396 protein-coding genes, 10 tRNA genes and 18 pseudogenes (2 of these 424 only partly in view) are annotated in these 461373 nt (G+C 54.5%); 128 read left to right on the plus strand and 296 right to left on the minus strand.

What is annotated here, in order from left to right; translation table 11 throughout:
• The 15 genes in view from MIH19_RS11900 to MIH19_RS11970 are tightly spaced (at most 60 nt apart) and all read right to left on the minus strand, a layout consistent with a single transcriptional unit that may run on beyond the window.
• A protein-coding gene (locus tag MIH19_RS11900; protein ID WP_249005087.1) for an oligosaccharide flippase family protein crosses the window boundary here: on the minus strand, positions 1 to 975 show its 5' portion. 459 nt of this gene lie to the left of the window's left edge; only the first 975 of its 1434 coding nucleotides appear in the window; it begins with the start codon at positions 973 to 975; the stop codon falls past the left edge of the window.
• Positions 976 to 1035: 60 nt separating this feature from the next.
• The gene (locus MIH19_RS11905; protein WP_249005088.1) at positions 1036 to 1923 is read right to left on the minus strand and encodes a hypothetical protein; all 888 of its coding nucleotides are present in this window, start codon (positions 1921 to 1923) and stop codon (positions 1036 to 1038) included.
• 26 nt (positions 1924 to 1949) lie between these two features.
• Entirely contained in the window at positions 1950 to 3839 is a 1890-nt protein-coding gene (gene asnB, locus MIH19_RS11910) for an asparagine synthase (glutamine-hydrolyzing) (RefSeq protein WP_249005089.1), read from the minus strand.
• Positions 3840 to 3841: 2 nt separating this feature from the next.
• Positions 3842 to 4996, minus strand: coding sequence for a glycosyltransferase family 4 protein (locus MIH19_RS11915; RefSeq protein WP_249005090.1), 1155 nt, complete (start codon positions 4994 to 4996; stop codon positions 3842 to 3844).
• Entirely contained in the window at positions 4996 to 6363 is a 1368-nt protein-coding gene (locus MIH19_RS11920; RefSeq protein ID WP_249005091.1) for an O-antigen ligase family protein, read from the minus strand. The genes MIH19_RS11915 and MIH19_RS11920 overlap by 1 nt, the downstream gene beginning before the upstream one ends.
• Positions 6364 to 6398: 35 nt before the next feature.
• On the minus strand, positions 6399 to 7709 hold the full coding sequence (locus tag MIH19_RS11925) for a glycosyltransferase family 2 protein (protein WP_249005092.1): 1311 nt from the start codon (positions 7707 to 7709) through the stop codon (positions 6399 to 6401).
• Positions 7706 to 8794: a FemAB family XrtA/PEP-CTERM system-associated protein gene (locus MIH19_RS11930; RefSeq protein WP_249005093.1), complete on the minus strand. Its 1089-nt coding sequence runs from the start codon at positions 8792 to 8794 to the stop codon at positions 7706 to 7708. Before MIH19_RS11930 ends, MIH19_RS11925 begins: the two co-directional genes overlap by 4 nt.
• Positions 8784 to 9908 carry a GNAT family N-acetyltransferase gene (locus MIH19_RS11935; protein ID WP_249005094.1) on the minus strand — a complete coding sequence of 375 codons (1125 nt, stop codon included), beginning with the start codon at positions 9906 to 9908 and terminating at the stop codon, positions 8784 to 8786. The genes MIH19_RS11930 and MIH19_RS11935 overlap by 11 nt, the downstream gene beginning before the upstream one ends.
• Before the next feature lie 22 nt (positions 9909 to 9930).
• Positions 9931 to 11757 carry a carbamoyltransferase C-terminal domain-containing protein gene (locus tag MIH19_RS11940; RefSeq protein ID WP_249005095.1) on the minus strand — a complete coding sequence of 609 codons (1827 nt, stop codon included), beginning with the start codon at positions 11755 to 11757 and terminating at the stop codon, positions 9931 to 9933.
• A complete protein-coding gene (locus MIH19_RS11945) occupies positions 11754 to 12752 on the minus strand; it encodes a polysaccharide deacetylase family protein (protein ID WP_249005096.1) in 999 nt (332 codons plus the stop codon). The genes MIH19_RS11940 and MIH19_RS11945 overlap by 4 nt, the downstream gene beginning before the upstream one ends.
• Positions 12753 to 12791: 39 nt before the next feature.
• Positions 12792 to 14138, minus strand: coding sequence for a hypothetical protein (locus MIH19_RS11950; RefSeq protein WP_249005097.1), 1347 nt, complete (start codon positions 14136 to 14138; stop codon positions 12792 to 12794).
• Positions 14139 to 14141: 3 nt separating this feature from the next.
• Complete coding sequence (locus MIH19_RS11955) at positions 14142 to 15017, minus strand: polysaccharide biosynthesis protein (RefSeq protein WP_249005098.1); 876 nt, start codon at positions 15015 to 15017, stop codon at positions 14142 to 14144.
• Complete coding sequence (locus MIH19_RS11960) at positions 15017 to 16588, minus strand: XrtA system polysaccharide chain length determinant (protein ID WP_249005099.1); 1572 nt, start codon at positions 16586 to 16588, stop codon at positions 15017 to 15019. Before MIH19_RS11960 ends, MIH19_RS11955 begins: the two co-directional genes overlap by 1 nt.
• Positions 16588 to 17226: an XrtA/PEP-CTERM system exopolysaccharide export protein gene (locus tag MIH19_RS11965; RefSeq protein ID WP_249005100.1), complete on the minus strand. Its 639-nt coding sequence runs from the start codon at positions 17224 to 17226 to the stop codon at positions 16588 to 16590. The genes MIH19_RS11960 and MIH19_RS11965 overlap by 1 nt, the downstream gene beginning before the upstream one ends.
• 35 nt (positions 17227 to 17261) lie before the next feature.
• Positions 17262 to 18671 (minus strand): TIGR03013 family XrtA/PEP-CTERM system glycosyltransferase, encoded by a 1410-nt coding sequence (locus MIH19_RS11970; RefSeq protein WP_249005101.1) that lies wholly within the window; start codon positions 18669 to 18671, stop codon positions 17262 to 17264.
• A 201-nt stretch (positions 18672 to 18872) separates the two neighbouring features.
• Between MIH19_RS11970 and MIH19_RS11975 the strand changes: the two genes are divergently transcribed.
• From MIH19_RS11975 to MIH19_RS11985, 3 genes are all read left to right on the plus strand, one after another.
• Positions 18873 to 19853: an XrtA system polysaccharide deacetylase gene (locus tag MIH19_RS11975; RefSeq protein ID WP_249005102.1), complete on the plus strand. Its 981-nt coding sequence runs from the start codon at positions 18873 to 18875 to the stop codon at positions 19851 to 19853.
• Between the two features lie 18 nt (positions 19854 to 19871).
• On the plus strand, positions 19872 to 20918 hold the full coding sequence (locus MIH19_RS11980) for an AAA family ATPase (protein WP_249005103.1): 1047 nt from the start codon (positions 19872 to 19874) through the stop codon (positions 20916 to 20918).
• Between the two features lie 230 nt (positions 20919 to 21148).
• Positions 21149 to 21781, plus strand: coding sequence for a PEP-CTERM sorting domain-containing protein (locus MIH19_RS11985; RefSeq protein WP_249005104.1), 633 nt, complete (start codon positions 21149 to 21151; stop codon positions 21779 to 21781).
• 122 nt (positions 21782 to 21903) lie between these two features.
• Here MIH19_RS11985 and prpD read toward each other — a convergent pair whose 3' ends face one another.
• The gene (gene prpD / locus MIH19_RS11990; protein WP_249005105.1) at positions 21904 to 23388 is read right to left on the minus strand and encodes a 2-methylcitrate dehydratase; all 1485 of its coding nucleotides are present in this window, start codon (positions 23386 to 23388) and stop codon (positions 21904 to 21906) included.
• 625 nt (positions 23389 to 24013) lie between these two features.
• Between prpD and MIH19_RS11995 the strand changes: the two genes are divergently transcribed.
• The gene (locus MIH19_RS11995; protein ID WP_249005106.1) at positions 24014 to 24853 is read left to right on the plus strand and encodes a PEP-CTERM/exosortase system-associated acyltransferase; all 840 of its coding nucleotides are present in this window, start codon (positions 24014 to 24016) and stop codon (positions 24851 to 24853) included.
• A 133-nt stretch (positions 24854 to 24986) separates the two neighbouring features.
• Here MIH19_RS11995 and MIH19_RS12000 read toward each other — a convergent pair whose 3' ends face one another.
• From MIH19_RS12000 to MIH19_RS12050, 11 genes are all read right to left on the minus strand, one after another.
• The gene (locus MIH19_RS12000; protein WP_249005107.1) at positions 24987 to 25835 is read right to left on the minus strand and encodes a THxN family PEP-CTERM protein; all 849 of its coding nucleotides are present in this window, start codon (positions 25833 to 25835) and stop codon (positions 24987 to 24989) included.
• A gap of 468 nt (positions 25836 to 26303) precedes the next feature.
• Entirely contained in the window at positions 26304 to 27515 is a 1212-nt protein-coding gene (gene prpF / locus MIH19_RS12005; RefSeq protein WP_249005108.1) for a 2-methylaconitate cis-trans isomerase PrpF, read from the minus strand.
• On the minus strand, positions 27512 to 30124 hold the full coding sequence (gene acnD, locus MIH19_RS12010; protein WP_249005109.1) for a Fe/S-dependent 2-methylisocitrate dehydratase AcnD: 2613 nt from the start codon (positions 30122 to 30124) through the stop codon (positions 27512 to 27514). Before acnD ends, prpF begins: the two co-directional genes overlap by 4 nt.
• A 16-nt stretch (positions 30125 to 30140) precedes the next feature.
• Entirely contained in the window at positions 30141 to 31268 is a 1128-nt protein-coding gene (prpC, locus tag MIH19_RS12015; protein ID WP_249005110.1) for a 2-methylcitrate synthase, read from the minus strand.
• Between the two features lie 178 nt (positions 31269 to 31446).
• Positions 31447 to 32337 carry a methylisocitrate lyase gene (gene prpB, locus MIH19_RS12020; protein WP_249005111.1) on the minus strand — a complete coding sequence of 297 codons (891 nt, stop codon included), beginning with the start codon at positions 32335 to 32337 and terminating at the stop codon, positions 31447 to 31449.
• Positions 32338 to 32382: 45 nt separating this feature from the next.
• Entirely contained in the window at positions 32383 to 33063 is a 681-nt protein-coding gene (locus tag MIH19_RS12025) for a GntR family transcriptional regulator (protein ID WP_249005112.1), read from the minus strand.
• 95 nt (positions 33064 to 33158) lie between these two features.
• Positions 33159 to 34751 (minus strand): glucan biosynthesis protein, encoded by a 1593-nt coding sequence (locus MIH19_RS12030; RefSeq protein ID WP_249005113.1) that lies wholly within the window; start codon positions 34749 to 34751, stop codon positions 33159 to 33161.
• A 116-nt stretch (positions 34752 to 34867) separates the two neighbouring features.
• On the minus strand, positions 34868 to 36946 hold the full coding sequence (gene mdoH, locus MIH19_RS12035; protein ID WP_249005114.1) for a glucans biosynthesis glucosyltransferase MdoH: 2079 nt from the start codon (positions 36944 to 36946) through the stop codon (positions 34868 to 34870).
• Complete coding sequence (locus MIH19_RS12040) at positions 36939 to 37190, minus strand: hypothetical protein (RefSeq protein WP_249005115.1); 252 nt, start codon at positions 37188 to 37190, stop codon at positions 36939 to 36941. Before MIH19_RS12040 ends, mdoH begins: the two co-directional genes overlap by 8 nt.
• Positions 37191 to 37192: 2 nt before the next feature.
• Entirely contained in the window at positions 37193 to 38788 is a 1596-nt protein-coding gene (locus MIH19_RS12045) for a glucan biosynthesis protein G (RefSeq protein WP_249005116.1), read from the minus strand.
• 133 nt (positions 38789 to 38921) lie between these two features.
• The gene (locus MIH19_RS12050) at positions 38922 to 40082 is read right to left on the minus strand and encodes a ShlB/FhaC/HecB family hemolysin secretion/activation protein (protein WP_249005117.1); all 1161 of its coding nucleotides are present in this window, start codon (positions 40080 to 40082) and stop codon (positions 38922 to 38924) included.
• Positions 40083 to 40322: 240 nt separating this feature from the next.
• Here MIH19_RS12050 and galU point away from each other — a divergent pair, with 240 nt between their 5' ends.
• From galU to MIH19_RS12070, 4 genes are all read left to right on the plus strand, one after another.
• Entirely contained in the window at positions 40323 to 41159 is an 837-nt protein-coding gene (gene galU, locus MIH19_RS12055; RefSeq protein ID WP_249005118.1) for a UTP--glucose-1-phosphate uridylyltransferase GalU, read from the plus strand.
• Positions 41160 to 41222: 63 nt separating this feature from the next.
• A tRNA-Val gene (locus MIH19_RS12060) sits at positions 41223 to 41299 on the plus strand.
• 179 nt (positions 41300 to 41478) lie between these two features.
• The gene (locus tag MIH19_RS12065) at positions 41479 to 43194 is read left to right on the plus strand and encodes a diguanylate cyclase (protein ID WP_249005119.1); all 1716 of its coding nucleotides are present in this window, start codon (positions 41479 to 41481) and stop codon (positions 43192 to 43194) included.
• 139 nt (positions 43195 to 43333) lie between these two features.
• Positions 43334 to 44281, plus strand: coding sequence for a DMT family transporter (locus MIH19_RS12070; RefSeq protein ID WP_249005120.1), 948 nt, complete (start codon positions 43334 to 43336; stop codon positions 44279 to 44281).
• 16 nt (positions 44282 to 44297) lie between these two features.
• On the opposite strand, the gene MIH19_RS12075 is transcribed toward MIH19_RS12070, so the two are convergent.
• Entirely contained in the window at positions 44298 to 45257 is a 960-nt protein-coding gene (locus MIH19_RS12075) for an ROK family protein (protein ID WP_249005121.1), read from the minus strand.
• A 110-nt stretch (positions 45258 to 45367) separates the two neighbouring features.
• On the opposite strand from MIH19_RS12075, the gene MIH19_RS12080 reads away from it, so the two are divergent.
• Entirely contained in the window at positions 45368 to 45760 is a 393-nt protein-coding gene (locus MIH19_RS12080) for a glutaredoxin (RefSeq protein ID WP_249005122.1), read from the plus strand.
• A 47-nt stretch (positions 45761 to 45807) separates the two neighbouring features.
• Here the strand turns inward: MIH19_RS12080 and MIH19_RS12085 are convergent, their stop codons facing one another.
• The 3 genes from MIH19_RS12085 to MIH19_RS12095 are packed head-to-tail and all read right to left on the minus strand — an operon-like array spanning position 45808 to position 50373.
• A complete protein-coding gene (locus tag MIH19_RS12085; RefSeq protein ID WP_249005123.1) occupies positions 45808 to 47277 on the minus strand; it encodes an efflux transporter outer membrane subunit in 1470 nt (489 codons plus the stop codon).
• A 4-nt stretch (positions 47278 to 47281) separates the two neighbouring features.
• On the minus strand, positions 47282 to 49231 hold the full coding sequence (locus MIH19_RS12090) for a MacB family efflux pump subunit (RefSeq protein ID WP_249005124.1): 1950 nt from the start codon (positions 49229 to 49231) through the stop codon (positions 47282 to 47284).
• On the minus strand, positions 49228 to 50373 hold the full coding sequence (locus tag MIH19_RS12095; protein WP_249005125.1) for an efflux RND transporter periplasmic adaptor subunit: 1146 nt from the start codon (positions 50371 to 50373) through the stop codon (positions 49228 to 49230). Before MIH19_RS12095 ends, MIH19_RS12090 begins: the two co-directional genes overlap by 4 nt.
• 255 nt (positions 50374 to 50628) lie before the next feature.
• Here MIH19_RS12095 and MIH19_RS12100 point away from each other — a divergent pair, with 255 nt between their 5' ends.
• Complete coding sequence (locus MIH19_RS12100; RefSeq protein ID WP_249005126.1) at positions 50629 to 51528, plus strand: RluA family pseudouridine synthase; 900 nt, start codon at positions 50629 to 50631, stop codon at positions 51526 to 51528.
• A 48-nt stretch (positions 51529 to 51576) separates the two neighbouring features.
• Here MIH19_RS12100 and MIH19_RS12105 read toward each other — a convergent pair whose 3' ends face one another.
• From MIH19_RS12105 to dapA, 5 genes are read right to left on the minus strand one after another with little or no spacing between them, the layout of a single operon-like run.
• Positions 51577 to 52584 carry an NAD-dependent epimerase gene (locus MIH19_RS12105; RefSeq protein WP_249005127.1) on the minus strand — a complete coding sequence of 336 codons (1008 nt, stop codon included), beginning with the start codon at positions 52582 to 52584 and terminating at the stop codon, positions 51577 to 51579.
• Positions 52585 to 52596: 12 nt separating this feature from the next.
• On the minus strand, positions 52597 to 53322 hold the full coding sequence (locus tag MIH19_RS12110; RefSeq protein WP_249005128.1) for a TIGR04219 family outer membrane beta-barrel protein: 726 nt from the start codon (positions 53320 to 53322) through the stop codon (positions 52597 to 52599).
• A 28-nt stretch (positions 53323 to 53350) separates the two neighbouring features.
• Positions 53351 to 54064 (minus strand): phosphoribosylaminoimidazolesuccinocarboxamide synthase, encoded by a 714-nt coding sequence (purC, locus tag MIH19_RS12115; protein ID WP_249005129.1) that lies wholly within the window; start codon positions 54062 to 54064, stop codon positions 53351 to 53353.
• A 60-nt stretch (positions 54065 to 54124) separates the two neighbouring features.
• Positions 54125 to 55291 carry an outer membrane protein assembly factor BamC gene (gene bamC, locus MIH19_RS12120; protein WP_249005130.1) on the minus strand — a complete coding sequence of 389 codons (1167 nt, stop codon included), beginning with the start codon at positions 55289 to 55291 and terminating at the stop codon, positions 54125 to 54127.
• A gap of 35 nt (positions 55292 to 55326) precedes the next feature.
• Positions 55327 to 56205, minus strand: a complete 879-nt coding sequence (dapA, locus tag MIH19_RS12125) for a 4-hydroxy-tetrahydrodipicolinate synthase (RefSeq protein ID WP_249005131.1) — start codon at positions 56203 to 56205, stop codon at positions 55327 to 55329.
• A gap of 74 nt (positions 56206 to 56279) precedes the next feature.
• Here dapA and MIH19_RS12130 point away from each other — a divergent pair, with 74 nt between their 5' ends.
• Complete coding sequence (locus tag MIH19_RS12130; protein ID WP_249005132.1) at positions 56280 to 56747, plus strand: peroxiredoxin; 468 nt, start codon at positions 56280 to 56282, stop codon at positions 56745 to 56747.
• On the opposite strand, the gene MIH19_RS12135 is transcribed toward MIH19_RS12130, so the two are convergent.
• On the minus strand, positions 56734 to 57834 hold the full coding sequence (locus tag MIH19_RS12135; protein ID WP_249005133.1) for an AI-2E family transporter: 1101 nt from the start codon (positions 57832 to 57834) through the stop codon (positions 56734 to 56736). The two genes, MIH19_RS12130 and MIH19_RS12135, sit on opposite strands and share 14 nt — an antisense overlap.
• On the minus strand, positions 57834 to 58079 hold the full coding sequence (locus MIH19_RS12140; RefSeq protein ID WP_249005134.1) for a sulfurtransferase TusA family protein: 246 nt from the start codon (positions 58077 to 58079) through the stop codon (positions 57834 to 57836). Before MIH19_RS12140 ends, MIH19_RS12135 begins: the two co-directional genes overlap by 1 nt.
• A 127-nt stretch (positions 58080 to 58206) precedes the next feature.
• On the opposite strand from MIH19_RS12140, the gene MIH19_RS12145 reads away from it, so the two are divergent.
• Positions 58207 to 59715: a M48 family metalloprotease gene (locus MIH19_RS12145; protein WP_249005135.1), complete on the plus strand. Its 1509-nt coding sequence runs from the start codon at positions 58207 to 58209 to the stop codon at positions 59713 to 59715.
• Positions 59716 to 59720: 5 nt separating this feature from the next.
• On the opposite strand, the gene nadA is transcribed toward MIH19_RS12145, so the two are convergent.
• The 14 genes from nadA to aspS all read right to left on the minus strand — a co-directional run bounded on the left by nadA (position 59721) and on the right by aspS (position 71266).
• Entirely contained in the window at positions 59721 to 60797 is a 1077-nt protein-coding gene (nadA, locus tag MIH19_RS12150) for a quinolinate synthase NadA (protein ID WP_249005136.1), read from the minus strand.
• A gap of 186 nt (positions 60798 to 60983) precedes the next feature.
• Positions 60984 to 61059, minus strand: a tRNA-Lys gene (locus tag MIH19_RS12155).
• 160 nt (positions 61060 to 61219) lie between these two features.
• Positions 61220 to 61295 (minus strand) — tRNA-Lys (locus MIH19_RS12160).
• A gap of 84 nt (positions 61296 to 61379) precedes the next feature.
• On the minus strand, positions 61380 to 62156 hold the full coding sequence (gene ybgF / locus MIH19_RS12165) for a tol-pal system protein YbgF (protein ID WP_249005137.1): 777 nt from the start codon (positions 62154 to 62156) through the stop codon (positions 61380 to 61382).
• Between the two features lie 50 nt (positions 62157 to 62206).
• The gene (gene pal, locus MIH19_RS12170; RefSeq protein ID WP_249005138.1) at positions 62207 to 62776 is read right to left on the minus strand and encodes a peptidoglycan-associated lipoprotein Pal; all 570 of its coding nucleotides are present in this window, start codon (positions 62774 to 62776) and stop codon (positions 62207 to 62209) included.
• Positions 62777 to 62898: 122 nt separating this feature from the next.
• Positions 62899 to 64248: a Tol-Pal system beta propeller repeat protein TolB gene (gene tolB, locus MIH19_RS12175; protein WP_249005139.1), complete on the minus strand. Its 1350-nt coding sequence runs from the start codon at positions 64246 to 64248 to the stop codon at positions 62899 to 62901.
• A 15-nt stretch (positions 64249 to 64263) separates the two neighbouring features.
• Positions 64264 to 65259 carry a cell envelope integrity protein TolA gene (gene tolA, locus MIH19_RS12180; protein WP_249008998.1) on the minus strand — a complete coding sequence of 332 codons (996 nt, stop codon included), beginning with the start codon at positions 65257 to 65259 and terminating at the stop codon, positions 64264 to 64266.
• A 79-nt stretch (positions 65260 to 65338) separates the two neighbouring features.
• A complete protein-coding gene (gene tolR / locus MIH19_RS12185) occupies positions 65339 to 65785 on the minus strand; it encodes a protein TolR (protein ID WP_249005140.1) in 447 nt (148 codons plus the stop codon).
• Positions 65786 to 65818: 33 nt separating this feature from the next.
• Positions 65819 to 66508 (minus strand): protein TolQ, encoded by a 690-nt coding sequence (tolQ, locus tag MIH19_RS12190; RefSeq protein ID WP_249005141.1) that lies wholly within the window; start codon positions 66506 to 66508, stop codon positions 65819 to 65821.
• A gap of 99 nt (positions 66509 to 66607) precedes the next feature.
• Entirely contained in the window at positions 66608 to 67066 is a 459-nt protein-coding gene (gene ybgC / locus MIH19_RS12195; protein ID WP_249005142.1) for a tol-pal system-associated acyl-CoA thioesterase, read from the minus strand.
• Positions 67059 to 68114: a Holliday junction branch migration DNA helicase RuvB gene (gene ruvB / locus MIH19_RS12200; protein WP_249005143.1), complete on the minus strand. Its 1056-nt coding sequence runs from the start codon at positions 68112 to 68114 to the stop codon at positions 67059 to 67061. Before ruvB ends, ybgC begins: the two co-directional genes overlap by 8 nt.
• Before the next feature lie 121 nt (positions 68115 to 68235).
• Positions 68236 to 68865 carry a Holliday junction branch migration protein RuvA gene (gene ruvA / locus MIH19_RS12205; protein WP_249005144.1) on the minus strand — a complete coding sequence of 210 codons (630 nt, stop codon included), beginning with the start codon at positions 68863 to 68865 and terminating at the stop codon, positions 68236 to 68238.
• Positions 68866 to 68902: 37 nt separating this feature from the next.
• Complete coding sequence (gene ruvC / locus MIH19_RS12210) at positions 68903 to 69430, minus strand: crossover junction endodeoxyribonuclease RuvC (RefSeq protein ID WP_249005145.1); 528 nt, start codon at positions 69428 to 69430, stop codon at positions 68903 to 68905.
• A gap of 3 nt (positions 69431 to 69433) precedes the next feature.
• Positions 69434 to 71266, minus strand: coding sequence for an aspartate--tRNA ligase (aspS, locus tag MIH19_RS12215; RefSeq protein ID WP_249005146.1), 1833 nt, complete (start codon positions 71264 to 71266; stop codon positions 69434 to 69436).
• A 276-nt stretch (positions 71267 to 71542) separates the two neighbouring features.
• On the opposite strand from aspS, the gene fabR reads away from it, so the two are divergent.
• On the plus strand, positions 71543 to 72178 hold the full coding sequence (fabR, locus tag MIH19_RS12220) for an HTH-type transcriptional repressor FabR (protein WP_349292873.1): 636 nt from the start codon (positions 71543 to 71545) through the stop codon (positions 72176 to 72178).
• On the opposite strand, the gene MIH19_RS12225 is transcribed toward fabR, so the two are convergent.
• The 6 genes from MIH19_RS12225 to MIH19_RS12250 all read right to left on the minus strand — a co-directional run bounded on the left by MIH19_RS12225 (position 72175) and on the right by MIH19_RS12250 (position 85524).
• Positions 72175 to 72600, minus strand: a complete 426-nt coding sequence (locus MIH19_RS12225; RefSeq protein WP_249005147.1) for an HIT family protein — start codon at positions 72598 to 72600, stop codon at positions 72175 to 72177. The genes fabR and MIH19_RS12225 overlap by 4 nt on opposite strands.
• An 11-nt stretch (positions 72601 to 72611) precedes the next feature.
• Positions 72612 to 73955, minus strand: coding sequence for a UDP-glucose/GDP-mannose dehydrogenase family protein (locus MIH19_RS12230; RefSeq protein WP_249005148.1), 1344 nt, complete (start codon positions 73953 to 73955; stop codon positions 72612 to 72614).
• Positions 73956 to 74016: 61 nt separating this feature from the next.
• Entirely contained in the window at positions 74017 to 75006 is a 990-nt protein-coding gene (gene galE, locus MIH19_RS12235) for a UDP-glucose 4-epimerase GalE (RefSeq protein WP_249005149.1), read from the minus strand.
• A 6-nt stretch (positions 75007 to 75012) separates the two neighbouring features.
• Positions 75013 to 75516, minus strand: coding sequence for a tRNA adenosine(34) deaminase TadA (gene tadA / locus MIH19_RS12240; RefSeq protein ID WP_249005150.1), 504 nt, complete (start codon positions 75514 to 75516; stop codon positions 75013 to 75015).
• A 168-nt stretch (positions 75517 to 75684) separates the two neighbouring features.
• Positions 75685 to 84390 carry a glucoamylase family protein gene (locus MIH19_RS12245; protein WP_249005151.1) on the minus strand — a complete coding sequence of 2902 codons (8706 nt, stop codon included), beginning with the start codon at positions 84388 to 84390 and terminating at the stop codon, positions 75685 to 75687.
• A 201-nt stretch (positions 84391 to 84591) separates the two neighbouring features.
• A complete protein-coding gene (locus MIH19_RS12250; RefSeq protein WP_249005152.1) occupies positions 84592 to 85524 on the minus strand; it encodes a formate/nitrite transporter family protein in 933 nt (310 codons plus the stop codon).
• Positions 85525 to 85827: 303 nt separating this feature from the next.
• Between MIH19_RS12250 and MIH19_RS12255 the strand changes: the two genes are divergently transcribed.
• Positions 85828 to 86847, plus strand: a complete 1020-nt coding sequence (locus MIH19_RS12255; RefSeq protein ID WP_249005153.1) for an ATP-grasp domain-containing protein — start codon at positions 85828 to 85830, stop codon at positions 86845 to 86847.
• A 12-nt stretch (positions 86848 to 86859) separates the two neighbouring features.
• On the opposite strand, the gene MIH19_RS12260 is transcribed toward MIH19_RS12255, so the two are convergent.
• The 17 genes from MIH19_RS12260 to guaB form a co-directional block, all read right to left on the minus strand.
• Entirely contained in the window at positions 86860 to 88113 is a 1254-nt protein-coding gene (locus MIH19_RS12260) for a TerD family protein (RefSeq protein ID WP_249005154.1), read from the minus strand.
• A gap of 55 nt (positions 88114 to 88168) precedes the next feature.
• Positions 88169 to 88747, minus strand: coding sequence for a TerD family protein (locus tag MIH19_RS12265; protein WP_249005155.1), 579 nt, complete (start codon positions 88745 to 88747; stop codon positions 88169 to 88171).
• 105 nt (positions 88748 to 88852) lie between these two features.
• Positions 88853 to 89839: a calcium/sodium antiporter gene (locus MIH19_RS12270; RefSeq protein WP_249005156.1), complete on the minus strand. Its 987-nt coding sequence runs from the start codon at positions 89837 to 89839 to the stop codon at positions 88853 to 88855.
• A 61-nt stretch (positions 89840 to 89900) separates the two neighbouring features.
• Complete coding sequence (locus tag MIH19_RS12275) at positions 89901 to 90350, minus strand: tellurite resistance TerB family protein (protein ID WP_249005157.1); 450 nt, start codon at positions 90348 to 90350, stop codon at positions 89901 to 89903.
• A 13-nt stretch (positions 90351 to 90363) separates the two neighbouring features.
• Positions 90364 to 90951 carry a TerD family protein gene (locus tag MIH19_RS12280; RefSeq protein WP_249005158.1) on the minus strand — a complete coding sequence of 196 codons (588 nt, stop codon included), beginning with the start codon at positions 90949 to 90951 and terminating at the stop codon, positions 90364 to 90366.
• Positions 90952 to 91047: 96 nt separating this feature from the next.
• Positions 91048 to 91992 carry an HpcH/HpaI aldolase/citrate lyase family protein gene (locus tag MIH19_RS12285; protein ID WP_249005159.1) on the minus strand — a complete coding sequence of 315 codons (945 nt, stop codon included), beginning with the start codon at positions 91990 to 91992 and terminating at the stop codon, positions 91048 to 91050.
• Positions 91989 to 93098 carry a cysteine protease StiP family protein gene (locus tag MIH19_RS12290; protein ID WP_249005160.1) on the minus strand — a complete coding sequence of 370 codons (1110 nt, stop codon included), beginning with the start codon at positions 93096 to 93098 and terminating at the stop codon, positions 91989 to 91991. The genes MIH19_RS12285 and MIH19_RS12290 overlap by 4 nt, the downstream gene beginning before the upstream one ends.
• An 8-nt stretch (positions 93099 to 93106) precedes the next feature.
• Complete coding sequence (locus tag MIH19_RS12295; RefSeq protein ID WP_249005161.1) at positions 93107 to 93871, minus strand: hypothetical protein; 765 nt, start codon at positions 93869 to 93871, stop codon at positions 93107 to 93109.
• On the minus strand, positions 93871 to 95100 hold the full coding sequence (locus MIH19_RS12300) for a phosphoribosyltransferase domain-containing protein (RefSeq protein WP_249005162.1): 1230 nt from the start codon (positions 95098 to 95100) through the stop codon (positions 93871 to 93873). Before MIH19_RS12300 ends, MIH19_RS12295 begins: the two co-directional genes overlap by 1 nt.
• Positions 95101 to 95104: 4 nt before the next feature.
• On the minus strand, positions 95105 to 95743 hold the full coding sequence (locus tag MIH19_RS12305) for a DUF1523 family protein (RefSeq protein WP_249005163.1): 639 nt from the start codon (positions 95741 to 95743) through the stop codon (positions 95105 to 95107).
• Positions 95744 to 95815: 72 nt separating this feature from the next.
• Positions 95816 to 96115 carry a hypothetical protein gene (locus tag MIH19_RS12310; RefSeq protein WP_249005164.1) on the minus strand — a complete coding sequence of 100 codons (300 nt, stop codon included), beginning with the start codon at positions 96113 to 96115 and terminating at the stop codon, positions 95816 to 95818.
• A 17-nt stretch (positions 96116 to 96132) separates the two neighbouring features.
• Entirely contained in the window at positions 96133 to 97317 is a 1185-nt protein-coding gene (locus MIH19_RS12315) for a hypothetical protein (protein WP_249005165.1), read from the minus strand.
• 73 nt (positions 97318 to 97390) lie between these two features.
• Positions 97391 to 99163 (minus strand): hypothetical protein, encoded by a 1773-nt coding sequence (locus MIH19_RS12320; protein ID WP_249005166.1) that lies wholly within the window; start codon positions 99161 to 99163, stop codon positions 97391 to 97393.
• A gap of 289 nt (positions 99164 to 99452) precedes the next feature.
• Positions 99453 to 99773 (minus strand): type II toxin-antitoxin system RelE/ParE family toxin, encoded by a 321-nt coding sequence (locus MIH19_RS12325; RefSeq protein WP_249005167.1) that lies wholly within the window; start codon positions 99771 to 99773, stop codon positions 99453 to 99455.
• Complete coding sequence (locus MIH19_RS12330; protein ID WP_249005168.1) at positions 99773 to 100033, minus strand: type II toxin-antitoxin system Phd/YefM family antitoxin; 261 nt, start codon at positions 100031 to 100033, stop codon at positions 99773 to 99775. Before MIH19_RS12330 ends, MIH19_RS12325 begins: the two co-directional genes overlap by 1 nt.
• 153 nt (positions 100034 to 100186) lie before the next feature.
• Entirely contained in the window at positions 100187 to 101764 is a 1578-nt protein-coding gene (gene guaA, locus MIH19_RS12335; RefSeq protein WP_249009000.1) for a glutamine-hydrolyzing GMP synthase, read from the minus strand.
• Positions 101765 to 101826: 62 nt separating this feature from the next.
• The gene (gene guaB, locus MIH19_RS12340) at positions 101827 to 103290 is read right to left on the minus strand and encodes an IMP dehydrogenase (RefSeq protein ID WP_249005169.1); all 1464 of its coding nucleotides are present in this window, start codon (positions 103288 to 103290) and stop codon (positions 101827 to 101829) included.
• A gap of 214 nt (positions 103291 to 103504) precedes the next feature.
• Between guaB and xseA the strand changes: the two genes are divergently transcribed.
• Positions 103505 to 104854 (plus strand): exodeoxyribonuclease VII large subunit, encoded by a 1350-nt coding sequence (gene xseA, locus MIH19_RS12345; RefSeq protein WP_249005170.1) that lies wholly within the window; start codon positions 103505 to 103507, stop codon positions 104852 to 104854.
• Between the two features lie 446 nt (positions 104855 to 105300).
• On the opposite strand, the gene MIH19_RS12350 is transcribed toward xseA, so the two are convergent.
• The 6 genes from MIH19_RS12350 to MIH19_RS12375 all read right to left on the minus strand — a co-directional run bounded on the left by MIH19_RS12350 (position 105301) and on the right by MIH19_RS12375 (position 110326).
• Positions 105301 to 105750 carry a DUF1641 domain-containing protein gene (locus MIH19_RS12350; RefSeq protein WP_249005171.1) on the minus strand — a complete coding sequence of 150 codons (450 nt, stop codon included), beginning with the start codon at positions 105748 to 105750 and terminating at the stop codon, positions 105301 to 105303.
• A gap of 13 nt (positions 105751 to 105763) precedes the next feature.
• A complete protein-coding gene (locus MIH19_RS12355; protein ID WP_249005172.1) occupies positions 105764 to 106954 on the minus strand; it encodes an FAD/NAD(P)-binding oxidoreductase in 1191 nt (396 codons plus the stop codon).
• Between the two features lie 47 nt (positions 106955 to 107001).
• On the minus strand, positions 107002 to 107475 hold the full coding sequence (locus MIH19_RS12360) for a hypothetical protein (protein ID WP_249005173.1): 474 nt from the start codon (positions 107473 to 107475) through the stop codon (positions 107002 to 107004).
• Between the two features lie 67 nt (positions 107476 to 107542).
• Positions 107543 to 108814, minus strand: coding sequence for a hydroxymethylglutaryl-CoA reductase, degradative (locus MIH19_RS12365; RefSeq protein WP_249005174.1), 1272 nt, complete (start codon positions 108812 to 108814; stop codon positions 107543 to 107545).
• Between the two features lie 25 nt (positions 108815 to 108839).
• The gene (locus MIH19_RS12370; protein WP_249005175.1) at positions 108840 to 109751 is read right to left on the minus strand and encodes a TRAP transporter large permease subunit; all 912 of its coding nucleotides are present in this window, start codon (positions 109749 to 109751) and stop codon (positions 108840 to 108842) included.
• A gap of 194 nt (positions 109752 to 109945) precedes the next feature.
• Positions 109946 to 110326 (minus strand): acyl carrier protein phosphodiesterase, encoded by a 381-nt coding sequence (locus MIH19_RS12375; RefSeq protein WP_249005176.1) that lies wholly within the window; start codon positions 110324 to 110326, stop codon positions 109946 to 109948.
• A 207-nt stretch (positions 110327 to 110533) separates the two neighbouring features.
• Here MIH19_RS12375 and tssI (MIH19_RS12380) point away from each other — a divergent pair, with 207 nt between their 5' ends.
• The 15 genes from tssI (MIH19_RS12380) to MIH19_RS12450 all read left to right on the plus strand — a co-directional run bounded on the left by tssI (MIH19_RS12380) (position 110534) and on the right by MIH19_RS12450 (position 125942).
• Positions 110534 to 112771 carry a type VI secretion system tip protein TssI/VgrG gene (gene tssI, locus MIH19_RS12380; RefSeq protein WP_249005177.1) on the plus strand — a complete coding sequence of 746 codons (2238 nt, stop codon included), beginning with the start codon at positions 110534 to 110536 and terminating at the stop codon, positions 112769 to 112771.
• 18 nt (positions 112772 to 112789) lie between these two features.
• On the plus strand, positions 112790 to 113323 hold the full coding sequence (locus tag MIH19_RS12385) for a DUF4123 domain-containing protein (RefSeq protein WP_249005178.1): 534 nt from the start codon (positions 112790 to 112792) through the stop codon (positions 113321 to 113323).
• A 32-nt stretch (positions 113324 to 113355) separates the two neighbouring features.
• Positions 113356 to 116961 carry a hypothetical protein gene (locus MIH19_RS12390; RefSeq protein WP_249005179.1) on the plus strand — a complete coding sequence of 1202 codons (3606 nt, stop codon included), beginning with the start codon at positions 113356 to 113358 and terminating at the stop codon, positions 116959 to 116961.
• The gene (locus tag MIH19_RS12395) at positions 116958 to 117980 is read left to right on the plus strand and encodes a hypothetical protein (protein ID WP_249005180.1); all 1023 of its coding nucleotides are present in this window, start codon (positions 116958 to 116960) and stop codon (positions 117978 to 117980) included. The genes MIH19_RS12390 and MIH19_RS12395 overlap by 4 nt, the downstream gene beginning before the upstream one ends.
• Positions 117971 to 118150 carry a hypothetical protein gene (locus MIH19_RS12400; protein ID WP_249005181.1) on the plus strand — a complete coding sequence of 60 codons (180 nt, stop codon included), beginning with the start codon at positions 117971 to 117973 and terminating at the stop codon, positions 118148 to 118150. The genes MIH19_RS12395 and MIH19_RS12400 overlap by 10 nt, the downstream gene beginning before the upstream one ends.
• The gene (locus tag MIH19_RS12405; RefSeq protein WP_249005182.1) at positions 118147 to 119169 is read left to right on the plus strand and encodes a hypothetical protein; all 1023 of its coding nucleotides are present in this window, start codon (positions 118147 to 118149) and stop codon (positions 119167 to 119169) included. The genes MIH19_RS12400 and MIH19_RS12405 overlap by 4 nt, the downstream gene beginning before the upstream one ends.
• Positions 119160 to 119339 carry a hypothetical protein gene (locus tag MIH19_RS12410; RefSeq protein WP_249005183.1) on the plus strand — a complete coding sequence of 60 codons (180 nt, stop codon included), beginning with the start codon at positions 119160 to 119162 and terminating at the stop codon, positions 119337 to 119339. Before MIH19_RS12405 ends, MIH19_RS12410 begins: the two co-directional genes overlap by 10 nt.
• The gene (locus tag MIH19_RS12415; protein WP_249005184.1) at positions 119336 to 120352 is read left to right on the plus strand and encodes a hypothetical protein; all 1017 of its coding nucleotides are present in this window, start codon (positions 119336 to 119338) and stop codon (positions 120350 to 120352) included. The genes MIH19_RS12410 and MIH19_RS12415 overlap by 4 nt, the downstream gene beginning before the upstream one ends.
• Complete coding sequence (locus tag MIH19_RS12420; RefSeq protein WP_249005185.1) at positions 120343 to 120522, plus strand: hypothetical protein; 180 nt, start codon at positions 120343 to 120345, stop codon at positions 120520 to 120522. Before MIH19_RS12415 ends, MIH19_RS12420 begins: the two co-directional genes overlap by 10 nt.
• Positions 120519 to 121535 carry a hypothetical protein gene (locus MIH19_RS12425; RefSeq protein WP_249005186.1) on the plus strand — a complete coding sequence of 339 codons (1017 nt, stop codon included), beginning with the start codon at positions 120519 to 120521 and terminating at the stop codon, positions 121533 to 121535. Before MIH19_RS12420 ends, MIH19_RS12425 begins: the two co-directional genes overlap by 4 nt.
• Positions 121536 to 121815: 280 nt before the next feature.
• The gene (locus MIH19_RS12430) at positions 121816 to 122004 is read left to right on the plus strand and encodes a hypothetical protein (protein ID WP_249005187.1); all 189 of its coding nucleotides are present in this window, start codon (positions 121816 to 121818) and stop codon (positions 122002 to 122004) included.
• Positions 121988 to 122998, plus strand: a complete 1011-nt coding sequence (locus MIH19_RS12435) for a hypothetical protein (protein WP_249005188.1) — start codon at positions 121988 to 121990, stop codon at positions 122996 to 122998. The genes MIH19_RS12430 and MIH19_RS12435 overlap by 17 nt, the downstream gene beginning before the upstream one ends.
• Before the next feature lie 15 nt (positions 122999 to 123013).
• Positions 123014 to 124498 carry a hypothetical protein gene (locus tag MIH19_RS12440; RefSeq protein ID WP_249005189.1) on the plus strand — a complete coding sequence of 495 codons (1485 nt, stop codon included), beginning with the start codon at positions 123014 to 123016 and terminating at the stop codon, positions 124496 to 124498.
• A gap of 93 nt (positions 124499 to 124591) precedes the next feature.
• The gene (locus MIH19_RS12445; protein WP_249005190.1) at positions 124592 to 124939 is read left to right on the plus strand and encodes a hypothetical protein; all 348 of its coding nucleotides are present in this window, start codon (positions 124592 to 124594) and stop codon (positions 124937 to 124939) included.
• Positions 124923 to 125942 (plus strand): hypothetical protein, encoded by a 1020-nt coding sequence (locus MIH19_RS12450; RefSeq protein WP_249005191.1) that lies wholly within the window; start codon positions 124923 to 124925, stop codon positions 125940 to 125942. The genes MIH19_RS12445 and MIH19_RS12450 overlap by 17 nt, the downstream gene beginning before the upstream one ends.
• Before the next feature lie 333 nt (positions 125943 to 126275).
• Here MIH19_RS12450 and MIH19_RS12455 read toward each other — a convergent pair.
• Positions 126276 to 126551 (minus strand): annotated as a pseudogene (locus MIH19_RS12455) (transposase); the annotation flags it as partial.
• Positions 126552 to 126824: 273 nt separating this feature from the next.
• On the opposite strand from MIH19_RS12455, the gene MIH19_RS12460 reads away from it, so the two are divergent.
• Positions 126825 to 128702 carry a propionyl-CoA synthetase gene (locus MIH19_RS12460; protein ID WP_249005192.1) on the plus strand — a complete coding sequence of 626 codons (1878 nt, stop codon included), beginning with the start codon at positions 126825 to 126827 and terminating at the stop codon, positions 128700 to 128702.
• 140 nt (positions 128703 to 128842) lie between these two features.
• Entirely contained in the window at positions 128843 to 129052 is a 210-nt protein-coding gene (locus MIH19_RS12465) for a cold shock domain-containing protein (RefSeq protein WP_007352080.1), read from the plus strand.
• Positions 129053 to 129136: 84 nt separating this feature from the next.
• On the opposite strand, the gene leuA is transcribed toward MIH19_RS12465, so the two are convergent.
• The gene (gene leuA / locus MIH19_RS12470) at positions 129137 to 130831 is read right to left on the minus strand and encodes a 2-isopropylmalate synthase (RefSeq protein ID WP_249005193.1); all 1695 of its coding nucleotides are present in this window, start codon (positions 130829 to 130831) and stop codon (positions 129137 to 129139) included.
• 145 nt (positions 130832 to 130976) lie between these two features.
• On the opposite strand from leuA, the gene MIH19_RS12475 reads away from it, so the two are divergent.
• Positions 130977 to 131474, plus strand: a complete 498-nt coding sequence (locus MIH19_RS12475) for an Lrp/AsnC family transcriptional regulator (RefSeq protein ID WP_249005194.1) — start codon at positions 130977 to 130979, stop codon at positions 131472 to 131474.
• A 105-nt stretch (positions 131475 to 131579) separates the two neighbouring features.
• Positions 131580 to 133316 carry a proline--tRNA ligase gene (locus tag MIH19_RS12480; RefSeq protein ID WP_249005195.1) on the plus strand — a complete coding sequence of 579 codons (1737 nt, stop codon included), beginning with the start codon at positions 131580 to 131582 and terminating at the stop codon, positions 133314 to 133316.
• An 89-nt stretch (positions 133317 to 133405) separates the two neighbouring features.
• Here the strand turns inward: MIH19_RS12480 and murB are convergent, their stop codons facing one another.
• The 9 genes from murB to MIH19_RS12525 all read right to left on the minus strand — a co-directional run bounded on the left by murB (position 133406) and on the right by MIH19_RS12525 (position 142461).
• Positions 133406 to 134446, minus strand: a complete 1041-nt coding sequence (gene murB, locus MIH19_RS12485; RefSeq protein ID WP_249005196.1) for a UDP-N-acetylmuramate dehydrogenase — start codon at positions 134444 to 134446, stop codon at positions 133406 to 133408.
• Entirely contained in the window at positions 134443 to 134922 is a 480-nt protein-coding gene (locus tag MIH19_RS12490; protein ID WP_249005197.1) for a low molecular weight protein-tyrosine-phosphatase, read from the minus strand. Before MIH19_RS12490 ends, murB begins: the two co-directional genes overlap by 4 nt.
• Positions 134922 to 135713, minus strand: a complete 792-nt coding sequence (gene kdsB / locus MIH19_RS12495) for a 3-deoxy-manno-octulosonate cytidylyltransferase (protein WP_249005198.1) — start codon at positions 135711 to 135713, stop codon at positions 134922 to 134924. The genes MIH19_RS12490 and kdsB overlap by 1 nt, the downstream gene beginning before the upstream one ends.
• A gap of 14 nt (positions 135714 to 135727) precedes the next feature.
• On the minus strand, positions 135728 to 135916 hold the full coding sequence (locus tag MIH19_RS12500) for a Trm112 family protein (RefSeq protein ID WP_007350926.1): 189 nt from the start codon (positions 135914 to 135916) through the stop codon (positions 135728 to 135730).
• Positions 135909 to 136994 carry a tetraacyldisaccharide 4'-kinase gene (gene lpxK, locus MIH19_RS12505; protein WP_249005199.1) on the minus strand — a complete coding sequence of 362 codons (1086 nt, stop codon included), beginning with the start codon at positions 136992 to 136994 and terminating at the stop codon, positions 135909 to 135911. The genes MIH19_RS12500 and lpxK overlap by 8 nt, the downstream gene beginning before the upstream one ends.
• 16 nt (positions 136995 to 137010) lie before the next feature.
• Positions 137011 to 138750, minus strand: coding sequence for a lipid A export permease/ATP-binding protein MsbA (gene msbA / locus MIH19_RS12510; RefSeq protein WP_249009001.1), 1740 nt, complete (start codon positions 138748 to 138750; stop codon positions 137011 to 137013).
• An 80-nt stretch (positions 138751 to 138830) separates the two neighbouring features.
• Positions 138831 to 139256: a biopolymer transporter ExbD gene (locus MIH19_RS12515; protein WP_249005200.1), complete on the minus strand. Its 426-nt coding sequence runs from the start codon at positions 139254 to 139256 to the stop codon at positions 138831 to 138833.
• A 5-nt stretch (positions 139257 to 139261) separates the two neighbouring features.
• The gene (locus MIH19_RS12520) at positions 139262 to 139888 is read right to left on the minus strand and encodes a MotA/TolQ/ExbB proton channel family protein (protein ID WP_249005201.1); all 627 of its coding nucleotides are present in this window, start codon (positions 139886 to 139888) and stop codon (positions 139262 to 139264) included.
• Positions 139889 to 139956: 68 nt separating this feature from the next.
• Positions 139957 to 142461, minus strand: a complete 2505-nt coding sequence (locus tag MIH19_RS12525; RefSeq protein WP_249005202.1) for a DNA internalization-related competence protein ComEC/Rec2 — start codon at positions 142459 to 142461, stop codon at positions 139957 to 139959.
• 79 nt (positions 142462 to 142540) lie between these two features.
• On the opposite strand from MIH19_RS12525, the gene MIH19_RS12530 reads away from it, so the two are divergent.
• The gene (locus tag MIH19_RS12530; protein ID WP_249005203.1) at positions 142541 to 143059 is read left to right on the plus strand and encodes a DUF2062 domain-containing protein; all 519 of its coding nucleotides are present in this window, start codon (positions 142541 to 142543) and stop codon (positions 143057 to 143059) included.
• Here the strand turns inward: MIH19_RS12530 and MIH19_RS12535 are convergent.
• Both MIH19_RS12535 and MIH19_RS12540 read right to left on the minus strand, forming a co-directional pair.
• Positions 143056 to 143772 carry an ABC transporter ATP-binding protein gene (locus MIH19_RS12535; protein ID WP_249005204.1) on the minus strand — a complete coding sequence of 239 codons (717 nt, stop codon included), beginning with the start codon at positions 143770 to 143772 and terminating at the stop codon, positions 143056 to 143058. The two genes, MIH19_RS12530 and MIH19_RS12535, sit on opposite strands and share 4 nt — an antisense overlap.
• A 9-nt stretch (positions 143773 to 143781) precedes the next feature.
• Positions 143782 to 145023, minus strand: a complete 1242-nt coding sequence (locus tag MIH19_RS12540) for a lipoprotein-releasing ABC transporter permease subunit (RefSeq protein WP_249005205.1) — start codon at positions 145021 to 145023, stop codon at positions 143782 to 143784.
• Positions 145024 to 145142: 119 nt separating this feature from the next.
• Between MIH19_RS12540 and MIH19_RS12545 the strand changes: the two genes are divergently transcribed.
• The 8 genes from MIH19_RS12545 (at position 145143) to infA (ending at position 151184) form a co-directional block, all read left to right on the plus strand.
• Positions 145143 to 145769 carry a PilZ domain-containing protein gene (locus MIH19_RS12545; protein ID WP_249005206.1) on the plus strand — a complete coding sequence of 209 codons (627 nt, stop codon included), beginning with the start codon at positions 145143 to 145145 and terminating at the stop codon, positions 145767 to 145769.
• Positions 145770 to 145809: 40 nt separating this feature from the next.
• Positions 145810 to 146124 (plus strand): hypothetical protein, encoded by a 315-nt coding sequence (locus MIH19_RS12550; protein ID WP_249005207.1) that lies wholly within the window; start codon positions 145810 to 145812, stop codon positions 146122 to 146124.
• Between the two features lie 153 nt (positions 146125 to 146277).
• Positions 146278 to 147279, plus strand: a complete 1002-nt coding sequence (locus tag MIH19_RS12555) for an agmatine deiminase family protein (protein WP_249009002.1) — start codon at positions 146278 to 146280, stop codon at positions 147277 to 147279.
• An 81-nt stretch (positions 147280 to 147360) separates the two neighbouring features.
• A complete protein-coding gene (locus MIH19_RS12560) occupies positions 147361 to 148275 on the plus strand; it encodes an AAA family ATPase (RefSeq protein WP_249005208.1) in 915 nt (304 codons plus the stop codon).
• Between the two features lie 190 nt (positions 148276 to 148465).
• Positions 148466 to 149419: a thioredoxin-disulfide reductase gene (gene trxB, locus MIH19_RS12565; protein ID WP_249005209.1), complete on the plus strand. Its 954-nt coding sequence runs from the start codon at positions 148466 to 148468 to the stop codon at positions 149417 to 149419.
• A gap of 38 nt (positions 149420 to 149457) precedes the next feature.
• On the plus strand, positions 149458 to 150174 hold the full coding sequence (gene aat / locus MIH19_RS12570; protein ID WP_249005210.1) for a leucyl/phenylalanyl-tRNA--protein transferase: 717 nt from the start codon (positions 149458 to 149460) through the stop codon (positions 150172 to 150174).
• Entirely contained in the window at positions 150171 to 150884 is a 714-nt protein-coding gene (locus MIH19_RS12575; RefSeq protein WP_249005211.1) for an arginyltransferase, read from the plus strand. Before aat ends, MIH19_RS12575 begins: the two co-directional genes overlap by 4 nt.
• Positions 150885 to 150965: 81 nt before the next feature.
• Positions 150966 to 151184 (plus strand): translation initiation factor IF-1, encoded by a 219-nt coding sequence (gene infA / locus MIH19_RS12580; protein ID WP_007350942.1) that lies wholly within the window; start codon positions 150966 to 150968, stop codon positions 151182 to 151184.
• A gap of 266 nt (positions 151185 to 151450) precedes the next feature.
• On the opposite strand, the gene MIH19_RS12585 is transcribed toward infA, so the two are convergent.
• The 4 genes from MIH19_RS12585 to clpS all read right to left on the minus strand — a co-directional run bounded on the left by MIH19_RS12585 (position 151451) and on the right by clpS (position 155130).
• A complete protein-coding gene (locus MIH19_RS12585) occupies positions 151451 to 152002 on the minus strand; it encodes a cytochrome b/b6 domain-containing protein (protein ID WP_249005212.1) in 552 nt (183 codons plus the stop codon).
• The gene (locus tag MIH19_RS12590; RefSeq protein ID WP_249005213.1) at positions 151995 to 152288 is read right to left on the minus strand and encodes a PepSY domain-containing protein; all 294 of its coding nucleotides are present in this window, start codon (positions 152286 to 152288) and stop codon (positions 151995 to 151997) included. The genes MIH19_RS12585 and MIH19_RS12590 overlap by 8 nt, the downstream gene beginning before the upstream one ends.
• Positions 152289 to 152484: 196 nt before the next feature.
• Positions 152485 to 154752 (minus strand): ATP-dependent Clp protease ATP-binding subunit ClpA, encoded by a 2268-nt coding sequence (gene clpA, locus MIH19_RS12595; protein WP_249005214.1) that lies wholly within the window; start codon positions 154750 to 154752, stop codon positions 152485 to 152487.
• 18 nt (positions 154753 to 154770) lie between these two features.
• Entirely contained in the window at positions 154771 to 155130 is a 360-nt protein-coding gene (gene clpS, locus MIH19_RS12600) for an ATP-dependent Clp protease adapter ClpS (protein ID WP_249009003.1), read from the minus strand.
• A 309-nt stretch (positions 155131 to 155439) separates the two neighbouring features.
• Between clpS and MIH19_RS12605 the strand changes: the two genes are divergently transcribed.
• The 8 genes and pseudogenes from MIH19_RS12605 (at position 155440) to MIH19_RS12640 (ending at position 162077) form a co-directional block, all read left to right on the plus strand.
• Positions 155440 to 155673: a cold shock domain-containing protein gene (locus MIH19_RS12605; RefSeq protein ID WP_249005215.1), complete on the plus strand. Its 234-nt coding sequence runs from the start codon at positions 155440 to 155442 to the stop codon at positions 155671 to 155673.
• Between the two features lie 107 nt (positions 155674 to 155780).
• Entirely contained in the window at positions 155781 to 156431 is a 651-nt protein-coding gene (locus MIH19_RS12610; protein WP_249005216.1) for a pseudouridine synthase, read from the plus strand.
• Positions 156416 to 156538, plus strand: a pseudogene (locus MIH19_RS12615) (NUDIX hydrolase); the annotation flags it as partial. The gene MIH19_RS12610 and the pseudogene MIH19_RS12615, both read left to right, overlap by 16 nt.
• 48 nt (positions 156539 to 156586) lie before the next feature.
• Positions 156587 to 157795 carry a tRNA 2-thiouridine(34) synthase MnmA gene (mnmA, locus tag MIH19_RS12620; protein WP_249005217.1) on the plus strand — a complete coding sequence of 403 codons (1209 nt, stop codon included), beginning with the start codon at positions 156587 to 156589 and terminating at the stop codon, positions 157793 to 157795.
• On the plus strand, positions 157792 to 158418 hold the full coding sequence (gene hflD / locus MIH19_RS12625) for a high frequency lysogenization protein HflD (RefSeq protein WP_249005218.1): 627 nt from the start codon (positions 157792 to 157794) through the stop codon (positions 158416 to 158418). The genes mnmA and hflD overlap by 4 nt, the downstream gene beginning before the upstream one ends.
• A 111-nt stretch (positions 158419 to 158529) precedes the next feature.
• Positions 158530 to 159897: an adenylosuccinate lyase gene (purB, locus tag MIH19_RS12630; protein ID WP_249005219.1), complete on the plus strand. Its 1368-nt coding sequence runs from the start codon at positions 158530 to 158532 to the stop codon at positions 159895 to 159897.
• Between the two features lie 16 nt (positions 159898 to 159913).
• Positions 159914 to 161065, plus strand: coding sequence for a cupin domain-containing protein (locus MIH19_RS12635; protein WP_249005220.1), 1152 nt, complete (start codon positions 159914 to 159916; stop codon positions 161063 to 161065).
• 19 nt (positions 161066 to 161084) lie between these two features.
• The gene (locus MIH19_RS12640) at positions 161085 to 162077 is read left to right on the plus strand and encodes a GNAT family N-acetyltransferase (protein WP_249005221.1); all 993 of its coding nucleotides are present in this window, start codon (positions 161085 to 161087) and stop codon (positions 162075 to 162077) included.
• A 1-nt stretch (position 162078) separates the two neighbouring features.
• Here MIH19_RS12640 and MIH19_RS12645 read toward each other — a convergent pair whose 3' ends face one another.
• Positions 162079 to 163059, minus strand: a complete 981-nt coding sequence (locus MIH19_RS12645) for a LysR family transcriptional regulator (RefSeq protein WP_249005222.1) — start codon at positions 163057 to 163059, stop codon at positions 162079 to 162081.
• A gap of 134 nt (positions 163060 to 163193) precedes the next feature.
• Here MIH19_RS12645 and MIH19_RS12650 point away from each other — a divergent pair, with 134 nt between their 5' ends.
• Positions 163194 to 163967, plus strand: a complete 774-nt coding sequence (locus MIH19_RS12650) for a hypothetical protein (protein ID WP_249005223.1) — start codon at positions 163194 to 163196, stop codon at positions 163965 to 163967.
• Between the two features lie 7 nt (positions 163968 to 163974).
• On the opposite strand, the gene MIH19_RS12655 is transcribed toward MIH19_RS12650, so the two are convergent.
• Positions 163975 to 164457 carry a glutathione peroxidase gene (locus MIH19_RS12655; RefSeq protein ID WP_249005224.1) on the minus strand — a complete coding sequence of 161 codons (483 nt, stop codon included), beginning with the start codon at positions 164455 to 164457 and terminating at the stop codon, positions 163975 to 163977.
• A 287-nt stretch (positions 164458 to 164744) separates the two neighbouring features.
• Here MIH19_RS12655 and MIH19_RS12660 point away from each other — a divergent pair, with 287 nt between their 5' ends.
• The 4 genes from MIH19_RS12660 (at position 164745) to MIH19_RS12675 (ending at position 167856) form a co-directional block, all read left to right on the plus strand.
• Positions 164745 to 165959, plus strand: coding sequence for a pyridoxal phosphate-dependent aminotransferase (locus MIH19_RS12660; protein ID WP_249005225.1), 1215 nt, complete (start codon positions 164745 to 164747; stop codon positions 165957 to 165959).
• An 88-nt stretch (positions 165960 to 166047) separates the two neighbouring features.
• A complete protein-coding gene (gene htpX, locus MIH19_RS12665) occupies positions 166048 to 166929 on the plus strand; it encodes a protease HtpX (protein ID WP_249005226.1) in 882 nt (293 codons plus the stop codon).
• Between the two features lie 69 nt (positions 166930 to 166998).
• Positions 166999 to 167436 (plus strand): phosphate-starvation-inducible PsiE family protein, encoded by a 438-nt coding sequence (locus MIH19_RS12670; RefSeq protein WP_249005227.1) that lies wholly within the window; start codon positions 166999 to 167001, stop codon positions 167434 to 167436.
• 78 nt (positions 167437 to 167514) lie between these two features.
• Positions 167515 to 167856: a hypothetical protein gene (locus MIH19_RS12675; protein ID WP_249005228.1), complete on the plus strand. Its 342-nt coding sequence runs from the start codon at positions 167515 to 167517 to the stop codon at positions 167854 to 167856.
• A gap of 110 nt (positions 167857 to 167966) precedes the next feature.
• On the opposite strand, the gene pdxB is transcribed toward MIH19_RS12675, so the two are convergent.
• The 3 genes from pdxB to MIH19_RS12690 all read right to left on the minus strand — a co-directional run bounded on the left by pdxB (position 167967) and on the right by MIH19_RS12690 (position 171267).
• Entirely contained in the window at positions 167967 to 169133 is a 1167-nt protein-coding gene (gene pdxB, locus MIH19_RS12680; protein WP_249005229.1) for a 4-phosphoerythronate dehydrogenase PdxB, read from the minus strand.
• Between the two features lie 116 nt (positions 169134 to 169249).
• On the minus strand, positions 169250 to 170641 hold the full coding sequence (locus tag MIH19_RS12685; RefSeq protein WP_249005230.1) for a DEAD/DEAH box helicase: 1392 nt from the start codon (positions 170639 to 170641) through the stop codon (positions 169250 to 169252).
• Entirely contained in the window at positions 170638 to 171267 is a 630-nt protein-coding gene (locus MIH19_RS12690; protein WP_249005231.1) for an elongation factor P hydroxylase, read from the minus strand. Before MIH19_RS12690 ends, MIH19_RS12685 begins: the two co-directional genes overlap by 4 nt.
• 201 nt (positions 171268 to 171468) lie before the next feature.
• Between MIH19_RS12690 and dsbD the strand changes: the two genes are divergently transcribed.
• Complete coding sequence (gene dsbD / locus MIH19_RS12695; protein WP_249005232.1) at positions 171469 to 173400, plus strand: protein-disulfide reductase DsbD; 1932 nt, start codon at positions 171469 to 171471, stop codon at positions 173398 to 173400.
• Positions 173401 to 173412: 12 nt separating this feature from the next.
• Here dsbD and tusA read toward each other — a convergent pair whose 3' ends face one another.
• Positions 173413 to 173652, minus strand: a complete 240-nt coding sequence (gene tusA / locus MIH19_RS12700; RefSeq protein WP_249005233.1) for a sulfurtransferase TusA — start codon at positions 173650 to 173652, stop codon at positions 173413 to 173415.
• A 97-nt stretch (positions 173653 to 173749) separates the two neighbouring features.
• On the opposite strand from tusA, the gene MIH19_RS12705 reads away from it, so the two are divergent.
• Entirely contained in the window at positions 173750 to 174040 is a 291-nt protein-coding gene (locus MIH19_RS12705; RefSeq protein ID WP_249005234.1) for an antibiotic biosynthesis monooxygenase, read from the plus strand.
• A gap of 14 nt (positions 174041 to 174054) precedes the next feature.
• Here MIH19_RS12705 and MIH19_RS12710 read toward each other — a convergent pair whose 3' ends face one another.
• Entirely contained in the window at positions 174055 to 174765 is a 711-nt protein-coding gene (locus MIH19_RS12710) for an alpha/beta family hydrolase (protein ID WP_249005235.1), read from the minus strand.
• A 209-nt stretch (positions 174766 to 174974) separates the two neighbouring features.
• On the opposite strand from MIH19_RS12710, the gene ccoN reads away from it, so the two are divergent.
• The 9 genes from ccoN (at position 174975) to MIH19_RS12755 (ending at position 183769) form a co-directional block, all read left to right on the plus strand.
• The gene (gene ccoN / locus MIH19_RS12715) at positions 174975 to 176405 is read left to right on the plus strand and encodes a cytochrome-c oxidase, cbb3-type subunit I (RefSeq protein WP_249005236.1); all 1431 of its coding nucleotides are present in this window, start codon (positions 174975 to 174977) and stop codon (positions 176403 to 176405) included.
• Positions 176406 to 176419: 14 nt separating this feature from the next.
• Entirely contained in the window at positions 176420 to 177028 is a 609-nt protein-coding gene (gene ccoO / locus MIH19_RS12720) for a cytochrome-c oxidase, cbb3-type subunit II (RefSeq protein WP_249005237.1), read from the plus strand.
• Positions 177029 to 177032: 4 nt separating this feature from the next.
• Entirely contained in the window at positions 177033 to 177218 is a 186-nt protein-coding gene (locus tag MIH19_RS12725) for a cbb3-type cytochrome c oxidase subunit 3 (RefSeq protein ID WP_249005238.1), read from the plus strand.
• Entirely contained in the window at positions 177215 to 178105 is an 891-nt protein-coding gene (gene ccoP / locus MIH19_RS12730; RefSeq protein WP_249005239.1) for a cytochrome-c oxidase, cbb3-type subunit III, read from the plus strand. Before MIH19_RS12725 ends, ccoP begins: the two co-directional genes overlap by 4 nt.
• Positions 178106 to 178271: 166 nt before the next feature.
• A complete protein-coding gene (gene ccoG, locus MIH19_RS12735; RefSeq protein WP_249005240.1) occupies positions 178272 to 179702 on the plus strand; it encodes a cytochrome c oxidase accessory protein CcoG in 1431 nt (476 codons plus the stop codon).
• 65 nt (positions 179703 to 179767) lie between these two features.
• Positions 179768 to 180271, plus strand: a complete 504-nt coding sequence (locus tag MIH19_RS12740; RefSeq protein ID WP_249005241.1) for a FixH family protein — start codon at positions 179768 to 179770, stop codon at positions 180269 to 180271.
• Positions 180268 to 182721: a heavy metal translocating P-type ATPase gene (locus MIH19_RS12745; protein WP_249005242.1), complete on the plus strand. Its 2454-nt coding sequence runs from the start codon at positions 180268 to 180270 to the stop codon at positions 182719 to 182721. Before MIH19_RS12740 ends, MIH19_RS12745 begins: the two co-directional genes overlap by 4 nt.
• A gap of 65 nt (positions 182722 to 182786) precedes the next feature.
• Positions 182787 to 183068 carry a cbb3-type cytochrome oxidase assembly protein CcoS gene (gene ccoS, locus MIH19_RS12750; RefSeq protein WP_249005243.1) on the plus strand — a complete coding sequence of 94 codons (282 nt, stop codon included), beginning with the start codon at positions 182787 to 182789 and terminating at the stop codon, positions 183066 to 183068.
• The gene (locus MIH19_RS12755; protein WP_249005244.1) at positions 183068 to 183769 is read left to right on the plus strand and encodes a sulfite exporter TauE/SafE family protein; all 702 of its coding nucleotides are present in this window, start codon (positions 183068 to 183070) and stop codon (positions 183767 to 183769) included. The genes ccoS and MIH19_RS12755 overlap by 1 nt, the downstream gene beginning before the upstream one ends.
• Before the next feature lie 15 nt (positions 183770 to 183784).
• Here MIH19_RS12755 and ttcA read toward each other — a convergent pair whose 3' ends face one another.
• Positions 183785 to 184699, minus strand: coding sequence for a tRNA 2-thiocytidine(32) synthetase TtcA (gene ttcA, locus MIH19_RS12760; RefSeq protein ID WP_249005245.1), 915 nt, complete (start codon positions 184697 to 184699; stop codon positions 183785 to 183787).
• A 128-nt stretch (positions 184700 to 184827) separates the two neighbouring features.
• Here ttcA and MIH19_RS12765 point away from each other — a divergent pair, with 128 nt between their 5' ends.
• Positions 184828 to 185544, plus strand: a complete 717-nt coding sequence (locus MIH19_RS12765; RefSeq protein ID WP_249005246.1) for a DNA-J related domain-containing protein — start codon at positions 184828 to 184830, stop codon at positions 185542 to 185544.
• A 51-nt stretch (positions 185545 to 185595) separates the two neighbouring features.
• Positions 185596 to 186618, plus strand: a complete 1023-nt coding sequence (locus MIH19_RS12770) for a polysaccharide deacetylase family protein (protein WP_249005247.1) — start codon at positions 185596 to 185598, stop codon at positions 186616 to 186618.
• A gap of 14 nt (positions 186619 to 186632) precedes the next feature.
• Here the strand turns inward: MIH19_RS12770 and MIH19_RS12775 are convergent, their stop codons facing one another.
• Positions 186633 to 188096 (minus strand): DASS family sodium-coupled anion symporter, encoded by a 1464-nt coding sequence (locus MIH19_RS12775; protein ID WP_249005248.1) that lies wholly within the window; start codon positions 188094 to 188096, stop codon positions 186633 to 186635.
• 169 nt (positions 188097 to 188265) lie between these two features.
• On the opposite strand from MIH19_RS12775, the gene MIH19_RS12780 reads away from it, so the two are divergent.
• Entirely contained in the window at positions 188266 to 190038 is a 1773-nt protein-coding gene (locus MIH19_RS12780) for a diguanylate cyclase (protein ID WP_249005249.1), read from the plus strand.
• Here MIH19_RS12780 and MIH19_RS12785 read toward each other — a convergent pair.
• The 11 genes from MIH19_RS12785 to MIH19_RS12835 all read right to left on the minus strand — a co-directional run bounded on the left by MIH19_RS12785 (position 189992) and on the right by MIH19_RS12835 (position 202924).
• Positions 189992 to 190519 carry a methylated-DNA--[protein]-cysteine S-methyltransferase gene (locus tag MIH19_RS12785; RefSeq protein WP_249005250.1) on the minus strand — a complete coding sequence of 176 codons (528 nt, stop codon included), beginning with the start codon at positions 190517 to 190519 and terminating at the stop codon, positions 189992 to 189994. The two genes, MIH19_RS12780 and MIH19_RS12785, sit on opposite strands and share 47 nt — an antisense overlap.
• Positions 190520 to 190584: 65 nt before the next feature.
• Positions 190585 to 192255: an NADP-dependent glyceraldehyde-3-phosphate dehydrogenase gene (locus MIH19_RS12790; RefSeq protein WP_249005251.1), complete on the minus strand. Its 1671-nt coding sequence runs from the start codon at positions 192253 to 192255 to the stop codon at positions 190585 to 190587.
• A 31-nt stretch (positions 192256 to 192286) separates the two neighbouring features.
• Positions 192287 to 193093, minus strand: coding sequence for a triose-phosphate isomerase (gene tpiA / locus MIH19_RS12795; RefSeq protein ID WP_249005252.1), 807 nt, complete (start codon positions 193091 to 193093; stop codon positions 192287 to 192289).
• A gap of 25 nt (positions 193094 to 193118) precedes the next feature.
• Complete coding sequence (eno, locus tag MIH19_RS12800; protein WP_249005253.1) at positions 193119 to 194420, minus strand: phosphopyruvate hydratase; 1302 nt, start codon at positions 194418 to 194420, stop codon at positions 193119 to 193121.
• Positions 194421 to 194581: 161 nt separating this feature from the next.
• Positions 194582 to 196588 (minus strand): methyl-accepting chemotaxis protein, encoded by a 2007-nt coding sequence (locus tag MIH19_RS12805; protein WP_249005254.1) that lies wholly within the window; start codon positions 196586 to 196588, stop codon positions 194582 to 194584.
• A gap of 202 nt (positions 196589 to 196790) precedes the next feature.
• Positions 196791 to 198539: an ABC transporter substrate-binding protein gene (locus MIH19_RS12810; protein WP_249005255.1), complete on the minus strand. Its 1749-nt coding sequence runs from the start codon at positions 198537 to 198539 to the stop codon at positions 196791 to 196793.
• Between the two features lie 220 nt (positions 198540 to 198759).
• Positions 198760 to 199035, minus strand: a complete 276-nt coding sequence (locus tag MIH19_RS12815) for a DUF2160 domain-containing protein (RefSeq protein ID WP_018403689.1) — start codon at positions 199033 to 199035, stop codon at positions 198760 to 198762.
• Positions 199036 to 199046: 11 nt separating this feature from the next.
• Positions 199047 to 199853 carry a carbohydrate ABC transporter permease gene (locus MIH19_RS12820; RefSeq protein WP_249005256.1) on the minus strand — a complete coding sequence of 269 codons (807 nt, stop codon included), beginning with the start codon at positions 199851 to 199853 and terminating at the stop codon, positions 199047 to 199049.
• A gap of 10 nt (positions 199854 to 199863) precedes the next feature.
• Positions 199864 to 200730: a sugar ABC transporter permease gene (locus MIH19_RS12825; protein ID WP_249005257.1), complete on the minus strand. Its 867-nt coding sequence runs from the start codon at positions 200728 to 200730 to the stop codon at positions 199864 to 199866.
• Positions 200730 to 201830, minus strand: coding sequence for an ABC transporter ATP-binding protein (locus tag MIH19_RS12830; RefSeq protein WP_249005258.1), 1101 nt, complete (start codon positions 201828 to 201830; stop codon positions 200730 to 200732). Before MIH19_RS12830 ends, MIH19_RS12825 begins: the two co-directional genes overlap by 1 nt.
• The gene (locus tag MIH19_RS12835) at positions 201830 to 202924 is read right to left on the minus strand and encodes an ABC transporter ATP-binding protein (RefSeq protein WP_249005259.1); all 1095 of its coding nucleotides are present in this window, start codon (positions 202922 to 202924) and stop codon (positions 201830 to 201832) included. Before MIH19_RS12835 ends, MIH19_RS12830 begins: the two co-directional genes overlap by 1 nt.
• A 329-nt stretch (positions 202925 to 203253) precedes the next feature.
• On the opposite strand from MIH19_RS12835, the gene MIH19_RS12840 reads away from it, so the two are divergent.
• The gene (locus MIH19_RS12840; RefSeq protein ID WP_249005260.1) at positions 203254 to 205161 is read left to right on the plus strand and encodes a sigma-54-dependent Fis family transcriptional regulator; all 1908 of its coding nucleotides are present in this window, start codon (positions 203254 to 203256) and stop codon (positions 205159 to 205161) included.
• Between the two features lie 29 nt (positions 205162 to 205190).
• Here the strand turns inward: MIH19_RS12840 and glpK are convergent, their stop codons facing one another.
• A complete protein-coding gene (glpK, locus tag MIH19_RS12845; RefSeq protein WP_249005261.1) occupies positions 205191 to 206663 on the minus strand; it encodes a glycerol kinase GlpK in 1473 nt (490 codons plus the stop codon).
• A 202-nt stretch (positions 206664 to 206865) separates the two neighbouring features.
• Here glpK and MIH19_RS12850 point away from each other — a divergent pair, with 202 nt between their 5' ends.
• Together MIH19_RS12850 and glpD are read left to right on the plus strand one after the other, a co-directional pair.
• Positions 206866 to 207624, plus strand: coding sequence for a DeoR/GlpR family transcriptional regulator (locus tag MIH19_RS12850; RefSeq protein WP_249005262.1), 759 nt, complete (start codon positions 206866 to 206868; stop codon positions 207622 to 207624).
• 179 nt (positions 207625 to 207803) lie between these two features.
• Positions 207804 to 209300, plus strand: coding sequence for a glycerol-3-phosphate dehydrogenase (gene glpD / locus MIH19_RS12855; RefSeq protein WP_249005263.1), 1497 nt, complete (start codon positions 207804 to 207806; stop codon positions 209298 to 209300).
• 200 nt (positions 209301 to 209500) lie between these two features.
• Here the strand turns inward: glpD and MIH19_RS12860 are convergent, their stop codons facing one another.
• Together MIH19_RS12860 and edd are read right to left on the minus strand one after the other, a co-directional pair.
• Positions 209501 to 210670 carry a porin gene (locus tag MIH19_RS12860; protein ID WP_249018597.1) on the minus strand — a complete coding sequence of 390 codons (1170 nt, stop codon included), beginning with the start codon at positions 210668 to 210670 and terminating at the stop codon, positions 209501 to 209503.
• Between the two features lie 368 nt (positions 210671 to 211038).
• Positions 211039 to 212857, minus strand: a pseudogene (gene edd, locus MIH19_RS12865) (phosphogluconate dehydratase).
• Positions 212858 to 213027: 170 nt separating this feature from the next.
• On the opposite strand from edd, the gene gap reads away from it, so the two are divergent.
• Both gap and pyk read left to right on the plus strand, forming a co-directional pair.
• The gene (gap, locus tag MIH19_RS12870; protein ID WP_249005265.1) at positions 213028 to 214032 is read left to right on the plus strand and encodes a type I glyceraldehyde-3-phosphate dehydrogenase; all 1005 of its coding nucleotides are present in this window, start codon (positions 213028 to 213030) and stop codon (positions 214030 to 214032) included.
• Positions 214033 to 214100: 68 nt separating this feature from the next.
• Positions 214101 to 215549: a pyruvate kinase gene (gene pyk / locus MIH19_RS12875; RefSeq protein ID WP_249005266.1), complete on the plus strand. Its 1449-nt coding sequence runs from the start codon at positions 214101 to 214103 to the stop codon at positions 215547 to 215549.
• Between the two features lie 80 nt (positions 215550 to 215629).
• On the opposite strand, the gene MIH19_RS12880 is transcribed toward pyk, so the two are convergent.
• Genes MIH19_RS12880 through zwf form a run of 3 tightly spaced genes read right to left on the minus strand, consistent with a single transcriptional unit; the run spans position 215630 to position 218518 of the window.
• Entirely contained in the window at positions 215630 to 216322 is a 693-nt protein-coding gene (locus MIH19_RS12880) for a bifunctional 4-hydroxy-2-oxoglutarate aldolase/2-dehydro-3-deoxy-phosphogluconate aldolase (RefSeq protein WP_249009004.1), read from the minus strand.
• An 8-nt stretch (positions 216323 to 216330) separates the two neighbouring features.
• Positions 216331 to 217056 carry a 6-phosphogluconolactonase gene (gene pgl / locus MIH19_RS12885; protein ID WP_249005267.1) on the minus strand — a complete coding sequence of 242 codons (726 nt, stop codon included), beginning with the start codon at positions 217054 to 217056 and terminating at the stop codon, positions 216331 to 216333.
• On the minus strand, positions 217043 to 218518 hold the full coding sequence (gene zwf, locus MIH19_RS12890) for a glucose-6-phosphate dehydrogenase (RefSeq protein ID WP_249005268.1): 1476 nt from the start codon (positions 218516 to 218518) through the stop codon (positions 217043 to 217045). Before zwf ends, pgl begins: the two co-directional genes overlap by 14 nt.
• A gap of 178 nt (positions 218519 to 218696) precedes the next feature.
• On the opposite strand from zwf, the gene MIH19_RS12895 reads away from it, so the two are divergent.
• Positions 218697 to 219584, plus strand: coding sequence for a MurR/RpiR family transcriptional regulator (locus MIH19_RS12895; protein ID WP_249005269.1), 888 nt, complete (start codon positions 218697 to 218699; stop codon positions 219582 to 219584).
• 142 nt (positions 219585 to 219726) lie between these two features.
• Here MIH19_RS12895 and MIH19_RS12900 read toward each other — a convergent pair whose 3' ends face one another.
• The 10 genes from MIH19_RS12900 to MIH19_RS12945 all read right to left on the minus strand — a co-directional run bounded on the left by MIH19_RS12900 (position 219727) and on the right by MIH19_RS12945 (position 229197).
• On the minus strand, positions 219727 to 221580 hold the full coding sequence (locus MIH19_RS12900; protein ID WP_249005270.1) for a SurA N-terminal domain-containing protein: 1854 nt from the start codon (positions 221578 to 221580) through the stop codon (positions 219727 to 219729).
• 194 nt (positions 221581 to 221774) lie between these two features.
• Complete coding sequence (locus tag MIH19_RS12905) at positions 221775 to 222047, minus strand: HU family DNA-binding protein (protein ID WP_007352523.1); 273 nt, start codon at positions 222045 to 222047, stop codon at positions 221775 to 221777.
• A 253-nt stretch (positions 222048 to 222300) separates the two neighbouring features.
• Positions 222301 to 224718, minus strand: coding sequence for an endopeptidase La (gene lon / locus MIH19_RS12910; protein WP_249005271.1), 2418 nt, complete (start codon positions 224716 to 224718; stop codon positions 222301 to 222303).
• A 138-nt stretch (positions 224719 to 224856) separates the two neighbouring features.
• Positions 224857 to 226140: an ATP-dependent Clp protease ATP-binding subunit ClpX gene (clpX, locus tag MIH19_RS12915; protein ID WP_249005272.1), complete on the minus strand. Its 1284-nt coding sequence runs from the start codon at positions 226138 to 226140 to the stop codon at positions 224857 to 224859.
• 83 nt (positions 226141 to 226223) lie between these two features.
• The gene (gene clpP / locus MIH19_RS12920; RefSeq protein WP_018403670.1) at positions 226224 to 226859 is read right to left on the minus strand and encodes an ATP-dependent Clp endopeptidase proteolytic subunit ClpP; all 636 of its coding nucleotides are present in this window, start codon (positions 226857 to 226859) and stop codon (positions 226224 to 226226) included.
• A 120-nt stretch (positions 226860 to 226979) separates the two neighbouring features.
• Entirely contained in the window at positions 226980 to 228284 is a 1305-nt protein-coding gene (gene tig, locus MIH19_RS12925; protein ID WP_249005273.1) for a trigger factor, read from the minus strand.
• A 376-nt stretch (positions 228285 to 228660) separates the two neighbouring features.
• Positions 228661 to 228745 (minus strand) — tRNA-Leu (locus MIH19_RS12930).
• A 114-nt stretch (positions 228746 to 228859) separates the two neighbouring features.
• Positions 228860 to 228935 (minus strand) — tRNA-His (locus MIH19_RS12935).
• A 74-nt stretch (positions 228936 to 229009) separates the two neighbouring features.
• Positions 229010 to 229086, minus strand: a tRNA-Arg gene (locus MIH19_RS12940).
• Between the two features lie 34 nt (positions 229087 to 229120).
• Positions 229121 to 229197: transfer RNA gene (locus tag MIH19_RS12945), tRNA-Pro, on the minus strand.
• A 219-nt stretch (positions 229198 to 229416) separates the two neighbouring features.
• Between MIH19_RS12945 and folD the strand changes: the two genes are divergently transcribed.
• The gene (gene folD, locus MIH19_RS12950; protein WP_249005274.1) at positions 229417 to 230274 is read left to right on the plus strand and encodes a bifunctional methylenetetrahydrofolate dehydrogenase/methenyltetrahydrofolate cyclohydrolase FolD; all 858 of its coding nucleotides are present in this window, start codon (positions 229417 to 229419) and stop codon (positions 230272 to 230274) included.
• A 135-nt stretch (positions 230275 to 230409) separates the two neighbouring features.
• Here the strand turns inward: folD and MIH19_RS12955 are convergent, their stop codons facing one another.
• The 6 genes from MIH19_RS12955 to dctP form a co-directional block, all read right to left on the minus strand.
• The gene (locus MIH19_RS12955) at positions 230410 to 231168 is read right to left on the minus strand and encodes an aspartate/glutamate racemase family protein (protein ID WP_283164118.1); all 759 of its coding nucleotides are present in this window, start codon (positions 231166 to 231168) and stop codon (positions 230410 to 230412) included.
• Positions 231169 to 231197: 29 nt separating this feature from the next.
• Positions 231198 to 232721, minus strand: a complete 1524-nt coding sequence (locus tag MIH19_RS12960; RefSeq protein WP_249005275.1) for a malonyl-CoA synthase — start codon at positions 232719 to 232721, stop codon at positions 231198 to 231200.
• Positions 232718 to 234079 (minus strand): malonyl-CoA decarboxylase, encoded by a 1362-nt coding sequence (locus MIH19_RS12965; protein ID WP_249005276.1) that lies wholly within the window; start codon positions 234077 to 234079, stop codon positions 232718 to 232720. The genes MIH19_RS12960 and MIH19_RS12965 overlap by 4 nt, the downstream gene beginning before the upstream one ends.
• A gap of 40 nt (positions 234080 to 234119) precedes the next feature.
• Positions 234120 to 235451, minus strand: coding sequence for a TRAP transporter large permease (locus MIH19_RS12970; protein ID WP_249005277.1), 1332 nt, complete (start codon positions 235449 to 235451; stop codon positions 234120 to 234122).
• A 2-nt stretch (positions 235452 to 235453) separates the two neighbouring features.
• Positions 235454 to 235975, minus strand: a complete 522-nt coding sequence (locus tag MIH19_RS12975; protein WP_026224061.1) for a TRAP transporter small permease — start codon at positions 235973 to 235975, stop codon at positions 235454 to 235456.
• Positions 235976 to 236084: 109 nt separating this feature from the next.
• Positions 236085 to 237083 carry a TRAP transporter substrate-binding protein DctP gene (gene dctP / locus MIH19_RS12980; RefSeq protein WP_249005278.1) on the minus strand — a complete coding sequence of 333 codons (999 nt, stop codon included), beginning with the start codon at positions 237081 to 237083 and terminating at the stop codon, positions 236085 to 236087.
• 158 nt (positions 237084 to 237241) lie between these two features.
• Here dctP and MIH19_RS12985 point away from each other — a divergent pair, with 158 nt between their 5' ends.
• Entirely contained in the window at positions 237242 to 237943 is a 702-nt protein-coding gene (locus tag MIH19_RS12985; RefSeq protein WP_249005279.1) for a GntR family transcriptional regulator, read from the plus strand.
• Between the two features lie 65 nt (positions 237944 to 238008).
• Here MIH19_RS12985 and MIH19_RS12990 read toward each other — a convergent pair whose 3' ends face one another.
• The 3 genes from MIH19_RS12990 to MIH19_RS13000 form a co-directional block, all read right to left on the minus strand.
• Positions 238009 to 240189 (minus strand): malate synthase G, encoded by a 2181-nt coding sequence (locus tag MIH19_RS12990; protein WP_249005280.1) that lies wholly within the window; start codon positions 240187 to 240189, stop codon positions 238009 to 238011.
• 138 nt (positions 240190 to 240327) lie between these two features.
• Entirely contained in the window at positions 240328 to 241728 is a 1401-nt protein-coding gene (gene cysS, locus MIH19_RS12995; RefSeq protein WP_249005281.1) for a cysteine--tRNA ligase, read from the minus strand.
• Positions 241729 to 241805: 77 nt separating this feature from the next.
• Positions 241806 to 243476: a glutamine--tRNA ligase/YqeY domain fusion protein gene (locus tag MIH19_RS13000; RefSeq protein WP_249005282.1), complete on the minus strand. Its 1671-nt coding sequence runs from the start codon at positions 243474 to 243476 to the stop codon at positions 241806 to 241808.
• A 148-nt stretch (positions 243477 to 243624) separates the two neighbouring features.
• Here MIH19_RS13000 and MIH19_RS13005 point away from each other — a divergent pair, with 148 nt between their 5' ends.
• Positions 243625 to 244134 carry a peptidylprolyl isomerase gene (locus MIH19_RS13005; protein WP_249005283.1) on the plus strand — a complete coding sequence of 170 codons (510 nt, stop codon included), beginning with the start codon at positions 243625 to 243627 and terminating at the stop codon, positions 244132 to 244134.
• A complete protein-coding gene (gene lpxH / locus MIH19_RS13010) occupies positions 244131 to 244856 on the plus strand; it encodes a UDP-2,3-diacylglucosamine diphosphatase (protein ID WP_249005284.1) in 726 nt (241 codons plus the stop codon). Before MIH19_RS13005 ends, lpxH begins: the two co-directional genes overlap by 4 nt.
• A 1-nt stretch (position 244857) precedes the next feature.
• Here the strand turns inward: lpxH and MIH19_RS13015 are convergent, their stop codons facing one another.
• Positions 244858 to 245289, minus strand: a complete 432-nt coding sequence (locus MIH19_RS13015; protein ID WP_249005285.1) for a MaoC family dehydratase — start codon at positions 245287 to 245289, stop codon at positions 244858 to 244860.
• 207 nt (positions 245290 to 245496) lie between these two features.
• Between MIH19_RS13015 and phbB the strand changes: the two genes are divergently transcribed.
• Positions 245497 to 246246 carry an acetoacetyl-CoA reductase gene (gene phbB, locus MIH19_RS13020; RefSeq protein ID WP_249005286.1) on the plus strand — a complete coding sequence of 250 codons (750 nt, stop codon included), beginning with the start codon at positions 245497 to 245499 and terminating at the stop codon, positions 246244 to 246246.
• 99 nt (positions 246247 to 246345) lie between these two features.
• On the opposite strand, the gene MIH19_RS13025 is transcribed toward phbB, so the two are convergent.
• The 4 genes from MIH19_RS13025 to MIH19_RS13040 form a co-directional block, all read right to left on the minus strand.
• Positions 246346 to 247242, minus strand: coding sequence for a hypothetical protein (locus tag MIH19_RS13025; RefSeq protein WP_349292908.1), 897 nt, complete (start codon positions 247240 to 247242; stop codon positions 246346 to 246348).
• A 69-nt stretch (positions 247243 to 247311) separates the two neighbouring features.
• On the minus strand, positions 247312 to 248190 hold the full coding sequence (gene yghU, locus MIH19_RS13030) for a glutathione-dependent disulfide-bond oxidoreductase (RefSeq protein WP_249005288.1): 879 nt from the start codon (positions 248188 to 248190) through the stop codon (positions 247312 to 247314).
• A 75-nt stretch (positions 248191 to 248265) separates the two neighbouring features.
• The gene (locus MIH19_RS13035; protein ID WP_249005289.1) at positions 248266 to 249036 is read right to left on the minus strand and encodes a ferredoxin--NADP reductase; all 771 of its coding nucleotides are present in this window, start codon (positions 249034 to 249036) and stop codon (positions 248266 to 248268) included.
• Between the two features lie 24 nt (positions 249037 to 249060).
• Positions 249061 to 249819 carry a tRNA-(ms[2]io[6]A)-hydroxylase gene (locus MIH19_RS13040; RefSeq protein ID WP_249005290.1) on the minus strand — a complete coding sequence of 253 codons (759 nt, stop codon included), beginning with the start codon at positions 249817 to 249819 and terminating at the stop codon, positions 249061 to 249063.
• 196 nt (positions 249820 to 250015) lie between these two features.
• Here MIH19_RS13040 and acnB point away from each other — a divergent pair, with 196 nt between their 5' ends.
• Positions 250016 to 252619, plus strand: a complete 2604-nt coding sequence (acnB, locus tag MIH19_RS13045) for a bifunctional aconitate hydratase 2/2-methylisocitrate dehydratase (protein WP_249005291.1) — start codon at positions 250016 to 250018, stop codon at positions 252617 to 252619.
• A 305-nt stretch (positions 252620 to 252924) separates the two neighbouring features.
• Here acnB and putP read toward each other — a convergent pair whose 3' ends face one another.
• The 12 genes from putP to MIH19_RS13105 all read right to left on the minus strand — a co-directional run bounded on the left by putP (position 252925) and on the right by MIH19_RS13105 (position 265934).
• On the minus strand, positions 252925 to 254415 hold the full coding sequence (putP, locus tag MIH19_RS13050) for a sodium/proline symporter PutP (protein WP_249005292.1): 1491 nt from the start codon (positions 254413 to 254415) through the stop codon (positions 252925 to 252927).
• A gap of 241 nt (positions 254416 to 254656) precedes the next feature.
• Positions 254657 to 257836 carry a bifunctional proline dehydrogenase/L-glutamate gamma-semialdehyde dehydrogenase PutA gene (gene putA, locus MIH19_RS13055; protein ID WP_249005293.1) on the minus strand — a complete coding sequence of 1060 codons (3180 nt, stop codon included), beginning with the start codon at positions 257834 to 257836 and terminating at the stop codon, positions 254657 to 254659.
• A gap of 242 nt (positions 257837 to 258078) precedes the next feature.
• On the minus strand, positions 258079 to 258852 hold the full coding sequence (locus MIH19_RS13060; protein WP_249005294.1) for an AraC family transcriptional regulator: 774 nt from the start codon (positions 258850 to 258852) through the stop codon (positions 258079 to 258081).
• Positions 258853 to 258951: 99 nt separating this feature from the next.
• Positions 258952 to 259581 carry a dTMP kinase gene (gene tmk, locus MIH19_RS13065; RefSeq protein ID WP_249005295.1) on the minus strand — a complete coding sequence of 210 codons (630 nt, stop codon included), beginning with the start codon at positions 259579 to 259581 and terminating at the stop codon, positions 258952 to 258954.
• A complete protein-coding gene (gene mltG, locus MIH19_RS13070) occupies positions 259578 to 260741 on the minus strand; it encodes an endolytic transglycosylase MltG (RefSeq protein WP_249005296.1) in 1164 nt (387 codons plus the stop codon). The genes tmk and mltG overlap by 4 nt, the downstream gene beginning before the upstream one ends.
• Positions 260742 to 260746: 5 nt before the next feature.
• A complete protein-coding gene (locus MIH19_RS13075) occupies positions 260747 to 261607 on the minus strand; it encodes an aminotransferase class IV (RefSeq protein ID WP_249005297.1) in 861 nt (286 codons plus the stop codon).
• A gap of 128 nt (positions 261608 to 261735) precedes the next feature.
• Positions 261736 to 261969, minus strand: a complete 234-nt coding sequence (acpP, locus tag MIH19_RS13080; RefSeq protein WP_014871749.1) for an acyl carrier protein — start codon at positions 261967 to 261969, stop codon at positions 261736 to 261738.
• Positions 261970 to 262102: 133 nt separating this feature from the next.
• On the minus strand, positions 262103 to 262846 hold the full coding sequence (fabG, locus tag MIH19_RS13085; RefSeq protein WP_249005298.1) for a 3-oxoacyl-ACP reductase FabG: 744 nt from the start codon (positions 262844 to 262846) through the stop codon (positions 262103 to 262105).
• Positions 262847 to 262906: 60 nt separating this feature from the next.
• Positions 262907 to 263845: an ACP S-malonyltransferase gene (gene fabD, locus MIH19_RS13090; protein ID WP_249005299.1), complete on the minus strand. Its 939-nt coding sequence runs from the start codon at positions 263843 to 263845 to the stop codon at positions 262907 to 262909.
• Positions 263846 to 264007: 162 nt separating this feature from the next.
• Positions 264008 to 265039, minus strand: a complete 1032-nt coding sequence (plsX, locus tag MIH19_RS13095) for a phosphate acyltransferase PlsX (RefSeq protein WP_249005300.1) — start codon at positions 265037 to 265039, stop codon at positions 264008 to 264010.
• A 25-nt stretch (positions 265040 to 265064) separates the two neighbouring features.
• Complete coding sequence (gene rpmF, locus MIH19_RS13100) at positions 265065 to 265244, minus strand: 50S ribosomal protein L32 (protein WP_007351786.1); 180 nt, start codon at positions 265242 to 265244, stop codon at positions 265065 to 265067.
• A gap of 135 nt (positions 265245 to 265379) precedes the next feature.
• The gene (locus MIH19_RS13105; protein WP_249005301.1) at positions 265380 to 265934 is read right to left on the minus strand and encodes a YceD family protein; all 555 of its coding nucleotides are present in this window, start codon (positions 265932 to 265934) and stop codon (positions 265380 to 265382) included.
• Positions 265935 to 266025: 91 nt separating this feature from the next.
• Here MIH19_RS13105 and MIH19_RS13110 point away from each other — a divergent pair, with 91 nt between their 5' ends.
• Positions 266026 to 266682 (plus strand): Maf family nucleotide pyrophosphatase, encoded by a 657-nt coding sequence (locus MIH19_RS13110; protein ID WP_249005302.1) that lies wholly within the window; start codon positions 266026 to 266028, stop codon positions 266680 to 266682.
• A 59-nt stretch (positions 266683 to 266741) separates the two neighbouring features.
• Here the strand turns inward: MIH19_RS13110 and MIH19_RS13115 are convergent, their stop codons facing one another.
• From MIH19_RS13115 to rluC, 3 genes are read right to left on the minus strand one after another with little or no spacing between them, the layout of a single operon-like run.
• The gene (locus MIH19_RS13115; RefSeq protein ID WP_249005303.1) at positions 266742 to 267767 is read right to left on the minus strand and encodes a S49 family peptidase; all 1026 of its coding nucleotides are present in this window, start codon (positions 267765 to 267767) and stop codon (positions 266742 to 266744) included.
• A 30-nt stretch (positions 267768 to 267797) separates the two neighbouring features.
• Positions 267798 to 268445 carry an HAD-IA family hydrolase gene (locus tag MIH19_RS13120; RefSeq protein WP_249005304.1) on the minus strand — a complete coding sequence of 216 codons (648 nt, stop codon included), beginning with the start codon at positions 268443 to 268445 and terminating at the stop codon, positions 267798 to 267800.
• A complete protein-coding gene (gene rluC, locus MIH19_RS13125) occupies positions 268442 to 269437 on the minus strand; it encodes a 23S rRNA pseudouridine(955/2504/2580) synthase RluC (RefSeq protein WP_249005305.1) in 996 nt (331 codons plus the stop codon). Before rluC ends, MIH19_RS13120 begins: the two co-directional genes overlap by 4 nt.
• Positions 269438 to 270049: 612 nt before the next feature.
• Here rluC and rne point away from each other — a divergent pair.
• Both rne and MIH19_RS13135 read left to right on the plus strand, forming a co-directional pair.
• Positions 270050 to 273283 carry a ribonuclease E gene (gene rne, locus MIH19_RS13130; protein WP_249005306.1) on the plus strand — a complete coding sequence of 1078 codons (3234 nt, stop codon included), beginning with the start codon at positions 270050 to 270052 and terminating at the stop codon, positions 273281 to 273283.
• A gap of 2 nt (positions 273284 to 273285) precedes the next feature.
• Entirely contained in the window at positions 273286 to 273828 is a 543-nt protein-coding gene (locus MIH19_RS13135; RefSeq protein ID WP_249005307.1) for a YecA family protein, read from the plus strand.
• A 60-nt stretch (positions 273829 to 273888) separates the two neighbouring features.
• Here MIH19_RS13135 and MIH19_RS13140 read toward each other — a convergent pair whose 3' ends face one another.
• Entirely contained in the window at positions 273889 to 274800 is a 912-nt protein-coding gene (locus MIH19_RS13140) for a PHP domain-containing protein (protein WP_249005308.1), read from the minus strand.
• Positions 274801 to 274918: 118 nt separating this feature from the next.
• Here MIH19_RS13140 and MIH19_RS13145 point away from each other — a divergent pair, with 118 nt between their 5' ends.
• The 3 genes from MIH19_RS13145 to MIH19_RS13155 all read left to right on the plus strand — a co-directional run bounded on the left by MIH19_RS13145 (position 274919) and on the right by MIH19_RS13155 (position 276324).
• Positions 274919 to 275218, plus strand: coding sequence for a YciI family protein (locus MIH19_RS13145; RefSeq protein WP_249005309.1), 300 nt, complete (start codon positions 274919 to 274921; stop codon positions 275216 to 275218).
• A 138-nt stretch (positions 275219 to 275356) separates the two neighbouring features.
• A complete protein-coding gene (locus tag MIH19_RS13150; protein ID WP_249005310.1) occupies positions 275357 to 276028 on the plus strand; it encodes a TIGR04211 family SH3 domain-containing protein in 672 nt (223 codons plus the stop codon).
• Positions 276029 to 276033: 5 nt separating this feature from the next.
• Complete coding sequence (locus MIH19_RS13155) at positions 276034 to 276324, plus strand: PilZ domain-containing protein (RefSeq protein WP_249005311.1); 291 nt, start codon at positions 276034 to 276036, stop codon at positions 276322 to 276324.
• A gap of 105 nt (positions 276325 to 276429) precedes the next feature.
• On the opposite strand, the gene rraA is transcribed toward MIH19_RS13155, so the two are convergent.
• Positions 276430 to 276954 carry a ribonuclease E activity regulator RraA gene (rraA, locus tag MIH19_RS13160; RefSeq protein ID WP_249005312.1) on the minus strand — a complete coding sequence of 175 codons (525 nt, stop codon included), beginning with the start codon at positions 276952 to 276954 and terminating at the stop codon, positions 276430 to 276432.
• Between the two features lie 116 nt (positions 276955 to 277070).
• The gene (gene ppsA, locus MIH19_RS13165) at positions 277071 to 279443 is read right to left on the minus strand and encodes a phosphoenolpyruvate synthase (protein ID WP_249005313.1); all 2373 of its coding nucleotides are present in this window, start codon (positions 279441 to 279443) and stop codon (positions 277071 to 277073) included.
• A 148-nt stretch (positions 279444 to 279591) separates the two neighbouring features.
• Here ppsA and MIH19_RS13170 point away from each other — a divergent pair, with 148 nt between their 5' ends.
• Positions 279592 to 280407 carry a pyruvate, water dikinase regulatory protein gene (locus MIH19_RS13170; protein ID WP_249005314.1) on the plus strand — a complete coding sequence of 272 codons (816 nt, stop codon included), beginning with the start codon at positions 279592 to 279594 and terminating at the stop codon, positions 280405 to 280407.
• Positions 280408 to 280437: 30 nt separating this feature from the next.
• On the opposite strand, the gene MIH19_RS13175 is transcribed toward MIH19_RS13170, so the two are convergent.
• Entirely contained in the window at positions 280438 to 283362 is a 2925-nt protein-coding gene (locus tag MIH19_RS13175) for an insulinase family protein (RefSeq protein WP_249005315.1), read from the minus strand.
• A gap of 215 nt (positions 283363 to 283577) precedes the next feature.
• On the opposite strand from MIH19_RS13175, the gene MIH19_RS13180 reads away from it, so the two are divergent.
• Both MIH19_RS13180 and MIH19_RS13185 read left to right on the plus strand, forming a co-directional pair.
• Positions 283578 to 284198, plus strand: a complete 621-nt coding sequence (locus MIH19_RS13180) for a hypothetical protein (RefSeq protein WP_249005316.1) — start codon at positions 283578 to 283580, stop codon at positions 284196 to 284198.
• Positions 284195 to 285046, plus strand: a complete 852-nt coding sequence (locus MIH19_RS13185) for a 6-carboxytetrahydropterin synthase (RefSeq protein WP_249005317.1) — start codon at positions 284195 to 284197, stop codon at positions 285044 to 285046. Before MIH19_RS13180 ends, MIH19_RS13185 begins: the two co-directional genes overlap by 4 nt.
• Before the next feature lie 117 nt (positions 285047 to 285163).
• Here MIH19_RS13185 and MIH19_RS13190 read toward each other — a convergent pair.
• From MIH19_RS13190 to gltX, 3 genes are all read right to left on the minus strand, one after another.
• Positions 285164 to 285239, minus strand: a tRNA-Glu gene (locus tag MIH19_RS13190).
• An 11-nt stretch (positions 285240 to 285250) separates the two neighbouring features.
• A tRNA-Ala gene (locus MIH19_RS13195) sits at positions 285251 to 285326 on the minus strand.
• A gap of 121 nt (positions 285327 to 285447) precedes the next feature.
• Complete coding sequence (gltX, locus tag MIH19_RS13200; RefSeq protein ID WP_249005318.1) at positions 285448 to 286935, minus strand: glutamate--tRNA ligase; 1488 nt, start codon at positions 286933 to 286935, stop codon at positions 285448 to 285450.
• 246 nt (positions 286936 to 287181) lie between these two features.
• On the opposite strand from gltX, the gene MIH19_RS13205 reads away from it, so the two are divergent.
• Together MIH19_RS13205 and MIH19_RS13210 are read left to right on the plus strand one after the other, a co-directional pair.
• The gene (locus MIH19_RS13205; protein WP_249005319.1) at positions 287182 to 288105 is read left to right on the plus strand and encodes a zinc ABC transporter substrate-binding protein; all 924 of its coding nucleotides are present in this window, start codon (positions 287182 to 287184) and stop codon (positions 288103 to 288105) included.
• An 83-nt stretch (positions 288106 to 288188) separates the two neighbouring features.
• Positions 288189 to 289382, plus strand: a complete 1194-nt coding sequence (locus MIH19_RS13210) for an aminotransferase class I/II-fold pyridoxal phosphate-dependent enzyme (RefSeq protein ID WP_249005320.1) — start codon at positions 288189 to 288191, stop codon at positions 289380 to 289382.
• A gap of 154 nt (positions 289383 to 289536) precedes the next feature.
• On the opposite strand, the gene MIH19_RS13215 is transcribed toward MIH19_RS13210, so the two are convergent.
• Both MIH19_RS13215 and yafN read right to left on the minus strand, forming a co-directional pair.
• Complete coding sequence (locus MIH19_RS13215; protein WP_249005321.1) at positions 289537 to 289932, minus strand: type II toxin-antitoxin system YafO family toxin; 396 nt, start codon at positions 289930 to 289932, stop codon at positions 289537 to 289539.
• Positions 289929 to 290228, minus strand: a complete 300-nt coding sequence (gene yafN / locus MIH19_RS13220; RefSeq protein ID WP_249005322.1) for a type I toxin-antitoxin system antitoxin YafN — start codon at positions 290226 to 290228, stop codon at positions 289929 to 289931. The genes MIH19_RS13215 and yafN overlap by 4 nt, the downstream gene beginning before the upstream one ends.
• A 148-nt stretch (positions 290229 to 290376) precedes the next feature.
• On the opposite strand from yafN, the pseudogene MIH19_RS13225 reads away from it, so the two are divergent.
• Positions 290377 to 290493: pseudogene (locus MIH19_RS13225) on the plus strand (PLP-dependent transferase); the annotation flags it as partial.
• 70 nt (positions 290494 to 290563) lie between these two features.
• Here the strand turns inward: MIH19_RS13225 and MIH19_RS13230 are convergent.
• From MIH19_RS13230 to MIH19_RS13320, 19 genes and pseudogenes are all read right to left on the minus strand, one after another.
• Complete coding sequence (locus tag MIH19_RS13230) at positions 290564 to 291532, minus strand: HipA domain-containing protein (protein ID WP_249005323.1); 969 nt, start codon at positions 291530 to 291532, stop codon at positions 290564 to 290566.
• Positions 291510 to 291827 (minus strand): HipA N-terminal domain-containing protein, encoded by a 318-nt coding sequence (locus MIH19_RS13235; protein ID WP_249005324.1) that lies wholly within the window; start codon positions 291825 to 291827, stop codon positions 291510 to 291512. Before MIH19_RS13235 ends, MIH19_RS13230 begins: the two co-directional genes overlap by 23 nt.
• Positions 291824 to 292123 (minus strand): helix-turn-helix transcriptional regulator, encoded by a 300-nt coding sequence (locus MIH19_RS13240; protein ID WP_249005325.1) that lies wholly within the window; start codon positions 292121 to 292123, stop codon positions 291824 to 291826. The genes MIH19_RS13235 and MIH19_RS13240 overlap by 4 nt, the downstream gene beginning before the upstream one ends.
• Positions 292124 to 292310: 187 nt before the next feature.
• Complete coding sequence (locus tag MIH19_RS13245; RefSeq protein WP_249005326.1) at positions 292311 to 292562, minus strand: DUF2442 domain-containing protein; 252 nt, start codon at positions 292560 to 292562, stop codon at positions 292311 to 292313.
• The gene (locus tag MIH19_RS13250; protein WP_249005327.1) at positions 292546 to 292788 is read right to left on the minus strand and encodes a DUF4160 domain-containing protein; all 243 of its coding nucleotides are present in this window, start codon (positions 292786 to 292788) and stop codon (positions 292546 to 292548) included. Before MIH19_RS13250 ends, MIH19_RS13245 begins: the two co-directional genes overlap by 17 nt.
• 62 nt (positions 292789 to 292850) lie before the next feature.
• The gene (locus tag MIH19_RS13255; protein ID WP_249005328.1) at positions 292851 to 294443 is read right to left on the minus strand and encodes an MBL fold metallo-hydrolase; all 1593 of its coding nucleotides are present in this window, start codon (positions 294441 to 294443) and stop codon (positions 292851 to 292853) included.
• Positions 294444 to 294852: 409 nt separating this feature from the next.
• On the minus strand, positions 294853 to 295770 hold the full coding sequence (locus tag MIH19_RS13260) for a DUF4351 domain-containing protein (protein WP_249005329.1): 918 nt from the start codon (positions 295768 to 295770) through the stop codon (positions 294853 to 294855).
• A 409-nt stretch (positions 295771 to 296179) separates the two neighbouring features.
• Positions 296180 to 296461, minus strand: a pseudogene (locus tag MIH19_RS13265) (MBL fold metallo-hydrolase); the annotation flags it as partial.
• Between the two features lie 57 nt (positions 296462 to 296518).
• Entirely contained in the window at positions 296519 to 296944 is a 426-nt protein-coding gene (locus MIH19_RS13270) for a fibronectin type III domain-containing protein (protein WP_249005330.1), read from the minus strand.
• Positions 296945 to 297029: 85 nt separating this feature from the next.
• The gene (locus MIH19_RS13275) at positions 297030 to 298460 is read right to left on the minus strand and encodes a mannose-1-phosphate guanylyltransferase/mannose-6-phosphate isomerase (RefSeq protein WP_249005331.1); all 1431 of its coding nucleotides are present in this window, start codon (positions 298458 to 298460) and stop codon (positions 297030 to 297032) included.
• A 58-nt stretch (positions 298461 to 298518) separates the two neighbouring features.
• Positions 298519 to 299070: a sugar transferase gene (locus MIH19_RS13280; protein ID WP_283164119.1), complete on the minus strand. Its 552-nt coding sequence runs from the start codon at positions 299068 to 299070 to the stop codon at positions 298519 to 298521.
• A 4-nt stretch (positions 299071 to 299074) separates the two neighbouring features.
• The gene (locus MIH19_RS13285; RefSeq protein ID WP_249005333.1) at positions 299075 to 300034 is read right to left on the minus strand and encodes an NAD-dependent epimerase/dehydratase family protein; all 960 of its coding nucleotides are present in this window, start codon (positions 300032 to 300034) and stop codon (positions 299075 to 299077) included.
• Positions 300027 to 301169, minus strand: a complete 1143-nt coding sequence (locus tag MIH19_RS13290) for a glycosyltransferase family 1 protein (protein WP_249005334.1) — start codon at positions 301167 to 301169, stop codon at positions 300027 to 300029. The genes MIH19_RS13285 and MIH19_RS13290 overlap by 8 nt, the downstream gene beginning before the upstream one ends.
• Positions 301170 to 301174: 5 nt before the next feature.
• Positions 301175 to 302062 carry a GDP-mannose 4,6-dehydratase gene (locus tag MIH19_RS13295; RefSeq protein ID WP_249005335.1) on the minus strand — a complete coding sequence of 296 codons (888 nt, stop codon included), beginning with the start codon at positions 302060 to 302062 and terminating at the stop codon, positions 301175 to 301177.
• A 4-nt stretch (positions 302063 to 302066) separates the two neighbouring features.
• Positions 302067 to 303179, minus strand: coding sequence for a glycosyltransferase (locus MIH19_RS13300; RefSeq protein ID WP_249005336.1), 1113 nt, complete (start codon positions 303177 to 303179; stop codon positions 302067 to 302069).
• 61 nt (positions 303180 to 303240) lie between these two features.
• Positions 303241 to 304275, minus strand: coding sequence for a GDP-mannose 4,6-dehydratase (gene gmd / locus MIH19_RS13305; RefSeq protein ID WP_249005337.1), 1035 nt, complete (start codon positions 304273 to 304275; stop codon positions 303241 to 303243).
• A 267-nt stretch (positions 304276 to 304542) separates the two neighbouring features.
• A complete protein-coding gene (locus MIH19_RS13310) occupies positions 304543 to 304797 on the minus strand; it encodes a DUF6447 family protein (RefSeq protein WP_249005338.1) in 255 nt (84 codons plus the stop codon).
• An 11-nt stretch (positions 304798 to 304808) separates the two neighbouring features.
• Complete coding sequence (locus MIH19_RS13315; RefSeq protein WP_249005339.1) at positions 304809 to 305585, minus strand: SapC family protein; 777 nt, start codon at positions 305583 to 305585, stop codon at positions 304809 to 304811.
• 107 nt (positions 305586 to 305692) lie between these two features.
• Positions 305693 to 306319, minus strand: a complete 627-nt coding sequence (locus tag MIH19_RS13320; RefSeq protein ID WP_249005340.1) for a hypothetical protein — start codon at positions 306317 to 306319, stop codon at positions 305693 to 305695.
• Between the two features lie 175 nt (positions 306320 to 306494).
• Here MIH19_RS13320 and MIH19_RS13325 point away from each other — a divergent pair, with 175 nt between their 5' ends.
• The gene (locus tag MIH19_RS13325; RefSeq protein WP_249005341.1) at positions 306495 to 307688 is read left to right on the plus strand and encodes a Calx-beta domain-containing protein; all 1194 of its coding nucleotides are present in this window, start codon (positions 306495 to 306497) and stop codon (positions 307686 to 307688) included.
• Positions 307689 to 307982: 294 nt separating this feature from the next.
• Here the strand turns inward: MIH19_RS13325 and MIH19_RS13330 are convergent.
• The 9 genes and pseudogenes from MIH19_RS13330 to MIH19_RS13370 all read right to left on the minus strand — a co-directional run.
• A pseudogene (locus MIH19_RS13330) lies at positions 307983 to 308078 on the minus strand (transposase); the annotation flags it as partial.
• A gap of 19 nt (positions 308079 to 308097) precedes the next feature.
• A complete protein-coding gene (locus MIH19_RS13335; RefSeq protein WP_249005342.1) occupies positions 308098 to 308961 on the minus strand; it encodes an Rpn family recombination-promoting nuclease/putative transposase in 864 nt (287 codons plus the stop codon).
• A gap of 265 nt (positions 308962 to 309226) precedes the next feature.
• Complete coding sequence (locus MIH19_RS13340; RefSeq protein WP_249005343.1) at positions 309227 to 310213, minus strand: Rpn family recombination-promoting nuclease/putative transposase; 987 nt, start codon at positions 310211 to 310213, stop codon at positions 309227 to 309229.
• Positions 310214 to 310377: 164 nt separating this feature from the next.
• A complete protein-coding gene (locus MIH19_RS13345) occupies positions 310378 to 310533 on the minus strand; it encodes a hypothetical protein (protein WP_249018552.1) in 156 nt (51 codons plus the stop codon).
• Positions 310533 to 311504, minus strand: coding sequence for an Rpn family recombination-promoting nuclease/putative transposase (locus tag MIH19_RS13350; protein ID WP_249018553.1), 972 nt, complete (start codon positions 311502 to 311504; stop codon positions 310533 to 310535). The genes MIH19_RS13345 and MIH19_RS13350 overlap by 1 nt, the downstream gene beginning before the upstream one ends.
• A gap of 164 nt (positions 311505 to 311668) precedes the next feature.
• The gene (locus MIH19_RS13355) at positions 311669 to 311824 is read right to left on the minus strand and encodes a hypothetical protein (RefSeq protein WP_249018552.1); all 156 of its coding nucleotides are present in this window, start codon (positions 311822 to 311824) and stop codon (positions 311669 to 311671) included.
• Complete coding sequence (locus tag MIH19_RS13360) at positions 311824 to 312537, minus strand: hypothetical protein (RefSeq protein ID WP_249005345.1); 714 nt, start codon at positions 312535 to 312537, stop codon at positions 311824 to 311826. The genes MIH19_RS13355 and MIH19_RS13360 overlap by 1 nt, the downstream gene beginning before the upstream one ends.
• A 384-nt stretch (positions 312538 to 312921) precedes the next feature.
• Positions 312922 to 313296, minus strand: a complete 375-nt coding sequence (locus MIH19_RS13365) for a JAB domain-containing protein (protein WP_249005346.1) — start codon at positions 313294 to 313296, stop codon at positions 312922 to 312924.
• Between the two features lie 180 nt (positions 313297 to 313476).
• Positions 313477 to 313898, minus strand: a pseudogene (locus MIH19_RS13370) (hydrolase or metal-binding protein); the annotation flags it as partial.
• A 327-nt stretch (positions 313899 to 314225) separates the two neighbouring features.
• Between MIH19_RS13370 and MIH19_RS13380 the strand changes: the two are divergent.
• The gene (locus MIH19_RS13380; protein ID WP_249005347.1) at positions 314226 to 314381 is read left to right on the plus strand and encodes a hypothetical protein; all 156 of its coding nucleotides are present in this window, start codon (positions 314226 to 314228) and stop codon (positions 314379 to 314381) included.
• Between the two features lie 83 nt (positions 314382 to 314464).
• Here the strand turns inward: MIH19_RS13380 and MIH19_RS13385 are convergent, their stop codons facing one another.
• From MIH19_RS13385 to MIH19_RS13410, 6 genes and pseudogenes are all read right to left on the minus strand, one after another.
• Positions 314465 to 315178, minus strand: coding sequence for an Rpn family recombination-promoting nuclease/putative transposase (locus MIH19_RS13385; RefSeq protein WP_249005348.1), 714 nt, complete (start codon positions 315176 to 315178; stop codon positions 314465 to 314467).
• A gap of 69 nt (positions 315179 to 315247) precedes the next feature.
• A complete protein-coding gene (locus tag MIH19_RS13390) occupies positions 315248 to 315547 on the minus strand; it encodes an addiction module antidote protein (protein ID WP_249005349.1) in 300 nt (99 codons plus the stop codon).
• A 235-nt stretch (positions 315548 to 315782) separates the two neighbouring features.
• Positions 315783 to 317867, minus strand: coding sequence for a hypothetical protein (locus tag MIH19_RS13395; RefSeq protein WP_249005350.1), 2085 nt, complete (start codon positions 317865 to 317867; stop codon positions 315783 to 315785).
• Positions 317864 to 318259: a GtrA family protein gene (locus MIH19_RS13400; protein ID WP_249005351.1), complete on the minus strand. Its 396-nt coding sequence runs from the start codon at positions 318257 to 318259 to the stop codon at positions 317864 to 317866. Before MIH19_RS13400 ends, MIH19_RS13395 begins: the two co-directional genes overlap by 4 nt.
• A gap of 37 nt (positions 318260 to 318296) precedes the next feature.
• Positions 318297 to 319232: a glycosyltransferase family 2 protein gene (locus MIH19_RS13405; protein ID WP_249005352.1), complete on the minus strand. Its 936-nt coding sequence runs from the start codon at positions 319230 to 319232 to the stop codon at positions 318297 to 318299.
• A gap of 566 nt (positions 319233 to 319798) precedes the next feature.
• Positions 319799 to 319945 (minus strand): annotated as a pseudogene (locus tag MIH19_RS13410) (type II toxin-antitoxin system RelE/ParE family toxin); the annotation flags it as partial.
• A gap of 219 nt (positions 319946 to 320164) precedes the next feature.
• On the opposite strand from MIH19_RS13410, the gene MIH19_RS13415 reads away from it, so the two are divergent.
• The gene (locus MIH19_RS13415) at positions 320165 to 321124 is read left to right on the plus strand and encodes a transposase (RefSeq protein WP_249005353.1); all 960 of its coding nucleotides are present in this window, start codon (positions 320165 to 320167) and stop codon (positions 321122 to 321124) included.
• A 406-nt stretch (positions 321125 to 321530) separates the two neighbouring features.
• Here the strand turns inward: MIH19_RS13415 and MIH19_RS13420 are convergent.
• A pseudogene (locus tag MIH19_RS13420) lies at positions 321531 to 321768 on the minus strand (type II toxin-antitoxin system RelE/ParE family toxin); the annotation flags it as partial.
• Positions 321769 to 321947: 179 nt separating this feature from the next.
• Between MIH19_RS13420 and MIH19_RS13425 the strand changes: the two are divergent.
• On the plus strand, positions 321948 to 322685 hold the full coding sequence (locus MIH19_RS13425; protein WP_249005354.1) for a transposase: 738 nt from the start codon (positions 321948 to 321950) through the stop codon (positions 322683 to 322685).
• A 406-nt stretch (positions 322686 to 323091) separates the two neighbouring features.
• On the opposite strand, the pseudogene MIH19_RS13430 reads toward MIH19_RS13425, so the two are convergent.
• Together MIH19_RS13430 and MIH19_RS13435 are read right to left on the minus strand one after the other, a co-directional pair.
• Positions 323092 to 323329, minus strand: a pseudogene (locus MIH19_RS13430) (type II toxin-antitoxin system RelE/ParE family toxin); the annotation flags it as partial.
• An 804-nt stretch (positions 323330 to 324133) separates the two neighbouring features.
• Positions 324134 to 327601 carry a DUF4214 domain-containing protein gene (locus tag MIH19_RS13435; protein WP_249005355.1) on the minus strand — a complete coding sequence of 1156 codons (3468 nt, stop codon included), beginning with the start codon at positions 327599 to 327601 and terminating at the stop codon, positions 324134 to 324136.
• Positions 327602 to 328147: 546 nt separating this feature from the next.
• Here MIH19_RS13435 and MIH19_RS13440 point away from each other — a divergent pair.
• Positions 328148 to 328429, plus strand: coding sequence for a hypothetical protein (locus MIH19_RS13440; RefSeq protein ID WP_249005356.1), 282 nt, complete (start codon positions 328148 to 328150; stop codon positions 328427 to 328429).
• Here the strand turns inward: MIH19_RS13440 and MIH19_RS13445 are convergent.
• From MIH19_RS13445 to MIH19_RS13480, 8 genes are all read right to left on the minus strand, one after another.
• Complete coding sequence (locus tag MIH19_RS13445) at positions 328419 to 332036, minus strand: glycosyltransferase (protein WP_249005357.1); 3618 nt, start codon at positions 332034 to 332036, stop codon at positions 328419 to 328421. The two genes, MIH19_RS13440 and MIH19_RS13445, sit on opposite strands and share 11 nt — an antisense overlap.
• Positions 332020 to 333651 (minus strand): hypothetical protein, encoded by a 1632-nt coding sequence (locus tag MIH19_RS13450; protein WP_249005358.1) that lies wholly within the window; start codon positions 333649 to 333651, stop codon positions 332020 to 332022. The genes MIH19_RS13445 and MIH19_RS13450 overlap by 17 nt, the downstream gene beginning before the upstream one ends.
• Positions 333648 to 334901 carry an ABC transporter ATP-binding protein gene (locus MIH19_RS13455; protein WP_249005359.1) on the minus strand — a complete coding sequence of 418 codons (1254 nt, stop codon included), beginning with the start codon at positions 334899 to 334901 and terminating at the stop codon, positions 333648 to 333650. The genes MIH19_RS13450 and MIH19_RS13455 overlap by 4 nt, the downstream gene beginning before the upstream one ends.
• A complete protein-coding gene (locus MIH19_RS13460; protein ID WP_249005360.1) occupies positions 334898 to 335692 on the minus strand; it encodes an ABC transporter permease in 795 nt (264 codons plus the stop codon). The genes MIH19_RS13455 and MIH19_RS13460 overlap by 4 nt, the downstream gene beginning before the upstream one ends.
• Positions 335693 to 335784: 92 nt before the next feature.
• The gene (locus MIH19_RS13465) at positions 335785 to 337092 is read right to left on the minus strand and encodes a TolC family protein (RefSeq protein ID WP_249005361.1); all 1308 of its coding nucleotides are present in this window, start codon (positions 337090 to 337092) and stop codon (positions 335785 to 335787) included.
• Between the two features lie 10 nt (positions 337093 to 337102).
• Positions 337103 to 338512 carry an HlyD family type I secretion periplasmic adaptor subunit gene (locus tag MIH19_RS13470; protein ID WP_249005362.1) on the minus strand — a complete coding sequence of 470 codons (1410 nt, stop codon included), beginning with the start codon at positions 338510 to 338512 and terminating at the stop codon, positions 337103 to 337105.
• Positions 338512 to 340254 carry a type I secretion system permease/ATPase gene (locus MIH19_RS13475; protein WP_249005363.1) on the minus strand — a complete coding sequence of 581 codons (1743 nt, stop codon included), beginning with the start codon at positions 340252 to 340254 and terminating at the stop codon, positions 338512 to 338514. Before MIH19_RS13475 ends, MIH19_RS13470 begins: the two co-directional genes overlap by 1 nt.
• Positions 340255 to 340454: 200 nt before the next feature.
• Positions 340455 to 342449, minus strand: a complete 1995-nt coding sequence (locus tag MIH19_RS13480) for a nucleoside-diphosphate sugar epimerase/dehydratase (RefSeq protein ID WP_249005364.1) — start codon at positions 342447 to 342449, stop codon at positions 340455 to 340457.
• Positions 342450 to 342666: 217 nt separating this feature from the next.
• Between MIH19_RS13480 and MIH19_RS13485 the strand changes: the two genes are divergently transcribed.
• The 7 genes from MIH19_RS13485 to MIH19_RS13515 all read left to right on the plus strand — a co-directional run bounded on the left by MIH19_RS13485 (position 342667) and on the right by MIH19_RS13515 (position 349482).
• On the plus strand, positions 342667 to 343026 hold the full coding sequence (locus MIH19_RS13485) for a hypothetical protein (protein ID WP_249005365.1): 360 nt from the start codon (positions 342667 to 342669) through the stop codon (positions 343024 to 343026).
• Between the two features lie 27 nt (positions 343027 to 343053).
• The gene (gene cysD, locus MIH19_RS13490) at positions 343054 to 343968 is read left to right on the plus strand and encodes a sulfate adenylyltransferase subunit CysD (protein ID WP_249005366.1); all 915 of its coding nucleotides are present in this window, start codon (positions 343054 to 343056) and stop codon (positions 343966 to 343968) included.
• Positions 343968 to 345380 (plus strand): sulfate adenylyltransferase subunit CysN, encoded by a 1413-nt coding sequence (gene cysN / locus MIH19_RS13495; RefSeq protein ID WP_249005367.1) that lies wholly within the window; start codon positions 343968 to 343970, stop codon positions 345378 to 345380. Before cysD ends, cysN begins: the two co-directional genes overlap by 1 nt.
• Before the next feature lie 14 nt (positions 345381 to 345394).
• Positions 345395 to 346000, plus strand: a complete 606-nt coding sequence (gene cysC, locus MIH19_RS13500; protein ID WP_249005368.1) for an adenylyl-sulfate kinase — start codon at positions 345395 to 345397, stop codon at positions 345998 to 346000.
• Between the two features lie 4 nt (positions 346001 to 346004).
• The gene (locus tag MIH19_RS13505) at positions 346005 to 347777 is read left to right on the plus strand and encodes an SLC13 family permease (protein WP_249005369.1); all 1773 of its coding nucleotides are present in this window, start codon (positions 346005 to 346007) and stop codon (positions 347775 to 347777) included.
• A gap of 134 nt (positions 347778 to 347911) precedes the next feature.
• Positions 347912 to 348190, plus strand: coding sequence for an XRE family transcriptional regulator (locus MIH19_RS13510; protein WP_249005370.1), 279 nt, complete (start codon positions 347912 to 347914; stop codon positions 348188 to 348190).
• On the plus strand, positions 348187 to 349482 hold the full coding sequence (locus tag MIH19_RS13515) for a type II toxin-antitoxin system HipA family toxin (RefSeq protein WP_249005371.1): 1296 nt from the start codon (positions 348187 to 348189) through the stop codon (positions 349480 to 349482). Before MIH19_RS13510 ends, MIH19_RS13515 begins: the two co-directional genes overlap by 4 nt.
• Positions 349483 to 349550: 68 nt before the next feature.
• Here MIH19_RS13515 and MIH19_RS13520 read toward each other — a convergent pair whose 3' ends face one another.
• A complete protein-coding gene (locus MIH19_RS13520) occupies positions 349551 to 349940 on the minus strand; it encodes a helix-turn-helix transcriptional regulator (RefSeq protein ID WP_249009006.1) in 390 nt (129 codons plus the stop codon).
• Positions 349941 to 350058: 118 nt separating this feature from the next.
• On the opposite strand from MIH19_RS13520, the gene MIH19_RS13525 reads away from it, so the two are divergent.
• A complete protein-coding gene (locus MIH19_RS13525) occupies positions 350059 to 350700 on the plus strand; it encodes a transposase (protein ID WP_249005372.1) in 642 nt (213 codons plus the stop codon).
• Positions 350701 to 350748: 48 nt separating this feature from the next.
• Here MIH19_RS13525 and MIH19_RS13530 read toward each other — a convergent pair whose 3' ends face one another.
• From MIH19_RS13530 to MIH19_RS13645, 24 genes and pseudogenes are all read right to left on the minus strand, one after another.
• Positions 350749 to 352062: a type II toxin-antitoxin system HipA family toxin gene (locus MIH19_RS13530; protein WP_249005373.1), complete on the minus strand. Its 1314-nt coding sequence runs from the start codon at positions 352060 to 352062 to the stop codon at positions 350749 to 350751.
• Entirely contained in the window at positions 352059 to 352400 is a 342-nt protein-coding gene (locus MIH19_RS13535) for a helix-turn-helix transcriptional regulator (protein ID WP_249005374.1), read from the minus strand. Before MIH19_RS13535 ends, MIH19_RS13530 begins: the two co-directional genes overlap by 4 nt.
• Positions 352401 to 352748: 348 nt before the next feature.
• A pseudogene (locus MIH19_RS13540) lies at positions 352749 to 352916 on the minus strand (MerR family transcriptional regulator); the annotation flags it as partial.
• Positions 352917 to 353107: 191 nt separating this feature from the next.
• On the minus strand, positions 353108 to 353593 hold the full coding sequence (locus MIH19_RS13545) for a hypothetical protein (RefSeq protein ID WP_249005375.1): 486 nt from the start codon (positions 353591 to 353593) through the stop codon (positions 353108 to 353110).
• Positions 353590 to 353889, minus strand: coding sequence for a nucleotidyltransferase domain-containing protein (locus MIH19_RS13550; protein WP_249005376.1), 300 nt, complete (start codon positions 353887 to 353889; stop codon positions 353590 to 353592). The genes MIH19_RS13545 and MIH19_RS13550 overlap by 4 nt, the downstream gene beginning before the upstream one ends.
• Positions 353890 to 353951: 62 nt before the next feature.
• A complete protein-coding gene (locus MIH19_RS13555; RefSeq protein ID WP_249005377.1) occupies positions 353952 to 354143 on the minus strand; it encodes a hypothetical protein in 192 nt (63 codons plus the stop codon).
• A gap of 118 nt (positions 354144 to 354261) precedes the next feature.
• The gene (locus MIH19_RS13560) at positions 354262 to 354612 is read right to left on the minus strand and encodes a MerR family transcriptional regulator (RefSeq protein ID WP_249005378.1); all 351 of its coding nucleotides are present in this window, start codon (positions 354610 to 354612) and stop codon (positions 354262 to 354264) included.
• Between the two features lie 145 nt (positions 354613 to 354757).
• Positions 354758 to 355060 (minus strand): integration host factor subunit alpha, encoded by a 303-nt coding sequence (gene ihfA / locus MIH19_RS13565; protein ID WP_249005379.1) that lies wholly within the window; start codon positions 355058 to 355060, stop codon positions 354758 to 354760.
• Positions 355061 to 355063: 3 nt separating this feature from the next.
• Positions 355064 to 357448: a phenylalanine--tRNA ligase subunit beta gene (pheT, locus tag MIH19_RS13570; RefSeq protein WP_249005380.1), complete on the minus strand. Its 2385-nt coding sequence runs from the start codon at positions 357446 to 357448 to the stop codon at positions 355064 to 355066.
• 34 nt (positions 357449 to 357482) lie between these two features.
• Complete coding sequence (pheS, locus tag MIH19_RS13575) at positions 357483 to 358481, minus strand: phenylalanine--tRNA ligase subunit alpha (RefSeq protein WP_249005381.1); 999 nt, start codon at positions 358479 to 358481, stop codon at positions 357483 to 357485.
• Between the two features lie 151 nt (positions 358482 to 358632).
• Positions 358633 to 358986, minus strand: a complete 354-nt coding sequence (rplT, locus tag MIH19_RS13580) for a 50S ribosomal protein L20 (RefSeq protein ID WP_007351562.1) — start codon at positions 358984 to 358986, stop codon at positions 358633 to 358635.
• A gap of 44 nt (positions 358987 to 359030) precedes the next feature.
• Complete coding sequence (gene rpmI / locus MIH19_RS13585; RefSeq protein WP_018403764.1) at positions 359031 to 359222, minus strand: 50S ribosomal protein L35; 192 nt, start codon at positions 359220 to 359222, stop codon at positions 359031 to 359033.
• Between the two features lie 97 nt (positions 359223 to 359319).
• Positions 359320 to 359859, minus strand: a complete 540-nt coding sequence (gene infC, locus MIH19_RS13590; RefSeq protein WP_084708336.1) for a translation initiation factor IF-3 — start codon at positions 359857 to 359859, stop codon at positions 359320 to 359322.
• 2 nt (positions 359860 to 359861) lie between these two features.
• On the minus strand, positions 359862 to 361787 hold the full coding sequence (gene thrS / locus MIH19_RS13595) for a threonine--tRNA ligase (protein WP_249005382.1): 1926 nt from the start codon (positions 361785 to 361787) through the stop codon (positions 359862 to 359864).
• 255 nt (positions 361788 to 362042) lie between these two features.
• Positions 362043 to 363026, minus strand: coding sequence for a TAXI family TRAP transporter solute-binding subunit (locus tag MIH19_RS13600; RefSeq protein ID WP_249005383.1), 984 nt, complete (start codon positions 363024 to 363026; stop codon positions 362043 to 362045).
• A gap of 192 nt (positions 363027 to 363218) precedes the next feature.
• Positions 363219 to 365618 (minus strand): MMPL family transporter, encoded by a 2400-nt coding sequence (locus tag MIH19_RS13605; protein ID WP_249005384.1) that lies wholly within the window; start codon positions 365616 to 365618, stop codon positions 363219 to 363221.
• Complete coding sequence (locus MIH19_RS13610; protein WP_249005385.1) at positions 365615 to 366811, minus strand: YCF48-related protein; 1197 nt, start codon at positions 366809 to 366811, stop codon at positions 365615 to 365617. The genes MIH19_RS13605 and MIH19_RS13610 overlap by 4 nt, the downstream gene beginning before the upstream one ends.
• Before the next feature lie 192 nt (positions 366812 to 367003).
• The gene (gene pepN / locus MIH19_RS13615; RefSeq protein WP_249005386.1) at positions 367004 to 369664 is read right to left on the minus strand and encodes an aminopeptidase N; all 2661 of its coding nucleotides are present in this window, start codon (positions 369662 to 369664) and stop codon (positions 367004 to 367006) included.
• Positions 369657 to 370538: a DUF2797 domain-containing protein gene (locus MIH19_RS13620; protein ID WP_249005387.1), complete on the minus strand. Its 882-nt coding sequence runs from the start codon at positions 370536 to 370538 to the stop codon at positions 369657 to 369659. Before MIH19_RS13620 ends, pepN begins: the two co-directional genes overlap by 8 nt.
• Positions 370535 to 370882: a DUF1315 family protein gene (locus MIH19_RS13625; RefSeq protein ID WP_249005388.1), complete on the minus strand. Its 348-nt coding sequence runs from the start codon at positions 370880 to 370882 to the stop codon at positions 370535 to 370537. The genes MIH19_RS13620 and MIH19_RS13625 overlap by 4 nt, the downstream gene beginning before the upstream one ends.
• A 178-nt stretch (positions 370883 to 371060) precedes the next feature.
• A complete protein-coding gene (locus tag MIH19_RS13630; protein WP_249005389.1) occupies positions 371061 to 371741 on the minus strand; it encodes a rhomboid family intramembrane serine protease in 681 nt (226 codons plus the stop codon).
• Positions 371741 to 372763: a metallophosphoesterase gene (locus MIH19_RS13635; RefSeq protein WP_249005390.1), complete on the minus strand. Its 1023-nt coding sequence runs from the start codon at positions 372761 to 372763 to the stop codon at positions 371741 to 371743. The genes MIH19_RS13630 and MIH19_RS13635 overlap by 1 nt, the downstream gene beginning before the upstream one ends.
• Positions 372764 to 372765: 2 nt before the next feature.
• Entirely contained in the window at positions 372766 to 373650 is an 885-nt protein-coding gene (locus MIH19_RS13640; RefSeq protein WP_249005391.1) for an NAD(+) kinase, read from the minus strand.
• 202 nt (positions 373651 to 373852) lie between these two features.
• Complete coding sequence (locus MIH19_RS13645; protein WP_249005392.1) at positions 373853 to 375937, minus strand: NADPH-dependent 2,4-dienoyl-CoA reductase; 2085 nt, start codon at positions 375935 to 375937, stop codon at positions 373853 to 373855.
• Between the two features lie 184 nt (positions 375938 to 376121).
• Here MIH19_RS13645 and MIH19_RS13650 point away from each other — a divergent pair, with 184 nt between their 5' ends.
• Complete coding sequence (locus tag MIH19_RS13650) at positions 376122 to 377189, plus strand: AraC family transcriptional regulator (RefSeq protein ID WP_249005393.1); 1068 nt, start codon at positions 376122 to 376124, stop codon at positions 377187 to 377189.
• Between the two features lie 19 nt (positions 377190 to 377208).
• On the opposite strand, the gene MIH19_RS13655 is transcribed toward MIH19_RS13650, so the two are convergent.
• The 3 genes from MIH19_RS13655 to MIH19_RS13665 are packed head-to-tail and all read right to left on the minus strand — an operon-like array spanning position 377209 to position 379407.
• The gene (locus tag MIH19_RS13655) at positions 377209 to 377955 is read right to left on the minus strand and encodes an amino acid ABC transporter ATP-binding protein (RefSeq protein WP_249005394.1); all 747 of its coding nucleotides are present in this window, start codon (positions 377953 to 377955) and stop codon (positions 377209 to 377211) included.
• Positions 377952 to 378626, minus strand: a complete 675-nt coding sequence (locus MIH19_RS13660) for an amino acid ABC transporter permease (protein WP_249005395.1) — start codon at positions 378624 to 378626, stop codon at positions 377952 to 377954. Before MIH19_RS13660 ends, MIH19_RS13655 begins: the two co-directional genes overlap by 4 nt.
• A 25-nt stretch (positions 378627 to 378651) precedes the next feature.
• Positions 378652 to 379407, minus strand: a complete 756-nt coding sequence (locus MIH19_RS13665) for an amino acid ABC transporter substrate-binding protein (protein WP_249005396.1) — start codon at positions 379405 to 379407, stop codon at positions 378652 to 378654.
• 186 nt (positions 379408 to 379593) lie between these two features.
• On the opposite strand from MIH19_RS13665, the gene MIH19_RS13670 reads away from it, so the two are divergent.
• Together MIH19_RS13670 and MIH19_RS13675 are read left to right on the plus strand one after the other, a co-directional pair.
• Positions 379594 to 380682, plus strand: coding sequence for a M23 family metallopeptidase (locus MIH19_RS13670; RefSeq protein WP_249005397.1), 1089 nt, complete (start codon positions 379594 to 379596; stop codon positions 380680 to 380682).
• Between the two features lie 197 nt (positions 380683 to 380879).
• Positions 380880 to 381341, plus strand: a complete 462-nt coding sequence (locus MIH19_RS13675) for a carboxymuconolactone decarboxylase family protein (protein ID WP_249005398.1) — start codon at positions 380880 to 380882, stop codon at positions 381339 to 381341.
• A gap of 668 nt (positions 381342 to 382009) precedes the next feature.
• Here MIH19_RS13675 and MIH19_RS13680 read toward each other — a convergent pair.
• From MIH19_RS13680 to MIH19_RS13700, 5 genes and pseudogenes are all read right to left on the minus strand, one after another.
• Positions 382010 to 383029, minus strand: coding sequence for a hypothetical protein (locus MIH19_RS13680; protein WP_249005399.1), 1020 nt, complete (start codon positions 383027 to 383029; stop codon positions 382010 to 382012).
• Positions 383013 to 383825 (minus strand): hypothetical protein, encoded by an 813-nt coding sequence (locus tag MIH19_RS13685; RefSeq protein ID WP_249005400.1) that lies wholly within the window; start codon positions 383823 to 383825, stop codon positions 383013 to 383015. Before MIH19_RS13685 ends, MIH19_RS13680 begins: the two co-directional genes overlap by 17 nt.
• 138 nt (positions 383826 to 383963) lie before the next feature.
• Complete coding sequence (locus MIH19_RS13690; protein ID WP_249005401.1) at positions 383964 to 384449, minus strand: hypothetical protein; 486 nt, start codon at positions 384447 to 384449, stop codon at positions 383964 to 383966.
• A gap of 144 nt (positions 384450 to 384593) precedes the next feature.
• Positions 384594 to 385568, minus strand: a pseudogene (locus MIH19_RS13695) (IS1595 family transposase).
• 169 nt (positions 385569 to 385737) lie between these two features.
• Positions 385738 to 386028, minus strand: a complete 291-nt coding sequence (locus tag MIH19_RS13700; protein ID WP_249005402.1) for a hypothetical protein — start codon at positions 386026 to 386028, stop codon at positions 385738 to 385740.
• A gap of 87 nt (positions 386029 to 386115) precedes the next feature.
• On the opposite strand from MIH19_RS13700, the gene MIH19_RS13705 reads away from it, so the two are divergent.
• On the plus strand, positions 386116 to 387057 hold the full coding sequence (locus MIH19_RS13705) for an IS1595 family transposase (protein WP_249005403.1): 942 nt from the start codon (positions 386116 to 386118) through the stop codon (positions 387055 to 387057).
• Here MIH19_RS13705 and tnpB read toward each other — a convergent pair whose 3' ends face one another.
• The 4 genes and pseudogenes from tnpB to MIH19_RS13725 form a co-directional block, all read right to left on the minus strand.
• The gene (tnpB, locus tag MIH19_RS13710; RefSeq protein ID WP_249005404.1) at positions 387058 to 387408 is read right to left on the minus strand and encodes an IS66 family insertion sequence element accessory protein TnpB; all 351 of its coding nucleotides are present in this window, start codon (positions 387406 to 387408) and stop codon (positions 387058 to 387060) included.
• Positions 387408 to 387728 (minus strand): IS66 family insertion sequence element accessory protein TnpB, encoded by a 321-nt coding sequence (locus MIH19_RS13715; protein ID WP_249005405.1) that lies wholly within the window; start codon positions 387726 to 387728, stop codon positions 387408 to 387410. The genes tnpB and MIH19_RS13715 overlap by 1 nt, the downstream gene beginning before the upstream one ends.
• An 857-nt stretch (positions 387729 to 388585) precedes the next feature.
• Positions 388586 to 388900 (minus strand): annotated as a pseudogene (locus MIH19_RS13720) (ATP-binding protein); the annotation flags it as partial.
• Positions 388896 to 389413, minus strand: a pseudogene (locus MIH19_RS13725) (IS21 family transposase); the annotation flags it as partial. The pseudogenes MIH19_RS13725 and MIH19_RS13720, both read right to left, overlap by 5 nt.
• 71 nt (positions 389414 to 389484) lie before the next feature.
• On the opposite strand from MIH19_RS13725, the pseudogene MIH19_RS13730 reads away from it, so the two are divergent.
• Positions 389485 to 390572: pseudogene (locus MIH19_RS13730) on the plus strand (IS3 family transposase).
• A gap of 123 nt (positions 390573 to 390695) precedes the next feature.
• On the opposite strand, the gene MIH19_RS13735 reads toward MIH19_RS13730, so the two are convergent.
• Entirely contained in the window at positions 390696 to 391706 is a 1011-nt protein-coding gene (locus tag MIH19_RS13735) for an XdhC family protein (protein WP_249005406.1), read from the minus strand.
• Between the two features lie 248 nt (positions 391707 to 391954).
• Between MIH19_RS13735 and MIH19_RS13740 the strand changes: the two genes are divergently transcribed.
• The 8 genes and pseudogenes from MIH19_RS13740 to MIH19_RS13770 all read left to right on the plus strand — a co-directional run bounded on the left by MIH19_RS13740 (position 391955) and on the right by MIH19_RS13770 (position 400999).
• Positions 391955 to 394954 carry a molybdopterin cofactor-binding domain-containing protein gene (locus MIH19_RS13740; protein WP_249005407.1) on the plus strand — a complete coding sequence of 1000 codons (3000 nt, stop codon included), beginning with the start codon at positions 391955 to 391957 and terminating at the stop codon, positions 394952 to 394954.
• Positions 394951 to 395799 (plus strand): FAD binding domain-containing protein, encoded by an 849-nt coding sequence (locus tag MIH19_RS13745; protein WP_249005408.1) that lies wholly within the window; start codon positions 394951 to 394953, stop codon positions 395797 to 395799. The genes MIH19_RS13740 and MIH19_RS13745 overlap by 4 nt, the downstream gene beginning before the upstream one ends.
• Positions 395783 to 396316, plus strand: coding sequence for a (2Fe-2S)-binding protein (locus tag MIH19_RS13750; RefSeq protein ID WP_249005409.1), 534 nt, complete (start codon positions 395783 to 395785; stop codon positions 396314 to 396316). Before MIH19_RS13745 ends, MIH19_RS13750 begins: the two co-directional genes overlap by 17 nt.
• Complete coding sequence (locus MIH19_RS13755; RefSeq protein ID WP_249005410.1) at positions 396309 to 397835, plus strand: AMP-binding protein; 1527 nt, start codon at positions 396309 to 396311, stop codon at positions 397833 to 397835. The genes MIH19_RS13750 and MIH19_RS13755 overlap by 8 nt, the downstream gene beginning before the upstream one ends.
• Positions 397836 to 397867: 32 nt before the next feature.
• Positions 397868 to 398677, plus strand: a complete 810-nt coding sequence (locus MIH19_RS13760) for an enoyl-CoA hydratase/isomerase family protein (protein WP_249005411.1) — start codon at positions 397868 to 397870, stop codon at positions 398675 to 398677.
• A 45-nt stretch (positions 398678 to 398722) separates the two neighbouring features.
• A pseudogene (locus MIH19_RS22460) lies at positions 398723 to 399223 on the plus strand (benzoate/H(+) symporter BenE family transporter); the annotation flags it as partial.
• A 118-nt stretch (positions 399224 to 399341) separates the two neighbouring features.
• Positions 399342 to 399989: a benzoate/H(+) symporter BenE family transporter gene (locus MIH19_RS22465; RefSeq protein ID WP_283164055.1), complete on the plus strand. Its 648-nt coding sequence runs from the start codon at positions 399342 to 399344 to the stop codon at positions 399987 to 399989.
• A 158-nt stretch (positions 399990 to 400147) separates the two neighbouring features.
• Positions 400148 to 400999 carry an AraC family transcriptional regulator gene (locus MIH19_RS13770; protein ID WP_249005412.1) on the plus strand — a complete coding sequence of 284 codons (852 nt, stop codon included), beginning with the start codon at positions 400148 to 400150 and terminating at the stop codon, positions 400997 to 400999.
• A gap of 151 nt (positions 401000 to 401150) precedes the next feature.
• Here the strand turns inward: MIH19_RS13770 and MIH19_RS13775 are convergent, their stop codons facing one another.
• From MIH19_RS13775 to MIH19_RS13845, 15 genes are all read right to left on the minus strand, one after another.
• Positions 401151 to 401618, minus strand: coding sequence for an ATP-binding cassette domain-containing protein (locus tag MIH19_RS13775; RefSeq protein WP_249005413.1), 468 nt, complete (start codon positions 401616 to 401618; stop codon positions 401151 to 401153).
• Between the two features lie 188 nt (positions 401619 to 401806).
• A complete protein-coding gene (locus MIH19_RS13780) occupies positions 401807 to 401977 on the minus strand; it encodes a hypothetical protein (protein ID WP_249005414.1) in 171 nt (56 codons plus the stop codon).
• Between the two features lie 115 nt (positions 401978 to 402092).
• A complete protein-coding gene (locus MIH19_RS13785) occupies positions 402093 to 402677 on the minus strand; it encodes a UbiX family flavin prenyltransferase (protein ID WP_249005415.1) in 585 nt (194 codons plus the stop codon).
• Between the two features lie 39 nt (positions 402678 to 402716).
• On the minus strand, positions 402717 to 403667 hold the full coding sequence (locus MIH19_RS13790) for a LysR family transcriptional regulator (RefSeq protein ID WP_249005416.1): 951 nt from the start codon (positions 403665 to 403667) through the stop codon (positions 402717 to 402719).
• Positions 403668 to 403789: 122 nt separating this feature from the next.
• Positions 403790 to 404539: an SDR family oxidoreductase gene (locus tag MIH19_RS13795; RefSeq protein WP_249009007.1), complete on the minus strand. Its 750-nt coding sequence runs from the start codon at positions 404537 to 404539 to the stop codon at positions 403790 to 403792.
• Positions 404540 to 404610: 71 nt separating this feature from the next.
• Positions 404611 to 405876: a TRAP transporter large permease gene (locus MIH19_RS13800; protein ID WP_249005417.1), complete on the minus strand. Its 1266-nt coding sequence runs from the start codon at positions 405874 to 405876 to the stop codon at positions 404611 to 404613.
• Between the two features lie 4 nt (positions 405877 to 405880).
• A complete protein-coding gene (locus tag MIH19_RS13805) occupies positions 405881 to 406456 on the minus strand; it encodes a TRAP transporter small permease subunit (RefSeq protein WP_249005418.1) in 576 nt (191 codons plus the stop codon).
• A gap of 82 nt (positions 406457 to 406538) precedes the next feature.
• Positions 406539 to 407618 (minus strand): TRAP transporter substrate-binding protein, encoded by a 1080-nt coding sequence (locus MIH19_RS13810; protein ID WP_249005419.1) that lies wholly within the window; start codon positions 407616 to 407618, stop codon positions 406539 to 406541.
• On the minus strand, positions 407581 to 408363 hold the full coding sequence (locus tag MIH19_RS13815; RefSeq protein WP_249005420.1) for a sterol desaturase family protein: 783 nt from the start codon (positions 408361 to 408363) through the stop codon (positions 407581 to 407583). The genes MIH19_RS13810 and MIH19_RS13815 overlap by 38 nt, the downstream gene beginning before the upstream one ends.
• A gap of 68 nt (positions 408364 to 408431) precedes the next feature.
• On the minus strand, positions 408432 to 409892 hold the full coding sequence (locus MIH19_RS13820) for an aldehyde dehydrogenase family protein (RefSeq protein WP_249005421.1): 1461 nt from the start codon (positions 409890 to 409892) through the stop codon (positions 408432 to 408434).
• A gap of 15 nt (positions 409893 to 409907) precedes the next feature.
• The gene (locus MIH19_RS13825) at positions 409908 to 411341 is read right to left on the minus strand and encodes a UbiD family decarboxylase (protein WP_249005422.1); all 1434 of its coding nucleotides are present in this window, start codon (positions 411339 to 411341) and stop codon (positions 409908 to 409910) included.
• A gap of 281 nt (positions 411342 to 411622) precedes the next feature.
• Entirely contained in the window at positions 411623 to 413260 is a 1638-nt protein-coding gene (locus tag MIH19_RS13830; RefSeq protein ID WP_249005423.1) for a thiamine pyrophosphate-binding protein, read from the minus strand.
• A 24-nt stretch (positions 413261 to 413284) separates the two neighbouring features.
• Positions 413285 to 414277: a TAXI family TRAP transporter solute-binding subunit gene (locus tag MIH19_RS13835; RefSeq protein WP_249005424.1), complete on the minus strand. Its 993-nt coding sequence runs from the start codon at positions 414275 to 414277 to the stop codon at positions 413285 to 413287.
• A gap of 39 nt (positions 414278 to 414316) precedes the next feature.
• On the minus strand, positions 414317 to 416275 hold the full coding sequence (locus MIH19_RS13840; RefSeq protein WP_249005425.1) for a TRAP transporter fused permease subunit: 1959 nt from the start codon (positions 416273 to 416275) through the stop codon (positions 414317 to 414319).
• Between the two features lie 929 nt (positions 416276 to 417204).
• Positions 417205 to 418146, minus strand: a complete 942-nt coding sequence (locus tag MIH19_RS13845) for an IS1595 family transposase (protein WP_249005403.1) — start codon at positions 418144 to 418146, stop codon at positions 417205 to 417207.
• 74 nt (positions 418147 to 418220) lie between these two features.
• Here MIH19_RS13845 and MIH19_RS13850 point away from each other — a divergent pair.
• Positions 418221 to 419292: pseudogene (locus MIH19_RS13850) on the plus strand (IS3 family transposase).
• Between the two features lie 362 nt (positions 419293 to 419654).
• On the opposite strand, the gene MIH19_RS13855 reads toward MIH19_RS13850, so the two are convergent.
• The 20 genes and pseudogenes from MIH19_RS13855 to MIH19_RS13950 form a co-directional block, all read right to left on the minus strand.
• Positions 419655 to 420911 carry an MFS transporter gene (locus MIH19_RS13855; protein ID WP_249005426.1) on the minus strand — a complete coding sequence of 419 codons (1257 nt, stop codon included), beginning with the start codon at positions 420909 to 420911 and terminating at the stop codon, positions 419655 to 419657.
• A 35-nt stretch (positions 420912 to 420946) separates the two neighbouring features.
• A complete protein-coding gene (locus MIH19_RS13860; RefSeq protein ID WP_249005427.1) occupies positions 420947 to 421114 on the minus strand; it encodes a hypothetical protein in 168 nt (55 codons plus the stop codon).
• 183 nt (positions 421115 to 421297) lie between these two features.
• Positions 421298 to 421921: pseudogene (locus tag MIH19_RS13865) on the minus strand (DDE-type integrase/transposase/recombinase); the annotation flags it as partial.
• A gap of 76 nt (positions 421922 to 421997) precedes the next feature.
• A complete protein-coding gene (gene ltrA, locus MIH19_RS13870; protein WP_249005428.1) occupies positions 421998 to 423419 on the minus strand; it encodes a group II intron reverse transcriptase/maturase in 1422 nt (473 codons plus the stop codon).
• Between the two features lie 341 nt (positions 423420 to 423760).
• The gene (locus tag MIH19_RS13875; protein WP_249009008.1) at positions 423761 to 424165 is read right to left on the minus strand and encodes a helix-turn-helix domain-containing protein; all 405 of its coding nucleotides are present in this window, start codon (positions 424163 to 424165) and stop codon (positions 423761 to 423763) included.
• A gap of 86 nt (positions 424166 to 424251) precedes the next feature.
• On the minus strand, positions 424252 to 424758 hold the full coding sequence (locus tag MIH19_RS13880; protein ID WP_249005429.1) for a transposase: 507 nt from the start codon (positions 424756 to 424758) through the stop codon (positions 424252 to 424254).
• Between the two features lie 435 nt (positions 424759 to 425193).
• Positions 425194 to 426102, minus strand: coding sequence for a hypothetical protein (locus MIH19_RS13885; RefSeq protein WP_249005430.1), 909 nt, complete (start codon positions 426100 to 426102; stop codon positions 425194 to 425196).
• Between the two features lie 216 nt (positions 426103 to 426318).
• On the minus strand, positions 426319 to 427050 hold the full coding sequence (locus MIH19_RS13890; RefSeq protein WP_249005431.1) for a hypothetical protein: 732 nt from the start codon (positions 427048 to 427050) through the stop codon (positions 426319 to 426321).
• A complete protein-coding gene (locus MIH19_RS13895; RefSeq protein ID WP_249005432.1) occupies positions 427051 to 427473 on the minus strand; it encodes a hypothetical protein in 423 nt (140 codons plus the stop codon).
• A gap of 119 nt (positions 427474 to 427592) precedes the next feature.
• Positions 427593 to 428615 (minus strand): hypothetical protein, encoded by a 1023-nt coding sequence (locus tag MIH19_RS13900; RefSeq protein WP_249005433.1) that lies wholly within the window; start codon positions 428613 to 428615, stop codon positions 427593 to 427595.
• Positions 428612 to 432217 (minus strand): hypothetical protein, encoded by a 3606-nt coding sequence (locus MIH19_RS13905; RefSeq protein WP_249005434.1) that lies wholly within the window; start codon positions 432215 to 432217, stop codon positions 428612 to 428614. Before MIH19_RS13905 ends, MIH19_RS13900 begins: the two co-directional genes overlap by 4 nt.
• Positions 432218 to 432249: 32 nt before the next feature.
• The gene (locus MIH19_RS13910) at positions 432250 to 432783 is read right to left on the minus strand and encodes a DUF4123 domain-containing protein (RefSeq protein ID WP_249005178.1); all 534 of its coding nucleotides are present in this window, start codon (positions 432781 to 432783) and stop codon (positions 432250 to 432252) included.
• An 18-nt stretch (positions 432784 to 432801) separates the two neighbouring features.
• A complete protein-coding gene (tssI, locus tag MIH19_RS13915; RefSeq protein WP_249005435.1) occupies positions 432802 to 434991 on the minus strand; it encodes a type VI secretion system tip protein TssI/VgrG in 2190 nt (729 codons plus the stop codon).
• A 158-nt stretch (positions 434992 to 435149) separates the two neighbouring features.
• Positions 435150 to 435226 (minus strand) — tRNA-Asp (locus tag MIH19_RS13920).
• A 148-nt stretch (positions 435227 to 435374) separates the two neighbouring features.
• Positions 435375 to 436934 (minus strand): response regulator, encoded by a 1560-nt coding sequence (locus MIH19_RS13925; protein ID WP_249005436.1) that lies wholly within the window; start codon positions 436932 to 436934, stop codon positions 435375 to 435377.
• Between the two features lie 45 nt (positions 436935 to 436979).
• A complete protein-coding gene (fixJ, locus tag MIH19_RS13930; protein ID WP_014871838.1) occupies positions 436980 to 437606 on the minus strand; it encodes a response regulator FixJ in 627 nt (208 codons plus the stop codon).
• Positions 437607 to 437641: 35 nt separating this feature from the next.
• Positions 437642 to 440050, minus strand: coding sequence for an ATP-binding protein (locus tag MIH19_RS13935; protein ID WP_249005437.1), 2409 nt, complete (start codon positions 440048 to 440050; stop codon positions 437642 to 437644).
• 116 nt (positions 440051 to 440166) lie between these two features.
• Entirely contained in the window at positions 440167 to 440682 is a 516-nt protein-coding gene (locus MIH19_RS13940) for a flavodoxin family protein (RefSeq protein WP_249005438.1), read from the minus strand.
• 66 nt (positions 440683 to 440748) lie between these two features.
• Complete coding sequence (gene recA, locus MIH19_RS13945) at positions 440749 to 441876, minus strand: recombinase RecA (protein WP_249005439.1); 1128 nt, start codon at positions 441874 to 441876, stop codon at positions 440749 to 440751.
• Between the two features lie 203 nt (positions 441877 to 442079).
• Complete coding sequence (locus MIH19_RS13950) at positions 442080 to 442583, minus strand: nicotinamide-nucleotide amidohydrolase family protein (RefSeq protein WP_249009009.1); 504 nt, start codon at positions 442581 to 442583, stop codon at positions 442080 to 442082.
• A 106-nt stretch (positions 442584 to 442689) separates the two neighbouring features.
• Between MIH19_RS13950 and mutS the strand changes: the two genes are divergently transcribed.
• Positions 442690 to 445317, plus strand: coding sequence for a DNA mismatch repair protein MutS (gene mutS, locus MIH19_RS13955; RefSeq protein ID WP_249005440.1), 2628 nt, complete (start codon positions 442690 to 442692; stop codon positions 445315 to 445317).
• A gap of 164 nt (positions 445318 to 445481) precedes the next feature.
• Complete coding sequence (gene fdxA / locus MIH19_RS13960; RefSeq protein WP_249005441.1) at positions 445482 to 445805, plus strand: ferredoxin FdxA; 324 nt, start codon at positions 445482 to 445484, stop codon at positions 445803 to 445805.
• Between the two features lie 176 nt (positions 445806 to 445981).
• On the opposite strand, the gene MIH19_RS13965 is transcribed toward fdxA, so the two are convergent.
• Positions 445982 to 447379 (minus strand): solute carrier family 23 protein, encoded by a 1398-nt coding sequence (locus MIH19_RS13965; protein WP_249005442.1) that lies wholly within the window; start codon positions 447377 to 447379, stop codon positions 445982 to 445984.
• 101 nt (positions 447380 to 447480) lie between these two features.
• Complete coding sequence (locus tag MIH19_RS13970) at positions 447481 to 449109, minus strand: acyl-CoA synthetase (RefSeq protein ID WP_249005443.1); 1629 nt, start codon at positions 449107 to 449109, stop codon at positions 447481 to 447483.
• 182 nt (positions 449110 to 449291) lie between these two features.
• Here MIH19_RS13970 and MIH19_RS13975 point away from each other — a divergent pair, with 182 nt between their 5' ends.
• Both MIH19_RS13975 and MIH19_RS13980 read left to right on the plus strand, forming a co-directional pair.
• Positions 449292 to 450821: an ATP-binding protein gene (locus MIH19_RS13975; RefSeq protein ID WP_249005444.1), complete on the plus strand. Its 1530-nt coding sequence runs from the start codon at positions 449292 to 449294 to the stop codon at positions 450819 to 450821.
• Complete coding sequence (locus tag MIH19_RS13980; protein ID WP_249005445.1) at positions 450818 to 451471, plus strand: response regulator; 654 nt, start codon at positions 450818 to 450820, stop codon at positions 451469 to 451471. Before MIH19_RS13975 ends, MIH19_RS13980 begins: the two co-directional genes overlap by 4 nt.
• 15 nt (positions 451472 to 451486) lie before the next feature.
• Here MIH19_RS13980 and MIH19_RS13985 read toward each other — a convergent pair whose 3' ends face one another.
• Positions 451487 to 452902, minus strand: a complete 1416-nt coding sequence (locus MIH19_RS13985; protein ID WP_249005446.1) for a PLP-dependent aminotransferase family protein — start codon at positions 452900 to 452902, stop codon at positions 451487 to 451489.
• A 91-nt stretch (positions 452903 to 452993) separates the two neighbouring features.
• On the opposite strand from MIH19_RS13985, the gene MIH19_RS13990 reads away from it, so the two are divergent.
• The 3 genes from MIH19_RS13990 to MIH19_RS14000 are packed head-to-tail and all read left to right on the plus strand — an operon-like array spanning position 452994 to position 455491.
• Positions 452994 to 453407 (plus strand): hypothetical protein, encoded by a 414-nt coding sequence (locus MIH19_RS13990; protein ID WP_249005447.1) that lies wholly within the window; start codon positions 452994 to 452996, stop codon positions 453405 to 453407.
• Complete coding sequence (locus tag MIH19_RS13995) at positions 453404 to 454213, plus strand: PhzF family phenazine biosynthesis protein (protein WP_249005448.1); 810 nt, start codon at positions 453404 to 453406, stop codon at positions 454211 to 454213. The genes MIH19_RS13990 and MIH19_RS13995 overlap by 4 nt, the downstream gene beginning before the upstream one ends.
• A gap of 42 nt (positions 454214 to 454255) precedes the next feature.
• The gene (locus MIH19_RS14000) at positions 454256 to 455491 is read left to right on the plus strand and encodes an NAD(P)/FAD-dependent oxidoreductase (protein WP_249005449.1); all 1236 of its coding nucleotides are present in this window, start codon (positions 454256 to 454258) and stop codon (positions 455489 to 455491) included.
• Between the two features lie 61 nt (positions 455492 to 455552).
• Here MIH19_RS14000 and MIH19_RS14005 read toward each other — a convergent pair whose 3' ends face one another.
• From MIH19_RS14005 to MIH19_RS14015, 3 genes are all read right to left on the minus strand, one after another.
• Positions 455553 to 457973 (minus strand): EAL domain-containing protein, encoded by a 2421-nt coding sequence (locus MIH19_RS14005; protein WP_249005450.1) that lies wholly within the window; start codon positions 457971 to 457973, stop codon positions 455553 to 455555.
• The gene (locus tag MIH19_RS14010) at positions 457970 to 460552 is read right to left on the minus strand and encodes a chemotaxis protein CheB (RefSeq protein WP_249005451.1); all 2583 of its coding nucleotides are present in this window, start codon (positions 460550 to 460552) and stop codon (positions 457970 to 457972) included. Before MIH19_RS14010 ends, MIH19_RS14005 begins: the two co-directional genes overlap by 4 nt.
• Before the next feature lie 234 nt (positions 460553 to 460786).
• A protein-coding gene (locus MIH19_RS14015; RefSeq protein WP_249005452.1) for a universal stress protein crosses the window boundary here: on the minus strand, positions 460787 to 461373 show its 3' portion. The gene runs 331 nt beyond the window's last position; the window shows 587 of its 918 coding nt (coding positions 332-918); its start codon lies beyond the right edge, outside the window; its stop codon occupies positions 460787 to 460789.

The following is a 461373-nucleotide window of genomic DNA, read 5'->3' on the forward strand; positions in this document are numbered from 1 at the left end:
CAGTATTGATGCAACCGGCGCCGCGGCGTCCCATTGGTCGCCGAAAAATATCCGGATTGCCGGCAGGCTAGCCACTGAGGCGACAGCCAACACAGGCCACATTAGAGCACCCATAAGCAAAGTCGCTTTAGTATAGGCGTTAATTAAGTTTGCCCCCGACCTCTTGGCTTCGGAAAGATAAGGCAATACAACTGGGGCTGCGCCCGACACCAACGTGCCGGCTATAAAAGTGACAAAGCCCTGCCCCCGAGAGAACATACCAACCTGAGCTGTGGTACCCATTTTGCCAAGAACGAGATCCGGCGCCACTGAAACACCTTTTTTAAAAAGATTAGTGAGAGAGTTATAAACGCCAAACTTGGCTATCGCCCCAACGTCCGAAAATATCGGGCGCCAGTAGGTTGGGAAACCTTTGGTAAACGTAACGACCAGAAACTGAACCAAAATTGTAGCAACATGCCCCCAGGCGAGTGAGTAAAAACTAAAACCCAGATTAATCAAAGTAACTGTCACCACCAAAGCGGAAGCCGAGCTTAGAATATTAACAAGAAGCAAAATTTTAAAGTTGAATGATCGGGCAACCAGCGCCATGGGGATACTGATGAATGGCCCAAGAAAAAACGTAGTGGAAAGAATCGGAAATATGACCGCCAGCGGAGCCAACTCATAATAGCTTGCAACCCAGGGCCCCACCCCTATGATAAATATGCCCAAGCCCCAGGAGATGAGCATGGTCAATCCAAGCGCGCGCCGGATTTTTTCTTCACTTAAGTTTTCTTCCCGTATCAAATAGTCGGCAGCACCCAGAAGCTTAAACTCGGCAATAATCATCACGATGGCGCTAGCGACCGAAAAAGTTCCAATTTCATCCGGCGTCAACAACCGGGCGACAATGATTGTAGTCGCGAGGCCAATTAGCCGCACAACATATTGGGAAACTGAAGAAATAATAATAGCCGTTCGGACTTTAGACATGGAGGATGCCCATATTGAACGTTATATTCAGGAGATGTTCATGTTGTGAGCCCTTATTCATCACGACGGGTTCCCGTTTTTGGCTCGCTGCTTCCGCCTAAGCCAGGCAAAGTAACCAAGAGACAGCGAGATAAGCGACAAAGGGACTATCCATTTCGCTACATAGCTCACATTTTCGAAAACATATCGCAAGGTCATAAAGTGATATGTGTTGTCGAACAGCGCGAAATCGGTTTGATAAATGCTGATCAGATCATCTATTTCAGCAGCGCTGTACCCAGCCGCCGAATATCGATCGCGCACATGCTCCAACCGCTCCGATAGCTCATCAAGGGGAACCCCCAAGGAAATACCAAAATCCGGATCAAGAAGTTGCGGCTTGCCGTCCTCACGCTCATACTCAACAATGACATGCCCACCAAAAGATACGATACGATTGGGAATCTGATGTTGATCGAGAACGCTGGAGAGAATCGTGGAGGCGTCTCCACAAATCCCGATGCCCCTCTCGATGTTTCGCTCATAATTTGCGTAATGATAGCGCTCGAACTGAGGTAGCCCTGAAAACATACCAATACCCCACAGGAAGTAATTTTCCCAAATGGGCACCAATTGCCGGTATTCCACAGGATTTACTTTTTGCCAGTCAATGTGTATCAGGCTCTGATTAACAACTTGGTTAGCTGCTTCTGCGAATTCACTTCTTGGTAAAGAAGCATCAAGCCCATTAATCGCGATGAGGCTATCCTCATAACTCCAGATCTGCTTCGGGATAAACCGAAGCTGATCCTGGTCGGTCACGCCCAGCCCCGGCTTCCGGATGGGCTGGGTGAGTCCGTAAATATTAATCCCCATAAGCACAAGAGCAACCACGAGGCTAATGATAGCCAGCCCTTGAATCCAGAATTTGGGCTGTTTCCTCATTTTTTTGTCACTGTCGTCTTCCATGGCAGAGCCCTTTCTTCCTATTCTTTTCATCGTTGGTACGCTCTCCACCAAAGCTCAAACGCCAGCATGCTCCAGAGTTCTTGGGTGTTGTAGTCGTGACCCCTCTGATGGTTCAGCCACAGTTCACGGACCTTGTGCATGTTAAAACACTGTGCCAGCCCACCATTATTGGAGCGAAAGACTTCGTCCGCGAGTTCAAATAGCTCGCTTCTCAACCACTGGGCTAGTGGCACTGAAAACCCCATCTTCTTACGATAGAGCACATCTTCCGGGAGCAGCTTTTCGAATGCATGCTTCAGAATGTATTTTTTTTCTTTACCATTGAGCTTTAGCGCAGATGGAATACTGGCAGCGTATTCAACCACTCGGTAGTCCAGCAGCGGCGCTCTTGTCTCAAGGGAATTGGCCATGCTCATTCGATCTACCTTCACCAGAATATCTCCAGGCAAGTAGGTCTTGATATCTGTATAGAGAATTTTACCCAGATGATCATCAGTGTCCGCCTTCGCGTAATGGTCGCGGGTAATATCGGCGGGATCATACCCCACGGTTTCACGTTTCAAGTCACCCCGAACCAGATCGTCCCATACACTCTGACGGAAAAAACTATTAGTGACGAAAAAGGAACGGTCTGGATCCATGGCCAAGGTTCCGAGAAGTGACTGCGCCTTGCGGGTGGCCGCTGTACCAAATCCACCGGCTATCTGTGCCAACATAGGAAACAGGCTGCGGCGCAGGGGCCTGGGAAAAAGATTGCGAAGCCGGTTCTCGATCTGATCCGTACGATACTTGCTGTATCCCGCAAAATTTTCATCACCACCGTCACCGGCAAGAGCGACGGTAACTTTCTGGCGCGCCAACTGTGACACGAAATACGTTGGAATAAACGAAGGGTCAGCAAAGGGCTCATCAAAGTAACGGGCGATGTCGACCAAGCTGTCCGCAACGTTACCTTTTACGGTGAATTCGTGATGATCTGTTTTGAACTGTTTGGCAATTTTTTTAGCCCAGTGCACTTCGTCAAAGCGCTTTGAATCGAACCCAATTGCGCAGGTGGTCACTGGTTGACTGGAGTGGCCTGCCATTAGCCCCACCACGGCGCTAGAGTCGATCCCGCCGCTGAGGAAAGCGCCGAGGGGGACGTCACTGATCATACGAAGGCGAACGGCGTCATCAATCAGATCGTAGAGACCGGCTTCCAGTTCGGACGGGCTTGCTGCACTAGGATTGGCGAAAGACAGGTCCCAGTACTGTTGTAACTGACATTCTTCGCCATTCGTGATCAGCCAGTGGCCGGGGGGTAGCTTATGAATATTCTTGTAAATGCTTTTAGGGTCCGGCACGTATTGGTAGGCAAAAAAATCTTTCACTGCGTCCGGGCGAAGCTCTGTTTTGATAAACGGGACGGGAAGTAACGCCTTTATCTCCGAGGCAAACGCAAATTGGCCGCCTTCCTGGTAATAATATAACGGTTTCTTACCCAAGCGGTCCCGGGCCAAAAACAGCTGTTTTGCTTCGGTATCCCAGATCGCAATGGCGAACATGCCATTGAGCTCATCGAGACAGTTGACACCTTTGTGCTCGAACAGAGCCAGCAGAACCTCGGTATCGGTCTGGGTGCGAAAAGTGAAACCAACGGTATTAAGCGCCTGCCGAAGCTCTAAATAGTTGTAGATCTCACCGTTGAAGGCGATGACATAGCGCCCAGTTCGGGAAACCATGGGCTGCGTGCCCGCATTACTAAGGTCTAGGATGCTCAGGCGGCGATGAACCATGCCGACGTGATCGTCCAGCCATACGGCACCGGCGTCCGGCCCGCGGTGGATGATGGCCTGCCCCATAGTTTCCAGCCAACCTTGATGAGCCTCACGATGGGGTGTTGAGGGGTTACGAAAAAAACCTGCCAGCCCGCACATACCTAACTCCCCTCTTTCTCAGAAGGCAGTTCCTGCTGATCGGGACTCACCAATTCCAAGAATAGCGATTCATACTCCCGAGCCATGCGCGCGGCAGAGAAACGGTGATCGATCAGCGTTCGCGCTTTAGCAGCCATGTGTTGGGCCAGTTCAGGATTTGTAAGCACCTGATTACAACAGTTCACCAAAGCATTAACGTCGCCTAAAGGCGCAAGCAAGCCAGTCTCCCCATGTTGCACGAGTTGATCTACCCCTGGAATATCGTAGGCGACGATCGGCACGCCCACGGCCATAGCTTCCATCAGGCAGCGGGGTATCCCCTCAAGGGAAGATGTCATCACAAAAAGATCAAACTGTGACAGCAGGGCAAGCCTGTCGCTGCGGAAACCCAGAAACTCTATCGCACTGGCGCTTTTCAAGGAGGCAGCCTGTTCTTCAAGTTCTGCCCGCTGACTTCCGTCACCGAGCATTTTCAGCTTCACGGTCGGATCCGTGGCGTAGAGCCTGTCAAACGCGTCCAACAGGTCAGGCAGCCCCTTTCGTGGAATCATCTGCCCAATGTAGCCGATGTGTTTGGAAATTTGCTGGGCGTCGCTAGGGGGCAGGTTCTGCATTGCAGCATCAATCTCCGTTAGATCGACGCCGTTGCGAATAGACCGGGTTTTACTTTCAGGCACCTTGAAGCGGCCCATATCCGCAGCCAGCTCTTCAGACAAAGGTGCGACCGCGTCGAAGTACCGAAGCATATGAGTACCGATTCGAATAAAGGTAGCCAGCTTAAAGCCCACTTTTCCCGAGAAACCATGAGGCGTACTCACGCAGCGAATACCCGCTTTCTTAGCCGCTAACAACCCTAGAATATCGGATTTGTAGCCGTGGGTATGAATGACATCTATCTGTCGTCTTTGAATCACACTCACCAATTGACGAACAACCCGCAGATCGAAACGCCCGGCCATATCAAGGTAATGAACCTCGCCCACAGCTTGTGGGTAAACCTCTGCTACGGTGAGGTCTTGGTGCTCGCTCTCGCGTGTTACCGCCAGGTCGCAGGTCACCCTTTGCCGGTCAACGTTATTCGCCAGGGCCAACACCCAGCGTTCGGCGCCGTAAAAACCAGCGGGGGTAATGAACTGCAGAATGTTCAGACGTCGCATCAGCGCGAGGGCTCCTTGCTATAGTTTGGGGTTAGTGATTTGGGCACCGTATTTTTTTGTTTTTTGGCAACTGCTACTTTCGCTTTCCGACGTTGCAGGAAATAGACATTGATTCCGATAGCTAACAGCAAAATCATCCAGTACAAAATTTCAGCGCGGAAACGATTTATAAAACTTCCAGCTGCCAGATAGCCTAATAGTGCACATTCAAGCGCTAGTAACTTGAAGTAAGAGACGTTGTCCTCATTTTCAAGCACCCATTGTTTTGCCTTTCTGGAGAATCTGAATAACGACATAAGCGCAATAATAAAGAGCCCAATCCCGGGCCACCCAACCTCGCTCAGCCCCTGAAACCAGAGCGAGTGCACACTTTTCCCCCCCTCTCCCCCCTGATATTCGGGTGGAAGATAAACATCGGAAAGAAAGTTAAAACCATAAATTCCAGCACCCAGCGGATAGTCTGTCGAAATATCCAGTGCTGCCAACCAGTAATTAATGCGTTGCGAGCCGCTTGCACCTTCATCTTCAACATTCTCCATGGTGCGCATGCGATCCCAGAACTGGTCATCGGCGACATAGAGCCCGCCACTGATCCCAAGGATAATAATGACAACGGCCATCGCCCGTTGACCTTCCTTGCGGTAACGGGAAAACATCATGTACAAAAGAAAAAGGCCCGCACTGACCACAACGCCCACAAATGATCCCCGGCTGTTAATCAAAACCAGTCCATTCGCTATGAGGGCCCCGCAGAAAACGCAGAGCAATTTCACTTTTTTGTTGCCCATCCACGCGTAGTACATAAGAAAAACGGCAGCGGGTACCAAAGCTGCTGCCGTATCGTTTGCGTCGGGCGCATCGGCCATGCCGATACCTTCAACCCGGGCCCCAGCCCCCCTTCCGACGGAAGTAGCGAGATAACCAATATAAGTGGCGCCTACCAAGTAAGCCCATATCGAAACATCAAGAATTCGAGGTGAATTGACCAGTTTGTAAGCGACAAAAACGATAATCACCAGTTTGGTAAACTGAAACGTGAACTCGTAATGCACAGCAGGATTCAGAGCCCAAAAATACACCAGGTAGTGATACAGCAACAGGGCGATTATCCACTTAAAAACTGGCAGTTCTCCCCAAGGCGCCAGCGTGGAATATTTTCGATAGCCAATACCGAGAGATATCAGCATGAGCATAGAAGCAATAAAGGAATAGCTTATCCCCGGTATCTCGGCAGACCACCACCGATAGTCCGGATTCAGGAAGTATACAAACTGATAGAGTATAAATGAGGAAGCACCGCTAAAAGTGAAGGTAGCAATAGTACCGCCAAAAAAAGCCATCAAGAAAATAAGGGCTATTTTAGACATGGTTTAGTTTGCCTGCAGATTGGCGGGAGAAATAGTCAACCCACATATGCCCACCCCAAGCTTGATAACAATAGAATCAGGCCCACCACCCACCATGTGAGCGCCCCCATCGGATTCTCTGGAACGGCCCCGGAATCAGCTGGTGCCGCGGGCCTTGCACTGTTCCAGGTAACCTGAGTTTCGCCTCTTACGGCACTTAATACCCCACGGACGGAGTAGGCATTCACCAACACGAAGTAATAGGGAACCGACAACCATACCGGCAAGTCGTTCTTGTTTTTGGACAAGTGTCCCGCGGTAGCCAGGGCAAGAAGTGCCAAAGATCCAAAAGTGATCAGCTGGAACAGTGACAGCCCCTGGGCTGCAAGTAAGGCGCTTCCCGCGACGCCGAGAACCAGAAACACCGGTATCAACCAACGTAGAAGTTTGTGGGAGATTACTTCCCAGGCAAAAACCCCGGTTTTGCGGGGATTCATAACGGCTTTAACCCGCATCAACCCACGAATGCTTCGATTTACGATGCGCTCTTTGCGGACCACCTCACGGCCGAAGTCGCCAGCCGTTTCTTCATAGCAGCGGGCTTTTGGGTCAAATACTCCGCGATAACCTTTGGCGACGATTTGTAGTGGATTGACAAAATCGTTGATGTCTTGCTGCTGCAAAGGCTCCCAAAGTTCGGTACGAATGGCGTAGATCGCGCCGTCGCCGCCTACCACCGAATGCAGTTTTGATTCCATTTCTTTAATGGCCAGTTCGTAACGCCAGTATAGGTTTTCATTATTGGCGCTGGCGCCGCTATTTGCATCTGTGTAGAGCGCAGCGCCTACGGCGTAGCCGACCTTGGGATCGTCAAAATTTTCCGCCAGCCGGCTGATGGCATCTGGCGCGTACATGGCGTTGGCGTCGCTGAACACGGTGATTTGACTGCGTATCTGTTCCATGGCCAAGTTAATGCCCATGGTTTTGCCTAATCGGCCTTCCTGGCGAATGAGTTTGATTCGGGGGTTGCTAAGGGCTTTTACCTTTTCGTCGGTGCTGTCATCGGAGCCGTCTGATACTACAACGATGTTCAGCTTGTCTGTGGGATAATCCAGTGCCAGGGCGTTGTTGAGTTTTTTTTCTATTACTGCGGCTTCGTTATAGCAGGAAATGACCAGGGTTACGGTTGGAGCGTTATCTATTTCGATATTGTTTTTTTCAGTACTGCTTGTTTCAGTACTGAACGTTGCCGGGGTTGGCTTTGGCTGAACATTGCGGGTGAGCAGCCACAAAATAGCCGGGTAGCCAAAATACACGTAGACCGGCACCAACAAACAGACAGTGGTGATAAACAGTATAACGTTCATAAGGTGATGTAACGCCGTAATTTAGGGCCAATCCAGTTGGCAACGGGTAAAGGAAAACGTTGCCAGATGCGCTCGATCAGCGGGCGCAAACGGCTGACCGTCCTGCTTAAACTAGAACTTAAAATTGAGTTTGAGTTTTCGCATTCGTTAGTCTGGCTTTCGTTGCGCCAGAATAAATGATGAGGCACCGCGCCCCACTGCTTTTTAAAGCGGAATGTGCCCTCCCCCAATGTGGAGCGGCCAAAATCAAATTGGGTACAGCCTAAATCATTCACTCGGGCCAGCAGGGTCCAGTACAACAGCATGTTCGGTGCCAGTTTGTTGTGCTCTTCAAGGGTAGACGCCCAAGGAATGCACGCTTGCTTGCCCTGCACCAACACTATGCCGCCACCTACCGGCTCGTCACCTTTAAACACCAGGCCTACCAGCATTTTGTCGCCGTATGCTCTACCCAGTTCTTTGAACCAGCTCAGGCTGTGTACCGGTGAACCCAGGCGCAGCATGTTACGTGAAAACACCGCATAAAATCGTACGATGGCGTCGTCGCCCTGACGTACTTCTGCGGTCAAGCCATTTTTTTCGGCTTTGCGAATCTGGCTGCGCAGTTTCGGTTTGTAGCTTTTGAACAAGGTTTCGCTGCAGGCCGGTAATTCACAGAGCATGCGCACTTTGGTGTCGCCGGCAAGGTCTATGCATTCTTCCGGCAGCAGTTCTGGCCCGCCTTCGCGAATTTCCAGAGCCGCCCCTCCAAGACTGGCCGCAAGATTCTGAGCAGCGAATCGAATTTCGCCAGCAATGTCTCGGCTGTCAGCCAGCAGCCCGCCGAGATCACAGAATGGCAGTGACACCAAGGTACTTGACCGAAAAGGTCGCTTCACTTCTACCAGCGGCAAGGCTCCGCACAGCTTGCCATTTTGATGGGCGGTTACCACCCAGGCAGCGTGACCGTAGGCTTTTTTAACCGCTATTAACCAGCCGCTATAATGGTAAGGCGTAGCGTTTGGTTGGCTGGCGATGTAATCGTTGTAGTCTTTCAACGGGAAAGCCGACAACCGTGAGGCACGTACCTGCAGTTCAGCGTTCATTGGGGGCTGCTTCCTTCAGCCAAAGCTGTTTGGTGCGGCGGGCGGCGTCTTCCAGTTTCAGTTTGAAGCGGCCACGTTGCAGTGATACTTGGGTGAGCTGCCGGTGCAACTGGCCCAAGTTGGCTTTATAGCGCTCATCGCCACCCATAAAATCGTAATAATGAAAGCCATGGTGGCGGTAATCTTCAATACACAGGGTGTGGCCCAGAAGACCGGGTTTTAGCCGGTTGTCGGTTTCAGTTTCCATGCCGCCCAGGTAAAAATAGATAACGCCTTTGTGCAATAGGTTATAGAAGCTGGCGATTTCCTGATCGCCGGCCATCAGCGAAACCAGGTCTATACCGCCATCCGCCCATTGGGTGCGTATCAGTTCACGATGGAAGTGCAAGAAATCCGGGTTGGCAAAGCCGCTCTGGTCGGTGCCACTTCCCCAACGCTGCAGGTGCCGCGGGCCTATGCGATCAAATAATGCCAAAGCGCCTTCGACCGAATCTGGCCGCTGCAACTGCACCTTCCCCCGTTGCTGGTATAAGCGTTCGCAGCGGCTTATCTGGTAACGGGTGTTGCGTGACAGGGTATCCAGGTAATGCACGCCCCCGCGCCGCAGTTCGTCCAGATTTACACCGAAACAAGGTGCTTCCCAGCGGATGTGTTTGTGCAGGCCGGTTAACTGGGCGTAGCGGTCGGCGTCTTTACTGTCGATGGCGCCGACAATGAATTCGTCCCATTCCGGCAATTCTTCACAGATATACTTTAAAGACGCTGCGGCAACGTGGTCTTCCTGACCTTTTTCAGACAGAAAACCGTTGTATTCAATCCAGATCTGGTCTTGCAGGCGCTGCCCAGTCTGGTGCAAGCGCAGGCAATGGCTTTTTAGTACGCCATGGCGGCGCTCGCTGGTTTCAACCAGCAGGCCCAGACCAATAATTCGCTCGCCCTCGGTCACTTTTAATACCAGGGCCGCAGGCTTATAAATGGCCAGCCAATGCCCAAGCCACTGCCACGACAAAAATACCGTGGGTTCGGCGCGGTTTTCCAGATCTTGCCAGTCAGCCTTCAAACCCGCGTAGGCGGAAGCGGGCTGCAATGTCACTGATAAGGTGGCCTTTGCCATGGCATTGCTTCCTGGCACCTGTTTAGTGCTGCGGATTCGGGTGTTTCACCAGGAATGGCCCTATGGCCAAATAATCCAGTGCTCCCTGCAGGAATGCACGAACGCCGTCTTCCGGAGAGCTTACGATGGGCTCTTCGTGCATATTAAAGCTGGTGTTGATCAGGCTGGGGATGCCACTGATTTTTTCATATTCTTTCAGAATGTCGTAGTAGCCCGGGTTCACGTGGCGCTGTATCAGCTGGGGCCTGGCGGTGTTGTCGACGTGTACGGCGGCCGGGCAGTTTTCTTTCATGAACTCGGTGCAGTCAAAGGTGATGGTCATGAACTCGGCGGCGTGTTCGGCGCCTTTGATGTTGTGATAGCACTTCTCGCGGGCCTCGTACAGGGTAACCGGGGCGAACGGCATGAATTCTGTGCGGCCCAGGCGTTTGTTCAGCCACTGGTTCACTTCCGGCTCGCGGGCGTGATACATGATGGTGCGATTGCCTAAGGCGCGGGGGCCGTATTCCATGCGGCCATCAAAACGGGCCACTACGTTGCCGTTGTGAATCAGCTCGGCTACTTCTTTCGCCAGATGTTCCGGGCGCTGATACGACAGGCCTTCGGCTTTGAGTGCTGTTTCCATTTCAGATTCGGAGTAATCCGGCCCCATGTAACTGTTTTCTATCGACGGCTTCGCCCCACCCTGCCAGCTGTGGTAGAGCGCAGCGCCGGTGCCGCAGCCGCCGTCGCCCATGTTGGGGTATACGAAGATGTGGTTCACGCCTTCAATTTCAAAAATGCGCTGGTTCAGCTTCACGTTGGCGGTAACGCCACCGGACAGCACAATCGTGTCGATACCGGTTTTCTGAACCCAGTGGCGGATGTAATCGGTGGCCACTTTTTCCAAAACGTACTGATAAGCCGCGGCCACGTCGATTTTTGGAAACTTGGACGCCAGGTAACGGGAGAAAAACACATTGTTGGCTTCGTAAATGCGGAAGTCGCCCGGCGTCTGCTGTATGCGTGACAGCAGAATGTCGCCCAAGATGGACGGATCACCGTAGGAGGCCAAACCGACAATTTTGCCTTCGTGGCGGCTGGGTTTAAAGCCCAGGCTGGAGGTAACGTGTTCGTACAGGGTGCCCAGGGAGTTCGGGAACGGCAGGCCGTGCAAACGATGGATTTTGCCATCGCGGCCTTCGCTGATGGAACCTGCCAGTCCGGTGCCGTAACCATCCAGGGTAACGCACAGGGCACGGTCAAAACCGCTGCACAGGAAGCTGTTGGCGGCGTGGGACAGGTGGTGGTCCATGCGTTTGATGGGGCCGCTCCAGCCTACTGACGCCAGGCCATCGGTCAGTTCTTTCTGCAAGTGCTGGAAGGACTCCTGAGCGTTCTCGCCCCACTGCCGCGAGGCTTTTAAGGCCATGGTGTTGGATGCCATTTTGGTGGCACCGGTCATGGAGTAATAAGAGTTGTATAGAAAGCTCTTTTCCATCATGGCGTTGGGGTGCGTAAGCCCGTGAATCGCTTCACTGCGGTCTGGCACGCGACCAAGAGCTTCTTTAATTTGCGGGCCCAGGTCTTTAGGTTCGAAAGACTTTATGAATTCTTTTTCGTCTTCCAGGTTTTTGGAAAACAGTTTCTGCTCGTTTTCTGCGGTCAGAAACGGGTAGCAAACCTGGTCAAAATCCGACATGGACAGGCCGGTGTAGGAAAGGGCTTTTTCCAGGGCCAGGCGTGGAAATCCGGATTGCTGTTTAACCCGGGTAAACCGTTCTTCGCCGGCGGCAAACAGGATGTTGCCGTCTTCAACGATGGATACCGTTGAGTCTTTGTCCAGGGGTGATATGCCAAGCACCTTCATGCCATTCTCTCCATAAGCGTTCGAATGCGGGTAGGCGATGACGCCTGGCCGCCTAATTCATTAAAGAAAAAATCAAAATACTGTCGAAAACTGTCCAAAAACAGGCGCAGCTGCGGCTCGCTCTGAACGTAAGAAGTGTGCCCGGGCACCACGCTGGGGCTGTGAAAGCTCCAGGTGAAGGTGCGCACACCCTGTTTGAACAGGGAGCGAGTAAGTTTTATGTGTTCTGCCGGGGCGAAGCCCTCTGGCGATAGCATTAACCGGTCAACCGCGCCCAGGCGCGAGAGAATGCCGGGGGCTCTGAACTTTTTCAGCGCCAGCGCAGATTCGTAGAGCGGAATGGCGAGGGCGTTGGCCCAGCCTATGAATCCGCCGCTGCAGGGAATTTCCAGGATACGCTCGCCGTTGTCGCCGCCAAACCAGAACGGGCGGGCATCAAAACGCCGGTAATCCGGGCCGCCGTCTGCCCGGGAATCCAAGGGCGGGCAAACGGACAAATCAATGTTGAAACCCAGTTCCTGAAGTATGCCGGTGGTGTTTGGCCCAAAGCCGTAACGCCCGGCTTTGTAGGTGGTGGGTGTGGTGCCAAAGTTGTCAGCGATGGTTTGCTGAAGAATCTTGAGCTTTTGACGTTCCAGATCGGCCGGCAGATTGCCCGGATAACTGTTGGCGCGGTTGACCACTTCGGTTTGCGGCGGATTGACCCAGGGGTGCAAATGGGCGCCGATTTCGCACTGGCCTTGTTCGGCAAACTGTTTTAACAGGCCGTAACCGTGGGGCTGGCTGGCTATCGGGTAGTCAATGACGTAACACGGACAAATACCGTATTCGTTAAAAATACTCTGTACCCGGTCGATATGCGCCATGGCCGACACCTGATTTGCCTGGGCGTTTGGCTCGGCGCTCCAGTCAAATTCTTCTTCGGTGTCGATCACTACAATTAATTGTGGTGGCAATTCGTATGGCAGGTTGATGGCTTGGCGTTGTGAAAACATAGGTGCGTCCCTGAATCCCTGTGTCATAAAATCTGCCGCCTAGCGGCTGGTTAACGCAAAACCGTGGGTTAACTCTAAACGGATGACGTATTGATCGCGATCATCCCTGCCCAAATCATTACGCAGGTACGACTGACTAAACGCCACCGCAAACTGCGTGTTTTCTGCCAGTTGCCGCGACCAACGGGTATCAAACCGGTGTATTTGGTCAACAATGGTACCGGCTTCGTCTTGCGCATCGCCCAGCCAGCTATAGCCAAAGCTGATGCGCTGCAAATCCGTTAACTGCACACCCAGGCTGATGCTGGATCGGTATTCATGGGTTTGGTCGCCGCTGAGCTGGGATTTCAGCAAGGCAGCTTCGGCGGCCAGGTTGAGTGTACAGGCGTCGCACAATAGATCGGTGCTGTGGGATGCCGATAGAGAGTCGCTGACCACCAGGTCGCGCAGTTGAACGGTTTCCGGTAAAAAATCAAATTCAGGCGGTAAATTCAACGACAGGTCAGTAGCGCTGTCGGACAGCCTTCGGTTGTACTGAACCGAGGTGCGGTATTGGTCAGCCACCCAGCTGCGGTCTGCGAACCCAGTCAGTGCGTCACTGTTGTTTTCGCTATTATCCGAATACTCGCTGGTTGCCCAACTTTTACCGCCACCGATGCTGAACGAACCGTTTTCCAGTTGGCGCTGGTATACCAGCTGTGCACTGTCGATTGTTTGATTAACGCTGTTCCCATCAGACCAGCTGCGGTTGGCGTTAAGGCTGGCACTGGAGCGCTCGCTTAGCCTTCGGGTTAGTTCGGCGCCGGTGGTGATGGAATTTTCATCGTTCAGGCTACCGCCGCCAAAGCTCTGCCCGGCCTGACTAAAAAGCCGCAACGTAGAGAGGCTGCCCGCATTAAAGCGTAAGCCCGCCCCAGCACTTAAGGTATTGCGGGTGTCATAGCTGGAAGGATTGACCACAAAACCGGTGTTGTTGCGCACCGAGGTAACGCTGTGGCCCAAATTAAAGTCCAGTGGCTGCGCCGGATCGAAGTAGGCATACCTGGCCGCTCCCAAAATGGAGCTACGGTTAGTCTGGTCGCCATCTCCCGTATCGCGGCGGGTTTCGAGGGTACCTCTGTATCGCAGCTGCAGCGAGTTTGCGCCGCTGGCGAGCGCCCCCCCCAGGCTTCCTGATACACCGACGCTGGGCTCTGTGCGGGTATCGGTGGTATTTCCACGGTCGGTGCGGGTATGGGTGGCCGCTGTGAACACAGAAGCAGAGCCAGAAATGGCTTTTACGGCGCTACCATCGGATACTTGTGCCGCTAAAGGCAGTGGTAAACCACATACTGCTATTAATGCAGCCGATGCGCGGCCAAATTGTTTCCCTACTCTGCGTTCCATGTCTTACTCCTGAAAAACCAACCCGGCAAATTTGTCCGTTTCCAACAGACTAACCGCTTCTGCGATTTCGTCGCCTGTTACTTCGCCAAAGGGCACACCCATGACCACTTGGTCGGCAAAACGCTCGAGTATGCGCGCTTCGGTGTTGTCGCGGAACGCCGGGGCGTTGATAACAATACAGCGGTCCGGATAACGATTTTTTAATTCGCTGATCAGCTCGCGCATGCGCACGGCTGAAAACAGCTCTACCGCCGATGACGCCTGGTTGCCCGCCGGAATGACGCTTAAACGGGCTACGCCACTGGCGTACAGGATGTCTTTTATGTCCAAAGAACGGTCAGCGACGAAATCCGTCACACCAGCACCCAGGGTTGCTGACACCAGGTTCTGCAGGCTGTGATTGTAAGGATCGCAATCTACCAGCAGTGCAGACGTGTGAGAGTCCAACGCAAAGGCGGCCGCCAGGTTGTAGGCGGTGGCGACGGAACTATTGTCATGCCCCAACGAGCTGAACATAACAGCGAAGTTGCCCTCGCCGTGGCGGCTGCGCAGCTGTATGCGCAGTTCGCGGTAGGCGTCCATTACTTCTTTGTCTGGCATGCCGGGATAGATGATTTTCTTTTCCCGCAATTGCTCCCGGCTCCAGGGATTAGGGTTGCCGATCAGCTCCAGCGACACGGCAGCGTCGTAGACGGAGGGCGGGCTCTCTGAGTCTGCACCTTGAACCGCGCCCAACTGGCGCCGCGGTGCTTCTACTCCGGCGAAGGGCCGCTCCTTGCGAAAGTTGTCTTCAGAGCGCGCCTCGCCTTCTGAATGAGACGGGCCTTGGCGTTCTTTCTGATTTTTCAGCAACGCATTGTAGAGCTTGTTGTCGTCCATTAACTGCCCCCGAACCCGGTTAACTCGCGGGCTTTATTGATCAACTGTTCCGGGGTGATTCCCATTACGCTGAATAGCAATACGCCCAGGTATACCGCCATGAACACACCCAGAATAACCAGTAATGCCATGACATCCTTGCGTAACAGGCGATCTTTCCAAGTGCTGCGGTAGTGGGGAATGCTGGTCAGCACCGGAAGGCCTGCGGGCAATGACAGCTGCAGGGCTCGCGGCGAGCGCAGGCGCTGGTCAAACATTACCAACATCACCAGCAGGCCGAGCACCATGGTGCTACCCAAAAACGGCCCGGCTAACCCAACCTGGTAAAGCTGAAGGCCATCCCAACGGGTGGGATAAGAGGCTGGCTCCTGAATTTTGTAGCTGGCGCCCTCGCCCTGCACATCCAGGGTCATCGACAGCCTTGCGCGTTCCCGGCTCTGTAGCATGTCTTCGTAAACGCCACGGGTTACGTCGTAATCACGGGTCAGTTCAGAAAACTGAGCCTGATTTTCCGCAACGCGCTGGGAGCGTTCAAAGGCCTCTTCGAGGAGTCGCTCAAGGGAAGCCAGGCGATTGGTTTGCACGGCCAGCTGAGTGGTGCTATCAGAGAGCTGTATTTTCAGCTTCTCGTAGACCGGGTTTTCCATGACTTCGGTGACCGCGTTTTCACGGGAAGAATCGCTCTGGCCGGACACCTGGCGCTGCAAATCCGTTATCTGTGCTTTGGTACTGACCACGTCCGGGTGGCGCTCGTGGTAACGCAGCATTAGCGAATCCAGTTCCATTCGCATCGATAACAGGCGGCGCTCGGCAGCGGATTTTCCGGGGTCGACGGTGATGCGGCGTACCGGCTGTTCCTGGGACAGCTGTTCGCGGGTTAAGCGCACTTCGGCGTCGGTTTGTTGAATTTCCAGTTTCAGGTTTTCAATTTCCCGTCGTAGACCTTCTATACGCGCCATGGCGCTATTTTCGCTGCCATCCTGATTGGCGCTTTTGAATTCTTTCAGGCGCTCTTCGGCTTCCTCCAACTGGCGCTGGTAGGTTTTCACCTGAGAGTCGATAAATTCGAACGCGCCCTGGCTTTCAGAGCGTCTTTTGCGCACGGAACGTTCAACAAAACGGCTTAGCGCTGCGCTCAGCACTTTAAAAGACGTGTCTGGATCGTCGCTGGTATAGTTCATTTGCAAAAAGCTACTGTTAGATACCCGCAGCCGAATCTGGTCACGCAGTGCACTGATTATGCCGTTACGCGTTGCATCGGCTTCGCCGCCGTTGATCATTCCGGTGTCCAGAGCGATTTGCTCCAGAAAAGACCGGCTCTGAATCATTTCGCGGGCTTCGTTGATTCGGTCGAGTTGTGTGATCTCGGCCTGGCCGCGCAGCAAGGGCTGCAAAATGTTGGACTGATCGGCGTACAGCACCGCCTGGGAGGTGTAACTTTTGGGTGTAACGTACCCCATTGTCAAAACTCCGGCCGTTACCAACATAAAGATAACCGCCGCCGCCAACCTGTAGCGGTAAAGCTCAAGCTTTACCGCGCGCAGGGTGTCGATGATGAACTGTAGATCCATCAGAGCTCGCCTCGGAACAACTGTTTGCGGGGCACGCTGATAACGTCACCTGGCTGCAGTGTGTGGTTGGTCTGCATGTCGCCTTCGGTCAAAATGGCACTCAGATCCAGGCCGTAGCTTTTATATTCGCCGTCAACCTGGCGGTGCAAAACTGCGCGGCCGTCTGCAGCAAAGTCAGTGACGCCACCGGCGATGAGTACCAGGTCCAGCACGGTCATGCCTGGCTGGAAGGCGACAGACTGCGGAGCCGCTACCTGGCCGGTTATGCGAAGGCGGTTGCGGAATTCTTTACTGGCCGGAGATGTGACCATTACCGTCACTTCGGGAGTGCGAATGAACTCACTCAAAGCAGTGTCTACTTCACTGGCCAGTTCTTCGGGGCGCTTGCCTTCTGCTTTCACGTCGCCCATCAGGGGCATGGAGATAAATCCGTCCGGGCGCACTACGATGGTCTGGTTCAGTTCCGGGTTACGCCACACGTGTACTGCTATTGTGTCGCCAACGCCGATTTCATAGGCTTCGGTTTCCGTTTCGGAAGACGGAGGCATTTGTGCTGAAGACGGCAAGCCGGAGCAACCCGCCAACACTACTGTGAACAATGCCGTACATACTGCTGCAATCGCTTTAAACCTGCCCATAATTTTCCCCAGATCCCTGTTTTTTATCGTTGCTGCTATCGCACGCCTTTGCCTAGAAGCACCACTTCCACTGTTTGAATCATGATGAGTATGTCCATCAGCAGGCTGTGATTTTTCGAGTAGTAAAGGTCGTATTCCAGTTTGCCTTTGGCGTCTTCTACCGAGGCGCCGTAAGGGTATTTAAGTTGGGCCCAGCCCATTAAGCCAGGTTTTACGTAATGTCTTGTGTCGTAAAGTGGAATTTTCTCTTTTAATTCAGAGACAAATTCCGGCCGTTCCGGGCGTGGCCCGACAAAACTCATTTCGCCTTTGATCACGTTATAAATCTGCGGCAGCTCATCCAACCGGGTGTTGCGTATGAACCCGCCAACTCGTGTGATGCGATTGTCATTCGCCGAGGCCCAGCGAGCCTTGCCGTCTTTTTCCGCATCATGGCGCATGCTGCGGAATTTATAGATTCGAAATTCTTTGCCCAGCAGGCCGATTCTTTGCTGACTATAAAGCACCGGGCGGCCAGTCTCTAGGAATACTGCAATAGCGGTTAGTATAATAAAAGGCGACATGATGGTCAGCAACGAAAGACTGAGCGCTAAGTCTAGCAGGCGCTTTGTAAGATCGCGGCTGCGAGATGCGCTGAATCCGTCTGAAAACAGGATCCACGAGGGGTGCACCATATCAAGCTTGGCTTTTTTAAGTTCGCGCTCATAAAAATCTACGCCGTGGGTCACGCTTATGCCTCGCAGTTTGCACTCCACCAACCCGGTTATTGGCAACCATCCGCCCTCGGCCTGGCGCCGTTCTTGCGGCGCGATCACAATTTCAGACACTTTTTTGTGGCGGCAAAACTCGTAAAAATCCACAGGAGTGGGTAATAAATGGTCTTTTTTTACTGCGGCTTGGTCAAGGTTGTCTGCGATGCAGCCGATAATGCGAACGCCCATGGCGCGCATGTTCTGATCGTACTCTTGCATTAGGTTAGCGGCGAACGGGCCTGCGCCGAACACCACTACCCGGCGTACCAATTGCTCTGAATCCACTACCCTTAAAAAAACCAGCCGGCACAGAATGACGATTAATGAGGAAAGAGCGACGGCGTAAAACAGCGCGGAGCTGCCCGGGTCTAGCGCTGGCACAAATAGATAGATAATGGTGAGCCCCAGCCCGCCTACGAAGCAGTAGGCCACCAGAGTTCGGAAAAACAGGGACGTGACGTTTTCATTGGCAAGGGACGAATAGCCGCCCATAGACAGAGTACCCGCGCTGAGCATAAGCGAGAAAACCATTGCGGCCAAGGTGCCAGACGCCAATTCAGGCGGTAAAGAAATGGCCGGATGAACGCCGTACGCGAGCACCAGGTACACAAAATACAGCAGGCAGAATTCCAATACGCCCAGCAGCAAGTACGGAACGTGTAGAAACTGTTTTCGAAAACGAATATAGGACACACCAAACTTCCTTGCCGTCTGCCAACTGTGTAACCCAAAAATCGACACCGCGATCTGGCCGATTTTAAGCCGTTTGTATTTTTCTATGACGAGCATTTAATGCTTTATAACTGAGGCAAAGATATTACGGGTACGGCGATTGTTTTTGAACCTGCAGTAGGTGAGAATTGCAAAATATTTTCAATAAGGATGCCTGCGCCCATGTCAAATAGGCAAAATAGTGAATCCAGCGCACCTGCTGCCGCATCAGGCGACACTTTACGCGACAGAGAGAACGGTACGAGAACGCTACACGCCATGAGTATTGATGTGGAAGACTACTTTCACGTGGCCGCTTTGGCAAAGGTGATTCGCCCTGACCAGTGGGGTAGCCTGCCCAGCCGTGTAGAGCAAAACACCGAGCGCCTGTTGGCATTGTTCGAACGTAATGACGTGAAGGCCACCTTTTTTGTGCTGGGATGGGTGGCCGAGAAGTATCCGCAGTTAGTGCGCAAAATTGCCGCTGGGGGTCACGAAGTGGCGTCCCATGGTTATAGCCACCAGCTGATTTACAGCCAGACTCCGGACGTGTTCCGCGAGGAAACTGTGCGATCAAAAGCTTTGTTGGAAGACATTATTGGGGCTGAGGTGAGCGGTTACCGCGCTGCCAGCTACTCGATTACCCACAAATCGCTCTGGGCGCTGGATATTTTGGCGGAATGCGGATTTACTTGGGATTCGAGTATTTTCCCGGTGCGCCATGACAATTACGGCATTCCGGGTTCGCCCCGTGCGCCCTACACCATTGAAACCGAAAAAGGCCATTTGTTGCGGGAATTCCCGCTGACCACAGCTAAAATCGGCGGGCTATCTATACCCGCTGCGGGCGGGGGCTATTTCCGCCAGTTCCCCTACCCTGTTTTCCGCTATCTGTTCAATAACGCCTCTGGCGGTGGCAGCCGGCCGCAAATGTTTTACTTGCACCCCTGGGAGATAGACCCAGACCAACCGCGCTACAACAACGCCAGCTGGTTTTCCCGCTTCCGCCATTACACCAATCTGGATAAGTGCGAACACCGCTTGGAAAGGCTGATGCAAGACTTCCGCTTTGGTACAGTGTCGCAAAGCTACGATGCGTATAGGCCCGAGAGCTCTCAGTCGGACACGCGACTGACCACGCAACAGATGGTCGGACTGGCCTGAAACTGACAGGGATTACTCATGTATCTAGAATTTTTCGGCCTACACAGACACCCTTTCCGGATTACGCCGGAAGACGACTTTATTTATATGAGCCAGCAGCATTCGCGGGCTTATGTGTACATGTCGTCGGCCATTTGGAGTTCAGAAGGTTTTGTAGTGATCAGCGGCGAAATTGGCTCTGGTAAAACCACCCTGCTGAAGAAAACCATCCGCAATATGGATGGGGATTTGAAGCTGTTGAACGTGGCCTACACCAACCTGGAATCGAAAGACCTGTTCAGCCTGATTCTACGCAAGGCGGGATTGAAGGCCGAAGATGACAGCAAGGTTGGCATGCTGTTCCAGATTACGGAATATCTGGAGAAGATGGCTGCCGAAGGCACTCCGGTGGTGCTGACCATCGACGAAGCCCAAAACCTGACCCGGGAAAACCTGGAAGACGTGCGCATGCTGGCCGGTATGGAGAGCATGGGCGGTCCATCCATGCGGGTAATTTTGCTGGGGCAGCCTGAGCTTAAAAAGGCAGTAACCTCTATTCCCCAGCTGTCGCAACGGGTGAAGCTGTTTTTCCATCTGGAAGGGCTGACGCCAAAGGAAACCGCCGAGTACATTGATTACCGCCTGCTAGTGTCTGGCCACGGTGGCAACAAGCTGTTTGATAAAGACACCGTTCAGGAAATTCACGAGCTGAGCCGTGGCATTCCGCGACTGATTAACAAGCTGTGCGATGGCATGATGATGTGCGCCTACGCTGAAGACCGGCCGTTTATAGACCCCCACGATTTGAAAAATATCCGCAAGGACTTGCTGGGCGAAGACGACGAGCAAAAGGCGAAAGCACCGGAGGCTGCGAGCCATAAAGCAGACGCCGTGCCGACTCTAGGCATGTCACAAGCACCGGTAGGCTTTGGTGATATGGCCAAAACCCTCCATCGTATTGCCAGCGCCCTGGAGAGTATTGATGGGCGTTTGGCGAAGATGTCACCGGAAGGGACCTCCTCACAAAAAGAATCCGTTGGTTCCGCTGACAATGTGAAGCCACTCACGCCCTTCTGGAAGAAATAGCTGCTTGCGGCTGTCGAGTTACTGGACACAATTCGCCACAACTTGCGTGTAATACAACGTGAACGAAACTCGACGTTATGGATTTTTAGTGTCGGTATTTTTTACATATGCCTCTGCACAGCCGCGGACTTAAACTTTCAACTCACTGAAATAAAAGTCGGAAATATTTCTGGCACCAAACTTGCTTTCCTTAAAGTATCTTAGAAAACAATTCAGTTAAGGAAAACCTTATGTCTATATTCAACCGTATCGCAGCTATAAGCGCCTTGGGTGTTTCTCTTGCCATTGCAGCCCCTGCCATTGCAGCCCCTGTCGCTGTAAACCTGATTCAGAATGGCAGCTTCGAAAACGACTCCGTAGCTGTGAACAGCTGGAAATCGTTCACTGCTATCGATGGATGGAACGCCGATAACAACGGATTCGAAATTTGGAACAACTATAACGGCGTAACCGCGAAAGAAGGCAACCAATTTGCCGAGCTAAACGCCGACCCTGGCACAGGCACTGCTTTCAGTATTTACCAGGATATCAACACCGTCGCAGGCCAATCCTACGACATTAACTTTGCTTATCAGGCCCGCAATAACAACGACGAAGCGTTTTCCTTCTTTGTCGGAAGTATTGCCTGGCTGCTAACCGACCACACGACTGATGGCTGGAGCATATTCTCCAATTCATTCGTAGCCCAGCAAGCAACTACGACAATCACGTTCGCCTCTGTGACTCCGTTGACTGGCACCGTTGGTAATTTCCTGGATGATGTGAAAGTGACCGCCGCGGTTCCAGAGCCTGGCACTCTGGCGCTTCTTGGCCTTGGTCTGTTTGGTTTGACTGCTGCGCGCCGTCGTAAGACCGCCGCGTAAGTTGATAGCATAAAAGGTAAGTTTCACCGGTCGTTCCCTGACTGGCGAGCCTTTAAAAACCCCGGCCCTGTGCCGGGTTTTTTGCTTTCTACGGTTGCTGATTAGAGGTCGTCACATTTTGCTCAAATCACAAACAGCGAGGTGAATTCATGAACAGTCATGCATTCCAGCTCCGCTTGGCTTTGTAACGCCTGGGAGATTCGCTGGCATTGGCCTGCGGGGAAGCGGGTTGCGAGGTTCTGCTGGAACTTCTGTTTAAGCAGCGGAATCGCGGCTTCGCGACGGCGGCGGTGGCCTATTGGATACTCGACGACCACATTTTCTGTGCTTGAACCGTCTTTGAAGAAAATCTGCACTGCGTTCGCAATGGAGCGCTTGTTTGGGTCCAGATAATCCATTGAGTAGTCCTCGTTTTCGACCACTTCCATTTTGCTTCGCAGCTCATCAATCATTGGATGGGCGCTGTGAAAGCTGTCTTCGTAGTGCTCGGCTATGAGGTCGCCAAATATCAGCGGCACGGCTGTCATATATTGCAGACAGTGGTCGCGGTCTGCGGCGTTGGCCAGGCTGCCTACTTTTGAAATAATACGAACGGCGGATTCGTGGGTGGTCAGTACTATTTTATCAATATCTTGCAGGCGGTCTTTAACTTGTGGGTGAAGTGTAACTGAAGCTTCCGCGGCGGTTTGGGCGTGGAATTCTGCAGGGAAAGACACTTTGAACAAAATGTTTTCCATCACGTAGGAACCAAATGCCTGTGGTAAAGAAAGCTGACACTTGTCCGCAGGTTTGATTTTTTGGTCTTTGTTGGTTTTGCTGAACAGCACGTCGTTAAAGCCCCACTGGGGAGCTGTAAGCGCGCCAGGTATGCCCATTTCGCCGCGCATGGCGATATCGGCCAAGCGAACGGCTCTGGAGGTTGCGTCGCCAGCGGCCCAGGATTTACGGGAACCGGCGTTGGGGGCGTGGCGGTAGGTGCGCAGGGATTGGCCGTCTACCCAGGCGTGTGACAACGCTGACAGCAACTGGTCGCGGTTGGCGCCCATCAGGCGGGCTACGACGGCGGTAGACGCGACTTTTACCAGCAGAACGTGGTCTAGCCCTACCCTATTGAACGAGTTTTCGAGTGCCAGCACGCCCTGGATTTCGTGGGCCATGATCATGGCTTCCAGCACGGCTTTCATGGCGATGGGGAATTTGCCTTCGGCCACGCGCTTTTGTGACAGGTGGTCCGCTACTGCGAGTATGCCGCCCAGGTTATCCGACGGGTGGCCCCATTCTGCTGCCAGCCAGGTGTCGTTGTAATCCAGCCAGCGAATAATGCAGCCAATATCCCACGCGGCTTTGACCGGGTCCATACGGAATGATGTGCCTGGCACCCGCGCGCCGTTGGGTACAATGGTGCCTTCTACCAACGGGCCCAAGTGTTTGGTGCATTCCGGGAATCTTAGGGCTAGCAGGCCGCAGCCAAGGGTGTCCATTAAGCAGTGGCGGGCGGTTGTCCACGCCTCGTCACTTTTAATTTGGTAGTTGAGGACGTAGTCGGCGATGGTTTGCAAGATGTCGTCGTAATCCGGGCGTTCATTGAGATCGAATGTGGCAGACATGGTGGTTCTCCTGAGTATTTGATTGGCTTTAAAATAACGCGCGCACTGATACATACCGCTAAAATTGTCATGTATTTATTTAACATTCAATACTTTTGTCTACAATACTTCCATCTACAATCATTTGATTTAAATTAATCGTTTTGTGTCGTTGAAATACCTAGACCTTAGTTTCCATTATTTTTTCTTAATGTAAACGTCATTACATATCTCCTTCGATCGCGCCCAACTACCTGTTCGCAGCTCTGTTATTCAAAAAAAAATTTTTAGAGCTGTAATGTTATAGCGTGGTTTCGCCAACCTTGTGTCGACTATAATCGTCGCGTTATAGATGAACAACTCAACATTAAAATTTATCGACGCATTTATGATCATCATCGAAAAACCATGGAAACGCCTGTGACTATTATGCCTAACGAATCTGCAACGGCCGAATGGTTCACTATATCCCAATTTCACCCTCGCACCCGGGCGATATGTGCCAGTACCAGGCGTTCCGAGGTCTGGTGGGTTTTAACCTCGATACACCCGTAATGCGCCGTCTTAATACGTTAAAACGGCGTTTTTTCTTCTGGCGACTATTGTCACAACAGCTTCCTTTACGGGAAAGCATCAGGACCCAAAAATGTATACAACCTTTAATCTTCATCATGAAATACGAAAAACAAAAAACCAGCAATCTGTCGAAGACGTCGGTGCCATTTTCAATTCGGTGTTCAGTGTCGAGTTGGCAACGTCTCCCGAGGAGATTAACGAAATCTTCGAACTTCGGTATCAGGTTTATTGCATTGACCGACCTTTTGAGGACCCCAATTGCTTTGCCGATAAACGCGAACACGATGCATACGACCCACGATCTGCGCACGCATTGGTTCGGCACCGAGCAAGCGGCGACAGCGTAGCGGCCGTTCGGATTGTTATGTCGGGAGATTCGCCGGAACAGGCTTATTTCCCGATGGAGGGTTCCTGTGTACATCAGATGGACCAGCATGCACGGGATGCGTTTGCGAGCGCACGCCGCGAGCAGGTTGCAGAAATCTCGCGGATGGCGGTCAGCCGAGAGTTTCGGCGGCGCTTCAACGAGGAAAACTCAGCTTCTGGCATCAGTGATTTCGCCAGCTACCGCGATTGGGAGAATGGTAAACGTGCGTTGCCCTACATCAGCCTGGGGCTTTTCGCCGCAATTCTACAGATGTCGGTTAACCATGGCATAACCCATTGGACGGCGGCCATGGAGCCAGCACTGCTGCGTATGTTAAAGCGATTTGGTGTGGAATTTGACCACGTGGGCCCCATTTTAGAGTATCACGGGCGCCGTCGACCTGCTTTCACCGAAGCTGCGTCAATGATTGAAGGCGCAAAGAGGCGCCGCCCCGATGTGTGGTCGCTGGTGACTGACAATGGGCGACACATACCAGCGCAATCGACTACCGACTGTATGGCAGCCGAGAAAGATGTTGCGTGACATTACGCCTGAGCGATTATTAATTTCCCCGTTACTTGCCGCATAGAAAAAAGCTCAATAAAAAAAGCCCCCGCTTCACAGCGGGGGCTTCTTTTATTAGCACTGTTATCTAAACATTATAGCTGTTCAGATATTATGCCTTTGCTGCTTTTTTCCTGCGTGACATACCAAGCCCGGCGAGGCCCATGCCCAGCAGTGCCAAGGTGCCGGGCTCGGGTACAGGGATCTCTGTAGCCGTGATACGGAATTCGCTCTCGAAGGCATTAGTAAGGCCCTCTGTAGTCAAAAATCCCACACAACCCGAGGCAGGCTCACCGGCCGCTAGTGAGCACTGCGCGTCGGTCAGGAAACTCAGGTCCATCAGCTTAAGAAATACGGTGTAGTTAAAACCGTCATAGGCGAAGGACGACAGCAACTCGAGGTCGTCTCCCAAAAGGCTGGGATCACCAATCGTGAAAATATCATCGCAAGCGACGGTATCGCCGGAACAATTTGAGGCCTGGTTAGGTGTTTCTTGGAAAAAGCTACCGAAAGCAACCGTTGGCAAAGTCGCCGTGGGGCCGCTAGCAGGAGCAAACGGAGTCAGCATCAAAGACGATAACAGCGTGAATTTTGTCAGTGCAGGCGAGTTATCAGTGATCACATTGTTGTTATGAGTGAACACTCCGCCGTTGACATAGCCCCCGTTGGGCGTCGTGCTGTTAGTTACGAGACCGCTTCCTGCACTCGCATTAGTGATCGTGATAGAGGACTGGTTGCCGTTGCCGTTAGTAGGAGAAGGAACGCCCCATGACAGGGAGCTTCCACTTGCGGTTGTCGTTGCTGGAAGGGCGGCGCCGCCAGTGACAAAGGCACTGACGAACGTGTTGGTGACATTATAACCCCAATCGGAAACCAACGTCCCTGCGCTAACAGACTGTGCACCCAATGCAAAAGGCACAACAAGAGATGCTAAAAGCGTTTTTCTAAAGGTGTTTTTCATTATCTATCTCTCCATGATTGTGGACGCTGTCAGCTAGACTGCACGTCATCAACTCAGCGTTGTATAATACTTAGCATTGCCCATGCCACGAATTTAAAACTATTATCTTTCATAGACCTAAGATTAAAAAAGCATCGACATTGGGCGGTATGTGTAAGACTTTTCGACGTTTTAATCTGTTAAATACATCGCATAAATAACCATGTATTTTTAAGCGGAACATTTAATGCTCTTTAATCATGAAAGTAGCAATTTTTGAATGTCACTTTCTAGCTATTCGATGTTTAAGAGACTTCAAAATGATCAGTAAGCTTCGATGTGCGTAAAATAATCTGACACAATAAAAGCAAGGTTGAACCAAACCCCGTAAAACTTACAGGCAAAAAAATACCCCCGGTTAAGCTCCCCATGCTTTAAAGGCAATCGGTTCTTAATTCGGGGGTATTTTCGGTGTTCTGTAATAAAGCGTTAGAACGAATCTTCGGGAATTCTTACCCACCCTTCCATCAGCACTCGCGCGTTGCGGCTCATGATCGCCTTGGTGGCTGTCCACTGGCCGTTTACTTCTTTGGCTTCTGCGCCCACTTGCAAGGTGCCCGACGGATGGCCAAAGGTGACTGAGGTACGGTCACCGCCGCCGGCCGCCAGGTTTACCAGGGTGCCTGGAATGGCCACTGCCGTCGCGATGGCAACGGCCGCAGTACCCATCATGGCGTGGTGCAGCTTGCCCATAGACAAGGCTCTAACGAGCAGATCTATATCATCGGTGGTAATGGCTTTGCCGCTGGAGGCGCTGTAGTCCGCAGGCGTCGCAACAAACGCCACTTTTGGCGTGTGCTGGCGCGCGGCGGCTTCTTCGATGTTCTGAATCAGCCCCATTTTTACCGCACCGTAAGCGCGAATGGTTTCGAACATGGCCAGCGCTTCGGGGTTGCCGTTAATGGCATCCTGAAGTTCGGTGCCGTTGTAGCCGACTGCATCGGCATTGATGAACACCGTGGGAATACCGGCGTTGATCATGGTGGCTTTCAAGGTTCCGACGCCTGGCACTTCCAAGTCGTCCACCAAGTTGCCTGTTGGGAACATGGCACCTTCGCCGTCGGCCGGGTCCATGAATTCTACTTGTACTTCGGCCGCTGGGAAGGTGACCCCATCCAGTTCGAAATCACCGGTTTCCTGCACTTCGCCGTTGGTGACCGGTACTTTGGCGATGATGGTTTTGCGTATGTTGGCCTGCCAGATGCGGACGGTGACTGTTCCACTTCCTGTACCATTTTCGGGTAAGCGATCTTTTTCCACATAGCCACTGCTAATGGCAAAGGCGCCGACTGCTGCGGTGAGGTTGCCGCAGTTGCCGCTCCAGTCCACAAAGGGTTTGTCTATGCTGACCTGGCCAAACAGATAATCCACATCGTGGTCTGGCTGGGTGCTTTTGCACAAAATGACGGTTTTACTGGTGCTGGAGGTTGCGCCGCCCATGCCGTCGGTCTGTTTGCCATAGGGATCGGGGCTGCCGATTACCCGCAGCAACAGGTTGTCCCGGGCCGGGCCCGGGGTTTGTGCGCGCTCGGGCAGGTCGTCCAAGCGGAAGAACACGCCTTTGCTGGTGCCGCCACGCATATAAGTGGCGGGGATTTTTACTTGTGGTGCTTTCATAAGGCCGTCCCTAAGACCGCTCATGCGACCGCCCCTTCTGCCTCAAGGAAATCCTGAGCGAAGCGCTGCAACACACCGCCAGCTTCGTACACAGACACTTCGTCTGCAGTATCCAGGCGGCAGGTAACAGGCACGTTCAGGGTTTCGCCGTTGGTACGGTGAATCACCAGAGTCATGGTGGAACGCGGGCTTATATCGCCTTCTACGTCGTAGGTTTCGGTGCCGTCTAGCTTCAGAGTCAGGCGGGTGGTGCCCGATTTGAATTCCAGTGGCAATACGCCCATTCCGACCAGGTTGGTACGGTGAATGCGCTCAAAGCCTTCGGCGGCGATGGCTTCTACGCCAGCTAATCGCACGCCTTTGGCGGCCCAGTCACGGGAGGAACCCTGGCCATAGTCGGCGCCGGCCACGATAATCAGCGGCTGCTTGCGTTCCATGTAGGTTTCAATGGCTTCCCACATGCGCAGGTTTTTGCCTTCCGGCTCCACACGGGCCATAGAGCCCTGAATAATCTCGCCCTTGTCGTCCCGAACCATTTCGTTCATCAGTTTCGGGTTGGCAAAGGTGGCACGCTGGGCGGTCAGGTGGTCGCCGCGATGGGTAGCGTAGGAGTTAAAATCTTCCTCTGGCAGGCCCATTTTGTGCAGGTATTCGCCGGCAGCGCTGTCCATCATGATGGCGTTGGACGGCGACAGGTGATCGGTGGTGATGTTATCCGGCAGAATCGCCAGCGGGCGCATGCCCTTCATGGTGCGCTCGGCCGCCAGCGCACCTTCCCAGTAGGGCGGGCGACGAATGTAGGTGCTGGCCGGACGCCAGTCGTACAGCGGGCTTTCGGCTTCTTCGAACGCGCCCAAGTCAAACATCGGGATGTACACCTGTTTGAACTGCTCGGGCTTGACGCTGGATTTTACGATGGCGTCGATTTCTTCATCGCTTGGCCAGATGTCTTTCAGGGTAATCGGGTTGCCGTCTTTGTCTTTGGCGAGTACGTCTTTTTCGATGTCAAAACGCACGGTACCGGCGATGGCGTAGGCTACGACTAAGGGCGGCGATGCCAGGAACGCCTGTTTGGCGTAGGGGTGAATTCGGCCGTCGAAGTTACGGTTGCCCGACAGTACCGCCGTGGCGTACAAATCGCGCTCAATGATTTCCTGCTGGATGACCGGGTCCAGAGCGCCAGACATGCCGTTACAGGTGGTGCAGGCGTAGCCCACGATACCAAAGCCCAGCTTTTCCATTTCTTTCAGCAGGCCGGCTTCTTCCAGGTACAGGCGGGCGACTTTGGAGCCCGGTGCAAAAGACGATTTCACCCAGGGCTTGCGCACCAGGCCCAGCTCGTTGGCTTTTTTCGCAATCAGGCCTGCGGCAACCACGTTGCGGGGGTTCGAGGTGTTGGTGCAGGAGGTAATGGCGGCGATGATCACCGCGCCGTCTGGCATTTTGCCTTCGGCTTCTTCCGCCAGCGCACTTTCCAGATTGCCGGCAATGCCTTGAGCGTGCAGATCGCTGGTGGCTACACGGCGATGGGGGTTAGACGGGCCAGCCACGTTGCGCACAACGGTGGACAGATCAAATTCCAGTACTCGCTCGTAGAACGCGTCTTTCAGCGAATCTGCCCAAAGGCCGGTGTGTTTGGCGTAGGTTTCTACCAGGGCAATCTGCTGGGGCTCACGACCGGTCAGCTTCAGGTAGTCGATGGTCTGCTGGTCGATGTAGAACATGCCGGCAGACGCACCGAATTCCGGGGTCATGTTGGAAATGGTGGCACGGTCGCCGATGGTCAGGCTTTCTGCGCCTTCGCCAAAGAATTCCAGGTAGGCGGATACAACGCGCTCTTTACGCAGGAACTCGGTAATGGCGAGTACTATGTCGGTCGCGGTAATGCCCGGCTGGCGTTTGCCCGTGAGCTTCACACCAATGATGTCTGGCAGGCGCATCATGGACGGGCGGCCGAGCATGACGGTTTCTGCTTCCAGGCCACCAACGCCAATGGCGATAACGCCCAGGCAGTCGATGTGCGGGGTGTGGCTGTCGGTGCCGACGCAGGTGTCCGGGAAGGCGACGCCGTCACGGGACTGAATCACCGGAGACATTTTCTCCAGGTTGATCTGGTGCATGATGCCGTTGCCGGCGGGGATCACGTCGACGTTTTTGAAGGCCGTTTTGGTCCACTCGATAAAATGGAAACGGTCGTCGTTACGGCGATCTTCAATGCTGCGGTTTTTTTCGAACGCGTCTGGGTCAAAACCCGCGGCTTCTACCGCCAGGGAATGGTCCACAATCAGCTGTGTGGGTACGACCGGGTTCACTTTTGACGGCTCACCGCCTTTTTTAGCGATGGCATCGCGCAGGCCTGCCAAGTCGACCAGAGCGGTGGTGCCCAGAATGTCGTGGGTGACCACGCGGGCCGGGTACCAGGGGAAATCCAGGTCTTGCTTGCGTTCGATAAACTGCTTTAGCGATTCGGTGAGCATGTCGGGTTCGCCGCGGCGAATCAGTTGCTCGGCTAAAACGCGGGACGTGTACGGCAGTTTGGCGTAGGCGCCAGGCTGTATGTCTTCGATTGCCTGGCGGGTGTCGAAATAGTCCAGGCTGGTGCCTGGTAGGTTTTTGCGGTAATGGGTGTTCATATTTTGGGCTCTCTCATTAGCGCTTTTCGATCGGTAGCCATTCGGCGTGATCCGGGCCGGTGTATTCGGCGCTTGGACGGATGATGCGGTTGTTGGCGCGTTGTTCTTTAACGTGCGCAGTCCAGCCGGATACCCGTGACATCACGAAGATTGGGGTAAACAGTTCGGTGGGGATGCCCATGAAGTGGTAAGTAGAGGCGTGGAAGAAGTCGGCGTTGCAGAACAGTTTCTTCTCGCGCCACATGACTTCTTCACAGCGTACGGACACCGGGTAAAGCACGGTATCGTTCTCTTCTTTCGACAGTTTTTCAGACCACTTTTTGATGATGATGTTGCGCGGGTCGGAATCGCTGTAAACCGCGTGGCCGAAGCCCATGATTTTTTCTTTGCGCTGCAGCATGCCCATCAGCCCTTCTTCGGCTTCTTCCGGGGTCTTGAATTTTTGGATCAGTTCCATTGCTGCTTCGTTGGCACCGCCGTGCAGCGGGCCACGCAGGGTGCCGATAGCGCCGGTTACGCAGCTGTGGATGTCAGACAAGGTAGAGGCACATACGCGGGCAGCGAAGGTAGACGCGTTGAATTCGTGCTCGGCGTACAGAATCAGGGAAACGTTCATCACCCGTTCGTGCAGCTCGCTCGGCTTTTTGCCGTGCAGCAGTTCTAGGAAGTGGCCGCCGATGGAATCGCAGGTGCCTATGGTGTCGATGCGCACGCCTTTGTGGGCAAAGCTGTACCAGTAGTTGATGATACTCGGGAACACTGCCAGCAGGCGGTCAATTTTGTCGTCTTGCTCGCTGAAGTTTTGCTCGGTTTCCAGGTTGCCCAGCATGGAGCAACCGGTACGCATCACGTCCATCGGGTGGGCGTCTTTAGGGATATTTTCCAGCACGGTTTTCAGTGCCTCTGGCAGGCTACGCAGGCTTTTTAGCTTGGTTTTGTAGGCGTCCAGTTCCTGCTGGTTAGGCAGTTTGCCTTGCAGTAGCAGGTAGGCCACTTCTTCGAACTGGGCGTTGTCTGCCAGGTCGCTAATGTCGTAGCCGCAATAGGTCAGGCCGGTTCCGGTTAAGCCAACGGTGCACAGAGCGGTTTGACCGGCGACTTGTCCACGCAGACCTGCGCCACTTAATTTTTTTGCTTCAGCCATGGGTGTTTTCTCCCTCAAAACCGGGGACAGATTTGAAATCTGTCCCCTATTGTTAGACCGGGGGCAGACCTTAGGTCTGCCCCCTATTTAGGTCGGGGACGGATTCTAAATCCGTCCCCTGCTTAGTTGTTTAGTGCCGGGGACAGACCTTAGGTCTGTCCCCTATAACGTTCCCATATCAGCCTTTGGACTGCTGGAAAAGCTGGTCAAGCTTCTGTTCGAAATCGTGGTAGTTCAGGTAGTCGTATAGTTCCATGCGGGTTTGCATGAGGTCGATTACGTCTTTCTGGTCGCCCTTCTCCAGAATGTTCTGGTAAACCGTTACGGCGGCTTTGTTCATGGCGCGGAAGGCGCTCAGCGGGTAAAGCACCATGCTGGCACCGGCATCACCCAGCTCTTTACGGTTGTACAGGGGCGTAGCGCCAAATTCGGTGATGTTGGCCAGTAGCGGCACATCGCCCAGGGCTGCAGAGAAGGCTTTGTAGTGTTCCAGCTCGTTCACGGCTTCAGCGAAGATGCCGTCGGCGCCGGCTTCTATATAAGCTTTGGCGCGATCAATAGCGGCGTCCAGGCCTTCTTTCTGGAACGAATCGGTACGGGCCATGATGAAGAAGTCTTTGTCGGCGCGGGCGTCAACGGCCGCTTTGATGCGGTCTACCATTTCTTCTTTGGAAACAATTTCTTTGTTCGGGCGATGACCGCAACGCTTCTGGGCGACTTGGTCTTCAAGGTGAACAGCAGCCGCACCGGCTTTTTCCATTTGCTGAATGGTACGGCCAATGTTGAATGCGCCGCCCCAGCCGGTGTCTATGTCTACCAGCAGCGGAATATCCGTGGCGGCGGTGATGCGGCGCACGTCTTCTACTACGTCATTCAGGCTGGTCATGCCCAGGTCTGGCAGGCCGTAGGAGGCGTTTGCAACGCCGCCGCCAGACAGGTAAATAGCCTGGTGCCCTACCCGCGCGGCCATCATGGCCGCGTAGGCGTTGATGGTGCCAACAATCTGTAGGGGCTTGTTGTCGTTCAGGGCTTTACGAAAACGGGCGCCCGGGGAAAGTTTGCTGGACATGGTGTTGCCTCCTTTGAATAAAGATAACGGTGGTTTACTGATTACTTAGATAGTCAGTTCGCCGTCGCGGATTTTTTGTTCAATGTTTTTTCGTGCTGCGTGAATATGGCGTTTCATCAGAAATTCCGCCAGTTCGCCATCTCGGTTGGCAATGGCATCGACAATGTTGCGATGCTCGCCCAACGCCATGTGCGGGCGCCCGGCCGAGGTGCTTAAACGGTAGCGGTACATGCGCACCATGTAGTACAGGTCGCCCAGCAGCATTTGAGTCAACTTGGTGTTGCGACTGCCAGTAGCGATGCGGTGATGAAAATCGTAGTCGCCCTCGGCCTGGTAGTAAGCCTGGCCCTGGGCTTGTTTGATCATGGTTTCGTGGGTATCGAGGGTGGCGCGCAAGGCGGCAATTTCGGCGTCTGTCATGCGTTCCGCGGCCTGCCGCGCGGCCAGGCCTTCCATAAGTTCGCGTATGCGATAGAGCTCTAGTAATTCGTCTGCGCTTACGGAGACGACTTTCACCCCGGCGTGGGGGCGGCGTACCAGCAAGCCACGGGATTCAAGGCGACCCAAGGCTTCACGCAGCGGCCCGCGGGTTAAATGAAAGCGGGAGCAGAGCTCAACTTCACCAATTTTTTCGCCCGGAGTCAGGTCGCCTTTCACAATCGCCGTTTGCAGACAATCGAAGGCTTCATCAGCGCGGGTATAGGCTTGCGGGACAAGTTCCAACATACTTTGTTAACAATCCTGTGAGTGATGTTGCGAAATTACGCGCCCTCACACGAATTGTCAACAATCCTTCAGTATAAGACGCCATCTCTGACGCTTTACAATTCTAAAAACCGAGCTTGTTCGTCCACCGGCGGCGGCGTGTACTGGTAAAGCCACACTTCAGAGACCGGTTGCCCGCTGAGCATCAACTGCAAACGAATGTCGACGGAACCGCCCGATTCACCGGGCACCAAATCAAACATTGCGCGGTAGCCCTTAATCGAGTCCAGAGGGCGCACAGACACTAATTCTACCTTGCCACTGCTGGTTTTGATGGCAGCTTCCAGCTCGGCATTGGCCCCCAACATACTCAAACCACCGCCACCGAAGTCGATCGCAAAACGCCAGGAAAATATGTCCCGAGGCTTCCCTATAACGCCGCCAAGTCCGGTGCGGGTGGCTTGCACTTGCGCCAACTTGTCGGGCTGCACCGGTGGCTGTTCACCCCAGGTCAACGTGTAGGAAAACAGGTGTTCTTTGCCAACAGCCAACGGCTTTTGCGGGTTCCAAAACGCCACGATATTGTCGAATGTTTCGTTTCCCGTGGGGATTTCAGTGAGCATTACCTGCCCTGGACCCCAATCGCCTTTTGGCGCGATCCAGGCGCTGGGCCGGCGGTTGTAAAACACGCCGTCGTCTTGGTAGTGCTCAAAGTTACGGTCGCGTTGCAAAAGGCCAAAACCTTTCAGATTATTGTCAACAAAACTGCTGACATGAACGTTGCGGGGATTCATCAACGGCCGCCACAGCCATTCGTTGTTGCCATTTTGAATCGCCAGGCCATCTGAATCGTGAATTTCCGGACGCCAGTCGTAGGCCATACGGCGATCGTTTTCGCCCACCTGATACATGCTGGTTAGCGGCGCAATGCCCACCCGCTCGATGGCTTTGCGTGGGTAGAGCGCTACATCTACATCCATCACCGTATTTTGCCCGGGCTGAATCCGGAAAGCATAGGCGCCGGTCACGCTGGGAGAATCCAGTAAGGCCCAAACGGTGACGAAGTCCTGACCGGGGGCCGGTTTCTCGAGCCAGAAGGTGGTGAAATCGGGGAACTCTTCTTCCCTACTCATGCCCGTGTCTATGGCCAAACCGCGGGTAGACAAACCGTACTGCATGGATTCGCCCACTGCACGAAAGTAACTGGCGCCCAGGAAAGACGCCAGATCTAACTGAAAGTTGGTGTAAAAATGCAGGCGAAAGCCTGCGTAACCAAGATTCGGTTCCAGATTACCCAGCGCCTCTTCGCCGCTGTAGTCGAAGTTGCTCTGACGATATTCCAGAACCCGGGCGATACCGCCATCCACTTCGAATATTTGCACTGGCTTTTTGAAGTACAAGCCAAGATGGAAAAGCTGCACCTGAAACAACAGATCGTCGCTGCGCCAAAGCGCATCCTGGGGCTTGAAGCGGATGGACTGATAATCATCCCAGCTTAGGTTGCTCAGGCTTGCGGGAATGCCGCTGGTTTGTGGCTGGTAGGCTTTGCTGGCCAGATGACGAGCGTGACCTTTGAGCCAGGCGTAATCAAAAGGCCCACTGTATTTTGTGCTGCGAGCCACCTCACTCGCCTGCAGCCAGGCCGGCATGGGTAAAAGGCCCAGAACAGTAGCGGCAGATACGGCTTTTAGAAGAGAGCGACGGTGCATTATTAAACCTCTCAAGTCGGAGTGGTAGGTTGTCGATGTTCTGTTGTTGGTCGATAGTCAGTTGTTCGTTGAGTCCGTTATTCGTCACTATCTAATTGTTAAAGACGGGCCAGTTGTTAAAGACGGGCGATCGCCTGGCCCCAATAACTGTCCGTTGGCGCAATCCAGGCACGGCGATGAAGCTCGGCCAGGGCCACTCTGTCTTCGCACAATTCGCTGATTTGTTTTTTATTCAATGCCGTCGGGCCGGTATGAATGCATTGGTCCACCAGGCCGTTGAGCCTTTTGGCGCGCCTGGAATGGCGGTCCGGCCTGGCCAGCGCCAGTTGTTGCTGGTGAACCAGCGGCACCAGAACGGCCTGTTCAAAGTGGCCAAGGCTCCAGGGGCTGGCCGGCTGGGCGCGATTTTCAGCGGCATTTTTCAGCAACGTCAGCGGTGCCAGCTCTTCAGGAATCAGTAGCAGCCCGGCGCGGCGTATGGCTTGGCCCACCCTGACCCGGCTGAGCAGCACCGAGGTGGGCGCCGCCAGTATTAAAGGCACAGCCACGGGCAGCGACCAAATGAAAAAGCTGACATCTAGCCACCAGGCGAACACCGCCCAACTACCGCCAATTATTAATCCCGGTGCCTGGGTTATTAACGCTTCGCGCCAGCCGGTTTCTTCCGTGCGGTTTTGCCCGGCCCAGCTTAGGGAGACGTTTAACAAAGACGCGATGACGAACCGGCTGTGGGCCAGCATGCGGATGGGTGCCAGTAATACCGAGAATACAATTTCTACCCACACGCTTAAAAACAGCCGCAAAGGGCCACCGAAGCCTTTGGCTAAGCCGTGAATGATGGCGTCGATAATGGCCAGAAATTTTGGCACGAACAACAACGCCAATGTGCTGAGGGCAAGGGTAAGCGCCCACTCTGGCCGCCATTCCGGCCACAGCGGGAAGAGCCCTTCGTGGCCGGCTGGAAAATATTCGATGGGCGACAACGTTAACTGCGCGGCGGCCACCGTGGTTAACGCCAGAAACGCCAGCCACAGGGGCGAGGCCACGTAAGCCATTACGCCGTTGAGGAACGCCATACGGTGCGCCAGGTTGATGCGACGGCCGAAACACAGAATCCACAGGTGCTGCAGATTGCCTTTGGCCCAGCGGTTGTCTCGTGACAGTTCATCCGCCAGCGTGGGGGGTGACTCTTCAAAACTCTCGCCCAGACCGGGTTCCAGCCAGACTTCGTAACCGGCGCGGCCGATATAGGCAGCCTCGACAAAGTCGTGGCTCATGATCGGCCCTTTAAACACACCAAAACCGCGTAATTTGCGCAAACCGCAGTGCTGCATAAACGGCTCTACCCGCAGGATGGCGTTGTGGCCCCAAAAAGCGGCATGGCCCATTTGTACGGCGGCAAGGCCGGTCGCAAACAGCGAAGAATACAGGCGATTGCCAAACTGTTGCAGGCGGGCAAACAGCGACTGGCCGTTAATGATGGAGGGGTTTGTTTGCAGTATGCCGACCTGGGGCTCGCGTTCCATCAACTGAACCATACGCACGATGGTACGCCCGCTCATCAAGCTGTCGGCGTCTAACACCACCATGTATTTGAAAAGTCGACCCCAACGCCGCAGAAAATCGGCGACATTGCCACTTTTATAGTTCAGGTTAACGCCGCGGCGGCGGTAAAACAGCCGGCCGTGGGCGCCCAGCTCGTCACATAACTGATGCCATTTTGCCTGTTCTTCCAGCCATATTTCCGGGTTGCGGCTGTCTGACAATATGAAAAATTCAAAGTATTCAATCTGGCCGTTGCGCTCCAGCTCCTGATACACCGCTTTCAGCCCGCTAAACGTCCAGTGCACCGGTTCGTGGTACACGGGCAGCACAATGGCGGTTTTGACCAGCGGGGTGTGTTCCAGGTCATCGCTGCTGTAGCGGTTCAGCAGGGAGTGCTTATCGCCACCCATCAGCCGCAACACAAATCCGACCACCGCGGTCCAAAAACCCACGGCTATCCAGGCGTAGAGCAATGCAAATAATACCAGCAGGCCGATTTCCAGCGAGGTGCCGCCGTGGTAAGGCATGATCCACAGCAAGTAATAGCTGGCCACCGCGGTTTGGCCGAATACCAGCAGCGCCAGCAAGCTGCGCCTTATTCTGGCTACTGTGCGCCAGCGCCAGAGTGTCTTGGGGACCCGGTCACTCATAACCCATGCTTCCCCTGAGTAGCTCTGGCCCGGCTTCAAGCGACAGTTTTGGTTGTGGCAACTCGAAATACTGGGGCAGCAGCTCCATAACCAGCTTTAGATAATCGCCATCAGGGGCCTGCTGCAAAGCGTGGCCAACCAATTCAAGCGCGGTGCGGCATTCATTGACACCCGGTTTGATTCCACTGCCGCGAAGGTAGGCTATTACCCGGTCCAGTGCCTTCTGGCACGGTAGCTGCTGCACGTTTATTCCCTCGCCTGGGCTAAGCCAGGCAGCTGATACAACCAGGTTTCAGACACCGCATTCGGGCCTGCCAATAATCGCGCTCTTAGGGATGTGTCCTTATTGGGTGCAGGCTTAACCAGCATCGACAGGCGCCAGATGCCCTGCTCTGGCAGGTGCTCTACAAAGTGTTCCAGTATTTCGGCGCTGTCGTTGGTACCCACTTCGCTGATAACCGGAACAGTGGCGGCGTTCAGGGTTTTCCCCTCAAAGTCGACGACCACCCGCCAGGTACCTTCCAGGTTGCGATTATTTTCGTCCTGGCTGGCGCCATTGGTTCGACCAGCACCCACCCAGGTGTCCACAACGCGGCCAATATCACCGTCGAAGGCGGTGTGTTCGCCGAATCTAAGGCGGTACTGGAAATTCAGTTCTGCGCCCTGCTCGATTTTCTGACGCGGTTTCCAAAAGGCCACGATGTTGTCGTTGGCTTCTGAGGAGGTGGGGATTTCCACCAGCACAATTTCGCCTGAGCCCCAATCGTCGGTATTGTCGACCCATGCGCTCGGGCGCTTTTCGTAGTGGGCTTCTGCGTCTGAAAAATCCTCAAAGCGGGTATCGCGTTGCATCAGCCCGAACCCTTTCAGGTTGGTCACTTGAAAAAAGTTCATCCTCAAACTGGTGGGGTTTAGTAATGGCCGCCACACCCACTCGGTCACTTCTGCGGATTTTTCATCCTGTATCAGCAGGCCGTCAGAGTCGTGAACTTGCGGCCGCCATTCACCCGCTGGCTGGCGGGTGTTTTCACCGTAATAAAACATAGACGTTAGCGGCGCCAAGCCAATCTGGTCAATATTGCTGCGGGCAAACAGACGGGCACTGACTTCAATGCCAGTGGCTGTGTTCGGGGTGATCACAAAGCGGTAAGCGCCGGTCGCGCTGGGGCTGTCTAGCAGGGCATAAACCGTGATGGTGGCGGCGTTGGCGGCTGGCCGTTCTAACCAAAACTCAGTGAAGGCCGGAAACTCTTCGCCGGAAGGTAAGCCGGTGTTTATGGCCAGGCCCCGGCCTGACAGGCCGAAACCGTTATCCGCCCCAACGCCGCGAAAATAACTGGCGCCAGCGAACACCAGGAACTGGTTGCCCTGGCGCTCAGGATTTTTGATTGCGGACGATGCTTGTAACGGCCAGGTCAGCCGAAAGCCCGCGTAACCCAAATCAGCGGGGATACGCTTGGCCAGATCGGGGGACGGGTAAGTAAAGTTATCGCGATTAAAAATCAGCGGCCTTACGCCCTCTTGATCCACTTCATTCAAGGTAACCGCGTGCTGATATACGCTGCCGGCGGGCACCATCATGACCTCAAAGTGCTTTTTGCCCGCACTGGCCGGCTGGCGCCAAAGATTGACTTCGGTCTTGAAGCGGATTGACTGGTACCGGTCGTAAGGCAATGCGGTTAAAAATTCAGGAACCGCGCTGGGTGCTTTGTACGGTGTTTGCGCCAGCGCCTGAGCTTTTTCGGTGACATCGGCAAAACCAAAACTCCAAACCGGAGCGCTGGCGCCTAGACAAAATACGACAACGCACCCGTTTACAACACGGGATGTCCTTGCAAGCATGGCTGGTATTCCCTGAGTTCAATTCAATTTGTTATGACTATACAACACCACGGTGTTGATGCGCTTTATGTGACAACGATGTAAGGGGTTCTCCACTAACCAAACCGGAGCAATTCCGAGCGGAATTAAGGCGTTAGATATCGACCGTCAGGGAGAAACGGAAGTTTGGCGAATTTCCGGCATCGGGGAGCAGCGGAGAGTCGCCCAGTATCCGACCAATTGACGTGCTAGCGCGCAGATAGCGGGTTCTGAGTTGCAGTGAGAGTTCGCCGGCGTCGGCATTCAGATACTGATTATACCGGGTGCTGTGAACATCTGCCCAGCCCCGCAGTAACGACAACCGCGCCCCGGCGCGAACGCCACTGACAAAAGGAAAATTAACACCGGGTGTATCGGCATCTATTCGCAGCCAGCCACCGGATGCGGCCGTGTACGAGCTGCCAGCGAAACCCTGCAGCAGCTGCGAGCCGGCAACGCGGATTTGCTCTGCCGCAGGCAGTTGATCGGTGGCCGCCTGATAGCGCCCGCTTAACCCCAGATGCCAGTCGTTCAGTTCGCGGCCGAGGGAGCCACTCAACAGCATCTTATAAAAATTATCAGAATCTCGATAGCCACCCTGGGTGGGTGCCTGCCGGCTACTTATACTCAGCCCGCGGGAGAAAGTGACCATTGTTGCGGCATTCCAACCGTAAAGCTGTATTAACTCGCGCTTGCCACTCACCCCCAACGACGATACCTGTGCAGCGGTGGTTTCAGCCCACTCGCCCTGCTGCATGCGCCGACTTTCGCGGGTGCTATGGCGCAGAACGCTGGCGAATTGCAACCCCTGCCAGCCAAAAAGTGCCCGCCGCGCCGAAAAGTCGGTTTCGTCTGACAACACATGCACTTGCTCGCGCAACGTGCCTGATAACTGATCGCTGTAACGACTATTGTTGCGTGTACTAAATGCAAAGTAATTGCCTTGCAAGGGGAAACTGTAGCTGGCGAACAGCGATTCGCGACTGGCGCCTTCAAGGGCTCGGCTGTTGCGGTCAAAAACCACGCCCAGCAAGTGTTCGCGGAACACCAGACCGTCGGCACTGACACCCAGCGAGCCGTTCATCTCATCATCCGATAACGTGCTGTTACCGGTAACAGACAAAGCAGACCACAGCCCTGCAGCAGCAGCGGGATGGGCCAGTCCGCAGGTACTGGCAAATAAACCGATAATCGAGAATATAAGACGAAGCAATAGCACAAGCAATTCCGAGGTTTTGGCAGACAGAACAAAAACTGAAGGGGAACCATAAGCCATGAGAATTCCTATGACTAGCCTGAACCCTCAAAATTGAAAACTTTAATAATTTGATTTTTCAACAAGTTATTACACAATGTTAAATAACTTATTAACATTCAGCCTATTGCGCCAAATCTGCCAGCGTGCTGAACTGCCACACTATAGACTAGCCGTGAGATGAATTCTTTGATGGACACTGCATTTTAGGCATCAACTTCGGTAAACTTTGCCAATACTGACTTTCATAAGGACGCTGAAATGATCAAGAAGTGCCTGTTTCCCGTTGCCGGCTATGGCACCCGCTTTTTACCCGCCACCAAAGCCATGCCCAAAGAAATTCTTCCTATCGTTAACAAGCCGTTGGTTCAGTACGGCGTTGAAGAGGCGGCAGCTGCCGGGATTCACGAATTCGGGTTTGTGACCGGTCGGGGTAAGCGCGCCATTGAAGATCATTTTGACATCAGCTATGAGCTGGAACACCAGATTGCGGGCTCTGGCAAAGAAGGATTGCTGACCTCTATCCGCGATTTGATTGACCACAATACCTTCGCCTTTACCCGCCAAAGCGAAATGAAGGGCCTGGGCCATGCGATTCTAACCGGGCGCAACCTGGTGGGCGATAACCCTTTCGCCGTGGTGCTGGCCGACGACTTCTGCGTGGGGCCTGACGGCGAAGACGGCGTGTTGGCGCAAATGGTCAAACTTTACAGCCAATTCCGCTGTTCTATTGTGGCCATTGAAGAAGTGCCCGCCGACGAAACCCACAAGTACGGTGTGATTGCGGGCGAGTGCATGAAAGACGGCCTGTTCCGGGTAACAGACATGGTGGAAAAGCCTGCACCGGAAGACGCGCCCAGCAACATGGCCATCATCGGCCGTTATATTCTGACACCGGATATTTTTGACATTCTGGAGCGCACACCGCCTGGTAAGAACGGTGAAGTACAAATTACCGACGCCCTGCTGGAACAAGCCAAAACGGGCTGCGTACTGGCCTACCAATTCAAAGGCCGCCGTTTTGACTGCGGCAGCATAGACGGCTTTGTAGAAGCGACCAATTATGTGTATGAAAACATCTACAAAAAGGGCTTGTAGCCTAAGCCAATAAAGAGTTGACGCATCGCAGCCAAATCAGTATATTTCGCTGCGTTGCAAAACAGGACCATAGCTCAGTTGGTTAGAGCGCTGCCTTGACATGGCAGAGGTCGGCAGTTCAAATCTGCCTGGTCCTACCATTATTTAGTTCAATAAAAGCCACTTAGAGCGCGAGCCTGGTGGCTTTTTTTGTGTCTGAAGGTTGGGGATTGAAAACCAGGGACAGATTTAAAATCTGTCCCTTTTCTTTCCATGTTGATGTGGGGAATTGCCCCGCAGGTGCTAAGCTCCAAGTTTTGCAGGTGCAAGGACCCCTTCAATGGCCACCTACCGAATGATTTTGTGCTTTTTGTTGCTGTTTATCTCGAGTTTTGCTGCTCAGGCGTCGCCGACTCTGGATATCGGCCAGGAAGCGATTCGGTTAACGGATTTTCAAGTTGAGTATTTCACTGACGGTTCTCAGTCGCTGAGCTACAAGGAGGTTCGTGAGCAGACCTTTCAGGAGACGACCAGCAGCACCTCGCTTGGCACCAATGCGGCCGTGACCTGGTTCCGATTTACTCTGCGCAATTCGAGCCTGAAAGCAAGGGCTCTTTTTCTGCACTTGCCCAGTGCTTATCACGTGCGTTCAGTCGATATCTTTCAAGAGCGTTCTCAAAACCTGATTGACCAGGCATCGGTTGACCTTAACGATGCCAGTGATCACCCCATGATGTACCAGGGAACGGTGATCTATCCGTTCACGGTGCCCTTGGGAGAAACCGTGGTTGTTTATGTTCGCAGCCATGTGTATTCGCACCAATGGTTTTCATTGGAAATCTACGACAATGAGCGATCTCGCCAAGCACTCGTTGGTGGTCACCTGGATATCGCGCTGTTGGTGGGCATGATGTTGGCAATGGTTTTGTACAACGCACTTTTGTACTTTGCCACCAGCAAAAGCGAGAACATTTTCTATTCTTTGTATCTGATCTCGGGCCTGGCGTGGATTGCGCTCTCCTACGGGCTGCTTGGCAAAGCGTTCAATGTCTACGGCGATGCCGTTTTCGTGTTGAATCTGGCGCTTATCAGCATGCCGATTTTTCTGTTGTTGTTCATGATGTCGATTTTCGAGACGCGAGAGTTCTACCGCACCGAACACCGCGTGCTGCAGGGCATGCTGGCTTTGTTGGTCATCACACTAGTGTATGGCCTGTTTGATCCTGTAGGGGCAATGAAACCCGCAGCCAGCCTCGCGGCGCTGTTAATGGTTGTGACCTTTTCGGTAGGTATCTCGTTGTTGCGTAAGGGACACCCTTTGGTGAAGTTCTTTCTTGTTGGCCACACTTTCTTTGTGGTGTTCAACGGGGTTGCCGTGTTGTATTACAAGGGCCTGGTCGAACCGAATTATATAAACAGCCATGGTGTCGGGATTGGCATTGTGCTGGAAGCACTAACACTGGCGTTCATCATCTCCTACCGGATAAAAATGCTGGAGGATATCCGCTCCAAACAGAATGAATTCAAACAGCAGGCGGCTACCGACCCGCTCACTCAACTTTATAACCGCCGACATTTCATGTCTGAGGGTGAGTATATGGTTGAAAAGGCGAGAGCCGCCGGGGAAGCTTTATCTGTTATTGCACTTGATATTGATTATTTCAAAGCGGTGAACGATGAATACGGCCATCATGTTGGCGACCTGGTATTGGTGGACATAGCGGTCATTTTCCAACAGTACAGCCGGGACAGGGATCTGGTCGCCCGGTTTGGCGGCGAGGAGTTTATGATTCTTTTGCCCGGCGCTGACCACGCAGAAGCCCGGAGTTGTGCCGAACGTATTCGCAGGGGCGTTGAAAGGCATGCCGTTGATGCCGGCGATGGATTGGACGTGCGTATTACCGTAAGCATAGGCGTTGCGGAAGTGAATACCGCCGTGGAATCGGTGGAAAACGCCGTTAATCGAGCCGATAAGGCGTTGTACCAAGCCAAGGCTTTAGGGCGAAATCGCGTGTGCTGTTCTGAGGTGGTGGCGGGCGAGGTGAGTTTTACTTAGGTGACTCTTAAATCGGAGTGCACTTTGACGAGCACCACCATCAGCCGTCTTCCTTTTTTACTTCGCAAACTATACATTACTCGCAAACTGGGGACAGATTTTAAATCTGTCCCCTCTCTTTTGACAGCCGAGCCACACCATGACCAACGCCCATAAATCTGACCTGATTCTGGTTGGTGTTACGCTGCTTGCTGCCACTAGCTGGATATTTTCTAAAGAAGCTATTTTGCTTATGCCACCGTTGTTGTTTATGGCGCTGAGATTTTTGATCGCAGGTAGCTTTTTGGCGGCTTTCGCTTACCGGTCACTGGCACGTTTGAGTGGGGATCAGGTTAAACGCAGTTTGGGTGTAGGCCTGGTATTCGGCGTTGCCATGAGCTTCTGGGTAATGGGGTTGTTTCATGGCACCAGCATGGGTGAAGGTGCTTTCATCACCAGCCTGGGCGTGGTGATCGTTCCCATCCTTGCTCGCCTCCTTTTTAAAGAGGCACAACCTGCAAGCACCTGGCTTGCCATTCCCGTCGCGGTAGCCGGGCTGGCACTTCTGTCACTTCGAAACGGTTTTCAGCCAGAGCCTGCGCAGATTTTTTTCGCGATGGCGGCTTTTATTTTTGCGCTGTACTTTACATTGAACACCCGCGCCGCGAATCAGCGCATTGCCATCAATCGGCAGGGCAACGCCATCGAAAAACAGCGCATTCCCGCTCTTCCACTGACGGCTATTGCTCTGCTTACCGTCGGCTTGGTGACTTTGGTGGAATCGCTCATGACAGAATCGTGGCAGCCAACGTTCAGTAACCCGCCACCGCTTCTGATCTGGTGGATTCTTGCCAGCGCAATTGTGGGCACTGCAGGGCGTTTTCTTGCCCAAACCTATGCACAGAGCTTGTCTGCGCATAGGCACGGTGCCGTTATTCTGGTGATCGAACCGGTTTGGGTGTCTTTGTTCGCGGCAAGATGGTTTGATGAAATCATGACGCCAGTTCAGCTGGCCGGCTGCGGTTTGATCTTTGCGGCATTGATCGTAAACCGCTGGGGCGTGCTCAGTTCGGCTCTTCGAGCTTCGCTGCGAAAAAGCCGGAGCTAGGGGGCGGGGACGGATTTTAAATCCGTCCCCTGTCTTGGGCGAGCCAAGCGGCACCGCGGACGCCACTGGAATCGCCGTGTATCGCTTGTCTTATGGGTGTTTCGCACTCACTTCCGAGAACGTACGTCGGCAAACGCGTTGCCAACTCGTCGTAAAGGGTCGGTACATTTGACATGCCGCCGCCCAGTACGATGACGTCTGGGTCAAGCAAGTTGATGACGGCCGCCAGGCCGCGGGCCAAGTGATCTGCGTAATCGTCGAGTGAGCGGGCAGCGCGGGGATCGTTTTGAAAACGCTCAACGATGTTTCGGGCATCCAACGGCTCTTCCCACAGCAAACGATGGGTTAGGGCCAGCCCGGTGCCAGACAAGAAGGTTTCGTTGCAGCCAAAGCGGCCACAGAAGCACGGGCGCTGGTTTAGTTCTGTTTGTGGTGTCCATGGCAGTGGGTTGTGGCCCCATTCGCCCGCAAGGCCGTTTGGGCCTGTGAGCAGCTGGCCGTTAACGGTGATGCCAGCGCCGCAGCCGGTACCCAGAATGGCCGCGAACACCACTTTGTAGCCCTGCCCTGCGCCGTCGCTGGCTTCAGACAAGGCCAGGCAGTTGGCGTCATTCGTCAGGCAGACCGGGCGTTGCAGCAGGTGGGTTAAATCAGCGGCCATGGGCTGGCCGTTAAGCCAGGTGGAATTGGCGTTTTTGACCAAACCTGTCAGGCCCGACACGGAGCCGGGAATGCCCACACCTACGGGCAGTGCGTCTTCGCCGGCCCGTAATTCAGCGGCTTCGACCAGTTCTTTGATAGCATTCAGGGTGGCTTCGTAGTCTCCCTGAGGGCTTGAGATGCGGGCGCGAAATTGGGTTTCGTTGGCGCCGTCTAACAAGATGACTTCGGTTTTTGTTCCACCAAGATCGATGCCTACCCGCCAGCGGCTGTTCATGCCCATATCACCCTGCTTTGTCATTTTCGGAATGGTCACAGGATTCTGCGCGAAGCGCAAAAAATCTGATACCCTGTCGATCTTTAGTTGCGAATTGATCGTAAATAATTACGGGTTATTTTTTAATACTGACCGCCAAGGCTTATTCCATGAGAATTGTTATTCGTTATTTTTTCCGCACTTTGCGGCTTATTCTGACCCCGTTTGTACTGCTCAACGAGCAAATCGGAGGTGGCAAACCAGTGCAGCGTAGCGCCCAGGAGCAACAGAAAGTAGACGAAGCGTGCCAGGAGCTGGCGCTGTATCAATTCAAAACTTGCCCGTTCTGCGTCAAAGTTCGTAAAGAAATCAAGCGCATGAATTTGAATATTGAACTGCGTGACACCCAGCATAACACTGAGCACCGCGCTGAAATTTTAGCCGGCGGTGGTGCCGTGAAAGTACCCTGCTTGCGGATTGCCAAAGCGGACGGCAGCCACCAATGGCTGTACGAATCCAACGACATCAACGCGTGGCTGAAGCAGCGCTTCGAGCCGGCCTGATTCGTTACACTGCCCTTCCCGCACGTTTTTTGTGCCACGGCGGCGGCTTAAAAGCCACCGCCGACTGCTTTGTACAAATCCACGGTTGCCAGTAAGCGATTCAGCCGCGCTCCGCTGCGCTGCACTCTGGCATCGAACAACGTGCGCTGGCTGTCCAGCAGAGTAATCAGATCTTCTACGCCCTGGCGATAGCGAACCTCACTTAAGCGCAGGGTTTCATCGGCCTGCTGTTCAATTTCCGCCAGTCGCCGTTCCTGTTCCCGATACAGATTGATGCGCGCCATGGCGTCTCCCGCTTCTGAAAACGCGCTCAATAGAGATGAGCGATAATTTTGTACCAGGGCAACCTGGCGCGATTCGCTGAGCGCCACATTATTGCTTCGCGCGCCACCGTCGAACAGGGTTTGGCTAAGGGCAAGCAAACCGTTCGCAGTCGTCAGCGGACTGGAAAGGCTGAACAACCCATCAGAAGAGAGTCCCAGAGCCGCGCTTAATGACACCGCCGGCAAGAGCGCGGCTCGGGCCTGGGCGATGTCGGCGTTGGCCGCCTGCAAGCGGGCTTCGGCGGCGGCAAGGTCTGGCCTTCGGGTAATCAGCTCTGCGGGCGATGCTGCATTAATGTCTGGAATACTGAGTTGTTCTAAAGCCCCTGCTGGCACATCTGCGTTTACCATCCAGGGCGGTTCGCCGCTAAGCACCTGCAGTGCCGCTTCGCTCTGGCGCAGGCCATACACCAGCGTGGGCAAGGCGTTGCGCAACACCAGCACGGCGGTGCGTTGGCGGGCTAGTTCGGAACGGGCGGCAACGCCGTTGCGGTATCGCACATCCACAATGCGCAGGGTTTGCTCTGCCAATTCCAGATTTTGCCGGGCGATGTTCAAGCGCTGGCGTAACTCCAACAATTGGAACCAGTTACTGGCCACTGCGCCGGAAAGGCTGAGCTGCGCGGCGGAGAAATCAAAAGCGCTGGCATCTCGGCGGAAGCTGGCGGCACTTTCTGCTGCGCTCAGCCTGCCCCATAGATCCACCTCGTAACTGATAGACGCGGATACCGAAGTGGACCCACTGCTGCGCCAGTCGTCGCCGTTTGGGCGCCTTGTTTGTTCGCCAGTACTGCCGCTTAAACCAATGCCGGGCAGCAGGCTGGCGCCGGCGTTCTGCAGCTGTAGATCGGCCTGTACCAGATTCTCGGCCAGAATGGCCAAGTCCGGGTTGGCCGCCTGCGCTTTTTCAATCAACGCCGACAAGTTGGGATCGCCATAGGCCTGCCACCATTGTTGGTCGGTGACGGCTAGCCCGCTTAAAGCACTCGAGTTCAGTTCTGGCGCCCAAGCCAACGCGTGTAGAGGCGCGCCGTCCATCGACACGACCGCCGTTGTGGCCATCTGAGTAGCGCAACCTGCCAGGGCCAAGCAGGCCGCTAAAACGCAGATGCCGGATGTCCGTCGCCGTTTAGGCTGGGCCAGGCGCCGTTTCAGCCGTGCCAAACGCAACGTGTGTTGTGAGCGATGGATCATAAAATTACTCCGCGGCCAAGGCCTGGACGGGGTCCAGATGAGCGGCTTTGCGCGCGGGCAAATAGCCAAATAGAAGCCCGGTACCAAAGGCGCAGCTGAACGCCAGCACCATGGGGAACACGGTGACCACAACGGGTGTGTCAAGCCAGCCTACGATTTGAGTTGCTGCTATGCCAAGGATGACGCCTATAACGCCACCAATGGCCGACACCAGCCAGGCCTCGGTTAAAAACTGCTGAAGAATGTTACGGGTGCGCGCGCCTGTGGCCATACGGATGCCAATTTCCCGGGTGCGTTCGGTCACGCTCACCAGCATGATGTTCATCACGCCGATGCCACCCACCAGCAACGAAATGGCCGCGATGGAACCCAACAACCATGTCAGGGTGTCTTGGGTATCTGACACGGTATCGATCAGCGACGCCATATTGCGAATCTGGAAATCTTCGCTGGCGTGGCGCGTGAGTAAGGTGCTGTGAACCTGGTCTTGCACCGCGTTCATGTCGGCGGAATCTGCCACCGCAACGGTGATGTTGCGCAGATAATTTTGGCCAAATATGCGCAGGTTGGCGGTGGTGTAAGGCACCAGCACAACGTCGTCCTGGTCTTGACCCCAGGGGGAAGCCCCGCGCTCCTCCATTACGCCAATGACCTGAAACAAAACGTTGTTAACCATCAGGTAATGGCCCAACGGGCTTTGTTCGGGAAATAAAGATTCGGCCACGGTTTTGCCCAACACCGCCACCGCGGCGTAGCGGTTTTCGTCGGCTTCGTCAAAAAAGGTACCGGCGACCACGGACCATTGCCGTGCGGCGGGAAATTCGTAGGCCGTGCCATTCACTTCGGTTTGGTGATCGCGATTGCCGAAACGCAGGGTTTGGCCGCCTGTGACTTCCGGAACCGCTGCGCGAATGCCGGGTATGTCTCGAATGGCGTGGTAGTCAGACGGCACCAGGGTGGTGACGCTCCAACGTCCACCCCTCTGGTCCGGACCACCGGGGCGCACCAGCAGTAGGTCACTGCCCATAGCGCTGATTCTGTCAACAATGTCTTGGCGTGCGCCTTCACCGATCGCCAGCATGGTGATCACCGACGCTACGCCAATCACAATGCCCAAAAGGGTCAACGCCGTACGGAACAGGTTTGTGCTGAGGGAATGCACCGCGCTTTTTAGCGCCTCAAACCAACCGGAAGCGCCACTAACGTCGGTTGTTTTAGCCATGGGCTGCGCGGCCGGGGGAGTTTCTGACGCATCAGCGTTGCCTTGAACGGCGCCGGTATCGTGGGTAATCAGCCCGTCGGCGATGGTGATCTGGCGATCTGCCGCCTGGGCGACTTTGGCGTCATGGGTAATAAGAATAACGGTGTGACCGCGGTCTGACAGGCTTTGCAGCAGCCGCATGACGTCTTTGCTGCTGACGCTGTCGAGGGCGCCGGTTGGTTCGTCCGCCAGTATAATCTGACCGCCATTCATTAACGCCCGGGCAATCGATACCCGCTGCTGTTGCCCGCCCGACAGCTGGGCCGGGGTGTTGAGCAATTTATCGCTTAGCCCGAGCTCACCAAGCAATTCGGTGGATCGCTCCCGGCGCTGTTTTTTGCCAAGGCCGGCGTAGATGGCCGGTATTTCAACGTTGTCTAACGCGCTTATGCCCGGCAGCAGATTGTAGCTCTGGAATATAAAGCCGAAGGATTCGCGGCGGGCACGAGCCAGGTCGTCGCGCTTGAACCCGGACACGTCTTTGCCCTGAAATAAATAGTGCCCGGAGCTTGCCACGTCCAGACAGCCAAGAATGTTCATCAAGGTGGATTTGCCAGACCCGGATGCCCCCATAATGGCGACAAATTCCCCGGCTTGAATGCTCAAATCTAGGCCCTTGAGCACAGGCACCTGCAAGTCGCCTTCGCCGAAGGTTCGGGTAATCTGGCGTAATTCAATCAGCGGAGCTGTCACCGTGAGCGCCCACCCATGCCCGAAGACGCTGCTTCCATTGATGGAGCTCCGCCTGTGACCACCAGATCGCCATCGGCCAGACCGTCGCGAACCTCGGTATAAATACGGTTGCTGATGCCTACCTCAATTTTGCGCTCTACCAGCTCGCCAGAGCCCTGTTGCAACCAAACCTGACCGCCCACAACGGTCGCCGCGGGCACCCTCAATACGTCACGCGCCTGTTCCACTACAAAAAATACCTGAGCGGTCATGCTGGGCAATAAACGCCCTGCTTCATTGGGCACGCTGAAAAACGCGTTGTACAACACCACGTTGTTGAGCACTTCGGGCGTGGGTTCGATGTAATCCAGCTGGCCATAAATCTGTTTGCCAGGTTCGCCCAGAGTGGTGAAATACACCTTGTCGCCCGGTGCTAGCCTGCCCACGTCGGCCTCAGACACTTGGGCGCGGACTTTCATGCTCGACAGATCAGCAATGCGCATCAGCACCGGTGCTTGCTGTGACGTATTCAGGGTTTGGCCCTGGCGGGCAGTGATGGATACGACGGTGCCTTCCATGGTGGAATAAATGCGGGCGTAATCCAGGTTGGCTTCTTCCGCACGCAGGGTAGATGCGGTCTGCTCCAGTTGCGCTTGCAACATAGCTAACTGAGCCTTGGCAGACGCCAGCGAGGCATCGGCAATTTGCAGGTTTTCCCGGGTGGTGGCGTCTTCACGGAACAGGTTGGTCTGGCGCTGGAACTGTATGTCGGCAAGGGTAAGCTGGGCTTTGCGATCGGCCAACTGGGCCTGTTGATTTTTTAGTTGGGCACGATTGGCATCTACCCTGGCCAGATAGATGGTCGGGTCAATTTCTGCCAGCAGCTGATCTTTGTTGATTTGTTCGCCCACTCTGACGTGAATCGCGTCTAGCAGTCCGGATACTTGCGCGCCCACATCCACAAAGTTGCTGGGTTCCAGAACGCCGGTGGCGCTCACCAAAACGTCAATGTCCCCTCGACTGACGGCTGTAGTGGTCACGTCAGCGGTGTTATTACTTGCAGCGTAAGAGTGGCGATACGCCCAAAAGGCGCTACCCACAAGCACAGCAACAAAAATCAGAACGACAAGAACACGAGAAAAAGACCACTTTGATGAAACCACAACTTCAAACCTCAAAAATCGTAAGCAAGCGGCATAGCCTAACCTGATCGGCTTAAATAACCAGACATCAGGCGAGCATTTACGGATTATTTACGCTGGTGCTGGTGTTTTAGCTGACGGAACCAGAAATCAACGGACTGGGGGTCGGCATGATAGGGGACGGATTTGAAATCCGTCCCCGGTTTGGCGTCCCCTGCTTGTCTAGCCAGCCATATCTTCTATAATCGGCGGCTCACTTTTCTATCAGGCCCGCCCATGCGTACCACCGTCGATATCACCGTAGAAACCCCCGGCTTGGCCGTGGACATTCTAAGTGAGGCTTCTGGCCTGCCGAAGCAGCGTATCAAAGACGCCATGGCGAAAGGCGCTTGCTGGTGGACCTTGAAGGGAAAGATTGTGCGGTTGCGCAAAGCCAAGCGCGACGTGAAAGCGGGCACCCGCATGCAGTTGTACTATGACGAGGCGGTTCTGGCGCGCAAGGCGCCAGAGGCTGAGTTGCTGGAAGACAAGGGCCGCTACAGTGTGTGGTTTAAACCCCACAGGCTACTGGCCCAGGGCTCGCAGTGGGGTGATCACTGCAGTTTGTTGCGAGTGGCCGAGGTGCAGTTAAACCGACCCTGCTTTTTGATTCATCGCTTGGACGCCGACGCCGCGGGTTTGATGCTGATTGCTCACGATTCAAAAGCCGCTGCGGCACTGTCACAACTGTTTGCCGGGCGCACAATCATCAAACAATATTTGGCAGACGTAACAGGCGTGCTGGGTGTGAAGGAGCAAACGATTGACGGCGAAATTGACGGTAAAGCCGCGATTAGCCATGTGAGTACTCTTTATATCAATACCGGTTCTATCAATACCGGTTCCATCAATATCAATTCCACCACAACTAGCGTCGTCAATACGGGGGCCGTTGACACTAAGGCCAGTACTTCCAGGGTAAATGTGCGCATTGAAACCGGTCGAAAACACCAGATTCGCCGCCATTTAGCGAGTATTGGCCACCCGATTGTGGCCGACAGGCTGTATGGATCAGCCGCTGGGGTACCCTTGCAACTGCTGGCGTATTATCTGCAATTCGACTGCCCGCTGGCGAAGTCAAAAATTACCCTGGAATTGCCGGAACGGTTAAAGCAGCTGGGCTCAAACGCGCAATAAAAAGTTCTTGGGAGAAAGCTCTTTAAGAATTGCTGACACAAGACGCATTTAAACCTTATAGAAATCCCGATACCAATGAACAAACTGTTCAATGCCCTGCTCTAGCTGGGTTTCTGGCTTGTAGCCGACATCGCTGATCAGGCCATCTACGTTGGCGTACGTTGCGACCACGTCACCCGGCTGCATGGGCAGCAGATTTTTCTCGGCTTTTTTACCGGTACACTGTTCAATGGTTTCAATAAACCGCGCCAGTTCCACCGGATTGTTGCTGCCGATGTTGTAGATGCGATAAGGCCCGCGGCTGGTACTTGGGTCTGGCTGGGCGCCGCTCCACTGGGGATTCGGTTGCGCGATTTGATCCAGAGTGCGCACCACGCCTTCCACGATATCGTCGATATAGGTGAAATCGCGTTTGTGATGGCCGTGGTTGAATACGTCAATCGGCTCGCCGGCCAGAATTTTCCTGGTGAAGATGAACGGCGCCATATCAGGCCGGCCCCAAGGACCGTACACGGTAAAAAAGCGCAGCCCGGTGGTGGGCAAGTTGTACAGATGGCTGTAGGTGTGGGCCATCAGCTCATTGGCTTTTTTCGAGGCAGCATAGAGGCTAAGCGGGTGGTCTACGTTGTCGTGCACCGAGAACGGCATGGCTTCGTTGGCACCGTAAACCGAGCTGCTGGAGGCATATACAAAATGCTGCACATCGTTGCGGCGGCAGCCTTCCAGAATATTCATAAAGCCTACCAGGTTGGCGTCTACATAGGCTTGGGGGTTTTCGATGGAATAGCGCACCCCGGCCTGGGCCGCCAGGTGCACCACACGCTCAGGTTTGTGCTCTTCAAAGAGCGCGGCCATAAGGTTGCGGTCGGCGATATCCTGGCGTACTTTGGTAAAGCCGGCTCTGCCCGTTAGCTTTGCCAAGCGAGCTTCTTTCAGATTCACATCGTAGTAGTCATTCAGGTTATCAACCCCGATGACTTCGTCGCCGCGATCCAGCAGGCGTTGCGCAAGATGGAAACCAATAAAACCGGCGCTACCGGTGACCAGAATTTTCAACAGACTTTCTCCTTAAAACACCACACCGGCGCTGACAAACGGGCCATCGATTTTTACATCGAAGCGGTCGTCACCGTCTTCGTAATCCACTGCCATCTGGCGATAGCCGGCGCGCAACTGCAGTAGTGACAACTGATACTGGCCGTACACGTTGAAATCGTGCAGGGAGTCACCGCTGTAGGCAATGGCATTGCCTTCAATGCCAACACTGGCACCGCTGAACGGCAGATCAAAACGCGCTGCCAAATAGCCCATGGGCACAACCGCACCGGCTGTCGTCCGACTACTTTGGCCGTTACCCTGCACCAGCAACTCGCCGGAGAAATCGCGGACCGTCAAGCCTAGGTCCAGATTAACCCAGTTGTCCAGTACTTCGTAATACAGGGTTAAATCCAGCTGTTCCAGTTCCAGATCAGAGCGTACGTCTGAGCCGGCGCTAATACCATCGAAGCTACCGCTCAACTGGCCACGGGCAGTCTGGTCAATATTGATATAAGCCACACGCACATTGGGCAGCAGAGGGACCGGGTGTTCCAGGTACAAACTCAGCTGATTGCTGCTTTCACCGTCCAGATTAAGCTCGTCTTTGACGTCCACCGAGCCACCATTGGCTGCAACGTCACCAGACAGCTCTGAATTCCAGTAACCCACCTGAGCGCCAAGCCCCAGCACGTCTGCTTGCGCCATTGGCGCTGCTAGAACGGCTGATCCGGCCAAAATCATGAATAATCTGCGCATAGTTGATGCTCCGTATTTTAAATCCGTATCAGTCGAACGACATACCCAGGCGGCGGCCTACTTCTTCGTAGGTTTCAATCACGCTACCAAGGCCCTGGCGGAAGCGGTCTTTGTCCATTTTATTGCGGGTTTTGGCATCCCATATGCGGCACCCATCGGGGCTGAACTCGTCGCCCAGCAAAATCTGGCCATGGCTGCGGCCAAATTCCAGTTTGTAGTCCACCAGCAGCATTCCGGCGTCTGCAAACAGGTTTTTGAGCACGTCATTCACTTTATACGTCAGCACTTTCATCTGTGCCAGCTCGTCGGCGTTGGCCCAGCCCAGACTGATCGCCAGTGATTCGTTGACCATGGGGTCATGCAGCGCATCGTTTTTCAGGAACAGTTCGAAGGTGGGTGGATTCAGTTCCAGGCCTTCTTCTATTCCAATACGGCGGCACAAGCTGCCGGCGGAAATGTTACGAATCACGCACTCGACCGGAATCATGTCGAGCTTTTTCACCAGGCATTCAACGTCTGACAGCAAGCCTTCGAAGTGGGTAGGAATGCCTGCAGCTTCCAGCTTTTCCATAATGAAGGCGTTGAACTTGTTGTTCACCATGCCTTTGCGGTTCAGCTGCTCTATTCTCTCGCCGTCAAAGGCCGAGGTGTCGTCGCGGAATACCAGTACAAAACGCTCAGGGTCGTCAGTGGTGTGCACCGATTTGGCCTTGCCGGCGTAAAGTTCTTTGCGCTTTTTCATGGGATTCTCCAAAAACGGGCCGGCGTAAGCCATCCCGGTTATCATCAGTAAAGCCAGCGGTTAATAAAGATAGGCAAACAGGCGGTTAAGAAGCGTGGAAGGTGTTTGTTCACCGCTATAGTTAACGGCGGTTTCCGCGCTGACCTGTACCTTCTGTTCGCCGCGGGTAACGTTCACCGTATGGGTGTGGCGCGGAGCTTCGTTATCGCTAAACCAACTGAACCAGCCCGATTCGCGCTCGTCGGTGCTGCGATAGTCCACCTGGAACCAGCCTTCACTGCGGTTCAGGTCTATAACGGTCATATCCGCTTCGTTCAGCGCGCGGCTGACTTCCGCCCAAGCACGGCCGTAATCGAGCTGCATTTCGATGGCACTGGCCTGCTCGTTTTCGGATATCAGTTTTACCAAGGGTTTGCTGGTCATACCCGAAGCCGCGCGGGAGAAGGACTTGTTCTCTTCCCCGGCTTTCAAAAACTCGCCCATGTCGGCCAGAACGCGTTTTTGCAGCTCCAAGTCAGCGGAGCCTGGGGCGAGGGTGGTGTCCCAGCTCAGCAGAGCCTCGGGCTGATCGGCTACCACTATGTTACGCACTTGAATTTCCGTGGATTTACGGCGAACACCGGGTGCAATGCGTACCTGTATTAGCACTTTGGGTTCGCTTGCGCTGGCCTCGCCCTCAAGCTGCACCAGTTCACGGGCGCGCAGGCTGAAGTTCACCAGCTCGCTTTGCTGCAAGCCAAGCTGCGGACTGTCGAACGCAACGCCCAGGCGGCGGTCCGACATATACGCGGTGACTGCAGGCCACAAGCGACCCGGAACGTCATTCACCAACAGCCAGGCGCGGCCGTCTAGCTCTTCTACCACATAATTCTGGTCTAGAATTTCAGAGGTCATGTCTGGCGGTGTTGGAATGCCGTCCGGGTAAAGTTTACCCGCATTGGCCAGGTTAATATCACGCACAGGCATAACTTGTCGGAAGCGGGATTCGTCGGCGCCTGCGGGTAGTTCAATGGCCTTGCCTTCGGGCGCACTGACGTAATCCGCGGAACGATCCGAAACCAAGCTGCAGCCGCCTAAGCCCGCCACCAGCGCAAAGCCGGTGGCGATGGCCAGGGGTTTACCGGCCGAGAATGGAAAGGCTTGGATTTTGAGGGCTTGGGCTTTTAAGGTCAGCGCCTTAAAAGGCGCTGTGCATCTTAAGTAACGGGTTCTGGAGAGAACCTGCATGGACTTACTCCGGTATTGGAACAGATTCAGCACGTTCAGAGTACGCCTGAAGCTTTCAGGGCCTCTTCCACTTCGCCATGGAATTGTTCGCTGAGTACCGTCAATGGCAGGCGCAAGCCATCACCGATCATACCCATGCGTTGCAACGCCCATTTTACCGGAATCGGATTGGCTTCCAGGAACAGTTTGCGGTTCAGGGGCATCAGCAGTTCGTTCAGGCGTTCGGCTTCTTCGCGACTGCCGGCAACAGCCGCCGTGCACAAATCGGCCATGGCCCGGGGGGCGACGTTGGCCGTTACCGATACGTTGCCTTTGGCGCCGGCCAGCATCAGTTCCATGGCCGTTGCGTCATCACCCGAATAGACGTCCAAACGGCCTTTTACCGCTTGAATTAACTCGGCGCCGCGGGGAATATTGCCGGTGGCGTCTTTAATGGCGATGATATTGGGAATATCGGCCAGACGAACCACGGTTTCGTTCAGCATGTCGCAGGCAGTGCGGCCAGGCACGTTGTAAAGCATTTGCTTCATCATTGGAACGGCTTCGGCGATGGTGCGGAAATGCTGGTACAGGCCTTCTTGGGTCGGCTTATTGTAATAAGGCACCACTAGCAGGCAGGCATCGGCTCCTAGCTTGTGGGCCGCGGACGTGAGCGCAATGGCTTCGCGGGTACTGTTGCCACCGGTTCCGGCGATCACCGGAATGCGACCATTCACACGTTTGATGATGTGGCCGATGGTTTTACAGTGCTCTTCCGGGTCCAGAGTCGCAGACTCGCCGGTTGTGCCCACGGCAACGATGCCATGAGTGCCATTTTCAATGTGAAAGTCCACCAGTTTGTCCAGGTGCTCCCAATGAATGTCTCCATTTGGGTGCATAGGTGTGACCAGTGCGACAAGGCTACCCGTAATCATAAAAGCTCCGTCCGATTAAAACCGTTATGGTAATGTTGGGCACGAACTGACACAAGGGAATTAAAGGAGATGTCATGCCATCCGTAGAACTGAACAAAACCATACCTGACTTTGAAGCGACTGCTACCGGCGACCAGACGGTTCGCCTGGCCGATTTACGCGGCCGCAATGTGGTGATCTATTTTTACCCGAAAGACAATACACCCGGCTGTACCACCGAGAGCCAAGACTTTCGCGACAACATGCAAGCCTTTACCGAACATGACACCGAGATTTTTGGTGTGTCCCGCGATGGCCTGAAATCCCACGACAATTTCCGTGGCAAGTTCGAACTGCCGTTTCACCTGATTTCCGACAAAGACGAAAAGCTCTGCGCTTTGTTCGACGTCATCAAACTGAAAAAACTCTACGGCAAAGAATACATGGGCATTGACCGCAGCACCTTTCTGATCGACGCCAAAGGCGTTCTTCGTCAGGAATGGCGCGGCGTAAAAGTGCCGGGCCACGTTGATGAGGTTCTCGCTGCAGTCAAAGCACTATAGTCGTTATCTGCCTTTCGCGGTTGGTCGGTGCCGGGGGTAACTCACGCACCGGCCAGGCGGCCACCACCGCTTTCAGCATTGTGGCCAGAGGGATGGCAAAAAACACGCCCCAGAGCCCCCAGATACCACCGAAAAACAGAACCGCGACAATTATGGCGACCGGATGCAGGTTGTTGACTTCAGAAAACAGCACCGGCACCAACACGTTGCCGTCTAAAGCCTGAATGACGCCGTATGCCACCATTATCCAGATAAACTGGCTGCCCCAGCCAAAGGCAAACAAGCCGATGATAGCCACTGGCACAGTGACAACTGCGGCGCCAATATAAGGAATCACCACGCTCAGACCCACTAGCAAGGACAGCAAGGCGGCGTAAGGCATACCCAAAAGTTTGAAGGTTATATACGTGGTGGTTCCAACAATCAGGATCTCCAGGGCTTTGCCACGCACGTAGTTGGCGCACTGGAGATTCACTTCGTGCCAGATTTTACGCATGGTTGCACGCTGCGGCGGCAACATGCGGGCAATAGAACCCAACAGAACATCGCGGTCTTTCAGGAAGAAAAATACCAGTATCGGCACCAGAACAGCGTATATCAGCAGTGCCAACAGGTCTGGAATGCTGGACAGCGACGCAGACACCAGCCATTGGGTGGCCTGCCCCACTTCGCTAGACACCTGCTGGTAAATCGTGGCGATTGCATCCAACGACACCAGCTGCGGGTAGCGTTCGGGCAAAAGTTCCATATACGACTGTAATTCGCCAATAATGCGCGGTGTTTCCCGAGCCAGATTAGACAGCTGGGTCCACACCAGTGGCAGCAGGCCAAAAATGGCACCGGCCAAAATGCCGAGGAACAGTAAAAACACAATCAGGATCGCCAGCGATTCCGGCACTTTCCAGGCCAACATTTTGGTAACCAGGCCCTGCAGAATAAAAGCAACGATCAACGAAGCAATGGCCGGGGCCAGCATGGCACCAAACCAGATGACGAACATGGTGCCGATAACCAGCATCAGCCCAAGGATGACGGCTTCTTCATCTGAAAAGTATTTGTGGGCGAATCCGCGTAATATTCTAACCATTAATAGCTCCGCCGCACTGAATCGCCGCAGCGGATAATAAAACGGTACTGGCTGCCGTTAACGGCAGACTCCACCAGGTGATGGGCAGACAAGGCGATAAACGCCGGAATGTCGCGGGCTGAGCCAGGATCTGTAGCAACCACTTCCAGCTGTTCGCCGGGGGCCATGGTGTTCAGTTCGAGTTTGGTTTTCAACAAAGGCATTGGGCATTGCAGGCCCGATGCATCCAGTGTTCGATCAGCCATGTTAAACGTTAACCCGTAACAGCGTTTGATTAATGAGCCGGCATTATGCCGCCAGTGTTATTGTATTGCATCACAATCATTGGTTATGTGACGCTCAGGATATTCCGACACAGGATAGACCCAGAACATGAACAGCCTGAATGGCCACTTTCGCTTCAATACCCTGCTCTGTGCGCTGCTCGCGCTGCCGTTAATGACGATAGGTGTCAGTACAGGCGCCGCCGCCCAAATTCAGGGTAGCACGCTACCCACCATCGGCGGCACCGGTGGCGGCCTGATTGCCGGCCAGCAGGAAGCCGATATCGGCCGCGAGGTGTTGGTATCGCTGCGGCGCTCCGCTCCGCAGATCACTGATCCTTTGGTATATGACTACCTGGGTGCCATTCTTTACAGCCTGGTGCCAGCGGCGCCCCTGCAAAACCGTGACCTGACGCTAGCGCTGATTGACGACCCTGCCATCAATGCTTTTGCGGTGCCCGGCGGCATTGTAGGGGTAAACGGCGGTCTGTTTCTGTTTGCCCGCACCGAGCAGCAGTTTGCGTCGGTGCTGGCTCACGAGCTGGCTCACCTTAGCCAACGCCATTTTGCCCGCCGCCTGGAGCAGCAGCAAACCAGCACTCCGCTGACCATCGCCGGCCTGATTGCCGGTATTGTGCTAACAGCCGTTACCCAGTCTGACATCGGTATTGCCGCCATTGCCGGCACTCAGGCCCTGGCCATTCAGAATATGCTGGAATACAGCCGCGCGAATGAGCAGGAAGCGGACCGGGTCGGGCTGGATATTCTTGCCAATGCCGGGCTAGACCCGCGGGGCATGCCGGAAATGTTTGAAATTATGACGCGACAAAACCGCTTGCAGGGCAACCGCGTACCAGAGTACTTGTCTACCCACCCGCTAACCCAGAGCCGGGTTGCCGACACCCAGAACCGCGCCGAGCAATACCCGGTAGAGCGCATCGAAGACAGCCCGGAATACCATCTGATACGGGCCCGCCTGCAAGTGCATTACGCGGCTTCTGCGACCGCTGCCATCGACAGTTTTCGGGCGGCGCTCAATGAATTAAAAAATACCGGCACAGGCTCTAGCAACGATACCAGCAATACAGCGATTCGTTATGGGCTGGCAGTAGCTTATATAGAAGACGGCCAATACGCTGAAGCTGAGACCCTGCTTAACCAGCTGTTGTTGGCCAATCCAGGGCGCATTACGTTTCAGGTGACCCTGGCACAAAGCCTGATTGCCGCCAAACGCCTGACCGAAGCGCGGGCGCTGCTGGTGCAGGCGCTGGCCCGCAACCCGGACAACTACCCGATTACCCACACGCTGGCACAGCTGGAGCTGGCCTCGGATAACGGAGCAGCGGCGGCGGAGCTGCTGTCGCAGCTGGCTCGCAACAAACCGCAACAGGAGCACTTATGGTTCCAGCTGGCAGAAGCCGAAGGTATGGCACGCAATATTGTGGGAGTGCACAGGGCAAGGGCGGAATACGATGTATTGATGGGCGACCTGGAATCGGCCCAGCGCCAATTACGCCAGGCCCAGGAAAAACTGACGGTCGGCTCACCCATGCGCCAGATTGTAACCGAGCGTTTGAACGCCATTACCGCCGAGCTTAACGTTCGGCGCAATGGTTAAACATTTCAGGCGTTGCCGGCCGCCTTCAGACTCATGTTGGCGGTAAAATCCAGCATGCGCTGTAAAGGCCGCAGAGCATCTTTACGCAGGGCTTCGTCTACCAGCACTTCCTGATTGCTGGCCTGGCCCTTTGGCGCTTCCAGCACGGCCAGCAGGTTTTCCAGCCCATTCATAGCCATCCACGGACACTGGGCGCAGCTGCGGCAGGTCGCACCGTTACCGGCGGTAGGCGCTTCAATCAGGGTCTTGTTGGGCGCCAGCTGCTGCATTTTATAAAAAATGCCGTTGTCGGTCGCCACAATAAAGCGTTCGTTCGGCAGGGTTTGTACGGCGTTGATCAGCTGTGAGGTAGACCCTACAACGTCGGCCAGTTCCACGACCGCATCCGGTGATTCCGGGTGTACCAATACGGCAGCATCCGGGTAAAGCGCTTTCAGATCTTCCAGGCCACGGTGTTTGAACTCTTCGTGCACAATGCAGGAGCCATTCCACAGCAACATATCGGCGCCGGTGGTTTTCTGCACCCAATGGCCCAGATGTTTGTCTGGCGCCCACAGGATCTTTTCACCGCGGGCGTCCAGCGATTCCACAATGGCCTGGGCGCAGCTTGAGGTGACTACCCAATCAGCGCGAGCTTTAACTGCCGCCGAGGTGTTGGCGTACACCACCACAGTGCGGTCTGGATGTTCGTCGCAGAAAGCTGAAAACTCATCCACCGGGCAACCTACATCTAGCGAGCAGGTGGCCTCCAGGGTAGGCATTAGAACGGTTTTTTCCGGATTCAGGATTTTAGCGGTTTCGCCCATAAAACGAACGCCGGCCACCACCACGGTAGACGCGGGATGTTGATTGCCAAATCGGGCCATTTCCAGGGAGTCGGCGACACAGCCACCGCTTTCTTCAGCCAGGCGCTGAATGTCTGGGTCGACGTAATAGTGCGCCACCAGAACAGCGTTTTTTTCCTTCAGAGCAGCCTTGATGCGAGCTTCAAGCCGCGCCTTTTCTTCAGCGCTAAGGGGCTTTGGCTCCGCGGCGTGGGCCAGGTATTCCTGAACAAGGATACGGTCGTCGGCTTTCGTCATTTAAAGCTTCTCTCAATTGCTTTCTGGCAGTGACATTCTGTGAACGAGTATATCATCTCAAACTCCGGTGTACCGCCTGGCAGCAGAGCAAAAGCGACGGAGAACAAGTGGGAACGTCGGGAGCGATGAGTCAAAGGTAAAAAAAAAGACAAAAAAAAGGTCTGCTTTGCAGCAGACCTTGAATAATGGTGGGTCGTGATGGATTCGAACCATCGACCAATTGGTTAAAAGCCAACTGCTCTACCAACTGAGCTAACGACCCTAAATTGCTCACTGAATAACAAACAGCCTGTTGGTCGGCGTGCTTGCGCGTTGAAACTGCTTTAACACCGCAGCACTGCAACGCTTCAGTGCTTACCGTCGGATCACTATAACAGCAATCTGTGCTAACACACTGCGTTAGCAAGACCCTGACGGGTGTTTGGTGGGTCGTGATGGATTCGAACCATCGACCAATTGGTTAAAAGCCAACTGCTCTACCAACTGAGCTAACGACCCTGAGCGAGGCGCACATATTAATGATTTTTCAGGCGTGATCAACCCCTTGCGCCCGTTTTTTTCATTTTTCCCAAACGCCGAACCTCAACCGCCGCTGCTTTGGCCGTCAAGATAGCTCTGAGCCAGCTTCGCCGCGCTGGTGTCCGGGTAGTTTTTTACCACCGTTTGCATTCGCCGTCCGGCCTCTTCCTTTTCGCCCAGCCTGTCCAGAGTAACCCCAAGCTTGTAAGTTGAATCTGCGGCTTTGCGGTGGTCGGCAAAGCGCGTGGCAACAATACTGAAGGCCTGTTTGGCCTGCTCTAGCTGAGGTTTTACCAGATAGACTTCGCCGAGCCAGTAATAGGCGTTCACGGTTAGGTCACCTTCGGGATACGTGTCCAGAAACTCATAAATTTGGGTGATCGCCTGATCGTATTTTTTCTGGTTACGGATCAGATCAACAATGCTGTTGTAAGCTTTGCTTTCTTCAGCAGAGGGCTGACGATAGTCTTTGGTTTGCACGCTGGCAGTTTCGGGCGTTGCGGGCACAGGTGCGGCACTGGCGGCCACCTGAGCCTGCTGCTGTGCTGCAGTCAGCTTCAGAATACGCTGGTCAAGATCAATGTAGCGATCGCGGCCCTGTTGTTCCAGGCGCTCTACCAGATGGCGCTGTTCTTCCATCTCACCCTGCAGGCGCCGTAAATCTCCCTGCAACTGCTGCAGCATGTAAAACAACTCTGCGCTCGCTTGATTATTGCCGGCCTGACGGCTGGCCTCAGACGTATTATTCTGGAATGCCGGTGTCGACGACTGTGCCAGCACCACTCCTGCCTGCGTTACCGCAAACAGGAGGGTGGCAGCCGCCATGAGCTTTATAGTCATGGGCGTACCTGTTGGAGGCTAAAAGTTCCTGTTGATACTAACAGCAACGGTTAACGAAAAATCAGTTCTACCCGACGGTTCTGGGACCGGGCGCTGTCGCTCATGCCCTGTACCGCTGGCTTTTCTTCACCATAGCTGATGGTTTCAAGCTGGCCACGTGACGCGCCATTTACGATCAGGAAGCGCTGCACTGCGTTAGCACGGCGCTCGCCCAGGGCCAGGTTGTATTCTTTGGTGCCACGATCGTCCGCATGGCCTTCCAGGCGGGCGTTCATTGACGGGTTAGTAGACAGGTAGCGGGCATGGGCAACCAGCGCGTCACGGGATTCTGCGTTGATTTCAGCGGTGTCAAAATCAAAGTAGAAAACGGTAACGTCACGCAGCGCCATCTGTTGCGACTGCTGCTGTGCAGCCATACGCTCTTCTTCGCTCAGCTGTGAAGACGATACACCGTCACGGCTGCCATCGCTGTACACGGTGGAGCCACCCTGCTGGTCTACCGCTGACACATCGGAACCGTAATCGGCGTCTTCCATCGGATCACCAGTAGAGCTACAACCGGCAATGAGGCCAACCGAGAACAGCATGGCAATGGCTTTGGACTGAACTGAAAAATTCATGAGCATTTCCTTGTGATTAATAGGTTAAAAATTTGTCGTCAATGGGTTAAAACACGGTCATCGATTATTCAAAAACTGCGTTTACGTCGTCACTCACCCGCCGGCCTTTTTGGGCCAGCCAGTTACCGAGGCAGCGGGCCCCACGCTGGCTCACGGACATCGCCTTCGGTAGCGGGCAAGCTATAAGCTGCACCGCCATCCGCCGAGATAACCGTCAGCACGCTGGCACCACCCTGACGGGTAGCGTAGATCAGCATGCGTCCGTTGGGGGAGACACTGGGTGATTCATCGGATTCGGTGCGGGTAAGCACGGTTTCTTCCCCGCTTTCAAGATTGGTGCGCGCAATGTGAAACCCGCTGTTGCGCTGGTGCACGTAATACACAAATTCGCCTTTTTGGTCTGGCCTCGGGCGCGCGTTGTAGCGGCTACCAAAGGTTATCCTGCGCGGCTCGCCCTTACCTTTCTGACGGTAGATTTGCGGGCCACCAGAGCGGTCAGAGGTAAAGAAGATTTCGTCTCCGCCGGCACTGTAACTGCCTTCGGTTTCAATGGCCCAGTGGTCGGTGAGTTTGGTTAGATCACGGCTGGCCAGATCCATCTGGTAAATGTCAGCATTGCCGTCTTTAGACAATGTCATCAATAGGGATTTTCCGTCAGGAGACCAGGCCGGGGCCGAGTTCAAACCACGAAAGTCGGCAATTTTTGTGCGTTTTCCGCTGGACAATTCGTGCACGTAAATCGCCGGCTTGCCGGTTTCAAACGACACATACGCCAAGCGACTGCCATCCGGTGACCAAGCTGGCGACAGTATCGGTTCAGCGCTTTCAAGACGCACCCGCGACCGTTTGCCATCAATATCGCTAACCTGCAGACGATAGCGAACTTTATCGCCGACGTTTTCCCGGGTTATATACGCCAGTTGCGTTGAAAAAGCACCCGGCTCGCCGGTAATGGCCTCATAAACCCGGTCACTGACGTGGTGCGCCAAGGTCCGAAGATCGCCCAGAGCCGCTCCCGCGCTCTCACCCAAAATGCGCTCCTCGCGATTCACATCAAACAGCTCATAACGGGCTTCGAGACGTTCACCCTGGCGGGTCAGCTGGCCGACCAACACATACCGCTGGCCCAGCAGCCGCCAATCACGGAAGTGCACCTCGGAGCGCTGCGATGGCAGGCTGAGCATTTTTTCCGCTGGCAAAGTGCGAAATTCGCTGCTCATGGTCAGATCGGATTGCACAATGTCGGCCAGGGTATCGCCCGGCGGGATAGCGCCACTTTCGGCAAACGGAACGACGGCGATAGGCAACGCCGAATCGACGCCTTCGGTGATGCGGATCAGCAGCTCGGCGCGCAGCGGGAAGCTGGTCGCTAGCAGCAAAACCAACATCAGCGCCGCGCGCACGGTGGTTTTAGCCAAAGTTATCGAGGTTGTCAGGGTCGTTAACGACGTCATGTTCAGAGCCTGTGTCATATTGTTACTCGTGTTCTAGCGCAACCGACTGGGGTTGAACTCAATGGTAAACTGGCGAAAGTAGCTGTCAAACGTGTCCCGGTCTTTAGGCACAGGGTAGCGGTTCAATGAACGCACCGCACTCAAGGCCGAGTTATCAAACGCTGTATTACCACTACCGCGCACCAGCGTTACGTTCACCAACTCACCGGTTGGCAGCAGGGAAATCTGTAATCGTGCTGTCATCTCTTCGGTAGCTGACGACGGCGGGTACCAGGCCCGGCTCAAGCTTTCGCGAATCAACGCCTGGTACTTTTCTGCATCGGTCAGCATTTGCGCTTCTTGCGCCCTGGCTGCCGCGGCCTGTTGTGATTTGCGCGCCTGGTCAGCTTCTGCGTCTGTCGCCTGTTGCGCCAGTGCTTTCAAATTCTGCTCACGCAGCCTGCGCTCTGCCTCCTGGCGTTTACGCTCGGCTTCTACGCGTTCCTGCTCGGCTTGCTTTTCGCGCTTCTGGCGTTCTGCCTCTGCCTTTTTGCGCTGTTCTTCCAGCTGCTTCTGCTCTTCGGCTTTGCGCTCTGCTTCCTGGCGCTGACGTTCGGCCTGCTGTTCCGCTTTCTGCCTGGCCCGCTCTTTGGCTTCGGCGTCGGCTTTCAGCTTTGCCGCCTCTGCTGCCTGCGCCTGCTTCTGCTTTTCAGCCTGTACACGGGCTTTATCTTGGACCTGTTCCTCGCGTTTCTGTTCCGCCTGCTGTTGCGAGCGGGCGTCTGCTTCCTGTTTTTTCTTTTGCTCTTCGGCTTTGCGTTGCTGTTCCGCCTCACGCTGTTGTTCGAGCAACTTGCGATCTTCTACCAGGCGCTGTTCGGCTTCATCAGGCTGGTCCACCTCGGTTACGGCCGGTGCCGGCCGCGGCTCAGGGCTGATCAGCCGGGCAGAAATGCTGCGCGGTGGTGGTTCGTAGTTAGAGTTGCTCAAGCTCCAACCGCTAATGGCGATCACCAAAATCAATAGGTGCAAGCCAACGGAAACCGCCACAGGCGACTTCCAGGCTGGCGTTCCAGCATTATTCTGCTCGCGCTCCCGTCCGCTCACCGCAAACCCGCCTGCACTGCTGTCATGGTTTGTCCAGAGGCGCTTCGGTAATCAGCCCGATATTGGCCGCGCCAGCCGACTGCAGCGCCGACATCAAGCGTACCACCGTGCCATAACGTACCTGTTCATCGCCACGCACCAATACTTCGCTGTTGCTGCGCTGGGACAAAATTTTGGCAATTTCTGACTGCAACTCTTCCAGCGCCATTGGGTCACTGCCGCGATCACCCACTTCCACATAATAGGCGCCGTTGCTGTCTACCGACACGATAATCGCTTCCACATCTTTCTCGGCCTGGATCGGGTCGGAACTGGTTTGCGGTAAATCCACTTTCACGCCTTGGGTCAGCATGGGCGCGGTCACCATGAAAATGACCAACAACACCAACATTACGTCGATGTAGGGCACCACGTTGATTTCAGACATTGGTTTGCGCCGGCTTTCCGGCATCATCCCCATACCTTTCATAAGGTTACACCCTTGCCTTCAGCGAATTGAGATTCACGATGCAGCTCTGTCGCCGCTGTGGACCCGGCGGTGCAATATGCTGGAGAACTCTTCAGCAAAGGTTTCGTAGTTTTTCAGCAGAGCATCGGAGCGCGCAGCAAAGCGGTTATAGGCTATAACCGCAGGAATGGCGGCGAACAAGCCCATAGCGGTGGCAATCAAGGCCTCGGAAATACCGGGCGCCACTGTGGCCAGCGTTGCCTGCTGCACCTGTGCCAGCCCGCGAAAGGAGTTCATAATGCCCCACACCGTGCCAAACAGACCCACGTAAGGGCTGGTAGAACCCACCGTTGCCAGAAATGGCAGGCTGGCTTCCAACCGTTCCTGCTCGCGGGAAAAGGCGACTCGCATGGCGCGCTGGGCGCCGTCCATTACCGCGCCTGCGTCTTGGCTTTGCTGGCGCAGGCGGGAAAACTCGCGGAAGCCAGCGCGAAAAATAGACTCCATACCGGAAAACGGCGTGGGCTCGGCGGCTACCTCACGGTACAGCTGGCCCAGGTCCATGCCTGACCAGAACCGCTCTTCAAATGCCAGCCGTGACTGCTGGGCTTTACGAAATACCTGAACGCGTTGCAGGATCAGCGCCCAAGACGCTACCGACGCCAGCAGTAATAACAGCATCACCAACTGCACTAGCACACCGGCGTTGGAAATCAGATACCAGACCGAAATTTCAGATTCCACCTTCTACTCCCGGTTATTTTGATGATTCTTCAGAAAATTCTTTAATCCATTTTTTGGACGGCATTTCAAATCACTTTTTTAACAAATCTTCAAACTTTTCTAAAGCAGCTTTGCGCTCTGTAGCGACTCGCCCCATTGCACCTGCTGCTCAAGCAGGCTGGTCATATTAGCGGGTAAACGCTGGGGCCGACCAGTGTCCATGGTTACGCAAGCGACCGTAACGCTGGCCTCGCACAACAGCTTCTGATCGCACTGGCGCACGACTTGTTCGCGAAACTTCATCCACACCCTACCAAAGGAAATTGGTACAGCGCGAACTTCCAGCATGTCATCAAGCTTTGCAGGGGCGCGGTAATACAGTTCCATACGCTGCACAACATAACTGACGTTGTCGGCCAGGCCGGCACGCAGGCCAATGCCATGGCTGCGGAGCCACTCGGTACGGGCACGCTCCATGTAGTTCAGATAGTTGGCGTGAAAAACAATGCCGCCGGCGTCGGTGTCTTCAATGTAAACCCGTACCGGTAAAACAAAACGGTTGCTGATGAGTTCAGTCATCAGCAACCGCTCCATTTGCCGGCGGCGGCGCGCCTTCTCCGTTTGCTGCTCCACGCACTACGCCAAAATGCTGGTAGGCGTGGTTGGTGACCATGCGCCCGCGAGGGGTCCGCAGCATAAAACCCTGCTGAATCAAAAACGGTTCCAGCACGTCTTCAATCGTGCCGCGCTCTTCGCTGATGGCAGCGGCCAGGCTTTCGACGCCCACCGGGCCACCGTCAAACTTTTCGATCATCGCCAGTAACAGACGCCGGTCCATGTGATCAAATCCCTGATCGTCCACTTTCAGCATGTTCAGCGCCAAGTCGGCGATATCGGCCGTAATACGGCCATCTGCGCGCACTTCGGCGTAATCCCGAACCCTGCGCAACAGGCGGTTGGCGATACGCGGTGTGCCGCGGGAACGGCGCGCCATTTCAAACGCACCGGCCTCGTCAATATGTACCGACGACAGCCGCGCCGAACGCAGAATAATACGGGTCAGGTCGGCGTTGTTGTAAAACTCCAGACGCTGCACAATGCCAAAACGATCCCGCAAGGGCGACGTCAGCAAGCCTGCCCGAGTGGTGGCGCCTATCAAGGTAAACGGTGGCAAATCGAGCTTGATCGAGCGCGCCGCCGGGCCTTCGCCAATCATAATGTCCAGCTGATAGTCTTCCATCGCCGGATAAAGAATTTCTTCAACCGCTGCGCTCAAACGATGGATTTCATCGATAAACAACACGTCGCCAGCTTCAAGGTTGGTCAACATGGCCGCCAGATCACCGGCTTTTTCCAATACCGGACCCGAGGTGGTTTTGATCGCCACACCCATTTCATTGGCAATAATATTGGCCAGAGTGGTTTTACCCAACCCGGGCGGACCAAATATCAACACGTGATCCAGCGCTTCCTGACGGTTGCGGGCCGCAGAAATAAAAATATCCATCTGCTCGCGGACCGACGGCTGACCTACGTAGTCCGCCAGCAATTTAGGGCGAATAGCGCGGTCCTGAACGTCTTCGTAGTCGGCGGTCTTGGCCGAAATCAGGCGATCAGATTCGATCATTGTGTAAGCGGCTCTTTTATCAGGACTGTTTGAAAACGTGGCAATTGTACAAAGGTTGTGCAGGCTGTCACGTTACGCTGACGCAAGGTTCGGCGCCAGTGCTCTGCACATTAAAGCCATGTCACACCGTTGGTATCATATTGCGCAGCGCCATGCGAATCAGCTGTTCATTAGTCATGCCATCTTCGGCAATACGGCTGATGGCCTTGGCGGCTTCCTGGGGTTTGTAACCCAGCACTATCAGGGCTGCTTCGGCTTCTTCGCGGGGGTCGTTCGCCGCCGGCGTGCCGTTAGCGGGCAGCGTTACACCAGAAGCGGACGCGGCCGTCAGTTCAAATTGCCCTTCCAGCTGACCTATCCTGTCTGTCATCTCGATCAGCAGGCGTTCGGCGGTTTTTTTGCCCACACCGGGCAGTTTTACCAGGGCGCTGGTGTCTCGCGCCTGCACGCTGCGAATAAACTGGCCGGCGTTCAACCCGGACAGAATGCCCACGGCCAGCTTGGGACCCACACCATTCACTTTTATCAGCAGGCGAAACAGGTCGCGATCCAGCCTGGAGGAAAAACCAAACAGGCTTTGAGCGTCTTCGCGAACGACAAAATGAGTGTGTAATGTGAGTTCCTGCCCCGGATCGGGCAAGTTAAGGAAGGTAGAAAGGGGGATATCAATCTCATAACCCAGTCCCTGGCATTCAACAATCGCCTGGGCCGGCTTTTTTTCCAGCAAAATGCCGCGGATACTACCAATCACATCAAGGCTCCTGGCACGGGTGCCGGTTGGATGTCGGTTATTGCTGCCGCATTCGCCCGCTGCGGGCCTTACCGCCCTGCCCGGCTACACGCAACAGGCTCTGATTCATGTGAGCGTGGCAAAGCGCTATGGCAAGGGCATCGGCGGCATCCTCTTGAGGCTTGCGCGAGAGGCTCAAAAGCACCTGCACCATATGCTGCACCTGGGCTTTTTCGGCGGCGCCTGACCCCACCACCGCCTGCTTTACTTGGCGCGCCGAGTATTCGTGCACTTCCAGACCGCTGGTGGCTGCGGCTACAATAGCCGCACCGCGGGCCTGCCCCAGCTTCAGGGCAGAGTCCGGATTGCGAGCCATAAACACTTGCTCTATGGCAAATTCCTCGGGGCGAAATTCCGCAATCAGCGTGACCAGGCTTTGAAAAATCACTCGTAGCCGCTCCGCCATGAGCTTTTCACCCACGCGGATGCAGCCACTGTCGATGTATTCAGTGTGCCTGCCCTCGACGCGGATAATACCGTAGCCGGTAATGCGCGAGCCGGGATCAACGCCGAGGATTATGGGCACGGATCAGGCGTTACCGTCGACGTCGCTATTGTCGACGATACGATCAGTACCCGCAATATTGCCTTCGACATCTTTAGCCGATTTACGCAGGCGAATGTGCAGCTCGAGCAGCTGCTTTTCGTCGACCGCGCCGGGCGCCTGGGTCATCAGGCAGGTGGCGCTTTGGGTTTTCGGAAACGCAATCACGTCGCGAATGGAACTGGAACCGGTCATCAGCATCACCAGGCGGTCCAGGCCAAAGGCCAGGCCACCGTGGGGTGGGCAACCAAACTTCAGTGCGTCCAGTAGGAAGCCAAATTTGGCGCGGGATTCTTCTTCACTAATACCCAGAATGCGGAACACTTCCTGCTGCATTTGCTGGCTGTGAATACGGATGGAACCGCCGCCTAATTCGGTGCCGTTCAGAACCATGTCGTAAGCGCGGGACAGCGCAGTGGCCGGGTTGGCCGCCAGCTCTTCCGGCGAACACGAAGGCGCGGTGAACGGATGGTGAATAGCGGTCAGGCCGCCATCAGGCAACTCTTCGAACATGGGGAAATCCACTACCCAGATCGGCGCCCATTGACAGGTCAGCAGATTCAGATCGTGGCCGACTTTGATGCGCAGCGCACCCAAGGCTTCATTCACCACATTGGTTTTATCGGCACCAAAGAACACGATGTCGCCGTCTTGGCCGCCAACGCGTTCAATAATCGACAGCGCAACATCGGCGCCCAAAAACTTAACGATGGGCGACTGCAGCCCTTCAGCGCCTTTGGCCAGCTCGTTGATTTTGATGTAAGCCAGCCCGCGGGCACCGTAAATGCCGACGTACTTGGTGTATTCGTCAATCTGTTTGCGGCTGAGTGAGCCACCGTTGGGCACACGCAGTGCAGCAACACGGCCATTGGCATCGCTGGCAGGGCCGGCGAACACTTTGAAGTCTACATTGGCAACCAGGTCGTCTACGCTTTGCAGTTCCAGCGGAATACGCAGATCCGGCTTGTCGCTGCCATAGCGGTCCATAGCTTCGGAATACGGCATACGCGGGAAGTCTGGCAGTTCTACTTCCATGACATCTTTGAACAGGGCGCGAATCATGCCCTCGTTCAGATTCATCAGGTCTTCTTCATTCACAAACGACGCTTCGACGTCTATCTGTGTAAATTCCGGCTGGCGGTCAGCGCGCAGGTCTTCATCGCGGAAGCATTTGGCGATCTGGTAGTAACGGTCGACACCGGACACCATCAGCATCTGCTTGAACAGCTGCGGCGACTGCGGCAGCGCGAAGAAGGAGCCTTCGTGGGTACGGCTAGGCACCAGATAGTCGCGGGCGCCTTCCGGGGTCGCACGGGTCAGGATGGGAGTTTCCACATCCATAAAGCCGTTGCTGTCTAAATAATTGCGGATATAGCTGGTGACCCGCGAGCGAAAGCGCAGGCGATTCAGCATTTCCGGGCGGCGCAGATCTATAAAGCGGTAGCGCAGGCGTACGTCTTCGCCCACATCAACGTGTTGGTCCAGCGGGAAAGGCGGCGTGGCCGCGGCGTTCAGAATGGTCACTTCTTTGCCCAACAGTTCAACCTGGCCGGTGGCCATGTTGCCGTTTTCGGTGCCGGCAGGACGACGACGTACACGGCCGGTAATTTTCACCACGTATTCGCTGCGGACTTTTTCCGCCAGCGCAAAGCTTTCGGGAACATCTGGGTCTACCACTACCTGTGAGAGTCCGTCCCGATCGCGCAGATCCAGGAAGATAACCCCACCGTGGTCACGGCGGCGATGTACCCATCCGCAAAGTGTAACTTCCTGATCAATGTGAGATTCGTTGATCTCACCGCAATAATGACTGCGCATACCGGTTCCCGTTCTGTGTGGTGTCTGATGTTTGAATACTAAAATATTTTTACGGCGTTCGCGTTTTAACGTCGGGAAAGCGAGCGAGCGCCGTTAAGTTGATTCTGACCCGCTAATTTCCGCGAACAATACTGTAATGGCGCCATATTATAAACAGAATGGGTGTGAAAATCAGGCCAGTTTGAGGCCTGTCATCATAACGGCCTTAACGCTAAGTGACGCAGCCTTGTTAGCTGACTAGAATATGCGCTCTAAGCCGTTTTTGGAGTCACTATTTTGTCGTCCCGTGCTGAGCAGAAAAGCCGTACCCGCCGCGCCTTAATGGATGCTGCCCTTGCCCAGTTAAGCGCCGACCGCAGTTTTGGCAGCCTTAGCCTGCGTGAAGTGACGCGCCAGGCTGGGCTTGCACCTACGTCATTCTATCGCCATTTCGCGGATCTGGACGAGCTGGGCATGACTCTGGTGGACGAAGGCGGCGTGGCGTTGCGCCAGCTGATGCGTCAAGCCCGCCGGCGCATTGTTCGCAACGGCGATGATGGCAGCGCTATCGCGACCTCTATTGATACCTTTATGGAATATTTGCAGGGCAACGCCAACCTGTTCCGCTTGATGCTGCGGGAGCGCACCGGGCTGTCGGAGCATTTTCGGACCGCGATTAAAGCCGAGATTGATCATGTGGCAACGGAACTGGCGGTGGATTTGCGCCGCTTTGCCGCCGCAGAAGGCCACCCTCTGGCGGAGCCCAAGTTGGTGGCCGAGGCTATGGTGGCGCTGGTTTTCAGCCAAGGAGCGGAAGCGCTGGATGCCAGTGCGGAGATTCAGGAACAGCTGAAAGTTAAACTGAAGATTGAGCTGCGGATGGTGTTGTTAGGCGCCCAGGAAATGGGCGCCAAAGGCTGTGACAAGCTTTAAAACAGCCTCGCCAAAACCGACTCTAGCAGCTCGCGTACGCGGGCGAGTTCCGCTTCACCATAGGCCACTGGAGGCTGCGCACCCCACACCGGGCCAGGCCAGGCCGGGTCGTCTTGGTAACGTACGATATGGTGCAAATGAAGCTGCGGTACCATGTTGCCCAGTGCAGCGATGTTCATTTTATCGCCGTCGAACAGTTCCATCATGGCACGGCTGATCTCTGACGACTCCCACAACAAACGCTGCTGATCAGCTTCTTCAAGCTCATAAATCTCGCGAGTGCTTCCGCGCATGGGCACCAGTATCACCCAGGGCCAGGTGCTGTCGTTCATCAGTCGCAGCTCGCACAAACGGCTTTGGCCCAGACTGTGTGTGTCAGCTTCCAGGCGCCGGTGGAGGCTAAAGTCGTTAATGTTTGCCATGCCGCTTCCTGCTATTCACTGTGGAACTGGTTGCGGCCGCGGCCGATGGCGTAATACACCAGGCCGTGGCGTTCCAGCATTTCCGGCTCATAGAGGTTGCGGCCGTCAAATACAACGGGATGCTTGATGGTTCCGGCAATGGCCTTGAAATCTGGCGAGCGGAATTCTTTCCATTCGGTACAGATCGCCAGCACGTCGGCGCCTTTAATGGCCTGCTCTTTGGTTCCGCATAGGGTCAGGCGCGCTTCGTCACCGTAGATGCGCTGGGTTTCTTCCATGGCTTCAGGGTCAAACGCTTGCACGGTTGCGCCGGCTTTCCACAGGTCTTCCATCAGGGTGCGGGCCGAGGCTTCGCGCATGTCGTCGGTGTTGGGCTTGAACGCCAGGCCCCAAAGGCCCACAACCTTGCCCTTCAGATCGCCACGGAAATAGTGGCTGATTTTGTCAAACAGCACGTGCTTCTGGGCGTAGTTGACGGATTCCACCGCGTTCAGAAGCTTGGCCTCGTAACCAATGCTTTCGGCGGTGCGGGCCAGGGCCTGCACGTCTTTGGGGAAGCAGGAACCGCCGTAACCGCAGCCGGGGTAAATAAAGTGGTAACCGATACGGGGATCTGAACCAATACCGCGGCGCACGGCTTCGATGTCGGCGCCCAGGCGCTCTGCCAGGTTGGCAATTTCGTTCATGAAGCTGATTTTGGTGGCCAGTAGCGCGTTGGCGGCGTACTTGGTCAGCTCGGCGGAACGGATGTCCATGTACACCATGCGGTCGTGATTACGGTTAAACGGGTAATACACTTCCTGCAGCAGCTTCGCAGCACGATCGCTGTCGCAGCCGATGATGATTCGATCCGGCTTCATGAAATCGTTAATCGCCGCGCCTTCTTTGAGGAATTCCGGATTCGACACCACATCGAATTCCAACGTCAGGCCGCGGCTATCTAGTTGCGCACGCACTGCAGCTTTGACCTTATCGGCCGTGCCGACCGGTACGGTCGATTTATCAACCACCACCGTGTAATCGTCCATATACTGGCCGATGGAGCGGGCTACCGCGGTGACGTATTGCAGGTCGGCGGAGCCATCTTCGTCTGGCGGCGTACCTACAGCGATAAACTGCAGATTGCTGTGCTTTACCGCTTTTTCAGCGTCGATGGTAAAGGACAGGCGCCCGGCTTCCACTGTGTGCCGCACAATATTTTCCAGACCGGGCTCGTAGATGGGAATCTGACCGTTTTCCAGCTTTGCGATCTTGGCCTGATCCACATCCATGCACAGCACGTTATGACCGACATCTGCCAGGCACGCGCCCGTTACCAATCCTACGTAACCGGTGCCAAAAATCGTTATATTCATGAATCGTTTCCTGCTGTTCTAAGCAAATTAAGGGTAACTGTGAATTCTTGCGGAGCCGGTTCTATTGCTCGCGCTTGCGGGTTTGCCAGATACCTTCCCACGCCAGGGCAGTACCCACAATGGTGTCCAAATTGTCGTAATCCGGCTGCCAGCCCAAGGTGTGCTTGATCAGCTGGTTATCGGCCATCAGCGCCGCCGGGTCGCCCGCACGGCGGACACTGCGCTCAACCGGGAAGTCTACGCCCGAAAGGCGCTTGACCACGCTGATGACTTCATCAACGGTAAAACCGCGGCCGTAGCCGCAGTTCATCACCTGAGACTGACCACCACGGGCCATGTAGTCCAGCGCCATCACGTGGGCCTTGGCCAGGTCTTCCACATGAATATAATCGCGTACGCAGGTGCCATCTCGGGTGTCGTAGTCGGTGCCGAATACGCTCATGCCCTCGCGCTGGCCGGTCGCACATTCGCAGGCGACTTTGATCAGGTGGGTGGCTTCCGGCGTGGCCTGGCCCAGCAGGCCATCGGAGTTGGCACCGGCAACGTTGAAGTAGCGCAAAATAACGTAATTCAGGGACGATGCCGCGGCCAGATCCATAATCATCCGCTCGCTCATCATTTTAGAGGCGCCATACGGATTGATGGGTACTAACGGCAGGTCTTCAGTGAGCACGGTCTGCTCTGGCGTACCGTAGACTGCAGCGGTGGACGAAAACACCATGTAAGGCGTTTGATGGAGCTCAACCGCCTGCAATAAATTCAGGGTGTTGCGTGTGTTGTTGGCGTAGTACTTCAGGGGATTGCTGACCGATTCCGGCACCACAATGTTGGCTGCAAAGTGCAGTACCGCTTCAAACTGATGTTGGCTGAATACGGCGTCAATGGCCTCCGGGTCTGCCAGGTCGCCCACCACCAGTTTGCCGGCGGTAACGGCCCAGCGATAGCCGGTGGACAGATTGTCGAACACCACAATGTCGTGGCCTGCAGCAGCCAGTTGGCGCACGACGTGGCTGCCAATGTAGCCGGCACCGCCGGTAACGAGAACTTTCATGTTCATTTACTCCGTTTTGGCTAACTGGCGCCTAAGTTCGCGCCGACGACTGAAAAACTCACTGATAATACGGCTGCAAGGCTCTGCCAACAAACCGCCACGGGTTTCAACACGCCAGTTAAGGTGAGGTTCGTCAAAGGTACGCCGGGCCGATTCCACCGCGCCGGCTTTGGGCTCGGTAGCGCCGTACACCACTCGGCTGATGCGGCTGTGAACAATCGCGCCCACGCACATGGTGCACGGTTCCAGTGTAACGTAAAGCGTGGCGCCGCTTAACCGGTAATTGTTCAGGTAGGCCGCGGCCTGGCGCAAGGCACAGATTTCGGCGTGGGCAGTCGGGTCGCAGCTGCTGATTGGCTTGTTAAAACCCGCTCCCACTTCCTGGCCGTCAACCACCACTACCGCCCCCACCGGCACCTCGCCCAGAGCGGCGGCCTGTGCCGCCAGCGCCAGAGCTCGGTTCATCCAATGTTCGTCGTTCGCGGGCGGAGAGGTCTGCGATTCATTCATTAACACGCGTTTCCTGACGATAGTTCTTTCCACAGCAAAGATAGCATTGAAACAATTGAGAAAATATTATTGCATCACTACGATTTTATTATTAGCTTTTCCGTTGTGTAAAACTAATAATTCTTCATTAAAAACATCAATCTATTATGATGCCTGAGACCTTCCCGATCATAAACTCTCGGTTTCATAGCCTAATGAATAGAGTGTTTTAGACCGCGCCGGAAAATCCACTGCAACGTAATGATCCCGTTCGTCATTTACCAGGGGAATCACGCCGCGCAAACGCCCTGCGCGGTCTACGCTTGTGCCAGTAACTTCGCCTCCATCCAGTGTCACGTGGCCCATTTGCTCCGCTTGTTCTCCGTTGCAACTGACGTTGATGTGGTAAACCGTCTCGCGATAGCGATAGTGGATTGTGTATGTACCCCAATGTGCAGGGACGCAGGGAGAAATGATCAGATGATCTTTTTCCAGCATCAGGCCCAGAAGGTTTTCCAAAGCCAGCCGATACATCCAGCCCGCCGCTCCGGTGTACCAGGTCCAGCCACCCCGGCCTGTATGCGGCGGTGCGCCGTAGACATCCGCGCACATAACATAGGGTTCAACCCTGTAGTGTTGCATCGAATCCGGCTCACTGCCGTGGTTGACAGGGTTTAGCATGACGAAAAGCTCCCACGCACGTTCCCGGTCGCCCAGCTCGGCGAACGCCATCGTGGCCCAAATTGCAGCATGGGTATACTGGCCACCGTTTTCGCGCACACCCGGGACATAACCTTTGATATAACCGGGTTCAAGAGCGGATTTGTCGAAGGGAGGATCAAGCAGCTGGATTAACCGGGCATCGCGGCGCACCAACCGCTGATCGACCGCCATCATCGCCTGACGAGCGCGCTGGGGATCGCCACCGCCTGAAATAATCGCCCAACTTTGACTGATGGAATCAATCTGGCATTCTTCGTTTTCGGAGGAACCCAGCGGCGTACCGTCATCAAACCAGGCGCGCCGATACCAATCGCCGTCCCAGGCATTCGTTTCGATGTGTTCACTAAGCTGCGAGGCCTGAGCGCTGCACAATTCGGCGAAGACCGTGTCGCCCCGGCCATGTGCCAAAGCGGCAAACTGTTGCAGATTCTGGTACAGAAACCAGGCTAACCAGACGCTTTCACCTCTGCCGTGTTGGCCGACCAAGTTCATTCCATCGTTCCAATCTCCGCATCCCATCAATGGTAACTGATGGTCACCGAAGCGCAGGCCGTGCTTGATACAGCGGACACAATGCTCGTAAAGGCTGGCCGACTCAGCCGAACGCTGAGGCTGATCGTAGTAGGCCTCTTCGTTCGCATACAGCTCGCGTCCCTCCAGGAAATGCACGGGTTCATCAAGAACGTCCGTATCGCCGGTCGCCAGCACGTAACGGCAGGTGGCATAGGGTAGCCAAAGATAATCATCCGAAAAATGGGTTCGAACACCCTGCCCCCTGGGCGGATGCCACCAGTGTTGCACGTCGCCCTTGGCAAACTGGCGCCCGGCGCAACGGATTAGCTGCTCACGGGCAAGCCCCGGTTCGGCATAAATCAAGGCCAGCGTATCCTGCAACTGATCCCGGAAACCGTAGGCGCCTCCAGACTGATAATAGCCACTTCTACCCCAGAGCCGGCATGACAGGGTCTGGTAAAGCAGCCAACCGTTAACCAACACATCCATCGCGGGATCTGGCGTCTCAACCTGCACCGCATTCAAAGTGTGGTGCCAGTATTCTCCGACCGACTCCAAAGCTCGCCGGGCGCCCGCAGACCCGCCGAAGCGCTGAATAAGGTGTTGTGCTTCATCCGTATTGCTGGCCGCGCCGAACACAAACACAATTTCACGCTCTTGCCCGTCAGCCAGTTCAATCTGCGTTTGCAGCGCAGCGCAGGGGTCCAGACCTGCGCCGACTCTACCCGACAGGCGGGTGCGGTGAAGTGCCGCTGGGCTGGCCAGAGAACCGTTGCGACCAATGAACTCACTGCGGTTACCCGTCAGTGTCTGCGCCTGTTCGCCAAGAGCGTCATGGGCAACGTTGGCGAAGACAACCCGATTGGCGCATTCACGGCCATAGGCATTGCGTGCAAACAGTGCCCCGCTGTGCGGATCTTTCTCAGTTACGATGTGCATCTGATTGGAGTGGCGCCACTCGCCGAGCACCAGTTCCCAATATCCGGTAAGCGATATACGCCGCGTTCTGCCCGAATGGTTGTTCAGTTTAATAACCAGGAACTTCACCGGTGCATCCATAGCAACATAGGTGACCAGTTCCGAGGCGATACCGGCCTCGTCGTGCTTAAATACGCTGTACCCAAACCCGTGACGGCAAACATAGCGTGCGCGATGCTGGTTCATTGTTGGCGCCGGCAGTGGCGTCGGTGACCAGAACGCACCGGTGTCCTCGTCGCGGATATACAGCGCCTCGCCGCTGGTGTCGCTCAAAGGATCATTATGCCAGGTGGTAAGGCGGAATTCGTGGGCGTTTTCAACCCAGGTGTAAGCACCTCCACTCTCGCTGACAACCGTGCCAATGTGCGGACTGGCGATAACGTTAACCCATGGCGCCGGTGTCGTTTGCCCTGGCTCGAGGTTAATAACATATTCACGTCCGTCAGATGTGAATCCACCCAAACCATTGAAAAATATAATATTATTAGCCGGAGAAGTGTCGGCACGTTCAGTTGTCTGTTCATCCTTTTTTTCAGAAAACGTTTCAATAACCGTTTGCGCCAAAGGCAGTGGACGATCCGGCACACGCTCTACGAACGCCATACGCCCCACCTGTTCCGCCAAGGTCTCAGCCGTATCTGTGATTACCACGCGAGCAACGGTCATAAACAGGACTCGATCCTCCTCGGAAAGCTCATCGGCGCGCCGCACGAAAACCCCACCCGGTTTGTCGATAGTCTCCGCGTCGACGCCGGCGTTGATTAAGCCCATGATCCGATCCTGCAGAACCGCACGGTAGCCAGAAAAGTCTTCGTTCAGAATTACCAGGTCCGCACTCAGGCCCTTCATCCGCCAATAGGCATGGGCTTGCAGCATCTGCTTCACCAGATCGATGCGATTCAGATCACCTATTCGCAACAGAACGATCGGCAGGTCTCCCGATATGGCGAAGCGCCACAGCCCAGACTGGCCCAACTGGTTTCGGGCAATAACGCTGGGCGCTGAACGACGCAACGTATGTGCGTAAATTACCGAACTGGCCAGCCGGGCATAAACCTGCGCATCCGCCTCCGTTGTATTGATAAGGTGCAGCACTTCTTGGCTTTGGCACCACGCCATTTCAAAGGCGCGCTCGATGAAGTGCCTGTCGCAATATTTCTCGAGCAGCGCAATGGCCGCTTCTCGCGTGTCCGCGACGCCAGAAATGAGCTGTACCGCAGCCGTTTCGTCAGGCGCCAGAGTAACGGTACTGCGGATCGCCACAATGGGATCGAGCACCGGACCTTCCGTATTCGACAGCCGTTGTCCGCCTTTTGTGGTCTCACCTGCAAATTTTTTCGTGTGCTTGGCTTGGCTGCTGTCCAGCATCAAAGGATTTGCAGCGGTTCGACCCCGCCCGATGAACTGGCTGCGGTCGGTTTCATACGACGGTTCGTCGGCATTCGTGCCGGGTGCGGCAAAAAGGTGGAACATCCAGGGTACTTTTTCACCCGGTGTACGCGGGCGACGTGTGCAGAGAATGGCCTGCTGGTCAGGCAGGATTTCGGTCTGGACAAACAAATTACTGAAGGCCCGGTGCGCCAGGTCAGCGTTCAATGGCGCTAACACGACTTCCGCGTAACTTGTCACCTCAATGTGGCGAGTTTTGGAGGATTGATTAGTCAGTGTGATTCGACGGATTTCGACATCGTCTTCGGGCGATACGCTGACTTCGGTGTGCGCCTCGATTGCCTCATCAAGACGGCGATATTCAGCGCGCGCCTGGACAAATATGGCTTCGTAATGATCAGCCTTACGCAGGGTCGGCTGATACGCCGTCGACCAGTACCGCCCCGTGTCGCGATCGCGCAGGTAAATAAAGGTGCCCCAGTTGTCGGCCGTGGCGTCCTCGCGCCAGCGAGTGACAGCCAGATCTTTCCAGCGGCTGTAACCGCCACCCGCATGGGTCGCCATGACGTGGTATCTGCCATTGGACAACAGATGAACTTCGGGTAGCGGTGTATTCAGATGGGTGAATACGCGCATAACGGCCCCGGTTTCCGCTGCGGGAGCCTGAGCGAAAGCACTGACTTCTGAAGCGTGGGGCTGCAACATGGCACTCTGTTTCGGCACCCGTTCCTGTAGCAGTAATTGCGTCGCCCGCGCCAGCGGGTCAGACATAAACCGACGCTGCATAGGCTGATCAAGCAACAGATGCCCGAATGCGAGAAGGCTCATGCCCTGGTGATGCGCCATAAAAGTACGCACGATAGCGTGCTGTTTGCCCCGCGGCACCCGCGACGGCGTGTAATCAATCGCCTCGTAAAATCCGTAATTACCAAGAAAGCCGTTTTCCGCTAATAACTGCAGATTACGACAGGCCGCCAACGGTATTACCATCAGCGCCAACGCACTGGCGTAAGGCGCAATGACCAAGTCGTCTCCAAGGCCGCGCTTCAAACCCATTCCGGGCACACCAAACGCCCGATACTGATAAACCTGGTTCATATCAGTGGCGTTATAACACGACTCAGAAATACCCCAGGGTACCGCACGCTGCCGGCCGTATTCGATCTGGCGCGATACCGCTGATTTGCAGGTCTGATCTAACAAAGTGCTGTCATAACTTGGCATGATCAACTGCGGCATAAGGTACTCGAACATCGAGCCGCTCCAAGAAATAAGGCTCACATCGCCGCCACGACTGGTCAACGGCCTGCCAAGTGCGAACCAGTGCTGCTGTGGTACCTGACCCTGCGCTACGAGCAAAAAACTGGCCAGGCGCGCCTCGGACGCCAGCAAGTCGTAACACGCCGGGTCGCGACGTCGTTCGCCCACATCGAAGCCAATCGCCAATAGGCTGCGGGTGGTATCGTAGAGGAATTCAAAATCCATCATGGCCAGTTCACGGCACCGAACGGAAAGGTCATTGATACTTTGAAGGCGCTCCACAGCGCCCTTGTAACCCGGGCCTCCTGCCTTTGCCAGGGTTGATAGCGTCGGGATGGTATCAAAACGTTCAGGTTCATGAGCCATGCCGCGAAGATCGTCTTGCAACGCGAGGGACTGCTGATCAAAAGTCCGTGCCCAGTAATAGAGTTCACCATCCATATCGGAATTAAGCGGCAAACAGGCAACCAGCCCCCCTGTAATACGATGAAGCCGGTTTAGTGCTTCGTCAGCGGCAATCAGCGTCTGTGGCTGTAAATCAAGAGTAAGCGCATACAAAGTGTTATGAAGCAGTCGGATCTTGCCACTAAGCTCTTGGCTGAGTGCCGCAGGTATATGTTCCTTAAACACGTTCAAGGTATCCTGTAACCCCTGAAACGCATTTTTTGACAGTATGGGCGCGTCTTTCAACTCCGCCAGCCCCGCCTGTAACGTGAGCAAACTGCCTGCCAGGTTACCGCTGTCCACCGAAGACACATACTGCGGTTTCAACGGTTCCAGCGTGCGGGTGTCGTACCAGTTGTAAAAGTGGCCACGGTAGCGCTCCATCTTTTCCATCGTTGCCAGCGTGTTTTCGATCAGACGCAAACATTCACCCGCGTTGATGTAGCCAAAATCGTACGCTGCCAGGTCGGCCAGCAGCGCCATGCCCATATTGGTGGGCGAAGTACGGGGGGCAATAACCGGCGCTGGATATTCTTGAAAGTTATCGGGGGGAAGCCAATTGTCCAGCGGTGAGACGAAGTCGGTGAAAAAACGCCAAGTTCGGCGAGCCGATGTGCGTAGAAAAACGCGCTGGGCACTTGTCAACTTCGGCTCTGGGGTCACCAGCGGCTTACTGATCCACCACGCGACGCCGGGTGACGATAGCCATAACAAGAGTGTGGGCAACCAGTACAACCACTCTGCAGGGCGGACCTGCCACAGTGCAATCGCCAACAAAACCGCTAGGGTTGGCGCGACCCACATCTCCTTGAAATAACCGTCCAGAGTTTTGCGCGCATTACGAATCGCGTAGGATTGCAACTGCCAAAGTAATAAACCGCGCTGGGTAAACAGCATGCGAATCCCCGAACGCAGTATCGCGTCAAGGTGAATTAAGGTTTCGTAGGGCAATAAAACCCAGACCATAGTGGACACTGTTAAAGGTCGCAGCGCAGATTGACTGGTCAGGATCAGATGATGCCGCCCGTTACGCTCGCCAGGTTTACGAATTAATTCAGTCAAAATCCCCAAAAGCGTGGGAATAAAGACGATGCCGGCGACCAGCGAAAACCAAAACCACGCAGGTCCCGGCCCCAGCCACCAGCCACCCGCCAGCAACCCCAACAACGCCGGCGACACGAGGCTGCGGCGCAGATTGTCGACGATCTTCCACTTCGATAAAGTGGAAAGCGGGTTTGGCTGCCGCTGTGTTCCCGGACCGGGCACGTGCGGCAGCAACCAACCTGCAAGCTGCCAGTCACCACGTATCCACCGGTGCCTGCGGCTGGTTTCCTGGGCATAACCGGCCGGATGCTCTTCAATAAGATCGACATCTGTTACCAACGCCGAACGCGCGTAACCGCCCTCCAGCAGGTCGTGGCTAAGTATCAGATTGTTTGGAAACCGACCATCAACGGCCTGGCGAAACGCATCCACGTCGTAAATGCCTTTACCGACGAAAGATCCTTCGCCGTAGATATCCTGATAAACATCCGATACTTCACGGGTGTAAGGATCGATGCCCGCTTCGCCGGCAAACAGTTTGGTAAATCTTGACTGACCTGCACTGGTGAAGTTGATTGAGGCACGCGGCTGCAAAATCGCATAGCCCTCTACAACGCGCCCTTTGCCGGCATCGTAGACCGGCCGGTTGAGCGGGTGCGCCATATTACCAATCAGTGCGCGTGCGGTGTCACGTGGCAGCTGGGTGTCTGTATCAAGGGTAATGACATACTTGATTGACTCCAGGATGGACGAATCACCAATTATTTCCGAAAATGCCGTTTGCCCTTCTCCCCGCAACAAAGCATTAAACTGTTCCAGTTTGCCGCGTTTGCGTTCATGCCCCATCCAAATCTGTTCGATCGAGTTCCACACACGAGGCCGATGAAACAAATAGAAAATACATGGACGATCATCGTTGTAAGTTGCATTGAGCGTATTGATCGCAGAACGTGCGTATTCAAGCAGCGGTTCATCATTCGGCGACGTGCACGAGGACGAATCGTGAAAATCCGTCAGTAATGCAAAAAATAGATTGCGATCTCGATTGCCAAGATAACGGATTTCCAGTGCGTCACGCAGATTATCAACGTCCTGCGTTCGGTTAATCAGCGTAGGAACGACCACCATGGTGCGTTCGCTTTCCGGTATGCCCTTGGAAAAATCCAGACGTGGTAATGCTCGTGGCGGCAGAAACGTCGTCACCACGCGATTTACCAGACCAACGGCCATAGCTGAGCCGCCGATCAAGCCCAGTGCAACAAATAGCCAGTAGCGCCAGTTTCCGGGTTCGAATTCATTAAACGGAAGTAGCGTTATGACTGTCATCACGAAGGTAATCAGCAGAATTGGGCTGAGGTACAGCGACAGGCGGTGGCGCCGACTCATCCGGCTGATCCGTGTTTTCCAGGTCAAACAACAGCCAACGGACTGCTCAAGACCGTCGCGACCGTGATCAATCAGATAGTAACCAACGTGAGCGCTGCGATCACCCGTACCGAATCGCTTTGCAGCCCGCTCAGCAAAAGCAATCGCTTCGCGTGCCACTTCCCACTCGCTGTGGGGGCTCACTCTCGCGATGTCCTCGATAACGTGTCGATAACGATCGCGGGTAGCAAAATCCTGATCAGCGTATGTCGCTGAGGGATCTTCTCGCAAACTCTTTTCGACAACGCTGAGTGATTCGACAAAATCGTTCCAGTCTGTCGCACCAATAAAACGCAAACTGCCGATGCTGTTGGCGATGCTGACCTGATTGGCGGCGGCTGTTCGGCTCGCGGATTGCGACAACTGGCTTGCCGTTACACCCTGTTCGTGTAACTTTTGCTCAACCCAGGCCTGTACAAATGCCAGCGCCGGCCCCTGAATCTGCAGTCTGGCGTAGAACTCTTCTACGAAGGGGGCAGTAAGCGGAACGTCGGCCTCGGCAAACTCTGCCAGCAAATGCACCAGGCGCGCGGGTTCGTTTTCAGCGACTGCGAGCATACGATCTGCCCAGCTGATGGCCGCATCGAGATCTTCACGCCGTCGCGCTATACGTACCGCCACACGGCGAAGATTTTCCAGCAGCGCCAACTGCAACATGATCGGGAATGCCCACAGTTCGCCAAGTTGCAGATGTTCCTCGGTCTGGTAGGCGGCGGCAAACTGGGTGGTGTTGTCAAGATCCACCCGGCCGTCCATATGTGAAATCAGTTCGAGGGCCAGATCATAAATGCGCGGAAAACCGGCAGAAAGACCCTCCGCCAGCCGCGGTAACTGCCGGCTGTAACCACGGGGAAGATGCCGGCGCACCAAATTAATCTGCTGTTCGATGAGGTAGAAATTGTCGAGCAGCCAGGCTTCCGACGGTACCGTTCTGTGTCCGGGCATAACAGCCTTGGTCACAACGTCGTAAGCCAAAAAAAGCACACGCGCATTGTCCGCTAATCTGGGCAGCAGTTTGTCCGGCCCCCGGCGCGGATCGATTCCATGCTGCGCGACCAGTGTAACCGCGTGGCGCTTTAGCTGTTCGACACTAAACAGTTCCGCTCGTAACAACTCCATATCCTGGTCATTAAACGGAAGGTTCGAGGTGCGTGAGGTAGATTTAATGTCCATCGTGTTTATGACATTCTCCTGGTGGGAATCCGAAAAATTCCGTTCAACAAGAATTCAGTACTTCCTTTTTAACTCCTACACCTACATCTATCCACGCCGCCCAATAGTGCGACTCTTATTCAACGAGCACTTATTTCTTGCGCCGTATCACATTTCTTCTTGTACCTGGCCATAGGCCAGCATCGCAAACAAACCTGTGCCTCCCAGAATGTTACCGATGAGTACCGGTACAATGTGGTGAGTAAAAGCGGTAAAGATATTCATTTCGCCATTGAGCACCAGAGTGAATATTTCATTCGATCCGGCAATCACGTGGGTAAAGCCACCCGCCGCAATTAGCCAGGTGAACATAATAATAACCAGTACACTCGACCCCTTCGCCGAAGGCAGCATCCACACCAGGGCCGCTATGAAAAAGCCTGAGGGAATGCCGCGCAAAAACGTCTCCATGGGGGTCAACGTCGTCAAGTGGCGCGAGATCTCTAGTATTGCAAAGAGGGTGTCGTCGGTGAGGATGCTCCCGTAGACCGCTATAGCGGCGGTTAGAAATGTGCCACACACGTTGGCTGACAGCACGATTGCCCAGAGCCTTGCAGCGCTATAAAACTGATTGCGAGTGGGGTCGGCCAAAACCGGTAACACCACCGTAATGGTGTTTTCGGTGAACAGTTGAAGCCGACAAAGAATGACCAGTACAAACCCGAACGCGTAGCCCAAGCTTTCAAATAACGTCAAGTAGGGGTGGTCGGAACCCATGTTGGCGCGAATAATTCCTTCGGCCAACACCGAGGTTGAAATTCCAATACCCGCTGCTACGCCGGACCACCAGAGCGATATTTTCGGACGGTGTAACTCTTCCTCACCCTCACGCCAGATGACGGAATAAATAGCCAGCGACGACAACTTTCGATTTTCGGCCACTGAGTCACGTTCTTTCGGACCTAATGACTTTTCGCTCGAGGTAGGTGTTCGTTCTCGAGTCTCACGACCCTGAGCCCTGGCACGAGATTCTTGGTCATCGGACTCTTTCTTGGCCTTATCTTCGGGGGAGGTATTCCAACTGGCATCGCCGTCACTCATTTGACTGCCCTCTGACTATCCTGGAACGCTTTTGTTGCTCAAAAATTCAGTGACTCGGCAAAATTGACTCCGTTTGCCAGACTGCGCCGCTCAAACATTATCATCGCGAATTATGATAACTCAGATTCTGCGATTAACGCAGATGGCATAAAACACGACATGAAGCGGAAAGTAACCCTGATCGTCGCGCTTGAAAAGCCAGCTTGAACCTGTGATGGAAGACTTACTCGCAACCCCCTAGGTATAATGCTCGTCCATAATTCGGGCCAGTATTGGACGCTCATTAAAAGATAGGAAGCCCTCTTGCGAATCCTCTTCAATCACAACATCTCCGGCACGGCTGATCTCATTGACCTGATGCGGCGCGCTCGGCCAGATCTCTACGTTATCGCGACCCATGAGCGGCGAGATACTCCGATCGCACTCGCGGCGAACCGGCTGTTGCCAGAGCCGTTCGAGGCCCGATTGATGAGTCCTGACGCTTATGCAAATTGGCTGCTTCAGATCGCGCTCGCGGAGGGTGCAGAATTGGTGGTGCCTTACCGACGACGCGATGAACTGGCTGAATTCCAGGGCATGTTCAAAGCCCAAGGGGTTCGGCTTCTGACTGTCGCGGACTCACACACAATAAGACTCATTGAAGACAAACCATCACTTCTGGCAAGAATGCAGTTGGCTGAAATACCGACCACCCCATTCCGGCTCTTTGAGGGTGCTGAAGGATACGCGCGCCTACGCGCAGAAGGCCGGCTCTTCCCCGATCACCCAGGCCTCCTCTGCGTGAAACCCGCTGCTGGCATATACGGGGCGGGATTTCGCATTCTCCATGATGAACTGCCCCCCGACACCCCACTCTCCGGCTTATCCACGCTGGATTTGTCCGACGTTGCCTTCCGTGCCCTGCTCGCGACTGTATCGCAGCCAGAGCCGATGATGCTGATGCCGTTCCTTGAGGGACCGGAACGAAGTGTTGATTTTTCCTGTTATGAAGGACACTTACTTGGAACGGTGACCCGAGTCAAAGCCAAGACCTCGCAGATGCTCTTTCACGACTCCTACGGGGAGGAGCTCGCCGGACTGATCGCGCAGACATTTAAGTTGACGGGAGTCTTGAACCTACAAACAATTGAAGATGCCAGCGGAACGCAGAGGCTAATGGAAGTGAATACCCGCGCTTCCGGCGGCATCGGAATGACAGGGCTGACAAACGTCAACCTGCCTGCACTTTTGCTTAATGCATTGGATGGCCCCGTACCGGATTGTCCGGCACGGGTCATTGGAGAGGTATGTGCGGGGCGACGCGAACTGTTCTGGGGGGTTTAAGCGAACGGCCGATTATTTGCGACCGGCGGTCCAGCGAAATCCCCAGTCGTACTGTTTGTCCAGAGCCTTATGGCCACTGTGGAAAGTGACCTGCCGGGAGACGCGCACCTGACCGTTGTGATTGTCTATGCCAACCACCGCGCACATGCTGCCGTCCTGTTCGAACTCGTTCATCCGGATTTCGACTTCTGGCTGCCCCGGAACCAGTACTCGAACAATTCCGTCGGTTTCCTTCCAGTTCGGAACCCCTTCGTAAATGAATGCGTAAACAAGAACGCGCTTGATGTCGGCCCATCGGTCCCCGTTTATCTCAAGCCATTCTCCGTCTGAGACGGAGCCGGTACGATCATCCCCGAGCAGTCGCACAAAGGGCGCCTGCTGGAAGTCACCGAAGCCGTTGCCAAGCGCCTGAACCACATGTCTTTTACCGTCTCGCGTTTCTACGAACGCGCCCAGGTCAAGGTCGATCGCGACCGAGCCTTTCGAGAAAAACCCGGTTTTTTTCTGGGTTTGGCTCTGGTTCCAATTCAAGTTGATCTGCATTTTTCCAAAACGGCCGCCCTCTTTCTTCAAAGAGACCGTGTTGTTCTGCTTGGTCAGACTCACTTTCGAGAGGTTGACCGAACTTCTTGACGGCGAGGGAGTCGGGCTTGGAGCCGGAGTTGAAATAGGAGTCGGCGTTGAAATGGGAGCCGGAGTTGAAATGGGAGCAGGCGCCGGGGTTGGAGGGGGTGCGGGTGTTGGAGTCGGAACAGGCGGAGCCGGCTCGGCAATTTCGACGCCAAGGTGTTTCGCCAACGCGGCCAGCCCTCCATTAAACCCTTGCCCAACGACCCTGAATTTCCAGGCTCCGTTGCGCTGATAAAGTTCGGCCAGAATAAGCGCCGTTTCTGTCATGCCGGCGCAGGGAATGGCACCCTGTATTCCGCCCGCATCCAGTGTAATCTCCGGGACTTTCGAGAACGATGCCCGATTCTCGTGAATCGTGGCCGTAAACACCACCTTTTCTATCTCGGCTGGAACTTGGCCAAGCCCCAAAGCAAACCGGGCCTCTCCGTTTTCGGAGCCCGACAGCGCCACAGCGCCGCCGGCAACCGACGGCTGCCCGTAAAAACACATATCCGCATCTGACCGAACTTTGCCCGACGCAGTAACCAAAAAAGCGGACACGTCGATATCCGCACCCGGTATGGTGCCATGGCGGATCAGAACGGTTAGGTCATTCGAGGTAAGGGGCGCGTTTGCGCCAGGGCCCAGGACAGTCATCAGGAACTCCTTAATAAACCGGTGCGGGCCACCAAAATGGCGGCCCGCCCCCGAACTAGCCGATGTTCACGCCGTGTGCCGTGGCCAATGGTCCTAGACCGCCTGCGAAGCCGGCGCCAATTGCCTTCATTTTCCACTCTTCGTTATGCCGATAGATCTCACCAAAAATCATAGCAGTCTCGGTTGAGTAGTCTTCGGAGAGGTCGTACTTCGCAAGTTCAGCGCCTCCGTTCTGGTTAAGAATGCGCATAAACGCATTGCTAACCTGGCCAAAGTTCTGATTTTTCTTTTCGGCTTCGTGAATCGTCACCACGAAAACCAGCTTTTTCACGTCCGCCGGGATTTTTGACAGGTCGATCTTGACTTGCTCGTCGTCACCTTCACCTTCGCCGGTGCGGTTGTCACCAAGGTGCTCAACAGCGCCGCCAAGCCCGCTCAGATTTCTGTAGAAAATGAAATCCTCGTCGGAACGCACCTTGCCGTTTTCACCGCAGATAAATACTGACGCGTCCAGGTCAAATTCTGTGCCGTCAGTAACGCGCGGGTCCCAGCCAAGACCAACCAGGATGGAAGTGAGACCCGGAGCCTCTTTAGAAAGCGAAACGTTGCCACCTTTACTAAGAGAAATTGCCATGTCGTTTTCCTTTGCGAAATGTAAGTTGTAACCCGCCCGAATCAGACGGGTAAATATTACAGGTTGCTACCAAACTCGTTGTGCATCGTTATACGTAGTTATACATTAAGGGGTCGCGACCCCAACGAATGCGTCAGCCACTCCGCTGTACTGAGCGACGGTGAACAGCAGATAAGAGACCGCCATAACCCCACCGGCAATCCGACCAATTCGGCCGACAAACAGCAGGAAGAGCGCGAACACAAACGTTACGGCAAGAACGATCAACAGGTCAAACTGGCCGAACCGCGGATCGATCACCAGCGGCTTCACTACTGCCGTAATCGCCATCACCGACAGGATGTTGAAAATATTCGATCCAACAATTCCGCCAATGATCATATCCGACTGACCCTTACGAGCCGCCGCCACGCAGGCTGTTAGCTCAGGCAGGGAGGTGCCGAATGCAATCACGGTCATCCCGATTACCGCTTCGGGAACGCCCAGCGCGAATCCGCCGGCAACCGCCCCCTGAACGAGCACTTCCGACCCGATCACAAGGGTTACAATTCCGATCGTGACCATAACAAAAGGATTCCCGGGAACCCCATCTTCGCCCTCGTCGTCTTCGTCGACTTCGATTTTACTGGCTTTGTACTGATAGGTTACATAGGCAACAATAGCGAAAACCATTGCCAAACCTGCCCAGCGGGGCAGAAGCTCGGCCCAGACTGCAACGGCCATAGCCCCGGTGGCGAAAATCATCACCAGGGTGTCGACCCGAGCTTTTTTACGGTCAAACACGACCGGGGCGATCATTGCCGAAATACCAACCACCATCAACACGTTAGCGATGTTGGACCCGATTACGTTTCCGACCGCGATGCCTGAAAAGCCGCTGATGTTTGCGTTCACCGATGTAAACAGTTCCGGCGCCGAAGTACCAAACGCAACGATGGTCGCCGCAATGAACATCTTCGAAAGGCCAGACCTTTCAGCAATGCGTACCGCTGAGTCAATCGTGATATCACCCCCTTTAACAAGAAGCCATACCCCGAAAAAAATAGCACCCAGCGCAATAACAGCGAGCTGATAGGTGGTTAATCCGTCCATTTATGATTCCGTTTATTTAAAAAATTGAGGGCAGCATGAGCCGCCCTCGTTGAATTCTCTATTAAAGATCGAAATCGGCGGGTTTCAACCCGAGCTCCAGACAGATCTCGCGCACTACGGCCTTTTCATCGTCATCAAAGGTTCCATCTGACGCACCGATCGCGCAGGCAACACGAACCATAACGCGAGCTTGTTCCTCGTTATCACGAAGGCGACCGACCACTTTGAGCGCCTCGGCTTTACCGATCGCCGCGTCGAAATCAAAATTCCCGACGACCTTCTCAAAGTAGGCAATCACGTCGGTCATCGCGAAGTGCTTGAGCTCATCCGAGTTGCGCATGTACCCCGCCATCTTCTGTTTCTCATCAGAGGATACGGTTCCATCCGCCGCCGCCACCAGGGCACAGGAGGCAACAACGGCCTCCATAAAGGTGCGATTGCGGAACTTCGACACTTCCGCAGTCAGGCGGGTGCGGGCTTCATTACTTTTGTCTTTTAACCAGTTCAACATAGTTAATCTCCTGTTAGATGACAGATTTCGAAACGCCTACCAGGTCGTCGACAGTGCGGCCGGTGGCTTGAACTCCGTGGGCCGTCATGCTCCACCCGTCGCTGCCTTTTGACAAAGACGCCATAACAACGCCTGTATGTGCGCCTTGCTCGCGCAAAGTGTAAGTGCAGATTTCTTTTTGATTGGTGTCGTCGACCAGTCGGGCGACTGCGTTATCGACTTCATTAAAAGTTTGACCGCGAAAGCTGTTCACGGTGAAAACCAGGTGCGCAGCTTTTGCGTCCAGACGGGACAGATCGACCCGAATCACTTCGTCATCGCCATCGCCCTCACCGGTCAGGTTGTCGCCGTCATGGGTGATTGCGCCGTTTGATGATTTGAGTTTGGTGAAACAGACTCTGTCAATTTCATTCTTCGCGCTGTCAAAAACGAGTACGCTTGCGTCCAGATCAATGGATGAGGCGCCACCGCCAAACAGCTTCGACAGGAAGCCGCCGCTGCTTTTCACCGGATCCCAGCCCAGCCCCATGAAAACACGGGTCAGTCCCGGATTATCTTTTGACAGACTTATCGCCTGGCCTTTCGATAGAGAAATACTCATTTCTTAATTCCTTTTATGGCTTTGAAAAACAGTACAATTTTCTGCATCTGTTGTGCAATGCATTTTCCATTCCTTAATGAATCCTAATTTACATTTTCAGCCGGTACCAGTCTCTCGCTTATAACTGCCCTGCCCAAACGAGTGACACCCGAACCGATCCGCCCGCGCTAATGTGCGGCGTGCCCACGCAGCATGGGTTGCAGGCTCGCACATAACGCCACCAATCTGAAACACGGCACTTGCGTCCCGATCAAGGATTGCTCTGGCTGCACGAAGGTCCTCTTCCGATACGGAGAACGCACCTTCAATGATCGGGACCTGAGCCGGATGGATGGCTGTTTTTGAGACGAATCCCATTTGCACATCGCGTTCCACCTCACGGCGCAACGTCTCCGTGTCTTCAATGATGTCAAAGACCGGGGCGGAAACGGGAATCCCGGCCGGGATCAGAATCGATGCCGCCATCGATAAAAACCAGCCAAGCGGCCCCTCGTAGGCCGTCATGCCACGCACCCGGCGCAGCGCCATCGAACCCAGAAGATCGTTCCCACCAATCCGGACCGCGGCGATCCTGTCAGGTCCGGCACTCAGCAGTAGGTCCCGAAACTGAATCAGCCGGGCCGGATCGAAAAATTCCGGTGTCTCAAGCGTTGGCATGAGTTTCAGGGTGGTTCCTGACAGCAGCGAAATCCAGTCCGGGGCGGTTTCAGGCCGCGCCTTCGGCAAAACAAAACCGTCAATCTGGGTAATGCCGTCAATAGCCCGAAGCCGGCACGCCATATCGTAAGACCGGGGCCGGATGAAAACCTGCGGCCGGCTGTCAATGTTACCAAGACGGGTCTTTAGCAGTTCCGTCAGGGTTCGGATGCCTTTCTCAATGTCCTCCTCACGCAGCGCGTCCTCCAGGCAAAGAACAATCGATGAGGCTGGCGACGGTGCCAACCCTGACACTATGTCAGGCACCTTCGGATGTATGGCGGGCATGTAGAGAGTAGCCCCCAGTTTATAAGCCGCAAACATATGAGACCCAAAGTCAGTCATTTAGTTTCCCTGATGAGCGTAATCGCCCGGTAAGGGCCGGTGAGGTCAGGCGCCTCAATCAGATTGACCCCGTCCTGACGGCAAAGATGAATGAGCGCTGCAAGGTCTGGGTCTTCGCTGAGCGATCGAACCAGGACGCATTCTGGCCGGCGCCGCAGAACCGCCCTTGTAGCCTCCGCAATGCCTGGCTTGATGCGGTTGCGGTTCTGCACTCCGAACCGCGTGGCAACCGCCGCAACGGTGCGGTCCGCCTCTGTGCGGAACCGGGCAGCCGCGGACGAGTCCGCCTCTGGATCCAACTCAACCCGAGCTTCCAGCGTCGACAACGCCACATCCACCCGATCGACAAACGAGCGCGACAAGTCAATATCAGCGAGGTGATCCAGCAGGATGCAGCCGTGATAGTCCCCTGGCCCTATCAGGTCAGACCGGAGGATGGAGCGGGAGATAAGACCGGACACGTTACCGCCAAGAATGCCGGAGGGGATCAGCCAGTCCTCGCGGGATCCGCAGAGGTTTGCACGGCCGCAAGGGTCGGCGATCACAGCGAGCATTGGCTCCCGGTCAGTGAGAGCCCGCCAGGACTCCGCCAGCTCCGCCGTGATGGCCCCTTTGCCGGTCCACCCGTCAACGAAGATCACCCCGTCAACAGGGCGCCGCGCAAGAACTTCCCCCATGGCCGCCTCGTCAAGGCCCCGATCGCGGATGATCGAGATTCCGAAATGGGTGACGTCGGCGCCCAATCGGGCTAAATCGCGCTTAAGCAGAACCCCGTAAGGCACTCCGGCCCGAACAAGGCTGCACAAGGTGATTTCCTGGTTCAAACGGCCCTGCTGGACCAGATCAAGAATTTGCCCCGCCAGGGAACGGATGTCTCGGGCGAGCCGCGGCACTCCAAGCCGACAAGACTCCTCGAACAGCGACAGGTAACGGGCATCTGGGCGCCGCTCCTCGGAGATCATTTCCGAGTAATGGGTCACACCGGCCTGAATTCGGCGCTCTTTCTCCTCCACCGGGGTGGGTTCAAGCGCGACCGGCTTCAACAAAAATTCCACGTCTTCCGGTAGATAGCTGCCTGAAAAAGGGCGCTTTTCGGTATCCGTCAATGGGCGGCTCAAGGTGTTAGATCCCCATCGGACGCTCTCGCCATCAGGCCTGCAATCTGCGACCCGGACGGGGTCATGATGAAATCGCAGAGACCCATGAACGGAAGGTCCGTCAGGCTGTCTCCAATGCCGATCAGCGGCGCCCCGCTGCCGTCTTTGATGCTGTCTATCAGATGCCGACAGGCTTCCCGCTTTGAGATGCCTGTTGGCGTGAACGAGAGATTATTGCCGTTTGCGTGTTGTTGCAGACCGGACAAATCGAACCGGCTTGCGAGGAGCTCCGCTGCGGCGTTGATACCGTTCCGAACGTCTTCCGCCCCGGTCGCGTTCATCTTCACGCAGAAATAGACCGGCGCGCCGTACTCTTCGACGATCCAACTGCGGGCTGCAGCGCCGAATTCCGCACTGATAAGCCCGGACATATCGCGCAGCAACGCTTCTGCGCTGCGCCCAATGTGCGCCGTGTGCGCGAGCCAGTCAGGGTCTGCAATGCCCTCGGCGTTCAAAATCACCGCCCCGTTGGCCAGAATAGCGCGCCGGGTGCCAAAATCGAGATGAACTCGGGAGAAGGCGTCGGTGCTACGGGCAGTCACCGGAATCACCGCCCCGGTTGCCCTCAGCGCCGAGAGTAGGCCCTGCTGCGCCGGGTTCATGTGGCCATGGTGGCCATTGGTCGCGGTGGTTACCCGGGTAAGGGCTTCGCCCTGCGGGTGTTTGTGAAATGATCGAAAAAGAGTGTCGTCAAGATCCGTCAAGTAGATACATTGGCCCATTACGTCTCGAACTCCGTCACTTGGCCGGCTCCGTTAATGATGTGCCCGCGCCCAAGATAGGCCCGGAGCGTTGGGCAGATTCCGTCATTACCTGTTTCAGTCATGATGATGACTCGAGCGCAGGGGCGTTCGGGAACGTTGTGAAGATACATCGGTACGCCTACCCGGTAATGGTCTGGAAACGTCACTTTATGCCGGATAACCTCTCCGTTGAGGATTGGCGAGCGAGTCGTTGCGACGAACTTTACATCTGCCCCTTCCTGCTCAAGGCGTTCAGCAAGTAGCATCGGACCCCAAACGTGCTCCCCGGTTCCGATCACAAGAACGGAGTCGCCTGCGGCCACCGTCGGCAGAGCGGCCGGAATCAAGGGCGCTGTCTGTTTGCTTATCGATTCAACAATCGGTTCGACAGTCGGCTCCATCTGAAGCCCAAGCCGCGGAGCATTGGACAGCGGATTCGGCACAGAGTTCAGGTTCGAGCTCGGAACCCAGGCCGGAAGTGTCGCTTCCCCGGCCCAAACCGGGACAGCCGGGAGCGCTGCTTTAGCGTCTTGCTCCCATCGCCACTCCCCTCGAACTAAAGAGAACGCGTCCACCGGGATGCCAGGGCAGAGCTCCGCGATTGCTTGGGCGGCTCGTCCGTTAGACCAGTCGGTCAGGGTCAGAAGTAGAACACGTTTAACGTCTACCCCGCCGTCATGAACCGCCTTGAACAAAGCCGCAAAGGTGTTTCCGGTGGTTGTTTCGTCATCCACAAGAACAAGCGTTCTTGCAGGCCCGCTTAACAGCTCGCACGACGTTGGCGCCATCACATGATGTGCGGTAGCGTGACTGTGCCCTTCCGAAAAGCTGACCCATTCCCGACCCGCAACCGGGTGCCGGGTGGTCGACAGGTAGAGCAGGTCCGCTTCGGGCCGCCGCTCCCGGATGCGCCGAGCCGCAGCCGCTCCAATCCCCACCGCCGTCTCCGCGTAACCCATCACCAAAAGAGGGCCGCCAAGCAGCGCATCGGGAATCTGATCGACGATTCCGTTAACCGCATCAAAATGGTCCCGCGGTCTGACGGGGATATGGCGCCCGAGTACGGTGGATACGAAAAGAAAGCTGCGCTTAGGGTTGATACGCTCCGCAATCCGGAATAATTCGCCGTCTGTCGGCGCTGCGCTGGTCCGCAGCTCAAGAACCCCTGTGTTCAGAGGATGTCGCGTGATAACCGGTGTTTTTTGCATCCGTTCAGTCGTCCCTCCCCGACTTATCAGACCGGTTCGACGTTTGCTGGTCGCTCTGCAGCCATTCATCGTGACCAGCATCGCTTGCCGGGGATGATTTTGAGGATGATGAGGACGAAGACGAGGGAACATTGTCCGCACGCCCGGGCGCATGCCGGGCACGCAGTTCTGTAAGCTTACCGGACGCTCGCTTAAATGCGCGGCGCACTATAAACGCCAAGCCGAAAAGGAACACCAATATAACTATGTTGAAAATCGGGATATGACGGTAACCGGGCTCTACAGGCCAGACTGACGTCGCATTCGGGAACATCGACAGAAGCGGGAGACGCCAGCCGTAATAGCGAATAGCAACTGCCGTGCCCTTCTCTTCGCGGGCAAAGACAGCCGCTTGCGTCTGAAGATTCGCGGAGTTGAGCTTAAAGTAAAGCCATGAGTCTTCGTTGCGGAACACGCGGACTTTGTCGCCGCCGATCACCCGGGTTTGAATCATGTAAACATCTCGGGTTCCAACCTCGACATCGGTACGTTTAACCTCAACGCCGACCACCTCGACAACGGAAACCCGCGGCAACACATAATGCAGGGCCAGGCCCATAACGATCAGGCAACACCCGATCAGGATAATTTTGAGTTTCTTCATATGCAGTTCCCTCGAGTTCTATTTCGCTCTGACAGTCTTCCGAGCTTTGGCCTAACAGCCTGAGTGAGTGTGTCACAGCGACGCTGCCCGGTCTTGCAGGAGTTTACTAGACTGCACGAAACCCTGCTCACTTTCGCGATCTCGATTGGTTTCCTGTTTACGCTCTTCTCTCTCAATTTTTTGGAGGCGTGGGAGCTCGGCTTTTAAAAGCGCTTTCACGTTATTTGAGTGCGGGATATCTAAAGAAGCTAAAGCCGCAATGCGCCCCGCCATAATGTCGGCTCTGCTGTCAGACCCTCTCATCGGGCTAACCGCTTCAATATAAATCTTGAGGACATCCAGCGGTTCAGGCGCATTTCGAAGAATAGCCACTGCTTGCTCGGATAGCTCTACCGTTCCACCTTTATGGCAAGATCCAAATGGAGCAATCGCATTGGAGACCAGCGCCCAAGCCCTTTCGTCACCTGCATTGCGGCACCAATTGACCAAATCCACTGGGCTGACGTCTTCAAGCGGGTTCTTCGAGTGTGACCTGCCTTCAAATGCGCGAAAACGCAAGTAATCCTGCATATTAGCAGGTTGTCTGACGCAGCCTCGTCCAGCAAACTGTCGACGAGCGGCCTATCAGATTTTGAAAGCTCTTCGAGCGCCCCTGACAAGACTCCGTAGTTGAATGTTTTTATGTCGAGGGCGCGTAATGCACCCAAAAGCATCAACCAAGTTTCGCGCGGCTTTACCGAACCGCTCATTAAGCCGCGGCCAAAAGCCATTTGGTAAGGCGCATAATTTTGTTCGAACAGCCTCGCAACAAAACCGTCCAGCAGGGCCGGTGTTGCCCCGATGGTTTCACCGTATTTAAATGCTCTGCTTTCTAGTCTCAGGCAAGCTTCTTCGCGTTTTTCAAGACTCGAATTATCGAATTTTTCCTCAAATAACCGGATATCATGACCAGGATTGACCACTAGCGCTTCAATCTCAGAAATAAGGTCTCGAGGGGCGAGATCGGCTTCCAGTTGTTCAAGGTGCGTTTTCGCCGTTCGCCGATCTGGCGTATCTATGGGGTCTCTATAGTCAAAATAGAGCGTTGAACGAACGGCGCGCCAACCTTCCAACCATGGCAAACCGTTGTTTATTTCTGCTGCGTGTTCAGAGAGGTCGGAACGAAGATCAGGGTACCGCCAAAGACTGCGAAACTTGCTAGCAATGAGGTGACGAGCCGAGCTTTCCAATTTTGGCCGTCCAGAGCTGGCGGCTTTGAACGCGATCCCCAGAAAGCGCTTTAACCATTCGAGACGCTCAGTGAAATTCGGGTTATATCCGAAGTCTCTAGGGCGCGCACCAAATTCGAAGGTGTTGAGGCCAGTCCATCGGCACGCCTCCAATGCCGAGTCTAACAGCTTAAGGCCAATTTCCTGCCGTAAATGACTATTGGCACTGAAACAATCCTCGACGATCGAGGCGCGCTGCTTCAACGTTGCGTGGGTCCCGGATAGGTGGATCTGAAACAATCCTTCAAGCTTCCCGCGTACGCTGTCATAGTTGTTTTTTGGGTCTTCATGTTCGGCAATTTTCAATAAAACTTCCACGGCCCGTTCAAAGTGATCAGGGTAATAGGCTATCCCGACTAGCAGATTGAGGACGACTGACCTAAAAATTCGTAGGCTTGAGGTCGGTGAGGACTTCGGTACCCGTCAAACTGCGTTCTATTAAATCCAACGTGCGCTCTGGGACTACCGGCGCAATATGCAAGAACAACTTCTGACCATGTTCATTGAGCCGCATCAGGTCGGACAACAGCCCGCCTTCGGACACCCAGCGGGTCACAATTTCGATTGCAACTGGGTGTTCGTGTAGAAAACCCAATCGCCGCCCAAAGGACTTGAGAAGGCGTGAACTGGCGCGGCGCTCAAATACGTCTACGAGAAGTTCGACCGGTATCTTATTGAGCGCCTCAGTCGCTAAGCGGTTCGCAACCGCGTGAGGTAAAACGGCTCTCCAACGAGATCTTTGTTGCGCCACTTGGCGTTCAACGAGTGTCTGGGCCGCTCTGTGCATGCGCAGCCGGCTATGTTCGCAGAGTTCACCCAGAAGGCTGAGTTCGTCCACTCCTTCCTCATCACTATTAACCGAAAATGAATAAACAAGTGATAGCGCTTCCGCCCGTTCCTTGAGTCCCGCGTCAAGATCGTGTCGCTGGAAAAACAAACGATTGAACAGTTGTTCGTCAGTGAGCTTCGACAATGTACCGTCAACCGGCGCGGACTCAGCGATTGCTAGCGCTAGCCGAGCATTGCCTTCCGAGAATTCGGCAATTTTTGCAGCGTTAAATTGTCCCAGTTCGGGGTGACGCCGCAGGAGCAGTGTTTCAGCGATCTTCGGCCCATGCGCTTCAATTTGTACAACTTCGGTCGTCTGCGATTTGTCTTCGCGGATGTCATATTCGACCGTAATGAGCTTCACGGAATTTGTTTTTGCGCGAAGACGGGCAGAAAGTGAGTTATGAAGGTCGGATGCGCAATTGTCCAAAACGACCGTAAGCGACGAGTCCTGCGCAAGAAGCGTATCAATCATGGCACGAGCCGATGGTTCCGGTTGATCCCCGATGTCAGTATAGATTACCGAGGTTCGATCTAGTGCACCTTCGCCAACACCTTCTTCAAATAACGCTTGGACAAACCGCGACTTACCTACGCCAGACAGGCCTGTAATTCTAATCGGCTTCCCAGACGACGAAATAAGGTGCCGAACTACAGGAAGAGCTTCTTCTAGAGTAAGACCATTTTTCCCAGTTGAAGGTACGTTGACTGTTACACCTTCTTCCAATATCAAAGTGTCATCGGCATCAGTCGGCGTGGCACTCCACCTGCCGAAGGCATGCCAACCAGATAAGGGCCGTCCGAGAGCCCCCCTCAGCCAAACGTGAACTGACGGATACTGACGCAACCAGCGATGAAGTCGTGACCGGTCATAGAAATCAAGTTGAAGTGAACCGGCCTCTGGCAGTGACTCAACAGCTCTGCGCATTGCTTCAATGCGTCTAGCATAGGTCGGAGGGGAGCAATCCTCTGTTGAAGCTATTATGTAAGCTCCTCCAGCTTCGACAAGTTCCTTCACAATGGGAGATGGTGTGCCATTTTCTAGCATTTCGTCGCGTATCTCAGCAGGCTGCATAGACTTTGCCTTGGCCTGAAAGACGGTATCGAGACGGGGCACAAAATCACCATCGAATTCCCCGCTTGAAATCGTGACTCGAACGTCGACACCGCCATCAGGTGCTTTGATCGAACCTGACCACATAACGTCCCTGAGCTTACCGCTGCGTGTAGCGAGTTCGGCTTCACATAAACGTGCGACAAGCTCTTCAAGCAGTGTATCGGACAAAGCAGCCAAGTCTTCTTTTTGCAATTCAATTATCGACAAAATAAAACCCCCATCTCAGGTTTTCAAACCATTGTACCGTTCATGTCGCCATAGAAAATTTGGTGCAGCGGCGACTTAAGAAAAAACACTTAACTATCTGAAAACGCGGGGGTCATCTCGAAGAAGCAGTTGCGGCATTGAAAGTAAATGTGGCGAGGGCAAAGAGTGCTGCCTCGATAGTCCGCAGCGTGGGCACTCTCAATTATCACTCAATTGGAGCGGCTTCCAGCTTACACAGGGCGGTCACCCATTCGTCGCGCCGAGGGTCTAAGCTCTGGGAACCGCCACCTCAAGTATCCGACTGCGTCATCTCGCGCTCGCCTATATGATTGAGCGGGACCATGCGCTTATGAAGTACCGCAAATACTACCAACTGCTGCCTACTTACAACGTAATAGATGACGTGACTGCTATAAGGAAAACTCAAAACATTCAGCCCAACATCTTGTTGACGCTTGCCCATGGCATGATTGTCAGAAAGCATGCGTATGGTTTTGCGCAGTTGTGCGAAGTATTTTTGGGATTGAGCCTTTCCCCATTGCTTTAGTGTGTACGTGCGTATTTGAACCAAGTCCGATCTCGCATCCAGGGTTAAGCGATAACCTGTCATCAATCGAAATGGCCTGCATCCAATTCGTCGAAAAACGACTCACCATCAACCAGCTTATCTGCATCAATATCTGCTTCGGCCTGTTCCACTCTGCCTTGCAAAAATCGTAACTTGAGCGCTTCGATACCCTCATACTCCTCTACTGAGATAATCACTGCTACCGGCTTACCGTTCTTGTTGATTTGAACCGGCGACCGCTGAGCTTTTAAAAGAAGATCGCCAAAGTGAGTTTTTGCCTCATTGGCCGAAAGTGCATCCATCGTTGCTGCCTCAATATCGTTCGATTTGAATACTCTAATCGATTCCAGCACTACTGGCGAATTTTGAGCTCTGTAAAAGCCACCAAGCCCAGCGTAATGCTGAGCTTGGTGGCTTTTACTATTTATTTGTATCGATCAAAGCCGGTCGTCCACCTACTCCCATTCGATGGTCGCCGGCGGCTTCGACGACACATCGTAAGTTACCCGTGATACGCCGCTGATTTCATTAATAATACGGTTAGACACGGTTTCCAGCAGTTCGTACGGCAAATGCGCCCAACGTGCGGTCATGAAATCGATGGTTTCTACAGCGCGCAGCGCGATCACCCATTCGTATCGGCGGGCGTCGCCTACTACGCCTACCGATTTCACCGGCAGAAAGACCGCAAAGGCCTGGCTGGTTTTGTGGTAATAATCGGCGCGGTGCAGCTCTTCCAGGAAGATGGCATCGGCGCGGCGCAAGATGTCGGCGTAGTCTTTTTTCACTTCGCCGAGAATGCGCACACCCAGGCCCGGGCCCGGGAACGGATGGCGATACACCATATCGTAAGGCAGGCCAAGTTCAAGACCGATGCGACGCACTTCGTCTTTGAACAGTTCGCGCAACGGCTCTACCAACTTCAGTTTCATGGTTTCCGGCAAGCCACCCACATTGTGGTGAGATTTGATCACGTGGGACTTGCCGGTTTTGGACGCAGCCGATTCAATCACGTCCGGATAAATAGTGCCTTGGGCCAGCCAGTGCACATTCTGAATGCGGGTAGCTTCTTCATCGAACACGTCGATGAATGTGTTACCGATCACTTTACGCTTTTGTTCGGGGTCACTGACGCCTTTGAGGTTAGTCAGGAAGCGTTCCTCGGCGTCGGCGCGAATAACTTTTACGCCCATGCTGCTGCCGAACATGTCCATCACCTGGTCGCCTTCATTCAGGCGCAGCAGGCCGTTATCAACAAACACGCAGGTTAGCTGATCGCCAATGGCTTTGTGCAGCAGCGCGGCGGTCACCGAGGAATCTACGCCGCCAGACAGGCCCAGCAGCACTTTGTCGGTGCCGACCTGTTCGCGAATTTTTTGCACGGCGTCGTCGACAATTTTGGCCGGAGTCCATAACGCTTCGCAGCCGCAGATGTTCATCACGAAGTGTTCCAGAATGCGCTTACCCTGCAAGGTATGAGTCACTTCCGGATGGAACTGCAGGCCGTAAAGATGGCGGGACAGATCTTGCATGGCTGCAATAGGTGCGCTTTCGGTGGATGCCAGAAGTTCGAAACCTTCGGGCATGGCAACCACTTTGTCGCCGTGGCTCATCCACACGTCCAGCAGCGATTCGCCGGTCACAGTCAAGTGGTCGGTGATGTCTTGCAGCAACGGGCCTTTAGCGCGCACTTTTACTTGGGCGTAGCCAAACTCGCGCTTTTCCGAACTCGCCACCCGGCCGCCCAACTGCTCGGCCATGGTTTGCATGCCGTAGCAAATACCCAATACAGGAATACCACGATCAAACAGGCCGTCAGGCGCGCGCGGGCCACTCAACTCGGTGACCGACTCAGGACCACCGGCCAGCAGAATGCCCTTGGGATTGAAGGCTTCAAGCTCTTCAGTACTGATGTCAAAAGCGCGCACTTCGCAATAAACGCCGATGTCCCGAACCCGGCGGGCAATCAGCTGGGTGTACTGGGAACCGAAATCTAGAATCAGGATGCGGTGATCGTGAATGTCGTGGGCCATGGAATCCTCGGGGAAATTAGCAATGCGGCCCCAACAATGGGGCCGCATAAAAAAACCTGTGATCAGCTAACGCGGTAGTTCGGTGCTTCTTTGGTGATGGTCACATCGTGAACGTGACTCTCGCGCATACCGGCACCGGTGATGCGCACAAACCGAGGCTTGTTGCGCATATCGGTTATGGTGGCACTGCCGGTGTAACCCATCGCAGCGCGCAGGCCGCCCATCAGCTGATGAATAATGTTGCGCATCGGGCCCTTACAAGCGACGCGGCCTTCAATACCTTCCGGAACCAGCTTTTCTATGCCTTTGCTGGCATCCTGAAAATAACGGTCGCTGGAACCCTGGCCCATGGCGCCGATTGAACCCATGCCCCGATAGGCCTTATAACTGCGGCCCTGGAACAGCTCGATTTCACCCGGGGCTTCGTCGGTGCCGGCCAGCAGGCTGCCGATCATCACACAGTGGGCGCCGGCCGCAATAGCCTTGGCGATATCACCGGAGAAGCGCAAACCACCGTCGGCAATCAGCGGAACGTCACTGTTTTTCAGGGCCTCAGCCACGCTGGACACCGCTGAAATCTGCGGCACGCCCACACCGGCTACAATGCGGGTGGTACAGATGGAACCCGGGCCGATACCCACCTTCACCGCATCTGCTCCGGCGTCAACCAGGGCAAGGGCAGCCTCAGCTGTGGCGATATTGCCGCCAATCACCTGCAGTTCGGGGTAATGTTCCTTAATCCAGCGCACACGATCAAGCACACCGCGGGAATGGCCGTGAGCCGTATCCACCACAATTACGTCAACACCGGCTTCCGCCAGAGCTATCACGCGGGCTTCAGTGTCGCCGCCGGTGCCGACGGCCGCGCCAACACGCAGGCGGCCCTGGTCGTCTTTACTCGCCAGCGGGTAGTCTTTGGACTTCTGAATGTCTTTTGCTGTAACCAAGCCGCGTAGCTGGAAATTATCGTTTACCACCAGGATTTTCTCGATGCGGTGGCGGTGCAGGAGTTCTTTCACCGATTCCAGATCGGCGCCTTCTTTCACCGTAACCAGCTTTTCTTTGGGCGTCATGATGTCACGCACAAGCGTGTCCATGCTGCTCTCAAAGCGGATATCGCGACCCGTAACAATGCCCACCAGCTCGCTGCCGTCTACTACCGGCAGGCCGGAAATATTATTGGCCATGGTAATTTCGACCAACTCACGTACGGTGTTCTCGGGTTTGACCGTAATAGGGTCTTTTACCACGCCGCTTTCAAACTTCTTCACCTTACGCACTGCGGCGGCCTGCTGCTCCGGGCTCATATTTTTGTGCATAATGCCGATGCCGCCTTCTTGGGCCATGGCAATCGCCAGCTCTGCGTCTGTCACTGTATCCATGGCCGCCGACACCAGCGGGACATTCAGTGTGATGGTTCGTGTCAGGCGTGTGCGAAGGTCGGCTTCGTGGGGCAGAACCTCGGAGTAACCGGGCACCAACAGTACGTCATCAAATGTGAGAGCTTCTTCGGCAATTCGCAGCATTGGGATCGGCCTTTTGAACGTGCTAAATTTAAACCTTGGCAAGGGCATAGAAAAGTGCCGCTGCAAAGTAGAATTCTTAATCGCGTTATTATAAAGATCTGTTGCAGCCCAGTAAACCGCACAGTTTCTCACCAAAGGTTGCATGTATCTGAATTTTAATCAGTTTACATTCAATTTATTCGGCTATTGCGTATAAAAATATGGGGATTTTTTGGTGAATGATGCCTTTCAGGACACCCGGTCGCGGGCGCTCAGCGTTAGTGAGCTGAATCATCAGGCCCGTCACCTGCTGGAAACCAGCTTCATGCAGGTTTGGGTTGAAGGCGAATTGTCGGGGTTTTCACGCCCTTCTTCCGGGCACTGGTACTTTTCTTTGAAGGATAGTAACTGCCAGATTCGTTGTGCCATGTTCCGCGGCGCCAATCAGCGGGTTCGCCCGGCGCCAAAAGAAGGCGAACTGGTGCGAATTCGCGGCAAAGTAACCTTGTACGAGAACCGCGGCGACTTCCAGATTATTGTCGAGCACCTGGAGCCAGCCGGCGCGGGCGCCCTACAGCAAGCGTTTGAAGCGTTAAAATTAAAGCTCTTTAACGAGGGCCTGTTTAGCACCGAGCGCAAAAAACCCATACCCGCCCTGCCCCGACATATCGGCGTGGTTACCTCCCCAACGGGTGCTGCGATTCACGACATACTCACGGTGCTGGCTCGGCGTTGCCCGGGCATTCCAGTCACACTTTACCCAACCGCGGTGCAAGGCCAGGCGGCAACCGCAGACATAGTCGCTGCCATCGGCCGGGCTGTCGCCCACAATCGCGCGGACGTGCTGATTATTGGCCGCGGCGGCGGTTCGTTGGAAGATTTGTGGTGCTTTAACGAAGAAGCCGTAGCCCGCGCCATTGCCGCCTGCCCTATTGCCACCGTCAGCGCCGTGGGGCACGAGGTAGACACCACCATTGCCGATTACGTAGCGGATTTGCGGGCGCCGACACCGTCAGCAGCGGCGGAAAAAATATCGCCAGACCAGAGCATCTGGTTACGTCAATTACAGGCCATCAGCGAACGCCTGCAGGCTGCAGTGGGGCGCCAACACACGGCGCTTGAAAACAGACTGTTGCAGCTTTCCACGCGATTAAAAGATCCGCGCCGTAGCCTGCAGGAAAAAGCGCAGCGCCTGGATGGGCTGGATGTGCGCCTGAGCCGCGCAATCGCTCAGATAACCCAGCGCTTGCATATGCGTACCGACCATTTGCAACAGCGCCTGACCATGCAATCACCTAGCAGGCAACTGGCCAGCGCCAGCGAACGTGTGTTGCGGGCAACAACAGGCTTGAATCTGGCCATTGAGCAAGCGCTTAAAATCCGCCGTGGGCAACTGGATTACGCAGCGCAAACCCTGAATCTGGTGAGCCCCTTGGCCACTCTGGGGCGGGGCTACGCCATTGTAAAAGACGACCAGGGCAAGATTGTGCGGCATGCCGGGCAGCTTGAAGCCGGCCAGGCCATCAGCGCCCGAGTGGCCAGCGGCACCGTTCACGCCCAAGTGACGAGTTGCAATGAATCTTGATGCAGCGCGACTCATTTTGATGGAGCCTAGGGGCTGCTGACAATTCACATCGGTAGCCGTAGAAACGCGCAAGCCATAGACACGATGCTGTCATAAGGTGCCCCACCGTCTCCGGTTCTTGCAAACCGGATTCTGAAAGATGCCTTGGATCGGTGGTTAACGGCTATTCACAAAGACATTCCATTCTGTCGTTATGCTGACATAACTCGGGTGCTTCCGGGTTACCCGCCGCCGTGCCATTGCCTGATGAGCCGGAACCATCAAAACATGCTGCCAGCGGCAAGACGCTGGCAGCAATCATGGACACGAAAAAACAAACGCGTCATGTAAACCCATCCCATTGAGTGTCATTGCGGGAAAGAGTCTGCGTGTTTATTATTTTTGGAATATCATAGCGTTAGGCGCTACATAGAAATTCACTCAAGCTCGTCGACAAGCAGAAACGTTCAATCCTCCGGCATCTGCCCGTTAGCAGCCTTGGCCTGTCTTCCGAGCTCAGCAGCCAGGTTTATAGCCATACTTAAGCCTCGGCGGGCGTCTTCGTCTTTGCTTAACCGCCGCAGGCTTTGCCAGATTGTCGGCGGGGTTTCGTCATGAGCAGCCTGGACTGCTGCATATCTCAGAGCGTTGCTGATAGCCCAGGCACCGCCAATGCCCTCTTCATAGAGTGCCATCAACTTTTGCACCATATTATCATCCGCCATTTCGATAACGTCGGAGGTCGCTGCGAGCAAATCAATTATGTTGTGCAGCCGCCGCCCCTGTATTATCGGCGCTGCTTTCGTGATCAGATCCGATAGACCGTCCAGTGTTGCCTGGTCCTGCAATTCCGGCGACGTTTTCAGTAATTGCTCAAGCGAATGAGGCGCTGAAACTGTTGTGGATTCGTTGTTCATTTTGCTCTCCTTGTCAGACCAGCCCACGGGCGACAGACCAATAAATGCCTCGGTTAAATCCCTTACGCATTAACCCGCCGATTTTGGTTGGTGGCGTCGGTATGACATCTACATCGTAGTCGTACCAAAGCGGCATGCCGACTTCCATACCCATTTGGGCGATGGCCTGTACCCTTCCATCGTATTCAGCCGGGGTTTCACCAAACCGCATCAGGCCAGCAATGTTGTTGCAGATTACCGGCGACTGGTTATGGCAACTTCCACCTGCCTTACTGATAGGCAGATCGACCGTGTCGCCCATTACGAACACGTTTTCATAGCCTTCAAGTTGCAGCGAATGGCGATCTGTCGGCAACCATCCTTCGTTGTTGGGAGCCTGAGAGGCACCCGAATTAATAACCGCATCTACGGCTCGAATGGGCGGGGTCTGCATCAGAATATCGAAATCTTCTTCGTCTCCTTCCTCGGAAATCGCCACCTTACGCTCGGGGTCAACGCTTGCAAGGGTAAAACCGCGTTTGTGTTTGATGTTTTTTGAATCGAAAATAGACGGCAGAACTGCACCTGTATCTTTCTGCAAGAACAAACAGTTACGGACAAGTTGTGAAACAGTCGGATACGTGTAAACGATCTCTATCTGATCTCTTACACCTCGCTTGCGCAGAAATTCATCGAGCATCAGGGTGGTTTCCATCGGCGCAATGCCACACTGGTGTGGAACGTTAGGCGTCGTCGGAAAGGTAACGCCGATAAATATACGGCCTTTTTCGATGGTCGAAATTTTCTTGTACAGTTCTCGTGCAGGATCGTGCTGATAGAAATGATCGCCAGCTTCTTTAAGACCGCTTATGCGCTCTGGTGAGGGAATGCAGCCAGTCGACACAACAAGGTAGTCATAATCATAACTCTTACCCGAAGCCATTCTCAGGCGACTGTCCTTAAACTCAAAGCCTTCAACCTCGTCAAGAACGAAGTCGATTTCCGGGCGCAGTAACGAGGCCTGTGGGCGGCGCAGCTCGTTTTTGTAGAATGCACCGAATGCGACGTACATAAAGGCGGGCTTGTAATAGTGCCATGGACTGTTTGATATCAGGGTAACGCGTGCCTTGCCCCTGACTATCTCCGGGTAGAGTTTTGCGACCAGGTTATTTGCGGTCATTGTGCCGCCAATACCCCCGCCAACCACGATGATGTTCTGAACCATGTTATATCTCCTTGAGGGATATAGATGCCTCTTAAATATCGTTTTTATTAGGACTCGCCGTGTCTCTCCTTTGAAAAAATTTCCTGTAGTGCCCTGAAGGGTAATAATGCAGAGTCATGCCGGGACGGCATGAATGCCGCGTGTTGAAAAATCGCTAACTCAGGCCAGATCAAAGCGTTTTGAGGTGGGACATCATTTTTTAAAATCTGCTCCAGCTGACTCTGAACGGACTGAAGCTTTTCCGCTGTCATTCCTGGTGCACGTTCATAAACGATCGCGGTTGTTGCCTGCCCCAGTGAGCAGGCCCTAACTTGGTAGCCAAGCTTTTTGATCCGGTTTTCTTCAATTATCGCGTCGAGTGTCAGCCGGCTGCCGCAGAGCTGTCGGCTGTGTACGGTAGTCGTTCGCACATTCGGTCCCGACAATCTGCGATCACGCCGCACTTGTGTGATATAGCGCTTCAGACTTAGCACAAACTCTTCAGCACTAAGCGCGCTTCCCAGGTTCTCGACATCACCCAACGTTTCACCTCACCCATTTGGTAGCAACCTTATTAGCACACTAGCAAATAGAATAAAAAATATACAGCTATCCCCGAAGCTTACTCAGCAGCTCTTCAGCAATATCCACCCTCACCTTCCCCAATCTGACCAGATCTTTCGCCACGGCTTCGATCTCTGCACCGAGCGCACCTGCCATCAACGCTATGTTCTTGGCGTGCAGTGCCATGTGGCCTTTCTGGATTCCGGTGGTCGCCAGGGCTTTCAAGGCGGAAAAATTCTGTGCCAACCCAACGGCAGCAATGGTGCGCGCTAATTGCTCCGCACTTGTAACGGCCATGATATCCAGGGCAATGCGTGCGGTAGGATGGGATTTGGTTGCCCCTCCTATTAACCCCACGGGCATGGGTATTTCGATCATGCCGGTCAGGTTGCCATTACGGTCTGCCTCCCAGTGGCTCAACGAACGATAGCGGCCGGTTTGTGCTGCGTATGCGTGAGCACCGGCTTCAACCGCACGGGTGTCATTGCCTGTGGCGAGCACTACCGCACTGACGCCGTTCATAATGCCTTTGTTGTGAGTGGCAGCACGGTATGGGTCGATGTCGGCGAACTCGTAGGCGGCCAGGATACCGTCACGTACTGATTCGCCCCCGATCGCATCCAGCGTCCAGGTTGCACGTGCTCTCGCCAGCCTGCGATCAGCAAGATTCGACAGAATACGCAGGTAAGTTCGTCCTCTTGTCCATTCTGCAATCAGCGGTGCAACGGCTTCCGCCATGGAATTCACGGCGTTGGCTCCCATGGCATCCCGGGTGTCCACAATAAGATGTGTGATCACCATGGTGCCCGTCTTGCGGCCCTCCAGAACACGAACTTCCACGTCGCGGAATCCGCCACCATGCTTGAGCAGCACCGGGTCGGTTTCGTCGCAAACCTGCTTGATGTCTGCTTTGTGTTCCAGGATCTGCAAACGGGCAAACTTCGGGTTGGGCACATCAACCAACTGAATCTGGGCAATCATCAGTGAGCCCGACATGGAGGTGATAAAACCTCCGGAGTCCCGACATTGGCGCGCAGCGTTGCATACCGCCGCGACGACTGAAGACTCCTCTGTGGCCATCGGAATCAACGTATCCTGCTGATCCACCATCATGTTGGTCGCAACGCCAATGGGAATGTTCATGGTCCCGATGGCGTTCTCAATCATTGAGTCTGCGATCTCTGCGTCCAGATTGCCCGTGTTGCCCATGTGGTCTGCAACGTCTGGGGCCAGGCCAGCCACTTCGATGACTTTCTCCAGGCGCTCGTGCATGGAAAGGTTGTGAAAACCGGAAATACGAGAATTTTGGGTAGACATGTAATCAATCTCCGCCATTAAAGAATCAGGAAACCAGGCGCTGGGATAGCTGATTGGGCAGCCATGTGACCAGGTCCGGGAACAACATGAACAGAATCAGCGCCAGAATTTGCAATACGAGGAATGGGAGGATTGCCCGATAGACAGTCTCCATTCCAATTCCTGGCGGCAATACCCCTTTGATATAAAAAAGCGTGTAGCCGAATGGCGGAGTGATATATGCCATTTGTGCGGTAATCAGAAACAACACACCAAACCACACTGGATCGAAACCAAACGAACTGATGATTGGCATGAACACCGGTACACACAGCAGAATGATGCCGATTTCATCCAGGAACAGGCCCAATAGAACGAGAAGGCCCATCATCGCCAGCAGCACCAGCCAACGGTTGAGCTCAAGGTTTTCAATGAACATCAGCAGCGAATCGGCACCTCCGATCCCGGTAAAGATCGAAACAAAGATTTTGGCGCCTATGGTGATCCACATGATCATGGTGGTAACGCGCAGCGTATCCATGGCCGCATCACTGAGATTTCCGATCGTAAACTGGCCCTGCAGCATCGCGGACAACATCGCCCCCACTACCCCAACCGCAGCGGCTTCCGTAGGCGTGGCGATCCCGGCGTAAATACTGCCCAGAACACTGAACACAATCAGGGTGGGTAAAAACAACGATTTCAAGGAGCCGAACATTTCAAACCAGCTCACTTCGATGTGTTCCGGAGTGGGCGCAAGGCTGGGTTTGAGCATGGTTCGGATAACCACGTAGCTTACGTAAAGCCCGGATAGCACCATCCCTGGCACTATCCCGGCAGCAAACATTTTGCCTACGGATATCTGGGCAGTAGCGGCATACACAATGGTGATGATGGAGGGCGGAATCTGGAATTTGACCCATTTCTGATCGTCTTTTTTAAACTCTTCTACGTTCACCGCGTGCAGCGATGAGGTTTTGGCGCCGGTATCCAGTCACGCTTTAAGCCTCAGGCCTGTGTCGTTCATCATGACCAATGCTACAAAGCCCAAGATCTCAGAACCGACGCGTCGCTTTTAGGCGCTGTTTCTCCCAGCGCTGCAGTTGGGAAAATGAGCGGCTTAGCGAGTGGTGAAAAGACAAGAAAATTTATTCAATTCCTCCTGCAACACTCTGTAAACAAGGGGAAAATTGATGACAAATTTTCTTCAAGCTCTGAGTCTAAAGGTCGTATTTCGTTAATGATTCCGGCAAATGAGTTCTGAAACCGGATGTGCGCAGCCACTCTGTCCAGCGCATAACCGATGCTGTTTAGATCGCGATAGAATCCGAACCAGTCGTGAGAAACCATATGCCGCGTTCTGCTCATATCAGGTGTCATCAAGTCTTCGTTATCCTGCAGCTTTGTATACACCTCGCTGATAAAGGTATTCTGGCCGGCATCGGTAAACTCATTCCAATGCCGCAGAAGAAAGTGGCCATACAAGACATCCAGAGCATCGGATTTCTTAAGGGCAAAGGCACTTGGAAGCACTACTCATTCTTCTTGGCGTGGGCCTCGTACTGTTTATCCCCGTGTGTTCGGTTCTGAGCAAGACCTATGAAGCCAGGCAAGTAACCCACGCCCCGGGGACGGATTTCAAATCCGTCCCCATGTACATGATTTGCGACACGCTCGACAGCGCAGCCTAACCAAAATAGAGTATCATTATTCAAACACATACCTTCAAGGATTGAAGATATGCTCAAGGCAAATGGACTGCAGTTCACCGCACAAGTCGGTGAGTTTCCCTCTGAAGTATTTTCCGTTGTTGCCTTCGAACTAACAGAAAGCCTGTCACAGCTGTGCTATGGCCGCCTGCAATTGGCCAGCACCGATTGTGATATCGATGCCAGCGATGTTCTGGAACAATCGGTTGACCTGGTAATATGGCAAAACAGCGAGCCACTGCGGCGCTTTACCGGCGTGGTCAGCGACTTTGTCATTTGTGACAGCGGCCACCACCGCACCCACTATGAAATCGTGCTGCAGTCGCCTCTGTGGCGCCTTGAGTTGATGTACAACAGTCGTATTTTTCAGGGCCAGACCACAGAGTCCATTGCCAGCGCGCTTCTGCAAGAACGCGGAATATCCGCTGTAGCGTTTCAACTGAAGTGCCGTGGCGACGTTCGGGAATACTGCGTTCAGCACCGGGAGAGTGATCTGGCCTTTATCCAACGCCTGGCGGCGGAAGAAGGTTGGCATTACCGCTACGGTCACGGCAGTGTAGACGCCAGCCGGCAGCCCACGGTTATTTTTGCAGACCATCACGGTGACGGCCCAAGATTGGACGCCGCAGAATACAACGCCAAAGCGGGTGGTAGCAGCCAGCAACCCGCCGTATTTCGCTTGTGCTCCGAAGAACGCGTAAAAGCCTCGGCCGTGGTGATGAAAGACTACACCTTCAAAAATCCGGCTTACGCCATGATGCATGAACACCATGCGGCCCTCGAAAACCAACGCCAGGATTACCAACACTTCGACTACCCCGGCCGATTCAAAGCCGACGCCAGCGGCAAGCGTTTTACCCAAGCGCGCCTGGATGCGCTTCGAAATGACGCCAACACCGCCACGGGTGCCAGCAACCGGCCAGATTTCACCTGCGGTGCGAAAGTGAAGCTCACCAATCACAATCACGAGAGCATGAACCGCGACTGGCTGCTAACCAGCGTCACCCATACCGGCAAACAGCCTCAGGCATTAGAGCAAGAAGCTGGCGCCGAACCCACCACCTATCACAACGCGTTCAGCGCCATACCCGCCAATAAAACCTGGCGCCCCGATTTACCCCAAGGGGACGGATTTCAAATCCGTCCCCGACCTGTCTCCGATCTGCCCGAGGGGGACGGATTTCAAATCCGTCCCCAATCTCGCTCGCTTCCCCGACCTGTGATGGACGGGCCACAAATGGCCATCGTCACAGGCCCGGAGGGTGAAGAAATCCACTGCGACGAACACGGCCGGGTAAAAGTCCGTTTCCCCTGGGACCGGCGGCCGCTATCCGGCAATGCCGAAAGCAGCGCGAACAACCAACACAGCAGTGCCTGGCTCCGGGTTAGCCAGGGTTGGGCCGGTGGTCAATATGGTTTTATGGCCCTGCCCAGAATTGGAAGCGAAGTCATCGTCTCCTTCCTGGACGGCGACCCGGATCAGCCCATCATCACCGGCTGCACCTACAACGCCACCAGCATGCCGCCCTACGCGCTGCCGCAATACAAAACCCGCACCGTCCTGAAAACCCAGACTCACAAGGGCGAGGGCAGCAACGAAGTGCGCTTTGAAGACGAAGCAGAAAAACAACAGGTGTATATTCACGCTCAGAAAAACCTGGACCTGCTCACCGAAAACAACCGCACCGAAGTTATCAAAAATGACAGCCATCTGACCGTGGAGAAAATCCGGATAAGCCACGTCAAAGCCAGCGAACACGAAACCATAGGCGGAGGAAAACGAGAGCGCACAGGCAAAGACCACAGCTTCAGCGTCACCGGCACACTGCACCTCAAAGCCGGAACCGCCTGGCTCAACGAGGCCGGTACAGAGTTGCACATCAAGGCGGGTCAAAAGGTAGTGGTAGAAGCGGGTGCAGAAATCACTCTCAAAGCCGGCGGTAGTTTCGTGAAAATTGATCCCAGCGGTGTCGCCATGGGCGGAGCGTCTATCAAAATGAATGCTGGTGGTGGTGCTGGTGGGGGAAGTGGGCAAAAGGTTCAGGTGCCGGAGATGCCGGGGTTGGTGGAGAAGAACGGTGGGGCTGTGGCGCCTGTTAAGTTAGCGGATGTTGGACAGCGGGCGAATGCCAAACCAAAACCAATAGTTGCCCATCGATTAAAGCAAGCAAGAATAAACAGGTCTGCGGTGGTGGAGCGTTGTCAGGAACGGCCAGACGGCTCTTGCCCCTTGAGCAATTGCCCGTGTGGTAAAGCGCAGCCGGTATAAATGGAGATGTCGTACACCATGGTCAGTTCAACCGACACGCGCTATCTGGTGCTGGAGTCAAGGCAGAAAAAGACGTTACTTCAGGCGCTCTACGATATCTCCGATAATCCTCAATGGGCCTATCTGTTCGCGGATAGCGAGTGGCAAGACTACCTGGATGAAAGCCCGATTCTGTTGGAAACGGTACAGAACAGCGCAGAATATCGCTGGGCACTGATGGGCCTCGAAGACGAAAGTTTGAGTGGTTTGATTTTAGAGTCTACACAGGGTCTGGATGCTGTAGTCAGTTGGTTAAGAGCCCGGCTGACCGTGTGTTTTGACGGCGATCGGAAAGGACTTTTGCGGCTCTACGACCCAAAGATTTGGCGCAGTCTGGCGGTAAAATCAATGCCGGACGCTGAGATCATTGATCGCGCAATATACTGGTACGGCAAGCCCGGTCAGCAGCGCTGGGTAATGGATGAAAACCCGGAGCCGATTGCCATGTCACCAATGCCGACACTGAACGAGCAACAGTGGCTGGCACTGAATGACGCCAGCGCCGGATCATGAATTTATTGTTTTAAGGGAAAGGAATCACAAGGATGTCTGAAACCACGTCTACCCAAACAGCAGGAAGCTGTGGCCCGGCCTGCGAAGGCGAATCGTTGATCATTGAGGTGATGGGGCAACGTTCCGCAGAGGGTCATTCGTTCCAGATCTTTGACGAGAGTGATAACGAACAGCAGGAGTGGCTGGAGAATCAGGTTTCACGGGAGGAGCTCGGCAACAGCCAGCTTTATGTCTGGCCCTGGAAGGCCCAGCCTGCAAGGAATATTTGGCTGGATATTGATGCAGAGGAGGGCGCTCCTGTGCGGGTGCCGCTGTTTGAAGCGGTTTCCGCCACCGAAAGGCAAATGGAAAAACAGTGGAATCGTATCCTGCCGCTGGTTCCCCTGACACTCATTCACGATCCCGAGCCTGAGCCCGGTCACCCGAACGAACATTTGGTACCTGTGCGCCCAGGTTTTATTTACGTATTCAGAAAGGGGCACCTCTGGCGGGAACTGGAAGTTCGCTACTCCGATTCGAGAACCATGGAGTTTCTGGATATTCGTCTGACGGATTACCGGGACAGCGAGAAATCTGACCTGACGGAAGATCGGCGACCAGCTATAGGGAAGCCCCAGCAGGCCATCTGGATGCCAGTCAGCGAAATGAACCGCTCTGTTCTTGCCGAATTCCAGATGGCGTTCTCTGAAGTACAGTGGTCCTCGCGGCGTGTTGCTTATCTTGAGGCTTCTGATTCGGCTCGGGCCGAAAGGTGTCAGGGGTTAAAAGGGCCGGAGCCAGCGCCGGAGGTCGCCTCGCAACTACGCGACCGGCAGACGCCGGGTCACCTGATTTCTTTGTTACAACTTCCTGAAATGAGGCTTCGGGAGCCTTACCTGGAACAGCTTCTGCCGAAGCCGTGGAGCAGCGTTTATGATTTACGCGGCCAATATGCAAAAAACCTTTACGGACAAGCACGTGAAGAAGCGCAGGCTTTCGCCGCGGACAAGGAATCTGGAGAGGACGCATGGGAAGCCGCGTGTTACCGGAACGCTCCCTTAAGGCGAGCGCCCGCAGCGCGAGCAGCGGCCTTTATGGATGAAGCCTCCGGAACTGAAGAAAATTCCCTCTGGCAAACACTGGAATCCACTGGGGACACTCTTGCCGCCCCGCGGGAGAAGGGCTATAGCGGCATTATTCTGGAAGACCGCCTGTTCCACCTACGGCATCGCCTGACCGAGGCACTGGAAGCCCAACGGTTTCTGACCAGCCTGCTGGAAGCAATCGGCCAGAAGCCCCACAGCGACAGCGCCCAGGTAGTCTACCGGTTAATGGCGCCCGAACGACTGGGGGGCCAGGCCAACCCCCTGCACCGTTACCTCGAAGAGATTGATACTAGCCGCTTCAGCCCTTTGCACACCCATCTGCTGACGGCGCAACGCCAACTTGCGAGGGCAGCGCTGGCCGAATCCCAGAAACAATTGGCGGACCTGGTCCGGCAAACCGATAATCAAGTCGCCATGGCGGACCTGTTCAGTCTCTCCGGTGCCGACTATCTCGAGGGTTTCGCCCGCACGCAGGATCTGTTCCATGTCCTGGCCATAGACCCCAACAGTGTCGATCACCTCGCGCGCTCGGCCCCTACCAGCGAGGCCCAGGTGCGGGACGCCAACGATCTGGTCCTGAAAATTGTTGGAGACGGCAGTGATCAGCCCTTGCACGCCATGCTGTTCCCGGCGGAGCAACTAGATGAAGTGGGCAGCACAGCCACCGAGAGCGGGAACCGGGCAGAGTGTGGCGATGGTCGTTGCCGGCCGGCTGACCTGGAGCAGTTACCCGACCAGCCACCGCAATCGGACGAAGTGCAAACCCTCACCGCTGCAGCACTGGCAGGTCTGGTAAAAACCGATGCCATCGATCTGTCCTCAGAATCCAAGCGATGGATGGCCGCCGTTGGCGCCATCCTGGACGGAATCGATAAGCATGTCCGGGCTCTGGCCAACCGGCTGCAATCCCAGACTTACAGGCTTGACAGCCGACTTTACGGCCCCCTGCTAAGAATGGCCAAGGCGCGCGACCCGGCTCTGTTGGGAAGTGTCCAGATGGTCGCCCGCAATGCCGTCCCACAGGGCTGGATTATCCTGGGGCTGCGCGATCCGGCTTCCGGCCTGGACATGGGGTTAACAGAAGCAGACCGGGAATACACCCACAAAGCCAATGGCCACCGGCGCTTCTACGGAGAATACCTGGATGCCGACGGCAACCCCCTGGCCAGTACCCGCAAATCCGCCATCCCCGATCTGACCGACACCGCCGAAGCCCGGCGGATGCAGGTTTACGCCGCCCCTGAGACTTCTGAGGTGGTCCGGGCTCAGCGGGATATGCGCAGGCTTAAACGGTGGGATGAACTTTTTAGCCGGATACGAGTGCCATATCTTGTGTTGGTGTTCGAGGGGCATAATATTCTGAACGAATACAACTTGGCCCAAGCAACTTTCCGAAGAAAAGGTTCAGTGAGAGCGGCAGCGGGCATTTTCAGTTCAACCATGGATCTAGGCTTTGCTTTGACAATAGCAGCCGAGCGATTAAGCAAAGATCTGGGAATCTGGGGCAATGTATCGCCAAAGCTGAGTGAAAAGGCCTTTCAGACTACCAATCCAGTTTTCCAGCGAGCGTTACCTTCATTGGCGCGCGCAGTTCCAGAAATAGTGACAAAACGTTTGCTCGGAGGAATCGTTACAGCCGGGCTCACTATAGCGGTGTCGCTATTGGATATGGCCCATGAGTGGGACACTGGTGATATGGACACCGCTGCAGCTTACGGGGCCTCGGCCGTCGGTGGCGGCATGATGCTGATGGGTGGCCTGATGATGGCCAAAATGACCGAAGCGGGTATCGCTCCCATACTGCTGGGCCTGGGGCCTTGGGGTTGGGTGGTGGCCGGTGCCACCCTGGCTATCGGGGCCGGGTTACTAGCCGTAGTGCTGGACGACCCGCCCCTGGTGGACTGGTTGAAGCGTGGACCTTTCGGACCGGAACAGGACGACGCTTATCCCCACCTGGCCAAAAACCCGCAAGAGACGTACTACAGGCTGGTTGATTTGTTAGCCAGGCCTCGTATTACCATCGAGAAGGCTCACAACATGTCCGCCAGACTGGCGGGTCAGGGGTACAACATAGATCCCCGGCAGGACAGAGAGTTTGCAAAAATCAACACAGTGGTAAAAGTGGAAAATAATCTGACCGCCATGCTAAACGAGGCCAGCCTGACCGTTGCCATGCGCCCGGTGCAGATCACCCGCAAGCCCTCGCGACGCGGATTAAAAACCCAACGGGAAACCCTGAAGGAACCGCCGAAGGTGGTGCTGGAACAGCCCCTACTTAACGGCAAGGCCTACTACCTCGCCCTACCGCCTCGGGAGATCTTCAAGAATTTCTGGGGTCAGGAGGGCCTAAAAACCAGCGAAGTGCTGGTTCGGGCCCAATGGCGCGGCAGTTGGGATTACGGTCAAGCCTCACGCAACCTGGTGTTCCCCGCGCCGGAACTGCACGACCCGACCACCTTCGATCTGGCCGCACACGGCGAGCCAGATTTCACTGAGACCGGCCAGCTTTTCTGGGCGGATGAACAGACCCATCAATCGGAGGAGGCCAAATGACCGCCACCCTCGACCCGACCGGCTACGCCCCCACGGCCTACCGCAGCAACCGCAAAACCCCGGAACCGGCAGAGCCCAGCCAACAGAGCACATTGTTCCGCAAAAGCTGGACCATGGGGTCGCCGTTGCCCAAGGGAAAGCTGTCCGGCGTGTACCCCCCGAATTTTCTCAAGACTTGGGGACCCAAGGAGGTCAGGGAAGATGAGGAGAGCCTTCATTGCTTCAAAGCTGAGGCAGAGGCCGGGGGAGAGCCGTTTAACCCAGTTGGATGGATCAATGGCGACAGCATACGCTACGCTACCCTTCCCAACGTTAGCTGGGCGCTGCTGTGGATGCAGCATGGGGGACGGTTGCTGTTCACCTGGTTGTTTCCAATTTTTTTGCTGGTCATCGCCTTTGGTTGGACTCAAGAACCGGATCATGTGACTTTTCATGAGTTCTTCTGGGACGGAATTTTTCCGTTTTTGGCCTATGTTTTCCTACCCATGCTCCTCTGCTGGGGTATCGGCCGCTTCCTCGAGAAAAAATACCCCAAAGTGGTCTACCAGGAACTCAAAGGCCCTCTCTGGGAGCTCAACCGCCGCACCGGCATGGTGACCTTGTTCGAAAATCCGGAAAAAGACGGCCAGTCCGGAGAAATCCGGGCGCAGGCCCCTTTTCATGAATGGGACGGCTACCTGCTGAGCCTGCCGGATCATCAGGGCAATATCTGGTACCGGCTGGTGCTGGTCCACAAGACTCAGGAATGGGCCCTGCCCATGAACCAACTTCTCGCCGCCACCACCAACCGCGAAGACGTGTTGGCCTACTGGGACCTGATTCGCCAGTACATGGACGTAACCAAGTCGCTGCCGGATATTCCCCTGTTCGAAGCCTACCGCCACTTGGACCTCACCACCCGCGCCCAGGACGAGAAGAAGGGGCGAGATCCCTTATACTGGCGAAATATGAGCGAAGATGACTACGAAGCTTTCAAACGCGAAAACCGGACCGACCTGGCCAATCACTCATGGCGCTAGTCCAGCCCCTACCCAGCGGCCACATCGATCGCAACCTGGTGTTTCCCGCGCCGGAACTGCACGACCCGGCCACCTTCGATCTGGCGGCACACGGCGAACCAGACTTCAGTGAAACCGATCAGCTTTTCTGGGCGGATGAGCAGACCCATAAAGCGGGGGAAGGCACATGACTGCCGTTCAGGATGACTTCGGCTACGCGCCCACCGCCTACCGCAGCAACCGCAAAACCCCGGAACCGGCAGAGCCCAGCCAACAGAGCACATTGTTCCGCAAAAGCTGGACCATGGGGTCGCCGTTGCCCAAGGGAAAGCTGTCCGGCGTGTACCCCCCGAATTTTCTCAAGACTTGGGGACCCAAGGAGGTCAGGGAAGATGAGGAGAGCCTTCATTGCTTCAAAGCTGAGGCAGAGGCCGGAGGAGAGCCGTTTAACCCGGTTGGATGGATTAATGGCGACAGCATACGCTACGCCACCCTGCCCAGAATAAGCTGGGCGCTTCTGTGGATGCAGCATGGGGGGCGGATATTGTTCACTTGGTTGCTGCCAGTCTTTGCTATTTCCATGGCGCTCCTATGGGCCCAGTTGTCGAAAATTGAGAGCTTTACGCGTTTTTTTTGGGATGGAATTTTCCCTTTCCTAGCCTATTTTTTCCTGCCTATGCTTCTCTGCTGGGGCATCGGCCGCTTCCTAGAGAGAAAATACCCAAAAGTGGTCTACCAGGAACCCAAAGGCCCTCTCTGGGAGCTCAATCGCCGCACCGGCATGGTGACTTTGTTCGAAAATCCGGAAAAGGACGGCCAGTCCGGAGAAATCCGGGCGCAGGCCCCTTTTCATGAATGGGACGGCTACCTGCTGAGCCTGCCGGATCATCAGGGCAATATCTGGTACCGGCTGGTGCTGGTCCACAAGACTCAGGAATGGGCCTTGCCCATGAACCAACTTCTCGCCGCCACCACCAACCGCGAAGACGTGCTGGCCTACTGGGACCTGATCCGCCAGTACATGGACGTAACCAAGTCGCTGCCGGATATTCCCCTGTTCGAAGCCTACCGCCACTTGGACCTCACCACCTGCGCCCAAGACGAAAAGAAGGGGCGAGATCCCTTATATTGGCGAAATATGAACGAAGAAGACTACGACGCCTTCAAGCGTAAAAACCGGACCGATCTGGGCAATCACTCATGGCGTTAGTTCAGCCCCTACCCAGCGGCCACATCGATCGCAACCTGGTGTTCCCCGCGCCGGAACTGCACGACCCGGCCACCTTCGATCTGGCCGCACACGGCGAACCAGATTTCACTGAGACCGGCCAGCTTTTCTGGGCGGATGAGCAGACCCATAAAGCGGAGGAAGGCACATGACTGCCGTCTTGGATGATTCCGGCTACGCGCCCACGGCCTATCGCAGCAACCGCAAAGCCTCGAAGCTGGCAGAGACCAGCCAGCAGAGCACGTTGTTCCGCAAAAGTTGGACCATGGGATCGCCCTTGTCCGAGGGAAAGTTGTCCGGCCTGATTCCTCCTGGATTTCTAAACACTTGGGACCCTCAGCACTTAAGAGAATCTGAAGAAATCGAAAAGCGAAAGGGCATCACTGAACTGGAGGAGCGGCACACCTATCATGGTCGCCTGGATGAAGAATGCCTGCGCTACGCCACCCTGCCCAAGATAAGCTGGGCGCTGCTGTGGATGCAGCATGGTGGACGTATACTGTTTACTTGGTTATTTCCGACTTTTTTACTGGTAATCGTATTCGGTTGGACCCAAGTGCCAAAATACATGAATTTTCAAATGTATTTCTGGGATGGCATTTTCCCTTTCGTGACTTATTTTTTCCTACCCATGCTTCTCTGCTGGGGTATCGGCCGCTTCCTCGAGAAAAAATACCCAAAAGTGGTCTACCAGGAACCCAAAGGCCCTCTCTGGGAACTCAACCGCCGCACCGGCATGGTGACCTTGTTCAAAAACCCGGGAAAAGAAGGTCAGTCCGGAGAAATCCGGGCGCAGGCCCCTTTCCATGAATGGGACGGCTACCTGCTGAGCCTGCCGGATCATCAGGGCAATATCTGGTACCGGCTGGTGCTGGTCCACAAGACTCAGGAATGGGCCTTGCCCATGAACCAACTTCTCGCCGCCACCACCAACCGCGAAGACGTGTTGGCCTACTGGGACCTGATTCGCCAGTACATGGACGTGACCAAGTCGCTGCCGGATATCCCCCTGTTCGAAGCCTACCGCCACTTGGACCTCACCACCCGCGCCCAAGACGAGAAGAAGGGTCGAGATCCCTTATACTGGCGAAATATGAGCGAAGATGACTACGAAGCTTTCAAACGCGAAAACCGGACCGACCTGGCCAATCACTCATGGCGCTAGTCCAGCCCCTACCCAGCGGCCACATCGATCGCAACCTGGTGTTTCCCGCGCCGGAACTGCACGACCCGGCCACCTTCGATCTGGCGGCACACGGCGAACCAGACTTCAGTGAAACCGATCAGCTTTTCTGGGCGGATGAGCAGACCCATAAAGCGGAGGAAGGCACATGACTGCCGTTCAGGATGACTTCGGCTACGCGCCCACCGCCTACCGTAGCAACCGCAAAGCCCCGGAACCGACAGAGACCAGCCAACAGAGCACGTTGTTCCGCAAGAGCTGGACCATGGGATCGCCCTTGTCCGAGGGAAAGTTGTCCGGCCTGATTCCTCCTGGATTTCTAGACACTTGGCACCCTCAGCGCTTAAGAGAATATGAAGAAATCGAAAAGCGAAAGGGCATCACTGAACTGGAGGAGCGGCACACCTATCATGGTCGCCTGGATGAAGAATGCCTGCGCTACGCCACCCTGCCCAAGATAAGCTGGGCGCTGCTGTGGATGCAGCATGGGGGGCGGTTGCTGTTCACCTGGTTGTTTCCAATTTTTTTGCTGGTCATCGCCTTTGGTTGGACTCAAGAACCGGATCATGTGACTTTTCATGAGTTCTTCTGGGACGGAATTTTTCCGTTTTTGGCCTATGTTTTCCTACCCATGCTCCTCTGCTGGGGTATCGGCCGCTTCCTCGAGAAAAAATACCCCAAAGTGGTCTACCAGGAACTCAAAGGCCCTCTCTGGGAGCTCAACCGCCGCACCGGCATGGTGACCTTGTTCAAAAACCCGGAAAAAGAAGGTCAGTCCGGAGAAATCCGGGCGCAGGCCCCTTTCCATGAATGGGACGGCTACCTGCTGAGCCTGCCGGATCATCAGGGCAATATCTGGTACCGGCTGGTGCTGGTCCACAAGACTCAGGAATGGGCCCTGCCCATGAACCAACTTCTCGCCGCCACCACCAACCGCGAAGACGTGTTGGCCTACTGGGACCTGATTCGCCAGTACATGGACGTAACCAAGTCGCTGCCGGATATTCCCCTGTTCGAAGCCTACCGCCACTTGGACCTCACCACCCGCGCCCAGGACGAGAAGAAGGGGCGAGATCCCTTATACTGGCGAAATATGAGCGAAGATGACTACGAAGCTTTCAAACGCGAAAACCGGACCGACCTGGCCAATCACTCATGGCGCTAGTCCAGCCCCTACCCAGCGGCCACATCGATCGCAACCTGGTGTTCCCCGCGCCGGAACTGCAAGGCCCGGTCACCTTCCAGGTTCCACTCGCAATTCGAAAAAACCGGGGCAGATTTATTTTAAGAATTTGCGCGAGTGAAGACCATGACGCCGGTATCGTTCAAGCGGAAGCCCGAGCCCGGCCGGAGGCTGGCGTACTGAAACCATTGCCAGAAAATCGGGCACCATCCGTCAGGGCATTGAAAATGACTACGACGAGCAACGCCAGTCAATCAACTTCATGATTGGCAAGTCGCAGTTGTCAGACTTTACGCCGCAATCGGACTACGAGCGTGTCAAAACCCGTTACCGGGTGAAAAGTCTTTCGCTGACTTTTACGGTTGATGTATGGCAGCGAGACGCAGAGCAATACGAGGGCCAGGAAGTGACTCACATAATGGAGCATCTGGACGTTGAGTGGCAGCGATAATCAGTTAGATATGATGAGCGAATACCGTGAAACGGCTTTTCGTTCAGCTAATATTCCGAAACAACATGCTTTGGAGAGCCCAGATGGCTTTGTGAAGTTGCTTGAAGGGAGCGACCTGATAGAAAGGTTGGCTTGGGGGCGCTACAGCAAGTTAAATATACACGAGCGCCCTAAATATGCAGAGGCTCATCAAACTCAAAGCGGCAGTCGATTGCCAGAGGGTCGTGCGTGGACCCACAAGAAAAAACCTAAAGATCTAATTAAAACACGTTGGCAGCTTCTATTAATGCTTGCTGGAGCTTTCGCGGATTACTCGATTTTTGGCTTTTTTTTCGCGTGCAATTTTTTGGCAGCGATGATCGTTGGATTTTTGGATGGTTGGACTGCGTTCGCTTCATTCTTTGAAGTAGGCGCTTGGATGGTTGGACTCCATCTCTTCTGCCGCTACCCCTTCACCTGGTTCCTCGAGCGTAACCCCGACTTCATCGTCAAAGACCTGGGCTGCGGCTTCTTCCGTCCCACCGGCATGGTCAAATTCCGCACCTGGCGCGAAGAAACCTTTGAAGCGCCGTTTATCGAGTTTGACCCTTATATTTCCTATCACGTTCAGCCCAAGGGCCCCTTCAGTTACAAGTTACAACTTCGCCACCGATACAGCGGCTGGCAAACGGCAGTGGCCGAGGTGCACAGCACGCAGAAAGTAGAACTCTACGCCCACTGGGATGAGTTGCAGCGATACATGGACGTCAACCAACCCTTGCCGGATATCCCGGCCCTAGAACCTTATCGTCATCTCGATCCGACAACAGCCGCGTACGACGCCGCAGGCAAACGCGAACGCCCGGCTGACTATTGGGCCACGCTGGATCTGGAGTGGTGGGAAAAAGAAGGCTACCCCGCCCACATAGAAAAGATCCGCAACTTCCCGTGGGACTCGCTGGAAGACCAGATGCAGTACAGCGTGCCGAATTTGAATGAAGCGACGATGGCTTGATCTAAAAGTGGTCGAATGAGAAAGAAAACGAGATCGGTCCATGCCTCGTGCCAGTATCGCGCCGACCCACTGATGCTGCAGCAGGACTCTCATGCAAACGGTGATGACGAAGCGGCTGCAATGGCATTGATGATTGCCAAAGGCGAACATCCCCTGGGTGCGATGCTATTGCCGTTCCAAAACACCGCGAGCGAATGCCGGGTTGGCAGTGCGACCGTGTCTAATCTGAAATTTATGGTTGAAGCACTGGAAGACCGCAGCCAGGACATGCGCGTGTTGGAACCCAATGTGCTACGCAGCATGGCGGATCATCAGGAACAGATTCGGGCACCGGACAGCGAGGCGAGAACAATGCAGGCACGCTCTGCGGCATACGCCTTCTCCAGTGTCGCCGGTGAAATTTCCCAGTGGTGGCTGACGAGGATTCAAACTGAACTGACACAACGTGGCGCCGTGTTTACGGCTGACATCAACCGTATAAAAGGTGCGTTTGAAGGCTTTTCCGAAACCGCAATCCCCGGCAAAACTACCCTGCAGTTGGAAGGTGCCGACGAGGGGCGTACTTACATTGTGCTCGACGTACTCGATGAGCAGGGCAATACGCTGACGTCTGGGGCGGTAGTAGCGGCCAGTCTGAAAGTGGCCGATGCCGATGCGTTTAATGGGGTGGTGAAACACCCGTCGGTTAAGAGTTTGCTACATCAGGCCACGGTTCGGCCGGATGGATTGCCGGCGTTATTGGTAGTGTTCGATTTTTGGAATTTTTGTGTTCAAGCACAGGCTCTTCGACTCGAAATAAAAAGTGTTGCCAGGTTTATTAGTGCTTTTGCAGATTTGGGCATTAGCTCAGCCCAACTTGTAACGTTGTTGCCTAAGCATCCCGGATGGCTCGTCCCTTGGATTGCCAAAGGAAAGGAGGAAGCCAAGTGGTTTACTGCAATGACAAACAAGGTCAACGTGGCTGAGGAAATGGCAGAAGAAATTGTTCGCAACAAACTTCAGGCGTTGGGCTGGGTCGCTGGTATGTTCACGACCGCCCTGATGGTCAATGATTCTGTTGTCTCTTTCGTCAATGGACGATGGGGCACCGGCTTTGCCCAACTTACCAAGGCCAGTGGCGTGGCGACCATGGTCAGCTCTGATATTATCGCAGCGCGTTTATTGACACCTACCACTCGTCGCGTTGTTGAGCGAACGTCTGTCCAGGCGGCGCAGGTAGCTCTCGGACGGATCATCCCGGCTGCCGCCGGCTGGGCAGGGACGGTTGCTTCCGGCTGGGTAACGGCTCTGGGTTTTGCCATTTACGTGGTTGGTGAAGCGGCCTATTACCGAATGATGGACGATGCGGTTAGCGAGTGGCTCCGGGCAGGTCCATTCTCTGGTGATCGGGACAAGCAAACAGCGAAGCTTAACTCCGAATCGGAAGCCTACATTGCATTGGTTAAAGCGATGACGCCAGTGTCGTTCAAGCGTATCTCAGACAATGACATGATGAAGTGACTCGATAGTCGCGGTCTAAAGAGTTGGAAGGATGAAGCCGAGAGCGTTCTCACATTCGCCAGCCCAGCGCTGGCGATCACAGGTGAGCCTTCGGTGACTAAACTGGAGCTGTCCTGGCGTCAGGCGCGTTATCGCGTGTTCGGACGGAACCCCGCAGGGGAGTTGCGAAAAGAGTTTATCGGTGCGAAGTCGGGAACACTGCTTAAGGGAATTCAAGAAGATTTCGACGACAAGCGTCATGCTATCGATTTCATGATCGGCCAGTCACAGTTAGCGGAGATGATGCCCCAAGGTTTTAATGAGCTCGTGGAAACCCACTACAAAGTGAAAAGTCTTTCCCTGAACTTCACCGTCGATGTCTGGCAGCGCGATACGCAAAGCTACGAGTCACAGGAAGTCGAGCATAAAATGGAGGATCTGGACGTTGAGTGGCAACGCTAGTCAGTCAGAAACAATTAGCGAATATTCGAGCTCGGCCTTTCGCTCGACGGATATCCCGCGTCAGAAGCCTCTGGAAGATCCGGGGGGCGCTATTAAAGCGCTGGAGGGTGGTGACCTTATTGAGCGGTTGCCGTGGGCGGCTTACTCGGGATTGGATAACAGCCTGGGCCCGAGCTCTGTGGAAACCTTTAAGGAGCGAGCAGCGGGTAAAGGCCCCAAAAAACTCGCTGGTCCGGCGTGGACGCATAGTGTCAGTCCCAAAGATTTGATAAAAACCCGTTGGCAATTACTTTTGTTGCTGGCGGGATCTTTTGCTGACTATGGAATGCTTAAGTGGATGATCTTGCTGGTCGCGTTAACAGCGATAATCGTATCATTCAGATTCGGTTTAAACGGATTTATCGACACATTCAACATTGCCGCTGTCATATTGTTGCTCCATTTTTTCTTCCGCTACCCCTTCACCTGGGTTCTCGAACGCAATCTCGATTTCATCATCACAGACTTAGGCTGCGGCTATTTCCGCACCACCGGCATGATCAAATTCCGCACCTGGCGAGAGGAGACGTTCAAAGCCCCATTTATTGAATTCGACCCCTACATTTCTTACCATATTCAGCCCAAAGGCCCGGTGAGTTATAAGCTACAGCTGCGCCACCGTTATACGGGGAAACAGACAGTGGTAGCGACCGTGGGAAGTTCGAATCGGGCAGAGCTCTACGCTGAATGGGACGAGCTTCAACGCTACATGGACGTCAGCCAACCCCTGCCAGACATCCCGGCCCTCGAACCATACCGCCACCTCGATCCCACAACAGTCCAGCACGACGGGGCCGGCAAACGCGAACGCCCCGCTGACTATTGGGCCACGCTGGATCTGGAGTGGTGGGAAAAAGAAGGTTATCCCGTCCACATGGAAAAAATTCGCAGTTTCCCGTGGGATTCACTGGAAGATCAGATGCAATACAGCGTGCCGAATCTGAATGAAGCGACGATGGCGTGATCCAAAATTTGTCTGATGAGAAAGGACATGGCCCATGAGTGGGATACCGGTGATATGGACGCCGCCGCAGCTTACGGGACCTCAGCCGTCGGTGGCGGCATGATGCTAATGGGCGGTCTGATGATGGCCAAAATGACCGAAGCGGGAATCGCTCCCATACTGCTGGGCTTGGGTCCCTGGGGCTGGGTAGTGGCCGGTGCTACCCTGGCTATCGGGGCCGGGTTATTGCCAATAGTGCTGGACGACCCGCCCCTGGTAGACTGGCTGAAACGTGGTCCTTTCGGACTGGAACAGGACGATGCCTGTCCCCACCTGGCCAACAACCCGCAAGAGACGTACATAGCGGCCATCAATGAAGACCCACTTCAGGTCCGAGTCGGTTGTCAGCCCACTAAAGAGCTTTTTCCAGATGCCTTTTTTCGACCAGTGATTGAACGCCTTGTAGATGGAATTCCACTTGCCGAAATGCTCTGGCAGATTTCTCCATGGTATGCCAGTGCGTATTCTGAACAGAATACCTTCGACTGTCCTGCGCAGGCCTGCCTTGTCATAGAGGCTGAATTGAAGCAATATTTCTTTCAACTTGGACCACAGCTCCTCTGTGAGCATGTATCTGGGCATTGCAGGCTCGTATGATTGCTGTTTTGGAACTTCATTATACAAACCAGCTTTTATCTTTCAAAGGCTTACGAGCAATTGTTAACAGCCCCTGGCAATGATTAAAAACACTGCTCAAAAACACCTCATTTCGTCATGTGATTGCTTTATTCAGGCCCGCGCCCACAAATCTACGCCCATGGTCTACTGGTTGCGTAACCGAAACGGCCTAAAGTGGTTTACAAGCACACTAAGAATAAACACTGACACGGTGAGGTGGAGTTAATGATTTACAACGCAGAATTTACACGCTCGATCAGCAAACCGGACGATTTCTGGCGTGAAAAAGCCGCCGACATCGAATGGATTAAATTTCCGCACACCATCTGGCAGGCTAAAGACAATGGCCACGGTGACTGGTTTACCGATGGCGAGCTGAACACCAGTGACATTGCTCTGGACGCCAACCTTCGCGCTGGCCGTGGTGAACAAACCGCACTGATTTACGACTCACCGGTAACCAATACCCAGCAAAGCTATACCTACAATCAGCTGACAGATGAAGTCGCGCGTTTTGCCGGCGCCCTGAAGGCCCGCGGCATCGAAAAGGGCGACCGCGTCGTTATTTATATGCCGATGATCCCTCAGGCGGTGATTGCGATGCTGGGCTGTGCTCGTATTGGCGCGGTTCATTCGGTGGTGTTTGGCGGCTTTGCGGCCCACGAGCTGGCCGTTCGCATTGACGATGCAACGCCCAAGGCACTCATTACCGCATCTTGCGGCATCGAAGTCAGCAAGGTGATTTTCTACAAACCATTGGTGGATAAGGCTCTGGAACAGGCTAAACATAAACCTGAGCTGTGTGTTGTGTATCAGCGCCCGGAAGCACTGGCCAGCCTGCAAAGCCCGAGAGATGTGGATTGGAACGAACTTGTTCGCGATGCCGAGCCAGCTGCCCCGGTCGCCGTCAAATCGACCGATCCGCTGTACATTCTTTACACCTCCGGCACCACCGGTAAACCCAAAGGTGTGGTGCGGGACAACGGCGGCCACGCCGTGGCCCTTAAATACAGCATGAAGCTGGTCTACGACGCCAGCCCCGGTGATGTGTTCTGGACCGCATCGGATGTGGGCTGGGTGGTGGGTCACAGCTACATTGTTTATGCGCCCCTGTTTGCCGGCTGCACAACCGTACTGTATGAAGGCAAACCGGTTCGCACCCCCGACGCAGGCGGTTTCTGGCGCGTGATCCAGGATCACAAGGTCAATATTCTATTTACCGCCCCAACCGCTTTTCGCGCGGTGCGCAAAGAAGATCCTGAGGCAAATTTTTTAAAGAAATACGACATCAGCTCGCTGAAGCGGATTTATCTGGCCGGCGAGCGCCTGGACCCGGCCACCTACGACTGGCTCCGTGAGCATACTCATTTGCCCGTGCTCGACCACTGGTGGCAAACCGAGACCGGCTGGGCCATTTGCGGCAACCCCGCCGGTATCGAAATGATGACCACTAAGCCCGGTTCCGCCACTATGCCGTCCCCCGGCTACGATGTTCAGATTGTCGATTTACGCGGGAACCAAATGCCGGCGGGTGAACAGGGCCAGATCGCGATAAAACTGCCACTGCCACCGGGCTGTCTGCAAACCGTTTGGGGTGATGACAAGCGTTTCCGTGAGAGTTATCTCGACGCTATTCCCGGCTTTTACAGCACCGGTGATGGCGGTTTTGAAGATGAAGACGGTTATATTTTCGTTATGGGCCGCACCGACGACGTGATTAACGTAGCCGGCCACCGGCTATCTACCGGTGAAATGGAAGAAGTGGTGTCGTCTCATCCAGCTGTGGCCGAATGCTGCGTGGTAGGTGTTCATGACGAAATGAAAGGCCAGATTCCGATCGGGCTGGTGCTGATTAAAGACGGCGCCACCATTGACCATGACGAACTGGAAGATGAACTGGTAGAAATGATGCGTGAAAAAATTGGTGCCATTGCCTGTTTTAAGCGAGCTATGGTGGTTGAACGTTTGCCAAAAACACGCTCTGGCAAGATTCTGCGCCGAGTTATACGACAGATTGCAGACGGCGAAGCCTACAGTGTGCCAAGCACCATCGATGACCCGTCCATTCTGGAAGAAATCAGCGACCAGTTCCGGCCTCGGTAAATATTCCAAAACAGCGCCCGAAAGGGCGTTGACGGCGCCTTCGTCGGGTCTATACTGCAATGGCAGTACCAAAACCCCTACCGGGGAAAATCAGAAAAAGCTCCGTGTATAGGAGCTCATGTGAAATACAGGAAAGATCGATGTCTGAGACCACAACGGGCCACGTGAAGTGGTTCAACGAAGCAAAAGGCTTTGGCTTTATCGCCCAGGAAGACGGCAGTGACGTATTCGTTCACTTCAGCGCCATCAACGCAGACGGTTTTCGCACCCTGGCTGAAGGCCAGAAAGTACAGTTTACTGTAACCGACGGCCCTAAAGGCCCGCAGGCAGAGAACGTAACGCCTGTTTGATATGGGCTGTCGCTGATGAAACGTGACCAGTCAGAAAAACGGGCCGATGATTCACCGGCCCGTTTTTTATGGCTAATGTTAAGATCAGACGCTTAACGCCTTATCGGCCGCTTTTGCGCTAGCGTGAACACCGGGCACAACTTGGGCCACCGCATTCAATAACGCCTGCAAGGTCGCCGACGTGGTGTCTTCCGCCAGGGCTGCTGCGCTGCACGTCTGGCCGTTAGCCTGCAAACGAATACACGCCATGGCATTGGCCGAAGTGCCTGCACCCAAGGCGAACTCGTCGTAAGCCTCTACCGCCAGGGTAATGGAAAAACGCTGGGCCAGCGCCGCTGCCACGGCTTCCACCGCCCCGGACCCATAGCCTTGTAACGTTACCGGTTTATTTTCATTGCCTATTACCAAATCTGCGCGCACGCCCTCTTCGTTGCGATGAAGATCGTAAGTGCGCAATGCCCAGTCTGCCGGCACGGCAAGGTAGCGAGCTTCAAACAGGCGGTGAATGCTCATCGAATCGATCTCGCCGCCGTTGTTTTCCGCTTCACGCTGCACCACTTTGCTGAATTCAATTTGCAGCCAACGGGGCAAGCTGATGTTGTAATCCCGCTCCAGCACAAAAGCCACGCCGCCCTTGCCAGACTGGCTATTGATGCGCACCACCTCGTCATAGCGACGGCCCAGGTCGAACGGATCAATCGGCAGATAGGCCACATTCCAGGCATCGCCTTCTTTACGCTGGGCCAGACATTTGCGGATAGCGTCCTGATGGCTGCCAGAAAACGCGGTGAATACCAGCTCGCCGGCGTAGGGGTGGCGTGGATGGGTCGAAATTTCGGTGCAGGCTTCAACCACCTCGGTAATGTCAGCCATGCCGGACAAATCCAGGGTTGGGTCAATCCCCTGCGAATACAGGTTCATCGCCATGGTCACCAGATCCATATTACCGGTGCGTTCGCCGTTCCCCATCAGCGTTCCTTCCACCCGATCAGCGCCCGCCATGACCGCCAGTTCGGCTGCGGCGACGCCACAACCCCGGTCATTGTGCGTGTGCACGCTGATGCTCAGATGCTCGCGGCGCTGGATAGTATCGCAAATCCACTCAATCTGATCGGCAAATACGTTGGGCGTGGCCATCTCTACCGTGGCAGGCAGGTTAATAATGACCGGCTGACCTTGGTCCGGGCGCCACACTTCGGTCACTGCATCGATGACTTCAGCGGCAAAATCCAGCTCGGTGCCGGTAAAGCTCTCCGGCGAATACTGAAAGGTCCATTCGGTGTTCGGGTAACCGGCGGCCAGCTCCTTCACCAAACGCGCGCCTTCTACTGCAATATCACGGATGCCATCACGGTCTAATCCGAACACCTGCTGACGCTGCACGGTGGAAGTGGAGTTATAAACGTGCACAATGGCTTTTTTGGCGCCTTCCAGTGCTTCGTAAGTGCGCTTGATCAGCGTCGGCCGCGCCTGGGTCAGCACCTGAATCTTTACATCGTCAGGAATACGCCCTTCTTCGATCAGCTTGCGGCAGAAATCAAAGTCCGGCTGACTGGCTGCGGGAAAACCGATCTCGATTTCCTTGAAGCCCAGCTTTACCAGCAAATCAAACATCCGCTGTTTCTGGCTGACCGACATAGGTTTGACCAGAGCCTGGTTGCCATCCCGCAAATCAACCGCGCACCAAGTGGGCGCGCGCTCAATCACACGATCGGGCCAGCGCCGGTTGGTTTTGGCAATGGGCTTGAAGGAGGCGTACTTACGATGATCAAAAGCCATACAATGGTTTCCTTTTGCGGATGCAGACTGCCGATTACAGAACACAATATTACACAAAAAGTCGCCGCAGGTGATTGCTAATGAAGGCTATAAACCGGACTATAAAGCTATTAAATATTGCGAAAGATGAGGTTAGTGGCAGAATATGCTTAATAAATCCGAAACCCTGATCGCACTGGACAAGACCGACCGAAAAATTCTGGACCATCTGCAAAAAGACGGCTCGCTCACTAACCAACAGCTGGCCGACAAAGTCGGGCTGTCGCCGTCGCCCTGCCTGCGCCGGGTGCGTGCGCTGGAGCAAAGCGGCGTGATCGTGCGCACGGCAACCATTCTTAATCACAAAAAACTCGGGCTGGCGCTCACCGCCATCATTCTGATCGGCATGGACCAGCACACACCGGAACGTTTTGCGGCGTTTGAGGAGGCCGTCAGCGCCTATCCGGAGGTGCTGGAGTGCTACCTGATTACCGGCCACGATGCGGACTACATGCTCAAAGTGGTGGTGCCGGATATGGACCATTACCATCACTTTCTGCTGAACCAGATAACCCGTATTGCCGGGGTGAGCGGCGTGCATTCAAGCTTTGTGCTGCGCCGGGTTCTGGATAACACGGCCCTGCCCTTAGGTTACTTGTCGTGAAATGCCCGGCCGGTGTCTGTACCTGCCTGTTGTGGCTCCGTACAATAGAACCCATTATTTTTGAGGCTTCGGCCTCTCCATGAATCACTCCTGACGGAACCCAAAATGCGAGCCAGCCGTTATCTGATTGCCACCCAGAAAGAAACACCCGCCGACGCGGAGATTATCAGCCACCAGCTGATGCTGCGTGCCGGTTTGGTCCGCAAGCTAGCCGCCGGGCTTTATACCTGGCTACCCATGGGCCTGCGTACCCTGCGCAAAGTTGAGCGCATTGTGCGCGAGGAAATGGACCGCAGCGGCGCGCAAGAACTGCTGATGCCAGCGGTGCAGCCGGCGGAACTGTGGCGGGAATCCGGCCGTTGGGACGAATACGGCGGCGAACTGCTGCGCATGAACGATCGCCACGGCCGCGAGTTTTGCTTTGGCCCTACCCACGAAGAAGTGATTACCGACCTGATCCGCAACGAGCTGAAAAGTTATAAGCAGCTGCCAGCCAACTTCTTTCAAATTCAGACAAAATTCCGTGACGAGCGCCGCCCCCGTTTTGGCGTGATGCGCGCACGGGAGTTCATCATGAAAGACGCCTATTCATTTCACATCAGTGCGGAATCCCTGGAAGAGACTTATCAGCTGATGCACCGCACCTACTGCGCTATATTTGATCGCCTGGGCCTGGATTACCGCCCCGTGCAGGCAGACTCTGGCGCCATTGGCGGCAGTGGCTCCCAGGAATTCCACGTGCTGGCCTCTTCTGGTGAAGACGCCATTGTGTTCAGCACTGACAGCGACTACGCGGCGAATATAGAGAAAGCTGAGGCTGTCGCACCCGTCGGCGAGCGCCCCGCGCCCTCCCAAGCGATGACCGAAGTGGCGACGCCGGGCCAACGCACCATTGCCGACATTACCCAGTTCCTGAAAGGAGACGCCTCCCAAACCGTGAAAACGCTGCTGGTGAAAGCCGAAGCGGCAGCCGGTGCCGAAGAAGGCAGTGACCCGGGATTGGTGGCACTGGTTCTGCGCGGCGACCACACCCTGAACGAGATCAAGGCGGAAAATTTGGTCGGCGTAGCCGACCCATTGGCTATGGCCACGGATGAGGAAATCCAGCGCGCCACCGGATGCGAACCTGGCTCGATCGGACCGGTGAATCTTTCGGTGCCGGTGATTGTCGACCGCAGCGCAGCGCACTTGGCGGACTTTGTCTGCGGGGCCAACAAGAATGACGTGCACCTGACCGGCGTAAACTGGCAACGCGACCTACCATTGGGCCGGGTGGAAGACCTGCGCAACGTGCTGGAAGGCGATGCCAGTCCTTGTGGCCAGGGCACCCTGGTCATTCGCCGCGGTATTGAAGTAGGCCATATTTTCAAGCTGGGCAACAAATACAGCAAGGCGCTTAACGCCACGGTGCTGGACGAAAATGGCAAAACCGCCACTATGGACATGGGCTGCTACGGCATTGGCGTGTCGCGGATTGTGGCGGCGTCAATCGAGCAAAATCACGATGACCGCGGCATTATATGGCCCGACGCCATCGCGCCCTTCCGGGTTGCCGTGGTGCTGCTAAACGGCCATAAATTGCCAACGGTGGCCGAAGCCGGAGAAAAGCTTTACCAACAGCTGCAAGAAGCCGGTTACGATGTGCTGCTAGACGACCGCAACGAGCGGCCCGGGGTGAAATTCGCGGATATGGAGCTGACGGGTATCCCCCATCGCTTTGTGGTGTCTGACCGCGGGCTGGAAGCCGGCACTCTGGAATACAAGGGCCGTCGCGATGCCAATAAACAGGACATTGCCCTGGCGGATGCAATTCCCTTTCTGAAGAGTGTTTCACCGCTATAACATTTTAAACAGCAACAGAAGCGCCTCATGAAAAAACCCTGACCGCCGAAACGCACCAGGGTTTTTTTAGGAGTAACCGATCAGCCAGGCTAATCAATGGCAGGCTGTGTTAGCGGTTCCTGCTCCAGTTCAACGCCAAAGCGCGCCTGGACCGACTCACGTATTTCCTGAGCCAGCGCCAGCAACTGTGCTCCGTTACCGCCGCCGTGGTTGATTAACACCAAAGCCTGGCGGTTGTGCACGCCAACCCATTTATTGCGATAGCCTTTCCAACCGCACTGCTCAATCAGCCAGCCCGCCGCTAGTTTCACGCCCTGACCGTGTGGCAGTGGGTAGGCCACCAGATCTGAAAAACGGCTTTGCAGCTGTTCAAACACCTTTTGGCTGACCACCGGGTTTTTAAAAAAGCTGCCGGCGTTTGGCAGGCGCTGCGGATCTGGCAGTTTGCGGCGGCGAACGGCCATCACTGCTTCGGCCACGTCTTCAGCGTTTAATTTTGCCACGGGCGTGTCGCCAAAGTACGCCGCCAGCTCGCCGTAACCCAACTGGAAAGGCCGGCTGCGCGACAGGCGCAGATGCACATCCAGAATCAGATACCGTTCGGGCTGCTGTTTAAACAGGCTGTCACGGTAGGCAAAATTGCACGTTTCTGCGCTTAGGGTAACTGGCTTTCCGCTGCTACGATCCAGAGCGGTGACACACACCAGCGTGTCTGCCAGCTCCACGCCGTAAGCGCCAATGTTTTGTACCGGTGCGGCACCGCAGGTGCCGGGAATCAGCGCTAGGTTTTCGATGCCGCGATAGCCACTGCGGGCGGCGTACAAAACCGCGTCATGCCAGTTTTCACCGGCGCCCAACACCAGCGTGGCCGCCTCGGCACTGATATCGTGCCAGTGCCGTCCGGCCAAGGCCATGTGCACAACCAGGCCATCAATGTCGGCGCGGAACACTAGATTACTGCCACCGCCGACAATCAGCACCGGCAAATTTTTTTCATCAGCCCAGGCCAGCGTGGCACCAACCTGTTCACGATGGGTAATGCGAGCGAAATAGCGGGCACTGGCCGCAATAGCCAGGGAGTTATGGGGCGTTAAATCTACCCTTTCCCGTATTTCTGGCCGGGTGTTCACCCTAGCTTCCCGCGAATGTCATTCAGCAGACCTTCACCGGCTTGATGGATCAATTCGAGCACGTGTTGAAAACCATCGTCTGCACCGAAGTACGGATCTGGCACTTCCTGGTCATCAAAATCAGCAAAGTCCAGGAACAGCCGTGGCACTGTGCCCCCGTTCTGATGCCAGATTTCTTTCACGTCTGCCAGATTCTGGCGGTCCATCACCAATACATAGTCAAAACTGTCCAGGTCTTCGACCTCGAACTGACGCGCTCTCAGGCCGCTGATATCAATACCGATTCGACCAGCCGCGGTTACTGCGCGCTCATCCGGGCCTTTGCCAATGTGCCAGTCACCGGTACCGCAAGAATCAATACGTACCTGCGGTTCAAGGCCGGCGGCCGCTACCTGTTTGCGAAACACGCCTTCGGCGGTGGGTGAGCGGCAAATGTTACCCAGACACACAAATAAAACGCTAACAGAGGCTGCCATTACGTTGTCTCCTGCTTGTTCAAAAAAGCCCTTACCCGTTGCAGATCCGCCTCGGTGTCTACCCCGGCTGGCGGGCTGACGGCCGCCAAATCGACATGAATGCGAGCACCGTTATAAAGCGCACGCAGCTGTTCCAACGCTTCAACCTGTTCGGCGGGCGCCGCTGGCCAGCGCACAAAATCCGCCAGTACGCCGGCGCGATAGCCATAAATGCCGATATGGCGAAAATAACCAAAATTGTCTGGCAGATCCCGATTTACAGTGTTGCCTGTACCGACCGCCGTGGCCCAGCCATCGCGATACCAGGGTATGGGCGCGCGGCTGAAATAATGTGCCATCCCCTGCTGGTCGAAAACCACTTTCACCACGTTGGGATTAAACACCGACTCAGTATCGTGAAGGCGCTCACACAGAGTGGCAATGGCCGCTTCGGGGTGCAATTCCAGATTGTCTGCCACCTGGTTGATCAACACGCTGGGGATCAGTGGTTCATCCCCTTGTACATTTATTACCCGGTGGTCTTCGTCCAAATTCAAGGCCTGTGCCACTTCAGCCAGACGGTCGGTACCGCTGACATGGCCAGCCGAGGTCATGACGACTTCGGCACCAAAGCGCTCGCAGGCTTGCTGTACCCGCGCGTCGTCGGTGGCAATCACCACTCGCCCGGCGCGGCTTTCCTGCGCCCGCTGCCACACATGTTGAATCATCGGCTGGCCGCCAATGTCTGCCAGGGGTTTGCCTGGCAAGCGGCTTGAGCCGAAGCGCGCGGGAATCACGACGGTAAAGGACATGAATGGCTCCTCGCTCAGCTTTTGTGCAGGCGTTCATCGGTGCTCAGGGTGCGGGCTTCGGTGGCCAGCATCACCGGAATACCTTCGCGCAAGGGAAACGCCATGGCGTCCTGATAGCACAACAGTTCGGTTTTTTCGTCGTTGAGCTTGAGCTCGCCTTTACACACCGGGCACGCCAGCAGTGCCAGCAGTTTTTTATCCATGATGATGGTCTCGTTCTGTTGCAACGGAAGCAGCCGCCAGCGGGCCGCTTTTATTCGGGTGCAGCTGGCGCCAACGGGCCAACTGGCTCAACAGCCGGCGGCCAAATTCGGCAGGCAGCTGGGCTTCAATCATCAGAGCGTAAGCGTTGTCAGGTGCAAAATCCTGGCACTTCACCGCGTCTTTGGCAGTCATTACCAGCCATTCACCACTGTCGGTTTTCAGATCGCCCGGTTTAAAACGGTGATGGTCGGCAAAAGCCCGCGGCCTTACCTCTGCGCCCAAGGCGCTGAGGGTGGCAAAAAATCGCGCCGGGTTCCCGATACCCGCCACCGCCAGCAGATTTTGTCCCGCCAGCTTTGTCAGCGGTACCTGCGCACCGCTGGCCAGGTGCAGAAGATGCATCGGGCTAAGATTCATGGTGTAGATTGCCTTGTGTTGCACGCCGGCAAATTGGCTGTGGCGACGAACGCGCGCTCCGGTAGAGCCGTTAAGAATAATATAATCGACCGAGTTCAACCGTTCTGCCGGCTCCCGCAGCGGCCCCACAGGAATGCTGGCGCCATTGCCCAAGCCGCGGCTGGCGTCGAATACGGCCAGTTCTATGTCACGGGGCAGAGCGTAGTGCTGAAGACCGTCGTCGCACACCAGAACATCGCCCAATCTCTGATCAATGGCGTAGTGCGCTGCGCGCAGCCGTTGCGGATCTACCACCACCGGGCAGCCAGTGGCCCGTGCCAGCATAACGGGTTCATCACCGGCGATACTGGCGTTGCTATCGGCACTCACAAAAAGCGGGTATTGCGAGGACTTGCCACCGTAGCCGCGGCTGAGAATCACCGGCGTCCAGCCCGCGTTGCGCAATTGCGTTACCAGCCAGGCCGTAAGCGGCGATTTACCGGTGCCACCGGCGGTAATATTACCCACCACCACCACCGGAGCCGTTAACGACGGGGCCCGATTTTTCAACGCTTTGCGCCTGCGCGATTCAGCAATGCGCCGGTAAAGCCAGGCCAGTGGCGCCAGGAATCCCAGCGGGCGATTTTGGCTATACCACAACCGATCGACCAGCGAACTCATACCCGCTTACCGTTGGTCATGCGTGCTCGCTGAATTGCATTTGATGCAATTGGGCATAGGCGCCGCCCTGGTCCAGCAACTCCTGATGGCGGCCAGATTCCACTATGCGGCCATTGTCCATCACCAGTATGCGATCGGCGTTTTCAATGGTCGACAGGCGGTGAGCAATCACCAAGGTGGTGCGGCCTTTCATCACCGTTTCCATAGCGTTCTGGATGTAGCGCTCAGATTCGGTATCCAGCGCCGATGTGGCTTCGTCCAGAATTAGAATGGGTGCGTCTTTCAGCAGCGCCCTGGCAATGGCCAGGCGCTGGCGCTGGCCCCCGGAAAGCATAACGCCGTTGTCGCCAATCATAGTATTCAGACCCTCAGGCATGCGGTCGATAAATTCCAGAGCGTGCGCTTTGCCAGCGGCTTCGCGAATGGCCTCGGGGCTGCAATCGCGCAGCGCCCCGTAGGCAATGTTCGCTGCAATCGTATCGTTAAACAAGACGACGCTCTGAGTAACCAACGCTATCTGAGCGCGCAGGGCCTGCAGCGTAAAGTCTTCCAGCAAATGGCCGTCAATACGGATTTCGCCGTCGGTGTAATCGTAAAATCGCGGCAACAGGCTCACCAGCGTGGATTTGCCACTGCCACTGCGGCCGACCAGGGCAACGCTCTGCCCCGCCGGAACTGTCAGCGAGATGTTGTCCAACACTTTGTCGAGCTGGTCGCGATAGCTGAAGCCCACGTTACGAAATTCGATGTCGCCTTTAACCCGCTGCGGGGCAAAGGTGCCGAAATCCGGCTCCGGGCGTTCGTCCAGGGTTTCAAACACGTCGTAGGCTGCCGCAAGGCCCTTCTGGATTTTTGAATGCACGGAAGTCACTTGGCGAATAGGCTTGGCCATAGTTGTTGCTGCGGTAATAAAGGCGACTAATTGACCGGTACTCATTTCGCCGCGAATGGTCGGCGACAACATAGTCCACACCAGCGCCGCAATCGCAATGGCCACCAGAACCTGAATCACAGGCACGCTAATGGCCTGGGTAGACGACATTTTCAAGCTTTGCTTCAGATTGCCTTCGCTGACCTTCTGAAAACGCTTTCGTTCGAAGTCTTCACCGCCAAAGGTGCGCACCACTCGATAACCGCTGATTGATTCCGACGCAACGTGGGTAATGTCGCCCATGGAGCCCTGAATGCGTTTGCTGATTTTGCGGAAGCGCTTGCTGGCGTAGCTGACCACCGCTCCGATCAGCGGCCCTACCGCCAGAAATACCAGCGTGAGTTTCCAGTTGGTGTAAAGCATGTAGCCCAGCAGCCCGACGATGGTCAGGCCTTCGCGAAAGGTAATGGTGATAGCGTCGGTTGCGGCTTCAGCCACTTGTTCCACGTTAAAGGTCAGCTTCGACACCAGTCGGCCGGCCGCGTTGTCATCAAAGTAGCGCGACGGCAAGGTAAGCATACGGTCAAATACATCGGTGCGCAGGGCATTGATGACGTTACGACCCACGTAGCTGATGAAATATTGGCTCAAGAAGGTGCCCAGGCCACGAAACGCGAACACCCCGACAATCAGCAGGGTTAAAATCAGCCGATTCTGCTCGGTCGGATTTTCAATGGCCTTGATGACGTATTCCATGGCCGCCGCCATGCCGGTCGACGCCGCGGCATAAATTACGTTGCCGATTATCGCCAGGGTAAACGCTATCCAAAAGGGTTTCACATAGCGTAAAAGGCGCTTGTAGGTGTGCCAACTGCCTTCTGGCATCTTACCCGGGTTTTTAAGCTCTGGGTCTGCGGAGCTTTTGGGGCTTTTGGGGTTTGTCGGGCCTGGTGACCTTGCTGCACTCACTGGGATTGGGCCTCACGTTCGGTGGTGATGCTGAGTTTCGCGAAACCCAAGCGACCGGCCGCATCCATCGCCCGCACCACAAACTCGTGGGGTGTACGGGCATCGGCGGTGATAATGAACGGCAATGATGTGTCTGCGTCGGCCAACTCCCGAATGCCTCGTTCCAGCGTTTCGCGGCGATTGTTCACCAGCGGTTTGTCGTTCAGCAGGTATTGGCCATCGGCGCTAATCACCACATCAATCTGTTCGACTTCTGCCGGCGGCGCCGGGTTACCGCTTGCTTGCGGCAATTCCACCTGAAGATGACTTTCCCGGGTGAACGTTGTCGATACCATAAAAAAAATCAACAACAAAAACACCACGTCGATCAGCGGTGTCAGGTCCATAGCCACGTGCTGGCTGCGCTGGCGCTTGAACTTCACTGGGTTCAGGCTCCTTTTACGTCAATTTCGCGGTCGCCGTGTACCACTTCCACCAGTTTGATGGCCTCTTGCTCCATGTTTACTACCAGGGCATCTACCCGGCGGATAAAGTAGCGATGGGCAATCAACGCGGGAATAGCCACACTGAGGCCAGAGGCTGTTGTTATCAGGGCTTCGGAAATACCGCCAGCCAGATTGCCAGCATTGCCTACGCCGGCCAACTGAATTTCCGCAAACACTTTGATCATGCCGATGACCGTGCCCAAAAGGCCCAGCAACGGCGTTATGGTTGCAACGGTGCCCAGTGGGTTCAGAAACCGCTCGAGCTGATGAACCACCTGACTGGCTTCGTGCTCGATGCTTTCTTTCATTACCTCACGGCCGTGCTTGGCGTTCAGCAAACCGCTGGCAAGCACACGCCCCATGGGTGACGACGCCTGCAGGGTTTTCAGGCGTTTGCCGTTCAGCTCTTTTTTCTTGATCCAACGCCACAGCTCATTCAGCACCTCTGGCGGCGCGATCCGGCTGTCACGAAGGCTCCAGAAACGTTCAAGGATGATGGCCAATGCCAGCACAGAACAAAATAGTATGGGCACCATCAAAATGCCACCGGCTTTTAAAAGCTCGAACACGCTCGGTCTCCTGGTCAATTACAAGCCGCGCTACTTTAGCATAGCTGTCGGTATTTTTTGCATAGCGACTATTGTGTGACGTTGCGCAACCGTTCCAGACACCGCGCGCGTGCCAGACCGGGGCCACTGATCCAAAATGGCGCGCTTTGTTGCACCTGACGGATTACCAGCCCGTCAGATTTTACCCCCATAATCACGGCTCCAGCGCAAGCGGTATTGATCTGATGGCTACCGGCCAATTCATAACGGCGGGTAACCTGCGGGTGCGGGTGGCCGTAACGATGGCGGTAACCGGCGGTGTAAATAACGGTATCGGGCGATAGAGCCTGAATTAGAACGTCGGACGACGACGTTTTGCTGCCGTGGTGGGGCGCCAACAGCACTCGATTAATGGCGTTACGCGCCTTTTGCGTTTTTTGCGCAGACTGATCATTTAGATAGCTCAAGTATTCGGCTTCTTCCCTGACGGTAATATCACCGGTTAATAGCCACTCGGTCGCCGAGTCTGGGTCACGAATGCGTAGCACGCAGGACGCCCCGTTACCCTCTTTGGCGCGATCTGAGCGCCAGAAATTCAGCTCCAGTCGCCCCAGCATCAGGGTTTGCCGCCTGCAGTCTGTCACTTTTCTGACCAGCCCGGCCTGCCCCAGGCGACCGGCTGTTTCGGCCGCTTCGCCGCCGATCAAGCGCGCTAACGGCAATTCGGTGACAAGCTGCTCCAGACCACCGCTGTGGTCGCCATCGGCATGGCTCACCACCAGCGTATCCAAGCGCTGCACCCCCAGCGCCCGAAGGTTGGGAAGTATCACCGACTCTACCGCCGAGAACACACCGGGAATGGCTGGACCGGTGTCGTAGAGCAATGCCTGCTTTTGATGACGCACCAGAACCGACAGGCCCTGACCGACATCCCATACGATCACCTGCGGCAGAGGTACGGGGCGATTATCAACCGGCGCCTGAAACCACCCGTGCGACACTAACCAAAGCCCCAAGCACACCGCCAGCGCCAGACGAAAGCCCCGCTGCGGATACCACAAAGCCAACAGCACGACCGCCGCCAACCCGATGGCAGCGGCCACACCCAGTTGAATTATCGGGCTGTCCCAGCCCGCCAACCACTGCAATCCTTGCCATAAAGCTCCCAACACGGTGTCCAGAAGCAGCGTCACCCACACGCTGCTGGCGGGTACAAGCGCCACTAGCAAGGCGCCGCACAACAGCAGCGGCATAACCACCATCGACACCCACGGAATGGCAAACAGATTGGCCACAAACCCCGCCAGCGGCTGATTCTGGCCCAGTAACAGCAGCCCCGGCCATAATCCGGCGAACATGGCAGTCTGCGCCAGCACCAGCGCCAGCACGCCCTGAACCGCGCCAAGGCGCCCGGAGAACACCAGTATCAAAACCGCCACCGCACAAAATGACAGCCAGAAGCCAGCGTCCAGCGGCGAAAACGGATCGGCAATCAACACCACTGTCAGCGCCAGCAGCAGGCTGCGCCAGGGCGGTATGTGCCAGCCTTGCAGCAGCGACCAGCCCAGTACAGCGATCATTAACAGCGCGCGCCGGGTGGGCACGGTAAAGCCGGACATCAACGCGTAGGCCAGGCAGCCAATCATCACCACGCCAAACACCAGGCGCCGCCTGGCACGTTCAGACAGAATGGATTCGGGTACTCGCACCGCACACCGACGCGCCACACATCCAATGCCCAGAGCCACTAGGCCCAGATGCAGACCCGAAATCGCCACCAGGTGAATGGTGCCGGTGGCTTTCAGAGTGTCCCAATGGGCGGGGGTCATGGCGCCGCGATAGCCAATTAGCAAAGACGCCAACAACGGGAAATGCGTGGCTTCGCCAAACTTTGCCGTCACCCAGTTCAGCAGGCGGCGGTGCTGGTAACGGTAACGGCAGTGCAGGCCGCATTCAATGCTGGCATCCGGCACCACCGTGCGCACACTTCCGGTGGCGCGGTAACCGTGACGGAACAGCCAGTCTTCATAGCGGAAACCGGTCAGGTTCAAGCCACCGTGGGGGCGTTTAAGCACAACCGTTATCGTCAGGGTGTGACCGGGTAACTGGTCCGGATGGTCGCCGTACCAGGCCAGGCGTAAGCGGGAGGGTAAAGAGTGCGCCGGTGATGGCGCTTGCACGCTATGCTGGTAAGCGTTTTCCACTAGGCAGAAATCGAACTTTAAACTGTTGAAACTGCCCCGAGCGGGAAGACTGCAGACATAACCGGACACCTCCAGCGGCACCCTTTCCCATGCCGCCGGCAGGCGCTCATGCAGGCGCTGACTGGAGTGCCATGAAGCCCAGGCGGTACCCGCTAACAGAGCCGCAAGCAGAATAAAAGCCGTGCGGCCCCAGCGGTGAGGAAGCAACAGCGCCAGCACGCCGCAACCGGCCATCGCCGCAAACAGTAATTGCCACACTGGCAACACCGACAACCGATACAGTAAGATAACGCCGCAACAGAACGCGATTAGCAAAGGCCCGATAACAAGGCCTCGCGGGCTGCGAGACAGCGGGCGGTTTGAGCCACCGCTGAAAAAATCGCCGGACATTCCTTGTCCTCCTGAATTATGGCACCGGCGCTGTCTCTAACACCGGCCGTTTACACGTCTATAGGCAGAACAACTTCTTATGCCGAAGAGGTTCATGAAACGCTATTTGCCGTCTCCGGAAAAGGTGAGGCAAATGAAATCGCTGAGTTTTCTGGGCGATATTATACAGGAACCCAATCTGTGGCATATCAACCGCCACAGTGTGGCCCGTGCGTTTCTGATAGGCGTGTGGTTCTGCTTTATTCCGATGCCTTTCCAGATGTTTGCATCGGCGCTGTTCGCGGTTTGGTTCAACGCCAACCTGCCGCTGGCGGTGGCACTAGTGTGGATCAGCAACCCGATTACCATGCCCCCGATTTTCTACTTCAACTACAAGCTGGGGGCCTGGATGCTGAACAGGCCACTGCTGGATTTTGAATTCTCGCCGTCACTGGCGTGGATCAGTGAACGTCTGTTGGATATTGGCATACCGCTTTATCTGGGCTCGCTGGTTGTGGCGACGGTGTCTGCCTGTTTCGCTTATTTGATCATTCAGTTGTTATGGCGCAGAAGAGTCCGCGCCAACTGGCGTCTGCGTCGGGGGCAACGCCGCCACTAACCTTCGTGCACCAAACGCCCCTGCTCCAGCCGCATCACTCGCCCCAGACTTCGTGCCATCGACATATCGTGGGTCACCATCACAAACGCCATGCCAAACTGGTCACGCAGCGATTCGATCAATGCGCGCACACCGGCACCGGTGTGTTCATCAAGATTACCGGTGGGTTCGTCCATCAAAACACAGTCGGGCTCGTTCACCAGGGCCCGGGCTATGGCCACGCGTTGACGCTCACCGCCAGACAGCTCGCCCGGCTTGTGTTCCAGGCGTGCGCCCAACCCCACACTGTTCAGCAGAACAGCGGCCTTCTTGCGCGCTAACGCCACGCTGATACCGCCCAACACGCAGGGCATCATCACGTTCTCAAGCGCAGAGAACTCCGGCAACAAATGGTGAAACTGGTACACAAACCCAAGATGCTTGTTGCGAAAGCGCGCCCGCGCAGCTTCTGACAGTTTGTAAATTTCCTTACCGCAAATTTCGATATGGCCCGTTGACGGGCGGTCTAGCCCGCCTAGCAAGTTCAACAGCGTGGTTTTTCCGGAGCCGCTGCTACCGACAATGGCGATTGTTTCACCGGCGGTGACTTGCAACGAGATGTCGGAAAAAATCGTCAGCTTTTCCGGGCCCTGGCTATAGGTGCGGGTCACTTGATTGCAATCAATAACCCAGTTCGCGGTGTTGGTCGTTACGTCTTTTATACTTTTGCTCATAGGTTGGCTCTATTCATATCTAAGCGCGTCTGCCGGGTCGATACGAGACGCACGCCAGGCCGGGTAAATAGTGGCCAGCAGACTCATGGCCAGGCCACTACCGCTGATGATCATGACGTCTTCCCACAGCAGCTGGGACGGCAAGTAACTGATAAAATAGACGTCGGCACTGAGGAACTGATGGCCCAGTGCGCCCTCCAGCCAACTGATGAACGCGCTGATGTTGAGTGCACCCAGAATACCAAGCACAGTGCCCACCAGGGTTCCGAAAACGCCGATGACCGCGCCCTGCACAATAAAGATTCGCATGATACGCGCGGGTGTCGCGCCCATGGTGCGTAAAATGGCAATGTCTGCGGTTTTGTCGGTGACCACCATGACAAGAGTGGACACAATATTGAATGCCGCCACCGCCACAATGAACATCAGCAACAGGCCAATCATGGTTTTTTCCATTCGTATAGCCTGGAATAGATTGCCGTGGGTGCGGGTCCAGTCGGATACGTAATAGCGCCCGGTAAGCAGCTGCGCCGCCTGCTCTGCCACCCGCGGCGCGGCGAACAGGTCGTCTACCAACAAACGGATACCCTGGGCTTTACCGTCTGTGCGCATCAGTTTGGCGGCGTCGTCCATGTGAATCAGAGTGTAACTGCCGTCTAGTTCGGCACCCACGCTGAACACGCCCTTTACGGTAAAGCGCTTCAATCGCGGCAATACGCCAGCCGGCGTTACCGACGCCTCAGGCAGCACCACGGTTATTTTGTCACCCAGCTGCAGGCGCAGGCTGGACGCCAAAAAGCGCCCGATAATGATGCCGAATTCGCCAGACTTCAGATCGTCCAGGCTGCCCTGCTCCATGTGGTCTTCAATAATCGATACGGTTCGCTCCTGGTCTGGCAAAATGCCGTTCAACAGCACGCCGCGCACCACTCCGCCGCCGGTGACCATGGCCTGGCCCTGAATAAACGGCGCCGCCGCCAACACTCGCGGGTGTTTCTCGACTGCTGCGTCTACCGCTTCCCAGTTTTCAAGCGGGCCAGCGCCCTCGATAATAGCGTGGGGCACCATACCCAGAATGCGCTGTTTTAGCTCGCGATCGAAACCGTTCATGACTGACAACACGATAATCAGCACCGCAACGCCCAGCATCAAGCCGATCATAGAGGTGAGTGAAATAAACGAAATAAAGTGATTGCGGCGTTTGGCAGCGGTATAGCGCAAGCCGATATAAAATGATAAAGGTTTAAACATAAAGCCTTGCCTGCTGCTGGCTGCGACTAATTCGTGATTGATTGAACCCGGTCGTGTTAATGCCTCGCCGGGAACTGCTAAACTTCACCCTACAAATGAACATCCGTATCGGAGTCCTAATGACCCAGCGCAACGATGACAGCGCCAATGCGAAGACACAACGCGAACGGCGGGATTACTTTAGAATCAACGACCGGATTGGATTGGAGGTACACAAACTGCCCACCAGTACCCAAGACGATTTCAGTGCCTTCGGAAATACCCCGTTCACCAGCTTACAGGCCGAATTCAGACGCCTTGACCAAGACATTAAAACCCAACTTGCCGGCTTAAGCGAGCGCGACCGGGCGCTGCAAAGCCTGTTAAAAGCGTTCAACTCCAAGCTGGATATTCTGGCGCGCATTATGGCCTTTGAGCAAAATCCGTTGCAACCGGAGCATTGGCACCAAGCCACGCTCAGCGAGGGTGGCGTTGCCTTTGTTAGCAACGATGACAGCTTGCAGGTGGGCGACCATATTGCCATACGCCTGACTCTGCCGCCGGAACTGTTTCAGCCCCGAGCCGTTGGCGAAGTAGTCGGCGTTAACACCGAAGACTGCGGCGGCACACGGATTCACACCCGCTTTGTGCGCTTGGAAGACAGTGATCGTCAACAACTGGCGCGCCATATCATGCGCTGGCAAATTCGCCAGCGCCAGCAACCGAATGCCGGAACTGCCGAGGCGAATGACCAAAGCGCAGACTAAATTACGTTTTATCCATTTCTCCTGCGGAGTCACCCTGACTATGAAGACCCATCGCTTTTGGCGCTCATTGCTGCGAGCCGGCCTGTTGTCCGCCGTTCTGGCGGCGACCTTGTCGGTGATGCCTGCCAGCACTCAGGAACTGGTTGTTCCACTTGGCCAACAGGGCGACCGCGATGCCAACTCATTGCCACAAACCGGTATGAAGGCCGAGCGCGTGCGCGAGCGCTGGGGCTCACCCGAATCTACCCGCGGCCCGGTAGGCCAGCCGCCCATCAGCCAGTGGCACTACCCGGCTTTTGTGGTGTATTTCGAGAGCGATCGGGTTATTCGCGCGGTTATAAAGCACACGCCCTGACACAGACACAGAAAAGGCCGCAAAGTTTCGCCAGTAGATCCTGACGTGCCGGCGCCTGTCCGTTAGAATGGTTTTTTTCAATAGGAAAAAGGTACTGGCCCAGTGAAATCGAAGCCGTTATTACCCGCAGAGTGGGCGCCGCAGAGTGCGGTGATGCTGACCTGGCCCCATCGGAAAAGCGCATGGGCCAGCAGTCTGGCACAGACAGAGCCGGTATTTATGGCGATTGCGCGCGCGGTTTTGCGCTTCGAATCCGCATTGATCAGCTGCGAAGACCCAGAGCAGGCGCAGCGACTGCAGGAACAGCTAAACCAGTATATAGAAACCTCTGGCGTGGCATTCCGCGCTCGGGTTCTGATTGCGCCGTCAGACCACAGCTGGGCACGCGACCACGGCCCTTTAACGGTGTTCACTCACCAAGGCTCGAGGCTGGTCGACTTCGGTTTTAATGCCTGGGGCAATAAGTTTTCGTGGGACAAAGACAACGCCCTGAACAACAGGCTGCTCACGGCCGGTGCGTTTGACGGCAGCACCTTGAAAAGCGTCGAATTCATCCTGGAAGGCGGCGCCATCGACACCGATGGCGAAGGCACTCTGCTGACCACCAGCGAATGCCTGCTAAGCCCCAGCCGCAACCCCGATTACAGCCGCAGCGCCATGGAGAAACTTTTTGGCCAGTTGCTGGGCATTCGCCGGGTGCTCTGGGTTAATCACGGTTACCTGGCCGGCGACGATACCGACAGCCATATAGATACTCTGGCGCGGTTTTGCGCACCCGACCACATCTGTTATGTCGCCTGCCCTGATGAAAGCGACGAGCACTACGGCGCTCTTAGCGCCATGGCCGAAGGCCTGCGCGAATTCCGCCAAGCCAATGGTGCGCCTTACCGTCTGACGCCCCTGCCCTGGCCAGACGCTATCCTTGATGAAAAAGGCCAGCGCCTGCCGGCCACTTACGCCAACTTTCTGATCATCAACGGCGCGGTGTTGCTGCCAGTATACGATGTACCACAAGATGCCGCAGCGATTGCCACATTGCAGAATCTGTTCCCAGACCGCGAAATCATAGCCATACCCTGTCGCCCGCTGCTTCAGCAAGGTGGCAGCCTGCACTGCGTGACGATGCAATTGCCTGCGGGCGTAATAACCAGATAGCGCCGCAACTGTTTTTTCCTGAGCAACCGGCGTATTGCCTTTTACGCAGACATTTCAAACGGGCAAGAGATTGATCAAAATATGCACAAAGCGATAAATCAGATTGTCGACCAACTCAATGGCATTTTGCTGGGCAAAGACCGGCAAGTGCGCCTGGCGCTTTGCAGCCTGTTCGCCGGCGGGCATTTGCTGATTGAAGACATTCCCGGCATGGGTAAAACCACGCTTGCCCACGCTCTGGCACACATAATAGGCCTGCGCTATCAACGCATTCAATTTACCAACGATTTGTTGCCGGCGGACGTGCTGGGCTATTCGATTTACGACAAGGCTGCCGGCAGCCTTGTTTTTCATCCAGGGCCGATCTTTGCCCAGCTGATTCTGGCCGACGAAATAAACCGCGCATCGCCGCGTACCCAGAGCGCTCTGCTGGAGGCAATGGAAGAACGGCAGGTGTCGATTGAAGGTGAAACCCGCCCCCTTCCCCATCCATTTTTTGTGATTGCCACCCAAAACCCCATCGAACAAGGCGGTACCTTTGCGCTGCCAGAAAGCCAGTTAGACCGGTTTTTGATGCGCCTGCATCTCGGCTACCCTGACCCCCAGGCAGAACGTCAATTACTGGAAGGCGAAGACCGCCGCAGCCTGACCCAGCGCCTGCCCACCCTGTTAGCTGAAGAACAATTGGAGCGCATTCAACAAACGGTGCTGCGGGTTAACACCAGCCCGGCGCTGCTGGATTACGTACAACGCTTGCTGGAAGCCAGCCGCAACATTCCGGGCCTGCTTTACGGCCTGTCGCCGCGGGCCGGTTTGGGCCTGCTGCGCGCAGCGAAAGCCTGGGCGCTGATGCAGGGCCGTGAACACGTGTTACCAGACGACGTACAGGCGGTGTTTGCGGCGGTGGCAGAGCATCGCCTGGAACAGGGCGAAAGCGGCAAAAGTCGGGAGCGGGTGCAGCGCTTGCTGGCCGGCGTATCGGTGCTTGGCGACTGAACCCATAGAGCAGGCGTATCGGTAGAATTGGCCAAAACAACTGGCAAGCACACCGGCTATTCATGATAGCCTTTGTATCTTCCTATTGAACTTTCTAAATTTTTTAAACGTTCTAAACTTTTTAAATTTCGTGCCGCTGCCATAACGAGCTGCGGACACAGTGAATACACTCGTATTAAGTGAGAACAGCATGAGCACCAGCACACACTCCCGCCTGATTATTCTAGGTTCCGGCCCTGCCGGCTATACCGCTGCCGTTTACGCAGCCCGCGCCAACCTGAAGCCAACATTGATCACCGGTATTGAAGTGGGTGGCCAGCTGACCACCACCACAGACGTCGATAATTGGCCCGGTGACAACGATGGCGTGCAAGGGCCAGAATTAATGCAACGTATGTTGAAACATGCGGAACGCTTTGAAACTAAAATCATTTATGACACGGTTAATGAAGTCGATTTGAACCAGCGTCCGTTTCGCCTGAAGGGCGACAGCGGCGAGCACACCTGCGATGCGCTGATCATTTCCACCGGCGCCTCGGCCATGTATCTCGGGCTTGAGTCGGAAGAAAAATTCAAGGGCCAGGGTGTGTCGGCCTGTGCAACCTGTGACGGCTTTTTCTATCGCAACCAGAAAGTAGCGGTTATCGGCGGCGGCAACACCGCCGTTGAAGAAGCCCTGTACCTGTCCAACATCGCCGCGGAAGTGACTCTGGTGCATCGCCGCGACAGCCTGCGTGCAGAGAAAATGCTGCAGGACAAATTGTTTGAAAAAGCTGCCAGCGGCAATGTGCGAATCATCTGGGATCACACCCTGGACGAAGTGCTGGGTGACGGCACCGGCGTAACCGGTATGCGCATCCGCAGCATGAAAGACGACTCCAAGCAGGACATAGAGCTTTCCGGCGTGTTTATCGCCATTGGCCACAAACCCAACACCAGCCTGTTCGAAGGCCAGCTGGAAATGACAAATGGTTACCTGCACATCCGCTCCGGATTGGACGGAATGGCGACCCAAACAACCGTGCCCGGCGTGTTTGCCGCCGGTGATGTTGCCGATCATGTGTATCGCCAAGCGGTAACTTCAGCCGGTTTTGGTTGTATGGCGGCGCTGGACGCCGAGCGCTATCTGGACCAAATGAGCTAAGCTAAACCAACAAAGCCGAGCTGAACAGCGAACCCACTATGACATCTTTGCCCTGGTTGCCTGAACACGCGCTGTGGTTCCCCTCGCCCGAGAGCGCACTGGTGGAACCCGACGGCCTGCTGGCTGCAGGCGGCGATCTGAGCAGCAAGCGCCTGGTGATGGCCTATGAAAACGGTATTTTCCCTTGGTACAGCGATGACCAACCCATACTCTGGTGGTCACCCGATCCGCGCTGCGTCATTTTTCCGGAAAATATCCACGTTTCACGCAGTCTGCGCCGCAGCCTCAACAAAGACTATTTCTCGATAACCGCAGACCGAGCCTTCAGCCGGATTATGCGACTGTGTGGCTCTACCCGCGCTGAAGGCACCTGGATTACCGAAAACATGCTTCAGGCCTACAACAAGTTGCACCGAGAGGGGGTTGCCCACTCGATTGAAGTCTGGAACCCGCACGGCGAATTGGCGGGAGGCATGTACGGCATAGCGCTCGGCAGCTGTTTTTTTGGCGAGTCGATGTTCTCGCTGGAAACCAACGCCTCCAAGGTATTAATGGTGCACCTCGCGAACCAGCTGCGGCAGTGGGGATACCGGATTATTGACTGCCAGGTAGCCAGCGATCACCTTTTAAGCATGGGCGCACAAACACTACCGCGAACGGAGTTTCTGGCCCTGCTTGGCCGCCATACAAAACAACCACCGGCGGTGGAAGATTGGCAGTTTCAATGGCGCTGGCCGGGCCCGGAGGGTGAATGAGCAATTTGAGAACACTGGTGTTCTTTGCAACACCCGCTCACGACTGCAGCTATCTGCCAGATCGCCAGTCCACCACCATGTTTGTAGACCCTAAAGCAGAGGTTGACCGCACGCTTTACAGCCAGCTGACAGCTCTTGGCTTTCGCCGCAGCGGCTCGCATTATTATCGCCCCCACTGTGAAAACTGCCAGGCCTGCATTCCGGTCAGGGTACCCGTCGCAGAGTTTAGCCCCGACCGCAACCAACGCCGGGTGTGGAATAAGAATAGTGATCTGGCCTGTGCGCTGGTGCCGGCAGCCTATTCGGAACAATGGTACCGGCTTTACGCCCGCTACATTGAACTGCGCCACAAAGACGGCGACATGTACCCGCCATCACGAGAGCAATTCATGGCATTTCTGGTGGAAGGCCAGACCGATTCCTGGTTTCTGGAAATGACCCTGCACGGTGAGCTCGTCGGATTGGCGGCAGTTGACCGCTTGGACGACGGCTTGTCGGCCATCTATACCGTGTTCGAACCAGACCTGGATCATCGCAGCCTGGGCACCTTCGCGGTACTCTGGCAAATTGAAGAGGCTCGGCGCCAGCAGCTCAGCCATGTGTATTTGGGGTACTGGATTCTGGAATGTCGCAAAATGAACTACAAAAGCCGCTTTAAACCCATCGAGCAGTTCACGCATAACCGCTGGCAAGCACTCGATAACAACTGACTTTTGCTAAACGGCTCAAAATCAGGCAGTATTACGCAATTTAAAATCACGGAAAGTATTCCAAAACGAGGTTTTTACTGAATGGCGAAGACAGATGTCATTGAAATGGAAGGCGTTATTATTGATACGCTACCAAACACCATGTTCCGTGTAGAGCTGAGCAACGGCCACGTTGTGACCGCACATATCTCCGGAAAGATGCGCAAGAACTACATCCGCATTCTGACCGGCGATAAAGTCAAAGTGGAACTGACGCCATACGACCTAAGCAAAGGTCGCATCGTTTACCGCGCGCGTTAATGTTTGGCGGTCACGCTGCTAGCTTTTTGTAAATAGTATCGTGGTAACACGCGTATCTTAAAATATCATAAAAGAAGAGCTCGCCTTGGCGAGCTCTTCTTTTTGCACTTCTCGAAACTGGCGCATCGCCGTGTACTATGTTGTTAAAGGCCATCTCCCTGAATAGCCTTTACATATCTGCTTTAAGGTTTCATAGACACAGCGAGCTTCGCACACTGTGTCTATAATTCGGCTGCTTCTGCAAAATCACTGATTGACGTAAGAGGCTAACGCCGTTTGTAGCCAGTGAACATCGAACGGATAAGGTTTTCCTGGTGATGGAAGCTCTCATAGATCGCCGCACCCACGTGTAATGCGATTGCGACAAGCGTAATGTTCACGGATATCTCGTGCACATTTTCGAGCATCCCGCTGCCCCAGCCCCAATCAGTTGTAAGTAGCCAGCCGCTGATGCCAATCACACCGTTCGCCAGCAACAAAAACAGGATCATGATCGCCGCTGCCGGATTATGACCTAGGTGGCGTGGCTCCCGCCCCTTCAGCATAAGACGTATATAATCAGCCAGACGTTTCGGCTTCGGCACAAAATCACTAAAGCGTGCATAACGACTGCCGACTACACCCCAGACCAAACGGCAACCTATCAACCCCAAGACCACATAGCCCGACCATTCGTGGATGTTCCGGTAGTCGTCGGCAGTGAAATAAGCCACGAAAAACGCCGCCACCAGACCCCAATGAAAGATTCGCACCGCCAGATCCCAGACCTTGACACGGCCATCCTGGCTCACGGTGCTCGCTTTCAGGGTATCAGTCATCGCGCTCTTCCTTGATCACATCGCCACTGACCGGGTTGAAATAGATCTCGACCTTCACGCCGCCCTTATCCATACCGTAGATCTCGTAGCAGTTGCCACTGGTAACATTGAACTTTTTGATCGTGTAGCCTTGATCGGCGAGGTTCTGTTTCATGGTGTCCTGAGACATCCATTCGGATTGCGGGGCGTCGGTGCATTGGGGGCCAGCGACAGCGGCTCCGGTGAACAGCAGAGCGGCGGTAGCGGCGGTAGCGGCGGTAGCGGCGGCAATATAACGAATCTTCATGGCAGATTTCCTTGTCGTGTTCAGGTGGCATGCCGGTTTGGCATAACATGCATCGAAACACGCCAACCTGACAGGGACCTTAACGCTCGAAATCGAAGACCAATCAATGCAATAAAAAAGGGAAGAAGGAAAGAAGGGAGATATTAAAATGGCACTTGCTCAGCCTGGTCCAGGTGGACCAGGCTGAGCAAACAGGTCAAACCGCTTCTGCGGGTTCCGGCTCGTACTCGAACACCAGTTCGTCGTTTTCGAGGTGCACAAACACTTCGCCGCCCTTCTCGGCCAATCGACCAAACAGGATCTGCTCAGCCAGGGGCCGCTTGATTTTGTCCTGAATCAACCGTGACATCGGCCTTGCACCCATGGCCACGTCATAGCCTTTGTCTGCTAACCACAGCTTGGAAGGCTCGTCTACGTGCAATACCACGCGTTTGTCGTCCAGCTGCGCCTGCAGTTCGGTGAGGAACTTATCCACCACGTGAGTGATGGTCTGGCGCTCCAGATCCGCAAACTGAATGATGCCATCCAAACGGTTGCGGAATTCCGGCGTGAAGGTCTTGCTGATGATTTCCATACCATCGCTGCGGTGATTTTGCTCACTGAAGCCAATGGAGCGACGGGCCATGGTTTCGGCGCCGGCGTTGGTGGTCATCACCAAAATTACGTGACGGAAGTCAGCTTTGCGGCCGTTGTTGTCCGTCAGCGTGCCATGGTCCATTACCTGCAGTAGCAGATTGAACACCTCTGGGTGAGCCTTTTCAATTTCATCCAGCAGCAGCACGCAGTGCGGATGTTTGTTCACCGCTTCGGTTAGCAGACCGCCCTGGTCAAAACCGACATAGCCCGGCGGCGCACCAATCAGGCGCGACACAGTATGGCGCTCCATATACTCAGACATATCAAAGCGCACCAGCTCGATACCCAACACCTTGGCCAACTGCTTGGTGACTTCGGTTTTACCGACACCGGTGGGGCCGGCAAACAGAAACGCACCTTCCGGTTTTTCAGGTGATTTCAGCCCGGCGCGAGCGAGCTTAATAGCCGTAGACAAGGATTGGATGGCCAAGTCTTGCCCGAACACCACCATTTTCAGATCCCGCTCCATATTACGCAGCACATCTTTGTCACTGGTGGACACGCTCTTGGGTGGAATACGTGCAATATTGGCCACGACTTCCTCAATTTCTGCGACGTCGATCACTTTCTTGCGTTTGTCTTCACTCATCAGGCGCTGATGGGCACCCGCCTCGTCGATCACATCTATGGCCTTGTCAGGCAGGTGCCTGTCGTTGATGTAGCGTTCAGACAGCTCAGCAGCCACGCGCAGGGCCTGATCGGTGTAGGTTAAATCGTGATGTTTCTCGAAATTTGGCTTCAGACCTTTCAGAATCAGATACGTGTCTTCGACGCTGGGTTCGTTAACATCAATTTTCTGGAACCTGCGAGCCAGGGCAGCATCCTTCTCGAATATACCGCGAAATTCTTGATAGGTGGTCGAACCAATGCAACGCAGCTCACCCGAGCTGAGCATGGGTTTGAGTAGGTTCGACGCATCCATCACGCCACCTGATGCCGAACCGGCGCCAATAATGGTGTGGATTTCATCGATAAACAAGATAGCGTGTTCCTGCTTTTTCAGATCCGACAACAGGCCTTTCAGACGCTTTTCAAAATCACCGCGGTACTTGGTACCTGCCAGCAGCGCTCCCAAATCCAGCGAGTAAACCACCGCATCAGCGATCACTTGCGGCACCTGAGCATCTACAATGCGCTTGGCCAGACCTTCAGCGATGGCGGTTTTACCAACGCCGGCTTCGCCGACCAGCAAGGGATTGTTTTTGCGACGGCGCACCAGAATCTGCACCACACGCTCGACTTCGTGTTCGCGCCCGATCAGCGGGTCGATACGCCCTAGGCGGGCTTGTTCATTCAGGTTGGTGGTGTAATTTTCCAGGGGTGTAGACTGCGTCGCTTCCTCGCCGCTCTCTTCCTGAGCAGCCTCGCGGCCTTCTTGATCCTCCGCACCCTGCACTCGGGAAATGCCGTGAGAAACAAAATTGACCACGTCAATGCGCGCTACATTCTGCTTTTTCAGCAAGTAAACCGCCTGACTTTCCTGCTCACTGAAGATCGCCACCAGCACGTTGGCGCCGGTTACCTCTTTTTTGCCGGAAGACTGCACGTGGAAAACCGCGCGCTGAAGCACACGCTGAAAGCCCAAGGTTGGCTGGGTTTCGCGATCGCCGTCAGAATCCGGGATGATTGGCGTTGTGGAATCAACAAATTCAAGCAGTTCCTGTTCCAGCTGGCCCAACTCTGCGCCACACGCTTTCAGAACTCCCACTGCCGAATCGTTGTCCAAAAGGGCCAACAGCAAATGCTCTACTGTCATGAATTCGTGACGTTTGTCACGGGCATTCTTGAAGGCCGAATTCAATGTAAGTTCAAGATCTTTGCTCAGCATGGACTACTCCAACTGCTATCAATCTGCACGTTCAATTTCGCACAACAGCGGGTGATCACATTCTGACGAATACTGATTCACCTGGGCTGCTTTGGTTTCTGCGATATCCCGGGAATACACGCCGCATACAGCTTTGCCTTGCGTATGGACGAGAAGCATTACCTGTGTTGCCTTTTCTTCATTCATCGCGAAGAAAGTCGTTAACACCTCCACCACAAAGTCCATGGGAGTGTAGTCGTCGTTTAAAAGAATCACCCGGAACTGCGCGGGCCGCTTCAGAGCTGGCTTTTCCAGCGCCACACTGAGCTGGTCGTGGCGACCCGGCTCACTTTCATCTCCCTGATTCCATATTAGTTGAGAATTTTCAATCATACGCATCATTCTTTACCGAAGTTGCCGGTGCCTTGCTAGTAATGTGGGTATTGGCCCCCGCTTTTTCAAGCAGGCTTATGTTCCGTCTGACTTAAGTATGCCTGTCAGTGGGACACCAAGCCGCGATCCTTAGCCTATATAAGTACGAACATGATACCGGTTCCGGACTGCCTTCAACCACCCAAAACCTCTATAGCGAGCAGTTGACTGCAACTCCGTATTGAACCAAAGTTCATTGCAATGTAAAAAAATGTTACCAAACTCCGGAATTCAACAATAATAATCACTGACAGCATAAGTACAGGGGAGTTCAACATGCCCAGCGGCAAAGTGAAATGGTTCAACAACGCCAAAGGTTACGGTTTTATCATTGAAGACGGCTGCAGCGACGACCTGTTTGCTCATTTTTCGGCCATTCAAATGGATGGCTATAAAACTCTGAAAGCCGGGCAGGCGGTCAGTTTCGAGAAAAAACCGGTGGATGACGGTGTCCACGCCGTCGACATTATTCCGCTGCTGCAAACAAATCACATCGTCCCGTCTGGCTGAACGATAAAACTGCCGAATTTCTGTGCATCCACGGGTACTGGACGGTTGCGAAATCCTGTATCTGGGGTAGTCTCTGCGTCTAGCCCTACTAGCAACACAGACTATCTATGGCCGAATTAATCCTTTTCAACAAGCCGTTCCAGGTACTCAGCCAGTTTACTGATGAACGGCAGTCAACCGACAAGCCCCGACGAGCCACCCTGGCTGACTGGATCAACCAGCCGGGCATATACCCTGCCGGCCGCTTGGATTATGACTCCGAAGGCCTGCTATTACTGACCTCAGACGGCCAACTACAGCATCGCATCGCCTCGCCCCAGGGTAAGATGGAAAAAACTTACTGGGTGCAGGTTGAAGGCACGATTAGCGAGCAAGGCCTGCGCCAACTGGCACAGGGGGTTCAACTAAAAGACGGCCTGACGAGCCCGGCCCTTGCCCGTACCATGGACGAACCGGCGGTTTGGTCACGCAATCCCCCTGTACGTTTTCGCCAGAACATCCCCACCAGCTGGCTGGAACTGACCATCTGTGAAGGCCGTAATCGCCAGGTAAGACGCATGACCGCGGCGCTGGGTTTTCCTACGCTACGGCTGATCCGCTATCGCATTGGTGACTGGAGCCTTAACTTACTTGAACCCGGCCAGTTCAGTTCAACAACCGTAAATATAACCACGACTGCAACGCCGCATCGTAAACCCACTGGCAGCCGGCAAACACCAAAAGCAAACCGCGGCCACCGCCCTCACCGGAACAAATAGCCGGTCTGGGTGATAAGCTGCGCAGCCCGCTGGTACTTCAGTGTATGGAAGATTACCAAAGTGGTAGGCGTTTGCCGCTGGATCTGATTCACGACCCACAGACGTGACGACCGCAAGCTGATAAAATCATCCGCTTTTACTGACACAGAGCCGTTATGACCGAGTTCCACACAGCCGCAAATACTGCCCCTGGCACTAGCCCAAACACCAGCCGCGTTATCGTCGGCATGTCTGGCGGTGTCGATTCCTCCGTTGCCGCCTGGCTACTGAAAGAACAGGGTTATCAGGTAGAAGGCCTGTTCATGAAGAACTGGGATGAAGACGACGGCACCGAATACTGCACCGCCATGACCGACCTGGCCGATGCTCAGGCGGTGGCCGATCACATCGATATAAAGCTACATACCGCCAGCTTTGCGGCGGAGTACTGGGACCGGGTATTCGAGCATTTTCTCAGCGAATACAAAGCCGGACGCACCCCAAACCCAGACATTTTATGCAACAAGGAGGTGAAATTTCGCGCTTTTCTGGATTACGCGATAACACTGGGCGCCGACTACATTGCCACCGGACACTACACCCGCCAATGCCCGCTTGATGACGGTTCCGGCCGGGCTCAGTTACTCAAAGGCCTCGACGGCAATAAAGATCAAAGCTATTTCCTGCATGCAGTATCTGGCGATCGTATTGCCCGCACCCTGTTTCCAGTGGGCGAACTTGAGAAGCCGGAAGTGCGCCGTATTGCCGAAGCGCAAGGGTTTATTACCCACGACAAAAAAGACTCTACCGGTATCTGCTTTATTGGCGAGCGCAAGTTCACTGACTTCCTGAAGCAGTACCTGCCGGCCCAGCCCGGCACTATCGAAACGCCGGAAGGTCATGTTATTGGCCGCCATCAGGGGCTGATGTACCACACCATTGGCCAACGCCAAGGCCTTGGTATTGGCGGATTGAACGGTTATAGCGATGAGCCCTGGTACGTAGCGGAAAAAGACCTGACGCGTAACGTATTGATTGCAGCTCAGGGTAAAAACCATCCGCTGCTGTTTTCCCGTGGCCTGGTATCTGGCCCCGTCGACTGGGTTGCTGCTGAGGCTCCGAGCGCGCAGTTTCGCTGCATGGCCAAAACCCGCTATCGCCAGCCCGATCAACTGTGCGAGGTAACCGTCATCGATGGCGGCGTCAAAGTGGTGTTCGACGACGCCCAGCGCGCAGTAACGCCGGGCCAATCGGTGGTATTTTACGATGGCGAGATTTGCCTGGGCGGCGGCGTCATTGAACACACCTGGCGCCATGGCGAATCACTGCCAGCGCGCCTGACCACTGAGTCAACTAACGGATTGAAGTCAGGAGTGCAGTCATGAGCCGCACACTGCACGACCAAACCCTGGCCCTGGCCGGCGTTTTTCAGGCCGCGAATCTGGTTACCCAGATTGCCCATGACGGCATTTGCGACGCAACCGACCTGGAAACCTGCCTACGCTCACTGTTCGCCACTGACCCGGCGACCACGCTGGACGTTTACGGTGGAGAACTGCGCGACTTGAGCCTGGGGCTAAATACGTTGATTCGTGTGCTCAGCGAGCAAAGCAAGCCTACCGACATCGAAATACTGCGCTACGTGCTGAATTTAATCCAACTGGAGTCCAAGCTCAACAGCAGCAACGACATGATGTCCGTGCTGGGCAGCCGGATTGAGCAGGCGCGTCACACTGCCAGCCATTTCGGTTATGTACACAGCAATCTGATTGGCAATCTGGCGTCAGTGTATACCGACACCATCAGCACCTACCGCCAGCGCATTCAAGTCGGCGGCACGCCAGCTATTCTGCAGCGGGAAGAAAACGCCGCTAAAATACGGGCGTTGCTGTTAGCCGGCATCCGCTCTGCGGTGCTCTGGCGGCAGACCGGCGGGCGCCGCTGGCAACTGATCTTTACCCGCAAAAAAGTAATTGCCCACGCCCGCGAATTGCTGAAAACCGGCTAGTACCCCATTTGGCTGATTCGCAAACCTGCTGAGCTGATTCCGACTGGCCGCTGGTGTATTATATCGCCCTGACTTTTACCGCCCCGCTTCAAACATTTTGAGAGGTTTTCGATGGAACTCACCGCCCTGACCGCTATTTCCCCGGTGGACGGACGCTACGGCAGCAAAGTTAGCGTTTTTCGCGACATTTTCAGTGAATATGGCCTAATCAGAAACCGCGTAACCGTCGAAATCCGCTGGCTGCAAAAACTGGCGGCTCATCCGCAAATTCAAGAAGTTCCGACGTTTTCTGCTGAAGCAGAGACCGCTCTGAACGCCCTCGTCAGCGAATTCGGTCTGGCCGATGCCCAGCGCATAAAAGATATTGAGCGCACCACCAATCACGATGTGAAAGCGGTGGAGTACTTCATCAAAGAGAAAATCGCCGATAACGCCGAACTTCACGCGGTCACCGAATTTGTTCACTTTGCCTGCACCTCAGAAGACGTCAACAACGTGTCCCACGCATTGATGCTGCGAGAAGGCCTGGACAGCGGCATGCTGCCGGCGATGACAAAAGTCATAGACCAGGTCGCCATGCTGGCACACGACCACGCAGCCCAGCCCATGCTATCGCGTACGCACGGCCAAACCGCCTCGCCGACCACCGTGGGCAAAGAACTGGCCAACGTTGTGCACCGTCTGCGGCGCCAGCTAGCGCAGATAAAAAACGTCGAACTGCTGGGAAAGATCAACGGCGCGGTGGGCAACTACAACGCCCACATTTCTGCCTACCCAGACATTGACTGGGCCGAAACCGCCAAAACGTTTATCGAAAGCCTGGGGCTGAATTTCAACCCGTACACGACCCAGATTGAACCCCACGATTACATCGCCGAACTGTACGACGCGGTTGCCCGCTTCAACACCATTTTGATCGACTTGGATCGCGACATCTGGGGCTATGTTTCTCTGGGTTATTTCAAACAGAAAACCGTCGAAGGCGAAGTGGGTTCGTCCACCATGCCACACAAAGTTAATCCCATTGACTTCGAAAACTCCGAAGGCAATCTGGGCATTGCCAACGCCTTACTAAACCATTTGTCAGCCAAGCTGCCGATCTCGCGCTGGCAGCGCGATCTGACCGACTCCACGGTGCTGCGCAACCTGGGCGTGGGGTTCGCCCACAGCCTTATTGCCTATGAATCTACCCTGAAAGGCCTGAGCAAATTGGAGCTGAACGCGGCGCGCCTGGACGCCGACCTGAACCAGGCCTGGGAAGTTTTAGCGGAACCGATTCAGACCGTGATGCGCCGTTACAATATTGAAAAACCTTACGAAAAGCTGAAAGCCTTAACCCGCGGAAAAGCCATGAGCGCCGAGGTTATCCAAAGCTTTGTCAGCAGCCTGGACATTCCCGAACAGGCTAAAGCCGAACTGATGGCGATGACGCCCGGCAGCTACATTGGCAACGCCATAGACCAAGCCCGCAACATCTGAATACCGGAGTAACACCATGGACATGCTTGGCGGAATAACCCCTGCAGAGTTTTTACGCGACTACTGGCAGAAAAAGCCCCTGGTTATCCGCCAGGCGTTTCCCGGCTTTGAGAGCCCGGTGAGCGCCGACGAACTGGCCGGGTTGGCCTGTGAAGAAACCGTAGAATCGCGCATCGTAATTGAAGACGACGCCGGCAAGCCCTGGCAAGTTCATAACGGCCCATTCAGCGAAGAGCGTTTCAGCAAGCTGCCAGAGCAAAACTGGACCCTGCTAGTGCAGGGCCTTGACCACTGGGTGCCGGAAGTCGCCGATTTGCTGGAGCACTTCCGCTTTGTACCCAACTGGCGGCTGGACGACATTATGGCCAGCTACGCGCCGAAAGGCGGTAGCGTAGGCCCCCATTACGATCAGTATGACGTGTTTCTTTTGCAGGCCCAGGGTAACCGTCGCTGGACGTTCGGCGGTGAATGCGGCTCTGCTTCGCCCCGCCTGAAAGGCACACCGCTGCGTATTCTAAGTGACTGGCAGGGCGAGGAAACCGTGATTCTAGAGCCGGGCGACATGCTGTACCTGCCGCCCGCCATAGGCCACCATGGCATAGCCGAAGAAGACTGTATTACTCTGTCAGTAGGCTTCCGCGCGCCCACAGTCGACGATTTGCTCACCGGCTTTACCGACTTCCTGTGCAACCAGCCCAATGCGGCCGAGCACATGAATGATCCGGATCTGGCGCTGCAGGACAATCCCGGCGCCATCGCACCGGTGGTGATTGACCGCCTGGAAGCCTTGATACAGGAAAAAATAGGCGACCGGCGCAACCTGTCACTGTGGTTCGGCCAGTTTACCACTGCTCCAAAAAGCGCTGAAACCGTGGTGCCCGCCGATGAACCTGCCGCAAGCGAAGACCTTCAAGCAGCGATACAGGCCGGTGAACAGGTTCGCTGGAACGAAGGCTCTCGATTTGCCTTTTATGAACTGGACAACGAAACCGCACTGTTTGTAGACGGCGAGCAATACCTACTGCGCGGCGATGCTCGCCCATTTGCGCCGCTGCTGTGCGCTGGTGCCCGGGTTAACGCAAAGGCTTTGGCAGCGTTTGCCGAAGACGAAGCGATACTTGGGCTGCTCACCAATCTGTACAATCAGGGTTCTATCTACTTCGAATAAACGGCCGCACGGGGCTCCGATGAATATGCGCATTCGGAAATACAACTGGCACAGCGCGCCGCCGCAAATCCGGGGCATTCGCCAGCGGGTATTTGTTGAGGAGCAGAAGGTGCCGGAGGAACTGGAATGGGACCTCATCGACCAGAGCGCCGAACACTTTCTGGTAGTGGTAGATGGCAATATAGCCGCCGCCACGGCGCGCCTGTATGGCATTCCAGGTGCCACTGGTTTCATCGGGCGCATGGCGGTGCTGCCGCAATTCCGCGGCCAACAGATTGGCCAGGCTCTGTTGCAGCATCTGATTTGCCAAGGTGCGGTACACTACTCCCAGCTGCAGCTATCGGCGCAGCAGCACGCCGTTGAGTTTTACCAGCGTGCCGGATTTCACCTGTGTTCAGACCAATATGACGACGCCGGCATAGCGCATTTTGATATGCGTTGCCTGGCGCCTTCTGTGCTGGCCGAAGAGCTGGCGGCAGAACCGGCCGGGAAGCGGCCTGGCATTCGCAAATTTCCAATGAACCTTGGCGACGATTCGCGCAGTTGGCTGTTCGAGCGGCAGCAGCAACTGGTAGAGCTGATGCACAGCCTGGCGGGACAGGCCCGGCAGCGATTATGGCTGTACGACAACACGCTGGACTTCGACCTTTACGGTCAACCGCGCTTTTGCGAGTTGGTGTCGCAAATGGCAAGGCGCCATAGGCTTAGCGATGTCCGCCTACTGATTCAAGACGACAAAGCGCTGACTCAACGCCAGCACGGGCTGGCTGAGTTAATGCGGCGGTTGCCCAGCCGCATCGAACTTCGACTGTTAAGCGATACAACCCCACCAGAAAAAGAACCCTTTATGCTGGCCGACCGCCAAGGTGTGATTTACCGCCATGAGTTTGGCGGTAGCCAGGGATTTGCCAATTTTGCCGACGGCGGGCGGGTAAAGCGCCTGGAAGAGCGTTTCTTGCAAATGTGGAACACCGGCCAGCGCTCTGCAGAGCTACGAGTGCTTTCTCTTTAAATCAGCTGCGTTCGAAGGGTGTGCCAAATTCGGCAAACTCTGCGTCTACCTCTTCAGCCACCTCAGCGATCAGCCGGCGCAACCATTGGTGGTCGGCGTTGTGTTGCAGCAGCGGGCTCCAGGCCATTTTCAAATCGAACGGCGGAATGTCGAAGGGCGGCACTTTGAACACCAGGTGCGGGTTGTCACGCTGGAGCCAGGCCGCCCGTGATGGCAGCGTGGCAATCAGGTCGTGTTGCTCGGCCAGCAGCATGGCCACCTGATAGTGGCGGGTAAATACTGAAATCTGCCGTTTATGGCCAATCTTGGCCAGGGCTTCATCAACCCAGCCCAGGCGCTGCACGTCTTTAGGATTCACCCCTACCCCCACCCCAAACCCGGTCTTGCTGACCCAGATGTGGCTAGCCTGAAGATAGCTTTCCAGGGTAAACGATTGTTGCAAAATCGGGTTTTCAGCGTTCATCAGGCAAGCAAAATATTCGCTCCACAGGGTTTTCTGGTGAAACGACTGGGGAATCTTGTCGAAGCGGTTGATGGCCATATCCAGCCTGCCCTGCTCCACATCCAAAAAACTGACGTCGCTAGGGGTCAATACATCCAAAGTCACCTTCGGAGCTTCTTGGCGTATACGCCGCAGTACCCGCGGCATCAGGCAGGACTCAGCGTAGTCACTGGCCATAATACGAAACACGCGCTGGCTATTAATCGCAGAAAACGGGGTTTTATCCTGCATCACCTGCTCGATGCTGGACACAATCGAACGCACCACTGGCTGCAGCTCCCGGGCTCTTTCAGTGGCGGTCATGCCTTCGCTGGTGCGCACCAGCAAGGGGTCACCGAACAACTCGCGCAACCGTCGCAAGCCGTTACTCATGGCGGGCTGGGTAATGCCCAGATGGTTGGCTGCCTTGGTTACATTACACTCACGCAGCAGCACGTCCAGATACACCAGTAAATTCAGGTCTACGCGGGAAATATCCAAGGCCTGCTCTCCTTCACATTTAACAACATTCTCAAGCCTTCACATTTAAAAACATTGTTAAGGCGCTATTTCTGATACCCTTTTTATAACTACTAAAGCTGCGCCAGCTTGCCTACGGAGTCTTGTCGTAAGTCATGAAAACTTCAACACTTGTTCTGCTATTAGCCGCCGTGGTTGCCATTGCGATTACCGTGGTCACCATCAGCCACCTGCGTGAAAAGGCCCGCATTCAGCGCATCCGCCGCATTGCTATGCTGGAAGAGAGCTACAAACTCGCCAATCGGCTTTTAACGGAACTGCCGGGCCAGTATGTGACCGGTGATTTGAAGCTGGTCCTTATTAAACAAATGGAACACAGCTGCAATGGCTTGGCAACCCTGAACACAGCCTTGCCAATTGATAAACGACGCGATGCGCTGGGCCATCTGAAGCAGCAGATACGCGACGGTGCAGACAAAACAATGCAGATGCGCATAGATTCACCGCAAAAAGCCACCGCGGTCAAAGATTTACTGCAGAGCCTGTTCGCCCTGTTAGAGACGATGCACAAGGCCGGCCGGCTGGACACCGCCACAGCGCGGAAGAACCTGAAATACGTGCTGTTTCTGGTGCACAAAACCCACACCGATCTGCATGTTTTCCAAGCCCGGGATTATGTGCACCAGAACGAAATACGTAAAGCCATTCACGCATACCATCTGGCCAGCACCGAGATGGGCAAATCTGCGGATAACCCCGTGGCCATGAAAGCCGTGAAAAGCTTCCGCACACGCATCAAGGAACTGGAGGCGCTGACCGGCACAGAGACCGACAGCGTAAGCCTTGACGCTCACCGCAAGCACGATAAAGAGTGGGATACCCTTTTGGAAGACGACAGCTGGAAGAAAAAAACCAACTACGACGATTAAAAGGGTACTAACCCAGCGCTTTTTCGATGTCAGCACGAATGTCGGCAGGTTTGGTGGTGGGAGGGTAGCGCTTGAGCACCTCGCCGTCGCGATTCACCAGAAACTTGGTAAAGTTCCACTTCACTTGCTCAGACCCCAGCAGCCCCGAGGCTTCGTGCTTTAGATAGCGGTAAAGCGGATGTGTGTTGTCGCCGTTTACCTCAACTTTCGAAAACATCGGAAAGCTGACGCCGTAGTTCAGCGAACAAAATTGGCCGATGCTGTCGTTGCTGCCCGGGTCCTGATTCATAAACTGATTGCAGGGAAAACCCAACACTTCCAGCCCCCGATCAGTCAGGTCACTGTAAAGTGTCTGTAACCCCTCAAATTGTGGTGTGAAACCGCATTTGCTGGCGGTGTTTACGATCAGCAAGACTTTGCCCTGATAAACAGCCATGCTTTGGGCGTTACCGCTAATGTCTTTTACCTCAAAATCATATATACCGGCCATCGCGCTGTTCCTTTTATCTGAAATACGTTGGAATGTTGTCTGAAACACGTTGGAGCGCTTTCTAAAATAAGGAGAAATGCTGTGGAACCTGGTCGAACGCCAAGCTTAGCACTCGTTGCCAGCCTGCGTGCAGATTAGTATTTCACATGCAACGGCGGAATCTGCTGTAACTTAACACTATTCATCATAATTCAACTGTTGTTCAGGACACCTGCTCCATTAGAATGGAAAGCGACTTCCTGATTTTTTTATTCGCCGCAACATACGCCATAGAGGATCGACCGGGCATGCAGAATTATCACAAATCCACCAAACTGGACAATGTGTGCTACGAGATACGCGGCGTGGTTCTGCGTGAAGCGAAGCGCCTGGAAGAAGAAGGCCATCGCATACTGAAACTGAATATCGGCAATCCGGCCAGCTTTGAGCTCGATGTACCGGAAGAAATTCAGCAAGACGTCATCTACAACATGCACCTGGCCCAAGGCTATGTGGAATCCAAGGGCCTGTTTTCCGCGCGCAAGGCGGTGATGCACTATTGCCAGCAGCGCGGCATCGACAAAGTCGACATTGATGACATTTACCTGGGTAACGGGGTCAGCGAACTGATCGTAATGTCTATGCAGGCCATGCTCAATACTGGCGACGAAGTGTTGATTCCCGCGCCTGACTACCCGCTATGGACCGCCGCGGTAGCGCTTTCCAGCGGCAAACCCGTGCACTATCACTGCGATGAACAGCAGGGCTGGTTTCCGGATATTGATGACATCCGCCGCAAAATCACCAAACGCACCCGGGCGATTGTGCTGATTAACCCCAACAACCCCACAGGCGCGGTTTATTCCACCGAGCTGCTGCATCAGGTGATTGAGCTGGCGAGGGCCCACAACCTGATCATTTTATCTGACGAGATTTACGACAAGATTCTTTACGATGGCGTAACGCATGTTTCTACCGCGTCCCTCGCCGATGACGTGCTCTTTTTCACCTACAACGGCCTGTCGAAAAATTATCGTGCTGCAGGCTATCGATCCGGCTGGATGATCATCAGCGGCGCCAAACACAAAGCCACCGACCTGATTGAGGGCATCGAAATGCTCTCGAACATGCGCCTGTGCGCCAACGTACCAGCCCAGTTGGCTATCCAGACGGCGTTGGGTGGCTACCAGTCCATCAACGACCTGGTGACTCCGGGCGGCCGCCTGTTCGAACAGCGCCAAACCGCGTGGGAATTGCTCAACGACATCCCCGGCGTCAGCTGCGTAAAGCCACAGGGTGCGCTCTATTTGTTCCCCAAGCTGGACCCCAAGCGCTACCCCATCGTTAACGATGAGAAACTGGTACTGGACCTGCTGATTCAGGAAAAGATACTGCTGGTTCAGGGTTCCGCTTTTAATGTAAAAGACAGGCAACATCTGCGGGTTGTTTTCCTGCCGCGCAAAGACACTCTGGCCGATGCCGTGGGTCGCTTGGAGCGATTCCTGGAACAATACAAGCAGTAAGACTGTCACATCGTCTGATTGGCCGAATTTACAACCGCCCTTTAATGCGCATTCGTAAACATTTTTACATTCACAAGAGAAGGAAACTATGAGAATACTGCTGTTTCTGGCCACCAACCTGGCGGTAATCCTGGTAGCCAGTTTCACTTTGAGACTACTGGGCGTAGACAGCTATCTGGCCCAGAACGGTATTGATTACGGCTCTCTGCTGATTTTTGCGGCTGTATTCGGCTTTGCCGGTTCCCTTATATCGCTGCTGATTTCAAAACCGATGGCGAAATGGAGCACCAAAGCCCGGGTGATCAACACACCGCGTACATCGGTGGAGCGCTGGTTGCTGGAAACCGTAGCGGAGTTGGCCAAAAACGCCGGTATTGGCATCCCTGAAGTGGCCATTTTTCCCGCCACCCAGTCCAACGCTTTTGCCACCGGCTGGAATAAAAACAAAGCCTTGGTGGCTGTCAGCGAGGGCCTGCTAAGCCGTTTCAGCAAAGACGAGATTCGCGCTGTGATGGGCCATGAAATCGGCCACGTGGCCAACGGCGACATGGTGACCCTGGCGTTGATTCAGGGCGTCGTAAACACCTTTGTCATTTTCGCAGCGCGGGTTATTGGTTCCTTTGTCGACCGTGTAGTTTTCAAGAATGAAAGCGGCCACGGCATGGGCTTCTTTATCGTCAGCATGGTGGCAGAGCTTGTTTTAGGCATTCTGGCCAGCACCATAGTGTTCTGGTTCTCCCGTCGCCGAGAATTTCGCGCCGACATCGCCGGCGCCCAACTGGCCGGCCGCGCAGCCATGATCAGTGCCTTGGGGCGACTGAAACAGGAAAGCCAAGTACCAGACCAGATGCCCGATACCCTGCAAGCGTTTGCTATTAACCGTGGCCATCGAACGGGCCTGGCCGCTTTTTTCATGACCCACCCGCCGCTGGAGCAACGTATCCAGGCGTTACAGCAGGCCAAACTTTAAAAAAAGGTATAAATACTTTCTATGCTCAATAAGCGGGACGTGGACAGTAAAAGCACGAAGGAACAGCTGATGAAGCACGACGAGATACCGGCAGACAGCGACGACCCGCTACTGAACATACTGCACAAGTCAATCCGCTTTGCGGTGCGTATACTCGCAGTCCTGATGGTGATGGTGATTTACTGGAGCGTCGCCGACGTCATTTATGTGATTTACGAAAGATTGCAGTCCCCACCCTTTATGTTGATGGATGTGGAAGATATTCTTCAGGTGTTTGGTGCCTTTATGGCGGTGCTGATCGCCATCGAAATTTTTATCAACATTCGGCTTTATCTGGGCTCAAACGTGATTCCGGTACAGTTGGTTATCGCCACTGCACTAATGGCCATTGCCCGAAAGGTTATTGTGCTGGACCTGACCCTGGTCAGCGCTGAACAGATTGTTGGCATCGGCATTACTGCACTGGCTCTGGGGATCTGTTACTGGCTGGTACGACAGAAAACCTGACTCATAAGGAAAAACTCTATTTTTCTGAGCCACGACCGCGGTAATATCAAGCTCTACGCCACATAGGGGGTAATTGTCATGAAAACGATCCATAAGTTTCGGCTTGAAGGCGGCAAGGTTATCAACACCCTGAAACTGCGGGAGGGCTACAGAGCGGTGCGCTGCGAGTACATAGTGCCCGACAAATGCGTGTACCTGTGGGTTGAGCAGCCGTTAAATGTTGACGTTGCAACGGTAGTGCGGCAATTCGTTGTGACGTTTTCAGGAGACCCGGTACCCATCCGCTACAACTATATAGACACCGCCATCGACACGCTGGGCGCCGAAGCCTACCACGTGTTCGAAGTGTCCGGGGCGGCTACCGACGAGATGCTGGCCAAAGGAGAAGTGCTCGCCGAGCCTCAGGCTGCTGCGCACTAGAGCGCCGCTTTTACACAGCGGCCGTCGGGATTTGCCTGCAGGATTCGACTTTAACAAAACACAAACAGGCCCTAATGGGCTTGTTCTGGTTGTGAGCGGTAAAGCGGACGTCAGATATTGACTTTGAATCCCAGCGAGCGGAACTGCTCTCCCATGGATTTGCTACTACCCTTAAGCTGGATTTTCAGACTGGAACATTCACGGCGCACCGGATATTCCTTGCGAAGCCGATCAAAGGCTTGGGCTCGCTGCTGTTCATCGCCCGCCATGCTCAGCCGTAAGCGAGCGTCGTCACGGCGCGGATCGTAGCAGTTATGCAAAGCCAGTTGTACCGCATCGTCACCGGCGCTGCTGGTGAATGCCAGCTTGCTTAGAGGAGGCTGGGGCAAATACTGGCCTGCCTGTTTGCGCACGGGCAGGCCAAGAAAGCGAGACAGCGCCCGGTATATGGTTTCAGTGCCATGCACTTTGCCTTCCAGACTGTACCCGGCGATGTGCGGGGTGCCCAACCAAACCTGCTGCAGCAACTGCGGGTCTATTTTCGGTTCGTTTTCCCACACGTCTAACACGACTGTTGGCGCATCTGGCTGGTGCAGACGGGCAAGCAAAGCGGCGTTATCGATTACTTCACCTCGCCCGCTGTTGATCAATAATTGACCAGATTTTAGTGTCGCCAGCTCTTGAGCTCCCAACAAGTGATAGGTTGGGTGCTCGCCATCGCGGGTTAGTGGGGTGTGCAACGTTACCAAGTCACACTCAAGCGCCTGCTCAAGACTGGAAAATTCGGTCGCGCTTGGCTCGCCCAGCCCGTCGAACTGGGCCTGCTGCCTTGGCGGATCGCACAGAACAACGGTAAAGCCCAAGCGCTCCAGCCTTTGCGCCAATAACCCACCAACGTTGCCGGCCCCCACAATACCAACACTCTGCCGTGCCCAGTTGCTGAGCCCGCACCTGGATGCATGCAAAGAAGCAACAGCCAGCACGTACTCAACCACACTGTTGGCATTGCAGCCGGGGGCGGCGCAAAAGTGGATGTCCTGGGATTCTAGCCAGAACCGATCAACATGGTCGGTGCCAATGGTGGTGGTACCCACAAAACGCACCCGGCTGCCTTCCAGCAAGTCGCGATTTACCCGGGTAACCGAACGCACCAGCAACACATCGGCATCGCGCACTTGGTCCGGGCTGAGCTCTCGGCCGCTGACCCGGCGAATGTCACCAAAATCGGAAAAAAACGAGTCCAGTAACGGAATGTTTTCGTCTGCAACAATCAACATGCCGGTCGTCCGCCTTTTTATCTAAACTGGTATGTGCCTAAAACGTCATCTCTAAGCTTTTGTGCCCAACGTCTCTATTCAAACTGTCTTCAGGTCTATTTAAAAGGTCGCCTGAATCAGCTTCTGCGCGGCCGGCTATTGCCGCTGCGGTTGCCACTGCTACGGTTACCAGTCGGGCGCGTGCCCTGTGGCCGACGACCGCGCTTGCGGGCGATAGGGGCGTTATCCATCGGCACCATCAACGCTTCGTCCGGCACCTCGTTGGCAAGCTTCTGACCGATGTACTTTTCAATCGCCGGCAGGGCGAAGGAATCGTCTTCGCCGGCAAAGCTGATAGACACGCCGGTGCTGCCGGCACGACCGGTGCGACCGATACGGTGTACGTAATCTTCGGCGTTATCGGGCAGATTATAGTTGAACACATGAGTTACGCCGTTAACGTGAATACCACGGCCTGCAACGTCTGTTGCCACTAACACTTGAATGCTGCCGGCTTTGAACTGCTCAAGGGTTTTCAGGCGTTTAGCCTGGGCAATCTCGCCAGACATCAGCGAAACAGACACCCCCTGGTTGCGCAGGTCTTCTTCCAAATCACGGCACTGGTCACGGCGATTGGCGAACACCAGTGCCTTGTCCACTTCCGGGCGCTTCAGATAATTCACCAGCACCTGCAGTTTTTCATCATCGCCGACCAGGTACACGGTCTGCTCAACCCGCTCGGCGGTTTTTTGCTCCGGCTCAATTTCCACAAACTCGGCGCTTTGGGTCCACATAGACGCAAGATTCAGTACATCCTGGTTGAACGTCGCGCTAAACAGCAGCGTTTGGCGATCTTCCTTCGGCGTGCACTTGCGGATAATGCGTTTAACATCCGGAATAAAACCCATGTCGAGCATGCGGTCGGCTTCGTCAAGAATCAAAATATCGATCTGGTCGAGAAACACGTCCTGAGAGCCCAGAAAATCGATCAGCCGGCCTGGCGTTGCCACCAGAATATCCACGACTTCGTTCTGTAACTGATCACGCTGCTTGTCATAGTGCATTCCGCCAACCACGGTCACAACTTTATGGCCGGTATGGGCACACAACTGCTCGGCGTCTTTGGCGATCTGCATCGCCAACTCGCGGGTGGGCGCCAGCGCCAGAACCCGCGGCTCCGAGGCAAAGCGCTTGCTGTCTTCAATCGGGGTTTCCAGCATGGTCTGGATCGCGGTAATCAGAAACGCTGCGGTTTTGCCGGTGCCGGTCTGGGCCTGGCCGATCAGATCCTGGCAGGCCAGGGTCCAAGGCAGGGTTTCGGCCTGTATCGGAGTGCAGTATTCAAAGCCTATGGCGGCAATGGCCTGCTGCAGGCGGTGATCCAGATTCAGATCACTAAAGCGCAAATCAGAGGTGTGGCTGCGATCGGTAGTAGGGCTGTCAATAACGGGACTGTCACTAGCACTGGAGATGTCGTTATCAGCAGTAGACGTCGGGTTGCTGTCAGTAGAATTATTATCAATGGTCATACAGTTTCGGTGTCCTTGGTATTCCGGGAGTCAGAACCGACAGCCGCCCATAATGGCGCAACTCGCCGTGCATCTTTTTGCAAGGCCTCTGTCAGCGAGCCCTCGGTTCCATAAAAACGCATTAGCGCGTGTAAAAAATCCGCTGCGCGGCAGGGTATGTTGTTATAGAAGCCGCTCAGGGGTGTGTTCTTAAATTCGCCCGCACCGGCATCAGGATCATCCTGTGCAAGATACTCTGTTGCCTGGCAAACAACCTGGTTGGCAAACAGTTGCGGATTGGCTGCGCCCTGCCCCGCCAGATTGTCGACGCTGATATGAAAACGCCAGCCACAAGCCAAGGCAAACAACCATTCCAAAGCCTGGGGTTTTACCTCAACCTGCTCGAAAGCGCACTGCTGCTCGCGGCTGCGGCCGTCAGGGCAATACCAATAGCCGTAATCTTGCAGCGTACGGCGGTATTCACCGGCAATGCACCAATGGCTGACTTCGTGCAAGGCACTGGAAAAATAGCCGTGAGCAAAAACCACTTGTGCCGGACCTGAGCCAGCAGGCAAATATTCCGGTTCGTCGTCGCCACGCACCAAAATAGTCTGGCGAGGCTGACGGAACAAACCATTAAATAGCATGATAAGATCGTTTGAGCAGTGCATCATTGGGGAGCTATTGTGCGACTTTAACAGCCTCAATGCCAGCGCGATCTTGGGCCTGCGTCAAGGCATAAAGTGCTGCGCCGGAAAACGTCGACGCACACTTGGGGAACTTGGCGCAACATTTACCCTCTACACCGCAGTCGGTTTCCATTCATTCGTTTGCAATTAAGGCTCAACATGATTGTTACTGCCACAGCCCGGCAACGGCCTCGGGCTTTTTGCCAGCTAAGCGCGCTGGTCGCATTGATGGTGTTTTTGCTGGCGCACAACACCGCGTTCGCGCAACAGGATGCCACATTCTCAAGCTGGTTTGGCGGCAGCTCCGCCAGCCAAGGGAATTTTCTTCCTGTCGATCAGGCGCTGCCTTTTAGTTACCGCACCGACGGTGACGCGCTAATACTCGAGTGGGACATTGCGCCAGAGCACTATCTTTATAAGAGCCGTATTTCAGTAACCCCGGTCAGCGCGGACATCAGCTTGGGAGAGCTTAGCTTCGAACGCCTGGGCATTATCACCAACGACGAGTTTTTTGGCGAGATGGCGGTGTTTTACGATCCAATCCAGGCTCGACAACCGATTCAACTGCCCCCCGGGGTCACCGAAGCCGAGCTTCAGGTCAGCTATCAGGGCTGCGCCAGTGCCGGTTTGTGCTACCCGCCGCAAACCCGCGACCTGCTGTTTTATGCCAACAGTAATGGCTTAAGCAGTGCTGCGCCCGGCGAGGCGATCAATTCCAATGCCACGTCTGCCAGCAGCAACAGCCGCCCTAACCCAGCGGACGCTGTGTCCGATACTCGCAGCGCCAGTGGACTTGCCGGCTTTATGAGCCAACAGCCAACCTGGCTGATCGTTGGCGTATTTTTCCTGTTGGGCCTGGGGCTGACTTTTACTCCCTGCGTGCTACCCATGATACCCATCATTTCCTCGCTGGTGTCTGGCCAGAATACCCGCTCCAGCGCCCATGCTCTGGTGCTTGCGTCTAGTTACGTGCTGGGCATGGCGCTGACCTACGCCGCAGCCGGCGTGGTGACCGGTTTGCTGGGGGCCAGCTTTAACCTGCAAGCACAACTGCAGTCGCCCGTGGTACTGGGCGTATTCGCAGCGCTGTTCACCGTATTTGCGCTGGCCATGTTTGACGTTTTTGAATTACAACTACCGGCGTTTATCCGCAACCCTCTCAGCAATGCCAGCCAAAACCTGTCCGGCGGGCGCATTGCCAGCTTGTTTGGAATAGGTGCGCTGTCGGCGCTGGTGGTATCGCCTTGCGTGTCGGCGCCGCTGGCAGGCAGCCTGTTGTACATTTCCGCAACCCAGGACGCGGTCATCGGCGGTCTGGCGCTGCTGGCCATGGGCCTTGGTATGGGCGTACCGCTGATTGCTGTGGCGGTGGGTGGGCGCAAAATTCTGCCGACCTCGGGCGCCTGGATGTCGACGATCAAACACGGCTACGGCATTATGCTGCTGGCCGTCGCCATCTGGCTGCTGGAACGGATGCTTGCGCCTTGGCTTACTCTAACGCTGTGGGGCTTGCTGGTTGCCGTGGTGGGTGTTCAGTTGGGCGCCTTCGACGCCGCCAAAGCCGGCTTGCAACGCACCCGCAAGGGGCTTGGGCTAGTGGCCTTTGCTTGGGGTATGGCGCTGCTGGCGGGTGCACTGGCGGGTGCCAGCGATCCGCTGCGGCCGCTGGCACCGTTCACGGCGGGTAGCGTGGGCAGCGGCGCCGGCAGTGCGGCCAGCCACGCCAACTTCCAGCGCACCAGTGAACCGCAGCAGATACGCCAGCTTTTGCAACAGGCACAAGCAGCCGGTAAACCCGCGTTACTGGATTTGTACGCCGACTGGTGCATTGCCTGCAAGGTTATGGAGCGCAATGTATTCAGCGACGCCCAGGTAATTCAGGCACTGGCACCTTACAGTCTGATACAGCTTGATATGACGGCCAACACGCCACAGCAGCAGGCCCTGCTAGACGAGCTCGGTCTTTTCGGACCGCCGGGTATCTTGTTTTACAACTTGAGTGGTCAGGAAATCGGTAACCAACGTATTCTGGGAGAGATGAACCGCAGCGAATTTCTACAGCACCTGAGCGGCGTTAATATTCGCGACTGACACGTTAAACCTTCAACCGCCGCGACGAATCATAAAATGGAACTCGCCATCGGGTTGGTTCTGGGCTAGAAGTTCGTGGCCGAGAAACTGACAAAACCGGGGAATGTCACGCACAGTGGAGGGGTCTGTTGCCGTTACCCGAAGAATGCCGCCCGCCGGCACGTCCAAAATACGGCTGTGCAGCATCATTACCGGTTCCGGGCAATATAGGCCCCGGGCATCGAGTTCTGCATCAAATTCTGGATTTTCCACGGTTTAGCTCCTGAGAATGGGTCGATTCAACCTATAAATCTGTAAACTTGCTGCTTATTGGACACCAGAATTCGAACCACAACAACCGAGGCACGCCATGATCCGAGTATTAATTGAACGGCACATCGCCGAATCCCTGGAGGCAGCTTACGAAACCCGCTCGCGCAAGGTGTTGCAAAACGCGGTTGCGGCCCCGGGCTTTATATCCGGTGAAGCCTTAAGCAATCGAAACGATCCGAACAACCGCTTTATACTTTCGAATTGGCGCTCGGTCAGTCACTGGGACCGGTGGTACCGATCGAAAGAGCGCAAAGAGCTAATGGCGGAATTGATGCCGATTATGGATCGTGAAGAAATAATCACCATACTCGAGCAGGGCGGATCCTGATTACCCGGCAAGAGTCAGCGTTCAGCGATGATCCTGTTTGCGAATTGCCGAGTCAATTGCGCAGCCTGGCGAATTAAATCGTTCTGGGTTTCTGGCTGGCGCGCGAAGGGCTGGAAGTCATGATTGCCACCCTCCAGCCAACGCAACTCGCAGTTGGCCAGAGCGGCGCTTTGAATTACAAGCTCTGCCGGTTTGCCGAACGGGTCGCGGGTACCCTGAACAATTAGCAGCGGACAGGTAATGTGCGCCAAGTGCTCAGTGCGCCAGCGGTCAAGCTTGCCCGGCGGATGAAACGGGTAGCCGTAACAGACCACCGCATCCATCAAGTTGCTCGCTAAAAGGTTGCTATTAAAACTCGAGTCCGAACTTTTACTTATATTGGCAGGTTGAGCCAGTAAGCTGGCCATACGCCCGCCCATGGATTTTCCACCTGCCATCACAAAGCAATCCTGCGGCAGCTCGTCTTTTGCACGCTTGAGCGCCTGAACGAAGCTGTCTAGCAAGCCCGGTTGCCGACCGGGCGGGCGTTTACGTCCGTCAAAGCGGTGCTGTTGCATGAAAGGGAACTCGAATCTCACGCTAGAAACACCTACGTCACTCAGTGCGATAACCAGTTGTTCCATATAGTCAGAATCCGCCGGCGCTCCGGCACCGTGGGCAATAACCATAGCAATCTTAGGGGTATTGTAAAAACCAACACTAGGCAACCATGTATTTTCGTTCATGTTTCTCCCAGGAGAGTCACGTTAAATGGCATAAGCACAATACGAAAAGAGTCCAACCAGATTGCATCCCACTTACTTAACTCCTTGCCGCACATCCATTTCCGCTACTTTTGATGCATGCCAGGAGTTGACCTGAATCATTGCAAAGGCCTAATGCTTTCCTCATAATTACGCCCGCATAAACCCCTTTTTAACCCAATGGTAAGGCTATGAGCACATTGAATCCGAACCTGACATACAACTACAAGGTGGTAAGGCAGTTCGCCATCATGACGGTCGTATGGGGAATTGTTGGCATGGCTCTGGGTGTGCTGATTGCAGCACAGCTGGTTTGGCCGGCCCTCAATTTCGACCTTCCGTTTACCCACTTCGGCCGTTTGCGGCCGCTACACACCAACGCTGTTATCTTTGGCTTCGGTGGAAGTGCGTTGTTTGCAACGTCGTACTACGTCGTGCAGCGTACCTGTCAAGCACGCTTGTTTTCCGACAAGCTTGCTGCCTTCACGTTCTGGGGCTGGACAGCCATTATCATCTCCGCAGCCATCACTCTTCCCATGGGCCTGACGTCCACAAAAGAATATGCCGAACTTGAGTGGCCGATCGACATCGCAATTGCGATAGTGTGGATCACTTATGCGGTCGTCTTTTTTGGCACCATTACCAAGCGCAGCATGCCGCACATTTATGTGGCTAACTGGTTTTACGGTGCTTTCATTATTACCATCGCGGTTCTGCATATCGGTAATAATCTGGCGCTTCCGGTTAGTGCGTTCAAGTCCTACTCGGCCTATGCCGGTGTGACCGATGCGATGATGCAGTGGTGGTATGGTCACAACGCCGTAGGTTTCTTCCTGACGGCAGGCTTCCTGGGCATGATGTACTACTTCGTTCCCAAGCAGGCTGGCCGTCCGGTTTATTCTTATCGCTTGTCTATCGTTCACTTCTGGGCGCTGATTGCCACCTACGTATGGGCCGGTGGTCACCACCTGCACTACTCTGCCCTGCCAGACTGGGCCCAAACCGCCAGCATGGTTATGTCTCTGATTCTGCTTGCTCCATCCTGGGGTGGCATGATCAACGGCATGATGACGTTGTCCGGCGCATGGCACAAACTGCGTACCGATCCTATCCTGCGCTTCCTGGTGGTTTCCCTGTCGTTCTACGGCATGTCCACCTTTGAAGGCCCGATGATGTCAATCAAGACCGTTAACGCCTTGTCGCACAACACAGACTGGACCATTGGCCACGTGCATTCCGGTGCTCTGGGCTGGGTTGCCATGATCAGCATTGGTGCTATCTATCACCTGGTTCCAAAACTCTGGGGCTTGAAAGAGATGCACAGTACCAACCTGATCAACGTCCATTTCTGGCTTGCCACAGTGGGCACCGTATTGTACATCGTCTCCATGTGGGTTAACGGCATTATGCAGGGCCTGATGTGGCGTGCGGTTAACGAAGACGGCAGCCTGACATACAGCTTTGTGGAAGCTCTGGAAGCCTCTTACCCCGGCTACTTTGTCCGCTTCCTGGGTGGCGTGCTCTTCCTGAGCGGTATGCTGTTTATGGCGTACAACGTCTTCGTGACTATTCGTCAGAAAGAAGCCGTTGCCGAGAATAACGCCGCTGTCCAGGCCGTGTAACGGAGAGAAATCAGATGAATCATGAAACAGTAGAAAAGAACCTTGGCTTGATGATCGTACTGATCATTCTGACCATCAGTGGCGGTTTTTTGGTGGAAGTCGTTCCGCTATTCTTTTTGAAGAGCGTCAACACACCCATCGAAGGTCTTGAACCTCTGGCAGCGCTTGAACTGGAAGGTCGTGACATCTACATCCGCGAAGGTTGTCATGTATGCCACACCCAACAGATCCGCCCGTTCCGTGCGGAAACCGAGCGCTATGGCCACTACTCCGTTGCGGGCGAGTTCGTTTACGACCGCCCGTTCCTGTGGGGTTCCAAACGTACCGGTCCGGATCTGGCCCGCGTTGGCGGCCGTTATTCCGATGCCTGGCAGCGCCAGCATCTGTATAACCCGCGCAGTGTGGTTCCCGAATCCAACATGCCAGCATTCCCCTGGCTGTTCGAAGATCGCGTCAATCATAACGGTACCGCAGCCAAATTGACGGCTATGCAAACCCTGGGTGTTCCCTACACCGACGAGCAGATCGCAAACGCTCCAGCCGCATTAGAGGGCAAGTTTGAGATCGAAGCTCTGCTTGCATACCTGCAGCAGCTGGGTACCATCCTTCCGAACAAACGGTGATTTGATGGATGCTAACGACTTACGCGGTGTTCACACCCTTATTATAATGGCGATGTTTATCGGCATTATCTGGTGGGCGTTCAGCGCCCATCGCAAGAAGGCGAACGAAGAAGCATCGCACCTGCCGTTTGATGACGACGAGGTCGCACAGCGTACCCTTGAACGGGAAAAAACGGAGAAAAAACAATGACTACCTTTTGGAGCATCTGGGTCACTGTGATCGTGCTCGGTACTATTTTCGGTTGTACCTGGCTGCTGCTTTCGACTCGCAAAAGCCAGACCTCCGATGTGGAAACCGACCGTACTATGGGTCATTCCTTCGATGGCATCGAAGAATATGACAATCCGCTGCCGAAGTGGTGGTTCTATCTGTTCATGTCCACCATTGTATTCGCGCTGGGCTATCTGGCGCTCTACCCGGGCCTTGGTAACTTCAAGGGCCTGCTGGGCTGGACGTCTGTCAACCAGTGGGAAGCAGAAGTTGCCGAGGCCGATGCGCTTTACGGCCCGATCTACGCACAGTACGGCAAAACAGCGGTACCGGAGCTTGCCAAGGTAGACGACGCCAAGAAGCTTGGTCAACGTCTGTTCGCCAACAACTGCGCAGTGTGCCACGGTTCTGCCGCACGCGGCCAAGTGGGCTTTCCCAACCTGACCGACACTGACTGGCTATACGGTGGTTCACCGGAAGCTATTCTGCACACATTGAACAACGGTCGCATGGGCGTTATGCCGGCCAAAGGCGTGATGCCCAACATGACCGATACCCAAGTCGATCAGGTGGTCAACTACGTGTTGAGCTTTAGTAACCGTGCCAAAGATCCAGAATCTGTTGAAGCTGGAAAGGCCGTGTTCATGCAGGCCTGCACGGCGTGTCACGGTGTCGACGGTAAGGGCATGCAAGCCTTGGGTGCGCCTAACTTGACTGACAACGTATGGCTGTATGGTTCTACCTTCGACTGGATCCGTCAAACGGTCATCCACGGTCGGCAGAACCAAATGCCTTCACAAAGCGGTCGCTTGTCTCAAGATCAGATTCAGATTCTCGCCGCCTACGTTTACAGCATGTCGAACTGAAAAAACCGGCCGGAGTTCGCTCCGGCCTGGTCCTTTCAACTCTGCGTCTGCCTCTGGCGGGGACAGACTTGAAGTGATCAAACAGGTGATCCACCTGACACAGATCAAGCATTCACTTCCAGGACCCTCCGCGCCCTGCCCCTGTTTATTTTCATCGGAGAAATCGATGAGCACCAAGATTCCGGTACAACAAATTGACCCGGCCAACGAGCCTTCAGACAAGAGGAAGGGGTCTCAATCTGTTGACCTTTACGCCAGTCGCAAAAAGATTTATGTCAAAGAAATAAAGGGCTTTTTCCAGCGTATTCGCACATTCAGCCTGCTGGCGTTGATGGGCATGTATTTTTTGTTCGCCTGGCTAACGCTGAACGGCGAGCCGTTGATTCACTTTGATCTGCCAGCCCGCGAATTCCACATGTACGGTGCTACCTTCTTCCCGAAAGATTTCTTTCTACTGTCAGGCATGCTGATCATCAGTGCTTTCGGTCTGTTTTTTATCACCACCCTTTTTGGTCGCGTATGGTGCGGTTACACCTGCCCGCAAACGGTATGGACCTTCATCTTTATGTGGGTGGAAGAACGCATCGAGGGTGGTCGCAACAAGCGTATGAAGCTCGACAAAGCGCCCAATTCCCGCTCAAAAGTCGCAAAGAAAACCGCCAAACATGTCATTTGGCTGCTAATTTCGCTGGCAACGGGTTTGACCTTCGTTGGCTATTTTTATCCAATTCGTGAGCTGATTGTCGATCTCTTTACCCTGCATGCCAATGGCTGGGCTTACTTCTGGGTCGCCTTTTTCACCGTTGCCACTTATCTTAACGCCGGCTGGATGCGCGAGCAGGTGTGCCTGTACATGTGCCCGTACGCCCGCTTCCAATCGGTTATGTTTGACCCCAATACCCGTATTGTGTCCTACGACCCTAACCGCGGCGAACCCCGTGGCGGCCGTAAGAAAGAAGTCAAACCTGATGAAGTCGGCCTGGGTGACTGCATCGACTGCGGCCAATGCGTTCAGGTGTGCCCGACCGGCATCGACATTCGTGACGGCCTGCAATACGAGTGTATCGGCTGCGCCCTGTGTATTGATGCCTGCGACGACATCATGGACAAGATGAACTACCCGCGCGGCCTGATTCGCTACACTACCGAAAACGAGCTGGAAGGAAGAACCTCTAAACTGCTGCGCCCGCGCACCTTCGGTTACGGCTTTATGCTGGCGCTGATGATCGGCGCTATTGGCTACACGGTAGCCAGCCGGGTTCCAGCGCAATTGGATGTACTGCGCGATCGTGGCGCACTGTTCAGCTTTAACGGCCAGGGCCGGATCGAAAATTCCTACACCCTGAAGTTGGCCAATATGTCTGAAGCAACGCAAACCTACACACTGAGCGTCAGTGGCATGGACGACATCCAGATTCTGACGCCGACCCAGATCACCGTTACAAGCGGCGAAAAATACTCGCTACCGACCGTGGTGGACGTTCCGCCAGAATCCATTAGCCAGAGCAACAACGATATTGTCTTCAAGGCCGAATCCGATGACGAAATTGTTCTGACGCTTGAAACTGAAAGCCGATTTGTCGGTCCAACGCGCTAACGGCGGTTGAGCCGCAAAGCACGACGCTTGAATAAAGCTTGAACGTAAAATCGAGACATAACTTTATGACTGCTGAAACACCCGTTGCACCCTGGTACCGCCAGCCCTGGTTCTGGTTTTTGACCATCGCTCCACTGGCAGCGATTACGTGGAGTATGACCATGCTGGTCGTTGCCATTAACATGGAAGACAGCATGGTGTCAGACGACTATTCGAAGGAAGGTCGGGGTATCAACCTTGAAATAGCCCGTGACGTCAGGGCCGCCGAACTGGAACTGGTAGCCGACATCCAGTTTGATGGCCGCCAACTGTCCCTGGACCTGGCCTCTACCGAAGATTTCCCGTATCTGATACTGGACTTGTTCCACCCAACCCTGGACAAGTACGATCGGGTGGTACAGTTCCGCCGCGAGAGCTTGGGCCACTACACAGCGCTAATGAATGAAGACATCGACGGCCGCTGGTACTACGATTTACGCGGTCCTACCAACGACTGGCGACTGAAAGGCGAAGCCTGGCTGCCAGCAGAGAACGGACTCAAGCTGAAAGCGGGCCTAGTTAAAGGGTGATCCCCTTGAATTGCTTCCACTGCGGCGAGCCGGCAAACGGCGAGCCGGCTATTACCCTGCTTTTGGATGACAAACAAAGGCACTTTTGCTGCCAGGGCTGCAAAGCCGTTTGTGAAACCATCCGCCGGGAGGGCTTGGCTGGGTTCTACGATTTCCGCACAGAGCCTGCTATCACTCCGCGACAGCTTACCAGCGCAGAGCTTGGCCGCCTGCGCGAGCTTGACCATCCTTTGGTACAGCAGTCGTTTGTCAGCCCGGTAAAAGCCGGCCAGGAAGCCCAGATTCTGATTGGCGGCATTACCTGTGCGGCCTGCATCTGGCTGCTTGAAAACCACCTGCAGAGACAGACCGGAGTGCTGTCGTTTACCGTCAACCACACCACCCAGCGCGCGCGACTGGAGTGGGCCTCAGACCAGGTTCAGCTCAGCGACTTGCTGATAGCGGTGCACCAGCTGGGCTATACCGCCCGGCCCTACCACGCTGATGAAGTAGAAAACGCACTGAAAGTAGAACATCGCTCTATGCTGATCCGCCTGGCCGTGGCAGGCATTGGCTCGTTCCAGAGCATGATGCTGGCGTTTCCCATGTATTTTGGAATGGTGAACGATCTATCGTCAGATTTTGTCAGCTTCTTCCGCTGGTTCAGCCTTCTGGTGGCCACCCCGGTGGTGTTTTACAGTGCCAAACCGTTTTTCCGGAACGCCAGCCGCGACCTTCGTAGCCGCCACCTGACTATGGACGTGCCGGTCGCCATTGCTATTGGCCTGGCCTACGGCGCCAGCGCCTGGGTAACGGTAATGGGCGGCGACGAAGTCTATTTTGAATCGGTGTGCATGTTCACTTTTTTCCTGTTGCTGGGCCGTTATATTGAAGTGCAGGCGCGTTATCGTGCCGGCCTGTCCGGCAACGCCCTGGTGGGTTTTCAGCCCAGGGTGGCCACGCTTGTGACCGGCAGCAACAGCGAAACCAATGTTGTTGCCGCCCACAGCTTGAAAGCCGGCGATGTGGTGCGCATCCGCCCGGGTGAAACCCTGCCAGTAGACGGCGAAATACTCCGCGGCCAGTCTACCCTCAACGAAGCCGCGTTAACCGGTGAGTATCTTCCAGAAACCCGAATACCCGGAGATACCGTGCACGCCGGCAGCGTTAACGGCGAAAACGCGCTGGACATCACAGTGGTGAGTGCAGGCGCGCAAACCCGTCTGTCGAGCATTCTGCGGGTGCTCGATCGGGTGCAGTCGGAAAAACCAAAAGTAGCCCGCATGGCCGATCGGATGGCTGGCAAATTTGTCGGCCGAGTGCTGATTCTGGCGCCTATAGTGTGGTTGGGTTGGTGGTGGTACGGCGCCGATAACGCGTTTGATATTACTCTTTCAGTGCTGGTGGTTACCTGCCCCTGCGCGTTGTCGTTGGCCACTCCTACTGCCATTACAGCGGCCACGGTAAAGCTGCGCAAACTTGGCCTGCTGCCCACCCGTGGCCATACCCTTGAGTCCATGAACGATGTCGACACCGTGGTGTTTGATAAAACAGGCACCCTCACCCGTGGTGAGCTCAGCCTAGTGAACCAGCACAGCGCGGGCACTCTCGATGCTGACCAGTGCCTTCGCCTGGCCGCTGGCCTGGAAGCGTTTTCTGAACACCCCATTGCCAGAGTGTTTCACGATTTGCCAAAAGCCCTGATCAGCAACGTCAAAAATTACTTGGGCGGCGGGTTGTCTGGCCACTGGGGCGAACAGACTTTGTACATTGGCCATCCACAATTTGTCGCCGAGCACAGCGGCTTGGCCTTGCCAGAGGCGCCTGAATGTACAGGTATCGCCATTTGGCTGGCCTCAGACCAACAATGGTTGGCCCGCTTTCAGCTTGACGACCAGCCCCGTGCCGACGCAGCCAACGCCATTGCAGCGTTACACGACCTTGGCATTCGCACCCTACTGCTCAGCGGTGACCGCTCTGGACACGTGCAGCAGATTGCCCGCCAACTGGGTATTAATGAAGCCATTGGCCAGGCTTCGCCGGAAGACAAACTGGCGGTGTTACAAAAGCTCAATGCCGAGGGCTGCAAGATCATGATGGTGGGCGACGGCCTGAACGATTTGCCGTCTATGGCCGGAGCCAGCGTGTCTGTGGCCATGGGCTCAGCCGCAGACCTGACCCAGCTTAAAGCCGACGCCGTTCTGCTCAATGGCCAGCTAATGCAACTGGTAGAAGGGCTGGCCACCAGTCGCCAGACCCGCAAAGTTATTCGCCAGAATTTGTGGTGGGCACTGATTTACAATCTGGCCGCGCTGCCTTTGGCGGCGGCAGGCCTGGTGCCACCCTGGTTGGCGGCCATCGGTATGTCCGCCAGTTCTCTGGTGGTGGTATTAAACGCGCTGCGCCTGGGCAAAATGCCAACGCCAGCCCGCGAATCACAGCCGTTAGTTGGCAGTATGGCGCTGCGCTGATAGCCTGAATTTCATGAATCCGTTTTCAAAGCTGGACTTTAAACCCCAAATCCCGGGAGTGCATTGTGGAAATCGTTGTGGTGCTTGTACCGTTAATGCTGATGCTGGTCACTGGTGGCATTGTTCTGTTCAACTGGGCGGTCAAAAACGGCCAGTATGACGACCTGGAAGGGCCCGCCCACCGCATTCTGTATGACGACGACAAAGACCGGATTCCGGAAGACGCCATCACCGGGTTGGAAAAAACCCGGCGTAGTGCCAGCGACCCACAAGATGAGCCACAAACCGACACTGACACGTTAAAAGCCGATGAAGCGGCGAGCAAGCCTGGCAACAGCAGCACCTGATGGCGGGCGAACTTTACCTCAGCTATTCCAGCGCGTTTCTGATTGGTATCCTCGGCAGCACTCATTGCCTGGGCATGTGTGGTGGAATCAGTGCGTCACTATCTATGGCAATGCCAGTAGGCAAGGGTTTTCGCCTGCGCCAGACACTCACGCTGCTGGCGTTCAACGGGGGCCGCATTGGCAGCTATGCGCTGATTGCCGCCTTGGTGGCATTACTGAGCACCTCGGCGGCAAGCCAATGGGCGTCCATGGGGCTGGCATTACGAACTCTGGCAGGGCTACTGCTGATTTTTATGGGATTGTCCATGGGGCAGTGGTGGCAGGGTATCCGTTATGTGGAAAAGCTGGGTGCGCCGGTGTGGAAAAAACTGTCGCCGCTAACCCGCAAACTGCTGCCAGTGCACAACCCTATGCAAGCTCTTGCGTTGGGTGCTCTTTGGGGCTGGCTGCCTTGCGGTCTTGTATACAGCACTCTGGGATGGGCAGCACTGCAGCCTACCGTGCCATCAGCGGCACTGACCATGTTGTTCTTTGGTCTGGGTACCTTGCCCTCTATGTTGGCCACCGGTTACGCCGCGCGCTGGGTACGCGGGCTGCAAAGCCACCGGTTATTCCGTAAATTCAGCGGCGTGATGCTGGTTGTGTTCGGGTTTTGGACCCTGCCTCTGATGGCTCTGATGGGCGCCGGCGGCATGCACTGACCAAAACCTTCAAGGTTACAGGTTCAGAACGTCAAGGCGCCCGAACTCTTCCCTAGCCTTGCCTGAAACCACTGTAACGCCCGGCTTTGCGTCGCCATTCGGAGCAACAGAACGCGGTGCCCAGCTTCTGGAATTTTCCGGGAAATTATATAACTGCGGGTCTGCCAGGTGCGATGGTTCTACGTTACACAAGGCACTAAACATGGTTTCCAGGCGCCCGGGGTGCTGTTCATCCCAGACCTTGAACATGTCTTTTATCACCTGGCGTTGCAGATTTTCCTGAGAGCCACACAAGTTACAGGGAATAACCGGATAGCCCCGCAGTTCGGCGAAGCGTTCAAGGTCCTTCTCACGGCAATAGGCCAACGGTCGGATGACCGTATTTCGGCCGTCGTCACTGTGCAGCAGAGGTGGCATAGACTTGAGCTTGCCAGCGTAGAACATATTTAGAAACAGGGTTTCCAGCAGGTCGTCACGATGATGGCCAAGAGCAATTTTGGTCACCCCATTGGCCTCGGCGAAGGCATACAAAATCCCCCGCCGCAGGCGTGAGCACAAACCACAGGTGGTTTTACCGGCGGGAATTTTATCTTTAACGACGCTGTAGGTATCACGCTCGATAATATGGTACTCAATGCCCAGATTCTGCAGGTATTGCGGTAAAACATGCTGCGGGAAACCTGGTTGTTTCTGATCCAGATTGACCGCAATCACCTCAAAACGCACCGGAGCTTTTTTCTGCAAGCTCAGCAGAATGTCCAGCATCGCATAGGAATCTTTCCCGCCGCTGAGGCAACACATAATCTTGTCGCCGGCCTCGATCATCGAGAAGTCCGCAATTGCTTGCCCGGCTTCCCGTTGCAGGCGCTTCTGCAGTTTTTGTTGCTCGCGCCGCGCATCGGGTTTTTGCGGATCGGTTACTGGGTGCATAGCGATTTCAACGTTGAAAAATGTAAAGCGCGATTATACCCGTCGCATTCCGCTGTTAACACTGAACCAGCCCACATACGTTGCCATCAGACTGGCAGGGCGACCCGTGAGTGCTCTACCATAGGCTCATGACCAACACATCAACACTCAACCAGCCCGGCGCCATTACCCACTCTGGCGATTCCAGTCCCCATCAAGCTCTACAAAGCCACATAGCCCACCTGCAAGTTGCTCTGGAGCACGAGCTGCGCCAAGCACCTGGGGGGCTGAGTGAATACGCCCTGATCAAAAAGCTGCAGCAGCCACCTTGGCAACTCTTGGGTGATGTGCGCTTTGATCAACCCGAGCTGTTATACCAAGTTCACTTCTTGCTGTTTCACACCCTGTATACGCTGCGCGATCAATTGGCCGAAGACGGTGAAACCCTGGCGATATCAGCCTTGCTGACCCGGCTCGAAAAGCGCCCCGAAGTGTCGAGCCAACAGCTGTCTGGCCCGAGATTATCTGGCCAAAGCCTGCCGGCCCAGGCCGATTCCTTGCGGGCATTTTATCTGGACCTGAACCAATATCGGCTATCCACGGCCCAGATCCACGCCATGCTCGACAACTTCTACGCCGGCCATCGGGGTGCCAATGATCATCACGACACATCGGAGGTTGGCGCAGCAGCGCACTGTCTGGGCTATAACGACAGGCGTTTGCCGGACCGTTTTCACGAGGTAAAACAGCGCTTTCGCCGCGCCGTCATGCAGGCGCACCCCGACAGGGGCGGCAGCACTCAGCAAATCCAGACACTTAACGCAGCCTTTTCCGTTATCAGAAACCACTATCGCGGGCGCTACTAAGTGCGGCTGTAAGCAACGTGAAGGCAACCCTCTAAAATGAAGGAATTTTACATGAACCGACAGGGTTTTGTAGCCGCCACGCTGGCTATCGCACTGGTATTGCCTGCGGGCGCCAGCGCAGATCTGGCCATATTGCAATACCACCACATCAGCGATAGCACGCCGGACGCCACCAGTACGTCGCCGGCACTGTTTCAAGCCCAACTACAACTGATTGAACAACTCGGGCTGGCAGTTGAGCCACTGTACGAAGCAACACAAAAAGCCCTGGCGGGTAATGGCGGCGATGCCGTCGCTCTGAGTTTTGATGACGCCTACAGTTCCGTGTATTCCAATGCGGCACCCATATTGGCGCGACTTAACTATCCCTACACTCTGTTTGTGAACGCCGACACCATCGGCAACAGCGGTTTTATGACGTTACAGCAGCTGCAGGAACTGGCGTCTACGGGCCTGGCAACCATCGCCAACCACAGTGCCGGGCACGGGCACCTGGCCAAGACACCCAACGAGGAAGCAAAGCAGTGGCAAGAGCGCATTAATCAAAGCCTTGATAGCGCGCAAACGTTGCTTGAAAAAGAGTTTGGCAAAGCACCGCCAATGTTCGCCTACCCTTATGGCGAGTTTGATGCAGCTCTGGAACAGCAAATGAACCAGCGCGGCTGGCTGGCGTTCGGGCAGCAATCCGGCCCCGTCGGTGCAACCTCAAGCCGCACCCGCCTGCCACGATTCCCCATGGCTAACGCCTATGGGCAGCTACAAGGCCTGGAAAACAAGTTGTTGAGTAAGGCTTTACCGGTGTCGGGCGAGGATCTTCCGGACGGCATTGTCAGCACCAACCCACCGCACCTGCGGATGACCCTGCCCAGCGGATTCACGCCAGGCAAACTGACCTGCTTCGGCTCCGGCCAGGGCCGAATAAAGGTAACCGCCAATGCGCAGCAGGCGAATGTTCAGGCGCCCGCAGCATTCAGCAGCCGCCGCTTTCGCTATAACTGCACCTACCCCGCAGGCGACGGGCGCTTTTACTGGCTTTCCCAACCCTGGCTGGACTTATCCCGGCCAGAAGACTGAGCGTCTGAGCCTAATCACAAACCAAACACCCAGCCCAATAACCAATAACTGGCCAGAGTAACCACCACCACACCCATCAGGTTCAGGGCGAAACCGGCACGCAACATATCGCCGATCCGCATATGGCCGCTGGAGAATACAATGGCGTTTGGCGGTGTGGCCACCGGCATCATGAAGGCACAGCTGGCGGCAATGGCCGCGGGAACCGTCAACAACAACGGAGAAATATCCTGCGCCACTGCCAAAGCGCCCAGCAGAGGCAAAAAGGCGGCAGCGGTGGCCGTGTTGCTGGTGACTTCGGTCAGGAAAATAATCACCAGGGTGACCAGTGCGACCATCAACAATGCCGGCAACAGGGTTGCTGCACCCATAGCTTCGGCTATCCAACTCGCCAGGCCAGAGCTGCTAATGACGCCAGCCATGGCCAAGCCACCACCGAACAGCAGCAACACACCCCAAGGCAGTTTTTCCGCGCTCTCCCAGTCCAGCAGAAATTTACGCTCTCGGGTGTCCACCGGAATCAGGAACAGCGCCAACGCGGCGGCAATGGCAATACCGGTATCACTCAGCCAAGGCGCCAGGTTCGCCGACAGTAACGGGCGAAATATCCAGGCGCTGGCTGTTAGTAAAAACACCAGTCCGACCAGTTTTTCACCGCGCCCAAGTGGCCCAAGGGCCTCCAGCTCGCGGCGGATCATTTCGCCGCTGTCGTCAGCGCGACCAATACCAAAATCTATCCGGGTCAGCCACCACCACACCAGCAACAACATCACCACCGAAACCGGCAGTCCCAACAGCATCCACTGGGCAAAGCCGACTTCAATGCCCTGGGTTTCCAGCAGATAAGCCGCCAGCAGAGCGTTGGGAGGCGTACCAATCAAGGTCGCAATACCACCAATACTGGCGGAGTAGGCAATCGCTAAAAGCAGCGCTGTGCCGTAGCGGCGCAGGCCCTCTTCATTGTCGCTCTGGGTCATGGCGATGATAGACAGGCCGATGGGCAACATCATTACCGCCGTTGCCGTGTTGCTCACCCACATGCTCAGAAACGCAGTGGCCATCATGAAACCGGCAATCTGATTTTTTGGTTTAACACCCATGGCCCTCAGCGTTAACAGAGCAATGCGCCGGTGTAAATTCCAGCGCTGCATCGCCAGGCCCAGGGTAAAACCGCCCAGAAACAGGAAGATGATGGGGTTTGCGTACGGCGCTGTCGCCTGGCCAATACTGCCCAAGCCTAATGCCGGAACCAACAAAATTGGCAAGAGCGCCGTGGCAGGAATCGGAATCGCCTCGGTAGACCACCAGGTGGCCATCAACCACATCATGCCCCCAGCAGCCCATGCTTGGACCGACATTCCACCAGGCGGCGGTATAATAAGGCACGCCAAAAAGCCCGCCAAACCGACCACCAACCCGATCACCTGACTCCGCGGCAAACCTTCCGGCTGCGCCACTGACAATGGCTGATTACTCATATCATCTGTTCCATTTTGTTAAGACACCGATGTAAAACCAAACACTCCATACACAACACAAATAGCGACAGGTGCTATTGGTAGATCAACCCGTATTGAGGCATAATCGATCAAATTCTTCTGTAAATTCATGCCTTCAGCATGGCACCGCAAACAGGATTCTATTCGTATGGTACCGCAACTTCTTGTTTCCCGACTGATGCACAGCGGTGTCCTTCTGCATTGCGATCCTGATACCACTATAGCCACTGCCGCCGCGATGATGGCGGAGCGAAGTGTCAGTTCCATTCTGGTTATTCGCAATGACGACGTGTTGGGCATTTGGACAGAGCGCGATGCCCTGGCCATTGATTTTACATCATCTTCTATCTTTGCCCAGCCGGTCAGTTCGGTAATGAGCTCGCCGGTTATCTCCGTGCCCACCTACATGCCCATGCAGGAAGCCGCGGTTAAATTCCGCGAAACCGGCAAACGTCACTTTCTAGTGGTCGACGCCGACGGCAAGGCGGCCGGTATTCTCTCGCAAACCGACATGGCGATAAACCAGGGTATTGAACCCTATCTGCGTTTGCGTGACGTGCGCTCCGCCACCCCCACAATGCCACTGTCTATAGACGGTGATAAGACCCTGGCGGAAGCTGCGGCCAGCATGTACAAAAACCACGCTCATGCGGCGATTATTGATTGTGAAAAACTGGGATTGGGGATTCTTACCGAGCGCGACATAGTCCGTCTTATCAGCCGCAATACCGGTAATGAAGTGGTCGGCCCCCTGGCCAGCCGCCCATTGATAACCGTGCACGAGGAAGAGCCGCTTATTCACGCCCGTGATCGCCTTCTGAACCTGCGCATCCGTAACTTGGCGGTGGTCAATGACAATAACCAGGTGATCGGCCTGGTGGGCTACGGTCAGATGCTTGCCGGTGTGGACCAGCTGTATATGAAGGATTTGCGCGCCGCGCTGGAGCGGCGGGATTCGGCCCTGGCCCAGTCGCGGCGAACCCTACAACTGGCTGAGCGGGTGATTGCCTCTTCACTGGAAGGCATCATGATTACCGATGCCAAATCGCGCATAGAATTCACTAACCCCATGTTTACCCAACTGACCGGTTACAACGCGGACGAGGTAATCGGTAAAACGCCGGCGCTGTTTTCATCTGGTCGCCATGACAAAGCCTTTTACGACCAGATGTGGCAAGCCCTGGCGCGGGAAGGCGTATGGCGCGGCGAAATCTGGAACCGGCGTAAAACCGGCGAGTTGTATCTGGAATTGCTGACCATTACTGCGGTAACCGATGATAACGACATCATAACCCACTACGCTGCCCTGTTTACCGACATCACCCAGAACCGCCGCAACGAGGAGCGCATTCGCCAGCTGGCCTATTACGATGCACTCACCGGCATTCCCAACCGCCGGCTGATGGAAGACCGCCTGGAACACGCCATCCGCCAGACCCACCGCAACCGACTGGTGCTAGCCGTGCTGTTCATCGACCTGGATCATTTCAAACAGATTAACGACACTCTGGGGCATCACGTAGGCGATTCTTTGCTACTTCAGTTCACCGAAAGAGCACAGACCTGCCTTCGCGAGGGCGACACATTAGCTCGCCTTGGCGGCGATGAGTTTGTGGTGATACTGCCAGAATTGAACGGTCCCGAAGCAGCAAAAATGATTGCGCAGCGCTTGCTGGACAAGCACCGCGAGGACTATCACATTGATGGCCATACCCTGAGTGCCGGCGCCAGCGTAGGCATAAGCCTGTGTTCGAACGAGGTCGACACCGCCCGGCAGCTGCTGGAACGGGCCGATGCGGCCATGTATACGGCCAAACGCGCCGGCCGTAACGCCATTTGCTTATTTACAGACGCCGAAAGCCAAAAAAACGAAACTAGCGGTCAGACAGCGTCTGCTCATGGGCCAGCAGCGCTTTTTTGATAGCAACACCGCCATTATAGCCACCCAGGTCGCCATTGCTGCGCAATACCCGATGGCAGGGCACCAGCACGGCCACCGGGTTGGCTCCGCAGGCGCTGGCGGCGGCGCGCACAGCCTTTGGGCGCCCTGCCCGCCGCGCCAGCTCGGCGTAGCTGATGACTTCACCACTGGGGATGCTTTGTAACGCTTGCCAGACTTGCTGCTGAAACTCAGTGCCGCGCAAATCCAGAGCCAGGGGTTCCGCGCTGCGGCCGTCTGTCAGCTGGGCTTTCACTTTGCCCAGCCAGCTCGGGCAAGCACTCTCTGCCTGGCATAATTGAGCACGTGGGAAGCGACTGCGCAATCGTTCCATTAGCGGTGGCAATGTCTGCCCGGTCAGCAGAGCGCACACACCCTTGTCACTGCAGGCTACAAGCACCTGGCCCAGATAGCATTGCGCGGATTGCCAGGTGATGTGCTCTGTGACCTGAGATGATGACATAGCGACCTCTTCTTCTTACACCAGCATAGAAACGCAGTATGGCGCAAAATTCGGCCGCCACGTAATCAGAATATATAATCCGTGGTCAAAGTTCTGGAATGACGCTCTCGCACAATGCTGGTGACCAGGTCGCGGTTGGATTCACTGGATTTGGCGGCGATCGTGGTGCGAATTGAAAACACCCGCAGCGCATCCGATACCGACAGTGTTCCTTCCGCCGAATTTTTGCGACCGTTGAACGGCAGCGTATCGGGCCCACGCTGGCACTGGCTGTTCAAATTGATACGCCCCACCTGATTAGCCAGAACATCGATCAACCCACCAATGGCAGCAGGGTCACTGCCAAATATGCTCAGTTGCTGGCCAAATTCGGATTCCCGGACGTAACGAATCACCTCGGACTCATCACTGAACGCCACCACCGGAATGACCGGTCCAAATTGCTCTTCCTGGTAAGCGCGCATCTTGGTGGTCACCGGGTACAGAACTGCAGGGTGGAAATAAGTGCCGTTTGCATGGCCACCTCCGGTGTTCATAACGCGCGCGCCCAGAGCCTCGGCGTCGCTGACCAACGCTTTCAGATAGTCGATCTTGCCGGGTTCGGGCAGCGGCGTTAACGACACATTGGGCTGCCACGGCATGCCTGCAACCAGATTATCTACTGCCTTGGACACACGCGCCACAAACTCTTCTGCCAGCGACTCGTGTACCAGCAGCAGTTTTAAGGCGGTGCAACGCTGACCGTTAAACGACAGGGCCCCGGCCACACACTCACTCACGGCCAGATCCATGTCGGCGTCTGCCAATACAATGGCCGGGTTGTTGGCATCAAGGCCCAGTACAGCTTTCAGGCGATGCGGTTTGGGGTGCATCTGTTTCAGCGCCGACGCACCGCTGTGGGTGCCAATGAACGCGAACATATCAACCTTGCCGCTCTTCATCAGTGGGCCGATGGTATCGCGGCCGCGGCCAAAAATAATATTGATCACACCGGCGGGGAACGCTTTCTGGAAAGCCTCCAACAGTGGGCCAATCAGCAGCACGCCGTATTTTGCCGGCTTGAAAACCACGGTGTTACCCATGATCAGAGCCGGAATAAGCGTGGTGAAGGTTTCATTCAACGGGTAATTGTAAGGGCCCATGCACAGAGCCACCCCCACGGGTAACCTGCGAGTTTGGGCGACCACACCGCCGACGGTTTCAAAACGCGACGAGCGGCGGTCTAGTACTTTCAACTCGTGAATGGTGTCTTGAATGTAGTCTGCGGTTCGGTCAAATTCTTTGCAGGCGTCGGCGTAGGTTTTACCAATCTCCCACATCAGCAGCTCCACCACCGCTTCACGGTGGCTGCGCATTTCCACCAAAAACTGTTCAACGTGCTCAATCCGCTGGGCAACCGACAGGCTGGGCCAGATTCCACGGCCCTGTCCATATGCTTCAACGGCTGAGTCCAGAGCTTCAAGCGCGGCATGGCCATCCATCAGCGGCGTTCTGCCAATCACCAGTGGCTGGGGTTCTTCTGTGCCCGTGACACGCAAACAGATCGGGCTGCGCACCTCTGCAAAAGGGCCTGGCCAAGGTTTCAGCTGGCCATTAACCAGGGTTTCGGTGATGGACACTCCGCCCTTCTGGCGAAACTTCTCCGGAACACTCTCGATGTCTGGAAAAAAGTCGTTAGCGCTCCAATTTGCAGATTCAGTGCTTATTTCAGAACCGGATTTTGTTTTTTTTTGCATGACAGTCTCCAACAATCTTTATAATTTTTCGTTAGGGAGATTCACTCTCGCCTACCACCTCAGGACACGTGGCCCCGAGGGCCTCGGCGATGGCGGCGAAGTCATCAGCATGCAATGACGCGCCGCCAATCAACCCACCGTCGACATCTTTCAGGCTAAAAATCGCAACCGCGTTCGCCGGCTTGACGCTACCGCCGTACAGAATCCTCAATGCCTGGCTGATCACCTTGGCCTTGGGCGCGCCACAGCCAGCAATGAACTGACGAATACCAAAATGCGTCTCTACCACTTGCTCGGGCGTGGCAGTCTTGCCAGTGCCAATAGCCCAGACCGGCTCATAGGCCAATACGCCCTCAGCAAGGCCAGCCAGCCCGACTTCATTAATCACCGCCTGAATCTGCGCCTGAACAACCTCGGCAGTGCGACCTGACTCACGATCCTCGAGCGACTCGCCCACACACAGCACCGGTGTCATACCCAGGCCACGAACCGCCGCAAAGCGCGCGGCAATGTCGTTATCGGTTTCACCGTACAGGCTGCGCCTTTCTGAATGCCCCACCAGCACGTAGCAGCAACCCATCTCCTTGAGCATGGTGGCACTGGATTCACCGGTATGGGCGCCGGATACAAACCCGGACGCATTCTGAGCGCCCAGAGTAATGCCGGTATAACCCAGCAAATCGCGTACCTGAAACAAGTAAGGCAGAGGCGGACAAACCGCTATATCAACCACTTTGCGCATCGGTCTGAGCCGCGGTAATAATCGGGTAATCAGAGCCTGGTTAGACTGCAGACTGCCGTTCATTTTCCAGTTTCCAATCAAAATCGGCTTTCTCATGGGTATTCTCCCAACAAGGATGCAATCAGTTATCAAGCGCGCAGCGAATGGCACCAATACCGGGATAAAAAGCGTGCGCACCCAGTTCCTGTTCTATCCACAACAAACGGTTGTATTTGGCCACTCGGTCTGAGCGGCACAACGAACCGGTTTTGATCTGTCCGGCGCGGGTGGCAACGGCCAGATCGGCAATGAAGGTGTCTTCGGTTTCTCCACTGCGGTGTGAAATCACCGCGGTGTAGCCAGCGCCTTGTGCCATGGCAATGGCCTCAAGAGTTTCAGTCAGCGTGCCAATCTGGTTGAACTTGATCAGCACGGAATTGGCAATGCCTTTTTGGATACCTTCGGAAACCAGCTCGGTGTTGGTGACAAACAAATCATCACCCACCAACTGAACCCGCTCACCGACTTTTTCGGTCAGCAACTTCCAGCCTGCCCAGTCGTTTTCATCCATGCCATCTTCAATGGACGCAATGGGATAGACTGTGGCCAGAGACACCAAATAATCGGCAAACTCTTCCGAACTGTACTTTTTCCCGGCGCCCTTAAGGTTGTAGCAGCCATCAGAGTAAAACTCAGAGGCAGCACAATCCAACGCCAAAACAATATCGGAGCCCGGGCGGTAACCGGCTTTCTCAATCGCCGCAAGAATCAGGTCAAGAGCCTCTTCGCTGGACTGCAAATTGGGCGCAAACCCGCCTTCATCACCTACGGCGGTAGACAATCCTTTTTCTTTCAGCAGTGCTTTTAAGGCATGAAAGGTCTCAACCCCCATACGCAATGCGTCGCTGTAGCTGGGAGCTCCCACCGGCTGGATCATGAACTCCTGAATATCCACGTTGTTATCCGCATGGGCACCACCGTTGATGATGTTCATCATTGGCACCGGCAGCACGCTGGGCGACGCACAACCGTACAACTCGGCAAGATATCGAAAAAGCGGCAGTTTGCGGGCCTTGGCCGCAGCATCCGCTACACCCAGTGACACGGCAAGAATTGCGTTGGCACCAAATTCGGCCTTGTTCGGCGTACCATCCAATTCGCACATCAAGCGATCAATTTGCGACTGTTCAAACACCACGTGTCCCACAAGAGCCGGCGCGATGCGTGTATTAACAGCGTTGACCGCTTGCAACACGCCCTTGCCGTTGTAACGCGGGCTATCAAGGTCGCGTTTTTCCAACGCTTCGCGGGAGCCGGTAGACGCTCCAGACGGCACGCGTCCGCAACCGACCACGCCGTTATCCAGCAGAACATCCACTTCCACTGTGGGAAAACCGCGGGAATCCAAAATTTCACGGGCCGTAATGTGAGTTATCTTTTCCATAGTAGCCTTCCTTTCAGTTGTTTTTGTTTATGAATACATCATTTTTTTCGAACACAAATGTTGATGACAATGTTTGAAAACGAACATAATCAAGTAAAAGAAAGCCAGAGGGAAACCGAATTTTCGATAAAGAAACGAAAAATCAATCACCTCCGGACAAATTAATTAACGCGGAATCGCCCCGCCAGCGCTTCGATATTGCCCACAGAGGCCTCAAGGCGCTCGCAGGTTGCAACGAGTTCGTCAATTTCCTCCAGGCTGGCGTTAGCGGAACTGCTGATTTCGTTTACCTGGCGAGCAACCGACTTACTTACGCTTTCCTGTTCATCCATCCCCAGACGGGTTTGATCGGCTCCCTGGTAAATTCGCGCCATGGCACTGCGAATCTTTTCGGCGCCTTCAGAAACACTGGCCATCAGCGTTCTGACCGCCGCCAGTTGCGAAAAGTTGTTGTTCATTGAACGGACAGATTCCGACGCTTCTCCCTGAAGACGCTCTACCAACGTGCGGATGGTCTCGGTGCTTTCCGTGGTTTTCCGGGCCAGACCCCGAACCTCGTCGGCGACGACCGCAAAGCCGCGCCCGGCCTCTCCCGCCCGAGCAGATTCAATCGCGGCATTCAATGCCAGTAGATTCGTCTGATTGGCGATACCATCGATCACTTCGGTAATTCGGCCGATGTCCTGAGACGCTTTTTCAAGTTCATGGAGCTTGGCCGCTGTATGCCCGGATTGGGTTTCGAGCTCTGCCACACAAAGGCTTCCACGTTCTGCATCGGACAGGTTCTCGGCAACCTGCTGGTTTATCTCACCCACCAGATCGTGAGTTCCCCGTACTGAACCCGCTACCTCACGAGCAGACGCCTCCATCTGGGTCATCGCCGCCGCTATGGCACCGAGTTCTTCAGACTGTCCGCGCACCCGTTCATTGAAGTCCCGGGCAAACCGGGCATTGCCTGTTGCAATAACGGCAATGTCACCACCCGCCTGCTGCAAACTGCCCAGAACAGTCGCCATGGCATCCGACAACTGGTTCACGGAAGCTTTGAGGTCAATAAACTCACCCTTGGCGTTAAACTCCAGCCGGCGCGAATAATCACCCTTTGCCATGCTGGCCAAGTGCGAAAGTGTGGCCCTAAGCGGCAGACTGATCATTCTGGCAAGCCACACCGAGGTGCCCAAAGCGAACAAAACAACCAGCGATAACAACCAGTAAACCAGCTGTTCCGACCGCCTGGCAGACTCGTCAAGCGCCGCGACCGTTTGGGTTATCCGGTCTGAAACCGCCACTCTCATCCCGTCGAGATTATCCGCAAGATCACCCAAGTGGCTATCCACTTCTCGCCCGACTTTAGCCAACTTAAGGCGATTCTGACGGTAGCCCAGATACTGGTTAATGATGCCGGCGTCCTGATTTACCGCCGCCATAAAACTGCTTATCAATATTGGAAGTCCTTCCAGTCGTGGAACTTCCGACACTAACGCATTAATATCCGGTTCAATAATCTGGGTATTAACCCGCAGATTCTCGATGACGCTAGCCAATTTATCGGCATCGTCAGTACTCACCATTTGCATAATGAGCAGCTCAATGTACGCCAGGTTTTCCATAATCGTAGTAAACAAGTCCCGAATATAAATATCGTCACCGGCGGGTTCCGTACCCTCTCTCACTAATAGCCGTTTCATTTCTGCGTTATTAGCCAGAAATGCTGACAAACCTTCAGTAACTATTTCGGAAACTTCCAACACCGAACGATTGTATTCGCCCAGTTGATCAACGGATAATTTCAGCGCCATAACATTTTGTGCAACACGTTGGTTTCGAGTTTGCACCACAGGAAATTTCTCTATGTTGTCTAAAGAAGAAATGCCACTCGCCAAGGTGTTTAATGTCTTAACGGTTGTTTCAAGCGCAGACAGCCTGGCAGCCAGTATATCGGGGTCTTCTGCCGCCATTATAGAAAGCGCCTGTTTTCCGGCTTCAGCCCGGTAAGTGTCAATTTGCTGGATTTGTGCAGCGAGGGGAAAGTAGTCTGATGTCAGCTCATAGGTGGTACCCGAGAAAGACGACATAATGCGACTATTAAATACGCCCCAGCAGACAATGATTAAACAAAGAATCGCAAAGCCAGCGTAGAGCCGGTGAATAACCGAGATTTTATTCATGTTTTTGTACTCTCACCACTAGCCCAAAATGAACTGAGCAAAAGAGCAGGAAAGGCCGACAGGAAAACACGTAGGCCAGAAGAGTTCGTTTGAATTAATGTAATCGGGGGAAGATAAGAAATCAACCGGACTCACCATAGTAACGGTGAGTTGCCTGCTGCAATCGAGAGGTTCAACTGCAGCAGGCATCGGTCTTCAGAAATTAGCTCTTACGAGCGTCTTCCCAAGTTTTGAGCAGTTCATTGTAAGGTACGGTTACGCCTTGTACCTTTTCGTTGGCCAGCTTGGGCTTAGGTGCGCCCGGCTGATCAAGCCAGTACTGCGGGTCACGCGGCTCGTTCAGCTTAGGACCACAGGTTGCCAGTACGTTGGCACGTTCCAGGCGCTCCAATACGCGATCTTGAGCATCGGCCAGGCCATCCAAAGCTTCCTGCGGCGTTGCTTCACCACTGGCTGCTTGGGAAACGTACTGCCACCAAAGCTGGGCCAACTTCGGGTAATCAGGAACGTTGGTGCCAGTCGGCGTCCATTGAACCCGTGCCGGGCTGCGATAGAACTCAACCAAACCACCAAGCTTCGGCGCCATTTTCGACATTACGTCAGAGTTAAGGTCAGAATCGCGAATCGGCGTCAGGCCAGCGACGGTTTTTTCCAGGGACACAGTCTTGGAAACCGTGAACTGGGCGTACAACCACGCTGCCAGGCGGCGCTTCTCAGGAGTGGACTTCATGAACGTCCAGGAACCTACGTCCTGATAGCCCAACTTCATTCCCTCTTCCCAGTAAGGACCGCGGGGCGAAGGCGCCATACGCCATTTCGGAGAACCGTCTTCATTTACAACCGGCAGTCCATCTTCAATCATGCTGGCGGTGAAGGCCGTGTACCAGAAAATCTGCTGGGCGATTTCGCCCTGGGCAGGCACGGGGCCAGATTCAGAGAAGGTCATACCCGTTGCTTCGGGCGGCGCATACTTCTCCATCCATTCAACATACTTGGTGGTCGCGTAGACCGCTGCCGGGCTGTTAGTTGCACCGCCGCGGGACATGTTAGACCCGACCGGATGACAGTCTTCAACCCGAATACCCCACTCATCTACCGGCAGGCCGTTAGGCAGGCCTTTGTCGCCAGCACCGGCCATAGAGAACCAGGCATCAGTGAAGCGCCAGCCCAGAGAAGGGTCTTTCTTGCCGTAATCCATGTGGCCGTATACTTTCTTGCCATCGATCTCTTTAACGTGAACCGAAAAGAACTCCGCGATGTCTTCGTACGCAGACCAGTTCACCGGAACACCAAGATCATATCCGTAAATTTCTTTGAACTGCTTTTTCAAATCTTCACGTTCAAACCAGTCCGCACGGAACCAGTAAAGGTTTGCAAACTGTTGGGTCGGAAGCTGATAAAGCACGCCATCAGGCCCTGTGGTAAAGTCCAGGCCAATAAAGTCTTCAAGATCCAGAGTCGGCAGAGTAAGGTCTTTACCCGCGCCATTCATGATTGCGTCAATGGACTCCACTTTTCCGTAGCGGAAATGCGTACCGATGAGGTCTGAATCGTTTACATACGCGTCATAGATGTTACGGCCAGACTGCATCTGGGTCTGCAGCTTCTCGATAACGTCGCCTTCCTGGAGCAGGACATGAGTAAGCTTGATGCCGGTAATTTCCGAGAATGCTTTAGCCAGAACGTTGGATTCATACTCGTGAGTGGCAAGGGTTTCTGAGACCACGTTGATTTCCATTCCGCGGAACTCTTCCGCAGCCTGGGTAAACCAAGCCATTTCCTTCATCTGCTCTTCTTTGCTGAGAGTCGACTTCTTGAATGACTCACTTACCCACTTTTCAGCTGCGTCCGAATATTGATCGGCGTAAGCTTGCAGGCTCAAACTCATACTGGCAGCGGCAATAGCGACACTGAGTATAAGAGTTTTAGGATGTTTGTTATTTTTGAACATACCCAACCTCATTTACTTTTTATGGATGGAGCGGGACCAGTCCGCACTCCGATTTTACATCAACATCACTTACAGCACTCGAGTCATTAAACGTTATATTCGAGAACCGCCTAATGATCGCTTTCGATCATTAACTCAAATTTAGTTCGTTTTCGAATCCTTTACAACCTTTTTGGTCCACAATTTTCACTATTTCACATCGGGTCATGCTCTCGTCTCATTAGCCCCAACGTAACAACACCGCCGCCCAGGCCACAGACACCGCCAACGCAACCCATAAGCTGACATCGCTTATTGCCAGAAAAGTCAGGTGAATATAAGCAGTCGACAACAAGCTAATAAACAACCGGTCGCCGCGAGTGGTTTCGATAGGCAAAAATCCTTTGCGCTCACGACAGGGCGAAACAATTTCGTAAACGGTCATAAACGCAAGAATCGAAGCGATCACCGCAAAAAAGATTACGACCGTGGGGGTCCAGTTCATCCAGTCAATCATCAGTGTTCTCCTTATACGCGTCCGAGAGCGAAGCCTTTGGCCACATGGTTACGAACGAACCAAATCACCAACATGCCGGGAATAATCGTCAGAACACCCGCTGCCGACAGCACACCCCAGTCAATACCGCTGGCGCCTACGGTCCGCGTCATGATGGCGCCAATAGGCTGAGCGTCCACAGATGTCAGGGTGCGGGCAAGCAAGAGTTCTACCCACGAAAACATAAAGGTAAAGAATGCGGTCACGCCGATACCAGAACGAATCATCGGCAGGAACACTTTGATAAAGAATTTTGGAAAGCTGTAACCGTCAATAAAGGCCATCTCGTCGTATTCACGAGGTACACCTTTCATAAAGCCTTCCAGAATCCACACCGCCAGGGGTACGGTGAACAAACAGTGCGCAAGTGCAACGGCAATGTGTGTATCAAACAGACCAATTGACGAATACAGCTGGAAGAATGGCAACAGAAATACCGCCGGCGGCGCCATCCGGTTGCTCAGCAACCAGAAAAACAGATGCTTGTCGCCCAGGAACTTGTAGCGGCTGAATGCGTAAGCCGCCGGCAGAGCCACCAGCAACGTAATGACCACGTTCATGGCCACATACGTCATCGAGTTGAGGTAACCGTTGTACCAACTAGGATCACTAAAAATGACCGCATAATTGTCAAGGGTGAAGATTTTTGGAAAAAGCGTAAGGCCACCCAGAATTTCCTGGTTTGTTTTGAACGACATGTTCAACAACCAGTAAACCGGAGTTAGTACAAACGCGATAAAAAGGGTGATCCCTACGTTTTTGGAACGACTTTGTTTCATCTCACTCTCCTTATTGTTCTTTGTCAGCTTGAGTGATGGCGGTAAAGAACAGCCACGAAATCAGCAGCACAATCAGGAAGTAGATCAGCGAGAAAGCAGCTGCACGCCCTAGGTCGAACTGTCCGATGGCCATGGTGGTCAATGTTTGGCTCAAGAAAGTGGTCGAGCTGCCAGGCCCGCCGCCGGTCAACACAAACGGCTCGGTGTAAATCATAAAGCTGTCCATAAAGCGCAACAGCACCCCAATGATCAACACGCTTTTCAACCGTGGCAGCTGGATGTAACGAAACACTGCCCATTTAGAGGCGCGGTCAATTTCAGCTGCTTGATAAAAGGCTTCCGGGATGGCGCGCAGGCCCGAATAGCAAAGCAGCGCCACCAGCGACGTCCAATGCCACACATCCATCAACAGAACCGTTAACCAGGCATCAACGGTGTTGCCGGTGTAGTTGTAGTCAAAGCCAAGCTCGTTAAGACCCCAACCAAACAGGCCGATGTCGCCACGGGCGAAAATCTGCCAGATGGTGCCGACCACGTTCCAGGGAATCAGCAGCGGAATAGCGATCAGAATCAAACACACAGAACCTTTAATGCCAGACTTCGGCATCATCAGCGCAACACCGATACCCAAAGGGATCTGAATCAGCAGCACAGCGCCGGAAAACATGAACTGGCGAATCAGGGAATCCTGCAAAAGCTCGTCACCCAGAACCTCTTTGAACCACTCGGTACCGACGAAAAATGCCTGTCCAGGGCCGAAAATATCCTGCACTGAATAGTTTACAACGGTCATCAACGGAATCAACGCTGAAAAAGCGACTAACAAAAATACCGGCAGCACCAGCCACCAGGCGCGATTGTTATGGATTTTTTTCATTATTGTTGCTCCTGTACCAGGAATTCATCGACATACAGCTTCAGCCACTGTTGCGGGAACGAAAGGTACGTGCGGTTGCCAATGACACCCTCAAACTCTTCGTTCATCCGCACTTTCATCTCCTGCTGATCCAGCCGCACGGTGATAATTTTGTAAGTACCGAGGTCTTCCATATCCAGGATCTCCGCCTCGTAAGTATCGTCTGAAGCAGTCGGAGACAACTCGATAAATTCCGGGCGGATCCCAATTTTGATGTTTGTAGATTTGAGGCGTTTCAACATCTCGACCTGCCACGGCGCCAGGTCCACCTGAGTAGACCTGAAACGAACCCCTGCGGCGCTGCGCTCTACTTCAATCAAGTTCATGCCCGGGCTGCCAATAAAGTAACCAACAAAGGTATGGTTGGGCTGCTCAAACAACTCGGTGGGCGTACCGAACTGAACAATCTGGCCGCCGTACATCACCGCAATCTTGTCGGCAAATGTAGACGCTTCCAGCTGATCGTGGGTCACGTACACCATAGTGATATCAAACTGCTCGTGAATCTGCTTCAGTTTACGCCGCAGCTTCCACTTCAACTGGGGATCAATCACCGTCAGCGGTTCATCAAACAGAATGGCCGACACGTCTTCCCGCACCAGGCCGCGCCCCATGGACACTTTCTGCTTTTCGTCGGCGGTCAGATTTTTAGCTTTCTTGTAAAGCTTGTCTTCAATTTCCAGCACTTCGGCAATTTCTTGCACTCGCGCCTTGATGCGTGACTTCGGTATTTTGTTGTTCTTTAACGGAAATGCCAGATTGTCAAACACGGTCATGGAGTCGTAAACAACCGGAAACTGGAACACTTGGGCGATGTTCCGATCCCGCGGCGACAGCTCATTGACCCGCTTACCGTCAAACAGCACTTCACCTTCAGAGGGCTGAACCAGGCCGGAAATGATGTTCAGCATGGTGCTTTTGCCACAACCAGATGGCCCTAGCAGAGCGTAGGCGCCGCCTTCATGCCAAACGTGGTCGAGCTGGCGAATCGCATAGTCTTCCGGCCCGCCAGGCGTTTCGCTGTAGCTGTGAGCCAGTGATTTCAATTGAATTTCAGCCATTAGACAGCCCCTCGTGATATCCGGGATGGTGTGTGCACCAACTTTTCGGCGCTATCGAAAACGAACAGCTTGTTGATTGGCAGGTAAATCTTAACAGGGGCACCGGTGTGGTATTGGTGAACACCCATCAGCTGCATCACCATTTCAAAATGGCTGTTTTCGATGTGTATAAAAGTTTCCGAACCGCTGATTTCGCTCAGCGCTACTTCCATTGACATTTCAAGATCGTCGTCGTTGGCCGGCACCAGAGCAATGTGGCTAGGGCGAACCCCGAACCAGTAATCTCCTGGCGTCAGTTTAGACAACTCCTGAGTCAGGGCATGATGGGAGTATTCATCAAACGTCACTTCGGTGTCTGTCACGCGTCCGCGGATCATATTCATCGGCGGTTCACTGAACAGCTGCGCGGCCAGGGTATTTACCGGTGACCGGTACACATCCATAACCGGACCGTTCTGAATCACACTGCCTTCATGCAACAGCGTAGTTGTGCCGCCCAACGCCAAGGCTTCGTTGGCTTCCGTGGTGGCGTATACCGCAATACACTGGCGCTCACGGAAAAGGTCTCGCAGTTCGGCCCGCAGCTCCTCCCGTAATTTATAATCAAGGTTCACCAAGGGTTCATCGAACAGCACCAAAGTGGCATCTTTAACCAACGCCCGCGCCATCGCCGTACGCTGTTGCTGGCCGCCGGAAAGTTCAAGGGGATAACGCTTTAGAAGGGGGCTAATCTGCAGCATGGCCGCGGTTTCTTTCACCCGGCGGTCAATCTCAGACTCAGCCATTTTCGCCAAGCGCAAAGGCGACGCAATGTTTTCATACACCGTTATGCCTGGGTAATTGATGAACTGCTGGTAGATCATCGAGACGTTCCGGGCTTGCACGCTCTGTCCGGTTACATCCTGGCCGTTGAAGATCAACCGACCTTCGTTAGGTTTATCAAGTCCGGCCATCAAGCGCATCATCGAGGTCTTACCCGAGAGCGTTCGACCTAGCAGCACATTAAAAGAGCCAGCCTGAAAAGTGAGATTGGCATCCCGGATATAGTCGACACCGTCGACCCTATGGGAGAGGTTCTCCAGAGTTAAGGACATATCTATTCCTTCTTGTTCTTGTGGAAACACATCTGGGCAAATGATCGCGCCCGATCTTTTGATTGCGAATTAGACAACGCAAACGCTATACCAGTTTTTCGTAATTCTACGTAAAAATACTTATAGTTCTGATTTATATAGAATTTTTTTATCGCTGCTCTTTCTAAATCGAAATTAACTATGTTCGTTTAACACTACTTTGTTCAACTTGAACATTGACCTCAACAAAAATTACACAGATGATTGAACAGTATTTAGTGCAATAATGAACAACCCGCTTCGCACATCGGCGTCGAATAACTCCAAAACGAACACAGAGATGCGGCTTAATGAAAAACACCGAATACGAAAATGAACGCAGCCTGGTCGAACAGTCCTGGGATCGCTGCATCGCCTGGGGCCTTGATCACGACTTTGAACCCACACCACCGGCACCCGGCGCAGCACAGGTAGAGGAGCTGGAGCGCCAATATCACGAACTACTCGCCAGTACCGAAGCCGAAGTGTTGCCCTACTATAGAAATGTACTGTCCAGCAGTCGCTGCCTGATTCTGCTGGCAAACCGGCACGCAACAGTGCTCAAAAGCTGGGGTGACGAGCGTATTACCGGGGCACAATTAAAACCTTGGTTCCAGCAAGGCTCAAACTGGCAGGAGGAGCGCTGTGGTACAAACGCCATAGGCACTGCGATTGCCGCCAACAAAGCGGTGCAGATTCAGCGCAACGAACACTTTTTAAAACTCAATCGCAGCATGATTGGCTCTGCCGCGCCTATTTTTGACGCACACAAGCAGTTGGTTGGCGTACTCAGCGTATTCAGTGACGCCTACCTGCCCCAGGCTCACACTCTGGGCGTGGTTCGGTTGCTGGCGCAGTCGGTAGACAATCGCCTGCTAAAGCGGCAATTTGAGCGGGACCATTTTCTGCTGACACTCAGTACCACCGCAGACAACTTCGACAGCCCCTGGTCCGGTATACTGATTTGCGATGACTTGGGGCGTGTCGTGGCCAGCAATCAGCGTGCTGATCAACTGTTAAGTAAGACGACCGTTGGGGTTCGGCTGGACGACCTGTTTACGACCCATCGCAATCACATTCTTGGGCACCCACCGCAATCTGCGTTGCAGCTCAGCACTAAAAATCGAGTACGTTTGAGTGCGAAGGTCCAGCGACCCACTGTTGCCCACGTAAAGTCGCCCGCCGAGGATGATCTAGTAGTAGCACGACAAACCAAGGCGACACAGACGAACAGCGCCGACTTTTCAACCCTTGAATACGGCGACGCAACCGTTCGCCGCTGCGCCGAACAAAGCCTAAAAGTGCTGGAGCGCGGCGTGCCAGTGCTGATTACCGGGGAAACCGGGGTTGGCAAAGAAGTGCTGGTTAAAGCCCTGCATCAGGCCACACAGCGCAGAGAGCAGGCGTTGGTTGCCGTTAATTGCGCGGCTATTCCGCCGGAGCTGGTGGAATCGGAACTGTTCGGCTACGAAGCCGGCGCCTTTACCGGAGCACGGGCGCAAGGTTCGTTGGGGTTCATTCGTAAAGCTCACAAAGGCATTTTGTTTCTGGATGAAATTGGCGAAATGCCATTATCGGCACAATCCAGGTTATTGCGGGTACTTCAGGAACGAGTGGTAACACCGGTTGGCGCCACCGACAGTATTGCGGTAGATATTTTGCTGATAACAGCCACCAACCGAGCACCGGCCTTGCACGTTGAGTCGGGCCAATTACGTGCAGACCTTTACTATCGCATCAACGGATTGTGTGTCGAACTGCCAGCACTTCGTGATCGCACTGATAAACAAAAACTGGTGCAACATATTTACAGCCAATACCGCGACCCAGTGCAAAGCGAGGCACTGTCGCCCCGGATTCTGGCAGCACTGACCAATCACCCGTGGCCCGGAAATATCCGCCAACTGGTCAATGTGGTCAGGGTCGCTGTTGCCATTGCCGACGGCGAAGATCTCCAGATATGGCATCTGCCCGCAGATTTTTTGGCACAGCTCGACCCCACCGCTACCGGCAACCTGTCAGACGCAGTTAACGCCGCCATCGGCGAGAGTCGCTTGGAGGCCACGCTTGGCAGACTAAAAAAAACCGCGCCAGAACCCCTTTCTCACACATTGCAGGTCTATCAAAAATGCATGGGTAACATTTCCAGCGCAGCGCGAGAGCTATCAATCAGCCGCAACACACTTTATAAGCGCCTGCGGGAACTTGGTGTGCGCTAACGCGTATACCGAGTTTATTACCGCTTCACCTAAAGCTTATGGACCGCCTGAATCCAACCCGCGTACAGTCGATCGCGATCTGCTTTCGACATCACCGGTGCAAAGCGGCGATCACAGCGCCATAACTCGGCGAGTTCGTCCAGCGAACCGTATACACCCGCTTTCAAACCCGCCAAATAAGCTACGCCCAAAGCAGTGGTTTCCACCAACGAAGGCCGATCAACAGTTGCGCCCAAGATATCGGCCAAAAACTGCATAACCCAGTTGTTTTTAACCATGCCACCATCTACCCGCAGGGTAATCGGACGAATGCCGTCTTTCTCCATGGCTTTCTGCAGGTCTTTGGTCTGATAGCACACCGATTGCAACCCGGCGGTCACAATTTCCTTAATGCCGGTGTCGCGGGTCAGGCCAAAAATGGCGCCGCGGGCGTTAGGGTCCCAATAAGGTGCGCCCAGTCCGGTAAACGCCGGCACCAGATAAACGCCGTGGTCTACCGGCGTGCATTGCGCCAGTGGTTCAGCCTCGCTGGCGTTATTAATCAATTGCAAACCATCACGCAGCCACTGAATCGTTGCCCCGGCAATAAAGATGCTGCCCTCTATCGCATAGGTCGGCTTACCATTCAAACGATAGGCGACCGTTGTCAGCAAACGATGCTCGGATTGCAGCGCTTTGTCGCCGGTATTGAGCATGAGAAAACAACCTGTGCCGTAGGTGCTCTTCGCCATACCGACCTCGAAACAGGTCTGGCCGAACAACGCCGCCTGCTGGTCGCCGGCAACACCTAAAACAGACACGCCGTTTAGCGCACCGCCTTCCGTGATTTTGCCAAAATCGTCTGACGAGTCCATCACTTCGGGCAGTAAGGACGCGGGAATGTCAAATAATTTCAGTAGCTCTTCATCCCACTGCTGGGTATGAATATTAAACAGCAACGTGCGACTGGCGTTGGTAGCGTCGGTGCGGTGTACCTGCCCCCCGGTGAGCTTCCACAACAGAAAACTGTCAACGGTTCCAAAAGCCAGTTCCCCACGTTCTGCCCGCTCTCGCGTGCCTGGAACATTTTCCAGTATCCAACGGATTTTTGTGGCGGAAAAATAAGGGTCTATTAACAGTCCGGTTTTGCTATGCACTGCGGGTTCATGGCTGGACGACTTCATTGTTTTGCAGTAAGCGGCAGTTCGCCGATCCTGCCAGACAATCGCGTTATAAACCGGCTCGCCGGTTTTCCGATCCCATATAATGGTGGTCTCACGCTGATTGGTAATGCCCACTGCGATTACTTCGTCATCTGCACCGAACTCTTCGGCCATCACTTCGTCGCAGGTACTTTTCACCGTCGACCAGATGTCTGCCGGCTTGTGCTCTACCCAGCCACTGTCAGGAAAATGCTGGGGAAACTCCTGCTGCCGTACCGCATGAATATTGCCACGCAAATCAAAAAGAATAGCGCGGGAACTGGTGGTTCCCTGATCTATGGAAAGTATGTATTGACTCATTTTTTGTAGACCTCGTTTTCTTATTTGTTCGTATTTTTACTTTTTTGAACATGAATGCCAAGAAGTTTCGCCTGTATCCGCACTCTGCGCACGTCTGTTGGGCCCGAACGGCTGCATAAAACATCGAAAACGACTAAACTTTCGTAGTATTTTCAATCAAACACACAGTCATATAAAAAGAACCCCAAGTGGAGGATGTTGAATGGCACAGCGGCGCCGACAGGATTTGATTATGGAACTGATCCAGCACAACGGTTTTGTAACCACCGAACAGCTCGTAGACCAGTTCAAAGTAACGCCGCAAACCATTCGCCGGGACTTGAACGAGCTAGCCAAACATAAAAAACTAAGGCGCCATCACGGCGGTGCGGGCATAGACTCAAGCACCGTCAACACCGATTATCAGGCCCGCAAGATTATGGACCTGGAGGCCAAAGAGCGCATCGCCGAAGCCATGGTCAAGCTGATTCCCGATAATTCCTCAATATTCATCAACATTGGCACCACTACCGAAACCATTGCTAAAGCCTTGCTTGAAAAGAACAACTTACAGATTGTAACCAACAATTTGCACGTAGCCTCTATTCTATCCGCCAAGGACGACTTCCACGTTATTATCGCCGGTGGCGAAGTACGCAGTCGCGATGGTGGCATCGTAGGCGAAGCCACGCGGGATTTTATCAATCAGTTCAAAATGGATTTTGGCATTATCGGCATCAGCGGCATTCACAACGACGGCTCGCTACTGGATTTTGATTACCGCGAAGTGCGAGTCGCCCAGGCAATCATTGCCAATTCCGGTCAAATTTTACTAGCAGCGGATCACTCCAAGTTTGGCCGCAACGCCATGGTTCGGTTAGGCAACATCACCCAAGCCGATCACGTATTCACTGACCAGCCACCACCCCCGGAAATCTCGCGACTGCTCATCGAACACGATGTTATTCTTCATTTAGTCTGATTTTTGGGCGAAGAATCGGTTTGATGCTCCATATCTTCTTTTATTTTCGCTTTTTTTCTATTTTTTCCTTTACGAATATATCTACCTTTCGCATAATACGGTTTTCAGCGCGTATGAACTCTGAAAAGTGCGCATAACAAGAAAGCGTCTTTTCCAATGGCATCAGGAGATGACCGACAATGACTGTAGATCACCAACGTTATGACGTCGTTGTAGTTGGCGGCGGCGTAAATGGTACAGGCATCGCAATGGACGCTGCCGGCCGAGGCTTGAAAGTACTGCTTTGCGAAATGAATGATTTGGCTTCGGCGACGTCATCCAGCAGCAGCAAGCTTATTCACGGCGGACTGCGTTACTTGGAACACTATGAATTTCGCCTGGTGCAAAAAGCACTGGCCGAGCGCGAGTCTCTTTTGCGCAATTCTCCTCACATTATGTGGCCCATGCGCTTTCGTTTGCCACATCGGTCGCACTTACGCCCGGCGTGGATGATCCGCGCAGGCTTGTTTCTTTATGACCATTTGGCCAAGCGGGAAATTTTGCCCGGCTCCAAGTCCATTCGTTTTGATGAGTCCGGTCCGTTGAAACCGGATATTACACGCGGCTTTGAATATTCCGATGGCTGGGTAGACGACGCACGACTGGTGATACTGAACGCTAAAAAAGCCCAGCAGTCCGGTGCCACCATTTTGACTCGCACCAAGTGCGTACACGCAGAACGCGGTCACGAAGAATGGCAAATCACCCTTCGCGACACCGACACAAACGCAGATCAGATAGTTTCTGCCAAGTGCATTGTGAACGCTTCGGGCCCTTGGGTAAGTTCACTGTTTGGCGAAAGCTTGTCGATGCCGGCGCCGAAGATGATCCGCATGGTAAAAGGCAGCCACATTGTTGTGCCCCGCCTGAACCAGGAAGAAGAAGCCTATATTCTTCAAAATGAAGACGATCGCATTGTGTTCGTTATTCCTTACGAAGATAACTTTTCGCTGATTGGCACCACCGACGTTGAATACGAGGGCAATCCGAAGGAAGCCAAAATTTCGCCAGAAGAAATCATCTATTTGCTGAAAATTGTGAACTCGTACTTCAAGCGACAGCTGGAACCGTCTGACGTGGTCTGGTCCTATTCGGGCGTGCGCCCGCTGATGGACGGTGAAGAAGAGAACGCACAGAAAGCCTCCCGCGACTACACCTTTGAAGTCAGCGAAGAGAAAAACAAAGCGCCGTTGATTTCGGTGTTTGGTGGCAAAATCACCACGTATCGCAAACTGGCGGAAGCGGCCACCGATAAAATTTGCCACTTCTTCAAAAACACCCGGGGCCATTGGACAAAAACGGCCGTGCTTCCGGGTGGCGACTTTGATAACCAGATTAATCTGGCCGCGTCGTTCAATGAGGCCTATCCCTGGTTGCCGGAAAAATTGGTCAGCCGTTACGTGCGCACCTACGGCACAACGTCGCGGGATATTCTGAACAACTGCGCTAACGTAGACGATCTTGGCAAGCACTTCGTGGGCACGCTCTATGAGAAAGAAGTAGAGCATCTGATCAAAAACGAATGGGCCGTGACCTCCGAAGACATCCTATGGCGCCGCACCAAGCAAGGGCTCTACGCCTCAGACAGCGAAGTCGAAGCGCTAGACAGCTTCCTGAAAGACAGAGCAACCGCTTAAAGCAGTCAACTTTCTCCACCACAGCGCCTGATACTCTCTCAGGCACTTTTCTCCGGCCGGATTATTCCGTCCGGAGTTTTTTTGCCTGAAATTCAGATAAAAAATCAGGCAAAAAAAAAGACTGAGAACCCCACTCAGTCTTTTTCCATGTCATTGAAGGGTTCTGATAGCAGAACCCTTCAATCTTCAAACCATCAGCATTAGAACGTTAGCTGTGAGCCGAAGATGATGGCGTTGTATTCGCCATCGCCGTCACCGGTGCCATAGATCTGGTACTCGGCCAACAAGGTAAAGTTATCCGTAGCCGCATAACGGGCGAACAACATAGTCAGGTCTGAATCACCCGCACCGGCGCCATTCAGCTCCTCGAAGTCATCTTCGCCTTCACCGTAGCTAGCACCCAAGGTGGTGCGATTAATTTGATAGGTGGTTTCAACATACCACTGGTTTGCGTCTTCTTCGTTTGGATCAAAACGCGCTGCGAACACTCCGTTGCCGGTGCCTGAGGTCATTGAGTAGTTACCACGGACAGCCAGGTCACCTAAGGAAACGGAGCCACCAAAGTCGATACCAGACATAGTGTATTGGTTAGTGCCCGTTTTGGAGCCTACGTCTTGACTGAAACCGCTGGACCAAAGCGAGAAGTTATCCGCCGAGTACACGACGTTGGCTTCGATGCGGGGCGTGTCATATTCAGCATTTGCACCACCGGCGGTGGTGGAGTCGACCTTCGATGGGCTAAACACGCCAACCTTGAACTGCAAACCACCAAGATTATTAGAGGTATACATCACACGTGGCTGGAAGTCAGCATAGAAATAGCCATTGCCGATACGCCCCGCCGTAGCGGCTACTTGATCAGGGCCAGCGCCGATCAAACCAACGCCCATCCCACTGCCACTGTCGCCAATCGCAGGCGTCCCAAAGATACCGAAACCTTTACCGATATTGACGGTACCAAAATCACCGGCCACGGCAATTTCAGATACCCGGCTACGGAACTCTTCATCCGCATCGCCCGGCGCAATGCTGGCATTCATCTGAAAATGACCAGATACCTGAAGACCGTTTTGCATCGGTGCATAAATATTGGTTTGCAATGTTGCCGGATTAAAACCAGTGGTGATGGAAAATGAGTCTTCCCCATCCAAGAAATCACCACCTGCTCTTTTGTCGTAATCGCCAAAAACCGCAAAAATTGGTAAATGGCCATTAACGCCCACTTTCCAACCATTATCTGATTCAAATGCGACTTCCGCCATTGCCGGTGAAGCCATCCCTGCTGCCATAAGTGACAGCGCAGCCGCCAAGGGCGCCTTGCGCAATGGACGACGGCTGGGAGTTTTCGCAAATGCGTTATGTTCGATCATGTCAGCTTCCTGTTGTTATTAGTGCCAGATCTCAGACTGCTGTACCGTCGCAGCGCCCGCGGCGCTTACTTTTTGGTACGACAACCCAATTCGTGAACGAATATTTTTATTTCGTTTTTAATCATAATATTCGGAACACAACAAATCTAACTCTCGAATAACAAAATGGAAAGGTTTTGGTCGAAGTTATTTTCGCTTTGCGTGACTTTAGACGCGCTAACTGCCCATAAAATTGCATTAAAATATTGTTCTATAAGCACTTATCGAAGAATAAAAAAAATTAATTAAATTCGTTAGCGAACTTACTAATAACGCGATTTTAATAGTTTTGTACGAAAACAAACATAACCGCGGCCCTATGTGTCGGCTTAATTGTCATAATTCCAGAACACACTGGCCCCCTGCTCCGGATTGCTGGCGCTGCGGCGCATCCAACCAAACAGTTCACGGCCATGACCGTAATGGGATGCCGCCAGGTTGGGTTTTACCGGTTCGCGACTGGCAAGAACCTGTTCATCTAACAACAGCTCCAGCGAACCGGTATCTGCGTTCAGGGATATCAGGTCACCGTCGCGCACTTTGGCCAAGGCACCACCGTCAAGTGCTTCCGGATAAACGTGTATGGCGGCTGGCACTTTGCCCGAGGCGCCAGACATACGCCCATCGGTCACCAGCGCTATCTGAAAGCCGCGGTCCTGCAGAACGCCCAGGTAGGGCGTCAGCTTGTGCAACTCCGGCATGCCATTGGCTTTCGGCCCCTGAAAACGCACAACCACCACGCAATCCCGATTCAGCTCACCCGCATCAAAGGCGGCTTTCAGATCATTCTGCTCGTTGAAAACCACCGCTGGCGCCTGCACTTTGTGGTGCTGGGGTGCCACCGCAGACACTTTTATAACTCCGCGGCCCGGGTTGCCATCAAGCACCTTCATGCCGCCGTCTGAGGCGAACGGCTCGGCAGCACTGCTTAGCACGCCCGGATAAAGGCTCTTTGCCGGCGCCGGCTGCCAGGTCAGTCCGTCGTTGTTCAAGACAGGCCCCTGGGTGTACCGCTCAAGACCAAAACCCACCACGGTTTGTACATCGTTGTGCAAATAGCCGTGGCTGAGCAGTTCGCGAATCAAAAAAGGTGTGCCACCGGCTTCGTGGAAGGCATTGATATCCGCTTCGCCATTGGGATAAATGCGAGTCATGGAAGGCACCACCGACGACAGCTCAGCGTAGTCGTTCCAGTCAATAATGACCCCGGCCGCGCGGGCAATGGTCACCCAGTGCAAGGTGTGGTTGGTTGACCCGCCGGTGACCAGTAAGGCCACCAGCGCATTCACAATGGCTTTTTCATCCACCATGTCGCCCAGCCCAAAGTACCGCCCTGGGGTTTCGACAGGCGGATAACCTGCTCCGTCGCGGCACAGGTAAGCTGCTCCCGTAAAGGCGTGTCAGGATGCACAAACGCACTGCCTGGCAGGTGCAGCCCCATCACCTCAACCAACAACTGGTTGCTGTTCGCAGTGCCGTAAAACGTGCAGGTGCCGGGGCTGTGGTAAGACTGGCTTTCGGCTTCCAGCAGTTCCTCTTTACCAATTTTGCCCTCGGCGTGCAGTTGGCGAATGCGTTGTTTCTCTTTATTTGGCAGCCCAGACGGCATGGGGCCCGCCGGTACCAGAATCGTCGGCAAGTAACCAAAGCTGAGCGCGCCTATCAACAGGCCCGGAACAATCTTGTCGCAAATACCCAACAGCAGTGTTGCATCGAACATGTTGTGGCTGAGCGAAACCGCCGTGCTCATGGCGATGGTGTCCCGCGAAAACAGGCTAAGCTCCATACCTGGCTGGCCCTGGGTAACGCCATCACACATGCCCGGTGTACCATCCGCGAACTGGGCCACAGACCCCATGCCATGGGCAGCCTTACGAATAACATCGGGGAAGGACGCGTAAGGTTGGTGCGCCGACAGCATATCGTTGTACGCAGACACAATCGCCACATTGGCCCGGTTCATCAGCTTCAGGGTGTCTTTATCGCCCTACTCACAAGCGGCAAAACCATGGGCCAGATTACCGCAAGACAAGTGCCGCGCTGGGGCGAACTGTTCTTCAACGCCTGCATACGGGCAAGATAATCCAGACGTGACGCTCGGCTGCGCTCAATAATTCTTTGGGTTACGCGATCAACGGTTGAGTTCATGGCAAGCTCCACGGGCAGCAGGTTTGTTTGATTATTTTGGTTATGAACGTAGTTTTACGTTCGATTTCTTACATTTTACGGGTTTAGTGTTCATTTTTTTGCGTTTTGTTGATACATTTACTACATCAAATGTATTTCCGAATAAAAAATATCCATTCAGGAGTAAGAGTATGACCATCCGAATCGCAATTAACGGGTTTGGCCGCATTGGCCGCAACACGCTTCGCGCCCTTTATGAGAACAATTATCGCGAGCAGATGCAGGTGGTCGCTATTAATGACCTGGGCGATGCCGAAACCAACGCTCACCTGCTCAAGTATGACAGTGTTCACGGGCGTTTTTCTGCCGACGTAAGCCACGATGCCGATTCCCTCAGCGTGAACGGCGACCGCATTGCCATCAGCGCAATCCGCAACCCAGCCGACCTGCCGTGGAAAGATCTGGGCGTAGACGTGGTGCTGGAATGCACGGGCCTGTTCACAACACGTGAAAAAGCCGCGGCCCATTTACAGGCGGGTGCCCGCAAAGTAATTATCTCTGCGCCCAGCCCAGACGCAGACGCCATGGTGGTTTTCGGTGTAAACGACCAGATTCTGAACGCCGACCATCACATTATTTCCAACGCCTCCTGCACCACGAACTGCCTCGCACCGATCGCCGAAGCTTTAAACAATGCGGTCGGAATTGAAAGCGGATTGATGACCACCATTCACTCCTATACCAACGACCAGCATTTGAGCGATGTGTACCATTCAGACCTGTACCGCGCGCGCTCGGCCACCCAGTCGATGATCCCCACCAAAACCGGTGCCGCTGCCGCGATTGGTAAAATCATTCCGGCACTGAACGGCAAGCTGGACGGCCTGGCGGTTCGTGTACCCACTATTAACGTATCGCTGGTCGACTTTGGCTTTATTGCAAGCCGCGACACCTCCGTAGAGGAAGTTAACGCCGCGGTAAAAGCCGCAGCTGACAAAAATAGCGTACTGGGATATAACCAGGAAAAACTGGTTAGCGTTGACTTTAACCACGACGCTCGTTCGAGTATTTTTGACGCCAACCACACGCGCGTGATCGGGCGTCATGTAAAAGTCATGGCCTGGTATGACAATGAGTGGGGTTTCTCGAACCGAATGCTGGATAATGCGGCTGCACTTATAAAAGCCAGCCAATGAAGGCACAAGCCGACAACCAGCCAAACCGCGTAAGCGAAACACCTTCACACTCTGAAAGGACACCCACTATGCTCCGGCGTACAAAGATTGTTGCCACCCTTGGTCCCGCTACCGACAGCCCCGAATCTTTGGGCGCTATTATTGCTGCGGGTGTCGACGTTACCCGTCTGAATTTTTCCCACGGCACGGCGGAAGATCACGAAAAGCGCGCGCGCCTGGTACGCGACACCGCCAAGGCACAGGGCCGTTTTGTCGCTATTATGGCCGACCTGCAAGGGCCAAAATTGCGCATTGCCCGCTTTCGCGACAATAAGGTCACCCTGACCGCCGGCCAAACCTTTGTGCTGGATGCCACCATGGACAAAGAAGGTGGCACCTCCGATTGCGTAGGCATCGATTACGAACAGCTGATCCGCGATGTAAAACCTGGCGACATTCTGGTGCTGGACGACGGCCGCATCGAAATGCAGATAGACGCGGTAGACAATCACAGCATCACCTCCACGGTTTTGATCGGTGGACCCTTGTCTAACAACAAAGGCCTGAACAAGCGCGGTGGTGGCCTGTCGGCTGAAGCGCTGACCGAGAAAGACAAGCAAGACATTGTTACTGCCGCCAAATTGGGCGCGGATTATGTGGCCGTTTCTTTCGTTCGCAACGCCGAAGACATGCACACAGCCCGTCGTTTGCTGAAAGAGGCCGGCTCTGAAGCGGGCCTGGTCGCAAAAATTGAACGCGCCGAGCTGGCCCACGATGACGCCGCTCTGGATGCGGTCATCGAAGCGTCTGACGTGGTCATGGTTGCCCGCGGCGACCTGGCTGTGGAAATCGGCGATGCCGAACTGGTCGGTGTACAAAAGCACATTATTCAGCGCGCTCGAATTCTCAACCGCGCGGTGATTACGGCCACCCAGATGATGGAATCGATGATCACCAACCCCATGCCCACCCGCGCCGAAGTGTCGGATGTGGCTAACGCGGTGATGGATTACACAGACGCAGTGATGCTGTCAGCAGAAACCGCTGTTGGTGATTATCCGGTGGAAGCGGTAAGCGCCATGGTAAGAATTTGTATTGGTGCGGAGAAACACCCCTCCATGCATCAGTCCAAACATCGGATGCACGAGTCCATGGGACGGGTGGATGAAGCCATTGCGTTGTCTACCATGTACGCAGCCAATCACCTGAACGGCATAGCCGCTATCATCTGCCTGACCGAAACAGGTGCAACCCCGCGACTGATGTCTCGCATCAAGTCCAGCCTGCCGATTTACGCGTTTTCACGCCATCACACCACCCAGCACCGGGTAGTGATGTACCGCGGCGTGCAAACCGTACCCTTTGATGCTGCAAACTTTGCGGCCGAAGACACCAACACCCAGGCGGTTGAGCAGCTGGTAAAACAAGGCGTGGTGAAAGACGGCGATCTGGTTATCATCACCAAAGGCAGTTTTACCAATGCCCAGGGCGGCACCAACTCCATGCAAATCCTACGTGTAGGTGAACATCTGCACTAAACCGCAGGTTATTCAGCCAATAAAAAACGCCAGCTTGCTGGCGTTTTTTATTGGCTGTTCATTGCCTTCTCGTGTCAACCTTAAGCCTCAGCGGAACCTATTGACGCGTTCAGTTCCGCCAGACTTGCCCTGGCCAGCTCGCGGATTCCCGCCCAGTCTCCGCTCGCCACTGCGTCTTCCGGCGTCAGCCAGGTTCCGCCCACGGTCATCACGTTGTCTAAAGCCAGGTAACCCGCTGCGGTGTTTTGGCGAATACCGCCGGTGGGGCAAAACCGAACCCCGGCAAACGGTCCGCTTAATGCCCGCAAGCCCGCCGTGCCGCCGGCCACTTCTGCTGGAAAGAACTTGAAACGGCGGTAACCCAACTGGTAACCACTCATTAATTCTGACGCCGTAGCAATGCCCGGCAGCAGCGGCGCCTGCGCTTGCAACCCGTATTCCAGCAACGACTGTGTGATTCCCGGTGTTACGACAAACTGCGCACCCGCTGCCTCTGCCTGCTTATACTGCTCTACCGTTAACACCGTACCCGCGCCTATCACGGCATCGGGCAATGCCTTGCGCAGAGCACGAATCGCATCCAGACCGTAGTCACTGCGCAGAGTGATCTCGAACACCTTAAGACCACCCTGCATCAACGCCTCGCAAAGAGGCACCGCGGTGTCTGGGTGATTAATGGTGATCACCGGCAGCAGCGGCGACAGGCTGATGATGTCGTCTAACCGTTGGCGCTGTGCTTGTGCTTGTGCTTGTGCTTGTGCTTCGGCATTCATCAATAAGGTCACTTTGCGGGGCTCCAAAAAATGTGCAAACCCGACCGCAGAAACGCGCGGATTGGCATGTGCGCCCAGTTATCAGGTTCGGCCAACGCCTTTGTCAGAGTGGCCAGCTTGTCGTCGCCCTGAATGTGCAGAATACAATGACGGGCGCCAGCAATGGCGCTTCGGGTCAGAGTGATTCGCGCCTGGGCATGTTGGGGTGGTGTTATCGCAGCCAACTTGCTGCCGCTGTGCTCCGCCATGGCAGCGACCAGTTCCGGCGCATCAGGAAATAACGATGCGGTATGGCCGTCGTTGCCCATACCCAACACCACCACGTCCAGCGGCCAGCTAAGAGATTCAAGCCGTTGGCAAACGGCACCCAGGCCGGCTGAAGGGCTTGCGACCTTTTCGTACAGTGGATAAAAACGTGCCACTGCAGCCCTTCCCTGCAACAGATGCTCGCGTATCTGGGCGCTGTTGCTGTCTGGGTGCGATGGCGCTACCCAGCGCTCATCTACCTGCACAATATCTATCCGCTGCCAGTCCAGCACTTGCTGGGCCAAAGCCCTAAACAGCAAAATCGGTGTACTGCCGCCAGACAACGCCAAGCTAGCCCGCGGCGCTGCGTCAAGACGTTGGCGCAGAATCAATGCAATCTGCTCTGCCAATTTCAGGGCAAGGTCTGCCGGAGTCGCAGCCGGGTGCCAAAATACGCCGCTGGGCAATAGGGGCTTAGACATCTTCATACCAGCTTCGTCCGTCACGGGTTATTAAAGCCACCGAGGCCACCGGCCCCCAACCACCTGCGGCGTAACGTTTGGGTGGCTCGCCGCTGTCTTGCCAATTGGTGATGATCTGGTCTACCCAGCGCCAGGCGTGTTCAACTTCGTCACGGCGCACAAACAGGTACTGGTGGCCTTTCATGACTTCCCACAGCAGCCGTTCATAGGCTTCGGGGATGCGAACCTTGGCAAAGGTTTCGGCGAAGGTTAGATCCAGCGGCCCCTGGCGCAGGCGCATGCCTTTATCCAGGCCTTGGTCTTTGGTGAGTATTTTCAGCGCCATGCCTTCGTCTGGCTGCAGGCGGATAATCAACTTATTGTTGGCCAGATGCTTCTGGTCCGGGTCAAATATATAATGCGGTGCCGGTTTGAAATGAATCACGATTTGGGACAACTTTTCAGGCAGCCGTTTACCGGTGCGGATGTAAAATGGCACACCGGACCAGCGCCAGTTATCGATTTCCACTTTCAGCGCGACAAAGGTTTCCGTATCACTGGATTTATCCGCACCTTTTTCATCAAGGTATCCCGGCACCGCCTTGCCCTCGCTGGAACCTGCGGTGTACTGCCCGCGCACCGCGTAATGTTCCATCATGGCGGGCGTAATTTTGCGCAAAGCTTTCAGCACTTTCACTTTCTCATCGCGAATGCTGTCCGCCGACAAATCAGACGGTGGATCCATGGCAATCAGGCACAGCAGTTGCAGCAGGTGGTTCTGAATCATGTCACGCAGTTGCCCGGCCTTGTCAAAATAGCCCCAACGCCCTTCAATACCCAAGCTTTCTGCCACGGTGATTTCTACGTGGGAAATGTGGTTCTGATCCCACTGGGAGGCAAAAAGATTGTTGGCGAAACGCAGAGCAATCAGGTTTTGCACCGTCTCCTTACCCAGATAGTGGTCAATGCGGAACAGCTCACTTTCAGCGTATACCTCGCCCAGGGCATCGTTGATGACCCGCGACGATTGCAGGTCATGGCCAATGGGTTTCTCAACCACCACCCGGGTGTGCTCACTGCAGCAGTCGGAATCTCGTAGATTGCGCGCAATCACCCCGTACAACGACGGCGGCGTGGCCATGTACACAATCAGATTGTTATTGACGCTGTCGCGCCAACCGTTCAATTCCGGATAACTCTCGCGGCAGCTAAAGTCAAGGCTGCGGTATTCCACCCGCTTTAACAGACGCTCTACAACCGATTGTTGAAATTCTTCAGTCGGAACCCGCTGACGCAAATTATCGGCAATCTGCTGGCGCACGTCGTCGCTGCTGTGTTCGCTCCGGGCCAGTGCCAGAATACGGCTTCCTTCAGCAAGCAAATCCGCGCGTTCAAGCTGGTAAAGCGCCGGAAACAGCTTGCGGTTGGCCAGGTCGCCCAGGGCGCCAAAAATTATCAAATCGCAGCGAGTATGGTCTGATTTGGTCATTGTAGTAATTTTATCCAATAATCGCCGCTAAAATCGGCGCATACAGTTATTTAACCCCACTTCCGACACTTTTACTACACCCAAAATCTGTCAAACAGGGTATAATTTTTAAAATTTCGCATCAAACATTTCGTATCAACCGTTCCGTATCAACGAAAGTAATCAGGGAGCTTCAGGCATGGCTGCAACTACCCTCACCCATTCCCGCCGGGATGATAATCTGCTTGAGGATATTCAGCAGAGGCTGGAGCAGCTCAACAAATCTGAGCGCAAGGTGGCAGAGGCCATTATGCGCGACCCCAGCGCCGCAACCCGTTACAGCATTGCCGCGCTGGCGCGGGCGTCTGACGTTAGCGAACCGACAGTTAACCGTTTTTGCCGCGGGTTTTCCGCCACCGGTTTTCCCGACTTCAAGATTCGCCTGGCACAAAGCATTGCCACCGGCACTCCCTATGTCGGCCAGAACGTTGAGCCAGACGACACCGTGGCGGAGTTTGCCGACAAGATCATACTCAGCACCATGGCAAGCCTGGATAAGGCGCGCCAGACGCTGGATGCCAAGGCGTTGGCGCAAGCCATCGATTCGTTGATTCAAGCCAAGCAGATCAGCTTTTTTGGCATGGGTGCCTCGGCGTCGGTGGCGATGGACGCCCAACACAAGTTTTTCCGCTTCAACATACCTGTTACGACTTATGACGACGCCTTGATTCAACGAATGGTGGCTGCTGGCTCCCACGTGGGCGATGTGATTGTGGCTATCTCATACACCGGGCGCACCCGGGAAACCGTGGAAATAGCACAAATTGCCCGCGATAACGGCGCCACGGTCATTGGCATTACCAACCCTCAATCGCCCCTGGCGGCAGTGTCCAGCGTGGTGTTGCCGGTGATTTCGCCGGAAGATACCGAAGTGTATATGCCCATGTCGTCGCGTATTATACAGCTTACCGTCATCGACATTCTGGCTACAGGGGTGACGTTAAAGCGCGGCCCGGATTTTCTCAGCCACTTAAAAAAGGTAAAAGAAAGCCTGCGCCCGACCCGCCTGCCACTGACGCAGCCCTGACAGCACATGCGCTAAAGCAACGTTGACGTTAGAAACAAAAAAGCCCGAACCGGCTATCCGGTTCGGGCTTTTCTACTCGCCTTGGGCGTCATCCTGCCCTGGATTCTCCCTAGCTTTACGCTAGCTGTGTGCCAAACCTGTACTACGGGCGCTCCACCTCGGCGTTATTCCGCAGCCACTGCTGGTAGGCCGTATATTCGCGCTGGCCGTCCAGTGAGGCCAGAAACTCCTGCAACTGCACGTATTCGGTGCTGTCGGTGTTTACCTCGCCTTCGTTAACCTTATCCAGAGCGATTACGACGGCACTGTTACCGGTAATCGTGTGGCCATAACTGACTTTACCTGCCAGTGGGCGCGGCAACGCGTAAACCGTCTGCATGACCTCACCGCCTAATTCCGGCGCACTGCGGGGCTGTTCGCTGTAAGCCGTCCAGCTGTCGTCGGCGATATCCGGTAACGATTCGCCGGCCTGTAACTGCGCGGCCATTTCGCTGGCACGGACCACCAGCGCGGTACGGGTTTGCTCGACTTCCAGATTACTGCGAATTGCGTCCTCCACGCCGCCTAGCGGCAGCACCTCGGCCTCGCGATAAACCCGCACTCGGGCGACCACCGCGCGATTGTCGGCAACGTCAATCAGCTCGGTGTTATAACCACCGTTCAATACGTCTTCCGAAAACAACTGGCGCACCAGTCCGGCATGATCAAACGGCTCAGCGCCACCGCTACGGGTAATGTTGTCAGCCTGGCGAAGCTCAAGATTCAGGTCTTTCGCTGGCCCTTCCAGATTGTCGGCCGCGTAAGCCGAGTCCGCCAGTGTTGTACGTGCCTGGGCATAAGCTTCACGCGCTTGCTCGCGGGACAGATCGTTACGCAACTGCGCGGCAACGTCGGCCAGGGCGGGCACGTCTGAACGGCGAACGTCGTTTAATTTGATCAGGTGTACACCAAAACTGGTGCGCACCGGGCCTGAAACAGCGCCAGGTTCAAGGCTGAACAGGGCTTCATCGAAGGCTGGGTCGTAAACCCCGCGGCCGGCAAAGCCCAGATCGCCGCCCTGCTCGCCAGAAACCGTATCAATCGACAGTTCCTGCGCCAGCGCTGCGAAGTCTTCACCGTCAGCCAGGCGCTGCTGGATACTCTCAACAACGGTTTCCGCATCGGCGGTGTCTTCAATCAGGATATGCGCCGCCCGGCGCTCTTCGCGAGCCAGATCGGCTTCGCGGCTTTGATAATAAGTCAGAAGCTCTTCGTCACTGATGACGATGGCGTCAGCCAGCGCGTCCAGCGATAACACAACATAGCTGACATCGACTTGCTCGGGCTGCTGAAATAAGTTTGGGTTGCTGTCGTAAAACGTCTGTATGTCATCGGCGCTGACGTTTACCTTATCAGCCACGGCGCTGGCAGAAATGCTCAGCAGGCGAAAATCACGGGTCTGATTTTGAATCTGCATCAGCCGCGTAATGCTATTGCTGGTGACAACGCCGCTGGCGACGATACCGGCGCGAATCTGGTTCACCACGGTTTGCTTGCGTATGGCATCGCGGAATTCGCCAACACCCATACCCACATTGCGGACGGTGGCAACAAACTGATCGCGATTGAACTGGCCGTCTACCTGAAACTGGGGCATCTGCGTGATCAGAGCATCAATATCGGCGTCAGACAACGCCAGGCCCTGCCGGTCTGCGTCCTGCGCCAGCACCTGCTCTTCGATCAGTGCCTGCAGTACGTCGACTCGAATCTGATCTTCGTTCAACAGAGAAGGATCCGGCCGTTCCATACGCGACAGACGGTTCTGACTTTCCAGCTGCACCACCCGTAAAAATTCGCGCTCGGTAATGTCTTGGCCATTCACCGTAGCCACTTCCGGTTCGCCGCTGAAGCCGCCAATAATGGCGTCCATTCCCCAAACGGAAAGCGACAAAATCAGCAAGCCGATAATGATCTTGGCAATGGTGCCCTGGGCGTTTTCCCGCATATCTTGAAGCATGTGTCTCCCGAATCCCTGTTCAAGGTCGTACTGTGCCAGCGAATGCCGGCGAATTTTTTATCGTCATCAACGCAATTCTGGCGCTGTTAACGTAGATCTCGCGTTGTTAACGTAAAAAGGCGCATTCAGTGTGGAATGCGCCTTTAATATTTCTGGCGCAGCTCCAAAACGCGGAGCTGCCGTCGAAAAACCCGTTACTTAACGGCGTCTTTCAGGGCCTTACCTGCTTTGAAACCAGGTACTTTAGAGGCCTTAATCTGAATCTCGGCGCCTGTCTGCGGGTTACGGCCAGTACGGGCAGCTCGTTCTTTCACGGAGAAAGTACCAAAACCAATCAACGTTACCTGGTCGTCCTTTTTCAGGGCACTGGTAATGGAGGTGGTCATGGCATCCAGAGCGCGGCCAGCGGCGGCTTTGGAAATATCAGCGGACTCTGCAATTGCATCAATAAGTTCGGACTTGTTCACACTAAACCCCTTCGATTTCAGGTTGAAGATGTTATAGGTCGATGGATCTCAAACGCAGAGACTATTGCACATACGTTTGCAGAATTCCATTCGGCAATTATTTTTATTCCCTGCGGCAACAATCCGTTAGTCGGAGCGGTAAACCGGTAGTTGGAATAGCTTTATAAAACGCGGGAGCCCTTGGTACAGGCTGCTTCACGGCGAAACAGTTATACCAATGGGCTCTTCCGTGTGTCAACAATTCATGTCGGATTTAGTGCGTATTTGGGCGTTCGTTCGATTCTGCGTCGTCGTCACAGCCGACCTTAGCGGCTGTTTTTTCCGCAATATCACCCGCCATTACCTCCGGCGCATACACCAACGCAATGTCTAGCACTTCGTCAATCCATTTGACCGGGCGAATTTCCAGAGACTCTTTGATATTTTCAGGTATCTCCTTGAGATCTCTGACATTTTCATCCGGTATTATAACCGTTTTAATACCTCCCCGGTGCGCTGCCAGCAGCTTTTCCTTAAGTCCGCCGATGGGTAAAACACGACCGCGCAAGGTTATTTCACCGGTCATCGCGACGTCACTGCGCACCGGGTTACGGGTCAACGCAGACACCAATGCTGTACACATACCTATACCGGCGCTGGGGCCGTCTTTTGGAGTCGCGCCCTCAGGCACATGCACGTGCAAATCGTGTTTTTCGTGGAAATCGTCGGCAATACCCAGCGCTTTAGCGCGACTACGCACAACGGTTAATGCCGTCTGGATAGACTCCTGCATAACGTCGCCCAACGAACCGGTTTTCACCACCCGACCTTTACCCGGCGTAAGCGCACATTCGATGGTCAGCAATTCGCCGCCCACCTGAGTCCATGCCAGACCGGTCACCTGGCCAATTTCGTTATTTTCTTCTGCCAGGCCGTATTTGAATTTCTGCACACCGGAATAGTCTTCCAGCATCGCCGGTGTTATCGCTACCTGGTTCTTATCGCCGCTTGAAACGTGCTCACGCACCACCTTACGGCAGATCTTGGCAATCTCGCGCTCCAGTCCACGTACGCCAGCCTCGCGGGTGTAGTAACGCACCAGGTCGCGCAGGGTTTCTTCTGGAAGATCCAGTTCTTTGTCGCGCAGACCGTTGGCCTTTATCTGCTTGGGCAGCAAGTAACGCAGAGCGATATTCACTTTTTCATCTTCGGTGTAACCTGGAATGCGGATAATTTCCATTCGGTCCAACAGCGCCGACGGCATATTCATCGAATTCGAGGTGCACACGAACATCACATCTGACAGATCGTAATCCACTTCCAGATAATGATCATTGAAGGTGTGATTCTGTTCCGGATCTAGCACTTCCAGCAGCGCAGAACCGGGGTCTCCGCGCTGATCCATGCCCATCTTGTCGATTTCATCGAACAGGAACAGCGGATTTTTCACCCCGACTTTGGCCAGTTTCTGCAGCAGCTTACCGGGCAAAGCGCCGATGTACGTTTTGCGGTGGCCGCGAATTTCGGCTTCGTCACGCACGCCACCCAGGGCCATACGGGTGTACTTGCGATTGGTGGCACGGGCAATGGACTGCCCCAAAGAGGTTTTACCCACTCCAGGAGGCCCTACGAGGCACAACACCGGCCCTTTGATCTTCTTCACCCGGGTTTGTACCGCCAGGTATTCCAGAATGCGGGTTTTTACCTCGTCCAGACCGTAATGATCTTCATCGAGTATTTCGCGGGCCCTATCGATATCGTGGCGCACGCGGCTGCGCTTTTTCCAAGGCACCGCCAGCATCCAGTCGATATAGCCACGAACCACTGTGGCTTCGGCCGACATAGGCGACATCATTTTCAGTTTGTTCAGCTCACTTTCCGTTTTTTTGCGGGCTTCTTCCGGCAGACCGGCATCTTCCAGTTTCTGTTCCAATTCCTCGAAATCGTTATTACCATCACCCATCTGGCCCATTTCTTTCTGGATGGCCTTCATCTGTTCGTTCAGGTAATACTCGCGCTGGCTGCGCTCCATCTGCTTTTTGACCCGGCCACGGATGCGCTTTTCCACTTCAATCAGGTCAATTTCACCGTCCAGCTTGCCCAGCAGCAGTTCAATTCGCTCACGGGTATCAAGCGCTTCAAGCAGCTCCTGCTTTTGCGGAATCTGCAAGTCCAGATGGGCAGCAATGGTATCCACCAGGCGCTCTACGCCGGTAATCCCATTGAGCGCACCAGAGACCTCGGCCGGCACCTTTTTTGAGAGCTTCACAAACTTCTCGAACTCTTCCATCAAGGTCTTGCTGAGCACTTCTTCTTCGCGCTCCGGCAAGGGTTCTTCGCGCAGAATGCGGGCGTGTGCTATCAGGTAGTCGCCATCTTCAATCTGTTCCAGCGCGGTACGTTCGTTGCCCTCTACCAGCACTTTCACGGTGCCGTCTGGCAGCCGCAGCATCTGCAGGATGGTGGCGAGGGTGCCAATGTTGAAAACATCGCTCACGCCGGGGTCGTCTGTGGCCGCATCACGCTGGGCGACCAACAGAATTTCCTTGCCGCGTTCCATCGCCGCTTCCAGCGCCTGGATAGACTTCTCTCGGCCCACAAACAGGGGCACAACCATGTGCGGAAACACCACCACATCGCGTAACGGAAGCAATGGGTAAACTTTCACGGTTTCTTCGGGTATCCGGGTCATAGGGAATCCTCTGACGGGGTATCATTAAAGGTATCAATAAAGAGTTTTAATAAACGTAACATCAATCATTGGGGCATCTGCGACATAAAAAAAGGGGCTAATCAGCCCCTTTTTCAGTCAATACGCGGATTTAGCGAATCAATCGTCCGGCGCAACTTTGGCCAGGTCGTTGTTGGCGTAAATCTTGAACGGTTCAGAATCACCGCTGATCACGCTTTCATCAACCACCACCTTGCACACATCCTGTTCCGACGGGATCTGATACATGGTGTCTAGCAGCGTTGCTTCCATAATCGAGCGCAAACCACGGGCACCTGTATTGCGTTCTTTCGCTTTACGAGCCACGGCGCGCAGGGCTTCCTCACGGAAATCCAGTTCTACACCTTCCATTTCGAACAGCTTCTGGTACTGCTTGGTCAAAGCGTTCTTGGGCTCGGTCAAGATCTGAACCAGGGCGTCCTCGTCCAGCTCGGTCAGGGTTGCCACAACCGGCAAGCGGCCGACAAACTCCGGAATCAAGCCAAACTTCACCAGATCTTCGGTTTGAACATCTTTGATGATCTCGCCGGCGGATTTGATGTTGTCCTTACTCGCCACCTCTGCAGAAAAGCCGATGGACGAACGCGCAGAACGTTGCTGTATCACCTTATCCAAACCCGCAAACGCACCACCGCAAATAAACAGAATATTGCTTGTGTTCACCTGCAGGAACTCCTGCTGCGGATGCTTGCGGCCGCCTTGGGGTGGTACCGAAGCCACGGTGCCTTCAATCAACTTCAACAGCGCCTGCTGCACGCCTTCACCAGACACATCCCGTGTGATGGAGGGGTTGTCAGACTTGCGAGAAATCTTGTCGATTTCGTCAATGTAAACAATGCCCCGCTGGGCTTTCTCGACATCATAATCGCATTTCTGCAGCAACTTCTGAATGATGTTTTCAACGTCCTCGCCCACATAACCGGCTTCGGTCAGGGTGGTAGCGTCGGCAATGGTAAAGGGTACATTCAGCACCCGCGCCAAAGTTTCAGCCAGTAGTGTCTTGCCGCTACCAGTAGGGCCAATCAGCAGGATGTTGCTTTTACCCAGCTCGACTTCGGCCTTACCCTCACCGTAGCGCAAACGCTTGTAGTGGTTGTATACGGCAACTGCCAGCACCACTTTAGCCCGATCCTGGCCGATCACGTACTCGTTCAGTGTTTCACGGATCTCGGCCGGTGTCGGCAGACGATCGCTGGCCTCCTCCTGAGCATTTTCCTGAATTTCTTCACGGATAATGTCGTTGCAAAGGTCAACGCATTCGTCGCAGACAAACACCGAAGGCCCTGCTATGAGCTTCCGGACTTCGTGCTGGCTCTTTCCACAAAACGAGCAGTACAGCAACTTGCTGCTATCGTCACCTCTGCCGTTTCTTTCGTCTGCCATTGAAATACCTCTGATCTCTGTTTGCCGGCGCCGGTTAAAACGGAACGCCACGCCGGCCACGGATGGAGCGTGTTACCCAAGTATTATTTATTCGGTACGCGCTTATCAAGTACTGAATCGATCAGACCATAGGCCTTAGCCTGGGTCGGATCCATAAAATTGTCACGATCGGTATCGCGTGAAATGGTTTCCAAATCCTGGCCGGTATGGTGCGCCAGAATGGAATTCAGGGTGTGGCGAATCTTGAGAATCTCACGGGTGTGAATCTCGATATCCGTTGCCTGGCCCTGATAGCCACCCAGCGGCTGATGAATCATCACCCTCGAGTTGGGCAGGCAGGCACGCTTGCCCGCAGCGCCGCCCGCCAACAAGAATGCACCCATGCTGGCCGCTTGGCCCACGCACAAAGTCGCGACATCGGGTTTAATAAACTGCATGGTGTCGTAAATCGACATACCAGCACTTACCGAACCGCCCGGACTATTAATATATAGATGGATGTCTTTGTCCGGATTTTCTGATTCCAGAAACAGCAACTGCGCCACCACCAGGTTAGCCATGTGATCTTCCACCGGGCCTACCATAAATATGACCCGCTCTTTCAACAGGCGGGAATAAATATCAAACGAGCGCTCGCCGCGCGCCGTTTGCTCAATAACCATCGGCACCAGGGCGGCACTGGGTGACATTGCGGAACCATCAATTGGTTTTTGCATCATGATGCGCCTGAACTCCTTATGAACAATGGGCATGGGCTGTCTTAGAAAGAGCAGCCGGGCATGCCGGCTGCTTGCAATGATTGTTTGTGCCGACTGCTAACGTTTGCAACCGGTCAACTATCAACGCTGGGTTTGACCCGCCTGAATGGCCTCTTCGTACTTCATGGCCTTTTCAGTTACTTGGGCCTGACCCAGCACATATTCAACCACTGCATCTTCCAGAACGGTAGATTCTATCTGGGACTTCTCCTCCGGGCTGCTATTGAAGTGTGCAATCACTTCCTCAGGTTGTTCATACGTAGACGCAATTTCCTGGATCTTTTCTTCTACTTTTTCCGCATCGGCAGTCAATTCATTCTTCTTGACCACTTCCTGGAATAACAGCCCGGTCTTCACGCGACGCGTGGCCTGCTCTTCGAAGATTTCTTTAGGCAGTTGCTGGAAATCCATCTGGCCACCGAAGCGCTTAACCGCGTCCTGACGCAGACGGTCAATTTCCTGATCAACCAAGGATGTCGGAACGTCTAGCTCTGTGCTGTTCAGCAGCGCGTCAACAACGTCATTTTTGACCTTATTGGAAATCGCCTGCTTGAGCTCACGCTCCATGTTCTTTTTCACTTCTACGCGGAACGCAGCTTCGTCTTCAGCCTCAATGCCGAACTTCTTGAAGAACTCGGCATCCAGTTCTGGCAGTTGCGGCTCTTCCACTTCGTGAATCATGACTTGGAATTTGACCGGCTTACCTTTCAACTCTTCGTTGTGGTAGTCCTCGGGGAAAGTCACGTCAATTTCCAATTCCTCGCCGGCCTTACTGCCCACGATGGCTTTCTCGAAGCCTGGAATCATCTGGCCAGAGCCGAGGGTCAAGCGATGCTTTTCAGCCGCGCCGCCTTCGAACTCTTCACCGTCGATGGTGCCTTTAAAATCAATAACGGCTATGTCTTTGTTCTTGGCCTTGCGCTTGACCGACTTCATGGTGGCCTGCTGGGTGCGCAGGTTGTCAATCATGGTGTCGATGTCTGCGTCGGTTACATCAGCCTGGGGCTTCTCGATGGTAACCGCAGACAGGTCTCCCAGCTCGATTTCTGGCAGCACTTCGAAGATGGCCACAAACTCGAGGTCTTTGCCTTCTTCCATCGTCTTGGGTTCGAAGCGCGGCCAGCCAGCGGGATTGAGATCCTGCTCCTGCAACGCCTTAACATAATTGTCGCGCATAATTTCGCCAACAATTTCCTGACGTACGCTGCCACCGAAACGACGCTTTACCACGCTCATAGGCACTTTGCCCGGGCGAAAACCATTCAGGCGTACGGTGCGCGCAGTTTCCTGCAGGCGCTTCTGAACCGCCTGGTCAATTTCCTGGGCGGGCACACCAATCGTCATGTGACGTTCGATGCTGGAAGTCGTTTCAACAGACACTTGCATGGAGAATCCTCAAAATCAGGTTCGGACTATGGATGAATTTAAAGCTCAAAATCTCTCAGCGGCACGCCGCCGCAGAAGCACTGAAAATTAAAAGCCGGCAGTTTATCACGGTTTGCCGTGCCGAGAGAATCACCTGTTTGCAACAAGCAACTGTTGACCGCATAAACGCTCGTCAGGCGTCACCGGGAACACCGAGTTCTGCAATCATTTGCCGGGCCTGAGCCCGCAGCCGAAGTTAACGCCTAACTATTTAAAGAGCAGTTACTATACGAAAAAATTCGTTCTTTTATATCCGATACGTTGGTCTATATAACTTATATTTTTCTGAAACCACAAAAAAACCCTGAAGGCGCAAACCTGCAGGGTTTTAAAATAATGGTGCGGGTGGAGGGACTTGAACCCCCACATCTCTCGATACCAGAACCTAAATCTGGCGTGTCTACCAATTCCACCACACCCGCATAACTCTTTTGCACCCGCCTAAATTTGGCCGCCGCTGATCCAAAACTTCTACTGAAACAAAAAAACCGGAAACCCGCTATTGCAAGGTCCGGATCTGATTCGAAGCGGTGAAATGGGGTGGACGAAGGGGATCGAACCCTCGACCGCAGGAGTCACAATCCTGAGCTCTACCAACTGAGCTACGCCCACCATATACACACGCCGAAGCGTGAAACACCATCAAAACCACTTGGAAAACTTTGCCGCCCCTGACCGAGGCTAAATGGTGCGCCCGGCAGGACTCGAACCTGCGACCACCGGCTTAGAAGGCCGGTGCTCTATCCAGCTGAGCTACAGGCGCATTAACCGCTTGCCCACCTGAACAGTCAGAAAAGTGGTCGGGGTAGAGAGATTCGAACTCCCGACATCCTGCTCCCAAAGCAGGCGCGCTACCAGGCTGCGCTATACCCCGTCTGAACTGCACAACAACGTGTGTCAGCAAAGTTGGCGCAGATATTAGCGGCGGCGGGGGCCTTCGTCAACCATCATTTGAAAAGTTTGTTAAAAAATCGCCCCGCCGCCGCTCTCAAGCCTTTAGAATTCGGGCACTAATTGGCCTGAACCCGGAAGCGTGCGACAATAAGACGCCTTTTTTAGCAACCAATCCACGCCCAACCCATAAAGACGAACCATGAGCGCCGAACTGATAAATGGAAAACAGATTGCCACCAAGGTTCGCCGGCAGGTGGCCGAAGGTGTACAGGCCCGCCTCGACAAAGGTCTGAGGGCGCCTGGCCTGGCGGTGGTCCTGGTAGGCAGCGATGCCGCATCACAGGTTTACGTGGGCAACAAGCGCAAAGCCTGCGAAGCGGCAGGCATTGTGTCGCTGTCTTACGATTTAGCGGCAGACACCTCGCAACAAGCTCTGGAAAGCCTGATTGACGAGCTGAACGACAACCCACTGATAGACGGCATATTGGTGCAACTGCCTTTGCCCGCCCAGCTGGACGCCGACCCCATTTTGCTGAAGATTCGACCGGACAAAGACGTTGACGGCTTTCACCCGTTCAACGTCGGCCGCCTAAGCCAACGCAAACCCACCATACGCCCCTGCACACCGGCCGGCATCATTACCTTGCTTGACAGCATAGGTACCCCCTACAAAGGCCAGCACGCGGTCATTGTAGGCGCCTCCAACATCGTCGGCCGCCCCATGAGCATGGAACTACTACTGAAAGGCGCAACCATCACCGTGTGCCACCGCTTTACAGCGGATCTGGAGCGTTTCGTCCGTGACGCCGATATATTGATAGCCGCGGTGGGCAAACCGGGGCTGATCAAAGGCGAATGGGTAAAGCAGGGTGCGACAGTGATTGATGTTGGCATCAACCGGATGGCAAACGGCACTCTGCAGGGCGATGTGGATTTCGCCGCTGCATCGGAGCGCGCCGCCTACATCACTCCGGTACCGGGTGGCGTGGGCCCTATGACCATTGCTGCTTTGCTGGAGAATACATTGCACGCAGCAAACATTCTGAACGGCGGATAATCGCACAGCGCTTTTGTTACTGCGGACAGAAAGAGCAGCCGAAAACGACCTGCATAGGAATAACTTTTTGGCTGATTTCTTAAATATGACTCCACGTTGTCATACACGTCTTTGAGTATCGCGCCATTGCCTGCACTATTTTGTGTATTGACCGCTTAGCAGGCGGCCAGCGTTGGGCACGAAGGGCGCCAGACCCAGCGCTTTCAGCATCTGAAAAGTGGTGCAGGTTGCCGCCGACACCACAGGTAGACCAATGCTGTCTTCAACCGGCTGAATGGCAGCCAGTGAGGGCATTTGAACACATGCGGACAGCACCACTGCGTCTGCCCCAGCCCACTTTAGCCGCTTGACAATCTCCAACAACGCCAGCGGATCTTGACGCCCAACCTCAAGATTGTCGGGGATTTCCAGCGCAATACTGTCGACCACCTCAATGCCTTCGGATTGAATGTAATCCACTACCATTTGCGTCAGTGGCTTCATGTAGGGCGTAATAATCGCCACTTTTTTGGCCCCTAATGTCGCCAAGCCTTCCACAAGGGCACCTGCACTGCTAATCACCGGAGTCGGAAAACCATTATCAACGGTTGCTTCGTGCAACCGTCGCTGAGACTCCCGATGGTAACCCGCACCACGACTCATAATCGCGATTAGGCAAGCGTAACCCATCACGTCCACTTGAGCGTCAGATAGCTCCAGTGCGCAGCGGTCGGACTCATCGTCCATGGCAGCAAGCTCCTCGCGGGTTACCTTCTTCATCCGCATTCGACTGGAGTGAAACGTAAAGCGCTCCGGCTCTACCGCTTCACGGGCGCGAAGCATGGCAGGAATTTCCGTTTCCATAGTGGTATTGGAGCTCGGTACGATCTGTCCGATACGGTAGCTTTTACTGATCATAGACATCTCTTTGCGTTAAATATGGATTAGACGTCGGCGTAAATGTCTTTGTATTGGTCCCGCAACTGATTTTTCTGGACTTTGCCCATTGTGTTGCGGGGCAGGCTGTCGACAAAAAACACCCGCTTGGGCTGCTTGTACTTGGCCAGTTTGTCAGTCAGCTCGGACAGCACATGTGCCTCTTCAACCTTGGCACCTGGCTTTAAAACCACTACAGCCGTAACACCCTCACCGAAATCGGGGTGCGACACACCAATCACCGCCGACTCCACAACGCTGTCCATTTCGTCGATGACCTGCTCGACTTCCTTCGGGTAAACGTTAAAACCACCTGAAATCACCAGGTCTTTATCGCGACCAACTATGTGGATGTACCCGCGGTCATCGGTCATGGCGAGATCGCCGGTCACGAAAAAACCATCGTCAAGAAGTTCGGCGCGTGTTTTCTCGGGCATACGCCAATAGCCGCTGAACACGTTAGGGCCGCGAACTTCCAACATACCGATATCGCCCGGTGCGACTATCTTGTGAGTTTCGGCATCGGTAATTCGGACCTCGACGCCGGGTAAGGGCATGCCAACGGTGCCGGCAAGACGGTCACCGTCGTAGGGGTTTGAGGTAATCATATTGGTTTCAGTCATACCATAGCGTTCAAGAATGGCGAACCCCGTACGCTGTTGGAATGCGTTATGAGTGTCCGCCGTCAGGGGCGCAGAACCAGAGGTAAACAAACGCACATTAGCGGTAAGCTCAGGGGTCAGGCGCGTGTCCTGCAACAAACGGGTATAGAATGTTGGCACTCCCATGAGCACGGTGCCAGCCGCCATCGCACCAATAACGCTGTCGACGTCAAACCGGGGCAAAAAGTACATGCTGGCACCGGACATCAGCACAACGTTGCAGGCTACAAACAAACCGTGGGTATGAAAGATAGGCAGGGCATGAATCAACCGGTCGGTTTCGGTAAAACACCATGCTTCTGCCAACGTTTTGGCGTTAGAGCCTAGGTTCCCGTGGGTCAACATAGCGCCTTTCGAGCGTCCAGTGGTGCCAGAGGTATAAAGAATGGCCGCCAGATCACTATCAGCCCGGGCTTCAATACCCGAAAACGGTGTCACGCCAGCGGTTTTATCCATCAACGTGCCGTCACCCTCTGTACCCAGAGTGACTACCTGAGGGCACCCGGTATCTGCCGCAATCTGATTGGCTGCGTCAAAGGAGTCGGGCCTGCAAACAAACAGAGCCGGCTCTGCATCGCCTAAAAAATATCCGATTTCTGACGCTGTGTAACCTGTGTTCAAGGGCAAATACACACCACCCATGCGCAAACAAGCCAGGTAAAGCAAGATGGCCTCCGGGCTTTTTTCGACCTGCACAGCTACCCGGTCGCCTGGACTCACCCCCAGGGATACCAAGGTAGCGGCCAAAGTGGCGCTTATATCGAGCGCCTGGGCATAGGTGTAGTTGCGCCCACCTGGTGTGACGATAAAATTCGCATCTTGGCGAGCACGCATACGGGTTGAGAAGGTATCGAACAGATTATGACTCATTTATCAGACTCTCCTTTGAGCAGCTTGCGACTCCTGCGGCTAAGATCACGAACGCCGGATGAGCACACAATGGTCCCACTGGTGCTGTACTGCTCATGATTGCGTTCAATATTGTCGAGTACATAGAGGTAATTAACCATGAGCCCAGCAGATTGCTTCATACCTTTGGCCGAGATGTCGCCAAGCCAATTGATGCGGTGCAGCTCAGCCCCGTTACCCAGATGAAAGCGGGCAACTGGGTTCATTGGTTGGCCGTTGGTGGTTTTTTCTTTCAGTAGGTAGCGTGCCGCCAACGGCTTAATTAGGCTACCGAGACGCTCCGCAAGCTCTTCGTTCTTATGCCAGTCAGAATCATCCAAATGTTTGAGTGTCTCCTGGGCTTCCGGGCTTAGCATGCACGCATCATCGGAGCAGGTTGTTTCCAGCCATCTACGGAAATTGGGTACCGGTGACAAAGTCACAAAGTATTTCAAGTTAGGTAACTCTTGCTTCAGTTCCTGTACCACCTGCTTTATCAGAAAATTACCGAATGAAATGCCTCGCAGCCCGACTTGGCAATTACTGATACCGAAGAACGCCGCCGTATCGGCAGACTCAGGATCGTCAATATCGTAGCTGTCGCTATCCAAAATAGGCTGGATCTGGCTGGGCAATCCTTTGTTGAGCGCAACTTCAACAAAAATCAGCGGTTCATCACCAATAGCGGGGTGGAAAAAACCGAAACAACGGCGATCCCTGGCATCCAATCGGCGCCGAAGATCATCCCAGTCCTGAATTTCATGCACCGCTTCGTAGCGGATAAGTTTTTCCAGGATATTGGCAGGCGTGTTCCAGTCAATGCGCTTCAGCACCAGAAAGCCCCGGTTAAACCACGAGCCAAAAAGGTGCATAAAATCCGAATTAATGGCTTTAAGATCTGCACTATTTGCCATCAAGGCGAGCATGTCCTCCCGCATTTTCACCAGCTTGTGCGTGCCACCACTGGACAGGTTAAGCCGTCTTAATAACTCTTGCCGCCGTGGCTCGCAGGATTCAAACAAAGTCTCAAGATTTTCATTGGTTCGTGCCATCTTGTAAGCCAGGTAGGCTTGGTCAATCTGCTCCGGCTCGGCCGAAAAAAGCATAGCCAGCTGCTCGAAAAAAGAACGCTTTTCGTCATCGTCTAAACGGGCATAAATTTCCAGCGCTCGACTGGCAAGGCTTATACTTGAGGCTTCACCGTCACTTTGAAGTAGCGCTTGGCAGGCCGTTACCAGTTGACTGTGGTCGCAATGGTCGAGACTGCCGATGCGCCGCCATCGAGAAGCTTCTCGCTGGGTAATGCTGTTGAATAACTCTTGCAAAAAACTCATGTTCATAACGCCTTTCCTCAGATGTATCGGAAATTTAAAGACCGAATCAGGACTCCATAAGCAAGTCCGGCAGCCAAGTGACAATTTCTGGGAAAAAGCACAACAACAGGATACCCAGCACCATGCAAAGGGCATAAGGCAAACTGCCCAACAATATGTCGCGCAGTGCAATATCGGGCGCTATACCTTTTATAATGAACAGATTCAAACCCACCGGCGGGGTGATCAGTCCAATTTCCAAGTTGATGGTCAGGATCACTGCAAACCAGTAAGGGTCAAAATTTGCTGCCAATATAATGGGCAATAAAATAGGAGCCGCCATCACAATGACGGCCACTGGCGGCAGGAAGAAACCCGATACCAACAAGAACAGATTGATAATGCCCATCAGCACCCATCGATTGACTTCAAGGTCGGCGATAGCGCCAGCGACGGTTTGAGTGATGAACAAAGACGACAACGCAAAAGCAAAAATCTCGGCGCAAGCAATGATCAACATGATCATTACGCTTTCACGCAGTGCGTCCCGCATAATTGTAACGATCGGTTTGGTCTGCCACATTCTGTACACAATGATGGCAAGCGCCAGACACAGAAATGCACCCACGCCGGCCGCCTCGGAAGGTGTCGCAACGCCGCCATATAAAGCAAACAAAATACCTGACACCACAACCATGAAGGGCAGCACCCGAATCAGGGCTTTCACATTGCCTTCAACGTTCTCTTTCATTTGGGCGGCAGCTTGGGCGACGGGGTTGGCGCTGTTATAACCACCGTGAAGCTTGCACGCAATCAGCGTCCAAACCATGAAAAGACCGGCCAACATAAGGCCCGGGATGGCGCCTGCGATGAATAACCGACCAATGGATGTTTCAGTGGAAATGCCATACACAATCATTGTGACCGAGGGCGGAATCAGAATGCCCAGGGTGCCACCTGCAGCAATACAGCCTGCAGCTACACCGTCTGGGTAACCACGCTTGCGCATTTCTGGAATACCAAGCTTACCGATCGCTGCACTTGTGGCGGGCGACGAGCCGGACAAGGCCGCGAAAATTGAGCAAGCGGCAATATTTGAAATTGCCAGTCCTCCCGGCAGTTTACCCATCCACAAGTCCAGTGAGCGATATAGATCGCGACCGGTCGGGGAAGAGGCAACAGCCGCCCCCATCAGGATAAACATGGGAATAGCAACAAAACCAAACGAGGCCATGTTGCCAAAAAAAGTTTCACCAAAATAAATCAACTCACCAACGCCGCGGTCCAACATCAATGCACCCAGAGCAACTGCACCTAAAGCAAACGCAATGGGCGTACCTATGGCCATCAGAACCAACAGCGCTATAACAACCAGAATGCCACTTGTAACGGGATCCATGATCAGGCCTCTCCACGAAGAATTTCTGCTACGTATTGCAGTGATAGCAAGCTTGCACCAACGGCCATAGGCAACACTGCGGGCCACAGGGGAGGATTCCACACCGTGCCGGTCGTCCAGGCCATGGTGTATGCTTCGTAGACGTAGTACCAAGAACCATAAGCTAGGGCGAGGCAGAAGCTCAGCCCGACAAGCGAGGCCGTCAAGCGCATGATGCGTTTGGGCAGTCCATGCAGAGCGTCGGGCAGAACGGTTACCGCTACGTGCCCGCCGGTTTTCAGAACGTAAGGCGTTGCTAGCAACATAGCTGCGGTAATGGCATAGGTCGTAAACTCTGTCTGCCATATGGTGCTTTCACCGAGCACATAGCGCGTGAAAACCATTTGCACAACAGCCAGAACGCCAAGCGCGAGCAGAATGGCAGCGATCACGGCGGTAACAATCGCAAGCGTGTCCATAACGCGGATATAACCTGCAATAACGCTATTGCGAGATGCTATTGAGTGGGTCATAGGCTGAGACATAGAATCCCTAAGGTCGAATGATGTAGGCATCGCCCCAGCAATGAGACGTCACCAATGGATACCACAGTCACCGGGGACGTAACGCCCCGGTCAATTGAGGGTTAACGGCCTATTCGACAGCGAGTGCTGCGTCAATCAGGGCTTGGCCGTTAGGGACATTCTCAGCAAACGTCTTGTAGGAACTCTTTTTGGCAATATCAAGCCATGCTTGATAGTCCTCGGGTGACATGCTGACAACTTCAACACCGTTCTCGGCGAAAACGTCGGCCATCTTCTGGTCAAGGCCTGCAGCCTCTTTGGCAAAGTAGGTCTCGGCTTTCTCGGCAGCCGCCATCAGAGCGCTCTGCTGAACTTCGTTGAGCTTGCTCCAGCTTCGTTCCGAAATGAGGATTGGTTCATACATAAACCAAAGAGCGTTTTCTCCAGGCGCCGTCAAGCAGGTGACTTGCTCGTATATGCGGTAGGAGACAAACGAACCTGATGAGGTGTTGGCACCGTCCAACACGCCAGTTTGCATGGCGGTGTATATTTCGGACGATGGCATTGAGGCAATGGACGCACCTGCGACTGCAAGCATCTCATCAAACGCCGGGCCGGCGGCTCGCATAGACTGACCCTGAACAGTATCCGGCGAAGTGACACACTGCGCGTTAGACGCAAAACCACCAGCCAACCAGGCATCTGCAAGAACCCGGACACCTGCATCGTTAATAACGGTTTTTATCATGTCCATAAATTTGGAATCGTTCAGCCGCTGAGCGCGTTCATGGCTCCGCACCAGACCGGGCATCAAGGTTGCCGAAAACTCAGGGTGACGTCCACTGGCATAGTCTAAAGGCAAAGAGGTCATATCCAGCCGACCGCGAACGAGCGCACCCCACTGCTCTTTTGCTTTGAACAGTGACTGACCGGGGTAAATTTGTAGTTCCAGACCAACATCCGCGGCTTTTACTTCACGGGCCATGAGCTGGACCATTTCATCCCTGACGTCACCTTTGCCGCCTGGGAACTGATGCGACACTCTTAATGTCGTATCGGCTGCGGCTGCACCAATGAGTGAAAACGAGAGGCTGGCAGCGATAGCCAGTTTTGCGAAAGGCAGTTTCATAGTGATCTTCTCCGACGCTTTTGTTTTTGTAATATTCATCAGGCATTGCTGATATATATATCATTATCTTTTATGTGTACTATTGTCAACGTGGCGTGATGAACAGCGAGAGACCACGAGGCAAAATCTGTGTTCACAACCGCCGGAGCAAAGCCAGCATGAAGCGTCCAAATACTCAAAAGCTCAAAGATTTCCTGGAAGACGCCATCATTAATGGCCGCCTGCTACCCGGGGAGAAGTTGGATCCCGAAGCACTCTCAAAACAGTTCGGCGTGTCCAGAACCCCTATCCGAGAGGCGATTCAGCAGCTTTCTGCCAGTGGTTTGGTGATGGTATTACCGAAAAAAGGCACCTTTATCGCGAAGGTGAGTTTCGATCAGCTCATCGAAATGTTCGAAGTGATGGCCGAGTTCGAAGGGATGTGCGGACGGTTGGCCGCCCGCCGCATAACGGAAGATGAGCTGATTGTGTTGAAGGCTGCGTTACTGCGCTGTGAAGACCCGGCTATTCGAGCAAACCCTGACGACTACTATTACGAAAATGAACACTTTCATAATTGTATTTACAACGCCAGTCACAATGCATTCCTTGCCACCGAAGCACGTCAACTCAAACAACGCTTGAAGCCATACCGTCGCTTACAGCTTCAAATTCGTGGTCGCGTAACAGACTCCATTCAGGAGCATCGCAATATCTATTCAGCAATTAATGCGGGGGATGCGGCACTAGCGGAGGAGAGACTTCGGCAACACGTGCTGATTCAGGGCGAGAATTTTGGCGATTTCGCGGTACGGGTCAAGGCGTACAGCGACTTGTCACGAGAACCGATTCAAAATGCCCGCGACTCAATAACCAAATAAAATCAAGAAACATGCAGTTCCTACCACATAGACTTCTGAGCGGTAGAAACTGCATCGACGGCGAATTACTGTCCGTATTTCGCTTTTGCCTTCAAACGATATGCATGCAGCAACGGTTCTGTGTAGCCATTCGGCTGCTCGGCGCCTTTCAGCACCAAATCCGTAGCCGCCTGGAACGCAATGCTGTCGGCAAAATTATCGGCCATTGGGCGATAGGTTGCGTCACCGGCGTTCTGCTTGTCTACGATCAGCGCCATGCGCTTCATGGTTTCTTCAATCTGGTGCGTGTTGCAGATACCGTGATAGAGCCAGTTCGCCAGCAATTGCGACGAAATCCGCAGGGTAGCCCGGTCCTCCATAAGGCCCACGTTATTGATGTCGGGCACTTTAGAGCAACCTACGCCACTGTCGATCCAGCGCACCACGTAGCCCAAAATACTTTGGGCGTTGTTATCCAATTCCTCTTGAATTTCCGCCGCGGTCAAATCTTTCGAGTTCAGATTGATGGGCACCGTGAGAATATCATCCACGCTTGCACGCTCGCGACTTTCCAGCTTCTGCTGGATATCAGCCACACTCACCTGATGATAATGCGTGGCGTGCAGGGTGGCGGCGGTCGGTGATGGAACCCAGGCAGTGTTAGCACCGGCTTTTGGGTGCCCAATTTTCTGTTCCAGCATATCGGCCATCAAATCCGGCATGGCCCACATGCCCTTGCCAATTTGCGCGACACCGCGAAACCCGGCTTCCAGGCCGATGTCTACGTTCCACTGTTCGTAAGCGCCAATCCACGTGGCCTGCTTCATTTTCCCTTTACGGATAAACGGAGCGAGCTTCATGGAGGTGTGAATTTCGTCACCGGTACGGTCCAGGAAGCCGGTGTTAATAAACGCCACGCGATCTTTCGCGGCGTGAATGCAGGCCTTCAAGTTCACCGTGGTGCGGCGCTCTTCATCCATAATGCCCACTTTCAAGGTAAAACGCGGCAAGCCCAAAGTGTCTTCCACCCGGCCGAAAAACTCGTTGGTAAACGCAACTTCTTCCGGGCCGTGCATCTTCGGCTTAACAATATACACCGAGCCTTGGCTGCTGTTCTGAAACCGGCTGTTGCCTTGAAGATCGTGCATTGCCATCAGCGATGTCATCACGCCATCCAGCAGGCCTTCCGGTACTTCGCTGCCATCTGCCAGCAGAATCGCCGGGTTGGTCATCAGGTGGCCGACGTTACGGATGAACATCACGCTGCGGCCTTTCAATTGCAGTTCGCTACCATCGGCGGCGGTGTAAACGCGATCCGCATTCATCTTGCGGGTTAACGGCTTGCCACCTTTTTCAAAGGTTTCTTCCAGACTGCCATTCATCAGGCCCAGCCAGTTGCGGTAGGCCAGAACTTTGTCGTCTGCGTCAACTGCGGCTACCGAGTCTTCGCAATCCATAATGGTGGTCAGCGCCGATTCCATCAGCACGTCTTTAACGTGAGCACCATCGGTTTTGCCAATGGGATGAGTAGCGTCGATCTGGATTTCAAAGTGCATGCCGTTTTTAACCAGCAGAATGCCCGTAGGGGCGTCTGCCGAACCGGTGTAACCGACAAAACCGGTTTCATCTTTCAAACCGATGCTGTCACCGTTTTTCAGGTCTACAACCAGTTTGCCACCGGCAACATGATAGAGCGCTGCGTCTTTGTGACTGCCAGAGGCTAAAGGCGCTGAACTGTCCAGAAGGTCACGGGCAAATTCGATGACGAGCTCGCCGCGCTTGGGATTGTAGCCTGCAGTCTTTTCGGCGCCGCCCGTCTCAGGGATCGCGTCGGTGCCGTAAAGCGCATCGTACAAACTACCCCAACGGCTATTGACTGCGTTAAGGGCAAAGCGAGCGTTCATGATCGGCACAACAAGCTGTGGTCCCGCCATGACGGCTACTTCGGGATCTACGTTAGCAGTGGAAATGCTGAAATTAGCGGGCTCGTCGACCAGATAGCCGATTTCTTTCAAGAAATCTTTATAAACGTGCATATCCGGAGTCTGGTGCTGGTGATTATGGTTCCAGGCGTCCAGTTTTTCCTGCAGGGAATCGCGTTTGGCTAACAGCTCACGATTGCGGGGCGCAAGATCGTTGACGATTTTGGCGAAGTCAGCCCAGAATTTGTCTGCATCCAGACCCGTTCCAGGGATCGCTTCATTATTAATGAAGTCGTATAAATTCCCGGCAACCTGAAGACCGTCAAGCTGTACGCGTGATGTCATCGTATTTCCCTCAGTAAGTTAAGAAATTCCCGAACGCAACATTCTACGTGATAGCGCGTATCGGATCATACCCCAAATCAATCCTTCACTTGGGGTATTTTCTTAATGAACTGAGGCTTATACAGCGTTTTAGGCGGCTTAACCGCGCCGCCAGCTGGTGCCCTCGCGGGAATCGTCCAGAATAACGCCCTGCTCTAACAGCTCGTTACGAATCCGGTCTGCGCCGGCGAAGTCACGAGCTTTGCGGGAGTCCGCACGGGCCTGAATCATCGTTTCGATTTGCTCGGCGCTCAACTCATCGCCCTGCCCGCTACCGCTGTCACCCTGGAAAAACAGCTCCGGGTCTTGCTGTAGCAAACCCAGCACAGAGCCCAAGCGCACCAGCACCGTAGCGCTGGCCGCAGTGGCTTGTTCGTCGCCGTCACGGCGTTGCTGATTTATTTCGCCGGCGATGGCGTGCAAAATCGCCATCGCGCCCGCGCAGTTGAAATCGTCATCCATGCGCTCGGCGAACAGCGTGTCGTATGCAGTCCGCACCACCGCATCGCTGGCCAGCGGAGTGACACCACGCAGCGCATTGTAAAGCTTGGTCAGGCTACGACCGGACTCAATCAGATTGTCTTCGGAGTAATCCACCTGGCTGCGGTAATGGCTGGACACTAAAAAGTAGCGCACCACTTCCGCCGGATAGGTTTCCATAATCTCGCGGATGGTAAAAAAGTTGCCCAGTGACTTGGACATCTTTTCCTTATTCACTCGAATGGCGCCGGCGTGCATCCAGGTATTCACAAATCTGTGACCCGTGGCGCATTCCGACTGGGCAATTTCGTTTTCGTGGTGGGGGAACAACAGGTCTGGCCCACCACCGTGAATATCAAAGGTGTCACCCAGGCAGTGATTGGCCATGGCCGAGCACTCGATGTGCCAACCCGGGCGACCATTGCCCCAGGGCGACGGCCAGAACACGTCGTCGGGCTTCGCCGCTTTCCACAGGGCAAAATCCGCTGGGCTGCGCTTGGCCTGTTCTACGTCCACCCGGGCGCCCGCCAGCAGGTCTTCCAGCTTTTTCTTGCTGAGTTTGCCGTAATCCGCAAACGACGATACCGAAAAATACACGTCGCCGTTGTCTGCCGCGTAGGCGTGACCACCGGCAATCAGAGTTTCAATCATCGCGATCATGTCGCTAATGAATGCCGTAGCACGGGGTTCCGCGTTAGGCGACAGCACACCCAGACGGGCTTCGTCTTCGTGCATAGCGGCAATCATGCGTTCAGTCAGGTCGGTGTACACCTCGCCGTTTTCATCGGCGCGGCGCAGAATTTTGTCGTCTATGTCGGTGATGTTCCGCACGTAGTTCACATCAAAACCACTGTGGCGCAAATATCGGGTGATCACATCAAACGCTACCAACACCCGAGCGTGGCCCAGATGACAGTAGTCGTACACGGTCATGCCGCACACGTACATACCGACTTTGCCCGGCTCTAGGGGTTTGAACTCTTCTTTTTTCTGGCTAAGGGTGTTGTAGATTCTGATCACAAAATGCTCTCGTTTACCGTTTCATTGCGGGCCCGAACGCAATGAGCCGACCTTTCAAAAAGCCGGCTCATTGCGGATTATTTACCCCAGGAATCGCGGAGGGTGACGGTGCGATTGAACACCGGTTTGCCGGCGTTTTCCGTCAGCTTCTGGTCGAAGAAAAAGTAACCTTCGCGCTCAAACTGATACGGCAGATCGCTCGCCGGCGACGCCAGATTGCGTTCGGCACGGGCGCCTTGCAAAACCACCAAAGAGTCCGGATTCAGGTGGTCCAGCATATCGCCTTCTTTATCGCTGTCTGGCGTTTCCGCGTTAAACAGACGGTCGTACACGTTGATGTCGCACTCCACGCTGTCCGTTACAGACACCCAGTGAATCACACCGTTGGGCCTGTAGCCTTCAGGGTTCACACCCAGAGTGTTTTCGTCGTATTCGCACTTCAGTTCGACAATCTCGCCACTCTGGTCGCGGATGATTTCGCGGCAAGTCATCACATAGCCGCCGCGCAGGCGCACGGCCTGATCCGGCGCCAGTCGCTTCCATTTGCGCGGCGCTTCCAGGGCGAAATCTTCGCGATCAATAAACAGGGTTTGGCTCCAGGTCACTTCGCGACTGCCCATATCCGGATTTTGCGGATGCACCGGCAACACCAGGGTTTCGGTTTTGTCAGCCGGGTAGTTGGTCAGCGTGACCTTCAATGGACGCATCACGCACATGGCGCGGGGCGAACGGATGTTCAAATCTTCGCGGATGGCGAACTCCAGCATGCCCATGTCTACGGTGCCGCCCGCTTTGTTCACACCGATCATGTCGCAGAAGGTGCGCAAAGACTCAGGCGTGTAACCGCGGCGGCGCAACCCTGAAATGGTGGGCATGCGCGGGTCGTCCCAACCGTCAACGATGTGCTCGTCCACCAAACGTTTGAGCTTGCGTTTGCTGGTAATGGTGTAGTTCAGGTTCAGCCGCGCAAATTCAATCTGGCGCGGGTGACAAGGTACGCTGATGTTGTCCAGCACCCAGTCATACAGCGGGCGGTGGTCTTCGAATTCCAGCGTACACAGGGAATGGGTAATGCCTTCCAGCGCGTCTGAAATCGGATGGGTATAGTCGTACATCGGGTAGATGCACCATTTGTTGCCGGTCTGGTGGTGTTCGGCGTAGCGGATGCGGTACAGAATCGGGTCGCGCATATTGATATTGGGCGATGCCATATCAATCTTCGCCCGCAGCACCATTTCGCCGTTTTGGAAATCACCGTCGCGCATCTGGCGGAACAGTTTCAGGTTTTCTTCCACCGCGCGCTCGCGATAAGGACTGTTGCGGCCAGGCTCTTTAAGGCTGCCGCGGTAGTCCGCCATTTCGTCGGCGCTGAGGGCACAGACGTAAGCATTGCCGCGCTCAATCAGCTTTTCGGCAAAGTTGTACAGAGCATCAAAATAGTCCGAGGCAAAATGCACCTTTCCTTGCCATTGATAACCGAGCCACTCCACATCCGCTTTTATCGCGTTGATGTATTCCTGGCTTTCTTTTTCCGGGTTGGTATCGTCAAAACGCAAATTGCATTCACCGCCAAAGGTATTGGCAATGCCAAAATTCAGGCAAATGGCTTTGGCGTGGCCAACGTGCAGGTAACCATTGGGCTCCGGCGGGAAACGGGTCACGACCGTGCCTGTGTGTGCGCCTTTGGCGACGGCGTCTTCAATCAGGCTCTGAATAAAGTTATGGGCTTTCTTGGGCTCGGCGCTCATACAATCTCTGCAAAAAGGAGGTGGATCTGAGCGAGCTATTATACGCATAAAAGCACTGCAGACTCATGCACCGCGCCAAACTCTTGCGTACAATGACGAGCAATGTGTGCATTGCGCACAACCTTCCCTCACAAAACAGGAAAACCCTATGATTCTGCTGACAACCAACCACGGCCCTATCAAGCTGGAACTGGATTACGACAAGGCACCGGAAACCGCCAAAAACTTCGAACAGTATGTGCGTGAAGGTTTTTTTGACGGCCTGATATTTCACCGGGTGATCAGCAACTTCATGGTTCAGGGCGGCGGCTTCGAACCGGACATGACCCCGCGCAAAACCCGCGCGACTATCCAGAACGAAGCCGACAACGGCCTTAACAACATGGCCGGCACCGTTGCCATGGCCCGCACCATGGACCCGCACTCCGCAACCGCGCAGTTTTTCATCAACGTTGAAAACAACGGTTTTCTGGACCATTCCGCCAAAACTGCGGAAGGCTGGGGCTATTGCGTCTTTGGTAAAGTGGCCGAAGGCATGGACATCGTCGACAAAATTCGCGCAGTGCGCACCACGATGAAAGCCGGCCACCAGGATGTTCCTGCGGAAGACGTGATCATCGAAAAAGCCGAAGTAATCGAGGATGGAGGCGCGGCGTGACCACGCTGTTTATTTCCGATCTGCACCTAGAAGAGTCACGCCCGGACATTACACGGGCGTTTCTTACCTTCTTGCAAGATCGCGCGGTGAGTGCTCACACACTGTACATTCTGGGCGATTTCTTTGAAGCCTGGATTGGCGACGATGAGCACACGCCCTTGCAAGAACAGATTGCCGCAGCATTGAAGCACGTCAGCGATGGCGGCACCGCTGTGTATGTGATGCACGGCAACCGGGACTTTTTACTGGGTGTGGATTATTGCCAGCGTATCGGGGCAACCCTGCTGGACGACCCGACCGTGATTGATCTGTACGGCATCCCCACCCTGCTGATGCACGGCGACAGCCTGTGCACCGCCGATGTGGAATATCAGAAATTCCGCGCCAACATGCGCAACCTGAAAACCCAGCAAATGCTACTGGCTCGCCCGCTGAAAGACCGCCAGCTGATGGCTCGCCAACTGCGCGAACTGAGTATGGCCAAGAACAAGAGCAAGACCCAAGCCATTATGGATGTAACGCCCGAAGAAGTATTGCGAGTGATGGAACAGCATAACGTGTCGCAGCTGATTCACGGCCACACCCATCGCCCGGCCCGACACCCGTTGCAGGTGAATGATCAGCCTGCTGAACGGATTGTGCTTGGGGATTGGGACAGCCACGTTTGGTGGCTGGAAGCCGCAGCAGACCAGCCGCTGCAGCTGAACAAACAGGCGCTTTAAATCAGGCCGGGCGGCTAACGACCATATTGGTGGCGTAACCCTCGGCAACCACTTTGCCATCGACCGTGCACACGGTTTTCAGCTTGACCCGGCGCCGTCTCAGATCAACTTCCTCTACTTCCGCACTCGCCACAACGGTGGCACCAATGAACACTGGTGCCTTAAAGCGCAGCTGCTGGTCAATGTAGATCGCACCCGGCCCCGGTAACCTCGTGCCAAGCACCGCAGAAATCAGCGCTGCGCTGAACATACCGTGAACAACGCGGGCTTTGAACGGAGTGGTTTTGGCGTAATCGTCATTCAGGTGCACAGGGTTGTTATCGCCGCTTAACTTGGCAAACTGAACAACGTCTGCGTCGGTGATGGTTCTCGTGACGCTGGCTGTCATACCTACTTCCAAATCTTCCAGATAATAACCGTGTAAGTCGTCCATTTTAATTCCTATTTTTGTCAGAAAAATTCGGGATTAAACTAAAGCCCAACTGCGCTTTTTTATTCCCCTGCTACACTAAAAATGTAACCTGATTTCCATCGTTGAAACAGAGTTGAAACAGAGTACTCAAATGCCAACCGGCAGACACACAAACTATTGGCCGGGCTGAATTGACGGAAGATAAAATAAAACCCAAGGGAGAATTATATGCCAAATCGTGTCGCCATTGTGACGGGTGCAATCGGAGCCCTAGGCACCGCAATGTGCAAACAGCTAACCGATCAGGATCGTACCGTTATCGCCACTCACCGCCCAGGCGACGAGCCGCGCAAAAAAGCTGAACAGTGGCAAAAAACCATGGCCGAGGCAGGCTACACCGTTAACATTATGCCGGTGGACGTTGCCGACTATGACGGCTGCAAAGCCTTTATGGAAAGCGTGGAAAAAGAGTTCGGCCCGGTGGATGTGCTGGTCAATAATGCCGGCATCACCAACGACTCACCGTTGAAAAGAATGGGGGCAGATCAGTGGACCCAGGTTATCAACGTAAACCTGAACTCCATGTTCAACATGTGCCGCCACGCGTTTGAGGGCATGTGCAACCGTGGCTTTGGCCGCATTGTCAACATATCCTCCATTAACGGTGGCAAAGGCCAGTTCGGGCAGAGCAACTACGCTGCTGCCAAGGCCGGCGTTTACGGCTTCACCAAATCGATTGCACTTGAGGGTGCCCGCAAAGGCGTTACCGTCAACTCGATTTCGCCGGGCTACATTGATTCCCCGATGGTGCGCGCAGTGCCTGAGAAAGTGCTGGAAAGTATTGTTGCGGACATTCCGGTGGGCCGCCTTGGGCAGCCAGACGATATCGCCCGCGCGGTAGTGTTTTTGACCGCCGAAGACGCTGGCTTTGTGACGGGCGCAGACCTGGTGGTCAACGGCGGCCAGTTCATGGGCTAACGCCAAACCTTGAAAAGCCTAAAGTAAAAAAAGCCGGAGTGAATGAACTCCGGCTTTTTTAATGGCTAAGATATAGAAATGCATTCAGCTAGCGGCTGATCAGGATTCCGGCAGTGTCATTACGTCCGGCTCGCGATAGGTGTTCAGGCGCTTGCGCCAGCCGGGCAACCACTGCTCGCGTTCGCGCGCCTGAGTCGCCAGCTCAGCGCGACGGGTTAACACTTTGTCGGCCGCTTCGCGGAACTGTTGCAGCACCGGATCGGCAGAGTGTTCCGGCATGGCCTGAAGAACCTGCAGCAAGCCCCAGCCCTCACCTTCATAACGTTCAGATGCTGCCAACCCTTCGCCCTTGAAGTTCACATAATCCACTAATGCATAAACACCACCCGGTGTTTGGCTCAGCTGCGCCAGGTGATTGCTTACTGCAAGCTGCCGGGATGATGGTGCCGCCTCAACAACGGACTTTATAGACACTTGCGCCCGGCGAAATATGAACTCTGCCTGAACACCTTGGGTGCCCGCCAAAAATTCTCGCAGTTCCGCTACCTCGGGTGAATTTCCCACCGCTTCAAAGGCCGCTTTATCTGCCCAGGGTGCATCAAACGGCTTAAGCTCCCGCAGCCAATCCGGAATCGACCGCTGACGCTGGGCCATGTAATCAATCAGTGTGGGAAAACTCTCGACAAAACCCGCTTCAACGTCTTTCGGGTACCAGATGAAATGGCCGATACCGAGTGACGGAAATGCCTCACCGTCGTTCCAGTGCACCAGGCAGCGAAACTGCCCCGCGCATTCGTTCTGGAAAATCTGCTGACCAATCCAGTCAAGCTGCGCGGGCTTTAACACCAGGGAAATATCGCTAACGCCCTCACCAGCCACCTGCGGCTGATTAACATCGAGAGTCTCGGGCTCCGGATTTTCGCTTTGCCCTTCCATCCCGATACCGGTGTTTTGTTCGCAGCCGGCCATCAGTGCCGCCAGAGCGCCCACCAGCATCAAGGCGAAAAGTGCAGACACTCGAGTGCGATACTGATGCTGCCCGCGAATACTATTTTTGCCCAACGCTCAGGCACCCCCGCCCGGATTTATTTTATCTTCAGTGCGCAGCTCAAAATCGCTGGCGTCGTGGCGTTCGCGGAGCTGTTTATGAGGCTCGCCGGTCACTTTATTCACCATACGGCCACGCTGTACCGCCGGGCGCTTCGCCACTTCTGCGGCCCAGCGCAGCACGTGGGTATAGCTTTGCGCGTCCAGAAATTCTGCTGCTTCGTAAACCAGATTGTTTACCAGCGCTCCGTACCAGGGCCAAACCGCAATGTCTGCGATTGTGTAGGTGTCACCAGCAATATAGCGATTGCGCGCCAGTTGCCGATCCAGCACATCCAGCTGGCGCTTTACTTCCATCGCGTAGCGGTCAATCGGGTACTCGTATTTTTCCGGTGCGTAGGCGTAGAAGTGACCGAAACCTCCGCCCAACATCGGCGTACTGGCCATCTGCCAAAATAACCAGTTCAGGGTTTCAGTGCGGCCAGCGGCGTCTTTAGGGAGCAGCACGCCAAACTTTTCGGCCAGATACAACAGCATAGAGCCTGATTCAAACAACCGCTGAGGTGGTTGCACGGAATGGTCCAGCAGCGCTGGAATTTTTGAGTTGGGATTGATGTCGACAAAGCCACTGCCAAACTGATCGCCTTCGCCAATGTTGATCAACCAGGCGTCGTACTCAGCATCAACAATGCCCAGCTCTAGCAGTTCCTCTAGCATCACGGTTACTTTTACGCCGTTGGGCGTCGCCAGTGAATACAGTTGAAACGGGTGCTTTCCGGTAGGCAGGGGTTTGTCGTGGGTAGCCCCGGCAACCGGCCTGTTAATGCTGGCGAAAACACCGCCGTTGGCTTTGTCCCAAGTCCATACCTTTGGCGGTGTATAACCCTTGTCTGGCATTGTTTACCCTCCGAATTGCGAAGAAAATGTGTGGCTGGCGGATGTAATCGGCGGGCAAAGAACCTTCAGAGAACCTTACTGCTCCACAAACGCCCGCTCGACCACGTAATGCCCCATGTCTCTCCCACGAGCTTCTTTAAAGCCCATGCTATTGAGTATGGCGCACGTGTCTTTGAGCATACTGGGACTGCCGCAAATCATGAAGCGATCATTCTCGACATCAAGCTCTGGCAAGCCCAAATCCTGGGTGATTTTACCGCTCTCCATAGCGTCTGTCAGCCGCCCGGTGTGGCGAAAAGGTTCGCGGGTTACCGTAGGGTAATACAGCAGTTTTCCATCCACCATTTCACCGAAGAACTCGTTCTCTGGCAGAGCCTCGATTTCGTGCTGGTATGCCAATTCGGTAACGTAGCGCACACCGTGAGTTATAATCACTTTATCAAAGGTTTCATACACGTCCGGATCTTTTATGATGCTCATAAAAGGCGCAAGACCGGTGCCGGTGGCAATCAGCCACAGATTTTTTCCTGGCAGCAGATTGTCCAGAATCAGCGTGCCGGTAGGCTTGCGGCTAACAAGAATTTCATCACCTACTTTTATTTTCTGTAGCTTGGACGTCAACGGGCCGTCTTGCACTTTAATGGAGAAAAACTCGAGCTCTTCTTCATAATTTGCGCTGGCGATACTGTAGGCGCGCATCAGCGGTTTGCCTTCCGTTTCCAGGCCGATCATCACAAAGTGGCCGTTCTTGAAGCGGAAGCCAGGGTCGCGACTGGTTTTGAAGCTGAACAGAGTATCGTTCCAATGGTGCACACTGGTGACGGTTTCTTTAATCAGATTGCTCATTTCACCCTCTTGCGTCAATTCGCGTTAAATAGGAATAGCGTGTTTATCAGCGACATGCTGCGTCAACGGGCCGCTGTGAAAACGAAACTCGGAATCAGGCTGTTCAATCAGCTTTTGTTCGATGGCCAGAAACACCGCAACTCTGTCTTCAACCGGGCCGCCGTTAGCCTGTTCGGCCAGAGCCAGGTAGTCGCGATAATGGCGGGCTTCGGATTTCAGCAGGCCGTTATAAAAATTGGAAAGCTCGGTATCAAGATACGGTGCCAGGGCCGCAAAGCGCTCACAGGAGCGTGCTTCAATGATGGCGCCAATCACCAGCAGATCGACCAGACGGCCAGGGTCGCTGCTGCGCACTGCGGCGCGCAAACCTGCCGCGTAGCGCGCCGGGGTTAAATGGACATAACGAATCCCGCGCGCCGTCATCAAAGCTAGAACCTGTTCAAAGTGCCTTAACTCTTCCCTCGCCAGTCGCGACATCTTGTGCAATAGGTCGGCGTTATCCACATAGCGGTACATCAGGCTGAGTGCTGTAGAAGCCGCTTTTTTCTCGCAGTGGGCATGGTCGATCAGCAGCAAGTCCTGATTCGCCAGAGCATTATCAATCCAGGCCTGAGGCGTCCGGCACGGTAAGAAGTCATTAATACTATCATGAGCACTCTGGTAAATACGCTCGTTAGTGCTGTCGATATTAGTCTCGATAGTACTATCGATATTGCTCTTGATAGTGCTGTGGGTATTGCTGTGGGTATTGCAGTGGAGAGTACTCTGCAGCGCGTCGTTCATGGCATCCCGAACATTAGGTTAAAATTGATGCGCCAGTATAGCGCAGCCAACAAATCTCTCCGACCTCTGTCCAATTTAACTTTATAAGGGCTTTCATATACAATACAGCGCCAGTTTAAAGCCTTTTCACCACAACATTTCCGCCAGGCGCCTTGCGCCAACAAAGCGGAACACTTCAACCGATGAGGGTCAAACCGTGTTAGAAGCCTACCGTGAACACGTTGCCGAGCGTGCAGCTCTGGGTATTCCACCCAAGCCTCTGAACGCCGAACAAACCGCCGCACTGGTGGAATTGCTAAAAAAGCCGCCCGCCCCTGAAAACGAAGACGAAGACGTACTGATTGACCTGTTGGAAAACCGTGTTCCGCCCGGGGTGGACGAAGCCGCTTATGTAAAAGCCGCGTTCCTGACCGCCCTTGTGAAGGGCGAAGCCAGCTCCCCGGTGATTAACAACGGCAAAGCGATTCAGTTGCTGGGCATGATGCAGGGCGGCTACAACATCACCACTCTGGTGGACCTGTTAGACGATCCCGAACTGGCTGAACCCGCCGGCATTCAACTCAAGCACACTCTGCTGATGTTCGACGCCTTCAACGATGTGAAGGTGAAAATGGACGCGGGCAACGCCGTCGCCAAAGACGTGATTGAATCCTGGGCCAACGCCGAATGGTTCACCAAGCGTAACAAAGTTGCCGACAGCATCAAAATGGTGGTGTTTAAAGTCACCGGCGAAACCAACACCGACGACCTGTCGCCAGCACCCGATGCCTGGTCACGCCCTGACATTCCGTTGCATTCCCGCGCTGCTTATAAAATGACCCGCGATGGCCTGAGCCCCGAAGAACATGGTGTTACCGGCCCCATGAGCCAGATTGCCGACATTAGCGCCAGGGGCCTGCCCGTTGCTTTCGTAGGTGACGTTGTAGGTACCGGCTCTTCCCGTAAATCCGCCACCAACTCGGTGCTGTGGTTCTTCGGTGACGACATCCCTGGCGTGCCGAACAAGCGCGGCGGCGGTGTGTGTATCGGCAACAAAGTGGCCCCTATCTTCTTCAACACCATGGAAGACGCGGGCGCGCTGGTATTCGAAGCGCCGGTTGACGACATGAACATGGGCGATGTGATTGACATCCGCCCGTATGAAGGCAAAATTCTGAACGAAAACGGCGATGTCATCTCTGAATTCGGTTTCAAGTCTGACGTGATTCTGGACGAAGTTCAGGCTGGCGGCCGTATTCCGCTGATCATCGGCCGCGGCCTGACCACCAAGGCCCGTGAAACACTGGGCCTGGGCGCTACCGACCTATTCCGCCTGCCAGACGACCCCGAAGTTGGCACCAAGGGTTTCACCCTGGCGCAAAAAATGGTCGGCAAAGCCTGTGGACTGGAAGAAGGCCAAGGCGTTCGCCCCGGCACCTATTGCGAACCAAAAATGACCACTGTGGGTTCCCAGGACACCACGGGCCCGATGACCCGTGACGAACTAAAAGACCTGGCGTGTCTGGGTTTCCAGGCTGACCTGGTCATGCAGTCATTCTGCCACACAGCCGCTTATCCCAAGCCGATTGACGTGGAAATGCAGCACACCATGCCCGATTTCATGCGTACCCGCGGTGGTGTTTCCCTGCGCCCGGGCGACGGCATCATCCACTCGTGGCTAAACCGCATGCTGCTGCCAGACACCGTAGGCACCGGTGGTGATTCCCACACCCGTTTCCCCATGGGCATCTCCTTCCCGGCTGGTTCCGGCCTGGTAGCGTTTGCCGCTGCCACCGGAGTCATGCCGCTGGACATGCCGGAATCGGTACTGGTGCGTTTCAAAGGCGAAATGCAGCCCGGCATTACCCTGCGTGACCTGGTGCACGCCATTCCCCTTTACGGCATCAAGCAAGGCATGCTGACCGTAGAGAAGAAAGGCAAGATCAACGAATTCTCTGGCCGCGTGCTGGAAATCGAGGGTTTGGAGCACCTGACCGCAGAGCAGGCATTCGAGCTGTCCGATGCTTCTGCCGAGCGCTCCGCTGCAGGCTGCACCATCAACCTGTCAGAAGAGTCGGTGGCCGAGTATCTGCACTCCAACATCACCATGCTGCGCTGGATGATTGCCGAAGGTTACGGCGACGCGCGCACTCTGGAGCGTCGCGCCCAGGGTATGGAAGCCTGGCTGGCCAACCCTAGCCTAATGCGCGCCGATTCGGATGCCGAGTACGCTCACATCATCGAAATTGATCTGGCCGATATTAAAGAGCCGATCGTGTGCTGCCCGAACGATCCGGACGACGCCCGCGTTCTGTCCGAAGTCGCCGGTGACAAGGTCGACGAAGTGTTCATCGGTTCGTGCATGACCAACATCGGTCACTTCCGCGCCGCTGGTAAACTGCTTGAGCAAAACAAAGAGCCCCTCAAAGTTCGCCTCTGGATGTCTCCGCCCACCAAGATGGACGAGTCCCAGCTGATGGAAGAAGGCTACTTCAAAATCTACGGCGATGCCGGTGTGCGTACCGAGATGCCGGGCTGTTCGCTGTGCATGGGTAACCAGGCGCGGGTAGGCGCAGGCACCACTGTGCTGTCTACATCCACCCGTAACTTCCCCAACCGCCTGGGCGATGGTGCAAACGTGTACCTGACCTCTGCGGAACTGGCGTCGGTAGGTGCGATTCTGGGTAAACTGCCGACTCCGGCAGAGTACATGGAGTACGCCAAGAACCTGAACAGCATGTCGAAAGAGATCTACAAGTACCTGAGTTTTGACAAGATGGACAACTACACCAGCAAAGCCGCCGAAGCCAATATCGCTTAAGCCTTTGGGACCCAACCGGGGACAGATTTTAAATCTGTCCCCTATCCTAAAAACGCCAGCCCGAGAGCTGGCGTTTTTTTGGTGTAATATAAAAGTTCAGCAGGTCACGGGGTGGGGTGTCCTTTCTGTCGGGAAAAAAATGTCTGAGCGCAGCGAGTTATTTTTCCCAGAAGAAAGGACACCCCGCCCCGGGGCCAGACACCCAAACAGCCAAATAATTTCAGCCAAAAAAAAGAGGCCCCCGAAGGAGCCTCTTTCATCACCAACCGGGGACAGATTCGAAATCTGTCCCCTATTCGCTTCGTTTACCGCTCAATGTGCTGATATTCACCGGAATCAGCCGTCATGCTACTAACAACCATGATTGCAATCCAGGAAGCGATAAAGCCAGGAATGATCGCGTAAACACCCGGACCACCCATGAACTCACTACCCCAGCCCAGTGAAATCCAGACCATGACAGTAACCGCACCCACAACCAGACCAGCGATGGCACCGGTACCGTTAGTGCGCGGCCACATTAGCGACAGCAGAATCAACGGACCGAACGCCGCACCAAAGCCTGCCCAGGCGTTACTCACCAACCCCAGAACCTGAGAATTGGGATCGGATGCAATAAACGCAGCAACCAGGCCAACCAGAACCACACAAACACGACCAACGTTCACGCACTCGCGATCAGTTGCTTCTTTGCGCAAGAACAGGCGGTAAAAGTCTTCGGTCAAAGAAGACGAGGACACCAGAAGCTGACTGGAAATGGTACTCATAACCGCAGCCAGCAGCGCAGCATAAAGGAAGCCAGTAATCAGCGGGTGGAACAGCAGGTCAGACAAGATGATAAAGAGTGTTTCCGGATCATCAATCACCATACCATTGCGCACTGCATAAGCCCGGCCAAAGACACCCAGAGAAATAGCACCGATTAGCGAAATAGCCATCCAGCCCATGCCGATATTACGGGCAATCGGAACATCTTTAAGGGTGCGAATAGCCATAAAGCGCACGATAATGTGAGGCTGACCAAAATAACCCAAACCCCAGGTAACCGCAGAAAGCCACCCAATAAAGGTTAGCCCGTCTGTCCAGGACAAGAGCGTGGGGTCAATTTCATTCAAGGTCTGAGCCGCCTGCGTATAACCGCCGCCGCCTTCACCAAAGAGCACAACCGCCGGCATAAGAACCAGCGCCAGCATCATGATGACGCCTTGAACAAAGTCCGTCATGCTCACTGCTAGAAAACCACCAATAACCGTGTACACCAGTACCACGCCCAGTGTGATGATAATACCCGCGGCGTAGTCGCTCAGGCCACCGAAGTTGAAGATTCCGGAAAACGCACTTTCGAACAGCTTACCGCCAGCAACCAGGCCAGACGCGGTGTAAACGGCAAAGAAGATAACGATGACGATTGCCGACACTGTGCGCAATGACAGCGCCTGAGTCGGGAACCGATTTGCCAGAAAGGACGGAATGGTAATGGCATTACCATAATGAACCGTTTGTTCGCGCAGCCGGGGCGCAACAAGCGTCCAGTTTACGAACGCGCCCACAAACAAGCCAATACCGATCCAGGCTGAGGCCAAACCAGATACGTACAACGCACCCGGAAGACCCAGAAGTAACCATCCGCTCATGTCCGAAGCGCCAGCCGAAAGGGCCGCCACCTTTGGACTGAGCGATCGCCCACCCAACATGTAATCTTCGGATGAGGACGTAGATGTGCGCATCGCATAAATGCCGATAGCAATCATGAGCGCAAAATAACCAATTAGACTGATCCAAACGCCAATAGCCATGAAACTCCTCCAGTTCAAATAGGACGGAATCAACTCCGACCGTTCGGCGCATTCACCCGGTAAATTCAGATGGTCGCACCGTTTGTTTTTTTTAACTTTCTTTGTTTTCGCCTGATAAAGCTCGACTACCTACAACGTATGACTCGACATCACAACACTTACTGCCTCCCTACCGTTTCATTTCGTTTCATTTCGTTTCGTGCTGTTTCCATTCCCTACTGACTTAAGAGCATCTCACCCCTCAAACCTTTTCAATACCCAGCGACAGCAATGATGCGTTACCGCCTACCGCTGTGGTGTCAATCGTGCGAGTACGTTCGGTAGCGAAACGTAACACGTAGTGTGGGCCACCCGCTTTCGGGCCAGTGCCAGACAACCCGCGCCCACCAAATGGTTGCACCCCAACCACCGCACCAATTTGATTACGGTTCACGTAGCAATTGCCCACTTTTACCCGGCGTTCGATGTAGGCGGCGGTGGATTCGCTACGGCTGTGAATACCCAGCGTAAGGCCGTAACCGGTGGCGTTGATTTCGTCGATAACCTTGTCGAGCTGTTCCGCCTTATAACGTACTACGTGCAAAATGGGACCGAAATGCTCACCGTCCAGATCGTTAATGCTGTTAATACCGTAGGCAGACGGAACTACAAAATAACCCGCGGAACAATCGCTTGGCAACTCTCTGCGCCCAATCAACCGAGCGTTGGCTTCAAGATTGACCAAGTGTTTCTCAAGATTCTCTTTGGCTTTCTGGTCGATCACCGGGCCCACGTCAGTGCTGTGGCTTTGCGGGTTGCCGACCACCAGCTCATTCATAGCGCCCGCCAAAAGGGTTTCCATGCGATCGGCTACGTCTTGCTGAACGTAAAGAACCCGCAGTGCTGAACAGCGCTGACCTGCACTGGCGAACGCAGACTGCACCACGTCGCGCACAACCTGTTCGGGTAAGGCGCTGCTGTCAACAATCATCGCGTTCTGGCCGCCGGTTTCGGCGATCAGCGGCACAATAGCACCGCTGCGTTCCGCCAGCGTGCGGTTCAAAAAATGTGCAACCTGGGTCGAACCGGTAAAGCAGACGCCGGCAATGCGTGAATCTGGAGTCAGCACCCTACCGAGTCTGGCGCCGTCGCCCGGCAAGAACTGCAGCACATTGGCCGGGAAACCGGCTTCCAGCATCAGCTCCATTCCACGCATGGCCACCAGGCTGGTCTGCTCTGCGGGTTTTGCAATCACGGTATTGCCCGCTACCAGGGCCGCCATAATTTGGCCGGTGTAAATAGCCAGCGGAAAGTTCCAGGGGCTGATGCACAGGAAAACGCCGCGGCCTTCCATGTACAGCTCGTTACTTTCGCCGGTGGGCCCTGGCAGTGCGATGGCTTTGGCAAAGCGGGCACGGCCATCGTTGGCATAGTAGCGGCAGAAATCGACGGCTTCACGCACTTCGTCAATACCGTCCTGCATGGTTTTTCCAGCTTCCTGGCAGCACAGAGCCATCAGCTCTTCCATGTGCTTTTCCATCAGGTTCGCGAACTTTTCAAGGCACAGAGCGCGCTCTTCAACCGGGCGCTCATTCCAGTTGCGGAAGCCGGCAAAGGCCACTTTTAAGGCGTCTTCCGCGTGTTTTTCATCAGCCCAAACTACGTCGCCCACCCGTTTGCTTTTGTCATAAGGCGCGCGCACTTCCGTTTTATCGCCGTCGCTGCGGCGCTCGCCGTTAATGACGGGGCAAGCGTGCCAGCGGGTGCTGTTCCACTTCTGCAGATTGTTTATTAACGGCTCCAGCTGGGATGCCACGTGAATATTAATGCCGCGGGAATTACGGCGCTGCTCGCCAAAAATATCCATAGGCCCAGGAATGCGACTGTTCGCCAGCGAGTCGTATTTCTGCAGTTCCTGCACCGGGTTTTGCACCAGGTCTTCAATCGGTGTACCGGCATCGACCAAGCGATGTACAAACGAGGAGTTGGCACCATTTTCCAGCAACCGGCGAACCAGATACGGCAGTAGATCTTTATGGGCACCCACCGGGGCATAGATACGAACCGGAATGTCGTATTCTTGAAGAATGCTGTTGTACAGGGCGTCACCCATACCGTGCAGGCGCTGGAACTCAATTTTACGATTGCGTTTCTTGGCCATAGCCAGAACCGCCGCAACCGTGTGTGCGTTATGACTCGCAAGCTGCGGATACAGCGCACCGTCAGTATAGTCACTCAGCAAAAAGCGCAGGCACGCCAGGTAGGAAGTATCGGTGGCTTCTTTGCGAGTGAATACCGGATAGCTTTCAATGCCCATTTGCTGGCACATCTTGATTTCAGTGTCCCAGTAGGCGCCTTTCACCAAGCGAATGGGAATTTCGTCACCGGTTTCCTTCGCCAGCTTGGTCAGCCAGCACAGCGCCGGCAGCGCGCGCTTTGAGTAGGCCTGAATAACCAAGCCGAAACCGCCCCAGCCTGATGCGGCCGGTGACTTCAGAATTTTCTCGAACAGCTTCAGCGACAATTCCAGCCGGTCCATTTCTTCGGCGTCTATGGTGATAGACACGTCTTTGTCACGGGCGAACTGCACAAGGTCACACACGGTACTGTATAACTCGGTGAGCACCCGGTGTTCCTGGGAAACTTCATAACGTGGGTGCAGAGCTGACAGCTTGATGGAAATCGACGGCCGCGGTGCGTTATTTTGCGGATAAGGATCATTGCCTACCGCCTCAATCGCCTGTAGATAGTCTTTCAGGTAGCGATCAGCATCGTCTTGCGCCATCGCGGCTTCGCCGAGCATGTCGAAGGAATAGCTGTAACCCATCTTGCGGTAATCACGGGCCTGTTTCAGGGCTTCGTTGATGTCACGGCCCAATACAAACTGCTTGCCCATAATGGCCATGGCTTGGTTCATGGCACCGCGAATCACTGGCTCGCCGCTGCGTTTAACCAAGCGGTTCCAGACGTTCGACGGTGAACCATCGAGGCGCTTGTCCATCTTCACCACACGACCGGTCAGCATCAAACCCCAAGTGGAGGCGTTAACCAGTGTCGATTCACTGCGCCCAACGTGTTTTTCCCAGTCAGCGCTCAACATTTTGTCTCTGATCAGCGCATCAGCGGTGTGCTTATCCGGAATACGCATCAGCGCCTCAGCCAAACACATCAACAAAATGCCTTCCTGGGTGTCCAGGCTGTATTCCTGAAGCAGCGCGTCAATCATGTGCACGGAGCCGTTCTGCGCGCGCACTTTTCCAATCAGTGAACTGGCGGTATCGGTTATCGCCTTGTGCTCGGAGGCGTCACTCTGTGCAAGCGGTATAAGCTCTTTCAGATAGGCGGCTTCGTCTACCTGATAGTTTTCCGTTAATCCCTGCCAGAAGAAGGAACGCGGCTGCTCTTGAAACGCCGGCTCCAAAACCTTACTCGCACGAAACATAAAGACACCTCTGCCAAAACGGATACCCAGGGAGCACGTCTGTCTCCAATACAGGCGCACCAAGAAAATCGCACATCATGTATTGATGCCAGTCCTCATACATTAGTATTACTACGGATCTCGATCTTGCAAATTTCTACTGTTTATTTGCAAAATCCTGCGGAAATTGAATTTACCCGCTAAAACCCCGAAAAATCAAAAAAATTGGAAGACATCGAAAGAAAACGGAAGGAAATCGGAGCTTAACACCGACCGCGCAAAGCACTGGCGGTCGTTCCGCGGTACTTTTTCAGCGCGTTGGCCAATGCGCTTTGGGAAGAAAATCCAGTACGGTGGCTAATTTCAGACACTGATAGCGACGTTCTCTCGAGCAGTTGCGAGGCTTGTTCGAGTCGGGTCTGCAAAAGAAATTGATGGGGTGTGGTGCCGGTGCTCTGACGGAACAGATCGTGAAAGCGGCTGACACTCAGGCAAGAAACCGCAGCCATGTCCCGAACGCCAATGTCACGATGCAGATTTTCAAGCAAAAAACGGCGCACCATGTCCGGGTTCACAGCGTTGCGCTGCGGCGCAGGTTGCCGCGGTGTTTCTGCCAGGCGCTGAGCCAGGCAATGCAGAATGGTCCCCGCCAAGTGCTGGTGCAGTGAGCTGTTTTCCGGAGCCCGGTCAAACTCGTCGGCGGCAAACTGCACCAGACCTTGAAGGCGGTTGTCCAGGCGCACAGTACTGGATTGCCGGAACAGGGGTTTCAGGCGTTGATAATGGCTGTGAGCATGGCTGCCGATCTTGGGCATATAAGGATCGACATCGATCACCAATACATGATTACGTTGGTCGCCGCTGTAATCATGGCGAGCATCTGTGGGAACAAGGCACGCACGCCAGGCATCTAGATGGGAAGCATTGCCATCAACGCACAAGTCGGCCTCCCCCTGCACACCCACAACCACCTGATGGTGTTCGTGGCGATGCTGGTGCGAAGCGGTAGGCAGTTTCAACAGCTTTGCGTTCAGCATAAGTTCCGCTCTTTGACGCGGATAAGCGCCTTTCAGGATTCACTCGTGTGCACGGAGAATCCGCGTACCACTAAAGTAAAGCAGTCGTCGCGCAAATATTCAAAGACTGACTATAACTTGAAACAAGCGTTTCACATCCGCACTTACCCGCGCCAGCGGTTGGCTGGCGTCAATAATGTGATAACGCTGAGGATCGCGACAGGCACGCTGCAAATAGGTTGCGCGAATACGGGCGAAGAATTCCACGGTTTCCTGTTCAAAGCGGTCCAGCTCTCCACGCTTGCGGGCGCGAGCCATGCCGGTTTCCACCGGCGCATCCAGCAGCACAACATGGTCAGGGCGAAGATCGCCCTGCACCAGCGTTTCCAGCAACCCTATACGCTCGGCGGGCGTGCCGCGGCCACCGCCCTGGTAGGCGAAGGTTGCATCGGTAAAACGGTCACAGAGCACCCACTGCCCCGCGGTTAGCGCCGGCAGTATGCGCGTATGCAGGTGCTGGGCACGGGCGGCGAACATCAGTAGCAGCTCGGTCAGCTCGTGCACCGGTTCATCCCGCGGTGCCAGAAGGAGCTCACGAATCGCCTCGGCCATAGGTGTACCGCCGGGCTCGCGGGTGATCAGAACGTCTATACCCGCAGCGCGCAAGCTGGCCGCCGCAGTGGCCAACTGGGTTGACTTCCCCACCCCTTCGGTGCCTTCAAAGGTTATAAAACGGCCCCGCTGACTCATGGCTGTTTTTCCTGTTTTTCCTGTATTTCCTGTATTTCCTGTACTTCCTGTACTTCCTGTACTTCCTGTACTTCCTGTTGTACGGAAGTGCTCTCGGTGGCGTCCTCAACGGGCGCCGGAGACGACCGGTAATCACTACGCCGGTTTAGCTGGAACTGCCTGACCGCCCGCTGGTGTTGAGCCAGAGTATTGGAAAACGTGTGCGTGCCATCACCGCGAGCCACAAAAAACAGCGCTTTACCGTCAGCGGGGTGCAGGGCTGCGTGAATGGCTTCGCGACCGGCCAGGGCGATGGGCGTGGGCGGCAGACCGTCAATTCGGTAGGTGTTATAAGGCGTGTGCGTCTGCAGATCTTTGCGGGTAATGCGGCCTTTGTACTGGCTGCCCATGCCGTAAATAACCGTTGGGTCGGTTTGCAGGCGCATGCCCTTGTGCATGCGCCGCACAAACACGCCAGCTACCTGCTCACGCTCGTGCGCTGCGCCGGTTTCACGCTCGACAATAGACGCCATAATCAGAGCTTCGTAAGGCGTTTTGTAGGGCAAATCCGCGGCCCGGGCAGCCCACTCTTCCGCCAGCACGCTCTGCATACGGTCGAACGAGCGCTGCAGCACATCAAGGTCGGAGTTGCTGCTGATAAACAGATAGGTATCGGGGAAAAACCAACCTTCGGGATGCTCGCCGTCGGCACCTACCGCCGTCATGATTTCAGCGTTGCTCCAGTCTGCTGTTTTTTGTTGCAGGCGCGGAGCCGCGGCCAGCGCCTTGCGCACATCGGCAAAGGTCCAGCCTTCGATAAATTGCAGCGCCCAGTGCTTGGTATCGCCGTCGATCATCATTTGCAGCATGTTTTTCGGGCTTTGGCCGTCTATAAATTCATACTCACCGGCCTTAACCAGGGTTTGCTGCGGATGCAGCCTACCGTATACCCGCAACCACAGACTATCGGGCACCAGATTCTGTTGCTCCAACTGCCGGGCAACCTGGCTAAAAGCGGTACCCTGGGGTACGGCGAACAATTGCGGCTGTTTCAGCTGGCCTGGCACATCCAGAGTTTTCAGGCCCTGGGACACCCACAGTGCCGTTCCGGCCGCCATCAGCAGCGCCGCTCCCAGCATCATTAGAATTAATTTATTCAACAAGGACAGTTTTTTAAACAAGGAATCTATTCCAGAGTGGTCAGCAGGTCACAGATTGTCGCAAGTCCGCCGGTGACAGGCAAATGAGCATTAGCCAATTGATAAACCGGCACCACACCCAGCACGCTACTGAGCAAATACAGACCTTCGCAGGCCGGCACCCTAAGGTCAGCCAGCCTGAGCGAACGCTCCAATACCAGTTCACCGCGGCGGCGCAGGCAATCCAGCACCCACTGGCGCATCACACCGTCTACCGCCAGAGCCGTTGCCGGCGGCGTTATCCATCCGGCAGTGGTTTTTACCAGTAGATTGGTTCTGGTGCCCTCTACCAGGCAATCGTTGTGGTCACGCATGATCAACTCGAAAACCCCATCGGTCAGTTCACGAGCCGCCATCACCTGCTCCAGGCGATTCAGGGTTTTCATACCGGCCAACTGTGGGTTAACCGTTAGTCTTTGCCGTGCAATATCCGCGACCACACCCGTTGCAGACGGCAGTGGCGGCAACGGCCTGGCGCTGATCAGCAACTGCGGGCGGCTGTTACTGTCTGGGCGATAGCCGCGTCCGCCCGGGCCACGGCTAAGAATCAGCTTCAGCACCCAGCCACCTTTCCCGGGCCAGCCGCCTGTCCCGGAATGAGCGTCAGATTTTTCGCCAAAACCCGGAGCATAGCGTTCCGCCGCCAATTGGCAGGCGCGGCTCAGGGCATCGTGGGCAACCGTAATACCCAGACGTTCGGCATCGGCTAGCAGTCGGCGCTGGTGGCGGCCCAGCAGTGCGCCACGCTGGCCCTGCATGCGAATGGTTTCAAAGAGCCCGTCACCGTAGGCCAGCCCGCGGTCATTCGCCGTCAGCCCGCCCTCTTCCGCCCATACAACATTCACCACCTGCCCGCTCCCACTTTCGATTCCTTCTCTTTTTCCGCTTCCGCTTTCGAGCCGATTTTTGCCAATAAAAAAGCCGCACCTTGAATTACCAAGGGCGGCTTTTTTATTGCCTACCGAACGTCATCGTATCAGGTATGCGATACGATGTAGTCGATGGCATTCTGAACGCTGGCCAGTTTTTCGGCTTCTTCGTCAGGAATTTCAGTTTCGAATTCCTCTTCCAACGCCATAACCAGCTCAACGGTGTCCAGTGAGTCAGCGCCCAAATCTTCAACAAAAGAAGATGAGTTCTGAACTTCGGACTCTTTAACGCCCAACTGCTCACAAACAATCTTCTTAACGCGCTCTTCAACTGTACTCATAACGTCCTCACTTTGTGTGTCAACCAAGCAACCAATTGCTGCCAGTTTAGTGTAAAGCCTAACTGCAAACAAGCAGCGGCTGTTGGTAACCAATTGTGCGCCAAGGGTTTACCGCACATGCCCGCCTGCGGGCTTAACCCATGTACATACCGCCGTTTACGTGAATGGTTTCACCCGTCACATAGGCAGCTGCATTCGATGCCAGAAACGCGACAACTGCCGCGACTTCTTCCGGCTCACCCAAACGACCCGCAGGAATAACGTTCAGCATAGCGTTACGCTGACCGTCGTCCAGTTTACGGGTCATATCAGTATCAATAAACCCTGGAGCCACACAGTTGGCAGTAATTCCACGGGCAGACATTTCTTTTGCCAGGCTTCTAGTAAACCCCTCAACACCGGCCTTGGCCGCGCAGTAGTTACCTTGACCCGCGTTGCCCATGCTGGCAACGACCGAGCTGATATTAATCACCCGGCCCCAGCGCGCTTTTGCCATGCCGCGCAGTACCGCTTTACTGGTGCGGTATACGCTGGTCAGGTTGGTTTCCAGCACATCGGCCCAGTCATCATCTTTTAAACGTAGTAAAAGATTATCACGGGTAATACCGGCATTATTGACCAGAATCAGCGGAGCGCCGGATTTTTCGGCGATCGTTTTCAGACCGTCTTCAATGTTCTTCAGGTCGGCAACGTTCATCACCAAACCGTAGCCTTTGAAGCCACCGGCCTGCAATTCGGCGCTGATCGATTCAGCACCTGCGGTGGTGGTGGCGGTACCGATTACTTCGGCACCCTGCTCTGCCAAAGCCCGGGCCACGGCTTTACCAATTCCCCGGGTAGCACCGGTAACCAGTGCAACTTTGCCTTCCAGAGACATGCAATGCTTCCTTATTCAGTACGAATTTATAGTTGAATAATCAACAGATTCAGCCCGTTATCAGGCTTTAGGAAACGCGGCCAGTGCTTTTTTCAAGCTGGCTTCGTCTTCAATATGGTATACCGCCAGGTCGCGTTCTATGCGCTTGATCAGCCCTGCCAGTACTTTTCCGCTACCGCATTCAACAGCCACTTCTACACCATTATCAACCAGAGTGCGCACCGAATCTGTCCAGAGTACCGGCGAATACAGCTGCTGCAAAAGGTTTGACTTAAGTTTAGCGGAATCTGTCTCGGCCGCGGCGTTAACATTTTGTATAACAGGCACGCGGGCGTCGCTGAACCTTACCGCGTCTAAAGCGTCTGCCAGTTCTTCAGCCGCGCCTTTCATCAGCGCACAATGTGATGGCACGCTAACCGGCAACGCCATGACTTTACGGGCGCCTTTCTCTTTACAGGCTTCAATCGCGCGATCGACAGCGGCGGTATCGCCGGCAATCACCACCTGGCCCGGGGCGTTAAAATTCACCGCCGATACCACATGCCCTTGCGCCGCACTCGCACAAGCCGCAATCACGTCGGCGGCTTCCAGGCCAAGAATTGCGGCCATTTTACCTTCACCGGCGGGCACCGCTTCTTGCATCAGTTCACCGCGCAGCCGCACCAGCTTGACTGCTTCCACAAAATCCAGGCTCTCGGCAGCAACCAGTGCGCTGTACTCACCCAGGCTATGGCCGGCGAAAAAGTCCGGCGAAACACCACCTTCTACACACCACTGGCGCCACAGAGCCACGCTCGCTGTTAGTAATGCAGGCTGGGTAATCATGGTCTGATTCAGCTCTTCAACCGGGCCTTTCTGGCACAGCTGCCACAGGTCATAACCCAACACGTTAGACGCATCGTCAAAGGTTTTGTTAATAATGGGCCAGGTCTCGGCGGCTGCAGACAACATGCCGATAGACTGAGAACCTTGGCCGGGAAAAATAAAGGCTAATTTCATAGGGCGAATCTTATCGTCTTTAAAGGTTTGCGGAAGTTAGCCAATAGTGCAAGCCAAGTCGTACACGCCAGAGTGGCTATGAGTGCTTGACCAGTACCGGGCAAAATCAATTTAGCCGCAGTGTAGCCTATGCGCCAGGCCAGCGCAGGTTCTACGCCCTGATCATAACAGGATTTCATCAAGCCGTTTGTTAATGCGCCGGGGTACCTCGCACTCAACCTCACGCACTGCCAGGCGAACCGCTGCCAGCACAGCACGCTCATTGGCATTACCGTGGCTTTTAACCACCACTCCCTGAAGGCCAAGCAAACTGGCTCCGTTATGACGCGACGGATCAATTAGCCGCAACAGTTTCCGCAGCAGCGGCTTGGCCAGCAAGCCCACGAAACGCCCATACAGCGAGCGAGTGAACGCCTGCTCCAACAGCTCAATTAACAGCCCGGCCACACCTTCGCCGGTTTTCAGAGCGATATTACCCACAAAACCGTCGCACACCACTACATCGGCAACATCACGGAACAGATCACTGCCCTCCACATAGCCAATGTAGTTAATGGTATCGCTCTGGGCCAGTAAGTGAGATGCAAGACGCACCTGTTCATTGCCTTTGACCTCTTCTTCACCCACATTTAAAAGTGCCACACGGGGTTCAGACTTACCGGCTACAGCGGTGGCCAATAAAGACCCCATAAACGCGTACTGGTAAAGATTTTCAGCACTGGCGTCCACGTTGGCGCCCAGGTCTAGCACGTGGCAGCAACCCCTTAACGACGGTATAAGTTTAGCGATCGCAGGGCGCTCGATACCCGGATACATGCCAATGATACTGCGCCCAAAACCCATCAGAGCTCCGGTGTTGCCGGCACTAACGCAACCGCCGGCTTTGCCCTCGGCGACCAGGCGCACAGCCACCGCCATCGACGAATTTCGCCTGTGGCGCAGGGCGAACGACGGGCGGTCATTCATTCGCACCACGTCAGCCGCTTCCTCAATACGGATGCGGCTGTGGCCCTGTGGCGCGCTCTTTAACAACAAAGCCTCAAGCTCACTCCGGATTCCCACCAGAATGATGCTCAAGGCTTTATTTTCGTGCACTGCCTGAACCGCCGCCGAAACAGTCACCGCAGGCCCACGATCACCGCTCATGGCGTCGATCGCAATTGTGACAGGCTTCACCGTGTGTGTTTCAGGCATAGATCAAAGCCATTCCGTAACGGAATTACTCGTCGCGCGCTTCAATTACCTGCTTACCACGATAGAAGCCGTCAGGCGACACGTGGTGGCGGCGATGTACTTCACCAGTAGTTACGTCGGTAGACAGCGCAGTGGCGCTCAGCGCGTCGTGTGAACGACGCATGCCACGCCTGGAACGGGTTTTACGACTCTTCTGTACAGCCATGGTTCAACTCCTGACCTGTAAACGCAATCCTGAGCTAAAAAGCTGCAAGTCATGCGTATGGTTATTAATGAAAATGAAATGCGCTGAAAACGGATTTTGAAACAATAGTTCGAAAACACAGTTCAAAAGAAGCTTTCAGTGCTTCGTGTTCTTAAGACCCGCCAGCACACTGAACGGATTCTCGGCGGATTTCCCGGCCGGCTCTTCTGCATTGCCGCCAGGCTCCAGGGCTTCAAGATCTTCCCGCGCCGGGCACTCGTCGCGTTCATGGAGCGGGAACGGCGGCAGCACCAACAACAGCTCGTCTTCAACCATAAACCAGAGGTTCGCGTTGAAGTCGTTTGTCAAAAACGGTTCAAGGCTCTGCGGTAGCCTTTGCGCCTGCTCGTCGCTGGTTACTAACCCCAGCTCAAAGTGTGAACGCAACGTTACCTGCATTGGCCCCATGCAACGCTGACACTGCAGCTGTACCGGAGCCGCCAGCTCTCCACTTACGACACGGCGACGTTCAGGATCCATCCGAAAGGACAGACGAACGCTGCAAACGGCGTTGTCATCCAGGCCCATAACGGCCTCGCGGAAACGCAGTAAAGCCCCAGTAGGCACTTCGCCTTCCAGAACCGTATGCTGTTCCGCCAACTTGTATGGATCGACGGATTTGGGTAGCTTGGGATTTATCGCATTTGACATAGGCGCGCAATTCTAGGGGCGACATGGCCCCGTGTCAAAGACTTCGTCGGCTTTTGGCCGAGTTTTACAGATAGCCTAACAAGGATACACCATGGTAAACGCATCTTTGCCCCGCAGCGACCACGCCAAGCAAACCGACAATGACGCTGGGCCCACCCTGGTGCTGGCGTCATCTTCACCTTGGCGGCGGGAGCTGCTTCAGCGCCTGGGCCTGAATTTCGACTGTGCCAGCCCAAACATTGATGAAAGCCCGGCCAGCGGCGAAGCACCGCAAGAACTGGCGTTGCGCCTGGCCCGGCAAAAAGCCGAGGCCCTGACTGAACAATACCCGCACCACTGGATTATCGGCTCGGACCAGGTCGCCTGCCTGGCCAATGGCGAACCTCTCGACAAACCCGGAACACACAGCAATGCCGTGAGCCAGCTCACCCGCAGCAGTGGGCAACAGGTGTCCTTTTATACCAGCCTGTATTTATTAGACAGTTCTAACGGTGCCAGCCAGCAGCATTGTGAGCCATTCAACGTGCAGTTCCGCTCCCTGAGCCTGGCGGAAATAGAAGCCTATTTGCAGCGCGAGCAACCCTACCAGTGCGCTGGCGCCTTTATGATGGAAGGCCTCGGAATCACTTTGTTCGACAGCCTGCAGGGCCAAGACCCGAACGCGCTTATTGGTCTGCCCCTGATTGCTCTCAACCGAATGCTCATTAACTGGCACTGCAACCCGCTGCTGCAAAACGCCCGCTGCTAGCGCGTAAGCGCCAACGTATTAACGTAGCCTTTTAACTCAACTCTGGTTAACGCAGCTCTTTACCGCAATTCCAGGCGCTGCTCGCTGACGTATTGCGCCACACCATGGCCCACCGAAACGCCAAGCTGATCCACCAGATTCCGAAGCGGCGAGCGCGCGCTACTGTAATCAACCAGATTTTCATGGCCGACAATCTGCCGTGCCACATAGGAGGTACTGCCAAGGCCATCAATCAACCCAAGTTCCAGCGCCTGTTCGCCACTCCAGATCAGGCCGCTGAAGACTCTTGGGTCGTCTGCCAGGCGGTCACCCCGGCCTTGCTGCACGGCCGCAATAAACTGCCCGTGCGTGTTCTCCAGAACGCTTTGCCAGAACGCCACTTCTTCTGGTTTCTCGGCAGAGAACGGGTCTAGAAAACCCTTACTCTCGCCGGCGGTGTACAGCCTGCGCTCTACCCCCACTTTTTCCATCACTTCGGTAAAACCAAACCCGCCTGCTACCACACCAATGGAACCTACCAGACTGGCGCGATTGGCGTATATTTCATCGGCCGCAGACGCAATGTAGTACGCACCCGAGGCGCCAACGTCAGAAATCACCGCGTACACTTTCTTGTCGGGATATTCAGCCCGCAGACGCTTGATTTCATCGTACACGTAACCGGACTGCACCGGGCTGCCACCCGGGCTGTTGATGCGCAAAATCACCGCAGCGGCGTCGGGCTCTTCAAACGCCGTACGCAACGAATTGATAATATTATCGGCGCTGGCCAACTCATCGGCGGCAATGGGGCCATCGACGCCTACCACCGCGGTGTGCATGCCACCGGTCGCACTTTCGAGCCCCTGCCCCAGCGGAAACTTGAACAGCAACACAATCCCGAACAGATACGCAAACGTCAGAAACTTGAAAAAGATGCCCCAACGCCGGCTTCGGCGCTGCTCCACCTGCATCGACATGACCAGCTTTTCAATCAGCTTGCGGTCCTGGCGGCTCTGTTTTCCTTCGCTTGCGCCGGCTACTGCCGCTGGCTGATCATTCCAGCCTGGCTTGCCGTCATTTTTACCTGAATCCCATTCGCTCATTTCACATCCTCTATGGTGACTGCCTTATTCTTACAAACCCAAAACCTGACGCAATTCTGTGACCGTTTCAACAATGGCGTGAGGCGCATACTGGCCCAGCACGTCACGCTTGTGCACCCCCCACTCCACGCCGATGGATGGCATGCCAATGCGTTGCGCCATGTCCAGATCGTAGCGGGTATCGCCAATCATCACCGCCTGTTCAGGCTTGATACCGTAAAACTCCAAAATCCGCGCCAACATCGCCGGATCTGGTTTTGAGCGGGTTTCATCGGCGCACTGGGTGATCCCGAAATGCGGGCCCAAACCGCTGGAGCTAAGCGCGAAATCCAGCCCGCTCCGATTTTTACCGGTGGCTACGGCACAGTGACGCCCGGCGCCGCGCAAATCCGTCAGGGTATCGGCAATACCGGCAAACACATTTTGCGGGGTTGTCGTTTTTTTGAAAAAATACTCACGATAGCTCTCCCGCATACCAGCGATGCATGCAGCGCTAATGCCGGGGTATAACTTCTGCAGTGCCTCTTCAATGCCCAGCCCGATAATATCCCGGTAAGCCTCGCGCGGAAGCGCTGGGAAACCCAGGGCGGTCGAGGCCAGGTGCAGACTCTCGGCAATGTGCTCTACCGAATCCACCAAGGTACCGTCCCAATCGAAAATAACCACTTTTACGTTCATGAATTGCGTCCTGTGCGGGCTGCAAGTTTCTGTAAGGCCGCCGCGAAGGCGTTGTCATAAGGTGCTTCCAACTTCAGCGCAGGGCTTTGGCCGTCGCTGTCGGGCGGCAAGCTCAACTCCAACGCCCGTGCGTGCAGCATCAGGCGCGAGCCCCCCAATGCGCGGAACGCCTTCAGACTGGCATCGTCCATATATTTGTCGTCACCGGCAATAGGGTGGCCGGCAAAGGCGGCGTGCACGCGAATCTGATGAGTACGGCCGGTGACCGGTGACGCCTCCACCAGGCTGTAACCGTCGTAGCGCTCCAGACAGCGAAACAACGTCAGCGATTCTTTACCGGAACTGTCCACTTTTACCCTGCGTTCGCCGTTAGGCATCTCATAACGCAGCAACGGCTGAGCCACTTTGCCCATTCCTGCCGGCCAATCGCCAGATACAAGAGCGTGGTAATGCTTACGAATGTGCCTGTGCCGCAGTTCATCTTGCAGGTAACGCAGCGCCGAGCGTTTCTTCGCCACCATCACCAATCCCGAGGTATCCCGGTCAAGCCTGTGCACCAACTCCAGAAACCGCGCTTGTGGTCGCCCGGCCCGCAACACCTCAATCAGCCCGAAGCTCAAGCCGCTGCCGCCATGAACCGCAATACCGGACGGTTTATTCACCACCAGCAGCTGTTCGTTCTCAAACACGACAGCCGCCTCTATCACCGCCTGCACCCTATCGCCGGGCGCGGCCTGGGGCACCTTTTCTTTGCGCACCACCGGAGGAATGCGCACTTGATCGCCGGTTTTTACCCGGGTGTCAGGCTTTACGCGGCCCTTGTTAATTCGAACTTCACCTTTGCGAACAATGCGGTAGATGATACTTCTGGGGACACCCCGCAGCTGCGCCATCAGGAAATTGTCCAGACGCTGGCCGTCATTGTCTTCATCTACCGTTACCCACAACACAGCCGGGCGCGGGGTCTCCGGAGACGGATTTTTCTGCGACATGAAATTCCTTTAAAATGAAGCGGGCAGCGTTGCTTGGCCCGGGAAATACTGCTATATTCCGATGTGCTACGCCGTTTGTTTACGGCCTGACAGACTTCAGTCAGAAGCCGGAGCGGTTGCAGTATACCGACACTACTTGCGAGTTTGAATTGCAGTGGCTTGCAAGCTTGAAATGAAGCAGCTCTTAAGTTCGAAGTGCAACAGTAATGCCGGGCTCCTAATTGTTACAGCCTTGGCAACGAAAGACTCCCCGCACCCCGGCGCAGAACCAACATTGGCTGCCAACCGGCACGGGAGCCGAAACAAACCTTGCGGAACACCGCCGGGGACGACATAACGAAGATTCATTGCCACGCAAGGCCGGGCCGTCCAGTTTACGAACACGACGTAAGACCAAGCACTTGTGTGAACCTGAAAACGGATAACATGCGCCTACAGACAATCACCTGAACCGTTTTTTTCCTGCCCGCGGGCACCGGAATCATCGGCGGTGATCTTGAACCAACAGAGTTTCGCCCCGTAAGGGCTTGATTCGTCTGGCAGCCTCCACTTCGCTAATGCCTTTCTCGATGGTTTTCTGTTTAAATCAAACGACAGGAATTCATCCTTTCCATGAAAAGAATGCTTATAAATGCAACTCATCCCGAAGAGTTGCGCGTCGCCCTGGTTGACGGCCAGCGTCTGTTTGACCTCGATATCGAATCTAGCTCGCGCGAGCAAAAAAAGGCCAATATCTACAAGGGTAAAATTACCCGCGTAGAGCCCAGCCTGGAAGCCGCATTTGTGGATTTTGGTGCTGATCGTCACGGTTTCCTGCCGCTAAAAGAAATTTCCAAGGAATACTTCAAAAAATCTCCCGGCCAGATCGAAGGCAAGGTCAACATCAAAGATGTGATCGCCGAAGGCCAGGAAGTGATTGTTCAGGTAGACAAAGAAGAACGCGGCAACAAAGGCGCAGCGCTGACCACCTATATTTCGTTGGCCGGCCGCTACTTGGTGCTGATGCCCAACAACGCCCGTGCCGGTGGCATTTCTCGCCGCATTGAAGGCGAAGAGCGGGCCCAACTAAAAGAAGCCATGAACCAGGTTCAGGTACCCAAGTCTATGGGTATTATTGTTCGCACCGCGGGCATTGGCCGCAACAGCGAAGAACTGCAATGGGACCTCGACTACCTGGTTCAGTTCTGGGAAGCCATTACACAAGCTGCTGGCGAGCGTAAAGCACCCTTCCTGATCCATCAGGAAAGCAACGTGATTATCCGCGCCGTGCGCGATTACCTGCGCCAAGACATCGGCGAAGTGCTGATTGACGCCGCCGCCGTGCACGAAGACGTGCTGAATTTTGTGCGCGCCGTTATGCCTACCTTTGAAAACAAAATTAAACTGTACAGCGACGAAATCCCGCTGTTCAGCCGCTACCAAATCGAAGGCCAAATCGAAACCGCCTTCCAGCGCGAAGTAAAACTGCCGTCTGGCGGTTCTATCGTGATTGACCCGACCGAAGCGCTGGTGTCTATCGACATCAACTCTTCGCGGGCAACGAAAGGCCACGACATAGAAGAAACGGCGCTGCAAACCAACCTGGAGGCCGCTGAAGAAATCGGCCGCCAGCTACGTCTGCGGGATATGGGCGGCTTGATTGTTATCGACTTCATCGATATGACCCCGGCCCGTAACCAGCGCGAAGTAGAAAACAAAATGCGCGAAGCCCTGGAAATCGACCGCGCCCGCGTGCAGGTCGGCAAGATTTCCCGCTTTGGCTTGCTGGAAATGTCGCGTCAGCGTCTGCGTCCGTCACTGGGTGAAACCCGCAGCGAAGTCTGCCCGCGCTGTGAAGGCCAGGGCACCATTCGTGGTATCGAATCCCTTGCGCTCAGCATCATGCGCCTGATTTACGAAGAGTCTTCCAAAGACAAAACCGGCGAAGTACGTGCCGTTGTGCCAGTATCCGTGGCCACCTTCCTGCTGAACGAAAAGCGCAAGCAGCTGGCGACAATTGAAGCCAACCAGGAAGTGTCGATTGTTATCGTGCCGGTTCCGCAAATGGAAACCCCGCACTTTGAAATCATCCGCATGCGCGACGACGAAGCCGGCTCCGAACACGTAGCCAGCCATCAGGTGGCTCATGAATACATCGAGCGCGAAGAAGAAGTCGCTGACGTAACCGTGCAAGAAAAACCCGTACGCGAACAGGCCGCCGTAAAATCTGTGCGCCCCGCCTCGCCCGCGCCTGCGGCGACACCGGCAGCAGCACCCGCCAAAGTCGCAGCCGAGCAAGCCCGTGACGAAGGCATGTTCAGCCGTTTGGGCCGTAAAGTTGCGCGCTTCTTCAACGGTGAAGAAGAAAGCCAGTCTGTTGCTGACAGCAGCCGCAACGCCAAACCGGCAAGCAGCGAGGACCGCTCCAGGCAGCGCCCCACGTCAAACCGTAATGATCGCCAGGACCGCCGCAAGACCCGCGTCGCCCGTGACGACCAGCAAGACAGCCGAAGCAATGGTGAACGCAGTAGCAGTAGCAGCTCCAGCTCCAGCAATCGCAACGACGATAACCGCAGCCGCAGCAACCGCGGACGCGCTCGCAATGAAGGTCGCAGCGAAGAGAAAACCAACGCGGGCAGCCAGAACAGCAATGCTCAAAACAGCAGCGCCCAGAGCAGCAATTCGCAGAGCAGCAGCGCCCAGAGCAATAATGTACAGAACGGCAACGCCCAAAGCAGCGGCAACGACACGCGCCGCGATGGTCGCCGTGACAATCAGAATCGTAGCCGCTCCAATCGCGATTCAAATCGTGACACAAGCCGCGATGGCAATAAGCCAAACGCTGAACAGGCGGATCAGAAGCCGGCTATAGAGCAGAAATCTGCAGAACTTCGCAGCTCAAGCCCTAGCCCTAGCTATAACGACCAGAACGATGCGCAAAGCCCCGCAGTCGCAGGCAAAGCCGGTGGTGACGAAAAACGCCGCAGCAAGCCTCGCCGCAGCCGTGGCCGTGATGGCTCACCGGCGGAGAAACCGGTATCAAACCCGGCTGAGCGCAAGGCAGCTCGCAGTGAAATTCATCAGCAAGACACGCAGCCGGAAACCCGTGACGCCGAAGAACGCGCCAAAGCGAAGGCCAAGGCCGCTGAGAAGCCCGCAGATGCTCAGGTACAGCCTGCAGCCACTGCAAAGCCGGCCAAGCAAGCAGCGCCGCAGGTTGCACAAAACCCGGCCGATGCATCACCTGAAACAACCAACGAGCAGCCTGTTGCAGCCAAGGCAGTGGAAAAAGCGCCAGAGCCAGAGGTAAGCAAACCCGCTGCGCCTGCATCCGAAGCACCTGTTGAGACAGCCCCGGAAAGTGCAACTGTTTCTGCTGCCAAGACTGCACCTTCCCGGATAGATGCCTACAACGGCGGCACCCGAAAGGCTGCAAACAAGGTCGAAAATACCGAGGCACCAGAGATAGACCGCCCGGACACAGATAGCGCACCGGTCGAAGCTGTCGAGGCTGAAGCTCCCAAAGCTGAGACTCATACCGCCGAGGCCACGCCGACCGACGCAGAGGACGAGAGCGCAGATAGGCCAACCAAGCCAATCCGCAAGCGCACCCCTGCCCGCAAAGCCAAAGCGTCGAAAACAGAGACCGGAAGTGAGCAAGAGCCGCAGCCTGCAAACACTGGCGCCAGCGACGACAATGCAGCGGAAGCCGACGTTGCTGTAGAGCAGCCAGCAGCACAGGTAGCCGACGCAGCATCCGAAACCCCGGCAGCACCAGTAGCACCAGGCCGGGCTTATAACGACCCACGTGAAGTACGTAAGCGCCAGCGTGCAGCAGACGCTGCCCAAAATGGCGGGAGCGAGTAACTATGCTGAACGACGCTGACATTGAAGCCCTGGAAGAAATTCTGTTTGCAGAGCCCTGGGGTGAAGACGCAGTAGACTTCTTCGGCTTCCACGGTTTGGTGTGTGCCAGCGTTGTGGGACCGGTAGATTTCTCGGTAGACGAGTTGTTTCTGCTGGCCACAGGCGTTGACGCCCTTCCTGGCGGCAAGGTGCCAGACGTGTTCAGTCGCTGTGTGCAGCAACTGAGCGGTGCCATGGCCAACGCTCTGGATATGGGCCTGGCCTTGGAACTGCCCGAGCCCGAAGACGATGACCCCATGAACGCACTGGAAAACTGGTGCGCCGGATTCATCGAAACCTTTATGGAGCGGGAAGACGCCTGGATGGAAGCCGCCAGCGAAGAAGAAGTGGGCGATTTGATTCTGCCCATGCTCGCGCTGTCGGGCTTATTCGAAGATGAAGACTTCCAGAACGTGCGCGACAGCGAAACCCTGTCGACACAGATGGCAGAAGCGATTCCCGATTCGCTCACCGACCTGTACTTGCTGTTCCACGCGCCGGACTGATTCGGCGCGTTAAGCTATTGCGTTAGCGCGCCCACGCTTATAAAAAGCGGGGCAGCAGAATTAAAGCGCGATGGGTTGCTTGAAATGATGCCAGACGGGTGAAAGCCCCTCTGGCATTTTTTGTATCCGCCCTAACTCTGCCCAAGGCGCTTTCGGCGTATGAAAATCACTGCCTTGGGATGCCCACAAACCCTCGCTCTGGCATAGCTGCACCAGAAAGCTGATGTCTGAAGACGTCAGGCCCGGACTGCAAACCTCCATTCCCTGGCCACCGGCACGGCGAAAATCCGCCACCAGGGCCCGCAGTTTGGTCGCGCTCAAGTCGTACTTACGCGGGTGCGCCAGCACCGCTATACCGCCAGCGTCGTTTACCCAGCGCACCACTTCTTCCAGCTCCGGCCAATACGCCCTTACATCTCCCGGCTTGCCTGCGCCCAAGTGACGCTTGAAGGCCTGTGCGATATTCTTTACCACACCGGCGTCCACCAACGCCTGGGCAAAATGTGGGCGCCCTGGCACATCGCCACCGGCGTGTTTGGTCGCGTGTTCTAGCAGATTATCAACCTTCAACCTGGCCAGACGCTCTACAATCACGCCGGCACGGGCGTGGCGATTGGCATTCTGCCCCTGCAATCGCGCAAGAAACTGGGGATCATCTTCGGCAAAGTCCAGGCCCACAATATGAATGGTATGGCTTCTCCAGGCGCAAGACAGTTCAACGCCGGAAATCAGCTCAATATTGTAATCCTGAGCGGCAAGGCGCGCCGACCCTAAGCCGTTAAGGGTATCGTGATCGGTCAATGCCAGATGGCTAACGCCCTTCTCATGCGCCCGGGCCAGCAACTCAGCGGGGCTTAGAGCGCCGTCTGAGGCAGTACTATGGCAATGCAGGTCGATACACAACGGTGATTGTTGCGGTATAGTCGCGTCATGCTGCTGAGTTGGCTGTTGCTGCATAATGGTCACAAGCATTCCTGATTACGGGCAAGGGTAAAAAACGAAAAGCGACCCACTATAACAGCCATCACCGATACGACCGAGCTTAAACACCGAATCTAAACGCCGAACCTAAAACGAAGAGCGCCCCTTTATGTACTACGCTATTATCAGTGAAGACATCAATGACAGCCTGGCACTTCGCCAAAGCGCCCGCCCGGCTCACCTCGAGCGTTTGCAGGCACTGGCCAATGAAGGCCGCTTATTGGTCGCTGGCCCGCACCCGGCCATAGACACCAATGACCCAGGCGATGCCGGCTTCAGTGGCAGCTTGGTAATAGCCGAATTTGAATCACTTGAACAAGCGCAAAGCTGGGCAGACGCAGACCCTTACGTCAGCGCCGGGGTTTACCAGCAGGTAAAGGTCAAACCGTTCAAACGGGTATTGCCCTAGTGCTCTGCAATAAATGTCGGATAAACGTCACCATGAGCGTTTGGTAATGAATACGCGCTTGATCGACAAAGCCAGTGTGCCAAAATTACGTTCTTATCCATTTTTTGTTCAAACAGAAACTTTCAGGAACCCCGCCCAGTGACCCCTTTTCGTCTGCTTGTTGTCCTCGTTTTTGTGTTCTCGTCCATTGCCGCGGCCCAGGCCAGAACGGTGTGGGTAGACGACAAAATCTACCTGCCGGTGCGCTCTGGCGCAGGCAGCCAGTTCCGGATCATTGAGAACGCCGTTCCCAGTGGCACCGCAATGGAGCTGTTGGAATCCGACCAAAATGGCTACAGCAAAGTACGCACCACCAAAGGCACCGAGGGCTGGGTGTCCAGCCAGTATCTGAGCTCGACACCGATTGCCGCAACACAGCTTAAAAAGGCGCGTCAGGATCTGGAAACCGCACAGGCGGAAGTGCGCCAGATGCAGGACGTACTGGCAAACGTGACCGGTGAACGCGACAGCCTGCAAAATTCTGAAAGCAGCCTGGCTGACCGCTCGTCCGAACTTATGGCTGAACTCAAACGTATCAAGGATATCGCTGCCAACTCGATTAATCTTGAGCGCCGCAATGGCGAGTTGTTAGAAGAAAATCAGAAAATCCGTAATGAACTGGAAGTACTGACAGCTGAAAACGAACGCATGGAAGCCGGTAAAGAATCAGATTTCATGCTGCTCGGCGCCGGCTTGGTGTTAGGCGGTGTGTTGTTGGCACTGCTGATACCGATGCTAAAACCCACCCGTAAAAGCGACAACTGGGCCTGACTGCTATGAGGGAATATTCAGAAAAGCGTGATTTTCATCGAATGCAGGTGAACACGGATATTGAAATTATAGACAGTAACGGCAATACCTTTGCCGGCGTGTGCCGTGATCTAAGCGCTTCGGGAATGCAGATTCTGGTCGCTCAGAAAATGGCTGTAGGCTCTGAGCTGCGCACCACCCTGCACCCCACAAGCGACAAGTTTCCGCCATTGGAAACCCTGTGCGAGGTGCTGCGCTGCGAGCCCGAGGGTGATGGTTTTTTGTTAGGTGTGAACATTGCCGAGGTGACTGACTAGCAATACACGGAACCGATAGAGAGGGGACAGGCTTGAAGTCTGCCCCCCGTCAGAGAGCAAGATAGGGACAGATTTCAAATCTGTCCCTGATTCGTAGTCGGCCAATCAGACCAGCGCTTTTTCCGACACAATAATGCCGTTGTTATCAGCGTACACAAAATGCCCCGGGTGGAAGGTAACGCCACCAAAAGTCACGGCAATGTTCAGGTCGCCAACATCACGTTTTTCAGTTTTGCGCGGGTGGGTTCCCAGCGCTTGCACGCCGAGAGCGGTTTTGGCGATCACGTCGGCGTCACGGATACAGCCATAAATAATCAGCCCCGCCCAACCGTTACTGGCCGCTTTTTTCGCCAGCATATCCCCCAGCAGCGCGTTACGCTTTGACCCACCGCCGTCGACGACCATTACCCGGCCAAGGCCCGGTAAGCCTACCTGCTGCTTCACCACCGAGTTATCTTCAAAACACTTCACGGTAACAATCTCGCCGCCAAAGTTGTCGATGGCGCCAAAATTACGAAACCCCGGTTCAACAACTTGGACTTCTGGAAATTCGTCGCATAGGTCAGGGGTTACAACGGCTATCACGGTTTCGGTGGCCACGCGGCCAACGTCAGACACATTATCAGACATGATTTGTTCACTCCTTTTATCCGTGTGGGGCCGCGCCACCGTATCGTGGTAGAACCAGACACGCCGCCTGCATCGATTGCGGGTACAATGAATGCGATGAAGGCGGCGTCTAGTCATCAGTCTGGCTTCTGATCTGCTAGAAAGAACCAGGTATCCAACACCGAATCCGGGTTTAAAGACACGCTGTCGATGCCCTGCTCCATCAGCCACTTGGCCAAGTCTGGATGATCAGACGGGCCCTGCCCACAAATACCAATGTACTTACCGGCTTTCCGGCAGGCCTGAATGGCGCTCGACAAGAGCACTTTTACCGCGTCGTTACGCTCGTCAAACAGGTGGGCAATAATGCCGGAATCCCGGTCCAGGCCCAAAGTAAGCTGGGTAAGATCGTTAGAACCGATAGAAAAGCCGTCGAAGTGCTCCAGGAACTGGTCCGCCAGCAGCGCGTTACTGGGCAGTTCGCACATCATGATCACCCGCAGGCCATTCTCGCCCCGCTTCAGACCGTTCTCCGCCAGCAACTCCATAACCTGAGCCGCTTCGCCTACGGTGCGTACAAACGGAATCATCACCTCTACGTTGGTGAAGCCCATTTCGTTACGCACCCGCTTCATGGCACGGCATTCCAGCTCGAAACAGTCGCGGAAGGTTTCAGAGATATAGCGCGACGCACCGCGGAACCCCAACATCGGGTTTTCTTCATCCGGCTCGTAAAGCGCGCCGCCAATCAAGTTGGCGTACTCGTTAGACTTAAAGTCTGACATGCGCACAATCACTTTCTTGGGCGCAAACGCCCCTGCCAGGGTCGAAATACCCTCCACCAGCTTGTCAACGTAAAAATCCACCGGCGAGGCGTAACCGGAAATACGTTTGTCGACCGTCTGCTGAATATCCCGCGGCAGAGTGTCGTAGTTCAACAGCGCTTTGGGGTGAACACCAATCATCCGATTGATGATAAATTCCAGACGGGCCAGGCCAACGCCTTCGTTTGGCAGCGCCTGGAAATCAAAGGCGCGGTCCGGGTTGCCCACGTTCATCATAATCTTGAACGGAATATTGGGCATGGATTCTATGGTATTTTCACGCAGCTCAAAGTCCAGCGCACCTTCGTAAATAAACCCGGTGTCGCCTTCAGCGCATGAAACCGTCACTTCCTGACCGTTGTTCAGCAATTCGGTGGCATCGCCACAGCCAACCACCGCAGGAATACCCAGTTCACGGGCAATAATGGCCGCGTGGCAGGTACGGCCGCCACGGTCGGTAACGATGGCGGAGGCGCGCTTCATCACCGGTTCCCAATCCGGGTCGGTCATGTCGGTGACCAGTACATCGCCGTCTTGCACCTTGTCCATTTCATTGATGCTGGTGATGATTTTCACCGGGCCGGCACCAATCTTGTGGCCGATGCTGCGGCCTTCCACCAGCACCTTGCCGGTTTCTTTCAGCAGGTAGCGTTCCATCACGTTGGCAGAAGCGCGGCTTTTTACGGTTTCAGGGCGCGCTTGAACAATGTAAATACGGCCATCGTCGCCGTCTTTGGCCCATTCGATGTCCATCGGACGCTGGTAGTGATTTTCAATAATCATCGCCTGCTTGGCCAGCTCCTCCACTTCCGCATCGGTAATGCAGAAGCGGCCACGTTCGGCGGCATCCACCTTCACGGTTTCCACAAACTCACCCTCGGTCGGGTTTGTGTGATAAATCATTTTGATGGCTTTGCTGCCCAGGTTGCGGCGTAGCACCGCAGGGCGGCCAGCGGTCAGCGTGGACTTGTGCACGTAAAATTCGTCAGGGTTCACTGCGCCCTGCACCACGGTTTCGCCGAGCCCATAAGAGCCGGTGATAAACACCACACCGCGGAAACCGGATTCGGTGTCCAGAGTAAACATAACGCCGCTTGCGGCGGTCTCACTGCGCACCATTTTCTGGATGCCTGCCGACAGGGCAACCAGTTTGTGGTCGAAGCCATGGTGAACACGGTAGGAAATCGCGCGGTCGTTAAACAAAGAGGCAAACACGTCTTTCACCGACGTGCGAATATTATCCAGACCCACCACGTTCAGGAAGGTTTCCTGCTGGCCCGCAAAAGAGGCGTCTGGCAGGTCTTCCGCGGTGGCAGAGGAGCGCACCGCAACCGCCATTTTAGGGTTGCCGTTCTGTAGCTGTGCGTAGGCTTCAGCTAGTGCATTATCCAGCACTGCGGGGAAAGGCGTATCAATCACCCATCGGCGGATCTTCGCGCCAACGCGGGCCAGTTCGTTAACGTCGTTAACGTCCAGCGCGTCCAGGGTTTCATCAATTTTGTCTTTCAGGCCATCGGTCGCCAGAAACTCACGGTAAGCATGAGAGGTCGTCGCGAAACCGCCCGGCACAGTCACGCCCGCATTGGCGAGATTACTGATCATTTCACCGAGGGAAGCGTTCTTACCGCCTACCCGGTCCACATCAGACATTCCCAAGTGTTCAAACCAAATGATGTAATCGTGCAAAATGCATCTCCCTTGAGTCGGTTTTGCGGAGTGTCGAATGTGGGGTGTCGAATTTGGAGCGTTCAATGTGGTGCGTTTAATTTGGTGCGTTGAATTTGGAATGTATAATACTGGAAATTGTGGCAATTACCTAGGGAACCGCTCCAACATGAAACGCACCGCATTCTTTCTGTCAGACGGAACAGGCCTGACTGCCGAAGGGCTAGGACACGCGCTGCTGGCTCAGTTCGAGAAAATCGACTTTGAACGCATCACCGTTCCTTACATTGATGACGAGAACAAAGCCCACCACATTGTGGAACGCATCAACCTTGCTGCTGAAAACGACGATGCCCGTCCACTGGTATTCGACACCATTGTAAACAGCGATATCCGCCGAATTGTGTCTACCGCAAACGGCTTTATGGTGGATATATTCGGAACGTTTTTAAACCCGCTGGAACAGGAACTGCAGTCTGCATCTTCCTACACCGTGGGCAAATCACACTCCATTGTGAACGGCGACAATTACGAACGCCGTATAAACGCGGTGAACTTTGCACTGGATAACGACGACGGCGCGCGCATTCGCCATTACGACGAAGCCGACCTGATTCTGGTGGGCGCATCCCGCAGCGGCAAAACACCCACCTGTTTGTATCTGGCCCTGCAATACGGTGTAAAAGCGGCTAACTACCCAATCACCGAAGAGGACCTGACAGACCAGCAGCTACCAAAGGCATTGCGGCCCCACAAACAGAAAGTGTTCGGCCTAACCATCGAGCCGGAACGGCTGGCCACCATTCGCAACGAACGCAAACCAAACTCCCGCTACGCGTCCATCAACCAATGCATGCATGAAATCGAAGAAATAGAGCTGATATACCGCCGTGAGCGCGTACCATTTTTGAACACCACGGCTTACTCGGTGGAAGAAATATCGACCCGCATTATGGTATCGACCGGGCTCAAACGAAATCGCTGAGCCCGGGTTGCTTGTTTGCTAAAACTCGCCTTACAGCTCCTGAATAGCCAGGCCCAACTGCTCTACCAGCGCGCGATTGTCGGCGCTGGTGACCACCGCAATGCTGGCTTTTTCTGGCGCCAGCCAATCTGCAGCCACCCGTTTCAGGTCGTCAATCGTGGTCGCAAGAACCCGCTCGCGGAAACGCCCGCGCTGCTCGGCGCTGCGGCCAAACAATGCACTGTGAAACGCATGGCGCGCTGCGCCGGCCGGCGAGTGGGGTTTGTCTAGCTGGCCGATCACGCCCAGAATAGACTCTTCCAAATCTTGATAGCTGTGATCGGTTTCCACCAACCACTCCAGAGCCTTGTCAAAATCCGCCAGGGTATCGGCCAGGCGCGGGTCGCGGTAAGAGAAGAACTTGAACGTGCCGTTCACGCTGTCCTGCGCTGCACCGCCGCCATAAGCACCGCCTTTCTCGCGGATGGCACGGTGCAAATAACCGTTACGCAAGAATCCGCCCAGCACCGTCAACGCGGCCGCATCCGGGTGATCAACCGCCACCGTGGGATAGGCCTTGGCGCAGAAGTTCACCTGGGTTGAAGTCAGCCAGGCTTCATGAGTGGTGTAATTCACCGGCTCCATGCGCCACGCGCTGTCTGGCGCAGACTCCGCGTTTTGCCACAGGCCTTTCACATCGTCCAGCATCGGCTGCAGTTGCTCGTCTTCACCAATCAACAGGAACTGGCGGCTTTGCTTGCCAACCTTCTGATGCAAATCCGCCAGCTTTTGGCAGAACGCCTTCAGCTCGGACGGCTCTTTCAGGGATTTATCCAATGATTTGGTGCGGCGAATGGCTTCCAGCCCGCCCAGGCGAAAACTCAACCAGGCGCCCGGGCTCATGCCCTGAGCCGCGGCGCTCATGGCCAACGCATGGCCACTGCCAGTAACGGCTTGTTCTCGACGGGCGCGAATCTGGGCGATAATTTCCGCAATGCGGCCGGTTTCATCAAAACGGGCGTTGCTGTAAACGTCTTTCAGCAAACGCGCCAGTGCGTCACTGTTGCGCGCCAGAGCCTTGCCGCTGAACACCAGGTAGCCGGACATATCCTGCACGTTGTCAATCTTGCCCTTGCTGACAAAGCTGGCCGAAATGCCACCGGTCTCTGCGGAGATGCGGTCTTGCATCTGCAGGTAATCCAACTCACCACAGCCCACTTCTGAAATCAGCGCAGTGTAATAAGGCATCAGCGCCAGCTCTTCTTCATCCAACGACGGCAGTGGCAATACCACCTGCTGATACACCAGTCCGTTGGTACCACGGGCATAGACCGTGGCCGACAGATCGCCATCAAAACGACCTTCGGGCTCTGGCATCTGCAGGGGCACATCGGTCAGATCCACCTTTGGCAGAATTGAGTCGTCGTCTTTGCGGGTTTGACGATCTTCCAAAGCTTGGGCGCGCTCAACGATCTGTGCTGTTTCTTCGTCGCTCAGCTTGGCCTTGCGCTGCGCCAGGGCCGCACGAATAGACTCGGTACGCAGGCCTTCCAGCTTGTCATCCGGGCGCAGGGTCAAGGTTACCCGGTGCGGGTTGTCCAGCAACTTGCGACGAATCAGGTTCGGCACAAACTGTGGGTCCTGAATTTTCTCCCGCAGACGAGCCAGAACGGGCTCCAGATCCAGCAGATCCACCGGGTCACCGCCGTGCACCATTGGCGAAATGGCGGACATAATCAGCTGCAAACCGTAAGGGAAGCCGTCACCGGAAATTTCGCGCTGGTGCAATTCCAACTGGTGCAAAATCGCTTCCAACCGTTCACTGCTAACGCCGTCTTCAACAACCTTCTTCAGGGTATCTTCAATCAGCTGTTCAAGCGCTTGTTGCTGCGCAGGCTCGCTGCCTTCGATACCGCACACGAAGGTCATTTCACGATTGGAATCTTCCAGCCCGCACAAAGGCGAAGGCGCCTGGCCCAGCTCGGTGGTTTCCAAAGCACGCATCAGCGGTGACGCGCTGTTATCCAGTAGCACCGAAGACAACAACTGGCCTTCCAGGTTTTCTTCCAAGTCAAAACTGTGACCTAACAGCCAGCCCATAACAATGTGGGTTTTGGCTTCCGTTGGTTCGCCTTCGTTAACGGCGTAAGCCTGCTCTACCCGCAGCGGCGCAAACATGCGTTTTTCATCATAAACCGGCAGTTTTACATCCAGCTTGTCAAAACGCTTGAGCACCAGCTCTTCGAAGCGCTCCTGGTGTTCAACGGCAGGAATATTGCCGTAGGTCGCAAAAATCGCGTTGCTGGGGTGGTAATGATGCTTGTAGAACGCCAACAGGTCGTCATAGGACAAATCGGTAATGTGATCCGGCTCGCCACCGCTGTTGTAATGGTAGGTGGTGGTGGGAAACAGATGGCTAGACAGGTTCTGCCACAGCTGAGACGTGGCCGAACTCATAGCGCCCTTCATCTCGTTGTAAACCACACCGCGGTAGACCAAATCGCTGGTCGGATCTTCCGGCTTGTCGAACTCCAGGCGATGGCCTTCCTGGGCAAAATCCAGTTTATCCAGCTTGGAGAAAAACACCGAATCCAGATACACATCCAGCAAGTTGTCAAAATCTTTGCGGTTCATGCTGGCGAACGGATAGGCTGTCCAGTCGCTGCTGGTGAACGCATTCATAAAGGTATTCAGCGAACGACGAATCATCATAAAAAACGGATCGCGCACCGGATAACGCTCGCTGCCGCACAGTGCTGTGTGCTCCAGAATGTGAGCCACGCCGGATGAATCCATCGGAAACGTACGCAAGGCCACAAAGAACACGTTTTCGTCATTATCTGCAGCCATGTGCAAATGGCGCGCGCCCGTCTTTATATGGCGATATTCTTCGACATCCAGATTCAGGGTGCCGATGTGGTGGGAACGGATTTTTTCAAACGCCGGGTGCATTGCGTTGTCAGATGTTGCAGCCATTCAAACTGTCCTGTTGTTGACTCTATAGTTGACTCGAGAGACCAATCGAGAGATGAACCAATTATGGGTTGCGCGGTAAAATCGTTACACGCTGGCACTGTTGCAAGGTGGTACGTTATAAACAGATACGATGTAAGAAGCGCAAAGGTACAGCGTAACACGGGTTATCCGTTATCATGCAGCACACCCGGTGCAACAAGGTTATTGCTATCACTATGAGCCCAATAGAAAATACCCTCGGCAACCCCGCAGACTCACAAGCACCAAAACCGTCCCCGGCATTAAGCACCAGCCAGGCGCCTGGCGACCCGGTTCCGGCCCGTGAAGTCGCCGCTTACTGGGATGAACGCAGGCGCTACCTGAAAAGCATCCGCAAAACACCGGCTGTGCGCCATCACTACTGGCGAGCCATGGCGGTTTATCTGTTGCGGCGGGTATTGTGGTCATTCGGATTTTTCCCGGTGTTTTTCGCCTTCTGGATTCCGCTGGTGCTGGCCCAATTTAATCCGGTTGTACTGGCCAATGATATGATTGCGCTACTGCAGGACTTCACCGGCAGCAATCCGGAACTTCAGGCCAACACCCTCAGTACCTTGGTGATTGCCTGGGCGTCTATCGGCGGCTTCTTTTTGATCTTTGATTTTGTACTGTCGCCGTTCCGCTCGCCCTATGAATACGAAGCCGACGTCTACATGCGCGCCTGGGAGCATCAGTACAGCACAACCGACGCGTCGCTCAGCACGTCGCGCACCACATCACCAAACACACTTTCCAGTAGCACGACATCTAATAGCATATTATCTAAAACACCCTCCAACACTGCGGAAGCTTCATGAATCACCTGTTTGTAGACAACCTCACCGTCATCGACTTCGCCTACCTGGACGCAACCCGCGGCTTAGTGGGTGAAAGCTGGATTGCCGACATTGTTCTGGGCGGCGAATTGGACGAACAGGGCATGGTGTTTGATTTTTCACACGTTAAGCGGGTCATCAAACAGGTGATCGACGCCCAGGTAGACCACCGATTGGTAGTACCAAAAGGCCACCCGGGGTTGTTGCGAAATAACCAAACACCCCAACACTTTGTATGGCTGCTCACCAACGGTGAACAGATCGCCCACACCGGCCCGGATGAAGCCGTGCTTTGGCTGGCCGGTGATACCGTCACCAAAGCGGCTGTTGCCACCCTGCTGGAACACGAACTGAAAGCCGTACTGCCCAACAACGTGATATCCGTAGACGTACACCTGCGCGAAGAAGTGCTTGAAGGGCCTTACTACCATTACGTGCACGGCCTGAAAAAGCACCTGGGCAACTGCCAGCGCATCGCCCACGGCCATCGCTCGCCCATTTGCATCCATCGCAACGAACAGCGAGACACAGCTCTGGAAGCGCTCTGGGCCAAACTCTGGAAAGACATCTACGTGGGCAGCGAAGAAGACGTCAGCCGCCGCTTTGTAGACGACCATGGCACCGAATACACCCACTTCGAATACGAAGCCAACCAGGGCGAATTCGCCCTGACCCTACCCGCCAGCCGCGTATACATGATGGACACAGACACCACGGTGGAACTAATTGCCGGGCACATCGCCGATCAGCTGAAGCAGGAGTTTCCTGATGACTCCATTCGGGTGAAGGCTTTTGAGGGTGTGGGAAAAGGAGCCATGGCGTCGCGATGAGCCAGACGGGGACGGATTTGAAATCCGCCCCCTTGACCTTACATTACAGGCACAAAAAAACCACCCGAAGGTGGTTTTTTTGATGGCTTGCCGGTGGACTAAACCTGCAAGCCGTATTGGCGTCCCCTAGGGGGTTCGAACCCCTGTTGCCGCCGTGAAAGGGCGGAGTCCTAGGCCGCTAGACGAAGGGGACTAGAAAAAAATTGGTGGAGCCAGACGGGATCGAACCGTCGACCTCAACACTGCCAGTGTTGCGCTCTCCCAGCTGAGCTATGGCCCCCAACGGATGCGTATATTAAGGATCGACCCCTGGGCCGTCAACCCTTTTCTGCCTCTTTTTCCAAGTTCGCCGAAAACCACCGGTATCCCTGCCTTTAGCGCTTAACGATTGAACAGATTGATTATTCAGCCACCAACGCAGCGTATTCTTTCTCTACCTTTTTCGTTTCCTTCTTGGAAAAACCACCCAAAACTTCCAACCCATGGCGCAAACGCGCACGGGTCATGTCTGGCCCCAACTGTTCCATAGAGTCCATCACCGACCAGGAATTGGGCGTACCGGCAATCGCCACGAACACAGCGAACATAAAATCGCCCATTTTCAGGTCCATCGCCTTGGCCAGAAACTTCACATCGGCAAATATGTTGTCTTTACTCCAGTGGCGCTGAGCCTCCAGTTGCCACAACGTAAACTGCAGTACCCGCTTCACCTGCCCTTCTTCCAGTTTGTTGTGGGCGAAGCTCTCTGGCGTCAACGGCAACATGCCGCTGAACATGAACTGGGCCATGGGTGCCACATCCGAGAACACGTCGGCACGGCCCTTCACAAACGGCACCAGCGCCGCCAAATCGTTCTGATTGAACCACCACTGACTCATGCGCAGCATAAACTGCTCGTCGCTGAGCTCTTCCCGAAGCCACAGGCCATTCAACCAGCGCAGCTTCTCCACATCAAACACCGGGCCACCCAGCGACACTCGCTGAATATCAAAATCACTGATCATTTCGTCCAGAGTGAACTTCTCGCGCTCATCCGGCATCGACCAGCCCATGCGACCCAGGTAATTGGTCACCGCTTCCGGCAAAAAGCCCATGCGCTCATAGAAATTGATACTGGTAGGATTCTTGCGCTTGGACAGTTTGCTCTTGTCCGGGTTACGCAGCAGCGGCAAGTGACACAGCACCGGCATGTCCCAGCCGAAATACTCATACAGCAGCTTGTGCTTGGGCGCCGAGTTAATCCATTCCTCACCTCGCAGCACGTGGGTGATTTCCATCAGGTGGTCGTCCACCACGTTCGCCAAGTGGTACGTGGGCATGCCGTCAGACTTCAATAGAATCTGACAGTCCACCTGAGCCCAGTCGATCTCGATGATACCGCGCAGCATATCGGAAATTTCGCACACGCCTTCGTCGGGCACCTTCATGCGAATGACATAGGCATCGCCCGCTTCCCGGCGACGATGCACCTCTTCCGGTGACAACTCAAGATTGCCCTTAATACCTGGATTGAGGCCCGCAGCCTTGCGCTCCTCACGAATTACATCCAGCTCTTCAGGTGTGCGGAAGCAATAGAACGCGTGACCGGCGGTTACCAGGTCTTCCGCGTATTGTGCGTAAGAGTCTTTGCGCTCCGATTGGCGGTAAGGGCCGTGGGGGCCACCCACATCGGGACCTTCATCCCAATTCAAACCAAGCCAGCGCAGCGCAGTCAGAATTTCCTGTTCGGATTCCGGTGTGCTGCGGGCCTGGTCGGTGTCTTCAATGCGCAGAATAAACTGGCCACCGTGCTGGCGCGCGAAACACAGGTTGAACAAGGCCACGTAAGCGGTGCCAACGTGCGGATCGCCAGTGGGCGACGGAGCAATTCGGGTACGTACTAAAGTCATGGGTGATTCCTGAAATAAATTCCCGAGAATAGATTGGCAATAAGAGCCTTATGGGAATAAAAAGTGGCCTTTAATTGGCAATTGTTTCCCATTATAACGGCCAAACCGGCAAACCGCATTGTCACCAACGCTTTCGCTTCAGCTTACATTTGCATCGCACCCCGTAAATGCAATATTATAACATTTCTAAAGCAGGGGGCGACTCACCCGCACCCACTCTGATAAATCTGAATGGAACACCAAGCCATGAATGCTCATCTGTGCCTGCCCCGCGCCGCTTTTATAACCGGCCTGCTAACACTCGCCGCTGCCCTGCCCGCAGTCGCCGAAACAAACATAGTCACGTCCATCAAACCGCTGGAACTGCTGGTACGCGCCGTGGCCACCGATGACGTCACCATTACCAGCCTTGTCGCTCCAGGCGGCAGCCCGCACAACTACACACTGCGCCCGTCCCAACGCCGCGCCCTTGAGCAGGCAGACGCCATCTTCTGGGTAGGGCCCGATATGGAAAGCTTCCTTACCCGCCTGCTGGCCAACAACGAATTCAGCGGCAGGACCCATCAACTGATGGGCCAGACGGACACCCACAATGAAGAAGCGCGCCACGGCGACGAGCATGCCCAGACTGATGATGAACACAATCACGACCGCGGCACGGGTGACGACCCACACATTTGGGTAGACCCACAACACGCCCTTGAAATGACCCGCGCCATTGCACAAACACTGTCAAAACTGGACAGCACCAACACCCAGGCCATCCAGCAAAACCTGCAAGCGTTTGAACAACGCCTGAATGCCCGCGAAGCCAGCATCCGCGAGCAACTCGAACCGCTGCAAAACCGAAAACTGTTCTCCTACCACAGCGCCTTCACCCGCTTCGCCGAACACTACGGCCTGCAAGTGCAAGGCGTGCTCACACTAAACCCGGCACTCAGCCCCGGCGCCAAACACATCGCCGAAGTACAAAACCAGCTAAAACAAGCCGGTAGCGCCTGCCTGCTCACCGAACCCCAGTTCAACACTCAATGGTGGAAAAGCATCACAGAAGGCCTAGACATCACCTTCAGCACCTGGGACCCACTGGCCACAGACATGGCCGCAACGCCCGAAGGCTATGAGCAGTTCCAACAAAGCATCGCTGATGCCGTGCTGACCTGCCGCTAGGGAGGGGGCCAGGGGACGGATTTGAAATCTGTCCCGGCAGTAAGCTTTATGAGAAACTGCTCCCCCAACAAGGAGCCTCAGCCATGCCCGACCACAGCCCATCACCCAATCACCACCCCGCCACCCGCATCATTCACAACCGGCGCCATCGGGACCAGCAAGGCAGCCCTTACTCGCCGATTTACAACACCACCACCTATCGTTTCGACACCACCGCCGAACAGCTGGCCGTGGTAAAAGGTGAAAACGACGGCAACCTGTACACCCGCTGGGGCACCAACCCCACCATTAAAGAGTTGGAACAGGGCCTGGCGCAGCTGGAATCAGCACAGGCCGGGCTGGCGTTTGCCTCCGGCATGGCGGCCATCTCCGCCACCCTATTTGCCCATGGCCGCAACGGCATAGTCTGCGTAGGCGATCTGTACGGCGGCACCCAGGAACTGCTGGTGAACCATTTCGAGCCCCTGAGCATTCCCGTCATTTTCCTTCTGAACCAACAGCTGGATGAGCTGGAACAGCATCTGACCAGCCCCGGCATGCTGGTGTACTGCGAAACCCCGGCCAACCCAACCATGGCCATACTAGACATCGCCGATCTGGCCCGCCGCACCCACGCCAAGGGCGCCTTATTGGCCGTTGATAACACCTTCGCCAGCCCCATCAACCAGCGCCCGCTGGAACTGGGCGCCGACCTGGTCATGCACAGCGCCACAAAATACCTGGCCGGCCACAGCGACTTAACCGCCGGCGCCTTTATGTCCAGCGCAGAACTCGCCAAACCCGTCGCTGCGTGGCGTAAAAGCCTGGGCCAGATACTGGCACCGGAAATGGCCGCACTGCTGTCGCGCAGCCTGCGCACCCTGCATGTCCGAGTCCGCCAGCACAACGAAAACGCCATGGCCGTCGCCATCGCCATGGAAAAACACCCGAAAGTCAGCCGCGTACTCTACCCCGGCCTGCCAGATTTCCTCGGCCACCAACTCGCCAAACAGCAAATGCACGGCTTCGGCGGCATGCTCAGCATTGACGTGGTCGGCGGCGGAAAAGCCGCAGAATGCGTCGAAGACCACCTGCAAGTCTTCCTGCTAGCCACCAGCCTGGGCGGCGTAGAAAGCCTCGTCAGCCAGCCAATCGCCACCAGCCACTACCGCCTGACACCCGAAGACCGGGCACAAAGGGGAATCAGTGATGGTTTGTTACGATTGTCGGTGGGGCTTGAGGATGCGGGGGATTTGATTGCGGACCTAGAGCAGGCGCTGGACAGCTTGGCGGAGTGACTGTGTTACCAGGGACGGATTTCAAATCCGTCCCTTTTTTTCGAACACCGGGGACAGATTTCAAATTTGTCCACTCAGTCGCTAAAAATACGCAAATAAGGAGTAAATCAATGGAATGGCACGTTATTGAGGGCGGCGCCAGTTGCCAGACACATTAATACTTCATTCGAAAAATTTCAGCTTGCTCTCCAATTTTGCGCATGACGTTGCTAACGGTGGCTTGCTCATGGGCATCAGGGCTCAGAAGTGTGATGAGCAGGTAACACTCCCTGTGGATGGCACCTTGACAATAAACCAGGTGCCGATCACTCGTGCGATTAAATTGCATTAGCCGAACCGGCCAGGCGCCGAATTCTGATAAATGAACGTGACGCACATCTTCCTGCAGAATTAGCGATGGAGTATGCGGGTGATCATAGGCGACATCCCGCCCAAAGTAATCCGGGCAAAGACCACTTTCCTTGTACTTTCGAAAGTCGTTGATGAGATCGTCTAAATCCTGTTCTTTGAACAGTTTTTGGATCGTGACTGACTTGAAAATACGTATCACTCAGAGAAGCCCTCCATGTCCTCTCGGGTCGTTTCCAGCATTAAGTCAGCTCCCTTTTTACAGAGGTCAGCAAGCTCAGAGCCTCGCGGACGAAAACGTCCCACAAACGTACGCGATTCTTCCTGATCCCCAATCAACTGAACCATCTTCTCAAACAGCTCTGCACCAATCATGTAGCCTGCTGGCTTGTTGTGGTTCAAAACCGCAATAGGCTCGTTTTGGAAATACTGCGCCGGATTATTGCGTAGTGCAGAAATACTGACCGACTTTTCCGCTAAGATAGCATTTGTTGCCATAACCCGCTCCAACAATAATTCGCACAAAAATTTGTGCTATTTTTTGCACTATATCTTATTAATAGCTCTGCTAGCAAGCGAGCTTGGGCGGCGTAGAAAGCCTCGTCAGCCAGCCAATGCCACCATCACCGCTCAGCGCCTGACACCCGAAGACCGGGCACAAAGGGGCATCAGTGATGGCTTACTGCGATTGTCAGTGGGGCTTGAGGATGCGGGGAATTTGATTGCAGATTTGGAGCAGGCGTTGGATAGTTTAGGGAACTAGCTGCAGCACTCCCGGGGACGGATTTGAAATCCGTCCCCTCGTCCCCTGGATTTTATAGACCGGCACTGCTTTACAGAACTCTCATAAACTTGATTCGCTGCTCAACCAGTTTCTTATACTTGCCTTTTACGTCCTCGGGCATGAATGAACTCTGAATAAACTCGGGGGCATGTTGATCTACGTTTTTAATCAAGCGATTCAACCGCCCCATCAAAGCTTTTGGGCGAACGCCCGCGCTAGTGCCCATCTCGATGAAATCTGAACCAGAGTAATAGCCGTTGGCCATTTCCCCGTGGTATTTGGGCTGCTTGCCGTCTTTGAGCATAGCCAGTGCCATCGGACTATCGATTGCAGAGCTATAGAGCGAGGATGCGAGAACGTCATAGCACGGCGCCAGCCTAAACGCGGGTTCATGAAGAAAGCTGATATTCTTCAAATGATGATCGTCGTTCCCCACCAGATAACTGAATGCCAGGCGATCGAACAGGGAGGCAGCCACCGCATCGCCTCCATGCTTCTTCGCCAGATTGAGAACTTCTTCATAGCTTGCGGCCGTATATTTCTGTCCTGAATCGGCATTCGAAATGCCCAGCGCCTGCATGGCGTCTTCCTGGTGGTATTTCGTGCCGTCTTCGAAGTTCCTGTCGTAGCGCCGGATAACGAACACTAAATGGCCATCATTAAGCTTGAGAAGGCCGCAAGGTGGCACCTCAAACCCCACCCGATCCATGAGCTTCAATGTTGCATGTTCATTTTCGGCAACGTTTGGGTACTCTTCTGGCGATGGCTTCATGATGAATTGGCCACCGCTGTCGACCAGCTGCAGCTTTCCGCCTTTAACGGCCAACTGACATTTCATTTGCACGCCGCTGATCGAGAACCCATGGGTTTTCCTGGGCATATCGGTAACCAGATCTTTTCGGCTCTCAGCAAGCGTGACATCAATTTTGTCAGTACCAAACAGATCTTTCAGGCACTTGCTGTGATAGCCAGATGAAAGTTTCTGTGTGATTTCTTTAAGACATATCAAACAATTCAAGGGTTACCGCTCCCGGCAGGTCTTCTCCGTTGTGAACCAGCAACGAAAACTCATCGTTTGGGTCAATTCTTTGTTCTTTAGCTTGTATCCGCTTAAGCCATCCTTCACTGACCAGTCCGCTAAAATAAGGCAACAGGCCTTCATACTCATAAGGCTCTTCCCGCAAAGGCAAGCTCAGGCTTAACGGAGGCATACGCATTTGAAGGTAGGCCTTGTCGTACTGGAAACGCACAGTTGTGCCCTGAAGCTCAAGAATGCCGGCAACCCGTCCCTTCATTCGCACACGCGCTTTCATGGAAGATCAACCCATAACTTTACATTGAGAACACCACACACTGTCTGGAGAGTATGGATTCTTGGGTTACCCGAACCACGTTCGATGGATCGATAAGTAGTTGGCGATAGTCCGCACAGCTCAGCCACCTCTGCCGGTGACATATTGAGTGATTCGCGACGTGCAACAAGCAGTGTCGACAGCTCTTCAATAGGTCGAAAATCAGGAGCCTCTGAAGCCTGAATTTTATCGGCCAGCCCCTGCAGACTGCTAATTTGATCATTCAGCGCTTCTAAAATGCTGTGCTTAATCTCCACAACTCACCTTTAAGGTCACTGTTTTGGCTTTAATATAACGATAAGAACTGATAAATCAATATAATGACTTTAAGAGGGGAATAAAACACATTACTGACTAAAAATTGATAATTTATTTTTTTAGAGCAGTTTATTGGCGGGAGGAAAGGGGACAGATTTCAAATCTGTCCCCTTTCGCACTACTAAACTAAGCAGCTCTTTTCTTGTTGCGGCGGGTTTGGTCACCAAGGCCCGCCAGGAGCCCCTTTATGCTGATGTCCTCATCCAGTGCGTCCCAATGAATACCATGCACACTCAACTCGAAATCTTGACGGCTCACTGGGTCCGCGTGAAGTAATCTGGGAAACCATGCCAGTGGTGCACCTATAGTTCGCGCATCCGACAGCATTACCCAAACGTTATCTTCATCAAACCAGACTTTTTCAGGCGAAATAGTCATGCCATGCGTCCTCCAAAAGCTGTTTATTCTGCTCAACTACTCCTAACAATACCCGAATAGTGCGAGCATCGAAACCATCATTTCTGGCCATCGTCACCTCATCAGAAAGCCAGAACTTGGCCTCTTTACCCGCGATTCGGACATGGATGTGAACCGGCTCTAAGGGGTTACCCTCGTTCGAGTAGAAAAAGAATTTAAAGCCTTGATAACGAAATACAACTGGCAATGGGCATTACTCCTCATCCTGAACGAGCTTATTAAGTCTATCCGCGTTTTCACGCGCTCCCGCTACGTCGCTATAACAATCCGAGATCTCACCTCGGTCTCAAACACCTTCTTCAACGCCGCCTTAGCACCATCATCACCGTGCACCAGCCGAATTTCCCTGGGCGCTTCGGGAATGCCCAACACAAAATTCAGCAAGTCACTTTGCCCCGCGTGGGCGGAATAGCCACCTATTTGGTGAATGCGGGCACAAATGGGGTAACGTTTTTCATCAAGTTCCACCCAGCCAGCCTGATCCGGTGTTCCCACGCCGGCGTTGCTGCCGTATTTTAAAATATCCCGACCTGGTGTGCCCGCGGCTTGATAGCCCACAAACAACACATCATTACGGGCGTCGCCGAGTATCGCTTTCAGGTAATTCACCACCCTGCCACCAGCACACATCCCAGAGCCGGCCAACACCACTGCCGGGCGCTTGAAACTGGCCAGGTACTCCACGGCCTCAAGATGGCTCGCATGGCTGTTAATCAGCGTAAGCTGGTCGAAACCCAACGGATGCCGTCCCTGGCTCAGCACTTCCTGGGCTTCCGCGTCCCACATGGGTTTTAACTGGCGATAGATACGAGTGAACTCTGCTGCCAAGGGTGAATCCACCACAATCGCCAGATCCTGCCACTTCACACTTGCCGCCACCGATTCACCACCAAACTCATGAATCAGGCTTTCAATTTCGTACAGCAAATCCTGAGTTCGGCCAATACTGAACGCCGGCACAATCACGGTACCGCCATCTGCCAGGGCGCTCTGCAACACCTCCTTCAAGCGTAAACGTCGTGTAGTGCGGTCTTCGTGATCTTTATCGCCGTAGGTGCTTTCGATCACCAGCCGATCAGCACGTTCCGGCGACACCGGTGCCGTCAGCAGCGGCGCGTGGGCAGCACCTAAATCACCACTGAAGACTATGCGCTCATTAACCAGCTCGCCCTGTTCCCCGACACGCTCTCCTTCTCCTTCTCCTTCTCCTTCTCCTTCTCCTTCTCCACCGTGCGCTCCCTCTTGCCCTACTGCGGTAACATCACATTCCACATAGGCCGAGCCCAGAATGTGACCTGCCGGCTGAAAACGAACATCCAAAGAACCACCGGTTTCGTCATCCGCCACAAACACCGAATGCCATTGCCCATAAGGCACCGGCACTAAGCGCTGGCGAATCAGTCCCAGCACCCTCTCAATCAGCGCCCTATCCCGGGTGAAACCAATTTTCAGAGCGTCTTCCAGAATCTCCGGCAACATAATGGCTGAAGGCTCAGAGCAAATAATCGGCCCGCTGAACCCCGCCGCCAGCAAATAAGGTATGCGGCCAACGTGGTCAATGTGCACGTGGGTAACCACCAGCGCACGAATGTGATCAAGGGGGAAATCGATAGCGAGGGCGACAATACTCGCCGAAGCAGGGACAGATTGATGAGCCAAAGCGGGGACAGATTTAGAAATCTGTCCCCGTGCGAGCCTGCCAGCGGCGTCTGCGCCCTGAAACAGGCCGCAATCAATCAGAATACCGGCGGAAGGATGCGATCGGTCAGGGGGAGTAATGCTCAGTTCGTGGCAAGAGCCAGTAACGCCAGAAACAGCGCCATGGTGGGAAATATTGATCATAACAACCTCCTTGTTGCCGGTTTCAGAAGCCGGCCAGGGACAGACTTGAAGTCTGTCCCTGCTTTGGTGCTGACTTCGGGACAGATTTCAAATCTGTCCCGGCTTTATCGGCAGCCAACGGCCGCGGATTCAAATTCCACACCAAATCCCCAACGCCCCCATTAGGCGCAACGCAAAAGAGGCCCAAAGCGCAAAAGAAAGCGCGACAAAATCCACAAACAGGGAGATTGCGCGCTTTTTGAAGCGAGAAAGTTGCAGAAACGAATTAAACATTGTCACTCACGGCTTGCTCCATGACGGCCGCTAATACCCGGCAGGTCTTCTCTACACTATCTCCTGCCCCCTTGCCTCGAACCGTTAATAGAATCCGGTTCTCCTTTACGCAACAAAGAGGCTATAAGCCCTTACGTTAATGCCGACTAAGCAATGACTCCAACGTATCCGAGGTCAATATAGCTTCCAGCCAGACCTCCAGTTCTGGAACACCGGCAGATTGAATTTGCGCTTCGGCCCAGCGGGGAAGCTCACCGAATTTCAGGTTGATCAGCTTTTTCAAAGCGGCGGCCTCACCTTGTTGCATGCCTTGTTGCATGCCTTGTTGCATGCCTTCCGCTCGTAACCGCTCACTCAAGGTGGCCATGGTGTTGCTCTCCTGCGGATATTGCGCTTTATATTGTTCCATTTCATTATCATCCAAGGCTGAGTAGATGTCGATGAAGTCAATATACTTCAATTGCTTCTCGGGGTCTGGCTCCAGCGTGCTCAGACCTCGTACGGCGCGGGCGTAGACTTCCAGCTTCTGCTCCTCTTTCCATTTCATCAGGTTCAGACACAGCCGGGCGATCAAATTGCTGCTTTCCCAGTAGTCCTCGGCATTCAATTCCTGCAAGGCACAGCGAATGTAGTGGAATCTCAGGTACTCATGGCAGTCACCGCCCAAATTCAGTTGAACAGGTTCGCTGCCGCGAGTGTTCAGGAAAATCACCACTGGCACCACCCGACTGGTCTTACAGAGTTCCGACAAATCCAGGCAATAATGGGCCAGGCGGTGTATCGAAAAGCGGTCGGGGTCGGTTTCCTCCTCAAGCACGAACAATAGCGCTTCGCGCTCACCGCCCGGCCATTCCACCATCAACGGTACATCCAGCTCGCGAAAGCGCTCACCAAGCCGCTCTTTTAACTGCTCTTGGCGCAATGGAACAACCCGTGCTCTCGGGCCAATGTGCCTGGCCTCTTCGGGGCTGAAAAGCTCAATGGCTTGCCGTGGATAATCGATGATAAGGTTCTTGAAATTCTGGTCGTGGCTAACTCGCTTGGGTCCATCCATACCTTTCGTCCATTTACTGTATTTAAACAGTAATTTAGTGAACGAACTGAGCGGGGTCAAGCCGAAAGAGCGAGCACTTAGTCCCTCGATCACCCGTGCCCTTGCTGGACACCGTCATAAGGATGTACCTGAGTAAGCGCTCATTCCATAGCGTAGTTGACTTATTTCACGTCACGAAGAGGTCGTAGCAGGCCCGGCGAGACTTTGCACTGTTTCATGCCGTCGTCTTCGGCCAGGGGCCAACACGAAATTCAACAAGTCACTTTGCCCCGCGTGAGCGGAATAGCCACCTATTTGGTGAATGCGGGCACAAATGGGGTAACGTTTTTCATCAAGTTCCACCCAGTCAGCCTGATCCGGTGTTCCCACGCCGGCGTTGCTGCCGTATTTTAAAATATCCCGACCTGGTGTGCACGTGGGTAACCACCAGCGCACGAATGTGATCAAGGGGGAAATCGATAGCGAGAGCGGCAATACTCGCCGAAGCAGCGACGGATTGATGAGCCAAAGGGGGGACAGATTTAGAAATCTGTCCCCGTGCGAGCCTGCCAGCGGCGTCTGCGCCCTGAAACAGGCCGCAATCAATCAGAATACCAGCGGAAGGATGCGATCGGTCAGGGGGAGTAATGCTCAGTTCGTGGCAAGAGCCAGTAACGCCAGAAACAGCGCCATGGTGGGAAATATTGATCATAACAACGTCCTTGTTGCTGTCGGTTATTGCAGTTGCAGCCCTATGGTCTTGGGTTCTCTAGCGGTTTTTTATAACTTTACTTACGAATTCCGACCACTCGCTTTTCAGGCCAGCTATATCAACCGTCTGTATCGCAAAATACCAAGTGCCCGGCGACAGCCCCTCTACGGTGTAAGACATCCGCTGACCGTCCTCAACCTGTACGCTTGTGTTCACGCTCTCTAAATCCGCAGACAAGCCATAGCGAACTTCATAACGGCCTATCTCACCCATCGCCAAAGAGCCGCCATCCTCCCGGTTTAAAGGCGCCTGCCAGCTCAGGGTTGCGGTGCCGTACAATTCTTCGGGAGAACTCCCTGCAGTAGTCGAACCTTCAGCGAAACTCTCTCCTTTACCGTCACCTTCACCACCACATGCGGTCAGCAGCAGACACAACAAAACGGCAGCCGTTAAGCGCACAAAATGATGAATCATGGGAACCATAGCCTCTCCGAGAATGGGTAATTGGGCTATGGTAACGATCGAAAACACTCAATTCTGTTAACAACTTCGGTTTTTTAACACAAAGTTAAGTGCGGCCGTACTTATCCTCAAACCGCACAATGTCGTCTTCCCCCAGATAGCTACCAGACTGCACCTCAATCAACTCCAGCGGAATAACACCGGGGTTTTCCAGTGTGTGAACCTGCCCTACAGGAATGTAGGTAGATTGGTTTTCTGTCACCAAATACGTTTTGTCGCCGTTGGTTACCCGCGCGGTTCCGCTCACCACAATCCAATGCTCTGCACGGTGGTGGTGCATTTGCACAGACAGTTTCGCGCCCGGCTTTACGGTAATCCGCTTTACTTGATAGCGAACGCCGTTGTCGATTGAATCGTACATCCCCCAAGGCCGGTATACTTCGCGATGGTTCATGTGTTCGTGGCGGCCATCGTGACGAATTTTCTCAACAATCTTTTTCACATCCTGCACCCGGTCTTTGTGGGCAACCAACACAGCGTCTTTGGTTTCTACCACCACCAGGTCATCAACGCCTAAGGTAGCTACCAGGCGATGTTCAGCGTGCAAGTAGGAATTGCGAGTCGCGTGGGCGATGACGTCGCCTTTGCTGACATTACCTTCACTGTCTTTATCGCTGACGTCCCACAGCGACGACCAGGCGCCAATATCACTCCAGCCCGCATCAAGCGGAACCACGACAGCGGAATCAGTGTGCTCCATTACCGCATAATCAATGGATTCGTCCGGGCAGGCGGCAAAGGCTATGGCGTCTACTCGGGTAAACGGCGCATCGCAGCTGGAACCGGCCAGGGCCAAACGGCAGGCCGCAAGAATATCCGGGCGGTAGAGTTCCAGCTCATCGAGATAACGACGAGCGCCAAACATGAACATGCCGCTGTTCCACAGGTAATTGCCACTGGCCAAGTACTCCTGTGCAACCGCCGCATTTGGCTTTTCAACAAAGCGCTTCACGCCGTAACTACCGCCAACCTGCTCACCACCGCGTTCGATATAGCCGAAGCCGGTTTCCGGATGAGTGGGCACAATGCCAAAAGTCACAAGTTTGCCCTTTCGGGCCTGGCCCAGCGCATGGTGAATGCTCTGGTGAAATGCATCCAGGTCACGAATCAGGTGGTCGGCAGCAAGAATTAACAGTATCGGATCTTCGCTCTTGTCTTCCGCCGCATTCAGCGCCTGCAGCGCCGCAAGCGCGATGGCCGGGGCTGTGTTCCGGCCCACAGGCTCTAACAAAATACCGGCGTTTTCCATGCCAATCTGGCGCAGTTGCTCCGCCGCCAGAAACCGGTGTTCTTCATTGCACACCAAGTTAGGTGCGGCCGCGTTCAGCCCGTTCAGGCGCGCAATCGTTGCCTGCAGCAATGAAAGGCTGGCATCTGCCAAGGCTAGAAATTGCTTGGGATTCAGCTGGCGCGACAGCGGCCAAAGCCGTGAGCCTGTGCCCCCGGCCATCACAACGGGTTGAAAACTGACTGTCATTGAATAAATCCTTTTGGTTCAATTCGGTTAGCGACACAAGAAAAATGTCGACAATGCATTAGCGGAAGGTACCGTCGCCTTTACCCTGCCCCAGCAGCGTTCGAAACAAATAACGAAAGTAGCCGCCAAGGGTTAAACCGTGCAGCATCTTGGCGTCGGTTTGCGCCAGTAATTCCGGCGTCGACATATCAATACCGGTGGTTTGCGCCAAACCTGTCACTCCGGGCCTGGCGACGTAAACCCCGAGGCGCGCCCTGGCATCAATCAGTTCATGCTGGTTAAACAGGCATGGCCGCGGGCCTACCAAGCTCATTTCACCTTTTAACACATTCCACAGCTGTGGCAATTCATCCAGTTTGGTTCGGCGTAAAAACCGGCCATAAGACGTCACCGCGCTACCGCCAACCAGATGGCTGGCAACCGATTCCGTATTCACCGGCATAGTGCGAAATTTCACCAGAATAAAAGGCTGCTGCTGCCGGCCTACCCGCTGCTGAAAAAACAGCGGTTTGCCCGTGTCGAACAGGCCAACCAGGTACAACACAAGCAAAAACGGCAAACCCGCAAGCAACCCCAGTAAAGACAACAAAAAATCCAGCGCACGTATCAGCATTTCAAAGCTCCGCCACGCCAAAACAAAGCACCAGAGCCTCGCCTGCGGTTAAAGGCGGCACCCAGTTCAGGCGCTCGCGGGTAGCGCTGTCATCCACTTGCAAACACTCTAGAAATCGCTTGGCGCGCAGGCGCTGGCCAACCATGCAGGCGCCCAGATATAGCAGTTTCTGCGGCACAGGAAACAGGCGCAAAGACTGGCCCAAAGCACGCGCCAGCGCACGCAACAGCTCCGTTGTTGAAAAATCTTGACCGTCCTTTACTAAGAACACCTGTCCACTGGCGTCAGGGTGGTCAACACAACAACCAATCAAACTGAGCAAATTGGGCAAAGCTACCATCGAACGCCGATTATCAACACGGCCAAACGGCAGTGGCACACCGGTTTTAACCAACTTGAGCAAGGCTAAAAAATTGCCTTTAACACCTGCGCCATACACCAAGGGCGGGCGAATAATAACCAGTTCCAGGCCGGTTTCCGCCGCCAGCGCCTGCAAACCCAGCTCTGCCTCGTACTTTGTTTCAGCGTAGGCACCTTGCGGGCCGGGCTTGGTGCAAGCCGTAAAAGGCTGGCCAGGGCCTGTACTTTCACCATTCACTTTAATGGTGCTGATAAAAATAAACCGTCGCACACCGGCGGCCACTGCCTGGCGCGCCAAATGCAACGTGGCCAGCACATTCACCTCGCGGTAAAGGGCCGTTGGGTCCGTGGCGGTTTCTTGCATCACGTGGGCACGCGCCGCACAGTGCACTACCGTTGTTTGTCCGGCCAGCGCCTGGGCCCAGTTTGTGTTGGCAGACAACGCCCCTACAGCCATGTTTCTGACTGAAGGGGATGCATTGGCCGCCGGCTGCCTTGTCGCTGCCGTTACCACAACACCTTGCTGCGCCAAAACACTCACCAAAGCGCTACCAATAAAGCCGGTGGCTCCGGTTACCAACACCCTAGCGTGCTCAGTCATTACGTAACCGCCTGTACACATCCACAGTTCGGTTTACACACTGTTCCCAGGAAAAGCCGGCGGCATGGGCCAGCCCATCCGTTGTTGCCTGAACTCGCCAAGGTTCGTCCTCCAAGGCAACTCTCAGGTTTTCACCCAGCGCGGCCGTGTCTTCGGGCTGGCACATAAGGGCCGCGTTGCCTGCCACTTCGGGCAAAGATGCGCTACTAGAACACACCACAGGCACACCGCAGCTCATGGCTTCTAGCACAGGCAACCCAAAACCTTCGTACAAAGAAGGAAACGCAAACACCCGCGCTGCGGCGTACAACGCCGGCAAATCGTCTGCGGGTACAAACCCCAAGTAGCGCAGCCAACCCTGACTTTCTGCGCGGCGCATCCGCTCATGAATGGCATCGCTTTGCCACCCCGCATAACCGCTTATAACCAATGGCCAGCGCTGGCGGATGGTCAGCGGCAACGTACCGTAAGCGTCTATCAGACGCATCAGATTTTTGCGGGGTTCTATCGTGCCTACATACAAGGTATAGCCCTGATACGCCAGGTTGTAGCGGGCAAGATTCGGCGCAACCTCTACCGCCGAACGGGGCCGAAAATCCGGTGCCGCCGCCAACGGCACCGTATGAATGCGTGACAAAGGCCAACCCGAAAACTCAGCCAGTTCCTGGCGTATAAACTCAGAGTCAGTGATCAGGCGGTCAGCCGTTTTTAAAGTATGCTCGAAGCCTTTGCGGAGATAATTCACCATTGTTGGGTCAAAGTATTCAGGCGATCTGAACACTGACAAATCATGAAACGTGGCTACTTTTCGACCTGCAAAAGGTGGTAAAAAATAGTTGGGGCTGTGATAGATATGATCGCCCATAGAACGCAAACGCAAAGCGCGAAAAACGGGTTGCAACTTCTGGTAAGCCGCCACCGCCAGCCTATTGCCCTGTATTACACGCTTCAAAACGTGATGGCTGCCGGCGCTTGCGCCAGCAACGGGGAGAGTCGCTTTAAAGTTCAAACCGCCTAGCAGTTTCAACTCCGTTACCTGCGAGTGCTGCTGCAAGCCGCGCGCCAGTTCGTAGCTATAGCGCCCCACGCCCGTTAGCGGAAAGCGTACCGTATCAATAGACAAAATAATCTTCATTACAGTTACGCTAGCATCCACTGCAAAGTTTGCTCCAACGGCTGTGGTTGCCAACCGGGAACCGCCTGGCGTAAGCGACTGGCATCTCCGCACAGCACTTTGACTTCGTTGGCACGAACAAACGCGGGGTTTACCTGCACGTCTATACTGTGACCGGTCAGTTTCTGGCACAGTTTGATAATGTCACCCAGCGAATGCCCGCGGCCCGAAGCAACGTTGAAGGTTTGCCCCAGCGGGCATTGTTCAATCAACCCGTTATAGGCCGCCACCACCGCACGAACATCGTTGAAGTCCCGCGATACATCCAGGTTACCCAGCTCGATAACCGGCGCCCGGCGTTGAAAATGAGCCACAATTTTGGGTATTAGAAACTGTTCGTTCTGGCCTACACCGGTGTAATTAAAGGGCCGAGCAATAACAATCGGCAAACGCGGCATAAAGGTTTTGGCCATGTACTCCATGGCCAGCTTACTCACTGCATAATCGTTAGCCGGCGCCGGCGCCGTTGTTTCATCCAGCAAGCCTTCGGCCTGGTTGCCATACACATTGGCGCTGCTGGCCAGTAACACACACTCGGGCTGAATAGTCGTATTGGCCAAGGCTTCAAGCAAATTACGGGTACCCATCAGATTCACCCGGTAAAACGCATTGGCGTCGTCATGGCCCACAAACGCCAGCGCGGCCAAGTGGATCACAATATTCGGTTGTACCTTGTTTACCAGCGCCTGAACCGCTGACGAACGGGTTAAATCCGTCTGAATATAAAAGTCGTTACCGGGCTGTTCTGGCTGGCTGCCGGTGCCGGTTACCCGATACCCCTTAGCCACCATTTCCTGAACCATGTAGTGCCCGGTGAAACCTTGAGAACCGGTGACAAGTACCCGTTTTTGCATCACTTCATGCCTCTGCCAGTTTTTGGTAAAGCTGATAATACGACTGCCCGACCTGGGTTCCTGAAAAATGTTTTTCTAGCCTCTGGCGGCCAGCATTGCCGAGCTCTTGCGCAAACTGTGTGTCTACATCCAGGCGTCGCATAGCCAGCGCCAGCGCCATAGGATCCTCAGGGGGCACCACTAGACCGGTTTTATCCGCAAGATTCACAAACGACGTGCCTGTTCCTATTTCACAGGTAATCAGCGGTTTGCTGTACAGCTGCCCCTCTAGCAACGTAACTCCAAACGCCTCAGAGCGCACGCAGGAGGGGAATACCACAGCACGACAATTCGCCAGCAGCGCTGCTTTTACGTCATCTGTCACAAAACCGGTAAAGTGAACGTCAGACAACCCCAGTTCAAGTGCTTGGGCTTTTAAAGCAGCCTCTTCCGGGCCTGAACCGGCAATAACCACTTTTAGCCTGTTACGGCTGGCCGCCTCAAGCAGGGTATGCAGCCCCTTGTAATAACGCAGCACACCTACAAACAAAAAGTAATCATGACCAAACTGGCGTTCAACGTCTGCCAGGGTATCGGTATCGGGCGCGGCGTAGCTTTGTGGGTCCAAGCCCAAGGGAATCATCTCTTTTTTACCCGGCAAAGCGTTTAAAAAAAGACTGCTCTGCATATAGTTGGGCGACGTGGCAACCGTTGCGCCTACCCGTTTAAAAAAACGAGCACGCAAAGGGCTATACAACCGTTCCAGCGTTCGCTGGCGGATAATATCAGAATGATAAGTGACGACTACCGGCTTATGAACGCCTGACAGAACATGCACCAAATCCGCAAACGGCCAGGGGTAGTGAATGTGAATTACATCGGCCCACTTCGCATGCTCACGGTACAACTGAAACAGCTGCCAGCCCATCGAACAAGACGCCGGTTCCCATTGCAGCGGCGCCCTGATAACCAGAGCTTCCGGGCGCTGTATTTGCTCAACAGTGTCAACATGGGCCAGCGTCAGTACCCGGTGCTGCACTCCAAGCTGGCCAGTCGCCAGGCAAATCTGGCGTATGGCCTGCTCTACACCGCCTTCCGACTGGGGCATATAAGTGCGGTAAAACTGCAGCACCTTCACAACAGGGGCTTCGGCTCATTGCGCAAATTGGCATCTGTGGCAGATTTTAAGAGATTAAACATTAAAACGTAAAGCCCTGCTGGTTACGGCGCAAGTCGGCGGCAACCATCATCTGGCAGAGCTCTTCCAGATTGGTGGTAGGTTCCCAACCCAGCACGGCTTTGGCCTTGGCCGGATTGCCAATCAGCAGTTCCACCTCGGCGGGGCGATAGAATTTCGGGTTTACCCGCACAACCACCTCGCCAGTAGCACAATCTTTAGCCTGTTCGGCTTCGCCCTCGCCTTGCCATTCAATGTCAATATCTGCGACTTTGAACGCCATGCTGACAAAATCACGTACCGTCACAGTGCGGTTAGTTGCCAACACAAAAGTGTCGGGTTCGTCGGCCTGCAGCATGCGCCACATGCCCTCTACGTAGTCTTTGGCGTAACCCCAGTCGCGCTTGGCGTCCATGTTGCCCAGTTCCAACACATTCAGCTTGCCCAGCTTAATCTTGGCCACCGAATCGGTAATTTTACGGGTTACAAATTCTTGGCCGCGCAGCGGTGACTCGTGATTAAACAAAATACCGCTGGTAGCAAAAATGCCATAAGACTCGCGGTAATTAATGGTCATCCAGTGGGCGTAAAGCTTGGCCACGCCGTAGGGGCTACGGGGATAAAACGGCGTGTCTTCCTGTTGCGGTATGGCCTGAACCTTACCAAACATCTCGGAGGTAGACGCCTGATAAAACCGGATGGCCGGGTTTACAATCCGAATCGCTTCCAGAAGATTAACAGCGCCCAGGCCCGTAATTTCGGCCGTGGTGATAGGCTGGTCAAACGACACCCCAACAAAACTCTGAGCCGCCAGGTTATAAACTTCAGTAGCGCCGGTGTTTTGCAGTAGTCGAATATTGGTCGAAAGGTCGGTCAAATCGTATTCAACAAGATGCAGGTTCGGGTGTGCGGAAATGCCCAGCTCTTCCATGCGCCAAAAATTGACAGAAGCCGTGCGCCTGTATGCACCGTAAACGGCATAGCCCTTATCGAGCAACAGTTCTGCCAGATAAGCGCCGTCTTGGCCCGTAACACCTGTAATAATTGCTTTTTTCACAACATTCCTTTCCTGACACGTTTGATAAACCTAACCGGTAACGGATACGGTGTTAATCTAATGTTTATTGGCAACTGCCCCACTCGCGTAACGATCTGCGTTTTAACGATTGCGTGGCGCTTCTTAAACGGCCAACAGTATATCATCTTCGCAATAGACGGGCGCGATAACGGGATTGTTATGTTAGACGAACATGTGTATCTACGCAGGCACAAAAAACCCCTACAACTCTCGCTGCAGAGGCTAATGAATAATTCTGTCTAGATTTTACTCAGGCTTTACTCTTTTTTTCGTTTCTTTTTTGACTTCTTTTTTGATCTCTTTCTTCGGCAGCTCGTCGCTTAGCGCTCGGGCATAAGCGGTCCGTGCCGTTTGAAAAATAGCCAGCTGCTGCTGCACGCGGACAATTTCTTGGTCGGTCACTTGCAGATTGATCACTTGGTTGCGAGCGTTCTCGGAAAGGTCGGCGGTATTGTATTCAGTGTCATCGATGGTGATAACCTGGTTCTGTTCATCGGCCATGGTTAAGCTCCTTAGCTATCAAAGTTAAAATTGAATTCGTCGTCATCTTCGCCAAACAACGCTTCGAGGTCTTCCAATGGTTCACTGGATTCCGCGTGTTTGGCCTGAAACTCTGCCCTCTCTGTTAACTGGCTTAGCTGGCTTACAGAGAACATTTGGGCATGGGCGAGCGCCATGGGGGCGCCCTTCAGCGTAGCGTACACATCACTTTCAAGGTTATTTAGCGCCTCTTCATTGATACGGCAAAGGCCGTTCACGTTCAGCGGCTCTAGCCCTTCACCACGTTGAATGGTTAATGGCCATGGCTCGATGACGTCGGCATGCTGCAATGCGTCGGCGGCCTGCTGGGTGGCATGGCGGTTGCGTTCACATTGGGTTAAAAAATCCAGCGATTGGGCAGCAGTGTCTGTCAGCTTACCTTCTTCATCAAACAGGATGTCACCTTGGCTGTCACTAAGGTGCTGCGAATCAAGGGCAAAAACTTTTTCACCCCGCTCATTGTTGGCCAGAATGAAGGGGTAACCGCGAACGCTAGCGGGCACATAACCGCCCAGCCATTTGCCATTGGGTGCAACATAAAGATTTTGCTCACCAATGCCCAGCAGCACCATCGGCTGAAAGTGTTCGCCCTCTTTTATAAAAACCACAACATAATGCGGCAGCAGTTTAGGCAGTTCCGCCAACAAAATGCCCGCAACGTTTAGCGGCGTTGCGTAGTGATACCCGTCGCGGGGCAAATAGCGTTGGCCCGCATGCTGGCTAGGCGAAAGCGCGATCCATTGGGGCATCAAAAATCCCTACTTCGTTACGTTTATAAAAATGCAGTGTAACAGATGTGATCGAGCGAGTTGCCTGTCCATGTATTCATGTTCATGCGCCTCGGCGAACATAAATTCTAATGGGAGGTGGTCTTCGCAGACACGCCACTATTAACCGGCTCCAGCCATGGCAAATCCAACGGCAAATGCCATTGCGCTTCGGTTGATTTCGCAATGATCAACTCCAGGAACTGGTGCACCTGCTCTGGCTCCAATGTAAACGCAACAACCGGTTCGTGGCTGCAAGAAGTGCGCATCGCCTTTGGCAAAGGCAAACCTTTAAAAGCCAACAACAGCCGTTTTTCACGCAGCTCCGACGTTATTTCGGTGGCGAGATACAGGTCAGGTTCATCCGTTGACTGATCGCTATCTTCCGAACCTCCTGAAGGCCCCCCGCCTGCGACGGCTGCCGAGCTGTCGGGCGCAGCCTCTTTTGCACCGCTCGACGCACGCCCAGCAAGGGCGCGCTGGTGGGCCATCTGCAATACTTCCTGCCAATAAGCGTGCGGCGTTTGTTCAAGGCCAGAAAGATCTGGCAGCTTAGACAACAACTGCCGAATGACCAGCACCGTCATTCGCCGGGTCAGCAGCAACGTTGCGGCCCCAAACTGCCCCCGCTGTGTCGACAGCAGCAGCCTATCCTCGTAAGCGCTAAACCTTAGGGTAAAGTGATCACTCAATGGGTAATTGCTTTCTTGTTTCATGGATAAAAACCGGAGGTACTCTGAATGGTTAGAACGCCAGGCAGCTTTCTTTGAAAAATTCCTGGGAGCGTTTTCGATTAAGTACTCTATCATTTTTTCAGGGGACTTTTACACCGGGAGCTGGGGCAGATAGAATACCGATTCACTGTATACAACGACCACGAGGTAATGGCCCATGGTGACCCTAACTCGCAATCCTGACCGCCATAAAGTGTTGCCTAATGAGGGCTACGACGGCGTTGTTCAGGTATTGGCAGGCGGTTTCTATGGCACTGGCACACTTCTTTACGGCGGGCGGGCGGTGCTAACTTCCGCCCACGTACTGGAAGGCTCCGATGCCGTTTCAGTTCGAATGGATACGCCTGACGGGCGCATTACCCTGCAAGCATCACAGTATGTTCTACACCCTCTTTATGAGCGTGCCAACAGCAATAATGACCTCGCGCTGGTGTGGTTAACCAACCCCGCACCGATAAGTGCGGAACGAAGCGCTCTATTTCGCGATAGCAACGAGCTGGGCAGTGCGGTAACGCTTGTCGGCTACGGCCTATCCGGAGATGGCGCCAACGGCCATGTGGAAAGCGGCAGCAGCGAGCCCGAAAAGCGCCTTGCTGAAAACCGCTTCGACACCACGGGCGAGTCTTTAAAAACAGACTTTGGGCGCGGAATCATCTTTGACCCACTGCCTGGATCGCAGCTTATTATTGATTTCGACAACGGCAGCAGCGCTAACGATGCACTGGGCGTACTAATGGGTATAAACGATACCGGACGCGGAGCTGAAGAAGGGCTAATTGCCCCAGGGGACAGCGGCGGCCCCGCTTATATTGCTGACAAAGTGGCAGGTATTGCCACCTACGTGGCGTCGCTCAGCCGCAACGGACAGTCCCCCGATGTGAACGATACCCTGGATAGCAGCTTTGGCGAAATTGCAGGCTTTCAGCGAGTCAGCTTCTACCAGCAGTGGATTGACCAGAGCCTGCGCCTGATGGACCCCAACGCACCTACCCGCGCGGAAGAGGTCATTACCTCGGTTCAGGAAAGCAATACAAGTACGCAACGCGTCTATTTTTTACTCGAATTCAACGGCCTTCGTGACGACGTTGAACAATGGTTAAGCGTTGACTATGCCACTCGGAATGGCACCGCCACCGCTGGGGAGGACTACCTTGCGGTAGCGGATACACTGATTCTTTATCCCGGTGAAACACAAGCGGCCATTGCCGTTGAAGTGATTGGTGACACTCTTCTCGAACCCGACGAAACTTTCTACCTGGATGTGTTTAACCCACAAGGCGGCAGTTTTGGTGCAGGCGTTGCCCAGCTAACCGCGGTGCGCACCATTGTAGATGACGATGGCTGGAGCTGAACGGGGATAGGACAGGATAGGGGACAGATTTGAAATCTGTCCCCTATATTGATGCAGCTTTAGTGATTTAATTCGTCTTATTTAAACGGAGAACTCGACGAAGTCGGTGTTGCTGAAATCGGTTACTCCAACAAGGGAAACGACATTATCGAACGTCGCAATCGGAAAAAAGGAAGGAGAAAAAGGAAGGAGTGCCTGTCCCTGCACCCACCTGTCCCTGCACCGTCGATAATCGTCGTGACGTCAGCCGAGCCCGCAGATGGCTGACCTCATTTAGTGTCAGGCCTCGAAAGCCCCTTCTTGACGGCCTTCCTGCATACCTTCCAATCGTTCTTTCTTAACCAGATTTTCCAGATTCTCTGCCAACACACCTCTGTCCTCTACCTCCAACGGGCGGAGACATTTTAAGCTAGTGCTTGTCTTCCAGTCGCAGTTTGGCAATCTCTTCCAGCTTCAAACCCGTGGCATCAGAGATTTGCTGGTCACTAAGCACACCAAATGACAACAGATTTCTCGCCGTCTCACACCGTGCTTTAAGGGCACCCTCCTGAAGGCCCTCTTGAAGGCCTTCCTGGCGACCTTCCTGCAGGCCTTCCTGCAGGCCTTCCAAGCGTTCTTTCTTAACCAGATTTTCCAGATTCTCTGCCAACATATCTCTGTCCTCCGTTAAACTGTCGAGCCGCTCCAAATGAAGGCCTGCGCCCAACCTGCTCAGATGGCGCTTAATCCAGCGGGTGATAATACGATCTACCCGTTCTTTGTTGGGATCGGCTTCGATAATCCCAACCACGCGATCCACGGCCTGCTGCAGTGCTTCCCAGCTATGGCCTGCGTTCTCAATACCAAACACGCCGCTCAGGGGTGAGTGGTGATTGCTCAATTCTTCATCCGTGTAGTGTCCCTCGTCAATCAGATAATAGCGAAGGTGTGGCTGGTACGCTCTCAGAAACTCCGGGGGTTCCGGCTGCACCATGTCGTAAATGTCCTGTTGAGCCGACCAGCGCTGAGAGCCATTGTACAGAACCACCGGAAAGATCGGCGGCAAGCCTTGCCGCGCCGTGGTGGACCGATTCTTCAGCAGGTGATCGTAAAAACAAGCCACATAGTGCATCAGGCGCAGCGGCATGGTGTTATCAATTTTGGATTGAAACTCCAACAAAAAACGGAAAACGAGTGCCTGTCCATGACAAAACGTTTGACGTTTGAGGCAACTTACGGCGACTATCGAAAAGAGCGCCGACGAGCGGCCTAGCGGCGTACCCTTTCGAGCCATTCCCCGCTACCGGCGACAATGATCGGGACTCGCGTCTGCCCCGAATCGCGGAACAAGAACGAGTGCCTGTCCATAATCGTCGCGTCGCGCGTCGTGACGTCAGCCGAGCCCGCAGATGGCTGACCTCATTTAGTGTCAGGCCTCGAAAGCCCCTTCTTGACGGCCTTCCTGCATACCTTCCAATCGTTCTTTCTTAACCAGATTTTCCAGATTCTCTGCCAACACACCTCTGTCCTCTACCTCCAACGGGCGGAGACATTTTAAGCTAGTGCTTGTCTTCCAGTCGCAGTTTGGCAATCTCTTCCAGCTTCAAACCCGTGGCATCAGAGATTTGCTGGTCACTAAGCACACCAAATGACAACAGATTTCTCGCCGTCTCACACCGTGCTTTAAGGGCACCCTCCTGAAGGCCCTCTTGAAGGCCTTCCTGGCGACCTTCCTGCAGGCCTTCCTGCAGGCCTTCCAAGCGTTCTTTCTTAACCAGATTTTCCAGATTCTCTGCCAACATATCTCTGTCCTCCGTTAAACTGTCGAGCCGCTCCAAATGAAGGCCTGCGCCCAACCTGCTCAGATGGCGCTTAATCCAGCGGGTGATAATACGATCTACCCGTTCTTTGTTGGGATCGGCTTCGATAATCCCAACCACGCGATCCACGGCCTGCTGCAGTGCTTCCCAGCTATGGCCTGCGTTCTCAATACCAAACACGCCGCTCAGGGGTGAGTGGTGATTGCTCAATTCTTCATCCGTGTAGTGTCCCTCGTCAATCAGATAATAGCGAAGGTGTGGCTGGTACGCTCTCAGAAACTCCGGGGGTTCCGGCTGCACCATGTCGTAAATGTCCTGTTGAGCCGACCAGCGCTGAGAGCCATTGTACAGAACCACCGGAAAGATCGGCGGCAAGCCTTGCCGCGCCGTGGTGGACCGATTCTTCAGCAGGTGATCGTAAAAACAAGCCACATAGTGCATCAGGCGCAGCGGCATGGTGTTATCAATTTTGGATTGAAACTCCAACAAAATGTAGAGAACCACGTCCTGCGTTACCCCATTCCATGTGACGTCCACTGACCACACGACATCCTCAAACTTTTCCTCAAACAGCGGCGTGATGTAGTTCCCGCTGTGCTGCTTGAGCGTGGAGAAGTTCATCAGGCTTGCGATCTCATTCGGTGCAAAACCCTCTATCAACTGCTGCACAAATTCCGGGTGGCTAAACAACTCTTTGTAGCCGGTGTCATGGTGATTGCTGGCCATTCATTTCCTTCTTATTTCTGATGTTCAATTGTACCACATTTCGGCTTGTCAAGCATTTTCCCTGCACCGTCGCGCGCGGCAAAGGCAAAAAAAAGAAAGCCGCCTGAATACTCCCCCGCGCGGCCTGATGGCCAGCGTGAAGAAGCGTTCAGTTTTGCACGACGTTACAGCCACCCGCGTTCCGCAAACGAGGTGTAGCCTTCATAGCCGACCACCACGTGATCCAGCAACCACCCGACAAACCCTGAGTATGGCACCAGAAACACAAAGGGCAGCCTGTGGCTGCCCTTTTTATGTCTGACTAAAAAGTTCTTTTGCATCAATGTTTGTCTTCAACCCGCAGCTTAGCAATCTCTTCCAGCTTCAAACCCGTGGCATCAGAGATTTGCTGATCACTAAGCACCCCAAATGACAACAGATTGCGGACAGTCTCGCGCTTCTCCGCCAGGGCGCGTAGCTCAGCCTCACGACGGCCTTCCAGCAGGCCTTCCTGCAGGCCTTCCAAGCGTTCTTTCTTAACCAGATTTTCCAGATTCTCTGCCAACATATCTCTGTCCTCCGTTAAACTGTCGAGCCGCTCCAAATGAAGGCCTGCGCCCAACCTGCTCAGATGGCGCTTAATCCAGCGGGTGATAATACGATCTACCCGTTCTTTGTTGGGATCGGCTTCGATAATCCCAACCACGCGATCCACGGCCTGCTGCAGTGCTTCCCAGCTATGGCCTGCGTTCTCAATACCAAACACGCCGCTCAGGGGTGAGTGGTGATTGCTCAATTCTTCATCCGTGTAGTGTCCCTCGTCAATCAGATAATAGCGAAGGTGTGGCTGGTACGCTCTCAGAAACTCCGGGGGTTCCGGCTGCACCATGTCGTAAATGTCCTGTTGAGCCGACCAGCGCTGAGAGCCATTGTACAGAACCACCGGAAAGATCGGCGGCAAGCCTTGCCGCGCCGTGGTGGACCGATTCTTCAGCAGGTGATCGTAAAAACAAGCCACATAGTGCATCAGGCGCAGCGGCATGGTGTTATCAATTTTGGATTGAAACTCCAACAAAATGTAGAGAACCACGTCCTGCGTTACCCCATTCCATGTGACGTCCACTGACCACACGACATCCTCAAACTTTTCCTCAAACAGCGGCGTGATGTAGTTCCCGCTGTGCTGCTTGAGCGTGGAGAAGTTCATCAGGCTTGCGATCTCATTCGGTGCAAAACCCTCTATCAACTGCTGCACAAATTCCGGGTGGCTAAACAACTCTTTGTAGCCGGTGTCATGGTGATTGCTGGCCATTCATTTCCTTCTTATTTCTGATGTTCAATTGTACCACATTTCGGCTTGTCAAGCATTTTCCCTGCACCGTCGCGCGCGGCAAAGGCAAAAAAAAGAAAGCCGCCTGAATACTCCCCCGCGCGGCCTGATGGCCAGCGTGAAGAAGCGTTCAGTTTTGCACGACGTTACAGCCACCCGCGTTCCGCAAACGAGGTGTAGCCTTCATAGCCGACCACCACGTGATCCAGCAACCACCCGACAAACCCTGAGTATGGCACCAGAAACACAAAGGGCAGCCTGTGGCTGCCCTTTTTATGTCTGACTAAAAAGTTCTTTTGCATCAATGTTTGTCTTCAACCCGCAGCTTAGCAATCTCTTCCAGCTTCAAACCCGTGGCATCAGAGATTTGCTGATCACTAAGCACCCCAAATGACAACAGATTGCGGACAGTCTCGCGCTTCTCCGCCAGGGCGCGTAGCTCGGCCTCACGACGGCCTTCCTGCAGCCCTTCCTGCATACCCTCCAAGCGTTCTTTCTCACGCTCCAAGCGTTCCACGGTGTTGATATAAGGCATGTGTTTTTCCTCCTGTATGGCGTAGACCGCCTTTACAAATTCCGGTTCCAAACCTCTCGGCAACTGAATCATCCAATCGATAATGTTAAACAGCCGAATGATCTCATCGCGCTGATAACCTTGCTCAAACAGCAGCCGTGTCAGGGCGACCTTGGTCTCCTTGCGTGACGCCCCGTCCTTTATCCGCTTAGCTTTGATCTGGGCCATCACAACCAGAGCAAACACGTTATCGCTGGTTTCCAGCTCCGCCCAACGTGTTTCCCAGTCAATCAGTTTAGCGATGGGGAAAGTAAACACCAGCTCACAGCCCCAGCGCTTATACTGAAACAGCGTTGGCCGGAAGCTGTAGCGAGTGTCCGCCAAAACGGCCAGGCTCACCACATCCATCCCGTAACGATCCCGCAGCCGATACTGATAAGTATACATGCGCTCGGCAAAATCGTCTTCCGGCTCACCCTGCACCTCCACGTGAATGAGCACCCAGGTTTCGCCACCGTCTTTAGCGTAGACCTTAATAAGCTTGTCGGCATAGCGTCGGCCACTGTGCGCATCGGCGGTAATCTGCTGTAGTGTAGCTCATTATCAAGAAAACTGTAGCCCTTTGACCAGTCTACGTGCACATTCATCGCTGGAAAAAGTAACTCAAGAAATTCTTCAAAATACGCCTCCAGCGCCATCTTCCACGGGCTGTCGTGGTCGGCGCGACGGTGATCCTCTTGCTGAGTCATGCGTTCTCCTTTATGAATGGCCCTAGTTTACCACACACCCTCACCCGCCTGAGTGTGCTCGGCCCTACCCCATTGGCTCGTTGCCTGAATAAAACCAAAAAAAGAGTCGCTGCGCCTCCCACACACCCACGCCGCCTTAAGCGAGCGTGAGACTGGGCTTGGCAGTGACGTTACAACCACCCGCGTTGTGCTGGATGGCGTGTTTGATCACCTCCCGTGGGTACACGGCGGCACCGTCGAGGGTACCCCGGAACAGTTCTTCAAACCGTATCACGCGATGCCGGTTGTCCAGCAGCAGAATACCAAACACTTCGTAGGGATAATCCAGAAGCAGCGATTGCAGGCAGCGATTGGTTTGATCGGGGGTTGTCAGTTTGCTGCCTTTGCGCAGTTTGCGCCGGGCCAACAGTTTGGCCAGGTGCAACAGTTGGGCATCGGTCACATCGCCCTCGACCCGATAGGTATCGGGGGTTTCTCCGGCCATCAGTTTTGGGGGCAGTACGGTATCCATGAGAATGCTCCGTGCACAGTTTGAAATGACCAGGGTCAGGGGCAGGATGAAATCGTTATAAAGAACCCGCACTCGGCAGGCATGAAAGGGTCAGGCCTGTTTGGCCAGGGGTTGTGTGGATGGCTTTACGTCTTCAGAAGTGCGTTCCGGTTCAGGTTTTACCTGCAGGCTCCATCCCTCTCTGAGGGTGATGTCCACGTAGTAAATCGGGGTACCCCGGCTTTGGCGGGTGGACTTGCCTCGGAGCCTGAGCTCCAGAGGCAGGCAGGCCAGTCGGTTGCCGGAAATGGCTTTGAAGTACGCCAGTCGGGCGGCAAGCGTGCGTATGGAGTTGAAGCCGGTGGTGCGGAAGATAAAACTGCCCAACGGATCATCCTACCCAATCACCACGTTCAGCCGGCCATAGGGCTTGCAGGCGCCGCCTTGGGCCAGTGGACAGGCGTCTGGGGCAGGCACGGCAGGGTTTCCATGCCCTCACGGGTGCGGCGTTTGCACTGCTCGCCGTCGCCCACGCACAGGGGCCTCGCCGTTTGTCGATCAAACAGCGCGTATTCGGCGCGCAGGTTCAGATCCGGCTCGTTGAACAACAAGCGAATGGGTATTTGGCGCGCAAGAAGGAGTGCCTGTCCATGACCCAGGCAATGACGTTATAATCGGCGGAATGGGCAACGATAATCTAACAGGTGGTTCCGGGAACGACACATTCGTGAAGCGTTCAGGCGACAACGATGACACAATCACTGATTTCGAAAACGATACGGGGCCGTCCAACGGAGACAAAATAGACGTCAGCGCCTACGGATTGAACTTTGACCAATTTGGGTTCGAGACAGAGGTGAACGGTCTTCGAGTTCGACTTGGAGCAGATAGCATGCTACATCAATCAACTTTACCTCAACGTACTAGAGCGTCCTGCGGATTTATCTGGCATGGATTACTGGCTGATGGACATAGAGCAGAAGGGCCGTAGCCACGCCGACGTGCTGGTCAGTTTCGCTCAATCGGCAGAGAATCGCGCGAACGCTAATGACTGGCTGCCCGGCCTGGATTATGACGCCTCCGCCAATGATTGGTTTATTGCCTGAGAGCCGTTACATCCATATAGATACAGCAAGGGCAGCCCTAATTGGCTGCCCTTGTCATGTTCGTAACTCTCATTGAGTTTCGGTCAGTGCTTGATCTCTGACCTTAACCGACTGACCTCATCAAACGTCAAACCAGCAATCTCCGCAATCACCTGGTCGTTCATCTCGGTACGGTTAATTAGATTGCGGGCCATCTCTTGCCTGGCTTCACGCTGTCCCTCCGTCTTAGCGTCATTCAACAAAGATACTTCATCCCGAAGTGCCCGCTCCCTAACGAACGCCAGACGACGAGCTTCCTCGTCCGCACTTAACTCGCGGATGCGGCTCATCGCCTTCTTAACCGGTTCATGTTCCACATTGGCCATGGTCAATTCCTCCTGCCAGTGCTTGAAAAAAGTAATCCAGGCGCGCAGTGGGCCTTCTGGCAAGCCCAGGTGATCCGCTTTGTTCAGTTCGATCAGGTTCATCTGCAAAATGTTCCCCAGCGAAATATTGGGCTGGGCTTCATCACGCATCTCGAAACGCCACACCGCCTGTTGGCGTTCAGACTCTGATTCCGTAAACAGATCAAAGTCCAGCAGATGCAACCCCACCGAGGCACGCAGCTCCTGGTAATCATCACCCGCATTCAGCTGGGTGCCCAGAGTACGAGCCAGATAGAACAGACCCCGCTTGTGCCAGGTTCCATAGTGACGAACTTGTATCTCGACATTATAGCAGTGACCATCACCATCCCGAGCCAGTACGTCGAGAATAATGTACTTGATAGTAGTGCCTGTCCATGGCAGGGCAGGCACAGGCCCTTCCGGATGCTTAGGATGTCCCTGCCTGGAGGAAAGAGGAATGCCTGTCCAGGAAAGGTCGGATCACGCTGCCGGTTCTTCGTGTGGCCGAGCAGTCAAGACCACGCCCAAAGCACGCGTCACGGCGAGCATTGTTTTCAAGGTAGGATTACCTTGCTCACTGAAGGAGCGATACAGCTGCTCACGGGAAAGTCCCGTTTCACGGGCCAGTTCTGTCATGCCCTTGGCGCGAGCCACAACGCCCATTGCTTTTGCAATGTAGGCGATATCACCCGTTTCCAGGGCATCGGTGAGAAACACCGCAATGGCTTCCTCGCTCTTCAGCGCCGCCGCTGGATCGTAATCGTAAATCTTGTCGCTCATAACGCCTCTCACCCTGCTGCCAGACGTACTGCAGTGTCGATATCACTTTGCTGGGTATCAAGCATGAATCAACTGTAGTTCTTAGACTACAAAACCGCAAGGCCGAACGAGATGAGTGCCTGTCCATGCACATCATGATATTCAGTGCTATACGTAAGTCTCGCTGCAATAGGCGCTTACGGCGTCCGGGACTTCGCCTTTTTAACAACGGCAAGACAAATGGCCTCGTTTTATTTTAACGGACTGACAAGCGGATTTGGCAGGCATTGTTAAACCAGGCAACTCCATCTTGAACAAGGTCAACAGACAGCAGGTAATCACCGTTATCGACCGGGGGAAAGATGACGTTGACCTCGACTAGCTCCCCTTTGCGTAGGTCCCCTGCCAGCCCTGCGCGTAATATGTCAGGTTGGACGGGCGTGCCATCCGGTGCTAACAGATGAGCGCCCACGCGCACCGGATAGGGACCTCTCGAAGACCATGTTGTCTGCGACAGGTTCCGAACCTGAAGTGGTATCCTCACCGTTTCATCTGCAGGAATCTTTAACTCCTCCGGACAGCCTTCCAGCTTTCCATGTCGGGCATCCCTGGGTAAGGCAGACCGCATTATAGAAACAGGGCCTCCATCGTAAAGCTTCTCCATGATATTGAAATCATAGACAAGCACTCGGAAGTGATCGACATCATGGATGACTGTAGGTTGACCAAGTAGCGTAAGGATGTGATCGCTTATCAATTTCTCCTCTTGCGCACTCAATATCAGGAAGGTCGGTCCGCGGTAAAAGGAAGGGCGATACCAGGCTTCAGAGGTCAGGACTCTGAATGGTGTGATTCCGTCGCTATTTATATTGACCCCCGCGATTCTAACATCACCCGCGCTCAGCACCGTATTGACGGAAGCATTCCAGAAACTTGCATAGCCATACTCGAGATCATGCTCACGCAGCAAAGAGATCAGCGGGTCAAATTGACTCTTCTTGAAGCGCAGTTCGCCGCTTTCACCCCGTGTCAGCCCATCTGCAACAAGGTGCTGCCAGGAAAATATTGAATGAAAAACCAGTACAACAAAATAGAGGTGCCAGATACGGGGACCCCAATTTTTCGCCAGTGTAGAGATGAAAATAATGCTGATTGTTGTGGACAGCACCTGCAGCAGTGAAAAGTAGCGAATTGCGGGCATGGCTATTGCCAGATTATTGCTGAAAAGGTAGAAAATTAGCGTCAAGGTAAAACTGAAACAGTAAAAGACGACCAGCGTAAAGAGCAGGTGACTGTCGATTTTTCCAATTTTAAACAGCAGCACCCAGGGTAGAAAGAAAAGCCATCCGAACAGCAGGATGCGGAAGATCATTTCAATACCATCCAGCGACACGATCGATGTGTTATAAAACGTTGGCAGGCTGTATTCATAGCCAGGATGGAACGCTACTCCAGCAGAAAAAAAGTATCCTTCAATGAAAAGATCAAGGTGTCTGGCGATCTGTTCAAAGCTGGTGATCGTCAAGGAAGCGGAGATGTCCATATAGCTGACAGCATCGATCAACCACTTCTTGTTTAAAAGCAGGCCTGAACCGTAGAAAAAAAGAAAAAAGCCAATAAGGAAAGCAAGAAATGAATAGTTGGACGCTTCAAATATTTTACTTTTTTGAAGTTTTCTTTCCTTTAGCATTCCGTCACGCAAGTATTTCGTACACATGATGATCATCAACACAGCGCAAAGCGGAAGCAATATGCTGAATAGAAAGCGGACGCCAGTCAGGCCTAATAGAAAAAGGAGAATGGCCAGTGCCGCCAAGTGCCATCGGTCTATCTGCGCCTCTTTCCGCGACTTTATCGGTAACAGAGCGCCAAGGGTCAGGAGCAGAAACAGGAATCCCCAGGCATAGCCATGGGACATCTGTCCAAAGAGGCTCTCGGATACATAAGCGGAAATTCCGGTAAAAATCGTTGCCACCAGAGCGAAAAGTACCGTATTTGATAAATGAAGGCGCTTGGCAAAGTAGACTGTCGAAGCTAAAAGAAGCCCGGTAAAGATCCATCCGGAAGCAGCGTGGAGGGCAAAGCTATTTTCAAAAAAAAGCAGTAGAGGAGCAATGATGGCATGGTTAAAAATAATCCATATATCACCATTTCCATAATACCATTCTTCTGGAAAAAACTGGCCTGTCCTTGCGATCTCTCCAGCCAGAACATTGATGATCGCTGAGTCAGAGTGGAAAAATACACGGTAGGTGATTGATTGATAGAAAATAACGGCGAAAACATTGACGATCGCGACCGCAAGAAATAGCGTTTCAATGTTCCTTAAGCGTCCTTTCAACTTCTTTCTCCTACACGGCCAGCAAAAGTCCAATAATGGTTGATTAAGTAGTTGGTCAGCGGAATGACCAGGACAACAAATGCCTGTGAAATGCCATAATGAAATCCAAAATTGTTGACTCCCACATGCATGATAAGCGCATTAAGAAGCAAGCCGCTGCAGGAAACGGAAAGATATTTGATGAAGGTTGGCAGATGATTCCCGCGGGTTTTAAATGTCCAGAAGTAGTTCAGTATATAAGAAATGATCACCGTTAGAATAAAGCCGCAAGAGGATGCTTTTACTGCGTCGACGGCATATATTTCGACCAGAAAAAAGAGGGTTCCAAAATGAACAGTCGTCCCTATCAGGCCGGTGATGCCGTATCTGATGATTTGTCTTGTGTTGGTCATGGTTCGGTTGCCAATACCCTCTAGCAAAAAAACATTATTATTTCTCTTCTTCAGTTTCTGGGCGGTGAAATTGGCGGACAATATACAAAGGTCGTTGCTTGGTTTCTTCAAAGATACGGCTGATGTATTCACCGAGAATTCCTATACCGGAAAGAATCAACCCGCCCATAAAAAAAATCGCAATTATAATGGTTGGATAGCCTGGAATTTCGGAGCCGATAATGAGAGTTTTTATAAAAACATAAATTGCGTAGACGATAGCGGAAAAAGAACACATCAAACCGATATGAGTCCATATCTTCAATGGAAGGCTGCTGAATGAAATAAAACCGTCGATAGCGAAACGAAGCAGTTTGCGGTAGTCCCATTTGGTCTCGCCCGCACTGCGCTCCCGTAACGGATGGTATATATGGCACAGCTTGAAACCGATCCAGTTAAAAAGCCCCTTGTTGAATCGCGCCCGCTCTGGCAGCCTAAGCAAGGCATCAATTGCTTTTCGATCAAGCAAACGAAAATCTCCTTCTCCCTGCATGATCTTTACTTCTGATATCTTATTGAATATTTTATAGAAATAGGTTGCTGTTAGCCGTTTGGTAAATGTCTCTATCTGGCGGTCCTCACGTACGGCTGAAACAATCTCATAGCCGTCGTGCCATTTTTCCAGCATTTTAGGAATGTATTCAGGGGGGTGCTGCAGATCGGCATCCATGGTGATGGCGACGGCCCCGGAACAGTGAGCCAGCCCGGCGATAAGAGCGGCCTCTTTACCGAAGTTGCGGGATAAGTCAACAATGGCCAGTTCTGGGATTTTCTGTTGGTATTGCACCAGGATATCGAGAGTGGTGTCCGAACTGCCGTCATTTACTGCAATAATTTCAAACGGGCCCATATCTCGGCAGATGGGAATCAGCACATCGAAGAGCGCTGGAAGCCCCGCTTCCTCATTCATCATTGGGACGACGATACTGATCATGGTTTTTACTTAGCAGCAGATGGTCACCTTTAGATGGCGACGGAAAATATTTGAAAATCATAGGCTGATCAATCCCCTCTTTGTGGGAACCGTTACTTAACGGACTAAGATCAGATGGCCGGTAGACTAACCTTTAAAGGATAATAAAACAAATATTTGGCTGCCGGTCGAGGAAAGTTCTTTAGGGAAGTGGGATGATCGATCGAGCCAGTAGCTATTGCCCTTTGCATTCGAGCTGCGGCCTAAAAATTGGCATAAAATGAACGAGATGAGTGCCTGTCTGTCCATGCACATCACCGAAACAATGTTCCCGGACCGACCTCTTTGACCGGGACTCGTGCATGCCCGAGATTCCGTTATAGACGGTCTTTTTAACAGAATGGCGCCCTTTTTGACGTATGGTGGCGGCATTTAACGTAAGAGCCGATGAGGCGAAGTGGAAAGAGAGGGGAAAGAAGGACGGGAAAGGCGGGGTATGCGGGTGCCTGTCCATACAAATATTATACAAATATTGCACGCTGCTTGAAGTAGACACGGTACCCGGGGCCATGGTGGATGCGCAGCTAGCTGACACCTTGCCCTACAGGCTTAACGTCCCCAGGCAAACCATTGGCCAGCCGAAAGACGCGCGCTGCAATCAGGGCTTTGCCACGCTGATCACGGAGCTTGCGCTCCCACTTTCGGTAGGTATCCGTTTGTTTGATATCAAGCATGAATTAACTGTAGTTCTTAGACTACAAAAACGCAAGGCAAAGAAGGATGTGCGAACGAGATGAGTGCCTGTCCACGCCTGTCCACGCCCATTGTATACAGATCATACCACGCCCCGCGAAAGGCTATACACCGCGCGAAGCCCCTCCCACCGGAAAGCTGGTTATCCATCCAGTACTATGCCATCATTTCAGCTATCGGCATTTGACAAGGAGTCACCCATGCCCAGGCCACGAGCTGAGCAGATCAGCGTTGCAGACACACCCTACTATCACGTCATTTCCCGCTGTGTGCGGCGCACTTTCCTGTGTGGCGAAGACCGGCAAACCGGGCGCAGCTATGAACACCGGCGGGGCTGGATTGAAGAGCGCGTTCGCTTGCTGTCTTCCGTATTTGCTGTCGAGATTGCCGCCTACGCGGTGATGGCTAACCATTACCACTTGGTGGTTAAGCTGAGCCCAAACGATGTTGAGCCATGGAGCGACGATGAGGTGTTGGCGCGCTGGTGTTGCCTTCACAAAGGCCCACCACTGGTGCAGCGGTACCAACGGGGAGAAGCGCTGTGCCAGGCTGAACTGAGAAGAGTGTCGCAATATGCGGACACGTTTCGCGCCCGCCTGGCGGATTTAAGCTGGTTTATGAAGTGCTTGAACGAACCCATTGCGCGCCAGGCCAACCGGGAAGACCGGTGTACAGGGCATTTCTGGGAAAGCCGCTTCAAGTCCTATCCCTTGGAAACCGAGGAAGCACTGCTCACCTGCATGGCCTATGTAGACCTGAACCCCATTCGCGCAGCCATAGCCGAAACCCCGGAAACGTCGGACTACACCAGTATAAAAGAGCGCGTTCAGCCCATATTCGATCTGGCCGCAGCGATTCAAAACCAGACAGAACAGCAGGCACTGAATGATTTTAGTGTGCCGTTGAAGCCCTTGCTGGGCTTTGACCATGTGATTCGCAACTGCGAACAGCGCGGCATTTTGTTCCGCTTGGACGACTACCTGGCCTTGGTTGATGAAACCGGGCGCATCACCCGCGATGATAAACGCGGCGCTATTTCTGCAGAGTTACTACCGATCCTGCAACGCCTGAATCTGGACCCGGAGCGCTGGTGCGAGCGCGCCACGGCGTTTGAAGCCAACCACGGCGATTACCGCAAAGAACACCGACGGGCGGCGTAGCTGCGCCAATACCCTCTGATAACCACCATTAGACCGGCCCCACCGACCGGGGCCTGCAGCCGCCTGCAATCCGCCTTACCGCTCAACTTTTACAAAAAAACGATAAATCTCGCCAAGTTCGGGACATTTTTGAGCGGCTTTTGGGGGTGTTTTACGTAATCGGGAATTACGCGCAGTAGGAGGGAAGAGAAAAGAGAGGAAACGGAAGGGAGGAGTGCCTGTCCATTGAGAGTGCGTTATCACGATCAAGAAAGAGTGCCTGTCCATGACTGGCGGCATTTAGAGATGGTTTCCATGACAACAATGTCATACATGCCGTGGGAAGGGAGGAGTGCCTGTCCATGTAGAGACGCAAAAATAGAGGAAACGGAGCGAGAAAGAGTGCCTGTCCATGACAAAAACACCCTTTATCCCCGCCACAAAGCAAAATGACCACCTCATTACCCCTCTGCTTGAAGTAAACACGATATCCAGGGCCATGGTGGATGCGCAGTTCACTGACGCCCTGCCCCCACCGGCTTCACATCACCTGCAATATTATTGGCGAGCCGAAAGATGCGCGCAGCAATCAATGCCTTAGCACGCGAGTCACGAAGTTTACGCTCCCATTTTCGGTAGGTATCGGTCTGTTTAATATCGAGCATAAATAGAGTGTAGTTCTTCGACTACAAAGGCGCAATGAAAAAGCTGTGCCTGTCCATAGGCAGATACCTGAAGGGAGGAGTGCCTGTCCATTGAGAGAGATGTGACAAAAACAGATGAGTGCCTGTCCATGCACACTCGTCCACTGATAGTAGTGCCTGTCCATGGCAGGGGTAATTTGGTGGTTAAGCTGAGCCCAAACGATGTTGAGCCATGGAGCGACGATGAGGTGTTGGCGCGCTGGTGTTGCCTTCACAAAGGCCCGCCACTGGTGCAGCGGTACCAACGGGAAGAAGCGCTGTGCCAGGCTGAACTGAGAAGAGTATCGCAATATGCGGACACGTTTCGCGCCCGCCTGGCGGATTTAAGCTGGTTTATGAAGTGCTTGAACGAACCCATTGCGCGCCAGGCCAACCGGGAAGACCGGTGTACAGGGCATTTCTGGGAAAGCCGCTTCAAGTCCTATCCCTTGGAAACCGAGGAAGCACTGCTCACCTGCATGGCCTATGTAGACCTGAACCCCATTCGCGCAGCCATAGCCGAAACCCCGGAAACGTCGGACTACACCAGTATAAAAGAGCGCGTTCAGCCCATATTCGATCTGGCCGCAGCGATTCAAAACCAGACAGAACAGCAGGCACTGAATGATTTTAGTGTGCCGTTGAAGCCCTTGCTGGGCTTTGACCATGTGATTCGCAACTGCGAACAGCGCGGCATTTTGTTCCGCTTGGACGACTACCTGGCCTTGGTTGATGAAACCGGGCGCATCACCCGCGATGATAAACGCGGCGCTATTTCTGCAGAGTTACTACCGATCCTGCAACGCCTGAATCTGGACCCGGAGCGCTGGTGCGAGCGCGCCACGGCGTTTGAAGCCAACCACGGCGATTACCGCAAAGAACACCGACGGGCGGCGTAGCTGCGCCAATACCCTCTGATAACCACCATTAGACCGGCCCCACCGACCGGGGCCTGCAGCCGCCTGCAATCCGCCTTACCGCTCAACTTTTACAAAAAAACGATAAATCTCGCCAAGTTCGGGACATTTTTGAGCGGCTTTTGGGGGTGTTTTACGTAATCGGGAATTACGCGCAGTAGGAGGGAAGAGAAAAGAGAGGAAACGGAAGGGAGGAGTGCCTGTCCATTGAGAGTGCGTTATCACGATCAAGAAAGAGTGCCTGTCCATGACTGGCGGCATTTAGAGATGGTTTCCATGACAACAATGTCATACATGCCGTGGGAAGGGAGGAGTGCCTGTCCATGTAGAGACGCAAAAATAGAGGAAACGGAGCGAGAAAGAGTGCCTGTCCATGACAAAAACACCCTTTATCCCCGCCACAAAGCAAAATGACCACCTCATTACCCCTCTGCTTGAAGTAAACACGATATCCAGGGCCATGGTGGATGCGCAGTTCACTGACGCCCTGCCCCCACCGGCTTCACATCACCTGCAATATTATTGGCGAGCCGAAAGATGCGCGCAGCAATCAATGCCTTAGCACGCGAGTCACGAAGTTTACGCTCCCATTTTCGGTAGGTATCGGTCTGTTTAATATCGAGCATAAATAGAGTGTAGTTCTTCGACTACAAAGGCGCAATGAAAAAGCTGTGCCTGTCCATAGGCAGATACCTGAAGGGAGGAGTGCCTGTCCATTGAGAGAGATGTGACAAAAACAGATGAGTGCCTGTCCATGCACACTCGTCCACTGATAGTAGTGCCTGTCCATGGCAGGGGTAAGATAAGTGCCCGAACGAGATAAGTGCCTGTCCACGCCCATTAAAGCACGCGTCACGGCGAGCATTGTTTTCAAGGTGGAACGAGATGAGTGCCTGTCCATGCATGTCCATTCTGTCCATGACTACCCAATGGCAAGGCGGGAATTATGCGCAGCAGGGGGGAAGGGAAAGGAGCAGAGAGCAGAAACGGGAAGGAAGAGTGCCTGTCCATCAATAAACCAAAAAACGATAAATCTCGCCAAGTTCGGGACATTTTTGAGCGGCTTTTGGGGGTGTTTTACGTAATCGGGAATTATGCGCAGCAGGGGGGGGGAAGAGAAAAGAGAGGAAACGGATGAGAGGAGTGCCTGTCCATGGAGAAGAGGAATAATCAATCAATAATCAATGACCGACAGTCCAATAAGGTTACGCAAGAAGGAGTGCCTGTCCATGACTCACACCTAAGAGAGCGCTTGTCCATGAATTAATTGTCAGACAAAAAAACCCCACCAGGCGAACCTGATGGGGTCTTATTTAGTACCTTGAACAGGTACTCAGGCTATTGACTCAAAGAGTGTTCGCCTGTTGATGCTGTCAATTAATCTTCATTAAAATATTGAGGGCCTGGATATGCGCCCTCAAATGTTTAATTTACGCGATGAACATAGCAGCTGACAGATCGTCAGAGTCTACACCGACAAGTATCATAGCGTTATCGTTGGTAACAATGCTGTTATCACCACCAGCCATGCCGTCATCAGCGCCTGACTGCAGAACAAGAGTATCTGCGCCAGTGCCGTTAGCAGCAAAGGTGAACACACCGGTTGTTGCGTTGTAGGCGCCTGAAGCGAAGTAGTTGGTGTCTGCAGTCAAGTCATTGCCGCCAGCACTGTTTAAAGCCGATGCGCCGATCAATGTAGCGAAGGTTGAAGCAGTAGCAACATTGAGCAGATCGCCATTCGCAGCACCAAAGCCGGTAATGGTATCGACGCCATTACCAAAGGTCATGGTATCGCCGGCAGCTATCGTGCCGCCTGCGAACGTCTGGGCGCTACTAACAGTACTATCAGCCAAGCCCTGAGTAACGATGTTAAATACACCCGCTGCGTGTGCAGCATAGGTGATCGCATCGTTACCAGCTCCGCCCGTTACGCCTGTTGCAGCTTGGTTAAGCACACCACCCGAACCTACAGAGATAACGTCATCTCCAGCTCCTGCAGTGATCGTGTTGTAACCATTGCCGACTGTAATGGTATCAACGCCTGCACCACCGGTGATGGCATTATCACCATTACCAGCAGTAACGGTGTTAGCACCGGCGCCGGTAACGACAGTGTTGTTACCATTACCCGCCGTGATGACATCATCAGCTTGACCACCGGTCAGAGTACTGTTGCCATCGCCAGATACGATAGCGTTGCCTTTACCGGCAATGTCTGTACCAGTCAAGGTGTTATTACCATCGCCTGCCTTCAGAGAGATACCGTTCTCAGCGCCCCCCAAAAAGTTTAGGACAACAGCGCTATCTACAGCAGAAGCATCAATAACGGAGTTGACGTTTAGAGCAACTACATCAGAGGTGATGTCTACAGTGCCTGCGCCAGTCACGTTGAGATTGGTCAGAGCGGTAACACCAGTCAATGCTGAAATTATGGTGTTGTCCGTCGCTGTCAGGTTTATAGTTTCAACACCTGCCAGTACCGGAGCTGCCAGATTAATGGTGTTAACTGCAGAAGCCCCATCGTTGACGTCGATGTTAACGGTATCCAGCTGACCAACAGTCGTTGCGCCGGTCAATCCCAAGCTAATACCACCACCAGCTATAGCAGTAACATTCGCAGCCTGAGTAGCGTTCAAGGCGGTGAAGGTTGAGCCGCCGTTAGTTTTAATTGCAGTGATCGTAGAGCCGGTGAATTTGGACACATCAACCGCGACGCCGTCTGATTGCAGTGTTTCAAAACCACTGAACTTCGCAGCACCAGTCGTGGCATAGTTTGCAGCGTCAGTTAACACTAGGGTATCAGTCCCTGCGCCGCCAGCAACGGCGGCAGTCTGCAAAGCAGCGCCGGTTGTGACAGTGTCATTGCCTGAGCCACCTGTGAAGGCTTGCCCTGCAGCAACTTCCATTGCTACGTCACCGGTTGCGGCTGATGCATTAATAACTGCAGCAGCCTGGCCTAATACTGAGCCGAGAGTCACGGAACCCGCACCTGAGATGTTCAGAGCAGTGGTATCTGCAGCTGTCAACGTAAAGGTGTTGGTGCCAGTGCTGGTAAGGTTGATCGTTTTAGTGTCACCAGCGGAGGTGGTTACAGTGCCAGTCACACCATTGGCATTGATTGCCACTGTGTTGGCTGCAGTTGCATTAACAATAGCAACGGTATCCGATTGATCGGTCAAATTTACTGTTGCAATAGCGCTACCAGTTAGCGTTGCTGCACCAGCATCATTCAGTGACACTGTTGCTAACGTGTTACTAAGCGTTGAAGCATCAGTAACTGAGTTAGTTGCACCATCATTGGAATTAATGCTCACTGATGTCAGAGCTGTGTTCTGTGTAGCAGTGACATTCATGTTATCAACAGCACCCGCCACAAGGTTAGCGGCAGTTACGACTGCGTTAGCAGCGGTTTCAACGGTTTTAGCAGCGGTTTCGGCAGCGGCTGAAGTAACTTTTGCTGCATTAACAGACGCAGTCAATGTAGCAGCGATTGCTGCTGTTGCAACTTGCGAAGCGGCGGTATCAGCGCCAGCAACAAACGCAGCATCGATTGACACTTTCTCTGCACGGCTGATTGACGAATTACCGTAAGCAGCCGCAGTCAGCGCCTGAACTTCAGATAATATATCGCCAGTGTTACCAGCCAAACCCGACGTCAATGCGGCCAGGTTGAGGACTTGAGTATCAATAACGTCATCGGCAGCTTCAGCAGTGTTAGCAGCAGTGGCAGCAGCAGTATTAGCAGCAGTATTAGCAGCTTCAATTGCAACAGTAGTTGCATTAGTAGCCGTCACATCAATGGCTGTACCGCCGTCAATAAAGACAACACCGGCATTTGCAACTGCTGTAGCGCCCATCTTAACAGATACACTGCCCTTAGCATCAGTAGTAGCGTCATTGTCTTGGCCACCACCGATTGCAACATCACCAACCGCAGACGTTACATTAAGAGCACCTGCTGTTGCTTCAGCAGTTACATCACCAGTAGTAGTGTGAACAACAGTGACGTCTTTACCACCAGTGATGGTCGAAGCAGCAACAGAAGTCAGTTCATTAACATCAGTTGTTGCAGCTGCTGTGATACCAGTAGCGCCAAGAGCTTTCACGTTGGCGGTAGTCAAACCAGTCCAGCTAGAGACATCAGCGGTCAGGGTGTCAACACTGTTCAGCTTCGCAACTTCAACATTGCTGACAGTGACAGAAGTAGGAAGGCTCAGACCTGTGGTCAGACTGTTCACGATCAGGGTGTCAGTTCCTGCGCCGCCGTCGATGGTGTCTAGTGCCGAAAAGGTCCCATCAGCGTTCGCGGCAGTTTTCAGAGTACCGTTAATGGTGTCGTTGTTTGACGTGCCGGTAACAGTGTCGATACCTGCAGTTAGCGTGAAAGTATCCCCAGAAGACTGAGTTCCAGCATCAGTAGCAGACTTAGATTCCACAACCGACGCACGAGTACCATCTACATCTTCGATGGCCGCTTTAGCTGCATCGCGAGTAAAGCCAGTACCGACATTAGCTGCGTAGTACGTAGCCGCTTCGGTCTTGTTGTCCAGCGCCAAACGATCGCTTGCGCCAGCAGCGTTGGTCAATGCCAGAACGAGCTGGTCAATGTTTACTGAAGAACCTTCACCGCTAACCCAGTAGTTCAGGCCAGCTGATTCAGCGGCGCGTTCAAACAGGTTTTGATACAGCTCTGAAACCACCTGAGCGCGGCTCAGAAGACCCAAGCCATCGGCGTATTCTGGCTGTTCATTAACGATGTTCGCACGCAGCTGTTCAATAGACAGAACACCGGTTGTGATTTCGTTGGTCCAGTAATCCAGGCCAGCTTTATCAGCTGCACGACCCAAAAGGCCGATGTAGATCTGCTGAACTTGCTGCTCAACTGTTAAAGTTGCCATAACTCGTTATTCTCCGTTGGTTAAGTCGAAACGACTAATTCAGGCTTGGTTTGTGCCCTAGGCATCCGTCGATGCCGGCCTGATATGTACTCCTTGGGACAATGCCCTAAAGGTCGAACATTTCAGCTGCAGACCACGATCGCTGACCGAAGTGCTGCATATTACTGCGACCTGTTAACAGGCTTGTCGCAATTGTGGCACGAATCCTAGCACTCGAACCCCACTCTGACAAGCTTGTTCAGGCTCCGTATATAGGAGGATTTGCTTCGCCCTTACACCTTGCCACCCAAGATCACTTCGTGGTTGTTTTATAGCTCACCTGATTACAAGCGGTCAACCTTCCTTCGAACTCAAATCTATAAAAAATGATTTGGCACCAGAATGTTACAAAGCTTTACACTTGAAGGGCGTTAATGACCATTCATGTAACTGTAACTCTGCTCAAAACGTAGACAGCGGAACCCTGGATTATTAGGATGACTGCTTCTTGTTTACTATCCGGCGCCCTCACCTTTTCACTCGGCTACCAGCAGGCTGTCATCGTTTATGCCCAACCCGTCAAACGTCACCGCTGTTATAAACCTGTTGAAACGCCGGGCACTGGAGCGAGACAAGCAACAACACCTTGCGCTCAGCTACGGCCTGGTTGTGGTGTTTTTCTTTATTGTTCCCAGCCTTCCGGTTGCGGCGGGCGGCACCCTGGCACTGGGCCTGTGCAAGGAAGCGTGGGACAAGCATTACGGCTCTGGGTTTTGCTGGTATGACATGCTGGCCAATGCTGCGGGAACCGGTGCCGGCATGGCCACCATTGTAGCCTTTACCGGTTAAGCCACAAAGACCGCAGAAGGTTGAAGGTTCGCTTTGCAACCACCGGGTAGGCCCTTGACTCACGCCACTGGCGCAAGCGTTCGGGGTCTGGCCCAAGCTGCCCGGCCAGGGCCTGGGCCAGGCCGTCGCGAATGGCTTCTGCGCTGGTGCCCGGCAGAATTGCCACTGCCGGCTCTACGTCGCCAAATATCGGCAAAGGCGTTACCAGCACCGGCCTGCCAGACGCTATAGCCATACGCACTGCGGCGCTGGAAGACTCCCCGGTTTGCTGATACGGCAAGGCAATCACACTGGCTTGCTGCAACAGGCCCAAACATTCACCATTGCGCAGGAACCGATGCTCGGCATGAACGGCATCGGCAATACCGAGTTCGCCGATGCGTTGGTGCAATGTTTTTATGAATTGGGCCGATACCGGGTCTTGGTGTTCGGCATTGAGCAGTAACAGGACCAGCTGGGGGTTTTCCCGGTGCAGCTGGGCGAATGCCTCTATCAGCTGTTCAAGCCCTTTATGGGGCAAGGCAAAACCGTAGGACGCAATGCAAGGCCGGCCGTTGAAGTTCCATTCAACCGGTTCTGGTTCAATATCGGCAATACCGTGGGGCATCAGCAGCGTATTGCTGACGATGCCAGCCTGGGCCAGGCGGTTGAGGTCTGGCACTGTATGCACCAGTACACGGTCTGCCAGCTCGGCGGCCCGGGCCAGCCGGGTGAGTGCCTTTCTGGGTTCCGGGTCCACCGTGGAATGCAGGGTAAAGGTTACTACGATGCCGCTGGCCTTGAGGGTAGCAATCAGCTGGGCCAAGGCGTCGAAATCGAAGAAGTAGTAGTTCATCTGGATAACCACTGCGTCTAGCTTGGCGGCCAGCAGCTGGCTGGCCAGTTCGTGCAGCGGGTCTTGATCATTCTGATGCCAGCAGCGAATGACCTGCGGGCCGTTTCCACTGTCGTCGCTGCCGCTGTTGTGGGGGGCGAACACAATCACCTGGTCGTGCTTATTGGTTTCAGTGAGGTGTTCCGAGTAGGTGGCCACCCCGCAGCGTTGGTTCCAGGTGCTTACCCAGCCTACCCGCAAGGGCCGCTGGATATCTTCGTTTTGCCTGCGCTGTATAATGTCGTCCGCCTGATTGGCCAGCCGCAGTGCAACCTGCTCCCAGGTGAACTGCTCACGCAGGCGTTGAATGGCGGCGGCGGTTTTACGGCGGCGTTCGCTCGGTGGCAGGGCGTAAACCTCACACAGCTGGCTGGCCAGGTGTTCTGTGTCCGGGCTTGCCCAAACCGAATCCGGCAACTGGAAATGTGTCTGGGCCGGCTCGAAGTGAAACTTGGTCAGCCAGGCGGTATCGTGGTCACAAAAATCCAGCTGGCCGCTCCAGCCGGTGGTGATTACAGGTAGCCCACTGAGCATGGCTTCCGCAAGCGGAAGGCCAAACCCCTCGGCTTTGCTGGGGGCCACAAGGGCCTGGCAGTTTTCGTAAAGGTATTTGAGCTGGCCGGCGGGCAAATCTTCACTGATGATAACCACATCCGGGTAGTCCGGCCGGGCACGCCGCTGGGCTGCGAGCAGGTCTTGCACGTTGTTGTGTGGGTTTTCGAACGTTTTGATGACCAGGGAAACGTTATCGGCGTCACTGAAGGCCTGGCCCCAGGCTTCCAGCAAGGCGTCTACACCCTTGCGGGGGAAGCAGGAGGACACATGCAAAAAACGAAAAGCTCGTGCCTGCAACGGGTACGGCTTTGGAACCACACGGTCCCAGTGATCTACGCCGCAACCACTGACTGACATGGGCAGGCAAACGCCGTTGTCTATGAGCACCTTGCGAACGTGTTCAGACAAACAAGTAATGCCGGTCAGGTGGCGATTGAAATCTTCGACCCATTCCTGCGGAAAACCGGCTTCTTCCCAGGCGTAGTGGTGCAGGAGGTGTGCCCCTTCTGCCATGTCGTTGACCCTGGGCGGGTAAAGGTTGCGGCTGATGATTGTGGGCCGAAACGCTTTATCGTGGCTTAGGGAGTGCATATAGGCGATGTCGGGATTGTCTGCCAGGAATGCCGGCGAGGGTTCGAAATCGCCGGGACCTTCGGTGGAGTGCAGGCTTACCGGCTGGCCAATAGCAGCCAACCCGCGGGCAGTTTCCCGGTTCAGCAGGGCCAGGCTGTAGCTGGAGTCGAAAGGGCCTTCGAGGCGCCAGTTGTATTGCCGTTGGGGCAGGATTTTGGTGAGCGCGAGATCGTTGGCGGCCAGTGCGTTGGCCAGCTGGCGCAGTTGTCTGTCGTCCAGCTTCCAGCGTTGACACAACTGTGCCAGGGTTTCAATTCGTTTTGTATCAGCGCTTGAACTGCCGTTGGAAGGGGTGCTGCCCGGTGGTGAGCCCCTATGTTTGTCGATGGTTTGTTCAATCTGATGCAGCAGTTCGGTGGCGGTTTTATGCCAGGAGAAACGGCGGCTTCGCTCCAGGCCATGGTCTATCAGCTGCTGGCGAAAATCAGGTTCGGTAACCACCCGGGTGATTAATTGCGTGAGCCGGGGAATGTCGTCTGGCCCGAACATGGCCGCCTCAAGCCCCATCACTTCCGGCAGGCTGGTGGTGTTGGCACAGAGCGCTGGCGCACCGCAGGTCATGGCTTCTAGAACCGGCAGCCCAAATCCTTCATGCCGGGAGGGGAAAACGAACACCTGGCAATGGTTGTAAAGAATGTTCAGGGTTTGCTGAGGCACAAAACCGGTATAGAGAATGTGCCTCGGGGGAATGCCGTGGGTTTTGGCGTATTGAGAAAGCCGGGCTTGATCGACTTCGTTAAATTTACCAACCAGTACCAGCCTGAGGGATTTCTTTAGGTCAACCGAAAGCCGATTGAAGGCCTGAATCAGAGCGTTCAGGTTTTTGCGCTCGTCAGAAGCGCCGCTGTAAAGAATAAAGGGCCCACTGATGCCCAGCTCCCGAAGCACTTCGCGCTGTATTTCGTCTGTTTCGCCCAGGGGGTAATAGCCTTGGTCACAGCCTGTGGAAATCGTCGCCACGCTTCCCTCGGGCAGTTCAAGATGGGTTTCGAATTCGCGGCTGGCACTTTCTGATATGGCGAACACCCGATCCACCCGCTGCAGGCTATCGATTTTGCGCCGGTACCAGCGGTTGATTACCGGATCACCCAGGTACTCCCGCGGACTGATCAGCGGAATCAAATCGTAGCCGATCACGCCCACCGGGCAGGAACGGTTGCGGGGGATATCGCAGACGAAATCATCAGCCATACCCTCAAAGAGTGAGCTGATGAGTACGAAATCTGGATTCAGGCGTTCTATGAATTCGTTTCTGAGCTGCTCGCTGATGCGGACTATGCCCGGGTTACAGAATGACAGCTCGGCCGTTTCCGGCAGTGCATGAAAAACACGGATGGCGCCGGGCGGCAAGAGTGACGACCAGTGTTGCTGAAAGTCCTGGATTAACTCTGGCTGATAATTATTGAGCAGAACAATAATATCGTGGGGCTGCTGTCGCTGCTGGTTAACCTGCAGCAAGGCTTTAAGCAACGAGCTGACGTAATGGCCAATGCCCCGGAAGCGGCTTGAGGTTTGCAGGCACTGGAGATCAATCAGGAGTCTCATTTTTGTCCTTGCTGGAATTCTGGGTGTTAATAATGCCAATGGCGGCTACGAGTTGCCGATAAATATCCCGGGATCTGGGCGTAAGGCTTACTGGGTTGTTGAGCGCGACGGATTGTGGGTTACGCCGCATCCGCCGCAGGCGGACCACCAGCCAGGGCATGCGCAGCACAAGGGCCAGCAGGGCCTGTCGCAGACGGGGATGGCGGCGGGTGCGCCGTTCTGTTGCAGCTGCAATGTCAGATACGTTTTTTTGCAGCGTGCCCCTTAGGGACGTAGAGGAGATAACGCCAGCCAAGCCCGTTGCCCCAGACACGCGCCTTATCACAAGGGCACTTTTACGCAGTGGCGCTGTTAGCCTCCAGGAACTGCTTTGAAAGATGTCGCCCAGCAACTGCTGAGACGAATTCAGCTGCCGGTCAAGATCTTCTGCGGTGCTTTTATGCCGCTGGGCTTGACGTTCGATCCAGTCACTTTTTTGTGCTGTTTCTTCAAGTTGCTCTCTGAACACATCCTCCCGGCGATGCGCTGTTTGCAATTTGGCATCGCTTTGCTGATGAAGAGACAAAATTTCTTCATGGCGGCGCCGCAGCAAGTCACGGTAGCGTGACAGTTCGTTGGCCAGTGGTACCTCTTGCCCTGCCAATGCATGGCACTCGGGCGCAGCTTGCTGCCTGAGGGTCAGTAAGCGCTGAAGGTCGCTTTCGGGCAGGCCGGCTTCTATCCAGAGTTGGTGAATTTCTTGTTCCAACTCGTTAAAGCGAGCCTGTTCCTTATCCGTAAAAGACGACACCGGGCTGTGGCAGTCGTCCAAAGAAAGCCCCGACACACCAACGCGCTCCAGAGCCGCTACGGCATGGCGGCGCGCCGTGGCGTTTGCACTTAACTGATCAATATTGACGAGCTGGTCTGCGTGCTTGCAGCCTTGGTGAAGGCCCAGCAACCAAAGCGTATAGAATGCCTGGTAAGCGTGATCTGGCGATAGTAGCCGCCGGGAGAAGTGATCGTAGGCTACTTCCAAAGGCCCCAACGGCAAGGGCTGAAAACCGATATGCTCACTGACCAACTGAACCAGCGGGGGCCGGCTTGAGGCGTTGAAAATCAGCTGGGTGGTCAAATCAAAATAGGGAGAGACCTGGTAAGACCACCATTGGTCCCAGGGATTACGCCATAAATAGACATGATGCCCCCCAAGCTGACGCCTTATGCCTTCAATGCGGCCAGCGGAACGGCATTCCTGAATAACCGGGCGGGCAGCAGCCTGCTCGATAAGGGACTGCCAGTAGTCGATTCCCCTAGGGCGGGTGTCTGTGCCGAAGTAGCCATCATAGATGTCACGCTCCTGCAAATGCGGCAGGCAGGCATCGGCCACCTCATACAATTCACTGAAGTAAGACCGTGACAGCGGCGGGTGCCGAAGAACGTTTGCCTTCTGGGTATCCTGAGGGTCATTAAGGATGGCCGTGTCGGTTTTTGCATGCAGGGCAATTTCGTGCAGGGGCTCTTGAAAGCACATGTACTGGCTGCCCAGCCTGCGGAAGACTTCGAACATATAGGTGCTGCCCGTTCGGAACAGCGCATGAATAAAAATAGGCTGGGGCGAGGGAGTAGCGGTCATGTGTCTGTTTCTTCGATGGTTATCTTTGCCGGGACATTGATCAGGCCCGATTTTACCGTGGTGTTTTCGTCGCTGCGCACCCGGAACAGCACAGCATCTAGCCGGCGATGGAGAAACACCGGTTCGTTGCTGCGATCGTCTCTTACACCGCAGTTGATGTAGTAAACGCCAGGGGCAAAGGCGTTGCCTATATCATAGCGCAGGGTGACTAACTCGCCTTCCTGGAAGGTTCGGCCGCTAAACTGTGCTAGCTCGGAGGTGTCGGTGCCGAACAGCCCCAGGCCTTCGCGGGTTTTGATCATGATGGCAAATACGGCGTGGTCCACCGCTTGATTGAAGCGAACACAGGCTTTTAGCACAAGCGGCTCGCCACTGTTAAACAGGTTAACCGGTTCACCGGATTGATTTTGCAGCCAGATCGACTCGATGGTGGCGCGGCCATCTCCGTAACTGACCTCACAATCGGAGGCCAGGGTTGGGTCAAGTTGGCGACCTTCGGTAAGCTCCTCTGCGGCAGGGGTGCCGCCGCCGAACAGTGATTTTTCGTAGGCGTCGCAGACTTCTTTGGCGGCGCCATAAGCCTCTATTTTCCCGTAATGCAAAAAAATGGCTCGTTTACACAGTTTTTTGACGGCGTCGATGTCATGGGTGACGAACAGCAACGTGGTGCCCTGCTCCAGAAATTCGTTTATGCGACGGAAACATTTGCGCTGAAAAGCCGCGTCGCCCACAGACAAAGCTTCATCGATAATCAGGATGTCTGGCCGAACAGCTGTGGCCACGGCAAAGGCGACGCGCACCTGCATGCCGCTGGAATAGACCCTGACAGGTTCGTCAAAATACTCGCCAATATCGGCAAAGGCTTCAACTGCGGGCATGAAGTTGTCCACTTCGGCGTGGCTGAACCCCATGATTGAAGCGGCGTGATACACGTTCTGACGGCCGGTGAGTTCCGGGTTGAAGCCCATGCCCAGCTCCAGAATGGCTGCAATACGACCATTGACAGTAATAACGCCAGCCGTGGGCATAAGGGTGCCGGTGATCAACTTTAACAGTGTGCTTTTGCCAGCCCCGTTCTGGCCAAGAATGCCAATGGCTTCACCGCGCTCGATGCTGAAGCTGATGTCTCGCAGTATCGGGTTTTCGGCCACCGGTTTAAAAGGCAAGCCGAACCAGCGGGCCACCCGCTTCCATTCAGAGGCGTATTCACGGAAGGATTTACTGACGTGTTCAACGGTTAGCAGGCTCATAGTACATCTACCATTTCGGAGCTTGCCTGCCGGACAAGCCACAACCCCAACACCGCAAACACAATCCCAATGGCGGCCATTACCGCCAAAGCCGCCAGGTCTGGCTGCTGTTGATACGCCAGCACGTCATGGTAGGCCTTTATAGCCGGGTAGACAGGATTGAACTGCAACGCCCAGCGCAAATGCTCGGGAATGATGGTTAACGGATATACAATCGGAGTAAACCAGAACAAAAATTGCAGCACAATGGGCACAATCTGGGCGATGTCGCGGATAAACACATTCAGTACGGCAATCACCAACCCAAGGCCTAGCGAGAACAGCAGCAGGACCGCGGTAATCACGGGCACCCAAAGCAGAGTGGCCGACGGCGGATGACCCAGAAACGCAAAAATGACCAAGATGGCCGCAAGCAGAAGCCCATGGCCAATCAGGCAGGTGCCGGCCGTTACCGCGGGCAGCGCGATTTTGGGTACCTTCATCTTTTTAAGAAGGTCGGCGTTGCCTACAAAAAGGTTAAGGCTGCGGCTGATGATGTCGCTGAACAGAGTCCAACCCAGAATGCCCGACGTGAGGTAGATGGCATAAGCATAGCGGTTGTCGATGCCGTCAAACTTCGCAGAGAGCACGGCAGACAGCACAAACGCATAAATGGCGACCATGACCAGTGGATGTACAATCATCCATAAGCCACCTAAGCGGCTTCTTGCAAACTGGTTGACCAAGTCATTACGAATCGACGATAAGATAAAGAAACGGTAATCCCGAAAGCTTCTGAACCAGCTTTTCATTTATTTATTCCCTGCACACAGCATTAATGACCAGATAGCTAAACGCCGTGGAGTTTGCCACAGCATAGGGCCTTTTTGGTTCGTGGGCCCGCTTAGCGCGCCCAGGGCTGCAAGCGTTGCGGATTCAGCTCGTCGGCCAGTGAAAGCAGCTGCAAGCGGTTACTGAGGTTGTCGTATATGGCGTTAATTAACTCTTGTTCAATGGCGGAGCGGCGCTTGCGTACGTCAAGCAGACCGACCAGGTTGCGTACGCCGGCCAGAAAGCCTTCGTTGGCGGCTTCTTCAGAAGCACTGGCCGATTCCAGTGCCTGCTCTAGCGCACGAATGTTGTTATAGCCGCCGCCCAGCTCGGCGGTTAGCCGCTGAACTTCGACCGCAACCTGTTCTCGCTCGCTGGCCAACAGCCACTCTGCGCCTTCTTCCCGGTAGCGGGCCGCGCGTGATCGGGCGCTGGTGCTGCCACCCTTGTATATGGGTATGGATAGGCGAAGCTCTACTTTGCGCTCTTCCAGTACTGAGGTGGCAAAGCTGTCGTTGTCGGTATAACGGGCATTCAGGGACAACTCAGGGTAATGCCCTGACGTTGCCACTTCATAGCTGGCGCTGGCAAGGCGGCTTTCTGCCTCGGCTATTTTTACGCTGGGCGCATTGGCCAGCACGATGGCCTGCCAGTTGGTAGCCAAAAACTCCGGCGTTTTGCGCCACAGCGATTCTTTTACGTTTGCCACCTCGGTTACCGGTTTGCCCACCAGTTGCTGCAACTTTTGCAGCGCAGCCCAATGCCGGCTTTTAAGCTTAACAAGCTGGGCGCGAACTTCGTCTACCCGGGACACAGCCTCCAGTGCTTCGGCTTTGGTGGCAAAACCGCGTTCCAGCTTCTGTTCAACCTGGTTTGCCTGCTGTTGGTGGCTTGCCAGTTCGTTGTCTAACACCGCCACCAGCTTTTGCAAACGGTTGACTTCGAGGTAGCTTAGCAAGCTTTCCACGCCAACCTGCGCGCGGGTGGCGTCAAGCCGTGCCTGCTCTTTGTCCACCGAGCGCTCGGCTTCGTCTATGCCTTTAAAGGCACGACGGGAATATAGAACCTGGCTAACGCCGACATCCAAGCGGCTGGGGCTGTCTTGACCTTCTTCCAGATTTCCCCGGCCAAGGTCGCGATTGTACCAAGTGCGGCCGTAGCCGGCGGTAAAGTCTACTTGCGGCTTTACAGCGGCCCAGGCTTCGTCTACCCGTGCGTCTTCACCGCTGACGTAGCTGGCTTCGCCACGCAAACGCAGGTTATTTTCAAGGGTGCTTTCCCATGCCTGCTGAATCGTCAGGGGCGGCGCGGCCATAAGCGGCGCGGCAACCATGGACAGAAGCACAGCAACCAAGCTGGCGCTGAGTGTGTGGGTTGGCATTTTGGCTTCCTCAGCTTTCGCGGAATGCGCGTTCAGACATCCGAATGAATGGGTCCAGCAAGTATTCCAGTACGGTGCGGTTACCGGTACTGATCAGTACTTCAGCGGGCATACCGGGCAGCAGGAACATGTCCTGTTTGGCCATAGTGGCTATGCCTTTTTCGGTAATGTTCAACCGCACTTCGTAATAGCTTTCGCGGGTTTGCTCATTTTCGTAGGTGTCTGCCGATACGTTAATCACCTCCGCTTCTATCACGTGGGCGGCCTGGAAGTTGAACGCGGAAAGCCGAATGCTGGACAGCTGGCCCGGCCTAATACGGTCAATTTCTGTGGGCTGCACTTTTGCCACGATCGCCAGCTTCTGATTGCTGGGCACAATTTGCATCAGGGTGTCGCCGGGGCGAATAACGCCGCCCTCGGTATGCACTTCGGTGCCCACCACGGTGCCGCTCACCGGGCTGCTGATCACCAACCGGCGCAGGGTGTCTTCAAGGCTGGTTTTACGGGCCTGCAGATCAGCGCGTTTTTGCTGTACTTCGCGCAGGCGGGTGCTGACCTTTTCCATGAACTCTTCGCGGGTAATCAACAGCTCTGAGCGGGTATTGGCGATTTCTGCGCGCAGACGGCCAACTTCGGTTTCTGTGGCGTCGCGCTCACCTTGCAGGCGCAGCAATTCGCGGGTCATTTCGTTGATGCGCAAGCGGTCAGCCAGCTGCCTGTCGTAGAGTTCCTGCCACTGTTTCACTTCTTCCTGGTAAGACGAAGCGCGACCCGCCAAAGATTCACCCATCGCTTTCTGCCCTTTAACCTGCTGGGCCAAAGAGGCGGCTTTTTGCTCTAGAATCTGCTCGCGGCCGCGAACGCTTTCTACGCGGGAGTTGAACAGCGACGTTTGACCATCAATAATCGCCGCAACGCCGGGCTGGTCTTTTCTTGACCGCAGAGCAGGAGGAAATTCGACCACATTTTTCTGTGCTCTTTCGGCCAGCAAGCGGGCTTCTTCGCCAAGAATTTCATCCAGCTGCGATTGAATAATGTCCAGTTCGGCAACCGCTCGAATATCTGACAGTGTGATCAGCGTGTCGCCCTGCTCTACCTGATCGCCGTCGTCTACAAAGATGGTGTCGACAACGCCGCCTTCCAGGTGCTGTATGTTGCGGTTCTGGGTACTTACAATCACCTCGCCAAGGGCCACGGCAGCGCCGTCTACGTGGGCAAAAGTGGCCCAGCCGCCAAAGCCGACAAAGGTCAGCAGTACAATCAGGACTCCGAAGCGCGAACGCCGGCTGTGGCTGGTTTCAACCTGAGGCTTGGACTGTGCTTCTGGCACGTCCTTTTCGTATTCTGCTTCCAGCCATTCGGCTTCTTGCGCTGTTTTCTTTGTGGCGCCGTCTTTTCCGACATCTTGCTGTTCGCTCATTACTTTACGCCTCTCAATGCTTGCTGTTTGTTTTTACCAACGTTAAGAGTGCCGTCTTGCAGGGCGCGCATTACGTCGTCACGAGCACCGAAACCAATCGCTTGCCCGTCAGACAGAACCAGCATTTTGTTCACCAGGCGCAGAATGGGCTTGCGGTGGGAAATAAGAATGACGGTGGCTTTCTTTTCACGCAGTGACTCTAGCGCCGCGACCAAAGCTTGCTCGCCCTGGTCATCCAGATTGGAGTTGGGCTCGTCTAACACCACCAGGCGCGGGTCGCCGTATACGGCGCGGGCCAACCCGACACGCTGGCGCTGGCCGCCAGAAAGGGCACCACCGTTTGACGCGATGTGGGTGTCGTAACCATTGGGCAAGCGCAGTATCAATTCATGCACGCCGGCCATTTTTGCGGCGTCTACCACAGCCTGCGGATTCACCGGGCCAAAACGACAAATATTTTCGCTAATAGTGCCTTCAAACAATTCGATGTCTTGCGGCAGGTAGCCAATGTGCGGCCCCAACTGGGCTTTGTCCCATTGATGAATGTCGGCGCCATCCAGGCGCGCGGTGCCGTTGTTCAGCGGCCAAACACCCAGAACAGCCCGTGCCAGCGTGGACTTGCCAGCAGCGCTTGGGCCCACAATCGCCAACATATCTCCGGCGTCTAACGCAAAACCGACGCCACGCAAAGCGGGTACGTTGGCACCTGGCGGCACTACCACCAGTGCTTCTACGCTCAGGTGGCCTTCCGGGGCCGGCAATGGCATGCCGGGTTCGCCGGTGGGGTATTGTTCGAACAACTGGTTCAAACGCTGGTAGGCCTGGCGCGCCGATGCGAAACCTTTCCAGGAACCAATCATCAAGTCCAACGGCGCCAGAGCACGGCCCAGCAGAATGGAACCGGCAATCAGCATACCGGGGGTAATTTCCTGTTTGATGGCCAGGTATCCACCTAACCCCAATATGAGCGACTGAAACAGCATTCTGAGGGTTTTTGACACGTTGCTGAGTACGGCGTTGCGGTCGCTGGCGTCTGACTGGTCTTTCAGGAACCCTAAATGACGTTCAAGCCATTTCTGCCGCAAGCTGCCCTCCATGCCCATGGCTTCAACCACTTCGGCGTTACGCAGGCACGAGTCTGCATACCGCGTTGACTGAATGCTTTTGCTGCTGGCGGAGCTCAGTGGTGCTTTTGTGAGTTTTTCGTTCAGCCAAGCCAGGGCCACCAGAATAACCGCGGCAATAATGGCAAAAATACCAAACCAGAGGTGGAAGCCAAACAGCACCGCAATGAAGATGGGCAACCAGGGGCCGTCGAAAAAGGCGAACAGGCCTTGGCCGGTGAGGAACTGCCGTAGCGCGGTCATGTCCTGAATAGGCTGTGAACTTTGTTTGCCCGGCTGGCTGACCGACTGTTTGAACATAGAGCCAAACAGCTTGGTGTTCATAGCCATGTCTAACCCGTTACCCAGCCGCACCAGTATGGCCGAGCGTGCCACCTGCATCAGCGCCAATGCAATAAACAGAAAGACCACAATTAAGGTCAGCATCCACAGGGTATCCATACTACGACTGCCCAAGGCGCGGTCGTATATCTGCAGCATGTAAAGAGCGGGCACCAGCATCAAAAGGTTAATGAAAAAGCTGAGAAAACCCGCTGAGTAAAAGCCGCCTTTACATTGTTTCAGCGCTTCCTGGAGGGGAGTTGGCTGCTTTGGCTGATTGGTTTTCGCTTTGAACATTCGGAAAGAAACTCCAGAAGCTGGAAAGAAAGATGACGCTAGTCAGGATGTTAAAGATTTTCAGGAATGGAGCCGCACACTGTGCTTCCTTAAAAAAACGGTTTGATGCCCGCCACGGCGGCGCATTATCGGTTATTGGCGCACGTGAGTCTACCCCGCAGGCTATGCGCCAATGGCGCTCTACGGTGCAAGACCTGCATTCAGACTGGAAATTTATAGACGTTTGGGGACGGAGTACGCTTGCTGTTTCGGGAAACCGCCAAGCCAGGGCCGCGCTGACCGACGTTATCGGAAATACGGCTCCAGAGCGCATCTTTAACTGGCCCGTCGGGGCTGTATCCGGTTGGCGCCTTACCAAGAATATCGACCACTTTCTGGCAATCAAAACTCTGACTGGCGCTGGCCAGGGCGTTCAGCAACACTTCTAGCCGGGGCCAGCTAAGCGATTCTTCCCGCGCCATGAGTATGCGCGGGTGCAGCGTGGGCTGCGGGCTGTTACCAATCAGCAACTCTTCGTACAGTTTTTCGCCAGGGCGCAGTCCGACGTAAACAACGGGCACGTCGCCCACCGGGTTTTCGGCGGTTTTCTGACTAAGCCCCATCAGGTGAATCATTTTTCTCGCCAGGTCGGCAATTTTAACCGGCTCGCCCATGTTCAGTACAAACACTTCACCACCGTTGCTCATCGCTGCGGCTTGCAGGACCAGTTGGCTGGCTTCAGGAATCGTCATGAAATAACGGGTAATGTCCGGGTGGGTAACGGTAACCGGGCCGCCCGCACGAATTTGCTCGCGAAATAATGGCACAACAGAGCCTGAGGAGCCGAGCACGTTGCCAAAACGCACCATTGAAAACATGGTGTTCTGCTGGCGTTCAGCCAGGGCCTGCAAAACCAGTTCGGCCATGCGCTTGCTGGCGCCCATCACGTTGGTTGGGCGCACGGCTTTGTCTGTGGAAATCAGCACGAACTGCTCTACACCGGCAGATATGGCCGCTTCAGCGCAGTGCCAGGTACCCATTACATTGTTTTGAACGCCTTCAATGGTGTTGTGTTCTACCAACGGTACGTGTTTATAGGCGGCAGCGTGGTAAACCACCTGAACGCCAAAACTGCGCATGATATTTTCACAACGGCGGCGGTGTATTACGCTGCCCAACAAGGCGTGCACGGCTACGTTGGTGGATTGGGATTCGTTAATGGCCAGCAGTTCTCGCTCGATTGAATAGAGCGCGTATTCAGACTGTTCCATCAGTACCACGCAGGCTGGCCGGTTGCGGATAATTTGGCGGCACAGCTCGGAGCCGATAGAACCGCCGGCACCGGTTACCATGATGACCTTTCCGGTGATACTGGTGGCGGTTAAGGCGGGGTCGTGCAGAACCGGATCGCGGCCCAGAAGGTCTTCAATGTCTAAATCCCGAACTTCGTTGATACGCGCTTGCTTGGCTAACAGTGCCGACATAGAGGGCACTGTTTGCACCGGCACACGCAGTTCTTCCAGCACCATCATCAGCTGTTTACGGGAAATTTTGCCGCCGTCTTCCAGGGCCAGAAATACCCGTTGTACGCCCTGCTCTTTTACGACTTTCCCAACTTGGGCTACGGAATACACCTGAAAGCCCGCTATAAAGGAGGTGTGGCGGCCGCAATCCAGCGCTACAAAACCCATGGGGCGGTATTCGGTACCTTGCATTAACGCGTAATGCAGCTGTAAAGCCCGGCGCCCTATACCCACAATAAGCACACGGCCTTTGAGCTTTTCACGTGGGCGATTAATAATTGAGCGAAACAGGAAACGGGTACCGGCCACCAGTAAAAACAGCAGGGCGCAGTAAATAACAGGCACCGAGCGCGGTATGCCTGCCTGTAACATGAAGCCGGATAGAACCAGCGCAACCGATGAGCACACCACACCTATCATGATAACCATCAGGGCTTTTTCACTGATATAGCGGATGACGGCCCGGTATAAGCCCAAGCGGATAAAGATGATGATGGTGATGATTGCGGTCAGGGAAAAAACGAGAATGGCGGTTGTTGAGGGAACCCAAAACCAATTTTCAAGGCGCAGGGCAAAGGAGCCCCAGAGTGCCAAAATAATAAAACAGACATCTGCCGCAACGGACACCAGGCGCTTGTGTGGCCTGGGTAATTCAAAAAGCCAGTTTATAAGCCGCGCAGCCACAGATTTCATTCGCTTTTACCCTAGTGCCGGCCCCTTACCGGCAACCGTAATCACAATGTATATAAAAACACAGAGCAACGGGCAAGTTACTGATGGTTAAGGCAACAGAAATGAGGCGTTATAATAGCGTAGCGGCCTATTTAATTCTATTAGCACTTCCTCTAATTCTACAACCATTTACCGGGTTGCCCCAAGTGAGTGGTCATTTAATGGCCTCGCGATCGCCATGCCGCACACACCCGCAAATCAGGGAAAACACCCACAGTCACGCCGTCAAAAACTTGGCTTGGACCACCCGCTGCGCCGGCTGGTCGGCTTAACTTGCCTCGCCAGTGGTGCTATTTTAGATGCGGCTTTCGCACGCTTCCAGGGCAAGGGAACCGATGAAAAAAACTTGCCAAGAAACTTGCTGGACAACCTGAACGCAGACGATATCTTGCTCGGTGACGCCTTTTACCCCACCTATTTTTTGCTCTGCGAACTACAGCGGCGCGATGTGGATGGCAAGTTGCTGGTGACGACACTCTTGAACCCTCGGCAGGCATCAAAGTCTGCCCCTGGAAAAGCTGTTCCTGTAGCCTTTTAGAATTTGATTCACTTTACGGATGCTGACATGACGCTAACTCCCCCTAAGAAAACCCATCTCAGGCAGCTTGAGGCGGAATCGATTTACATCATCCGCGAGGTGGCGGCTGAGTTTGATAACCCGGTGATGCTCTATTCCGTCGGCAAGGATTCTGCGGTGATGTTGCATTTGGCCCTGAAAGCCTTTGCGCCCGGCAAGCCGCCGTTTCCGCTGATGCATGTGGACACCACCTGGAAGTTTCGGGAGATGATTACCTTTCGGGACACGATGGTGGAAAAAGTGGGCATGAAGTTGCTGGTGCACACCAATCAGGAAGGCGTGGCCCAAGGCATTGGCCCGTTCACTCACGGCAGTACCAAGCACACCGATGTGATGAAAACCCAGGCTCTGAAGCAGGCACTGAACCAGTACGGCTTTGATGCCGCGTTTGGCGGTGCCCGCCGGGATGAAGAGAAGTCCCGCGCCAAGGAGCGGGTGTATTCCTTCCGCGACAAATTCCACCGCTGGGATCCGAAAAACCAGCGCCCGGAGTTGTGGAATCTGTACAACGGCAAGGTGAACAAGGGAGAGAGTATTCGGGTGTTTCCGTTGTCTAACTGGACGGAGTTGGATATCTGGCAATACATCTATCTGGAAAACATCGACATTGTGCCGCTGTATTACGCCGCGAAACGCCCGGTGGTGGAGCGCGACGGCACTCTGATTATGGTTGACGACGACCGCATGCCATTGGCGCCAGGCGAGACGCCAGAAATGAAGATGGTGCGGTTCCGCACGCTGGGTTGCTACCCGCTGACCGGCGCGGTGGAATCAACCGCGACCACGCTGCCGGAGATTATTCAGGAAATGCTGCTCACCAAGACTTCCGAGCGCCAGGGCCGAGTGATTGACCACGACGGCGCGGCCTCTATGGAACAGAAAAAACGTGAGGGGTATTTCTAATGTCACACGCAACGGTTTTGATTGAAAAAGACATCCTCGCGTACCTGGACCAGCACGAAAACAAAGACCTGCTGCGGTTTTTGACCTGCGGCAGTGTTGATGATGGCAAATCTACATTGATTGGCCGCTTACTGTTCGACTCCAAGCTGATTTTTGAAGATCACTTGGTGTCTTTGCACAAAGACAACGAGCGCCAGGGCAACGCCGGTGAATCGTTGGATCTGGCGTTGTTGGTGGACGGCCTGGCGTCTGAGCGAGAGCAAGGCATTACCATTGATGTGGCTTATCGATATTTCTCCACCGACAAGCGCAAGTTCATCATCGCTGACTGCCCGGGCCACGAGCAGTACACTCGCAATATGGCCACGGGTGCTTCGACCTGTGATCTGGCCGTAATGATGATTGATGCCCGCAAAGGGGTGCTCACGCAATCCCGCCGGCACAGCTTTATTGTCAGCCTGCTGGGCCTGAAGCACATTGTGGTGGCCATTAACAAGATGGATCTGGTGGATTTCTCTGAAGAGATATTCAACAATATCCGTGAGCAATACCAGCAGCTGGCAGCGCAGCTCGGGCTGGAAGACCTGTATTACGTGCCCATCTCTGCCCTGAACGGCGATAACGTGGTCAACCGCAGCGAAAGCACGCCTTGGTACCACGGCGAAACCTTGATGAGCATTCTGGAGCAGGTGGAACTGCGGGACGACCAGAACGTCACCGATTTGCGCTTCCCGGTGCAGTTTGTGAACCGCCCGAACCCCGACTTCCGCGGCTATTGCGGCACTCTTGCCAGCGGTGTCGTACACAAGGGCGATGAAGTGGCAGTGCTGCCTTCGGGTAAAACCACTCGGGTAAAGGGTATTCACAGTTACGAAGGCGAGATGGAGCGAGCCTGGCCAGGAGATGCGGTTACGCTGACCCTGGAAGACGAAGTAGATGTGTCCCGCGGCGATCTTCTGGTGCATGCCAACAACCAGCCGGCGATGGGTCATCGCTTTGCGGCCCATCTGGTGTGGATGAGTGAGCAAGCCCTTACGCCTGGCCGTGAGTACGGCATCAAGATTGGAACCCGGATGACGAACTGTTACGTCAACGAGGTTCTTGAAGAGATTGATGTGAATACGCTGGAGCGCAATCCAGACGCACAGGGCGGCCTTGGCCTGAATGCCATTGGCCTGTGCGATGTGGAGCTTTCCGAGCCGGTGGTTGTTGAGGATTACCAGCACCACCCGGGTACCGGCAGTTTTATTCTGATCGACAAGTTAACCAATGTGACGGTGGCGGCTGGCATGGTGGCGCGGGCGCTTGATGGCTCTGGTGGGGTGTCCGCGCGGGAATACACCAAAGCGGAGCGCAATCTGAACCGGTTTATTCGGGAAAACTATCCGGAATGGGGCTGTGAGCCAGTTTAATAAGGAGAAGGATTTTGGCTGATAATATTATCTGGCACGATCACAAAATCACTCGCGCTGAGCGTTCTATTAACAAAAACCAGAAACCCTGCCTGCTTTGGTTTACCGGCCTGAGCGGTTCCGGCAAATCGACGGTTGCCAACGCACTGGACGTCGCCTTGCACAAACGTGGCTACCACACGTTTGTGCTGGACGGCGACAACGTTCGCCACGGTTTGTGTAAGGATCTGGGGTTTTCGGACGATGACCGGGAAGAGAATATCCGCCGCGTGGGCGAGATTTGCAAACTGTTTGCTGACGCTGGTTTGATGGTCATGAGCGCCTTCATTTCGCCGTTCACCGGCGACCGACGTCTGGTACGGAAGTTGTTTCCGGCGGGCGAATTCATTGAAGTGTTCATAGATACGCCGCTGGCTACCTGTGAAGAGCGCGACCCGAAGGGGCTTTATCAAAAGGCTCGGTCTGGTCAGATTAAGCGCTTCACCGGCATCGATTCTCCCTATGAGGTTCCCTCCCGTCCGGAAGTTCGGCTCGACACGTCGAGCATGTCGGTAGAGGTGTGCGTTGAGACCCTCATTGCTTACCTGCTTGAGCGGGAACTGATTATTCGTAGGGATTAATTCCATGGAGTGGCAAGGCATAGTGACGTTGATAACACTGTTTTCGGTGTTATCAACGCTTTCTTTTACCCGCGTTTCCGCCGATCTGGTTCTAATGGCGGCGCTTGCGTTCCTGTTGATCACCGGCATTCTGGGCCCTGTTGATGCGTTGGCAGGCTTTGGTAATCCTGGTGTTATCACCATTGCTACGCTGTATGTAGTAGCCGCCGGGTTGAAGGAAACGGGGGCCGTGCAATGGATAGCGCAACGTTTGTTGGGCCATCCCAAAACTGAAAAGGGTGCCCAGCTGCGAATGATTGCGCCCACCAGCATTCTTAGCGGTTTTATGAACAACACCGCAGTGGTTGCCATGTTTATACCGGCCATTCAGGAATGGGCTCAACGGCTTGGTATTCCCGCTTCCAAGCTGTTGTTGCCCTTGAGTTACGCCGCCATTCTGGGTGGTACCTGCACCCTGATTGGCACCAGCACTAACCTGGTGGTGGACGGCATGCTCCAGGCTCGGATGAACATCAGCCTTGGGTTGTTTGAACTGGCTTGGGTTGGTATTCCTTTACTGCTGATTGGCGGGGCTTTTCTGGTTTTTTTTGCGTCCCGGCTGTTACCAGACCGCGGGGGTTTAAAAGAAGAGCTGGACCAGGTTCGTGAATACGGTGTGGAAGTAGAGGTGATGAGCCCCGGCCCGTTGATTGGTCGCACCATTGCGGAAGCGGGTTTACGTGCTTTGAGCTACGGCTACCTCACGGAAATTGACCGTGGCGGCCGCCTGATTACAGCTGTGGAGCCAGACCGAACCCTGCAATCGGGCGACAAACTCTATTTTGTGGGTGCACCGGAATGTGCCAGTGAATTACGCCGAATCCGGGGCCTCAAACCGGTTTACGGCAGTGTTCACAAACTGGATCTGGAAAATCATCAGCGTTGCCTTGTGGAAGTGGTGCTCGGGCAGGAGTTTCCCGCGCTGGGCAAAACCGTTCGCGACAGCCGCTTCCGCACCCGTTTCAATGCCGTGATCCTTTCGTTATCCCGTGGAGGTAAGCGGGTACCCGGTAAACTGGGGGATATTACCTTTAAAATGGGGGATACCCTGTTACTGGAAGCCAGCCACCAGTTTGTTGAGCAGTACCGTTTTCGGCGGGATTTTCTGCTGGTCAGCGCCCTGAACGACTCCACTCCGCCGGATTTTCGTAAGGCACCGCTGGCGATGGGTATTTTGCTGGCGATGGTGTTGGTAAGCGCAACCGGGATGCTTCAGATCATGGAAGCGGCGTTCCTGGCCGCCGGGGCGATGATTATGTTTGGTTGCATCACGGCGAGCAGGGCAAGGCGCAGTGTGGATTTGCCGGTTCTGGTGGTGATTGCTGCTTCGTTTGCCTTGGGCAACGCCATGACTGAAACCGGGGCTGCTGTGTGGGTAGCGGGTGGCTTGCTGGGTTTCGGCGAGTTGACGCCCTGGATTGCCTTGGCCTTGATTTACATTCTGACGGCGGTATTCACCGAGGTAATTACAAATAACGCCGCTGCTGTTTTGATGTTTCCCATCGCCCTGGCGCTTTCAGAACAACTGGGGGTGAATTTCCTGCCCTATGCGATAGCCGTCATGTTTGCGGCATCGGCGTCTTTTATCACGCCCCTTGGTTACCAGACCAATCTGATGGTCTATGGTCCAGGGCGCTATAAGTTTACTGACTATATTCGTATTGGTCTGCCGCTGAGTTTGCTGGTGGGGTCTGTGGCGATCGGGTTAATCCCGTTGGTTTGGTCGTTCCACGGATAGTTCTTCGAACGAAAGCGCGGAGGTGACGGTCGCAGAAAAGGATGAGGGGGCAGGGAAACTGTTAGAACCTAATTATGGATATTATTGTATCTATTTTGCTATTATTGTCCATGTAATGGATATGGAGGTGTCTAATGGTTAGTCTTGTATCAGGGCGAGATGTTCAGGCCGCATTGGCGGGCTACGTGCAGCAGCGCCGGAAGGCGCTGAAGTGGTCGCGGGCGGCGTTGGCTGAGCGCAGCACGGTGCCAGCGCCTACGATCAAGAAATTTGAAACCACGGGGCAGATCTCACTGCGGCAGTTTTTGTTGTTGTGGCAATGTGTAGACGATCTTCAGCGTGTTCAAAGCCTGACTCAGGGCCCTGAACAAAAGCCGCTTCCGCGCACCCTGGATGAGGTGCTTGCCCAGTGAACTTTACGCCTGTTCGCAAGCTGACAGTCTGGCGTACGTTCAGTGATGGGCAGCAAGCCCGGGTTGGTGGGCTGGCGCAGAACCGACAAGGTGTGTTTTTTCAGTATGATGCGGACTATCTGGCGCAATTCAGCCCGCTTTCGCCTTTTACCTTGAAGTGGAATGCGACTGTGCAGCAGGCACCACGAGAGCCCCATGGTGGCTTGCCCGGGGTATTTGCCGATTCCCTGCCTGATGGCTGGGGATTGTTGCTCATGAACCGGGTGTTTCGCCAACAGGGCGTTTTGCCGGCGCAGGTAACACAGATGGACCGGCTGGCGTTTGTGGGTTCCAGTGGCAGTGGCGCGCTGAGTTATACGCCGGTGGCGGATTTTGCGCCTGCGATAGATGATAAGCCGGTCAACATGGCTGAGTTGGGGCTCCACGCGCAATCCGTGTTTGATGGGAAAACCACCGATGTGTTGGCAGATCTGGTCACGGCAGGCAGCTCGGCAGGCGCCCGGCCAAAGGCTCAGCTGTATTTTTCAGCAGGAGATTATGGCGTTTGTCGGACCCGCGCAAAGGCAGGCGATGAAGCCTGGCTGGTGAAGTTTACCTCGGCCAACTTGCCCCTGAGGCACGAAGAAGGATTGTGTGAGGCGGTTTACTTGTCGCTGGCAGAGCGAGCGGGTTTGCAGCCTCCCCGTTGGCAGTTGCTTGCCGCCCCGGGTGAATCCGGTGCCAGGGCCTGGCTTGCGGTTGAGCGGTTTGACCGGGTATGGCGCGCCGATGATGTGCCGGGCTGCGTGCATTTGCACAGCGCCTGTGGCTTGCTGGATGCTGATTTCCGCGCGCCCAGTCTGGATTATGAGGATTTAATCAAAGCCAGCGGCCAGTTGTGTCGTGGCGCTAAGGCTGCACAGTTACAGTTCTTGCGGGCGGTGTTTAATCTGTTTGCCTTGAATCAGGATGATCACAGCAAAAACTGGGCTTTTCTGCAAAGTGATGATGGCGACTGGCAGCCCGCGCCGTTTTACGATGTAACCTTCAGCCCCGGCCGTTTTGGTGAGCACAGTACGGCTTATGGAGGTTTTAGTAAAAAACCGCCGTTGAAGGCGCTGCAGAAACTGGCCGCTGAAGCGGGTTATGCCAATTGGCCGCAGGCTCGCCGGGAAGTACAGCACGTGGTGGATGCTCTGGCCGGGTTTTCAGCGGTGGCAACAGAGCTTGGGGTGGGCGCCGAGACCACCCGGTTAATACAGCAGCAGCTCGACCAAACGTATCAGCAGAACAGTGGGATTCTGGGCGCTTGAGTTGTATAAGTTAGATCCCACGGGGCAGCCCCGGAAGCCAGACCCAAACGAACGCTTCCCGACCTCCCTCAGAAATCATCGTCTACTTCCTTCCGTGGTTTATGAGCCGATTTTGGCAGCAATGCCAGAGTTTGTTGTGTGGCTGCCAGGGCTTTGTCGAGCGCTTGAACGTCTTGTTCAAACAGGGGGACTGAAAGAACCGTAGCAACTTCGAACACTGAACCAATCGCACAGGCGGGATCTGTCTTCTCTACCCGTTGCAGCATACTGCGAGAAATTCCGGCTCGGCCGGCCACTTCCTGCGTGGTGAGCCTTTGCTTCAGCCGCTCTGAACGAATCATACCCGCCAAAAGCTGCAAGGCCGCACGATTGTACCGGGAATGTGTACGAGCAGGGGTTTTTGCCATTTGAGTCACTAATAAACCATTTAAAGCTATTATGGCTGCCTTATAACCCACTTTCAAATTGTTGGCCGAGCACGACAGCTTAATGTCTTGGGGTCTGACCCCAACTTGAATTTTTTGGTCAGCTCAGGCAGATTACCAGAACTAAAAATAACTTCACAAGGAATGTGAAATGCCCCGCCGACTACGGATTTGTCCGACCGGGATGCCCCAGCATGTGATTCAGCGGGGCAATAACCGGCAGATTTGTTTTCAGGATTTGGCCGATCGCGCCACTTACGCCATGTATCTTTCGCGCTACCAGCACAAGTTCGAGGTAGATGTTCACGCCTGGGTGCTGATGACCAATCACACGCATCTACTGGTCACGCCGAACTCTGACACCGCACTCTCTGACCTCATGAAGGCCGTGGGCCAGAACTATGCCCAGTATTACAATCACAAACATGGTCGCTCTGGGACTCTGTGGGACGGTCGATTCAAATCTTGCCTGGTGGATACCGAGCAGTATTTTCTGCAGTGCCAGCGCTATATCGAGCTTAATCCGGTGAAGGCAGGGCTGGTGGCTTATGCCGGCGACTATCAATGGTCCAGTTACAACTGCCACGCTTATGGCATGCGCTCCAAACTGCACACACCGCACGAGTGTTACCTGAATTTTCAGCCGGATCCCGACAAGCGCTTCGTGAGTTACCGGTCGTTTGTCGCCAGCCCCGCGCCGGAGGGCATGGCCGATCAGATTCACCATGCGGCGATTTCCGGGAAGGCGCTGGGGTCGGAGGAGTTTCAGGAGCGTATGGCCCGGTTTCGCTGAGTTGGGGTCTGACCCCACTCTGAAACCGGCACTTCTTCCTGAACCTGCTTACAAGGACAACCGGAGGTTGGAGTAAATCTCCTGTGACAGCTCCGAATGGACATCCGCTCGGCGAGCATAATCCTGCCATTGGTTCACCACCTCAGTTACCTGGTCAATAATGGCCCGGGCATTTGACTCGAAACGGGGAATTTGGGTTGCGACTGCGAGAATATCCCCGCGAGTGAACTTATCCCGTTTACCGTTGATGGTCATCTGATGGGTGTCCACCCAGTATGAACCGGGTTTGTAGCTGTAGGCGATATCAAACGCCGGTGCCAAACGCCAACCGGCCGTTGAATGATCCAACAGAAAGCCAAAGTTCTTGGTGTGGTCGTCCTGGTTCCGGGCAATGACGTTGAAGACCATACGCCTGAAAATCTCGATTGCGTCTACCCGTGGCAACCCGAGTGTTCGGGCAATGGTCATCAGTTCTTCATAGCTGTACTGCCCAGGTTTCCGGAAGTCCGCATGGTCCATCGCGCATAGGGACTGGTAGTGGCGCTTGCGGTCACCGTCCCGGTCGAAACGCTGGGTCATAAAATGGGCTCGCTCCCCTTCTATCAACAGTTCAGACGGTGCCATATTGATGCCTGCGTCCTTGGCCATCAGGTAGTAGGCATATTCCATCCGGCCATACCCCTGCGGGTCACCAAAGACCTCGCTGGTGGATGATCGCTCTTTGACCCCATCGAATTTAATGAGGTAGTGAGTGAATCCTTTGGGTATGGGAGTCTGGCCGGAAACTACCCGAGAACGATCACGGTTCACGGCAATAACGGCCTTGGGACGAGCCCCACCCGCCGATGTGCCCACCTGGAAAATGGCACTCATCGCATCATTGTTCTCATCACCCTCTGATATGGCCACATCCAGGCCAGCTCTTTGGTCCAACACGGACTGAGCCAACTCGACCAGTGTATCGACCTTGATATCTCCTGATACCTGAGTCTGAGTGTTCCGGCCGTCTGGCTTGTACTCCAGCGCACCCATGCCACGGTTGCCGGTGTATAGGAGGCGGTCAACCGGGCTGAATGAGCTTTTTGGGATTCCCTGGCGAGCCAGCCAAGCGTTGATAACGGCATTGCCAAAGTCATCTGGCAAAGTGTCGGCAAACACGCCCGGCAGTCCAAAGAACGTTTCCTGTGGCAATGAGGGGAAATTGAACCTCCCAGCCCGAGGAGGTAGGTGGAGCGGGGAAATTGAAACGTCCTGCTTCAACCAACCCTTATCGTATTCGAACGTCGACAGACCGGTTTCTGTGTCATACAGCAGGGCACCGACACTCTTCCCCCATAGGATAACTTCCGTAACGGTGCTCACCAGCCCAGGTCTCCTTTGTCCTGTTCAACGGGCTTATTACCGGGGCGTGCACGCTGGCGAATATGGCCAGCACTCTTTAATGCCGCAATCGGTGAATAAGGCTCATCTGGCAAGAAGGCATCCAACGCCGGGAGCTTTCCGAGAACACGCAGGGCAGCAACCAGGACTTCAAGTTTCCCGTTACCATCCTCAAGCCGGATGTACGTTGCTCGGCTGACACCCATGCCCTCTGCGATCTGCTGCTGGGTGATGTTTTGCTCCAGTCGGGCTTGCTTGAGGCGCCGACCCAGCTCATCGAGGATGGCCAAGTCTGACATGCTGCGCTTAATTTGGCTCATAATGTTACAAAATTAACTCACTAAATAGGTTTTATGGGCTGAAAGTATCAGTAATGATACATTGATTGCACTCCGAAGCCGACGTATAAACAATATCTTTGAATAACGTACCAATTATAGGGCATAAAAGACTATTTAGCAGAATAGTGACCCAAAAATACAACATTAATTCGGGACATGAGGGTAAATAGCAGGTGATTTCTGAATTGCAGAGCCATGCGGCAGCGGGTTAGCAGTTAGATTTCTTGTTTCTCTGGTTACCTGAAATGCGATTTCGTCCGGGCACCTGTCTTGTTCTTCCCGTGAATGGGGCGAGCTTACAAGCAGCTGCGCCTGGTGGCAGAGGATCTGATTGACGGGAGAGATGGGGAATTCTTGTTCCCAGTAGCGTAGGACGTGGGCTTTTACGGCGCACAGTTCGGCTACTTCGCCGATTGTGAAATAGCGTTTGCCGGGGATGGCAGGTAGGTCGTTGTTGTTGGGTTTCGATCTGGCTGTACCAGGGACAGACTTCAAGCGGGGACGGACTTGAAGTCTGTCCCCTAGTCCTTTTCTAGAAATTCCGCCCCGAGCACTCTGCTCACTTCGAAGACGGCACTGCGAATCCGATAACTAAGCTCTTCCTCCCTGAGCATATCTGTTCTTTTTCCTTCGTCCGTGAGTGTCTGTGAGCGTCCGTGGCTAAAAGGTCTTTAAGCACTTGGTGTTTAGTGATTTGCCGCCACTAATTCCAGAACCTGCTTATCCAGTCTGGCGGCGAACTGTTCCAGAGTATCCCTATTGTCATGTGCGGTGGTTAGAGCATCGAATAGTGTCTGTGCGTTTTCAATGTACTCATGAATCATCTGGTTTCGTATCTGCCTTAGCGCTATCCACTGCTCTGAGGACTCTAGCCAGCCGTACTTCTCAGCTTTCTCAAGATTGATAAGAAGGGCCCGGTCCGGCTCTCCCAAGGCCTTTAACAAGACCGGTAACAGCTTATCCCCCAGAGTATCTTGCAGGCGGCAGAAGCGGCTCGTAAACGCCTCTACCTTCATGGCCAAGTCTGGAGTTGAGTCGAGGGCCTCAACAGCTTCATAGGTTAAAGACCCGCCGAAAACCTGGCTTGCTGCATATTCGAGGTGTTTGATTTCCTTGATCACAACACGGCTCAGAAATTTGAGCCTTTCCTGAATTTCCGGTGATGCTTTCACAACGCAATTCCTTGCGCCCGGGCAATCTGGTGGATTGCAGCATCCGGCATGTTAGGTGCATCCAGAAGTACGTCTATTTTCCTTTCACCCAGCTGTTTGATGATTTTTGCCTGTAGCCTTGCGACATCCCAAGCCGGGTGTTCTACCAAGCTTTCAACCTTAACCAGTAAGTCGATATCGCCACCTCTGGCGGTGTCATCAGCACGTGAGCCGAACAGTGAAACCTCAGCTTCAGACCCAAAAACGGATTTCACCGATGCTTTGATTACCCGGATTTCTATGGCATTCAATCTCATAGCATGGTTGCCTGCTTTGGTGTACGAGAGCCCTCTGGTTAGTGACGGCCCAGCTTATTCGTTCAAGCATAGGCTTTCTTGGCTTGGTTGACCATGGATTCTGGTGCTCGCTCTGCGCTTTCTGCTATCACCAATGAGGATGATTTTTTGCTGCGGAAAGATAAAAGAACGAGAGTTTTGCCACGGAGGCCAGCTATACCAATGACCGCTTCTTTATTTCGGAGCTTTGCAAGAGTGGTTTCTAGAGTGCTCATTTAGCTTTCTTGTTTCTCTTGGGGCGAGCTTACAAGTAGACGCACTTGGCAGAGGATCTGATTGACGGGGCATACTGCGGAAGTTTGTGATCTATTGTGAAGTAGCTGATTTTATCGACTACATAACAGCCAGAACCTCTTCCAGCTCACGAATCATTTGCCGTATTAACTGCTTATACTGGGAGATGTCGTCTTTCGCTTCCACGCCGGACAGCTGCTGTTTGGCGCCGCCGATGGTGTAGCCCTGGTCGTACAATAAGCTGCGGATCTGGCGGATGGTGATGACGTCGGCGCGCTGATAGTAGCGGCGGTTGCCGCGGCGCTTTACCGGGGAGAGATGGGGGAATTCCTGTTCCCAGTAGCGCAGTACGTGGGCTTTTACGGCGCACAGTTCTGCTACTTCACCGATGGTAAAATAGCGTTTGCCCGGGATGACCGGCAGTTCGTTGTTATTGCTGGGTTCCAACATATTTGCTGCTCGGTTTCGATCTGGCTGTACCAGGGACAGGCTTGGAGTCTGGCCCTAATCTCTAAAGCGGGGACAGACTTGAAGTCTGTCCCCATCCCATGTCTTGTCTTGAGCGGGGACAGATTTTAAATCTGTCCCCGTCTGTTTATTGCTTAGTTTCGACGTAGGCTTCTACTTTTGCTTTGAGTTTCTGGCCGGGGCGGAAGGTGACCACGCGGCGGGCGCAGATGGGGATTTCTTCACCGGTTTTTGGATTGCGGCCGGGGCGCTCTTTTTTGTCGCGCAGGTCGAAATTGCCGAATCCTGACAACTTTACCTGTTCGTTGTGGCTGAGTGCGCCGCGAACTTCGTCGAAAAAGGCCTCTACCATTTCCTTGGCTTCACGTTTGTTCAGGCCAAGTTCGTCGTACAGGCGCTCGGCCATTTCCGCTTTTGTCAAAGCCGCCATCCGTTAACTCCTTAGTGTTGCCCCCAGTTCAGTTTTCAGGGCTTCTATTACGCCGTTGAACAGCCCGTGCACTTCGTCTTCGGTCAGTGTGCGCTGCGGGTGCTGCCAGAACAAGCTGAGTGCCAAGCTACGATTACCTTCGCTTTCACCTTTACCGAGGCTTTCGCCTTGGTATACATCGAACGCACGCAGTGCGTTTAGGTGCTCGCCGGCGTGGTGTGTTGCCACACGATCGACGTCCGCAAATTTCACGTCGCTTCCGATAATAATAGCCAAATCTCGACGAACTTCTGGAAATTTTGAAACATCTTTGAAATTAGGCACATAACCGGTAACGATTGGGTTTAAGAATAGCTCAAACATTATAACTGTGCCATTAAGTTCCATATTTTTCTGCACCTGCGGGTGCAAGGTGCCCAACCACCCTACCGGCTGCCCTTCGCGCAGCAATTCCGCGGTCTGGCCAGGGTGCAACGCGGAGTGCTTTCCGGTGCGGAACTCTATGGTAACGCCCAGCAAGCGGAACAGGCTTTCCAACTCTCCTTTTGCATCAAAGAAGTCGGCGTTTCTGCGACCGTTCACCCAGTTTTCGGGGTTTTGGTTGCCGGTGACGACGCCTGCCAGCATGGGCTGCTGCAGAATGCGTTCGCCATCTTTCACAAAGCGAAGGCCGCTTTCAAACAGGCGAATGCGCGGCTGCTGGCGATTCTGGTTGTGGACCACGGTTTTCAGCAGGCCGCTCCAAAGGGTGGTGCGCATAACTGACAGGTCTGCGGAGATCGGATTGGCCAGAGCAATGCCTTCGTTCTGCGGATCCAGCAATTCCTGTACCTTCGGGTCCACGAAGCTATAGGTAATGGCCTCCTGATAACCGTTGGCAACAAAATAGTTGCGGATGGCGCTCAGCGGGCGGGTGTCTTCGGCCTTGGGACGCAGGCCCAGAGAACCGATGGGTTCGGTGACCGGCAGGTTGTTGTAGCCGTAGATGCGCCCTACTTCTTCAATCAGGTCTTCTTCGATGGTGATGTCTGGGCGGAAGCTGGGCGCGCTGACTTTCCAGCCGCTATTTAACCGCTCTTCTACCGCCAGGCCCAAGCGGGTGAGGATGTCTTCCACTTTGGCGTTTTCGATGGCCAGGCCTAACACGTCGGCCAAGCGCTTTTCACGGAGCACGATGGAGATCGGCTTTGGCAGATGCTCGGCGCTGGTGACGTCGACAATTTCGCCGGGTTCGCCGCCGACAATGCTGACCAGCAGTTCGGTGGCGCGTTCCATGGCGTCGCGGGCCAGGTTGTAGTCTACGCCGCGCTCAAAACGGTGGCTGGCATCTGTGTGCAAGCCGTAATGGCGGGCTTTTCCGGCTAGGGTAATCGGGTCGAAATAGGCAGATTCCAGCACTAAGTCGCGGGTTTTTGGACTAACACCGGAGTGTTCGCCACCCATTACGCCGGCAATGGCGATGGGTTTGCTGTGGTCTGCTATTACCAGGGTTTGTTCGGTGAGGGTAACTTCCTGGCCGTCCAGCAATACGAGCTTTTCTTCGGGCTTGGCCATGCGCACCACTATGCCGCCGTCGATTTCGGCGCGGTCAAAGGCGTGCATGGGCTGGCCTTGCTCCAGCAGAATGTAATTGGTGACGTCTACCGCGGCGTCTATAGAGCGAACGCCAGAGCGACGCAGTTTTTCCTGCATCCATAGCGGGCTTTTCGCAGAAAGGTCGACGTTGCGCAGTATGCGGCCCAGGTAGCGCGGGCAGCCGGCGGGGGCTTCTACGCGTACATTGGGCACTTCGCTGTGGGTGGCGGCTACCTTGTGAATAGCAGGCGCGTTCAGCGGCAGGCTGTTAAGCACGCCCACCTCACGAGCCAGGCCCTTGATGGAGAGGCAGTCGGCGCGGTTTGGGGTTAAATCCACATCGATAGCAATGTCGTTTAGTTGCAGGTAGTCGGCGAACGACTGGCCCACGGGGGCGTCGACCGGCAACTCCAGGATGCCATCGTGGTCTTCAGACAGGCCCAGCTCAGCGCCCGAACACAGCATGCCGACAGAGGGCTGACCGCGGAGTTTGGCTTGTTTGATTTTGAAATCGCCGGGCAATACGGCGCCCAGTTCGGCGAAGGGGACTTTGATGCCGGCGCGCACGTTGGGGGCGCCGCAGACCACTTGCACCTGGGTGCTGCCGTTGCTGACCTGGCACACTCGCAGCTTGTCCGCATCGGGGTGGGCTTCTACGCTGAGCACTTCGCCAACGATTATGCCGGTAAATTTGCCCGCTACGGGCTCAAAGCCGTCGACTTCCAGGCCAGCCATGGTAATTTGGTCCATCAACTGCTGGGAGTCCAGAGCCGGGTTAACCCATTCGCGCAGCCACTGTTCACTGAATTTCATGGTCATTACCTTAATCTGTTGCGGTTCAAAGAACTTAACGGAACTGGCGCAGAAAGCGCAGATCGTTCTCGAAGAACATGCGCAGGTCGTTGACGCCGTAGCGCAGCATGGCCAGGCGTTCTACGCCCATGCCAAAGGCAAAACCACGGTATTCTTCGGCGTCTATGCCGCAGTGCTCGAACACTTTCGGGTGCACCATGCCGCAGCCCATAACCTCCAGCCACTTGATGCTGCCATCGGCTTCACGGCCCCACTCGATGTCTACTTCCGCCGAGGGTTCGGTAAACGGAAAGTAAGACGGGCGAAAGCGTACTTTCAGATCCCGTTCGAAGAACACTCGCAAAAACTCTTCCACGGTGCTTTTCAGGTCGGCGAAGCTGACGTTCTTTTCGATCAACAGCCCTTCCACCTGGTGAAACATGGGGGTGTGGGTCATGTCGGAATCGCAGCGGTACACGCGGCCGGGGCAGATCATGCGGAACGGCGGTTTGCCGGCTTCCATGGTGCGAATCTGAACCGGTGAGGTGTGGGTGCGCAGCAGTGTGCCGGGATCGAAATAGAAGGTGTCGTGCATGGCACGGGCCGGGTGGTGGCCGGGAATGTTGAGGGCTTCGAAGTTGTGGTAGTCGTCTTCGATTTCCGGGCCCTGTTCCACGCTGTAGCCGGCGCTGGCAAAAAAGTCTTCAATACGCTGCAAGGTGCGGGTAACTGGATGTAAGCCACCCAGTTCCTGGCCGCGGCCTGGTAAGGTCACGTCAATGGATTCGCTGGCCAGTTTGACTTCAATAGCGATGCGTTCAAGGTCACTGCGGCGGGCGTTGATGGCCTGCTCTACCTGGCCTTTGGCGTCGTTGATTTTCTGGCCTGCAGCGGGACGTTCATCGCTAGAGAGTTTGCCCAGTGTTTTGGCCTGTTGGGTAATTACGCCTTTTTTGCCGAGGTATTCCACACGAATGTGATCAAGCGCCTGCAGGTTGTCGGCGCTTGCAACCGCCGCTAACCCGTCCTGAACCAGCTGCTTCAGGTTTTCCATTGACCCTGCTCCAAATCAGAAATGAAATCTATAAACACACGAAATCCGGAAACAAAAATAGGGGAAGAGCGTGCCCTTCCCCTATTAAACGCTGCCTGACGGTTATGCCTGGCAGCGGATCGATTCGTGATCGATGATAGAGCTTAAGCGATCACAGGGATGCTTTGGCTTTCTCAACAACCGCAGCAAACGTTTGCTGCTCGTTCATGGCCAGGTCGGCCAGAACTTTACGGTCGATTTCCACGTTGGCCTTTTTAAGACCAGCGATCAAGCGGCTGTATGACAAGCCATTGGCACGGGCACCGGCGTTAATACGCGCAATCCACAGTGCGCGGAACGCACGCTTGCGGTTACGACGGTCACGGTACGCATACTGACCTGCTTTGATAACCGCTTGCTTGGCAACGCGGTACACACGACTACGGGCACCGTAGTAACCTTTAGCCTGCTTTAGAATCTTCTTGTGACGACGGCGTGCAACCACACCACGTTTAACACGAGCCATACTATAATCCTTCTACCTTAAAACCGTTTGGGGTGCGCTGTACTCTAAACTCCGAGCATGCGCTTTACGGAAGCCACATCAGACTTGGAGATAAGCTTGGTTCCACGCAGCTGACGCTTACGCTTCGGGCTTTTCTTGGTCAGGATGTGACTGGTGAAGGACGACTTGTGCTTGAAGCCGGTGGCAGTTTTCTTAAACCGCTTGGCCGCTCCACTTTTCGTTTTCATTTTCGACATTTTTTAAAACTCCGCATTCTGTTTTTTTGATACATCGTATGTAAACCTGAAACACAAATCCCCCGCCTTTGGCAGGGGATGAGCAACAACAACAGGCTTACTTCTTTTTGCGGGGGGCGATAATCATGGTCATCTGGCGGCCTTCCATCTTCGGACGCATCTCGACAGTTGCCATTTCTTCCATGTCTACTTCAATGCGCTCCATGAGTTTCATACCAATTTCTTGGTGTGCCATCTCACGGCCACGGAAGCGAACAGTGATTTTGCCGCGGTCCCCGGCTTCAAGGAAACGTATCAGGTTGCGTAGTTTTACCTGATAATCCCCTTCTTCAGTTCCTGGACGGAACTTAAGCTCTTTGACTTGCGTCTGTCTTTGTTTCTTCTTGGCAACGGCCTTCGCTTTTTTCTCGTCGAAGATCTTCTTGCCATAATCCATTATTTTACAGACGATCGGATCGGAATCTGTCACTTGCACCAGATCCAGGGTCGCCTCCTCTGCCATCCTGAGGGCTTCTGCGATTGAAACCACACCCACTTGCTCGCCTTCGGCGTCAATCAGACGGACTTCAGTTGCATCAATGTTCTCATTGATTGGCGCCTTTGGTGTACGCGCACCCCGATTCGTTCTCTGTTTAATAATTAATTCTCCAACTTAGTTCTGCTCTTGCGTTCAACATCTTCTTGCAGAAGTTGTTCGAACGCTTCAAGCGATAGTGTTCCCAAATCTTCACCTTTGCGGGTTCTCACCGCAACGGCGTTGTTGTCGACTTCTTTATCGCCGACAACCACAAGAAAGGGAACCTTGTTAATTGTGTGCTCGCGGATTTTAAAGCCGATCTTCTCGTTTCTCAAGTCAGCATTCACCCTAAAGCCCAAAGAATCCCACTTTTTCGCAAGATTCTCGCAATATTCCCGTTGATTATCGGTGATATTGAGGATGGCGACCTGTGTTGGAGCTAGCCAGCTGGGGAATGCGCCTTCGTATTCTTCAATAAGAATACCGATGAAACGCTCAAACGACCCAAGTACCGCACGGTGCAGCATAACCGGTGTTTTGCGTTCGGAGTTATCCGACACATATTGTGCGCCTAATCGGCCCGGCATGCTGAAGTCTACCTGAATGGTGCCACATTGCCATACCCGGCCGATGCAGTCTTTCAGAGAAAACTCGATTTTAGGGCCATAAAACGCGCCTTCACCCGGCAACAGCTCCCATTTCACGCCTTCGCGGTTCAGGGCTTGCTCCAGTGCAGCTTCAGATTTGTCCCAAACTTCGTCGGAACCCACGCGCTTTTCCGGGCGGGTCGACAATTTGTACAGAATTTCGGTGAAGCCGAAGTCTTTGTAGACTTCGTGTAGCAGGTCGATGAACTTCGACACTTCGTTCTGGACGTCGCTTTCTTCACAGAAGATGTGGGCGTCGTCTTGGGTAAAGCCGCGCACGCGCATCAGTCCGTGCAAGGCACCAGACGCTTCGTTGCGGTGGCAGGAGCCAAACTCCGCCAAGCGCAGGGGCAAATCTTTGTGGCTTTTCAGGCCTTGGTTGAACACCTGGATGTGACACGGGCAGTTCATGGGCTTGATGGCGAAGTCGTGTTTTTCCGACTCGGTAGTAAACATGCCTTCTTTAAACTTGTCCCAGTGGCCGGACTTTTCCCACAGCGAGCGGGACACAATCTGGGGTGTTTTGATTTCCTGGTAACCGTGGCGACGCAGGATATCGCGCATGTACTGTTCCATTTTTTGATAAATGGTCCAGCCGTCTGGATGCCAGAACACCATGCCCGGGGCTTCTTCTTGCATATGGAACAGGTTCAGCTTTTTGCCGACTTTGCGGTGGTCGCGCTTTTCGGCTTCTTCGATGCGATGCACGTAAGCTTTCAGGTCTTTTTTGTTGGCCCAGGCGGTGCCGTAAACGCGCTGCAACTGTTCGTTGTTGGTGTCTCCACGCCAGAAGGCACCGGATACCTTTGTCAGCTTGAAGGCTTTCATTTTGCCGGTACTGGGCACGTGGGGGCCGCGGCAAAGGTCGATGAAATCACCCTGGCGGTAAAATGACAGGTCTTCTGCGCCGGGAATGTCTTCAATTATGCGAACTTTGTACTCTTCACCCATGCTGCTGAACAGCGCTACGGCTTCGCTGCGGGACATCACCGAGCGGGAAACCGGCAAATCTTGCTTGGCCAGTTCTGCCATGCGTTTTTCAATACGGCCCAGGTCTTCGTTGGTGAAGGGGCGATCGTATTTGAAATCGTAGTAAAAACCGTCGTCAATCACCGGGCCGATGGTGACCTGGGCTTCCGGGAACAACTCTTTAACCGCCATAGCCAACAGGTGGGCGGTGGAGTGGCGGATGATGTCCAGGCCTTCGTCGTCACGCTCGGTGATAATAGCCAGCTGTGCGTCGTTTTCGATCAGGTAGCTGGTGTCGACCATTGTGCCGTCGACTTTACCGGCCAGAGCGGCTTTGGCCAGGCCTGCGCCGATGTCGGCGGCTACGTCGTGCACAGTGACGGCTTCGGCAAAACTGCGGTGACTGCCGTCAGGGAGGGTTACTACGGGCATGGTGTGCTCCTAAGGATGCTCAGCGGTGATCTATACCAAAGATCACTTGTTTGGCGAGGACATAAAGCGGGGACGGATTTCAAATCCGTCCCCGCTTTATGTCCTCTTTTTTGGCAGCCGCGATACGTCCGCGGTGCCAGGAAGATGAGGAGTTTAACAGAAATGTAAAGCCGGGACAGATTTGAAATCTGTCCCGAAGGGCAAGTGGAAAATCGGGGACAGAGCGGGGACGGATTTGAAATCCGTCCCCTTTGGCTATTTCATCAAGCCGGCTTCTTTGTAGTATTTGACGGCACCCGGGTGCAAGGGGGCGCTTAGGGCGCCTGATACCATTTCTTCTTTGTTCAGGTTGTGAAAGGCCGGATGCAGGCGCTTGAAGCTGTCGAAATTTTCGAACACGGCGCGCACTACCTGGTAAATCACATCGTCTGGCACGTCGGTGGACGATACGAAGGTGGCGCCTACGCCGAAGGTGGTTACGTCTACATCGCTACCGCGGTACATGCCACCGGGAATGATGGCTTTTCGGTAGTAGGGGTTGTTTTTGATCAGTTTTTTGGTGGCGTTGTTATCAACGGTGACCAGAACGCTGTCACAGGAAGTGGTGGCTTCTTTTATCGCGCCTGACGGGTGGCCCACGGTGTAAAAGAAGGCGTCGATGTCGCCATTGCACAGGGCTTGGGACTGCTCGGCCGCTTTTAGTTCGGCGGCCAGAGCGAATTTGTCCATTTTCCAGCCCATTTCTTTCATCAGCGTTTCGGCGGTAGCACGTTGCCCAGACTCCGGGTCGCCAACCGCAACTCGCTTGCCTTCCAGATCTTCAAAGGTGGTGATTCCCGAGCTTTTGCTGGCAACAACGGTGAACGGCTCCGGGTGCATCGAGAAAACCGCGCGCAGTTTTTTGTTGGGGCCGTCGCCCTCAAACTGGCTGCTGCCGTTGTAAGCGTGGAACTGCCAGTCTGATTGGACGACGGCCAGGTCCAGCTCACCTCGGGCGATGGCGTTCAGGTTGTAGACAGAACCACCGGTGATTTCAACTGAGCAGCGAATGCCGTGATCTTTACGATCCATGTTGACCAGGCGGCAGATAGCACCACCGGCCGGGTAGTACACACCGGTAACGCCGCCGGTGCCGATGGTAATGAACTGCTGTTCCTGAGCAGACACCATGGCAGAGGCTGCGCCGAGGCTCAGTGCCGCGGTAATCGCCAACACGGAGGCTTTCAGTTTCACCGTCATCCTAGTTGTCCTTTTTACTGTTATAACCCTTAGAGCCCCGCGAACGAGAAAATCCAGCTTTTGGCAGGCCATTAAAACATAGACCCACCAGCCAGATAAATGAATCTGACTAATTTAACCAGACGGGACATCAGGCGCTTGAGTAAAAAGAAGAAACCGCCCTGTCATGATCTGCCAGGGCGGTTTACACAGCTAGCTTTTGACGCTCGCCAGGCGCGCTTTCTCGCGCATCTGTTCCGGCTTCAGCAGGAAATGCGCCAGCGCTGGCAACAGCCAGATAGAGCCAATCATGTTCCAGATGAACATGAAGAACAGCAGCAAGCCCATATCGGCCTGAAATTTGATGGGCGAGAAAATCCAGGTAACCACACCAAGGCCCAGGGTAATGCCGGTGAATATCACCGCCTTACCGGTAGAGCGCAGGGTTTCAAAGTAAGCTTCCTGCAAGGACTTACCTTCCAGCAGAAATTTCTCCAGCTTGCTGTAAATGTAGATACCGTAGTCCACACCTATACCGACACCTAGCGCTATCACCGGCAAGGTGGCCACTTTGATGCCGATGCCGCTCATGGCCATAATGGCTTCCGCCAGCACAGAGGTAAGCCCCAGCGGAACCACGATGCACAACACTGCCCGCCAGGAACGGAAGGTGGCAAAGCACAGCAGGCTGACAACACCATAGACGAACACCAGCATCCAGTCTTTGGCTTTCGCGATGACGTCGTTGGTGGCCGCTTCTACCCCGGCGTTACCCGCTGCCAGCAGGAAGGTATGGTCTTCGTTGCTGTTGTTGGCAGCAAAAACTTCCACCGCGCTCACCACGGTTTGCAGGGTTTCGGCTTTATGATCTTCCAGGAACACCAACGTGGGCGTAAGGCTGCAATCGGTGTTGATCAACCCGGATGGCGCATCACGAATCGAAGCGTTGATGATGGTTTGGTTGCGGGAAATGGCGTACCAGTTCCAGTTACCTTCGTTCAGCGCTTTGGTGACGATTTTCGACACGTCCGCCAGCGAGACGGTGGATTGCACGCCTGGCGTATTTTGTAACTCCCACTGCAAGGTGTCCATGGCCCGCAACACGCTGTACTGGGTGCACTGTTCGACCGGGGTTTTCACCATAACCACCAGCACGTCGGCACTGGTGGAATAGTTATCGATAATGAAAGCGTTGTCTGTGTTGTAGCGGGAATCGGCGCGCAGTTCCGGGGCGCCTTGGTCTAAATCCCCGACTTTCAGGTCTTGCTTAAGGTAGACACCCACACCCAGGCCCAGAAGTGCGATCAGCACGGATATAGGCGCGGCTTTTGGGCTGGCAAACGCTGACAGGCGGCGCCATTTTCGGTCGGTTTCTTCACCCTGTTTTTGCACGTGGCGAATACCACCAGCGGTAATGCCGATGTACGACATAAGCAGCGGGTGCAAAACCAGGTTGGTGATGATCACGATAGCCACGCCCAAGCCTGCGGCTACGGCCAGGTCTTTAATGACGTCGATGTCGATAAACAGCAGTGTTAAGAAGCCAAAGGCGTCGGAAATCAGCGCCAGCATGCCGGGAATGTACAAGGCACGGAACGCTAGGCGGGCCGCGTTGAGCGGGTCAAAACCGCGGGCGGCTTCCATCGCCATGGCGTTCACCAGCTGCACCCCGTGGCTGATGCCAATGGCGAACACCAGAAACGGCACCAGCACCGAATACGGATCTAACCCGTAACCCAGTATTTTTAGCGCGCCTAGCTGCCAGAACACCGCCACAATGGACGTCAGCACTGGCACCAAGGTGCCTGCGATGCAGCGGGAGTACCAGAACAGCAACAGCGTGGTCAGAGCAATGGTGATGCCGGCAAACCAGGCAATGGCGCCAATGCCTTCAATCAGGTCGCCGACTTTTTTGGCGAAGCCGACGATGTGAATACTGACGTTCGGATTCTGGGCCTGGTACTTTTCCCGAATCTTCTCTTCCAGCTGGCGGGAAAAATCGGCGTAATCCAGGGGCTCGCCGGTTTGCGGGTCGTTTTCGTACAGCGGTGCGTACACGATGGTAGAGCGGAAGTTATCGGATATCAGGCGCCCCACTTCGCTTGAGCGCAATACGTTCTGGCGCAGCTTTTCAAGGCTTTCAGCAGAACTGCCGTCGTAGTTGTCGGGGATGATGGTGCCGCCCTGGAAGCCCTGCTCGGTAACTTCTACCCAGCGCACGTTGGGGGTCCATAGGGATTTCAGGCCGCTGCGATCAACACCGCTGAGATAGAACACTTCGTCGGTGATCTGGCGCAGAGTTTCCATGTACTCTTCGGTGAAGATATCGCTGCCGTCTTTTGTGGCCACGGCAATACGCACGAAGTTGCCCAGGTTTTCCAGATCGTCTCGGTGTTCCAGCATGCTCACGATGTACGGGTGTTCCAGCGGAATCATCCGCTCGAAGCTGGCATCGGGCTGGATTTTAACGGCGTTATAGCCCAAAAATACAGTCAACACCGCAAACAGAACCAATATGATGACGCGATTATTGAAAATGAGCCGTTCCAGAAAGGGCGCGGCTTTGGGTGTGGTGAGGAAGTGCTCACCTCTGGCATGCTTTGGATTTGTCATTCAACCGCCCCTTGTTCTACACCTTCTTCTACCAGACCCGCGTCGCCTTCCATCAGAACGACGCCGCCCTCACCCACCAGCAACAGTTTTTGCGGGCCATTTATCACAACACCCATCAAGCCCAGGCGGTCGGCTCGCAGGGTTTCCTTGAACGCGTCATTGGCGCCATCGCGAGTGACCAAGGTGCCGTTGTTACCCACCAACACCAGGCGTTCGCCGGCGCTGGCGCCATCATTCAAGGTGGTGCTGGAGCCGGTTTGCACGCGATCCCAGCTTTGGCCGTTATCGGTTGTGTGCATCACCGTACCGCGCAGGCCAAATGCCAGCGCCTCGCCGCTGTTATTGGTACCGGTCACGCCAAACAGCGAGCCTTCGTAACCGCTGTCGCGGCGGTCCCAGCTATTGCCGTTGTCTTCAGACACGTGAATTTGCCCGGCTTCGCCGACAATCACCAGCGCGCCACCACCGATTTTGGTAATGGCATTGAGGTGGTAGTTGTCGCCGTTGTCCAGTTTTCGCGCCCAGTCCTGCCATTGACTGCCACCATCAACGGTGTGGAAAATCATACCGTAGGCGCCAATCACAAAGCCGCGGTCTGCATCTTCAAACCACACGTCCAGAAACGGGTTCACCGGCCCTACAGACAGATCTGCCTGCATGTTTTCGAGGCCAAACGTCAGGTCATCCATAGCCCATTCCAGATCGCCGACGTCTTCTTCGGCTGCGGTTTCAAGGCGCTGTTCCAAAGCTTCGATTTCCTGCTGTACACCGGCAATGGCCAGATTGGCAGCCTGAATGCCGGTCATCTGCAGCGTCCAGTTAGCGCCGCTATCGCTGCTGTGCAACACCGCGCCGCTGTGGCCCACGGCCCAGCCGTGGCTGGCCGAGCCAAAATCCACTCCGGTGAGAGTGACGGACACCGGCACGCTGGCCTGGGCCCAGTTGGCGCCGCCGTCATCGGAGTAGATGATGTGGCCGCGTTCGCCAACGGCTACCAGGCGCCCACTGTCGCCTGCGCGCGCAACATCGTTCAGCAAACTGGTTGTAGCCAGTTCGGTGCTGCGGGCGGGGGTTTCCAGTAAGTCAGCGACGGCGAATGCCGTTGACGGGGTTAAAACGCAGAGCGCAGCCAAACTGATGGCAGCAGCAAATCCCGGGCAGGCGCAGATTGGACGCCTGTTGCGTGTGGCCATTCGATTTCCTATTGCTGGTGTTGTTGTATTTGATGCACGCAAAGCGCTGCAATGGGTTGAGTGTAGTGCATTACTGGCAGGTTGCTATCGCCCGAAAGTGCGATATTTATGGTAGTACGGGGATGGAACGGCGGGGACGGATTTGAAATCCGTCCCCTGGGTGGCGAACTCGGGAACAGTGGGTTCCTTGGGTTAATCCGCTAAGCTCTTGTGCACTACTTCGTACAAATCCCGGGACAGGTTTTCTTTGTCACGAATCTGCACCAGAGCGGCCTGCATTTGCTGACTGTACTCGGGCGCGAATTTGCGCCAGCGGGTCAGCGGGCTTACCAGCCGCGCGGCAATTTGCGGGTTGCTGTCGTCTAGCTTGCAGACCTGGTCGGCCAGGAACTGGTAACCGGAACCGTCCGGGTTGTGGAAATTCACCAGGTTCTGGCCGGCGAAGGCGCCGATCACCGCGCGGATTTTGTTGGGATTTTTCCAATCAAACGCCGGGTGTTCCAGCAATGCGTGAATGTGTGACAGCTGCCCGGTACGACGGCTGGCCGCCTGTACCGAGAACCACTGCTCCACCACTTGGGGGTCGTGCTGAAAGGTCTGGTAAAAATCGTTCAGGGTGGTCGCACGATCGTCGTCGTAACCGGAGTTCACAAACGCCTTCAGGGCGCCCATGCGGTCGGTCATGTTGTCGGCGTCGCGATACTGACCTAAACCCAATGAGCGGCCTTCTTCGTCATTAATCAGCAGCAGCCAGGCCAGCGCGGTGTTGCGCAGGCTGCGACGGGCAACGGCTTCGGGACCAAGTTGGTAAGGGCCGCTGTCGACGTTGCGGCGGTAGCAGGCCACCAGCTCGTCGCGCAGGGCAATCGCCAGATGCTTCAACACCCGGCGGCGAGCCCGGTGAATAGCAGGCACGTCGGCGCCATCGGTCAGTTCGGCCAGGTAAGCCACGGTGGGCAGCACCAGCATTTTGGCCACCAGCGCCTGATCCAGATCGGAATCGCTGATCAAGTGGCGGAAAGCACCTACCAGGCGAGTATCTACGATTACGTCTTTTGGCGCGCCAATCATCTGCTGGATGACGTCTATGGCCAGGCGCTGGCCCGCGTCCCAGCGATTGAAGCCGTCTGAGTCGTGGTTCATCAGGAACAGCAGTTGTTCGCGGGTCCACGGATAGCTCACCCGCACCGGTGCTGAAAAGTGCCGCAGCAGGGATGGCACCGGGCATTCGCTGAGACCGTGAAATTCAAAACTGTGGCTGGCTTCGGTGAGTTCCAGCACGCGCTCTTGCGGTGCATCGCCGTTGGCCAGCTCATCTGCGCTTAACGCCAGCGCCAGATCTTCACCGCGGCTGCCTAACAGACCCAGCGCGAAGGGTATGTGCTGAGGCTGCTTGTTGGTTTGGCCCGGGGTGTCTGGCAGGGTTTGTTCGATGTGCAGGCGATAAACGCCGGCGCTTTCGTCGTATTCGTCACTGATCGCCAACTGCGGCGTACCGGCTTGCTGGTACCACAAACGGAACTGGCCAAGGTCGCGACCTGAGGCGTCTTCCATGGCTTTGACGAAGTCGTCTGTGGTGACTGCCTGGCCGTCGTGGCGCTCAAAGTACAGGTCACTGCCTTTGCGGAACAGATCCGGCCCTAACAGGGTGTGAATCATACGCACCACTTCGGCGCCCTTTACATAAATGGTCAGGGTGTAGAAGTTGGTGATTTCCATGTAAGACGCCGGGCGCACCGAATGGGCCATGGGGCCTGCGTCTTCGGCAAACTGGGCGGTACGCAACACAGTGGCATCTTCAATACGCTTGACCGTGGCCGAGCCCATGTCCCCAGAGAACTGGGTGTCGCGAAACACAGTAAAGCCTTCTTTCAGGCTGAGCTGAAACCAGTCACGGCAAGTAACCCGGTTGCCGGACCAGTTGTGGAAATATTCATGGGCGACAATGGATTCAATGCGCTCGAACGCCATGTCGGTCGCCGTTTCCTGGCTGGCCAGTACGCATGAGGAGTTGAATATGTTCAAGCCCTTGTTTTCCATGGCACCCATATTGAAATCATCAACGGCAACGATCATGAACATGTCGAGGTCGTATTCGCGGCCATAGGTTTTTTCGTCCCAGGCCATGGCGCGTTTCAGGGAGTCCAGCGCGTACTCGCATTTTTCAGAGTTGCGCGGCTCTACGTACATGCGCAGGTCTACTTTGCGGCCGCTCATGGTGGTGAAGCTGTCCTGCTTTTCCAACAGGTCACCGGCGACCAAGGCAAACAAATAGGCCGGTTTCGGGAACGGATCTTCCCAGGTCACGAAGTGGCGGCCATCGCTCAGGTCACCCTGTTCGACGGGGTTGCCGTTCGACAAAAGCACCGGATAGGCGGTTTTGTCTGCTTCTATGCGGGTGCTGAAGCGGGCCATCACGTCTGGACGGTCCGGGAAATAGGTGATGCAGCGGAAACCTTCGGCTTCGCACTGGGTGCAGAACATGGCAGACGATTTGTACAGGCCTTCCAGGCGGGTGTTGTTCTGGGGCTCTATCCAGGTGACCACTTGCAGAGTGAAGTGCTCCGGCACCTGGTTAACGGTCAGCAGCTCGTCGCTGACGCTATAGTTGCTCTGGGCCACAGCCTCGCCGTTCAATATCAGGCTTTCCAACTTCAGGCTGTCGCCGTGCAGTTGCAAAGGCGCATCGGTCCCTAGGTTTTCCTGGGACTCGGGATTACGGCGAAAAGTCAAGGTGCTGTGCACCCGTGCGCCGTCTTCGAACAGTTCAAATCGCAGGTCGGCGGTATCCACCAGATAGGCGGGCACCTTGTAATCGCTCAGGTAAATGGTTTGCGGCTGATTGCTAGGCATTGCTGTCTCCCGTGTTTGCCGGTGCGCAGAATCGAACTTGATAACCGGTGTATTTGCGAATGTTGATCACGCCCGTGTCCAGAATCAGGTACTGGCCTTTTACGCCTTGCAGTACGCCAGACACGCGGGGTGTTTTGTCCAGGTTGTGTGATGTTACTTTCTGCGGCCAAACGTCGACCGGATAGCTTAAACCCAGAGACGGTTCCTGCACCGCGCGGATGCTCTCTGCGCCATGTTCTGCGCGCAGGGCGTCCAGTTCTTCGGCCACCAGGGCCAGCAGTTTGTCGCGTTCTTCGGCCAGGTTCAGCTCGGTGATTTCGCCTTTTAACATGGTACGCCAATTGGTGCGATCTGCCACGTGTGCTTTGCAGGCCACTTCCACGAAACCGGACAACTGGCGGGTGGCAACGCGCAACATGGGGATGGCGTCTACTGCGCCCTGGTCAATCCAGCGGGTAGGCACTTGGGTGCCGCGGGTAATACCGACTTTTAAACCCGACGAGTTAGCCAGATAAACCACGTGCTCGACCATGCAGTTGGCCTGCCCCCATTCGGGTTCACGGCAGGTGCCCAGGTGAAAGTGACACTTTTCCGGGCTCATGATGCAGCTGTCGCAGGCTGCCAACTTGCGCATGCAGGGAAAGCAGAAACCTTGGCTGAAGCTTTTTTTGGTGACGCGGTCGCAGTTAATGCAGCGGATAATGCCGTCAAACTCGATACTGACGGGCTGGCCAATCAGTTCGTTCAATGCGACATGATCATCGCCCAGGCGCAGTTTGTACTGCACTGGATCGCCGATAGAGTGCCCAGCACTGGCGGGCATTTTGCGCAGGCGGCCGCTAACGTCCACCGGATTTACGGGTGCTTGATTCAAACCTTTACCTCGGTGTACTGCTCGGAGCCGTCGCTGTCGTCGCTGCGCTCATCTAAAGAGCCATTTACGGCGTCATTTTTAGCGGCTTTTTTGGCGGCTTTTTTCTGCATGCGCACGGTAGGGTCGCAGTCGGTGCCTGCTTTAGCACCGCGGTCTATGTAACCTGTGCGCTCTTCTTCAGCCATATTATGGGTGTTTTCATAATGAATCACCGCTTCCAGGCTGATGGAGCGCTGCTCCGGGCTTAGCTTGCGGCCATCGGGCCATTTACCCATTTCAATAGACTGGCGCAGGCTGCGGTAGACGTTTGGGTCTAGCCGTTTAATCAATTCTTCGTAAGTCATGACACAGACCTCCTAAAACACACTTTAAAAAAGACTATCAATAACCGTTGACAGGCGCGAACGATAATGATTATTATTACTTCACCAAATGACATTAAGCAACACGGTCGTTCATTTGGTGTCTCTCTCATCAGAGCTATGTCGCTCTCTTAATACCTCACCTTTTGGTGGGGTTTTTTTATGCTTTTCGCCTGCCCGGCGGTGGCAACACTAAAGCCACTAGCAACCCCGCCACAAAACCACCCAGGTGGGCTTCGTTGGCCATGTTGCCCATGCCCAGCATGTTGGGCAGCGGAGTAAAGCCCAAAACCATCCACGCCAGGGCGAAGGTGATCAGCGCTGGCGGGAACTGGAATCTGGGCAGCCGCCGCTGGCTTAGCCAGCAATAGCCCATAATGGCGTAGACCACGCCCGACAAACCGCCAAACAGCGGGCCGGTGACCAGGTATTGCAGGCCATTCGACAGCAGGCTGGCCACCAACGCCAATACCAGCAGCCGGGTACGGCCGTCTATAAACTCGATTTGACTGCCCAAGAACCACAACATCACCGAATTGAAGATGATGTGAGGCCAGCTAAAGTGCAGAAAATCTGGCGTAATCAGGCGCCATATCTGGCCTTTCGACACTGTGTCCAGTAACGCATTCAGGCGATCAGCCAGGCTGACCCATTCGTACTGGCGAGGGTCAACTATCATCAAGCCGGCAGCCAGTTCGTTGCTGCTCATGGAGGTTAGCCACACCGTAATCACCGCGATCACGATGAGACTGATCACCACCGGTGCATGGCCGGGTGACGGTTGCCAACGGCCATTGACGAGGGGTGAACGGCGGCCGGGTTTTATCTGTTGATCGTCCATTAGCGTGCCAAACTGTCTTCGTTGGTGGGGTAATTGCGTTGGTCCAGGTCGCTAGGCCATTGCACATCTACCCATACGAATTTATCCGGCAACAAGACTCTTTCGCCGTCCATACGATAGGCCGCCAGCTTGCCGTATTTCACCGCGCTGTAGTCAACACAGGCCACATTGGATTTTAGTTGTGACGGTTTACCGTCCATCCAGTAATGGCCTACAAACACCGGGGGCGCATCCAGCGGATAGCTCAATAGTTGGCGATGTTCATCCGGCGTTAACACATGCACTGCCACGTCTGCAGGCAAGGGGTCGGGCTGGAATACCACGTCGGCGTAGGTGTGTGGATCGTCTGCCCAGAACTTGGTGCGGAAAAACTTGCGTACAAATCCGTCACTGCCGGTAATCGCGACACCTTCCGGCAAGCGCAAATCGGTGCCGCGCAGCAGAGTGTCCATCACTTCGCCGGGGAAAGAATCGAGCACCGACGAGGCGTGTAGAAAATCTTCGGTAATACAGCCGTCAGGGTGTTCCTGGCGGAAGCGGCTAATCAGGCCATCGTCCCAGCAGGCGTGCACGGCGCGGAAGTGTTCGTCGTCTATAAACAGTGGGATGGTGTAAAACCACGCCAGGAAGTCTTTCCACTCGCCGGGGTGGGCTTCGAACTGCTGCAGGGTTTCTTTGATCAAGCGGTCGTGGCGGGGTATGTGCTCACGCAGATAAGTATTGCCGCTGCCCGGGCGGGCACGGGTGCAGTAGCCCAGGGCGTTGTACTCATGGTTGCCCATCACAATGCGGGCGGAGCCCCGCTCGACCATGTCACGCACCAGGTGCAGCGCTTCGCGGATGCGCGGGCCACGGTCAATAATGTCGCCGATAAAGATTGCCTGACGGCGCTTGTGCTCGTACACGCCCTTCACCTTGGTGTAGCCCATCCGCTGCAAAAGGCTTTCCAGGGTAAGCGAACAGCCGTGAATATCGCCAATAATGTCGTAGCCGCGGCAGGGATTGCTGGACAGTGTGGCCATGTTCAACTCGCTGTTGTATTGCTGGCCCAGCCAAGTTTATCCCGGCAGGTGGCGTAAAAATTGTGATCGGTTGGGTGAATCAAACGGATTTTAAACGGCTTCTTACTAATACGAATGATATCGCCCGGCGCGCAGGCAATGTTCATCTGGCCGTCAAAACTGACCTGCGGATAGGCTTCGTTTGTTTCACCAATCACCAGTTTTATTTCGCTGCGACCGTCCACCACGATGGGGCGGCTACTGAGGGTGTGCGGGAACATAGGCACCAGCACAACGGCATCCAGTTTGGGATGCATAATGGGGCCACCGGCGGACAACGAATATGCTGTGGAGCCGGTCGGCGTGGCGACAATCAGGCCGTCGGAACGCTGGGCATAAACAAAGTGGCCGTCGATAAACAGGTCGAAGCCGATCATGCGGGTGGATTTTCCCGGGTGCAGCACCACATCGTTCAGCGCCGTGCCAAAGCCCAGAGGTTTGCCGTTGCGCTCTACGTGGCCGTCTAGAAGAAAGCGGTGCTCAACAATGTATTCGCCCTTAAGCACTTTGCTCAGTCGCTCTTCCAGATCGCTGGGGGAGATATCGGTCAGAAAACCCAGGCGGCCGCGATTAACGCCCAACAGGGGTATTTTGGACTTCGCCAGTTCACGGGCAGCACCCAGCAAGCTGCCGTCGCCCCCGACAACAATCACCAGATCGCAAATTTCACCCAGCAGCCTTTTACTGGCGACCTGCTGGCCGTGGCCGGGAAGTATGCTGGCCGTGTCTTCTTCCAGAATAACCTGGTAATTATTGGCAACCAGATATTGTTTGAGCTGGCGCAGGGTTTCAACCACCTTCACGCTGCCCATGCGGCCAATCACACCAATGTTGCGAAATTGCTCCATGGAATTTCCTGTTGTTCTGCCGGGCTGCCATTCTAAAGCTGGCAGCCCGGTAGTACCAGCTTGCATGCTGGCGGATCGATAATGATAGTTTGAGACTACCAATTTGAGGCTGCCAGCCAGAGAATGCCAATTTGAAAGTGCCCGACAATAAAGAACGGGCGCCAAGCGCCCGTTAAAAACTCCTGATGCTGAGGCTGGGCCTTTACAGCTCGGCGGCTAAGTAGCAGCCCTGGTTGATGGCGCGTTTGGCGTCTAGCTCCGCTGCCACATCGGCACCGCCAATCAGATGCGTTGAAACATTGGCAGCTTCCAGTTCTGCCTGAAGCTCGCGCATTGGGTCCTGACCTGTGCAGATGATGATGGTGTCCACCGGCAACAGCTTGTCTTCGCCCTGCTCCGCATGCTTGGCAGTCACGGTGATGTGTAGGCCTTCGTCGTTAATCTTGCGATAGGTGACGCCCGGGATCATCTGTACTTCACGATGCTTGAGTGATGTACGGTGAATCCAGCCGGTTGTCTTACCCAAGTTCTTACCAATTTTCGAGGTTTTACGCTGTAGCAGGTACACCTGGCGCGCCGGCTCTGGCAGTTGGGGTTCTACGCCCTTCACACCGCCACGATGCTGACCACTGAAATCTACACCCCACTCTTTCATGAATACGTCAGTATCCAGCGCGGCGGAAGCGCCCTGATGGGTAATGAACTCGGACACGTCAAAACCGATTCCGCCGGCGCCGATTACCGCCACCCGCTTGCCTACGGGCTTGCGCTTCTTCAGCGCGTCCAGATAGCTGATAACGCTGGGGTGTTCAATGCCGTCGATGTCTGGCATGCGCGGCTGAACGCCGGTGGCCAGAATGACTTCGTCATAACCGTCGGCAATCAGCTCTTTGGCGCTAACGCGGGTGCTCAGGCGCATGTCTACGTTGTATTTTTTCAACATAACGCTGTAATAGCGCAAGGTTTCGTAGAACTCTTCCTTGCCGGGAATCAGTTTGGCAACGTTGAACTGACCGCCAATTTCCTCACCCGAGTCATACAGGGTGACCTTATGTCCACGCTCGGCAGCCACCGACGCGGCCGCCATACCTGCAGGGCCCGCTCCCACCACCGCGATGTTTTTCGGGTTGGCGGTTTTCACGTAATTCAGTTCGGTTTCGTGACAGGCCCTTGGGTTGACCAAGCAACTGGTCAGCTTGTTGCTGAAGGTATGATCCAGACAGGCCTGGTTGCAGCCGATGCAGGTGTTAATTTCCTGGGAGCGATCTTCGGCGGCTTTTTGCACCAGTTCGGCATCGGCCAGGAAAGGCCGCGCCATAGACACCATGTCGGCGTCGCCCTCGGCTAGAATTTTTTCAGCCACTTCCGGCATGTTGATGCGGTTGGTGGTAATCAGCGGAATGCTGACTTCGCTCTTCAGCCGCGCAGTAACCTTGGAAAAGGCGCCACGGGGCACAGACGTCGCAATGGTGGGTATGCGGGCTTCGTGCCAGCCAATGCCGGTGTTGATCAGGGTGGCGCCGGCTTTTTCGATTTCTTTGGCCAGTTGCACCACTTCTTCCCAGGTGCTGCCGTCTTCAATCAGATCCAGCATCGACAGGCGATAAATCAGAATGAAGTTGGGCCCTACCCGTTCGCGCACGCGGCGCACAATTTCAATCGGCAGGCGAATGCGGTTTTCGTAGCTACCGCCCCACTGATCCGTGCGCTGGTTGGTGTGGGCCACAATAAACTGATTGATGAAATAGCCTTCAGAACCCATGATTTCAACGCCGTCATAGCCGGCTTTTTGGGCCAACTGCGCGCACACGGCGTAGTCTTCGATCTGTTTTTCAATACCGGCTTCGTCCAGCTCTTTGGGAGTGAACGGATTGATCGGCGCCTGAATGGCTGACGGCCCCACCAACGCCGGTGAGTAGGCGTAGCGGCCGGCGTGCAGGATTTGCATGCAGATTTTGCCATCGGCCTGGTGCACGGCATCGGTGATGATCTGGTGTTGTTTGACTTCGTCATCGGTAGTCATTTTTGCAGCGTGCTGGAATACGCCGCCTTCTTCGTTGGGCGCAATACCGCCGGTGACAATCAGGGCCACGCCGCCACGGGCGCGTTCAGAGTAAAACGCTGCCAGCCGCTCAAACCCGTTTTTGGCTTCTTCCAGGCCGGTGTGCATAGAGCCCATCAACGCGCGGTTGCGCAGCTTTGTGAAGCCCAGGTCCAGCGGTTCCAGCAAATGGGGGTATTTGCTTAAGCCCGGCGTGGCGGCTGCGTTGACATTAGTCGCGGTCATGTCTCTTCCTCGTCATTATTGAGATTATGTTTTTTGTATAAGCTACCCTTGTACCCGCGGTGCGACAATATCTTGGGGGTACAATTTATTATCTTTGAGTGACTCTTTGAAAAACCCAATAAATGGCTTTCTGAAATCCCGCTGAATGGCTCTCTGAAATTCCGCTGAATGGCTCTCTGAAAAAATGCCGACAACAAACACGACCAAGCCCAAACCGGCTTACGCCCTAGGTGATATAAGCGTGCTCTATGCTGCGGTGCTATTGCGTGCCGCCGCTGCAGAGGGCGCAGACGCTGCGGGGCTGGCGCAGCGTTTTCGGCTAGACGCACAAACCCTGGAGTCTGCAGAGGCGCGCATCAGCATTCCCCATTATATGCGTCTGGGCCATGCCGCCATCATCGAAACCGGCAACCGCGCGTTGGGTTTGCGTATGGGGGCGCTGTCACGGCCTGTGGATGCAGGCTCGGCGGGGTTGGCTGGCGAGTGCGCAGCCAGCGCCGGTGTCGGTCTGAGCACACTGATTCGCTATGCTTTGCTCACCAGCCAAAACAGCCGCGGTTTACCCGAGGTACAGAGCGCAATTCGCAAGGCGGTGTTCTATTCCATCCGCCCCTATAACGACTACAACTGCTTTGTTGTGGATTCGGTTCTGGCGGCCTGGACCCAGTTTTTACGAACGCTGACCGGCGATTATGGGGTGCTGGAAAAAGTGCAGATTGAGTACCCGTCCCAAGGGATGGACGAGCTGTATGAAAGCTGGTTCCGCTGCCCGGTGCAGTTCGGTGCCGCTGAAAACAGCCTGGTGGTAAAAGCCGACACATGGCAACAAACCCCGCGCCAAGCCCAACCGGCTATGCACGGCGCGATGGTTCGGCAATGTGAGCAGCAATTACAGCAGGTACACCGAGGTTGGACGCTGCAAGAGCGTGTGCAGCATTGCCTGACCCCCCTATTCCAGGGCCAAACCCCAGCCCTTAACACCGTCGCCGCGAAACTGGGCCTGACACCCTGGACCCTACAACGGCAACTGGCCGCAGAAGGCATAAAATATAAAGATTTGGTCGACAGCACCCGCCAGCAACTGGCCGTGGACTACCTGCGCGAAACCCGCCTGTCGCTGGCGGAAGTGTCGTGGCTGCTGGGTTTTGCTAATCCGGCGGCTTTTCATAAGGCTTACAGGCGCTGGTTTGCGGTTAGTCCCGGGGAGCATCGAAAGCGGCTGACTGATCGGACAAGTCGGGGACGGATTTGAAATCCGTCCCCATGCGTTATCAGACGGGATTGGTCGCCAGAATCTTTTTCAGAAAGTCCTGTGTGCGGGGGTCTTGCGGGTTCGAGAAGATCTCGCTGGGTGGGCCCTGTTCTACAATCCTGCCGCCATCGATAAAAATCACTCGGTCAGCGACATCTCGGGCAAAGGACATTTCGTGGGTGACCACCATCATGGTCTGGCGTTCCGATGCCAGTTGTTTCATTAGCCCCAACACTTCTTCCACCCATTCTGGATCAAGAGACGAGGTGGGTTCATCAAACAGGATAACTTCAGCTCCGGTGGCCATGGCGCGGCCAATACCCACCCGTTGCTGCTGGCCGCCAGACATCGAGGCGGGGTAGGCATCTGCTTTGTCGGCAAGGCCGATACGTTCAAGAATCTCCCGGGCGCGCTGGTGAGCCTTTTCTTTTGGCCATTTGTCGACCACCACCAGCCGTTCGGCAACGTTTTCCAATGCGGTTTTGTTAGCGAACAAGGCGTAATTCTGAAACACAAAAGCAGTTCGGCGGCGCAGTGAGAGAATCTGTGCCCGGCTTGCCCGGTTCACATCCACCGTAAGGTCGCCGATGGTAATTTCGCCCGCCGTGGGGCGTTCCAGAAAATTTAGACAGCGTAGCAGCGTGGATTTACCGGTTCCCGAGGGACCAATAATAACAATGATCTCGCCCTTCTCGATGGTCAGATCAATGCCGTCGAGCACCACAGTCTTGCCGAAGTGTTTACTCAGAGATTTGAGTTCAATCATCGGCTATAGGCCTTATTTAGGCGAATTTCGAGATACTTTTGCAATTGTGAAAGTATCTCGACCACGATCCAGTACATCACAGCGGCGACAATGAACGCCTCAAAGTACAGAAAACTTCCGGATGCTTCTTTCTGGGTGGCCCCCATCAGCTCGGTGACCCCGAGAGTAAATGCCAGGGAAGTAGCCTTGATCATATCGATGAAGTAGTTCATCAGTGTGGGCAGGGCAACCCGCGTGGCTTGAGGCAGGATAATGCGCCGCATTAGCTGGCCATTGGTCATGCCAATCGAGAGCGCCGCCTCGGTCTGGCTGCGATCAACGCCAATGATGGCCGCGCGGATCGATTCCGCCATGTACGCTGAAAAGTGCAGGGTCAGGCCCATGATGGTCGCGGTGACGCCGTCTATCACGGTTAACACGCTGAACAATTGTGGCAGCCCGTAATAGAACAAGAACAACTGGACCAGCAGCGGCGTACCCCGGAAAAACGAGATAAACACGATGGTCAGTTGATTGAGTACCGGGATACCCAGCACCCTCACCACGGCGAACACGCAGGCAAGAATCAATGCCATCACCATGGCGGCCCCCGCCAGTTGCAGGGTAAGGGGCAGATAGCCAAGCAGAACAGGCACCAGCCCGAGCATGTACTCTACGTTCAGAACGCCCATAGGGTGTCAGGCCTTGTGGTACCTATCATGGCTGGGTGATGTCAGTGCCGAACCACGTTTCGGAAATGGACGCCAGGGTGCCGTTTTCCCGCAGCGTTTTCAGGGCTTTATTCACCTCGTCTCGCAGGGCCCGTCCTGTTTCTGTGTCTTGGAACGGATAAGCGTTAGTGATTTGTGAAAAGGGTTTACCGGCCAGTGCCAGCGGCAAGGGTTTGTCTTTGATGATCTGGCTAGCGCTGACCCGATCCATCACAAACGCATCTACGCGGCCCAGGGCGGTGTCGCGCTCAATATTGCTCTCGTAAGTCTTGATGTTGATCTGATCGGCGTAAGGCAGTTCACGCAATAGTGTTTCGAAATTAGAGCCGAGGTTCACAGCGACCGTTTTGCCTTTGAGATCTTCAACATCGCGAATCTCGGTGTTACCTTTTTTGACCACCACTTGGGCACCGTCATAAACGTACGGCTCACTAAAAACGTAAGCTTTTTTACGATCCTCGGTGATGGTGATCTGATTGGCGACTGTGTCAATGCGGCCGGTTTCCAGCAGACCGAAAAGCCCCGAGAAACTCGCAGTCTGGAAGATAATCTCGCGCCCCATTTCTTTTCCCACGGCGTTCATGATATCAATCTCGAAGCCTTTGAGCTCGTCTTGTTCCACGAAAGTGAACGGGAAATATTGCCCGGACATGCCAACTCTCACCGGGTCTTCCTGGGCGAACAACTGCGAGCTGAGCATGAGCGATAAAGCCATGAGTGAGTTAACTAGCCAAAATTTCATAACGTCTCCTGAGTTTGTTGCCCGTGCGTCAATTATGAGCCGGACCGTAAATGAGCCATCGCTCAACATACAAGATATGGGCAGCAAAATCTTTATAGAAATTATGGATGCTGCTCAACCACATTGATTCCATTGTAGACTTTGTCATGACGAATGACCTAAGACGACAACGCGGTGAGTATTGGTATGGGTGACCCGATCAAAGGCTCTGATAACCAACAAACTTCGGCGTCTGGCCCTGCTCAGACAAATGCTGACACCGCCAGCAATCCCCTAATGAAGCCACAGAAGCAAGGCGTTCGGCCATGGATACTCTTTATTCTGTTAATTGGACTGGTTGCTCTTCTTATTGTTCGCGATGACTTGCGACAAAACGCGGGCGACAGCAGCGAAAAGGCAGTTCGCTACCTCGCCTTCGATATATTGGGTTGGTCGTCGAGGGATGTTTTTGTCTGGCGTTTGCGCTTGTCCGGGCTGTTGGATAGCCCGCTGGGGCAGCAGTGGGCCGGGGCCGTTGAGCGGGCGAGTGGCCAGCCTTTGCAAGTTGGCGATACGTATCGCACTTCTGACACTTTTGAAGATGATCGGGTTGAAGCGCGTGTCTATCAGGTGGTGCTTGAGCGAGGAGAATTGCTGATATCGCAACTCAACCGTCTGGATAACTCGGCAGGCCGGCTATACGCCAGTCTGGAACGCCGCGAACGTGGCGGCCAGGGTTGGTCAACTGTCGCGGACCTGGAAACAGATGGCACAACCAAGAGTCGGGTTGTGTCTTCATCTGGTGACTACCGCATTGTGCTTCAGCCGGAGTTGTTCGCCAAGGTGGAGTATTCGCTGGCCATCGCTCATGGCGGTTCATTGCCGTTTCCGGTAGAGGGCGCATCACAGCGCGATATCGGCAGCCGCTTCGGCGCACCTCGCGATGGCGGTGCCCGAGCGCATCACGGCGTGGATATTTTTGCTAAAAAAGGAACGCCGGTCAAAGCGGTCATTGCTGGCCAGGTCCGTACCGGCACAGGTGGTATTGGCGGCAACCATGTTTGGCTGTTGGGCGGCTTGCTGGAACTTGGCGGTGCACGCTACTACTACGCCCACTTGAATTCGTTCGCGATTGAATCCGGCGATACGGTTAAAAAAGGCGAGATACTCGGGTACGTGGGCAACACCGGTAACGCCAGAACCACGCCACCCCATCTGCACTTCGGGATTTACTCAGACGGCCCGGTTGATCCGGCGCCGTTTCTAAAGTCTGAGCCGGTATTGCCTGAGCAATGATCATCGATTTCGCGCCGGCTGCGCTCGTTTCGCGTCAGGCGAGTTAGTCAACTTGGTAAATCGATGGTCTGGAAGAGTTGAGTATAATGTGCGGGCTAAAGTCGGTAATGGCCCAGAATGCCAGCCATGTCTTCGCCCAACTCAACCACATTGGGCGCGCATGTATCTCTTTGTGCGAAGGAACGTAAACCAATAATTTGGGCCTGAAGCAGGCGGGCAAGGCGCTTGCAATCTACGTCGGGCTTGAGTTCGTGATTGCTTTTGGCCTGTTCCAAAACTTCGCCGAGGCGATGCTCGATTGCATCGAGTACACGATTAACTTCCTGACTGATCGCCAGATGGGTGTTCCGGCGCACACCGGTATTGCTAAAGCGATGGGAGTGTCAGACGACATCACTAACGCCTTAAGGAATGAAACACGTTTGGCAGACGGTAAGCTTGAAGCTTTGCGCACCTTCACTTTGGCAGTTGTCCGTAAGCGTGGGGCAGTCAGCTCTGACGAAGTGCAGACCTTCATTGATGCAGGTTATACCCAGCGACAGGTTTTGGAGATAATACTGGTTCTGTCTCAAAAAATAATGAGCAACTACATCAATAACATCGCCGAGACGCCGGTAGATGAGCCGTTCAAGAAGTTTGACTGGACCAAAAACCAGTAAAGACTGGCTTTGTCGCAAGATCTGGCGTTGGCTTATGGTACGGCCCGCTAACGCCGCTACTTGCGCAATGACTTTTGGGTTTTGCATCCACACGCTGACTAAACGTGTGTTCTTGGTGCATGGAGCCGCCAAGACAGGCTTATTCTGACAGCTGAAATTACAGCTCCACCGCATCATTCCCGCTTTCGTCGTCGTATTCTTCCGAGCGGATTTCAAGCAGTTCTTCTTGGTAGTCGTTCATTTTTTATGCTCCTTTCTCTATTTTTTACAGCATGGGACGTGATTGTTACCGACTGATGACATAACAGGGACAGATTTGAAATCTGCCCCTCATCCATATCCCACCCTTTGCCACCAATAGGTTTGGGCTCCCCGGCTTAGAGTTCCCAGAATCGTTTATCGAGTTTCCGTATCTCATTGGCAGCCGTGTTCAAGTTTTCTGACTTTTCTGGGTCCCCAAGTCTTGAGAAATTTCGGGGAAACACACCGGCCAGGTGGGGATAGGCATCGCCCTGTTACGGTCCGAAAGGTCCACACTTCAGTCAGTCTACCAAGGGCGGATCGTCTAGAAATACCGCCAGTAACCCGACCTCTATAGCCCGTATGGCGTCCACATCAGCGGTGCCCCACTCATGAGCCATGTTCTTTCTCATCTGACAATTTTTGGATCAGGCCATCGTCGCCTCGTTCAGGTTGGGCACGCTGTACTGCATCTGGTCTTCCAGCGAACCCCACGGGAAGTTGCGAATCTTTTCCATGTGGGCGGGGTAGCCTTCTTTTTCCCACCACTCCAGATCCAGCATGGCCCAGTAGTTGGCGGGGCGCTGGCGTTTGCCGGCGGCGTCGTACTGGGCTGTTGTGGGGTCGAGGTGGCGGTAAGGTTCGAGGGCCGGGATGTCAGGCAGGGGTTGGCTGACGTCCATGTAGCGCTGTAGTTCGTCCCAGTGGGCGTAAAGTTCCTCTTTTAGCGTGCTGTGCACCTCCGCAACAGCCGTTTGCCAGCCGCTGTATCGGTGGCGAAGCTGTAGCTTGTAGCTGACCGGCCCTTTGGGCTGGACGTGGTAGGAAATATAAGGGTCAAACTCGATAAACGGGGCCTCGAAGGTTTCCTCCCGCCAGGTGCGGAATTTGACCATGCCGGTGGGACGGAAGAAGCCGCAGCCCAGGTCTTTGACGATGAAGTCGGGGTTGCGCTCTAGGAACCAGGTGAAGGGATAGCGGAAGAAGAGGCGCATTGCTGCTAACCCAATCATCGGCCAAGTTCCATACTGAACCGCGAGAAGAAGTCCCTCTCGAACAGCACCAAAAACAAATGCGGCGAAAGAACAAGCCATGAAAAAACCGACAATTTGATAGTCAGCCATTGCGCCCGCAAACATCAAAAGCAGCTGCCAACGTGTTTTTATTAGATCTTTAGGTTTCTGCCTGTGCGTCCACGCACGACCCTCTGACAATCGATTGCCGCTTTGTATCTGAGTTTGATGAGCCTCTGCATATTTGGGGCGCTCGTGTATATTTAACTTACTGTAGCGCCCCCAAGCCAACCTTTCTATCAGGTCGCTCCCTTCAAGCAACTTCACAAAGCCATCTGGGCTCTCCAAAGCATGTTGTTTCGGAATATTATCTGAACGAAAAGCCGTTTCACGGTATTCGCTCATCATATCTAACTGATTATCGCTGCCACTCAACGTCCAGATCCTCCATTATGTGAGTCACTTCCTGGCCCTCGTATTGCTCTGCGTCTCGCTGCCATACATCAACCGTGAAGGTCAGCGAAAGGCTTTTCACCCGGTAACGGGTTTTGACACGCTCGTAGTCCGATTGCGGCGTAAAGTCTGGCAACTGCGACTTGCCAATCATGAAGTTGATTGAATGACGCTGCTCATCGTAGTCGTTTCCAATGCCCTGACGGATGGTTCCCGATTTTCTGACAATGGTTTCAGTACGCCAGCCTCCGGCCGGGTTCGGACCAAGTTTGCGGTAGTGCTCCTGCTCGTACGATAGCACCAGTTCTATTTCGGCGGGCTTGCCGGTAATGGCTAGGGCTGGACTGGCGAATGATAAAACCGCCTCTGCTTCATTTTGCCAGTGCATCAGCTTCCGTGTCTGAAGCCACTCCAAAACACCGCTTTCGGGAATCCGCTTGAACGATACCGGCGTCATGGCCTTCACCAACCCCATGTAGGCTTCAGTTTCGGAGGCCAGGTCATCAGTTTGCTCATCAAGGTCGCCGGAAAACGGTCCCGCCCGGAGCCACTCATTGACGGCATCATCCATCAGCCGGTAATAGGCGGTTTCACCGAACACATAAATAGCGAATCCAAGCGCGGTGACGTAACCCGACGCTACGGTTCCCGCCCAACGAGTAGCGGCCGGCATCAAACGTCCAATCGCCGCCTGTGCAGCTTGAACGGATGTTCGCTCAACCGCTCGACGACCGGTTGGCGTAAGTAGACGGGCAGCGATGACATCAGCATTGACCATGGTTGCGACGCCCCCTGCTTTGATTAATTGAGCGGAGCCTGTTCCCCATCGTCCGTTGGCAAATGAACTCACCGAATCACTGACCATTAAAACTGTGGTGAACAAAAACCGGGACAGATCTATTTTTCTGCGACTGTCTCAGGCGAACATGGCTCCACGCGGATCTTCCGGCAGCGGTAGCCCTCTGCCCTGAATACGGGCATCGAGAATACACGGGCCATGAAAATTCGTACTCCGCAAGCGGTCCCGGTAGGTTTGCTCGTGGTTCTTTCGCCAGGACTCGGGTGATATTTTCCGCCACTTGAACGGATCACGCCCGGTGCGCTCGTCCCATTCCTGTGTGGCCGGATCCCTTGAGCGGAACGGCTCGAAGATGGGCACATCCGGCAAGGGCCGAGTGAGATCCATAAACTGCTGAATCATATCCCAGTAGGCGCACACTTCCTTTTGATCCATCGCATCGGTAAGCAAACCCTTCATCCACAGTTGGTGTTTGCTGTAGCGGTGCTGAAGCACCAGGTTGAAGTAGCGGCCACCGCGGCCCGAGGGGGAGTGGACCAGATAGGCATCGAATTCAATGAAAGGGGCCTCGAAAACTTCCTTGCCTTCCTTGATCCGAACCACACCCCCCGGCGGTATAGGCCCGTGGGGTTGGACCGCTGGCGCTTATCGGTGAGGTGGGCTAACAGGAGGCGACCGTATTTGCCGCCAAAGTATAAAAGTAACGGGGTAGTCGGTTAGCTCCTCTACCCACTATATGTTGTGTTTTCACCAGAGGTACCCGTGAGTTATTTTAGCCTCGGTCACCGGCTCTGTGATGACCGCCTGCTCCAGGAGTCGACGGAAGACAAGTCCACGGCTGCGCGAAGTGCGGCGATTGAATCGAAAAGTAAACTCCTCCAAATAAGACTGTAAATGCCCAGCGGTGACCGAGCCCTGATGTGTGCCGAGAATCCATCTTTTCAGGAGGCTGGCAACTCGGTGCACTCCTGGCATAGAAACGTGTGCAGGGTCGCCTGTAGATGACAGGATGCTCTTTTGGTGCAAGTATCCGTGCTTTGGCAACTCATTGTATCCACGCCAGCCGTCCGTGTGAACCGCAGCATCAGGACGTGCTACATCACACACGAACGCCACCAAATTGTCTCCTGACGCATCAGGAACATAGCGCATCCTTATTCGCCCGAACCCCTTGGGTTCCTTTATTTCGATGGCAATTACCACAATGGATCTACGTGTACCGCGTCCGCGCTTTCTTCCACGTTCTACGCCTCCTACAAAGCTTTCATCTACCTCAATCAGGCCCGATAATGGTTCGCGCTCACTACGCACCATCGCCACTCGGAGCCTCTGCAGCATCGTCCATGCAGTTCGGTAACTCATACCCAGCGTACGCTCAAGAGTCTTGGCTGAAAGGCCATTCTTCGCGGTAGTGACATGCCATACAGCCTCGAACCATGTTGTCAGTGGCGTTCGTGTTTTGTCGAAGATAGTGCCTCCCGTTACCGACGCTTGGTATCGGCAACGGGGGCACACCAACCGACATCGAGTTTGTCGCCATGGTTCCTCGGTCCCTCCACATTGAGGGCAAATGAATCCGCCTGGCCAACGGAGTTGCTCTCAATAGGTTGCGCACGATTCATCGTCAGGGAACTGCACTACGAACTCCCGGTAAGTACGCGGATAGTCATGTCCAGCCACCAGTGGACGGCGTATTATTGCTCCGGTTGCAGATATTCCCATTACTACATCTTGTGCCAAGAGGAGCTAACTGACCACCCCTTTAAAAGTATTAACGCGCCAAAATAGTACTTAACAGAATCAAGAAGCACTGCAAAATTTCTTAAAGTTGGGTAGTGTATAACTGGGCCAATAGTGGCTATTGCTAATCCAACTAATGATGCCCAAAGACCTACCGCCATAGACATGTAAAGGATGTACAAAAAGCCTTGAAGCCCAGCCAAAATCCCTTGCTGACCGAGAATACGGATTCTCCCCAGGGATGCCCATCCTCCACATCACTTTCATCCTCGAACAGGCGGGCATAGGCCAACTGCATCTCCATGGTGTTGGGCACAACTGGGTTCTGGTAGTGCCCCCAGGGCAAGCGCTGGGACGCCTTGTCCATGTCTGGATGGCCACCCGACGGTAACGCCGGAATGGCGCCGGAGCGGTAGGCGGTGTCTTGGTATTCATCGGTCATAACTTATCCTGATTACGCATATTGATCAGCCACCATTCCACCAGCTTGACCTATACTGGAGTTATGTCCAGTAGAGGAGGCGACGTCATGGCACGCAACCCTATCCAGTTCCAGCCCGGCCTGTCGTTGCCGGCGTTTCTTGAGCAGTACGGCACGGAATCGCAGTGCCAGACCGCCCTCCTCCAACATCGCTGGCCCAAGGGGTTCGTGTGCCCCGACTGTGGCAATGCCACCGGCTGCCGGCTGTCCTGGGGGCTCTACCAGTGTCACCGCTGCCACCATCAAACCTCGCTGACCGCCGGTACCATCTTTCATGCGACACACTTGCCGTTGACCACCTGGTTCCTGGCCATTTATCTGCTGACCCAGCGCAAGAGTGGTATCTCGGCACTACAACTGTCCCGGGAGCTTGGCGTCGCCTACAACACGGCCTGGAAGCTTAAACACAAGCTGCTGCAGGTCATGCACGGGCGCAACCAGGGAGAGAAGCTCTCCGGGCGCATTGAGATTGATGACGCCTACCTGGGCGGTGAACGGCCGGGAAAGCGCGGTCGCGGCGCTGAGCACACGTTCCCGTTTGTGGCGGCCGTACAAACCGATGAGGCGGGCCATCCGCAGCGTGTCCAGCTTCGCTGTGTGAGCGGCTTTACGCTTGCCGAGATACGTCGCTACGCTCAGCAGGCCATTGTGCCTGGCAGCCAGGTCATCAGCGACGGCCTGGGGTGCTTCCGAGCCTTCGATACGTCCACCTACGTACATGAGCGCCATATCACCGGTGGTGGACGTGCCAGCGTGGCGAACCCGGCGTTCAATTGGGTCAACACTGTACTGGGCAACGTCAAGAACGCGATCACCGGGACTTACCATGCCATCCGTGGACAGCATGCACCTCGCTACCTCGCCGAGTTCGAATACCGCTTCAACCGGCGCTACGACCTCAAGGCCATGCTTCCACGATTTCTGACGGTGGCAACCCGGACACCACCGATGCCTTACAGGCTGTTGAAGATGGCTGAAGCTTATGCGTAATCAGGAAGTTTTATGCCCTTTTAGCAGCGCAATATCGTAGCCGTCCAGCAGCCAGTTGATCTGCTCGCCGGTCAGCGGCATCAGCTCGTCCGAGGCTCTGGGCCACTTGAATTTCTCCTCGGCCAAGGCCTTGTAATAGAGTACAAAACCGTTGTACTCCCACATCAGACACTTGATCTTGTTACGCTGCCGATTGGTGAAAGCGTAGAGTGCTCCGGTGAAGGGGTTATGGCCCAGTTCCCGCTCAATCAGCACGGCCAAGCCATTAGCCTGTTTGCGAAAATCAATCGGCGCACGATAAAGATAGATCTCCGGCAACGCCAGTGATGGGCGCAGGTATCGGCGGCGCATCACAGTTGCCTCAGAACCGCACTCAGCAGTTGGATGTTGCCTGCGTGCAGCCCGGCGATTGATACACCACCGGGCAACGATACGGTCAGACCCTCTATCGCGCCCGCGCCGGGAACCGACACCACACGTGCAAATCCACTATTCGCTTTTGCTTCTTCCGGATTCGGATACGCTTTAATAGCGCTCAGCTTCCTGCGCCAATAAACGAATTGATGGTAGATCAGTGACTGCTGCTTGCAGTAGAGGCTGCCGGACACACCGGCGGTGTGCCAATCATTGATATGCTGTTGCCAGAAGTGCGCTCGTTCGGTCGGGGTCATGCTAATTCCTCTCGGTGCTGGTGAGGAAATCAGTGTGTGCAATCGGGGAGCTGGGGTGTAGGTGCTGATTTATTGGCGCCGCCTCCGGCTGAGAGGCAACCGGATCCCAAAGACGAGAGGCCGGCTTCTAACGACTCGGCAGGACGCCGAATCGAACCCGTGCGAAATGACGGAGACCCCCGTCCTACGTCGACGCATGTCGTACACAGGCAAACCGGGTCTTCTTGATCATTTCGTGACACAAATGAAAGTCTTCACCCGAAGTGATTGATATTTTGGCTCTCACTTTTTCTCCCTTGCTTGGTCAGACCTGAAGACAAGTCGATGTCCGGCCTTTCGAGCTGCTGGACGCCCCTAAAAAATCACTCCGGGCAGGCCAAAGGCACTGCGTAGAGTCTGAAGTGGTCCTGACTGCCTAACACAGAAAATTACGCCCTCGCGCACCTTCAACTATTACCTTGAATACGGTTTTCCTCTTCCCCGGAACGGGCCGCGGAAAGGCGGATTTAAAATGCAGCTCTATCCTAAATACACCTTGCAGGATATGTTTTTCCTTATATATTAGTGGCTTGAATAAATTTTAAGCAATGAATCACTGTATTGTAAATGCCTCAGATCGCAAGCCTTTTCTCGCGAGGGTACTGATCGCTGAGCCGACAGGAAGGAGTGTGAATCAAAGAGATCGCGTCACAGGTGAAGAGCAAATATCCCCTGAAGTCAGGGCCCCTTCTCTATTGCACAATTGCACACACGGATCAAGCGGGCTTGTGGGCTGCGTGCGTATTCTGATGAACGTGAACACGCATACTGGTCGAACTTGAACACCTGATTTCCTAATGCATCACCCACCCTGGTTTTTACATCGGGTGTTCACATTCAGTCAATTCGCTTTTTCGTTTCCTCATCGATTCTCCTTGCAGGTTCAGTTTGTGAGCGTTGTGCATCAGGCGATCCAGAATGGCATTGGCCAGGGTGTTATCACCGATGCTGGCGTACCACTGGTCGGTGGGAAACTGGCTGATCATGAACGTGGATGTGCTGCCGTATCGGTCATCCATGATCTCCATCAGGTCATTCCGGTGAGCCGGCGAAAGGGGTTCCAGTCCCCAGTCGTCGATGATCAAGAGGTCGATTTTGGCCAGTTGTCCCAGCAGCCTCTTGTAACTGCCATCGGCAGACCTTGCTGACGCCGCTGCGTAGATTATCGGGGACCAGTAGCGTGGGGTGCCGCCATAGAACTCGAAGGTGCGTACATGGCTTTGCAGCCAGTCCCGCAACAACTGACCCCAGGTGGCTTCGACGTAGGTGTAGTTGGAAGACCCTAGGACCGCCACAAAGATCTGGGCCTGGCGTACCTCGCCGGTGGACGGGCTGACCACTGGTGTCGTCACACCGCAGTAGTCGATAAAACACTTCTCGCTCGCCTTGTGGACCTGGCGCACGGAGCGCCGCAGTCCCTTGGCCTACTGCCGATAGCGGGCACAGTACTGGGAGTAGCTGTAACACCGGTTCGGATACTGCGCGGTGTATCCCTCCCACAGCAACAGTTTAGTCATCTCCTTACGACGCAGCTCCTGATCGTCCGTTTCCCAGGCGGGCTCCTGGAAGTGACGGGAGGCCCGGGTATTGGCCGCGGGATAGAACAGCTGAGCCAACCGGGACTCGGTCAGCGCCTCCGGCAGCGGCAGTAATCCCCCGAGAAACGACGGTGATCAAAAGTAGAATTTTCTGTAAGCTAAACGCAGGGAGATTCTGCATGAAAAAATCACGGTTTTCCGACAGCCAGATCCTGTCAGTTTTCAAGCAAGCCGAAAACGGCGTACCGGTACCGAAACTGTGTCGCGAGCACGGCATAAGCAGTGCGACCTTCTACAAATGGCGCGCCAAGTTCGGTGGCATGGACGCGTCGATGATGGCCCGGCTGAAGGAACTGGAGGATGAAAACCGCCGGCACAAGAAGATGTACGCCGAGGAACGACTAAAAGCGGACATCCTCAAGGAAACCATCGAAAAAAGTGGTAAAGCCGTCTCGTCGCCGTGAGGTGGCACAAAAAGCTGTCAGCGAAAAGGGGGGGTGAGTATCCGCTTGTCCTGCTCAATGTTCAGCATCAGCGAGACCTGCTATCGGCATCAAACCAAGCTCAGCGATGAGAATGCCGAGATGGCCGACTGGCTGATCCGATTGACGCATAACCAGAAGAACTGGGGCTTTGGCCTGTATTTTCTGCATCTGCGCAATGTGAAGCGCTTTGGCTGGAACCACAAGCGGGTCTATCGAATTACCGAGAGTTGGAGTTGAACCTGCGTATCAAACCCAATAAACGCCTGGTTCGCGAGAAACCGGAGCCATTGGCGGTGCCCGAAACGATCAATGACAGTTGGTCGATGGACTTCATGCACGACCAGCTCAGCGATGGCCGCAGTTATCGGTTACTGAACGTGATCGACGACTTCAATCGCGAAGGTCTTGGCATCGAGGTCGACTTCTCATTACCAGCGGAACGCGTGATCCGGACGCTGGATCAGATTATTGAGTGGCGCGGAAAGCCTCGCTCAATCCGCTGTGACAACGGGCCAGAGTATATCAGCGGCAAGCTGTCGGCATGGGCTGAAAGTCAGGGTATCCATTTGGCCTTTATACAACCCGGTAAGCCCCAGCAGAATGCCTGCATCGAACGCTACAACCGAACCATTCGCTATGATTGGCTGACACAGTATCTATTCGACAGCACCGAGGAAGTCCAGAACTACGCAACCCGCTGGCTCTGGCACTACAATAACCAACGACCCAATATGGGAATTGGAGGGATTACCCCTCAACAGAAACTGGCCATGCTGGCCTGAGGTCTACTTTTGAACCCCGCTAAAAATGGGGGGATTACCCTGTTTCTCAGACGCTTGAACATCTCGTCACCACTTAGTCACCGTCTCGCGTACTTCTGCAGCATTCCTTTTGTCAGAACCGGCTCAACCAACCGACCAAAATTCTCGTGGCCCGACTGATTCCGAAGCCGGTGTTAAGAGCCTCGTGCCGTTGGTTTGCAGTAACGACCGGTTCGCCGCGTGATAAACCTGTGTCATCTCGGCCAGGATTGAGATGGCGATTTCGGCAGGTGCCTTTGCCTTGATGTCCAGCCCGGCCGGCGAATGTATTCGCTTGATTTCCTCATCAAATCCCAAATCTTTCAGCTGTTTCACCCGTTGCTCATGGGTTCTGTGGCTACCCAGCGCGCCGATGTAAAAGCAGTTTGATCTGAGTAGTACTTTTAGAAATCCGGGTTCCCGTTCATGCTCATGAAACAGCAAAACCGCCGCTGTCCAGGCATCTGTTTGGATATCTGAACAATCTGAGGGGGCAGCAATGTGCTGGGTTGCCAGCCCGAGATTTGCGCTGGATTCAAGGGTTTTCTGGTCCGGCGACATGATCAGTACCTCGTAATCACTGGCCGCTGCGAGATGTCCAAGGGTGGGGGTGTTATACCCTTTTCCCATAATCAGCACCCGACGGCGGGGGATATACCAGCGCCGGAACACTCGGTCGGGCAACGGGTGGTTCCGGTCGGTCAGCGAGTGATGATTTCCGCTGCTTAAATCGGTGTCCAGCGCGATCGGTTGCCGCGATTGCAAAGCTTGATCAATGCACCAGATGGACGCGTCACTGAGATCAACATCAATATAGATATCGATGCCCGCGCCGCACGGTAGTTGAATATCAATATAAGGTGACCCAGCGCCAAGTCTAAGCAATCGGTTGGCTCTCGCAGCCATAGCGGCAACGGCCTCCGCAACAATGACTGACTCTGCACAACCTCCGCCAGTCAGGTGGCCGGCATACTGGCTATCTTCCGCAACCACCATCTGACTGCCCAGCGGTCGGGGAGACGAGCCGTTATTATCTATCAGGGTGACAAGCGCGACCCGCAGCCCTTCTTTACGGAAGTTGATGAAATCGGAGATGAGGTTTTCAAAGGAATCCATGGTTGTCTTCGGGTTGCCCCGGCCTCCTGATGTGACTCGTTAGCAATGATTGCCAAAACGATGTTTGCACAATGTCAGGCCTGATGCTCTCCGCATCCCTGAGAATCGCATCGAAATCAGACTCAGGGGTAAAACAGAATACGGCGGGGCAACAAGTCGTTCTCTCGGGCAAGGCATCTCTCAATATCGCCGGATAGACTCTTCTCAAGGTGGTCCCATGTCCCGTACCTGCCACCAAGGAGGAGAGTATGACTGCTTATCAGCCACCGGTGTCCGGCAAAAGCCAGGTGCATATTGGCGTTCGCCAGGAGCGAATTGAAGACGAAGCTCTTTTGCGGGGGCTTGGTCATTATGGCGACGATCTGCCAACGCCACCGGGGACACTTTATGCGGCCGTCGTTCGCTCACCCCACGCCCATGCCAGACTCAATTCGGTGGATGCTTCGCGGGCGCTTAGTATGGCCGGTGTCCATGGTGTATTGACCGGAGAAGACGTCAAGCGTTGGGCAAATCCCTTCCCCGTCGGTGTGCGACAGCCCATGGAGCATTGGTGCCTGGCCATCACCAAGGTTCGATATGTGGGCGAGCCCGTTGCGGTGGTAATTGCGGAAAGCCGTTATCTTGCTGAAGATGCGATGGAAGGCGTTAATGTTGAGTATGAGGTTCTGCCCGTTGCTGTCGATCCTGAATTGGCGGCTGGAGATGATGCGCCGGTCCTCCATGATGAGGTTGGTGGCAATATCGTCAATGATCGTCAATTTCTCTATGGCGATCCCGACAGTGCCTTTGCCGAAGCCGATCATCGAGTTTCCATCAAAGTTCGGTTTCCTCGCAGTGCCTGTACTCCAATCGAATGCTATGTAGTACTGGCTCAGTTTGATCCCACCGCCACCGCTTATGACGTTACCTCAAACTTCCAGGGCCCCTATGCGCTTCACTCGGTCATGTGCCGGGCGTTGGGTGTGCCGGCAAATCGACTGCGCCTGCGCACTCCGCCGGATTCCGGGGGTAGTTTCGGTATCAAGCAAGGGGTGTTTCCCTATGTGGTCATGATGGGGTTGGCGGCGCGAAAAGTAGGCGCGCCGGTTAAATGGGTTGAAGACCGCCTTGAGCATCTGCAGGGCGCATCGTCCAGCACCAATCGCGTAAGTTGTATTGAGGCTGCGGTGAGCAGAGAGGGGCGTGTTACTGCACTGCGACTGGATCAGCTCGATGATTGCGGAGCCTATCTTCGCGCCCCGGAGCCTGCGACCACCTACCGGATGCATGGCAACCTTACTGGAGCTTATGACATCCGTAATCTGGCTGTGCGCAATCGTATAGTCATGACCAACAAAACCCCCACTGGCCTCAACCGTGGATTTGGAGGGCCTCAGGTTTACTTCCCACTGGAACGGTTGATGCAGCGGATTGCCATCGAACTTGGGCTGGACCCGCTCGACGTCATTCGGATCAATCTCATACCAAGCGGTTCCTTTCCTTATCGCTGCGCAGCGGGTTCGCTCCTGGACTCAGGCGACTATCCCGTCGGTCTGGAGAAGGGCGTCAGGGAAGGAGGGCTTGATGAACTTTTGGCCCGTCGTGATGAGTATCGCCGGCAGGGTCGAATCTATGGCATCGGCTACACCGCCGCGGTGGAACCGTCGATTTCAAATATGGGCTACATCACCATGGCTTTTACGCCCGAGGAGCGTCGCCGGGCTGGCCCTAAAAACGGCGCTGTGAGTACCGCAACCATTACCGTTGACCCGCTCGGCAGTGTCAGTGTGCACGTGTCGTCGACCCCGCAGGGCCAGGGTCATCGGACAGTTATCGCTCAGGTTGTCGCGGAAGTACTGGGTATTCCACTCGAATCCATAAACGTCAATGTCGAGTTGGATACCAGTAAGGATGCCTGGTCGATTGCCTCTGGTAATTATTCCAGCCGTTTCTCAGGTGCTGTTGCCGGTGCTGTCTATAACGCAGCCATCAAGATTCGTGATCGTTTGGGGCGGATTGCCGCCGCGCAATGGGGCGTCGGCGCCGAGGCCATCTTGTTTGGCGGTGGCCGGATCTTTGCGGAAAGTTCCGATCAATCGGCGTCGTTTCACCGTATTGCCGGTGCCGCTCATTGGGCACCGGCGACATTGCCCGACAGTGAATCAGGTGGGCTGCGGGAAACGGCCTTCTGGACTCCAGAGGAGCTTGCCGCACCTAAAGATGATGAGCTGATCAACAGTTCACTCTGTTACGGCTTCATCTTTGATTATTGCGGCGTTGAAATCGACAAAATCACCGGGGCCGTCCGCATTGATCGCTACGTCACGTTGCACGATGCCGGTCGTATGCTCAACCCGCAACTGGTCGATGGTCAGATCCGCGGGGGGTTTGCCCAGGCATTGGGAGCGGCATTGATGGAAGAATTCAGTTATGGCGAGGATGGCAGCTTCATATCCGGCACCCTTGCTGACTATCTTATTCCCACCAGCATGGAGGTTCCGGAACCGGTCATTTTGCATATGGAAACGCCTTCCCCTTTCACGCCTTTAGGCGCCAAAGGAGTTGGTGAGGGCAATAATATGAGCACACCGGTGTGTATTGCCAATGCGGTTGCTGATGCTCTCGGCGAGAAAGAGATTGAGTTGCCGCTGACACCGTCAAAGGTGCGAACCTTGATGGGAATTGATGAGCCGCCCCGGCCAGAAGGCGTTGGTCAGGCCGACGCCAGGTCCTCAGGTGCTGGCTCCAAACTCATGGCTCATGACTCGGTCGACCTTCCCGGTAAACCCCAGGACGTTTTCGACACCCTCCTGGATCCCGCCACCCTGGCAGCCATTATTCCGGGTTGCCATACCCTGGAGCTGGCCGGAGAAAACTGCTATCGCGCGGATGTAACAGTGGGCGTTGGCATGATCCGGGCCCGCTTTGCCGCACAGGTTTCGCTTTCTGATCTTGTCCCCCCCAACAGCCTGCGATTGTCCGGCTCAGGTACCAGCTCAATGGGTTCGGCCGAGGCGACAGCGACGATTGTTCTCACGGCAATAGCGGGCGATAAGACTCGGCTGGAGTATGACTATGAAGCCACGGTCGGGGGCAAAATTGCCTCGGTGGGTGGGCGCATGCTGCAAAGTGCATCGAAAATGATTATCGGACAGATCTTCTCACGGCTTTCCGTTCGAATGGGGGGTGGCCCGTCTCGCTTCAAGCTGCTGCATCGCCTGTGGGACTATCTCAAAAGCTTGCTTAAAAGCAAGGGAGGTCAGTCATGAAGCCTGCCCCGTTTGACTACGCCCGTCCGAACACACGTCGCGAAGCCTGTGAACTGCTAAAAAAATACGGTGATGAGGCCCGGCTGCTTGCTGGTGGCCAGTCGCTTATGGCGGTGCTGAATATGCGGTTAGCGCAGCCAAAAGTGCTGATTGATGTTTCGGCTATAGAGGACTTGCACTACATCGAACGCCGGGATGATTACCTCGCGGTGGGCGCGGGCATTATTCAGGCGGAACTACTGGAGCGGCCAACGCTCGTGGACGAAGTGCCCCTGCTGGCTCTGGCGATGCCCTGGATTGGGCATGCACAGACCCGCAATCGTGGCACGGTCTGTGGCTCGATTGCCCATGCGGATCCCAGTGCTGAACTGCCGCTGTGTCTGCTGACGCTGGGCGGTGAGGTCGTGCTTGAAGCACATCGGGGCAAGACCCGGCGGGTGCCTGCCGCGGACTTTTTCCAGGGGGTCCTGACCACTGCACGGCGTCCCGACGAGTTGGTGACCGAGGTTCGTTTTCCGCTCAAAAAGCCCGGCAGCCGTTATTGTTTTCGCGAAGTGTCAATGCGCCATGGTGACTTTGCAATTGTGGCGCTGGCGGCGGTTATTGCCGATCAGCAGGTGGATCTCGGGATTGGTGGCGTCGCTGATCGACCGGTTGTACGCACCCTGTCCAAGGGCGAGAGGCTTAATGCCGAACTGAATGAGTTTGCCTGGTCGCTGGATGCTCAGGACGACGCTCATGCGTCGGCGATTTATCGCCGACATTTAATCCGTGAACTTGGTTCCGTAATGATCAACGATCGTTCGGCGACAGAAGAGGGCCCCATCCATGCAATCCAAAGCTGATACTCGATACCGCGTGACGTTGACGCTTAATGGTCGCGAGCGAAGTGGCTACGCCGAACCCCGCATGCAGCTCTGCGATTTTTTGCGTCACGATCTTGGTGCGACCGGTACTCATGTGGGTTGTGAGCATGGTGTGTGCGGTGCCTGCACGGTGCTTGTGAACGGCCGGGCCAGTCGGTCCTGTCTTATGCTCGCGGTACAGGCTGACGGTAAACAACTGGAAACCGTTGAATCGCTAGCGGCCGGTGATGAGCTGAACGATTTGCAAAAAGCTTTTCGCAAACACCACGCTCTGCAATGCGGGTTTTGCACATCTGGAATCCTGATGTCGAGTATGGAATTTCTGGCTAAAAGTACGAGCCCCACAGAACCCGAAGTGCGCGAAATGCTGTCTGGTCATTTGTGCCGGTGCACGGGCTATACGGGCATCGTGAATGCAATTCTCGAGGTAGCGGAAGAGCGGAATTCTGGTATCTCACGCCAAACTGACATCAATAAGGAGAACAATAATGTTTGATCTTGGCCGTAGCTTTCTGGCCGCGGTTGAGCGTCGCCCATGGGCGATTGCGATAGCCGATGGCGATATACATAAACGTTACGATACCTGGTTTGAGGATATCCAGAGCGTCGCCCGGGCACTGGAGGGCTTTGGGCTGCGCAAAGGGGATCGCCTCCTGGTGGTTATGCAGAATCGTTGGCAGATGGCCACGCTGCATTGGGCCTGCCAGTTTGCGGGGATCATCATTACCCCCGTCAACTGGCGTTCGACTGCCCAGGATCTGGCATTTTTTATTCAGGATTCGGGCGCCAGGGTGTTGGTGTATGACGGCTCAGCAGGGGAGGCGGTGGACAATTGTGCCGAGGCCCAGGCGATGACTCATATTGCGGTGGGTGAGGTGGGTAGTGCTGCCGCTCACGATTTTGACACGCTGTTGGGTGGAGACGGGGAGACAGTTCTGCGAGCAACCCCCGAGGATCTATCCCTGATGTTGTACACCTCGGGAACTAGTGGCAAACCCAAAGGAGTTCCCCGTCTGCACCGTGCTGAGCGAGCAGCGGCTTTGGCCCACGTCGCGCAAAATCTTTATGGCCATGACGAGTGCACGCTTGGGGTCATGCCACTATACCACACCATGGGGGTGCGCTCATTGCTCGCCATGGCGTTGATCGATGGTAAGTTCGTTTGCGTTCCGAAATTTGATCCCGAGGTAACGCTGGAAGTCATAAAAACTGAGCAAGTAACCAATCTTTATCTGGTCCCCACTCTTTATCACATGCTGATGGAGCACCCGGGCTTTCTGCCTGAGCGCGTCAAGAGTGTCGACAAGCTGGGCTATGCCGGGGCACCCATGAGCGCCGGACTTATCGGCCGTGTTGAAGCCGCATTCAAGCCCGCTTTATTCGTCAACCATTACGGCAGTTCTGAAATATATACCTTCACCATTAATCAGAACGCCAGTCGCAAGCCCGGTTCCTCTGGCCGCGCCTCGCTCAATCAACGTATTCGTGTCGTCAAGGCGGGCGCTGGCATGCCCGATGCCATCATGCCGGTGGGGAAAGAAGGCGAAATTATCGCGGATATGGAGGGTGATGAAGCCTTTCAGGGCTATTGGCAGCGGCCGGATGCAGATCAGAAGTCGATCAGGGATGGTTGGTATTTTACCAGCGATACCGGGTATTTCGACGCAGATGGCGATCTTTTTGTCACCGGTCGTGTTGACGACCTGATTATTACGGGGGGTGAAAACGTCAGCCCTGCAGAGATTGAGGATGTGCTTTCTCTGCACCCCCAGATCGAAGAAGTGGTCGTGGTTGGAACGCCTGACGAGCGGTGGGGGAGCGTGGTAACTGCTTTTGTAAAGTGTCGCGAGACATTGGAGGAAAAGGAGCTTGACCGGTACTGCATTGACGGTGGCCTGACCCGGTTCAAAAGACCTCGGCGCTACGTGTTTATCAACGAGATTCCAAAATCCCCGATCGGTAAGGTATTGCGCCGAGTGCTCCGGGATCAAACATCATCACCTGCGAAGCCTTAATCAGAGCTCAGGTAACAAATCAGGAACATGTCATGAACAGTAAAAATAAAGAACTGGTGGATTTCCTCGCTTCCGAGTTTGACGGCTTTGACGTGCAGATCGATCCGCAAGCTGAGCGTGCGGATATCATTCTCAATCGTCCTCCGCTGAATGTCATTGAAATGGCCCAGCGCGATGAGCTAAGGCAAGTGTTTGAGGCGTTAGATCAGCTTGATGATGTACGCGTCATCGTCTTGCGCAGCGAGGGCGAACACTTTTCCAGCGGGGGCAATATCAGGGGCTTTCTCGAGGCATCTCCGGAGCATGTGTCAAAGCTGGCCGACAATGTTGCCGCGCCGGCTCGCTGCTCAAAACCGGTCATTGCTGCCAACCGGGGTTACACCTTTGGTGTAGGTTTCGAATTGTCGTTGGCATGTGATTTTCGAATTGCCTCTGAATCTACACTCTACGCCTTGCCTGAACAGCGGTTGGGCCAAATTCCGGGTTCCGGTGGCTCGGCGCGATTGCAAAAAACCATTGGCATTACTCGAACCAAGCACATGGTTATGCGGGCTGCACGTATCAGCGGGAAGCAAGCACTTGACTGGGGATTTGTGACTGAATGCGTTGCAGACGACCAACTTGAAGTCGCAACCCAGGCCTTGGTGGATGAGCTGCGCACCTTCTCACCACTGGCTCAGCGTACTGCGAAGCGAATGATCAATGATAACGAGGACGCGACTCTGTCTGTAGCCATTGAGATGGAAGGTCACTGCTACAGCCGTCTGCGTTCGTCCGACGACTTCCGCGAAGGTGTGGAGGCGTTCCACTCCCGGCGCAAGCCCGAATTCCGGGGACAGTAATAGCGCTATCAACGTCTGACATCCAACAATAATGAGAGACAAAGCATGCCAAATCACACACTGAATAATACGGGCGACGCACCATCGTCTCACCCGGAGACGCCATGGTTTACAAGCCTGACTCAATCGCTGAACGTCAAGTCCGTCAGTGCGGGCGTAGTTGCCGCGCTATTTGGATGCTCGGGGGCGGCACTGATCGTTATAAGTGCCGCTGAGGCGGGCCATCTCAGCGACGGTCAGACCGTTGCCTGGTTGTTTGGTATCTATTTCATCGGTGGTTTGATCAGTTTAATCATGGCGCTACGCTATCGTCAGCCAATTACCGGGGCCTACTCCATCCCGGGAGCAGCCATCATGATAGGTGCCCTGGCGACCATTCCATTTACGGAAGCCGTCGGCGCATTCATCATGAGTGGTGCGATTGTCCTGGTGTTGGGACTGAGTGGCGTGGTGGGGCGGATCATGAACTGGCTGCCAATGCCCATCGTGATGGCGATGATCGCCGGCGCACTGATACGTTTCGGTATTGGGGCGGTGCAGGCGGTAGAAGCTATGCCGTGGATCGCAGGTAGTGTTGCCCTGACATTCTTTCTCTCGGCCCGCTTTACTAAAGCAATACCGCCAAGTGCTGGCGGCAGCCCTGGTTGGGTTTGTCGTCGCACTGATGACCGGTTCCGTGGAACCCGCTGCGGTGAATATCGCCTTTGTGTTTCCCGAACTGACAACGCCAACCTTTACGCTAAATGGCTTTCTGGCCATCTCTATACCGTTGGCGGCACTGGTATTGGGCGCAGAAAACGCCCAGGCTATTTGCGTATTGATGGCTGAACGCTATGCCCCGCCCGTTAATGCGATGACGACCATTAGTGGTATCGGCGGCATGGTGACGGGGTTTCTGGGTGGCCATAATGCCAACATTGCCGGCCCGATGACCGCAATTTGCTCGTCCGAGCAGGCGGGTGATGATCGCAGTCAACGTTATGGGGCCACCGTCGTCAACGGAATCTTGTTCTGTGCATTCGGCTTATTTGCCGGTGCAGCTGTACCCTTTATTCTCGCACTGCCGAAAGCGCTGATCGGAACCGTCGCTGGCCTGGCCATGATTGGTGTATTGGTGGCGGCCTTTCAGCAGGCGTTTTCCAAGCCACTGGGGCACCAGATCGGGGCAATGGTTGCGCTGCTTGTTGCCATGAGCGGTATTAGCTTGTTTGGGATTAGCTCACCTTTCTGGGCGTTAGTATTCGGCATAGTGATCTCACTTCTGCTATCCGAAAAGCCAACGGAAGCCACTGGCGTCAAATCTGACGAATGATAGTGCGGGCCGCAGCAATGCGGCCATGCTCTCCTAGCGTTACCGTTTTGCCACGCTAACGCTCTTTTACAACGTAGCGCGCTGGCACTAACACAGGTAGAACGGGAAAAAAAGACGTGTTATCGTCATAACCTTCGCATACGAGAGATGTGATTGTTATGTCAGTTGCTCACCGAATTTTTCATGGGGCGTTCGGGCGGATTGCGCTGCTAGGGATGGATCAATCGCTGGTTGCGCATGCCCATTCCGAGTGTCATGTATTGCTCAAAGCGTCCGGAGGAGATACGTTTTTCTCGGTTCGTAATCGACAACAGCCGTTGACCGATAAAACAGCTGTGCTCATTAATGCCTTGGAGCCTCATTCATACGTGCATAAGCCTGGTGCAAACGACACATTGATCCTGGCCTTGTACATTAACCCTGACTGGCTTGCGGCACTTCACTACACGCTCGCGTTCAGTGGTCGTCCCGATTTTTTCCTGAATCCCTGCATTGAGCTGTCTCCGGTCTTGCGCCGTAAGGCTGATTCACTGATATCGGAAATGCTTTCTTTTGGAACGATTGCTCATAGCAGACTGGAAGATCTGCTATTCGATTTAATGATCAGCATTAGCGAGAAACACTCTGACTGGCGTCACCTGTCCAAATTACGGGTGTGGGAGACACCTAACTGCCATGATGCCCGCATCCGAAAGGCCAAGGAGTTGATTTTTGGGCACCCGGAAGGCGATTTGGATATAGGCATGATCGCGAGGGAATGCGGGTTGTCGAGAGCGCAGTTTTTCGCGCTGTTCAAAAAAAATACAAGTATGACTCCGCAAATGTTTGCCAATATCGGCAAGATGCAGACTGCCTTTCAGTGGCTATCCGAGCACCGGTCCTGCACCTTGGGCAATCTTTCGGATAACCTGGGTTTTTCCAGTCAAGGGCATTTCACCCGATTCTTTCGCCGCCATATCGGTGCTGCACCCAGCCAATACCAGCGCACAATCGACGTTTACCCATCTTGAAATTTGATCTTGGCCGCTTCGTGACGTATTGAGTTGGGGTAGGCTTGGCTGACGTAAAGCGTGCAAGCCATGCAGAGTAAAAGCCTCTGGGGTGACTTAGGCGATTGACCGATAGTGCTATGGCCGCATAATCGGACCATATTGGTATCTTTCAAAGGGAAGGCCCCCGGGGGGGGCTTCCCTTGGGTTGAACTATCAGTGGGCTCCAGGCTTTGCCCAGGTACGCTTCCTGAACCTCTGACGAGACCATCAGCGCGTTTGCAGTATCGGCATGGACGATCTTGCCAACTTCGAGTACATAGCGCCGGTCAGCCAGTTTGAGCGCCATGCGAGCGTTTTGTTCCACCACCAGTATGGTCACCCCGAATCTACGAATATCGGCCAGGGCACTGAAGATGTTCTTCACGATGATGGGGGCCAGTCCGAGACTGAGCTCATCAAGCAGCAGCAACCGAGGTTTAGCCATCAGGGCGCGCCCCATCGCCAGCATCTGCTGTTCACCACCTGAGAACGCCCCGGAGAACCGCAAGCGGCGTTCCAGAAGCCTCGAATACAACTTGTACACCTGTTTGCGGGTTTCCAGTGCTTCCGCTTTCGGGCGGGTATAGGCGCCCAACATCAGGTTTTCCTCAACGGTCAGGGTACCGAAGGCCCGCAGACCGATTTGGCGCCTTATGGCCACTAGGAATGGACATTGAGATCCTGAATTCAGATACTAACCGCAGCAGTACTGCTTTTCCACGAACACGACTGGGAACCCGGAGTATTAGCGGCATTGTTCGGGACGGAGTGTTTCATCTGGGCGCGCTAGGCAGTCGCCAGGCTCATGCCGATCGGCTCGTCCGCTTGGGAGAGATAGGTATCAATGGGGAAGCGAGCCGTATCCATGCACCCGTGCGCATCGATATCAACGCCAAGACGCCGATCGAGATAGCGATTTCGATTCTCGCCGAGATACCGCAGGCCTACCGGGCCCAAGGCCACAGGCTCCTGGAATTGAAGAGGCCACATCCGAACCATTTCTGCTCTGAGGCAGATAGTTCGCTGCCCCCTTAAGTGGGCCCGACGAACGATTTGTAGGGGTCAGTGACTGCTACTTTTCTCTCCAGCGGCGGACGACGCCAAGCTCGATGCCAAAGAGATCCAGTACCCGGCCCAGGCTATGGTCCACCATATCGCTCAAGGATTCCGGCCTGGCATAAAAGGCAGGCACCGGCGGGGCGATAATAGCGCCGACTTCAGATAGCGCGGTCATGTTGCGTAAATGGTTAGTATGCAGAGGCGTCTCGCGGACCATCAGGACCAGCCGGCGGCGTTCCTTCAAAATGACATCCGCTGCCCTGTCCAACAAGGATGACGTAGTGCCAGTGGCGATTGCAGACATGGTGCGTATCGAACAAGGCGCGATTACCATGCCCATGGTTCGGAAGGACCCACTCGAGATGGCTGCCCCGATATCTTTGTTGGCGTAGCAAGTGGTTGCCAGCGACTTTACGTAGGCGACCTTGTGATCGGTTTCGTACGCCAGAGTCACGGCGGCCGAGTCGGTGATGACCAGATGCGTCTCGATCGGGGTATGTTGGAGCAGCTCCAACAGCCTGATACCGTAGACGACGCCCGACGCGCCAGAGATTCCCACGACCAGCCGCTGGGGGGTATCTACCTGTAATACATTCATACCATTCTCTTTTTTAAAAGCTGAGCCTATAGCTCGGCGTCAGAGCCCCTTGTAGGCCTCGGTCGCCTCGACCTTGGCCTGCATATTACTCCTGATGCTCTCTACGAAGAGACATGCGGCGGGGCTCAAGGGACAACTGTGTGAGTGCACGCACACTACGTAGCGAGTAAGGCCAGGCGGCTGTAGGGGACGCACGCGAAGCTCCCTAGCCCGCAGGCCATCATAGACCGTTATCACCGGAAGGATGGAGACCCAGTCGCTGCGCCTCACGAGTTCCTCGATCGAGGACAGGTCGTCGACTTCGATATGCGGCTCCAAGGCGAGGCCCTGGCCGGCAAAGACCTGGTCTATGAGCGTTCGTAGGCCGTGGCGCCTTGAGGGCAGGATAAGCTTCATGCTCATCAGCTCCTCGAACGCTACCGGCCCGACGTCCAAAACCTGGCTATCAGCCCCCGTTGTCACGAGCAGCGCTTCATCTACCACAGGCGTGCTGATCAGCGACTCGATGCGTTGGTTCTGGTTGATGACGGCAAAATCCAGCTCACCATTGAGGACACTGTCGATCAGATCCTGAGTATATCCAGTGGTGGCGTAGATTTCGACCTCGGGATGGCTTTTCGTGAAAAACTGCAGTACATCCCACAAGGCCGTTGTGGTGGCGGAGGCAATCAGGCCGACAGCCACCCGGCCGGTGATTTCCCCGGCCAGGTTGGCCATGCCGTGGCGGGCCTCGAACAGCTTTCGAACCAGGGGCTGGAAAGTCCGGTACGCTTGCCTGCCGGCAGGCGTCGGCGTCATTCCCTTGGGCGTTCGATCGAAGAGCACTTGGCCGAACTCTTTTTCGAGTTTGGTTATCTGGCTGCTGAGAGCCGGCTGGACGATATTTAGACGCTGCGCTGCACGAGTCGCGGAGCCTTCTTCATACAGACATATAAAGTACTTCAGCTGTCTGAGTTCCATGAGTATCCCTGCTTGCTGTTGCTGAGCCATCAGTTATACCCGCTTTGGGACCATCGTACCTATAACCTCCAGCATGTGCTCCGTATCAGTCCGTCTGTTCGCCGCCCGCCTTGCTTATCCGAGCAGCGTTCTTCAGACATGAAATACCGCTGTCAGTGCATAACCGAGCCGCCATCGACGACCACTGTCTCTCCGGTCATGAATGCACTATCGTCGGAAACAAGAAACAGCAGCGGTGCTATCAGGTCTTCAGGCATCTGGTCACGTTTAATGGCCCTACTGGCAATGACCGGACCGGTCAGTTTATCACGAAGTTCCTTGTTCTTGATGACTCCTTCGCTCAGGACCAGGCCCGGTGCCAGCGTATTGACGCAGATGCCGTGGTCACCAAGCTCTCTAGCCAGGGCTCGAGTCAACGCCAGGATGGCCCCCTTGGAGGTAACGTAGTGGAGAAGGTTGGGCATTCCCTTGAACGGGGTGCCGGAAGAGATATTGACTATACGACCATACCCATTGCACTTCATGTACGGCACAACCGCTTTGGCACACACGAAGGGTCCGCGGACATTCACACCCATTACTTTATCCCATTCGAGGACATCTATTTCCTCGAATGGTTTAAGGTCTAGCGATGCATAGATCGCGGCATTATTCACCAACACATCAATACGTCCAAAGCATTCAACCGCGGCGGCTGCCATGGCCGATGCAGAAGCCTCGTCGGCAACGTCCGTGGTGACCGACAGGGCCCTGCCGCCGCGCCCTTCGATCTCGCGTACGACTTCCGCCCCATCCAGGATGTCGGCAACAACGATACTGGCTCCTTCCGCCGCCAGTGCCTTGGCATAAGTCGCACCTATTCCTTGGGCGGCGCCGGTAATAATCACCACTTTATCTTTCATTCGACTCACAAGACTATCTCCTGGTTAACGCCTGGGCAAAAGGCCCGGGTCAGGTTACAGATAACTCAGATCTAATCGGAAACGAGCCACGTTGCCAGTTCAGGCTGCCAAGCGATCAGCACCATAATCAGTATGGTTGACAGCAAGAAGGGCGATAGTGGTCGAAAAATCTGACCGGGGGTGCACCCGGTTACACGGGATGCCACAAAGAGCGCGGCACCGACAGGGGGAGTAAAAAGGCCCAGGGTCAGGTTGATACACATAAGGACCCCCAAGTGATAGGGGTTGATGCCATAGACGCTCTCAGCTACAGGCAGCAATATGGGTACCAACAGAATCAATGCTGCAATGCCATCGATTACCATACCCACCAGCAGAAGCAATCCCATCACTAGTAGCAGGTAGACGAACGGGTCAGAGGTCATACCCAATATGAGGTCACTCAATTGCTGGGGTATCATCTCGTAGACGATAACCCAGCCAAACACCGCGGCCGCCGCCACCATGGCCAGGACCACGCCAGTATTTATACCGACACGCAGGAGCATGCCGCCCATGCGTTCAAATTTCATTTCCTTGTGGGCAAATCGGCCCACGACTGCCGCCATGGCTGCGCCTACGGCCGCGGACTCGGTCGGGGTTGTGAAGCCGCCAAGTATGCCGCCGATCATCACTACTGGTACGCTGAGCGAGGGCATGCCGGCAAGGATGTTTTTCATCTTCTGTGCCCGGGTCAGGCGCGCGCTGGCAGGATACTGATAGCGTAGGCCGAGAAGGGCGATAATAATGATGAAGCTGGCTGCCATCATCAGCCCAGGGACAACACCGGCCAGGAAGAGATCGCCTATGGAGATCTGGGCCAACACGCCAAATATGATAAAGAGCATGGACGGCGGAATCACTGGAGCCAGCAGGGCTCCGGCCGCGGTGGTCGCTGTTGCGAAACCTCGATCATACCCCTGCCTATGCATCTCGGGCACCATCACCTGCCCCATCACCGCCACCTGGGCATTTGCCGAGCCTACAATCGACGCCATCATCATGTTGGCGATGATATTGATATAGGCAAGGCCGCCACGCACCGATCCGAGGAAGACCGATGCAAATGAAACCAGGCGCCGGGTAATTCCTCCCTCGTTCATTAGCTCCCCCACCAGCATGAAAAGCGGAATCGCTAGCAGCCCGTAGTTCTCTAGCCCACCGAAGAACTGCTGGGGATAGGAGAGGAAAAGAACGCTGTTGCCGCTTAGATAAATGTAGATCATGGCCGTGATCGCAAGGACAAGTGCAATTGGCAAGCCTATGAAAAGCAATGTGAGAAAGCTGGTAGCAACCATGGTCTCAAACTCCCGTTTCAGTGATTACATGGCCTATTGGCTCCGATGCCGGCACTGTCAGCGTTTGCAGGAGATTCGCCAAGGCATGAACACTGCTGGTCAGAGCCGTGATCGGCAAGATCAACCAGAACCAGACTTTGGGGGCCCCAAGGGTCGCGGTAGGCGAGTCATAGATGAAGTTGAAGGATTTGGCTGCAAACTGCTCGATATCAAAGCCAGTACTGACCAGCAGGACAGGGTCAAACCACAGGTAGCAGAGCACGAGGAACGCGATTGTGAACGCAAGGACAAACAGATCGCTGATACAGCGAAGCACCCGGCGGGCGCCCGGAGGTAACGCATTCTGCACCAGAGTGACCGAGACCGCATCGCGAGTTTTCAGAGTCAGTGAAAGGCCGATCATGGCCAACCAGACCATAAACAGCACGGCCAGTTCATCGAGCCACAAGACCGGAGCCCCCAGCGCGCGCCCAGCCACATTGACCAGAACCATTACAGGAATGACAAGTACCAACATCCGCAGTACCCCCCGCTCACACCGGGCCACTACTTCGCTCAGAGCTAGGATTGGACGGATCATAGAGCCCCCTTGGAGACATCCGAATACCAACAGACAGGCACGACAGGCGGAGTGAGCCTGTTGCGCCCATAGACGAACTCAGCTATTCGAGTTCGGCGGCTTCCTTGCGCAGATCTTTGAGAATTGAACTCTTCTGAGACCAGGTCTTGTCCCACTGCTCCAGCTTCCCTTCAAAAAACTCGGGGCCGACCTCCACCACATTCAGTTCGGTCCCCTGGAGGTTCTTGAGCATCCGAGCTTCGATCTCGGAATACTGGCCAAACAGGTTGTTAAGATGTTTTTTAGCTACTTCCGCAATCAGGGCCCGGTCCGCCTCGCCCAACTGAGCCCAGAGCCGGCCCGAGATCAACCCCACTACCGGGAACATCATGTGCCTGGAATACAACAGGGTGTCACCGCGCTCGTAGAGCTTTAATTTCCAGACCAACTCCAGGTCTGCATCTATCCCATCTACCTGGCCATTCGCCAAAGCATCGTAAACCGCAGGCAGGGGCATAGGTGTCGGGGCAGCGCCCAGGATCTGATAGAAGTCTTGGACGGGAGCGAATGGAGTCACCCGTATCTTGCGGCCATCAAGGGACTCGACGCTATCCGCTGGAAATGTGGTTAGCATCAGGCGCATTGCAGCTATCCCATAGCCCAGACCGACAGTCCCGGTCTTTCTTGGAAGCCTGTCCAACAGTCTTTGTGCCGTCGGACCGTTTAGCAGCTTACCGGCCTCTTCGACATCGCCAACCAAATAGGGGGCGAATAACGCGCCCATATCAGTCACATGATTCGTAAGCTCGGCCGCAGTCAAGAAGGCCATGTCCAAGGCACCCGTTTGCAGTTGCTGCATCATCTGGGCCTCGCTTCCGAGCTGGCCTGAGGGGAAAATCGAGACACTGAATTTACCGTCCGAGCGCTCTTTCAACTCCTCCCCCATGGCTTTCGCGGCGACCGACCAAGCGTGAGAGATAGGTACTATAAGCCCAAGCCGCATTTCTTTCGCGCTTGCAATCGAGCTAAAGGCAAGGGTTATGGCCGCAAGCAGCGTACCGATTATTCTTGTTCTTAAAATCATGTGGATCCTCACTTTTTCGAACAGTATGTTGTTGTTCTTTAGTAATTTCTTTCCGGTCCGCTTATTCTTCGTGGTCTTCCTGGGGCGGCCATGGGTCACGTGCACCCCTGCCCTTGTAGAAGTTCTCGTACCGATTGCGGTCGGCTGGGCGCATGCCATGGTGTTTGGCTCCATTGAACATGGTTCGCCAGAATCCGTGTTCCAGGTCGCTTGTTCCAAAAATCACATCGCATATAGGAAAGGTGAGATTGAAGTTCCTGTGCTGCATCAGGCCAGGATGATGGTGGATGACGTGCATTCTTCTGACCGTATTAATCAAGGGCAGGTTATCGAGGAATTTACTGTTCTCCACGTGAGATAGCGTATGAAGCCCCTCATACATGAGGTAATAACTTGCCATGAAGATAACCACCATATAGCCCGCATTGGCCGACCATACAGCTCCCAGTATTAGTGCTACCGGTACAGCGCTCAGCACAAACATGACTGGAGCGAATGGAGGAAACAGTAGCGCCCGCCAATCCTTCTGGTCCTCGAAGGACAGATCATCATGGGTAAAAAACCGATGATGGGAATTTACATGGCGCTGATAAACCGTGCGCAGTCCCTTGACGGGCCGATGCAGAATGTAGCGATGGGCCGCCCACTCGATATAGTTTCCGAAAAGAAACATCGGGATGAGCAGCATCCATTCCCAGGCGGTGGGGCTCTGTAATTGACGCCAACAGTAGAATATGGCTCCGAAGGTGAATATGAGGGTGAAGCCGAGATGCAGTTCACCGCGGTACCAGCGGGGAGTAGAATCACGGTATTCTTGGCGGTATGTTTTTTGTTTGTTGTTCATTGCCAGTCTCTTTTTTCTAGTAGATTCATGAACGCTGTTCGGACAGCGCTAGCCTTTCCTCAAGAGCACTACTTAGCCACTCCACAGTTCTGATAGACGTGTTTAAGCTCGGTGAAGTCATTCAGGGCGTCATAGCCGTGGAGTCGACCGATGCCGCTCTGCCGGTAGCCACCCGTCTCGGCTTCAGCGAACAGCTTGTTATGGTCATTCAACCAGACGGTTCCATTAGCTAGGGCCCGGGCTACCCGCAGCCCACGACCGTCCTTTTCTGTCCAGACACTGGCAGATAACCCAAAGCGGGTATTGTTCGCTTTACTGATCGCTTCGGCTTCGGTGGAGAAGCGCTCCAGCACCAGAAGGGGGCCGAATATCTCTTCCTGGCAAAAGAAAGCGTTGTCGTCGCCGTGCGTAATAAGCCCCGGAGTCAGGTAGGCGCCCTTTTCAAGTTTGCCTTTGGGTAAGGTGCTCTCCAGGACGACATCATCGCAGCTGGCATAGGCCCGATTCATTTGTTCCGCAACCCGGTCCCGCGATTGCCAGTCAATCAGCGGCCCCATCTGGCTGACGGGGTCCAGTCCGGACCCTACTCTGACAGCTTGGAGGGCATGCATCAGCTGTTTCCTCATATCGTCGAAGCGACTCTCGTGTACCAGCACGCGCCGGGCTGCAGTACATTGCTGACCGGAAATAATAGTCGCAGCAGCGGCGAGTTTAGGGGCGATGTCTGCCGGCTCAACATCCTCGAATACCAAGGCGCATGATTTTCCGCCGAGTTCCAGCGACAGTTTTTTCATGGTGGGAGCGGCATCGGCCATGATCCTCTGCCCTGTTGCGGTGGAACCGGTGAAGCACAAAACGTCAACTTCAGCACTTGCGACCAGATGTCGGGCACCTGCATGCCCAGTTTCCGCAAAGAAATTGACCACTCCTTTGGGCAGGCCCTCCAGGTCCGACAGCGGCTCGAGAAGAGCTGCAGTAATTAACGGGGTCTGGGGCGCCGGCTTGACGACGACCGTACAACCTGCTGCCAATGCTGGCCCTATGGCGCGCGCCAGCAGTGTCGCAGGAGCGTTCCAGGGGATAATCAACGCCGCTACGCCAGCCGGCTCCCGGAGGATGGTTGAGAACTCACCCGGCGCTACCTCCAGAACATGCCCAGGATTGTGCCTGGCCAATCCCGCGTAATATCTAAGCTCCGAGACAGTCGCAGCAAGTTCGCCACGAGATTGGGAGATGACCTTGCCATTTTCACGAGTCAGCAATTCAGCCAGAGCTTCCCCATCTTCTTCAAGGCGAGCGGCCCATTCCAAGAGGACTTGCTGCCGGAGACGGGGGTTGTGAGACCAAACCGGATCTCGAAAAGCTCGTCGTGCCGCCTCAATTGCGGCCTGGGCCTCTCTCTCACCACCGTCAGCGAAGCGCCCGATCCGGTCCCCGCTTGACGGATCCAGACTCTCTGCCCAACAATCGTCCACCGATGGATAGCGCTCTCCACCAATCAGATGTAACGCTTCAATTTCTGTCTTCATGCAGATCCCCTAAACCTATTGAATTCCGACTTGCTCACGCCAGCTATCTGCCGTGTTGTTTAGCACTTGCTCAAGGTCCACGTCAGCTTCCCCTGGAACGCTGATTCGCAAGAATTTGAAGGGCGGAGCGTCGAGGGGAACCGTTGCGTCGAACCCCAGCTTTGCCCCCACACCATCGCGGGTGGAAGGATCAAGCTTGGATGCTTGGGTTTCACTGATCACTACCAGGTCGCGATCGCCTTGGAACCGGGTCGCAACGGCCCACTCAACCTCGCCCGGGTCGTGGATATTTACGTCACTATCGACCACAGTGACATGCTTGACATCATAATGGCCTGCCAACGCCCCCAAAATGATATTCTTGGCTTCACCCTCGGCCCTCTTTTCAATTTGTACATAGAGGTGGTATCTGCATACGCCCCCCTTGGAAAGATGAACATCTCGGACATTTGGAAAGCTGCGCTTAAGGTGAGCCAGTAAGGTGGCCTCCCGGGGTATGCCTCCGAGAAGAAGGTGCTCCAGGCTGCCTCCCACGATGGTATGGAACAGGGGCTTCTGACGATGAGTAATAGCATCCACTTCAACAACGTGCCGCTCCGCTCGCTCACCATAGTACTGGGGAAACTCGCCGAACGGACCCTCCATCTCACGAACCTTTACCAACAGGCGGCCCTCGATAACGATCTCAGCCTGTGCCGGGACCAACAACTGGTTGGTGACACATCGCACTACGTCGAGAGGCCGCCCCCGTAACGCACCGGAAATCTCCAACTCGTCATGATCGATCGGAACAATGGCCTGGGAAGAGAGGAGCGTCAGCGGGTCGGCGCCGATGACGATCGCAACTTCAAGATCCTGACCGCTGGCTTCTGCCTGCTGGTAGAAAGACAATGCATGACGGGGGAGCAGAAGCGCGCCCAGGCGATTTGGGCCAGTCACCTGCAGACGGTGAATCGAAACGTTCTGTATACCGGTAGTCGGGTTCCTGGTAATCATAAGCCCAGCCGTGATGTATGGGCCGCTGTCGTGCTCGTTATGGGTCGGGATCGGCAACAGGGACTCCAAATCCACCCCATCCGTGTGCACGATTTCCTGACAGAGCGCCTCAGTTGTTTCACTACAAGGCAGTGGGTTCAGAGATGCATCCAGGAAGCGCTCCAGTACCTGTCCCGGTTGGACTCCCATAGCCTCGGCCATCCAGCCCCGATCCGACAATAGGCCTGAGATCACGGGGACTGAATGTCCGCTGGGTGAAACGAAGAGCGAGGCCGTATGCCCATCCAGGCGATTCGCGACGGCGGCCACCCCGAACTTGAGAGCCACCCCTGCGCGAACAACGCTCAGGCGCTTCTCTCGGTGGAGGTGGTCAAGCCAGCCTCTTAGATCTGCACCGGGCGGGAGCCCGGGCGCCCGCCCGGACGGCACAGATTGAGAAGAAGCTTCACCCATAAACACCTCTGATTAGTTATTGTTACTTCGGCTTTGGTCCCTGGAGTTGCGTCCAGGCATTCATGACCAAGGTAGGTTCTTCGCCCAGTGATCTGGTGGCCATATTGTTTAGAATAAGCGTGGCGAGCAGCCGATACTATTAGGAAAAAATGATGTCAAGTATCACTTCTCGTAATGGCTCCATGCAGAGTCTTTTGAAACAGTTCAACACAGGAATCTATCTTGTTTTCCGGGCGCTCGAACCAGCCAGGACGTCCCGCGGATTTCGGCTCGACTATGTATTATGGCTTTAGAATACTGGGATCCAACTTCAACTCGATTAGTGTCAACTTGTCACTATTAAGCGCAATCGGGAAGAACTCCTTGAAATCCTCAGCTGTATTTACGCATCGCGCTTCGGCTCCGAATGATCGAGCCAATTCGACAAAGTCGGGGTTGTGCAGATCAGTCCCGAACCTACGATCGTACGTCCGCTCCTGGTGCATCCGGATAGACCCATAGCTCGCGTTATTGATGAGAATGACGACTATCCTGACTCCGTACTTGATTGCTGTGGCCAGCTCCTGGACTGTCATCAGCAGACAGCCATCCCCAGCGAAACAGATGACCGGACGGGCGGGACAAGCCAGCTTCGCTGCAATCGCCGCAGGCAGCCCATAGCCCATTGATCCGGAAGTAGGCGCAAGCTGCGAATGAAGGCGGCGGTAGCGAAAGAAGCGCTGGACCCAGAGCGTGTAATTACCAGCGCCGTTAGTAACGATGGCATCGTCGGGTAGTGTTTCGCTTAGCCACGTGACGATATCACCGAGTTGGAGCTTTCCTGGCAACCGCGTAGGCACCGTCCACCGGAGGTAGTCATCCTTTGCCGTAGCAAGCCAGTCCTCACGACAGGGGCTTGTTTCCGGATGTTGCTCAAGGGAGGCCAGGGCCTCGGCAAATGGCACGACCGCCGAGCAGATACCCAAATCTGGCTGGTAGACTTTCCCGATTTCGTCGGCACCGGCATGCACATGGACCAGCCTCTGGAACGGGCGCGGCACCTCGACCAAGGTGTAATGCCGGGTCGCGATATCGCCAAGACGTGTACCCAGCGCAATCAACAGATCTGCATTCTGAATGCGCTCGGCCAAAGCCGGATCCATGCCCAAACCCGCCTCGCCGACATAATTCGGGTGTGCATTGTCAAAACGGTCCTGTCGGCGAAAAGCCGCTGCCACGGGGATCGCGTGTGCAAGGGCAAAGTTCTCGACCTGGCGACGTGCCTGTTCTGTCCAGTTAGGACCACCCACAATAATAATCGGCCGCTCAGACTTATGGAGCAACGTCACCATGCGTTCCACATCCCCAATATTTGGGTGAGGTCTAACCGCCAACGCCGGCTTGAGCGGTGGACAGAGCAGAGTCTCGTAGAGAAGATCTTCCGGCAGGCAAAGGACCACAGGGCCAGGTCGACCACTCATGGCCGTCATGAATGCCCGATTGAGAAGTTCGGGCAGACGCTTGGCGTCCTCCACCTGAGCAGACCATTTGGTTATCCCCCCGAACCAGGCCTGGGGATGAACTTCCTGCCAGGCTTCTCGCCCGACAGCGTCTCTTGGTACTTGACCGACAAGCACCACCAGGGGCGTAGAATCCTGATACGCAACATGGAGTCCTGAAAAAGCATTTGCCGACCCCGGCCCGCGGGTAACCAGAGCAATGCCCGGTCCGCCGGTAATCTTGGCATGAGCCTCCGCCATCATGGTCGCACCGCCCTCGTGACGGCAGCTAACGAACTCGACATCCGCGGCGTCGCAAAGCGCATCCAGGACCGGCAGGTAGCTCTCCCCGGGAACACCGAACACTCGCGTGATTCCGTTTCGACGGAGCAGTTCGACGATCACCTGCCCGCCAGTCAAGGCTGCGTTTTTCTCAATCAATGTCAGACTCTCTCAACCCTATTGCTATTTGAGTATCCCAGCTTCCCGATAGTACCGCTCAGCGCCAGGATGCAACGGCATTTGCAGGTTCTCTTGCTTGGCTGATTCTTCAGCCTTCCAGCTAGCCATCGAACCGAACTGCTGCTTCAGTCTCTTCCGGTTTTCCATGATCCCCTTCGTTATCTGATAGGCAAGCTCTTCCGAAAGCGCCTTATTGGCATACAATGAAGTCGGGAAACCAACGCCCTCCACCGGCTCATTCTGGCCCTCGAACGTATTGGCCGGCATGGTAGCTGGGCTAAAGCCGTATTCCTTGAGGTAGGCCACGGACTCGTCACTCAGGCTAAGAAAGCGCTGTCCTGGGGCGATAGAAAGTTGCGCTGTGTTTGGATGCCCTGGCGTGGTGATACCGATGATCATGTCTATTTGATTGTCACCGAACTGGTTGCGCAAGACACCGAAACTGTTCATGGCAACATTACCGCCGAAAGACTCAATATCTTCATAGCTCAGACCATAGGATTGCAGGATAAGGCGGGCGATGTATTCGTTCAGGCTGCCGCGGGGTCCGGTCCCGATACGAACCGGGAGCTTCTGTTCCTTGATGTCTGCCAGCGACTTGATTGGGCTGTCCTTTTGAACGGTTATACGCTGATAGTACTGGTCCATACCGCCGACCAGCCCACGCACGTTTTCAACCTTGCTATCAAACGGACCAAAACCTTGAGCTGCCCAGTTCGCCACCGGCGGAAAAATCATGCCAATATCGGCACGCTCGCCGGTCAGCAGTTTTGTATTCGCGATAGCCATGGGTGTATTCATAATCGCAACGGAAGAACCTGGAGGCAGTTCCTCAAGCATTGCCGAGTGTAGTGTACCGGCATAGGCATACCAGGTGCTGCCGGTTGGAGCTGCTGCAAACAACAGATGAGCCGGCTCAGCGGAGGCAACCGCAGGCAGTGCCAGACTGACGCCCAGTATCAAGCCGGCGACTTTGCTTTTCAGTGTGGTAGACATGTTCATGTTTCCTATCCAAGTTTGATCGTAATCGGCAGCTTAACTGCCGGCTTTCCCCACTGGGCTAGAATAAGACAGCTTCGTTTTACGGCCCTGCCACAGCCAGACGAGAACAAATAGCCCGAGCCCAGCCAAGGATGCCTTAAGCATCGGAGCGATGAGCAAACAGGCTGCAAAGAAGAGCATTACGGTCTCGGCTCGGGTGTTGTGTGTCCGCAAGTACCCGGCGACGCTACCCGCCAACACGTAACAGCCGAGAGTAGCGGTGACGCCGGCAAGGACTATGTCTTGCCACTCGCCCTCCAGCAAGAGCGCCGGATTAAACGCGAAAGCGAAGGCAACCAGGAATCCCGCCAGACTGTAACGAAATGCATAGAGGCCGGTCTGCCAGACATTCGCGCCGGCAATACCTCCCGCCACGAACGCGGCCAGCGCTACGGGAGGGGTCACCATCGATAGCGCGGCGAAATACAGCACGAAGAAGTGCGCCGACAGCAGCGAGACATTGAATTCGCTCAGAGCCGGTATCGCCAGGATTGCGCCCATGATGTATGCGGCTGTGGTGGGCATCCCCATACCCATGACGATGACCATCAGCATGACTATCAGTAGCGCGGGCAGCAGCATTCCCCCTGACAGCAGCGCAACGAAGCTACCAAAGGTCAGGCCAAGATTGGTCATCGATGCGACACCGACGACGATGCCTGCGCCGGCACAAGGGATCGCCACCGCCACAGCACCGCGCGCGCCATTGTCCAGAGCCCTGACAGAATCGACCAGCACGCCCTTGGCCGCAGAGATGGCGCCGGCAGCACCGTGCCGGCGGAATGCGCCGACGGAACTGGAAAGTATCGCCAGTACGATGATGAGCACGATCGATTCAAGCGTTGCGGAGCTGAGCGCGCGGCCAGCCAGGATCTGGTAGATCAGGACTACGACGGGTATAAAAAGATAGAGGCGCTTGGCAACATTGCCCCACGTCACTGTCATCTCATCCTGAGTCATGCCGCGATAGCCTTTTTTCTTGGCAGTGAAATCGACGACAAAGTAGAGCGCTGCGTAGAACAGGATTGCGGGAATCAAGCCTGCTATCGCCACTTCTGCGTAGGAAATTCCCATGAACTGGGCGATCAAGAAAGCCGCCGCTCCCATGATTGGCGGCATGAGCTGCCCTCCAGTGGAAGACGCCGCCTCTATCGCGGCCGCTTCCTCGCCCTTCATACCCGAACGCTTCATAGCCGGAATGGTAAACATGCCCATCACCGCGGCGTTAGCGGTTGCGCTACCGCTAACCGCGCCAAACATGGATGATGAAATGATGGAAACTTTGGCCATGCCACCCCGGAATTTCCCCACCAGCAGCACCGCCACGTCGATGAACAACTGGCCTCCCCCGAAACGCTCCAGGAACGCACCGAACAGCAGGAAGTAGAATACCTGGGTGTAGGATACGACGCTGGGGATGCCGAATACCCCCCCGCTCTGCAGCACCTGCAGGTCGAGGAAGCTCTCGAAGAACCTCATGCCCGGTTCTCCCCGATGAGCTATGGTATCGAGCACCGGAATACCGCGCAGGTAGGGCCCGCTGAACTGGTACACCAGGAAAAGCAGTATGACCACAACTAGACCTAACCCCAAGGCACGGCGCGTCGCCTCGATTACCAGCAGGAGGATGACAGTCCCAACAATGAAGTCGGCTACAGTCAACGGGTCGACCGAGGCAATCCGGGTAGTTAACCGCCCTTCGTTGACCAGGTAGTAGGCCGCGACGGCAACAGCAGCAAGAACACAGAGGTAATCAGTCGCCCTGGAAAACGAGAATGTCCCCGCCGAGCCCTGGATCAGGGGGCGAGTCACGAACGTCAAGGCTACCGCGAACATCACGTGGACGGGCACGGCCACGATCAGATTCAGGGGTATGCCCCAAACCATGTAGATCTGGAAAATGGACCACGCAATGGCAATGACTGAGGCGGGGGTGAGAAAGGTTTTCAGCATCCGCTCGAACTCCTCTTTCGGAGCAGCGACGCTTCCTCTCTGCAGCCTGAGTGACCGGCTATAATCGGGATAAATGCTAGCGGGGCGCAGGCGCTCGCCTCTGCAGCGGTAGAGTTTGCGCTCCTGCGAGGAACGGAGGCCGCTCCAAGCTTGCAGGGTAGCTCTTCGCACAGAGCATTCGAGGAGAAGCAGTGCGGCTGTCGACCTCTGCGCGGCTCGCGCCGGTCTATGACCTGCAGCCCAAAGTCCAACCAGGATATTCCAAGCCAAGAAGGCTGCGACCAAGCCCAAGCTTTCATAGTAAAAGCCTCTGATTTCTTTGTTTTTATTACTGGTTCGGAAAAAGGCAAGAGAAGCCAATCCATCGCCATTGGGCCCGTTTTAGGACCATCAATTTTAACGTTAAGCTAGAACGTCCAGAATCCGAATGCCATTAGGAATTAATGATGCCTACTATCAGTAACTGCTATAGCACGGGCCGGGTTACGGAATGACCGGGGGTTCATCATTAGCCGCCTCGTAAGCGCCAATAAATCGGCCCACTTGCCTTCAGTCGAACTGCGACACTTTTTTTGACGCCTGTCCCAGTTCCGCATTCCAAGGCAGAAGCAGCTCCAACTTTTCCAGCGTGTCAGCGTCAGCAATCCGCTTCAGAACATGTTGGATATAAGCCGAGGGTTCCAGGCTGTTGGTTTTAGCGGTTTATGCCGAACTCAGAACTATGCCGCACCCCCCATTCGGAAGCCTGCATTCCCCGGACTTGCCGTCAGCCTATTCGGCATAGTTTGATCTCTCTCCCGTCATTCGATGAGGAGTAGAGCTCGCAATGAAGTGGTTGAATGGATGTGACCAGCCCAGTTAAGGAATAATACCCTGAACCTGGAGAACCTACATGACCACAAGAAAGCTGTACTCAAAAGAATTCCTGATTACGCATAAGCTTCAGCCATCTTCAACAGCCTGTAAGGCATCGGTGGTGTCCGGGTTGCCACCGTCAGAAATCGTGGAAGCATGGCCTTGAGGTCGTAGCGCCGGTTGAAGCGGTATTCGAACTCGGCGAGGTAGCGAGGTGCATGCTGTCCACGGATGGCATGGTAAGTCCCGGTGATCGCGTTCTTGACGTTGCCCAGTACAGTGTTGACCCAATTGAACGCCGGGTTCGCCACGCTGGCACGTCCACCACCGGTGATATGGCGCTCATGTACGTAGGTGGACGTATCGAAGGCTCGGAAGCACCCCAGGCCGTCGCTGATGACCTGGCTGCCAGGCACAATGGCCTGCTGAGCGTAGCGACGTATCTCGGCAAGCGTAAAGCCGCTCACACAGCGAAGCTGGACACGCTGCGGATGGCCCGCCTCATCGGTTTGTACGGCCGCCACAAACGGGAACGTGTGCTCAGCGCCGCGACCGCGCTTTCCCGGCCGTTCACCGCCCAGGTAGGCGTCATCAATCTCAATGCGCCCGGAGAGCTTCTCTCCCTGGTTGCGCCCGTGCATGACCTGCAGCAGCTTGTGTTTAAGCTTCCAGGCCGTGTTGTAGGCGACGCCAAGCTCCCGGGACAGTTGTAGTGCCGAGATACCACTCTTGCGCTGGGTCAGCAGATAAATGGCCAGGAACCAGGTGGTCAACGGCAAGTGTGTCGCATGAAAGATGGTACCGGCGGTCAGCGAGGTTTGATGGTGGCAGCGGTGACACTGGTAGAGCCCCCAGGACAGCCGGCAGCCGGTGGCATTGCCACAGTCGGGGCACACGAACCCCTTGGGCCAGCGATGTTGGAGGAGGGCGGTCTGGCACTGCGATTCCGTGCCGTACTGCTCAAGAAACGCCGGCAACGACAGGCCGGGCTGGAACTGGATAGGGTTGCGTGCCATGACGTCGCCTCCTCTACTGGACATAACTCCAGTATAGGTCAAGCTGGTGGAATGGTGGCTGATCAATATGAGTAATCAGGAAAGAATTTAAGCTGGACGCCATCAGCCTTGTGCTGGAGCAGGGATATTCAAGGGCCCACGCGGCGCGCAGTCTGGAGATCAACCCAAACATGCTGGGGCGTTGGATAAAAGAGCATGAATCGGTCGATGGGCAGGCTTTCAGAGGGAACGGCAAACTGACCGCTGAACAGTTGGAAATTCGCCAGTTGCGAGAAGAAAATCGCCGCCTGAAAATGGAGAAAGACATCCTAAAAAAAGCGACGGTCTTCTTTGCCAAGGAAACGCATTAAAGTACGCGTTCATCACCCAGCATAAGAAGACCTGGCCAGTCGACGTAATGAGTCGGCTCTTGGGTGTCAGTCGCAATGCCTATTATCGGTACTGCCAACGTCAACGCGAACGGCTGCCGAATGCGGAGCACGAGGCGATGATTGAGGCTGTGAAGGAGGTCGGTAAAAGGCGCGGTCTCTAATGCGCGAGGCCGACGTTAAAGCCCGGTACCGGAAGAAGTTTAAAGTAACCACCAACAGCGACCATAAACAGCCGGTGTTCGACAACGTACTGGCACGAGACTTTAGCGCTGCTGAGCCTGATCAGGCGTACGTTGGTGACATCACTTACATCTGGACCCGAGAGGGCTGGCTGTATCTGGCGGTGTTCATCGATTTGTTCAGTCGACGGATAGTCGGTTGGAGCATGGGTCGCGAATGAACGCCAGGCTGGTGACAGACGCCCTGACCATGGCCCTCTGGCAGCGGCAACCGAAACCCGGTTTAATCGTCCATTCGGATCGAGGCTCTCAATATGCCAGCAACGCTTATCGGCGGTTGCTGTACGCAAACGGCTTCGTTGGTAGCATGAGCCGCAAAGGCGATTGCTGGGACACGCGGTCGCCGAGAGTTTTTTGCGAGCTTAAAAAAGGAACGTGTGCAGTGGCGAAGCTACCAGACGCGCACGGAGTCACAGCGGGACATTCTGAATTACGTTGTGATGTTTTATAACAGTCGACGACTGCACTCTACGCTGGGTTATATCAGCCCGATGGGTTACGAAGCAGCCGCTGTTGAACTGAGGAAAGCAGCTTAACTGGGTTGTCACAAAGTGCTTGACCACTCCAGTTTGACGTCATCCTTTCCGCGTGTAAACAGCGCCACACCGACCTCCGATTCCAGTTTTTAAGTTGATATGGAAAGCGGAGGCTGGGAACATATGGTACTTTTCTGATGCCCTGCGAAAATTCAATGTTTCGGCGAGCACCACGAACCGCCGGAGATGACGGGAATCCATACTTCCCCTTACCCAAAGAATAAATATTTACAATTTACGATCCACATCAACTTTCAAATAATTAATATTGAATACAAACATACACTCTTTTGGATATATGCCTGAGCAGCGGAAACTACCCTGCTCCTCAATGTAACGTGGCATGAACGTAGGCTTCTCGCTCAAATCCTATAATCTGCCAGCTTTCGGCGATTAAACACCAGTGTGGCAAGCATAATGGCTTGCAGGACAACCAGCGCGCCAAACCCAACCTGATAGCCCTCGACCTGATACGCGCCAGCGTCCGCCTCACCCCAAAAACCGATTACTATCCCAATACTCCACTGAAAAACAAAGGCTGACAGGAACACCAGTAAGTTGAGCGCGGTACCGGCTCGGCCGCTTAGGTTGCTGTCAAAGTGGCCGGACAGCAACGAATAGACTGTCGTGGGCGCGGTGCCAAAAAAACCCATAGCCGCCATGAACAGATGTAACGCTGGTATGTGCCAGCCTGTTGCCATGGCCGCAACCATGCACATAAATATTGTCATAAGCACTGCGATAACCGGTACCGGTCGAACTCCGTGCCTGAGTAACCACGTCAGAGCGAAACCCAGGCATAGATATCCGGTACCCATACCTATGGCCATGAACATCAACGCAGCCGCCGCCTCCCCAGAGCTTTGCAACATAATGTCGCGCAGCCACGGGGCAGCCCAAAGCGTGGCAATAGCCATCGACGAACCACTAAACACGGCGACTACCGGTGCAACACGCCAGAAAAAACCGTCACACAACACCTGTTTCAGCCCATTGATCAGGGCATGAAAATGCGTATCCTTCGGCGATTTTGAGTCCTCCGGTACTACAAAAAAAATTAATGCTGATATCACTAGAGTAATCGCTGCCAGCCCCATGAACAGACGTCTCCAGCTTGTAAATTCCAATACCCACGCTACCGGTACTGTGGCAGTCAGCGCCCCTAACGCCCCAAAAGCCAAGAGACTTCCATTCAGCATCGGTAGCTGATTTGGCCGAAACCAAAGGACGAACACCTTAAACGACGCCATCAAGCAACAGGCCACACCCACACCGATCAGCAACCGGCCCATCGTCAAGGCCGCAAGACTGTCTGCCCGCGAGAAAACAACCGCCCCAAAGGCAGCCACTAGTAACAACACTGACTCAACCCGCCGGGGACCAAAACGATCCAGCAACATGCCAACCGGCAGCTGAGCCGCTGCGAATGCCAAGAAGTAGGCACTGGTCAGCAGTCCAAGCTGATCTGCGCTCAGGTCTACATCGGCCACCAATTCATCTGCGATGACCGCATTGATTGCACGATACAAGTAGGAAACAAAATAGCCCGCAGCGAATGGTAAAAAAATACTCAGGGCAACTTTGCGCGCATGCGCCGAGCTCGCTTCAGGCTGAACCATTACCACTCCAGTTATTCTATCGTGCCGCGATTAGGTTACAGCGATACAGTACCGCCGGAACTCGCTTCGTTTTTGTACTCAGGACATCGCACAGCATTCAGGTCAAGATCCAACTTTTCAGATTCAGTATTCAGGTCTACGTTGACGGCCAAGCTGGGCCCTCCACTCACCTGCCACACGTTCTGACTTGAACCCAGTTGCATTACTGCTCCAGCTGAAGGAGCTGACATCGAAACGATTTACGAATACGTGCAACTCGTTGTTAACGTCTGTCCTTTGCCGTCGAAGACAATGCGTGGACTGTCCGCCCCGCCCTCGGCATCGTGACTCTCGATTGGCGTTGCTGACCCCGGTGATTTGCAACCCAGTTGTCCAAATAGCTGCACTTAAGCAGCCTGTTTATTGCGCTCAATTTCCTGCAATTTTCCAGGGTTGAGGGATACGGCTCCGGCGACTGTCCAGTTTCGAATGTCACCAGACCAACGCCTGGGATTCAGACTCTTTGCTCGTTCATACACCGCTTCACGTTTGGCTAGCAACTCTGCATCAACACCTTGGTGTCGTTGTGCGGGCGTCACGAAGTTGATGCCGCTGTGCAAGTGCTCCTCGTTGTAGGCCTGCTCGAACAACAGCATCCATTCACGCACCGTTGTTAGTGATCTAAAGCCTTTGGCAGGCCACTTCGGGCAGTACTTCAGCGTTTTGAACAACGACTCTGAGTACGGGTTATCGTTGCTCACTCTGGGTCGGCTGTGAGACATCAACATACCCAATTCTGCCAGCCGCGCTTTCAGTGTGTAGGACGTCATCGGCGCGCCATTATCTGAGTGCAGCACCGGTGGGTTTTGCCAACATCTCTCGCGCAACAGAGCTCGATCTATGAGCTTTTTGGCGAGCTCGCCGGACTCGGCTTCGTGGATTTCCCACGCCACGATTTTGCGGCTGTAGATGTCCATGATCAGGTACAGATACCAGTGCTGACCGCGCACCTCTGAGGGGCAATAACTGAGGTGAGTAGGCCAAGAGAGTTTCACTCTCAGCCTCTCGCAGAACGGTGCGTGAACCTCTCGGCTCACACCGCTCCCATCAAGCAAACGCACCCGACATTCCTAGCGACCAATGCGCAAACAAATTGGGTCGCGCTTTGACCAGTCGTTCTAGCGTGGCAATCGTTTTCACCTTCCGTCCTCGAAGATGTTTGTACTTTCGCATAGCCCATCTGACCAGCCGTTGGTTCACATATCGCGATACTCGGTACATCAATGACCGATAGTAGCAACCATAGTAATTCCACCAGCCTCGCAGGTATGGATTGATAAAGTCAGCAATGTCCATTATCGACAGATCCGTTCGCCGCCCTATCTTCCACGCTCGCACCTTCTGAATAATCGCCTTAAGTGAGGGACGACTGATGCCCGGACAAAATCCCAGAAAAAGCTCTCCGGTTTTGTCTTTGACCATTCGCTTCATAAAGGTATAGCCCAAAAATTCAAAGGATGTGTGTTCGTGGTTTCCTGTTCTACGGTGATCCTTACAGTAAACAATCTTCGTTTTCTCTGGATGCAGCTCAAGCCCACATTCACCGAACCTTTCACGTAGCCTACGTAGCAGGAAGTGAGCCTGCTTTTCAGTACTACAATGAGGCAGCCCATCATCTGCGTACCGACACCACTCAATGGTTGGAAAGTGCTGGCTCAGCCAGCAGTCGAACGTATAGTGCAAGAAGAGATTCGCCAGCACAGGGCTGATCACACCACCCTGTGGCGTCCCTTTCGTGCGCTCAATCGCCCGCCCCTCCGGACTCATTAAAGGTGCCGTTAGCCAGCGTCGAATGTACAGTTTTACCCGCGGATTGGTTGCGTGCTTGTCGACAGCTTTCAACAAGAGTTCATGCGGAATGTTGTCGAACAGACCACGGATATCAAACTCCAAGACCCACGGATAACGCCAACACCTCTTCTGAGTGACGCCTATAGCCTGGATCGCCGATTTTCTTGGGCGATAGCCGTAGGAATCTGGAAGAAAGCAAGGCTCGACCTCGGGTTCAAATTGGAGCTTGACCACCATTTGGGCGATTCGATCCGCTACCGTTGGTATTCCCAGAACCCGCTCCCCGCCCGATTTCTTCGGGATGGAAACGGCACGAACCGGTGGAGGCATATAGCTGCCCGAAGACATCCGGTTCCAGATTTTATAAAGATTATCCTTTCGATCACGGTCAAAGTCCTCCAGTGACTGCCGATCAATACCGGCTGCCCCTGCATTCTTTTTGACTCGTTTGTACGCTTCAACGATTAACCATTTATCAATGTCGAATGGTTTTGCCTGATGTCGATCCTCCTCCTGCGCTTGCAGTTGAGACCGAGATACAGGCTGCTTGATGCTGCCCCTTCGCTCCACTCCCATTACAGGAGCTTCGTCACTACTACGAGCAGCTCCGTCCCAGTATCGTGCATCGGTACTCTCAGCCTTGTGGTGGTCGCCACTTGCGCTTTCTCCCTTAAACATCACGATGACGGGTTCCCGCAGTTCCCAACAAGAGCCTGATATTGAGTCGCGCCCACTTTATGCCGGACACCACTTGAGCAGCATTCGGAGTTCACCCACAAGCTAATCTCGAAGATGGGACACGCCTTCGATTTTGATGTCATATATGGTTTTCGACACGTCATCATGGGTTCGTTTTCACTCGCCTCTCAATATCACACCTGACTGCTTTTTTTCTCGCAGCCTTTTGACCCAACGCTCACCACGAATACTCTTAATACATGCAGCTTGGGCTGGTTTGGAGCCTGCTTCCGACAGCCGACTCCGGTGGGCCTACCACCATCTCTTGCTGAGCTTATGGCTCAGTAAAATGTCTGCGTCCTTGCATCTATTTTCTGGTGCCTCTGCGGCACACTGTCCCAGCTCCACACCTGGTTCGGGCCAGTGGCCGTAAAGCTAGTGGGCTCAGGGACTTTGCGCGGTGGTTTCATGCGGCCCCGATGATTCAATTGCGGGTGCTTTTTGAGCACTCGGTAAAACGAAGACTCCGACGCCAGATAAAGTCCTTTATCCGCCAGTCGAGGCACGATCTGGGACGGTGGCAATCTCTGATACTCCCGTTCATTGCAGGTATCCAGAATGGCCGCTTCTTCAGCGTGAGTGAGCTGGTGTGGCTGCACAACGCGCTCCGCTTGCGGGCGCTGATCCTCTGCCACAGTGCCGTTAGCGCGTCGCCAGCGTTTCAACGTGCGCTGGCTCAGCTCCATCAAATCGGCCGCCTTGTAGCGGGCCGCGCCACTGGCAACAGCTTCGTCATAGTCGTTTAAAAGCCTTGTACGTTCGGTCAGCGGTGTCAGTTGTCCTCGCTGTCCGGGTCCTCGCCGTACAAGGCTTCGAGCTTTTTTGACAGCACCAACAAAGAAGTTGTTTCCGCCAGAACCCGGTCTTTACGGCGAACTTCCGCCTTCAGCTTTTTGATGGTTTTACGGGCGTCTCGCTGCTGTTTCTGAGCGGCTTTCTCTTGCCCTTCTTGCAGACCCGTACCGTGTAGGCAGGCCTCTTTCCAGCGCTGCACCTGCTCAGGATACAGGCCTTTCTGGCGGCAATACGCACCCAGTTCCGCTTCGGACATAGACGCCGTTTCGATCACGACGGCCAACTTGGCTTCAGGAGACCCATCGTCTCCTGCATTACGATAACCCGGCACAGGCACTCCTTGTTGTCGACACTGTTTTAACCAACTATACAGAGTCACATCCGATATGCCTTCCTCTGCCGCCACCTGCACCACACTGCGGTTCTGCGGAGGTAATAACTTCTTCAACACGGCCGCTTTACGTTCCTCGGAATAACGTGGCATGACTGCTCTCATACCGCCCAATCTGACATGAATTTAGGCAAAATCGCCAACTGGACAACTAGGCTGGCAGAGGGGGATGCCTTACAGGCTGTTAAAGATGGCTGAAGCTTATGCGTAATCAGGTTAATTTATACATCTGATCTTCCATGAAACGTTGGCGTATTGCCTGGAAACGGGACAGATCACTATTTTTTCAGCTGTCTCAGGCCAACATGCCCACATGGGATTGCTGTGGCATGGGCAGGCCCCGGCCCAGAATACGAGCATCAAGAATGCAGGGGCGCTGGAGCCTGACCCCGGCAAATTATTGCGGCCCTGCCTTAACGCCGTCTGGTTCTGATGCTTGAACGCTTCGTAGTCTTCCTCGTTCATGTTGCGCCAGTATGAGGCGGCGCGGCCTTTCTGCTTATCGTGCGAATCAGCTTATATTTGACCTTAATTGGTAAACCGAATGTTCCCCGCAGCGGTGAAGGGCCGATCCTGGGCGCTGAGGAAATTTGCTTTGTCTTCGGGCAGATTCACCCCCATTAAAGAGCAGCGCTGGAAACTTTCATCGCTAGCAGCGTAGCTCCGGCCCTCGCTCGGATTCGAAAACATTGACTGAGAGTATTCGACATTGCTCAGCATTCCGAGATAGACACGGAAGTAGCTTTTATGGATATCGACCTTCCCGTCGTCACTGTAACGAGTTCCCGTGTACTTGGTCACAAATTCGATATTCGCTTGATCAAATGGCATATCAGATCCGTCTGCCATCGAGACTCTACGGGCCAATTTTGGTGTGCGTTGTTTAAGCCCCATCAACTTCATGACTGTTTGGCGGTGTTCGCTTAATTTCTCCTGAGGGGAATTATTTGATTTGAAGCTGGGTAACAGCGTGGAAACTTGAAGCTCAGCAGCGCAGACTACTCTGTTGCCATTTTGTCCAGTCACGAACAGCTCGGGACGTCCCCTTCCCTTCAGCTCCATTGAGAGGTGATCTTTTCCGTCCAACCGGTCGATTAACTCCTGCGTTGCGCCATTGAGGCCACGAGGAAAGGTAACGATCAATCGCCGTTCAATCCGCGGCATCGAAACATAAGCTTCTAATGCTTCTTTGAGGTCATTTTGGGTGTGATTAGTGTCACCTGAAATTCGGGCAAACTGAATACGCAGAGTGTCATCATTTTTTATCACACCGACAATTTTCGTCAGCCCTCGTCGCTCCATGTAGTCATTTAATGCCCACGCCACCTCCTGTCTGTCTATTCGATCATCCTTAATCGGAATGTTCGCGACTAACGGTTTTTGACAACCAACGAAGAGAAAACAAGCTACGACGATCAGTAAGTTACGGGGGAACATGATTGAAAATCCTTTTCAGTGTCTTTGAATCTGACCTATTCTCAGTCTCAAGAAAGTGGCTCAGCGAACTCCTTGGAGCAAGATCACCATTCTACGGGTCGTCCATTATTCGGCATCCAGTCGTTGTAGGAATGCCAGGTCGCGTTCCAGATGCTGCACGCAGTATTCCCGTTCCTGGGCGGTGCGCGCTTCAGGTCAAATAGGGTGTCGATGCCCTTAAGCCATGATATGACTTGATTTTGCACGCTCACCCGAAAGCCATTGCGAGACTGGCCCCATCTGGTTGAACGCTTGTCCCTGGCGATAGGCGGCGGTCAATTGTGCATTCAGCGCTTTCAGCTCTTCGGACGGCTGCGCCCACTCGCTTTCCGGCAGCGGTTGTGACCATTCTCTTAGCTGCTCCGGTAAGGCTTTGGGGATGAGCTTGCGTACCCGGCGCTCGGTGGCCAGGCGGGCCAGATAACGCTGGAAGAACCAGTCGCCTATCTTTTTCCATAACCAGTCTGCCATGCCCTTCTCTTGCCGGGCCTGACGGCAGCTTGCCTTGTAGTCGGCCAGCGTACCGTAGTCCCGTGGGTCGGGGCAGGCGGAGGGGCCTTCGTCCATGAACGCACGCAGGCATTCCCACTGCGCAAGGCCCACGGTTTCATGGCCGACGTTGATGGAGATTGCCGCTTTGGCACTGTCCGGGTTGTCAGGGTCCGGCACGGCCAGGGTGAGCATGGTTTGCTGTGCGAGAATTGTGGGGGTGGTCACCTGTTGTTTCTGGATGAAAGCGACGATTTGCTCCCAGGGGTGGTAGATATAGGTCAGACGAGGTTCACTTTTTTTGGACAAGTAAAACCCAACAGCAATATAAGGAATCAGAATCGCACCACTGACACCTGCAATCCAGTGCACACCGTTTAGAAAAACATTCGGCCCTTCACCGTCCCACGGGCCTGCCATTTAATTTCCGCCATAACCGCCGACAACCACGAGGAAAATTATGTAGGCCGTCACGGCGAAATCGTCTCCCCAATACGGCATTTTAAACTCACTTCCTCCGACCCAGTGCGGTATCGCAATCTCGCGTTTCTGGCGATTAAGCCGAATAGGCGGGCCTTCTTTAATCGCTTCGTTGGTGGTTAGGTGAAAAACAAGCCCAACTCCAATCGTCATAAGGCTCAAGCTTAGAAACATCAATGTAAATTCAGCTCCAAATACCAAGTTGCCGCCCTGAAGGTCCATCCAGATATCGTTCTTGCGCCTGACCCAGTCGGTAGAGTCCGCTGCCTGGGCATCTGTTTTTACCGGCTTAGGGCTAAAGGCTAGCAGATCACCATCGGCTGCCGTGCGCCGTTCCCCAGCTTCCAGTTGCGGTTCGCTCATGCATTATCCTTGGGATCAACCAGCGGCAATAGATTGGCTGTGAATGTTTCCAGTCGGGCTGTAAGGGAGCAAGAGGCAAGACCTGACCCCGGTTTTCTTACAGCTGGGCAGGGGCTGAACTAACGCCATGAGTGATTGCCCAGATCGGTCCGGTTTTTACGCTTGAAGGCGTCGTAGTCTTCTTCGTTCATATTTCGCCAGTATAAGGGATCTCGACCCTTCTTCTCGTCTTGGGCGCGGGTGGTGAGGTCCAAGTGGCGGTAGGCTTCGAACAGGGGAATATCCGGCAGCGACTTGGTCACGTCCATGTACTGGCGAATCAGGTCCGAGTAGGCCAGTACGTCTTCTCGGTTGGTGGTGGCAGCGAGAAGCTGGTTCATGGGCAGGGCCCATTCCTGAGTCTTGTGGACCAGCACCAGCCGGTACCAGATATTGCCCTGATGATCCGGCAGGCTCAGCAGGTAGCCGTCCCATTCATGAAAAGGGGCCTGCGCCCGGATTTCTCCGGACTGGCCGTCTTTTTCCGGATTTTCGAACAAGGTCACCATGCCGGTGCGGCGGTTGAGCTCCCAGAGAGGGCCTTTGAGTTCCTGGTAGACCACTTTGGGGTATTTTTTCTCGAGGAAGCGGCCGATACCCCAGCAGAGAAGCATGGGCGAAAAAAAATATAAAAATATCGGAAGAACGGCATCTGAAAAGAAATACGTAAGAGAGATCTCGCCAGGCTCCATAAACCACATCACAAGCCAAACGAATACGAATATGGGAAACAACCAGGTGAACAGCAACCGTCCCCCATGCTGCATCCACAGAAGCGCCCAGCTTATTCTGGGCAAGGTGGCGTAGCGTATGCTGTCGCCATTAATCCATCCAACCGGGTTAAACGGCTCTCCTCCGGCCTCTGCCTCAGCTTTGAAGCGATGAAGGTTCTCCTCATCTTCCCTGACTTCCTTGGGCCCCCAAGTCTTTAGAAAATTCGGGGGGTACACGCCGGACAGTTTTCCCTTGGGCAACGGCGACCCCATGGTCCAGCTTTTGCGGAATAACGTGCTCTGTTGGCTGGTCTCTGCCGGTTCCGGGGTTTTGCGATTGCTGCGGTAGGCCGTGGGGGCATAGCCGGTCGGGTCGAGGGTGGCGGTCATTTGGCCTCCTCCGCTTTATGGGTCTGTTCATCCGCCCAGAAAAGCTGGCCAGTCTCAGTGAAATCTGGCTCGCCGTGTGCGGCCAGATCGAAGGTGGTCGGGTCGTGCAGTTCCGGCGCGGGGAACGCCAGGTTGCGTGAGGCTTGACCGTAATCCCAATTGCTGTTCCATTGAGCCCGGACCAGCACTTCGCTGGTTTTTACACCCTCCTGACCCCGGAAATTCTTGAAGGTCACTCGGGGCGGTAAGGCCAGATAGTAAGCCTTGCCATTATGCAGGGACTGCTCCAGCACCACCTTCGGCGGTTCCTGTAGGGTTTCCCGTTGGGTTTTTAATCCGCGTCGCGAGGGCTTACGGGTGATCTGCACCGGGCGCATGGCAACGGTCAGGCTGGCCTCGTTTAGCATGGCGGTCAGATTATTTTCCACTTTTACCACTGTGTTGATTTTTGCAAACTCTCTGTCCTGCCGGGGATCTATGTTGTACCCCTGACCCGCCAGTCTGGCGGACATGTTGTGAGCCTTCTCGATGGTAATACGAGGCCTGGCTAACAAATCAACCAGCCTGTAGTACGTCTCTTGCGGGTTTTTGGCCAGGTGGGGATAAGCGTCGTCCTGTTCCGGTCCGAAAGGTCCACGCTTCAACCAGTCCACCAGGGGCGGGTCGTCCAGCACTACGGCCAGTAACCCGGCCCCGATAGCCAGGGTGGCACCGGCCACCACCCAGCCCCAGGGACCCAATCCCAGCAGTATGGGAGCAATACCCGCTTCGGTCATTTTGGCCATCATCAGGCCGCCCATCAGCATCATACCGCCACCGACAGCCGAAGCCCCGTAAGCTGCAGCGGTGTCCATATCACCAGTGTCCCACTCATGGGCCATGTCCAGCAGTGACACCGTCATGGTGAGCCCGGCTGTGACGATGCCCCCGAGCATGCGTTTTGTTACTATTTCTGGAATTGCACGGGCCAAAGAAGGTAGCGCTCTCTGAAAGACTGGGCTAGTGGTCTGGAAGGCTTTCTCGCTGAGCTTAGGTGACACATTGCCCCAAATTTTGAGATCCATACTTAGCCGCTCGGCGGCAATAGCACCTGCGAAAAGTAAATCCAAAACTGCACTCGCAGCTCCAAATCCCGCGCGAATTCGCCCTTTTTGAGCTTCTACGCTTTTCAACAGGCTGAGTTCACTCCAAATATTATGTCCCTCAAACACCAGCACAAGATATGGCACCCGCACCCGGCTAAAAAGTTCATCCCACTTTTTCAGCCTGCGCATATCCCGCTGAGCCCGGACCACCTCAGAAGTCTCTGGGGCAGCGTATACCTGCATCCGCCGGGCCTCGGCGGTGTCGGCCAGATCGGGGATAGCGGATTTTCGGGTACTGGCCAGGGGGTTGCCGTCAGCATCCAGGTATTCTCCGTAGAAGCGCCGGTGGCCATTGGCTTTGTGGGTGTATTCCCGGTCTGCTTCTGTTAACCCCATGTCCAGGCCGGAAGCCGGATCGCGCAGCCCCAGGATAATCCAGCCCTGTGGGACGGCATTGCGGGCGACCATCTGGACACTTCCCAACAGAGCCGGGTCGCGCGCCTTGGCCATTCTTAGCAGGGGGCCGTAAAGTCGGCTGTCAAGCCTGTAAGTCTGGGATTGCAGCCGGTTGGCCAGAGCCCGGACATGCTTATCGATTCCGTCCAGGATGGCGCCAACGGCGGCCATCCATCGCTTGGATTCTGAGGACAGATCGATGGCATCGGTTTTTACCAGACCTGCCAGTGCTGCAGCGGTGAGGGTTTGCACTTCGTCCGATTGCGGTGGCTGGTCGGGTAACTGCTCCAGGTCAGCCGGCCGGCAACGACCATCGCCACACTCTGCCCGGTTCCCGCTCTCGGTGGCTGTGCTGCCCACTTCATCTAGTTGCTCCGCCGGGAACAGCATGGCGTGCAAGGGCTGATCACTGCCGTCTCCAACAATTTTCAGGACCAGATCGTTGGCGTCCCGCACCTGGGCCTCGCTGGTAGGGGCCGAGCGCGCGAGGTGATCGACACTGTTGGGGTCTATGGCCAGGACATGGAACAGATCCTGCGTGCGGGCGAAACCCTCGAGATAGTCGGCACCGGAGAGACTGAACAGGTCCGCCATGGCGACTTGATTATCGGTTTGCCGGACCAGGTCCGCCAATTGTTTCTGGGATTCGGCCAGCGCTGCCCTCGCAAGTTGGCGTTGCGCCGTCAGCAGATGGGTGTGCAAAGGGCTGAAGCGGCTAGTATCAATCTCTTCGAGGTAACGGTGCAGGGGGTTGGCCTGGCCCCCCAGTCGTTCGGGCGCCATTAACCGGTAGACTACCTGGGCGCTGTCGCTGTGGGGCTTCTGGCCGATTGCTTCCAGCAGGCTGGTCAGAAACCGTTGGGCTTCCAGTGCCTCGGTCAGGCGATGCCGTAGGTGGAACAGGCGGTCTTCCAGAATAATGCCGCTATAGCCCTTCTCCCGCGGGGCGGCAAGAGTGTCCCCAGTGGATTCCAGTGTTTGCCAGAGGGAATTTTCTTCAGTTCCGGAGGCTTCATCCATAAAGGCCGCTGCTCGCGCTGCGGGCGCTCGCCTTAAGGGAGCGTTCCGGTAACACGCGGCTTCCCATGCGTCCTCTCCAGATTCCTTGTCCGCGGCGAAAGCCTGCGCTTCTTCACGTGCTTGTCCGTAAAGGTTTTTTGCATATTGGCCGCGTAAATCATAAACGCTGCTCCACGGCTTCGGCAGAAGCTGTTCCAGGTAAGGCTCCCGAAGCCTCATTTCAGGAAGTTGTAACAAAGAAATCAGGTGACCCGGCGTCTGCCGGTCGCGTAGTTGCGAGGCGACCTCCGGCGCTGGCTCCGGCCCTTTTAACCCCTGACACCTTTCGGCCCGAGCCGAATCAGAAGCCTCAAGATAAGCAACACGCCGCGAGGACCACTGTACTTCAGAGAACGCCATCTGGAATTCGGCAAGAACAGAGCGGTTCATTTCGCTGACTGGCATCCAGATGGCCTGCTGGGGCTTCCCTATAGCTGGTCGCCGATCTTCCGTCAGGTCAGATTTCTCGCTGTCCCGGTAATCCGTCAGACGAATATCCAGAAACTCCATGGTTCTCGAATCGGAGTAGCGAACTTCCAGTTCCCGCCAGAGGTGCCCCTTTCTGAATACGTAAATAAAACCTGGGCGCACAGGTACCAAATGTTCGTTCGGGTGACCGGGCTCAGGCTCGGGATCGTGAATGAGTGTCAGGGGAACCAGCGGCAGGATACGATTCCACTGTTTTTCCATTTGCCTTTCGGTGGCGGAAACCGCTTCAAACAGCGGCACCCGCACAGGAGCGCCCTCCTCTGCATCAATATCCAGCCAAATATTCCTTGCAGGCTGGGCCTTCCAGGGCCAGACATAAAGCTGGCTGTTGCCGAGCTCCTCCCGTGAAACCTGATTCTCCAGCCACTCCTGCTGTTCGTTATCACTCTCGTCAAAGATCTGGAACGAATGACCCTCTGCGGAACGTTGCCCCATCACCTCAATGATCAACGATTCGCCTTCGCAGGCCGGGCCACAGCTTCCTGCTGTTTGGGTAGACGTGGTTTCAGACATCCTTGTGATTCCTTTCCCTTAAAACAATAAATTCATGATCCGGCGCTGGCGTCATTCAGTGCCAGCCACTGTTGCTCGTTCAGTGTCGGCATTGGTGACATGGCAATCGGCTCCGGGTTTTCATCCATTACCCAGCGCTGCTGACCGGGCTTGCCGTACCAGTATATTGCGCGATCAATGATCTCAGCGTCCGGCATTGATTTTACCGCCAGACTGCGCCAAATCTTTGGGTCGTAGAGCCGCAAAAGTCCTTTCCGATCGCCGTCAAAACACACGGTCAGCCGGGCTCTTAACCAACTGACTACAGCATCCAGACCCTGTGTAGACTCTAAAATCAAACCACTCAAACTTTCGTCTTCGAGGCCCATCAGTGCCCAGCGATATTCTGCGCTGTTCTGTACCGTTTCCAACAGAATCGGGCTTTCATCCAGGTAGTCTTGCCACTCGCTATCCGCGAACAGATAGGCCCATTGAGGATTATCGGAGATATCGTAGAGCGCCTGAAGTAACGTCTTTTTCTGCCTTGACTCCAGCACCAGATAGCGCGTGTCGGTTGAACTGACCATGGTGTACGACATCTCCATTTATACCGGCTGCGCTTTACCACACGGGCAATTGCTCAAGGGGCAAGAGCCGTCTGGCCGTTCCTGACAACGCTCCACCACCGCAGACCTGTTTATTCTTGCTTGCTTTAATCGATGGGCAACTATTGGTTTTGGTTTGGCATTCGCCCGCTGTCCAACATCCGCTAACTTAACAGGCGCCACAGCCCCACCGTTCTTCTCCACCAACCCCGGCATCTCCGGCACCTGAACCTTTTGCCCACTTCCCCCACCAGCACCACCACCAGCATTCATTTTGATAGACGCTCCGCCCATGGCGACACCGCTGGGATCAATTTTCACGAAACTACCGCCGGCTTTGAGAGTGATTTCTGCACCCGCTTCTACCACTACCTTTTGACCCGCCTTGATGTGCAACTCTGTACCGGCCTCGTTGAGCCAGGCGGTTCCGGCTTTGAGGTGCAGTGTGCCGGTGACGCTGAAGCTGTGGTCTTTGCCTGTGCGCTCTCGTTTTCCTCCGCCTATGGTTTCGTGTTCGCTGGCTTTGACGTGGCTTATCCGGATTTTCTCCACGGTCAGATGGCTGTCATTTTTGATAACTTCGGTGCGGTTGTTTTCGGTGAGCAGGTCCAGGTTTTTCTGAGCGTGAATATACACCTGTTGTTTTTCTGCTTCGTCTTCAAAGCGCACTTCGTTGCTGCCCTCGCCCTTGTGAGTCTGGGTTTTCAGGACGGTGCGGGTTTTGTATTGCGGCAGCGCGTAGGGCGGCATGCTGGTGGCGTTGTAGGTGCAGCCGGTGATGATGGGCTGATCCGGGTCGCCGTCCAGGAAGGAGACGATGACTTCGCTTCCAATTCTGGGCAGGGCCATAAAACCATATTGACCACCGGCCCAACCCTGGCTAACCCGGAGCCAGGCACTGCTGTGTTGGTTGTTCGCGCTGCTTTCGGCATTGCCGGATAGCGGCCGCCGGTCCCAGGGGAAACGGACTTTTACCCGGCCGTGTTCGTCGCAGTGGATTTCTTCGCCCTCGGGGCCTGTGACGATGGCCACTTGTGGCCCGTCCATCACAGGTCGGGGAAGCGAGCGAGATTGGGGACGGATTTGAAATTCGTCCCCTTGGGGTAAATCGGGGCGCCAGGTTTTATTGGCTGGTATGGCATTAAACGTGTTGTGATAGGTGGTGGGTTCGGCGCCAGCTTCTTGCTCTAATGCCTGAGGCTGTTTGCCGGTATGGTTGACGCTGGTTAGCAGCCAGTCGCGGTTCATGCTCTCGTGATTGTGATTGGTGAGCTTCACTTTCGCACCGCAGGTGAAATCTGGCCGGTTGCTGGCACCCGTGGCGGTATTGGCGTCATTTCGAAGTGCATCCAGGCGCGCTTGGGTAAAACGCTTGCCGCTGGCGTCGGCTTTGAAGCGGCCGGGGTAGTCGAAGTGTTGGTAATCCTGGCGTTGGTTTTCGAGGGCCGCATGGTGTTCATGCATCATAGCGTAAGCTGGATTTTTGAAGGTGTAGTCTTTCATCACCACGGCCGAAGCTTTTACGCGTTCTTCGGAGCGCAAGCGAAATACGGCGGGTTGCCGGCTACTGCCGCCCGCTTTGGCGTTGTATTCCGCGGCGTCCAATCTTGGGGCGTCACCGTGGTGGTCTGCAAAAATAACCATTGGCTGCTGGCTGGCGTCTACACTGCCGTGACCGTAGCGGTAGTGCCAACCTTCTTCGGCCGCCAGGCGTTGGATAAAGGCCAGATCGCTCTCCCGGTGCTGAACGCAGTATTCCCGAACGTCGCCACGGCACTTCAGTTGAAACGCTACAGCGGGTATTCCGCGTTCTTGCAGAAGCGCACTGGCAATGGACTCTGTGGTCTGGCCCTGAAAGATACGGCTGTTGTGCATCAGTTCAAGGCGCCACAGGGGCGATTGCAGCACGATTTCATAACGGGTGCGGTGATGGCCACTGTCACAAATGACAAATTCGCTGACCACGCCGGTAAAGCGCCGCAGTGGATTGCTGTGTTGCCACACCACCAGGTCAACCGATTGTTCCAGAACATCGCTGGCATCGATATCACAATCGGTGCTGGCCAATTGCAGGCGGCCATAGCACAGCTGTGACAGGCTTTCTGTTAGTTCGAAGGCAACAACGGAAAATACTTCTGAGGGAAACTCACCGACTTGTGCGGTGAACTGCAGTCCACTTGCCTTGGACATATCTTCAATCCTTGAAGGTATGTGTTTGAATAATGATACTCTATTTTCGCCATGCTGCGCTGTGGAGCGTGTCGCAAATCATGCCTATGGGGACGGATTTGAAATCCATCCCCTAACAAAAAAACCCCAGATTGTTTCCAATCTGGGGTTTTTGAATTTGGCGGAGCGGACGGGACTCGAACCCGCGACCCCCGGCGTGACAGGCCGGTATTCTAACCAACTGAACTACCGCTCCAAGCTGAAACCGTGTGTGCGATCTTTTCAGATTGCTCGGTGACAACGAGGGCGAATTATAGAGAAGCCCCACTTTATGTCAACGTTTTTTATGAATATTTTTTATTTCTTGGCATTCATATTTCTGGCATGGCAGCCAAAGAGCCTGCTCAATCAGATTCGGGCCGGGCAACGGCCACCACGGGCAGCGTGAAGTAAAAACAGGTGCCGCCGTCTATCGGGCGCTCAAAACCAATTTCACCGCCTTGGGCGTGAATCAGCGATTGGCAGGTGGTCAAGCCGATGCCCATGCCGTCGCTTTTGGTGGTGTAGAAGGGCAGAAACAACTTTTCCTCGGCGTCGTCTTGCAGACCAATGCCATGATCACGCACCTCGATGCGCACAAAGCCCTGTGCAGTGAGCGTTGCGCTCACTTCCACCGGTACCGCCGAGTCAACGCTGCGGGTAGCCTCCAGGCCGTTGCGGATCAGGTTGAGGGCTACCTGCTGGACCTGAATCGGATCTGCCAGCACGTCGGGCAGGTTTGGGGCCAGAGTCAGCTCTATTCCGCCCTCGTTATTGCGCATGTCGACTTCCGCGAACTGGCGGGTATCTTCAAGCAAAGCGGCAATAGCGACAATCTCTTTGCCGGTAGCGGGCTTTTTCATAAATCGGCGGATACGACGAATGATTTCACTGGCCCGGTGCGACTGGGCTTCTACTTTGTCCATGGTTTGCTGTAGCAGAACTAAATCCGGCTCTGCTTTGCCCACCAAGCGCTTAGCCACACGGGCGTAATTGGTAATAGCGGTCAGCGGCTGGTTCACTTCGTGGGCAAAACCTGCGGCCATTTCGCCCATGGTGGTCATGCGCGAGGTATGGGCCAACTGATCGCGCTGTTCCTGCACCGTAGCGCGAGCTTCTTCAAGCGCCTGTTCATTAGCCAGTTCTGCGGTAATATCGCGAAACACCACAACAGCGCCCTGCAACTCGTCGGCATCCTGCTTGGGCGAGGACCGATATTTTGCGCGAAACGCCGACCGGTCTACGCGCAGCATCTGAATATCGCGCTGCGCCTCTGCAATGCCGTAACGACAAGTGGCCTGAACCGGCAAGGGCTCTTGGCTATCGCCCGCAACGGCAAAATGCAGGTCAAAAAAACATCGGCCAATCAACTCTTCCACCGGAGCGTTCATAATCTGGCCAGCAGCAGGATTGGCAAATTCGATAATGCCGTTTTCGTCGAGGCCGTAAATGCCTTCGCTGATGGCGTTAAGAATACGGGACTGATCGCTTTGTAATTCACGGTTGCGCGCGTGAAGTTCGCGCTCAAGGCGAATAACCCGGGCGTGGGTTTTTACCCGCGCGATCACTTCTTGTGACTGAAAAGGCTTGGAAATGTAGTCAGCGCCGCCCAGCGAGAATCCTTTTACCTTGGCACTCAGGTCGTCAAGCGCCGACAGGAAAACCACCGCGCAATCGGCGGTGGCCGGGTCAGCTTTCAAGCGACGGCAGACTTCATAGCCGTCCATTTCCGGCATCATGATGTCCAGCAGAATCACTTCTGGCTGATGACAATGGGCAAGTTCCAGCGCTTTTCCACCTCCGTTGGCGATCAGCAGCCGATAGCCTTTGTCTTTCAGAGTCTCATAAAGCACTTTCAGGTTCTGGGGATTGTCATCCACTAGCAGAACCGTTACCTCACGGTTGTCGATGACGGAATCAGTCATATGCAAGAAGCCGGTTACCAAAGTAACCGTATGATGCCGTTCGGATCATCGTGGGTCGATAAGGTTCTTTACTGACAGCACCATACGAACCAGGTGTGCCAGTGAATGGGTGCCCATCTTGTGCATCACCCGGGAACGGTGAATCTCTACAGTGCGCTGACTGATTTCCAGCTCTATGGCGATCACTTTGTTAGCCTGGCCAGCGATCATCCGATCCATAATTTCGTGCTCGCGGGGGGTCAGACTTTTTACACGGCGCACGATTTCCTGCTTTTCACCCAGGCTTTTGCGCTGCTGGCGGTCTTGCACCAGGGCGGCTTCGATCTTTTCCAGCAAGGCCTCTTCGCGGTAGGGCTTCTGAATGAAGTCTATGGCGCCCTCTTTCATGGCATCTACCGCCATGGGAACGTCGCCGTGCCCGGTCACAAAAATAATGGGCAGAATCGAGTGTTTATCGTTAAGTTTTTTCTGTAGCTCCATGCCATCCATACCCGGCATGCGGATATCCAGCACGATGCAGCCCGCCATGGCGTCAGAATAGCTTTTCAGAAACGCGGTAGCGCTGTCGTAGGTTTTTACCGGTTTGTCGTCTGACTGAAGCAGCAGCTCCAGTGAATCGCGCACCGCTTCGTCGTCTTCAACCACGTATACCGTTTGTTGGATGTCCGTCATGGCGCTGTAATCTCCTGTCCGTTTTATAGTGCTGGTCAGTGAATGGACGGATCTTTGTTATCATCCCGACTATGTTCCTGACGCTCGTGTTCACGCATTTTTTCTAACCGTTGCTGAATAATGCCAAAAACGGTGCCTTTAGGGTACCTGCCTTTGCTATCGGGCGTGCCCGCTGGCGTGCCCATCAGCATGGCTACGGCTTCTTCCACGTGGCTGACAGCGTAAACATGGAAATCGCCGGCTTTCACCGCCGCAACCACTTCGCTGTCTAGCATCAGGTTTTGTACGTTGCTGGCCGGCATAATGACGCCTTGGTTGCCGCTCAGGCCACCCTTAAGCTGGCAGGTCGTGAAAAAGCCTTCAATTTTCTCGTTCACCCCACCAATCGGCTGCACTTCACCAAACTGGTTGATAGAACCGGTAATGGCCAAATCTTGCCTGACTGGCAGTTGCGCTATAGACGACACCAAGGCGCACAGTTCTGCTAAAGAGGCACTGTCGCCGTCTACTTCACCATAATTTTGCTCGAATGTGAGGCTGGCCGACAGGTGCATCGGGTCGTCTACGGCAAACCGCGACGCCAGCCAGGACGCCAGAATCATCACACCTTTCGAGTGAATGCTACCGCCCAGCTTTACGTCGCGTTCAATATCAATGACGTCGCCATCACCATAATAGCTGTTGGCGGTGATGCGGTTCGACAAACCAAATTCGAAACCGCCGGTAGAAAGCACTGAAAGCGCGTTGACCTGGCCAACGCAGGTGCCGCTGGTCGTCACCAAGGTAGTGCCATCGCGAATGGAATCGTAAAAATGGTCGCGAATGCGGCTGTTGCGATAACGGGCGCTAACCAAAGCACGCTCTACATGTACATCCTGAATCTGTTTGGCCTCGGCTTGGCGCGCCCAGTAGTCTGACTCGCGCAGCAGATTTGCGATGTCGGCGGCGTGCAACGACAGGCGGTTCTGATGCTCGGCCATGCGGGCGCTTTGTTCAATCACTCGTGCAACGGCTTTATGGGTGCAGTGCAGCAGTTTTTTCTCGACCACCAGGCTGGCAATAAACTTTGCGTAGGCAAGTTGGCTGGCGTCGTTGCGATACATCTCATTTTCAAAATCTGCGGTCACGCGGAACAGTTCTGAAAACTCGGGATCGTATTCCTGCAGTAGCATCCAGGTTTCACGGTCGCCAAACAGTACGATTTTCACGTCCAGTGGCACCGGCTCGGGCTCAATGGAGATGGTGCCAGATAAGGTCAGTTCACGCTCCAAAGAGTTAATCTGGATGCAGCGGGACTGCAGCGCACGCTTTAGGGCGTCCCAGGCGAATGGCTGTTCCAGCACTTTTGTGGCGTCCATCAACAAGTAACCGCCGTTAGCGCGATGCAGGCTGCCCGGGCGAATCAGCGAAAAGTCAGTGAACACCGTGCCTTTATAGGTAACGTTTTCGACATAACCGAACAGGTTGTGATAAGTGGGGTTGTCTTCCACTGCTACCGGGATCTCTTTGGTTTTCTGATGTACCAGCAGATTCACCAAATAGCGCCGCGGCATTTTTTTATCCAGTGACGCGTAGGCAATTGTGGCCTGTTCATCATCGTCATCCAGAAAAATCTCCAGATTCTCGGACAGATCTTTGCGCACGGCTTCAATAAATCCGACCACGTCTGGCAGGTCTTTGTAACGTTCTTTTAACTCGTCAATCTGGTGACCGGTAACGCCTTCCAAGGTTTCCTGGTTCAGCGACTGTTGTTTGTCAGCGTATTCCTGTTCCCAGTCGGCCAGTTTGCGCAGGGCGCGGCGCAGGCGTTTTTCCAGAATATTGACAATCTCTTCGAACTTTTCGCGCTGAGCGTCCGTCAGGGCCTTAAAAGACTCTGCGGTATGAGCTTCATCACCACTCATAGCCACTAGCCGATAACCGCCCGGGGTGCTTATGGTCAAGCTGACTTTTTGACGCTTGGCTTGCTTCGCGACTTTTTCCAGCTCGCCATCCTGAAGCCCGGTGTAATCGTTTTTCAACTTTTCAGCACGTTCCAAAAAGCCATCGCTATCGAAGGTTTGCGGAATCACCTTCACCAGCCGGCTCATCAGTTTTTCCATATCGCGCTTCAGCTGAATGCCCTGCCCGGCAGGCAGTTTCAGCAGCTTTGGCACTCGCGGCTCTTCAAAATCGGCCACGTAACACCAGTCGTGGGACTGCTGATCGGTGTCTTTATGGTGTTCCAGGTACCGCAGCATCATGGTGCGCTTACCCAGGCCATTGGCACCGACTGCATACACGTTATAACCACCGTGAGGCATAGCCAACGCAAAGCGCACCGCTTCCTGAGCACGGTTCTGACCCACAATTTCAGCCAGGGGCTCTAGCTGACGGGTGCTTTTAAATGGCAGATCTTTCAGAACACAGGCTTTGTAGAGCTGATGCGAAGGCAATGACTTCAAGGTTTAATCCTGTAACAGTCGGAATAAAAAGATGACTTACTGCACACGGCGGCAAGTCCGATTAAATAATTGAGCCATTGTACATTTTTTAGAGGCGAGGGGCTGTTGCAAGCCGTTTAGATCAGACCGTTATCGAGACTGGCCGCAACGTACAAGCCCAACTCTTCGCACTGCTGTTCAAATTCATCGGCATAATTGCCACGGCACAGCAGGGGCTCTTGTACCAGCTTCCAGCGCAGGCCGGTGGTGATGCTGTCAATCGCACGGCGGGTGCCAGTACCGTCATGACCGGCCCGAATATAAAAGGTAAATGGCAGGCCTTGGGTTTTTTCCAGGCAAGGATAATAGCAGCGATCGAAAAAATCTTTCAATGCGCCGCTCATATAACCAAGATTTTCGGTGGTGCCGAGGATAATCGCGTTGCAAGCCAGAACATCGTCGGGGCCGGCATCCAGCGGAGCCAAAACCGTTACATCAACGTTTTCAATATCGTTATGGCTAGCGCCAGCAGCAACTGCGTTGCGCAATTTGAGGGTATTTGACGAGGGAGCGTGGGCAACAATCAATAGTTTTTTGGCGCTGGGCTTTCCGACTTCTGACTGTTCAGAATCTGAGCCTCTAGAGTCTGGCATAGCCGGCCTCACTTTTAGTGCTTGTCAGCGCACTGTAATCACCAGTGCACTGACAAACTAACGGTCTTACAGTAGTTCGTCGCTGGATTCTGCAGACGCTATTGCTGCATCCTTTCCCGCGTTTTTCCCTACATCCTTTGCCGCGTCTTCCCCTGCATTTTTCCCTACATCTTTCCCTGCATCTTTTGCCGCGTCTTTTTTCTCTGGCTTGGGCATCAGCTTGTCGCGCACTTTGGCTTCAATTTCTTTCGCCATTTCCGGGTTTTCTTCCAGGAATTTACAGGCGTTGGCTTTGCCTTGGCCAATTTTGTCACCGTTATAGGCGTACCAGGCGCCAGCCTTATCCACAAAGCCTTCCTTTACACCCATGTCCACCACTTCGGCCATGCGGTAAATGCCCTTACCGTACAAAATCTGGAATTCGGCCTGGCGGAACGGCGGTGCCACTTTGTTTTTAACCACTTTCACCCGGGTTTCGTTACCGGTCACTTCGTCGCCGTCTTTCACTGCGCCAATGCGGCGGATATCCAGACGCACAGAGGCGTAGAATTTCAACGCGTTGCCGCCGGTGGTGGTTTCGGGACTGCCGAACATTACGCCTATTTTCATGCGGATCTGGTTGATGAAAATCAGCAGGACGTTGGCATTCTTGACGTTGCCATTCAGTTTGCGCAGAGCCTGTGACATCAGGCGGGCCTGAAGACCAACATGAGAGTCGCCCATTTCGCCTTCAATTTCAGCTTTTGGCGTTAATGCGGCAACGGAGTCCACGACGATGACATCCACCGCGTTGGAGCGCACCAGCATGTCGCAGATTTCTAACGCCTGCTCACCGGTGTCGGGCTGGGAAACAAGCAGCTCATCAACGTTCACGCCCAGCTTTTCAGCATATTGAGGATCAAGGGCGTGCTCAGCATCAACAAAAGCACACGTTTTGCCCTGCTTCTGGGCTTCGGCAATAACCTGCAAAGTCAGCGTAGTTTTACCAGAGCTTTCAGGGCCGTAGATTTCACAAACCCGGCCATAAGGCAGGCCACCAATGCCAAGAGCAACGTCCAGACCAAGAGAACCGGTAGAAACGGACGGGATTGCTTCACGGGGGTGGTCGCCCATCTTCATGATGGCGCCTTTACCAAACTGGCGTTCAATCTGGGTCAGAGCGGCGGATAAAGCTTTCTTGCGGTTGTCTTCCATAGGTACGAACCTTCTTCAAAATGGTGCGTTAGAATAGTGCGCTAATAATATAGTGCGCTGATAGGGCGCGCCGGTAATATGATGCGCTAATCTAAACTTGGGAACTGGCTGCCCCGGAAAATCACTGTATATTTAACCAGCATTAAACCACATTAGACAAAGCAGACCAACCCTTGTTTGGGGGATTTTTTAGCCATTGCGGATCAGATATCACTCGATACGAAACGGCGCACACTTTCAATCGCAAAGATCACAGCCTGGCGCCGCACCTGGTCGCGATCGCCGTCAAAATGCTTCAAACCGGTGCTGATATTTTCAGCGCTGCCCCAGGCGAACCACACCGTACCTACCGGCTTGGCATCGCTGCCACCGCCCGGCCCGGCAACGCCGCTGATTGAAACGGCGACGCTTGCACCCGACACTCGCAGTGCTCCGGAGACCATCTGTCGCACCACCGGTTCGCTCACCGCGCCGTGTTCCGCCAGGGTCTGTTCACTGACACCCAGCAACGCGTGTTTAGCATGGTTGCTGTAGGTAACTAGCCCACCCGTGACGTAGGCCGAGGAACCAGCCTGGTCGGTCATGGCCTTGGCCACCCAGCCGCCGGTGCAGCTTTCTGCCGTCACCAGCATAGCGCCAGCGCGGGTTAATACGCTACCCAGTTCTGCCGCCTGCTGGCGGATGTATTCATCAGTGATATCGGGCATGGTTACGTCAGACATAGCGACCTCATTTATAATCCACGTTTCATCCTGCGGTGTAATTTTCTACAATCCACCGCCAGTTCCTCAAAACAGCCATCGCGGATGTCCCATGTCAGCAGCGCACACCGAAAGTCCAAAAATCACGCCCATGATGCAGCAATACCTGAAAATAAAGGGCCAGCATCCCAATGAGCTGGTGTTCTACCGCATGGGGGATTTTTACGAGCTGTTTTATGACGACGCTAAAAAAGCCTCGGAACTGATGGATATTACCCTGACCGCCCGTGGTCAGTCAGGGGGCAATCCGATTCCCATGGCGGGTATTCCGTACCATGCGGCTGAGGGTTACATTGCCCGCCTGGTGCGCGCAGGTCAATCCATTGCCATTTGCGAGCAGATTGGTGATCCGGCCACCAGCAAAGGCCCGGTCGATCGCCAAGTGGTGCGCATTGTCACCCCCGGCACCCTCAGTGACGACGCCTACCTGGAAGACCGCCGTGACAACCTGCTGGTGGCGATTTATCACCATAAGCAGCACTTCGGTTTTTCTTCTCTGGACATCTCCAGCGGCCGCTTCGCGGTTTCAGAGCTGAATAGCGCTGAGGCCTTGCAAGGCGAGCTGCAACGGCTGCGCCCGGCGGAAATTTTAATCAGCGAAGACTTTCCGTTTACCGATTTGCTGGAAGGCTTTACCGGCATTCGTCGCCAGGGGCCCTGGCTGTTCGAACCTGACACCGCGCGACGGGTGATTACCCAGCAATTGCAGGTGCGGGACCTGACCGGTTTTGGTTGTGAAGATATGCACTTGGCCGTGTGCGCCGCCGGCTGCCTGCTGCAATACGCACGGGAAACCCAGCGCACCGCCCTGCCCCACATTCGCAAACTCAGCCGCGAGCGCCGCGAAGACGCGGTCATTCTGGACGCCGCCAGCCGCCGCAACCTGGAAATTGACACCAACCTGATGGGCGGCACCCAGTACACATTGGCCTGGGTGATGGACCGCACCGCCACGGCTATGGGTGGGCGCCAACTGCGGCGCTGGTTGAACCGTCCGCTACGCGATGTGGCGGTGGTGCACCAGCGCCAGCAGGCGGTTAGCGCGTTGTTGAAAGATTTTGACTATGAGCCGATTCATGACCAGCTGAAAACCATTGGCGACATAGAACGCATTCTGGCGCGCGTGGCGCTGCGTTCGGCACGGCCCCGTGATCTGGCACGGCTGCGGGACGCGTTCGCCGTGCTACCCAATTTGCAAAAATCCATGGCCGCGGTTGATTCCACCCACGTCGGCGAGCTTGCCACGGCTATTGGCGAATATCCGCAGTTAGCGGATTTGCTGGGCCGGGCAATCATCGATAACCCGCCGGTAGTGATGCGCGAAGGCGGGGTGATTGCAGACGGGTTTGACGCCGAACTGGACGACTTGCGCAACATCAGCGAAAACGCCGGCCAATATCTGTTGGACGTGGAAACACGCGAAAAACAGCGTACGGGCATCAGTACCCTGAAAGTGGGCTACAACCGCGTGCACGGCTATTACATTGAAATCAGCCGCTTACAATCGGCCCAGGCGCCTGCGGATTACATTCGCCGGCAAACCCTGAAAAACGCTGAGCGTTTTATTACCCCGGAACTAAAAGAGTTTGAAGACAAGGCCCTAAGCGCCAAAAGTCGTGCCCTAGCCCGGGAAAAAGCCCTGTGGGATGAGGTTCTGGAGACGGTCGCGGCAGAACTTGCACCGCTGCAAGATGCCGCTCAGGCGCTGGCCGAGCTAGACGTGCTAAGCAACTTTGCCGAGCGCGCCACCAGTTTGCGCCTGTGTGCACCGCAGTTCAGCGATGAACCCGGCCTACAGATTGAGGAAGGCCGGCACCCGGTGGTCGAGCAGCTATTAGACGATCCGTTCGTGCCTAACAATCTGCTGATAGACGCCAAACGCCGCATGCTGATGATCACCGGCCCCAACATGGGGGGTAAGTCCACCTATATGCGCCAGGTGGCGCTAATTGCTTTACTGGCTTACACCGGCAGCTTTGTGCCGGCTAACAGCGCGGTGCTTGGGCCGGTAGACCGAATATTCACCCGCATGGGATCGTCTGACGACATAGCCGGCGGGCGCTCCACGTTTATGGTGGAGATGACCGAAACCGCCAACATTCTGCACAACGCCACCGAACACAGCCTGGTGCTGATGGATGAAGTGGGCCGTGGTACCAGCACCTTTGATGGTTTATCGCTGGCCTGGGCCACGGCCGAGCATTTGGCGCGGAACATTCTGTGCTACACGCTGTTTGCCACCCATTATTTTGAACTGACCCAGCTCGCAGATGAACTGGAACACGCCGTTAACGTGCACCTGACCGCCACCGAGCACGATGACAGCATTGTGTTTCTGCACAACGTGCACGAAGGCCCCGCCAGCCAGAGCTACGGTTTACAAGTAGCAAAACTGGCCGGCGTGCCGGTGGAGGTTATCCGCAATGCCAAAGCCCAACTGGCGAACCTGGAAGGCGCCAATGCAACGCCCGATGCAAAACGCTCAACCACCGGGTTGCCGCAAAAAGTGACGCGACGGGCGACGGCTATTGCGGATTCAACTGCGTTTCAGGGGGATATGTTCGCCAGGCAGGAGCCCAGCGCGTTAGAGCTGGCGGTGAGCGCACTCGACCTGGATGACATGACTCCGCGCCAGGCGCTCGAACATCTGTATCAGCTGAAACAGCAACTTGAAAAGTAGTGACAAAAAAAGTGCCGATAAATTGACCTAGGTATAACGTTATAGAAGACGGATGCTTGCGACCGGAGTAGTGGCTCCCTACAATATCGCGCATAAAACTATAATCTTGGGAGCCTGCATTCTAAGCTCCTGATGAGACAGACCAGCCAACCAGGAATATGAACATGGCGTTTATCGTTACTGATAACTGCATCAAGTGTAAGCACACCGACTGTGTGGAAGTCTGCCCTGTAGATTGCTTCTACGAAGGCCCGAATTTTTTGGTTATTGATCCTGACGAGTGCATCGACTGCGCACTGTGCGAGCCCGAATGCCCGGTTGAGGCTATTTTCTCGGAAGACGAGCTACCCGCGAACCAGAAAGTGTTTATCGAACTGAACGCAGATCTGGCCGGAAAATGGCCCAACATCACAGAGAAAAAAGAAGCCATGGTTGACGCTGAAAAATGGGACGGCGTGCCAGACAAACTGCAGTATCTGGAAAAGTAACTGTTCATAAAGTAAAACCGTTAAGGTGTGCGAGATCGAAAACAGCCGGCTAACTGCCGGCTTTTTTGTGTCTGGTGATCGTGTTTTTCCAGACACAAAAAAGGGAGGCACTAAGGCCTCCCAAGGACACACATCGTTTTGCCGCCGGGGCCTGTGACCCCGGTCAACAGAGTTCTTTAGCTCTTTGGTGCGGTTTCCGGCTGAACGATCACATCATCGGCACCCGGGGATTCGGGATCCGGCGTGAAGCCCAGCAGCTTTGTACGCTCAATCAGGAAGTAGAGCACCGCACCGGTGGCCAGGCCCCAGCCCGCGCCGTATACCGCAAGCACTACGCCCATGGTGCCGGCAATGCCGCGTTCGGTGTTGTTCTCAAGCTGTTCCAGGCCCACCATCAAACAGATGTAACCGGTCAGCAGCAGGGTCAGTGATAGTGCGATGGGCAGCACCGGTTGGAAGAAGCTCACCAGCGGCAGTACAAACAGCGCGATGAAACCGGTAATCCAGAAGGTACCGCCGCCGCTGTAGATGGAATCCATCGCGTTGCGGCCATACTTGTAACGCTCGGCCATAGTGGCGGTAACAGCGGTCCAGATCGGGCCGGCCAGACCGGGGTAAGGGGCGAAGAAAGCGTGACCACCGTTACGGATAGCGGTTACCAGGTGGACGCGGTCGATGCTGTTGTCGATGTCTTCGTCGCGACGCAAGTGGTCAACACGATTCATCAGTGACTGACCCACAACAATGTCACCAAAAGCAATAACGTAGGCAATTACCGCGGTAGGAATGGCGTACATAAATACGCTGGCATCCGGGAAACCGACGCTGAATGGCAGGTAGTTCCAAAGCTCACCAAAGTTGGGCGCGGTGATGCCCCACTTTACCTCCGGCACGGCGTACTCACCGGTAGCAAAGCCCACCAGAATCGCCACAATCATGCCCGGCACCATGCCGTAGTTGGCAATTTTGCGCGCAAACGAGTTGGTTTCAACAAAGCCTTTAAACGACACCGAGAACATCAGGTATAGACACACCAGACCGCCAACAATCAGCGAAATGGGTGTGGTTGCCAAACGGCCACCGGCTTCGATCTCGCCCATCAGAGCGGCAATACCCGCACCGATAATAATGCCGCCTTTCATAGAGCGCGGTATGAAGTCGACTAGTTTACTGCCAAGACGTGTAACGCCCAGGAACAGAAAGATGATAAACACCAGAAACTGCAGGGCAAACAGCGCCTGAATAGCTTCAGGGCCGGGCTCATAATCGCTCAAGAACAGCAGCACCACGGGAATACCCGGTGTGATCCAGCCTGGGATCAGCGGCACACCCAACAGCGCCGGCAACATAAAACCAATACCGCAGATAACCACATACGCCAGGGCAACGTCATACGGCACGCCCAGGTAGTTCTCAAGCAGTGGAATCATGGCCAAACTGACCACGAACATAATCAGCGCTTGCGCCATTTCCGCGAATTCCCAGCGGTAATGCACAAACGGCAGACGAATCTTGAAGGGGCCCGCCGGCCAATAGGGTTGTTCTTCGCCGTTCTTGCGATGGAACATTTGCATCTTGAGTTTTCTCCGAATACCCGGCGAACCGGGCGTTAATGTTGTTTTTGTGTGAGCTCTTGTGAGAGCTCTTGTGTAAGTCCCTGCAAGGCGCTTTCCAGCTACTTAATTTCCTTAGCCTGGTCGCGCAGCAGGAATTTCTGGACTTTACCGGTCGAGGTTTTTGGCAGGTCCGAAAACACAACGGTTTTCGGAACCTTGAAACGAGCCATGTGCTTACGGCAGAAGTCGATCATTTCTGCTTCAGTCACGTTGCCGGCATCGGGCTTTAGAGTCACAAAGGCGCAGGGTGTCTCGCCCCACTTTTCATCCGGGCGGGCAACAACGGCGGCCTCCTGAACCGCCGGGTGACGGTAAAGAACATCTTCAATTTCAATGGTGGAAATGTTCTCGCCGCCGGAAATAATGATGTCTTTCAGGCGATCCTTAATTTCCATGTAACCGTCTTCGTGCCAAACGGCCAGGTCGCCGGTGTGGAACCAGCCGCCACGGAACGCTTCTTCGGTGGCTTTCGGGTTCTTCAGGTAGCCCTTCATCACGGTGTTACCGCGCAGGAAGATTTCACCAATGGTTTTGCCGTCTTTCGGCGTCGGCTTCATAGTGCCCGGGTCTGCAATCATGGTGCCGCCCAGGGTGTGGTAACGAACGCCCTGGCGGGATTTGATGGCAGCGCGCTCTTCCAGCGGCAGATCGTTCCAACGATCTTTCCAGGCACAGACGGTCACCGGGCCGTATACTTCAGTCAGACCGTAGGTGTGGGTCAACGCGATGCCCATTTCTTCGACTGCACCAATAACCTGGGCGGGAGGTGGAGCGCCGGCAACCATAGCCTTCACAACGTGATCAATACCGGCCTTGGATGCAGGTGGCACGTTCAACAAGGCGTTCAGCACAATCGGGGCGCCGCACATATGGGTAACGCGGTGCTCGCGAATCAGTTGCAGAATCTTTTCCGGATCAACCCGGCGCAGGCACACGTGGGTACCGGCCATGGCGGTGATGGTCCAGGGGAAACACCAGCCGTTGCAATGGAACATCGGCAGTGTCCACAGGTACACCGGATGCATGGCCATAGACCATACCGCGGTATTACCCAGTGAATTCAAGTAGGCCCCACGGTGGTGATACACCACACCTTTAGGGTTGCCGGTGGTGCCGGAGGTGTAATTCAGGGAAATGGCGTCCCATTCATCCGTCGGCATATCCCACTGGTACTCGGGGTCGCCTTCTTGCAAAAAGGCTTCGTAATCCAGGTCGCTGACCTTAACGCCTTCACCGTACTCAGGGTCGTCTACATCAATTATCAGCGGCTTTTTGTCCAAACGGCTGACGGCGTCCAGAATCACTTCGCCAAATTCGCGATCAACCAGGATGACTTTGGCTTCTGCGTGCTCAAGCATGAAGGCCAGCACTTCGGCGTCTAGCCGAACGTTCAGGGCGTTCATTACCGCGCCAGTCATGGGCACACCAAAATGACACTCGACCATGGCTGGAATATTGGGCAGCATGACGGCGACGGTATCGCCTTTCTTGATACCGCGGCCTACCAGCGCTGACGCCAGGCGCAAACTGCGCTCGTGGGTCTCGGCCCAGGTTCGGCGAATGGCACCGTGAATAATCGCGGGATAATCCGGATAAACACTGGCGGTGCGAGTGATAAAATCGATGGGTGTCTGAACGGCGTAGTTGGCACCAACGGGCGTGAGGCCCTGGTCATAGATCGAAGTCATTCTGTGTGGTCCTATAGGTAGGCGTAAACACTGTTTTGCTTGGTATATTCTGACGAATCACCAAATTAGTTATAATTTACAGCTGAACAAATAGTATTAAATAGAAGTCTTACTATAAATTGCACCAACGTATTATAGTAAAAATACTATAAACTCGACCGTATATCGAAGATCTGCTTGCTATGAACGCAAATTGCTTTGACTTATCAATGGGCTTTGCCGCGACCGATCCGCAACCACTGCTGATTGTTGACCACAAAAGCCGCACGCTGAGCATGAATTCGGCCATGAAAAACCTGGTCGAAGCGATTGATGGGTCGCCCAATGCGGCTGACCATTCCGGCACCGTGGCCGACCCGCGACGTTTTCTTCCAGTAAACGTGGAAGAACTGGTGCGAGCCTGCCTGAATCAGCAACGCCCTGTGGACAACGTAGAGGCGCGTTACAAGGGCAAAATTTACCTTTGGGCGTTGGTTCCTGACGTTGGCCAAAATCAGGTGTTGTTAAAGGGGCGGGATGCAACCCAAGAGCTGGAACTGCAAGAGCAAGCGGTGCGCTCAAACCGTTTGTACCGGTTGATCACCGAGAACACCACCGACCTGATTTCCCGTCACGCGCCGGATGGCCGTTTTATTGACGCTACGCCGGCGTCCTGGCGACTGCTGGGCTACTGGCCGGAAGACCTGCGCGGGCGCCTGCTGGAAGACCTGTTTCCCAATGGCCAGCCACAAAAGCACTTGATAGAAGCCCGTAACCGGCTCAGCGAAGATGGCTACGCCATTGTGACCGCGCAAATTGTGCACCGTGACGGCACCCCACGCTGGTTTGAAATTGCCAGCCGCGCCATTCGCGAAACCTACACCGGCGCGGTGGTGGAAGTGATCAGCGTATCCCGTGACATAAGCGGGCGGGTGGCGTCGGAAGAAAACAACCGCCGCCTAGCGGACGAACTGGCCCACGCCGCACGGCTGGCCACGCTAGGTGAACTGGCCAGCAGCATTGCCCACGAAATGAATCAGCCACTGGCGTCTATTGTGAATTTTGCCAGTGCCAGCCAGCGTTTTCTGAAAACCGCAGACACCCAGCCCGCTAACCTGACCAGGGTAGGCGACGGCCTGACAAAAGTGATTCACCACGCCAATCGCGCCTCGGAAGTCATTCGCCGGCTGCGGGCGTTTTTGCGCAAGGGCCGCAAACGTTCAGAACTGCTGGCCCTGAATCAGGTGGCCAGCAACGTGGCCCTTCTGTGCCAGTGGGAGGCCGACAAGCATCGAGTATCGGTGGTATGCCGGCTGCCAGAAACCAGCCCTACCCTGACCGCCGACCCGGTACTGCTAGAGCAGGTGATCATCAACCTGGTGCGTAACGCCATCGAAGCGAATGTGGAGGCCCGCGTTGATACCAGCTCCGAATCGGCCATCATCGTGACCATTCGGGTGAACAATCTGGGCGAAACCCTGGTCGAAGTGACGGATCAAGGGCCGGGTTTGAACGCCGATGGCATCCGTCAGATGTTTCAGCCATTTTACACCAGCAAGCCGGATGGGCTGGGGCTGGGGCTGTCCATGAGCCGTTCTATTGTTGAAGGTTTCGGCGGTTTTCTGGATGCTTACCCGGCGCCAACCGGCGGTTTAACGCTGGTTTGTCGATTTCCACCACCGGCCTGTCAAAAATCTATTATAAGTCCATGGGAGGCACCCAATTGCCAATGACTGACCAGCCCACAGCCCAGACCACCTTCGTTTACATAGTCGACGACGACGCCGGCATGCTGGAGTCCACTCAATGGCTGCTGGAATCGGTGGGCCTGGCCGTGGAAGCCTACAGCGACGGCCGCAAATTTCTGGATTCTATAACCACGCAAAGCAACGGTTGCGTTGTGCTTGATATCCGCATGCCTGGTTTGGGCGGCCTGAATGTACAAGAAGAACTGCAAAAGCGCGGGTTGGCGTTACCCATCATTTTTGTATCTGGCCACGCCGATGTGCCCATTGTGGTGCGCGCGTTCAAATCAGGCGCCTTTGATTTTATTGAAAAGCCGTTTAACGAACAGCTACTTCTAGACAGCGTGCAGCAGGCATTGCAGGAGCACCAACAGACCAGCCATCAACAGCAGGACAGCAGCCAGACCACAGCATTGCTGGATACCCTTACCCGTCGCGAGCGCGATGTATTTCTACCGCTGGCCAAAGGCTACACCAGCCGTGAAATCGCCGAACAGTTGGGGGTAGGCGTAAAAACCATCGACCTTTATCGTGCGCGGGTGATGAAACGGCTGGGGGCAGACAGGCTGCCAGACGTCACTGGCATCGCTCTTGCCGCAGGTTTGGTTGACGCGCTGGATTTGCGCAACAAACGCTAACTGGCAATATGATCGCTAAATCGACCGCGCCTGTACTTCGTGGGCAAGCGCGCCAAGCCTTACAACAGCCTGGTCGATTCGGTCACTCCATGGGTTGCCACAGTTTATTCGCAGGCAAGATTCAAACTTGTTTGAAATAGAGAACATCAAGCCCGGTGCAACATTGATGTTTTCTGCCCTGGCAAGCTGATAAACCAGTGTGCCGGAAACTCCAGCAGGCAGTTGAACCCAAAGCACAAAGCCGCCTTGGGGCCGGCTTATGGCTGTACCTTCGGGAAATGATCGAGCAACCGCTGTACGCATTCGTTCCGTAGCTTGGCGATAATTCTGTCGCGCAGAACGCAGATAACGATCATAACCGCCCTGTTCAAGAAAATGCGCAACGGCCATTTGTGGGATGGAAGACGTCGCCAGATTCGAGAAATATTTGTGTTGCCTGGCGCTCGCCATATAACGCCCGGGCAACATCCAGCCCACTCTCAATCCCGGCGAAATGGTTTTTGATACGGAGCTGCAATAAATTACATTACCTGTGTGGTCAAAGGCCTTCGCGGGTTTCGGTCTTTCGCCGGAATGGTACAAGTCGCCATAAATGTCATCTTCAATCAACGGTACGCCCGCAACGGCAAGCATTGAAACCAGCTGTTGTTTGCGCTCATCCGACATTCTGGCGCCCATTGGATTGCTGTGATTACACACCACCACACAAGCTTTGACAGGCCACTGCTCCAGGGCCAACTCCAAACCCTCAAGACTGAGGCCTTCCGCGGTATGAGTGGGGATCTCCAGCGCTCTCAGCCCAACAACTTCTAGCGCTTGAAGAATTCCGGGAAACGACGGTGACTCAACCGCGACGATGTCTCCGGGTTGGGTCACCGCCCTAAGACCAAGAATGATTGCTTCCTGCGCTCCGTTGGTGACGAGCACGTCCTCAGGAGTGATCGGCACGCCTATCGTCGCCATACGCTGAGCGATTTGTCGGCGTAATGGCTCCTTGCCGGGAAAAGCATATTCCAGTGTTTCAATGCCACGTCGCGCCGCCCAGAGCGCGCTTTGCTGAATCTGGCGAAAGGGCAGAAAATCCGCATGAGGAATAGCTCCAGAAAGGGGCACCATGCGTTTTTGCTCGTCAGCGCACAATTCCAGGGTCATTTCCCGTGCATTAACAGGAACGGGACGGCTCCGATCGGTTTGCATGACGGGTTCCGGAGCATCCCGCAGCGGCAAGCGTACAAAGTAGCCGCTGCGCTCGCGGGCCTGAACATAACCGCGGGCCTCAAGTGTCTGGTGCGCTTGCAATATCGTCGAAACGCTGACGCCAAACTGCCGGCTTAGTGCCCTGACACCGGGCAGCCGATCGCCATCCCGAAAGACCCCATCCTGAACCTGAGCCTGAAGCCTGTCTGCTACCTCGTTATAAAGAGCGCCCATCCTGTTTGCCTCGTTAAACCAAAAAGATTATAGCCTTTAAGCAGACGTTGACTTTATTTCAACAGACCGGCGGCAAAACGGAACATCACAGATGCCACTGAAAATTGCAGTACAGAAAACCGAAAATACAATCTGTACCGGTTCAAAACCAGGTTATCTGATTCTGTTTTGGAATTTGGTATGGGCGGAAAATAGCAATACCGTAACGAGAAAAAGGAATTTGATCATGGGTATAACCAACAATCCCGCGTCCAGCGCAAGTCAAAATAACCTTTTTGGTTTCAGGCCGCCATCTGTGAAACTTGCCGCAAAACATCCTGATCAAACCCGTAAGGATTTGGCAATACTAGGTCTATCTGTTTGCCAGTGCGAGTCAAAACACTGGATGGTAACGCATCGCGCTACCCTGCCCGAGCTGCACTTTTACAGTGAGTGGGAATTAACGCAGTTTGCCAACCACAAGGCATACCAATACGCCAATCAACCATCAACGGAGAACACATGACACGCTATCCCATTTATCAGGTAGACGCGTTTACCAGCGAAATTTTCAAAGGTAACCCGGCCGCGGTCATGCCCTTAAAGGCGTGGCTTCCCGACGGGGTTCTTCAGGCCCTTGCCGCCGAGAACAACTTGTCAGAAACGGCCTTTTTTGTTCCTGAGCCAGAGGCTAGTGAAGCAGACTTCCATATTCGCTGGTTCACGCCAGAAATCGAAGTTCCTCTTTGCGGTCACGCTACGCTGGCAAGCGCCTGGGTTATTTTCAACAAACTGGGTTGGACTTCAGACCGGATTCGCCTGCGCTCCAAAAGCGGTCCGCTTGGCGTGCACAAGCAATCCGACGGTTGGCTGGTTTTGGATTTCCCAAATCTTGCGGTTACCGAACAATCTACACCCAGCATCATACTTGAAGCTTTGGCGGATGCGCCGACTACGATTTTTTACGTCGCAAAAGACACCAACTACATGCTGGTGTTAGAAAACGAAGCTGCGGTAAAAGCAGCACAACCCGACATGCAGAAAATTAAACAGCTTAAGAGCTTGGGGTTGATAGTCACCGCGCCCGGAACTGATTCGGACTTTGTTAGCCGTTACTTTGTGCCGTGCGCCGGTATTACCGAAGACCCTGTGACCGGCTCTATACACAGTGCGCTGGTGCCGTATTGGGCAGAGAAATTGGGCAAGAAAGTTCTGGAAGCGCGTCAGCTTTCTGCACGTGGTGGTCTGCTGCGCTGCGAATTGAAGGGAGAACGGGTAGCCATTGCCGGCCAAGCGGCGTTTTACTTGGAAGGCACCGTATACCTTCAATAGGACTGGTATACTTTGTGCCCACATTTTTAGCGGCAGACGGTAATGACAACGCTTTCCAGTAACCAGAACGCCAACAATCAGCACGCTAGTGACCATCGCGGCAGCCATTACGATGTCATTATCATCGGCGCCGGCGCGGCGGGGCTGATGTGTGCGGCAACCGCTGGCTATCGAGGGCGTAAGGTTCTGGTGCTGGATCATGCTAATAAGGCTGGTAAGAAAATTCTGATGAGCGGCGGCGGGCGCTGTAATTTCACCAATCTAAACAGCACAACCGCGAACTTTTTGTCCGACAATCCCCATTACTGCATTTCAGCGCTGAGACGCTACACCCCCAGGCACTTTCTGGATCTGGTGGAGCGGCATGGCGTGGAGTACGAAGAAAAGGCTCCAGGCCAGTTATTCTGTCAGCACAGCGCCAAAGACATACTGAACATGCTGCTGACCGAGTGCGAATGGGCCGGAGCTGAAGTGCGCCTAAAAACCGGCGTTACGGAGGTGGCAAGAACGCCCAAAGGTTATCGCCTTACCGCGGGTGGCCAAGCATTAACCTGTGAGTCTTTAGTCGTTGCCTGTGGCGGGATGTCTATCCCCACCCTGGGGGCTTCTAGCTTCGGCTACAACCTGGCCCGCCAATTCGGGCTGGAAATACTACCCACCCGCGCCGGGCTGGTGCCCTTTACTTTACATCCGGAACTGAAAATGACACTGGCCCCGTTGGCTGGCATCAGTTGCCCGGTAAGCGCGGAGTGCAATCATGAACAGTTCCAGGAACCGATGCTGGTTACCCACCGCGGTTTAAGTGGCCCAAGCATGCTGCAGATTTCCAGCTTCTGGCAGCCCGGTGACGAACTGCACATCAACCTGCTGCCACAACAGCAGGTTGAGCAAGACCTGCTAAGCCTGCGCAAACTCAAACCGCAAAGCACGCTCGAACACTATCTAAACGCGCACCTGCCAAAACGCTTCGCGCAAGCCTTCAACGAGCTGCAACGTTGGACCGGTCCGCTTCAAAGCTACCGCAACCCGGATATCGAACAGATCAGCCGCACGCTGCAGCAGTGGACCATAAAGCCCGCAGGCACCGAAGGCTATCGCACTGCGGAAGTGACCTTGGGCGGGGTTGACACCCGCCAGTTGTCGTCCAAAACCATGGCGGTTCTGGAGCAGCCTAATCTGTATTTTATTGGTGAAGTGGTCGACGTTACCGGCCATTTGGGCGGGCATAACTTTCAGTGGGCCTGGGCATCGGGTGTGGCGGCCGGGCAGGCGGCGTGAGTTTGCAAAAAACCGCAAAGCGGGGACGGATTTCAAATCTGTCCCCTATCCCGCTGTCTATTCAGGCCTGCCAACTCACATCCGGCTTCCAGTTATCAATCCATGCCGGAACATCACTCGCAGGCATCGGTCTTGCGATGCCGTATCCTTGCGCTAATTCGCAGCCTAGCTTTGATAACGCCGCACCGTGGGCAATCGTTTCCACACCCTCTGCAATTACGTCACGTTTGAATGATTTCGCCAAACCTATTATGCCCTCAACAATGGCTAAATCATCAGAATCGACTAGCATGTCGCGTATAAAGCTTTGGTCTATTTTAATCAGGCGGGCCGGTAAACGCCTGAGATGTGTCAGTGACGAATAGCCTGTGCCGAAGTCATCTAAAGCAAAGTTTACACCCAGCGCTATACACGCATCCATAACCTCTGACACATGCTGCACGTCGTCTAAGGCGCTTGTTTCCAGCACCTCTAACTCTAAAAGCTGAGGTTTAACATCAGGGTGGGTCGCAAGCAGAGTGGCTAGCTTCTGTGTAAAATCAGGTTGTTGCAATTGTACTGCCGCAATATTTATGCTGATGTTTATAGAAAGACTGAACCCCAAGTTTTGCCATTGACTGATCTGCGCCAGCGCCGTATCAATAACCCATTCACCCATCTCGATATTCATAGCATGTTTTTCAATCACGGGCAAAAACGCAATTGGATTTAACAGGCCCCGTTCAGGATGTTGCCAGCGAATTAACGCCTCAACACCCGTAACCGTACCCGTCCGCATATTAACTTTAGGCTGATAATAGAGCACGAATTGTTTATTATCCAATGCACTGCGAATAGCCGCCAGGCTTTTCCGTTGCTCTTTAACCGCATCATCTTGAGCCGTATCAAACAAATGATAACGATTCTTACCTGATTCTTTAGCCACATACATGGCTTGATCTGCGTGGCGCACAAGTTGGTCAGCATCGACATTGTCCTGCGGGTAAACGGTAACCCCAATACTTGCTGATACCTTTACCACCGCTTCACCAAGAGCCACCGGCCCAGAAGCCGCGAGTAGAATACGCCCTAGTATGGGCTCGCAATCTTCGACCCTCACCAAATTAGTTAAAACGGCAACAAACTCATCACCGCCAATCCGGGCTAAGGTATCACCTTCACGTAATGCATCTTGCATGCGCTGAGACAGTGCAACTAGCAGTTCATCGCCCACATCGTGCCCGTAGGCATCATTAATGCGCTTAAAACCATCTAAATCGAGAAATAAGACCGCTAGTGATTTATCATGGCGGTGGCACTGCAACATCGCTTGCGACAATCGGTCCGCAAGCAATGAGCGATTGGGTAACCTCGTGAGTATGTCGAAATGAACTATACGTTCTAGCTGGTCTTGATGTTCTTTAATCTGGGTTATATCGGTACATAAGGCAACATAGTGGGTGGTGACGTTATTTGCATCGCGTACGGCACTGATGGTTTTCATTTCCGCGTATAATTCACCACACTTACGACGATTCCAGATTTCGCCATACCAATAGCCTTCTTTCAGTAGCGCATTCCACATATCAACATAAAATTCTGGGGATTGCCGACCCGATTGTAGAATCCGTGAATTTTTCCCAATAACCTCTTCACGGCTATAGCCTGTTGTTTCTGTAAAAGTGTCGTTAACGTCCAGTATGGTTCCAGCAGCATCCGTAATGGTGATCGCTTCACCTGCATGGGCAAATACACTGGCTGCCAAGGCTAACTCATTTGCTCGTTTTTCCTTCTCCGCATTCGCGAGAATTAATTCATTTGCTCGTTTATCTTTCTCTTTATTTTGAAAGGCGAGTTCTTCGTTAGCAAGAATCAACTCGCTTGCCCGCTTTTCTTTTTCTTCATTGGCTATATTTTGGTTCTCTTCAGCTTTCTTTCTATCGGTAATGTCAATCATCGCGGTTAGGCAGTCCATACCCGTAACGCCCAGATTCGCCTCGACACTGAACCAAGCCGTACGCTTTTCAACCTTAACTAATATTTCGCAAAATTCTATGCCGTTGCCTTCAAAGGCTTTTTCCAGACACCGTTTAAAAGTATCACGATATTGAGCCGTCACGTGGTTTGAAAACAACTTCCCTACCAGATTGGCTCTTTCGATGCGCAGCAGGCTCGCACCGCGCAAATTGACCTGATTGATAACGCCATCCCGATCAAAAGCAAAATACGCAATCGGTGCAAATTCAAATAACTCCGTATATCGGTAATGCAATCGTTCTGTTATCCGCGCCTGCTGCAATTCCTCATTTTGCATTTCCAGTTCGATTTTATGAACTTGCAGTTCATACAGCATCCTTTGGGCGTTCTCTTCACTCCGGATAGCGTTGTTACGCTCAACCTGGTTTTCCAATCGTATTTCGGCACGCTGCCGCAATTCTGTTGACACCGGCTTTGGCGGCTTTGGCGGCTTTGGCGGCTTTGGCGGCTTTGGCGGGGTGGTCATATTACCGGCCTTAAAACACGTAATTCTTTCTCTAACTTTTTGGCTTCGCTAATGTTAATGAAGGTAATAACCACACCACTGATCACGTCATCCTGCGTTCGGTAAGGCATGATGCGAACCTTGAACCAGCGATCATTGTCGGCAGTGATCTCCTTTTCTGAAAACACCAGCGTCTCTAACACCGCCTTCGCATCCTTTTGCAGTGTGACATAATCCAGCTCAGTCGCTACATCCGAAAGTGGGCGACCGACATCGCTCGCGATCAGTTTGAACAGAGGAGTGATGTGAGAGGTAAAACGCCGTACGCGCAGTTTATTATCGAGGAATATCGTGGCTATTTCCGTGCTATTAAGCAGATTCTTCATGTCGTTATTGGTCCACGACAAATCTTCGACCTTGGATTGCAGTTCGGCGTTGACGGTTTGTAACTCTTCGTTCATCGACTGCATTTCTTCTTTGGAAGTGGTTAGCTCCTCATTGGTCGACTGCAACTCTTCATTGGTTGATTGCAGTTCTTCATTAGCAGATTTCCGCTCTTCCTGGGAAGCCTGCATTTTTTCGTGAAGTGATTGTATGTCGCTACGAGCCTGTTGCAATTCGGCCTTACTTTCTTGTTCGGCTGCACCCGGTTTTCTGCGGGGCAACTTGGTTGATTTCGCAACATCGGTAAACACCACCATTAGCAAACCAAGCAGAGATTTTGGTTTAGTAATGGCTTGAACCGTCAAATTAATAGTGCATGCATCTACCGTCAGGTTTGGAATATTAACAGGCTCTACCTGCGTCTGAGCTTGCTTCATTGCGAGATTAATGTGGTGTTGCAGTTCCTCACGCGCCATTACGTGAATATTCCAGTTGGCTTTTCCTGCAGCGGGTTCTAAATACTTTCCGGTGCGACCATTGATATAAAGTATATCACCGGCAGCATTCACCAAAACCGCGGCGGGTGAGTAGTTTTGTAGCAGAATTTGATCCGCCTGCCCTTGTAAGTTGGTGATTTTTGGGGTCATGTCACGAGGACTCTCAGGTTCATTTTCTAACAAGGATATGACGGGAACTTTGTGTGTAGGGAAGTCAACTTCTACATGGTGTTCAAGAGTATCAATACGGGTATAGATCCGGGCATTATCGTTGAGTGCTGAGAACAATGAAGTGGCATTACCAATCGTTTCAGCGTTGCCTAAAAGCAAAATACCGTTAGACGTTAATGCGTAGTGAAACAGTGGAATTAGCTTCTGCTGTAAGCTCACACCAAAATAAATTAAAATATTACGACACGTAATAATATCTAATTTTGTGAATGGTGGGTCCATAATGATGTTCTGTGGTGCAAATATAACCATATCACGTATTTTCTTAGTGATGCGGTAACCGTTATCCTCTTTAATAAAGTAACGATTTAACTGATCTGAAGGTACAGCAGCTTCAATATTTGCGGGATACTGACCTACTCGCGCAATATTAATAGCATCATCGTCTAAATCAGTCGCAAATATCTGTAACTTGAAACGCCCTTTGGGCTTAACGTCATCCAAAACGTCCATTACCGTCATTGCTAGCGAGTACGCCTCTTCTCCCGTGGAGCAGGCCGTCACCCAAGCTCGAAGTTCTTTACCTTCAGGATAATGAGCTAAAAGTGCTGGCAATGAAACTGACCTGAGCTGTACCCATACTTCTTGGTCACGAAAAAAATGGGTGACCCCAATTAATAATTCTTTGAACAGTAAGTCTTGTTCTTGTAAATTCTCACGTAGATAACGCGCATAGAGTTCCATGGTTTTAAGCTGGTGCAAACCCATGCGTCGCTCAATGCGACGATAGAGCGTATTTTCCTTATAGAATGAAAAATCGTTCCCGGTACGCTCACGCAATATGATAACGATCTTTTCAAGCGAGCTTGCTGGCTTAAGCTTTAACTTCATTGCAATGTTATTCAGAACACCCCGTGGGCTATGGTTCATAAACGCCACTATGTGTTCTGGCAGTTTTTCAGTCGATGCGACGATGTCAGCTAGCCCAGCATTGATCGCGCTACGAGGCATTGCATCAAATTTCGCGGATTCAGGCGACTGCACCAAAGACAGCCCCGCATTCTCCTTGATGGCGCGTAAGCCTATCGTGCCATCAAAACCCATGCCAGACAGAATGATACCCACAGCGCGTTCGTGCTGATCATCAGCCAGAGACCGAAAAAAGTAATCAATGGGTAACCGCAACCCACGCTTATTTACCGGATCAAGCAAAAATAGTGAACCGTGTAGGATAGACAAATCTTTGTTAGGTGGGATTACATACACGCAGTTAGGCTCTACCTTCATACGGTTGCGCGCTTGCATCACTTTCATCTGTGTAATGCGTTGCAGCAACTCGGGCATAATGCTTTTGTAGGTAGGGTCAAGATGCTGGATGACAACAAATGCGGTGCTACAGGGAGTTAGCACATGAGAAAGAAAATCTTCTAACGCTTCCAGGCCACCCGCAGATGCACCAATGCCTACGATGACTGGCGTGTTCGCAACAGCTGACGGCTCCGGCTCGGCGGAAGGACTTGTCTTGATAACGTTAACTTTCTGTCGCATCCCGCTAAATTCCTTTAAACCCGACGCATCGATTGTAAACTTTACTGTTTACTTTTGTAATCACAATAGACGAATTGGTTGTAGCCCAGCCCGGGTAGGGAACAACGTTGATAAAAAAGGCGAAACCACGTTAGTGGCCTCGCCTTTTTAAGGGTCGGGCGTAATTTCCAAAGCGGGGACAGATTTGAAATCTGTCCCCTAAAACCACAAATGTATCCACTATTCCGTAAAATCTCAGCGCAGAATAACCAGTGGTTTTTTAGCTGTTTTCAGCATATTGGTGGTGGTACTACCGAGCAGGAACCTACGAATTTTTGAGTGGCCATAGGCGCCCATTACCAGTAAATCAATGTTGTGTTCGTTCTGGTAGCGATGCAACACATGCTCTACCTCACCGCTGCGGATGGCCAGGGTGATGTCGGCTTCCAGCGGTGCCAGCATGGCCTCGGCTTTGCGCAGCTGCGCCATGGCCTCTGGGCTTTCCTCGCCTACCATCACCAGGTGCAGTGGCATGCCTCTCAAAACCTGGGTGGCGGCTAAGTGCTCTACTCCACGAAACGCGGTAGCGCTGCCGTCAAAAGCCAACATGGAGCTTTGCGGCGCAGAAAAGTTGTCAGGCACCAGCAGAATTGGGCGGCTCATGCTGCGAATCACCGTCTCCAGCTGACTGCCAATGTGCAGATCGCGGTCGGAGCTGCTTTCGCCATAAAGACCCATCACCAGCAAGCGCGTCTGCTCCTGAAGCCCTAGTAGGGATTCGGTGAGGTCGCCGTGGCGCTGACGCTTTTTGATGTCGCTGATGCCCGCCTGCTTAACTCGCT

The sequence above is a fragment of the Marinobacter sp. M1C genome, assembly GCF_023314135.1.
Lineage (GTDB): Bacteria > Pseudomonadota > Gammaproteobacteria > Pseudomonadales > Oleiphilaceae > Marinobacter.

Excerpts from the sequence above, each read along its gene's own strand:
- MIH19_RS11905 (WP_249005088.1), bottom strand. The coding sequence starts at position 1,923 with ATGGAAGACGACAGTGACAAAAAAATGAGGAAACAGCCCAAATTCTGG.
- asnB (WP_249005089.1), bottom strand. The coding sequence starts at position 3,839 with ATGTGCGGGCTGGCAGGTTTTTTTCGTAACCCCTCAACACCCCATCGT.
- MIH19_RS11915 (WP_249005090.1), bottom strand. The coding sequence starts at position 4,996 with ATGCGACGTCTGAACATTCTGCAGTTCATTACCCCCGCTGGTTTTTAC.
- MIH19_RS11920 (WP_249005091.1), bottom strand. The coding sequence starts at position 6,363 with ATGTCTAAAATAGCCCTTATTTTCTTGATGGCTTTTTTTGGCGGTACT.
- MIH19_RS11925 (WP_249005092.1), bottom strand. The coding sequence starts at position 7,709 with ATGAACGTTATACTGTTTATCACCACTGTCTGTTTGTTGGTGCCGGTC.
- MIH19_RS11930 (WP_249005093.1), bottom strand. The coding sequence starts at position 8,794 with ATGAACGCTGAACTGCAGGTACGTGCCTCACGGTTGTCGGCTTTCCCG.
- MIH19_RS11935 (WP_249005094.1), bottom strand. The coding sequence starts at position 9,908 with ATGGCAAAGGCCACCTTATCAGTGACATTGCAGCCCGCTTCCGCCTAC.
- MIH19_RS11940 (WP_249005095.1), bottom strand. The coding sequence starts at position 11,757 with ATGAAGGTGCTTGGCATATCACCCCTGGACAAAGACTCAACGGTATCC.
- MIH19_RS11945 (WP_249005096.1), bottom strand. The coding sequence starts at position 12,752 with ATGTTTTCACAACGCCAAGCCATCAACCTGCCATACGAATTGCCACCA.
- MIH19_RS11950 (WP_249005097.1), bottom strand. The coding sequence starts at position 14,138 with ATGGAACGCAGAGTAGGGAAACAATTTGGCCGCGCATCGGCTGCATTA.
- MIH19_RS11955 (WP_249005098.1), bottom strand. The coding sequence starts at position 15,017 with ATGGACGACAACAAGCTCTACAATGCGTTGCTGAAAAATCAGAAAGAA.
- MIH19_RS11960 (WP_249005099.1), bottom strand. The coding sequence starts at position 16,588 with ATGGATCTACAGTTCATCATCGACACCCTGCGCGCGGTAAAGCTTGAG.
- MIH19_RS11965 (WP_249005100.1), bottom strand. The coding sequence starts at position 17,226 with ATGGGCAGGTTTAAAGCGATTGCAGCAGTATGTACGGCATTGTTCACA.
- MIH19_RS11975 (WP_249005102.1), top strand. The coding sequence starts at position 18,873 with ATGTCAAATAGGCAAAATAGTGAATCCAGCGCACCTGCTGCCGCATCA.
- MIH19_RS11980 (WP_249005103.1), top strand. The coding sequence starts at position 19,872 with ATGTATCTAGAATTTTTCGGCCTACACAGACACCCTTTCCGGATTACG.
- MIH19_RS11985 (WP_249005104.1), top strand. The coding sequence starts at position 21,149 with ATGTCTATATTCAACCGTATCGCAGCTATAAGCGCCTTGGGTGTTTCT.
- prpD (WP_249005105.1), bottom strand. The coding sequence starts at position 23,388 with ATGTCTGCCACATTCGATCTCAATGAACGCCCGGATTACGACGACATC.
- MIH19_RS11995 (WP_249005106.1), top strand. The coding sequence starts at position 24,014 with ATGTATACAACCTTTAATCTTCATCATGAAATACGAAAAACAAAAAAC.
- MIH19_RS12000 (WP_249005107.1), bottom strand. The coding sequence starts at position 25,835 with ATGAAAAACACCTTTAGAAAAACGCTTTTAGCATCTCTTGTTGTGCCT.
- prpF (WP_249005108.1), bottom strand. The coding sequence starts at position 27,515 with ATGAGCGGTCTTAGGGACGGCCTTATGAAAGCACCACAAGTAAAAATC.
- acnD (WP_249005109.1), bottom strand. The coding sequence starts at position 30,124 with ATGAACACCCATTACCGCAAAAACCTACCAGGCACCAGCCTGGACTAT.
- prpC (WP_249005110.1), bottom strand. The coding sequence starts at position 31,268 with ATGGCTGAAGCAAAAAAATTAAGTGGCGCAGGTCTGCGTGGACAAGTC.
- prpB (WP_249005111.1), bottom strand. The coding sequence starts at position 32,337 with ATGTCCAGCAAACTTTCCCCGGGCGCCCGTTTTCGTAAAGCCCTGAAC.
- MIH19_RS12025 (WP_249005112.1), bottom strand. The coding sequence starts at position 33,063 with ATGTTGGAACTTGTCCCGCAAGCCTATACCCGCGCTGATGAAGCCTTC.
- MIH19_RS12030 (WP_249005113.1), bottom strand. The coding sequence starts at position 34,751 with ATGCACCGTCGCTCTCTTCTAAAAGCCGTATCTGCCGCTACTGTTCTG.
- mdoH (WP_249005114.1), bottom strand. The coding sequence starts at position 36,946 with ATGAGTGACCGGGTCCCCAAGACACTCTGGCGCTGGCGCACAGTAGCC.
- MIH19_RS12045 (WP_249005116.1), bottom strand. The coding sequence starts at position 38,788 with ATGCTTGCAAGGACATCCCGTGTTGTAAACGGGTGCGTTGTCGTATTT.
- MIH19_RS12050 (WP_249005117.1), bottom strand. The coding sequence starts at position 40,082 with ATGGCTTATGGTTCCCCTTCAGTTTTTGTTCTGTCTGCCAAAACCTCG.
- galU (WP_249005118.1), top strand. The coding sequence starts at position 40,323 with ATGATCAAGAAGTGCCTGTTTCCCGTTGCCGGCTATGGCACCCGCTTT.
- MIH19_RS12065 (WP_249005119.1), top strand. The coding sequence starts at position 41,479 with ATGGCCACCTACCGAATGATTTTGTGCTTTTTGTTGCTGTTTATCTCG.
- MIH19_RS12070 (WP_249005120.1), top strand. The coding sequence starts at position 43,334 with ATGACCAACGCCCATAAATCTGACCTGATTCTGGTTGGTGTTACGCTG.
- MIH19_RS12080 (WP_249005122.1), top strand. The coding sequence starts at position 45,368 with ATGAGAATTGTTATTCGTTATTTTTTCCGCACTTTGCGGCTTATTCTG.
- MIH19_RS12085 (WP_249005123.1), bottom strand. The coding sequence starts at position 47,277 with ATGATCCATCGCTCACAACACACGTTGCGTTTGGCACGGCTGAAACGG.
- MIH19_RS12100 (WP_249005126.1), top strand. The coding sequence starts at position 50,629 with ATGCGTACCACCGTCGATATCACCGTAGAAACCCCCGGCTTGGCCGTG.
- MIH19_RS12110 (WP_249005128.1), bottom strand. The coding sequence starts at position 53,322 with ATGCGCAGATTATTCATGATTTTGGCCGGATCAGCCGTTCTAGCAGCG.
- purC (WP_249005129.1), bottom strand. The coding sequence starts at position 54,064 with ATGAAAAAGCGCAAAGAACTTTACGCCGGCAAGGCCAAATCGGTGCAC.
- bamC (WP_249005130.1), bottom strand. The coding sequence starts at position 55,291 with ATGCAGGTTCTCTCCAGAACCCGTTACTTAAGATGCACAGCGCCTTTT.
- dapA (WP_249005131.1), bottom strand. The coding sequence starts at position 56,205 with ATGATTACGGGTAGCCTTGTCGCACTGGTCACACCTATGCACCCAAAT.
- MIH19_RS12130 (WP_249005132.1), top strand. The coding sequence starts at position 56,280 with ATGCCATCCGTAGAACTGAACAAAACCATACCTGACTTTGAAGCGACT.
- MIH19_RS12135 (WP_249005133.1), bottom strand. The coding sequence starts at position 57,834 with ATGGTTAGAATATTACGCGGATTCGCCCACAAATACTTTTCAGATGAA.
- MIH19_RS12140 (WP_249005134.1), bottom strand. The coding sequence starts at position 58,079 with ATGGCTGATCGAACACTGGATGCATCGGGCCTGCAATGCCCAATGCCT.
- MIH19_RS12145 (WP_249005135.1), top strand. The coding sequence starts at position 58,207 with ATGAACAGCCTGAATGGCCACTTTCGCTTCAATACCCTGCTCTGTGCG.
- nadA (WP_249005136.1), bottom strand. The coding sequence starts at position 60,797 with ATGACGAAAGCCGACGACCGTATCCTTGTTCAGGAATACCTGGCCCAC.
- ybgF (WP_249005137.1), bottom strand. The coding sequence starts at position 62,156 with ATGACTATAAAGCTCATGGCGGCTGCCACCCTCCTGTTTGCGGTAACG.
- pal (WP_249005138.1), bottom strand. The coding sequence starts at position 62,776 with ATGAATTTTTCAGTTCAGTCCAAAGCCATTGCCATGCTGTTCTCGGTT.
- tolB (WP_249005139.1), bottom strand. The coding sequence starts at position 64,248 with ATGACACAGGCTCTGAACATGACGTCGTTAACGACCCTGACAACCTCG.
- tolR (WP_249005140.1), bottom strand. The coding sequence starts at position 65,785 with ATGAAAGGTATGGGGATGATGCCGGAAAGCCGGCGCAAACCAATGTCT.
- ybgC (WP_249005142.1), bottom strand. The coding sequence starts at position 67,066 with ATGACTGAACTCATCAGCAACCGTTTTGTTTTACCGGTACGGGTTTAC.
- ruvB (WP_249005143.1), bottom strand. The coding sequence starts at position 68,114 with ATGATCGAATCTGATCGCCTGATTTCGGCCAAGACCGCCGACTACGAA.
- aspS (WP_249005146.1), bottom strand. The coding sequence starts at position 71,266 with ATGCGCAGTCATTATTGCGGTGAGATCAACGAATCTCACATTGATCAG.
- MIH19_RS12225 (WP_249005147.1), bottom strand. The coding sequence starts at position 72,600 with ATGGCAAACATTAACGACTTTAGCCTCCACCGGCGCCTGGAAGCTGAC.
- MIH19_RS12230 (WP_249005148.1), bottom strand. The coding sequence starts at position 73,955 with ATGAATATAACGATTTTTGGCACCGGTTACGTAGGATTGGTAACGGGC.
- galE (WP_249005149.1), bottom strand. The coding sequence starts at position 75,006 with ATGAAAGTTCTCGTTACCGGCGGTGCCGGCTACATTGGCAGCCACGTC.
- tadA (WP_249005150.1), bottom strand. The coding sequence starts at position 75,516 with ATGAATGAATCGCAGACCTCTCCGCCCGCGAACGACGAACATTGGATG.
- MIH19_RS12245 (WP_249005151.1), bottom strand. The coding sequence starts at position 84,390 with ATGGAGTTGTTACGAGCGGAACTGTTTAGTGTCGAACAGCTAAAGCGC.
- MIH19_RS12250 (WP_249005152.1), bottom strand. The coding sequence starts at position 85,524 with ATGAGTGACGGCGATGCCAGTTGGAATACCTCCCCCGAAGATAAGGCC.
- MIH19_RS12260 (WP_249005154.1), bottom strand. The coding sequence starts at position 88,113 with ATGACTGTCCTGGGCCCTGGCGCAAACGCGCCCCTTACCTCGAATGAC.
- MIH19_RS12265 (WP_249005155.1), bottom strand. The coding sequence starts at position 88,747 with ATGGCAATTTCTCTTAGTAAAGGTGGCAACGTTTCGCTTTCTAAAGAG.
- MIH19_RS12270 (WP_249005156.1), bottom strand. The coding sequence starts at position 89,839 with ATGGACGGATTAACCACCTATCAGCTCGCTGTTATTGCGCTGGGTGCT.
- MIH19_RS12275 (WP_249005157.1), bottom strand. The coding sequence starts at position 90,350 with ATGTTGAACTGGTTAAAAGACAAAAGTAATGAAGCCCGCACCCGCCTG.
- MIH19_RS12280 (WP_249005158.1), bottom strand. The coding sequence starts at position 90,951 with ATGAGTATTTCTCTATCGAAAGGCCAGGCGATAAGTCTGTCAAAAGAT.
- MIH19_RS12285 (WP_249005159.1), bottom strand. The coding sequence starts at position 91,992 with ATGACTGACTTTGGGTCTCATATGTTTGCGGCTTATAAACTGGGGGCT.
- MIH19_RS12295 (WP_249005161.1), bottom strand. The coding sequence starts at position 93,871 with ATGGGCCAATGTATCTACTTGACGGATCTTGACGACACTCTTTTTCGA.
- MIH19_RS12300 (WP_249005162.1), bottom strand. The coding sequence starts at position 95,100 with ATGCAAAAAACACCGGTTATCACGCGACATCCTCTGAACACAGGGGTT.
- MIH19_RS12305 (WP_249005163.1), bottom strand. The coding sequence starts at position 95,743 with ATGAAGAAACTCAAAATTATCCTGATCGGGTGTTGCCTGATCGTTATG.
- MIH19_RS12325 (WP_249005167.1), bottom strand. The coding sequence starts at position 99,773 with ATGACAGGTTATCGCTTAACCCTGGATGCGAGATCGGACTTGGTTCAA.
- MIH19_RS12330 (WP_249005168.1), bottom strand. The coding sequence starts at position 100,033 with ATGGATGCACTTTCGGCCAATGAGGCAAAAACTCACTTTGGCGATCTT.
- guaA (WP_249009000.1), bottom strand. The coding sequence starts at position 101,764 with ATGGCCCACGACATTCACGATCACCGCATCCTGATTCTAGATTTCGGT.
- guaB (WP_249005169.1), bottom strand. The coding sequence starts at position 103,290 with ATGCTGCGAATTGCCGAAGAAGCTCTCACATTTGATGACGTACTGTTG.
- MIH19_RS12350 (WP_249005171.1), bottom strand. The coding sequence starts at position 105,750 with ATGAACAACGAATCCACAACAGTTTCAGCGCCTCATTCGCTTGAGCAA.
- MIH19_RS12355 (WP_249005172.1), bottom strand. The coding sequence starts at position 106,954 with ATGGTTCAGAACATCATCGTGGTTGGCGGGGGTATTGGCGGCACAATG.
- MIH19_RS12365 (WP_249005174.1), bottom strand. The coding sequence starts at position 108,814 with ATGTCTACCCAAAATTCTCGTATTTCCGGTTTTCACAACCTTTCCATG.
- tssI (WP_249005177.1), top strand. The coding sequence starts at position 110,534 with ATGCTCAAGGCAAATGGACTGCAGTTCACCGCACAAGTCGGTGAGTTT.
- MIH19_RS12385 (WP_249005178.1), top strand. The coding sequence starts at position 112,790 with ATGGTCAGTTCAACCGACACGCGCTATCTGGTGCTGGAGTCAAGGCAG.
- MIH19_RS12390 (WP_249005179.1), top strand. The coding sequence starts at position 113,356 with ATGTCTGAAACCACGTCTACCCAAACAGCAGGAAGCTGTGGCCCGGCC.
- MIH19_RS12395 (WP_249005180.1), top strand. The coding sequence starts at position 116,958 with ATGACCGCCACCCTCGACCCGACCGGCTACGCCCCCACGGCCTACCGC.
- MIH19_RS12400 (WP_249005181.1), top strand. The coding sequence starts at position 117,971 with ATGGCGCTAGTCCAGCCCCTACCCAGCGGCCACATCGATCGCAACCTG.
- MIH19_RS12405 (WP_249005182.1), top strand. The coding sequence starts at position 118,147 with ATGACTGCCGTTCAGGATGACTTCGGCTACGCGCCCACCGCCTACCGC.
- MIH19_RS12410 (WP_249005183.1), top strand. The coding sequence starts at position 119,160 with ATGGCGTTAGTTCAGCCCCTACCCAGCGGCCACATCGATCGCAACCTG.
- MIH19_RS12415 (WP_249005184.1), top strand. The coding sequence starts at position 119,336 with ATGACTGCCGTCTTGGATGATTCCGGCTACGCGCCCACGGCCTATCGC.
- MIH19_RS12420 (WP_249005185.1), top strand. The coding sequence starts at position 120,343 with ATGGCGCTAGTCCAGCCCCTACCCAGCGGCCACATCGATCGCAACCTG.
- MIH19_RS12425 (WP_249005186.1), top strand. The coding sequence starts at position 120,519 with ATGACTGCCGTTCAGGATGACTTCGGCTACGCGCCCACCGCCTACCGT.
- MIH19_RS12430 (WP_249005187.1), top strand. The coding sequence starts at position 121,816 with ATGATTGGCAAGTCGCAGTTGTCAGACTTTACGCCGCAATCGGACTAC.
- MIH19_RS12440 (WP_249005189.1), top strand. The coding sequence starts at position 123,014 with ATGAGAAAGAAAACGAGATCGGTCCATGCCTCGTGCCAGTATCGCGCC.
- MIH19_RS12460 (WP_249005192.1), top strand. The coding sequence starts at position 126,825 with ATGATTTACAACGCAGAATTTACACGCTCGATCAGCAAACCGGACGAT.
- MIH19_RS12465 (WP_007352080.1), top strand. The coding sequence starts at position 128,843 with ATGTCTGAGACCACAACGGGCCACGTGAAGTGGTTCAACGAAGCAAAA.
- leuA (WP_249005193.1), bottom strand. The coding sequence starts at position 130,831 with ATGGCTTTTGATCATCGTAAGTACGCCTCCTTCAAGCCCATTGCCAAA.
- MIH19_RS12475 (WP_249005194.1), top strand. The coding sequence starts at position 130,977 with ATGCTTAATAAATCCGAAACCCTGATCGCACTGGACAAGACCGACCGA.
- MIH19_RS12480 (WP_249005195.1), top strand. The coding sequence starts at position 131,580 with ATGCGAGCCAGCCGTTATCTGATTGCCACCCAGAAAGAAACACCCGCC.
- MIH19_RS12490 (WP_249005197.1), bottom strand. The coding sequence starts at position 134,922 with ATGGCAGCCTCTGTTAGCGTTTTATTTGTGTGTCTGGGTAACATTTGC.
- kdsB (WP_249005198.1), bottom strand. The coding sequence starts at position 135,713 with ATGTCCTTTACCGTCGTGATTCCCGCGCGCTTCGGCTCAAGCCGCTTG.
- MIH19_RS12500 (WP_007350926.1), bottom strand. The coding sequence starts at position 135,916 with ATGGATAAAAAACTGCTGGCACTGCTGGCGTGCCCGGTGTGTAAAGGC.
- lpxK (WP_249005199.1), bottom strand. The coding sequence starts at position 136,994 with ATGAGTTCGCTGGTCGATCGGTTGTGGTATAGCCAAAATCGCCCGCTG.
- msbA (WP_249009001.1), bottom strand. The coding sequence starts at position 138,750 with ATGCCAGAAGGCAGTTGGCACACCTACAAGCGCCTTTTACGCTATGTG.
- MIH19_RS12525 (WP_249005202.1), bottom strand. The coding sequence starts at position 142,461 with ATGTCCGGCGATTTTTTCAGCGGTGGCTCAAACCGCCCGCTGTCTCGC.
- MIH19_RS12530 (WP_249005203.1), top strand. The coding sequence starts at position 142,541 with ATGCCGAAGAGGTTCATGAAACGCTATTTGCCGTCTCCGGAAAAGGTG.
- MIH19_RS12535 (WP_249005204.1), bottom strand. The coding sequence starts at position 143,772 with ATGAGCAAAAGTATAAAAGACGTAACGACCAACACCGCGAACTGGGTT.
- MIH19_RS12540 (WP_249005205.1), bottom strand. The coding sequence starts at position 145,023 with ATGTTTAAACCTTTATCATTTTATATCGGCTTGCGCTATACCGCTGCC.
- MIH19_RS12545 (WP_249005206.1), top strand. The coding sequence starts at position 145,143 with ATGACCCAGCGCAACGATGACAGCGCCAATGCGAAGACACAACGCGAA.
- MIH19_RS12550 (WP_249005207.1), top strand. The coding sequence starts at position 145,810 with ATGAAGACCCATCGCTTTTGGCGCTCATTGCTGCGAGCCGGCCTGTTG.
- MIH19_RS12555 (WP_249009002.1), top strand. The coding sequence starts at position 146,278 with ATGCTGACCTGGCCCCATCGGAAAAGCGCATGGGCCAGCAGTCTGGCA.
- MIH19_RS12560 (WP_249005208.1), top strand. The coding sequence starts at position 147,361 with ATGCACAAAGCGATAAATCAGATTGTCGACCAACTCAATGGCATTTTG.
- trxB (WP_249005209.1), top strand. The coding sequence starts at position 148,466 with ATGAGCACCAGCACACACTCCCGCCTGATTATTCTAGGTTCCGGCCCT.
- aat (WP_249005210.1), top strand. The coding sequence starts at position 149,458 with ATGACATCTTTGCCCTGGTTGCCTGAACACGCGCTGTGGTTCCCCTCG.
- MIH19_RS12575 (WP_249005211.1), top strand. The coding sequence starts at position 150,171 with ATGAGCAATTTGAGAACACTGGTGTTCTTTGCAACACCCGCTCACGAC.
- infA (WP_007350942.1), top strand. The coding sequence starts at position 150,966 with ATGGCGAAGACAGATGTCATTGAAATGGAAGGCGTTATTATTGATACG.
- MIH19_RS12585 (WP_249005212.1), bottom strand. The coding sequence starts at position 152,002 with ATGACTGATACCCTGAAAGCGAGCACCGTGAGCCAGGATGGCCGTGTC.
- MIH19_RS12590 (WP_249005213.1), bottom strand. The coding sequence starts at position 152,288 with ATGAAGATTCGTTATATTGCCGCCGCTACCGCCGCTACCGCCGCTACC.
- clpA (WP_249005214.1), bottom strand. The coding sequence starts at position 154,752 with ATGCTGAGCAAAGATCTTGAACTTACATTGAATTCGGCCTTCAAGAAT.
- clpS (WP_249009003.1), bottom strand. The coding sequence starts at position 155,130 with ATGCGTATGATTGAAAATTCTCAACTAATATGGAATCAGGGAGATGAA.
- MIH19_RS12605 (WP_249005215.1), top strand. The coding sequence starts at position 155,440 with ATGCCCAGCGGCAAAGTGAAATGGTTCAACAACGCCAAAGGTTACGGT.
- MIH19_RS12610 (WP_249005216.1), top strand. The coding sequence starts at position 155,781 with ATGGCCGAATTAATCCTTTTCAACAAGCCGTTCCAGGTACTCAGCCAG.
- mnmA (WP_249005217.1), top strand. The coding sequence starts at position 156,587 with ATGACCGAGTTCCACACAGCCGCAAATACTGCCCCTGGCACTAGCCCA.
- hflD (WP_249005218.1), top strand. The coding sequence starts at position 157,792 with ATGAGCCGCACACTGCACGACCAAACCCTGGCCCTGGCCGGCGTTTTT.
- purB (WP_249005219.1), top strand. The coding sequence starts at position 158,530 with ATGGAACTCACCGCCCTGACCGCTATTTCCCCGGTGGACGGACGCTAC.
- MIH19_RS12635 (WP_249005220.1), top strand. The coding sequence starts at position 159,914 with ATGGACATGCTTGGCGGAATAACCCCTGCAGAGTTTTTACGCGACTAC.
- MIH19_RS12640 (WP_249005221.1), top strand. The coding sequence starts at position 161,085 with ATGAATATGCGCATTCGGAAATACAACTGGCACAGCGCGCCGCCGCAA.
- MIH19_RS12650 (WP_249005223.1), top strand. The coding sequence starts at position 163,194 with ATGAAAACTTCAACACTTGTTCTGCTATTAGCCGCCGTGGTTGCCATT.
- MIH19_RS12655 (WP_249005224.1), bottom strand. The coding sequence starts at position 164,457 with ATGGCCGGTATATATGATTTTGAGGTAAAAGACATTAGCGGTAACGCC.
- MIH19_RS12660 (WP_249005225.1), top strand. The coding sequence starts at position 164,745 with ATGCAGAATTATCACAAATCCACCAAACTGGACAATGTGTGCTACGAG.
- htpX (WP_249005226.1), top strand. The coding sequence starts at position 166,048 with ATGAGAATACTGCTGTTTCTGGCCACCAACCTGGCGGTAATCCTGGTA.
- MIH19_RS12670 (WP_249005227.1), top strand. The coding sequence starts at position 166,999 with ATGAAGCACGACGAGATACCGGCAGACAGCGACGACCCGCTACTGAAC.
- MIH19_RS12675 (WP_249005228.1), top strand. The coding sequence starts at position 167,515 with ATGAAAACGATCCATAAGTTTCGGCTTGAAGGCGGCAAGGTTATCAAC.
- pdxB (WP_249005229.1), bottom strand. The coding sequence starts at position 169,133 with ATGTTGATTGTTGCAGACGAAAACATTCCGTTACTGGACTCGTTTTTT.
- MIH19_RS12685 (WP_249005230.1), bottom strand. The coding sequence starts at position 170,641 with ATGACCATTGATAATAATTCTACTGACAGCAACCCGACGTCTACTGCT.
- MIH19_RS12690 (WP_249005231.1), bottom strand. The coding sequence starts at position 171,267 with ATGCTATTTAATGGTTTGTTCCGTCAGCCTCGCCAGACTATTTTGGTG.
- dsbD (WP_249005232.1), top strand. The coding sequence starts at position 171,469 with ATGATTGTTACTGCCACAGCCCGGCAACGGCCTCGGGCTTTTTGCCAG.
- MIH19_RS12705 (WP_249005234.1), top strand. The coding sequence starts at position 173,750 with ATGATCCGAGTATTAATTGAACGGCACATCGCCGAATCCCTGGAGGCA.
- MIH19_RS12710 (WP_249005235.1), bottom strand. The coding sequence starts at position 174,765 with ATGAACGAAAATACATGGTTGCCTAGTGTTGGTTTTTACAATACCCCT.
- ccoN (WP_249005236.1), top strand. The coding sequence starts at position 174,975 with ATGAGCACATTGAATCCGAACCTGACATACAACTACAAGGTGGTAAGG.
- ccoO (WP_249005237.1), top strand. The coding sequence starts at position 176,420 with ATGAATCATGAAACAGTAGAAAAGAACCTTGGCTTGATGATCGTACTG.
- MIH19_RS12725 (WP_249005238.1), top strand. The coding sequence starts at position 177,033 with ATGGATGCTAACGACTTACGCGGTGTTCACACCCTTATTATAATGGCG.
- ccoP (WP_249005239.1), top strand. The coding sequence starts at position 177,215 with ATGACTACCTTTTGGAGCATCTGGGTCACTGTGATCGTGCTCGGTACT.
- ccoG (WP_249005240.1), top strand. The coding sequence starts at position 178,272 with ATGAGCACCAAGATTCCGGTACAACAAATTGACCCGGCCAACGAGCCT.
- MIH19_RS12740 (WP_249005241.1), top strand. The coding sequence starts at position 179,768 with ATGACTGCTGAAACACCCGTTGCACCCTGGTACCGCCAGCCCTGGTTC.
- MIH19_RS12755 (WP_249005244.1), top strand. The coding sequence starts at position 183,068 with ATGGCGGGCGAACTTTACCTCAGCTATTCCAGCGCGTTTCTGATTGGT.
- ttcA (WP_249005245.1), bottom strand. The coding sequence starts at position 184,699 with ATGCACCCAGTAACCGATCCGCAAAAACCCGATGCGCGGCGCGAGCAA.
- MIH19_RS12765 (WP_249005246.1), top strand. The coding sequence starts at position 184,828 with ATGACCAACACATCAACACTCAACCAGCCCGGCGCCATTACCCACTCT.
- MIH19_RS12770 (WP_249005247.1), top strand. The coding sequence starts at position 185,596 with ATGAACCGACAGGGTTTTGTAGCCGCCACGCTGGCTATCGCACTGGTA.
- MIH19_RS12775 (WP_249005248.1), bottom strand. The coding sequence starts at position 188,096 with ATGAGTAATCAGCCATTGTCAGTGGCGCAGCCGGAAGGTTTGCCGCGG.
- MIH19_RS12780 (WP_249005249.1), top strand. The coding sequence starts at position 188,266 with ATGGTACCGCAACTTCTTGTTTCCCGACTGATGCACAGCGGTGTCCTT.
- MIH19_RS12785 (WP_249005250.1), bottom strand. The coding sequence starts at position 190,519 with ATGTCATCATCTCAGGTCACAGAGCACATCACCTGGCAATCCGCGCAA.
- MIH19_RS12790 (WP_249005251.1), bottom strand. The coding sequence starts at position 192,255 with ATGCAAAAAAAAACAAAATCCGGTTCTGAAATAAGCACTGAATCTGCA.
- tpiA (WP_249005252.1), bottom strand. The coding sequence starts at position 193,093 with ATGAGAAAGCCGATTTTGATTGGAAACTGGAAAATGAACGGCAGTCTG.
- eno (WP_249005253.1), bottom strand. The coding sequence starts at position 194,420 with ATGGAAAAGATAACTCACATTACGGCCCGTGAAATTTTGGATTCCCGC.
- MIH19_RS12805 (WP_249005254.1), bottom strand. The coding sequence starts at position 196,588 with ATGAATAAAATCTCGGTTATTCACCGGCTCTACGCTGGCTTTGCGATT.
- MIH19_RS12810 (WP_249005255.1), bottom strand. The coding sequence starts at position 198,539 with ATGTTCAAAAATAACAAACATCCTAAAACTCTTATACTCAGTGTCGCT.
- MIH19_RS12815 (WP_018403689.1), bottom strand. The coding sequence starts at position 199,035 with ATGATTGACTGGATGAACTGGACCCCCACGGTCGTAATCTTTTTTGCG.
- MIH19_RS12820 (WP_249005256.1), bottom strand. The coding sequence starts at position 199,853 with ATGAAACAAAGTCGTTCCAAAAACGTAGGGATCACCCTTTTTATCGCG.
- MIH19_RS12825 (WP_249005257.1), bottom strand. The coding sequence starts at position 200,730 with ATGAAAAAAATCCATAACAATCGCGCCTGGTGGCTGGTGCTGCCGGTA.
- MIH19_RS12830 (WP_249005258.1), bottom strand. The coding sequence starts at position 201,830 with ATGGCTGAAATTCAATTGAAATCACTGGCTCACAGCTACAGCGAAACG.
- MIH19_RS12835 (WP_249005259.1), bottom strand. The coding sequence starts at position 202,924 with ATGTCCTTAACTCTGGAGAACCTCTCCCATAGGGTCGACGGTGTCGAC.
- MIH19_RS12840 (WP_249005260.1), top strand. The coding sequence starts at position 203,254 with ATGAAAAACACCGAATACGAAAATGAACGCAGCCTGGTCGAACAGTCC.
- glpK (WP_249005261.1), bottom strand. The coding sequence starts at position 206,663 with ATGAGTCAATACATACTTTCCATAGATCAGGGAACCACCAGTTCCCGC.
- MIH19_RS12850 (WP_249005262.1), top strand. The coding sequence starts at position 206,866 with ATGGCACAGCGGCGCCGACAGGATTTGATTATGGAACTGATCCAGCAC.
- glpD (WP_249005263.1), top strand. The coding sequence starts at position 207,804 with ATGACTGTAGATCACCAACGTTATGACGTCGTTGTAGTTGGCGGCGGC.
- MIH19_RS12860 (WP_249018597.1), bottom strand. The coding sequence starts at position 210,670 with ATGATCGAACATAACGCATTTGCGAAAACTCCCAGCCGTCGTCCATTG.
- gap (WP_249005265.1), top strand. The coding sequence starts at position 213,028 with ATGACCATCCGAATCGCAATTAACGGGTTTGGCCGCATTGGCCGCAAC.
- pyk (WP_249005266.1), top strand. The coding sequence starts at position 214,101 with ATGCTCCGGCGTACAAAGATTGTTGCCACCCTTGGTCCCGCTACCGAC.
- MIH19_RS12880 (WP_249009004.1), bottom strand. The coding sequence starts at position 216,322 with ATGAATGCCGAAGCACAAGCACAAGCACAAGCACAAGCACAGCGCCAA.
- pgl (WP_249005267.1), bottom strand. The coding sequence starts at position 217,056 with ATGAAGATGTCTAAGCCCCTATTGCCCAGCGGCGTATTTTGGCACCCG.
- zwf (WP_249005268.1), bottom strand. The coding sequence starts at position 218,518 with ATGACCAAATCAGACCATACTCGCTGCGATTTGATAATTTTTGGCGCC.
- MIH19_RS12895 (WP_249005269.1), top strand. The coding sequence starts at position 218,697 with ATGGCTGCAACTACCCTCACCCATTCCCGCCGGGATGATAATCTGCTT.
- MIH19_RS12900 (WP_249005270.1), bottom strand. The coding sequence starts at position 221,580 with ATGCTTCAAGATATGCGGGAAAACGCCCAGGGCACCATTGCCAAGATC.
- lon (WP_249005271.1), bottom strand. The coding sequence starts at position 224,718 with ATGACCCGGATACCCGAAGAAACCGTGAAAGTTTACCCATTGCTTCCG.
- clpX (WP_249005272.1), bottom strand. The coding sequence starts at position 226,140 with ATGGCAGACGAAAGAAACGGCAGAGGTGACGATAGCAGCAAGTTGCTG.
- clpP (WP_018403670.1), bottom strand. The coding sequence starts at position 226,859 with ATGATGCAAAAACCAATTGATGGTTCCGCAATGTCACCCAGTGCCGCC.
- tig (WP_249005273.1), bottom strand. The coding sequence starts at position 228,284 with ATGCAAGTGTCTGTTGAAACGACTTCCAGCATCGAACGTCACATGACG.
- folD (WP_249005274.1), top strand. The coding sequence starts at position 229,417 with ATGAGCGCCGAACTGATAAATGGAAAACAGATTGCCACCAAGGTTCGC.
- MIH19_RS12960 (WP_249005275.1), bottom strand. The coding sequence starts at position 232,721 with ATGAGTCATAATCTGTTCGATACCTTCTCAACCCGTATGCGTGCTCGC.
- MIH19_RS12965 (WP_249005276.1), bottom strand. The coding sequence starts at position 234,079 with ATGAACATGAGTTTTTTGCAAGAGTTATTCAACAGCATTACCCAGCGA.
- MIH19_RS12970 (WP_249005277.1), bottom strand. The coding sequence starts at position 235,451 with ATGGATCCCGTTACAAGTGGCATTCTGGTTGTTATAGCGCTGTTGGTT.
- MIH19_RS12975 (WP_026224061.1), bottom strand. The coding sequence starts at position 235,975 with ATGTCTCAGCCTATGACCCACTCAATAGCATCTCGCAATAGCGTTATT.
- dctP (WP_249005278.1), bottom strand. The coding sequence starts at position 237,083 with ATGAAACTGCCTTTCGCAAAACTGGCTATCGCTGCCAGCCTCTCGTTT.
- MIH19_RS12985 (WP_249005279.1), top strand. The coding sequence starts at position 237,242 with ATGAAGCGTCCAAATACTCAAAAGCTCAAAGATTTCCTGGAAGACGCC.
- MIH19_RS12990 (WP_249005280.1), bottom strand. The coding sequence starts at position 240,189 with ATGACATCACGCGTACAGCTTGACGGTCTTCAGGTTGCCGGGAATTTA.
- MIH19_RS13000 (WP_249005282.1), bottom strand. The coding sequence starts at position 243,476 with ATGAGCGCCGAGCCCAAGAAAGCCCATAACTTTATTCAGAGCCTGATT.
- MIH19_RS13005 (WP_249005283.1), top strand. The coding sequence starts at position 243,625 with ATGATTCTGCTGACAACCAACCACGGCCCTATCAAGCTGGAACTGGAT.
- MIH19_RS13015 (WP_249005285.1), bottom strand. The coding sequence starts at position 245,289 with ATGGACGACTTACACGGTTATTATCTGGAAGATTTGGAAGTAGGTATG.
- phbB (WP_249005286.1), top strand. The coding sequence starts at position 245,497 with ATGCCAAATCGTGTCGCCATTGTGACGGGTGCAATCGGAGCCCTAGGC.
- MIH19_RS13025 (WP_349292908.1), bottom strand. The coding sequence starts at position 247,242 with ATGCTGGTGGGCGCTCTGGCGGCACTGATGGCCGGCTGCGAACAAAAC.
- yghU (WP_249005288.1), bottom strand. The coding sequence starts at position 248,190 with ATGCCAGACAAGGGTTATACACCGCCAAAGGTATGGACTTGGGACAAA.
- MIH19_RS13035 (WP_249005289.1), bottom strand. The coding sequence starts at position 249,036 with ATGAGCAATCTGATTAAAGAAACCGTCACCAGTGTGCACCATTGGAAC.
- MIH19_RS13040 (WP_249005290.1), bottom strand. The coding sequence starts at position 249,819 with ATGAACGACGCGCTGCAGAGTACTCTCCACTGCAATACCCACAGCAAT.
- putP (WP_249005292.1), bottom strand. The coding sequence starts at position 254,415 with ATGGCTATTGGCGTTTGGATCAGTCTAATTGGTTATTTTGCGCTCATG.
- putA (WP_249005293.1), bottom strand. The coding sequence starts at position 257,836 with ATGTTTCGTGCGAGTAAGGTTTTGGAGCCGGCGTTTCAAGAGCAGCCG.
- MIH19_RS13060 (WP_249005294.1), bottom strand. The coding sequence starts at position 258,852 with ATGCTGAACGCAAAGCTGTTGAAACTGCCTACCGCTTCGCACCAGCAT.
- tmk (WP_249005295.1), bottom strand. The coding sequence starts at position 259,581 with ATGAGTCAGCGGGGCCGTTTTATAACCTTTGAAGGCACCGAAGGGGTG.
- acpP (WP_014871749.1), bottom strand. The coding sequence starts at position 261,969 with ATGAGTACAGTTGAAGAGCGCGTTAAGAAGATTGTTTGTGAGCAGTTG.
- fabG (WP_249005298.1), bottom strand. The coding sequence starts at position 262,846 with ATGTCTCTGGAAGGCAAAGTTGCACTGGTTACCGGTGCTACCCGGGGA.
- fabD (WP_249005299.1), bottom strand. The coding sequence starts at position 263,845 with ATGAAATTAGCCTTTATTTTTCCCGGCCAAGGTTCTCAGTCTATCGGC.
- plsX (WP_249005300.1), bottom strand. The coding sequence starts at position 265,039 with ATGCCTGAAACACACACGGTGAAGCCTGTCACAATTGCGATCGACGCC.
- rpmF (WP_007351786.1), bottom strand. The coding sequence starts at position 265,244 with ATGGCTGTACAGAAGAGTCGTAAAACCCGTTCCAGGCGTGGCATGCGT.
- MIH19_RS13105 (WP_249005301.1), bottom strand. The coding sequence starts at position 265,934 with ATGTCAAATGCGATAAATCCCAAGCTACCCAAATCCGTCGATCCATAC.
- MIH19_RS13110 (WP_249005302.1), top strand. The coding sequence starts at position 266,026 with ATGGTAAACGCATCTTTGCCCCGCAGCGACCACGCCAAGCAAACCGAC.
- MIH19_RS13115 (WP_249005303.1), bottom strand. The coding sequence starts at position 267,767 with ATGAGCGAATGGGATTCAGGTAAAAATGACGGCAAGCCAGGCTGGAAT.
- MIH19_RS13120 (WP_249005304.1), bottom strand. The coding sequence starts at position 268,445 with ATGAACGTAAAAGTGGTTATTTTCGATTGGGACGGTACCTTGGTGGAT.
- rluC (WP_249005305.1), bottom strand. The coding sequence starts at position 269,437 with ATGTCGCAGAAAAATCCGTCTCCGGAGACCCCGCGCCCGGCTGTGTTG.
- rne (WP_249005306.1), top strand. The coding sequence starts at position 270,050 with ATGAAAAGAATGCTTATAAATGCAACTCATCCCGAAGAGTTGCGCGTC.
- MIH19_RS13135 (WP_249005307.1), top strand. The coding sequence starts at position 273,286 with ATGCTGAACGACGCTGACATTGAAGCCCTGGAAGAAATTCTGTTTGCA.
- MIH19_RS13140 (WP_249005308.1), bottom strand. The coding sequence starts at position 274,800 with ATGCTTGTGACCATTATGCAGCAACAGCCAACTCAGCAGCATGACGCG.
- MIH19_RS13145 (WP_249005309.1), top strand. The coding sequence starts at position 274,919 with ATGTACTACGCTATTATCAGTGAAGACATCAATGACAGCCTGGCACTT.
- MIH19_RS13155 (WP_249005311.1), top strand. The coding sequence starts at position 276,034 with ATGAGGGAATATTCAGAAAAGCGTGATTTTCATCGAATGCAGGTGAAC.
- rraA (WP_249005312.1), bottom strand. The coding sequence starts at position 276,954 with ATGTCTGATAATGTGTCTGACGTTGGCCGCGTGGCCACCGAAACCGTG.
- MIH19_RS13170 (WP_249005314.1), top strand. The coding sequence starts at position 279,592 with ATGAAACGCACCGCATTCTTTCTGTCAGACGGAACAGGCCTGACTGCC.
- MIH19_RS13175 (WP_249005315.1), bottom strand. The coding sequence starts at position 283,362 with ATGGCTGCAACATCTGACAACGCAATGCACCCGGCGTTTGAAAAAATC.
- MIH19_RS13180 (WP_249005316.1), top strand. The coding sequence starts at position 283,578 with ATGAGCCCAATAGAAAATACCCTCGGCAACCCCGCAGACTCACAAGCA.
- MIH19_RS13185 (WP_249005317.1), top strand. The coding sequence starts at position 284,195 with ATGAATCACCTGTTTGTAGACAACCTCACCGTCATCGACTTCGCCTAC.
- gltX (WP_249005318.1), bottom strand. The coding sequence starts at position 286,935 with ATGACTTTAGTACGTACCCGAATTGCTCCGTCGCCCACTGGCGATCCG.
- MIH19_RS13205 (WP_249005319.1), top strand. The coding sequence starts at position 287,182 with ATGAATGCTCATCTGTGCCTGCCCCGCGCCGCTTTTATAACCGGCCTG.
- MIH19_RS13210 (WP_249005320.1), top strand. The coding sequence starts at position 288,189 with ATGCCCGACCACAGCCCATCACCCAATCACCACCCCGCCACCCGCATC.
- yafN (WP_249005322.1), bottom strand. The coding sequence starts at position 290,228 with ATGGCAACAAATGCTATCTTAGCGGAAAAGTCGGTCAGTATTTCTGCA.
- MIH19_RS13235 (WP_249005324.1), bottom strand. The coding sequence starts at position 291,827 with ATGAAAGCGCGTGTGCGAATGAAGGGACGGGTTGCCGGCATTCTTGAG.
- MIH19_RS13245 (WP_249005326.1), bottom strand. The coding sequence starts at position 292,562 with ATGACTATTTCGCCTGAAAAAGTCTGGTTTGATGAAGATAACGTTTGG.
- MIH19_RS13255 (WP_249005328.1), bottom strand. The coding sequence starts at position 294,443 with ATGATCAATATTTCCCACCATGGCGCTGTTTCTGGCGTTACTGGCTCT.
- MIH19_RS13260 (WP_249005329.1), bottom strand. The coding sequence starts at position 295,770 with ATGGATGGACCCAAGCGAGTTAGCCACGACCAGAATTTCAAGAACCTT.
- MIH19_RS13270 (WP_249005330.1), bottom strand. The coding sequence starts at position 296,944 with ATGGTTCCCATGATTCATCATTTTGTGCGCTTAACGGCTGCCGTTTTG.
- MIH19_RS13275 (WP_249005331.1), bottom strand. The coding sequence starts at position 298,460 with ATGACAGTCAGTTTTCAACCCGTTGTGATGGCCGGGGGCACAGGCTCA.
- MIH19_RS13285 (WP_249005333.1), bottom strand. The coding sequence starts at position 300,034 with ATGACTGAGCACGCTAGGGTGTTGGTAACCGGAGCCACCGGCTTTATT.
- MIH19_RS13290 (WP_249005334.1), bottom strand. The coding sequence starts at position 301,169 with ATGAAGATTATTTTGTCTATTGATACGGTACGCTTTCCGCTAACGGGC.
- MIH19_RS13295 (WP_249005335.1), bottom strand. The coding sequence starts at position 302,062 with ATGCAAAAACGGGTACTTGTCACCGGTTCTCAAGGTTTCACCGGGCAC.
- MIH19_RS13310 (WP_249005338.1), bottom strand. The coding sequence starts at position 304,797 with ATGGCCGATGAACAGAACCAGGTTATCACCATCGATGACACTGAATAC.
- MIH19_RS13315 (WP_249005339.1), bottom strand. The coding sequence starts at position 305,585 with ATGCCCCAATGGATCGCGCTTTCGCCTAGCCAGCATGCGGGCCAACGC.
- MIH19_RS13320 (WP_249005340.1), bottom strand. The coding sequence starts at position 306,319 with ATGAAACAAGAAAGCAATTACCCATTGAGTGATCACTTTACCCTAAGG.
- MIH19_RS13325 (WP_249005341.1), top strand. The coding sequence starts at position 306,495 with ATGGTGACCCTAACTCGCAATCCTGACCGCCATAAAGTGTTGCCTAAT.
- MIH19_RS13335 (WP_249005342.1), bottom strand. The coding sequence starts at position 308,961 with ATGGCTCGAAAGGGTACGCCGCTAGGCCGCTCGTCGGCGCTCTTTTCG.
- MIH19_RS13340 (WP_249005343.1), bottom strand. The coding sequence starts at position 310,213 with ATGGCCAGCAATCACCATGACACCGGCTACAAAGAGTTGTTTAGCCAC.
- MIH19_RS13345 (WP_249018552.1), bottom strand. The coding sequence starts at position 310,533 with ATGCAAAAGAACTTTTTAGTCAGACATAAAAAGGGCAGCCACAGGCTG.
- MIH19_RS13350 (WP_249018553.1), bottom strand. The coding sequence starts at position 311,504 with ATGGCCAGCAATCACCATGACACCGGCTACAAAGAGTTGTTTAGCCAC.
- MIH19_RS13355 (WP_249018552.1), bottom strand. The coding sequence starts at position 311,824 with ATGCAAAAGAACTTTTTAGTCAGACATAAAAAGGGCAGCCACAGGCTG.
- MIH19_RS13365 (WP_249005346.1), bottom strand. The coding sequence starts at position 313,296 with ATGGATACCGTACTGCCCCCAAAACTGATGGCCGGAGAAACCCCCGAT.
- MIH19_RS13380 (WP_249005347.1), top strand. The coding sequence starts at position 314,226 with ATGGATTACTGGCTGATGGACATAGAGCAGAAGGGCCGTAGCCACGCC.
- MIH19_RS13390 (WP_249005349.1), bottom strand. The coding sequence starts at position 315,547 with ATGAGCGACAAGATTTACGATTACGATCCAGCGGCGGCGCTGAAGAGC.
- MIH19_RS13400 (WP_249005351.1), bottom strand. The coding sequence starts at position 318,259 with ATGACCAACACAAGACAAATCATCAGATACGGCATCACCGGCCTGATA.
- MIH19_RS13405 (WP_249005352.1), bottom strand. The coding sequence starts at position 319,232 with ATGATCAGTATCGTCGTCCCAATGATGAATGAGGAAGCGGGGCTTCCA.
- MIH19_RS13415 (WP_249005353.1), top strand. The coding sequence starts at position 320,165 with ATGCCCAGGCCACGAGCTGAGCAGATCAGCGTTGCAGACACACCCTAC.
- MIH19_RS13435 (WP_249005355.1), bottom strand. The coding sequence starts at position 327,601 with ATGGCAACTTTAACAGTTGAGCAGCAAGTTCAGCAGATCTACATCGGC.
- MIH19_RS13440 (WP_249005356.1), top strand. The coding sequence starts at position 328,148 with ATGCCCAACCCGTCAAACGTCACCGCTGTTATAAACCTGTTGAAACGC.
- MIH19_RS13445 (WP_249005357.1), bottom strand. The coding sequence starts at position 332,036 with ATGAGACTCCTGATTGATCTCCAGTGCCTGCAAACCTCAAGCCGCTTC.
- MIH19_RS13450 (WP_249005358.1), bottom strand. The coding sequence starts at position 333,651 with ATGACCGCTACTCCCTCGCCCCAGCCTATTTTTATTCATGCGCTGTTC.
- MIH19_RS13455 (WP_249005359.1), bottom strand. The coding sequence starts at position 334,901 with ATGAGCCTGCTAACCGTTGAACACGTCAGTAAATCCTTCCGTGAATAC.
- MIH19_RS13460 (WP_249005360.1), bottom strand. The coding sequence starts at position 335,692 with ATGAAAAGCTGGTTCAGAAGCTTTCGGGATTACCGTTTCTTTATCTTA.
- MIH19_RS13465 (WP_249005361.1), bottom strand. The coding sequence starts at position 337,092 with ATGCCAACCCACACACTCAGCGCCAGCTTGGTTGCTGTGCTTCTGTCC.
- MIH19_RS13470 (WP_249005362.1), bottom strand. The coding sequence starts at position 338,512 with ATGAGCGAACAGCAAGATGTCGGAAAAGACGGCGCCACAAAGAAAACA.
- MIH19_RS13475 (WP_249005363.1), bottom strand. The coding sequence starts at position 340,254 with ATGTTCAAAGCGAAAACCAATCAGCCAAAGCAGCCAACTCCCCTCCAG.
- MIH19_RS13480 (WP_249005364.1), bottom strand. The coding sequence starts at position 342,449 with ATGAAATCTGTGGCTGCGCGGCTTATAAACTGGCTTTTTGAATTACCC.
- MIH19_RS13485 (WP_249005365.1), top strand. The coding sequence starts at position 342,667 with ATGCCGCACACACCCGCAAATCAGGGAAAACACCCACAGTCACGCCGT.
- cysD (WP_249005366.1), top strand. The coding sequence starts at position 343,054 with ATGACGCTAACTCCCCCTAAGAAAACCCATCTCAGGCAGCTTGAGGCG.
- cysN (WP_249005367.1), top strand. The coding sequence starts at position 343,968 with ATGTCACACGCAACGGTTTTGATTGAAAAAGACATCCTCGCGTACCTG.
- MIH19_RS13505 (WP_249005369.1), top strand. The coding sequence starts at position 346,005 with ATGGAGTGGCAAGGCATAGTGACGTTGATAACACTGTTTTCGGTGTTA.
- MIH19_RS13510 (WP_249005370.1), top strand. The coding sequence starts at position 347,912 with ATGGTTAGTCTTGTATCAGGGCGAGATGTTCAGGCCGCATTGGCGGGC.
- MIH19_RS13525 (WP_249005372.1), top strand. The coding sequence starts at position 350,059 with ATGCCCCGCCGACTACGGATTTGTCCGACCGGGATGCCCCAGCATGTG.
- MIH19_RS13535 (WP_249005374.1), bottom strand. The coding sequence starts at position 352,400 with ATGAGCCAAATTAAGCGCAGCATGTCAGACTTGGCCATCCTCGATGAG.
- MIH19_RS13550 (WP_249005376.1), bottom strand. The coding sequence starts at position 353,889 with ATGAGATTGAATGCCATAGAAATCCGGGTAATCAAAGCATCGGTGAAA.
- MIH19_RS13555 (WP_249005377.1), bottom strand. The coding sequence starts at position 354,143 with ATGAGCACTCTAGAAACCACTCTTGCAAAGCTCCGAAATAAAGAAGCG.
- MIH19_RS13560 (WP_249005378.1), bottom strand. The coding sequence starts at position 354,612 with ATGTTGGAACCCAGCAATAACAACGAACTGCCGGTCATCCCGGGCAAA.
- ihfA (WP_249005379.1), bottom strand. The coding sequence starts at position 355,060 with ATGGCGGCTTTGACAAAAGCGGAAATGGCCGAGCGCCTGTACGACGAA.
- pheT (WP_249005380.1), bottom strand. The coding sequence starts at position 357,448 with ATGAAATTCAGTGAACAGTGGCTGCGCGAATGGGTTAACCCGGCTCTG.
- pheS (WP_249005381.1), bottom strand. The coding sequence starts at position 358,481 with ATGGAAAACCTGAAGCAGCTGGTTCAGGACGGGTTAGCGGCGGTTGCA.
- rplT (WP_007351562.1), bottom strand. The coding sequence starts at position 358,986 with ATGGCTCGTGTTAAACGTGGTGTGGTTGCACGCCGTCGTCACAAGAAG.
- rpmI (WP_018403764.1), bottom strand. The coding sequence starts at position 359,222 with ATGTCGAAAATGAAAACGAAAAGTGGAGCGGCCAAGCGGTTTAAGAAA.
- thrS (WP_249005382.1), bottom strand. The coding sequence starts at position 361,787 with ATGCCCGTAGTAACCCTCCCTGACGGCAGTCACCGCAGTTTTGCCGAA.
- MIH19_RS13600 (WP_249005383.1), bottom strand. The coding sequence starts at position 363,026 with ATGACGGTGAAACTGAAAGCCTCCGTGTTGGCGATTACCGCGGCACTG.
- MIH19_RS13605 (WP_249005384.1), bottom strand. The coding sequence starts at position 365,618 with ATGACAAATCCAAAGCATGCCAGAGGTGAGCACTTCCTCACCACACCC.
- MIH19_RS13610 (WP_249005385.1), bottom strand. The coding sequence starts at position 366,811 with ATGGCCACACGCAACAGGCGTCCAATCTGCGCCTGCCCGGGATTTGCT.
- pepN (WP_249005386.1), bottom strand. The coding sequence starts at position 369,664 with ATGCCTAGCAATCAGCCGCAAACCATTTACCTGAGCGATTACAAGGTG.
- MIH19_RS13625 (WP_249005388.1), bottom strand. The coding sequence starts at position 370,882 with ATGACTTACGAAGAATTGATTAAACGGCTAGACCCAAACGTCTACCGC.
- MIH19_RS13630 (WP_249005389.1), bottom strand. The coding sequence starts at position 371,741 with ATGGACGATCAACAGATAAAACCCGGCCGCCGTTCACCCCTCGTCAAT.
- MIH19_RS13635 (WP_249005390.1), bottom strand. The coding sequence starts at position 372,763 with ATGGCCACACTGTCCAGCAATCCCTGCCGCGGCTACGACATTATTGGC.
- MIH19_RS13640 (WP_249005391.1), bottom strand. The coding sequence starts at position 373,650 with ATGGAGCAATTTCGCAACATTGGTGTGATTGGCCGCATGGGCAGCGTG.
- MIH19_RS13645 (WP_249005392.1), bottom strand. The coding sequence starts at position 375,937 with ATGACCGCGACTAATGTCAACGCAGCCGCCACGCCGGGCTTAAGCAAA.
- MIH19_RS13650 (WP_249005393.1), top strand. The coding sequence starts at position 376,122 with ATGCCGACAACAAACACGACCAAGCCCAAACCGGCTTACGCCCTAGGT.
- MIH19_RS13655 (WP_249005394.1), bottom strand. The coding sequence starts at position 377,955 with ATGATTGAACTCAAATCTCTGAGTAAACACTTCGGCAAGACTGTGGTG.
- MIH19_RS13660 (WP_249005395.1), bottom strand. The coding sequence starts at position 378,626 with ATGGGCGTTCTGAACGTAGAGTACATGCTCGGGCTGGTGCCTGTTCTG.
- MIH19_RS13665 (WP_249005396.1), bottom strand. The coding sequence starts at position 379,407 with ATGAAATTTTGGCTAGTTAACTCACTCATGGCTTTATCGCTCATGCTC.
- MIH19_RS13670 (WP_249005397.1), top strand. The coding sequence starts at position 379,594 with ATGGGTGACCCGATCAAAGGCTCTGATAACCAACAAACTTCGGCGTCT.
- MIH19_RS13685 (WP_249005400.1), bottom strand. The coding sequence starts at position 383,825 with ATGGTCAATGCTGATGTCATCGCTGCCCGTCTACTTACGCCAACCGGT.
- MIH19_RS13700 (WP_249005402.1), bottom strand. The coding sequence starts at position 386,028 with ATGACCGATGAATACCAAGACACCGCCTACCGCTCCGGCGCCATTCCG.
- MIH19_RS13705 (WP_249005403.1), top strand. The coding sequence starts at position 386,116 with ATGGCACGCAACCCTATCCAGTTCCAGCCCGGCCTGTCGTTGCCGGCG.
- tnpB (WP_249005404.1), bottom strand. The coding sequence starts at position 387,408 with ATGCGCCGCCGATACCTGCGCCCATCACTGGCGTTGCCGGAGATCTAT.
- MIH19_RS13715 (WP_249005405.1), bottom strand. The coding sequence starts at position 387,728 with ATGACCCCGACCGAACGAGCGCACTTCTGGCAACAGCATATCAATGAT.
- MIH19_RS13735 (WP_249005406.1), bottom strand. The coding sequence starts at position 391,706 with ATGGATTCCTTTGAAAACCTCATCTCCGATTTCATCAACTTCCGTAAA.
- MIH19_RS13740 (WP_249005407.1), top strand. The coding sequence starts at position 391,955 with ATGACTGCTTATCAGCCACCGGTGTCCGGCAAAAGCCAGGTGCATATT.
- MIH19_RS13745 (WP_249005408.1), top strand. The coding sequence starts at position 394,951 with ATGAAGCCTGCCCCGTTTGACTACGCCCGTCCGAACACACGTCGCGAA.
- MIH19_RS13750 (WP_249005409.1), top strand. The coding sequence starts at position 395,783 with ATGCAATCCAAAGCTGATACTCGATACCGCGTGACGTTGACGCTTAAT.
- MIH19_RS13755 (WP_249005410.1), top strand. The coding sequence starts at position 396,309 with ATGTTTGATCTTGGCCGTAGCTTTCTGGCCGCGGTTGAGCGTCGCCCA.
- MIH19_RS13760 (WP_249005411.1), top strand. The coding sequence starts at position 397,868 with ATGAACAGTAAAAATAAAGAACTGGTGGATTTCCTCGCTTCCGAGTTT.
- MIH19_RS22465 (WP_283164055.1), top strand. The coding sequence starts at position 399,342 with ATGACCGGTTCCGTGGAACCCGCTGCGGTGAATATCGCCTTTGTGTTT.
- MIH19_RS13770 (WP_249005412.1), top strand. The coding sequence starts at position 400,148 with ATGTCAGTTGCTCACCGAATTTTTCATGGGGCGTTCGGGCGGATTGCG.
- MIH19_RS13775 (WP_249005413.1), bottom strand. The coding sequence starts at position 401,618 with ATGTTGGGCGCCTATACCCGCCCGAAAGCGGAAGCACTGGAAACCCGC.
- MIH19_RS13785 (WP_249005415.1), bottom strand. The coding sequence starts at position 402,677 with ATGAATGTATTACAGGTAGATACCCCCCAGCGGCTGGTCGTGGGAATC.
- MIH19_RS13790 (WP_249005416.1), bottom strand. The coding sequence starts at position 403,667 with ATGGCTCAGCAACAGCAAGCAGGGATACTCATGGAACTCAGACAGCTG.
- MIH19_RS13795 (WP_249009007.1), bottom strand. The coding sequence starts at position 404,539 with ATGAAAGATAAAGTGGTGATTATTACCGGCGCCGCCCAAGGAATAGGT.
- MIH19_RS13800 (WP_249005417.1), bottom strand. The coding sequence starts at position 405,876 with ATGGTTGCTACCAGCTTTCTCACATTGCTTTTCATAGGCTTGCCAATT.
- MIH19_RS13805 (WP_249005418.1), bottom strand. The coding sequence starts at position 406,456 with ATGATCCGTCCAATCCTAGCTCTGAGCGAAGTAGTGGCCCGGTGTGAG.
- MIH19_RS13815 (WP_249005420.1), bottom strand. The coding sequence starts at position 408,363 with ATGAACAACAAACAAAAAACATACCGCCAAGAATACCGTGATTCTACT.
- MIH19_RS13820 (WP_249005421.1), bottom strand. The coding sequence starts at position 409,892 with ATGAAGACAGAAATTGAAGCGTTACATCTGATTGGTGGAGAGCGCTAT.
- MIH19_RS13825 (WP_249005422.1), bottom strand. The coding sequence starts at position 411,341 with ATGGGTGAAGCTTCTTCTCAATCTGTGCCGTCCGGGCGGGCGCCCGGG.
- MIH19_RS13835 (WP_249005424.1), bottom strand. The coding sequence starts at position 414,277 with ATGTCTACCACACTGAAAAGCAAAGTCGCCGGCTTGATACTGGGCGTC.
- MIH19_RS13840 (WP_249005425.1), bottom strand. The coding sequence starts at position 416,275 with ATGCTGAAAACCTTTCTCACCCCCGCCTCAGTCATTGCCATTGCGTGG.
- MIH19_RS13845 (WP_249005403.1), bottom strand. The coding sequence starts at position 418,146 with ATGGCACGCAACCCTATCCAGTTCCAGCCCGGCCTGTCGTTGCCGGCG.
- MIH19_RS13855 (WP_249005426.1), bottom strand. The coding sequence starts at position 420,911 with ATGGTTCAGCCTGAAGCGAGCTCGGCGCATGCGCGCAAAGTTGCCCTG.
- MIH19_RS13860 (WP_249005427.1), bottom strand. The coding sequence starts at position 421,114 with ATGCAACTGGGTTCAAGTCAGAACGTGTGGCAGGTGAGTGGAGGGCCC.
- ltrA (WP_249005428.1), bottom strand. The coding sequence starts at position 423,419 with ATGTTTAAGGGAGAAAGCGCAAGTGGCGACCACCACAAGGCTGAGAGT.
- MIH19_RS13875 (WP_249009008.1), bottom strand. The coding sequence starts at position 424,165 with ATGGAGCTGAGCCAGCGCACGTTGAAACGCTGGCGACGCGCTAACGGC.
- MIH19_RS13880 (WP_249005429.1), bottom strand. The coding sequence starts at position 424,758 with ATGCCACGTTATTCCGAGGAACGTAAAGCGGCCGTGTTGAAGAAGTTA.
- MIH19_RS13885 (WP_249005430.1), bottom strand. The coding sequence starts at position 426,102 with ATGTTCCCCCGTAACTTACTGATCGTCGTAGCTTGTTTTCTCTTCGTT.
- MIH19_RS13890 (WP_249005431.1), bottom strand. The coding sequence starts at position 427,050 with ATGGCAGGCCCGTGGGACGGTGAAGGGCCGAATGTTTTTCTAAACGGT.
- MIH19_RS13895 (WP_249005432.1), bottom strand. The coding sequence starts at position 427,473 with ATGAGCGAACCGCAACTGGAAGCTGGGGAACGGCGCACGGCAGCCGAT.
- MIH19_RS13900 (WP_249005433.1), bottom strand. The coding sequence starts at position 428,615 with ATGACCGCCACCCTCGACCCGACCGGCTATGCCCCCACGGCCTACCGC.
- MIH19_RS13905 (WP_249005434.1), bottom strand. The coding sequence starts at position 432,217 with ATGTCTGAAACCACGTCTACCCAAACAGCAGGAAGCTGTGGCCCGGCC.
- MIH19_RS13910 (WP_249005178.1), bottom strand. The coding sequence starts at position 432,783 with ATGGTCAGTTCAACCGACACGCGCTATCTGGTGCTGGAGTCAAGGCAG.
- tssI (WP_249005435.1), bottom strand. The coding sequence starts at position 434,991 with ATGTCCAAGGCAAGTGGACTGCAGTTCACCGCACAAGTCGGTGAGTTT.
- MIH19_RS13925 (WP_249005436.1), bottom strand. The coding sequence starts at position 436,934 with ATGACTGATTCCGTCATCGACAACCGTGAGGTAACGGTTCTGCTAGTG.
- fixJ (WP_014871838.1), bottom strand. The coding sequence starts at position 437,606 with ATGACGGACATCCAACAAACGGTATACGTGGTTGAAGACGACGAAGCG.
- MIH19_RS13940 (WP_249005438.1), bottom strand. The coding sequence starts at position 440,682 with ATGCCAGACTCTAGAGGCTCAGATTCTGAACAGTCAGAAGTCGGAAAG.
- recA (WP_249005439.1), bottom strand. The coding sequence starts at position 441,876 with ATGGAAGACAACCGCAAGAAAGCTTTATCCGCCGCTCTGACCCAGATT.
- MIH19_RS13950 (WP_249009009.1), bottom strand. The coding sequence starts at position 442,583 with ATGCCCGATATCACTGATGAATACATCCGCCAGCAGGCGGCAGAACTG.
- mutS (WP_249005440.1), top strand. The coding sequence starts at position 442,690 with ATGTCAGCAGCGCACACCGAAAGTCCAAAAATCACGCCCATGATGCAG.
- fdxA (WP_249005441.1), top strand. The coding sequence starts at position 445,482 with ATGGCGTTTATCGTTACTGATAACTGCATCAAGTGTAAGCACACCGAC.
- MIH19_RS13965 (WP_249005442.1), bottom strand. The coding sequence starts at position 447,379 with ATGCAAATGTTCCATCGCAAGAACGGCGAAGAACAACCCTATTGGCCG.
- MIH19_RS13970 (WP_249005443.1), bottom strand. The coding sequence starts at position 449,109 with ATGACTTCGATCTATGACCAGGGCCTCACGCCCGTTGGTGCCAACTAC.
- MIH19_RS13975 (WP_249005444.1), top strand. The coding sequence starts at position 449,292 with ATGAACGCAAATTGCTTTGACTTATCAATGGGCTTTGCCGCGACCGAT.
- MIH19_RS13980 (WP_249005445.1), top strand. The coding sequence starts at position 450,818 with ATGACTGACCAGCCCACAGCCCAGACCACCTTCGTTTACATAGTCGAC.
- MIH19_RS13985 (WP_249005446.1), bottom strand. The coding sequence starts at position 452,902 with ATGGGCGCTCTTTATAACGAGGTAGCAGACAGGCTTCAGGCTCAGGTT.
- MIH19_RS13990 (WP_249005447.1), top strand. The coding sequence starts at position 452,994 with ATGCCACTGAAAATTGCAGTACAGAAAACCGAAAATACAATCTGTACC.
- MIH19_RS13995 (WP_249005448.1), top strand. The coding sequence starts at position 453,404 with ATGACACGCTATCCCATTTATCAGGTAGACGCGTTTACCAGCGAAATT.
- MIH19_RS14000 (WP_249005449.1), top strand. The coding sequence starts at position 454,256 with ATGACAACGCTTTCCAGTAACCAGAACGCCAACAATCAGCACGCTAGT.
- MIH19_RS14005 (WP_249005450.1), bottom strand. The coding sequence starts at position 457,973 with ATGACCACCCCGCCAAAGCCGCCAAAGCCGCCAAAGCCGCCAAAGCCG.
- MIH19_RS14010 (WP_249005451.1), bottom strand. The coding sequence starts at position 460,552 with ATGCGACAGAAAGTTAACGTTATCAAGACAAGTCCTTCCGCCGAGCCG.